420 protein-coding genes, 13 tRNA genes, 1 other RNA gene, 3 pseudogenes, 2 riboswitches and 1 other annotated feature (2 of these 440 running past the window's edge) are annotated in these 461,373 nt (G+C 46.1%); of the genes and pseudogenes, 276 read left to right on the top strand and 161 right to left on the bottom strand.

Features of this window, described 5'->3' with window-relative positions; all coding sequences use genetic code 11:
* The 5 genes from PK654_RS22970 to PK654_RS10460 all read left to right on the top strand — a co-directional run.
* Window positions 1-84, top strand: partial view of a recombinase family protein gene (locus PK654_RS22970; protein WP_333909647.1) — the final stretch only. The gene continues 765 nt to the left of window position 1, outside the view; the window shows 84 of its 849 coding nt (coding positions 766-849); its start codon lies beyond the left edge, outside the window; the stop codon is at window positions 82-84.
* Between the two features lie 937 nt (window positions 85-1,021).
* Complete coding sequence (locus PK654_RS10475; protein WP_271695740.1) at window positions 1,022-1,237, top strand: hypothetical protein; 216 nt, start codon at window positions 1,022-1,024, stop codon at window positions 1,235-1,237.
* Window positions 1,234-1,407: a hypothetical protein gene (locus PK654_RS10470; protein WP_271695739.1), complete on the top strand. Its 174-nt coding sequence runs from the start codon at window positions 1,234-1,236 to the stop codon at window positions 1,405-1,407. Before PK654_RS10475 ends, PK654_RS10470 begins: the two co-directional genes overlap by 4 nt.
* Window positions 1,408-1,529: 122 nt before the next feature.
* Complete coding sequence (locus PK654_RS10465) at window positions 1,530-1,739, top strand: hypothetical protein (RefSeq protein ID WP_271695738.1); 210 nt, start codon at window positions 1,530-1,532, stop codon at window positions 1,737-1,739.
* Entirely contained in the window at window positions 1,729-2,277 is a 549-nt protein-coding gene (locus PK654_RS10460) for a hypothetical protein (protein WP_271695737.1), read from the top strand. Before PK654_RS10465 ends, PK654_RS10460 begins: the two co-directional genes overlap by 11 nt.
* A 186-nt stretch (window positions 2,278-2,463) precedes the next feature.
* On the opposite strand, the gene PK654_RS10455 is transcribed toward PK654_RS10460, so the two are convergent.
* From PK654_RS10455 to PK654_RS10440, 4 genes are all read right to left on the bottom strand, one after another.
* Window positions 2,464-3,912, bottom strand: a complete 1,449-nt coding sequence (locus tag PK654_RS10455; protein WP_333909646.1) for a site-specific integrase — start codon at window positions 3,910-3,912, stop codon at window positions 2,464-2,466.
* A gap of 92 nt (window positions 3,913-4,004) precedes the next feature.
* Window positions 4,005-4,081: transfer RNA gene (locus PK654_RS10450), tRNA-Pro, on the bottom strand.
* Window positions 4,082-4,124: 43 nt separating this feature from the next.
* On the bottom strand, window positions 4,125-5,948 hold the full coding sequence (locus PK654_RS10445) for a DUF3413 domain-containing protein (protein WP_271695735.1): 1,824 nt from the start codon (window positions 5,946-5,948) through the stop codon (window positions 4,125-4,127).
* Window positions 5,949-5,972: 24 nt separating this feature from the next.
* Window positions 5,973-6,200: a YejL family protein gene (locus PK654_RS10440; RefSeq protein ID WP_271695734.1), complete on the bottom strand. Its 228-nt coding sequence runs from the start codon at window positions 6,198-6,200 to the stop codon at window positions 5,973-5,975.
* Window positions 6,201-6,286: 86 nt separating this feature from the next.
* On the opposite strand from PK654_RS10440, the gene yejK reads away from it, so the two are divergent.
* From yejK to PK654_RS10420, 4 genes are all read left to right on the top strand, one after another.
* Window positions 6,287-7,291 (top strand): nucleoid-associated protein YejK, encoded by a 1,005-nt coding sequence (yejK, locus tag PK654_RS10435; RefSeq protein WP_271695733.1) that lies wholly within the window; start codon window positions 6,287-6,289, stop codon window positions 7,289-7,291.
* Between the two features lie 176 nt (window positions 7,292-7,467).
* The gene (gene asd, locus PK654_RS10430) at window positions 7,468-8,580 is read left to right on the top strand and encodes an aspartate-semialdehyde dehydrogenase (RefSeq protein ID WP_271698855.1); all 1,113 of its coding nucleotides are present in this window, start codon (window positions 7,468-7,470) and stop codon (window positions 8,578-8,580) included.
* Between the two features lie 205 nt (window positions 8,581-8,785).
* On the top strand, window positions 8,786-9,868 hold the full coding sequence (locus tag PK654_RS10425) for an OmpA family protein (protein ID WP_271695732.1): 1,083 nt from the start codon (window positions 8,786-8,788) through the stop codon (window positions 9,866-9,868).
* Window positions 9,869-9,883: 15 nt separating this feature from the next.
* Window positions 9,884-10,900 (top strand): hypothetical protein, encoded by a 1,017-nt coding sequence (locus PK654_RS10420; RefSeq protein WP_271695731.1) that lies wholly within the window; start codon window positions 9,884-9,886, stop codon window positions 10,898-10,900.
* 43 nt (window positions 10,901-10,943) lie between these two features.
* Here PK654_RS10420 and PK654_RS10415 read toward each other — a convergent pair whose 3' ends face one another.
* A complete protein-coding gene (locus PK654_RS10415; protein ID WP_271695730.1) occupies window positions 10,944-11,795 on the bottom strand; it encodes an ion transporter in 852 nt (283 codons plus the stop codon).
* 583 nt (window positions 11,796-12,378) lie between these two features.
* Here PK654_RS10415 and adhE point away from each other — a divergent pair.
* Window positions 12,379-15,051 (top strand): bifunctional acetaldehyde-CoA/alcohol dehydrogenase, encoded by a 2,673-nt coding sequence (gene adhE / locus PK654_RS10410; protein WP_271695729.1) that lies wholly within the window; start codon window positions 12,379-12,381, stop codon window positions 15,049-15,051.
* Window positions 15,052-15,157: 106 nt separating this feature from the next.
* Here adhE and PK654_RS10405 read toward each other — a convergent pair whose 3' ends face one another.
* The 4 genes from PK654_RS10405 to znuC all read right to left on the bottom strand — a co-directional run bounded on the left by PK654_RS10405 (window position 15,158) and on the right by znuC (window position 18,202).
* Window positions 15,158-15,838, bottom strand: coding sequence for an SDR family oxidoreductase (locus tag PK654_RS10405; protein WP_271695728.1), 681 nt, complete (start codon window positions 15,836-15,838; stop codon window positions 15,158-15,160).
* A 209-nt stretch (window positions 15,839-16,047) separates the two neighbouring features.
* The gene (locus PK654_RS10400) at window positions 16,048-16,569 is read right to left on the bottom strand and encodes a VC2046/SO_2500 family protein (protein WP_271695727.1); all 522 of its coding nucleotides are present in this window, start codon (window positions 16,567-16,569) and stop codon (window positions 16,048-16,050) included.
* A 72-nt stretch (window positions 16,570-16,641) separates the two neighbouring features.
* Window positions 16,642-17,427: a zinc ABC transporter permease subunit ZnuB gene (gene znuB / locus PK654_RS10395; RefSeq protein WP_271695726.1), complete on the bottom strand. Its 786-nt coding sequence runs from the start codon at window positions 17,425-17,427 to the stop codon at window positions 16,642-16,644.
* Window positions 17,420-18,202, bottom strand: a complete 783-nt coding sequence (gene znuC / locus PK654_RS10390; RefSeq protein ID WP_271695725.1) for a zinc ABC transporter ATP-binding protein ZnuC — start codon at window positions 18,200-18,202, stop codon at window positions 17,420-17,422. The genes znuB and znuC overlap by 8 nt, the downstream gene beginning before the upstream one ends.
* Window positions 18,203-18,327: 125 nt before the next feature.
* Between znuC and znuA the strand changes: the two genes are divergently transcribed.
* From znuA to PK654_RS10370, 4 genes are all read left to right on the top strand, one after another.
* Window positions 18,328-19,218 carry a zinc ABC transporter substrate-binding protein ZnuA gene (gene znuA, locus PK654_RS10385; RefSeq protein ID WP_271695724.1) on the top strand — a complete coding sequence of 297 codons (891 nt, stop codon included), beginning with the start codon at window positions 18,328-18,330 and terminating at the stop codon, window positions 19,216-19,218.
* 308 nt (window positions 19,219-19,526) lie between these two features.
* Window positions 19,527-19,754: a FeoA family protein gene (locus PK654_RS10380; RefSeq protein ID WP_271695723.1), complete on the top strand. Its 228-nt coding sequence runs from the start codon at window positions 19,527-19,529 to the stop codon at window positions 19,752-19,754.
* Window positions 19,754-22,036: a Fe(2+) transporter permease subunit FeoB gene (gene feoB, locus PK654_RS10375; RefSeq protein ID WP_271695722.1), complete on the top strand. Its 2,283-nt coding sequence runs from the start codon at window positions 19,754-19,756 to the stop codon at window positions 22,034-22,036. Before PK654_RS10380 ends, feoB begins: the two co-directional genes overlap by 1 nt.
* Window positions 22,033-22,263 (top strand): FeoC-like transcriptional regulator, encoded by a 231-nt coding sequence (locus PK654_RS10370; RefSeq protein ID WP_271695721.1) that lies wholly within the window; start codon window positions 22,033-22,035, stop codon window positions 22,261-22,263. Before feoB ends, PK654_RS10370 begins: the two co-directional genes overlap by 4 nt.
* Before the next feature lie 52 nt (window positions 22,264-22,315).
* On the opposite strand, the gene PK654_RS10365 is transcribed toward PK654_RS10370, so the two are convergent.
* Window positions 22,316-22,744: an HIT domain-containing protein gene (locus tag PK654_RS10365; protein WP_271695720.1), complete on the bottom strand. Its 429-nt coding sequence runs from the start codon at window positions 22,742-22,744 to the stop codon at window positions 22,316-22,318.
* A gap of 42 nt (window positions 22,745-22,786) precedes the next feature.
* Window positions 22,787-24,520, bottom strand: coding sequence for an arginine--tRNA ligase (gene argS / locus PK654_RS10360; protein WP_271695719.1), 1,734 nt, complete (start codon window positions 24,518-24,520; stop codon window positions 22,787-22,789).
* A gap of 213 nt (window positions 24,521-24,733) precedes the next feature.
* Between argS and PK654_RS10355 the strand changes: the two genes are divergently transcribed.
* The gene (locus tag PK654_RS10355) at window positions 24,734-25,330 is read left to right on the top strand and encodes a VOC family protein (RefSeq protein ID WP_271695718.1); all 597 of its coding nucleotides are present in this window, start codon (window positions 24,734-24,736) and stop codon (window positions 25,328-25,330) included.
* 62 nt (window positions 25,331-25,392) lie between these two features.
* Here PK654_RS10355 and gloA read toward each other — a convergent pair whose 3' ends face one another.
* The 10 genes and pseudogenes from gloA to PK654_RS10305 all read right to left on the bottom strand — a co-directional run bounded on the left by gloA (window position 25,393) and on the right by PK654_RS10305 (window position 34,461).
* Window positions 25,393-25,809: a lactoylglutathione lyase gene (gloA, locus tag PK654_RS10350; protein ID WP_271695717.1), complete on the bottom strand. Its 417-nt coding sequence runs from the start codon at window positions 25,807-25,809 to the stop codon at window positions 25,393-25,395.
* Between the two features lie 5 nt (window positions 25,810-25,814).
* Window positions 25,815-26,455 (bottom strand): annotated as a pseudogene (gene nth, locus PK654_RS10345) (endonuclease III).
* A gap of 42 nt (window positions 26,456-26,497) precedes the next feature.
* Complete coding sequence (locus PK654_RS10340; protein WP_271695716.1) at window positions 26,498-27,187, bottom strand: electron transport complex subunit E; 690 nt, start codon at window positions 27,185-27,187, stop codon at window positions 26,498-26,500.
* Window positions 27,180-27,815 carry an electron transport complex subunit RsxG gene (rsxG, locus tag PK654_RS10335; protein ID WP_271695715.1) on the bottom strand — a complete coding sequence of 212 codons (636 nt, stop codon included), beginning with the start codon at window positions 27,813-27,815 and terminating at the stop codon, window positions 27,180-27,182. The genes PK654_RS10340 and rsxG overlap by 8 nt, the downstream gene beginning before the upstream one ends.
* 9 nt (window positions 27,816-27,824) lie before the next feature.
* Window positions 27,825-28,872 (bottom strand): annotated as a pseudogene (rsxD, locus tag PK654_RS10330) (electron transport complex subunit RsxD).
* Complete coding sequence (gene rsxC / locus PK654_RS10325; protein WP_271695714.1) at window positions 28,872-31,481, bottom strand: electron transport complex subunit RsxC; 2,610 nt, start codon at window positions 31,479-31,481, stop codon at window positions 28,872-28,874. Before rsxC ends, rsxD begins: the two are co-directional and overlap by 1 nt.
* Window positions 31,482-31,483: 2 nt before the next feature.
* Window positions 31,484-32,062, bottom strand: coding sequence for an electron transport complex subunit RsxB (rsxB, locus tag PK654_RS10320; RefSeq protein ID WP_271695713.1), 579 nt, complete (start codon window positions 32,060-32,062; stop codon window positions 31,484-31,486).
* Window positions 32,062-32,643 (bottom strand): electron transport complex subunit RsxA, encoded by a 582-nt coding sequence (gene rsxA / locus PK654_RS10315; protein WP_271695712.1) that lies wholly within the window; start codon window positions 32,641-32,643, stop codon window positions 32,062-32,064. The genes rsxB and rsxA overlap by 1 nt, the downstream gene beginning before the upstream one ends.
* A 197-nt stretch (window positions 32,644-32,840) precedes the next feature.
* Window positions 32,841-33,446, bottom strand: a complete 606-nt coding sequence (locus PK654_RS10310; RefSeq protein ID WP_271695711.1) for a LysE family translocator — start codon at window positions 33,444-33,446, stop codon at window positions 32,841-32,843.
* 67 nt (window positions 33,447-33,513) lie between these two features.
* A complete protein-coding gene (locus PK654_RS10305) occupies window positions 33,514-34,461 on the bottom strand; it encodes a LysR substrate-binding domain-containing protein (RefSeq protein ID WP_271695710.1) in 948 nt (315 codons plus the stop codon).
* 327 nt (window positions 34,462-34,788) lie between these two features.
* Between PK654_RS10305 and PK654_RS10300 the strand changes: the two genes are divergently transcribed.
* Complete coding sequence (locus PK654_RS10300) at window positions 34,789-35,613, top strand: alpha/beta fold hydrolase (RefSeq protein WP_271695709.1); 825 nt, start codon at window positions 34,789-34,791, stop codon at window positions 35,611-35,613.
* 420 nt (window positions 35,614-36,033) lie between these two features.
* On the opposite strand, the gene PK654_RS10295 is transcribed toward PK654_RS10300, so the two are convergent.
* Window positions 36,034-36,109: transfer RNA gene (locus PK654_RS10295), tRNA-Asn, on the bottom strand.
* Between the two features lie 593 nt (window positions 36,110-36,702).
* On the opposite strand from PK654_RS10295, the gene uvrB reads away from it, so the two are divergent.
* The 3 genes from uvrB (at window position 36,703) to PK654_RS10280 (ending at window position 40,858) form a co-directional block, all read left to right on the top strand.
* Window positions 36,703-38,733: an excinuclease ABC subunit UvrB gene (gene uvrB / locus PK654_RS10290; RefSeq protein ID WP_271695708.1), complete on the top strand. Its 2,031-nt coding sequence runs from the start codon at window positions 36,703-36,705 to the stop codon at window positions 38,731-38,733.
* Between the two features lie 328 nt (window positions 38,734-39,061).
* Window positions 39,062-40,474, top strand: a complete 1,413-nt coding sequence (luxO, locus tag PK654_RS10285; RefSeq protein ID WP_271695707.1) for a quorum-sensing sigma-54 dependent transcriptional regulator LuxO — start codon at window positions 39,062-39,064, stop codon at window positions 40,472-40,474.
* A 45-nt stretch (window positions 40,475-40,519) separates the two neighbouring features.
* Window positions 40,520-40,858, top strand: a complete 339-nt coding sequence (locus PK654_RS10280) for an Hpt domain-containing protein (protein WP_271695706.1) — start codon at window positions 40,520-40,522, stop codon at window positions 40,856-40,858.
* A 23-nt stretch (window positions 40,859-40,881) separates the two neighbouring features.
* Here the strand turns inward: PK654_RS10280 and PK654_RS10275 are convergent, their stop codons facing one another.
* Window positions 40,882-41,769 (bottom strand): YvcK family protein, encoded by an 888-nt coding sequence (locus PK654_RS10275; RefSeq protein ID WP_271695705.1) that lies wholly within the window; start codon window positions 41,767-41,769, stop codon window positions 40,882-40,884.
* Between the two features lie 165 nt (window positions 41,770-41,934).
* A riboswitch (molybdenum cofactor riboswitch) is annotated at window positions 41,935-42,071 on the top strand.
* Between PK654_RS10275 and moaA the strand changes: the two genes are divergently transcribed.
* The 10 genes from moaA (at window position 42,060) to oppF (ending at window position 50,896) form a co-directional block, all read left to right on the top strand.
* Window positions 42,060-43,049 (top strand): GTP 3',8-cyclase MoaA, encoded by a 990-nt coding sequence (moaA, locus tag PK654_RS10270; protein ID WP_271695704.1) that lies wholly within the window; start codon window positions 42,060-42,062, stop codon window positions 43,047-43,049. (Overlaps the previous riboswitch by 12 nt.)
* Window positions 43,050-43,071: 22 nt before the next feature.
* Window positions 43,072-43,584, top strand: coding sequence for a molybdenum cofactor biosynthesis protein B (gene moaB, locus PK654_RS10265; RefSeq protein ID WP_271695703.1), 513 nt, complete (start codon window positions 43,072-43,074; stop codon window positions 43,582-43,584).
* Between the two features lie 5 nt (window positions 43,585-43,589).
* Window positions 43,590-44,069, top strand: coding sequence for a cyclic pyranopterin monophosphate synthase MoaC (moaC, locus tag PK654_RS10260; RefSeq protein ID WP_271695702.1), 480 nt, complete (start codon window positions 43,590-43,592; stop codon window positions 44,067-44,069).
* Window positions 44,066-44,311, top strand: coding sequence for a molybdopterin synthase sulfur carrier subunit (moaD, locus tag PK654_RS10255; protein WP_271695701.1), 246 nt, complete (start codon window positions 44,066-44,068; stop codon window positions 44,309-44,311). The genes moaC and moaD overlap by 4 nt, the downstream gene beginning before the upstream one ends.
* A gap of 3 nt (window positions 44,312-44,314) precedes the next feature.
* On the top strand, window positions 44,315-44,770 hold the full coding sequence (gene moaE, locus PK654_RS10250) for a molybdopterin synthase catalytic subunit MoaE (protein WP_271695700.1): 456 nt from the start codon (window positions 44,315-44,317) through the stop codon (window positions 44,768-44,770).
* Window positions 44,771-45,324: 554 nt separating this feature from the next.
* Window positions 45,325-46,953 (top strand): ABC transporter substrate-binding protein, encoded by a 1,629-nt coding sequence (locus tag PK654_RS10245; RefSeq protein ID WP_271695699.1) that lies wholly within the window; start codon window positions 45,325-45,327, stop codon window positions 46,951-46,953.
* Window positions 46,954-47,063: 110 nt separating this feature from the next.
* Entirely contained in the window at window positions 47,064-47,984 is a 921-nt protein-coding gene (gene oppB, locus PK654_RS10240) for an oligopeptide ABC transporter permease OppB (protein WP_271695698.1), read from the top strand.
* 15 nt (window positions 47,985-47,999) lie between these two features.
* Window positions 48,000-48,902: an oligopeptide ABC transporter permease OppC gene (oppC, locus tag PK654_RS10235; RefSeq protein ID WP_271695697.1), complete on the top strand. Its 903-nt coding sequence runs from the start codon at window positions 48,000-48,002 to the stop codon at window positions 48,900-48,902.
* Between the two features lie 33 nt (window positions 48,903-48,935).
* On the top strand, window positions 48,936-49,910 hold the full coding sequence (locus PK654_RS10230; protein WP_271695696.1) for an ABC transporter ATP-binding protein: 975 nt from the start codon (window positions 48,936-48,938) through the stop codon (window positions 49,908-49,910).
* Window positions 49,907-50,896, top strand: a complete 990-nt coding sequence (gene oppF, locus PK654_RS10225) for a murein tripeptide/oligopeptide ABC transporter ATP binding protein OppF (RefSeq protein ID WP_271695695.1) — start codon at window positions 49,907-49,909, stop codon at window positions 50,894-50,896. Before PK654_RS10230 ends, oppF begins: the two co-directional genes overlap by 4 nt.
* A 239-nt stretch (window positions 50,897-51,135) precedes the next feature.
* Here oppF and PK654_RS10220 read toward each other — a convergent pair whose 3' ends face one another.
* The 5 genes from PK654_RS10220 to PK654_RS10200 form a co-directional block, all read right to left on the bottom strand.
* Complete coding sequence (locus PK654_RS10220; RefSeq protein WP_271695694.1) at window positions 51,136-52,617, bottom strand: peptide MFS transporter; 1,482 nt, start codon at window positions 52,615-52,617, stop codon at window positions 51,136-51,138.
* 330 nt (window positions 52,618-52,947) lie between these two features.
* Window positions 52,948-53,032, bottom strand: a tRNA-Tyr gene (locus PK654_RS10215).
* A gap of 87 nt (window positions 53,033-53,119) precedes the next feature.
* Window positions 53,120-53,204 (bottom strand) — tRNA-Tyr (locus tag PK654_RS10210).
* An 87-nt stretch (window positions 53,205-53,291) separates the two neighbouring features.
* Window positions 53,292-53,376, bottom strand: a tRNA-Tyr gene (locus tag PK654_RS10205).
* Window positions 53,377-53,463: 87 nt separating this feature from the next.
* Window positions 53,464-53,548: transfer RNA gene (locus tag PK654_RS10200), tRNA-Tyr, on the bottom strand.
* A gap of 292 nt (window positions 53,549-53,840) precedes the next feature.
* Here PK654_RS10200 and PK654_RS10195 point away from each other — a divergent pair.
* On the top strand, window positions 53,841-54,914 hold the full coding sequence (locus PK654_RS10195) for an efflux RND transporter periplasmic adaptor subunit (protein WP_271695693.1): 1,074 nt from the start codon (window positions 53,841-53,843) through the stop codon (window positions 54,912-54,914).
* Entirely contained in the window at window positions 54,914-58,027 is a 3,114-nt protein-coding gene (locus PK654_RS10190; RefSeq protein WP_271695692.1) for a multidrug efflux RND transporter permease subunit, read from the top strand. Before PK654_RS10195 ends, PK654_RS10190 begins: the two co-directional genes overlap by 1 nt.
* 213 nt (window positions 58,028-58,240) lie before the next feature.
* Here the strand turns inward: PK654_RS10190 and PK654_RS10185 are convergent, their stop codons facing one another.
* Window positions 58,241-58,381 carry a hypothetical protein gene (locus PK654_RS10185; protein ID WP_271695691.1) on the bottom strand — a complete coding sequence of 47 codons (141 nt, stop codon included), beginning with the start codon at window positions 58,379-58,381 and terminating at the stop codon, window positions 58,241-58,243.
* A 384-nt stretch (window positions 58,382-58,765) separates the two neighbouring features.
* On the opposite strand from PK654_RS10185, the gene PK654_RS10180 reads away from it, so the two are divergent.
* Complete coding sequence (locus PK654_RS10180) at window positions 58,766-59,239, top strand: Lrp/AsnC family transcriptional regulator (protein WP_271695690.1); 474 nt, start codon at window positions 58,766-58,768, stop codon at window positions 59,237-59,239.
* A 13-nt stretch (window positions 59,240-59,252) separates the two neighbouring features.
* Here the strand turns inward: PK654_RS10180 and tesB are convergent, their stop codons facing one another.
* Together tesB and PK654_RS10170 are read right to left on the bottom strand one after the other, a co-directional pair.
* Window positions 59,253-60,113 (bottom strand): acyl-CoA thioesterase II, encoded by an 861-nt coding sequence (gene tesB, locus PK654_RS10175; RefSeq protein ID WP_271695689.1) that lies wholly within the window; start codon window positions 60,111-60,113, stop codon window positions 59,253-59,255.
* 42 nt (window positions 60,114-60,155) lie between these two features.
* On the bottom strand, window positions 60,156-60,491 hold the full coding sequence (locus PK654_RS10170; protein WP_271695688.1) for an MGMT family protein: 336 nt from the start codon (window positions 60,489-60,491) through the stop codon (window positions 60,156-60,158).
* A gap of 286 nt (window positions 60,492-60,777) precedes the next feature.
* On the opposite strand from PK654_RS10170, the gene ffs reads away from it, so the two are divergent.
* Both ffs and PK654_RS10160 read left to right on the top strand, forming a co-directional pair.
* Window positions 60,778-60,874: signal recognition particle sRNA small type (ffs, locus tag PK654_RS10165), an RNA gene on the top strand.
* Window positions 60,875-61,204: 330 nt separating this feature from the next.
* Window positions 61,205-62,557 (top strand): DUF4397 domain-containing protein, encoded by a 1,353-nt coding sequence (locus PK654_RS10160; RefSeq protein ID WP_271695687.1) that lies wholly within the window; start codon window positions 61,205-61,207, stop codon window positions 62,555-62,557.
* Between the two features lie 48 nt (window positions 62,558-62,605).
* On the opposite strand, the gene PK654_RS10155 is transcribed toward PK654_RS10160, so the two are convergent.
* From PK654_RS10155 to PK654_RS10140, 4 genes are all read right to left on the bottom strand, one after another.
* Window positions 62,606-63,742 carry a dihydrolipoamide acetyltransferase family protein gene (locus tag PK654_RS10155; RefSeq protein WP_271695686.1) on the bottom strand — a complete coding sequence of 379 codons (1,137 nt, stop codon included), beginning with the start codon at window positions 63,740-63,742 and terminating at the stop codon, window positions 62,606-62,608.
* The gene (locus PK654_RS10150; RefSeq protein ID WP_271695685.1) at window positions 63,739-64,722 is read right to left on the bottom strand and encodes an alpha-ketoacid dehydrogenase subunit beta; all 984 of its coding nucleotides are present in this window, start codon (window positions 64,720-64,722) and stop codon (window positions 63,739-63,741) included. Before PK654_RS10150 ends, PK654_RS10155 begins: the two co-directional genes overlap by 4 nt.
* Entirely contained in the window at window positions 64,715-65,809 is a 1,095-nt protein-coding gene (pdhA, locus tag PK654_RS10145; protein ID WP_271695684.1) for a pyruvate dehydrogenase (acetyl-transferring) E1 component subunit alpha, read from the bottom strand. The genes PK654_RS10150 and pdhA overlap by 8 nt, the downstream gene beginning before the upstream one ends.
* A gap of 372 nt (window positions 65,810-66,181) precedes the next feature.
* Window positions 66,182-66,820, bottom strand: coding sequence for a hypothetical protein (locus tag PK654_RS10140; RefSeq protein ID WP_271695682.1), 639 nt, complete (start codon window positions 66,818-66,820; stop codon window positions 66,182-66,184).
* A gap of 183 nt (window positions 66,821-67,003) precedes the next feature.
* On the opposite strand from PK654_RS10140, the gene PK654_RS10135 reads away from it, so the two are divergent.
* From PK654_RS10135 to PK654_RS10120, 4 genes are all read left to right on the top strand, one after another.
* Window positions 67,004-68,143 (top strand): hypothetical protein, encoded by a 1,140-nt coding sequence (locus PK654_RS10135; RefSeq protein WP_271695680.1) that lies wholly within the window; start codon window positions 67,004-67,006, stop codon window positions 68,141-68,143.
* Between the two features lie 132 nt (window positions 68,144-68,275).
* Entirely contained in the window at window positions 68,276-68,725 is a 450-nt protein-coding gene (locus PK654_RS10130) for a hemerythrin domain-containing protein (protein ID WP_271695678.1), read from the top strand.
* Between the two features lie 6 nt (window positions 68,726-68,731).
* Window positions 68,732-68,998 (top strand): DUF2249 domain-containing protein, encoded by a 267-nt coding sequence (locus PK654_RS10125; RefSeq protein WP_271695677.1) that lies wholly within the window; start codon window positions 68,732-68,734, stop codon window positions 68,996-68,998.
* A gap of 6 nt (window positions 68,999-69,004) precedes the next feature.
* Window positions 69,005-70,294, top strand: coding sequence for a hypothetical protein (locus PK654_RS10120; protein WP_271695676.1), 1,290 nt, complete (start codon window positions 69,005-69,007; stop codon window positions 70,292-70,294).
* On the opposite strand, the gene PK654_RS10115 is transcribed toward PK654_RS10120, so the two are convergent.
* Entirely contained in the window at window positions 70,275-71,162 is an 888-nt protein-coding gene (locus PK654_RS10115) for a LysR substrate-binding domain-containing protein (RefSeq protein ID WP_271695674.1), read from the bottom strand. The genes PK654_RS10120 and PK654_RS10115 overlap by 20 nt on opposite strands.
* A 96-nt stretch (window positions 71,163-71,258) precedes the next feature.
* Here PK654_RS10115 and PK654_RS10110 point away from each other — a divergent pair, with 96 nt between their 5' ends.
* On the top strand, window positions 71,259-71,465 hold the full coding sequence (locus tag PK654_RS10110; RefSeq protein ID WP_271695673.1) for a DUF1127 domain-containing protein: 207 nt from the start codon (window positions 71,259-71,261) through the stop codon (window positions 71,463-71,465).
* Here the strand turns inward: PK654_RS10110 and glpD are convergent.
* The gene (gene glpD / locus PK654_RS10105) at window positions 71,426-72,958 is read right to left on the bottom strand and encodes a glycerol-3-phosphate dehydrogenase (RefSeq protein ID WP_271695671.1); all 1,533 of its coding nucleotides are present in this window, start codon (window positions 72,956-72,958) and stop codon (window positions 71,426-71,428) included. The two genes, PK654_RS10110 and glpD, sit on opposite strands and share 40 nt — an antisense overlap.
* 257 nt (window positions 72,959-73,215) lie before the next feature.
* Here glpD and glpK point away from each other — a divergent pair, with 257 nt between their 5' ends.
* On the top strand, window positions 73,216-74,718 hold the full coding sequence (glpK, locus tag PK654_RS10100) for a glycerol kinase GlpK (RefSeq protein WP_271695669.1): 1,503 nt from the start codon (window positions 73,216-73,218) through the stop codon (window positions 74,716-74,718).
* 88 nt (window positions 74,719-74,806) lie between these two features.
* Here the strand turns inward: glpK and PK654_RS10095 are convergent, their stop codons facing one another.
* Together PK654_RS10095 and PK654_RS10090 are read right to left on the bottom strand one after the other, a co-directional pair.
* Window positions 74,807-75,721: a pseudouridine-5'-phosphate glycosidase gene (locus PK654_RS10095; RefSeq protein WP_271695667.1), complete on the bottom strand. Its 915-nt coding sequence runs from the start codon at window positions 75,719-75,721 to the stop codon at window positions 74,807-74,809.
* Entirely contained in the window at window positions 75,715-76,854 is a 1,140-nt protein-coding gene (locus PK654_RS10090) for a PfkB family carbohydrate kinase (RefSeq protein WP_271695666.1), read from the bottom strand. Before PK654_RS10090 ends, PK654_RS10095 begins: the two co-directional genes overlap by 7 nt.
* 444 nt (window positions 76,855-77,298) lie before the next feature.
* Here PK654_RS10090 and PK654_RS10085 point away from each other — a divergent pair, with 444 nt between their 5' ends.
* The 6 genes from PK654_RS10085 to PK654_RS10060 all read left to right on the top strand — a co-directional run bounded on the left by PK654_RS10085 (window position 77,299) and on the right by PK654_RS10060 (window position 87,520).
* The gene (locus PK654_RS10085) at window positions 77,299-79,314 is read left to right on the top strand and encodes a TonB-dependent receptor plug domain-containing protein (protein WP_271695664.1); all 2,016 of its coding nucleotides are present in this window, start codon (window positions 77,299-77,301) and stop codon (window positions 79,312-79,314) included.
* Window positions 79,315-79,323: 9 nt separating this feature from the next.
* Window positions 79,324-79,881, top strand: coding sequence for a YfiR family protein (locus PK654_RS10080; RefSeq protein WP_271695663.1), 558 nt, complete (start codon window positions 79,324-79,326; stop codon window positions 79,879-79,881).
* Window positions 79,882-82,656 carry a response regulator gene (locus PK654_RS10075; RefSeq protein ID WP_271695662.1) on the top strand — a complete coding sequence of 925 codons (2,775 nt, stop codon included), beginning with the start codon at window positions 79,882-79,884 and terminating at the stop codon, window positions 82,654-82,656.
* 8 nt (window positions 82,657-82,664) lie between these two features.
* Window positions 82,665-84,752, top strand: a complete 2,088-nt coding sequence (locus PK654_RS10070; protein WP_271695661.1) for an EAL domain-containing protein — start codon at window positions 82,665-82,667, stop codon at window positions 84,750-84,752.
* Window positions 84,753-84,955: 203 nt separating this feature from the next.
* Window positions 84,956-86,644 carry an EAL domain-containing protein gene (locus tag PK654_RS10065; protein WP_271695660.1) on the top strand — a complete coding sequence of 563 codons (1,689 nt, stop codon included), beginning with the start codon at window positions 84,956-84,958 and terminating at the stop codon, window positions 86,642-86,644.
* 105 nt (window positions 86,645-86,749) lie between these two features.
* The gene (locus PK654_RS10060; RefSeq protein ID WP_271695658.1) at window positions 86,750-87,520 is read left to right on the top strand and encodes a sulfite exporter TauE/SafE family protein; all 771 of its coding nucleotides are present in this window, start codon (window positions 86,750-86,752) and stop codon (window positions 87,518-87,520) included.
* A gap of 47 nt (window positions 87,521-87,567) precedes the next feature.
* Here PK654_RS10060 and PK654_RS10055 read toward each other — a convergent pair whose 3' ends face one another.
* Entirely contained in the window at window positions 87,568-89,595 is a 2,028-nt protein-coding gene (locus PK654_RS10055) for a hypothetical protein (RefSeq protein ID WP_271695657.1), read from the bottom strand.
* A gap of 151 nt (window positions 89,596-89,746) precedes the next feature.
* Between PK654_RS10055 and PK654_RS10050 the strand changes: the two genes are divergently transcribed.
* From PK654_RS10050 to dsbD, 18 genes are read left to right on the top strand one after another with little or no spacing between them, the layout of a single operon-like run.
* Window positions 89,747-94,645 (top strand): DUF1566 domain-containing protein, encoded by a 4,899-nt coding sequence (locus PK654_RS10050; protein ID WP_271695655.1) that lies wholly within the window; start codon window positions 89,747-89,749, stop codon window positions 94,643-94,645.
* Window positions 94,646-94,697: 52 nt separating this feature from the next.
* The gene (locus tag PK654_RS10045) at window positions 94,698-94,883 is read left to right on the top strand and encodes a Flp family type IVb pilin (protein WP_271695654.1); all 186 of its coding nucleotides are present in this window, start codon (window positions 94,698-94,700) and stop codon (window positions 94,881-94,883) included.
* 16 nt (window positions 94,884-94,899) lie between these two features.
* On the top strand, window positions 94,900-95,757 hold the full coding sequence (gene cpaB / locus PK654_RS10040; RefSeq protein WP_271695653.1) for a Flp pilus assembly protein CpaB: 858 nt from the start codon (window positions 94,900-94,902) through the stop codon (window positions 95,755-95,757).
* An 18-nt stretch (window positions 95,758-95,775) separates the two neighbouring features.
* Window positions 95,776-97,179: a type II and III secretion system protein family protein gene (locus tag PK654_RS10035; protein ID WP_271695652.1), complete on the top strand. Its 1,404-nt coding sequence runs from the start codon at window positions 95,776-95,778 to the stop codon at window positions 97,177-97,179.
* Between the two features lie 8 nt (window positions 97,180-97,187).
* A complete protein-coding gene (locus PK654_RS10030; RefSeq protein ID WP_271695651.1) occupies window positions 97,188-97,823 on the top strand; it encodes a CpaD family pilus assembly lipoprotein in 636 nt (211 codons plus the stop codon).
* A 2-nt stretch (window positions 97,824-97,825) separates the two neighbouring features.
* A complete protein-coding gene (locus PK654_RS10025) occupies window positions 97,826-98,986 on the top strand; it encodes a P-loop NTPase (protein WP_271695650.1) in 1,161 nt (386 codons plus the stop codon).
* Complete coding sequence (locus PK654_RS10020; RefSeq protein ID WP_271695649.1) at window positions 98,987-100,336, top strand: CpaF family protein; 1,350 nt, start codon at window positions 98,987-98,989, stop codon at window positions 100,334-100,336.
* A complete protein-coding gene (locus PK654_RS10015) occupies window positions 100,333-101,238 on the top strand; it encodes a type II secretion system F family protein (protein ID WP_271695648.1) in 906 nt (301 codons plus the stop codon). The genes PK654_RS10020 and PK654_RS10015 overlap by 4 nt, the downstream gene beginning before the upstream one ends.
* On the top strand, window positions 101,235-102,089 hold the full coding sequence (locus PK654_RS10010; protein ID WP_271695647.1) for a type II secretion system F family protein: 855 nt from the start codon (window positions 101,235-101,237) through the stop codon (window positions 102,087-102,089). Before PK654_RS10015 ends, PK654_RS10010 begins: the two co-directional genes overlap by 4 nt.
* Complete coding sequence (locus PK654_RS10005) at window positions 102,089-102,862, top strand: tetratricopeptide repeat protein (RefSeq protein ID WP_271695646.1); 774 nt, start codon at window positions 102,089-102,091, stop codon at window positions 102,860-102,862. Before PK654_RS10010 ends, PK654_RS10005 begins: the two co-directional genes overlap by 1 nt.
* Before the next feature lie 3 nt (window positions 102,863-102,865).
* A complete protein-coding gene (locus PK654_RS10000; RefSeq protein ID WP_271695644.1) occupies window positions 102,866-103,342 on the top strand; it encodes a TadE/TadG family type IV pilus assembly protein in 477 nt (158 codons plus the stop codon).
* 13 nt (window positions 103,343-103,355) lie between these two features.
* Window positions 103,356-103,916, top strand: a complete 561-nt coding sequence (gene tadF / locus PK654_RS09995) for a tight adherence pilus pseudopilin TadF (protein WP_271695643.1) — start codon at window positions 103,356-103,358, stop codon at window positions 103,914-103,916.
* Window positions 103,909-105,138: a VWA domain-containing protein gene (locus PK654_RS09990; RefSeq protein ID WP_271695641.1), complete on the top strand. Its 1,230-nt coding sequence runs from the start codon at window positions 103,909-103,911 to the stop codon at window positions 105,136-105,138. The genes tadF and PK654_RS09990 overlap by 8 nt, the downstream gene beginning before the upstream one ends.
* A gap of 23 nt (window positions 105,139-105,161) precedes the next feature.
* On the top strand, window positions 105,162-105,626 hold the full coding sequence (locus PK654_RS09985; protein ID WP_271695640.1) for a TlpA family protein disulfide reductase: 465 nt from the start codon (window positions 105,162-105,164) through the stop codon (window positions 105,624-105,626).
* Window positions 105,626-106,291, top strand: a complete 666-nt coding sequence (locus PK654_RS09980) for a DUF4266 domain-containing protein (protein ID WP_443088745.1) — start codon at window positions 105,626-105,628, stop codon at window positions 106,289-106,291. The genes PK654_RS09985 and PK654_RS09980 overlap by 1 nt, the downstream gene beginning before the upstream one ends.
* A 15-nt stretch (window positions 106,292-106,306) precedes the next feature.
* Complete coding sequence (locus PK654_RS09975; protein WP_271695638.1) at window positions 106,307-107,533, top strand: DUF3570 domain-containing protein; 1,227 nt, start codon at window positions 106,307-106,309, stop codon at window positions 107,531-107,533.
* Window positions 107,523-108,419, top strand: a complete 897-nt coding sequence (locus tag PK654_RS09970) for an FAD:protein FMN transferase (protein WP_271695636.1) — start codon at window positions 107,523-107,525, stop codon at window positions 108,417-108,419. Before PK654_RS09975 ends, PK654_RS09970 begins: the two co-directional genes overlap by 11 nt.
* Window positions 108,416-110,155, top strand: a complete 1,740-nt coding sequence (gene dsbD / locus PK654_RS09965) for a protein-disulfide reductase DsbD (RefSeq protein WP_271695635.1) — start codon at window positions 108,416-108,418, stop codon at window positions 110,153-110,155. The genes PK654_RS09970 and dsbD overlap by 4 nt, the downstream gene beginning before the upstream one ends.
* Before the next feature lie 58 nt (window positions 110,156-110,213).
* Here dsbD and PK654_RS09960 read toward each other — a convergent pair whose 3' ends face one another.
* A complete protein-coding gene (locus PK654_RS09960; protein WP_271695634.1) occupies window positions 110,214-112,304 on the bottom strand; it encodes a methyl-accepting chemotaxis protein in 2,091 nt (696 codons plus the stop codon).
* Window positions 112,305-112,735: 431 nt separating this feature from the next.
* A complete protein-coding gene (locus PK654_RS09955) occupies window positions 112,736-112,888 on the bottom strand; it encodes a hypothetical protein (protein WP_271695633.1) in 153 nt (50 codons plus the stop codon).
* Window positions 112,889-113,188: 300 nt separating this feature from the next.
* Here PK654_RS09955 and PK654_RS09950 point away from each other — a divergent pair, with 300 nt between their 5' ends.
* Window positions 113,189-114,469: a dicarboxylate/amino acid:cation symporter gene (locus PK654_RS09950; protein ID WP_271695632.1), complete on the top strand. Its 1,281-nt coding sequence runs from the start codon at window positions 113,189-113,191 to the stop codon at window positions 114,467-114,469.
* Between the two features lie 108 nt (window positions 114,470-114,577).
* Here PK654_RS09950 and PK654_RS09945 read toward each other — a convergent pair whose 3' ends face one another.
* Window positions 114,578-115,918 (bottom strand): glycosyltransferase family 4 protein, encoded by a 1,341-nt coding sequence (locus tag PK654_RS09945; protein WP_271695630.1) that lies wholly within the window; start codon window positions 115,916-115,918, stop codon window positions 114,578-114,580.
* Between the two features lie 319 nt (window positions 115,919-116,237).
* Here PK654_RS09945 and PK654_RS09940 point away from each other — a divergent pair, with 319 nt between their 5' ends.
* The 6 genes from PK654_RS09940 (at window position 116,238) to PK654_RS09915 (ending at window position 123,504) form a co-directional block, all read left to right on the top strand.
* Window positions 116,238-117,929 (top strand): sugar phosphorylase, encoded by a 1,692-nt coding sequence (locus PK654_RS09940; protein ID WP_271695628.1) that lies wholly within the window; start codon window positions 116,238-116,240, stop codon window positions 117,927-117,929.
* 26 nt (window positions 117,930-117,955) lie between these two features.
* Window positions 117,956-119,305, top strand: coding sequence for an ABC transporter substrate-binding protein (locus PK654_RS09935; protein WP_271695627.1), 1,350 nt, complete (start codon window positions 117,956-117,958; stop codon window positions 119,303-119,305).
* A gap of 97 nt (window positions 119,306-119,402) precedes the next feature.
* On the top strand, window positions 119,403-120,266 hold the full coding sequence (locus tag PK654_RS09930) for a carbohydrate ABC transporter permease (protein ID WP_271695626.1): 864 nt from the start codon (window positions 119,403-119,405) through the stop codon (window positions 120,264-120,266).
* A gap of 6 nt (window positions 120,267-120,272) precedes the next feature.
* Window positions 120,273-121,235, top strand: coding sequence for a carbohydrate ABC transporter permease (locus PK654_RS09925; protein ID WP_271695625.1), 963 nt, complete (start codon window positions 120,273-120,275; stop codon window positions 121,233-121,235).
* Window positions 121,236-121,240: 5 nt separating this feature from the next.
* Window positions 121,241-122,338 carry an ABC transporter ATP-binding protein gene (locus PK654_RS09920; protein WP_271695624.1) on the top strand — a complete coding sequence of 366 codons (1,098 nt, stop codon included), beginning with the start codon at window positions 121,241-121,243 and terminating at the stop codon, window positions 122,336-122,338.
* Window positions 122,339-122,496: 158 nt separating this feature from the next.
* A complete protein-coding gene (locus PK654_RS09915) occupies window positions 122,497-123,504 on the top strand; it encodes a LacI family DNA-binding transcriptional regulator (protein WP_271695623.1) in 1,008 nt (335 codons plus the stop codon).
* A 21-nt stretch (window positions 123,505-123,525) separates the two neighbouring features.
* Here the strand turns inward: PK654_RS09915 and PK654_RS09910 are convergent, their stop codons facing one another.
* Window positions 123,526-124,491, bottom strand: a complete 966-nt coding sequence (locus PK654_RS09910; RefSeq protein ID WP_271695622.1) for a sensor domain-containing diguanylate cyclase — start codon at window positions 124,489-124,491, stop codon at window positions 123,526-123,528.
* Window positions 124,492-124,721: 230 nt separating this feature from the next.
* Here PK654_RS09910 and PK654_RS09905 point away from each other — a divergent pair, with 230 nt between their 5' ends.
* On the top strand, window positions 124,722-125,726 hold the full coding sequence (locus PK654_RS09905; RefSeq protein WP_271698854.1) for an NAD-dependent epimerase: 1,005 nt from the start codon (window positions 124,722-124,724) through the stop codon (window positions 125,724-125,726).
* A gap of 87 nt (window positions 125,727-125,813) precedes the next feature.
* On the opposite strand, the gene PK654_RS09900 is transcribed toward PK654_RS09905, so the two are convergent.
* From PK654_RS09900 to PK654_RS09890, 3 genes are all read right to left on the bottom strand, one after another.
* On the bottom strand, window positions 125,814-126,500 hold the full coding sequence (locus tag PK654_RS09900) for a phosphatase PAP2 family protein (protein ID WP_271695621.1): 687 nt from the start codon (window positions 126,498-126,500) through the stop codon (window positions 125,814-125,816).
* 84 nt (window positions 126,501-126,584) lie between these two features.
* Window positions 126,585-128,039, bottom strand: a complete 1,455-nt coding sequence (locus tag PK654_RS09895; RefSeq protein WP_271695620.1) for an ArnT family glycosyltransferase — start codon at window positions 128,037-128,039, stop codon at window positions 126,585-126,587.
* Window positions 128,036-128,968 carry a lysylphosphatidylglycerol synthase domain-containing protein gene (locus tag PK654_RS09890; RefSeq protein WP_271695619.1) on the bottom strand — a complete coding sequence of 311 codons (933 nt, stop codon included), beginning with the start codon at window positions 128,966-128,968 and terminating at the stop codon, window positions 128,036-128,038. The genes PK654_RS09895 and PK654_RS09890 overlap by 4 nt, the downstream gene beginning before the upstream one ends.
* Before the next feature lie 79 nt (window positions 128,969-129,047).
* Between PK654_RS09890 and PK654_RS09885 the strand changes: the two genes are divergently transcribed.
* The 4 genes from PK654_RS09885 (at window position 129,048) to PK654_RS09870 (ending at window position 137,029) form a co-directional block, all read left to right on the top strand.
* Entirely contained in the window at window positions 129,048-130,067 is a 1,020-nt protein-coding gene (locus PK654_RS09885) for a glycosyltransferase family 2 protein (protein WP_271695618.1), read from the top strand.
* Window positions 130,068-130,502: 435 nt separating this feature from the next.
* Window positions 130,503-132,134, top strand: coding sequence for an NAD(P)-binding protein (locus PK654_RS09880; RefSeq protein WP_271695617.1), 1,632 nt, complete (start codon window positions 130,503-130,505; stop codon window positions 132,132-132,134).
* A gap of 9 nt (window positions 132,135-132,143) precedes the next feature.
* Complete coding sequence (gene nifJ / locus PK654_RS09875) at window positions 132,144-135,734, top strand: pyruvate:ferredoxin (flavodoxin) oxidoreductase (RefSeq protein ID WP_271695616.1); 3,591 nt, start codon at window positions 132,144-132,146, stop codon at window positions 135,732-135,734.
* Window positions 135,735-135,868: 134 nt separating this feature from the next.
* Entirely contained in the window at window positions 135,869-137,029 is a 1,161-nt protein-coding gene (locus PK654_RS09870) for a GGDEF domain-containing protein (protein ID WP_271695615.1), read from the top strand.
* Window positions 137,030-137,040: 11 nt separating this feature from the next.
* Here the strand turns inward: PK654_RS09870 and PK654_RS09865 are convergent, their stop codons facing one another.
* Entirely contained in the window at window positions 137,041-137,250 is a 210-nt protein-coding gene (locus PK654_RS09865; protein ID WP_271695614.1) for a hypothetical protein, read from the bottom strand.
* A 224-nt stretch (window positions 137,251-137,474) separates the two neighbouring features.
* Between PK654_RS09865 and PK654_RS09860 the strand changes: the two genes are divergently transcribed.
* Together PK654_RS09860 and PK654_RS09855 are read left to right on the top strand one after the other, a co-directional pair.
* The gene (locus PK654_RS09860; RefSeq protein WP_271695613.1) at window positions 137,475-138,656 is read left to right on the top strand and encodes an NnrS family protein; all 1,182 of its coding nucleotides are present in this window, start codon (window positions 137,475-137,477) and stop codon (window positions 138,654-138,656) included.
* 172 nt (window positions 138,657-138,828) lie between these two features.
* Complete coding sequence (locus PK654_RS09855) at window positions 138,829-139,626, top strand: substrate-binding periplasmic protein (protein ID WP_271695612.1); 798 nt, start codon at window positions 138,829-138,831, stop codon at window positions 139,624-139,626.
* 94 nt (window positions 139,627-139,720) lie between these two features.
* On the opposite strand, the gene PK654_RS09850 is transcribed toward PK654_RS09855, so the two are convergent.
* The 3 genes from PK654_RS09850 to PK654_RS09840 all read right to left on the bottom strand — a co-directional run bounded on the left by PK654_RS09850 (window position 139,721) and on the right by PK654_RS09840 (window position 143,895).
* Window positions 139,721-141,337, bottom strand: coding sequence for a BCCT family transporter (locus tag PK654_RS09850; RefSeq protein WP_271695611.1), 1,617 nt, complete (start codon window positions 141,335-141,337; stop codon window positions 139,721-139,723).
* A gap of 68 nt (window positions 141,338-141,405) precedes the next feature.
* On the bottom strand, window positions 141,406-142,530 hold the full coding sequence (locus tag PK654_RS09845; RefSeq protein WP_271695610.1) for a mandelate racemase/muconate lactonizing enzyme family protein: 1,125 nt from the start codon (window positions 142,528-142,530) through the stop codon (window positions 141,406-141,408).
* A gap of 9 nt (window positions 142,531-142,539) precedes the next feature.
* Window positions 142,540-143,895: an FAD-dependent oxidoreductase gene (locus PK654_RS09840; protein WP_271695609.1), complete on the bottom strand. Its 1,356-nt coding sequence runs from the start codon at window positions 143,893-143,895 to the stop codon at window positions 142,540-142,542.
* Window positions 143,896-144,034: 139 nt separating this feature from the next.
* Here PK654_RS09840 and PK654_RS09835 point away from each other — a divergent pair, with 139 nt between their 5' ends.
* Both PK654_RS09835 and yddG read left to right on the top strand, forming a co-directional pair.
* Window positions 144,035-144,691 (top strand): GntR family transcriptional regulator, encoded by a 657-nt coding sequence (locus PK654_RS09835; RefSeq protein ID WP_271695608.1) that lies wholly within the window; start codon window positions 144,035-144,037, stop codon window positions 144,689-144,691.
* 54 nt (window positions 144,692-144,745) lie between these two features.
* Window positions 144,746-145,627 carry an aromatic amino acid DMT transporter YddG gene (yddG, locus tag PK654_RS09830; RefSeq protein ID WP_271695607.1) on the top strand — a complete coding sequence of 294 codons (882 nt, stop codon included), beginning with the start codon at window positions 144,746-144,748 and terminating at the stop codon, window positions 145,625-145,627.
* A 17-nt stretch (window positions 145,628-145,644) separates the two neighbouring features.
* On the opposite strand, the gene PK654_RS09825 is transcribed toward yddG, so the two are convergent.
* Entirely contained in the window at window positions 145,645-146,256 is a 612-nt protein-coding gene (locus PK654_RS09825) for a TetR/AcrR family transcriptional regulator (protein WP_271695606.1), read from the bottom strand.
* A gap of 109 nt (window positions 146,257-146,365) precedes the next feature.
* On the opposite strand from PK654_RS09825, the gene PK654_RS09820 reads away from it, so the two are divergent.
* Window positions 146,366-147,487, top strand: a complete 1,122-nt coding sequence (locus PK654_RS09820; RefSeq protein WP_443088707.1) for an MBL fold metallo-hydrolase — start codon at window positions 146,366-146,368, stop codon at window positions 147,485-147,487.
* 52 nt (window positions 147,488-147,539) lie between these two features.
* Here the strand turns inward: PK654_RS09820 and PK654_RS09815 are convergent, their stop codons facing one another.
* The 3 genes from PK654_RS09815 to PK654_RS09805 all read right to left on the bottom strand — a co-directional run bounded on the left by PK654_RS09815 (window position 147,540) and on the right by PK654_RS09805 (window position 150,199).
* On the bottom strand, window positions 147,540-148,514 hold the full coding sequence (locus PK654_RS09815) for an SLAC1 anion channel family protein (RefSeq protein WP_271695604.1): 975 nt from the start codon (window positions 148,512-148,514) through the stop codon (window positions 147,540-147,542).
* Between the two features lie 157 nt (window positions 148,515-148,671).
* Window positions 148,672-149,457, bottom strand: a complete 786-nt coding sequence (locus tag PK654_RS09810; protein ID WP_271695603.1) for a substrate-binding periplasmic protein — start codon at window positions 149,455-149,457, stop codon at window positions 148,672-148,674.
* Between the two features lie 100 nt (window positions 149,458-149,557).
* Window positions 149,558-150,199, bottom strand: coding sequence for a cytochrome b/b6 domain-containing protein (locus tag PK654_RS09805; RefSeq protein ID WP_271695602.1), 642 nt, complete (start codon window positions 150,197-150,199; stop codon window positions 149,558-149,560).
* A 124-nt stretch (window positions 150,200-150,323) separates the two neighbouring features.
* On the opposite strand from PK654_RS09805, the gene PK654_RS09800 reads away from it, so the two are divergent.
* Window positions 150,324-150,752 (top strand): c-type cytochrome, encoded by a 429-nt coding sequence (locus PK654_RS09800; protein WP_271695601.1) that lies wholly within the window; start codon window positions 150,324-150,326, stop codon window positions 150,750-150,752.
* Window position 150,753: 1 nt separating this feature from the next.
* On the opposite strand, the gene pdxR is transcribed toward PK654_RS09800, so the two are convergent.
* Window positions 150,754-152,202, bottom strand: coding sequence for a MocR-like pyridoxine biosynthesis transcription factor PdxR (pdxR, locus tag PK654_RS09795; protein WP_271695600.1), 1,449 nt, complete (start codon window positions 152,200-152,202; stop codon window positions 150,754-150,756).
* Window positions 152,203-152,295: 93 nt separating this feature from the next.
* Here pdxR and PK654_RS09790 point away from each other — a divergent pair, with 93 nt between their 5' ends.
* Both PK654_RS09790 and PK654_RS09785 read left to right on the top strand, forming a co-directional pair.
* On the top strand, window positions 152,296-152,952 hold the full coding sequence (locus tag PK654_RS09790) for a pyridoxamine 5'-phosphate oxidase family protein (protein WP_271695599.1): 657 nt from the start codon (window positions 152,296-152,298) through the stop codon (window positions 152,950-152,952).
* A gap of 105 nt (window positions 152,953-153,057) precedes the next feature.
* A complete protein-coding gene (locus PK654_RS09785; RefSeq protein WP_271695598.1) occupies window positions 153,058-154,011 on the top strand; it encodes a glycosyl transferase family protein in 954 nt (317 codons plus the stop codon).
* Between the two features lie 376 nt (window positions 154,012-154,387).
* On the opposite strand, the gene PK654_RS09780 is transcribed toward PK654_RS09785, so the two are convergent.
* Window positions 154,388-155,167 (bottom strand): siderophore-interacting protein, encoded by a 780-nt coding sequence (locus tag PK654_RS09780; protein WP_271695597.1) that lies wholly within the window; start codon window positions 155,165-155,167, stop codon window positions 154,388-154,390.
* A 320-nt stretch (window positions 155,168-155,487) separates the two neighbouring features.
* Here PK654_RS09780 and PK654_RS09775 point away from each other — a divergent pair, with 320 nt between their 5' ends.
* Window positions 155,488-156,399: a hypothetical protein gene (locus PK654_RS09775; protein ID WP_271695596.1), complete on the top strand. Its 912-nt coding sequence runs from the start codon at window positions 155,488-155,490 to the stop codon at window positions 156,397-156,399.
* 87 nt (window positions 156,400-156,486) lie between these two features.
* On the opposite strand, the gene maiA is transcribed toward PK654_RS09775, so the two are convergent.
* The 5 genes from maiA to PK654_RS09750 form a co-directional block, all read right to left on the bottom strand.
* Entirely contained in the window at window positions 156,487-157,149 is a 663-nt protein-coding gene (gene maiA / locus PK654_RS09770) for a maleylacetoacetate isomerase (RefSeq protein ID WP_333909645.1), read from the bottom strand.
* Window positions 157,150-157,160: 11 nt separating this feature from the next.
* Entirely contained in the window at window positions 157,161-158,141 is a 981-nt protein-coding gene (locus tag PK654_RS09765; protein WP_271695595.1) for a fumarylacetoacetate hydrolase family protein, read from the bottom strand.
* A gap of 11 nt (window positions 158,142-158,152) precedes the next feature.
* Window positions 158,153-159,277: a homogentisate 1,2-dioxygenase gene (locus PK654_RS09760; RefSeq protein WP_271695593.1), complete on the bottom strand. Its 1,125-nt coding sequence runs from the start codon at window positions 159,275-159,277 to the stop codon at window positions 158,153-158,155.
* A gap of 46 nt (window positions 159,278-159,323) precedes the next feature.
* A complete protein-coding gene (gene hppD / locus PK654_RS09755) occupies window positions 159,324-160,400 on the bottom strand; it encodes a 4-hydroxyphenylpyruvate dioxygenase (protein WP_271695592.1) in 1,077 nt (358 codons plus the stop codon).
* Between the two features lie 208 nt (window positions 160,401-160,608).
* On the bottom strand, window positions 160,609-161,088 hold the full coding sequence (locus PK654_RS09750) for an aminoacyl-tRNA deacylase (protein ID WP_271695590.1): 480 nt from the start codon (window positions 161,086-161,088) through the stop codon (window positions 160,609-160,611).
* 215 nt (window positions 161,089-161,303) lie between these two features.
* Between PK654_RS09750 and PK654_RS09745 the strand changes: the two genes are divergently transcribed.
* A complete protein-coding gene (locus tag PK654_RS09745; RefSeq protein WP_271695589.1) occupies window positions 161,304-161,756 on the top strand; it encodes a dCMP deaminase family protein in 453 nt (150 codons plus the stop codon).
* Window positions 161,757-161,820: 64 nt separating this feature from the next.
* Here the strand turns inward: PK654_RS09745 and PK654_RS09740 are convergent, their stop codons facing one another.
* Together PK654_RS09740 and PK654_RS09735 are read right to left on the bottom strand one after the other, a co-directional pair.
* On the bottom strand, window positions 161,821-164,367 hold the full coding sequence (locus PK654_RS09740; RefSeq protein ID WP_271695587.1) for a glycoside hydrolase family 3 protein: 2,547 nt from the start codon (window positions 164,365-164,367) through the stop codon (window positions 161,821-161,823).
* 153 nt (window positions 164,368-164,520) lie between these two features.
* The gene (locus PK654_RS09735; RefSeq protein WP_271695586.1) at window positions 164,521-165,693 is read right to left on the bottom strand and encodes a D-alanyl-D-alanine carboxypeptidase family protein; all 1,173 of its coding nucleotides are present in this window, start codon (window positions 165,691-165,693) and stop codon (window positions 164,521-164,523) included.
* Between the two features lie 82 nt (window positions 165,694-165,775).
* On the opposite strand from PK654_RS09735, the gene PK654_RS09730 reads away from it, so the two are divergent.
* Window positions 165,776-167,179: an SEC-C metal-binding domain-containing protein gene (locus PK654_RS09730; protein WP_271695585.1), complete on the top strand. Its 1,404-nt coding sequence runs from the start codon at window positions 165,776-165,778 to the stop codon at window positions 167,177-167,179.
* Between the two features lie 156 nt (window positions 167,180-167,335).
* On the top strand, window positions 167,336-167,578 hold the full coding sequence (locus PK654_RS09725; protein WP_271695583.1) for a hypothetical protein: 243 nt from the start codon (window positions 167,336-167,338) through the stop codon (window positions 167,576-167,578).
* Between the two features lie 173 nt (window positions 167,579-167,751).
* Here PK654_RS09725 and PK654_RS09720 read toward each other — a convergent pair whose 3' ends face one another.
* Window positions 167,752-168,174: a GNAT family N-acetyltransferase gene (locus PK654_RS09720; RefSeq protein WP_271695582.1), complete on the bottom strand. Its 423-nt coding sequence runs from the start codon at window positions 168,172-168,174 to the stop codon at window positions 167,752-167,754.
* A 262-nt stretch (window positions 168,175-168,436) separates the two neighbouring features.
* Here PK654_RS09720 and PK654_RS09715 point away from each other — a divergent pair, with 262 nt between their 5' ends.
* From PK654_RS09715 to PK654_RS09680, 8 genes are all read left to right on the top strand, one after another.
* Complete coding sequence (locus PK654_RS09715) at window positions 168,437-168,853, top strand: CBS domain-containing protein (protein ID WP_271695581.1); 417 nt, start codon at window positions 168,437-168,439, stop codon at window positions 168,851-168,853.
* A 112-nt stretch (window positions 168,854-168,965) separates the two neighbouring features.
* Window positions 168,966-170,414 carry an MATE family efflux transporter gene (locus PK654_RS09710; protein WP_271695579.1) on the top strand — a complete coding sequence of 483 codons (1,449 nt, stop codon included), beginning with the start codon at window positions 168,966-168,968 and terminating at the stop codon, window positions 170,412-170,414.
* Window positions 170,415-170,582: 168 nt separating this feature from the next.
* Window positions 170,583-172,001, top strand: a complete 1,419-nt coding sequence (locus tag PK654_RS09705) for an SLC13 family permease (RefSeq protein WP_271695578.1) — start codon at window positions 170,583-170,585, stop codon at window positions 171,999-172,001.
* Between the two features lie 3 nt (window positions 172,002-172,004).
* Window positions 172,005-173,330, top strand: coding sequence for a sensor histidine kinase (locus PK654_RS09700; protein ID WP_271695577.1), 1,326 nt, complete (start codon window positions 172,005-172,007; stop codon window positions 173,328-173,330).
* A 1-nt stretch (window position 173,331) separates the two neighbouring features.
* Window positions 173,332-173,805, top strand: a complete 474-nt coding sequence (locus PK654_RS09695) for a response regulator (RefSeq protein WP_271695575.1) — start codon at window positions 173,332-173,334, stop codon at window positions 173,803-173,805.
* A gap of 88 nt (window positions 173,806-173,893) precedes the next feature.
* Entirely contained in the window at window positions 173,894-176,245 is a 2,352-nt protein-coding gene (locus PK654_RS09690) for a zinc/cadmium/mercury/lead-transporting ATPase (protein ID WP_271695574.1), read from the top strand.
* A 248-nt stretch (window positions 176,246-176,493) separates the two neighbouring features.
* Window positions 176,494-177,252, top strand: coding sequence for a uridine phosphorylase (udp, locus tag PK654_RS09685; RefSeq protein ID WP_271695573.1), 759 nt, complete (start codon window positions 176,494-176,496; stop codon window positions 177,250-177,252).
* A gap of 365 nt (window positions 177,253-177,617) precedes the next feature.
* A complete protein-coding gene (locus PK654_RS09680) occupies window positions 177,618-179,360 on the top strand; it encodes a methyl-accepting chemotaxis protein (protein ID WP_271695572.1) in 1,743 nt (580 codons plus the stop codon).
* A gap of 103 nt (window positions 179,361-179,463) precedes the next feature.
* On the opposite strand, the gene PK654_RS09675 is transcribed toward PK654_RS09680, so the two are convergent.
* Together PK654_RS09675 and PK654_RS09670 are read right to left on the bottom strand one after the other, a co-directional pair.
* Window positions 179,464-180,624 carry a DUF1887 family protein gene (locus PK654_RS09675; protein ID WP_271695571.1) on the bottom strand — a complete coding sequence of 387 codons (1,161 nt, stop codon included), beginning with the start codon at window positions 180,622-180,624 and terminating at the stop codon, window positions 179,464-179,466.
* Window positions 180,625-180,834: 210 nt separating this feature from the next.
* Complete coding sequence (locus PK654_RS09670) at window positions 180,835-182,826, bottom strand: methyl-accepting chemotaxis protein (RefSeq protein WP_271695570.1); 1,992 nt, start codon at window positions 182,824-182,826, stop codon at window positions 180,835-180,837.
* A gap of 275 nt (window positions 182,827-183,101) precedes the next feature.
* Between PK654_RS09670 and hinT the strand changes: the two genes are divergently transcribed.
* The 7 genes from hinT (at window position 183,102) to PK654_RS09635 (ending at window position 188,953) form a co-directional block, all read left to right on the top strand.
* Window positions 183,102-183,452 (top strand): purine nucleoside phosphoramidase, encoded by a 351-nt coding sequence (hinT, locus tag PK654_RS09665; RefSeq protein WP_271695569.1) that lies wholly within the window; start codon window positions 183,102-183,104, stop codon window positions 183,450-183,452.
* A 26-nt stretch (window positions 183,453-183,478) separates the two neighbouring features.
* On the top strand, window positions 183,479-184,867 hold the full coding sequence (locus tag PK654_RS09660; protein ID WP_271695568.1) for a COG3014 family protein: 1,389 nt from the start codon (window positions 183,479-183,481) through the stop codon (window positions 184,865-184,867).
* Entirely contained in the window at window positions 184,867-185,256 is a 390-nt protein-coding gene (locus tag PK654_RS09655) for a YcfL family protein (RefSeq protein ID WP_271695567.1), read from the top strand. Before PK654_RS09660 ends, PK654_RS09655 begins: the two co-directional genes overlap by 1 nt.
* A 9-nt stretch (window positions 185,257-185,265) precedes the next feature.
* A complete protein-coding gene (gene lpoB, locus PK654_RS09650) occupies window positions 185,266-185,856 on the top strand; it encodes a penicillin-binding protein activator LpoB (protein ID WP_271695566.1) in 591 nt (196 codons plus the stop codon).
* Window positions 185,857-185,903: 47 nt separating this feature from the next.
* Window positions 185,904-186,767: a phosphotransferase gene (locus tag PK654_RS09645; RefSeq protein ID WP_271698851.1), complete on the top strand. Its 864-nt coding sequence runs from the start codon at window positions 185,904-185,906 to the stop codon at window positions 186,765-186,767.
* 153 nt (window positions 186,768-186,920) lie between these two features.
* Window positions 186,921-187,460, top strand: coding sequence for an alpha/beta hydrolase YcfP (gene ycfP, locus PK654_RS09640; RefSeq protein ID WP_271695565.1), 540 nt, complete (start codon window positions 186,921-186,923; stop codon window positions 187,458-187,460).
* A 203-nt stretch (window positions 187,461-187,663) separates the two neighbouring features.
* A complete protein-coding gene (locus PK654_RS09635; RefSeq protein WP_271695564.1) occupies window positions 187,664-188,953 on the top strand; it encodes an NAD(P)/FAD-dependent oxidoreductase in 1,290 nt (429 codons plus the stop codon).
* A 60-nt stretch (window positions 188,954-189,013) separates the two neighbouring features.
* On the opposite strand, the gene PK654_RS09630 is transcribed toward PK654_RS09635, so the two are convergent.
* From PK654_RS09630 to PK654_RS09615, 4 genes are all read right to left on the bottom strand, one after another.
* Window positions 189,014-189,550 carry a GNAT family N-acetyltransferase gene (locus tag PK654_RS09630; protein WP_271695563.1) on the bottom strand — a complete coding sequence of 179 codons (537 nt, stop codon included), beginning with the start codon at window positions 189,548-189,550 and terminating at the stop codon, window positions 189,014-189,016.
* 61 nt (window positions 189,551-189,611) lie between these two features.
* On the bottom strand, window positions 189,612-190,400 hold the full coding sequence (locus PK654_RS09625) for a peptidoglycan binding protein CsiV (RefSeq protein WP_271695562.1): 789 nt from the start codon (window positions 190,398-190,400) through the stop codon (window positions 189,612-189,614).
* Window positions 190,401-190,530: 130 nt separating this feature from the next.
* The gene (gene mfd, locus PK654_RS09620) at window positions 190,531-193,995 is read right to left on the bottom strand and encodes a transcription-repair coupling factor (protein ID WP_271695561.1); all 3,465 of its coding nucleotides are present in this window, start codon (window positions 193,993-193,995) and stop codon (window positions 190,531-190,533) included.
* 6 nt (window positions 193,996-194,001) lie between these two features.
* The gene (locus PK654_RS09615; RefSeq protein ID WP_271695560.1) at window positions 194,002-194,571 is read right to left on the bottom strand and encodes a PilZ domain-containing protein; all 570 of its coding nucleotides are present in this window, start codon (window positions 194,569-194,571) and stop codon (window positions 194,002-194,004) included.
* A 201-nt stretch (window positions 194,572-194,772) separates the two neighbouring features.
* Here PK654_RS09615 and lolC point away from each other — a divergent pair, with 201 nt between their 5' ends.
* From lolC to lolE, 3 genes are read left to right on the top strand one after another with little or no spacing between them, the layout of a single operon-like run.
* Window positions 194,773-195,981: a lipoprotein-releasing ABC transporter permease subunit LolC gene (lolC, locus tag PK654_RS09610; protein WP_271695559.1), complete on the top strand. Its 1,209-nt coding sequence runs from the start codon at window positions 194,773-194,775 to the stop codon at window positions 195,979-195,981.
* Window positions 195,974-196,660, top strand: a complete 687-nt coding sequence (gene lolD, locus PK654_RS09605) for a lipoprotein-releasing ABC transporter ATP-binding protein LolD (protein ID WP_271695558.1) — start codon at window positions 195,974-195,976, stop codon at window positions 196,658-196,660. Before lolC ends, lolD begins: the two co-directional genes overlap by 8 nt.
* A gap of 1 nt (window position 196,661) precedes the next feature.
* Window positions 196,662-197,912 (top strand): lipoprotein-releasing ABC transporter permease subunit LolE, encoded by a 1,251-nt coding sequence (gene lolE, locus PK654_RS09600; RefSeq protein ID WP_271695557.1) that lies wholly within the window; start codon window positions 196,662-196,664, stop codon window positions 197,910-197,912.
* Between the two features lie 122 nt (window positions 197,913-198,034).
* On the opposite strand, the gene PK654_RS09595 is transcribed toward lolE, so the two are convergent.
* Window positions 198,035-198,544, bottom strand: a complete 510-nt coding sequence (locus PK654_RS09595) for a DUF2062 domain-containing protein (protein WP_271695556.1) — start codon at window positions 198,542-198,544, stop codon at window positions 198,035-198,037.
* Window positions 198,545-198,552: 8 nt separating this feature from the next.
* Here PK654_RS09595 and PK654_RS09590 point away from each other — a divergent pair, with 8 nt between their 5' ends.
* From PK654_RS09590 to PK654_RS09565, 6 genes are all read left to right on the top strand, one after another.
* Window positions 198,553-200,823 (top strand): DNA internalization-related competence protein ComEC/Rec2, encoded by a 2,271-nt coding sequence (locus PK654_RS09590; RefSeq protein WP_271695555.1) that lies wholly within the window; start codon window positions 198,553-198,555, stop codon window positions 200,821-200,823.
* Between the two features lie 33 nt (window positions 200,824-200,856).
* A complete protein-coding gene (msbA, locus tag PK654_RS09585; protein ID WP_271695554.1) occupies window positions 200,857-202,608 on the top strand; it encodes a lipid A ABC transporter ATP-binding protein/permease MsbA in 1,752 nt (583 codons plus the stop codon).
* 5 nt (window positions 202,609-202,613) lie between these two features.
* Window positions 202,614-203,621 carry a tetraacyldisaccharide 4'-kinase gene (gene lpxK, locus PK654_RS09580; protein ID WP_271695553.1) on the top strand — a complete coding sequence of 336 codons (1,008 nt, stop codon included), beginning with the start codon at window positions 202,614-202,616 and terminating at the stop codon, window positions 203,619-203,621.
* Window positions 203,602-203,781 (top strand): Trm112 family protein, encoded by a 180-nt coding sequence (locus PK654_RS09575; protein WP_271695552.1) that lies wholly within the window; start codon window positions 203,602-203,604, stop codon window positions 203,779-203,781. Before lpxK ends, PK654_RS09575 begins: the two co-directional genes overlap by 20 nt.
* Window positions 203,781-204,533: a 3-deoxy-manno-octulosonate cytidylyltransferase gene (gene kdsB / locus PK654_RS09570; protein ID WP_271695551.1), complete on the top strand. Its 753-nt coding sequence runs from the start codon at window positions 203,781-203,783 to the stop codon at window positions 204,531-204,533. The genes PK654_RS09575 and kdsB overlap by 1 nt, the downstream gene beginning before the upstream one ends.
* A gap of 384 nt (window positions 204,534-204,917) precedes the next feature.
* Window positions 204,918-205,094 (top strand): hypothetical protein, encoded by a 177-nt coding sequence (locus tag PK654_RS09565; RefSeq protein WP_271695550.1) that lies wholly within the window; start codon window positions 204,918-204,920, stop codon window positions 205,092-205,094.
* A gap of 49 nt (window positions 205,095-205,143) precedes the next feature.
* Here the strand turns inward: PK654_RS09565 and PK654_RS09560 are convergent, their stop codons facing one another.
* The 3 genes from PK654_RS09560 to PK654_RS09550 all read right to left on the bottom strand — a co-directional run bounded on the left by PK654_RS09560 (window position 205,144) and on the right by PK654_RS09550 (window position 209,977).
* Window positions 205,144-206,664, bottom strand: a complete 1,521-nt coding sequence (locus tag PK654_RS09560; RefSeq protein WP_271695549.1) for a SpoVR family protein — start codon at window positions 206,662-206,664, stop codon at window positions 205,144-205,146.
* A gap of 11 nt (window positions 206,665-206,675) precedes the next feature.
* Window positions 206,676-207,947 (bottom strand): YeaH/YhbH family protein, encoded by a 1,272-nt coding sequence (locus PK654_RS09555; RefSeq protein ID WP_271695547.1) that lies wholly within the window; start codon window positions 207,945-207,947, stop codon window positions 206,676-206,678.
* Between the two features lie 95 nt (window positions 207,948-208,042).
* Window positions 208,043-209,977 carry a PrkA family serine protein kinase gene (locus PK654_RS09550; RefSeq protein ID WP_271695546.1) on the bottom strand — a complete coding sequence of 645 codons (1,935 nt, stop codon included), beginning with the start codon at window positions 209,975-209,977 and terminating at the stop codon, window positions 208,043-208,045.
* A gap of 328 nt (window positions 209,978-210,305) precedes the next feature.
* Here PK654_RS09550 and PK654_RS09545 point away from each other — a divergent pair, with 328 nt between their 5' ends.
* From PK654_RS09545 to eat, 19 genes are all read left to right on the top strand, one after another.
* Window positions 210,306-211,046 carry a MipA/OmpV family protein gene (locus PK654_RS09545; protein WP_271698850.1) on the top strand — a complete coding sequence of 247 codons (741 nt, stop codon included), beginning with the start codon at window positions 210,306-210,308 and terminating at the stop codon, window positions 211,044-211,046.
* Between the two features lie 386 nt (window positions 211,047-211,432).
* Window positions 211,433-211,786, top strand: a complete 354-nt coding sequence (locus PK654_RS09540) for a BMC domain-containing protein (protein WP_271695545.1) — start codon at window positions 211,433-211,435, stop codon at window positions 211,784-211,786.
* Entirely contained in the window at window positions 211,783-212,256 is a 474-nt protein-coding gene (locus tag PK654_RS09535; protein ID WP_271695544.1) for a EutP/PduV family microcompartment system protein, read from the top strand. Before PK654_RS09540 ends, PK654_RS09535 begins: the two co-directional genes overlap by 4 nt.
* A gap of 43 nt (window positions 212,257-212,299) precedes the next feature.
* Window positions 212,300-213,016, top strand: a complete 717-nt coding sequence (gene eutQ / locus PK654_RS09530) for an ethanolamine utilization acetate kinase EutQ (protein WP_271695543.1) — start codon at window positions 212,300-212,302, stop codon at window positions 213,014-213,016.
* Window positions 213,017-213,024: 8 nt separating this feature from the next.
* Window positions 213,025-213,831: an ethanolamine utilization cob(I)yrinic acid a,c-diamide adenosyltransferase EutT gene (eutT, locus tag PK654_RS09525; RefSeq protein ID WP_271695542.1), complete on the top strand. Its 807-nt coding sequence runs from the start codon at window positions 213,025-213,027 to the stop codon at window positions 213,829-213,831.
* 1 nt (window position 213,832) lies between these two features.
* Complete coding sequence (gene pta, locus PK654_RS09520) at window positions 213,833-214,804, top strand: phosphate acetyltransferase (protein WP_271695541.1); 972 nt, start codon at window positions 213,833-213,835, stop codon at window positions 214,802-214,804.
* Between the two features lie 23 nt (window positions 214,805-214,827).
* Window positions 214,828-215,127, top strand: a complete 300-nt coding sequence (gene eutM / locus PK654_RS09515) for an ethanolamine utilization microcompartment protein EutM (protein ID WP_333909663.1) — start codon at window positions 214,828-214,830, stop codon at window positions 215,125-215,127.
* Window positions 215,128-215,162: 35 nt separating this feature from the next.
* Window positions 215,163-215,441, top strand: coding sequence for an ethanolamine utilization microcompartment protein EutM (gene eutM, locus PK654_RS09510; protein ID WP_271695539.1), 279 nt, complete (start codon window positions 215,163-215,165; stop codon window positions 215,439-215,441).
* Window positions 215,442-215,505: 64 nt separating this feature from the next.
* Window positions 215,506-215,805 (top strand): EutN/CcmL family microcompartment protein, encoded by a 300-nt coding sequence (locus PK654_RS09505; RefSeq protein WP_271695538.1) that lies wholly within the window; start codon window positions 215,506-215,508, stop codon window positions 215,803-215,805.
* Window positions 215,806-215,830: 25 nt separating this feature from the next.
* Window positions 215,831-217,225: an aldehyde dehydrogenase family protein gene (locus PK654_RS09500; protein WP_271695537.1), complete on the top strand. Its 1,395-nt coding sequence runs from the start codon at window positions 215,831-215,833 to the stop codon at window positions 217,223-217,225.
* A gap of 3 nt (window positions 217,226-217,228) precedes the next feature.
* Window positions 217,229-218,056 (top strand): ethanolamine utilization protein EutJ, encoded by an 828-nt coding sequence (eutJ, locus tag PK654_RS09495; protein WP_271695536.1) that lies wholly within the window; start codon window positions 217,229-217,231, stop codon window positions 218,054-218,056.
* A gap of 5 nt (window positions 218,057-218,061) precedes the next feature.
* Complete coding sequence (locus tag PK654_RS09490) at window positions 218,062-219,300, top strand: iron-containing alcohol dehydrogenase (RefSeq protein ID WP_271695535.1); 1,239 nt, start codon at window positions 218,062-218,064, stop codon at window positions 219,298-219,300.
* Entirely contained in the window at window positions 219,300-220,730 is a 1,431-nt protein-coding gene (locus tag PK654_RS09485) for an ethanolamine ammonia-lyase reactivating factor EutA (protein ID WP_271695534.1), read from the top strand. The genes PK654_RS09490 and PK654_RS09485 overlap by 1 nt, the downstream gene beginning before the upstream one ends.
* Window positions 220,731-220,741: 11 nt before the next feature.
* Entirely contained in the window at window positions 220,742-222,109 is a 1,368-nt protein-coding gene (locus PK654_RS09480; RefSeq protein WP_271695532.1) for an ethanolamine ammonia-lyase subunit EutB, read from the top strand.
* A gap of 15 nt (window positions 222,110-222,124) precedes the next feature.
* Window positions 222,125-223,009: an ethanolamine ammonia-lyase subunit EutC gene (gene eutC, locus PK654_RS09475; RefSeq protein WP_271695531.1), complete on the top strand. Its 885-nt coding sequence runs from the start codon at window positions 222,125-222,127 to the stop codon at window positions 223,007-223,009.
* A gap of 9 nt (window positions 223,010-223,018) precedes the next feature.
* Window positions 223,019-223,675 carry an ethanolamine utilization microcompartment protein EutL gene (eutL, locus tag PK654_RS09470; RefSeq protein ID WP_271695530.1) on the top strand — a complete coding sequence of 219 codons (657 nt, stop codon included), beginning with the start codon at window positions 223,019-223,021 and terminating at the stop codon, window positions 223,673-223,675.
* Between the two features lie 10 nt (window positions 223,676-223,685).
* Window positions 223,686-225,029, top strand: coding sequence for a 4Fe-4S dicluster domain-containing protein (locus PK654_RS09465; protein WP_271695529.1), 1,344 nt, complete (start codon window positions 223,686-223,688; stop codon window positions 225,027-225,029).
* A gap of 29 nt (window positions 225,030-225,058) precedes the next feature.
* Window positions 225,059-225,607, top strand: a complete 549-nt coding sequence (locus PK654_RS09460; protein ID WP_271695528.1) for a BMC domain-containing protein — start codon at window positions 225,059-225,061, stop codon at window positions 225,605-225,607.
* Window positions 225,608-225,783: 176 nt separating this feature from the next.
* On the top strand, window positions 225,784-227,208 hold the full coding sequence (gene eat / locus PK654_RS09455) for an ethanolamine permease (RefSeq protein WP_271695527.1): 1,425 nt from the start codon (window positions 225,784-225,786) through the stop codon (window positions 227,206-227,208).
* 130 nt (window positions 227,209-227,338) lie between these two features.
* On the opposite strand, the gene PK654_RS09450 is transcribed toward eat, so the two are convergent.
* The 4 genes from PK654_RS09450 to pflA all read right to left on the bottom strand — a co-directional run bounded on the left by PK654_RS09450 (window position 227,339) and on the right by pflA (window position 229,854).
* Window positions 227,339-227,839, bottom strand: a complete 501-nt coding sequence (locus tag PK654_RS09450; RefSeq protein ID WP_271695526.1) for a YfbU family protein — start codon at window positions 227,837-227,839, stop codon at window positions 227,339-227,341.
* A 104-nt stretch (window positions 227,840-227,943) separates the two neighbouring features.
* Window positions 227,944-228,606, bottom strand: coding sequence for an energy-coupling factor ABC transporter permease (locus PK654_RS09445; RefSeq protein ID WP_271695525.1), 663 nt, complete (start codon window positions 228,604-228,606; stop codon window positions 227,944-227,946).
* A 17-nt stretch (window positions 228,607-228,623) separates the two neighbouring features.
* Entirely contained in the window at window positions 228,624-229,028 is a 405-nt protein-coding gene (locus PK654_RS09440; RefSeq protein ID WP_271695524.1) for a GFA family protein, read from the bottom strand.
* A gap of 85 nt (window positions 229,029-229,113) precedes the next feature.
* Window positions 229,114-229,854 carry a pyruvate formate lyase 1-activating protein gene (gene pflA / locus PK654_RS09435; protein WP_271695523.1) on the bottom strand — a complete coding sequence of 247 codons (741 nt, stop codon included), beginning with the start codon at window positions 229,852-229,854 and terminating at the stop codon, window positions 229,114-229,116.
* A 250-nt stretch (window positions 229,855-230,104) separates the two neighbouring features.
* Here pflA and PK654_RS09430 point away from each other — a divergent pair, with 250 nt between their 5' ends.
* On the top strand, window positions 230,105-231,985 hold the full coding sequence (locus tag PK654_RS09430) for a methyl-accepting chemotaxis protein (RefSeq protein ID WP_271695522.1): 1,881 nt from the start codon (window positions 230,105-230,107) through the stop codon (window positions 231,983-231,985).
* A 63-nt stretch (window positions 231,986-232,048) separates the two neighbouring features.
* On the opposite strand, the gene pflB is transcribed toward PK654_RS09430, so the two are convergent.
* Both pflB and PK654_RS09420 read right to left on the bottom strand, forming a co-directional pair.
* A complete protein-coding gene (gene pflB / locus PK654_RS09425) occupies window positions 232,049-234,325 on the bottom strand; it encodes a formate C-acetyltransferase (RefSeq protein ID WP_271695521.1) in 2,277 nt (758 codons plus the stop codon).
* 238 nt (window positions 234,326-234,563) lie between these two features.
* The gene (locus PK654_RS09420; protein WP_271695520.1) at window positions 234,564-236,111 is read right to left on the bottom strand and encodes a DUF3360 family protein; all 1,548 of its coding nucleotides are present in this window, start codon (window positions 236,109-236,111) and stop codon (window positions 234,564-234,566) included.
* A 795-nt stretch (window positions 236,112-236,906) separates the two neighbouring features.
* Between PK654_RS09420 and PK654_RS09415 the strand changes: the two genes are divergently transcribed.
* The 4 genes from PK654_RS09415 to PK654_RS09400 all read left to right on the top strand — a co-directional run bounded on the left by PK654_RS09415 (window position 236,907) and on the right by PK654_RS09400 (window position 240,130).
* Complete coding sequence (locus PK654_RS09415; RefSeq protein WP_271695519.1) at window positions 236,907-237,677, top strand: ABC transporter ATP-binding protein; 771 nt, start codon at window positions 236,907-236,909, stop codon at window positions 237,675-237,677.
* 143 nt (window positions 237,678-237,820) lie between these two features.
* Window positions 237,821-238,597 carry an ABC transporter substrate-binding protein gene (locus tag PK654_RS09410; RefSeq protein ID WP_271695518.1) on the top strand — a complete coding sequence of 259 codons (777 nt, stop codon included), beginning with the start codon at window positions 237,821-237,823 and terminating at the stop codon, window positions 238,595-238,597.
* Between the two features lie 112 nt (window positions 238,598-238,709).
* The gene (locus PK654_RS09405; protein WP_271695517.1) at window positions 238,710-239,450 is read left to right on the top strand and encodes an ABC transporter permease; all 741 of its coding nucleotides are present in this window, start codon (window positions 238,710-238,712) and stop codon (window positions 239,448-239,450) included.
* Window positions 239,451-239,452: 2 nt separating this feature from the next.
* On the top strand, window positions 239,453-240,130 hold the full coding sequence (locus PK654_RS09400; protein WP_271695516.1) for an ABC transporter permease: 678 nt from the start codon (window positions 239,453-239,455) through the stop codon (window positions 240,128-240,130).
* 82 nt (window positions 240,131-240,212) lie between these two features.
* Here PK654_RS09400 and xthA read toward each other — a convergent pair whose 3' ends face one another.
* The gene (gene xthA / locus PK654_RS09395) at window positions 240,213-241,019 is read right to left on the bottom strand and encodes an exodeoxyribonuclease III (RefSeq protein WP_271695515.1); all 807 of its coding nucleotides are present in this window, start codon (window positions 241,017-241,019) and stop codon (window positions 240,213-240,215) included.
* A 261-nt stretch (window positions 241,020-241,280) separates the two neighbouring features.
* On the opposite strand from xthA, the gene PK654_RS09390 reads away from it, so the two are divergent.
* Window positions 241,281-243,398, top strand: coding sequence for a methyl-accepting chemotaxis protein (locus PK654_RS09390; protein WP_271695514.1), 2,118 nt, complete (start codon window positions 241,281-241,283; stop codon window positions 243,396-243,398).
* A 104-nt stretch (window positions 243,399-243,502) separates the two neighbouring features.
* On the opposite strand, the gene PK654_RS09385 is transcribed toward PK654_RS09390, so the two are convergent.
* From PK654_RS09385 to mnmA, 4 genes are all read right to left on the bottom strand, one after another.
* Window positions 243,503-244,027 carry a GNAT family N-acetyltransferase gene (locus PK654_RS09385; RefSeq protein WP_271695513.1) on the bottom strand — a complete coding sequence of 175 codons (525 nt, stop codon included), beginning with the start codon at window positions 244,025-244,027 and terminating at the stop codon, window positions 243,503-243,505.
* Window positions 244,028-244,173: 146 nt separating this feature from the next.
* On the bottom strand, window positions 244,174-245,547 hold the full coding sequence (gene purB / locus PK654_RS09380; protein WP_271695512.1) for an adenylosuccinate lyase: 1,374 nt from the start codon (window positions 245,545-245,547) through the stop codon (window positions 244,174-244,176).
* A 39-nt stretch (window positions 245,548-245,586) separates the two neighbouring features.
* A complete protein-coding gene (gene hflD, locus PK654_RS09375) occupies window positions 245,587-246,204 on the bottom strand; it encodes a high frequency lysogenization protein HflD (protein WP_271695511.1) in 618 nt (205 codons plus the stop codon).
* Window positions 246,205-246,230: 26 nt separating this feature from the next.
* On the bottom strand, window positions 246,231-247,340 hold the full coding sequence (mnmA, locus tag PK654_RS09370) for a tRNA 2-thiouridine(34) synthase MnmA (protein ID WP_271695510.1): 1,110 nt from the start codon (window positions 247,338-247,340) through the stop codon (window positions 246,231-246,233).
* 171 nt (window positions 247,341-247,511) lie between these two features.
* On the opposite strand from mnmA, the gene PK654_RS09365 reads away from it, so the two are divergent.
* Window positions 247,512-247,781 carry a hypothetical protein gene (locus PK654_RS09365; RefSeq protein ID WP_271695509.1) on the top strand — a complete coding sequence of 90 codons (270 nt, stop codon included), beginning with the start codon at window positions 247,512-247,514 and terminating at the stop codon, window positions 247,779-247,781.
* Between the two features lie 53 nt (window positions 247,782-247,834).
* Here PK654_RS09365 and PK654_RS09360 read toward each other — a convergent pair whose 3' ends face one another.
* Window positions 247,835-248,518 carry an rRNA large subunit pseudouridine synthase E gene (locus tag PK654_RS09360; RefSeq protein WP_271695508.1) on the bottom strand — a complete coding sequence of 228 codons (684 nt, stop codon included), beginning with the start codon at window positions 248,516-248,518 and terminating at the stop codon, window positions 247,835-247,837.
* A gap of 292 nt (window positions 248,519-248,810) precedes the next feature.
* Between PK654_RS09360 and PK654_RS09355 the strand changes: the two genes are divergently transcribed.
* Entirely contained in the window at window positions 248,811-251,039 is a 2,229-nt protein-coding gene (locus PK654_RS09355; protein WP_271695507.1) for an NADP-dependent isocitrate dehydrogenase, read from the top strand.
* A 139-nt stretch (window positions 251,040-251,178) separates the two neighbouring features.
* Here the strand turns inward: PK654_RS09355 and PK654_RS09350 are convergent, their stop codons facing one another.
* Both PK654_RS09350 and cspD read right to left on the bottom strand, forming a co-directional pair.
* Window positions 251,179-251,730 carry a heat-shock protein gene (locus PK654_RS09350; protein WP_271695506.1) on the bottom strand — a complete coding sequence of 184 codons (552 nt, stop codon included), beginning with the start codon at window positions 251,728-251,730 and terminating at the stop codon, window positions 251,179-251,181.
* Window positions 251,731-252,296: 566 nt separating this feature from the next.
* Window positions 252,297-252,518, bottom strand: a complete 222-nt coding sequence (cspD, locus tag PK654_RS09345) for a cold shock domain-containing protein CspD (protein ID WP_271695505.1) — start codon at window positions 252,516-252,518, stop codon at window positions 252,297-252,299.
* Window positions 252,519-252,916: 398 nt separating this feature from the next.
* Between cspD and clpS the strand changes: the two genes are divergently transcribed.
* On the top strand, window positions 252,917-253,237 hold the full coding sequence (gene clpS, locus PK654_RS09340; RefSeq protein WP_271695504.1) for an ATP-dependent Clp protease adapter ClpS: 321 nt from the start codon (window positions 252,917-252,919) through the stop codon (window positions 253,235-253,237).
* 49 nt (window positions 253,238-253,286) lie between these two features.
* Window positions 253,287-255,557 carry an ATP-dependent Clp protease ATP-binding subunit ClpA gene (gene clpA / locus PK654_RS09335; RefSeq protein ID WP_271695503.1) on the top strand — a complete coding sequence of 757 codons (2,271 nt, stop codon included), beginning with the start codon at window positions 253,287-253,289 and terminating at the stop codon, window positions 255,555-255,557.
* A 66-nt stretch (window positions 255,558-255,623) separates the two neighbouring features.
* Here the strand turns inward: clpA and infA are convergent, their stop codons facing one another.
* The 3 genes from infA to aat all read right to left on the bottom strand — a co-directional run bounded on the left by infA (window position 255,624) and on the right by aat (window position 257,353).
* Window positions 255,624-255,842: a translation initiation factor IF-1 gene (gene infA / locus PK654_RS09330; protein WP_001040192.1), complete on the bottom strand. Its 219-nt coding sequence runs from the start codon at window positions 255,840-255,842 to the stop codon at window positions 255,624-255,626.
* Window positions 255,843-255,920: 78 nt separating this feature from the next.
* A complete protein-coding gene (locus tag PK654_RS09325; RefSeq protein WP_271695336.1) occupies window positions 255,921-256,625 on the bottom strand; it encodes an arginyltransferase in 705 nt (234 codons plus the stop codon).
* Window positions 256,625-257,353, bottom strand: a complete 729-nt coding sequence (aat, locus tag PK654_RS09320; protein WP_271695335.1) for a leucyl/phenylalanyl-tRNA--protein transferase — start codon at window positions 257,351-257,353, stop codon at window positions 256,625-256,627. Before aat ends, PK654_RS09325 begins: the two co-directional genes overlap by 1 nt.
* Before the next feature lie 169 nt (window positions 257,354-257,522).
* On the opposite strand from aat, the gene aroA reads away from it, so the two are divergent.
* Window positions 257,523-258,803, top strand: coding sequence for a 3-phosphoshikimate 1-carboxyvinyltransferase (aroA, locus tag PK654_RS09315; RefSeq protein WP_271695334.1), 1,281 nt, complete (start codon window positions 257,523-257,525; stop codon window positions 258,801-258,803).
* Between the two features lie 65 nt (window positions 258,804-258,868).
* Here aroA and PK654_RS09310 read toward each other — a convergent pair whose 3' ends face one another.
* Window positions 258,869-259,117 (bottom strand): YciN family protein, encoded by a 249-nt coding sequence (locus PK654_RS09310; protein ID WP_271695333.1) that lies wholly within the window; start codon window positions 259,115-259,117, stop codon window positions 258,869-258,871.
* Window positions 259,118-259,478: 361 nt separating this feature from the next.
* Between PK654_RS09310 and topA the strand changes: the two genes are divergently transcribed.
* The 5 genes from topA to PK654_RS09285 all read left to right on the top strand — a co-directional run bounded on the left by topA (window position 259,479) and on the right by PK654_RS09285 (window position 268,063).
* Window positions 259,479-262,103: a type I DNA topoisomerase gene (gene topA / locus PK654_RS09305; RefSeq protein WP_271695332.1), complete on the top strand. Its 2,625-nt coding sequence runs from the start codon at window positions 259,479-259,481 to the stop codon at window positions 262,101-262,103.
* Window positions 262,104-262,250: 147 nt separating this feature from the next.
* Window positions 262,251-263,987: a GGDEF domain-containing protein gene (locus PK654_RS09300; protein ID WP_271698847.1), complete on the top strand. Its 1,737-nt coding sequence runs from the start codon at window positions 262,251-262,253 to the stop codon at window positions 263,985-263,987.
* Between the two features lie 152 nt (window positions 263,988-264,139).
* A complete protein-coding gene (gene glgC / locus PK654_RS09295; protein WP_271695331.1) occupies window positions 264,140-265,357 on the top strand; it encodes a glucose-1-phosphate adenylyltransferase in 1,218 nt (405 codons plus the stop codon).
* Between the two features lies 1 nt (window position 265,358).
* On the top strand, window positions 265,359-266,813 hold the full coding sequence (glgA, locus tag PK654_RS09290) for a glycogen synthase GlgA (RefSeq protein WP_271695330.1): 1,455 nt from the start codon (window positions 265,359-265,361) through the stop codon (window positions 266,811-266,813).
* A 443-nt stretch (window positions 266,814-267,256) separates the two neighbouring features.
* Complete coding sequence (locus tag PK654_RS09285; RefSeq protein ID WP_271695329.1) at window positions 267,257-268,063, top strand: alpha/beta fold hydrolase; 807 nt, start codon at window positions 267,257-267,259, stop codon at window positions 268,061-268,063.
* Here the strand turns inward: PK654_RS09285 and PK654_RS09280 are convergent.
* From PK654_RS09280 to torD, 5 genes are all read right to left on the bottom strand, one after another.
* Window positions 268,060-268,371 (bottom strand): putative signal transducing protein, encoded by a 312-nt coding sequence (locus tag PK654_RS09280; RefSeq protein ID WP_271695328.1) that lies wholly within the window; start codon window positions 268,369-268,371, stop codon window positions 268,060-268,062. The two genes, PK654_RS09285 and PK654_RS09280, sit on opposite strands and share 4 nt — an antisense overlap.
* Window positions 268,372-268,416: 45 nt before the next feature.
* Complete coding sequence (locus tag PK654_RS09275; protein ID WP_271695327.1) at window positions 268,417-269,094, bottom strand: TVP38/TMEM64 family protein; 678 nt, start codon at window positions 269,092-269,094, stop codon at window positions 268,417-268,419.
* Window positions 269,095-269,280: 186 nt separating this feature from the next.
* The gene (locus PK654_RS09270) at window positions 269,281-269,871 is read right to left on the bottom strand and encodes a TfoX/Sxy family DNA transformation protein (protein ID WP_271695326.1); all 591 of its coding nucleotides are present in this window, start codon (window positions 269,869-269,871) and stop codon (window positions 269,281-269,283) included.
* A 114-nt stretch (window positions 269,872-269,985) separates the two neighbouring features.
* Window positions 269,986-270,068, bottom strand: a riboswitch (cyclic di-GMP riboswitch).
* Between the two features lie 190 nt (window positions 270,069-270,258).
* Entirely contained in the window at window positions 270,259-271,278 is a 1,020-nt protein-coding gene (purR, locus tag PK654_RS09265; protein ID WP_271695325.1) for an HTH-type transcriptional repressor PurR, read from the bottom strand.
* Window positions 271,279-271,501: 223 nt separating this feature from the next.
* Window positions 271,502-272,149 (bottom strand): molecular chaperone TorD, encoded by a 648-nt coding sequence (torD, locus tag PK654_RS09260; protein WP_271695324.1) that lies wholly within the window; start codon window positions 272,147-272,149, stop codon window positions 271,502-271,504.
* 234 nt (window positions 272,150-272,383) lie between these two features.
* Between torD and torR the strand changes: the two genes are divergently transcribed.
* Window positions 272,384-273,097: a two-component system response regulator TorR gene (torR, locus tag PK654_RS09255; RefSeq protein ID WP_271695323.1), complete on the top strand. Its 714-nt coding sequence runs from the start codon at window positions 272,384-272,386 to the stop codon at window positions 273,095-273,097.
* A gap of 118 nt (window positions 273,098-273,215) precedes the next feature.
* Here torR and elyC read toward each other — a convergent pair whose 3' ends face one another.
* Window positions 273,216-274,025 (bottom strand): envelope biogenesis factor ElyC, encoded by an 810-nt coding sequence (elyC, locus tag PK654_RS09250; RefSeq protein ID WP_271695322.1) that lies wholly within the window; start codon window positions 274,023-274,025, stop codon window positions 273,216-273,218.
* 114 nt (window positions 274,026-274,139) lie between these two features.
* Between elyC and cmoM the strand changes: the two genes are divergently transcribed.
* The 6 genes from cmoM (at window position 274,140) to PK654_RS09220 (ending at window position 283,523) form a co-directional block, all read left to right on the top strand.
* Window positions 274,140-274,925, top strand: coding sequence for a tRNA uridine 5-oxyacetic acid(34) methyltransferase CmoM (cmoM, locus tag PK654_RS09245; protein ID WP_271698846.1), 786 nt, complete (start codon window positions 274,140-274,142; stop codon window positions 274,923-274,925).
* Window positions 274,926-274,933: 8 nt separating this feature from the next.
* A complete protein-coding gene (gene mukF, locus PK654_RS09240) occupies window positions 274,934-276,271 on the top strand; it encodes a chromosome partition protein MukF (RefSeq protein WP_271695321.1) in 1,338 nt (445 codons plus the stop codon).
* Window positions 276,252-276,932 (top strand): chromosome partition protein MukE, encoded by a 681-nt coding sequence (gene mukE, locus PK654_RS09235; protein ID WP_271695320.1) that lies wholly within the window; start codon window positions 276,252-276,254, stop codon window positions 276,930-276,932. The genes mukF and mukE overlap by 20 nt, the downstream gene beginning before the upstream one ends.
* Window positions 276,929-281,389, top strand: coding sequence for a chromosome partition protein MukB (gene mukB, locus PK654_RS09230; RefSeq protein ID WP_271695318.1), 4,461 nt, complete (start codon window positions 276,929-276,931; stop codon window positions 281,387-281,389). Before mukE ends, mukB begins: the two co-directional genes overlap by 4 nt.
* Before the next feature lie 164 nt (window positions 281,390-281,553).
* Window positions 281,554-282,222 carry a response regulator transcription factor gene (locus tag PK654_RS09225; RefSeq protein ID WP_271695317.1) on the top strand — a complete coding sequence of 223 codons (669 nt, stop codon included), beginning with the start codon at window positions 281,554-281,556 and terminating at the stop codon, window positions 282,220-282,222.
* Window positions 282,223-282,224: 2 nt separating this feature from the next.
* On the top strand, window positions 282,225-283,523 hold the full coding sequence (locus PK654_RS09220; protein ID WP_271695316.1) for a sensor histidine kinase: 1,299 nt from the start codon (window positions 282,225-282,227) through the stop codon (window positions 283,521-283,523).
* Here the strand turns inward: PK654_RS09220 and PK654_RS09215 are convergent.
* The 4 genes from PK654_RS09215 to PK654_RS09200 all read right to left on the bottom strand — a co-directional run bounded on the left by PK654_RS09215 (window position 283,483) and on the right by PK654_RS09200 (window position 285,998).
* Window positions 283,483-284,328 carry an NAD(P)H-binding protein gene (locus PK654_RS09215; RefSeq protein ID WP_271695315.1) on the bottom strand — a complete coding sequence of 282 codons (846 nt, stop codon included), beginning with the start codon at window positions 284,326-284,328 and terminating at the stop codon, window positions 283,483-283,485. The two genes, PK654_RS09220 and PK654_RS09215, sit on opposite strands and share 41 nt — an antisense overlap.
* Entirely contained in the window at window positions 284,328-284,561 is a 234-nt protein-coding gene (locus PK654_RS09210) for a TIGR02647 family protein (protein WP_271695314.1), read from the bottom strand. Before PK654_RS09210 ends, PK654_RS09215 begins: the two co-directional genes overlap by 1 nt.
* 190 nt (window positions 284,562-284,751) lie before the next feature.
* Window positions 284,752-284,949, bottom strand: coding sequence for a hypothetical protein (locus tag PK654_RS09205; RefSeq protein ID WP_271695313.1), 198 nt, complete (start codon window positions 284,947-284,949; stop codon window positions 284,752-284,754).
* A 257-nt stretch (window positions 284,950-285,206) separates the two neighbouring features.
* Window positions 285,207-285,998: an ABC transporter permease gene (locus PK654_RS09200; RefSeq protein WP_271695312.1), complete on the bottom strand. Its 792-nt coding sequence runs from the start codon at window positions 285,996-285,998 to the stop codon at window positions 285,207-285,209.
* Window positions 285,999-286,420: 422 nt separating this feature from the next.
* On the opposite strand from PK654_RS09200, the gene torE reads away from it, so the two are divergent.
* From torE to PK654_RS09170, 6 genes are all read left to right on the top strand, one after another.
* The gene (gene torE, locus PK654_RS09195; protein ID WP_271695311.1) at window positions 286,421-286,597 is read left to right on the top strand and encodes a trimethylamine N-oxide reductase system protein TorE; all 177 of its coding nucleotides are present in this window, start codon (window positions 286,421-286,423) and stop codon (window positions 286,595-286,597) included.
* A gap of 43 nt (window positions 286,598-286,640) precedes the next feature.
* Complete coding sequence (gene torC, locus PK654_RS09190; protein ID WP_271695310.1) at window positions 286,641-287,825, top strand: pentaheme c-type cytochrome TorC; 1,185 nt, start codon at window positions 286,641-286,643, stop codon at window positions 287,823-287,825.
* Window positions 287,826-287,844: 19 nt separating this feature from the next.
* Window positions 287,845-290,307 (top strand): trimethylamine-N-oxide reductase TorA, encoded by a 2,463-nt coding sequence (gene torA / locus PK654_RS09185; protein WP_271695309.1) that lies wholly within the window; start codon window positions 287,845-287,847, stop codon window positions 290,305-290,307.
* Window positions 290,308-290,639: 332 nt separating this feature from the next.
* The gene (locus PK654_RS09180; RefSeq protein WP_271695308.1) at window positions 290,640-291,545 is read left to right on the top strand and encodes a manganese-dependent inorganic pyrophosphatase; all 906 of its coding nucleotides are present in this window, start codon (window positions 290,640-290,642) and stop codon (window positions 291,543-291,545) included.
* Window positions 291,546-291,620: 75 nt separating this feature from the next.
* Window positions 291,621-292,004 carry a DUF2750 domain-containing protein gene (locus PK654_RS09175; RefSeq protein WP_271698845.1) on the top strand — a complete coding sequence of 128 codons (384 nt, stop codon included), beginning with the start codon at window positions 291,621-291,623 and terminating at the stop codon, window positions 292,002-292,004.
* A gap of 82 nt (window positions 292,005-292,086) precedes the next feature.
* Entirely contained in the window at window positions 292,087-292,887 is an 801-nt protein-coding gene (locus PK654_RS09170; protein WP_271695307.1) for a substrate-binding periplasmic protein, read from the top strand.
* Window positions 292,888-292,908: 21 nt separating this feature from the next.
* On the opposite strand, the gene PK654_RS09165 is transcribed toward PK654_RS09170, so the two are convergent.
* The 6 genes from PK654_RS09165 to pspF all read right to left on the bottom strand — a co-directional run bounded on the left by PK654_RS09165 (window position 292,909) and on the right by pspF (window position 299,311).
* Window positions 292,909-293,703, bottom strand: a complete 795-nt coding sequence (locus PK654_RS09165) for a peptide ABC transporter ATP-binding protein (RefSeq protein WP_271695306.1) — start codon at window positions 293,701-293,703, stop codon at window positions 292,909-292,911.
* Window positions 293,700-294,698 (bottom strand): peptide ABC transporter ATP-binding protein, encoded by a 999-nt coding sequence (locus tag PK654_RS09160; RefSeq protein WP_271695304.1) that lies wholly within the window; start codon window positions 294,696-294,698, stop codon window positions 293,700-293,702. The genes PK654_RS09165 and PK654_RS09160 overlap by 4 nt, the downstream gene beginning before the upstream one ends.
* On the bottom strand, window positions 294,698-295,585 hold the full coding sequence (locus tag PK654_RS09155) for an ABC transporter permease subunit (protein ID WP_271695302.1): 888 nt from the start codon (window positions 295,583-295,585) through the stop codon (window positions 294,698-294,700). The genes PK654_RS09160 and PK654_RS09155 overlap by 1 nt, the downstream gene beginning before the upstream one ends.
* Window positions 295,572-296,534 (bottom strand): ABC transporter permease, encoded by a 963-nt coding sequence (locus tag PK654_RS09150; protein ID WP_271695300.1) that lies wholly within the window; start codon window positions 296,532-296,534, stop codon window positions 295,572-295,574. Before PK654_RS09150 ends, PK654_RS09155 begins: the two co-directional genes overlap by 14 nt.
* On the bottom strand, window positions 296,534-298,156 hold the full coding sequence (gene sapA, locus PK654_RS09145) for an ABC transporter substrate-binding protein SapA (protein WP_271695298.1): 1,623 nt from the start codon (window positions 298,154-298,156) through the stop codon (window positions 296,534-296,536). Before sapA ends, PK654_RS09150 begins: the two co-directional genes overlap by 1 nt.
* 150 nt (window positions 298,157-298,306) lie before the next feature.
* Complete coding sequence (gene pspF, locus PK654_RS09140; RefSeq protein ID WP_271695297.1) at window positions 298,307-299,311, bottom strand: phage shock protein operon transcriptional activator; 1,005 nt, start codon at window positions 299,309-299,311, stop codon at window positions 298,307-298,309.
* 211 nt (window positions 299,312-299,522) lie between these two features.
* Between pspF and pspA the strand changes: the two genes are divergently transcribed.
* The 5 genes from pspA to PK654_RS09115 all read left to right on the top strand — a co-directional run bounded on the left by pspA (window position 299,523) and on the right by PK654_RS09115 (window position 302,218).
* Window positions 299,523-300,191 carry a phage shock protein PspA gene (gene pspA / locus PK654_RS09135; RefSeq protein WP_271695295.1) on the top strand — a complete coding sequence of 223 codons (669 nt, stop codon included), beginning with the start codon at window positions 299,523-299,525 and terminating at the stop codon, window positions 300,189-300,191.
* Between the two features lie 11 nt (window positions 300,192-300,202).
* Window positions 300,203-300,439, top strand: a complete 237-nt coding sequence (gene pspB, locus PK654_RS09130) for an envelope stress response membrane protein PspB (protein WP_271695293.1) — start codon at window positions 300,203-300,205, stop codon at window positions 300,437-300,439.
* The gene (pspC, locus tag PK654_RS09125) at window positions 300,429-300,818 is read left to right on the top strand and encodes an envelope stress response membrane protein PspC (protein ID WP_271695291.1); all 390 of its coding nucleotides are present in this window, start codon (window positions 300,429-300,431) and stop codon (window positions 300,816-300,818) included. The genes pspB and pspC overlap by 11 nt, the downstream gene beginning before the upstream one ends.
* A 68-nt stretch (window positions 300,819-300,886) precedes the next feature.
* Window positions 300,887-301,453, top strand: a complete 567-nt coding sequence (locus PK654_RS09120; protein WP_271695289.1) for a DNA-3-methyladenine glycosylase I — start codon at window positions 300,887-300,889, stop codon at window positions 301,451-301,453.
* Between the two features lie 102 nt (window positions 301,454-301,555).
* Window positions 301,556-302,218 (top strand): PilZ domain-containing protein, encoded by a 663-nt coding sequence (locus PK654_RS09115; protein WP_271695287.1) that lies wholly within the window; start codon window positions 301,556-301,558, stop codon window positions 302,216-302,218.
* Between the two features lie 43 nt (window positions 302,219-302,261).
* Here PK654_RS09115 and PK654_RS09110 read toward each other — a convergent pair whose 3' ends face one another.
* Both PK654_RS09110 and cls read right to left on the bottom strand, forming a co-directional pair.
* Entirely contained in the window at window positions 302,262-303,446 is a 1,185-nt protein-coding gene (locus tag PK654_RS09110) for a cystathionine beta-lyase (protein WP_271695286.1), read from the bottom strand.
* 158 nt (window positions 303,447-303,604) lie between these two features.
* Window positions 303,605-305,059 carry a cardiolipin synthase gene (cls, locus tag PK654_RS09105; RefSeq protein ID WP_271695284.1) on the bottom strand — a complete coding sequence of 485 codons (1,455 nt, stop codon included), beginning with the start codon at window positions 305,057-305,059 and terminating at the stop codon, window positions 303,605-303,607.
* 523 nt (window positions 305,060-305,582) lie between these two features.
* Between cls and PK654_RS09100 the strand changes: the two genes are divergently transcribed.
* From PK654_RS09100 to pepT, 4 genes are all read left to right on the top strand, one after another.
* A complete protein-coding gene (locus tag PK654_RS09100; protein WP_271695283.1) occupies window positions 305,583-307,037 on the top strand; it encodes a sodium-dependent transporter in 1,455 nt (484 codons plus the stop codon).
* 158 nt (window positions 307,038-307,195) lie between these two features.
* Complete coding sequence (locus tag PK654_RS09095) at window positions 307,196-307,876, top strand: TIGR01621 family pseudouridine synthase (protein WP_271695280.1); 681 nt, start codon at window positions 307,196-307,198, stop codon at window positions 307,874-307,876.
* A gap of 4 nt (window positions 307,877-307,880) precedes the next feature.
* Window positions 307,881-308,819 (top strand): class I SAM-dependent methyltransferase, encoded by a 939-nt coding sequence (locus PK654_RS09090; protein WP_271695279.1) that lies wholly within the window; start codon window positions 307,881-307,883, stop codon window positions 308,817-308,819.
* Between the two features lie 27 nt (window positions 308,820-308,846).
* On the top strand, window positions 308,847-310,085 hold the full coding sequence (gene pepT / locus PK654_RS09085; RefSeq protein ID WP_271695278.1) for a peptidase T: 1,239 nt from the start codon (window positions 308,847-308,849) through the stop codon (window positions 310,083-310,085).
* 54 nt (window positions 310,086-310,139) lie between these two features.
* Here pepT and PK654_RS09080 read toward each other — a convergent pair whose 3' ends face one another.
* The 15 genes from PK654_RS09080 to PK654_RS09010 form a co-directional block, all read right to left on the bottom strand.
* Complete coding sequence (locus PK654_RS09080; RefSeq protein WP_271695277.1) at window positions 310,140-310,778, bottom strand: CDP-alcohol phosphatidyltransferase family protein; 639 nt, start codon at window positions 310,776-310,778, stop codon at window positions 310,140-310,142.
* Window positions 310,772-311,419, bottom strand: coding sequence for an ATP-binding cassette domain-containing protein (locus PK654_RS09075; protein WP_271695276.1), 648 nt, complete (start codon window positions 311,417-311,419; stop codon window positions 310,772-310,774). The genes PK654_RS09080 and PK654_RS09075 overlap by 7 nt, the downstream gene beginning before the upstream one ends.
* Entirely contained in the window at window positions 311,385-313,073 is a 1,689-nt protein-coding gene (locus tag PK654_RS09070; RefSeq protein ID WP_271695274.1) for an ABC transporter permease, read from the bottom strand. The genes PK654_RS09075 and PK654_RS09070 overlap by 35 nt, the downstream gene beginning before the upstream one ends.
* 12 nt (window positions 313,074-313,085) lie before the next feature.
* Window positions 313,086-314,231: an ABC transporter substrate-binding protein gene (locus PK654_RS09065; protein WP_271695272.1), complete on the bottom strand. Its 1,146-nt coding sequence runs from the start codon at window positions 314,229-314,231 to the stop codon at window positions 313,086-313,088.
* Window positions 314,232-314,387: 156 nt separating this feature from the next.
* Window positions 314,388-314,795, bottom strand: a complete 408-nt coding sequence (locus PK654_RS09060) for a GspS/AspS pilotin family protein (RefSeq protein ID WP_271695271.1) — start codon at window positions 314,793-314,795, stop codon at window positions 314,388-314,390.
* Between the two features lie 2 nt (window positions 314,796-314,797).
* On the bottom strand, window positions 314,798-315,094 hold the full coding sequence (locus tag PK654_RS09055) for a YciI family protein (RefSeq protein WP_271695270.1): 297 nt from the start codon (window positions 315,092-315,094) through the stop codon (window positions 314,798-314,800).
* A gap of 112 nt (window positions 315,095-315,206) precedes the next feature.
* Entirely contained in the window at window positions 315,207-315,608 is a 402-nt protein-coding gene (yciA, locus tag PK654_RS09050; RefSeq protein WP_271695269.1) for an acyl-CoA thioester hydrolase YciA, read from the bottom strand.
* Between the two features lie 104 nt (window positions 315,609-315,712).
* On the bottom strand, window positions 315,713-316,249 hold the full coding sequence (locus PK654_RS09045; protein ID WP_271695268.1) for a septation protein A: 537 nt from the start codon (window positions 316,247-316,249) through the stop codon (window positions 315,713-315,715).
* Between the two features lie 131 nt (window positions 316,250-316,380).
* Window positions 316,381-317,676 (bottom strand): dicarboxylate/amino acid:cation symporter, encoded by a 1,296-nt coding sequence (locus PK654_RS09040; RefSeq protein ID WP_271698844.1) that lies wholly within the window; start codon window positions 317,674-317,676, stop codon window positions 316,381-316,383.
* A 283-nt stretch (window positions 317,677-317,959) separates the two neighbouring features.
* Entirely contained in the window at window positions 317,960-318,766 is an 807-nt protein-coding gene (trpA, locus tag PK654_RS09035) for a tryptophan synthase subunit alpha (RefSeq protein WP_271695267.1), read from the bottom strand.
* Window positions 318,766-319,956 carry a tryptophan synthase subunit beta gene (gene trpB / locus PK654_RS09030; protein WP_271695265.1) on the bottom strand — a complete coding sequence of 397 codons (1,191 nt, stop codon included), beginning with the start codon at window positions 319,954-319,956 and terminating at the stop codon, window positions 318,766-318,768. Before trpB ends, trpA begins: the two co-directional genes overlap by 1 nt.
* 9 nt (window positions 319,957-319,965) lie before the next feature.
* Window positions 319,966-321,363: a bifunctional indole-3-glycerol-phosphate synthase TrpC/phosphoribosylanthranilate isomerase TrpF gene (gene trpCF, locus PK654_RS09025; RefSeq protein WP_271695264.1), complete on the bottom strand. Its 1,398-nt coding sequence runs from the start codon at window positions 321,361-321,363 to the stop codon at window positions 319,966-319,968.
* A gap of 2 nt (window positions 321,364-321,365) precedes the next feature.
* Window positions 321,366-322,364: an anthranilate phosphoribosyltransferase gene (trpD, locus tag PK654_RS09020; RefSeq protein WP_271695263.1), complete on the bottom strand. Its 999-nt coding sequence runs from the start codon at window positions 322,362-322,364 to the stop codon at window positions 321,366-321,368.
* Between the two features lie 45 nt (window positions 322,365-322,409).
* A complete protein-coding gene (locus PK654_RS09015) occupies window positions 322,410-322,988 on the bottom strand; it encodes an aminodeoxychorismate/anthranilate synthase component II (RefSeq protein WP_271695261.1) in 579 nt (192 codons plus the stop codon).
* 5 nt (window positions 322,989-322,993) lie between these two features.
* Complete coding sequence (locus PK654_RS09010) at window positions 322,994-324,574, bottom strand: anthranilate synthase component 1 (RefSeq protein ID WP_271695259.1); 1,581 nt, start codon at window positions 324,572-324,574, stop codon at window positions 322,994-322,996.
* A gap of 92 nt (window positions 324,575-324,666) precedes the next feature.
* Window positions 324,667-324,767, bottom strand: a sequence feature (Trp leader region).
* A gap of 141 nt (window positions 324,768-324,908) precedes the next feature.
* Between PK654_RS09010 and rnm the strand changes: the two genes are divergently transcribed.
* The 3 genes from rnm (at window position 324,909) to rluB (ending at window position 327,441) form a co-directional block, all read left to right on the top strand.
* Complete coding sequence (rnm, locus tag PK654_RS09005) at window positions 324,909-325,784, top strand: RNase RNM (RefSeq protein ID WP_271695258.1); 876 nt, start codon at window positions 324,909-324,911, stop codon at window positions 325,782-325,784.
* The gene (locus PK654_RS09000) at window positions 325,784-326,404 is read left to right on the top strand and encodes an L-threonylcarbamoyladenylate synthase (RefSeq protein ID WP_271695257.1); all 621 of its coding nucleotides are present in this window, start codon (window positions 325,784-325,786) and stop codon (window positions 326,402-326,404) included. The genes rnm and PK654_RS09000 overlap by 1 nt, the downstream gene beginning before the upstream one ends.
* A 143-nt stretch (window positions 326,405-326,547) precedes the next feature.
* Entirely contained in the window at window positions 326,548-327,441 is an 894-nt protein-coding gene (gene rluB / locus PK654_RS08995; protein ID WP_271695256.1) for a 23S rRNA pseudouridine(2605) synthase RluB, read from the top strand.
* Between the two features lie 88 nt (window positions 327,442-327,529).
* Here the strand turns inward: rluB and PK654_RS08990 are convergent, their stop codons facing one another.
* Together PK654_RS08990 and efpL are read right to left on the bottom strand one after the other, a co-directional pair.
* Window positions 327,530-327,868 carry an HI1450 family dsDNA-mimic protein gene (locus PK654_RS08990; protein WP_271695255.1) on the bottom strand — a complete coding sequence of 113 codons (339 nt, stop codon included), beginning with the start codon at window positions 327,866-327,868 and terminating at the stop codon, window positions 327,530-327,532.
* Window positions 327,869-327,879: 11 nt separating this feature from the next.
* Window positions 327,880-328,449: an elongation factor P-like protein EfpL gene (gene efpL, locus PK654_RS08985; RefSeq protein ID WP_271695254.1), complete on the bottom strand. Its 570-nt coding sequence runs from the start codon at window positions 328,447-328,449 to the stop codon at window positions 327,880-327,882.
* A 155-nt stretch (window positions 328,450-328,604) separates the two neighbouring features.
* On the opposite strand from efpL, the gene PK654_RS08980 reads away from it, so the two are divergent.
* Window positions 328,605-329,384, top strand: coding sequence for a nucleotidyltransferase domain-containing protein (locus PK654_RS08980; RefSeq protein ID WP_271695253.1), 780 nt, complete (start codon window positions 328,605-328,607; stop codon window positions 329,382-329,384).
* 18 nt (window positions 329,385-329,402) lie between these two features.
* Here the strand turns inward: PK654_RS08980 and PK654_RS08975 are convergent, their stop codons facing one another.
* Window positions 329,403-331,766, bottom strand: coding sequence for a DNA polymerase II (locus PK654_RS08975; RefSeq protein ID WP_271695251.1), 2,364 nt, complete (start codon window positions 331,764-331,766; stop codon window positions 329,403-329,405).
* Window positions 331,767-332,148: 382 nt separating this feature from the next.
* On the opposite strand from PK654_RS08975, the gene uvrY reads away from it, so the two are divergent.
* From uvrY to PK654_RS08950, 5 genes are all read left to right on the top strand, one after another.
* Window positions 332,149-332,793 (top strand): UvrY/SirA/GacA family response regulator transcription factor, encoded by a 645-nt coding sequence (gene uvrY / locus PK654_RS08970; protein WP_271695250.1) that lies wholly within the window; start codon window positions 332,149-332,151, stop codon window positions 332,791-332,793.
* Window positions 332,793-334,625, top strand: a complete 1,833-nt coding sequence (gene uvrC / locus PK654_RS08965) for an excinuclease ABC subunit UvrC (RefSeq protein ID WP_271695249.1) — start codon at window positions 332,793-332,795, stop codon at window positions 334,623-334,625. The genes uvrY and uvrC overlap by 1 nt, the downstream gene beginning before the upstream one ends.
* A gap of 47 nt (window positions 334,626-334,672) precedes the next feature.
* The gene (gene pgsA, locus PK654_RS08960) at window positions 334,673-335,230 is read left to right on the top strand and encodes a CDP-diacylglycerol--glycerol-3-phosphate 3-phosphatidyltransferase (RefSeq protein ID WP_271695247.1); all 558 of its coding nucleotides are present in this window, start codon (window positions 334,673-334,675) and stop codon (window positions 335,228-335,230) included.
* Window positions 335,231-335,456: 226 nt separating this feature from the next.
* A tRNA-Cys gene (locus tag PK654_RS08955) sits at window positions 335,457-335,530 on the top strand.
* A 16-nt stretch (window positions 335,531-335,546) separates the two neighbouring features.
* A tRNA-Gly gene (locus tag PK654_RS08950) sits at window positions 335,547-335,622 on the top strand.
* Between the two features lie 346 nt (window positions 335,623-335,968).
* On the opposite strand, the gene PK654_RS08945 is transcribed toward PK654_RS08950, so the two are convergent.
* The gene (locus PK654_RS08945) at window positions 335,969-336,271 is read right to left on the bottom strand and encodes an isoamylase early set domain-containing protein (RefSeq protein ID WP_271695245.1); all 303 of its coding nucleotides are present in this window, start codon (window positions 336,269-336,271) and stop codon (window positions 335,969-335,971) included.
* Between the two features lie 430 nt (window positions 336,272-336,701).
* Here PK654_RS08945 and PK654_RS08940 point away from each other — a divergent pair, with 430 nt between their 5' ends.
* From PK654_RS08940 to PK654_RS08915, 6 genes are all read left to right on the top strand, one after another.
* Window positions 336,702-337,943, top strand: coding sequence for an HDOD domain-containing protein (locus PK654_RS08940; RefSeq protein WP_271695244.1), 1,242 nt, complete (start codon window positions 336,702-336,704; stop codon window positions 337,941-337,943).
* 156 nt (window positions 337,944-338,099) lie between these two features.
* The gene (locus PK654_RS08935; protein WP_271695243.1) at window positions 338,100-338,639 is read left to right on the top strand and encodes a heme NO-binding domain-containing protein; all 540 of its coding nucleotides are present in this window, start codon (window positions 338,100-338,102) and stop codon (window positions 338,637-338,639) included.
* Window positions 338,640-338,643: 4 nt separating this feature from the next.
* Window positions 338,644-340,392 carry an ATP-binding protein gene (locus PK654_RS08930; RefSeq protein ID WP_271695242.1) on the top strand — a complete coding sequence of 583 codons (1,749 nt, stop codon included), beginning with the start codon at window positions 338,644-338,646 and terminating at the stop codon, window positions 340,390-340,392.
* Between the two features lie 156 nt (window positions 340,393-340,548).
* Window positions 340,549-340,635, top strand: a tRNA-Leu gene (locus PK654_RS08925).
* Window positions 340,636-340,641: 6 nt separating this feature from the next.
* Window positions 340,642-340,717: transfer RNA gene (locus PK654_RS08920), tRNA-Gly, on the top strand.
* A 238-nt stretch (window positions 340,718-340,955) separates the two neighbouring features.
* Window positions 340,956-342,116 carry an IS30 family transposase gene (locus PK654_RS08915; protein WP_271698744.1) on the top strand — a complete coding sequence of 387 codons (1,161 nt, stop codon included), beginning with the start codon at window positions 340,956-340,958 and terminating at the stop codon, window positions 342,114-342,116.
* Window positions 342,117-342,670: 554 nt separating this feature from the next.
* Here the strand turns inward: PK654_RS08915 and PK654_RS08910 are convergent.
* Together PK654_RS08910 and PK654_RS08905 are read right to left on the bottom strand one after the other, a co-directional pair.
* A complete protein-coding gene (locus PK654_RS08910; protein ID WP_271695241.1) occupies window positions 342,671-343,225 on the bottom strand; it encodes a regulatory protein ToxS in 555 nt (184 codons plus the stop codon).
* A gap of 174 nt (window positions 343,226-343,399) precedes the next feature.
* On the bottom strand, window positions 343,400-344,008 hold the full coding sequence (locus PK654_RS08905) for a winged helix-turn-helix domain-containing protein (protein ID WP_271695240.1): 609 nt from the start codon (window positions 344,006-344,008) through the stop codon (window positions 343,400-343,402).
* A 637-nt stretch (window positions 344,009-344,645) separates the two neighbouring features.
* Here PK654_RS08905 and PK654_RS08900 point away from each other — a divergent pair.
* Window positions 344,646-345,608: a porin gene (locus tag PK654_RS08900; protein WP_271695238.1), complete on the top strand. Its 963-nt coding sequence runs from the start codon at window positions 344,646-344,648 to the stop codon at window positions 345,606-345,608.
* A 96-nt stretch (window positions 345,609-345,704) separates the two neighbouring features.
* On the opposite strand, the gene PK654_RS08895 is transcribed toward PK654_RS08900, so the two are convergent.
* Window positions 345,705-346,631 (bottom strand): electron transfer flavoprotein subunit alpha/FixB family protein, encoded by a 927-nt coding sequence (locus PK654_RS08895; RefSeq protein WP_271695236.1) that lies wholly within the window; start codon window positions 346,629-346,631, stop codon window positions 345,705-345,707.
* Entirely contained in the window at window positions 346,628-347,380 is a 753-nt protein-coding gene (locus PK654_RS08890) for an electron transfer flavoprotein subunit beta/FixA family protein (RefSeq protein WP_271695233.1), read from the bottom strand. The genes PK654_RS08895 and PK654_RS08890 overlap by 4 nt, the downstream gene beginning before the upstream one ends.
* A gap of 140 nt (window positions 347,381-347,520) precedes the next feature.
* Between PK654_RS08890 and PK654_RS08885 the strand changes: the two genes are divergently transcribed.
* The 9 genes from PK654_RS08885 to PK654_RS08845 all read left to right on the top strand — a co-directional run bounded on the left by PK654_RS08885 (window position 347,521) and on the right by PK654_RS08845 (window position 358,257).
* On the top strand, window positions 347,521-349,158 hold the full coding sequence (locus PK654_RS08885) for an electron transfer flavoprotein-ubiquinone oxidoreductase (protein WP_271695232.1): 1,638 nt from the start codon (window positions 347,521-347,523) through the stop codon (window positions 349,156-349,158).
* A gap of 252 nt (window positions 349,159-349,410) precedes the next feature.
* Window positions 349,411-350,211, top strand: a complete 801-nt coding sequence (locus PK654_RS08880; RefSeq protein WP_271695230.1) for an ABC transporter ATP-binding protein — start codon at window positions 349,411-349,413, stop codon at window positions 350,209-350,211.
* Entirely contained in the window at window positions 350,211-352,118 is a 1,908-nt protein-coding gene (locus PK654_RS08875) for a long-chain fatty acid--CoA ligase (RefSeq protein WP_271695228.1), read from the top strand. The genes PK654_RS08880 and PK654_RS08875 overlap by 1 nt, the downstream gene beginning before the upstream one ends.
* Window positions 352,119-352,163: 45 nt before the next feature.
* A complete protein-coding gene (locus PK654_RS08870; protein ID WP_271695226.1) occupies window positions 352,164-353,057 on the top strand; it encodes a branched-chain amino acid ABC transporter permease in 894 nt (297 codons plus the stop codon).
* A 12-nt stretch (window positions 353,058-353,069) separates the two neighbouring features.
* Window positions 353,070-354,137, top strand: coding sequence for a branched-chain amino acid ABC transporter permease (locus tag PK654_RS08865; protein WP_271695225.1), 1,068 nt, complete (start codon window positions 353,070-353,072; stop codon window positions 354,135-354,137).
* Between the two features lie 60 nt (window positions 354,138-354,197).
* The gene (locus tag PK654_RS08860) at window positions 354,198-355,442 is read left to right on the top strand and encodes an ABC transporter substrate-binding protein (protein WP_271695224.1); all 1,245 of its coding nucleotides are present in this window, start codon (window positions 354,198-354,200) and stop codon (window positions 355,440-355,442) included.
* Between the two features lie 81 nt (window positions 355,443-355,523).
* Window positions 355,524-356,345, top strand: coding sequence for an ABC transporter ATP-binding protein (locus PK654_RS08855; protein WP_271695222.1), 822 nt, complete (start codon window positions 355,524-355,526; stop codon window positions 356,343-356,345).
* 9 nt (window positions 356,346-356,354) lie between these two features.
* The gene (locus tag PK654_RS08850) at window positions 356,355-357,578 is read left to right on the top strand and encodes a phenylacetate--CoA ligase family protein (RefSeq protein ID WP_271695221.1); all 1,224 of its coding nucleotides are present in this window, start codon (window positions 356,355-356,357) and stop codon (window positions 357,576-357,578) included.
* 76 nt (window positions 357,579-357,654) lie between these two features.
* Window positions 357,655-358,257, top strand: coding sequence for a methyltransferase domain-containing protein (locus PK654_RS08845; RefSeq protein WP_271695219.1), 603 nt, complete (start codon window positions 357,655-357,657; stop codon window positions 358,255-358,257).
* Here the strand turns inward: PK654_RS08845 and PK654_RS08840 are convergent.
* Entirely contained in the window at window positions 358,254-358,763 is a 510-nt protein-coding gene (locus tag PK654_RS08840; RefSeq protein WP_271695217.1) for a hypothetical protein, read from the bottom strand. The genes PK654_RS08845 and PK654_RS08840 overlap by 4 nt on opposite strands.
* A gap of 297 nt (window positions 358,764-359,060) precedes the next feature.
* On the opposite strand from PK654_RS08840, the gene PK654_RS08835 reads away from it, so the two are divergent.
* Window positions 359,061-359,285 (top strand): VF530 family protein, encoded by a 225-nt coding sequence (locus PK654_RS08835; RefSeq protein ID WP_271695216.1) that lies wholly within the window; start codon window positions 359,061-359,063, stop codon window positions 359,283-359,285.
* A gap of 294 nt (window positions 359,286-359,579) precedes the next feature.
* Here the strand turns inward: PK654_RS08835 and PK654_RS08830 are convergent, their stop codons facing one another.
* Window positions 359,580-360,212, bottom strand: a complete 633-nt coding sequence (locus tag PK654_RS08830; protein WP_271695215.1) for a DsbA family protein — start codon at window positions 360,210-360,212, stop codon at window positions 359,580-359,582.
* Window positions 360,199-360,720 (bottom strand): disulfide bond formation protein B, encoded by a 522-nt coding sequence (locus PK654_RS08825; protein WP_271695213.1) that lies wholly within the window; start codon window positions 360,718-360,720, stop codon window positions 360,199-360,201. The genes PK654_RS08830 and PK654_RS08825 overlap by 14 nt, the downstream gene beginning before the upstream one ends.
* A gap of 122 nt (window positions 360,721-360,842) precedes the next feature.
* Here PK654_RS08825 and PK654_RS08820 point away from each other — a divergent pair, with 122 nt between their 5' ends.
* From PK654_RS08820 to PK654_RS08810, 3 genes are all read left to right on the top strand, one after another.
* Window positions 360,843-361,292, top strand: a complete 450-nt coding sequence (locus tag PK654_RS08820) for a Cd(II)/Pb(II)-responsive transcriptional regulator (protein WP_271695211.1) — start codon at window positions 360,843-360,845, stop codon at window positions 361,290-361,292.
* Between the two features lie 440 nt (window positions 361,293-361,732).
* On the top strand, window positions 361,733-362,005 hold the full coding sequence (locus tag PK654_RS08815; protein WP_271695209.1) for a type II toxin-antitoxin system TacA family antitoxin: 273 nt from the start codon (window positions 361,733-361,735) through the stop codon (window positions 362,003-362,005).
* Window positions 362,002-362,499 carry a GNAT family N-acetyltransferase gene (locus tag PK654_RS08810; RefSeq protein WP_271695207.1) on the top strand — a complete coding sequence of 166 codons (498 nt, stop codon included), beginning with the start codon at window positions 362,002-362,004 and terminating at the stop codon, window positions 362,497-362,499. Before PK654_RS08815 ends, PK654_RS08810 begins: the two co-directional genes overlap by 4 nt.
* 139 nt (window positions 362,500-362,638) lie before the next feature.
* Here the strand turns inward: PK654_RS08810 and PK654_RS08805 are convergent, their stop codons facing one another.
* Together PK654_RS08805 and PK654_RS08800 are read right to left on the bottom strand one after the other, a co-directional pair.
* Window positions 362,639-363,568: an alpha/beta hydrolase gene (locus tag PK654_RS08805; RefSeq protein WP_271695205.1), complete on the bottom strand. Its 930-nt coding sequence runs from the start codon at window positions 363,566-363,568 to the stop codon at window positions 362,639-362,641.
* A gap of 43 nt (window positions 363,569-363,611) precedes the next feature.
* Window positions 363,612-364,010 carry a hypothetical protein gene (locus PK654_RS08800; protein ID WP_271695204.1) on the bottom strand — a complete coding sequence of 133 codons (399 nt, stop codon included), beginning with the start codon at window positions 364,008-364,010 and terminating at the stop codon, window positions 363,612-363,614.
* 318 nt (window positions 364,011-364,328) lie between these two features.
* Between PK654_RS08800 and PK654_RS08795 the strand changes: the two genes are divergently transcribed.
* The 3 genes from PK654_RS08795 (at window position 364,329) to PK654_RS08785 (ending at window position 367,024) form a co-directional block, all read left to right on the top strand.
* Window positions 364,329-365,246, top strand: coding sequence for a helix-turn-helix domain-containing protein (locus PK654_RS08795; protein WP_271695202.1), 918 nt, complete (start codon window positions 364,329-364,331; stop codon window positions 365,244-365,246).
* 293 nt (window positions 365,247-365,539) lie between these two features.
* Window positions 365,540-366,058: a GNAT family N-acetyltransferase gene (locus PK654_RS08790; protein WP_271695200.1), complete on the top strand. Its 519-nt coding sequence runs from the start codon at window positions 365,540-365,542 to the stop codon at window positions 366,056-366,058.
* Between the two features lie 135 nt (window positions 366,059-366,193).
* The gene (locus tag PK654_RS08785) at window positions 366,194-367,024 is read left to right on the top strand and encodes a DUF6933 domain-containing protein (RefSeq protein WP_271695199.1); all 831 of its coding nucleotides are present in this window, start codon (window positions 366,194-366,196) and stop codon (window positions 367,022-367,024) included.
* Window positions 367,025-367,070: 46 nt separating this feature from the next.
* Here the strand turns inward: PK654_RS08785 and PK654_RS08780 are convergent, their stop codons facing one another.
* Window positions 367,071-367,310, bottom strand: coding sequence for an RNA recognition motif domain-containing protein (locus PK654_RS08780; RefSeq protein ID WP_271695198.1), 240 nt, complete (start codon window positions 367,308-367,310; stop codon window positions 367,071-367,073).
* A gap of 307 nt (window positions 367,311-367,617) precedes the next feature.
* On the opposite strand from PK654_RS08780, the gene PK654_RS08775 reads away from it, so the two are divergent.
* The 5 genes from PK654_RS08775 to PK654_RS08755 all read left to right on the top strand — a co-directional run bounded on the left by PK654_RS08775 (window position 367,618) and on the right by PK654_RS08755 (window position 370,594).
* On the top strand, window positions 367,618-368,118 hold the full coding sequence (locus tag PK654_RS08775) for a DUF2199 domain-containing protein (RefSeq protein WP_271695196.1): 501 nt from the start codon (window positions 367,618-367,620) through the stop codon (window positions 368,116-368,118).
* 356 nt (window positions 368,119-368,474) lie between these two features.
* Window positions 368,475-368,885: a hypothetical protein gene (locus tag PK654_RS08770; RefSeq protein WP_271695193.1), complete on the top strand. Its 411-nt coding sequence runs from the start codon at window positions 368,475-368,477 to the stop codon at window positions 368,883-368,885.
* 222 nt (window positions 368,886-369,107) lie between these two features.
* A complete protein-coding gene (locus PK654_RS08765; protein ID WP_271695192.1) occupies window positions 369,108-369,617 on the top strand; it encodes a Panacea domain-containing protein in 510 nt (169 codons plus the stop codon).
* 16 nt (window positions 369,618-369,633) lie between these two features.
* Window positions 369,634-370,059, top strand: a complete 426-nt coding sequence (locus PK654_RS08760) for a hypothetical protein (protein ID WP_271695190.1) — start codon at window positions 369,634-369,636, stop codon at window positions 370,057-370,059.
* Between the two features lie 358 nt (window positions 370,060-370,417).
* Window positions 370,418-370,594 carry a hypothetical protein gene (locus PK654_RS08755; RefSeq protein ID WP_271695188.1) on the top strand — a complete coding sequence of 59 codons (177 nt, stop codon included), beginning with the start codon at window positions 370,418-370,420 and terminating at the stop codon, window positions 370,592-370,594.
* A gap of 579 nt (window positions 370,595-371,173) precedes the next feature.
* Here PK654_RS08755 and PK654_RS08750 read toward each other — a convergent pair.
* The 6 genes from PK654_RS08750 to PK654_RS08725 all read right to left on the bottom strand — a co-directional run bounded on the left by PK654_RS08750 (window position 371,174) and on the right by PK654_RS08725 (window position 378,217).
* Window positions 371,174-372,088, bottom strand: coding sequence for a hydroxymethylglutaryl-CoA lyase (locus PK654_RS08750; RefSeq protein ID WP_271695187.1), 915 nt, complete (start codon window positions 372,086-372,088; stop codon window positions 371,174-371,176).
* A 2-nt stretch (window positions 372,089-372,090) separates the two neighbouring features.
* The gene (locus PK654_RS08745; protein ID WP_271695185.1) at window positions 372,091-374,112 is read right to left on the bottom strand and encodes an acetyl-CoA carboxylase biotin carboxylase subunit; all 2,022 of its coding nucleotides are present in this window, start codon (window positions 374,110-374,112) and stop codon (window positions 372,091-372,093) included.
* Entirely contained in the window at window positions 374,105-374,887 is a 783-nt protein-coding gene (locus PK654_RS08740; RefSeq protein ID WP_271695183.1) for an enoyl-CoA hydratase/isomerase family protein, read from the bottom strand. The genes PK654_RS08745 and PK654_RS08740 overlap by 8 nt, the downstream gene beginning before the upstream one ends.
* A gap of 33 nt (window positions 374,888-374,920) precedes the next feature.
* Window positions 374,921-376,465 (bottom strand): carboxyl transferase domain-containing protein, encoded by a 1,545-nt coding sequence (locus tag PK654_RS08735; RefSeq protein ID WP_443088744.1) that lies wholly within the window; start codon window positions 376,463-376,465, stop codon window positions 374,921-374,923.
* Window positions 376,466-376,615: 150 nt separating this feature from the next.
* A complete protein-coding gene (locus tag PK654_RS08730; protein ID WP_271695180.1) occupies window positions 376,616-377,785 on the bottom strand; it encodes an isovaleryl-CoA dehydrogenase in 1,170 nt (389 codons plus the stop codon).
* Window positions 377,786-377,830: 45 nt separating this feature from the next.
* Complete coding sequence (locus PK654_RS08725; RefSeq protein WP_271695179.1) at window positions 377,831-378,217, bottom strand: MerR family transcriptional regulator; 387 nt, start codon at window positions 378,215-378,217, stop codon at window positions 377,831-377,833.
* 210 nt (window positions 378,218-378,427) lie between these two features.
* Between PK654_RS08725 and PK654_RS08720 the strand changes: the two genes are divergently transcribed.
* The 7 genes from PK654_RS08720 (at window position 378,428) to PK654_RS08690 (ending at window position 386,073) form a co-directional block, all read left to right on the top strand.
* The gene (locus PK654_RS08720; RefSeq protein WP_271695177.1) at window positions 378,428-379,606 is read left to right on the top strand and encodes a thiolase family protein; all 1,179 of its coding nucleotides are present in this window, start codon (window positions 378,428-378,430) and stop codon (window positions 379,604-379,606) included.
* Window positions 379,607-379,688: 82 nt separating this feature from the next.
* Entirely contained in the window at window positions 379,689-381,182 is a 1,494-nt protein-coding gene (locus tag PK654_RS08715; RefSeq protein ID WP_271695176.1) for a CoA-acylating methylmalonate-semialdehyde dehydrogenase, read from the top strand.
* A 101-nt stretch (window positions 381,183-381,283) separates the two neighbouring features.
* Window positions 381,284-382,438: an acyl-CoA dehydrogenase family protein gene (locus tag PK654_RS08710; protein WP_271695175.1), complete on the top strand. Its 1,155-nt coding sequence runs from the start codon at window positions 381,284-381,286 to the stop codon at window positions 382,436-382,438.
* A 36-nt stretch (window positions 382,439-382,474) separates the two neighbouring features.
* A complete protein-coding gene (locus tag PK654_RS08705) occupies window positions 382,475-383,248 on the top strand; it encodes an enoyl-CoA hydratase (RefSeq protein ID WP_271695173.1) in 774 nt (257 codons plus the stop codon).
* Between the two features lie 12 nt (window positions 383,249-383,260).
* The gene (locus PK654_RS08700) at window positions 383,261-384,394 is read left to right on the top strand and encodes an enoyl-CoA hydratase/isomerase family protein (protein WP_271695171.1); all 1,134 of its coding nucleotides are present in this window, start codon (window positions 383,261-383,263) and stop codon (window positions 384,392-384,394) included.
* A gap of 14 nt (window positions 384,395-384,408) precedes the next feature.
* Window positions 384,409-385,305, top strand: a complete 897-nt coding sequence (gene mmsB / locus PK654_RS08695) for a 3-hydroxyisobutyrate dehydrogenase (protein ID WP_271695169.1) — start codon at window positions 384,409-384,411, stop codon at window positions 385,303-385,305.
* 9 nt (window positions 385,306-385,314) lie between these two features.
* Entirely contained in the window at window positions 385,315-386,073 is a 759-nt protein-coding gene (locus tag PK654_RS08690) for an SDR family oxidoreductase (protein ID WP_271695167.1), read from the top strand.
* Between the two features lie 50 nt (window positions 386,074-386,123).
* Here PK654_RS08690 and PK654_RS08685 read toward each other — a convergent pair whose 3' ends face one another.
* Window positions 386,124-386,858 (bottom strand): dienelactone hydrolase family protein, encoded by a 735-nt coding sequence (locus PK654_RS08685; RefSeq protein ID WP_271695166.1) that lies wholly within the window; start codon window positions 386,856-386,858, stop codon window positions 386,124-386,126.
* A gap of 182 nt (window positions 386,859-387,040) precedes the next feature.
* On the opposite strand from PK654_RS08685, the gene PK654_RS08680 reads away from it, so the two are divergent.
* From PK654_RS08680 to PK654_RS08670, 3 genes are all read left to right on the top strand, one after another.
* The gene (locus tag PK654_RS08680; RefSeq protein WP_271695164.1) at window positions 387,041-388,987 is read left to right on the top strand and encodes an alkaline phosphatase D family protein; all 1,947 of its coding nucleotides are present in this window, start codon (window positions 387,041-387,043) and stop codon (window positions 388,985-388,987) included.
* 744 nt (window positions 388,988-389,731) lie between these two features.
* Window positions 389,732-391,183: a DUF3360 family protein gene (locus PK654_RS08675; RefSeq protein ID WP_271695163.1), complete on the top strand. Its 1,452-nt coding sequence runs from the start codon at window positions 389,732-389,734 to the stop codon at window positions 391,181-391,183.
* Window positions 391,184-391,497: 314 nt separating this feature from the next.
* Entirely contained in the window at window positions 391,498-393,453 is a 1,956-nt protein-coding gene (locus PK654_RS08670; RefSeq protein WP_271695162.1) for a methyl-accepting chemotaxis protein, read from the top strand.
* Window positions 393,454-393,500: 47 nt separating this feature from the next.
* On the opposite strand, the gene PK654_RS08665 is transcribed toward PK654_RS08670, so the two are convergent.
* From PK654_RS08665 to PK654_RS08655, 3 genes are all read right to left on the bottom strand, one after another.
* The gene (locus PK654_RS08665; protein WP_271695160.1) at window positions 393,501-393,857 is read right to left on the bottom strand and encodes a hypothetical protein; all 357 of its coding nucleotides are present in this window, start codon (window positions 393,855-393,857) and stop codon (window positions 393,501-393,503) included.
* 208 nt (window positions 393,858-394,065) lie between these two features.
* Entirely contained in the window at window positions 394,066-394,665 is a 600-nt protein-coding gene (locus PK654_RS08660; RefSeq protein WP_271695158.1) for a thiol:disulfide interchange protein DsbA/DsbL, read from the bottom strand.
* A 113-nt stretch (window positions 394,666-394,778) separates the two neighbouring features.
* Window positions 394,779-395,132 carry a hypothetical protein gene (locus PK654_RS08655; protein ID WP_271695156.1) on the bottom strand — a complete coding sequence of 118 codons (354 nt, stop codon included), beginning with the start codon at window positions 395,130-395,132 and terminating at the stop codon, window positions 394,779-394,781.
* 268 nt (window positions 395,133-395,400) lie between these two features.
* Here PK654_RS08655 and PK654_RS08650 point away from each other — a divergent pair.
* From PK654_RS08650 to terL, 40 genes and pseudogenes are all read left to right on the top strand, one after another.
* A tRNA-Cys gene (locus tag PK654_RS08650) sits at window positions 395,401-395,474 on the top strand.
* A 387-nt stretch (window positions 395,475-395,861) separates the two neighbouring features.
* Window positions 395,862-398,624 (top strand): DNA-directed RNA polymerase, encoded by a 2,763-nt coding sequence (locus tag PK654_RS08645; protein ID WP_271695154.1) that lies wholly within the window; start codon window positions 395,862-395,864, stop codon window positions 398,622-398,624.
* A gap of 139 nt (window positions 398,625-398,763) precedes the next feature.
* Window positions 398,764-399,408, top strand: a complete 645-nt coding sequence (locus PK654_RS08640; RefSeq protein ID WP_271695152.1) for a hypothetical protein — start codon at window positions 398,764-398,766, stop codon at window positions 399,406-399,408.
* 35 nt (window positions 399,409-399,443) lie between these two features.
* On the top strand, window positions 399,444-399,830 hold the full coding sequence (locus PK654_RS23025) for a RusA family crossover junction endodeoxyribonuclease (protein ID WP_443088706.1): 387 nt from the start codon (window positions 399,444-399,446) through the stop codon (window positions 399,828-399,830).
* Window positions 399,755-400,108: a hypothetical protein gene (locus tag PK654_RS08635; protein ID WP_271695151.1), complete on the top strand. Its 354-nt coding sequence runs from the start codon at window positions 399,755-399,757 to the stop codon at window positions 400,106-400,108. The genes PK654_RS23025 and PK654_RS08635 overlap by 76 nt, the downstream gene beginning before the upstream one ends.
* Window positions 400,109-400,148: 40 nt before the next feature.
* Window positions 400,149-400,499: a hypothetical protein gene (locus PK654_RS08630; RefSeq protein WP_271695149.1), complete on the top strand. Its 351-nt coding sequence runs from the start codon at window positions 400,149-400,151 to the stop codon at window positions 400,497-400,499.
* Window positions 400,496-402,169, top strand: a complete 1,674-nt coding sequence (locus tag PK654_RS08625) for a DnaB-like helicase C-terminal domain-containing protein (protein WP_271695147.1) — start codon at window positions 400,496-400,498, stop codon at window positions 402,167-402,169. The genes PK654_RS08630 and PK654_RS08625 overlap by 4 nt, the downstream gene beginning before the upstream one ends.
* A complete protein-coding gene (locus tag PK654_RS08620; protein ID WP_271695146.1) occupies window positions 402,170-404,230 on the top strand; it encodes a DNA polymerase in 2,061 nt (686 codons plus the stop codon).
* 193 nt (window positions 404,231-404,423) lie between these two features.
* Entirely contained in the window at window positions 404,424-404,738 is a 315-nt protein-coding gene (locus tag PK654_RS08615) for a hypothetical protein (protein WP_271695145.1), read from the top strand.
* Between the two features lie 88 nt (window positions 404,739-404,826).
* A complete protein-coding gene (locus PK654_RS08610) occupies window positions 404,827-405,081 on the top strand; it encodes a hypothetical protein (protein ID WP_271695144.1) in 255 nt (84 codons plus the stop codon).
* The gene (locus PK654_RS08605; protein ID WP_271695142.1) at window positions 405,059-405,775 is read left to right on the top strand and encodes a hypothetical protein; all 717 of its coding nucleotides are present in this window, start codon (window positions 405,059-405,061) and stop codon (window positions 405,773-405,775) included. The genes PK654_RS08610 and PK654_RS08605 overlap by 23 nt, the downstream gene beginning before the upstream one ends.
* 91 nt (window positions 405,776-405,866) lie before the next feature.
* Entirely contained in the window at window positions 405,867-406,796 is a 930-nt protein-coding gene (locus PK654_RS08600) for a hypothetical protein (RefSeq protein WP_271695141.1), read from the top strand.
* Window positions 406,797-406,811: 15 nt separating this feature from the next.
* Window positions 406,812-407,780, top strand: a complete 969-nt coding sequence (locus tag PK654_RS08595; protein WP_271695139.1) for an SPFH domain-containing protein — start codon at window positions 406,812-406,814, stop codon at window positions 407,778-407,780.
* Complete coding sequence (locus PK654_RS08590) at window positions 407,780-407,989, top strand: hypothetical protein (protein WP_271695137.1); 210 nt, start codon at window positions 407,780-407,782, stop codon at window positions 407,987-407,989. Before PK654_RS08595 ends, PK654_RS08590 begins: the two co-directional genes overlap by 1 nt.
* Window positions 407,990-408,024: 35 nt before the next feature.
* Window positions 408,025-408,417 (top strand): nucleoside triphosphate pyrophosphohydrolase family protein, encoded by a 393-nt coding sequence (locus PK654_RS08585; RefSeq protein ID WP_271695135.1) that lies wholly within the window; start codon window positions 408,025-408,027, stop codon window positions 408,415-408,417.
* Window positions 408,417-408,839 carry a DUF3310 domain-containing protein gene (locus PK654_RS08580; protein WP_271695133.1) on the top strand — a complete coding sequence of 141 codons (423 nt, stop codon included), beginning with the start codon at window positions 408,417-408,419 and terminating at the stop codon, window positions 408,837-408,839. Before PK654_RS08585 ends, PK654_RS08580 begins: the two co-directional genes overlap by 1 nt.
* On the top strand, window positions 408,832-409,101 hold the full coding sequence (locus tag PK654_RS08575; RefSeq protein WP_271695132.1) for a hypothetical protein: 270 nt from the start codon (window positions 408,832-408,834) through the stop codon (window positions 409,099-409,101). The genes PK654_RS08580 and PK654_RS08575 overlap by 8 nt, the downstream gene beginning before the upstream one ends.
* A gap of 311 nt (window positions 409,102-409,412) precedes the next feature.
* Entirely contained in the window at window positions 409,413-410,237 is an 825-nt protein-coding gene (locus PK654_RS08570) for a radical SAM protein (protein WP_271695130.1), read from the top strand.
* 10 nt (window positions 410,238-410,247) lie between these two features.
* The gene (locus PK654_RS08565) at window positions 410,248-410,562 is read left to right on the top strand and encodes a hypothetical protein (RefSeq protein WP_271695129.1); all 315 of its coding nucleotides are present in this window, start codon (window positions 410,248-410,250) and stop codon (window positions 410,560-410,562) included.
* Between the two features lie 16 nt (window positions 410,563-410,578).
* Window positions 410,579-412,396: an anaerobic ribonucleoside-triphosphate reductase gene (gene nrdD / locus PK654_RS08560; RefSeq protein ID WP_271698843.1), complete on the top strand. Its 1,818-nt coding sequence runs from the start codon at window positions 410,579-410,581 to the stop codon at window positions 412,394-412,396.
* Window positions 412,389-412,574, top strand: a complete 186-nt coding sequence (locus PK654_RS08555; protein ID WP_271695128.1) for a hypothetical protein — start codon at window positions 412,389-412,391, stop codon at window positions 412,572-412,574. Before nrdD ends, PK654_RS08555 begins: the two co-directional genes overlap by 8 nt.
* A gap of 49 nt (window positions 412,575-412,623) precedes the next feature.
* Entirely contained in the window at window positions 412,624-413,091 is a 468-nt protein-coding gene (gene nrdG / locus PK654_RS08550; protein WP_271695126.1) for an anaerobic ribonucleoside-triphosphate reductase activating protein, read from the top strand.
* A gap of 218 nt (window positions 413,092-413,309) precedes the next feature.
* Window positions 413,310-413,669, top strand: coding sequence for a deoxynucleoside kinase (locus PK654_RS08545; RefSeq protein WP_271698842.1), 360 nt, complete (start codon window positions 413,310-413,312; stop codon window positions 413,667-413,669).
* A 42-nt stretch (window positions 413,670-413,711) separates the two neighbouring features.
* On the top strand, window positions 413,712-413,879 hold the full coding sequence (locus tag PK654_RS08540; RefSeq protein WP_271695125.1) for a hypothetical protein: 168 nt from the start codon (window positions 413,712-413,714) through the stop codon (window positions 413,877-413,879).
* On the top strand, window positions 413,879-414,091 hold the full coding sequence (locus tag PK654_RS08535) for a hypothetical protein (protein ID WP_271695123.1): 213 nt from the start codon (window positions 413,879-413,881) through the stop codon (window positions 414,089-414,091). The genes PK654_RS08540 and PK654_RS08535 overlap by 1 nt, the downstream gene beginning before the upstream one ends.
* A complete protein-coding gene (locus tag PK654_RS08530; protein ID WP_271698841.1) occupies window positions 414,091-415,599 on the top strand; it encodes a portal protein in 1,509 nt (502 codons plus the stop codon). Before PK654_RS08535 ends, PK654_RS08530 begins: the two co-directional genes overlap by 1 nt.
* 12 nt (window positions 415,600-415,611) lie before the next feature.
* A complete protein-coding gene (locus PK654_RS08525) occupies window positions 415,612-416,271 on the top strand; it encodes a hypothetical protein (RefSeq protein WP_271695121.1) in 660 nt (219 codons plus the stop codon).
* Between the two features lie 106 nt (window positions 416,272-416,377).
* Window positions 416,378-417,385, top strand: coding sequence for a hypothetical protein (locus PK654_RS08520; RefSeq protein ID WP_271695119.1), 1,008 nt, complete (start codon window positions 416,378-416,380; stop codon window positions 417,383-417,385).
* A gap of 65 nt (window positions 417,386-417,450) precedes the next feature.
* Complete coding sequence (locus PK654_RS08515; RefSeq protein ID WP_271695118.1) at window positions 417,451-418,035, top strand: hypothetical protein; 585 nt, start codon at window positions 417,451-417,453, stop codon at window positions 418,033-418,035.
* Window positions 418,036-418,038: 3 nt separating this feature from the next.
* Entirely contained in the window at window positions 418,039-420,822 is a 2,784-nt protein-coding gene (locus PK654_RS08510) for a phage nozzle protein (RefSeq protein ID WP_443088705.1), read from the top strand.
* Entirely contained in the window at window positions 420,822-421,256 is a 435-nt protein-coding gene (locus PK654_RS08505; RefSeq protein WP_271695115.1) for a hypothetical protein, read from the top strand. The genes PK654_RS08510 and PK654_RS08505 overlap by 1 nt, the downstream gene beginning before the upstream one ends.
* Before the next feature lie 2 nt (window positions 421,257-421,258).
* Window positions 421,259-421,822 carry a virion core protein, T7 gp14 family gene (locus PK654_RS08500; RefSeq protein WP_443088743.1) on the top strand — a complete coding sequence of 188 codons (564 nt, stop codon included), beginning with the start codon at window positions 421,259-421,261 and terminating at the stop codon, window positions 421,820-421,822.
* Window positions 421,822-423,855, top strand: coding sequence for a hypothetical protein (locus PK654_RS08495; protein WP_271695113.1), 2,034 nt, complete (start codon window positions 421,822-421,824; stop codon window positions 423,853-423,855). The genes PK654_RS08500 and PK654_RS08495 overlap by 1 nt, the downstream gene beginning before the upstream one ends.
* A 1,055-nt stretch (window positions 423,856-424,910) precedes the next feature.
* On the top strand, window positions 424,911-427,475 hold the full coding sequence (locus PK654_RS08490) for a hypothetical protein (RefSeq protein ID WP_271695112.1): 2,565 nt from the start codon (window positions 424,911-424,913) through the stop codon (window positions 427,473-427,475).
* Window positions 427,476-427,513: 38 nt separating this feature from the next.
* Complete coding sequence (locus PK654_RS08485) at window positions 427,514-428,821, top strand: phage tail fiber domain-containing protein (RefSeq protein WP_271698840.1); 1,308 nt, start codon at window positions 427,514-427,516, stop codon at window positions 428,819-428,821.
* A 195-nt stretch (window positions 428,822-429,016) separates the two neighbouring features.
* Window positions 429,017-429,730 (top strand): hypothetical protein, encoded by a 714-nt coding sequence (locus PK654_RS08480; RefSeq protein WP_271695110.1) that lies wholly within the window; start codon window positions 429,017-429,019, stop codon window positions 429,728-429,730.
* 255 nt (window positions 429,731-429,985) lie between these two features.
* Window positions 429,986-430,315 (top strand): annotated as a pseudogene (locus tag PK654_RS23020) (D-Ala-D-Ala carboxypeptidase family metallohydrolase); the annotation flags it as partial.
* Complete coding sequence (locus PK654_RS08475; RefSeq protein WP_271695108.1) at window positions 430,303-430,482, top strand: hypothetical protein; 180 nt, start codon at window positions 430,303-430,305, stop codon at window positions 430,480-430,482. The pseudogene PK654_RS23020 and the gene PK654_RS08475, both read left to right, overlap by 13 nt.
* 295 nt (window positions 430,483-430,777) lie before the next feature.
* Window positions 430,778-430,975, top strand: coding sequence for a hypothetical protein (locus PK654_RS08470; protein ID WP_271695106.1), 198 nt, complete (start codon window positions 430,778-430,780; stop codon window positions 430,973-430,975).
* A gap of 64 nt (window positions 430,976-431,039) precedes the next feature.
* Window positions 431,040-432,767 (top strand): phage terminase large subunit, encoded by a 1,728-nt coding sequence (gene terL, locus PK654_RS08465; protein ID WP_271698839.1) that lies wholly within the window; start codon window positions 431,040-431,042, stop codon window positions 432,765-432,767.
* A 269-nt stretch (window positions 432,768-433,036) separates the two neighbouring features.
* Here terL and PK654_RS08460 read toward each other — a convergent pair whose 3' ends face one another.
* Window positions 433,037-433,261, bottom strand: coding sequence for a hypothetical protein (locus PK654_RS08460; protein WP_271695104.1), 225 nt, complete (start codon window positions 433,259-433,261; stop codon window positions 433,037-433,039).
* A gap of 895 nt (window positions 433,262-434,156) precedes the next feature.
* On the opposite strand from PK654_RS08460, the gene PK654_RS08455 reads away from it, so the two are divergent.
* The 13 genes from PK654_RS08455 to PK654_RS08400 all read left to right on the top strand — a co-directional run bounded on the left by PK654_RS08455 (window position 434,157) and on the right by PK654_RS08400 (window position 443,765).
* Window positions 434,157-435,038, top strand: coding sequence for an antirestriction protein ArdA (locus tag PK654_RS08455; protein WP_271695103.1), 882 nt, complete (start codon window positions 434,157-434,159; stop codon window positions 435,036-435,038).
* A gap of 273 nt (window positions 435,039-435,311) precedes the next feature.
* Window positions 435,312-435,506 carry a hypothetical protein gene (locus tag PK654_RS08450; protein ID WP_271695102.1) on the top strand — a complete coding sequence of 65 codons (195 nt, stop codon included), beginning with the start codon at window positions 435,312-435,314 and terminating at the stop codon, window positions 435,504-435,506.
* Complete coding sequence (locus PK654_RS08445; RefSeq protein ID WP_271695101.1) at window positions 435,506-435,934, top strand: hypothetical protein; 429 nt, start codon at window positions 435,506-435,508, stop codon at window positions 435,932-435,934. Before PK654_RS08450 ends, PK654_RS08445 begins: the two co-directional genes overlap by 1 nt.
* Window positions 435,931-436,218, top strand: coding sequence for a hypothetical protein (locus PK654_RS08440; RefSeq protein WP_271695100.1), 288 nt, complete (start codon window positions 435,931-435,933; stop codon window positions 436,216-436,218). The genes PK654_RS08445 and PK654_RS08440 overlap by 4 nt, the downstream gene beginning before the upstream one ends.
* A 147-nt stretch (window positions 436,219-436,365) precedes the next feature.
* Complete coding sequence (locus tag PK654_RS08435; RefSeq protein WP_271695099.1) at window positions 436,366-436,899, top strand: hypothetical protein; 534 nt, start codon at window positions 436,366-436,368, stop codon at window positions 436,897-436,899.
* An 11-nt stretch (window positions 436,900-436,910) separates the two neighbouring features.
* The gene (locus PK654_RS08430; RefSeq protein WP_271695098.1) at window positions 436,911-438,329 is read left to right on the top strand and encodes a DGQHR domain-containing protein; all 1,419 of its coding nucleotides are present in this window, start codon (window positions 436,911-436,913) and stop codon (window positions 438,327-438,329) included.
* A 292-nt stretch (window positions 438,330-438,621) separates the two neighbouring features.
* Window positions 438,622-438,981 carry a MarR family transcriptional regulator gene (locus PK654_RS08425; protein ID WP_271695097.1) on the top strand — a complete coding sequence of 120 codons (360 nt, stop codon included), beginning with the start codon at window positions 438,622-438,624 and terminating at the stop codon, window positions 438,979-438,981.
* Between the two features lie 111 nt (window positions 438,982-439,092).
* The gene (locus PK654_RS23015) at window positions 439,093-439,230 is read left to right on the top strand and encodes a ParE family toxin-like protein (protein WP_443088704.1); all 138 of its coding nucleotides are present in this window, start codon (window positions 439,093-439,095) and stop codon (window positions 439,228-439,230) included.
* Entirely contained in the window at window positions 439,223-440,368 is a 1,146-nt protein-coding gene (locus tag PK654_RS08420) for a tyrosine-type recombinase/integrase (RefSeq protein ID WP_271695096.1), read from the top strand. The genes PK654_RS23015 and PK654_RS08420 overlap by 8 nt, the downstream gene beginning before the upstream one ends.
* 84 nt (window positions 440,369-440,452) lie before the next feature.
* Window positions 440,453-440,537: transfer RNA gene (locus PK654_RS08415), tRNA-Leu, on the top strand.
* 357 nt (window positions 440,538-440,894) lie between these two features.
* A tRNA-Gly gene (locus tag PK654_RS08410) sits at window positions 440,895-440,970 on the top strand.
* A 680-nt stretch (window positions 440,971-441,650) separates the two neighbouring features.
* Window positions 441,651-442,067, top strand: coding sequence for a CopD family protein (locus PK654_RS08405; protein ID WP_271695094.1), 417 nt, complete (start codon window positions 441,651-441,653; stop codon window positions 442,065-442,067).
* A gap of 288 nt (window positions 442,068-442,355) precedes the next feature.
* Window positions 442,356-443,765, top strand: coding sequence for a PepSY-associated TM helix domain-containing protein (locus PK654_RS08400; protein WP_271698838.1), 1,410 nt, complete (start codon window positions 442,356-442,358; stop codon window positions 443,763-443,765).
* 176 nt (window positions 443,766-443,941) lie between these two features.
* Here PK654_RS08400 and PK654_RS08395 read toward each other — a convergent pair whose 3' ends face one another.
* Window positions 443,942-445,510 carry a BCCT family transporter gene (locus PK654_RS08395; RefSeq protein ID WP_271695092.1) on the bottom strand — a complete coding sequence of 523 codons (1,569 nt, stop codon included), beginning with the start codon at window positions 445,508-445,510 and terminating at the stop codon, window positions 443,942-443,944.
* A gap of 367 nt (window positions 445,511-445,877) precedes the next feature.
* Here PK654_RS08395 and PK654_RS08390 point away from each other — a divergent pair, with 367 nt between their 5' ends.
* The 5 genes from PK654_RS08390 to PK654_RS08370 all read left to right on the top strand — a co-directional run bounded on the left by PK654_RS08390 (window position 445,878) and on the right by PK654_RS08370 (window position 450,707).
* Window positions 445,878-446,354 (top strand): MarR family winged helix-turn-helix transcriptional regulator, encoded by a 477-nt coding sequence (locus PK654_RS08390; RefSeq protein WP_271695090.1) that lies wholly within the window; start codon window positions 445,878-445,880, stop codon window positions 446,352-446,354.
* A gap of 285 nt (window positions 446,355-446,639) precedes the next feature.
* Window positions 446,640-447,155 (top strand): cytochrome c3 family protein, encoded by a 516-nt coding sequence (locus PK654_RS08385; RefSeq protein WP_271695088.1) that lies wholly within the window; start codon window positions 446,640-446,642, stop codon window positions 447,153-447,155.
* 81 nt (window positions 447,156-447,236) lie between these two features.
* Window positions 447,237-447,410, top strand: coding sequence for a hypothetical protein (locus tag PK654_RS08380; RefSeq protein ID WP_271695086.1), 174 nt, complete (start codon window positions 447,237-447,239; stop codon window positions 447,408-447,410).
* A 129-nt stretch (window positions 447,411-447,539) separates the two neighbouring features.
* Window positions 447,540-448,496 (top strand): phosphate/phosphite/phosphonate ABC transporter substrate-binding protein, encoded by a 957-nt coding sequence (locus PK654_RS08375; RefSeq protein WP_271695084.1) that lies wholly within the window; start codon window positions 447,540-447,542, stop codon window positions 448,494-448,496.
* A 33-nt stretch (window positions 448,497-448,529) separates the two neighbouring features.
* Complete coding sequence (locus PK654_RS08370; protein ID WP_271695082.1) at window positions 448,530-450,707, top strand: bifunctional diguanylate cyclase/phosphodiesterase; 2,178 nt, start codon at window positions 448,530-448,532, stop codon at window positions 450,705-450,707.
* Window positions 450,708-450,719: 12 nt separating this feature from the next.
* Here PK654_RS08370 and PK654_RS08365 read toward each other — a convergent pair whose 3' ends face one another.
* A complete protein-coding gene (locus PK654_RS08365; protein ID WP_271695081.1) occupies window positions 450,720-451,412 on the bottom strand; it encodes a hypothetical protein in 693 nt (230 codons plus the stop codon).
* Window positions 451,413-451,587: 175 nt separating this feature from the next.
* A complete protein-coding gene (locus PK654_RS08360; protein WP_271695079.1) occupies window positions 451,588-452,199 on the bottom strand; it encodes a hypothetical protein in 612 nt (203 codons plus the stop codon).
* A gap of 178 nt (window positions 452,200-452,377) precedes the next feature.
* Here PK654_RS08360 and PK654_RS08355 point away from each other — a divergent pair, with 178 nt between their 5' ends.
* On the top strand, window positions 452,378-454,636 hold the full coding sequence (locus PK654_RS08355; protein ID WP_271695077.1) for a bifunctional diguanylate cyclase/phosphodiesterase: 2,259 nt from the start codon (window positions 452,378-452,380) through the stop codon (window positions 454,634-454,636).
* Between the two features lie 125 nt (window positions 454,637-454,761).
* Here PK654_RS08355 and PK654_RS08350 read toward each other — a convergent pair whose 3' ends face one another.
* Complete coding sequence (locus tag PK654_RS08350) at window positions 454,762-456,135, bottom strand: IS4 family transposase (protein WP_271695076.1); 1,374 nt, start codon at window positions 456,133-456,135, stop codon at window positions 454,762-454,764.
* A 130-nt stretch (window positions 456,136-456,265) separates the two neighbouring features.
* On the opposite strand from PK654_RS08350, the gene PK654_RS08345 reads away from it, so the two are divergent.
* Entirely contained in the window at window positions 456,266-456,889 is a 624-nt protein-coding gene (locus PK654_RS08345; RefSeq protein ID WP_443088703.1) for an SDR family NAD(P)-dependent oxidoreductase, read from the top strand.
* 68 nt (window positions 456,890-456,957) lie between these two features.
* Here PK654_RS08345 and PK654_RS08340 read toward each other — a convergent pair whose 3' ends face one another.
* From PK654_RS08340 to PK654_RS08315, 6 genes are all read right to left on the bottom strand, one after another.
* Window positions 456,958-457,761, bottom strand: a complete 804-nt coding sequence (locus PK654_RS08340; protein ID WP_271695074.1) for an ABC transporter substrate-binding protein — start codon at window positions 457,759-457,761, stop codon at window positions 456,958-456,960.
* Window positions 457,709-458,449 carry an ABC transporter ATP-binding protein gene (locus PK654_RS08335; RefSeq protein WP_271695073.1) on the bottom strand — a complete coding sequence of 247 codons (741 nt, stop codon included), beginning with the start codon at window positions 458,447-458,449 and terminating at the stop codon, window positions 457,709-457,711. The genes PK654_RS08340 and PK654_RS08335 overlap by 53 nt, the downstream gene beginning before the upstream one ends.
* The gene (locus tag PK654_RS08330; RefSeq protein ID WP_271695072.1) at window positions 458,442-459,392 is read right to left on the bottom strand and encodes a FecCD family ABC transporter permease; all 951 of its coding nucleotides are present in this window, start codon (window positions 459,390-459,392) and stop codon (window positions 458,442-458,444) included. The genes PK654_RS08335 and PK654_RS08330 overlap by 8 nt, the downstream gene beginning before the upstream one ends.
* Window positions 459,389-460,129 carry an ABC transporter permease gene (locus PK654_RS08325; RefSeq protein WP_271695071.1) on the bottom strand — a complete coding sequence of 247 codons (741 nt, stop codon included), beginning with the start codon at window positions 460,127-460,129 and terminating at the stop codon, window positions 459,389-459,391. The genes PK654_RS08330 and PK654_RS08325 overlap by 4 nt, the downstream gene beginning before the upstream one ends.
* Window positions 460,122-460,997, bottom strand: coding sequence for an ABC transporter ATP-binding protein (locus tag PK654_RS08320; protein ID WP_271695069.1), 876 nt, complete (start codon window positions 460,995-460,997; stop codon window positions 460,122-460,124). Before PK654_RS08320 ends, PK654_RS08325 begins: the two co-directional genes overlap by 8 nt.
* Before the next feature lie 64 nt (window positions 460,998-461,061).
* Window positions 461,062-461,373: the 3' end of a sirohydrochlorin cobaltochelatase gene (locus PK654_RS08315; protein ID WP_271695067.1), read on the bottom strand. Its footprint extends 600 nt past the window's final position; 312 of the gene's 912 nt are visible here — the last part of the coding sequence; the start codon falls outside the window, past its right edge — the gene reads right to left on this strand; it ends in the stop codon at window positions 461,062-461,064.

Raw genomic sequence — 461,373 nt, 5'->3', positions numbered from 1 at the left:
ACATCAATGCGTAAGACTGCTGAGAAGCTAGGTGTATCACTGAGCACTGTTCAGAGAACCAAGAAGAAGGCTGGTGTTCAATAACAGCAAGAAGCATAAGCGGCAGGTAGGGTAAACGTAGGGTATGAGTTGTCTTGTTTACTCTGCCATATCATTGGCGCTCTCACTGATAGCTCGCCAGCTACCCAGTGTTTACCTATTCAAATCAATTGACCCCGTATTAAGAACAACCCTTCCATAGCAATAACGACACTCGTTAACGCTGGTTTAAATATTCGCTATTAAAATCAATTGGTTAGCAATTGGTTGTTAATCAAATGTAATTAAGGCCACCTATAAGAACATTATGCCCAAACATTAAGATAAACATTTAGATTCTTAAAGTTCCTACATTAAGTTCAATGGTTCTGTATCAGCAGATATAAACATCACCTAATGCCATACACAAAGTATCTGCACACCTGTCTACATAATGTCAGACAAATCGAGATACTTCAGGCTTCACGACAGACTGAAAGTTCGACAATAAGCAGTTCCTTTCTTCTGTCTATCAACACAAACATACGCAGTTCGACGGCTGCATTCATCAACCAAGTCATCTTCTGACTAGTCTCTTCAGTTCACCGTTCAGCTTGCTTTTATAGTGGGCTACTTGGGGCTGAATGGATGTCGGGTTCTGAAGAGACTACTCACAAGAGGTAAACACTATACTTCCATTAAATGAAACCCTGTTCTTAGGAGCAGACCAGTACCAATACATTGTCTATCGTAAGAAAGGCGTCGATAAACAAACCGGAGAGATTCGTAAAGAAGGCATTCGGTTCTTCCCCAAGCTGTCTCAAGTCGCGGCATGGTTAACAGAACAGACTCTTAAAGGAGAACTGAGGGCAGGAGATGCCATTGACCTTCAGGCGATAGAAGCAGTCAATCAGATGCTAACACGCTTCACTCACGCGGTATCCACCCTTGAAATGACCCTTGCATCTTCTTTTAAATCACTTGAAGTATCGGAGGGAACTAAATGAACAATGAAACGACAGTATTCTATGAGCTTGCTCGTCGTCGGAGTATGAGCAATGAGGCAAAACTTTTTGAAGGATTACTGCTTGGTCGTAGCATTGGTCTTACTGCCACTATCCACAAGATACCGCGTGAAGAGTTATTAGAGATTCTGCTGAAACATTATGAGAACGCTTTAGAAGCTGATGCGCAGGCAAGAAAGGAGCCTTCCGTATGATGTACTACGAATCTGAGCTAGTCATGTATCGTTTCTGTGAAGGTGACAGCATCGAAGACGTTGCTTCTTTCTTCCGGTTACCGCGTAAAGAGGTAGAGGATATCTTAATCAGGAGTTGCCTGAATGGCAGGCTCAATAAGGTCTATGAACCAACGGAGCTTGTAGCATGATAGTAACCAGTACATCACCCGCAACAGAAGGTCAGAAGCAACAGTGGCGCAGACTGCGAATGCAAGAGCGTCACTTCCCACAATCAACAGACATCACGGTAATCAACTAAATGAATACGTATATGAATACGCAACAAGCGAACCTAGTAGCTCATGTTAAGGCCTGCTATCACGATGCATCCTTCGGTGTGACTATCCAAGCTGACGGAACACACATGAGCTTCAACGAGTATGTGGATGTAATCGTATCTAATGCGTCTTTAATCAAGGAGACGGACATCAAGACAACTGAAAGCAAACAAACCCAAGGAGAACACACTATTGGACAATAAAGTTAAACCAACTCAGACACACAAGCTAGTCATTCGTAACGGAGCAGAACTAGAAGCCGCCATTAACAACCCCTTGTATCAGAGTATCTACGAAGACGGTCTCATCTATCGTCAGGAAGTAGAACAAGCTATGGAGCAAGGTATGACTAATAACCCTACATTCGCTCAAAGTAACAGCCACGGATGGTATAGCTCAGGTGAACAGCAGCAGACCTTACTCAATGGCGCTGATGCGTTCTATGACCCTGCATTCCAACAAGAGCTGCGAGATAATCCGTCTCTTGTGGCAGAGCTGACAGGTGTTGAGCCGGAAGAAGTCACTGAGGATACCATTATGAGCGTTATGTCAGACCCACGATGGACTGAGGATAGCCAGACGGGCGCAGACTTTCGCGCAGTATGTACAGAGCTTGCGAGTCAGATCGATGTCCCTGTTGATGCTAATGGTTGGGTAAGTGCCGGAGTATCTGATAGTGAAGGTGACACGGGATTCAACGTCACGAAGGATGATGTATCAGCTTGGGAAGGTTGGCACTAAGTCCGTTGACAACATAGCAGAGGGTAGGGAAACGGAAGGTATAAGCCTGTCTGTCTCTCTCCCTATGTGAATGCTTCTAGATGGGCTAGCGCTTCTTATGCCTAGTCTATCCCTGAATGTATGTGCGCTTGGCTGCTATCCTTTATGTATTAGTGAAAGCTAATTAAAGATCTACGTTACCCTGCCTTATACCAACTGCCACGGTATAACCTCAAGTTCGAATGACAGCTTCTCGATGACGGGCTTAAGCGTCGTTGTTAAGTAATCCTTGCCATATCGCCCGTATGTTTCATTCTCTTCGCTATGACCGAGTATCGCAGCGGTAAACGATTTAGAGATTCCTTGCTGTTTAAGACAATCTGCTACGGTATGTCTGAATGAATGGAATGTCTTTCCATCTTCCTTTGCATCAGGTAATGCTGTGTTTCTGAGGCGCTGAAACCATCTACTAGCCTCCTTTTGATATCCGTCTCTGTTCAGCTTCAGTTCAGAGAATAGGCGTGGACTTTTGATTGATTGGACATACTCGATGAAACCAAGCTTTATAAGCTTACTATGGATAGGTATAGTCCGGTATGAGCTCTTGTTCTTCAAGCGCTGGTCTTCTCGTTCATCCGTGAAGGTAATCGTCCAGATCCCCTCCGTTTCCCTGATATCATTCTTGTATAGCTGACATAGTTCATTCATGCGCGCGCCAGTGTACAAAGCAAGAAGTGGTAACCAGTAATAGTGCTTATGGTATGGCTTCTGTCCTTTATAGAAAGGCTGGTCGAAGAGCTTTGATAGGTCACGATCTGTGAATACCTTACGTTGTTCACTGGCTTTAACCTTCTGCTTCGCTGCGATCTTCAGGAATACATTCTTCTCTGTCAGTTCGTTTAAGACACACCAATCAAAGAAGCCTGTTATGTCTGACAGAGCATAGTTAGCTGTAGCCACTGAGCGAGGCTTGTCGTTAAAGGCTAGTATCTCGTCAATGCTCTTGCCCCTGTACTTACGTATCTTCTGTAGGTTAGACGGAAGCCTCAACATCTTGTCTCTTAACGTCAGTGCATCCGGTCTCTTGTAGCTGTCTATAGGCTTATCACCAAGTATCAATACTGCTAGTTGTAGACTGGTCTGATAACGAAGGAGTGTCTTCGGGTGTAGCTGGTTCGCTTCCTTGAAATGAAGGAACTCTTTGACACACTCTGATAGCTTGTTGCTGGGCTCCTTACTCTGTTCTGTAGGGGTTATGGGGGGAATAGTAGGGGTAGGAGACGTTATAACAGCCTCGGAAGGCATTTGGTCAGCTGTAGACGCAGGGACTTCCTGTACCTTGGGTTTACCTGTGGTAATGCTGACGGTAATACTGTCGGTTTGAACAAGAGTTAACGAGTTTAGACGCTCTATGTGAGCCAGACGCTCCAACTCTTCAGCCTTGCTTTGAGTCCGTTCCTGATGAAGAGCTTCAAGCTTATGCTTTTCAAAGATGATGTCATGCTCAGATGCAAGGAGACGAGCCAAGCGGGTAGCTTCTCGTTTGTCTTTGGTGCCAAGAGACTTCTTAATGTGGACGCCCCGAAAGTGGGGCTTACTATGCTTTGGTATTCTTCTCTGATACCAGTATATATCACCACGACGTATTAAAAACATATCGTGTATCCTCAGTTGTACCACAGCTATGTACCACAATGAGAATGCTTGAGGTGGCTAACCGATTGATATCTATCGATTTAACCTAGTTTTGGTCGGGATGACACGATTTGAACGTGCGACCACTGCGCCCCCAGCGCAGTGCTCTACCAAGCTGAGCTACATCCCGGATATGCAATATAGTTTAATGTAAATCAAAGGGTTAATCTACTTTAATCTGCATCTCTGCTATAAAATCGCTTCAGTTCTGACAAGCCTTGCATCAGGATAGACAGCTTAGTTTTCGACTTCTTCTGACGCTTATAGCTGTTGTCATACACTTTGTAATTACCAAACTTGTCCACCACTGTGGTGGTGGTGTCGGTAATCATAGCAATCTGGGTGTTGTTGCCCGCCAGTACCCATTTGCGCTTCTGAGTATCGAACAGGCTCTTACCACTGCTGAAATCCACTGGGTTGGATGAAACACCAAGCAGCTCTTGCATAAGAGTGACAGAAAGATCAAAGTGGCTGGACTGATTATCAAACTGTTGAGGTTCTTTGCCCGGCCAGTGCATCACAAACGGAACGTTTAGTTGGTATCGGCTGTAGTTCGTACCTGAGCCCCATGTGTTGCTGTTGGTTTCGTTAAACTCAGTGCCATGGTTTGAAGTGATAATAACAACAGTATTTTCCAGTAACTCTCTCTGAGTCAGCTCATCAAAGATTTGTCCGATTACGGCATCCACTTTAACGGTCGCGTTGTCGTAGGCTTTGCGCAGACGTTGTTCAGCTGTGCCAGCACTCTCTTTGCTCTCTTCATTCTCGAAATTCTCCAGAGTAGAGAGTTCAATATAGCTAAACCAAGGATCACTGCTATTGTTCTCAAGCCAGTTTTTCCAGTTGGTTACAGATTGTTGGTCACTGGGTTCCTGTTCACTATTTTCTTGTTCTTTTCCTGCAAGAGCTAAGTTGATGCCATTAAAAATAAGAGAACCATAGCTGCTGTTTTCAAAGCTGTCAGCACTAAACAAGCTAAAGTTGTATCCCTGAGCTTTTAATGTATCAACCATTAGCGGAGTAATGCCCTGAGCACGGATGCTGCTCTGATAGCTGTTAGGAATACCGTAAAACAGGCCTAGTATACTGCTTTCGTTGTTACCTGAGCTGTAGTGGTTGGTGTAGTTCATATGCTGTGCGGCAAATTGCGCCGTTAAAGGCATATTTTCCTGATTCAGGGCATCGGCACGCAGGTTGTTCACCATGACCATAACAACGTTGAAATCTTTACTACGGCTATCGATTGTGAGCGGCTCGATTGGGTAGTTCATCAGGTTGATCAGGTTTTTGTCGTTCTCTTTTCTACGCTGAATAAACTCTTCTCTGTCTAGCAAGCCGTGTTTTTGCATAAATGACTTAGCGGTCATCGGGTAAGAGAGCGGGAAGTTAGCTTTCTGAATGGTGACCGGATTATAAAAAGCAACGTCAGCCCACATATAGATTAGGTGGCTGGAGATAAAGCTGATAAAAAATACAGAGGTGATGGTACGACCGACGCGCTTATTCGTCAGCTTACGTTGCTTGCGCCATATCCACTCTGACAGGCCAAGCTGCAAAAGGAAGATGACCGGCAGCACAATAAATAACTGCTGAAGCTCGGTGGCGATATTGCTCTGATCTTTCTCCAGTAACAGCTCCCATACTGATGGATTCAGGTGCAGACCTACTTGCTGATAAGCCTGCGTATCAAGTAGTAACAGGGTAAGACCGACAGTGGCAAAGCAGACGGCAACAAACCTAAAGAGCTTTCTGGATGGAATGACAAAGGTCAGTGGGAATAAAATAAGCAGGTAGAGAGCGAAAATCAGAAAACTGAAATGCCCCAGCCACGACAGAACTAAATAGCACTGCCCCAGCATAGTTTCCGGCCATGGAGACTGTGTTATATACCGGGTACCAATAAGCATCGCTGCAACGATGTTAAAGAAGGTGAACCAGTGTCCCCAACTTACCAGGCGTGAAACGCGTTCGCCGTATGTATTTCCGCTATCTACCATTTACTTTTCGTTCTTGTTCTTTAGTTAGTGAGTCTTACTCTCTTCAAGAGAGGAAAGCAGCGCTTCTGCAAATTTTTCGGCAATGGCTTTCCTTTGTGTCGCCGGTACATTGTCGTTGAGTACGTTCGTTGCCATGTTCCCTGCAATCATCAGGGTAAGTTCGGAATTTGCGCCATGTTTATCCAGTACTGCCGAGATTTCTGAAAGGATAAGTTCGATTTGGTCATTACTGTATTTCGATGTAATTGGCATAGTGACTCTATATTAATGATAGTGAAAGCGGCTTATGATAACCTACTCTCCCTCACAACTGAAACCTGAACAACAATTTATTCGCTATGAGTATGAATCTTTCTAACGTTATCTTGCATCAGTTAACAAAAAATGATCAAGACGAACTTATCGTAAACTTTCGTTCTGAAGCCCTTGAAAATGATGATTTTTCACAAGATCTCGTTTCAGAGCTTCATCGTGTTTTTAATGCCAAAGCGGGTAAGGGCTTTGGATCGTTTAAATCTGACAGTGATTTTCAAAACTGGTTGCAAGAAGTTCGCCAAGGCGGGCAAAATTTTTACGATTTTTCTCAAAATTGTGCAGGAAGGCTCAAAGATGAGCTCTCCAAATACCCGTTTGCCGATGAAGGCATTTTGGTTTTAGCGGAATATCAGTCCCTTGCGACGGATTATCTGTTTATTGCACTGCTCCCTTCTAACCAGAGCCTGAAAGTAACCGAGCGCCTGGATATCAGCGCTACGGACTATCTGGACATCAGCAAAATGGATATTGCGGCAAGAATAGATTTGTCTGCTTATGAGACAGATTCAGACTCAAATCGCTACCTGACCTACATTAAGGGAAGAGTAGGGCGTAAGGTTGCCGACTTCTTCTTAGACTTTCTGCAGGCTGAAGTAGGACTGGATTCAAAGCAGCAAAACCTTGTATTGATGCAGGCTGTAGACGATTTTTGTACTGATGCTCAGTTGGATAAGCAGGAAACTAACGAGTACAAAAAGCAGGTATTTGACTACTGTAGCGAGCAGTTGAAAGCTAATGAAGAAGTAGAAGTAAAAGAGCTTTCCGGTGAGCTTCCGCAAAGCAGTGACGGCACCAGCTTTATGGATTACACACAAGAGCGTGGTTACGAACTGGAAGAGAGCTTCCCTGCTGATCGTACAACAGTCAGAAAACTGACGAAATATGTCGGTGCCGGTGGCGGCCTGAGCATTAATTTTGACAGTATGTTACTGGGTGAGCGTATCTTTTACGATCCGGAAACCGATACGCTCACCATCAAAGGGACTCCGCCAAATCTGAAAGATCAGTTGGTGCGAAACCGAGGTTAGTTAGAAACCAATAGTCATCAGACCTTTAACGGGCGGCTCTTCAGCCGCCTTTTTTATATAAATAGTGCTTTAGTGATTTTTTTAGTAATAAGAGTCAAAAAAAGCTTGTTTTCTGTGACGGAAATCATTAAAGATGGAGGGGTTAATTTTTTAAATCACAGGGAGCGTATCAAATGATGAGAGTAGGTTTAGTTGGTTGGCGCGGTATGGTTGGTTCCGTACTGATGCAGAGAATGGTGGAAGAGAGAGATTTCGACCATATTGAACCTGTATTTTACAGCACATCTCAGGTGGGCATTCCTGCTCCCAACTTCGGCAAAGAGGCCGGAATGCTGCAAGACGCATTTGATATCGAAAGCTTAAAACAGCTTGATGCCGTGATCACCTGTCAGGGCGGCAGCTATACCGAGAAGGTATATCCGGCTCTGAAACAGGCTGGTTGGAAAGGCTACTGGATTGATGCAGCATCAACGCTGCGTATGAAAGACAACGCCATTATCACTCTTGACCCGGTTAACCTTGCGCAGATTCAACAGGGTATTGCCTCGGGCACTGATACTTTTGTTGGCGGTAACTGTACTGTAAGCCTTATGTTGATGGGGCTGGGCGGCCTTTATGAGAAAGGGCTGGTGGAGTGGATGAGTGCTATGACCTATCAGGCCGCTTCCGGTGCGGGCGCGAAAAACATGCGCGAGCTTATCTCTCAGATGGGCGTAATCAAAGAGTCGGTGGCCACTGAGCTGGCTGACCCTTCTAGTTCTATTCTGGATATCGATAAGAAAGTCGCAGAAACCATCCGTTCTTCTGAATTCCCGACAGATCAGTTCGGCGTGCCACTGGCTGGCTCTCTAATTCCGTGGATAGATGTGAAGCGCGATAATGGTCAGAGCAAGGAAGAGTGGAAAGCCACCGTAGAAACCAACAAGATTCTTGGCCTTCAGGATAACCCTGTGCCTATCGATGGTACTTGTGTACGTATCGGTGCTATGCGCTGTCATTCTCAGGCACTGACCATCAAACTTAAGCAAGATGTGCCGATGGATGAGATCGAAGATATTATCGCCTCGCACAATGAGTGGGTTAAGGTTATTCCGAATGAGCGCGACATTACTGCTCAGGAACTGAGCCCGGCAGTGGTTACCGGTACTCTGTCTGTACCTGTCGGTCGTCTGCGTAAGATGAGCATGGGTAATGACTTCCTGAATGCATTCACTGTCGGTGATCAGCTGTTATGGGGAGCGGCAGAGCCGTTACGTCGTACATTGCGTATTATCCTTGAAGAGAAATAACACCTCACTAACTCATATTGTAAAGGTCAGTAAGTAATTACTGACCTTTTTTTATTACTGTAAAATCCTCTCTGCCCTACATATGGGTTCACTCCATTCAAATTGCTGACCAATTAGCACCAACTAACAAGATTGTTTGCCTGTGCTAACAAAGCAGCGGACTTACATCTTAAGGTGTGGCCGTTCTATTTATGGAGTTATAGAAATGAAAGTCTCATTAAAACTGTTGGTAGTGACGCTAAGCTGGCCCGTTTCTGCTGTCTGCGCAGTCACTGACGGGGATCCTCAGGCATTTATGACGTTAAAAACCGGTTATCAGTGGGCTAACGACGATGCCTTTCCGCATACAGACCCTAGTGGTGGTGTCTGGGGAATCTCCGGCGGGCTACAGTTTTCCCCCGAGTGGAGCTGGGATGTCGGCTATAGCTATCACTCTAACAGAGCAAGCAGAGAGGGTTGGGGGGCTGTTGATGTGAACACTTGGTTCTTTGATACCGCTGCCCGTTATGACTGGTATTTTAAAGATGACTGGAGCCTGTATGGCCGGTTGGGGGCGTCATACTGGACGCTGGAAAAATCGCAGCCGAACAGAGCAAAGCTAAAGGCAAGGGGAATCTCGCCAGTAGCGGAAGCCGGAGTGGGCTATCGGTTTGATGAAAACATTCACCTGTCGGCCGGGTATCAGTATGTTGACAGTATTGGTCGTTCTGAAACCGGCAAGTACGACAACTATGCTCTGATGTTCAACTTAACTTACCGGTTTGGTCAGCCCTCTTCAATTATCACTAAGACAGAAGAAGTACCTGAAACGATCGAGCTCACCGCTGAAGTACCGGCCGAGAAAACCGAAGCAATTATTGATGTGAGGCCAGTTGAACCGGCAGAACCATTAGTAAATAAAGAGCTTGTGGTACCAAAAATTTATACATTTTCTTCACTGACGTTGGGTGAAGAGTACTGTTTTGATACAGATTCAACCCATGTGAGTGACGCCTTTAAACAAGGTTTGAAGCCTATTGCATCAACCTTGGTGTCCTATCCTCAGGCCCGCGTACTTATCGTTGGTCATGCTGATGCCACAGGTACAGAAGTCTATAACCAAAAACTGTCAGAGCGGCGTGCCAGCGCTGTTGCCGCTGAACTTCTGGAACTGGGAGGAAGAATAGGTCAGATGAACCTTAGTGGCAAAGGCGAGTTGGATCCTGTGGCCAGCAATGCAACAGCAGAGGGTAGAGCGAAAAACCGTCGGGTAGAAGTAACGCTATCTTCATTTAAGTATCAACAGTAGGTGTAGTAGTTCGTTATGTATTTCTCTAATAAATCAGCATTTTTACTTACTTTTTCAGTGATGGTTTTGTTTGGTTGCGAATCGGAGGGGGTATTTACTGCCGGTGAGAATATAAAGCAGCCTGCGAGCTCCGCAGCAAAGCTTTTTTACATAGATGTTACCCCCAGAACTACCCTTACTTCATTTCCGGTTCAGTATACGGCAATAGGTAAATACGATGATGGTACTGAAGCTGATATTAGCGGATTGGTGAACTGGAATATGGTGACACCGAATGTCGCCAGTTTTACTCCTGAGGGACTCGCCAGACCTAAAGGAGTAGGGGTGACAAAGATAACTGCTAACCTAGACGGTATTACCAGTGATGAAGTTAGCCTGACAGTCAGACAGTCAATGGTTTGTGGCCATCAATTGGGGAATTTTCTGGATACAGGACCCAACGGAGGTATTAACGATACAGACCTGAACAATGCGGCGGGAAACTGCCTGAAAATCAGAGAAGTTGTTGACCCTGATGACAATAAGACCAAGTGGTTCACTAGTACTCCGTCCGATGTTGTTATGGCTGAGTTGGGCTACATAGAACAGCATAATGCGACAAACAGCGGCGACAGTTATGCGTTCGACTGGCAAAACACCAACCCAACCGGACGTTTTGCCTTGTTTCGTCAGGATGGAGAAAATGTAACACTTCCCGGAGACGGCAATGATGCTGATGCAGGAGTTGGCGGACAATATGATCGTTGGTGTAAAAAGTTGTCCGCCCTGAACTTTGCCGGTCAGTCAAACTGGAGAAGAGCGACAATAGAAGAGTTGTTTGCGCTCAATGTAACTCGTAATGGTGTCGATTTTGGCTGGCCTAATGACCCGGGCTACTTTTCTGCGACACTATTTGGTGAGGCGCCATTACAAGATCACTACCGGATACTATACATAGAGTTAGATTTACCGGACGATTTTGCTGTATGTAACTCTCCGGCAGCAAACGCCGCAAGTGCCCATTACGCGTCGTGTGTATCAAAGTTAGAATAACTAAGCTTTAATTCTGTCTCAGTTAACCTGCCGGGCTGTGCGATTAATCTTCCTTTCCGGCAACCGGCACCACACGGTTGTCGGGATCTGCCAACGCACTGCCACAATGTTTGCAGTGCATGGCATCCGCCTCGTGGCCGTTCTTCATGCAGTTGGGGCACTTTACCAAATCCTTATGTGATGACATCTCATTTTGCAGTTCGGCAGTAATTATGCCGGTCGGCACCGCCAGTATGGAATAACCCAGCAACATGGTCATAGAAGCTATGCCTTTTCCCAGCATGGTTTGTGGCACCAGATCACCGTATCCCACAGTGGTAATCGTCACGATGGCCCAGTAAATACTGATGGGAATACTGGTAAAACCGTTCTCTGGTCCCTCAATTACATAGATAAGTGAGCCAAAGATGGTAACCAGTATGGCTACGGTGCTAAAAAAGATCAGGATTTTACGTTTGGAACTCAGGATTGAGCGCAGTAGTATGTTTGAGTCTTGTAAGTATCTTACAAGTTTCAGAATGCGAAAAATACGTAAAACCCGCAGTAGTCTGATCACTGCCATGTAGTTTGCAGTAGGGAATAATATGGTTAGGTAGGTAGGCAAAATAGAGAGAAAATCGACCACTCCGTAGAAGCTTTTTATATAGGCCGTCGGCTTAGGTGAGCACCATAATCTCACCAGATATTCTATGGTAAATAGCAGGGTAAATCCGTACTCCATATAGCGGAATGTATCTGACCATTCCACCGGCAGTGAAGGGATAGAATCTAGAATTAGTACTACCAGAGAAGCCAATATTGCCACAATTAAGAATAGGTCGAAGGCCTTGCCCTGTGGTGTGTGCGTGCCAAATATAATGACGTATGTCTTATGTTTTAAAGTCTGATCTTTCATATTTTCCTGACTGGCTGTTGAGGAGGATTATGGCTAAACCGGGTTTCCCTCATAAACGGCTTTTCTTTTCGTTCATTTCAGAACTGATCAAACCCGATTGTAGAGAAAAAGTACAATATATATTTCAACTTGTTACTAAGAGCACACTTTTGCTAAAAAAAAGCGCTTCAGGTGGTGAAGCTGGTAACAAACGATATACTGCGTGTAGCACGTAAAATTATTTCAATTGAGCTTTTTTTGTTCTTTTTGTAATTTTTTTACACGACTGAAATGATTAAGTGAATTATTTAAGAAATTTCAGAACCATTGATAGAAAAATCAATGTTGGATTAAATATAATAAAAACAAAAAGATAGCTTAACTATAAACGATTGCATACCCAGTTGTAGGTAAATAAATTTTCAGAACTGATCTGGGTCAATATTTTTCACAGAATGAAATAATATACTCAGTCCTGAAAGCAATTTACTAAGTATGTAGCCTTCTTACAAAATGTGACGTAGTTGTGAACACTGTGAACAAAGATAAGAAATCCATAGCCTTACTAAAGAGTTTTTAAATTTTAAATTATTGGAGAAACATTATGCCTGTAACTAATCTGGCTGAACTAGATGCTCTTGTAGCTCGCGTTAAAGCGGCTCAGGAAGAGTTTGCTACTTACTCTCAGGAGCAAGTTGACAAGATCTTCCGTGCAGCTTCACTGGCGGCTAACCAAGCTCGTATTCCTCTGGCGCAACAAGCGGTTGAAGAATCTGGCATGGGTATCGTGGAAGATAAGGTTATCAAAAACCACTTCGCATCTGAGTTTATCTATAACAAGTATAAAGACGAAAAGACTTGTGGCATTTTGGATGAAGACGAAAGTCTGGGCACAATGACTATCGCAGAACCTGTAGGTATTATCTGTGGTATCGTTCCGACTACTAACCCGACTTCAACAGCTATCTTTAAGTCTCTTATCTCACTTAAGACACGTAACGGTATCATCTTCTCGCCACACCCACGTGCGAAAAACTCAACTAACGATGCAGCTAAACTGGTTCTTGACGCAGCAGTTGCGGCAGGTGCTCCTAAAGACATCATTGGTTGGATTGACCAGCCTTCAGTTGAGTTGTCTAACGCTCTTATGAAGCACGACGGTATTGCTCTTATCCTTGCGACTGGTGGTCCGGGCATGGTTAAAGCGGCATACTCTTCTGGTAAGCCGGCTATCGGTGTAGGTGCAGGTAACGTTCCTGTCGTTATCGATGACACTGCTGACGTTAAACGTGCGGTAGCTTCTGTTCTTATGTCTAAGACTTTCGATAACGGTGTAGTGTGTGCTTCTGAGCAGGCTGTAATCGTTATGGACGAAGTGTATGACGAAGTGAAAGAGCGTTTTGCTTCTCACAAAGGTTATGTTCTTTCTAAAGCTGAAGCGAACAAGGTTCGTAAAGTTCTGCTTATCGACGGCGCACTAAACGCGAAAATCGTTGGTCAGCCAGCAACAGCTATCGCTGAAATGGCGGGTGTTAAAGTTCCTGCTGATACTAAGATCCTTGTTGGTGAAGGTCTTGGTGAAGTTTCTTACGACGATGAGTTTGCTCACGAGAAACTCTCTCCGACTCTTGGTATGTTCCGTGCGTCTTCTTTCGAAAACGCAGTTGACCAGGCAGTTAAGATGGTTGAAATCGGTGGTATCGGTCACACATCTGGCCTGTACACTAACCAGGACGTAAACGCAGATCGTATCCGTTACTTCGGTGACCGTCTGAAGACTGCACGTATTCTGGTAAACATCCCGACAACTCACGGTGGTATCGGTGACCTTTATAACTTTAACGTAGCGCCATCTCTGACGCTGGGTTGTGGTTCTTGGGGTGGTAACTCTATCTCTGAAAACGTAGGTCCTAAACACCTGATCAACAAGAAAACTGTTGCTAAGCGAGCTGAAAACATGTTGTGGCATAAACTACCTAAGTCAATCTACTTCCGTCGTGGTAGCCTTCCGATTGCTCTTGGCGACCTTGAAGGTAAGAAACGTGCGTTCCTTGTTACTGACCGCTTCCTGTTCAACAACGGCTATGCTGACGAAATCGTAAGCCTACTGAAAGCACAGGGTATGGAAGTTCAGACATTCTTTGATGTTGAAGCGGATCCAACACTGTCTGTTGTTGAGAAAGGTGCAGCTCAAATGCAGAGCTTCCAGCCTGACGTAATCCTTGCGCTTGGTGGTGGTTCTCCGATGGATGCTGCTAAGATCATGTGGGTAATGTACGAGCACCCAGAAACAGCATTCGAAGAGCTGGCAATGCGCTTTATGGACATCCGTAAGCGTATCTACAAGTTCCCTAAAATGGGTCAGAAAGCTGAGCTGGTATGTGTTACTACAACATCTGGTACTGGTTCTGAAGTTACTCCGTTTGCCGTTGTTACTGACGACAAGACAGGTGCTAAATACCCACTTGCTGACTACGAGCTGACTCCTCAGATGGCTATCGTAGACGCAAACCTGGTAATGAACATGCCTAAGTCTCTGACAGCGTTTGGTGGTTACGATGCAGTAACTCACGCTCTTGAAGCTTACGTTTCTGTTCTTGCTAACGAATACTCTGACGGTCAGGCTCTGCAAGCACTTAAGATGCTAAAAGAGTACCTGCCTTCAAGCTACGCGAATGGTGCTAACGACCCAATCGCTCGTGAGAAAGTACACAATGCTGCGACTATCGCCGGTATCGCGTTTGCTAACGCCTTCCTTGGTGTATGTCACTCAATGGCTCACAAACTTGGTGCTGAGTTCCACCTGCCACACGGTCTTGCGAACGCACTGCTTATCTCTGACGTTGTTCGTTATAACGCTAACGACAACCCAACTAAGCAAACTGCATTCTCTCAGTATGACCGTCCACAGGCACGTCGTCGTTACGCTGAAGTAGCAGACCACCTAGGCCTGAGCCAGGCGGGTGACCGTACAGCTCAGAAGATCGAACGTCTGCTTGCATGGCTGGACGAGCTGAAGAAAGATCTGGACATCCCAGCTTCTATTCAGGCTGCTGGTGTTGCTGAGTCTGACTTCCTTGCTAAGCTTGATGAACTAGCGGTTGAAGCATTCGATGACCAGTGTACTGGTGCGAACCCACGTTACCCACTGATCACTGAGCTGAAAGACGTTCTATCTGCGGCATACTACGGTAAGCCATATGTAGAAGGTGAGACGTTTGAAGGTACTACAGTAATCAAGAAAAAAGCTGACCAAGCGCCAGCTAAGAAAAAGTAAGAGAACGTTTTGAGATTGTTTCGCTAGCACGACTATCTCATAAGTAATAAAAGCCTCGCACTTGCGAGGCTTTTCTATTTTGTCTGAAGCAAAAAGTTGCCGAAAACTAAGCTGCCATTACTCTGCCGGTGAAGTACTCGTTAGCAATAATGTATTCAGTACTACGGATTAGTTCGTCCTGTAATTGAGCCCAGTGCTCGATATCTTTTTCACCTTTGCTTTTATCCGTAAGAGTCGGGATAACTCCGCCGACACGGATATTGAAAGGGTGTAACTCTTTCGCCCAGCTTTTGGTAAACCCGGAGATCAGGGTAGAGGTGTTTTCCATTCCTGCGGTATTGGTCTCCTCTTCATAGGTGACCAGATTTATAATCACGCCGTTTTTCTGTTGGTTTCTCATATGATCGGCACCAGCCTGACCAAAGCTGAAAAACGGGCAGGTAAGCTTACTGATGGTGCTGGAAAGTTCTCTCTCATCGGTGCTGCCGACCAGAGAAGGGAAAGGCTGACTCGGCCAGTAGTTGATAACCACATCTATGCTGCGATCAAGACTAGACTCTACGTCATCAAACAACTTTTGAACATTGTCGAATGAGCAGTTTTCTAGTGGGTAGCAAACCGGCGCGAGAGGAAACTCCTGACAACGTTTCACAGTTTGTTCCAGGGCGAACTTGTCTTCGTCGGTGACAATCACTTTTGCACCCAATGTGGCAAAATGGCGGGCAAGGGTGCTTCCTAATACGCTTCCTGCCGACGTAACCAGCACGACTGAGTTCTTGATATCCATTCAACTGCCCCTTGTTTCTGCTTACTCTACGCTCTTCCTTTCAGATTTATACTGGTCGAAAAATATTCTGCCGGGTGTGAAAACCATCATGAAAAGCTAATTTACCCTGGGGAAAAATGTAGACTTGCTGGGCTATCTCACATTTGCGGGAGCTGTTGCATATTTGTTGAGGCGGTAACGAGATACGGATATAACAGCGGAACTGTAAACTAAGCGATACTACGACAGATGGTATCGGTTCTGCCGGAGGTAACCAGTTGTTGATAGAGGTTACTGTTATTGACGACGGTTTTAGGCTTTTCAGACAGAGAGCGCTGGGCATGGAATGACAGGTTTCGGTATACCTCTTCACCCAGCCCGTGAGTGTTCTCTGCATGACAGGCAAGAGCATCAGGGCAAAGATCCATCTGCAACTGGGCACTCTGGAAACCACCTTGATGGAATTGGTTGGCGATTTGGGCTGAGCGTGTATAGCTATCAGCATCAGAATGTAGAGTCCGCGCTGCAGGAACGTTTAGCTGGTCCCGAAGGTTTTGTTCTGAGGCTTGTTCTGCCGTGATCTCTTCAACAGAGGTTGTCTCACGTACATCGTCAGAGAACATTGCCAGCAATAGCGCGAAATCGGCGCGGCGGTTTTGCTCCACTGCAGCATTAATATTACTACCAAACTGCAGCTCGTTAATTGCTGCTGTTTGTAGTGTTGCCGCTTGTGTGATGGTGTCTGACTGCATAAAGGCCTCTTAACTGAGTAACCCTTTATCGGCACTCAGTCAGGGAGCTTTAGTAAATAAACCTAAGTAATCTTAAGATGCGGTTTTCTTAAACTGACTCAACATAAACAGGGCGGCTGCACTGACTACTACGGAAGGGCCGGTTGGTGTGTCATAGTGCCATGACATGGCCAGCCCAAGTACTACCGAAACCGTCCCGATAGCTGAGGAGAGAATGGCCATCTGTTCCGGAGTTGCAGAAAATTTTCGTGCCGTCGCGGCCGGAATAATCAGTAGTGAAGTGATGATCAATGCCCCTACAAATTTCATCCCTACTGCAATAACCAGTCCGATCAGCATCATCAGGATCAGGCGGATAAGAGAGACATTAACCCCTTCTACCAGTGCCAGCTCTTCACTCACTGTTGACGAGAGCATCGGTTGCCAGAAGTAGTAGAGAATGGCTCCGACAATAATGACCCCCAGATAGATAAAGTAGATATCTGAAATGGACACAGAGAGCAGATCACCAAACAGGTAGCTCATCAGGTCGATTCTGACATTGTCGAGAAAACTGACCGCCACTAAGCCAAGAGAGAGGGCACTGTGGGCCAGAATACCGAGCAGGGTATCCGTTCCCACCGTTTGCTGTTTTTGCAGAGCAACCAGTATTAATGCTAACGCCAGACAGCAAACAACCAGTGCTAAATAGAGGTTAACGTCAAGCAAAAAACCGAGGGCTAAACCCAACAGCGATGCATGGGCAAGAGTATCACCAAAGTAGGCCATCTTTCTCCAGACTACAAAGGAGCCCAGAGGTCCGGCAATAATAGCAAGACCGATGCCGGCAAAAAGAGCGGGAAGAAGTATATCAATCATGTTGGTGGTTTTCCTGATGTTCTGTACAGTCGCAGCTCTCTCCTTCTACAGGATAACCGGAGAGATCGTGATGTCCGGAATGGTTGTGATGATAAAATGCCAGTGCGCTGTTGTTTTGATTACTGAACAGTTCCAGGTAAGAAGGATGTTTGGCTATGGTTTCCGGTTCGCCTGAACAGCAGATATGGTGGTTCAGACAAACCACTTTGTCGGTTTTTGCCATCACTAAGTGCAGGTCATGAGAGATCATTAAAACCGCACATTGAAAACGATGACGTATTGAGTCAATCAGGTTATAGAGTTCAATCTGTCCCTGAACATCCACCCCTTGTGCAGGTTCATCCAGTACGAGCAGTTCTGGCCGGAGAAGAAGGGCACGTGCAAGCAGCACCCGCTGACTTTCTCCACCGGATAGTTTATGCATATTGTGCTTATGCAGATGCTCAGCACCTACCATTCGAAGGGCGTCCAGTCTTTCCTGCCGACTGTATTTTCCTGCCAGTTTTAAAAAGCGGTCAACATGAAGGGGCAGAGTATCATTTAGTTTTAGCTTCTGTGGCACGTATCCGATAGTTAGCTTTTGCTTTTTCTCTACCTTGCCGGAATCAGGTTTGACTAAACCTATTAATACCTTAATAAGGGTAGACTTTCCGGCGCCATTGGGGCCGATTATGGTGGTGATCTCTCCCGGTTCTATGTCCAGACTGATTTTATTGAGTACATTCCTGTCAGAAAAAGTCACGGTGATATCTGACATTCTCACCAACGAAGCCATAATAAATCTCATTTACAAAGTGAATTGTTATAGTATAACATTCTGTATCTAATGAATAGCGAATGCGGTGGTTTCGCCTGTCTTATGCGCAAACCGGCCATAAAGTCTGAATTTCCGGAGAAAAAATGAAACGTATAGTGTGCGGGTTACTCTCTTTGCTGCTTTCTTCTCACGCGGCGCACGCCATTGATATTGTGACCAGTATTAAGCCGTTACAGCTTATCACACTGGAGATTACTCAGGGAGTGACTAAGCCGGAGTTGCTGGTTAACTCGACAGCTTCTCCTCATGACTATGCCCTTAAACCTTCTGATGTCCGTAAGGTAGTTGATGCTGATCTGGTTATCTGGCTGGGGCCTGAGCTGGAATCGTTTCTGCCTAAAGTAATGGCTAAACAGAAAAGTCAGCTACAACTCTCAGCGTCAGATAAGATTACCTTCCGTGAGTTTGGTGAAGAGGCAGGTTCTCATGAAGGCCACAATCACGGTGCCGAGAGTATTGATCCGCATATCTGGTTGGGGCCATTGCAGGCAGGACAATCTGCAAAGGTTATTACTGACAAGCTGGCAGAAGTCGATCCGCAGCACGCTGAAATTTATCAGAATAACTATAAGGCGTTTATAAAAGGGCTGGACAAAACGGTGGCGGATCTTACCGCAGAGCTGGCTCCCTTAAAGTCTGAAGGTTATTACGTGTTCCATGACGGCTATGGCTATTTTGAAGACCAGTTCAGAATGAATAAGCAGGGTTACTTTACCTTGTCACCGGAAAGAAAGCCGGGGGCAAAAACCATTATTCAGATCAAATCAGAGTTGCGATCAGGAAAAGCCAGTTGCGTATTTACCGAGCCGCAATTTAAACCTTCGATCGTAAAGTCTGTTACCCGCGGCACTCAGGTCACTATCGGCGAACTGGACCCTCTGGCGACCAAAATAGCCGTTAAACCATCCGCTTATTTCGAGTTTTTAGCCGATATGGGCAATCGCTTCAGCCAGTGCCTGAACGGCAAAAGCTAATCCTTCCGTTACCAGAGCAGGCCTAAAATTACATTTTTGCCGTCTGCTCTATGCTCTTCTACAGCACACTTTTGCTCTTCAGTATTTTGCCTATATTTAATAAATCGTTAAATAACAAAGAGTTGAGGTTACTCCCTCCTTGTGGACATTTTGTTTACAGTGAAATAGTTAATTTGCTAATAAATAATGTAAATGAAAACGATTTTTAATTAGGAAATTGATTCAGGACAAGTTTACAGCCATACGGAATTGATATTATCCCTAACATATTAATGGTTATTATTGGTAAATAGTGGTCAGAGGCAAAAATGAAACTCACAGAATTAAAAGACGGGGAAAGTGCGCAGGTTGTCTCTTTTACCGGTCTCTCTTCCGATTTAAAGAAAAAAATTATGGTTATGGGATTGCTGCCTAAGACTGAAATCCGCGTTATACGCAGAGCACCTATGGGTGATCCACTACAAGTAGAAGTCCGCGGTGTCTCTCTGGCGGTGCGTCGTAATATTGCGGCGGAAATAGAAGTGGAGGCTCAGTAATGGCGACTCAATATAATATACTGACTGTCGGTAACCCGAACAGCGGTAAAACAACGCTTTTTAATGCCCTTACGGGAGCTAAGCAACAAGTTGGTAACTGGCCTGGTGTAACGGTTGAAAAGAAAACCGGTCGATTCTCACATGCCGGTGACCAAATTGTTTTAACTGACTTGCCGGGTATCTATGCCCTTGATAGTGGTAATGATGCCAACAGTCTAGATGAGTCTATCGCTTCCCGCGCCGTTCTTACTCATCCTACTGACCTAATCATCAACGTTGTTGATGCCAGCTGTCTGGAAAGAAGCCTGTATACCACGCTTCAGCTACGTGAACTTGGCAGACCAATGATTGTGGTTCTGAACAAGATGGACGCCCTGAAACGTGAGCGACAAGTTATTGATATAGCCGGTCTTGAAAAGGCTTTAGGTTGTCCCGTATTAAGTTTGTCTGCCACAGACTCAGGTCAGGTAGTCCGTTTTAAAGAGAAGCTGCATAAAACAGTGGTACAGGGTGTGGCATTGTCCGCTCTGGAGCTGAACTATGGTGATGAGCTGGAATCAGCGATAGAGAAACTGGCGCCGTTATGGAGTCAGGAGACGGTTTGTAACCGCGCCTTAGCGATTCGCTCACTGGAAAATGATGCTCTGGTTATTAACGGTATGCCGGAGCAGGATCGTGATTTGATTAAGAGCACCCGTGCATCTCTGGATATCGATATTGACCTTCAGGTTGCCGATACTAAGTTCTCCTTTATCCATGAAGAGCTCAAACATATCCGCAGATCAGAAGGTAAGTTAAGCCACAGTTTCACAGAAAAAGCGGACCAATTTGTTCTTAATAAATGGATTGGCGTGCCTTTCTTCTTTGTGGTTATGTACTTGATGTTTATGTTCTCTATTAACATCGGTAGCTCTTTTATCGACTTCTTTGATATCAGTGTTGGTGCTGTCCTGGTTGATGGTGGTCACTATCTGTTTGATGATCATCTTCCGGTGTGGCTGGTCACTCTGCTTGCTGATGGTGTTGGTGGTGGTATCCAGACAGTGGCAACCTTTATTCCTGTTATTGCCTGCCTGTATCTTTTCCTTGCCGTTCTTGAAAGCTCCGGCTACATGGCTCGTGCAGCGTTTGTTCTTGATAAGGTAATGCAGAAGATTGGTCTGCCGGGCAAAGCCTTTGTTCCCCTTGTACTTGGTTTTGGCTGTAACGTACCTTCTATTATGGCGACCCGTACTCTGGATCAGGAGCGTGAGCGTAAGCTGGCAGCTTCAATGGCTCCGTTTATGTCTTGTGGTGCCCGTCTGCCGGTATACGCCCTGTTTGCTGCAGCTTTCTTCCCGGACAGTGGTCAGAACATCGTATTTGCTCTTTACCTGCTTGGTATTCTTGCTGCCGTTATCACTGGTCTACTGCTTAAGAGAACCCTTTATCCGGGCTCAAGTGATGCTCTGGTCATGGAGATGCCGGATTACGAAATCCCGACTATGCAGAACGTGATGATCAAGACCTGGCAGAAGCTGAAGCGCTTTGTTATGGGGGCGGGCAGAACTATCGTTATTGTTGTAACTATTCTGAGCTTCTTTAACTCTCTGGGCACGGATGGTTCCTTTGGTAATGAGGACAGCGAGAACTCTGTATTGTCCCGTGCTGCTCAGGTAGTGACGCCAGTGTTTGAGCCAATCGGTGTTGAGAAAGATAACTGGCCGGCCACAGTTGGTATTATTACCGGTATTTTCGCTAAGGAAGCGGTAGTAGGAACTCTTAACAGCCTTTACTCAACAGCATCCGAAGAGGAGGGTGACGCTGAGTATGACCTTGCTGCCAGCCTTGAAGAAGCGGTAATGACCATTCCTGAGAATCTGGTTGGCCTGAGCTACAGTGACCCACTAGGTATTGAAGTTGGTGACCTGTCTGACTCCGCTGCCGTTGCAGAAGAGCAGGGTGTCGACAACTCTATTTTCGGTAACCTGAAAGCTCAGTTTATTTCCGGTCATGCGGCATTTGCTTATCTGATCTTTATCCTGCTCTATACGCCTTGCGTAGCAGCAATGGGAGCCTATGTGAAAGAGTTTGGCCGTCCGTTTGCAGCCTTTATCGCCAGCTACACTATGGTGTTGGCCTATACCGCTGCGGCTTTCTATCACAATGCACTGCACTTGGCCGAGCAGCCTGCTACCAGCGGCATCTGGATTGTCGCAATCCTTGCTATCTGGACAGCGACCTATCAGCTTCTGAAGCGCGAAGGTAAGAAGCAGTCAATGGCGGAGGTAGCGCTGGTTTGATTCTTCAGCAGATAAAGCAACATATCTTCGAATGTGATTGCGTATCGCGTAAAGAGTTGGCGAAGAAATTCGCCCTCTCTGAAGATGGTGTTGATGCCATGCTTGAGCTCTGGATTAAGAAAGGACAACTGAGCCGTATCGTTGATCTGGATAAGCAGAAGAATATCAGACAGGTTCGCTATAAAGCAGTACAAGATGATGGTATACCTTTAATGGTATTCTCCTGATAGACAAAAAGCGCTGAATATTCAGCGCTTTTTTTATTCCGGCATGACTAAATTAAACGGACTGAAAAAGCCCCTCTTTTGTTAGCTGTTCTGCTATCTGCTTCGCCAGTTTTGCTTGCTCTGCTTCTTCACGATAGCGTCCCGCAGCACTTCCCCAGATTGGCCCCGGCCACGCGATATCTGAAGTAAAACGCGCTACATGGTGAATATGCAGCTGCGGAACCATATTACCCAGAGCGCCAAGGTTAAGCTTATCCGGACTAAATAAGGTTTCCAGCGCCTTACTGATCTGCTGGCTTTCTACTAGAAACTGCTGCTGTTGCTCCATCGGAAGATGGTGGAGTTCACGCAGGTTATCGACTTTAGGTACCAGTATTAGCCATGGAACGCTGTCATCTCTGCTTAACAGCACTTTGCAGAGAGGGAAGTCACCAATATGGGTGGTATCTTTTTCAAGCTGTGGATGAAGAGTAAATGTCATAATTGCTCCCAACAAAAAAGAGCCCCGCAGGGCTCTTTAGCATTACATACGTTCCAGAGTTTCTATACCCAGAAGTGACAGACCCTGTTTTATGGTCTTCGCTGTCAGTGCAGCCAGTTTCAGGCGGCTCTGCTTAACAGTTTCGTCATCGCTGTTCAGGATTGGACAAGCTTCGTAGAAGCTTGAGAACTGACCGGCAAGTTCAAACAGGTAGCTACACATAATGTGAGGCTGACCTTCACGGGAAACCATCTGAACTGCTTCTTCAAACTGAAGTAGTTTAGCGATAAGGCCTTTCTCTTTCTCGTCAGTGATCTTGATATCACCGGCAACATCATCCATAGAGATGCCCGCTTTGGCGAAGATAGAGGCTACACGAGTGTAAGCATACTGCATGTAAGGAGCTGTGTTGCCCTCAAATGCCAGCATGTTATCCCAGTCGAAGATGTAGTCTGTAGTACGGTGCTTAGAAAGGTCAGCATACTTAACTGCCGCCATAGCAACAGTGGTGGCGATTTTCTCTTTCTCTTCAGCATCCAGCTCAGGGTTTTTGCTATCAATAAGCTTCTGGGCACGAACCTGTGCTTCATCAAGCAGATCAGCAAGACGAACAGTACCACCGGCACGAGTCTTAAACGGACGACCGTCTTTGCCCAGCATCATACCGAATGCGTGGTGCTCAAGAGTGACCTCTTCCGGTACATAACCCGCTTTACGAACGATGGTCCATGCCTGCATCAGATGCTGGTGCTGGCGTGAATCGATAAAGTAAAGCACGCGGTCTGCGCCTAGTGTTTCGTAACGATATTTAGCACAAGCGATATCTGTTGTTGTGTACAGGAAGCCGCCGTCACGCTTCTGGATGATGACACCCATAGGCTCGCCGTCTTTGTTTTTGTATTCATCAAGGAACACTACCTGAGCACCGTCATCTTCTTGAGAGATACCTTTTGCTTTCAGGTCTTCAATGATTGGTGGCAGCATGTCGTTGTACATGCTCTCACCCATAACGTCTTTGTTGGTCAGGGAAACGTTCAGGCGGTCGTAGTTACGCTGGTTGTGCACCATGGTGATATCAACCAGTTTCTTCCACATCTCAGCGCAGTACTCATCACCACCCTGAAGTTTTACAACGTAGCTACGTGCTTTCGCTGCGAAATCTTCATCTTCGTCGTAGAACTTCTTAGACTCACGGTAGAAGGCTTCCAGATCCGCCAGTTCCATAGAAACTTCATCAGATTCATTCTGAACACGCTCTAGGTTGGCGATAAGCATACCGAACTGTGTACCCCAGTCACCGATGTGGTTAGCACGGATTACTTTGTGACCCTGAAACTCAAGAGTACGGACAACAGCATCACCGATAATAGTTGAACGAAGGTGACCTACATGCATCTCTTTAGCTACGTTTGGCGCCGAGTAGTCAACAACGATGGTTTTCTGCTCTTCCTGTGCAACACCTAAACGGCTGTCTGCCAGTGCCTGTTCGGCTTGCTTAGCAAGAAACTCTTCGCTCAGGAAGATATTGATAAAACCCGGGCCGGCAATTTCAGTTTTGCTGGCAATACCGTCAAGATCCAGAACATCCAATACTTTTTGTGCAAATTCTCGCGGGTTTGTACCGAGTTTTTTTGCAACGCCCATCACGCCGTTAGCCTGATAGTCACCGAATTGTGGTTTTGCTGACTGTCGGACCGCAGCAGGGCTTCCTGCTGGTGCGCCAGCGGCTTCGAGAGCCTGAGATACTTTGTCGTTAATCAGTGTTTGGATATTCACACGCGTTTCCTTCAATTCTGAGAATTGTTATTTATGCAATACGCCCAGTTTCCACTCTAATGGAAATGAATGCATATCTAATTTGGATTCATAAAATGGCATTTATAGTATCAGGGAAACAGAGCTTCTAACAGATAATAACAAGTAAAATTTCCTAATTTTTCTCCCTTGCTGATAATATATGTCTGTTTCTTTCCTTTTAGACAGATGATTATGAGCAATCCCTTGTTAACAAACGATTTACAACCATTCGAAATGATAAAAAATGTGCAAGATTTCGCCACGAAAGTGCAAGCTCTTGCTACGGATATTGGTGTGAATATCCAGCCTCTTCAGGCTGACCATATTGCTTTGCGCATTAACGATCAAAAAGTGGCCGAGGCGGCTCATACAGAGTGGCTGAGTTATGGCCGGGTTATCTCTCAGGCGGTGATTAATGGCAGACCGATTATTGTTTTAGAATTTAGTCAGCCATTGGCAGTGGCAGGCTGGAAAATAGAGTGTCTGGAACTGCCTTATCCCGCAGCAGGCAAGCGCTATCCGAGGGAAGGGTGGGAGCATATTGAGTTTGTGGTTGAATCTGACAGCTTGACGGCAGAGGAGTTTCTGAACGACCTCAAAAACTACGCTCCTGCACTCGATACAGAGTGGGATAAACTGGCAGACAAAGGGATAAAAACCAAGCTTTCCAGCCCTAAAGGTGAAGGGGAGCGTCTGGCAAATCCGACAGTCGCTTTTAAGCGTGAAGGCGTCTGTATTAAGTTCCACCCACATAGCCTGAAGAAAGTGGTGGAATCAGAGCAAGCCTGATCTCAGGTATTAAAAAAGCCATGAATTTCTTTCTTCATGGCTCTTATTTTTATCTGATTTAATTAACCTTCAAGGCCTGCGCTGGCTGACTTATTCTGAATCAACTCAACCATATAGCCGTCAGGATCTTTCACAAAAGCGATCTCTGTTGAACCACCTTTTACCGGGCCCGGTTCACGGGTTACGTTGCCGCCAGCCGCTTTGATAGCGTCGCAGGTTTTGTAGATATCATCTACCCCGATCGCGATATGGCCAAAGGCGCTGCCCATATCATACTCTGTCGTTCCCCAGTTATAAGTCAGCTCAATAACCGCACCTTGTGATTCGTCTCCGTAACCAAGGAAAGCAAGAGTGTACTTATACTCACTGTTTTCGTTTTTACGCAGCAGATCCATGCCCATCACATCAGTGTAAAACTGGATAGAACGGTCTAGATCTCCCACGCGTAGCATGGTGTGTAAAATACGGCCATTTGACATTGTCATTACTCCTCTGGATAGACTTTATCTTTATATTCACATAAATCTTCGATGATACAGCTGCCACATCTGGGCTTTCTGGCCACACAGGTATAGCGCCCGTGCAGGATCAACCAGTGATGAACATCCAGCTTAAACTCTTTAGGAACCACTTTAAGCAGCTTGCTCTCTACGTCATCAACGGTTTTACCCATGGCAAATTTGGTTCGGTTTGAAACTCGATAGATGTGGGTATCTACCGCAATGGTAGGCCAGCCAAAAGCGGTATTAAGTACCACATTGGCGGTTTTCCGGCCGACACCGGGCAATGCTTCCAGTGCTGCCCTGTCTTCAGGTACTTCACTGTTATGCTGCTCAATCAGAATCTTGCAGGTTTTTATCACGTTCTCAGCTTTAGAGTTAAATAAGCCGATGTTTTTATATACTCTTTTACTCCGTCGACACCAAGGGCAAGAATAGACTCTGGTGTATTGGCGACTGGATAGAGCTTATCGGTGGCTTTGTTTACGCTGACATCTGTGGCTTGCGCTGAAAGCAGTACTGCTATCAGCAACTCGAATGGCGAGCTCCAGTTTAGCTCTGTTTCAGGGTTTGGGTTGTTCTCCCTTAGCCGCTCAAGTATCTCTACTCTCTTGTTATTATTCATATTTTATTGCTTCAGTGTTGAGTTTTATTTATTGGTAATCCGTTACTGGGTTACTCTGACGCGCTCAATGGCAGCTTTCTGTTGTTTTGGTTTTCGGGCTGCAACTTGCGAGTCAATTATATTTTTGAAAGCGATCAGGAAACCGACGGCAATAAAGGCGCCCGGAGGAAGAAGAGCCAGCAGGAAGCTATTTTCAACCTGAAACACTTCGATTCTCAGTACCGATGCCCATTCACCCAGCAACAGGTCTGCGCCGTCAAACAGAGTACCATTGCCCAATATCTCTCTTATTGCGCCTAGTACGACAAGAACAGAGGTCATCCCTAACCCCATCCAGAGACCGTCAAGGGTCGCCGGAAGCGGGCTGTTTTGTGCTGCATAGGCTTCGGCGCGACCAATAATGATACAGTTAGTTACGATCAGCGGAATAAAAATGCCCAGAGAGAGGAACAATCCGTAGGCGTAAGCGTTCATTAGTAGTTGTACGCAGGTCACCAGCGAGGCGATGATCATAACGAAAACCGGAAGACGGATCTCTTTAGGCACATAATCTCTTACCAGTGAAACGGACAGGTTAGAGCCGAGTAACACCAGCGTTGTCGCGATTCCCAGCCCTAATGCATTGGTCACGGTTGATGAGACGGCAAGCAGCGGACATAAACCGAGCAGCTGCACCAGTGCCGGGTTATTGGTCCACATTCCGTTTTTAAACAGTTCTCTGTTCTCACTCATTGTCGCCTCCACAGTTTATTGCCTGTGAGTATAAGGTGTCCCGGTTCTGATTATAGAAGATAGCGGCATTCTTAACGGCTTTGACTACGGCTCTTGGCGTGATAGTCGCTCCGGTGAACTGGTCAAATTCCCCACCATCTTTTCGTACTTTCCATGTGTCCAGATTGCTTTCGGTTACTTTTTTGCCGGTAAAACTATAGATCCAGTCAGAGACCCTGATATCAACTTTATCACCGAGCCCCGGTGTTTCCTGATGAGCAAGTACCCGCGTGCCGGTAATACTGCCGTCATAGTTGAATCCGACTAGTAATTTGATAGAGCCGTTATAGCCATCTGGTGCGACTGTCTCTATTGCCATTGCCCGGTTCTCTGAACCAAGAGTACCGATATAAGCGTGTTGTTGCTCGCGACTGCCCAATAACTGGGACTGAACCATCGTACAGTGCTTATAGAGCTCGTTGTCATACAGCTGATGGGGGATAACCTGATTCAGGGTTGTTTTTAGCTGATTCACTTCCTGAGCCTTGATGGTGTCTTTGGTCAGGGCATAAGTCACAGCAACCAAGCCGGTACAGGCGCAGGCAAAGATGGCTAATGTGACCCCGTTTTTTCTTATTGCGGTTAACATACTTCCTCTCTAGTGCCCGTAAGTTCTTGGTTTTGTGTAGTGATCCATCAGAGGTACTGCCATATTGGCAATTAGGACAGCAAATGCCACACCGTCAGGGAATCCTCCCCAGATACGAATAATGTAAATCAGCAAACCGATAAGAGCCCCAAATATCAACCTGCCCTTAACGGTTGTTGAAGCCGTTACCGGATCAGTAGCAATAAAGAAGGCACCAATCATGGTTGCACCTGAGAATAGGGTGCAGCAGTGGTGATGCTTGCGTCTCTGGTGAGATTATGTAGCCAAGGCTGCTGACTAACAGCAATGTAGCAATCAGAGATACAGGGATATACCACTGAATAATCTTTTGACGGATAAGCAGCAGCCCACCGAGTAAGTAGGCCAGATTAACCCATTCCCAGCCCTTGCCGGCCAGTAAGGAATATATCGAGCTGTTAAGAAATTCTTCAGCAGATGCGCCGCCTGCAATGGCCGTTTTAAACCCATCCAGCGGGGTTGCCATGGTTATGCCGTCTATACTTGTCCGCACTTGCTGAAGGGAGAGACCGTCATCACTGAATCCGGTAAAGATCAGTTTCCATGCATCATACAGGCTGACACTGTTCGGGCTAAGGTCGCCCGGTGCAATCCAGCTTGTCATCTGAACCGGAAAGGAGACAAGTAAAACTATATAGGCCACCATTGCCGGATTAAACGGATTCTGACCTAAGCCGCCGTATAGGTGTTTGGCGACCACTACGGCAAAAAACAGACCGATAAACAGTATCCACCAGGGGGATAACGGCGGTATAGCCACGGCCAGCAGCCATGCGGTTACAATCACACTGTGATCTCTCAGGGCAGACATTGGGTGACGTTTTCTGAGTAACATCACTCCGGCTTCGAGTGCAACTGCCATTATGAGAGCAATTAGCAGTTGCAGGAGTGTACCCCAGCCGAAAAAGTAGCTCTGGGCTGCGAGTCCCGGCAGGGCGGCTAGCAGAACCCATTTCATTAGCTCAGTGGTTCTCTTCTTACTATGAGCATGAGGTGAGCTGGCAATAAATAGAGCCACTAGTCAGTCTCCTTTGTATCATTTTGCAACTGTTCTTTTTGCGCTTTTCTTGCTTTTGCCCTTGCAATAGCGGCAGCAACAGCGGCTTTCTTCTTATCTTGCTCAGGCTGAGCTTGCTCTGCTTCAGGTTCAGAAGGTTTAGCTGTTTCAGTATCAGCACTTTCTTGCTTCGCTTTTCTTGCTTTCGCTCTGGCAATAGCGGCAGCGACAACAGCTTTCTTTTTATCCTGCTCAGGCTGAGCTTGCTCTATTTCTGGTTCAGAAGGCTCGCTGGTTTCAGCTTTAGCGTTTTCCTGCTGCGCTTTCTTCGCTTTCGCTCTGTCAATAGCAGCAGCGACAGCAGCTTTCTTTTTATCCTGCTCAGGCTGAGCTTGCTCTGTTTCTGGATCAGAGGATTCAGCTGCTTCAGTTTTAGCATTTTCCTGCTGCGCTTTCTTCGCTTTTGCCCTGGCAATAGCAGCAGCGACAGCAGCTTTCTTTTTATCCTGCTCAGGCTGAGCTTGCTCTGTTTCTGGATCAGAAGATTCAGCTGTTTCAGCTTTAGCATTTTCCTGTTGCGCTTTCTTCGCTTTCGCCCTTGCAATAGCGGCAGCAACAGCGGCTTTCTTCTTGTCCTGTTCAGGCTGAATTTGCTCTGTTTCAGGCTCAGAAGATTCGGCTGGTTTAGCATCTGCTTGCTGTGCTTTCTTCGCTTTCGCTCTGGCAATAGCAGCAGCGACAGCAGCTTTCTTTTTATCCTGCTCAGGCTGCACTTGCTCTGTTTCTGGTTCAGAGGATTCAGCTGCTTCAGTTTTAGCATTTTCCTGCTGCGCTTTTTTCGCTTTCGCTCTGGCAATTGCTGCGGCAACAGCATCCTTTTTGGTTTCGGAGCTTGCAGATTCTGAATCTTGTTGTGCTTTAGATTCTTTTTCCGCTCTTCTTTCACGGGCCAGTCGCTTGCGTTCTTCCCGCAGCTTGGCCATTTCACTGTTGTCCGGTGTCTGTTCGCCGGACTTGGCTGCTTCAGCTTGCTTAGCTTTTGCTCTGGCTATTGCGGCAGCTACCGCTGACTTGGCTGATGGTTCAGCGGCGGAAGATTTCGATTTAACGCGGGCAATAGCAGCTGCAATAGCGTCAGATTCACCGCTATTTTTGCTCTCTTTACGGCGATCTTCAGCGGCTTTCTTAAAGCGATTTTCACGCTCAGCTTTGTCTCTTTCCAGTCTGGCTTTTTTCTGCTCAAATCGTTGTTTGGCTCTGTCAGAGGCCAGTTTTTCTTCAGCGTTGATTTTTATCTCAGCTTTTGCCTGACGATAGTAATGAACCAGAGGAATTTCACTCGGGCAGACATAGGCACAAGCACCACACTCTATACAGTCAGCGATATTCAGCTCTTCACACTTGTCGTGGTCTTTATCTTTTGAGTACCAAAACAGTTGTTGAGGCAGCAGTGAGGCAGGGCAGGCTTCAGCGCACTGTCCGCAGCGGATACAGGCTGTCTCGTAATGCTTAGGAGATATCTCTTTTTTGGTTGGTGCCAGAATACAGTTCGCTGTTTTGGTTATTGGTGCCCGGCTGTCTGGCAGGGCAAAGCCCATCATAGGGCCGCCCATAATCAGGCGGGGATATTTTTTATCGGCCTGATAGTTAAACTCTTCAAGCAGGGCTTCAACAGGTGTGCCCAGTTTTACCCAGACGTTCTGAGGCTGCTTAAAGGCATTACCAGTCAGGGTAACCACTCTTTCGATAAGTGGCTCACCATCAATGACGGCGCGCTTTATGGCGTAGACAGAGGCCACGTTTTGTACCAGAACGCCAATATCCGCCGGAATACCACCTTTTGGTACTTCTTTATTGGTCAGTATCTTTATAAGTTGCTTTTCGCCGCCAGACGGATATTTAGTTGGTATTGCGCGGATAACAATATCCAGATTAATGGCAGCCTGTTGCAGAGCCTCTATCGCTTCCGGCTTATTATCTTCAACCGCAACTACAACCAGTTCCGGCTTAAGGATATGCGAGACAATCTCAATCCCCTGAACAAACTCGTCAGCATGCTCGCGCATTAGCATGTCATCAGCAGTGATGTAAGGCTCGCACTCTGCGGCATTGATAATCAGAATATTGGTTTTCGCCATACCGGACTGAATTTTTCTGGCTGTAGGGAAGCCTGCGCCACCCATACCGGCAATACCGGCTTGACGGATAACCTCTATCAGTTCATCAGGAGAGTGAGATCTAAAATCGTCGATGGCCTCTTTTTGTAGCCACTGCTCTTTTCCGTCTGGTGCCAACACAATACTGAGTTCAGTAAGACCTGAAGGATGTGCGGTCAGTCTTGGTTCAATAGCGGTAATTGTGCCTGAAGTCGGTGCGTGTACCGGAAGCATAAAGCTGGCAGTAAATTTAGTGAGTTGCTGGCCTTTTAATACTTGATCGCCGACCTGAACATTTAAGTCACCCGGGCGGCCGATATGTTGTTTCAGAGGAAGAATAAGTTCATGTGGCGTGCTTGCTCTGGCAATCGGCTTTTGGGTCGACTGCTGCTTATTTTCCTGCGGATGAACGCCTCCGGGAAAACTCCAGATATGGCCATGACGAATCTGTTCAACGAGTGATAACTTAGCCATTGTTATTCCACGGCCTCTGTCTTTTTATTGGTGATATCTACAACGGGAATCGCATTTAGCTGCCATTTCCAGGTATCTATTGTTGTTTCAACGGGGATCATTTCAATACAGTCAGTCGGGCAGGGGGCAACACAAAGGTCACATCCGGTGCACTCGCTTTTGATAACGGTATGCAGTGCTTTCGTTCCGCCTACAATGGCATCAACCGGACAAGCCTGAATACATTTAGTGCAGCCGATGCACATATCTTCATGAATAAAGGCGACGGTTTTAACCGGCTCTTCACCCTCACTGGCATAATCGGCAGGGTCGACACCCATTAACTCAGCAATGTTCTCTATGGCAGCCTGTCCGCCGGGAGTACATTTGGTAATATCGTCGCCATTAGCGATGGCCTCTGCATAGGGGCGGCAGCCGGGGTAACCACACTGTCCACACTGAGTCTGAGGTAGTACAGCATCTATCTTTTCTACAATCGGGTCAGCTTCAACCTTAAAGCGCACAGAGGCAAAGCCAAGGAAGGCACCGAATATGGCAGCAAGTACCGCAATCGCGATGATGGCAATTAAAATAGCATCCATTACAACTTCACCAACCCTGTAAAGCCCATAAAGGCTAGTGACATCAAGCCTGCTGTGATCATGGCTATAGAAGCACCTTTAAAGGGGGCCGGAACATCTGCTGCCGCAATTCTTTCTCGGATGGAGGCAAACAAAATCAGAACCAGTGAGAAACCGACTGCTGCACCGAAGCCATAAATAATGGACTCGATAAAATCATGATTTTCGTTAATGTTAAGCAGTGCAACACCGAGAACGGCGCAGTTGGTGGTGATCAACGGCAGGAAAATACCCAGCAGGCGATATAAGGTCGGGCTGGTTTTATGTACCAGCATCTCGGTAAACTGAACCACGAAAGCGATAACCAGAATAAAACTCATGGTTCTCAGGTAACTTATTCCAAGCGGAGTGAGGATATAGGTTTCCACCAGATAGGCGCAAACCGATGCCAGTGTCAGCACAAATGTTGTTGCTAAGCCCATACCTATTGCAGTTTCCAGTTTCTTGGAAACACCCATAAAGGGGCATAAGCCTAAAAATTTTACAAGCACAAAGTTGTTAACCAGCACAGTGCCAACTAACAACAGCAAATATTCAGTCATGGTTAATTGAGTTCAGGAAAACCAGAATGCCGCATTATCCCGCTTTGACATCTTAATAACAACTATAGATCGTTAGGGTTATTCGTTATCTGGTTATTTTTTGACAATTAATCTGCTAAGGGTAAAGATTTGTTATTACTGTTTATATGGTACTGATAATTATTATCATTTTCGCGTTGGTGAGCGGGTATTTGCATTCAGGCTGCATAAATCAGATAGCTGGACAGAAGAAGATACAAAATGGCGTTGATTCTATTTATCCATACCTTGCTATGTTCAGTAAACAGAGTGCGTGCCTTATAGGCTAAAAGTGCATAGCTGGCATGGGCACAGATAAAGGCCAGACAAAAAATGGTTACCAGCATGGAAAACTGCGTTATGTAGCTCTCTTTTGCATCAACAAAGTGCGGAAAAACAGAACAAAAAAACAGAATTGCATTTGGGTTAGAGAATTGCAGTAAAAAGCCTTCGCTGAATACGCTGCGTTTTTGGAAAGCGTCAGTTTGAGTGCCTCCCTGAGGTGTTATTTCAGTAAACCACATTTTGAACGCCAGACGCAGCAGGTAAGCCGCGCCGAAATAGGAGATGAACCGAAAGGCCTGTGGTGATGACATAAGTAAAAGACCAAGCCCCGAAGCAGACAAAACAGCGACAGCGCATACGCCTAATGTAAGGCCTGAAATACCAATTACAGAGCCATAAAATCCAAAGTTAATGGCATTGTTAATGGACTTAATAGTGCCCGGTCCCGGCATGTAAACCACTGCCAGTGCGATGGCAGCAAAGCTGTAATAGATATCCAAAATGTACCTCGCTTTAAAGTGAGGTACATTGTCACTATCTCGTTAGTCAGAGTGAAATACTCTTTAGCTAATGCTCTGATACATAATTAGTATCTGGCCTGCTAAGTGACTCTTTTACAGATGATTCCTTCAGCCATTTGACGGCATAGTCAACCATGGGGTGACTGCGCTCTGGGTTCCACACCATAGCGGCGGTTACCACTGAGATAGATTCAGCCAGTGGTACCAGTTTTACATTATTCGGTATCATGTTTTGCATACTCATTGGCACCAAAGCTATGCCCTGACCACAACTTACATAAGCGATTTGCGCTGCAATAGAGCGTACCTCATATAGAATGCGCGGATTAAAGCCACTGTGTCGGCACGCTTCAGTAAGGAGATCAAAGTAGCTCGGGTTCACCTGCCTTGATGACATAACAAAGGCTTCATTTGCTAAGTAACTAAGCTTGATTTGAGAATGAGTCACCATGTCGTGATTAACAGGAATAGCAATGCCTAGCCGATCCTCGGACAAAGGTAATGATTTCAGTTTTTTGCCCAGCTCACCTTCTACCCGGACAAACGCCAGATCCAGTTTACCTGTTGAGAGTGATTCAATAGCTTCGGCACTGTCTATCTCATTAACAAAGATGGTTATGGCCGGAAACACCTGCTTAAAGTGTTCGATTAAGGCGGGCACCACTTCAAACATGGCAGATGTTATAGAGCCGATATGCAGGACTCCGGACTGACCATTAGCAACCTCTTTTACTGTCTGCTCAAGAGAAAACATATGGTCAGCAAAACTTTGTACCAGTGGCAGGATGGCTTTACCGGCAGGGCTAAGTTTGGTCCCTCTGCGGGAGCGCTCGAACAGTGTCAGTTTTAGTGATTGTTCCAGCACCTTAATCTGTTCTGTTAATGGAGGCTGAGACATACCCAGCCTTTTAGCAGCGCGGCCAAAGTGTTCTTCCTCGGCAACAACCAGAAACAGGTATAACTTCTTTATCAAGCGGTAATCGATTTTACTCATATGTATCTTGCCCTCCCATGGGTGGTGCAGTGATAGCATCACACTTGCCCATATTGTAATACTTTTTAAGTATCACAGAGATAGTTAAATAGAAATTTACATATCAGTGCAGGGGTAAATAATAGGCAGACCAGTGAACAGAGCAGAGGTTTAGCCAGCAATGCACAATTCCCTACTTTATGTTGCTGATGTTAGCGGAAGTGGTTTTGGTCTAGGTTCGTTTTTGAGGATTGCTTATGCACTCGATAAGGAATCACTTAGCGTGTTACAGAATACAGCAGTTTTGTGCTTCACTAACAGATAGAAGCTTTCAGTAAGGTGACAATAATGGAAAGAAAAATCTCCCCTTTTGAATCTGTGATAATTCCCTTACAGATAGACGGTGTGGTGCTGGAAATATCAGCCATATACCGGATGGGCAAAAAGCCGCCTTTGGTGTTTTTGCATGGATTTGGTTCAACCAAAGAAGATTATGCAGACATCATCTTTTGTGAGGAGCTAAATGATCACGGTTTTATTGCTTACGATTTTCCGGGCTGTGGTGAAACAATTTGTGCAGTTCTAGAAGCGATATCTATAGGTTTTTTTGTAAAAACTGCGCTGGCGGTACTAGAGCATTTTGATGTCGAAAAGTTTCACCTTTTAGGCCACTCAATGGGAGGACTTACTTCGCTGATACTGGCTGATCAGAACAAAGAGAGGGTTTTGAGCTTTACCGATATTGAAGGCAACATTGCGCCCGAGGACTGTTTTTTGAGCCGACAGATCATCAATTATCCTGCTGATAGCGCGAAAGAGTTTTTTGATAACTTTATTGCGAGAACACGCCATGCCACTGATTATGCGAGTGCGCTGTATTCTGCCAGTTTGCGTCATAAGGTGAGAGCAGAAGCAGTGAAGCCAATTTTTACTTCTATGGTGGATCTATCTGATAACGGTGAGCTAATGGATAAGTTCCTTGGTTTGCCATGCCCGGTGATGTTTATGTTTGGCGAACAGAATCGCAGCCTTTCTTACCTTCCCCATATAGAAGCGGAAGGAGTAATGCTGGCTGAGGTGCCAAATTGTGGCCATTTCCCTATGTATTCAAACCCAGCCTGTATGTGGAAGTTTATCAGTGAAAATATTCAAAGAACCTTAATAGCAGAATAGCGTTATGTATTAGATGAGTTAACACTTCAACTATTTGAAAATAGCTGTTTTATGCTCTCTTTGGGCGTTGCCTTCCTTTAGTCTGTCACGGTCTCCGGAAGGCTTTTTTGTATCTGCAACATTTGTTTTAAACAAACCAGTCGCTTAGAACGAAAAAAGCCACCTCTTGCGAGATGGCTCTTTTACTAAATATGGCTCCCCCTGCGGGACCCGAACGGGCAGGCCTTCCTGCTGCGACATTGGTTTTGAATAAACCATTCGCTTAGAACGAAAAAAGCCACCTCTTGCGAGATGGCTTCTTTACTAAATATGGCTCCCCCTGCGGGACCCGAACGGGCCGGCCATCCGGCTGCGACATTCTGTTTGTCAAAATAGCAGATACGAAAAAGCCGCAACAAATGCTGCGGCTTTCTCTTAATATGGCTCCCCCTGCGGGACTCGAACCTGCGACATACGGATTAACAGTCCGCCGTTCTACCAACTGAACTAAGGGGGAATCGAATAGGAGCGCATCTTAGCCAGCAGCAAAGTTTCTGTCAATACTCTAAGGGTAAGAAAACACAAATAAATTAATAAAAAAAAGATTGATTTTCCTGTATCCCGCACAAGCAAAAGGCTTGACTTAGTTATCCACCAAATTTGTGGATAAGTGTGTTGATTAAACTTTAACAACAAATAACGGATTTTTATTAGAGCTTATGCTTTAAAGTTGGTGAATTTAACACTATGTAAAATAAGGTTTTTTTAATTCAGTAAAAAAGGCAGAGTTGTGATTAACTTTTGTTCAGAACAAAAAAACGACTGAAATAGCAAAATTCTGGGGAAAACAGGTGGATTAAATTGATAGAAAAATCAGCGTTGAAAGGCTGAAGGGCCTGAGAGTTTAGCAAAATTTAAACACAGATACCAGCTTAAATTTAACGTTTTTTTGCTATAGCCAGATATATTCAAATTGGATCTAAAAAGAATATTTTTCATAGCTATAGAGAGTCTTTCAAAACGATACACTATACTGTATTTTTATACAGATATTGGCTTTTGTAATTGTCTTCGGCTTAAATGGCTGGCGTAGATTAGAGTAGGAACGTAATGAGTAAAGTATTTGAACTGGTTTCAGATTATAAACCTTCGGGTGATCAGCCAACAGCGATAAAACAGCTATTGGATGGTCTTGAATCAGGACTGGCACATCAGACCCTGCTAGGGGTTACCGGTTCAGGTAAAACCTTTACGCTGGCCAACGTGATTGCTGAGTCAAACCGCCCAGCAATATTGCTGGCTCCAAACAAGACACTGGCGGCACAGCTATACGGAGAGATGAAGAGCTTCTTTCCAAACAATTCTGTGGAGTATTTTGTTTCTTACTATGATTACTATCAGCCCGAAGCCTATGTTCCGACGACAGATACCTTTATTGAAAAGGATGCCTCAGTAAACGCCCATATTGAACAGATGCGTCTGTCGGCCACCAAAGCCTTGCTGGAACGTAAGGATGCCATTATCGTTGCTTCTGTATCCGCTATTTACGGTCTGGGTGACCCGGACTCTTACTTAAAAATGATGTTACATGTTTGCCGCGGCGACATTATTGATCAAAGGGATATTTTACGAAGGCTGGCGGAGTTGCAATATAGCCGCAACGAAGTGGCGTTTGAACGGGGGCAGTTTCGTGTCAGGGGAGAGGTGATTGATATCTTCCCGGCAGAATCCGATCAACAGGCAGTACGTCTTGAGCTGTTCGATGATGAAATAGAGTGTATCAGCTTGTTTGACCCTCTGACGGGAGCCATCATTCAGCGCGATCTGCCTCGTTTTACCATTTATCCTAAAACTCACTATGTGACTCCAAGGGAAAGAATTCTCGATGCTGTGGAAAATATCAAAGCCGAGTTAAAACAGCGTCAGACCTATCTTCTGGAAAACAATAAATTACTGGAAGAGCAGCGAATCTCTCAGAGAACCCAGTTTGATATAGAGATGATGAACGAACTGGGCTTCTGCTCCGGTATAGAAAACTACTCCCGATATCTGAGCGGAAGAGCCGAGGGTGAGCCGCCACCGACTCTGTTTGATTATCTTCCTGCTGATGGTTTGCTGATTATTGATGAATCCCACGTAACGGTTTCACAGATTGGTGCCATGTATAAAGGTGACCGATCCCGTAAGGAGACGCTGGTAGAGTTTGGCTTCCGTCTGCCTTCAGCACTGGACAACCGCCCTCTGAAGTTTGAAGAGTTTGAAACCATTTCACCGCAAACTATTTTTGTTTCCGCCACGCCGGGTAATTATGAACTGGAAAAATCCGATGGTGATGTAGCCGATCAGGTTGTGCGGCCTACCGGCTTGCTTGATCCTGAACTGGAAGTGCGACCCGTCGCCACTCAGGTTGATGATCTGCTTTCTGAGATTCGTCAGCGCGCTGAAAAAGATGAGCGGGTATTGGTAACCACTCTGACAAAAAGAATGGCTGAAGACTTAACGGAATATCTTCACGAACACGGAGTAAGAGTACGTTATCTGCACTCAGATATTGATACCGTAGAACGGGTAGAGATTATCCGCGATTTAAGACTGGGTGAGTTTGATGCCTTAGTGGGTATTAACTTACTTCGTGAGGGTCTCGATATGCCGGAGGTCTCGCTGGTGGCGATTCTGGATGCTGATAAAGAGGGTTTCCTGAGATCGGAGCGTTCACTGATTCAGACCATAGGACGTGCGGCTCGTAACCTGAAAGGGAAAGCGATCCTTTATGCTGACTCGGTGACTAAGTCGATGAAGAAAGCAATGGATGAAACCAACCGGCGCAGAGAAAAACAGCAAGCCTATAATCAGGAAAATGGATTGGTACCAAAAGCCCTTAGCCGCAACGTAAAAGATATTATGGAGATTGGCGATATCGCCAAAACCCGCAGTAAGAAGGCGTCGAAACAGGTACCTCTGTCTAAAGTGGCAGAGCCTTCAAAAAGCTATGTGGCTCTCTCGCCCCAACAACTGGAAAAAGAGATTCAGAAGCTGGAATCAGAGATGTATCAGCACGCTCAGAATCTTGAATTTGAGTTAGCAGCAGAGAAGAGAGATAAGATCGATAAATTGCGCCAACAGTTTATTGCTAATAGCTGATTTGATGTGACCGGGGGAGCTTGCTGGTTTTCCCGCCAAGAGCTTCAGGCAAAAAAATAGCCAACAGGAAATTGCTCCGGTTGGCTTCATTCTGTGGATATTAGATCCACTAACAACGTCAGTTGGCTAGGTGACCCGAAGGTCAATATAATCTAAGCAGGATACATGCCACTATTCCCACCTTGATTTTAAGCGTATTTATTTCTATTCGAGTAATTTAATTTGCATTTTGCAATGCGGATTGCAATGATTATGGCAATATGCAATAAAAAAAGTGGTAAGAAGGTATAAAAATACCCGCCCTGTTATAAAAATAAATGGCTAGGATATGAATAATTCGACTTCGGTTCAAAAAAGCAAATATCTGCTTATGGTAGAGGATACTGCGTCTGTTGCTGCCCTTTATCGCTCTTTTCTTTCCCCTCTCGGTATCCAAATCGATATTGTCAGTAGTGGCAGGGAGGCGCTGGAAAGACTAAAAACCCGTACTCCTGACCTAATCCTGCTTGATCTCCGGTTGCCGGATATGACAGGTATGGACGTTCTACATAGCACCAAAAAACTTTATCCGGATGTACCTATTATCTTTATGACGGCTCATGGCTCTATCGACACGGCCGTAGAAGCGATGCGTTATGGTGCACAGGACTTCCTGATTAAGCCCTGCGAGGCAGACAGGCTCAGGGTTACGGTCAACAATGCCATCCGTAAGGCAGAAAAAATTAAGATTGGCGTTGAACATAAACGCGATGGGTCTAATAACTATCAGGGTTTTATAGGCAGTAGCCAGACCATGCAGGCTGTCTACAAAACCATTGACTCAGCGGCACCGAGTAAGGCCAGTATTTTTATTACCGGGGAGAGTGGTACCGGTAAAGAGGTGTGTGCAGAAGCGATTCACGCAGCCAGTAAAAGAAGAGATAAGCCGTTTATTGCCATTAACTGCGCTGCCATCCCGAAAGACTTAATTGAGAGTGAACTGTTTGGTCATGTTAAAGGTGCTTTTACCGGTGCAGCGTCGGAGCGGGAAGGTGCTGCCGAGCTTGCTGATGGCGGAACCCTGTTTCTTGATGAACTGTGTGAAATGGATTTAGACCTGCAGACGAAACTGCTGCGCTTTATTCAGACGGGTACCTTCCAGAAAGTTGGTTCATCAAAGATGAAGAGTGTTGATGTGCGATTTGTTTGTGCCACCAACCGTGACCCGTGGAAGGAAGTACAGGAAGGGCGATTCCGCGAAGACTTGTATTATCGTTTGTATGTTATCCCTCTACACCTTCCTCCTTTGAGAGAGAGGGGAGAGGATGTCGTGGAAATTGCTTATTCCCTGCTTGGATTTATTTCGCTGGAGGAAGAGAAAGATTTCGCCCGATTTTCTGATGAGGTAGTAAAACGTTTTGTAGACTATGAATGGCCGGGTAATGTTCGTCAGTTACAGAATGTACTCAGAAATGCCGTGGTATTAAATCAGGGTAAAGAGATTAATTTGAGCATGTTACCACCGCCAATTAATCAACCTAGCACAGAAATTGCTTTAGCCAAGGATAATGATGTAACTGAACAGCCGATTGTCTATTCTGAACAAGATATTACTCCGCTATGGAAGGTAGAGAGAAGGACAATCGAACAGGCGATAGATGCATGTAATGGAAATGTACCTAAAGCAGCGAATGCGTTGGAGGTGAGTCCATCTACCATCTACAGAAAAATTCAGGCATGGAATGCATTACCGGAAAACTGAGTTCCGGATATAGCCTGATAACGGAAGAGAAGGGAAGGAGCAAACGTGGCTGAGTATTTAAATGCAAACAAAATTGACGACTTAAGCAACGAGATTGGTCAGGATAACCTGCCGGTGCTGCTGGACATCTTTTTAGGTGAACTTAACGGCTATCAAACTGAGCTATCGTCTGACAGAGACGGGCTAGAGACCCGCCTTGGGGATATCAGTCATGCCCTGAAAAGCAGTGCAGCCAGTTTTGGCGCGGAAAATCTTTGTCAGGTAGCGACAAACATTGATGCTCAGGTTAAAGCCGGTGAGAAAATCAACACCTTAGAAAACCGCGAATCTATTCTCTCCAGCATTGAGAAAACGATTCGCGCTTATGATGGTCTGTTTGATTAGAGATCTTTTCGTATAGAGAACCGTTAACTCAGTTGGGCAAGAATTGCCTGACTGAGTTTTTCTCTGTCATGACGCCAGTCACGGTTTGGTGAGGCGAGTTCAGTGGTGACACAGTTCCACTCTTTCTCCAGCTCAGGATGAGGTGTATCGCCCAGCACAACATCCAGCTTTCTTCCCCGGCATGCCCTTTCACACCACTCTAGCTTTTGTCGTAATGTCATTCTTCCGGCCGGACCATATTCGGGTGAAAGATTTTCGACAAAAATCAGTTTGGCCTTGGTATTGTTGAGGATTGCCTGTCCGATTTCCGGCAAAAGAAGCGGTGGCATTATGCTGGTAAGAAAGCTACCGGGGCCTAACACTATGCAATCGGCGTTCTCAATGGCGCTGATGCCTTCCTGAGTAGCCGGTACTTCAGGTTCAAGATCAAGGCGCTGCAGATCTTCTTCCATCTCATCCACACTGGTTTCACCATGTATCCACTTGCCATTAACAGAGAGTGCTTTTAAATCAGAAGGGTGCTCAGACATGGGGACAATCCGCACATCTACTTTTAGCATGCTACGGATCAGCTGGATTGCTTCCAGTGGCCTGACGGAAAGGTTATCCAGCGAGGCAAGCATTAAGTTGCCAAGGTTATGACCATCCAGTTCTCCGGTACCTTTAAAGCGGTACTCGAACATCATTGAACCGATAGAGGGCTCGGTTATCAGCTGATTGATGCAGTTGCGGGTATCTCCCCAAGCGATTCCCCCCTGACAATAACGAATCCGGCCGGTTGAACCGCCGTTGTCAGTGGTGGCCACTATGCCGGTCGCGTTGGATTGGAACTCCTTAAGCGCAGATAGCATGCGTCCGAGACCATGGCCGCCTCCTATGGCGACGATTTTTTTGTTGTTATAAATTGTCATATTTTCAATCATTTTTACATATGGTTTGATAATTTATCTTAAGCAAAATCGTGATCAAATTATCCCTAACTATTTTGAGGTATTCACTCGATTTTTGACTCCGGACGGTAGAATTCTATACTTATATTGAGTATTTTAACACGCAAGCTGTTGTTCATTTTGAGCGACTGCCATAACTCCGAGCCATCCTCGCTAAGTTTCAATTTTGATAGGCGTTTTTGGCCAGTGACATAATGTCACCAGGGTTTATTTAGAAATGAATAAGCCTCCCGTGTTTGGAAAGGTGTTCCGTGGCGATACAATTAGAAGATAAATTCCACCGCAAATTTTACTATTTGCGTCTTTCAGTTACAGATGTTTGTAACTTCAAATGCACATACTGTCTGCCCGATGGTTATAAACCGTCCGGGAAGAAAAACTTATCATTTTTATCTCTGCCTGAGATTAAGCGGGTGGTTGGTGCTTTCTCCGAGTGCGGTACCTCTAAGGTTCGTATTACTGGTGGTGAGCCAAGCCTGAGAAAAGATTTCACCGATATTGTTCACGCCATATCTTCAACGTCCGGTATCAAAAAAGTGGCTATGACCACCAACGGTTACCGTATGGCGAATCAGGTTGCCGACTGGAAAGACGCTGGCCTGACACATATTAATGTCAGTCTGGATAGCCTTGATCCGAGAATGTTCTACGAAATCACCGGAGAGAACAAGTTTGCTTCGGTTATGTCAGGCATAGATAAGGCATTTGAGGTTGGCTATGAACAGGTCAAAGTCAATGTTGTACTGATGAAAGATCTCAATAGTCAGGAGCTGCCTGCTTTCCTTAACTGGATTAAGCACCGTCCGATACAACTCAGATTTATTGAACTGATGCAGACTGGCGAAATGGATGAACTGTTTAATAAATATCATCAGTCCGGTGTCAGTATCCGTAACAAGCTTATTGCAGAAGGCTGGATTCAGAAGGTTAAAGAGGCCAACGACGGCCCTGCTCAAGTGTTTATCCACCCTGACTATCAGGGTGAGATTGGCCTGATTATGCCTTATGAGAAGAGCTTCTGCGAAAGCTGTAACCGCCTTCGCGTTTCAGCCACCGGCAAGCTGCATATGTGTTTGTTCGGCGAGCAGGGCATAGAGCTTCGGGATCTGTTACAACAGGACAATCAGTCTGAAGAGCTGATACACCGAATTCAGGCCGAATTACAAACTAAATCTAAAAGCCATTTCCTTCAGCAAGGAAAAACCGGCATGACTCCACACCTCGCCTCCATTGGCGGATAGACACTAATTACAAGGTGACACAATGGGACACGCAGTAAGTGAATTTAAGCCTGCAAATATTGCAGTTCTGACGGTTTCTGACACCCGTACGGAAGAGAATGATACCTCAGGTCAGTATTTTGTTGAGCAGCTAAAACAAGCGGGACACAATCTGGTTGATAAGAAAATCGTTATTGATGACCTATATAAAATCCGCGCTATTGTTTCTCAGTGGATCGCTGATGAAGAGGTACAAGTGGTCATGATCACCGGAGGTACGGGTTTTACTTCACGTGATAACACGCCTGAAGCACTGGTTCCTTTGTTTGATAAGCAGGTAGAAGGTTTTGGTGAACTGTTCAGACAGGTCTCTTATGAAGAGATTGGAACATCGACTATTCAGTCCCGCGCCATTGCCGGTTTTGCAAACCACACGGTTATTTTTGCCACGCCGGGCTCTACAGGCGCATGTAAAACAGCATGGACTAAGATTATCCAGCAGCAGTTAGATGCCAGCCACCGCCCTTGCAACTTTATGCCTCATTTAACGGTTTAATGATTATGGAACAGTTTACTCATATTAATGCGTCTGGTGAGGCGAATATGGTGGATGTCTCTGCCAAGCAGGAGACTGTGCGTGAAGCGAGAGCAGAAGCGTATGTACATATGTCTTCAGAAACACTGAATCTGATTGTTTCAGGCAGCCACCATAAAGGTGATGTGTTTGCCACTGCGCGTATTGCTGGTATTCAGGCTGCAAAAAGAACCTGGGATCTTATCCCTCTTTGCCATCCTTTATTGCTCTCTAAGGTTGAAGTTCAGTTAGAAGCAATCGAGAGTGAAAACAAAGTAAGAATTGAATCTGTCTGCAAACTGGCAGGTAAAACCGGCGTTGAGATGGAAGCACTTACAGCGGCTTCTGTTGCTGCACTGACTATTTACGATATGTGTAAGGCTGTGCAGAAAGATATGGTTATCGGGCAGGTACGTCTGCTTGAAAAGCAGGGTGGCAAGTCAGGACACTTTAAGGTGGAATCATGATTAAGGTACTGTTTTTTGCTCAGACTCGTGAGCTAATTGGGGTGGATAGTGTTGATGTTGACGCCGTTTATCCGACTGCCGAAGCGTTACGCTCAGAACTCGCAGCTAAAGGCGGCAAATGGGAACTGGCGTTAGAGTCTGGCAAGTTGCTGGTGGCAATCAACCAAACTATCTCTTCCCTTGATACAGAAATCAGCGAAGGGGACGAAGTTGCCTTTTTCCCGCCGGTAACAGGAGGCTAATCCATGAGCTACTCTGTTTCGGTCATCAGTGAAGATTTTTCTGTCGCTGATGAGTATGCACAATTAGCTGAAGGTACCTCTGCCGGTGCTGTTGCTATGTTCTCCGGTAAAGTAAGGGATATGAATCTTGGCGATAATGTCACAGGACTCACTCTGGAGCACTATCCCGGTATGACAGAGAAAGCTTTGTCAGAGATTTGTCAGCAGGCGCTTGAGCGCTGGCCACTTCTTAAGGTGCGGGTTATCCATCGTATTGGTGATCTTGATATCGGTGACCAGATAGTTTTTGTTGGGGTGACCAGTGCACACAGGGGAGCTTCGTTTGAAGCCTGTGAGTTTATTATGGATTACCTTAAAACTAAGGCTCCGTTCTGGAAAAAAGAGCGCACTACTGAAGAGTGCAGATGGGTAGACTCCAGAGATTCAGACCATAAGGCGGCTTCCCGCTGGGAAAAATAACACTCTTTAACCAAAGTGATGAATTATAAGCCAGGTGTAAACCTGACTTTTTTACATTCTTTTTATACATGTAAATCTATCTGTACATTATGCAGCTTATAATTTTGGTTTGGATGGGTTATGCTAGCTTATGATGCTAAAAGGCAAGTTATAGTTCAGCATAATATTCTGTAAAAAAGATAAATATATTAACTAGTTTTGTTCGTATGTAACTATGTGAAAAATAAAGGAAACACTAATATTGATATTTTTTAGTGTGATCATCATCACTTTCGTTCATGCAACTTATGAAAGAATGACTATCCGATAGTGAAGTGAATATATTTTACCTGATTCAGTTAAAATATTGACCTAGTCGAGATAATGGCAGGGTAATTATCAGCTTTTTATGGAAAATTTTGTCGAGGATTGCTAACTTGTCCGGCAATCTTTACCGGAGCTGGCTGTTTTCAGATTTATCAATAAGCTGCAAGCAGACAGAAAAAATGCCACCGTTCAGGCATCTGGTAAAGCGTCATGGATGCAAACTAAAAAAATTATTTGGAGTTAAATGCATGTACAAGAATAAAATTACACAGGCACTTTTGCTGGGCGCCAGCTTAACAGTGGCAGCAACTTCTTTTTCTGCTCTGGCTGCTGACGTTCCTGCAGGTACAAAACTAGCTAAGAAACAAGAATTAGTTCGTGGTAACGGTACTGAAGTTGCTTCTCTTGACCCTCAGAAAACTCAGGGTGTTCCAGAGTCACACGTAATTCGTGAACTACTGGAAGGTTTGGTAAACCAGGATGCTAACGGTAATACAATCCCGGGTGTTGCTGAGTCTTGGGAAACGACAGATAACAAGACCTTTGTTTTCCATCTTCGTAAAGATGCAAAATGGTCTAACGGCGATCCTGTAACAGCGCACGATTTTGAATACAGCTTTAAACGTGCTGTTGATCCTGCTACCGCTTCTCCTTATTCATGGTATCTGGAAATGACAACCATGAAGAATGCTGATGACATCATCGCTGGTAAAGCAGATAAAGAAACTCTGGGTGTGAAAGCTCTTGATGACTACACATTCCAGGTTGAACTTGAAACAGCAGTTCCTTACTTTGTTGTAATGATGGGTCACACTACGGTTAAGCCTGTACATAAAGCAACGGTTGAGAAGTTTGGTGATCAGTGGACTAAGCCTGAAAACTTCGTTGGTAACGGCGCGTTTGTTCTGAAGAACTGGGTAGTTAACGAACGTATCGAAATGGTTCCTAACAAAATGTACTGGGACAACGATAAGACTGTTCTGACTAAAGTTACTTTCCTTCCAATCGAGAATCAGGTTTCTGATATGAACCGTTTCTTGGCTGGTGAAGTTGACTTTACCTATGAGATTCCAAACGAGCACTTTAAGCGTCTGAAGAAAGAGCACCCAGATTCACTGTCTATCAAAGGTGATCTGTGTACTTACTACTACATCTTTAACACAAATAAGAAACCATTTGATGATGTACGTGTTCGTAAAGCGCTATCTTACGCTATCGACCGTGATGTAGTGACTAAAGCACTACTTGGTCAGGGCCAGAAGCCTGCGTACTTCCTGACTCCAGAAATTACAGCAAACTTTAACCCTGTAACTCCAGCTTACGGTAAGTTGTCTCAGAAAGAGCGTGATGCAGAAGCGAAACGTCTGCTGGAAGAAGCTGGATTCACTAAATCTAACCCGCTTAAGTTTACTCTTCTGTACAACACTTCAGAAAACCACAAGAAGATTGCTGCAGCCGTTCAGTCTATGTGGAAGAAAGGTCTGGGTGTAGACGTAGCACTTGAAAACCAAGAGTGGAAAACTTACCTGGATTCTAAAGACCAGGGTAACTTTGAAGTGGCTCGTGCCGGCTGGTGTGGCGACTATAACGAAGCTTCTACCTTCCTGACTCTAATGGAAAGTGGTAACACTACTGGTGGTATTCACTATCTAAGCGATGAGTACGATGCACTGATTAAGAAGGCTCTAGAGTCTACTTCTGATGCAGAGCGTGAGAAAATCTATCTTCAGGCAGAAGCTTTGCTAACGAAAGACATGCCTATTGCTCCTATCTATCAATACGTTAAAACTCGTCTGGTAAGCCCTAAACTGGGTGGTTACCCTGTAGGTAACGTAGAAGATAAAATCTACTCTAAAGATCTTTATATCAAAGAGTAATTCTTTACTATAAAACTATAATTATAGGCACTGTGTGTGGAGACACATACAGAGCCTATTTGTTTGTATAACTATTTAACACACTGTCACAGACTGAATAGAGTGAGTTTATGTTTAAATTCATCGCAAAAAGAATATTTGAAGCAATCCCGACGCTGTTGGTATTGATTACAATATCTTTTTTCCTTATGCGCTTTGCTCCGGGTAACCCGTTTTCTACTGAACGCCCGTTACCGCCGGAAGTGATGGCGAACATCAATGCTAAATATGGCCTGGATAAACCGGTCCACGAACAGTATCTGACTTATCTGACTAATATTGTTCAGGGCGACTTCGGTCCTTCATTTAAGTATAAAGACTTTACAGTTAATGAGTTGATCTCAACAGCTCTGCCTGTATCTGCAAAAATTGGTTTTGCTGCCTTTATCTTCACGGTCATTATGGGGGTTAGTGTAGGTACTATTGCTGCGTTAAGGCAAAATACCTGGATTGACTATATAATAATGTCCACCGCAATGTTGGGGGTAGTAATGCCTTCCTTTGTGTTGGCTCCTGCATTGATTTATCTCTTCTCTATTAACCTTGGCTGGTTCCCTGCCGGGGGATGGCTTGACGGCTCCTTTAAATATATGTTCCTGCCGGTAATTGGTATGTCGTTGCTTTATGTTGCAACCTTTGCCCGTATTACCCGTGGTAGCATGATTGAAACGCTAAATAGTAACTTTATCCGTACCGCCCGTGCGAAAGGATTAAGCTACTCTTACATTGTTATTAAACACGCATTAAAGCCAGCTATGTTACCTGTGGTTTCTTATATGGGACCAGCATTCGTAGGTATTATTACTGGTTCTGTGGTTATCGAAACCATTTTTGGTTTGCCGGGCATCGGTAAGCTGTTCGTTAACGCAGCATTTAACCGTGACTATTCGCTGGTAATGGGAGTGACCATTCTGATTGGCTTCCTGTTTATCTTGTTCAACACCATTGTTGATATTTTACTGGCGACTATTGACCCGAAAATTCGTTATTAATTGGGAACGGATATTATGTTAACGAAAAAAGACAATCTTGAAGCGGTTGAAAAGTTTGCAGAAAACTTGGAAGTAGAAGGCCGCAGCTTATGGCAAGACGCCCGCATCCGTTTTATGCGTAATAAGGCGGCAATGGTCAGCCTGGCGATTCTTACTGTAATGATACTGGCAGTGATTTTCCTGCCAATGATCGCTCAGTACACCTATGATGATACTGACTGGTATTCACTGCATGCAGCACCATCTGCAGAGCACCTGTTTGGCACTGACAGCCTTGGACGTGACCTTTATGTGCGTACTCTGGTTGGCGGCCGTATTTCATTAATGGTTGGTGTTCTTGGCGCCCTTGTTGCCGTACTTATCGGTACTCTTTATGGTGCGACTTCAGGCTTTATCGGCGGCCGTACTGACCGTGTAATGATGCGTATCCTGGAAATCCTGTACGCGGTACCGTTCATGTTCTTGGTGATTGTTCTGGTAACCTTCTTTGGCCGGAATATCGTACTGATCTTCGTCGCTATCGGTGCAATTGCATGGCTTGATATGGCACGTATCGTACGTGGTCAGACCCTAAGCTTGCGCAGTAAAGAGTTTATCGAAGCGGCTCACGTATGTGGTGTAAGCAAGTGGAAGATAATTACCCGCCATATCGTACCTAACGTACTAGGTATTGTTGCCGTTTATTCTACTCTGCTAATCCCTAGCATGATTCTGACGGAATCATTCTTATCTTTCCTTGGTCTTGGGGTACAGGAACCAATGACAAGCTGGGGTGCGTTACTGCAGGAAGGTTCGCAGACGATGGAAGTTGCTATCTGGCAGCTGATTTTCCCTGCCTGCTTTATGGTGGTAACACTGTTCTGCTTTAACTACGTTGGTGATGGTCTGCGCGATGCGTTGGATCCGAAAGACAGATAAGCCGCTGGCTTAGAGAATATACTGGAAAGAACAATGAGTTTATTAGATGTCAAAGATCTGCGCGTAGAGTTCACCACACAAGATGGTATTGTTACCGCAGTAAACGATTTAAACTTCTCACTTAACCAGGGTGAAACCCTTGGTATTGTGGGTGAATCAGGTTCAGGTAAATCGCAGACCGTGTTTGCGATTATGGGCCTGCTGGCGAAAAACGGCATTATCAAAGGTAGTGCTAAGTTTGAAGGTAAAGAGATTCTTAACCTGCCGGAAAAAGAGCTGAACAAGGTTAGGGCCGAACAGATTGCGATGATCTTTCAGGACCCGATGACCTCACTTAACCCTTATATGAAGGTGAGTGACCAGCTAATGGAAGTACTGATGCTGCATAAAGGCATCAGCAAAGCAGAAGCATTCGAAGAGTCAGTTCGCATGCTTGAAGCCGTTAAAATTCCTGAAGCACGTAAGCGTATTACCATGTACCCTCACGAGTTTTCAGGCGGTATGCGTCAGCGAGTAATGATTGCAATGGCACTGCTGTGTCGTCCTAAGCTGCTTATTGCTGATGAACCGACAACCGCATTGGACGTAACGGTTCAGGCGCAGATCATGGATCTGCTGAATGAACTGAAGAAAGAGTTCAATACAGCAATTATTATGATTACCCATGACTTAGGTGTTGTTGCTGGTTCTTGTGAGAAGGTGTTAGTAATGTATGCCGGTCGTACTATGGAATACGGCACAGTAGATGAAATCTTCTACAAGCCAACTCACCCATACTCTGAAGGTCTGTTGAAGGCGATTCCTCGTCTGGATACAGAAGGCGAAATTCTGCCGACTATCCCGGGTAACCCGCCAAACCTGCTTCGTTTGCCGACAGGTTGTCCATATCAGGAACGTTGCCACCGTGTAACGGATCGCTGTATGAAAGAATCACCTATCCTGACGCCATTTGGAAACGGCCGTCAACGTGCATGTTTTTCTGACTGGGAGGCTTGGGAGAAAAAATGAGTGCTGAAAAAAATCTGTTATTAGACGTTAAAGATCTGAAGGTTCACTTTAGCATTGCTGCCAAATCTGCATGGCCTTGGACTAAACCATCTAACCTGAAAGCGGTTGATGGTGTTAACGTACGCCTTTATGAAGGTGAGACTCTGGGTGTGGTAGGTGAGTCTGGTTGTGGTAAATCGACTTTTGCCCGTGCCATTATTGGTCTGGTTGAAGCGACGGATGGTGAAGTGATGTGGCTTGGTCAGGATCTGACCAAGATGCAGGACGTTCAGCGCCGTGAAACGCGCAAAGAGATTCAGATGATATTTCAGGATCCTCTTGCCTCACTGAACCCGAGAATGAACATCGGTGATATCATCGCCGAGCCGTTAGAGACCTTCTATCCGGAACTTTCTAAGCAGGAAGTGAAAGACAGAGTTAAAGAGATGATGGCGAAGGTTGGTCTGTTACCTAACCTGATTAACCGTTATCCGCACGAATTCTCTGGTGGTCAGTGTCAGCGTATCGGTATCGCCCGTGCACTTATCCTTAAGCCTAAGATGATTATCTGTGATGAACCTGTATCTGCACTTGATGTGTCAATTCAGGCTCAGGTAGTAAACCTGCTTAAAGAGCTTCAGGGCGAACTGGGCCTGAGTCTGGTGTTTATTGCTCACGACTTATCTGTGGTTAAGCATATCTCGGATCGTGTACTGGTAATGTACCTTGGTAATGAAGTGGAACTGGGTGAAGCTCATGAGCTGTTTGCTGATCCTAAGCATCCATATACTAAAGCACTGATGTCAGCTGTACCGATTCCTGATCCGGATATCGAACGAAACAAACAGATTCAGATGCTGGAAGGCGATCTGCCTTCGCCAATCAACCCGCCATCTGGTTGTGTTTTCCGTACCCGTTGCCCAATTGCAACAGAAGAGTGTGCGAAAACCAAACCATCTCTGAAAGGCTCTGATGTTCATGCAGTATCTTGTCTGCATGCTGACTAACATGGCAGTTTAATTAAGCCTGTGACAGGCTAAAGCGCGGCTTCTTAACGGAACCGCGCTTTTTTTGTATCTTCAATATATCGGATTAGCTATCAGAAGTGTCTGAAAGAGCCCTTGGTGCAAGTTATCTGATAAATAAGGGGATAGGTAGGGACAAGATACATTTTCCACCTAGTCGTTCTCTGATAGCATAAAAAAGGCCAGGCAATAGTCTGGCCTAATCTTACTAAGAGCTGATATTAAGCTTCTGCTGTTTTCATCTCTTCAGAGTCAGAATCGCTATCGTTGGCTTTTTCAAGCATCTTACGAATAACGAAAGAAGAGCCAAGAGCGATAACAACCATCACTACTGCCCAGATAGTAAGGGTAGAGAAGTAGCCGCCGTAAACCGTCTGTACAATCTCCTGAGTCACTTCCTGACCCTTTTCAAGGGCGATAGAAGTAGAGAATACTGCACCAACGATACCACTCAATGCGATTGCTACTGAGAACAGGCTTACAGAGAAGTTCTCGATATGCTTAGGAGCAACAGAAAGGATAAATGCAACCACCAGGCTACCAACAATTACCTCAGCAAATGCCTGGAAGAAGTGAATCACGAAGAACACTTCCGGACGGATGATAACGTCCTCACCGATAGCAAGAGCAGATGCTGCCAGAATACCAAATGCAATTGCAGTCAGTACAAAGGCAAAGCCCACCTTAGTTGCGGTTGAGAAGTTAATACCACGCTTCTCAAGAGAAGAGAACACGATTGAGATAACCGGGCCTGCGACCATACACCAAAGCGGGTTCATCGCCATAGACGCTTCCGGAGCGATTGGGATAAATCCGAACAGGTCACCACGCATAGTGTTAATAGTAACCATGGTCATTGAAGTCATCATCTGGCCGTAGTAGACGAAGAATGCAGTTGTTAGTACGGTCGCAATCAGGATAGTACCCATCTTAAGTGCGTCAGATTTTTTGGACTTAAACATCAGAGAGATAAAGTACAGAATCGCAGCAGCACCGATGGCGTAAACAATATTTTTACCGATATCCATGTTAGAGAACATAAAGAATACCAGACCGATCATTGCGGCAGATACGCACAGGAAGGAGATCCAGTTTTTACTGCTTACGTTGTTCTGGTCAATTTCTGCTGCCACATTCAGAAGTGGTTTTCTGAATACGATCAGAGTAGTACAAGCCAGTGCAGCCATAACTGCAGAGATCATAAAGCTGCCGTTAAAGCCGATGTAAAGAACGAACATCGGGAAAAGGTACTGACCGAAGAAGGCACCAAGGTTGTTAACAGAGTAGTTTACCGGGAAGCCGTTTTCGAAATCTTCTTCGGTAGCAAAAGTACGCTTGTAAAGGCTAGGGTAAGAAGGTGACATTAATCCACGAGCGTAACTTGCCAGAGCGATACCGACCAGACACATGGCGACATTTTGCGCTGAAGCGCCAAGTACAAGTAGTGTGTATCCGGAAGCGAAACCAAGGTAAGCAATAGTTAGTGAGCGGTAAGCGCCAAGAAATTTATCAGCGATAAATCCGCCTGCAATAGCAAACAGAGGACCGATTGATGAAAATGCACCAACAATCATCATGGTATCGGCTTCGTTATAGCCAAGATCTTCAAGGAAAAAACGTGTCAGAATAATCATGACACCGTAATATGATAAGCCAAACATCATTTGGCAGAACATCATAGATCCATTTAGTCTATTCCACATTATATATATCTCATTGTGTTGAAAAGTTAAGTATAAAAATCGGCTAATTATACCATTTGATAGTTTTATATATTGCATATGCTGCATGAGAATATCTAACTAATGGATTAGTAATTCTAATGGGTGTGGGTGTAAATAATTGAAAAGTAATGTATAAAAAGATGCATAAAATTACTGTTAAAATAGTAAATATAAGATTCTATTACTGAAACTGTGACTCAGGAATATAGATTAATATTTCTAATGTATAAAATTTGAGCGGGTTGAATTGATCTATATCAGAAATAGCAGAAAAGAAAAAAGCCAACTCAAAAGAGCTGGCTTTAAATATGGTGGAGGGGGACGGATTCGAACCATCGAAGGCGGAGCCGGCAGATTTACAGTCTGCTCCCTTTGGCCACTCGGGAACCCCTCCAGGGTATTCAGACATTTTAAATGCCTCGGACAGTCCCAATTCTGACCGGATATATCAGTTTCGATTTACAATCAAAACCAAATTGTATGGTGGAGGGGGACGGATTCGAACCATCGAAGGCGGAGCCGGCAGATTTACAGTCTGCTCCCTTTGGCCACTCGGGAACCCCTCCAGGGTATTCAGACATTTTAAATGCCTCGGACAGTCCCAATTCTGACCGGATATATCAGTTTCGATTTACAATCAAAACCAAATTGTATGGTGGAGGGGGACGGATTCGAACCATCGAAGGCGGAGCCGGCAGATTTACAGTCTGCTCCCTTTGGCCACTCGGGAACCCCTCCAGGGTATTCAGACATTTTAAATGCCTCGGACAGTCCCAATTCTGACCGGATATATCAGTTTCGATTTACAATCAAAACCAAATTGTATGGTGGAGGGGGACGGATTCGAACCATCGAAGGCGGAGCCGGCAGATTTACAGTCTGCTCCCTTTGGCCACTCGGGAACCCCTCCAGGGTATTTAGACATCTTAATTGTCCCGGTTAGTCCCAATTCTAACCGCTCTCAAGTGAGGAGCGCATAATAGCAAAATCGAATGTGCTGTAAAGAGATTTATTGCGAATTTGACTCGGTTGCTGGCTTTTTGGGCAAAGATGGCAGAAAGTAACCATTTACAGCAAAAAATGAGCTTAACTTGCTAACAGTAATGTAGATTTCTCTATCTTTACATTACTTTACACATTGCTTACGTTGACTGAAATGTGCCTTGATAGAATGGCGGAATGTTCAAATTATGAGAAGAATAATGAAAAATTACAATCTGGTTGGCTTTATCTGTCTTGCCGTCACGCTTTTTTCAAATGTAACTTTTGCCGCCGGACAGGGTAAAGCATCAGGTCCGGGTAAGGCACGATCAGTTTTTGTTGTGTCTGAAAAAGTAGCCAGTCATGAAATTTCGCAGTCGCTGACATTAATCGGAAAGCTTAAAGCGCGTCAGTCTGTCTCCGTTTCAGCCGAAGTGAGCGGAAAAGTTGCTGCTATCAGTATGAGTGCGAATCAGCAGGTAGAAAAAGGCGATATTCTGATTCGGTTAAATGATGAGAAGGCGAAGGCCTCTGTCGCAGAAGCAACGGCTTATCTTTCTGATGAGAGGAGGAAGTTAACGGAGTTTGAGCGTCTGGCTAAGAAGGGGGCGATTACTCAGACCGAAATAGATGCGCAGAAGGCGAGTGTTGATATCGCCTTGGCAAGGCTTGATGCTGCCAATGCCAGCCTGAAACAGCTCAATATAGAAGCGCCTTTCTCCGGTACGGTTGGTTTTATCGATTTTAGTCTGGGCAAAATGGTCAGTAGCGGTACTGAACTTGTCACGCTGGATAACCTGTCTGTTATGCAGTTAGATCTGCTGGTTCCTGAACGTTATCTTTCTATGTTGAGTAAGGGTATGCGTGTTGATGCCACCACTAATGCATGGAGCAATACGGTATTTAGCGGAGAACTGGTTGGTATTGACAGTCGTATAAACAGCGAAACACTGAATCTGAAAGTACGTATTGATTTTGATAATGCAGAACAAAAACTTAAACCCGGCATGTTGATGTCCGGAACCTTGCAGTTTCCTGCGATTAATGCACCGGTTATTCCTGTTCAGGCTCTGCAATACTCAGGAACGAAACGTTATGTTTACCTGATTAACGGTGACAATAAGGCCATACGCAGAGAAGTCACCCTAGGTGCCCGGGTTGGCAATGAAGTGGTGATAGAAAAAGGGTTAGAAATTGGAGAGCGTATTGTTGTTCAGGGCATTGTAAATATGCGCGATGGTGTCGAAGTGAAAGAACAAAACAGCCAGACACCAGCAAAGAAGGGTTCTGAATAATGTGGTTATCTGATGTATCAGTAAAAAGACCGGTAGCTGCTGTTGTTCTCAGCATGCTTCTGCTGGTATTCGGGATGGTTTCGTTTAGTAAGCTTGCTGTGCGTGAGATGCCGGATATTGAAAATCCGGTGGTTTCTATCTCTACCCGTTATGAAGGCGCTTCTGCCACTATTATCGAAAGCCAGATTACGTCAGTTATCGAGGATCAACTTTCCGGTATCAGCGGTATTGATGAGATCTCATCTACCACACGTAACAGCTCTTCACGTATCAAAGTCACTTTTGAACTTGGTTATGATCTGAACACCGGTGTAAGCGATGTCCGTGATGCTGTGGCTCGTGCTCAACGGGCATTGCCCGATGAAGCGGATGAGCCTCTGGTGTATAAGAACAATGGTAGTGGTGAAGCCTCTCTCTATATTAACCTCAGCTCATCGGAAATGGACCGGACTCAGCTTACAGATTATACAGAACGAGTTCTGGTTGATCGCTTTAGTCTGATCTCGGGGGTGAGTTCTGTGGATATTTCTGGTGCCCTTTACAAAGTTATGTATGTAAAGCTGAATCCTGAACTGATGGCCGGAAGGGGAGTGACGACGACAGATATCACGTCAGCCCTTAAGTCTGAGAACCTTGAAAGCCCGGGGGGAGAAGTCCGCAATGATGCGATTGTTATGTCTGTGCGTACCGCGCGTACCTATAAGCAGGTTGAGGATTTTCAGTCTCTGGTGATCAAAAGGGCAAGCGATGGTTCTCCCGTCTATCTGCGTGACGTTGCTGAAGTCTATATAGGTTCACGCAATGAAAACTCCACTTTCAAAAGCGATGGTGTTGTTAATGTCAGTATGGGTATTGTGCCCCAGTCAGATGCTAACCCTCTAGACGTTGCGGACAGGGTGCATAAAGAAGTGGATGCCATTCAGAAGTTCCTGCCTGAAGGTACCCGTCTGGCCATAGACTATGACTCGACTATTTTTATCGACCGTTCCATTTCCGAGGTTTACAACACCCTGTTTATTACCGGCGGACTGGTCGTACTGGTTCTGTATATCTTTATTGGTCAGGTGCGGGCAACCCTTATTCCTGCCATTACTGTTCCTGTGTCGCTAATTTCAGCATTTATCTCCGCCTATTTCTTTGGTTTTTCGATTAACCTGATTACCTTGATGGCGTTGATTTTGTCTATTGGCTTGGTGGTCGATGATGCCATTGTAGTGGTAGAGAATATTTTCCATCATGTGGAAAATGGCGAGCCGCCTCTTGTGGCAGCTTATAAAGGAACCAGAGAAGTGGGGTTCGCCGTCGTTGCGACTACTTTGGTTTTGGTGATGGTATTCCTGCCTATCTCCTTTATGGATGGCATGATCGGCCTGATGTTTACCGAGTTTGCTGTTCTGCTTTCAATGGCGGTTATTTTCTCCTCTCTTATTGCATTGACTCTTACACCGGTGCTCGGCAGTAAAATTCTAAAGTTGAATGTAAAACGTAATGCTTTCAACCGGGGGATTGAATTCTTGTTTGCTAAGCTGGAATCCGGTTACCGCTATTTGCTTGCTAAGGTGATGAGAGTTCGTTTGGCGGCTCCCCTGATTATTCTTGCCTGTATTGGGGGCAGTTACGGCCTGATGAAAACCATTCCTTCTCAGTTAGCTCCGGCAGAAGACAGGGGAGTTCTTCTCGCCTTTGTTCGTGGTGCCGATGCCACTAGTTATAACCGCATGTCAGCCAATATGGACCTGGTAGAGTCACGTTTGATGCCACTGCTGGGCAAAGGCGTACTTAAATCCTTCAGCCTTCAGACGCCGGCCTTCGGTGGTAGTGCAGGGGATCAGACTGGTTTTGTTATTATGATCCTTGAAGACTGGGATGTGCGAACGGTGTCTGCGCAGCAGGCGCTCGGCATGGTTCGTAAAGCTTTGACAGGCATTCCTGACGCAAGGGTTATTCCGTTTACTCCGGGGTTCAGGGGCGGTTCCAGTGAACCGGTTCAGTTTGTATTGGGTGGCTCAGACTATAGCGAGCTAAAACAGTGGGCTGAGCTACTTAAACATGAAGCAGAAAATAGCCCTATGATGGAAGGGGCAGAAATTGACTACTCTGAGAAAACACCAGAGCTAGTGGTTACTGTGGACAAACCAAAGGCTGCTGAGTTAGGTATTAAGGTTTCAGACATTTCAGATACGCTGGAAATCATGCTAGGAGGTAAGAGCGAGACTACCTTTGTCGAGCGAGGTGAAGAGTACAGCGTTTATTTAAGGGGTGATGAGAACCACTTCAATAATGCTCAGGATCTTAGTCAGATCTATATGAAGACGGCCAGCGGAGATTTGGTAACACTGGATGCGGTAACAAAAGTTGAAGAGGTCGCCTCGGCTATTCGTCTGTCTCACTACAATAAGAAGAAAGCGGTAACGGTAACGGCTAATCTGATTGAAGGTTATACCCTTGGTGATGCGTTAGATTATCTGGATGCCAAAGCAATAGAATCTTTGCCGGGTGATATTGCGATTAGTTACTCAGGTGAGTCAAAAGATTACAAAGAGAATCAGTCCAGCATATTAGTGGTGTTTGGTCTGGCTCTTCTGGTGGCTTATCTGGTGCTTGCGGCGCAGTTTGAAAGCTTTATTAACCCGCTGGTAGTGATGTTTACCGTACCTATGGGGGTATTTGGTGGTTTCTTAGGGCTGTTCTTTATGAGTCAGGGGCTGAATATCTATAGCCAGATTGGCATGATCATGTTGATAGGAATGGTGACTAAAAACGGAATTCTGATAGTGGAATTTGCTAACCAGCTTAGAGACAGAGGCATTGAGTTTGAGAAGGCGATTATTAATGCCGCAGCCAGACGTTTACGCCCGATTATGATGACGGCCTTTACTACTCTGGCTGGCTCAGTTCCATTGATAACATCAAGTGGGGCAGGCTATGAAAGCCGGGTTGCGGTGGGTACTGTGATTTTCTTTGGTATGGCGTTTGCCACAATAGTGACCTTGTTCGTTATTCCTGCTATGTACCGTTTAATTTCTGCTACTACTCAGGCGCCGGGTCATGTAGAACATGAGCTAAATAAACAATTGCAACATGATACCAAGGCAAGAACCAGTCATGGATAAGCAGATTTAGTTATGAAAAGGCCGGACATTAGCAATAGTGTCTGGTTTTTTTATTTAGAGTCGGTGAAAGATATTTAGAACAACGAAGGTATAGAAAGAGAGTGATTTATATAGTTTGATAAAGCGGAAAGGGTGTTTCTGAAATGATTAAAGGGTGGGCATTTTCACGCCCTCCTTTAATAATCATATTAACTAATAAATTTTAAAATTCAATTAGTTAATCAAAGCAAGTACGGTTGAAGCGGCAACGATGGCTGCACCGATAAGACGTACAAAAATTGGTGCTTCATTGTACTCTGTGATGTCGCTGTTGTGCCAAGTTTTCAGTGCGCTGCGTAGATCTCTGTTTACCATAATACTGTCTCCCATTGTGGGGTTAAATCATAAAGTGAGGTACCTTTAATGTTCGCTATACTGCGTCTATCAAGTGTATTTTGATTGTATATACACTGAAATATAAATGCAATCAAATTGTCATAATTAAATCAAATTAATTTTCATTGACAGAGCTAATGATAAAAATTGATTAATTAATAGACGAAATGGTTAAAAATAAGGAGATCAAATTAAAGATCTTCGCGATCCTGAATATATCCGGTTAAAAATTACTCATATTTAGAAATAGAGTCCTCAGGTGGTAATCGAGTGTGTGATTTAGCCCTATCAATTGCAGAACGTTTCTATATATTTTCTACTTATGGGCTAGAATAGAGAAAATTATTCTAAAGATGATAAGCAATGAAAATCGAGTTAGATAAAACCGACAGAAAACTTCTGTCTATTCTGCAAAATGACAGTACCGTTTCTCTTAATGAGTTGGCAGAAGAGGTAAACCTTACTACCACGCCTTGCTGGAAGCGGCTGAAAAGGCTGGAAGACAACGGTGTTATTAATAAGCGGGTAGCACTGCTTAATCCGGAAAGACTGGGGTTATTCTTTATCGCTTTTGTTCTGGTAAAAACCATAGATCACTCGCATGAGTGGTACCATCGCTTTGTAGAGACTGTAACGCCTTTCCCGGAAGTGATGGAGTTTTATCGTATGGCCGGTGAATATGACTATATGATGAAAGTTCAGGTGGAAGATATGAAGTGTTTCGATGAGTTTTATAAGAAGCTGGTAAACAGCGTGGACGGTATTTCTAATGTCACTTCAACTTTTGCCATGGAGCCGCTGAAATATACAACGGCTCTGCCGATTGATGAAGGTTAATTGTTTATGCGCTTTACTGGGTAAAGCGCATCACCCCTTCCTGAATCGCTGAGGCAACAAGATCACCCTGCTGGTTGTAAATCTCACCCCTTACCAAACCACGCTCATTACTGGCAGTAGGGCTCTCTATTGCATAGAGCAGCCACTCATCCATTTTAAATGGACGATGGAACCACATAGAGTGGTCTATAGTGGCGACCTGAAAGTTTGGTGTCATTAGGGTGACCTTATGCGGGTGCATTGCCGTAACTAAGAAGCCCCAGTCAGAGGCATAGGCCAGCAGATACTGGTGAATAATCTGTTTATCAGGAACTGTGCCGTTAGCTTTAATCCAGAGATACTGTTTCGGGTCGGCTTTTACCGGCTTTAACGGGTTAATAACGGTTACCGGGCGGACTTCGATAGGCTTCTCACCACAAAATACCTGCTGGATTTTCTCCGGCAAAAATTCGGCTATTTGACTGGCCAGCTCTCTTTCCGATTTATAGTTTTCCGGCCCTTCAATCTGCGGCATAGGGTTTTGGTGTTCAAAACCGTCTGTTTCGCCATGGTAAGAAGCGGTCAGATAGAAGATAGGACGCCCTTTTTGTACCGCTTTTACTCTTCTGGTACTGAAGCTGCGTCCGTCTCTTAAGGTTTCCACATCATAGATAATCGGCATTTCAGGGTCGCCGGGGTAGAGAAAATAGCTGTGGAATGAGTGGGCAATGCGGTCATCACTTACGGTATATCTTGCTGCAGATAGCGCCTGTCCCAGCACTTGTCCGCCATATACCTGAGGCAGACCAAGGTGCTCACTCTGACCACGAAAAAGTCCCTGTTCCAGTTGCTCAAGATTCAACAGCTTGAGGAGTGACTCTAATGGTTTACTCATACTTTCTCTCTCTTTCTATTATTCTTTTAAAAACTAACGATACTAAAATACGGCTGGACTAAGAAGCGATTGTTCACCCGGTTTCCATTGATACAGCTTCATTTTAACTCTGCCGCTCTCGTTCACTTCAACGCCTTCCGCTTCAAGTTTCTGTTTTTGTCTCAGCAGGTCGTTTCCCTTGAGAGAGATTTTTCCGGCACTGTTTATTACTCTGAACCAAGGCAGCTTTGAGTCCTTTGGCAGATTTGCAAGGGCTTTACCAACATGACGGGCGTAACCGGGATAACCAGCCATTTTAGCCACTTCGCCATAGCTGGAGACCTTACCTTTGGGGATTTGATGAATAACAATAAATACTTGCTGTAAAAATGGATCCATTCTGAGTTCCGCTTTTTATAATGCACTTTTCAAGTTAACACCTTGATCTGATGCTGATAAATCTCGCTGCAAAAGCATCTTGACGTTATGCGGATATACTACCGGAGTCTAAATGCGAAAAGGAACTGTTTTTGTTGAGCTATCAATCAGAAATTATGCGTAAAGTACATTTAATAGTCATTCAGACAGCAAAGGCAAGAATATGGCTTTCTATTACTTGCAAAGCGATTCCGGATAACAGATAATCCTCCGCACTCACCAAATGGTGAAACAAAATCTATGGAGGCCCTGGTCCTCCCGCAACAATACCTCGTTGACCTGGTCAGGCCCGGAAGGGAGCAGCCACGGCGGGCGACTTGTGTGCCGGGATGTGGCTGGGGCTTCCACCCATCTAGTGTTTGCTAATTCCTTCATTCCAGTTTACTGAATCCAACCAGAGTTAAGGGTGTTACCCCTTCAGTTCAAAATTAACTATCTGTTTTTATTCAATATCACTCGGTGCATGCCGCTCTGGAAACTCGAAGTTGCTTAACCTACTGATGTAAATAGTAAAACAATCAATTACAAATTTTAGTGATCTTTTCATTTGCTCCTTCGTATTACTACCTGAAGTCATTTTGTTGCTGTCAATCAGCCAAAATGGAAAACAGTTTAAGGGCGGGATAGCAGGCAGGAAAAGCTTGTTGCAGAGCCTGATTAGTGAGGAAAGGGAAATGAATAAGTTACTGCTAGCTTCTGTCTTCTCGGCATCAGCATTTATGCTGAGTGGTTGCGGAGAAGATAATGATCGAAGATCGTCTGTACAGGCGGTTCATGCTTCTAAGGATGCCCCTCTGGCTGATGTATCCATCAATGGCAAGAGAAAGTGGACAGGAGGAGATTTTGGAAAAACGTCTGGCTACGTATCTGTACTAGCTGGTAGTAATACGGTAAAAGTTGATGTCCGCCTTCCCGGGGGGCAGAGCGCTACCGTTATTCCTTCAACCACTCTGAATCTTGCAGACAGTCAGAAGTATACTGTTCTGGTTGTCGGTGAAGCTGATGCGGCGACTAGCACTCCTGTTGACGCTCTTATTGTCAGCAGACCTGCGGTCGGTTCTGAGTCTGCAACAACATTAGATGTTCAGGTAGTACATGCTTCAGCTGGTGTACCTGATGTTGATGTCTATGTAACCGCTCCCGGCGCAGATATTAATAGCGCTGCTCCCGTTGATACGCTGGGCTATAAGGCCAGCAGCGGAGTACTGAACATTGCCAGCGGCAACTACCAGATTCGTCTTACTCTTTCCGGTACCAAGACAGTGGTATTTGATTCGGGAAGTGTGCCTCTTGCAGCCAACAGTGAGCTAACTATTGCCGCTATACCGAATACTAACGAGGTTGCTGGTTCATCACCGGTAAAACTGATGGTTATGGATGGTAGCAGCAGTTCTTCGATTATCTATAACAATACAGAGCAGAGCCAGCTACGGGTTGGTCACTTGGTTTACGATGCTCCCCGGGTTGATGCTGCATTAAACGGTACAGAAGCCGTATCCAATCTGGACTTCAAAGATATCTCAACCCCCTATGCTGATATTGCTTCAGGCAGTTATGACATTACCGTATACGCTGGTGATGACCCTGCCGGTTCAACGGTTATAGATGCGCAGGATGTTTCTTTTGCAGCCGGTATGGATTACAGCGTTTATGCCGTTGATCTCCTTGCAACCATCGAGCCTCTGGTTATTCGCGATGAGAGAAGAAAAGTGGCAACCAGTGCCGTACTTAATGTTCTGCATGCAGCTCAAAACCCTGCAGCGGCCTCTGTTGATGTCTACTTAACGGAAACCACTAACTTTGCTGCCAGTAGCCCGGCGATTGAAGATTTTGCTTACAAGCAGAGTGTTCAGCAGGTTTATGTTGCCGATGGCACTTACTATGTAACAGTAACACCGGCTAATGTTGCCACTGCTGTCATTGGTCCTGCTGCCATTACCGTTGAAGACGGAAAGGTGTATCAGGCCATTGCTGTAAGTGATTCTGCATCTACTTTTGATCTGTTAGTCAGTGAAATAACGGAATAGACTATCTGAATAGATAAAGAGGAGGCAGGTATTTCCTGCCTCTTGTTTTTATGCCATCTCTATATGCTCCGCCAGCGCCTTGATAAAACGGGCGGCTTCTCCACCGGTGCAGGCACGGTGGTCAAAGGTAATGGAGAGCGGGATTGCCCTTGTACTGATTACCTCACCGTTAATCATCACCAGTTTGTCGATGATTCTGCCGACACCAACTATGGCGACCTGAGGAGGAGAAACAACAGGAGTGGCATAGATACCGGCAATAGCACCAAAGTTGGACAGGGTAATAGTGGCATGCTGTAGCTGCTCCCTGCCAATTTTCCTCTCTCTTATGCCCTTCACGGTAGTGTCCAGCCACTGGCGAATCTCTGCGCCTTTCTGGTTGTCAGCTTTACGAAGCACAGGCACATATAAACCGTGGGGACTATCGACGGCAATACCGATATTTACTGTGTTATGCACACAACGTGTCATGGTTTGTTCATCGAACCAGGCATTAAGTGCCGGTTCTTTTTCACAGGCAAAGGATACCGCCTTAATAAGCCGGATGGTGATATCTTCATCTTCAGCCCAGTTCGTCAGCAGAGCTTCTTCTGTAATAGTAACTGAGGCGACATTGTGGTGAGAATCGGCCATGGTGTTAACCATGGTTCGACGTGCCCCCTTAAGCACTTCAGTACCCGGTTGCTGTTTATCACACGCCTTGTAGATATCATTATCGACAATCATGCCGTCCGGCCCGCTGCCCTGAACCTGTTTCAGATTCACCCCTAGCTTTTGTGCCAGTAGCCGGGCTGAGGGCATGGCAGTGATATGCTCTTCATGGTCATCATCCGGTGCTGCACCTACCCTGAAATCATCAACGGCGACCTGGTGATTCTGCTGGGATACATTGCCAACCACAGTGGCAGCATCCGGTTGTCTGGTTTCTGCTTGCGCATCGGTGACTGACTCCTTCTCGTCAATCTCCAGTAATACGCTGCCGATGCTGATAACATCACCTTCATCGCCGTAGCGGTTTACAATTGTTCCGCCATAAGGCGCCGGTACTTCAACGGTTGCTTTAGCGGTTTCTACGGTAACAACGATTTGGTCGACTTCTACGCTATCTCCTTTTTTGATATGCCATTGAACAATCTCGGACTCAGCCAGCCCTTCTCCCAGATCCGGTAGGGTAAATGTCTTCATTTCCAGCCCTCCACAAGTTCCCGCGCAGCCTGAACGATATCTTGTTGCTGAATCATAAAGTAATCCTCATTTCGGTAGTAAGGCATAACGGTATCCATACCGGTAACCCGCTTAGGTGGTGCTTTTAACAGGCACATAGCATGCTCTGCCGTGCGGGCGAGTATTTCAGCGCCGACACCACAGGTTTTACTCGCTTCATGGACCACTAACAGGCGTCCGGTTTTCTCAACGGACTTAAGAATTGTCGCCATATCAATGGGTTTGATACTGGCAAGGTCAATAACCTCAGCTTCTATATTCTGGGTGGAAAGCTTGTCAGCCGCCTGAAGGGATTCAACCACACAGGCTCCCCATGTCACTAAGGTAATGTCGCGGCCCTTGCGCAGGGTAAAACAGCTGTCTAGCGGCAGTGCTTCACCATTGTCCTCAACATTCGATCGTACTGTGCGGTAAATTCTCTTCGGCTCAAAGAACATCACGGGGTCATTGCTGCGTATCGAGGCTAACAGCAGGCCATACGCCCGCTGAGGTGAAGAGGGGACGACAACCCGGAAGCCGGGAGTATGAGCGAATAGAGCTTCAACACTTTCGGAGTGATGTTCTGGCGCATGGATGCCTCCTCCGAAGGGAGCGCGGAATACCGCAGGGCAAGTGAGTCTTCCACGGGTGCGGTTTCGCATTCTTGCCGCATGGCACATTAAGTGTTCCAAAGCAGGGAAAACAAAGCCCTGAAACTGAAACTCCGCTACCGGTCTTAGTCCCTGAGTGGCCATACCTACGGAGACTCCGCCAATAAGAGCTTCTGCTAATGGAGTATCAATAACCCGCTTTAGGCCGTACTTCTCCTTCAGCCCTACCGTGGCGCGGAACACGCCACCGTTGTCTCCGACATCTTCGCCGAGAACCACCACTTTTTCGTTATGAGCCATTTCATAATGCAAGGCTAGGTTTACTGCCTCAACCAAGGTAATCTCAGCCATGTTTACCTCCCTGCATTCGCATCGCTTTGTGGATTAATAGATCCCGCTGGTGGTGAAGTTCACTGTCTGCAGACTCATAAAGGTAATCAAATGCCGTTTCGGGCGCCTGAGGCTGGATGCTCAGATAATTTTCTACCGCCTTTTCTACCCTTTCTTTGCATTCCCGTAGCCACTCCTCATCTTGCTCCTCGCTCCAGCCGTTTTGATCGATTAAGTAGGCTTTGAGGCGCTTGATTGGCTCGTAGCGCCACGCCTGCTGGACTTCGTCGTCGCTGCGGTAGCGACTGGCATCGTCGGCGGTAGTATGATCACTTAGCCGATAACTAATTGCTTCAATAAGAGTAGGGCCTTTGCCTCTGCGCGCTCTGTCGAGCGCTGTGGTTATCGCATCGTACATCGCAACAATGTCATTACCGTCGACAGTCAGGCCGGAAATTCCCGCCCCTTGTGCCTTTTCAGACAAAAACTCTGCTGCACACTGTAGTTGTCTCGGAACAGAAATCGCCCACTGGTTATTGTTGACGACAAACACCAGAGGGATATTCCAGCTTCCCGCGCAGTTTATCGACTCAAGGAAGTCTCCTTTGGATGTTGCTCCGTCACCACAGGTAACCAGAGCTGCATGATGCTTTCCTTCGATCTTCAGGGCAGATGCGACTCCGACAGCATGAGTACATTGGGTGGCAATGGGCACGCAGAATGGCAGATCACGGCAGTGGGAGTGGCTTCCTTCTGGTGCAAAATCACTGCCTCTCTCGTCGCCTCCCCAGTACTGCAGGTTTTTTTCCATTGCGATTCCCCGCGCCCACATTGCAGGCATATCCCGGTAATAGGGGATAAAAACATCATCTTCATGCAGGGCACTTCCGACAGCAATGCCAATCGCCTCTGCGCCGAGATGAGAAGGATAAGTACCCAGTTTCCCGGTACGCTGAAGTGCAACGGCTTTATTGTCATAGGTACGGGTTAATATCATTTGCCGGTAAAAGTGAGTTAAACGCTGCATATTTGCCCAATCGGGCAGTTTTTGACAGGGCTCTCCCTGATGATCGATAAATCGATGCATTGGTAATGCCTGAACATTCATCCCAAGCTCCTTCTTATGCATTATCTTATGTTAGATAATCACATCCATGCTTTATTGTTATATTTGGTTCCTGATAGCGCTCAGCGAGGCAATGAATTACCGCTGAGCACACCACTGTTTTCGAGCTTTTAATCTGTTTTTGTCTTTATGAGGGAGGCATATTGCTAATAATGAATCCCTTTTCAGAGCTATATTCCATAAAAGCCAGTTACGTTAAGTGTAAATGAAATGTTAAATTTTGCTGGTAAAGTGAAATGAATACAGAGAAATATTCTGCTGAAAAGAGATAGGATAGGAATGTATGCTGGTTATAAAATGGTCAAATTATTAAAACAATTGAGAATCACTAGATTTTGATGAAAATTCGCACGATTATTTTTTTGGAATCATCCAGAAGTTTCCGTAGTAGAGTTTCTGTAGGCTGATACTGCTGCCTCGCTGGATCAGATAGAACTCCAGAGATTTATCTTTTTTCTCCACCACAATATGGTGAAGCGTCCCGTTTTCTACCGGTTTTGTTCTGTGGGACGTAAGCTCGACGGTTTTGATTTTGTGCTTGGCCAGGTAGGTATACTGTTTTTTCGGACCATCCTTAGCCAGATCCAGTATCACTTGATTCAGTAGCGGGATAAAGGGGTAGGCACTCTGTTCCATTTTTTCTGATTTGTTGGTTCTGCGGTTTTCGATCTGCATGGTCGAAAAGTCGTAGCGGAAAGATTTACGCTTAGAGCCGATTTTCTCCCGGTAGCTGGTTTCCACCGGAGTGATAACGCCTTCTGACTCTCTATAAGTTCCCCGCTCTTCAACATCTGCCCCGATAAACAGAAATGAGCCTCTGGCTCTGCCGTTGTAGGTGCAGTTGTTGTCTTTACAAAACGAGGTAAGAATAACGCCGCCAAGTGTTACCGGGCCGAACCCCACGTCAAACTCGCCGCTGATTCCGGCGTAAGCGGGCTGAGCTATTGCTGTAACACAGAGGGCCATCAGAGTAGAAAACGATCTTATCAGCATAAACCTTACTTGCCTCAGCGGTTTTAACAATACTAACTTTAAACATATATGAGATAGTCAATCTTAGCCAATAACAGTTGGCATATTGTCAATAGCTGTTAAAGATAACCTTCAGCTTCTGTCGGCAGAGCGTATTGTGAAACCTCTTCTATACTAACAAGATAGTCATCAAGGAAATCCGGAGTGACGTTGCGATTAGTTAAATGGGATTTAATATCAGATCGTTATCTGTCCTTACTGAAGGGCAACAGCTGCTCTGTTGCCGCTATTTCCCTGCCTACCGCACTACTTATCAGCTTTTCAACATTTGCAAACGGTCAGACGATTTCCGAATTTCCGTCAAGTGATACTTTTTCTGAACCTCTTCCACCGGTATTGGGTGATGATGATCTTGTCTACCTTCCGCCAGAAGAGTCATGGGTGGATATTACAGAAGAATTTGTTTCCGATTCTGTCCACGATCTCGGAACCTATCTTGACCACAATATCGCGAAAAAGGAGCAGAGTGAAAAAGCCCTGAATAACAGAAGTTTCCTGCAGATACGAAGCCAGTCGGGTTATAGCCACAGGGGCTATTATGACGGCGAATCTAAAGTCAGGCTGAGAATCGATTTTCCTCACGTTCAGGAGAACTGGAAGATCGTGATTGAAACCAGCCCTGAGGAGTATGATTCGCTGGAAAGTAAAAAGCGTGACTTAAACTCTGAGGCTAAATCATCTGGTGCTATTGGTGGAGTGAGGCTGGAGGAGAAACAGATTAGCCACTGGAAGACCAATTTTGATATCGGGATTAAAGTGAAGTTTCCACTGGATCCCTTTGTCAGGGCAGATGTGCGCCGGGTTGAAAATATGACAGATAAGTGGGTGTTTGGTTTTAAGCAGGAATTGTTCTTATTTAACTCGTTAGGTGCAGGAACCCTTACGGACATAAACTTTTACTATCCGCTGAACGAATCTGAATCACAAATTTTTAAGAGCAGTTCAAGTGCCCAGTATTTGTATGATGATCTGGCATGGGAGTTACTGCATCAGTTTCAGATATTTGACCGGCTGGATGAAGATAACCTGATGGAGTACTCCACTGGTATCGATTATGAGCCTGACGAAGATGATGAGATTAGCAACTACTGGGTTTCAACAACATGGCGGCACAACTTACATAAAAGTTGGTTGTTCCTCTCTGTGAAAGCTCAACTAGATGCCCCGAGAGAATTTGGTTACAAAATGAATCCGGGGGTTCTGATTGAGCTGGAGGCGTTTTTTTCAAAAAACAGAAAGGTTGACCGGTTATTGCGCAGTATCCCTGAATCGACCCACCAATAAGGTGTATTTGGGGCCAGTTACTTAGTTTAATCAGAGTGTTATCTGGTAAAATATACATCTTTCAAGGTATATATTTTTTTTAAAATTCCCTCTATATTTGTACGATAAACATTTACTGTAAAAGAGAAAGCTATGTCTACCATTCAGGAATTTATGACGGGTCACCATAAAGAGTGTGATGAACTGCTGGTTGAAGCAGAAAACGCCTTAGCAAAAGGAGACTGGCTACTGTTTGGTCAGAGCTGGAATCATTTTACTGACGAAACCCTGCGCCATTTTGCCATGGAAGAAGAGACCCTGTTTCCGGCATTTGAAGCAAAGACGGGCATGACAGGCGGTCCTACAATGGTAATGCGTCATGAACATAGTCAGGTAAGAGTTCAGTTTGAGCAGATGGCTTTGACAATTGAATCTCAGGATACCGATAAAGCTATGGGTATTATTGAAAGTACTATGCTGTTGATTCAACAACATAATATGAAAGAAGAGCAGATTTTATACCCTATGTCGGACAACCATTTGCCGGAACGTGAAGAGATAGTTGCACAGATGGCAAGCCAAGCTAAAACTGATAAGGCTTAATGTTCTATGGTGATGGTTATTGAGCTGGATGTCAGTGAACTGGAGCCCCCGCAGCCAATGAGGGAGATCTGTCAAAAGCTTGAGGATATGCCACAAAACTCAATTTTACATGTTTTTCATCGTAGAAAACCTGTGCCTCTGTTTGAACTGCTACAGGAGCGCTATCACTACAAACATGTAGAAAAAAGTGAACATTGTCATGAGATCTATATCTGGGATAAACAGAATAGTGATGCGCAAGCCTATGTTTCCCATAAGTTAGCTGAAGAGTAAGTTGCAATGCGATTAACAGGTCTCAGCTTTGATTCCATTCCAGAGCTGAATGTCCCACTCAGATTTTTTCTTGCCGCTCCCGTATTTGCCATTCTCGCAGCCCTGCTCATTATAGAGCAGGGAAGTGTTCTGTGGTTAAGTCGCTGGCTGCCAGCCTCTCTGGCGATCACACATCTGTTTGCTCTGGGAGTAATGCTTAGCATTATGGTTGGTTCATTGTTTCAGGTGATGCCGGTATTGTGCGGAGCACCGATTAAGATTGGCAGAGCGGGGTTAATTTTATTGCAAACCGGTCTGGTTGGCGGAGCTCTGATGTTAGCGGCGGCCTTTATGGGGTGGGCTTCTTTCACGATAAGCATGATTTTGCTCGCCCTTAGTCTGGGTTACTTTGCAATATCCCTGATATTGGTACTGATTAAAAATGCTGCCGGACAGCAGACACGGATACCAATATTACTGTCGGTACTGTTTTTAGTGGTATTACTGCTGGCGGGCATGGGTTTATTGTCCGGTTACCTGACCGGCATGACGGTTACGCCGGGTAAAAGCCTGACTCATATTCATGCGGGGGCTGGGCTGTTTGGCTGGGTATTATTGCTGATGATGGCGGTGAGCTTTCAGGTGATTCCAATGTTTCATGTTACCCCTGTCTTTCCGCCACTCTGGCGACATGGCCTTGTATCAGCTGTAGTCGCTGGCCTGTTAGCTATGGTCGTGGTGCAATTTAATCAAATCGCTTCTTATCCGGTTACCATTTATCTGGCGCTGACGGCGATGCTGTATGCTCTGATTAGTCTGGACAGGTTACGCCAGCGAAAACGCAAACTACCTGATACGGTGATCCGGTACTGGCAGATTAGTTTTGTTTGCCTGATATTAAGTGCCATTCTGATGATGACCCTACCGCTATTTTCTGCTGAGTGGCAGGTAAAACTGGAAATCTTCCTTGCCCTGCTGTTCGGGCTGGGTTTTGTTGTTGGTGTTATGCAGGGGATGTTGCTGAAGATAGTCCCTTTTCTGATTAACCTTCATCTGCAGAATGTCGCAATGCAGAACCCTGCCGGAATGATGTTACTTCCCGATCACTATAGCCTGATAAGCAGAAAACAGTGTAGGGTTCAGTTTCGCTTTTATCTATGTGTGATTGCCGCTATCACTTTGTCGTTTTTCCTGCCGCAGTATACCGCCTTAGTCGGAGTGACCCTGATACTGAACTGGATAGTGATTGCCTTTAATCTGGGGCGTGCTAGTCATCAGTATCGCAGTGTCCGGTCTGCTATGCTGGCAGTGGGTTAAGCTGAGATCGAATCCAGTGGCAGAACAGCGCCACTTTACTCCTTTGGAAGTAGTGGGCCGGTGCACACAAGTAATAACTGTAATCAGATTTTATGGCTGTATTGCCGATTCTGACCAGCTTTCCTTCTTCAATGTAGCGGCGGGTAAGGCTCTGCTTTACCAGAGCCACGCCCTGTCCTGCCAGTGCACCTTCCAGTACGAAGTTTGATCCGTTGTATTTCAGGGCCGGTGCGTTTGGCTCTACTCCCATATGCTGTAACCAGCGTGCCCAGTCCATATCCGGCCAGATATCCTCTATCAGATCAGCATGAGCCAGATCGGCTATGGAATAGATGTTATGTTCTTTCTGATAACGCGGGTGGCAGGCTGGAAGCAACTGCTCTTCAGTTAATAGTTCACTGTGCAGCCCGGGATAGTCTCCTTTTCCGTAGCGGATACAAAGGTCTATCGCATTATCTTCAAAGGTGACCAACTCATTGCGGGGATCCAGCAACAAAGATATGTCGGGATGCTTTTCCCTAAACTGATTTACTCTGGGAAGCAACCAGTGCTGGGCAAAGGAAGGGTGAGTTGAGATAGAAAGCCTGTTTGGTTCCGGATCCTGAGTTAACTTTTGTAGCCCGTGGGTGATCTCTTTAAAACCATTTTTGGCCGAGAGGAACAAGATCTCACCTTCACGGGTCAGGGCAATATTTCTGTGTTGGCGAATGAATAGAGTACAGTTTAGCGACTCTTCCAACTGCCGGATTTGTTGGCTGATGGCGGCAGGAGTGACAAAAACCGCCTCTGCGGCCTCTTTAAAGCTGCCTTTCTCCGCCGCCAGATAGAAGTAGTACAACCCCTGAAGGGGAGGCATCTGCTCTTTCACATTAGTTTTCCTTAACTGTTAGTAAGAAAGTATCGTTTGTGGCAAATGTCAGCATAACCCAGACTAATGGTGTTAATCCAATATAAGGAGATGGTTATGATTCAGGTTAGCTCAGTATCAGGTGAACATAAAGCAGGGCGTAGCGATATTTTAGTTAAGCGTGTCTTTTGTCAAGTTAAGCTCTGGAATCGCAACAGAAAGACAAGAAGGCAGTTGCAGCAACTGCCAACCCGCCTTCTGAATGATATCGGAATAACACGGCATCAGGCCGAGACAGAGGCTGCTAAATCTTTCTGGCTGTGAGCTTTTTTCTCAGCGTTCAGGTAGTGACTCAGTTGTTCGGTCTCTGCCTGACTAAACTCCAGCCCAAGTTTGCTTCGTCTCCACAAAATATCCTCAGCGGTAACTGCCCACTCATGTTCTGTCAGGTAATCCACCTCTGCCTGATACAAACCGTGACCAAAGTGTTTTCCTAACGCTTGCATAGAGGTCTTGCCCTGCAATATCTGGTAGGCCGAAGTGCCATAACTTCTTACCCAGCGACTGGCCAGATTGTCATCCAGCCAGTGATATTGATGAATTAAATCAAGCTGCAGTGATTCGCGGCTACGGAAATCACCACCGGGCAAAACCGCCTCTTTTGTCCAGCCGGAGCGGATAGAGGGGAAGTAGGGTGCCAGATGGCCGACGGCCGCTTCGCCCAGCTTGCGGTAGGTTGTCAGTTTACCGCCAAATACCGACAGAAGTGGTGCGTTATCAAACTCGTCGTCCAGCTCAATGGTGTAATCTCTGGTCACGGCCTGAGCACTGGATGACTCATCTTCGCATAGAGGGCGGACACCGGACCAGCTGGAAATAACATCCTCAGGCGAAATCTGAGCGGTAAAATGCTGATTAACAATATCGCACAGATAACGGGTCTCTTCGTCGTCTATATGTACCTTGGCAGGATCGCCCTGATAATCCACGTCTGTGGTGCCGATAACCGAGTACTTACCCAGATAAGGAATCACAAACACGATTCGGTTGTCGCTGTTTTGCAATATGTAGGCGTGGTCTTGCGGATACATCTGCTTTACGACCAAATGGCTGCCTTTCACCAGACGGATTTTTCTGGGAGAAGTTAGGTGCAACTGGTTATCAAAAAAGCGTTCTACCCACGGACCTGCAGCATTAACCAACGCCTTACACCGGATCTGCTGCATCGTGCTGGTTTGTTGATCTTCTATCTTTAATTGCCATAGGTTTTGATGTCTCTCGGCACCTACGCACTTATGGCGGGTAAAAATGTCTGCCCCTTTTTGTTTAGCCAACTGAGCATTGGCGACTACAAGGCGGGCATCATCAACGGCACAATCGGAATACTCGAAGCCAATTTTCATTTCAGGCTGGAGTGGTCCGTCAGCAGGGAAGTTGACCCCGTGACTGGCTGGGAGGGAGACTCGTTTTCCCAGATGGTCATACAGAAAAAGTCCGGTACGAATCATCCATGCCGGACGAAGATGAGGGCGGTGAGGGAGCCGGAAGCGTAATGGTGAGACCAGATGCGGCGCGTTTTTAAGTAACACTTCCCTTTCAGCTAACGCTTCGCTGACCAGACGGAATTCATAGTGTTCCAGATAGCGTAACCCGCCATGAATCAGCTTGCTACTGGCAGAGGAAGTTGCTGAAGCAAGATCATTCATTTCATACAAAGCGACTTTTAGTCCTCTGCCGGCAGCGTCAGCAGCGATAGCGACACCGTTTATGCCACCTCCTATCACAACGAGATCATATATAGTGTCATTTTGTTGCATTTCGAACGCTCTCCATCTTCGTTTTGCTCGAACGAGCATGTTTACCTACTATATAACCATAGCAGCAACAAAAAATCGAACCTGTTTTTTTGTTTAATTTATGTTATTGATGCCTGCATCAAACATTAACTGGTTTAATTTGCTAGGCTTTCAGTCAGATTGATATGTTAACGAAATGATATTAAACGGGTTATCCTCCGTTTAGTACTAAGTGAGTAGCAATAAGCCAAACCCAGAGCAGGAGACGTGATTGCGTTATGGAAGAGAGTACACAAGTTGAAAGTACACAAGTAATAGTCGCCCTTGATCAGGGAACAACCAGCTCCAGAGCGATTATTTTTAACCGTGACTCAAATATTGTCAGTAAAGCGCAGCGTGAGTTTAGCCAGATATACCCCAAGCCGGGCTGGGTTGAGCATGATCCTATGGAGATATGGGCAACTCAACGCTCATCTCTGACGGAGGTACTGGCACAGTCTGGTGTTGATAACAGTAATGTCGCTGCGATCGGCATTACTAATCAGCGGGAAACCACCATTGTCTGGGATAAACAGACAGGTATTCCAGTCTATAACGCTATCGTCTGGCAGTGCCGCAGAACAGCTGAAAGATGTAATCAGCTAAAGAGTCAGGGGCTGGAAGCTTATGTAAAGCAGGCTACAGGGCTGGTTATTGACTCCTATTTCTCTGCATCAAAAATTGAGTGGATTCTGGACAATGTTGACGGGGCCAGAGAGAGAGCCGAAAAAGGTGAGCTGCTGTTTGGTACTGTGGATAGCTGGCTGATATGGAAACTGACTGGCGGAGAATCGCATGTGACAGATGTCACCAATGCCTCCCGTACTATGCTGTTTAATATTCATACCATGCAGTGGGACAGTAAGCTTCTGCAAACCTTTAATATTCCGGCTGCTATGTTACCTGAAGTGAAATCCTGTAGTGAGGTGTATGGTTATGCCAATATCGGCGGAGGAACCAGAATTCCTATTAGTGGTATTGCCGGAGATCAGCAGGCTGCCCTAATCGGACAGCAATGTTTCCGACGGGGTATGGCAAAGAACACCTACGGCACAGGTTGTTTTTTATTGATGAACACTGGCGACAAGGCGATTGAATCTGAAAAAGGTTTGCTGACGACAGTCGCCTATAAAATTGGTGATCAGGTTGCTTACGCACTGGAAGGCAGTGTGTTTATGGGGGGAGCAGTCATCCAGTGGTTACGTGATGAACTGGGACTGATCAGGGATGCCTCTGATACAGAATATTTTGCCGAAAAAGTACCTGATAGTAATGGCGTCTATATAGTGCCGGCCTTTGTTGGTTTAGGAGCGCCGTACTGGGATTCAGATGCGCGGGGAACCATCAGCGGATTAACCAGAGGTACCAACCGTAACCATATTATCCGGGCGGCGCTGGAGTCTATCGCCTATCAGAGTTGTGATGTGTTAAATGCCATGCAGGATGATGCCGGCCTGATGCTCAACCATATATGTGTCGATGGCGGAGCGGTGGCCAACGATTTTCTGATGCAGTTTCAGTCTGATATTCTGGGTAAAAACGTGGTCAGACCCAGCGTAATAGAGTCTACTGCATTGGGGGCTGCGTTACTGGCCGGTCTTGCGGTGGGCTTCTGGCAAAGTAAAGATGATTTGGTTTCCCGCAAAGAAATTGAGCGGATATTTTCGCCTCAGATGGAAGAGGCTGAAAGGGCTGCCCGCTATTGTGGCTGGCAGGATGCTGTGGAGCGAACTAAATCCTAGTTCTATTAAGGTAAAGTAAAAAAACCGATACCGGCTGAGCGGGTATCGGTTTTTTGTTCTGAGTGGCTTAGATTATTGCGGGCCCAGTTTACTTACAGTACTCGGCTGCAATTTGAGCGCCCAGACGGGCATTGTTTAACACCAGTTGAATGTTAGAGTCTAAGCTGTTTCCGCCTGTCAGTTCACAAACTCTTGCCAGCAGGAACGGGGTCGATTCTTTACCGAAAATACCTTGCTCTTCAGCTTCATTCAGCGCTTGTTCAATTGCACCATTGATGGTTTCTGAAGGCATGGCAAACTGTTCCGGGATTGGATTGGCAATCACCGCACCACCATGAAGGTTTAGCTGCCATTTTGCTTTCAGTGCGGCTGCAATCTCTTCAGCACTGTCTAAACGGTAGTCGATACCATGCTCACTTTCACGGGTATAAAACGCCGGTAATGAATCTGTCTGATAGCCGATAACAGGAACGCCCTGAGTTTCCAGATATTCACGTGTTAATGCCAGATCCAGAATAGATTTTGCGCCGGCACAAACGACAGCAACATCAGTATTGGCTAGCTCCTGCAAGTCTGCTGAAATATCAAAAGTTTGCTGAGCGCCACGGTGAACACCACCGATACCGCCGGTAGCAAACACCTTAATTCCCGCCATTGCAGCAAGGATCATAGTCGCCGCAACGGTAGTTGCACCGTCTTTTTTACCTGCAACAATAAACGGAATATCGCGACGGCTTACTTTGGTAACCTCTGTGCCTGCTTTTCCGAGGTAGGTGATTTGCTCTTTATCCAGACCAACTTTAAGGCGTCCTTCAATAATGGCAATCGTTGCCGGAACGGCGCCGTTTTCACGAATGGTCTCTTCTACCATCAGTGCTGTTTCTACGTTTCTCGGGTAGGGCATACCGTGAGAGATGATAGTGGACTCCAGTGCCACAACCGGTTGATTGTTAGCTAATGCTTGTGCCACTTCAGGCTGGATATCTAGGTAGTTTTCTAACATGGGGAGTTTTCCTCTAATAAACGTAGAACAGCTTGTTCAGAAATTGTTGAATTAATTGTGTTTTCGGCGGTAAGTGCCAAGCGGGCTGCGCCAAGGGCGAAGTCGACAGTCTTGTCCCAGTCCCAGTGTTTTAATTGTCCGTGAGCTAATCCGGCCATCAGTGCATCACCGGCACCGGTGACATTGTTGACCTGAACGGCTGAAGCAGGAATAAAGCGACCCTTTCCATTAACACTTGAGTAGGCGCCTTCGCTTCCAAGGCTGATAAGCAGTTGTTTGATTCCTTTGTTGTGCAGCGCTTCGGCAACCAAAGGGAGATCGGAATCCGTCTCTATGGTCATTCCGGATAACAGTTCTGCTTCCAGCTTGTTTGGCTTAAGGGTGTGAATCTTGTTCAGGAAGGGCACCAGTTTTGAGGCCTTAACCGATGAGACAGGATCGACCAGAATAGTACTGTCACCATGGACATGAAAAAGGTATTCAAGAGCATTAATACTCAGGTTGGCATCCACAATCAGAACCGTCGAACGTGAGATAACACCGTCTCTTTGTGACAACTGAGCGGCGTTAAGAGATTCAAGTAATGCCATATCGTTTAGTGCCAGTTGCATCTCACCGTCTGGTCCGTGAATGGAGAGGTAACTGCTGGAGGTTGCTCCCGCTATGGTCAGGCTGTGATCAACATTAACACCTGCTTCACGGCAAGCTTTTTTCAACTGCTCTCCCCACAAGTCATCTCCCAGAGCACCGATAAACTGAACTGTACTGCCAAGGCGGCTGAGGTTTTCAGCAATATTACGTCCGACACCACCGGCGCTACTTGTCAGGCTTCCGGGGTTTGAATCTCCTGCTATCAGGCCGGATTCAGAACGACCACATAGGTCCATATTTGCGCCGCCGATAACAGTGGCATATTCGTCAGGAGCAATAATATAGCCTTTACCCTGAATAAACCCTTTGCGGGTCAGGTTCATTATATGGCCGGCAACGGCACTGCGGCTGCAGCCCAGCTTATCTGCCAGAAGTTGCTGGGGGATCATGGGATCCTGCTTGATTAATGTAAGAATTTGCTGCTCTTTTTCCGTCATAAACATTTGTCCGATAACCAAACAATCGTTTGCTATAGTAACCATGTTTACAATTTACGCACCTGAAAAGTGTCGGATTTTTGTCCATGATCACAAATAGATAGGTTTAAGGAGCAAGCGTTGCTTTGGAAGCTCAACTGGGTTTATCAGTAATTTTCACAATGCAACTAGGGGAACTGAGGGGGATAGGCCGAGAAAAAGGGGGAAATAGAGGAGAAAGAAGAAAATAAGCGACAAGAGTGAAGGTGTGTTTTATAGCAATAGACACTAGTTTCATAGGTGCAATTCGTTAGATCTTCAAGTTTTGTATTGTCAGAAAGTTAATTAATGCACACAAACTCACATAAACAAGCTGCGTAATGGTTGTGAGTTGAAGATTAAATCACCGTTTACTAATACTTTACTTATAAATACAAACAGGGCTGTTGTGAATCAGGGCTTATGCCTGAGATGCCCGCAGCCCTTATTCATCAACCATGGAATGTTGATATGAAACACTTGGTAGGGTTGGTCTATCTGCTGCCAATGAGTGTGCTCGCCAGTGCTGCTATGCAGGACTTAACGGCGTTAAGTATAGAAGAGCTGATGCAGATTGAAGTGACTTCAGTCAGTAAGAAAAGGGAAAAGCTCTCACAAGCTGCGGCAGCAGTCTATGTTGTAACCCGGAATGATATCAGGCGTTCCGGGGCGACTTCTATTCCTGAAGCTCTGCGGCTGGTGCCGGGGGTGGATGTGGCGCAAATTGACCCGAATAAGTGGGCAATTGGTATACGGGGTTTTAACGGGCGGCTGGAGAACAAACTTCTGGTTATGATTGATGGCCGTAGTGTGTATACACCGACTTTTTCCGGCGTTTACTGGGAGAACTTAGATTATGTGATGGAGGATATTGAGCGAATAGAGGTGATCCGCGGTCCGGGAGCGACCTTGTGGGGAACCAATGCTGTAAACGGGGTGATTAATATTATTACCCGGGAGGTGAGTGAAACTCTCGGAGGGTATGCCAGTGCAGGGGCAGGTAATGAGTTACAAGGCCTTCTGAGTGTCCGCCAGGGGGGCAAGGTTTCTGATTCTAGCCAGTTAAGAGTTTACGCTAAAGGGCGAAGTCTGGATAAAGGTAAGGGGATTGATGGATTAACTCAGAATAATGGCGGAGATTCTGTTACTTCAGGGTTTCGTCTGGACTGGCAGGGTGATGATGGGGTGTCAGGGGTGATTAACGGTGAGTTATTTAAACATCATCTGCAACAGGAGCATTCTGCAACGGTTTTTCAGGCACCTTATGGTATTCGTAAAGTTGATGGTGATGTAAACATTGACGGCGGCAATATTTCAGGACGCTGGAGCAAGTTTTTCAGTCTGGACTCTGAGTTCAGTGTCAATGTTCGTTACGATTATTATGACAGGAAAGAGCTAAAGTATGGTGATAAGCGGGATACCGCTGATTTAGATTTTAAACACCAGTATATGTTTAGCGCGGAGAACGAACTTATATGGGGAGGAGGGTACAGATATAGCAGAAACAAGATAACGGATGGTTTGTTAGGCTCAGTGAAGGAGAAAAACCAGAATACAGATATCTGGAATCTGTTTGCCCAGAACAAGCTGTCATTTCCACAGAAGGATACCACGCTGACATTTGGCGTTAAGTTTGAAGGTAATTCATACAGTGATGTGGAGATTCAACCCGGCCTGAGGGCAAGTTGGTCGCCGGATGATGAGTTAACGGTATGGTCGGCGTTATCGAGAGCGAAAAGAATTCCTTCGAGAGGGGAAACGGATATACGTTTTGATCTGCTTACCCTGCCACCGGGAAATGGTAACCCTTTGCCTATGCTGGTCAGAATAGAAGGTGACCAGGACTTTGCAGCAGAAAAGGTCGATGCATTTGAGTGGGGGTTAAGATGGATGGCAACAGATGATCTCTCTGTTGATCTTGCTTATTACTATAACGATTACAGTAATCTCAGAAGTTATGTGATGCAGGGAACGACCATGGAGACAATCAATGGTACCTTGTTTTCCGTTGCTCCTCTAAAGCTTGATAATAATATCCATGGCTATGGTCAGGGGGTAGAGCTACTTACCACCTGGCAGGCAACAGAAATGAGCCGCTACCGGATAAGTTATACCTATATACAGGTCGACCTAAAGGATAGTCAATATAATGACTTTAGTGACGATATGGTTGGACTGATTACCGGCAGGGCTCCGGAGCATCAGGCATCACTATGGGCTAGCTACGATATACAGCCGGATAAACAACTGGATATTCGTCTTTTTTATGTTGATGAGCGTCCGTGGAATCTTCACCAGCCGGGAGGAGTTAAGCGGAGATACAATGCTGATGTGCGTTATGGCTGGCAGGTTAATCGCAATTTAGAACTCTCTGTCAGCGGACGAAATCTTCTGCATACTTCTCAGCAGGAGTTTATTGCTGAGATCTGGCCTTCCTCATCAAAAATAGAGCGAAGCTTTTTGATTAAAGCGGACATCCATTGGTAGTGCCTGCCTATGAGTAGGATTATCCGCAGGACCCGCTTTAAGATCTATCTATGGTTAGTTCTGCCATTATTACTGCTTTCATTCCCCGGAACGCCGGCTTCCGGTCATCTTGCCGGCCTTAAGGCGGCGTATGTCTACAATATCGCCAAGTTTACCCGCTGGCCGGAAAGTACCCTTGCTAAAAATATGCGTCTTTTCAGGCTCTGTGTTTACGGTAGCGGTGAAACGATTGAAGAGTTAAAGAAGCTCAACGGAAAGCCTCTTTCCACTCACTCTGTCGCCATCGTTGAGCCCAAGTTCGAAGCTGATTTTTACCAATGTCATTTGCTTTATATCAGTTCGTCAGAGAAGCGCCGATATCGCTATGTGTTGTCACTTATTGATCGTAAACAGGTACTTACAATCAGTGATGATGCCCGTTTTCTGCGGCAGGGAGGTATGGTCAATCTGTCTGAGCAGCAGCAAAAGTTAGGTTTTGAGATAAATAACACCTTGCTGTCTCAGGCTGAGCTTACCATGAGCTCCAAGCTGCTTAAGCTAGCGATTCTGGTAGAAGGCGAGGAGTGAATGATGAGTAAGTTTAGTCACACCTCTATACGCTCCAGGCTAACCTCAATTGGTTTGTGGTCCGGTACGCTGGTGGCTCTGCTGGTAACGGCGTTGATCGGTTTTATCCAGTATCAATACAACCTGAACGCGAGCAAAAATCAGATTGCAACGCTGGCAAAACTCCTTGCTTCTCAGAGTACTGCTGCCGTCAGTTTTATGGATGAGGTTGATGCGAGAGAAACGCTCAACAGCCTGCAGGCTAAGCCGGAAATCGTATTAGCCAGAATCTACGATTTGCAGGAGAACCTATTGGCTGAGTACGCCAAACCCGAATTTAAGCAGTTAGCTGGTGTGCAATGGGATAATCTGGATTTGAATGCTTTCCGTGCCGGTAAACAGGGCGCTATATTCTACCATCTTGAGCCGATTATTCTAGACAATCAGTTGGTCGGTCATGTTGCTCTGGCGGATAACCTTAAATTGTTAGACGATCATCTGATTAGCCAGTTTATGTTTGCCCCGTTCTGTATTCTGGCGGGAACAATACTCGCCTATCTGTTTTCTGAGAGAATGCAGCGCTCAATCTCTAATCCGATCATTCAGCTTACTGAAGTGATGCAACGGGTATCTGATGAGAAAGACTATCATATCCGCATTCCTAACCAGCGGGCGGATGAGATAGGTTCGCTTATCGACGGATTTAATATGATGCTTGAGCAGGTAGAGGAGAGAGACAAAGTTCTGGCGGATCACAGAGACACTCTGGAGCAGGAAGTTTCCCGTCGTACAGAGGAGCTGGTACAGGCAAAAGAACACGCGGAAGAGATCAATAAAGCGAAAAGTGAATTTCTGGCAACCATGAGCCATGAAATCCGTACCCCGATGAACGGAATATTAGGTATGGCAGAGCTATTGCTGAAAAGCTCACTCGATTCACGCCAGTTTCATTATGCTGAGACGGTATATCATTCGGGACGAAACCTTCTGTCGATCATTAACGACATTCTGGACTTCTCTAAAATAGAAGCCGGCAAAATGGAACTGGAGTCTGTTGAGTTTGATCTGCGGGAGCTTATTGAAGGTTTAGGCAGTCTTTTTGCTGATCAGGCGCACCGTAAAAAGATAGAGTTAATATTGTCTATCCCGTCTGGTTTGCATACCTCTTACCTGGGTGATCCTGTCAGGCTAAGACAGATTCTCGGAAACCTGATCAATAATGCACTGAAGTTTACCGATCATGGTCAGGTGGTTATTCGTGTAGAAGAGCATTTTCATCAGGGGCACCATTTTGTCTCCTTTGAAGTGGAAGACACCGGTATCGGAATTGCTGAAGAGAAGATAGGTCATATTTTTAGCTCTTTTTCTCAGGCGGATGGCTCTACAACGCGGCGCTTCGGCGGTACCGGCTTGGGGCTCTCTATTGCCAGAAAACTGATAAGGATGATGGGAGGAGAGTTGAAGGTTCGCTCTCAACTTAAAGAAGGTAGCTGTTTTTCATTTACTGTCCATCTGGCCCGCTCTGAGGAAAATCAGATGCCTGAGGCAATGAACTTATCCGATTATTGTAACAAGCAGATATTGCTGGTTGATGATAAACAGACTAACGCCATGGTATTGAGTGAACAGTTGTCTGCGTTCGGTTTGCAATGTGAGATTGCCAGTAGTGGAGCTCAGGCGCTGCTTAAAGTAGAAACGCGGCAAGAAAATCAGGCTCCCTATGATGTTATCTTTGTATCGCAAATGATGCGGGGGCTAAATGGTGTTTTGCTGGCCAATGAAATTCAAAACAGCTCTGTCTCCCACGCACCGGATGTGGTGCTGCTTTTGGCGGCAGGGGACGAGTTGGCCGACTATGTTCACAGCGAGCATATTAAAGTGTTACATAAACCCGTGTTGCAAAAAGAGTTGTATCACTGTCTTGAGGAATTGTTTGGCTTACGGGAAGAGAAAAACCGGCCTGCAGGGACAGAAATGCAGCCAGTGAGTCATTTTAAGCACCCTTATCATATTCTTCTTGCCGAAGATAATCCGGTCAATCAGGAAGTCGCTTTGATTATGCTTGAGTCGTGTGGCCTGAAAGTGACTTTGGCTGAAAACGGGGAACAGGCCTGCGAGCTGGCAGCTAAACAGCATTTTGATCTGATCCTGATGGATATTCAGATGCCGGTGATGGACGGACTGACTGCCACTCAGAAAATAAGAGAGGCGGAGGCTGAGAAGCGGGAAAATCGTCTTCTGCCGGTTATTGCGTTAACGGCTAATGCGATGGAAGGCGATATGGAAAGGTGTATTGAGTCGGGCATGAACGGTTATCTGAGTAAGCCCTTTACCATTGAACAACTGGTGGAAACCGTTGAACCTTGGTTGTCTGGTGCTGTGTCAAAATCCGCAAAGCAGGACGAGCAAGATGCGCCCCCAAGGCCGGTGGACCCTCAGGCGCTGGAAAAAATTGTAGCATTGAAACCTGAGCAGGCAGAAATATTGATAGATAAAGTCGTCGGTATATTTCTGACAACACTAGAGAAAACACGCGGCCGGCTAAACGGTTATCAGGCTGAAGATAATACTGAAGAGCTCCGAAGCCTTGCTCATAGTCTCAAGTCTAGCAGTGCCAATGTAGGAGCTCTGCAATTGTCTTCCCTTTGCCGGCAGTTAGAAGAAGCTGCGAGCGCCGGAGACAGAGAAGCCATAGCTGGTTTAACCATACGAATTGAAGAAGAAGCCGATCGGGTAGCTCAGTATTTTGCTGTCAGATCCCTTGCTCCTTCAGAAATGGGAATAAACATGGAGTAGTCAATATTATGGACAGAAAACTGATATTGATCGTTGATGATGATGAAATGACCCGTCTTCTGTTGAGAGAGGCCCTCTCTTCACAACAGCTTTATACCATTTACGAAGCCGAAGACGGAGCTGAAGCACTGGAGTTATACAGTGAGCACAATTTTTCATTAGTATTACTGGATGTCGATCTGCCTAAACTAAATGGATTTGAAGTGTGTAAGTTTATACGGGAAAGTGCGATAGGGCAGGATGTACCTATAATCATGATTACCGGAATGGACGATAAGGCATCCATTGAGAAGGCTTATGAGCTTGGTGCGACCGACTTTATGGTAAAGCCGATCAACTGGTCTTTAATCAGTCATCATGTCCGTTACGTGATGCGCTCAAGCCGCAACCTTAAGGCGTTGCGGGATAGTGAAAACAAGTTGGAGCATGCACAGCGTATCGCCCACCTTGGCTACTGGGAACTGGATTGTGAAAGTCTGCAGATAAAGTTTTCCCGGCAGGCGATGCGTATGTTATCTCTCTCGTCTGCCCGACACGAAAATGGTGCTGAACTTTTTGTCAGCCTGGTGCATAAGACAGAACAGCTTAATCTAAAATTGTTGCTACAGCGTGCTATTACAGAGGGAGCCAGCTTCACTCTTGACGCCAGAATTGCGTTGTCCGGTAATGATTATATCTATACCCATATTCAGGGGCAGAAATTAAAGGAAAACAGCAGTAGTCTGGTGGGAACCATTCAGGATATCTCAGAACTGAAAGAGTCTCAGGCCAGACTTTCACACGTAGCAAATTACGATTTATTGACTGACCTGCCTAACCGGATTCTGTTTCAGCAACTTCTTGAACGGGCTATCTTAAGGGCTGAGAGGTATCGCAGAAAAGTGGCCCTGCTGTATATCGATTTGGATAGATTTAAGAATGTAAATGATTCACTTGGACACGATGCTGGTGATGCCTTACTGGTTGAAGTTGCCCGCAGGCTGAAAAGTGTTATTCGAAGTTATGACGGCGTAGCGAGGCTGGGAGGGGACGAATTTGCCATTACTCTGGACGCTATTGAAAATGAGCAGGATGCCATTCATTTTACTCACAGGGTTCTGAATCTGTTCCAGCAACCTTTTAGTATTGCCGGAAAAACTATCTACGTTGAAGCCAGCATAGGTATTAGTTTTTATCCGGATAATGGGGTTGGTCAGGAAGAGTTGTTGCGTAATGCGGATACGGCAATGTATCAGGCTAAACGTTCTGACGAACAGAGGCTGGCATTTTATTCAGATGAGCTGACAGAGCAGACCCTGAAAATGTGGACACTGGAAAATGAGTTACGTAAAGCACTGGAGAAACAGCAGTTTTCATTGGTCTATCAGCCCAAAGTTCAGCCGGATGGTGAAACAGTCGTCGGCGTTGAAGCTTTATTAAGGTGGAACCGGCCAGATTTGCCGTCGGTTTCTCCGGCAGAGTTTATTCCCGTGGCAGAAGAGACAGGTTTGATTATTCCTATTGGCAAGTGGGTCATTGTGAATGCGATTAAACAGCTTCAGAGCTGGAAAGGAACCTCATGTGAACACCTGTCTATTGCTGTTAATGTCTCCGGACGACAGCTTCATAGTCAGGAGCTGAGCCAGTTTATCGAGCAACAGCTGAATCAGGCGGGTGTATGTGCCCATCAGTTTGAGCTGGAAATCACAGAAGATTTCCTTATTGAAGGTAACAGCGAAAAAAGCAGCCCGGATGTGCTGGACGAACTTGATAATCTGGGTATCCGTATGGCTATTGACGACTTTGGTACCGGATATTCATCTTTGTCGCAACTGAAAAACTTGCCAATATCGATTCTCAAAATTGATAAAACATTTGTTGATAATATCCCGGCAAACTCAAAAGATGTGGCCATAATAAAATCGATTGTCAGTTTTGCCGATAACCTGGGCTTGCAGGTCGTTGCCGAGGGAGTGGAAACAAGAGAGCAGGCACAATGTCTGAGACAGTATGGCTGTGGGCTGATTCAGGGCTATTACTACTCCAAGCCGGTTAGCGCTGAAGAGATCATGCAGATGATCGAGAACAGAGGGAATATCGTCAGAGTTAATATGTAAGTATTCACTTAGTTTTCACCTTGTTACTGATGGTTAACCTTTTTAGTAGGTTGATCGTTTTCCTTTGTCACATGGTAAATTATTGACTTAAAGCATGTTATCGATACTAAATTTAATTAACCCTTTTCGTTTAGGCTTAGCCACGTGCTATAAAGCTGAGATACTAAAAAAATAATACAGCTCAGTTTGTGCTTGGTGATTCGTTGGAAATATCACAATCAACTATCGACCGCTTAATTAGCCTGTTTGATAATGCTAACGAAGGTTTGTGGATTGCCGATACGGCAGGAAGTATCGTTTTCTATAATCAATCTTTTTATCAGCAGTTCGGTTTAGCTATTAATGATGCTCAGTTATCAGACTGGGTAGAGCGGGTTCATCCCTCAGATAAAGAAGATTTTAAACATCTTCTGGATCATTATGCCAAAGGCGGCGATCTGAACAAACGGATTGTAAATCAATATCGTGTGCTCAGAGAAGATGGCAGTTTTTGTTGGATTGAAGCTACCGGGGTAGTGAAGAAAGATGGTGACCATTATTATATGGTTGGTAACCACATAGATATTACCGAGCAGAAGAAGATGGAGGCCTACGTTCATAATCTGGCTTACTATGATAAGGCCAGCGGACTTCCTAACCACGCAAAGTTAATTGAAGATCTGGACGCCCTGCAGTGTAACTCCACCCTTATTCACATTCATCTGGATAAAATAAAATCTTATATCAATCGTTACGGTGATGCGGTTATTGAAGAAATTGTTGAGCAGATGGTGACCTGCCTGTCTGTTTTTGAACAGTTCAAGTGTGAATGTTACAGAAACAGTACTGATAGTTTTTCAGTGCTTATCACCGGCCGGATAAGCGATGAAGATTTGGCGCAAAGTTTGCAGTCTTTTGTCGCTCTGTTTCACTCTCTCTCAAACCAGTCCCGGCAGCTCTACGCCGGGGAAGTTTACGTCGGTGCTTTTCAGCATCTTGCCGGAAGTAAGTCCGCCACAGATGTTTTCAGTTGGGCGTCGAAAACCTGTGAGTACGCCTATCGCCATGAGCCGGCAAGATGGGCGATATGCAATGCGACAAACAAGGTAAAAGTTGAGCATTTTTTCTATATCGAAAGTGAACTAAGAAGAGCAATAGAAAGCAAAGATATCTCAATCAGGTTACAACCGATTACCTGTGCAAAGACAAATTCATTGTTAAGTTTTGAGGCACTCGCCCGTTGGGAGCGCTCCGATATAGGCAAAATCTATCCCGATGAGTTTATACCTGTAGCGGAAAGGCAGGGATTGATCTCTCACCTCGGTGAGAGCGTATTGCAGCAGGCTTGCCAGTTTATCCAGCAGTACAATAATAAATGGGGTAGTGACGTCAGGATTAATGTCAATGTTTCTGCTCTGCAGCTGTTAGACGGGCTGTTTCCCGGACGGGCGAGGGACATTGTTAAGAGTACAGGTGTTGATCCTAAAATGGTTGTACTTGAGCTGACAGAATCAGTATTAATTGATAATCAGCATCATGCCCGTTCGCAGATGGAACAGCTTAAAGCCATTGGTTTTACATTAGCGATGGATGATTTCGGTGCGGGATATAGCTCGTTAACCAGCTTTTTTAAGCTCCCTTTTGATCAGGTAAAAATAGATAAAGAGCTGGCAAATGAGGTAATGAGAGCAAATGAACCTCTGCACTATATGAAGTTCCTGACAAAAATTTGTTCTGATAAGAGTGTTTCCATTACAGTTGAAGGAATTGAGACAGTCGATATGCTGCAAATCTTCAATCAAATGGATGTCTCAACCTTACAAGGATACCTGATGTCCAGTCCGCTTCTGGCGGAGGATGCCTTTGAGTTAAGCACAGATTTTAATATCTGGTTGTCGGAGAAAAGAGCCTGACCTGAGCTTTTGTCTTATTGCGTTTCCATTTAAAACCCTTCAAGCTAACTCTTCCAGCCGGGATCGAAGCCCGGAAACATCACTAATAAGCCATGGAGAGGCAGGGTGATTATCGATAGTCTTATTCTTTTTTTAGCCGGAATCGCCGGCGGAACTCTGAACTCCCTTGCCGGAGGCGGTAGTTTTATTACTTTTCCTGCTCTGCTGCTGGTGGGGGTTCCGCCCGTAATGGCTAATGCAACCAACACCTTTGCATCCTGTGCCGGATATATGAGCGGAGCATATGCCTTCCGGCGGGAAATAGCCTCTGACAGTAACAGTGTGGTTAAAGTGCTGGTGTTGAGCTTTCTGGGCGGTACAGCGGGCGCTATTCTTTTGCTGAGCACCCCGGAAAATGTGTTTATGCAGGCAATTCCCTGGCTTTTACTGTTCGCAACCCTGTTGTTTCTCACTGGTGGAAAACTTAATCAACTACTTAATTCGGTTTCCGGAAGATATAGCCATGGGTCAGGGGTCATAGGCCTGTTACTTTCGGCGCTTTTGCTGTTGGTTTCTGCTTATGGCGGATTTTTTAACGCGGGTCTCGGTATTGTGAGTCTCAGTTATCTTGCGCTGGCGGGCTACTCTGATATCAATCTGATGAACGGCATCAAGTTGCTGGTTTCCACCTCTGTTTCTGCCACGGCGATTGTGGTGTTTTGTATTCAGGATGTTATTGACTGGTATGCAGGGTTTGTTGTTATGGTGGGTGCGTTAATAGGTGGTTATGCTGCTGCTCATATCTCAAGGCAGGTATCGCAACAGAGAATCCGCCAACTGGTATTGCTGATAAGTGTCACCACGACTATCTATTTTTTCTGGGATGTTTATATTTAGCTCAATAGCTCTGCGGAGAGTTACTCTGCAGAGCTATTGGCTACCGCTTAGAAAGCTTTAAGAACAGTGACCCATTCACCTCTGTCCAGTCCGCTTAACTGAACTCCGGTTACCTTACTCTTCTCCGTGACGCCAACAGGAAGCCAGCTAACAGTTATAGAATCAAACTTGGCGGCAGCGTCTGCATTGGTACCGGTATTTTCCAGAATGTATCCAAGGTTTGTCGTGCCCCAGTGGGTAACAGATGAGTCATCCCATTTCTGCAATAAATCAGGAGTCATGGCTTGTGCCGCGACTTTAAGGGGCGATCCCTGAATTCCGGAAAACTGGAAATAGTGGATGCTGTTGTTATGCACAGTTATGGCTTTATCTTTCAGTACAAACAGCTCAACGACACTTGTTCCGGATATTGTAAACTTATCAATTTGTGTGCGGCTGGTATTATCCAACAGGTACAAAGAGGTGTTTGTTACCACTGCACTGTACTTTCCGTCCGGAGAAGAAGAGACGTGACGTATACTGCTGTCTACATCAAGTGAGCCTAACTCCGTTGAGGCAAGAGAGTCATCTACCCAGACAACTTTATCGGGAGACCGGACACCGAACACAATTTGATTTCCGCTGGCAAATGCTGCCCGGTAAGGATTGCTAACACTAACAGAGTAAGAAGCGTTCATGGTCGCCAAATCAATTATTTTTGCCGGCTGGTTTACACTATCAGCGAGAACCAGCATTTTACTACCGTCCGGAGAGGCGACAAAAATATTGTCATTACTGCTCAGTGTATATTTATCATCGGTTAACTTAAGATCTGCAGTGAGTTTAACCAAGAGATCGTCATTAAACACGCCAGTATCAAGCTCAGCAATGACATAGTCTTGACCATATATTGGTTTTATCCACTCAAAGTTATCATTAAAGCAGCTTTCTGAAGAGAGTGGCGCCGGTGTAGGTGGAGGAGGCGGAAGCACTATACCAGTACTTCCGGACGCGCTGGCAAAAGAATCAATACCCGAGTAGCTCGTGGTGGTTGGTTGGCTGCTTGACGCACTTTTTCCGCTGTCAGTCAAACTGGTAAGAAAAATACCTGTGTTTCCGCTGGTAGCGCAAGTTGTGCTTGCAGTAGAACTCCCTGTTGGCTGGAGGACTTTATAGGATTGAACGCTATTAAGTAGCGGAGAAACCTGAATTACACGGGTAGTACCACCTGTGGTATAGCCCGGGACATTGGTGATATTTCCCCCACTGTAATGGTCATCATCATCGCCATCATCATCATCGTCATCAACATATGATTTTTGGTTATCAGAACTAAATGTACTTGCTGTCAGGGATAAAGAACTGCTGTTACTGTTTGCCGTATCAAGTTGTTTAATTTCGTCTGATGAATCAAGAAAAACTATCTGATTGTTTGCTGGGTTGTAAGTGATAGATTTTGCCCCAACCAGTGAAGCTTCATTCTGAGAACCATGGATAGTGAACTGCTCGTCATAAGAGGTATGACGGTTAGTCTCTTTTTTAAGGTCAACTGAAGATAAATCCAGTGTCTTCTTTGCAATCATGACATCAAGGGCATGAGCAATATTTAATAATGGTGACTGAGTTCCCTGATCCTGCGCCTGTTTCAGTGATTTTAGCAGGGTTTGGGTAGCGTCTTGTGGCCCATGGTTGCGGTTTAGCGTAGAGAAGTCTACGTTGACATGATCGCCCAAAACTTTCTGAAGATATACCTGAGCGTTGCTTAAGCTACCTTTCAGAGTCGGATTAAACAACATTTCACTATGTAGCAAGGTCGTAAAAGGGGTGATAATGCTAGCTTCTGCCGGTGCTGTTAATAAAGCACCATCAACGTCTAACACTCTTGAGTAGGAAGATGTGGCTTTGATCTCTTGCTCTGCTTCATTACATTGCCCATCCAGATTTGTATCAGCACATGCATTTAAGCTCTGGTATGCATAGGTAGCATTATTGGAGGTTCCGGAAGAGCCTGAACCTCCTCCACATGCGGATAAAAGCAGTACTCCGGAAATGCTTAAAGCCAGACGACTAACGTTATTTTCTTTAGACATCATCATAATTTTTCAGTTTTAACAGTTTGTTAGGTAAGTAATAAATATTTAATCACTCGCCGATAAAGTAGTCAAATGATATTGATAATAAATATCATTTAGATTAGTATTTGCGACCTTGACCGAACAGGAGTGCTCATAGGAGGCACATAGAAACATGGAAATACGGCATTACAAAAAGGAAGCGGGTGCAACAGTGCTCTTGCTCACCTTAGCTGGATGTGGTGGTGGAAATGACCCTGACCCTAAGCTTAGTCCCCCTTCAATAAACCCGAGTAGCTCGACTCTATCTGGTGTTGTTCTGGATGGTTACCTCTATAAAGCCAATGTTTGTATTGACAGAAATGACAATGCATTTTGTGATGCTGCTGATGGTGTTATCACACAGACGGATAATAGAGGTCGTTATGAACTCGAAATAGGCGATGGGGCTGACGGGCTGACTATTCTTGTGGAAGCCGTTCCCGGAGTCACCATCGATATGGACTCTCCTGATCAGACCGTAAGCAAAGCTTTTACACTGGAAACCCCTTCTACTAGCCCACAAGTGGTTAGTCCTATGACTTCTATGATTTCCAGTCTCGCAGAAACATCAGGTGTTAGCTTTGATCAGGCGGCAATCAATCTGGCAGATGACCTAAATGTTACCAGCACTGTGATCACGTCTGACTATGTTGCAGGCTCATCGCAGCAGAGCCGCGAAGTGCATATGTTGGCACGCGGAATTACCCGTGTTATGCAGGAAGCTCAGCAGGAATCTGTTGACAGTGGTGTAAGCCAAAGTGACGCACGTAAAGGGTCAATTCAACGTCTTGCCTCTCTGGATGTGGCTGGTATGAAGCAACGGACCGACCAGATTTCAGACGGTGCATCTAACACAGATGAAGTGTTAGACCAACTTGCCAGTGATTATCGTGATGATGTAAAAATCAATCCTGATGAAATTAAAGGTGGCAAAATTCAGAATGTTCCCCGTGCTCCCAAGAACGGAGTAGTTAATGATACTGCGGATACGTTTGACTGGAGCTTTGTTCTTCCTCATAACAACGCAAGTGATTATGAGTACTCCACTGATAACGGACAGAATTGGCAGGTTGTTACTGAGAAACCGATTAATGTAGGTGAAAACGCCTATGCTAAAGGGAGTGTTCAGGTTCGCGTAAAAGCTCAGCCTGAGAACGATATTGCCAGTGGTAAAGCCCTGAAATCTGCTCAGGCTTACACCGAAACCGAGGTTCCCGCTGCTCCTGCCTCTTTAACGGTTAATGATGCAGCTAACAGTTTTGACTGGCAGTACACTCCGGGATTCACCCAAAATTCAGCTTATGAATACACAGTTGATGGTGGCACTCACTGGCTAAATGTTTCGGAAAAACCTCAGCCAGTAGCCGATATCGCCATTGCCGCAGGCCAATTGAAACTAAGGGTTAAAGCAAATGCTGAGAGTGCTCAGCCGGCAGGCCTGACAGTTAAGTCTACTGTACCAATGACAGTGACCCCTGCTACTCCTGTTGCCCCAACACTGAACCGTATTGATGATGACTCTGATATTTTGCTTTGGAACTATGTTTCGGGATTTGATAATCCGCAAGACTATGAAATTAACCTTGGTTCAACATGGCAGGACGTTACCGCGCACCCTTATCAAATTGGTGATGTCAATATTGCCGCTAACACAATCAAAATAAGAGTTAAAGCTGACGCAAATACAGGAAGGCAGGCTGGTGCTGTTCTTACTGTTTCCGGGCAGTTTACTAAAGCTAAAAATAAACCTGTCGCACCTACTAACCCGTCTGTAAACGATGCCGGAAACCTGTTTGGCTGGACCATAGTCACTGGCTATAGCAATGCCAGTGATTACCAGTATTCAACTAACGGTGGCATTAGCTTCCAGGATAGTTCAGCTAATCCTCAGCCAATTCCAGACAGTAACTTTGCAATTGGCGCTATCTGTGTCCGAGTAAAAGCTGCTGCCGAAAATGAAACGGGTAGCTCTCTTTGTTCTGATAAAGCTTTTTCCGAGACGCCGCCGCAACCTGCTTCTCCTTCTAACGGACAAGTGAATGATGCACAAAATACGTTTAACTGGGACTGGGTGAGTGGATTTACTAACCCGTCTGATTATGAGTTACGTATAGAGTCCGGTAGCTGGCAAACTGTTTCAGCTAAACCAGTAATCGTTGAGGATCGTGATTACGCTATTGGTGACCTTGAGGTTCGCGTTAAATCTGATCCGGTAACGGGCCGATTAGCCGGACAGATCCTTTCTAATCAGGTTGCGCTGACTAAACAACCGGATGCGCCTGTCGCACCTTCTGGTTTGGTTGTTGATGATTCGGCTGACACTCTGGATTGGAGCTTCGTAAGCGGTTTTGATGGCTTTGCATTTTACGAGTGGTCTCTCGATTCTGGTTCTAACTGGAGCCCGGTAACAGCTAAGCCAATTAATGTTGGTGATATTGCAAAGTCTGCCGGTGAAATCAAGTTAAGAGTAAAAGCCAATAATAGTAATGGTATGCCAGCTGGTGCAGCAGCCTTAACTGCTGATGCGTTTACAAAAGTTCCTGCCTTGCCGGCGCCAGCTTCCGGAACATTAACTAACGCAGCCAAAATTAAAAACAATGGTTTTGGCTGGGCCAATGTAACGGCGACTATTGCCAGCGAAAGTGTGGAGTTTGATCAAGCTTCTCACTACGAGTTCACTGTAGATAAAGGAGCTACATGGACTACGGCAAAGACTAATCCTCAGTTTGTAGGTCCGCAGGCATACGATAAGGCTAACGTTGGTGTAAGGCTGAAAGAGAATGCTATTGACGGAAAAACTAACCGTACCGGCGATGTTCTATGGGCTACGGGTATTTCCGGTCAATTTGAAGCGATTAAGTATGTGCCTATGAATACATACGATAGGGCTGCGGATTTTAGTACCAGTACTTTTAGCGGTAACGGCTGGAGTACATATAACATGAACTGTATTGCCGAGTACGACGATGAAGGTAAAGGCGAACCCTTGTACTGGGCAAACGACATCGGTTATTACGAAAATAAACGAGATGATATTTTCCCGGATATAGCCAAACTGTCAGCTTGTGGGATAGAAGGCTGGTCGTTAGTAACCGCTACTGAAGTGGTGGCCTTATCAGCCCGGGGAGCCGACACCTTGCCTTCACATATTAGTTCTGATCTGATTAATGACAGTCAGAGGTTATGGGCTGATGATAATGGAAATCTGGTTACCTATCAAAATGGCGTTGTAATTCCTGTTCCTGACTACTATCGAGTCTATGCGTTTCCTAAATGGAAACTAGCAGATAGTGCATCTCTTCTGAGCAAGGTAACTTCTGAACTAAATGCAATTAAGAGTCATGTTAGTTCTCAAGATACTGAAATTAGTGGTTTAGAGAGCTTTTTAACCACTTGGGTCAGTGAAGATAAGAATAAGAGTAAAGCTTATTCGGTACTGGCTACAGAAGCTGAAAGTAAGCGTATTTCATTATCGGCTACTAAGGCGTTATGGGATACAGAAAAAGCTGCTGTAGACAATAAGCTGACAAATTTCCTTTTTGAAGCAAAGATGGCAGCTAACCGCAGTGATTCTGATGCAAACAGCTTTATCACTAAGGTAGCTGAGTATCAGGCTCAGGCAGCTCTGGTAGCAGAAAACGGTGTCGCTCTGCAGGCTGGTATTGAGGCAAGTTCTTTTGCCAATAAACTTGCGCTGATGCAACAGAACTCTGATGAGATGACATCTGCAGATTCGACACTCTCTTCTGCATCGGCAGGGCAGGCGATACATCAGGCAACAATGGCGTTTTATCAGGCGCTTGCCATTATCGAAGCAGATCATGCAACAGTTGAAGGGCTGAAAAATAAGCTGGCAGACAGCAATAGTGCCTTGGTGGATCGTTTTTCAGTACTGTCCGGACTGCTGACTTCCTTAACTACAGAGATGACAACAGTTGTTAATCTGAACGATGTCGATTCACTGCATAATACTGCTGTGGATGGTTTAAACCGGGCAAATACGGCTGGTTATGTTGTCTCTGAAGCGGATTCATTAATAGATGGACGCTTTGCTAAACTGGATATTCTTGGCCGTTATATGCCAAAAGCGGCTAGTTTCGCTCAGGGTTGGCGCTGTGTTCTGGATACTGACCAGGGAAGTAAAAAACGTGTCTGGACTCTGCTTAGGGACGGTTTGCCTAAAGGGAAAGATGATCTAGCTTACGATGCCGCCGGTTCGGGTAACCCAAGCCTTCTTGGTGCAGGTGGTTATCTGGAAAATGCAAACAGCAAAAATTACTGTGGCTACAATGACTGGATTGTTCCGCATACCGCTCATTTAACTACCTTACCTACAGCTACAGTGTCAGGAGTATCCTCACCAACGCTGGACGTCAATGTTTTCCCTAACCATAGAGCTCTGAACCCTGACTACGACAAGAGTACCAGCTCTGGTGGGGTGCATTTCTACTATTGGTCGAGTGTGTCACATAAGTCTTATAGTGATCGCCAGTATGTCATTAAGTACGCAACGACTTATTCAGGTAACACATCAAGAGATTACTACAGCAGCAATCCATCCAGTAGCGATACCAGGGCAATTCTGGCCAGACTGGTAAGAGAAACCCCGACAAGCTGGGTATACCTGGATACTGATGGCAATACTGTGTCTGACAGGTCAAGCGCAGTATGCGCTAAGAATGCTGATAACGGAGAGATATGGCAACTGTTCCAAAATGCCACAGAATCAGAACGTTATAAGAAGCTGGCCGAGGTCAATACCCTTATTGGCACGATGAATACCAACAGTAGTTGCGGAAAATCTAACTGGGCTCTGCCGACTCAGGCGCAGATGCTTAGCCTGATTCCGATTAACACAACGGTGTTTACTCACAATGATGTCAGTAAAACAAGCTACAACAATGAAGAGAAATACGTAACTGATGAATCTGATAGCAACCGAATCTACTTTGTTGATTTCAAAGAAGGTGAGGCAGATGACGAGTATCACTTTTCTTCTAGCGCCTATTTATACCGATTAATTTCAAAATAAAAACAATCAGCCCCGCTGAGGGGCTGAAACCTTTCATTTCAGGAGTCAATTAATGTTTTTTCGTAAAAAGCAGCGTGGAGCTGCAGCAATTGAGTACGCCATTTTAGCCGCAGCTATGTCAGTGGTTCTTTTAACCATGGTCGGAGGCAATGAGGGTAAGTTAACTAAAGCACTTAACGACACTTATAACTCAGTCGTAGAGTCACTGAGCAAAAGTCAGCAGGATTCAGGAAATTAAAGATTAGGGAAATAGAATGACTGCTAAACGCTTAATGTTGTTATCTCTGATTGTGTCAGTAGTGGGAGTTGTCCTTCTTATACTGAACGGCGGAAATGAACAACAGTCCCATTTGGTTCAGAAAAGTGAGCCGGTTATCGAGGCAGTAACTGTACTGGTTGCAGATCAGAGTATCGTGCCCGGAGAAGTGTATTCGCCAACTATGTTCCGTTGGCAATCGGTAGAAAGGCCAGAGTTGGACAAGTATATCGACTATATCACCCGCGAGAGCATCGGATCTGACCAGCTCAAGGCAGGTATTGCTCATGTGGCAATAAAGAAGGGACAAGTTCTGTCTATGGCTGATATTACCCGGCCTGAAGGCTCATTCTCTCTGGCAACGAAAGTCAGACAAGGTTTTAGGGCTATCTCAGTACCTGTTGATCAAGTGACGGCTAACTCTGGTTTTATCCTGCCGGGTGACAAAGTAGATATCCTGCTTTTAGGCTCAAAAATCAGTGAGTTGAAAAAGTACGACAATCTGGTTGAAGGCCTTTATGTAAGCACTATTGCTACTCAGGTCAGGGTACTGGCATTTAACCAACTTGATAACACTGAAGATTTTCAGGATCAGCGCCGTTCATTGAACACACAAGTTCCGGAAAACAGTTCAGTTTCACTAGAAGTAACGCCTGAGCAAGCAACGCAAATTGTACTGGCTAATCAATTAGGCAAGTTGACACTTTCTCTGAGAAGTGTAGCAGAGTCCGGCGCTCCCCAGACTCCGGAACAAGCCTATACAGTTACATCAAAACTGGTGAATCCTGACAGCAAACTGATAGCACCGGATGTGGGTCTGGTACAACTCAGAGCCAACAGTGCAAGTAAGAAGTAGCAGCAGTAGGGAAAAATAATGAAAAGAAAATATTACTGGTGGAGCCTGTTTCTTCCCGGTTTTCTGATCTCTTTTGTCTCTTTAGCATCAACATTTGAGGTCAATATTAACGAAGCAAAAATGGTGACACTGCCGGAAAAGGCAAAGTCTATTTTTATTTCGAATACCCATATAGCAGATTACCAGCCAATGACGAATACCAAGATAATGGTATTCGGTAAGGATTCAGGTACAGCAAGCATCACCATTCTTAATGATAAAGAGAAAGTAATCTATAATAGCAAAATCCGGGTTGTTCATGATACTAAAGAGCTTGACTCCGTGATTAAGGTTCAGTTTCCGGAAGCTTCGGTACACTCTGAATCTTTAGGTGGAAAGCTCTGGCTGAAAGGGACCGTTCCGACGCCAGTTATGGCATACAGTATTGAAAATTTAGCCCGGGGATACCTTTCCCCAAAACTAGCTGTAACAAAAAGCGACGATAACTCTTCTGATTCTGACAGTAGCAACTCCGGGTCAACAAACTCTGCTAGTCAAAACAGCAATAGCCGTAATGAAAAGAAGCTGATAAACCAAATGGTTGTCACCATGCCTACTCAGGTAAACCTTAGAGTCCGGATTGCAGAGGTATCACGTAATGTCTCAAATAAACTGGGCATTAAGTGGGGATCGTTACAAAACGGCATCAATGCAGCGGGGAGTTTTACTTTTTCCAATATTAAGTTTGGCGAAAGCTGGGTAACTCCCAATTTGAACGCCCTGGTTGATGCTCTGGCCAGTGACGGTGCTATGTCTATTCTGGCGGAACCTAATTTGACTTCCATGGCCGGCGAAGAAGCCAACTTTTTGGTTGGCGGCACTATTCCTATTCCTCTGATTCAGGGCAATACCGCGTCGGTAGATTATCGTGACTACGGTGTGAACCTTAGGTTTAAACCGACTGTGCTTGGACCGGACAGAATCAGCCTTGAGGTTGCACCAGAAGTCAGCAGTGTATCGGTAGAAAATCAGGTCAGTGTCAATGGCAATGTATTTCCTTCTTTCACAACCCGGAGGGCATCAACAACCATTGAGCTGGCAAGTGGTCAGAGTTTTGCTCTGGGCGGACTATTGCAAAGTAGTGAAATAGAGCAGTTGCAAAAACTGCCCGGTGCCGGAGATATTCCTATTCTAGGTAGCCTTTTCCGCTCAACAGAATATCAGCGCAGGGAAACCGAACTGGTGATTATTGCTACTGCTTATCTGGTTAAGCCGCTGCGCAATAACAGCCTGCCGCTGCCGACAGATAACATTATTCCTCAAAGTGATCTGGAGCGCTTGCTGGCACTGCCTGCGGAGCAAGCTTCATCATCATCGAAAAAGAAAACCTTTACTGATAACAACAAACCGCGCCTGTTGGGTGATAACGGATTCTACTACTGAGGCTTGCTATGAAACTAATTAAATTATTCCCGTTTACCCTTGCCTTTCTGGTGGGGTGCAGCAGTCCGGATCCTATCCAGCATGAGCCTTCAATAAAAGTTCATGCCGTTACCAATAGTATTGCGCTGAAGTTGCAAGGCAACAAAGTTTCCGCGCAGCAGTTGTCAGGTATCGAGCGCTTTATCGGGCGTCAGGGTTCTCCTTACGGTATGAAGGTTCTGCTGCTAGGAAAGAGTAAAACAGCATTTCGTCAGTTGTCGTTAATTGAGCAACGCCTTGTCAGTAAAGGTTTTACCCACAGTCAGATTCAACTTCGTAATGAGGAGTTTGCCGGAAAAGGCGACATCAAGGTGCTAATTGAAACTTTCAGGGCTGAGGTTCCAAACTGCACTAAGGAAACTCGTAACGCACTGATTTTCAATAGTTATAAATCGCACTCCTCGTTTGGTTGCGCAAATGCTGCAGCGTTAGCACAGATGGTGGCTGATCCCCGCGAGTTAATAGTCGGAGAGAAACTTGGGGCAACACACGGTGAAACAGCCGTTAACTCAATTAAAAACTATGTTTCGCCGGTTAGTGCGAATAGTGCCAATAGCGGCAGTGCAACTACTGGAATCACGGCTACAGGCGCAGGAGGAAACTAATTATGCATAAACAACAATTATCGGTACTTCTGGCTGCTTCCAACCAACTTGATAGTTATTCAGTTAACCTGGCTCTGTCTGAACAAGGCTTTAGCAGAGTAAGCCAGACTGGAACCGATCATGATGAAATTGTCAGGCTGGTGGTTAAAGAAAGTCACCAGATAGTGATCCTTGATGTTACTGGTAAAAGTCTGGCTGAAGCAAAACAGCATGTTGAACAGTTGCGTCGGCGTACAGGTTGTCATCTGATAGCCGTTGGTGACAATGAACAGATCTCATATTACAAAGCTGTCCGGGCTGCTGGTGCACTAGAGTACCTGACCAATCCGGTTAGTTCATCTGCATTGTCATCCATTGAGTTTCCAGCTGAAGCTAAGCGTCAATCTGGCAAGGTGATTGCGGTTGCCGGTGTAAAGGGAGGGGTAGGAGCTTCCACTGTTGCTGTTAATCTGGCTTATGCTCTGAGAGAGCGTGATCAATCCGTCAGCGTTACGGATTTGGATTTTGCATCAGGCTCTCTGGATCTTCAGTTTGATGTAGAAGGAAGTACTGCTCTGGTCGAAATGTTGCAATTTCCTGAAAGGCTGGAACCTGTCGTTTATGAGCGAAGTGGCAGCCAGGTTCAGAGTGGCCTTACTCTGTTTACCGGATACATGCCTCTGGATTCAGAACCATTCTGGCCGGAAAAAAGTGCGTTAGATCATTTCGCTAAATTTTGTCTGAACCATTCCAATCATCTTATTCTGGATATCCCCTCGTTTTCTCTGAGGGATCAGGTTGGGTTCGGTCAACTCTACTCTGCGGATGTCCGAGTTTTAGTTATAGAACCTACCATTGCCACTATCCGGAATGCGGGTCAGGTGATTAAAAAGTTATCAGCAGGGAGCTCTCACGGCTCCGAAAAGCTGAACATACTGGTACTTAACCATACCAAGTCAGATAAAGCATCTCTTATAAACTGCAACGATGTCCACAATGCGTTAGGAGTCCCTGCTGACATTGTTTTGCCGTTTGCTCCTTCGCATTTTATGACCCGGGATTCATTAGGAAAAACCGGCCTTAAAGGAGATAGAAAGGTAAAAAATGCCTTTAATCAACTGGCTGCACTGGTTCTGGATGAGAGACGTACCGCATCCGGTAAGCTCTGGAAACGAGGTGCTTAAATGTTCGGTTCATCTAAGTTAAAAGAAACAATTCCTGAATCTCAGGCGCACTCCGCAGGTTTGCAAAGCCGGTCAGGAGAGAGTGACCCTGCCCGCGAGCATTACCATCATATTCATTCCCATGTGGTTAATGCTATTGAGGCCAGTGTAGTGGTTAAGCTCTCTGCTCAGGAGCTGGAAAGCAGAATCGCCCAACTGGTGAATAACATTGTCTCAAACAGCCAACTGCCGTTGGGTAACCGTGATGTCGCAAATGTGGTCAGGCAGTTAGTGGATGAGTTACTGGGACTAGGTCCTTTGCAACCGCTAATCGACGATCCTGTTGTTACCGATATTATGGTGAATGGTCACAGGGAAGTGTACGTCGAAAAAATGGGCAAACTGAGCAAAACAGAAGTTCAGTTCCGTAGTGAAGAGCAGTTACTCAACTTGGCCAGACGAGTGGTTAGTAAAGTCGGGCGTCGTATTGACGAATCATCACCAATGGTGGATGCCCGTCTGGAGGATGGCAGCCGGCTGAATGTCATGATTCCGCCGCTGGCCCTTGACGGAACCTATATCTCAATACGTAAGTTCAGTCAGGATAAGCTCTCTTTAAATCAGTTAGCTCAGAAAGGCAGTATGTCTGACAGTATGGTCAGGTTGCTGGACATTATCGTTCGCAGTCGTCTGAACGTGCTGGTGGCAGGAGGTACAGGTGCCGGTAAGACAACGCTTTTAAATGCCATGTCTTTCAGTATCTCACCTCAGGAGCGCATTATCACTATCGAAGATGCTGCTGAGCTTAAGTTGCAGCAGCCACATGTTATCAGGGCAGAGACCCGCCCGGCGAATGCTGAAGGTCTGGCGGCAGTCAGCCAGAGGGAGTTATTAAAAAATGCCCTGCGGATGCGTCCCGACCGGATAGTACTTGGTGAGGTGCGGGGAGAAGAAGCGTTTGAGATGATGCAGGCAATGAACACTGGTCATGACGGTTCTCTTTGTACCTTGCATGCTAACTCTTCACTCGATGCCCTGATACGCATTGAGAATATGTTGCTGATGGCTCAGTCTAGCCTGCCGCTTTATGCACTACGCAGACAGGTTGCAGATACCATTGATGTGGTTGTTCAGATAGAACGTATGCGAGATGGTAAACGCCGCGTTGTTGCTATTACTGAAGTTCAGGGACTGGAAGGTGAACAATATATTACCCAGGATCTCTATCGCTATGTTATTCAGGGAGAAGATGTTCAGGGTAACGTTCTGGGACATTACCGAAGTGGTAATAGCATGCCTCAGTTCACTGAGAAAGCGGCCTATTATCAGCTAGAGTCTCAGTTACGTCATGCCATGGAGATGACGTCATGATTGCATTGTTAGCTGCAGTTGTGCTGATTTCTTCCATATTTAGCTGGCACAAACTCAGCAGGCGGAAGAGAGTCGTCGCTAGGCTGAATGAACGTCTGCCGAATGTGAGAGAGACAAGTATTGAGTCTATTGTTAAAAGTGAAGGCAAATCCGGCCATTTGAGCCAGATGGTAATCAGATTTGATGCACTATTCTCGCGCAAAGATAAGATTGCTCTCAGTGGAATTTTGCTGACCATTCCATTTGCTGTCCGCCTTTTTCTGGCTGATATCCCGTTAAGCTGGCAGGCCGCTACAGTGTTGCTTGCTGCTTTACTTGTGGCCGTACCTTATTACTTGCTGTTAAAGAAAAGGCAATCTGAGGCGTTTGAAAAGGGCATAGTACAAGTATTGGGGCTGGTCAGTCGTGCAGTATCAGCTGGTTTATCCGTTCCTCAGGCGATTGAGCAGGTAGCCAATAATCAGAATGATCTGCTCGGTCAGGAGTTTGCCAGAATACACAATCACATCTCGGTTGGAATGAGCCTTAGGAGAACGTTGGAAGATGCCTGCGTTCGTCTTCCTTACCCTACTTTTCGTTATTTTTCAGTGGCTTTGTTACTTAATCAGAGTAACGGTGGTCAACTGAGAGAAATTCTGCACAACCTGAGCAGAACCATGCACGATAACCGCGCAATGCGTAAAAAAGTGAAGAGCCTTACCTCCGAACCGAGAATGACCGCAGCATTTCTTTCATTTTTGCCATTGTTGATTCTGGCTGCGGTTGCATGGATTGCTCCTTCCATGTTCGAGTTGTTGATTCATTCAGAGAGTGGACAGTCAGTACTCATATATTGCGGCGGCAGCATCGTTACTGGTGCTCTGATATTGCACTCAATGACCAGAAACAGGAATTTCTCATGATTCAGTTAGTTGCCATGTTACTGGTTTTGTCCGGAGTAGCCGGTTGTTTAATCTTTTACTCTTCTGCCCGTCGGCAGGAGAGAGTACAGCGACGCTTGCAGGCAGTTAGTTTTAACTACACGTCCGGTGTTGCTTTCAGAAAGCGTTGGAGCTGGAAGAGTAATACATCACGAAAACTCAAGTTGCAGATCATTGGTTACAGCTCTGATAGTTCTGAAACCATCTTTATGCTGGTCAGGCTTATGTTGATGGTGACAGCGGCATTCGCCTGGTTCGTTCATCAGCAACTAGAGTTAAATGGCCTGGGGATTGCTCAGTGTGTTGTTTCTGCTGTAGTTGCAGGAATACTGGTCGATCGCCTGCTTGACTGGCGGGTAGCTAATGCCAGAAAAGAGATAGGCAGAGTACTACCTGACGCACTGGACCTTATGGTGGTATGTGTTGCATCCGGACAGACCCTTGAAGCGGCTTTCCGGACCGTAGGCAATGAAATAAAACCAGTCTCCTCATCACTATCGAGAGAATGGCTGACGACTGCAACAGAAATGTCAGTTATGGACTCTCCGCTGCAGGCGTTAGCCAATCTGGATGCACGCCTGGAGCTGGCAGCTGTAAATAACATGGTTACCACCATGTCTCAGGCATTGCAATATGGTACTCCTCTATCAAAAGCCTTGGGTCTGATTGCTTCTGATAACCGTCAATATCAGCTACTTGAACTGGAAGAGTGGGTAGGCAAGATTCCCGCCAAAATGTCCTTCCCGTTGGTGATATTTATCATGATGCCGGTCGTTGTGATCATTGTTGCACCTGTTGTGCTGCGTCTGCTTGAATCTCTGGAACAATTCTAATGCAAAGCTTTAATAGCCAAAAAATAAAATCAATATCGAAGTTTACCTCTGTTTTCGCGCTTCTGCTGACACTAGTTGGTTGTGCTTCAACTGAGAAACAAAGCCCTGTTGAACAGGATCTGGATCTGGCTCAGACAGCACTGTTAAATGGCCATGCAGACCGGGCTCTGTCCATTTACAAGAAGAAGTTAGAAAAACAACCGCAAGACCCGAAACTACTGTTTCTGGCTGGTTCAGCGGCAAATCAATCGGCTAAGTTCAGTGAAGCGCTTCATTATCTGGAAAAGGGCTTAGAGCTTGCTCCTTCAGCAGGCTTCTACCGGGAAATAGGGCGTGCCTACCTTGCTCTTGGTGATCTGTTAAAAGCCAGTGACATGCTGGAAAAGTCGGTAGAGCTGCAGGGTAAAGACGATGTTGCCCTGAATAGTCTTGGGGTGACATTTTCTTTGCAACAGAAGTATCCGGATGCTCGTGATGTATACAAGCGGGCGCTACAGCTGCGCCCTGACAGCATAGAGTACAGGAACAATCTGGCTCTGGCCTGGATGCTTGACGGAAATCCGTCAAAAGCGATTGATATCTTGTATCCAATATATCAACGGGGTGAAGCGAGTAAAAAAGTGAGCCTGAACTTAGCGGTTTCGTATGCCATTGTTGGAAAAGTGGATGCCGCCAAGCTGATTGCCAGTGATGTTCTCACCAATGCAGAGCTACAAAACAATGCTAACTATTACCGTCTTCTGGCAGATGGCCATGCAGCCGGGTCGGAGTAGTGAATGATGCCGTTGCATAGTAAGCAAAAACGTCGCAATGCCAGCCCTGTCAGGCAGGCTGGCAGCAGTAGTGTCGAGTTTGCCATGGTCGCGTTGCCAATGACTCTGTTGTTTGTCGTCTTCTTTGAGATCGTTGCACTAATGTGGAGCCAAATGGTGTTTTCTGCTGCGGTACAAACTTCGGCGCGACAAATAAGGGCGCTACCTCCCTCTGTAATGGCAGACGATAGATTTTTTAATGGAATTTTGGCTTTTCCTCTGCTGAAAGAAGAGCAACTTTCCGTTTCAGAGCCATTCTACGCGGAAGATATTGCAGGTTTAGCCAGCAATCAAAGTGCTTTAGCAAACAAACAGCAGTTAGTTGAATATCGGGTGTCTTACCAGTATCAGTTTGTGACCATGCCATTTATTTCAGAGCAACTTCCTGAGCTATTTTCGTTTAATAAGATTGTGTTGGTGAGTTATGACTATCAATCTTAGTAGCAGGTACTTTTTGCATAGAAAGGCAGGCAGAAGCCGCCAGAACGGCTCTGTTGCCGTCGAGTTCCCGTTCGTCGTTATCGGGGTGCTAATAATTTTATTTGGCCTGGTAACGGTCTACAAAGTTCAAAATGCCCAGACGCAGTTAAATGAGGTTGCATTTTCTCTGACTAATGCGGTGGCTACTACTTTGCAGGAAGCTGATATAGCTGACGAATCTGCAATTGCACAAAATCTGGTTGTTGTCGCGAAACGTTTACTTCCGGAAAGTATAAATGTTGAACAAATAGGGTTAGTTTTGCAGGTGGTCAGTGATGGCTCTGCGCCTAAGTCGTTCAATGGAGGAAATGAAGAGTGTGAGGTTGAAACACCCGTATCTCAGCTAACCGGCATGGCCCCAAAAACCGAACTGGATTCACGGCCCGGCAAGGATACCGATGCAACTTTAATTCAGCTTGTCCTTTGTATTTATGAACCAGTTACCTCTCAGCATGTCTTGCTACCATGGCATTGGTTGCCACTTCCGGATGTTATAAGCAGTCGCTCTCTGCTTATTGGGAGGAGCTATGAATAATCTGAATAAACAGAAAGGATCAGTAGTCGTCTCCTTTCTGGCGGTTCTTTTTCCGATGGTTCTGGCAACAGCGGCAACCATTGTGCTTGGTTACTATATGATGCTGTCAGGACGTTCAGCTCAGGCTGTTGATGCAGCAGCACTGGCATGTGCGTATGCGGATCAGTCCGCCCAGACACTGAATAACAAGTATTGGAACTATTACAAACCAAATATAGAAAACCTTGATGGTGAGATTAGAGAGACCTCAAAATGTAACATATCAATGAGCTATAACCTGCCCAACCTATTTCCATCTCTCAGTTTCGCTCAGGCTGAACTGTCGGCAAATGTACAGGCTGGTGAGTCAGCACATAAAGAATCCATTCCCAATGTCACTCCGACAGAACTGGTATTAGTTCTGGATATTTCCGGCTCTATGGCAGGCAGCACTCTGGATGACCTTAAAGATATTTTGACAAGAGCCATTGACGATATATCTGAGCAGCAAAGAAAAGCCGGAAACGCAGACTTTGTCCGGGTGGCCATCGTACCATTTTCTGACAAGGTCTCTGTTAAAAATGCGCCATGGTTGCCTCAGTCAGGAGTGTTTTGCGTGGAAGGGGTGCTGCAAGATGGGAGCAACAACGCTCTTATCGACCAAACCGTCGCCAATATTGACGTGACTCATGAGGAGCGTGCTGTGGTCTATAAAGCACCTCAAGATTTTCTGGCGGACTGTAGTAAAGACGCGCCAACCTTTCCCCTTAGCTCAGATATGAACGCGGTAAAAGACGCCGTTGACGCTCTTCAGGCCAGCGGCGGAACAAACTCTTCAGAGGGACTTATTTGGGGAATCAGGCAATTGACCCCTAACTGGCAAGAGGCGTGGAACACCCGTTTACTGTTTCAGAATGAAGTGCCTAACAAAAAATTAATATTGATGACAGATGGTGCTGACTTTAACTCAGTTTTTGATCAACTAGAGCAAGCTGGTTTATGTGAAAAGTCCCGACGCTTTCCTGACGCAGGAGGGCTGGATATCGAGCTGAACTTTATTGGTTTCAGGGTTAGTGATGCGCGTCTGGAGCAGTTCAAACGTTGTGCCGGTGAGTCTCAATCAGATAGTAATCAACATATCGGCAGGGTATTCGATGCCAGTGATAAGGGTCAACTAAATCAATATTTTACCGAAGTTATGAGTATTGAATATAGAACCGTTCTAGGGTTCAGGAATAAATAAAAATGATAAATACAGGAGAAATCATGTTACGCCGTTTAGTCATATTAATAGCACTCTGTTTTTCACAAGTGTCTTTTGCTTACCAGCAGGGGGACACTTTATCCCCTGTGGCTGAAGAGCAGTTAAATTTAAATCAAGACGCACTCACCATAGTCGATTTTTTTGCTGAGTGGTGCGTTTCCTGCCGCCATGAGCTGCCGGAAGTGAATGAACTTTATCAGGAACTGGAAGGAACAGGAATTACGGTTGTTGGTGTTGATGTAGATGAGGATATTGAAGTAGGGCGCGCGTTTCAGAAGTCTCTCGGACTGAGTTTTCCGGTTATCAACGATACAGAGCAAACGTTAATCGGAGATTTTAAACCTATAGGAATGCCTGCGCTTTATTACTTGTATCAGGGGCAGGTTATTAAGGTTCGTTTTGGGGCAATTAACGATATTCGTGAAGTGATCCTGAGGGATCTGAGGGAAATGGGAGTCGAGATATGATGCGCATTATTGTCGTTGCAGCAGTGTTTATTGCCTCTTCTGCATCTGCCGAAATAAAACTGAATCTGAAACATCTGGGTAACAAGGCTGCTTCTGCTGCCAGCCAGCAAAGTAATGCTGAAAAAACGGTTGAGAATGAGTTTGGCCTTATTGAACAAGAAACAGTTTCAGGCACGAGTTATAGCAGTGACGGAAATCAAATCGGCCTTCGCAGCAATGTAGAGTTGGTTAAGCCGGGCAAACAACAACTTAACGGCTTAGGGGAATATCCCGGACTTATCGTTGAAGACAGTGTGCAGGCAGAGCCTAAAGCGAATCCTATTAATAAACTCACTCTTAAGCTGGCGAAACCTACAAGCCTGAAACCAAGTGACAAACCAGTATCCGCAGACAAACCGGCACTTAAGGTTGTTCAAAAACCTGAAGCAAGTAAGCCAGCTACGTCTTCTTCGTCCGGTGAACAAAGTTCTATTCTTGCTTCCATTGATAAGGCTTTGGGAATAAAGCCGGTTAAGTCATGGGAAAAAGGAACGTTAGCTAAAAAAGAGATGAAACCGGGCGGTACGGTTCCTGAATTTGATCTCTTCTCTGAAAAAGTTTTTTCCTATAAACAAGGTTCCGTCGGCGGCAGTGGTGTTGGTGGCGGTGGTTGTGGCTGTAACTAAATAAAAATTAATAAAATGAAAAAGATACCATTAACATTACTCAGTGCGGCAGCAATAGCTAATAGTGCTATGGCTGAAGATCATTTATCTGTTCACTATCTGAACTACAGTGAACATGATGATAAAGTAAAAGCAAAAGATACGGTCGTTTCTCTGGAAAAGAGTTTCGGGCTGGACTGGACTCTAAATCTTGAGACAGGTTACGACACAATTTCTGGTGCTTCTCCTTCTCTGGGAGCAACGACACCACTTTCCGGTTCTGCTGATTTTATTGCAAGAAGGAACAATATTGCGCTGGGGCAGGCTAAAACCGATGAAGTTCTGCGTTCTGATTACGATCCTCAACGAAGTGGCTATAAAGTAAATAAGGTTAAACTTAAAGACAGGCGGAAATCGATAAACGGAAGTCTGACTTATCGTGATGAGAAGCGCAATGAATGGACATTTGGCGCCAACTATTCAACTGAAGAAGATTATAAGAGCGTTGGCTTAAATGGTAAGGTTCTTGTTTATGAAAATGAACTAAAGAATCGCTCATATAGTCTTGGCGTATCGACTCTTTTTGATAAAACACTGGCCTTCAATAAGTTTACAACAAGCAGCGGAAACACTCAGGACTGGCAAAACATTTTTACCGGTAGTGTCGAAGCAGGCTTGTCTCAGACATTTAGTCCACAACTGTATATGGTATTTACCGGATACGCCGGATACCGCTCTGGTTACCTGAGTAATCACTATCTGACTGTACTTAGAGAGATTGATATAAACAATAACGGCTCAATCGGCAATGATGAGGTGTTTGTTGGTCAGGATTCGCGTCCGGATAAGCGCTACTCTGGTGGTGTGAATATTCAGGCATTTTGGGCCATTTCAGATGAAGTGGTTGTTCGTCCCCGTTATAAATGGTTTATGGATGACTGGGGAGTAAGGTCTCATCAAATTGGGTCAAAAATGACCTACAAAGCGACTGAGAAACTGACTATTGCGCCGGGATATTTCTGGTATAAGCAGGAAGGGGCGTCTTTCTATAAATCACCAACCGCTTCAGACAATACTTTTGCGGCAACAGGGTTTGCTACATCGGATCTACGCTTAGGTGACTACACAGCAAATGCCTATGAGATTGGTGTTAGCTATAAGCTGTTCAGTAAGTTCAGGCTTAATGCACTCGGTGCTTATTACGAACAGTCGAACGGATTTAAAGCAAACTGGTGGGCAGTCGGAGCCACGTATGAATTCTGATTTGCCTTATGTTCACTGTTTTAAGGCTATGACGGTTCCCTGTGAAGTACGCTTGTACGGCACAGGGAAACTAAGTCATGAGCTAAACCAACTGGCAAGCCGGGTTGAAGAGAATACCCGCAGACTAGAAAAGAAATATAACTTCTATAACCGTGAGTCGTGGTTAAGTCTTCAGGTAAACCAACGTCGCAATAGCTCCGTTGAACTCGATGAAGAGGCTGCCTTGGTGTTCTCTCTGTTACAAGATCTCGTCAACGCAACGCAAGGTGTATTCGACCCTAGCGTAGGAACATTGAAGAGCATAATGAATAGCCAGCCAGAGCTTAGTTATAAGCAAGGGTTTCAGTTAGCCCAAGGTGCAATGGGGGTAGATTCATGGCAGGTTCAAAATGGTGTACTTTTCGTCAAAGACAAGTTGACTCAGTTTGATTTAGGCGGAGTAATCAAAGAATTTGCCATAGATCAGGCTGTGGAGATGTTAATTGAGTCTGGTATAACTAGTGCCCTTGTTAACTTTGGTGGTGATATCCGGGCATTAGGCAGTAAACCAGACGGTACTCCTTTCCAGATTGCTGTTCTAAATCCGAAAAAACCATCAGAAGCTTATTTTTCTCTGCCGTTACAGGATGCCGCATTCACTACATCTGCACACTATGAGCGCCGTTTTCGATTTGCCGATAAAGAGACCTCACATATTCTCGCTGAAGCGGGCACTCACCCTCAGGTATTGTCGGTTTCTGTTATGGCGCCTACCGCTCTTGAGGCTGGTGCAATGAGCACAGCCCTCACGATTCAGCCAGCTTTACCAGTTCCGGACCAGTTTGGCGTGATTTTTATTGATAACCAATTGGTTATACACCAGAACACGGAGTTTTTAGTTCAATGAAGCAATGGATTTTAACTATTTTCCTGCTGTTTTCTTGTTTTTCTTTTGCGCAGGATGAACAGTTTTTACCAGTAGAAAAAGCCTTTCCTTATCAATGGTCGGTGACAGATAATGGCCTGGTTGTCCATTTTTCAGTTCATTCTGGTTATTACTTGTATAAATCCCGTTTTCAGTTTAAAGCAGGAGAAGGTGTTGCCATTGATGCCGCGCAATACTCTTCTCCGGGCAAAATGAAAACGGATAGTTACTTCGGTGAAATGCAGGTCTATAGCGAACCGGTGACCATTACCCTTCCATATACGGGAGAGGGAGCGTTGAAGCTTCGTTATCAGGGGTGTGCTGACAAAGGGCTCTGCTATTTACCTCAGACTATCAATATAGACCTGCCGATGGCTTCGTCATCAAATAGTTCCGGTGGAATATTGGATAAAGCGGTAAGTCTGGCTGAGAATACGCAAGGCTTGTCAGACTTTCTGATGCAGGCGTCTAAGACTCAGGCGTTAATTATTTTCTTCCTTCTGGGGTTAGGCTTGTCTCTGACACCCTGTGTTCTTCCTATGGTTCCTATTCTATCCGGTATTATTGGTGGTCAAGCCAATATGACAGGGCGGAAGGGCTTTACCTTATCCCTGTCGTATGTGCTGGGTATGGCAATGAGTTACGCCATAACAGGTATTCTGGTAACGTCACTGGCAAAAGGGATTAACTTGCAGGCTATGCTTCAGCAACCCTGGCTGCTGAGTGTGTTTGCCGCCGTCTTTATTTTGTTGTCTCTCTCTATGTTTGGCTTCTATGAACTGCAATTACCATCATCACTGCAGCAAAAGCTCAATTCAGGTTCAGATAGACTTGGTGGCGGAAAAGTAGTCAGTGTGTTTGTTATGGGAGCCCTGTCTGCTTTAGTCGTTTCTCCTTGTGTAACCGCACCCCTTGCCGGAGCTCTGCTTTATGTTTCAGCAACTCAGGATTGGGTCTTTGGCGGTCTTACCTTGTTTGTTATGGCTATAGGTATGGGGGGGCCTCTTATCGTACTTGGTGTTAGTGGTGGTCGCCTGTTACCTAAGAGTGGCGCATGGATGGTTGCAGTTAAGCAGTTTTTTGGTGTGTTGCTTGTTGCAGTAGCGATCGTATTACTCAGTCGTTTTCTTGATAGCTGGCTGGTTTTAATACTCTGGGCTCTACTGTTCTCGGCAAGTGGTATTCACTTCGGTGCATTAGAGGCGGCGGAGCCAGGCTGGGCAAGAAGTCGAAAGCTGTTTGCATTTCTTTCCCTTTTTTACGGTTTGGTTCTTTTTGTCGGGGCTCTTAGTGGCGGGAGTGACCCAATAAACCCATTAGCCGGAATAGGAGCAGACAAACACTCTTCAGATACTTCTGTTAAGTTTTATAAAACAGCCGATATAGATGAGCTGGATAGGTTGCTGGCGAATGCGAAACAAGCCTCTGCTCCGGTGCTGATTGATTTATACGCTGACTGGTGTGTCTCATGTAAAACTATCGAGCGTGAAGTGTTTGGTAATGAAGAAGTCGAAGATAAGTTAGCGAAGTGGCAACTCATTAAACTGGATGTAACGGAAAGTACTCCCGAGCAAATGGCGTGGCTTAACGAACGTAAAGTCTACGGGCCGCCTGCTATCTTTTTCTACTCACCGCAAGGAAATGAACTGGTTTCTAACCGTCTGAACGGCGGTGTTAATTTAGCGGTGTTTAACCAACAGTTCCCTAAAGATATATAAGACAACCGAAAGATGAAAAAGCCACCGTGATTATGGTGGCTTTTTCAGGTTTTTCTATTTACACCTTAAACTGCTTAACCTGTTCTCCCAGCGTGTTGGAGACTTCAGTCAGGCTATGGCTGTTAGATTCAGTCTGTTGGGTATCTGCTGCTACCTCAGTCGCAACCGTATTAACGTCGGTAACGCCTGAACTAATATCCCTTGCTACTGCGCTCTGCTGCTCAGCGGCGGCAGAAACTTGTATGTTCAACTGATGAATCTCATCAATAGTAGTAAGAATATTTGCCAGCGTTTCATTGGCTTTTTCAACCTGAGTTACGCCTGATGTAACGCTAAGCTGACTATTCTCCATTGACTTAACGGCCTGATGAGCGCTCTGCTGCAAGCTTTCGATAATGGTTTCAATCTCAAGAGTTGATTCCTGGGTTCGTTGAGCAAGAGAGCGAACCTCATCTGCAACCACAGCAAAACCACGGCCTTGTTCACCTGCACGGGCAGCTTCGATAGCTGCATTCAATGCCAGCAGGTTGGTCTGTTCTGCAATACCCTGAATGACATCCAGTACGCTGCGAACCTGACTGCTTTTCTCATTCAACTCTTTAATCACTTCGGATGTACCGCTGATGTCAGAATCAAGATTTTTGGTGATTGAGTCCAGATCGGAAATAACAGACTGCCCTTCAAAGGCGACACTCTGACCATGGCTGGTAGCAGAAGACGCCCTGCTGGCAATATCTGCCACTTCGCTCGCGGTAGCAGCCATCTCTTCCGTTGCGGCGGCAAGCTGTTCCAGATTGGATTGCTGATCCTGCATTCGCTGGCGTGTGACTACCGCATTTTTAAGGGACTGTTCTGCATTGCTGGAGAGGTCGTCAGAACAGAGTTTTACATCCTTAATTACCGGATGCGTTTTATTCAGGAAAGTGTTGCAGGCATCTGCCAGAGACTTAGTTTCATCTTTGGTTTTGACCGTCAGTCTCTGGGTTAAATCACCGTTAGCAATCGTATCGAAAATCGCAACGGTATCCTTAATCGGACGGGTTATTTTGCCCGACAGAAGATAAGTAATGGTTACGGCACATAGGGTGATTGCAATGGAGATCAGAATCTGCAGGTTACGTGATGAGTCATTTGCCTCGCCTACGATTGTTCCGAGTTGTTTAATGTCTTTGTAGATAAGCTCGGTAGGCAGAACAATAGCGATTTCCCACTGAGTATTGGCTTTGCTGAACTTAATCGGAGCACTGGCAATGATGTTGATATCACCCATATCCAGATTCGCCTCAGACTTGCCTATCGCTGATTTAATGCTGTTGTCCGAAAGCCGTTCGCCAATATTTTGCCCTTTGCTGTGCCCGGCAACGAAGCCATTTTGACTGATGATATAAACTTCACCGGCACCATCGTATAAACCAGCGCTGACACTATTTGCCAGCTCACTTAAGAAGTCGACAGAAATATCCAGCCCGACAACACCGAGGAAACGATCTCCCTTCATAATCGGGGCAGACAGTGAAGTAAGCAGTGTTTGCTTACCATTTACAACATAGGTGTATGGGTTAAGGATACACTCTTTCTTACTGTCTTTGGCGCAGAGGTAATATTCACCAACACGGTTTCCGTTGGCAGTGACACTATTGTCCTCATAGCCGGCAAGTGGCTCCAGTACGGCTTGACCGTCACTGAGTGCCCAGTAGGGTACAAAGCGACCATTGCTGTCATGACCGGGCTCAGACGAAGCCTGAAAAGCGTCAAAAACACCGGCTTCCCAGGCAGAATAATAACCAAGATACTTTCGGCTGTGATTGACGTTCTCAGCCAATGCCTGATTAATCAGTTGTTGTGCCTGTACGGCATCCAGTTTTCTGTCAGCAAGCTGTTTCTCGATGCTGGTAAAGTTGTAGGCTAGCGTCCTTGCTGATACTAAAGCTGAATTAATTTCGTCATGAACCAGAGAAGATCCTCTATTGGCTTCCGCCAGCAGATCTTTCTTCACGAGATCTATCAGAAGAGCCCCTGATTTCTGTTCGGTTAGATTCTGGATTTTTTCAGAGTTAATTAACGAGCTGCCAACTAGTACCGCGGATATAAGTAGTGAGCAGGCGAGTATGTAGCTACCAATTTGCATTTGTATAGATTTGAATTGCATAGATAAGGTCTCACTTGTTTTTATTGGAATAAGAGAAAGCTAATATTTGTTCTTCTTATGTTTGCAATATAATCATATCACTATGATAAATCTATAAATAACTGACTGGTTTGGTCTCATTTTTGATATGCATCAGTGCTCATATTTTTTCTGTAGAACTCAAGAGTTCCGGCCGTGCCTTATAAGAAAATTAATGAGTGGCTTTAATTGATATTAAAATCAATAGCAATAGCTAATAATTGCTTTATTAAACAATTGGTTATAATAATTTATCTGACGGTTTATCTGCTTGCTTTGTATGCCGAGAGTATAAGGTGAATTAATAGGCTGGGAAGGGGACGTTATCCGCCCGAACATATCGGGCGTCAGAGTTAGATCATCAGCAAACTGCTTTGTGAGTAGTTAGTTTGAATTTTAAAGCTAAGCGGACTTTACGAGCGCCAGCTATTACCAATAAGCAGTGAAACAGCAACGGAAATGCCCAGTGCTATTAGTATATTTGGTAAGTTAACCCCCCAGATAGCGACACAAATTGCTACGGTGACTATTGACCAAAGTAATGTTTCAAAAATCCAGGTTCCCATCTTTATACCTACTGTTATCTGCTGAGTCTTAATAATAATTTTAGTCTGGTTAACTTTTCGTTATCTAAGAGTCCATCATATGCAATGGGTTTGTTTGTTATGTGTGTGTTGCATATATGTAAAATATCTATAGTGATTTTAACTGAATATTATCTAAAGATTTGAAGATAACTCCTGCTTTTATCAACTTTCCTATGTTAAATGGGTATAAATTATTTACACATTTAGCGAATTATGCTGTTATTCGATGTCAACTTTGGTTGACACAACACTTTACAAAACATTTTTAGAGATTTTGCAATGGATAACAAAAACACAACTGCGCAGAACACAGGTGGCGCTTGGTCTCGACTAGAGCTTTGGAAGAAAATCCTTATCGGAATGATTCTTGGCGTGATTGTCGGTACCGCTATGGGACCTGATGCTGAAGTGCTTAAGCCTATCGGGACACTATTTATTAATGCAATCAAGATGTTGATTGTACCGCTCGTTTTCTGTTCTTTGATTGTCGGTATTACCTCAATGAGGGACACAAAGAAGATGGGACGAATCGGTCTGAAAGCGGTTCTCTTCTATCTGGGAACAACCGCGGTAGCGATTACTATCGGTCTTGTTTTAGCAGCAGTGCTGACTCCGGGTGAAGGCCTGAATATGGTCGCTTCTAATCCTGAAGCTGCGGGTAAAGAAGCGCCGCCGTTGGTGCAGACTTTACTTAATATGGTTCCTAAGAACCCTGTCGGAGCACTTGCTGCAGGCAATATTCTACAGATTATTGTTTTTGCAATTGGTCTGGGTATCTCTCTTGTTCTGGTTGGCGAAAAAGCAGAGCCGGCAATTAAGGTATTTGAGAGCCTTGCAGAAGCAATGTATAAGCTGACAGAGCTGGTAATGAAGCTCGCACCGTTTGGTGTATTCGGCCTGATGGCATGGGTTGCCGGTAAATACGGTATGGATGTTCTGCTTCCTCTGATTAAAGTGGTTGCAGTGGTTTATCTTGGTGCCATTATTCACGTATTAGTATTCTATAGCGGTTTGGTTACGACTCTGGGTGGTCTGAACCCTGTACGTTACCTTAAGGGTCTGGCTAACCCGGCAGCGGTTGCTTTCACTACAACAAGTAGTTCAGGTACTTTGCCGGCAACCATTAAGGCTTCCCGTCAGGAGCTGGGTGTATCTAAGAGCGTTTCCAGCTTTGTATTGCCTCTGGGTGCAACTATTAACATGGATGGTACGGCGCTTTATCAGGGTGTATGTGCGCTGTTTATTGCACAAGCGTTTGGTGTTGATCTGGCAACGTCTGATTACATCACAATTATCCTTACGGCGACCTTTGCTTCTGTTGGTACGGCAGGTGTTCCGGGTGCAGGCCTGATTATGCTGTCACTGGTTCTGACAACCGTTGGTCTGCCTATTGAAGGTCTGGCTATTGTTGCGGGTATTGACCGTGTGCTGGATATGGCTCGTACTACTGTGAATGTATGTGGCGACATGATGGTTTCTGTTATGGTTGCTAAGAGTGAAGGTGAACTGGATACCAGCATCTACAATTCAGACACTGAAGGTGAAGTTGAAATCGCCTAATAGCTGACTGATGAGAAACTCAAAGGCCTGACAGTGATGTCAGGCCTTTGTTGTTTAGAACCTTATTCCACCGCCATTGGCGGCGGTGATGGTTTTAGCATCTCTTCTTTAAGCGCTGAAGATGTTGTCCAGAATCTGTTTTAGAACCGGGTAAGAGTATGAGTGCAGACCAATCTGATAGTTTCTTTCCATCTCCTTCTGGCGGGTTTCCCTGTCAGTCAGATACTTAATGGTTTGCTCCGCTGATTTAGCGTTCTGCTCAGAATCAATATAGGCTAGCCCCTGAGCATCAAGCTGATGAGTGTCACCCAAATCGATAATATCAAACTGATTGGCTGCAATATCCGTGGCATAAACCGGATAACGGTAGACAATCATTGGCAGCTTAGCGATCAAACCTTCAAGGAACTGATTTCCCCAGCCTTCAAGCAGAGAAGGGTAGGTGATGATATCGGCGTGAGCGTAAGCATCCCATAAAGAGTAGACCTTCTCTCCTTCAGCATCAGAACGGGAGTGAGCAATAGCGTCATTAATAAACAGCAACTCAACGCCCTGTTGTTTTGCTTTCTCTTTTAGCTTATCCAGATAGCTCTCTTCTTCACTCATTCCGGCAAAAGTAAGAATTAAGCGGCTCTCTTGTGTGAACGTTTGGCCGTTATACAGAGTTTTTCCGATTAACTTCTGCTTTTGTTTTGCTACTTCAGCAATATGGTCAATCGCCAGTTCAATACCTTTTCTGGCAACGATACGGGTTGCCTGAAGGAACATAATATCGTTAGGCTGGATGCCGAACCTTTCCCGCAGATCGCGGTTGTAGTCGTCAACTTTCCAGTCACTGCTGTGGAAATCAAATACGTTTGGTACAACGTCTGAGTCAATATCACGGCGAAACTTCAACTCTTCCTGTGCAATATAGTTAATAATGCAGTGTTGAATATTATCCTGCTTAGGCGGGAAATATTGATCAAGCAACTCAGTCACTTTTTCCGTTGTAGGTTTTGAGTATTTTTCTCTTTCCCAGTGGAAATCGTGATGGTGACAAATCGCCTTGATTCCGGTTCTGTTAACGGCATCTAAAATACCAATGGCAGCGGGCAAGTGGTAACCGAGAGACCAGACATTATTTGGCACAATAATATCGATATCCAGTTTAGTAATAATATCGGCAACTTTATCTGCAATACGTTCTGCTTGTGCTTCAATCGCCTCAATCAGTTCACTGTCACTACTGTAATCACTCATTTTCACGTAAGCGTTATGAATGATCTTGTCATTAAAGTCATCCAGATAATGAAGCTCGGAAATACACTCTGCTTCACAGTCGCCACTGCTGCCCGCAAGGTAGTGTACCTTATGCCCTGACGCTTCCAGCGCCCATTTCCATTTGTCCATTTCAAGTGATACACCATCGGTTTCACCTACGCGAAAATGGGCCAGTAATATGTTCATTTCTTAATCTGCCTGTGGGTTATTAACTATTAATGTGGAATTTAACGATAGTGATTGTGATAAAAAGTGACCACCTTCACATTACTGTTACGAAGATTCAAAACCGGTTTTGATAAGGTCGAAAAAAGTGACTCAGTTCAAAATAATGCCGCGGATTTCTCTCTAGTATAAAAAACGAAAAGTGAGAAGTCGTTATTTTTGTACATGTACTCCATTTTTTTTGTATTTATTCAAAACCGGTTTTGATTTTATTAAAAAAGTAATTTGTCGTATTGGTAAGGCGCGTTTATATACAAGCCTGAATATAGTGGAAAAAGCAATGAAGCTTGAACTTAAACATCTTAAAAATAATTTGCAGCAAATTTTAGCAGGCGTCTATTCGCCGGCTCAACTGAATCAATTTTTGCCCGAGCTGATTGAAAGAATTGCCAAGTTTGATATCCAGAGTAATCGCAGACTCTGGGTTGATCAAAGTGACATTATGCTGATTAGCTATGGTGATTCGATTAAAAAACAGAATGAAGCGCCGATGCGTACACTTCATGAGTTTTTAAACAGAAACACTAAGGATGTTCTTTCAGCTGTTCATATCCTTCCTTGTTTTCCTTACACCTCAGACGACGGTTTTTCTGTTGTTGACTACTGGAAAATAAACCCGGAACTGGGTGACTGGAAAGACGTGCAAGCGTTGTCGCAAGATTTTGACCTGATGTTCGATGGTGTAATTAACCATATGTCGAAATCGAGTGAGTGGTTTACTAAATTCCTGACCGGCGATGAAGAATACAAAGAGTTCTTTATCGACGCAAACCCGGATCGTGATTACAGCTCAGTAACCCGTCCGAGAGCGCTTCCTCTGCTGACGACTTTTGAAACGCCAAGTGGTCCTAAGCATATCTGGACAACCTTTAGTGAAGATCAGGTTGACCTAAACTTCCGCAACCCTGAGGTTCTGGCGAGAATTATCGAACTGCTGTTGTTTTATTCTGAGCAGGGTGCGTCGTTTATCCGTCTGGATGCCATCGGCTTTATGTGGAAAGAGCTGGATACACCATGTATTCACCAGCCACAGTGTCACGCCCTTGTTCAGGCTATGCGTGCTGTAATGGATTCAGTTGCACCACATGTGAAACTGATTACCGAAACCAACGTACCTCACAAGGATAACATCAGTTATTTCGGAAACGGTGAGAACGAAGCACACCTTGTGTATCAGTTCCCGCTTCCTCCTCTGACACTGCATACGCTACAGACAGGTGACAGCGAGAAGATCGTTGACTGGATGGCAAGCTTAGAGCAGTGCACAGATAAAACCACATTCTTTAACTTCCTGGCCTCGCACGATGGCATTGGCGTTCGGCCTGTTGAGGGTATCCTGAGTCGCCAGCAAGTTGAGGATCTTATGAACATCGTTAAGACCAATGGGGGACGCGTTTCGTTTAAGGACAACGGTGACGGAACACAGAGCCCATACGAGCTGAATATCAACTACTACAATGCGGTGAGTGATATTGAACAAAGCGAAGACGTGAATATCGATCGCTTTATGGCGGCTCAGTCCATCTTAGTCTCTATGGCGGGTGTGCCGGGTATCTACGTTCACAGCTTACTGGGTTCAGTAAACGATAGTGAAGGTCTGGAGAAGCTTGGTTATAACCGTGCTATTAACCGTGAAAAACTGGATGTTGAACGCCTTGAAGAAGAGCTGAACACACCAGAACACCGCCGTAATAAGATCCTATCCCGATATAAGAAGATGCTCACTGTACGTACCACTGAAAGTGCATTTGCACCAAGTGCGTCACAAAGAGTTGTGAAAACAGATTCTAAACTCATTACCATGGTTCGTGATGAACAGCTTGCCGTGGTTGTGAATATTAGTAATAGCGCTGTGGAAATTGATACCACCTGCCTGCTGGATAACCTTAATAAAGATATCCTTTCTGGTGAGGCCGTCGACGCAACAGTAACCTTACAGCCGTATCAAACGATGTGGCTGAAGAACGAATAGTAAATCCTAAACATAAGGATATAGTGATGAAATTGAAAACTCTGACTTTTAGTCTGGCTGCAGCCGGTTTGACAATGTCAAGCCTTGCTCAGGCAACAACGGTAGAATATTGGACGACTCTGACTCAGTCTGACCGTCTTCAGACCATCGAGGTAATGGCAGAAGTGTTTGAAGCACTGAACCCGGGCATCGATGTAGAAGTTGTTGGCGTTGATGAGAACGAAATGCCGACTCAAATCGCAGCGGCAGCGGCGTCAGGTACTCTACCTAACATCGTTGAAGTTGGTTCAAACCTTTCATTAGCATTTGCTGAGCAAGGTATCGTTGACACAGATGCGAACACTGAAGTGGTTAAAGCTCTTGGTGAAAAACGTTTCTATCAGGGCGCATTGAAGATGATTCAAAACCCTGAAACCAGCAAGTACGTTCAAGTTCCTTATCGTGGTTGGGTACAGGGTATCTGGTATCGTTCTGACTGGTTCGAAGAAGCAGGTCTTGAGCCACCAACAACGTGGGAAGCGATTGAGAAAGCGGCTAAGCACTTCTACAAGCCAGAAGAAAACCAGTACGGTATTCTGGTAGGTACTAAAGCAGATGCTTATGCAGAGCAGGTTTATACTCAGTTTGCACTTTCAAACGACGCGGGTGAGTTCGATAAAGACGGTAAGCTAATCTTTAACTCAGCTGCACAGCAAGAGACTCTGGACTTCTACAAACGTCTTGCTCAGTACAACCCTCCGGGTCCACAAACGTGGCGCGCAAGGGATTACTACCTGCAAGGTAAACTGGCGATGTTCTTCTACTCAACTTACATCATGGATGATCTGGCGCTTGCAGAAGCAGCAGCAAGTTCACTAGGTACAGAGAACTTTAAAGATCTTAAAGGTGCTAAGTTTGACCCTAACCTGTCTAAGAACACTCGTTTAGCGGCGACTATCACTCAGAAGTCACCTTCTACATTCGGTACTCTGGTTGGTTTCTCTGTAATGAAGACTGGCGACAAAGCTGAAGTTGACGCAACTAAAGCTTTCCTTGAATACATCAATGAGAAAGATCAAGTTGTTGCCTTCTCTCACATGGCTCCGGGTGGTCACCTGCCAATGCTGCGTGATATCGCTGAAACGGAAGAATTCCTCAACGATCCTAAAGGCATCTTTAACCGCTATGGTAAAGAGTCAATCAAAGAGATCGTTGGCGGTTTCGACACCATTAAGAACTTCTCTGTTGTAGACGGAAAAGCTTTCCCTAAATCAGGTGAAATCTTCTCTAAACAAGTTATCCCTCGTATGATTTACAGCGCTGTTATTGAAGACCAGGACTCTAAGAAATCTCTGGAGTGGGCTGAAAAACAGATGCAAGAAATCATTGCGAAGTAACTGTTGAACAACACTCTGCTACCGTCAGGTAAGTGGCAGTAGCAGACATTCACTTGGGGCGATATTGTGTCACCCCAATCTGAAAGGAATTAATCTCATGACTCCATTAGAGAGAGCTGAAGCGAGACTGGGCTGGAAGTTAGTATCTCCGACCATCGTTTTTATCGCGCTTTTGATACTCTATCCGATTGTTTTTAACGTCTACCTTAGTTTTTTCGACGTTAAGCTGAATGGTGATAAGCTTTTTGTCGGGCTGGACAACTATTCGAAACTTTTATCAAACCCTGATTACTATTCATCTATCGGTACGACCGTTGTCTACCTGTTAGGTACAGTAGCAGGTACAACTTTGTTAGGCCTTTTAGTTGCCTTGCTAATGCGTGAACCTTTTAAAGGTCGTGGCATTGTCAGTGCGGCAATTCTGATGCCTTACTTTGCACCCGTTATCTCGGTTGTATTTGGCTGGCAATTCCTTTTTGACCCGGTAAACGGTGTATTTAACTGGTTGGTTGTTGATGTTCTGAACTTAACTGACACCAGAACTAACCTTATCGGTGAACCAGATACGGCGGTATGGGTCGTTATTATCTTCGATATCTGGAAACACTTCCCAATCGCTTACTTGCTAATTCTGTCTAAACTGCAATCTATCCCTAAAGATCAGTACGAGGCAGCAGCAATAGACGGTTACGGACCTGTAGGACGTTTCTTCCACGTAACTTTGCCGGAAATCTATTTTGTACTGGCTACCGTGGTCATCCTACGTCTGATATGGAACCTGAACCGATTTGAAGACGTTTATCTGTTAGCTCCAAACGTAGAGACCCTGCCAGTATTTACATATTACCAGGCCTTTACCGGAATTATTGACCAGGGCTTAGCCGCCGCTACCTCTGTTATACAGTTTGGCTTCTTGTGTGTGCTCATCTGGTTCTATGTTAAGAAAATTTTGAAGTGGTAAGTCATTATGTTGGGTAAACAAACCGTAAAAAGTCGAGTTGGTTTCTGGGTAGCAATTTTATTGCTGGTGAGCTTCTGCTTACTACCATTTGCTCAGATTCTGTCGACATCACTTAAGCATCAGTTTGACTGGGGTAACCCGTCTCTGATCCCTCAGGTGGTTAACCTGGAGGCTTATAAAGAACTGCTTGGATTTACTGAAGAGAAGAAGGTAGAAATTCCTGCTGCTATTCAGAAGATTCTGGCCAACCCTAAGATTCCTCAGGCGAAAAAAGACGCTATTGAGGCGAAATACAGTGGCGGTGCCGATGTGTTCCCATTCGGCCGGTATATGCTGAACAGCTTTGCCATATCTGCTGGTGCGGCAATGATTTCGCTTCTGTTCGCAGTAATGGGCGCATACTCAATCAGTCGTCTGAGATTTACCGGTCAGGTAGTGGTACAGCGTTCTGTACTGTTCGTCTACATGGTTGGTGGCGTACTGCTTATGGTACCTCTGTACCAGATGGCGGTGAATGTAGGTCTGGCAACCAGTATGTGGGGTTCAGTATTTAGTCTGTTCGCCATCTATATTGTTCAGACTCTGCCGGTAGCCTTGTACATGTTGGGTAACTACTTCCGTACTATACCGTTTGCTCTGGAAGAAGCGGCTATGATGGATGGCTACTCACGCAGACAAGCGATTATTAAAGTCGTTATTCCGCTGTCACTGCCTATGTTGGCAACGGTATTTATGTACTGCTTTATTATCGGGTGGAACGAATATCTGTTTGCCTCGGTATTCTTAAAACAATTTAAAGAGTTCTACACTTTGCCTCTTGCTCTTCAGGAACTATTTGTATCTAAAAACGCAATATGGGACCGCATTATGGCAGCGTCAATGCTGACTCTGGCTCCGATTATTATTTGTTTCTTATTTGCAATGCGCCATATGGATGGCGGTAAAACTGATGGCGGTGTAAAAGGTTAATTATTATGGCTTCTATTTCTCTTAAAAACATTATCAAGAACTACGGCGAAACTAAGGTCGTAAAAGACATTAGCCTCGAGATCCAAGATGGCGAGTTTGTTGTACTGGTAGGCCCGTCAGGCTGTGGTAAATCAACCACTCTGCGTATGATTGCCGGCCTTGAGCAGCCTACTTCAGGTGATATCACTATTGGTGACAAGGTAGTCACTCATGTAGAACCACAAGATCGTAATATTGCGATGGTTTTCCAGAACTATGCTCTTTACCCGCATAAGACAGTTGAAGAGAACATTGTATTCGCTCTTCGTCGTCTGAAGATGGATGAAGCTGAAATTCAGCACCGTCTGGAAGAAGTGTCTAAGATGCTTAAACTGGATGAGTACCTGAAGCGTAAGCCTGCGGATCTGTCCGGTGGTCAGAGACAGCGTGTTGCAATGGGTCGTGCCATCATTCGTGATGCAGACTGCTTCCTGTTCGATGAGCCTCTTTCTAACCTGGATGCGAAACTACGTAACCACATGCGTACTGAGATCGGTCAGATTCACAACAAGTTCGGCCGTACCAGTGTTTATGTAACGCACGATCAGGTTGAAGCGATGACACTTGCTGACCGCGTTGTAGTAATGCGTGACGGTATTATCGAGCAGGTTGGTACTCCGATGGAAATCTATCTGGATCCTAACAACATTTTCGTTGCTACCTTTATCGGTTCTCCGTCAATGAACATTATCGATGGCGTTCTTTACAACGACTATCTGGATGTTGGCGGCTACCACATTGAAAGAAGCAAGCTGGAAAATGTTCGTCTGAAAGATGAGATTGGTGCAGAAGGTATGAAGGTTAAAGTGGGCATCCGTCCTGACTTCTTTAACGATAAGGCGTACTTCTCTGAAACTGAACGTACTTTCGACTTTAAAGATGTTGAAATCGACCTTGTTGAGCCAATGGGATTTGACAAAGAGGTTCTGTTCAAACTTAGCGACCAGAACGTTAAAGCCAGACTGGACCTTCGTTCTGAAGTAGTGAAGGGCGACAAGATGGAACTCTTGGTGGATCTATCCAGAGTTCTGTTATTCGATGTAAATAGCGAAGAGCGTATCTAAGCTAAAAAGCCCCTTAACTGAAGTTAAGGGGCTTTTTTAATTAACTAATAAAACAGTAATTTTAATAGTAACAGCCTCTACCTTGGAACGGTTGAAGCAGGTATTATAGAGAACGTCAGTTAGCTGTATAAAAGAATGAATTTTAGGAACTCGTCAGTATGTCGATTAAGAAATTAGCTGAATCTTTGGGTTTATCAAAGTCTACCGTATCCCGTGCCCTGAATGGGTACACTGATGTGAATCCGGATACCCGCAGGAAGGTATTTGATGCGGCTAAAGAGATGGGTTATAAGCCTAACGCAACAGCGAAGAGGCTGGCATCTGGCAAGTCACGTAATGTCGGCATTGTTCTTCCTTCTAACTCCAGAATGTTCGTTTCTCCTGCCTTCTCCAAGGTACTGGCCGGTGCGTCTACCTTTCTGGCTAAGCATGAATATCAACTAATGGTAACCACTATTTCTGACTTTCAGGATGAGAAAAAGGTCTATCAGGATTTTATCAGCAGCGGCATGATTGACGGCCTGTTTGTGGTACGTACCAGAGTTAATGATTCGCGTATTGCTATGCTGAGAGAGCAGAACTTCCCCTTTATCTGTCACGGTTTTGATGAAGGCTATGAAGAGGACAGCTTTGTCGATGTAGATAATGCAGAAGTGTTTTATGAGCTAACTAAACGTCAGATTCAAAATGGTCACAGCAGAATAGCCTTTATTGACGGCCCGAGCGAGCTGACCCTCTCTGTTGCCCGTTTCCGCGGTTATCATCAGGCGATGGATGAAGCGGGGCTGGAAATTGATCCCCGCTGGGTAAGAAACGGTGAACTGAGTGAAGACGGCGCTGCCCGCCTTGCCAAAGAGGTACTCTCTCTGGCGAAAAGGCCAACTTCTATTCTTTGTGCTGACGATAATATGGCCATAGGTACTATTGCAGCCTGTGAAGAGCTCGGTTACCAGCCGGGTAAAAATATTTCTATAGCAGGGTATGGTGATTATGAGCAGGGACGTTACAGCAAGCCTTCAGTGACAACGGTACGTTATGACACCTTCAATGTGGGTGAAGAAATGGCCAAACTTATGCTTAATAAGCTGGAGAAGCGTAACTATGAGACTAAAAACTGGTATCCCGGCAAGATTGTTGTCAGAAAGTCAGATTTGATAACGGGCTAGCTAGATTTGCCGTTAGCATGTTTAATGAGACTGCTTCCGGCTTAGCATCATTTTATCTGCATCGGTCAGCATATCTTCAAAGTCCCGGCCGGGTTCGATCTCGACATGGCCGAGAGTCAGGCTGAAATCGACGCACAACTCTTCAGACAGTCTGCACTGACTGACGGTATTTTCAAATGCTTCGATTTCGCTGTGCTCTTTTATGGTCAGCAGTACACCGAACTCATCACCGCCTAACCGGCCGACCACGTCATAGCTTCGTATATTATCTTTTAGTGTTTCAGCCACACTCACCAATACCTTGTCTCCAATATTATGGCCGTGCTTGTCGTTAATGGCTTTAAAGCGGTCGATATCAATATAAAACAGCACCAGACGATCGTTGTTCTTTTTAGCTAGGTTAATGCGCTGATTGGCAATCGAATAAAAGCCTCGACGGTTGTTTACCTTAGTAAGCGGGTCTGTCACGGCCAGTTGTTGTAGCTCACTAAATGCCTCCACTAACTGCAGATCGGATTCCAGAATATCTTTTAGCTGGTGGATAAGCTCCAGATAGGGGCCCTGATAGTCGGTTACTTCGTAATCCATTACACAGAAAGTACCGAATGGTTCTCCGTCAGGCCAGAGAATAGGTACACCAAAGTAAGAGCGAAAGCCGTCGTTATGTACTTCAGGATTGGTATCCCAGCACGGATCCAGCAGTGCGTTGGAAACATAGAGGGGCATCTTGCTCTCTACTATTTTGCGGCAGAAAATATTGACGTCCGGCTCAATGGCAATGCCAGCAGGATAAGGGTTAGAGACCTGTTCGCTGGAGATAGTGACCTGAAAACCTTTAGGTGTGTACTGAACAAGAAAACTGGCCGGAGCGTGATACATACTGGCGAGAAGATTGACGGTTTTTTGCCACTTATTCAGGGAGATAAGTTCATTCGGATGATTAAGCAGAAATTCATCATGTTTGTATTTTTTAATCTCGCTTTTCATAAACCACAACCTGAATGTTACAAAAATGTCAATTAAAGCTATCCTATGCCTTACAAATCTTTGGATCAAGGTATAGATTTGAATAAAAAGGGTAATTGGCTGTTAATTCATCAAAGTATTAATTTATAGACAGAGTAAAAACCGCTTACTTATCGCATTGAACAATGTACAATTGTCGCGCTTTTTCGCGTAATTAGCGGCGGAACAGAGCGTGTAATTGAGGAACTATGATGAAATATTTGGTAACCGGCGCATCGGGTTTTATTGGTGCAAAAACAGTTGAAGAACTTTGCAAGAAAGGCCATCAGGTCATCGGCATAGACAACAACAACAGCTATTACGATGTAAAGCTTAAGTTTGCACGTCTGGAACGTATAAAGCATGAGAACTTTGCTTTCCTTGACATGGATATTTCTGATACAGAGGCGGTGATGGCTCTGTTTGCTGATGAGCAATTTGATCGGGTAATACATCTTGCTGCTCAGGCCGGGGTAAGGTATTCACTGGAAAATCCTCATGCCTACTCTCAGAGTAACCTGACTGGTCACCTGAATATCCTGGAAGGTTGCCGGGCAACGAAAGTAGAGCACCTTGTTTATGCCTCTTCCAGTTCTGTTTATGGCCTGAACGCCAGCACACCGTTTAAAACCTCTGACTCGGTAGATCATCCGGTTTCACTGTACGCAGCAACTAAGAAATCCAACGAGTTGATGTCTCACTCATACTCTCACTTGTATGGTATTCCTACTACCGGCCTGCGTTTCTTTACCGTATATGGCCCGTGGGGGCGTCCTGATATGGCACCGTTTATCTTTACCAAGCGTATCCTTGACGGGGAGACCATAGACATTAATAACAATGGTGATATGTGGCGGGACTTCACCTATGTTGATGATATTGTTGAAGGTGTGGTTCGTATTGCCGATGTGATTCCGCAGCGAAACGATGACTGGACAGTAGAAGAGGGTACACCCGCCAGCAGTTCAGCACCTTATAAGGTTTATAATATCGGCCATGGCAGTCCGATTAATCTGATGGATTTTATCTCTGAAATAGAATCGGCGCTGGGTATTGAAGCGAAGAAAAACTTCCGTGAAATGCAGGCAGGGGATGTTTATAAAACTTTTGCCGATACGGAAGATTTATTTGAAGCTACCGGTTACAAGCCGAAAGTGGATGTGAAGCAGGGCGTGGCTGAGTTTGTTAACTGGTATAAAGCCTTCTATAACAAATAGAAATAACAAGTAACTGTTTGATGCTTTAACCATAAAAAAAGAGTCATTTAAATGACTCTTTTTTTGTACCTGAAAGGTCAACAGATGCTACTGCTGTTTTCCGCGGCTCTCTATTACCTTGTAGCTAAACCATGCACAGACAAAGGAGAAATACCCGGCCCATGCTACATCAGTAAAGTGGTGCCCGCCCGCTGCCACTCTGGCGTAGCTTACAAACAGATACCAGCCGACTATGCCAACAGCCAGCTGTTTTGCCAGACGGAATTTTTTACGTCTGTAAGCTGCAAAGGCCAGCAGTAAAAACGAAAGCGGAACGGCAGCGTGACCAGATGCAAAAGATTTACCATAGTTGCCCCAGTTAGCTTCAAGTACCGCCTGAGGCTGATGTTTACCGCCAAACTCTACCGTCTGAGACGGGCGTGGACGGCCGAAGTTCTCTTTAAATACTGAGTTTACAATCAGGCCAGGGCCAAGAACGATGGAAATAAACAGGGCAACAACCAGACGGTTGTGTTTTCTCAGCGGCTTTTTAATCACTGCTGCAACGGCAAAGCCGAGAAAGAACAGAATACTCACTACCACAGAGACGTTGATCGAGCGGTAGAAAAAGCGCACCAGAAGGTTGTTTTTTAGCGGAAACCCTTCGCCGGCCTGATAAAACCAGCCGCTGATAAGTATATCCAGATTAAACAGGCGGGTAGCCACAGTAATTATTGCAATAATTATTGTGGCAATAATGACCGGCTGCCACTTGGAATCCATAATTTTTGACATAGTGATATTTAGTTCAGTGTATTAAGGGCAACTCTGGCTGCCCTGCATTGTTGGATAAAACAGCCGGAGTCGCTCCGGCTGAACTTATTTATTGTAGCCTTTAAAGCCAGAAACCCGGTAGATATCGTAGTCACTGGTTTTGTTTTTGGACAAGCGTCGGTTAACCGGTGCCAGAAGTTCAACTTCGGTGAAATAACGTTGCACGTTACCTTCGCCCATATCTGTCAGGAACAGGGCGGGGGCGTCTGAACCAAGATAAGGTCTGGTCAGCTCAAAGTGACTTTTTACAATAGTTCTCGGCCACCAAGCAACCAGTCTCTCATTTGGTTTATCAAACACGTAAAACGCTGCTTCTGTAATTGCTGTGCGTCCGTCAACAATCAACTGATCCTGTGGGTATTTATCAGTGAAAACTTTCACCTCTTCTCCCCACTCTTTCCAGCCACGGACTCGTTTAAACGGGTCTTTACCGGCTTCAAGTTCGATACCGGCCGCCTTAATCACAGGATCACCAAGGTGAACCACCAAGCCCAGTATCAGGTTGGTTGCCAGCATAGCAATCAGCCATTTCTTACGAGGCTGAAGGAAATGCGCAATACCGATAATGGCAGCCACATAAGTTGGTGCAGCCCAGTTAGCGTTATACTTCCCCTGTAAAGCCACCAGAGAGATAATCACCAGCATTGGCATGCTGAAGTTGATCAGCAGATTTCTCGGTTTTTCGCCTTTAATCAGCCACCACCACAAAACAATAAAACCAACCGGCCCTAAAATTCCGGCCTGTTCAAAGATAAAGTTCATCATCTTTTTAGGGTAGAGACCTTGTTTATCTACATAGTCAGCCGTGTGGGCAAAGGTCGGGAAATCGTTCAGGTAGTTCCAGTAGAAATTTGGCGCCAGAATCAGCAGAGATATCGCTGCCATCACCCAAAGTCTTGGGTTTTTAAGCTGTCTGGCATGGCCGAAAAACAGCATATAACCCAGAGCTGACAGGGAGAATATTGCCATATTGTACTTAGTCAGCAAGCCAAGGCCGCAGACAACAGCACACATTATCCAGTCAAACCATGAGTTGGTTTCGATACTGCGCAGGAAAAACAGCATGGCGCTACTCCAGAACAGGAACAGCAGTACGTCAGTAGAGGTAATGGTCGAAGAGAGCGCAACCCCGGGCAGGGTGATAAACAGAACTGCAGCCCAGAAACCTACCTTCTCTGAGATTAATTTCTGACCAAGCAGGTAAATAATATAGGAAGTCAGCGGGTAAATGAGGACCGCACCAAGCTTAATGGTAAATACAGAATGGCCAAACAGAGAGGTGACTAAATAGATAAGCACCGCGACCATAGGGGGCTTGGAATAGTATCCCCAATCCAGTTCCAGTGACCACCACCAGTACTGAATTTCATCGACATAAAGATCGAGAGTACTGATAGAAAGGGTATAGCCCCGGAAAATAGATATTAGAAATAGAATAATTAATAAAGGTTTTAACATTGAACCTTTAATATTGTTCTCAGACATTTGGTTAATTGTCATATATTCGTTTCAATCAAAGATCTTTTTGGCAGCATGAAAACAATCATGGCACCAAGTATAGAATTAAATAGTATAAAAAAGTGCGAATTTAACGCCGCTGCGACTATAAGAGCCGAGTTTTCACCGTTAAGTTCCGCACCTGCGGACATAAGTCCGAAAGAGACTGCCGCTTCATAGCTGCCGAAGCCGCCGGGCAATCCGGGAAGCATACCAGAAACTTCACCAAATAGTGCAGCTAATGCGGTCTGCTCAATAATCAGCGGGGTCATACTGGCTAACAAAGCAGCGAACAGCACGATTTTAACCGCCCAGTTCAGCCATGAAAGGGCGGTGATATTAAAAAGCTTACTCCGGCTGGCGGGGATTTTACTGAGTATCTGCCAGAAAAAACGCGCTTTTTTCTTTCTGCGATATTTGTAACTTAAGCCGATTAAACGGCGGCGCAGAACAATGCCTATCTGAGGGATAAAAAACGCTAAAGCAAGCCATGCCAGCACCCAGCCCTGAAGGGCAGAGTAGGCAAAGATGGCAACGGCAATAGAGCCTAATACGTAGGCATCAAACAGCCTAAGCACTAACAAGGCAGGAACTGAATGAGTATACGGGGTTGCGAACGCCCGTTTCATCAGAATAGGGAAGGATATCTCTCCGGCTTTGGCTGGCAGCAGGTTGGCCCAGAAGGTCTGTTTAACCACTATGGGTAACACGACTTTAGTCGGCAGTTTTACTCTGGCGTTATTAAAGTAAATGGATATTCTGTAGCTGCGGACTAAATAGCTAAACCAGTAGAGCAGGGTAAAAGAAATTAATGCCGTCGCCGGGATGGATTTCCAGAATGACAGCAGGGTATTCCAGCCCCAAACATATTGAACTACAACGATTACTGAAAGAAACGTCAACATAGAAATAAGTGTCGAACGGTGTTTCATAACTATGCTTGACATCCGAATTGAGTTATAGTGAAAAACTTAAATAGAATAGCATAAAATAATGGTGAGAGTAGCTATTATGTCGGACAGCCAAGTATCCGAAATGAATGAAAAATATAAAGTAAGTATCGTTGTTCCAATTTATAACGAAGAAGAGAGTGTCACTCCATTAGTCGAAGCGATTGATGAGTCTCTGAAGAGTGCTCCTTTTGAGTGGGAACTTCTGTTAGTGAACGACGGCAGTAGCGACCGCACCTTACATGTGGCAATGGAAGAACAGAAGCGTTTTGGTGCTCATGTAAGAATTATCGCTCTGCAGCGAAACTTTGGTCAGACAGCCGCTATGCAGGCAGGTATAGAACAATCAAACGGTGACTATATTGTTACTCTGGATGGCGACCTGCAGAATGATCCTGCTGATATTCCACATATGGTACAGCGCCTGATTGACCGTGACCTTGATCTTCTGGTTGGCTGGCGTAAAGACCGCAAAGATAACATGCTGATCCGTAAGGTACCGTCAAAAATTGCTAACTGGCTGATTGGTAAAACCACCGGCGTTAAGCTGAATGACTACGGTTGTAGCCTTAAGGTTTATCGTGGCAGTGTGATTCGTAATGTTAAGTTATACGGTGAGATGCACCGTTTCATTCCTGCATGGGTAGCAATTCACGTACCTGTTGAGCGTATTGAAGAAGTAGAAGTGAACCACCATGCCCGTCAGTTTGGTGAGTCTAAATACACTATCTCCCGTGTATACCGGGTTATTCTGGATTTGATCTCCGTTATCTTCTTTATGCGCTTCCGTACTCGTCCGTCCCACTTCTTTGGTCCGATTGGTCTTGGTTGTGGTGCTCTGGGCGGTTTGATGATGCTGATGTTGGCGTTTGATAAGTTTATTATGGGTGAAGCCATTGGCGGACGACCAATGCTGACGGTAAGTGTACTGCTGATTGTAATGGCAATGCAGTTTATTACTACCGGTATTCTGGCTGAAGTAGTAAGCAGAACTTACTATGAGTCTTCAAATCGTTCCACCTATGAGTTTACTGAAATTGCTTACGAAGCTTCTGAAGAAGATTCAGAAAAACAAGCTTAAGAAACCAATTTAGAGTAACAATTTTGAAAGCCTTCATTTATGAAGGCTTTTTTGTGCCTGAAAAACGATGTTTTTTCCGTCAATAACGAATATTTCGTTACATTTGAGACTATCTGTAGAGTGTTTACTTAGTTTTATCTTGTTGAAAGTTAGACAAGTGCAACAGAAAAACAATAATTTCCTGCCTGCAATGAGAAGTATTATCATTAAAAATCAGAAACTTATCTGAACTTCACATTTTTCTAATACAGTTGAGCCAGTGTTTTACTTTTCGATCTAGGCCTCAACATGTTCTTAACAATGAGACTATATTTTGAACAGCAAAACCCTGCGTTTAGTGATGAGAACCGCAAGATAGAACAGGAATGGTGCTTACGTCCGACAAAATAATAATTAGGCGATGCTCCGTTCTGACCCAGAATAAGGTAGAAATTCATGAGCAATTCGTTAAAGGATATGACCCTGCCACCTGATCTTACAATTAAAAAAGGCTCAGGACCTATCCGGACTAAATTCCCAATATATGCCAATACTCTCCCGCCATGTAATCACGCCTGCCCCACCGGCAGTAATATTCAAAAATGGCTTTCACTGGCGCAAGAAGAAAGATATGAAGAAGCGTTTCAGGAGTTAGTATTAAACAACCCTATGCCGGCCATTCACGGTCGTGTCTGCTATCACCCGTGTGAAAATGCCTGTAACCGAACTAATGTTGACCAGCCGGTCAGTATTCATGCCGTTGAGCGTTTTCTTGGTGATTTAGCATTAGAAAAAAACTGGCCAATTCGCTATGAAGCGAAAAAGACAGGTAAAAGAATTCTTATTGTAGGTGCTGGGCCGAGTGGGCTGGCAACGGCTTATCACCTTAAGCGCTTTGGTCACGATGTTGAGATAAGAGAAGCCGGTCCTATGGCTGGGGGCATGATGCACTTTGGTATTCCTGCTTACCGTCTGCCGAGAGAGATCCTTAATCAGGAAGTTGGTCGTATAGAGCAGATGGGCATCAAGATTGTGTTGAACAATATGGTTCAGGATATATTGGCCGAAAAGGTGAAAGGTCAGTTTGATGCCGTATTTCTGGCCATCGGTGCCCATATCGGCAGAGGGTTAGATATCCCTCATGATGATCCAAGTAACGCCATGGATGCGGTGACTTATCTGCGTAAAATTGAGACCGATGAAGCTCCGGATATTGGTAAGCACGTTGTGGTTTATGGCGGAGGAAACTCGGCCATGGATGCCGCGCGAACTGCCAAGCGTAAAGGCGCCGAAGTTACCGTAGTGTATCGTCGTGATCGTGCCAGTATGCCTGCCCATGACTTTGAGTGTGTCGAAGCCATGGAAGAAGGCGTTAACTTTATGTGGCAGAGAACCATTAATAAGATTGATGGCAAGACTTTCACTCTGGAAAAGACCGTACTGGATGAGAGCGGGCGTCCGCAGCAGTCCGGTGAGTTTGAATCTCTGGAGGCGGACTTCCTGATTCTGGCTCTGGGGCAGAATATCGATACCATTATTACCCAGAATATACCGGGGGTAGAGTACAAGTCTGATGGTACAGTCATCGTAAATGATCAGATGATGACCGGTTATCCGGGGCTGTTTGCCGGTGGTGATATGGTACCGAGTGATCGTACCGTTACCATCGCTGTCGGGCACGGTAAGAAAGCGGCCGCGCATATCAATGGTTTCCTCAAAGACCGTCCGTTTACCAAAGTGAGCAAGTCGCCGCTGATTAAGTACGACAAACTGCATCTCTGGTACAAAACTGAAGCTGACCAGCGTGAACAGCCGGCTATTCCTCCACAAATAAGAACCGCTTCATTTGATGAGGTTGTCGGCGGACTGTCGGAACAGGAAGCCCTGTATGAGTCTCAGCGCTGTTATTCTTGTGGTAACTGCTTTGAATGCAACGGCTGCTTAGGCGCCTGCCCTCATGATGCCATTACCGCGAACGGAAAAGGTAAAGGGTATTCAGTGGATTATAACAAGTGTACCGGCTGTGAAGCCTGCTATGCGCAATGTCCCTGCCATGCTATCGAAATGGTAGCGGCGGAAGTGAAATAGGGGGAGATGATGAGTACAGAACATAAAGCAAAAATGTACACTTGTGACGGAAACGAAGCCGCAGCCCATATCGCATTTAAAGTGAGTGAGGTGTGCGCAATTTACCCTATTACGCCCTCTTCGACTATGGCTGAGTTTGCTGACCAGTGGGCCTCTGAAGATAAGACTAATATCTGGGGAAATACCCCTCTGATAGCCGAAATGCAGAGTGAAGGCGGTGCTGCCGGTACGGTTCATGGTGCATTGCAAAGTGGCGCGTTAACCACCACTTTTACAGCCTCACAAGGCTTAATGTTAATGCTGCCAAATATGTACAAGATAGCCGGTGAGCTGACACCGACCGTGTTCCATGTCGCTGCCCGTTCTCTGGCGGCGCAGGGGCTTTCTATCTTTGGTGACCACCAAGATATTATGGCGGCGCGTGGGACGGGGTTTGCCTTACTGGCGGCATCGTCGGTACAGGAAGCTCATGATATGGCGTTAGTGGCGCATAGTGCCACTCTTTCTGCCCGCATTCCGTTTATCCATTTCTTTGATGGTTTCCGAACCTCCCATGAAGTGAATAAGATCAGTCTGATTCCTGACGAAGTTATCCGTGAAATCATTTCTGATGAATTGGTGCGTCAGCACAGGGACAGAGGCTTAAGTCCGGATACACCGTTTATCCGCGGTACAGCGCAAAACCCAGATGTCTATTTTCAGGCGAGGGAAACGGTAAATCCTTACTATGCCAAAACAGCCGATATTGTGCAGGCCAGTATGGATCAACTGGCAGAGCTGACCGGACGTGCTTATAAGATTATTGAATACCATGGTGCTGAAGATGCCACCCATATTGTTATTGCAATGGGGTCAGGCGTGGAGACCATAAAAGAGACGGTAGATTATCTGACAGAGCAAGGTGAGAAGGTCGGTGTGATTCAGGTTCGCCTATATCGTCCGCTGTCGACTAAATATCTGCTGGATGCGATACCCGAGTCAGCAGAGGTGATCACTGTTCTGGATCGTACCAAGGAACCAAGTGCAACTGCTGATCCTCTCTATCAGGATGTGATTACGGCACTTATGGAGCAGCCGGAGCAGTTTGAGCGGATGCCAAAAGTAATTGGTGGTCGCTACGGCTTGTCGAGTAAAGAGTTTACCCCGGCTATGGTGAAAGCCATCTTCGATAATATGAGCTCCGGTAAGCTTAAGAACCACTTTACTGTCGGTATTATCGATGACGTTATGAACTCCCATCTGGAAGTGGATGAAAGCTTTGATATTGAGCCAAACGAAGTGGTCCGTGCCATGTTTTATGGTCTGGGCGCTGATGGTACCGTTGGTGCTAATAAAAACACCATTAAGATAATTGGTGAAGATCCGGATTACTTTGCTCAGGGCTACTTTGTTTATGATTCCAAGAAGTCCGGCTCTCAAACCGAATCACACTTACGTTTCGGCCATCATGAAATTAACAGTCCGTATCTGATTCAGTCGGCCAACTTTATTGCCTGCCACCAGTCTACTTTTGTTGAAAAAACTGACATGCTGGCCAAAGCTACAGAGCACTCTACCTTCCTGCTCAATTCATCCGTGGATAGAGAGAGTATCTGGCAGAGTCTGCCGGCCCGTATGCAGAAGCAGCTAATTGATAACAAGATGAAACTCTATGTTATCGACGCTTATAAGGTGGCCAGGGAAACGGGTATGGGCAGCCGCATTAACACCATAATGCAAACCTGTTTCTTCGCTTTATCCGGTGTACTTGAAAAAGATCTGGCGATTGAAAAAATCAAAAAGGCCATTGAGAAGACTTATTCCCGTAAAGGGCCTGAACTGGTTGAGAAAAACTTCCTCGCCGTAGATAAAACGCTGGAAAATCTGTTTGAAGTAGAGATACCTGAAACGGTGACTGCGGAAGAGAAACCGGTTCAGTATGTATCGGATAGGGCACCTGAGTTTGTTAAAGAGGTGACGGCGCAAATGATGGCGGGTAAAGGGGATCTTATTCCTGTCTCCATGTTGCCCGATGACGGTACTTATCCTTCAGGTACCACTCAGTGGGAAAAACGCAACATTGCCCAGAAGATACCGGTGTGGGACTCGGATATCTGTATTCAGTGTGGTAACTGTAGCATTGTCTGTCCTCATGCTGCGATTCGCGCTAAGTTCTATGATAAATCTCTGTTGGATGACGCTCCTGAAGGATATAAATCGTCGGGTATTACCGCCAGAGGCTTCCCGGATACCCGTTATACCCTTCAGGTTTATGCGGAAGATTGTACCGGCTGCAGCTTATGTGTGGATGCTTGTCCGGCGTTTAGCAGCGAAAACAGTGAGCAGAAAGCGATCAATATGGAGCTCAAAGAGCCTTATATGGAGCAAGAAGTGCAGAATCTGGCTTTCTTCGAATCCATTCCATATAACGAGCGGGCTAAAGTGGACTTCTCTCATGTACGTGGTGTTCAGTATCTTCAGCCACTATTTGAGTTTTCCGGTGCCTGCTCAGGTTGCGGTGAAACACCTTACCTTAAACTGATGTCTCAGCTGTTTGGTGACCGTCTGATGATTGCTAATGCCACGGGTTGTTCATCCATCTACGGTGGTAACCTGCCGACGACGCCTTGGTCTGTCAATGAAGCGGGTCGTGGTCCAGCTTGGGCAAACTCGCTGTTTGAAGATAACGCCGAGTTTGGTTTGGGCTTCCGTTTAGCGGCCGTTAAGCAGCGTGAACTGGCAGAACAGCTTTTACTGGAAAATCGTGACTTACTGGATCCACTATTGGTGGATCAACTGCTGCACGCTAAGCAGAAGACGGAGTCGGATATTCAGGCGCAGATAGGCAGGGTTGATACGCTTAAGGCACAGCTAAGTTCTGTTGAGTCTGAATCGGCACGAAATCTGGTTTCAGTGGCAGAACAGCTGATTCGACGCTCTATCTGGATAGTCGGCGGTGACGGCTGGGCTTATGATATCGGCTCAGGTGGCCTGGACCATGTGCTGGCCAGTGGTGCCGATGTAAACGTGCTGGTTATGGATACCGAGGTGTACTCTAACACCGGCGGGCAGATGTCTAAGTCAACGCCATTGGGCGCTGTCGCTAAGTTTGCTGCTGCGGGTAAGCAGGCAACCAAGAAAGATATCGCCATGCAGGCCATAGCTTACAATAATGTCTATGTTGCCAGAGTGGCACTTGGCGGGGACCCACAGCAGACCTTGCTGGCAATGCGCGAAGCTGAAGCGTATCGCGGTCCGTCCATTATCATCGCTTACAGCCACTGTATTGCGCACGGTATCAAAATGGAAGATGGCCTGAAGCAGCAGCAACTGGCGGTTAAATCCGGCCACTGGCCGCTGTTCCGCTATAATCCGGCACTGCGGGATGTTGATATCAATCCGTTCTCACTGGATACCTTACGTCCTTCCATTCCTCTGGAAGAGTACCGTATGAATGAGGCTCGTTATCAGGTTCTGCAACGCAGTGATCCCGATACTGCAGCAGAGATTCTGCAACAGGCTCAACATGTGGCAGAACGTAAATGGCAGCTGTATGAAGAGCTGGCGACCCGTAAGCAGGGTTCTGTTGCTCCTCATATGGAGCTGGAATCGCATAAGTAGCGGATCTCATTATTAATACAAAAGGACCTTCGGGTCCTTTTCTGTTTTCTAGAGTTATTAATAGGCTTTGCTAAGCTCTAATGGCAGGGTTAATCCGTTTTTGCCATAAATCAGAAGTGTGCAGAGTGACTGCTATGATTCATATTCCTACCGCCTTCGTATTGTTTAGTCTGACCCAGCTGGCCTGTGCACTGGTGTTTGGTTTAGTCTGGTACAGAAATCGTCAGATAGAAGGTTTGGGCGAATGGGCCTGCGGCCGGTTTATACTGTTTGCTGCCTTTCTGCTACTGGCTTTCCGGGAGTCCACTCCTTTGATGTTTTCTGTGTTGTTGGGCAACGGGTTAGCAATAACGGGTTTATATATTGTTTGGCTGGGTAATGCCCGCTTTATGCAACGAAAGTTTGCCAATACTCACTTGACCTTTATGACTTTGCTTGCGGTAACCATGGTGTTGTTTGCCGTTCTGGCTCAGATAGACAACGGTTATCTGCTCAGAGTAGTGATTACTTCCAGCTTGATCGCGTTGTACGCCGCCCTTTCTGTCGTGGTGTTCTTGCCAGCATACAGGAAAGGTGATAAGCCTTTAGTGAAGTTGATGATATGTGCCTATATTCTTTTGATAATAGTTCATCTGCTGAGAGTGTCTTTTTATCTGGTTGGTTTTGGTGGTACGGCGTTGTCCAGCGCAGGAACAGTGACCGCTTATACCATTGTCGGCGACCTTTTTGTTTCATTCTTAATTGTTATGATCAGTCTGGCATTTGTGGTTGAGTTTTTATTGCGTGAACTGCAGCATGCAGCAGAAAGGGATCTTCTTACTGGAGCTTATAACCGCCGGGCATTTTATACCATTGCAGACAATATGTTTGCCCGGGCAAAGCGCGAAAGGGCATCGGTATCGGTACTCTCTATCGATTTAGATTATTTTAAAAAGATAAACGATACCTACGGACATAATGCGGGCGATAAGGTATTAAAAAGTTTTGTTGTTACCTGCCAGCAGCTTTTGCGTACGCCGGATCTGTTTGCAAGATATGGCGGAGAAGAGTTTATCGTCGTTTTATCAGATACACGTGCGCAAAATGCAATAAAAATAGCAGAGCGAATTCGCAGCCGGTTTGAACAGATATCACCAATACGCTCCATCAAGGCGGGGGAAGTGACCTGTAGTATAGGGGTAGCTTCGGTCGAAGAACTTGCTGATGATGATTCCATCAACCAGCTTATTGAGCAATCCGATCAGGCTCTGTACCACGCTAAAATGTCAGGGCGTAACCGGGTTTGTTCACACTAAGGCATGAGTTTTTATCCAATCAAACCAATCTTAATACCAAACATATAAAGGTACTCAGGAAGTACTAATGCATAGGCTGTCGCATAGTAGAGAGCGAAAATAAAGAATCCAGCTTTAATGATGGCGGATAAGTTTGCATTCATATGCTTAATCTCTGTCAGTTTTCCTATTGTGGTTAATGCACTAATTATGCCAGCCTTAAGGTGTTGATTCATCGACAAATGCAAGTGTTTTTGTCATAAAGACAATTGTTGAAAAGACACAATGATGTAAAAATGACATGATTTATGGTTGGGTAACCTATTGGTTTCCGACCTTATAGTATATATGGCTAAGTTGCTAACTTATTGTTGTATAAGAAAATTAAAATACTCAGTTAGAGTTATTCTCATTGGCACACTAACTGCAATATCATTGTCGTTAATATTTTAGGTAAGGTGTTTGTGTGTTAAATATCACGGATAAAAGCAAGGAAGAGAAAATACCGGCGCTATTGCGTCTTGGGTTCAGACCATTTTTTCTGTTTGGTACACTCTATTCCATCGTTAGTGTCGCTATCTGGGTGTATGCCTTTCAGAATGGTCAGCCTGAACAGCTGAACGTTCCGGCTATTTGGTGGCACGTACATGAGATGCTATTTGGCTTTGCAATGGCAATTGTCGCCGGATTTGTGTTAACCGCAGTTCAGACATGGACGGGTGTCAATGGTACTAAAAGTTATCGGTTGGCCTTTATTGTCTCACTCTGGGCGCTACCAAGGGTGTTGTTCTGGTTTGACGTTTCAATCTGGCTTATTGCCGGCATCGAAGCACTGTTTCTTGCTGCTCTTGCTTACGAAGTGGGCTTTAGGGTAGTGAAAGCGAAAGGCTGGAGGAACCTGTTTTTTGTTCCCCTGTTTATTCTTGCTTTGATGGCTAACTTTGCCAGCTATGCAGCCATCGAAGGGCTGGTACCTTTCTCTGCATTGTCAGTCTGGCAGGCGATGATCTGGTGGTTTGTACTGCTGCTCTCTATTATGGGCGGAAGGGTTATCCCTTTCTTTACTGCGCGTAAATTTAACTTTGAGAAAGCTCAACCATTAATGTGGTTAGACGTGGCTGCAAACCTTCCGTTGGGTCTGCTGTTTGTTTTGAGCTTTTTCCCGCAATTTTTTGCTGAGGTATCTCCGGCCGTTATGTTAACGGGTGCTCTGTTCCAGTTTATCCGCATGGCACGCTGGAAACCGTGGCGTACTCTAAGTGAACCTTTAGTCTGGTCACTTCACCTATCCTATTTTTGTATACCGCTTGGACTGATTGCCAGCGGCCTGACAACAGGTTTTGAAAAACACGCTATGATTCATCTTTTTGCCATCGGCGCTCTGGGTGGCTTAATTCTGGCAATGATTGCCAGAGTCACAATGGGGCACACAGGACGGGCAATTTATAAAGGCCCGAGAATGTGGCCGGCATTTCTGGCGGTATTCTTAGCCGCGTTGCTGCGAAGCCTTGGGGTAGGTTTCTCTCCTGTCTATATGATGCTGATTATTAATCTGTCGGCTATATTATGGGCATTTGCCTTTACCATGTTTATTTACTATTTTGCGGTTATGTTGATTAGCCCGAGGGTTGACGGACACCCCGGCTAATAAACCACAATGTAATTTAACAAACCCCTGCATTTTTGATGCGGGGGTTTCTTTTTGTTGCATGGCTAAGTTGAACTGTCTCACAACTAGTACTGTAAAAGTGCTAAAAATCGACAATACTTAAAAAGTCTATGGACGGACGATAGTGAAGAGTCACTACGAAAGGAATTCGATGAGAAGACTTTTATTAAGTTTAACGGGTCTGCTGCTAAGCTTCTTATGCTCAACCATTTCCTATGCGAAGGATAAAATTTATATCACTAACGGAGAGTGGGCTCCCTATATGGGTAAGGGGCTTAAACATGGTGGCTTAGTTTCCCGTATTATTTCTGAAGCCTTTGCGGCTGTAGAGATAGACGTTGTATACGGCTATTTCCCGTGGAAACGTTCCTACCGGTATGCCTCTCTGGGAAAAGGTGAGAATGGTGATCGATGGCATGCCGCGGCTGCCTGGTATTACGCTGAGCATAGAGAGAAGGAGTTTATGTACAGCGATATGGTGTTTGAGGCCAGCGAGGTTCTCTTCTACCTGAAATCTAATCCGGTAAGTTGGAATAAAGATAGCGATCTGGCCGGAAAAAGGATAGGAGGAACGGATTACTCCCCTTATCCCAACCTTGAACCTCTGCATGAGAGTGGGGTGATTAAGATCATTCGCTCAGGAGAAGATGATGTGCAGATGCAGAGACTATTTTTTCGCAAAATTGATGCTGTGGTGGTGATCAAAGAGGTTGGTTTATATTATCTGGCAAAGAACCTTTCAAACCTGCCAAAAGAAGAGATTGAAGATGTGCATTATCTGCAACAGTCTGCCAGTCGCCGGCATCTCTACCTGCTGTTTTCCCACAAGGTGGAAGAGAACAAAATGTTACTAAAAAAGTTTAACCGTGGATTAAGAATGATTCGTCTGAATGGACGGTATACGGAGTTACTTAAAGAGTTTGAAGACGGTGCGTATTGGATTGATTAAAGGTGAGTAGAACAAAGAAGAACCAAAGCCAAATTGTGTGGAGGACAATTGTTGTGGCTGGCTTTGGTTCTGTGTTGATTAGCGAGTTAAAGAATTACGCATTTACTGGTGCTTCTTTAATGCTTTCTTCCTTTTTTGATTCTGAAGCTACCTCTTCATCATCCAGCTTATGCATCTGCTGGATTTCAGTCGCTGTCATATGACCGTAATCTTCACTCATGTACTTAAATGTCTTGAATAGCATGTAGCTAACCAATACACCCAACGGAGCAGCAAAAATCAGGATGGCAGACTGCATAGAGCCTACAGGCGCTTTAACAATGATAAATACGGCTGGGATAGCAATAATTACCAGACACCAGAAGATTTTCAGTAGAGTTGCAGGGTTCTTGTCTTTGTCCAGTACGCGCTGAGTCTGACAAGCTACAGTAAATACAGAGCCATCCAGTGTGGTTACCAGCAGAAGGAAAGTGGATACGATAAATACAATCAGCAGAACAGATGAGAACGGCAGTGTATTCAGTGCTTCAACGATAGACTGGCTAGCCTGACCATCGGATACCATCTGACCAATGTTCACTTTCTTATCAAGCTGTGTCTTCATCATGAATGAACCAACGATGGAGAAAAGGATAGTTGTACCAACAGTACCGCCACCTACCATGCAGGCAATCACTTCACGAAGAGTACGACCTTTAGATACTTTAGTGATGAAGATACACATCAGCGGAATAAAGATCATCCAGTATGCCCAGAAGTAAGCTGTCCAGTTCTGCGGGAACTTGTCCTGAGTGATGGCATCAGTATACAAACTCATGTGAATGAAGTTAGATGCCCACAGGCTTAGTGATGTACTTGTATTCTCAAGAATAAATAGTGTAGGTCCGAAGATCAGAATGTAGATTACCAGCGCAATCAGGAAGTAAGTACCTGAGCTTGAGATATTCTTCATGCCTTTTTCGATACCGACAAACGAACTTACGATAAGCAGTGTTGCTACAATACCTAGCATGCCTAACTTAAGTGCAAGGGTATCTTGCAGACCGGTAAGCTGAGCGAATGCAGCCGAAACAATTGGCACACCCAGAGCAAGTACGATAATCAAACCAAATACCAGAGCAATTGGGTAGGTGATATCAATAACACGGGCTACCACTTTACCAACAGCTTGGTTTTTAATCATGCTTTGTACGATTTCACTGATCTTCAGAGAAGGGTTCTTACGTACATAGTATGAGTACATGATAGGCACTGCACTGATAGCATAAAGAGCCCATGCAGTAATGCCCCAGTGATGCAGAGAGTAAGTAACAGCCCACTCATGAGCGGCTACAGAGCCTGCTTCAATGGCAAAAGGTGGTGTTTTAATGTAGTAAGACCACTCAAGGAATGCCCAGTAAACGGTACCTGAACCCACACCGGCGAGTGCCATCATAGTGATGTATGCAAAATTGGTGTACTCTGGCTTTCCCTCGCCCATACGGATGTTACCGTACTTGCTGACCATAAGATAAACAGAAACGATTACCATGGCAAAACCAAACCATAGGATTGGTGTTCCCAGGTTGTAAGCGATCATGGTGAAGATATCACCGGCAATGCCAATGGCACGCTCAGTGTCGGTTAAGAAGAATACAGAGAGCGCACTGATAATGATCAGAGAGATCAGTATTGTAGTACGGTCAAAGTTACTTGATTTGCTATTTTCCATAAAGGACTCCTTGATATTCCCGCCTATAGGGCTGGCGGGAATAGCAATTTCACGTCAATAATAATTAGTTATTCAAAAACATAATGAGCAATAGATGCTTCTTTAACTGCTTCCCAGTCCATCTCTACACCCAGACCGTTACCTTCAGGGGCATGTACATAGCCCTCTTTATCTGTACGGATTTGAGTCTTAGAAGCTAATTCAAAGCTTTCATATGGGTAGAACTGTTCAAAGTATTTGCAGTTGTGGTGTGCAAGGGCAACATGCAAGTTGGCAGCCTGAGTAATGGTGTAACCCATACTCTGGATCTCCAGTGTTTTAGAGTGGCCTTCCGCTATCGCAAAGCATTTATTTAGTTGGGTAATACCACCACAAACCGTGGCATCCTGACGAACATCTGACCAGAAACCGTTGCCAAGTGCGTAAGTCACTTCCTGCAGAGTCAGCAGGCAGTTACCATGGCTTGAGATTTCAAGGTCGGTTTTATCAACTAGACGCTGGTAAGTTTTATAGTCATAGTCTGAAACCGGAGCTTCCAGCCATTCCCAGTCGTAACTTTCCATTAGTTTTGCCATCTTCATTGCTTCAGAGGCGTTATAGAAAGTGGCTGTGTCCAGCATAAAGCGGATACCGGTATCACCGTAACGTTCCTGAATGGCGTTAACCAGTTTTACATCTTTCTCGTATACGCAGTAGCAGTGCAGTTTGATAGCCGTAAAGCCTTGTTCAATACAGTCGTCCACATACGGGAAGTACTCTTCTACTGTGTCAAACATAGGGGTAGAGGCATAAGAAAGCATCTTATGGCGTGCACCGCCAAGTAGCATGTAAAGAGGCATATTGGCTTTTTTGGCCTTGATATCCCATGCCGCGATATCGATAGGGGATTTAGCCGGCAGGCCGCCCCATGAGCAACGTGCGCCCAGCCATGCACTCAGCTCTTCGGTCATAAGAGGGTTTTTACCGATTAAGCCGGGAACAATGGTCTTCATCGCTTCGATAATGCACTTATCAAAATCGTTCTCTGTATAGCTGATGGTTGCGCCAACACCTTCAGTACCATCTTCAGTAATGATACGAACGATATTGTTGGTATACAGAAGAGGCTCCTGATTGTCCGCCCATGGAATTGGCGGTGCGTCACGGTCTGCTACTGCATAAAGCTCAACACGTTTAATTGCTGTACCTTTCATTTTATCTCCTTACAACGCACTGCCGTTATCTATCATAATAGTGCGAATTTCTTCGCCCCGTAGATCGCGGATGCGTCTATTTTCATCAATTGCTTTGACAACAGCGATACCCGCTGCCATACCATATTCAAAGCACTGCGCTGTTACACGGGCAGAAGCCAATGCTTCATGTTCTGCACTTAAACAGCGTCCTGCTACAATGATGTTCTCGCCAACCACAGGAACTAGTGTGTTGAAGGGAACATCGTAGTAATCATCAATAAGCCAATGAAGTTTTGGCTTGTCACCTGAGTGAAGTTCAATCGGCCACGGAGTGCGGCAGATGCTGTCTTGGCGTTTATTGCAGTTAACAACATCGTCATTGGTCAGGGTTTCTACGCCGACAATAGAGCGTGTCTGACGAATACCCACTTCAACACCGGTATCCACCACGTAGGCATCTTCACAGCCCGGAACATAGTTGTTCAGAAAGCGGGTGTAATCGCGCACCTGACGGCGGCCCCATACTTCAGCTTCAGTAAAATCTTTTGGATCAATCACGTTCAGCATGCGACCATCCTGACCAGCCAGACGCGTAGCATTCACCATCAGCTCATTTGGACGTGTGGTCGGGAAAATCCAGATCTTATGGCGTGGCAGTGAGTAGTCGCCTGTGGCGTTTGCGGCGTGAATATTTTCGGTTACTTTTGGCGGACAAATGGTGTCATTGCCGTAGTAGTCCAGATACTTACCCACATCAACACCGCCAATGCGGAAGAACATGGTCGGGTTCTGGATTTTGCCGTTGTCACCAAAGTAGTAATCCATACCGGCGCGGGCGATTAGGGCGGCATCCCCGGAGGCATCAACGATCATTTTCGCCATAATGACGCTTTGCCCTGCGTTGGACTCAATAACAACACCTTTGAAGGCATCTTTTTCCATGATCACGCCGGTAACAGCTGTGTGGAAAAGTGTTGTCACACCTGCTTGTTCCAGAAGATCATCTGCCACTTCACGCCAGATAAGAGGATCGTGAGTGACGGTAAAGGTTTTGCCGTAACGCTGTGGTTCAGTAACACCCCCTCTGGCCTTTAGCTCTTTGCGGAATTTTTCTGTGAAACCAAACACAACCTGTTCAGGTTGAGCTTCAGGATCATCGCTGGCCATAAACATTCCACAAATAGTGCCTGACAGGCCTGCTACAGCCGCACCACCACAAAAGCCATATTTCTCAATAAGCCATGTGGATTTACCCATGCGTCCTGCAGTTTCCGCTGCTGCAACACCTGCAGCGCCGCCACCAATGACTAGCACATCGACGGAAGCCAGAATCGGTAGATCCGGCACTTGTTCAAAACGGCGAACAATTTTCCAATCTTTCATGATTACCTCGCTAATAGATTACTGATAGTCATCTGATATATCAGTTGTGTGTTTTTAATATATGCCCATATTTTTTGTGTTACAATTGCGGTTGTGATATTCGTGAGTTTGCTCACTAAAAATTGGCTGGGAAAATAGAATGAATAACAGTATTAATCCGACAAATAAGACAGAAATAGCCTATAACCAACTAGAAAAAATGATAATTTTCAGGGAGTTGGAGCCGGGTAGTATGGTGAGTGAAAAGCAACTGGCAGAGAATCTGGACTTGGGCAGAACACCGGTACGTGAAGCTCTGCAAAGGCTTTCATATGAAAGAATGGTGGAAATTCATGCCCGCCGCGGTATTCAGATCCCATCAATTTCAGTAGAAAGCCAACTTAAAATTCTGGAAGTGCGTAGAGATATTGAAGCCTTGTGCGTTAAGTACGCGGCCGCAAGAGCGTCAGTGGATGAGAAACAGCAGATGCAGGAACTAGCCTCTAAGTTAGAGTTGTGTGCAGAAAATGGCGATGAAATTGAGTACTCGGTTCTGCTAAAACAGATACACAACGTATTGGTTAAGGCTGCCAGAAATGAGTATCTGCAACTGGCGATGGCTCCGCTGCAAGGTTTGTCGCGTCGCTTTTGGTTTGCTTACAAAAACGACACTACAGATTTAGCGGAAGCTTCCCATCTGCATGCGGCAACTCTCCGTGCCGTTTGCCATACCGATGCTGACGAAGCGGTAAGCGCATCCCACAAACTGAATGACTACCTGACAGATGTTGCCTATCGCAGTATTAGTGCAAGATAGTTATTTTAGTTATCTGGTTTAATCACTACTAAGTAACACAGAGTAGGAAAACTATTGCTTTCTTCTCATAAATATACCTTGATGGGCATTGCCGCCATAGTGTTGTGGAGCTGTCTGGTTGCGCTTACCCGTAATGTTGCTGAACAGTTAGGGCCTGTCGGCGGTGCGGCGATGATCTACAGTGTTGCTTCACTGTTTCTATTAGTGGTCATGGGGGTACCGAAACTCAGGCAGTTCTCACTAAGCTATATCGTTATTGCCGGCGGGTTATTCGCGGCGTATGAAGTCTGTTTTTCTCTGGCACTTGGCTATGCAGATAGCCGGCTTCAGACTATAGAGATGGCGGTGATTAATTACCTCTGGCCTGCTTTAACTGTACTCTTTGCTGTATGGGGAAGCAGCAAACGGGTGAACAAGTTAATTTATCCCGCAATATTGCTGGCATTTTCCGGAGTTGTTTGGAGTCTGATGGGCGGGCAGGAAGTTACATTTACGCATATCACAGAGAATGTAACGGGCAATCCGCTTGCCTATTCTCTGGCATTAATTGGCGCTATCATCTGGGCGGTTTACTGCAATGTAACCAAGCGGTTATCTAACGGCAAAAACGGAATTACTCTGTTCTTTGTGTTTACTGCGATTTCGTTATGGTTCCACTATCTGACCACAGAGCAACCGCCTCTGGAGTTTAACTGCCAATCCATTGGCTACCTGCTGCTTACCGGAGTGGTAATGGGCAGCGGTTATGCATTATGGAATCTGGCTATTATCGGCGGAAATATGTTACTTCTGGCCTCGCTCTCTTATTTCACACCTATATTTTCTACGCTGATTTCTATGCTGGTGTTAGGCGTGTCACTCAGTGCCGGATTCTGGCAAGGCGTAATCTTAGTCACTTTCGGGTCACTGTTATGCTGGTGGGTTACAAGGGAGTAGTGACCCGGATATCAAACTTACATCTTGTAGTGACTAATAAACATTGCTGCAGATTCTTTGGTAATCATCTCTACCTGCTGCTGAGTAACCGACGCTTTTGAGTTAATCAGCAGTGGCCAGAAACAGCTTCCTTTAATCAGATTGTGAAGCTGCCCGTTAGCAAACTCTAAGTCAACGGGCTTTAAGCGGCCATCATCGACTGCGGATTCCAACCACTTATAGAGGGTGGTTTCCTGAGCAGAAAACTTTTTAATCTCTTTGTCTAGCGCATCCTGATTGTAGAAGAAGTAACCGAATGCGACCCGTGACAGGTCTATATACTCCTTGCTGGAGAACATTTCTGCCTCAGCCAACAGTATTTTCGCCAACTGAGTTTCAAGGGCTTGTTCAGAGGAGTACTGAATATCAACCTGCATGGTTGCCTTGCGCCACAACTCGGACATGATGTGCATCACCAAGGCCTCTTTGGTGGCAAAGTGGTTGTACACCGTTCTTTTCGAAACCTGCGCAAGCTCTGATAGCTTATCCATACTGGTTCCCTGAACACCATGTTCAATAAATGCTTTTTTTGCTGCATTTACAATGGCTTCTCTTTTAAGTTCGCTTCTGGTTTTTTTTACTTCTGCCACTTTGAATAACCGCGGAAATGATAATTTTAAACAATTTTACACTGATCGGTTTACTTTTCAATTTATAAATGTAAACTGCTTAGTGTAGATTTTCTGCCTAGGTGTTGAAATGAGAAGAGCGTTTAAAGTAAGTTTGGGAGTTGCGTTTATGTCAGCCGTTTTAGTAACAGCGTGTGCATCGGGTACTGGTGCAGACAAAGATAACAAGAAGTTTGTAAACAGTGAGATTAAATACAACCCGACAATGAGCAATATGTGGGAGATCATCAAGCAGCAGGTTTCTGCTACGCGAAATGAACCTAAGCCGGTTAAAGATATTCCACTTAAAGCGATGACCGCTGCCGGACTGGATAGTAGCTCTGAAGATGCTTTGTTCCGTCTGGGGCACTCAAGTATTTTAATGCGTCTCGATGGCGAGTATGTGCTGGCAGATCCGGTATTTAGTGAACGAGCCTCGCCGGTTCAGTGGGCGGGACCGAAGCGATTCCATCCGACCCCTATTTCAATCGAAGAGCTGCCTGAAATTAAGGCCGTGGTAATCAGCCACGACCATTATGACCACTTAGATAAGGCGGCTATCGAAAAACTGGCCGATAAAGTCGAGTTCTTTTTTACACCGCTAAAAGTAGGTGATTACCTGATAGAGTGGGGTGTGGATGCAGAAAAGGTTGTCCAGTTAGACTGGTGGCAGAGTGGAGAGGTAGGTAGCCTGAAATTTATTGCAACGCCTACACAGCACTTTTCCGGCCGCGGACTGTTCGACAGAGATGAAACTTTGTGGGCGAGTTGGGTAATTAAGAGTGAAAAACGTAACCTCTATTTTAGTGGTGACAGCGGTTATTTCTCCGGATTTAAAGAGATAGGAGAAAAACTGGGGCCATTTGATGTCACCATGGTGGAGACAGGCGCTTATAACAAGCTCTGGTCAGAGATACATATGATGCCGGAAGAGAGCCTGCAAGCTCATATAGATCTGAAAGGTAAGGCGATGCTGCCGATTCATAATGGTACTTTCGACCTATCACTGCATGACTGGTATGAGCCTCTGGAGCGGGTAAGTGAACTGGCTCAGCAGCGGGGAGTGACTTTGCTGACTCCGGTGTTTGGTGACAATGTCACAATTGAGCAGCCAGAAAGCGAATATGCATGGTGGCGAGATGTTGCAGATATTAAGCAGGATAATGTGGAGCTGACCAATACTCAGCAGCCAAAGCTGGCTATGGAAAAATAGCCTTCAGGCCGAGATATTAGAGCCGGACAGCAGTCCGGCTTTTTTATGTCTGTCATTCAGGAACACAAATCTCATCGTTCAAAATGGCTTTTATCGTTCTTAGCACCAACCAGCTTAGCAATAAAGTCACTAAAGTCAGTAGCAGGCCGGACAAGGCGTTAAAAAATGTGGTTGGTACAAAGCCGGACATTTTGGCTGTCGCGATAGTAAGGGCCGCCAGCGGGAAAGAGTAAGCCCATGACGAGATAAAGAAAGGAACTTTGGCAAATCTGAGGATATTGGACACCAGTACCAGGCAAAGAAACAAGCCAACATAGTAAATCACTCTGGCAAATACATCTAACTCACCCACTAAATTGGTATAAGAGACAAAGCCTACTGATGGCGGAGCAAGCAGGATAAACAGCATAGGCGTCAGTCTTGCCGGCAGCGGTTCATGGAAAAACAACCGGTACATAACAATAGTCAAAAGAACAACCCAGAAGACGATACCGACACTGAAGAAGAACCAACTGATCTCAAAATAACCTAAATGTGAGCCGGCTATGGGTGCGATGATATTACCCACGACAGGAATAAACCAGCTGGGGTTAGCATGAGACAGAGTGTAATGGGTATGGTGAATCCAGCTGCTGATAACGTAAACCGTCAGGCATATCTGTACGGCTGCCCCAACTATCCATAAAGTATGAGAGAGGCTATGGTAATCCTGCCAGACCACGGCCAGTAACAGCAAACTAATAGAGAAAGCGGGAAAGAAGTTTAACCGGATAGGGTGGCGCGACTCTGCAATTACGGCTTCCGGATATCTAACAATTTTAATGGTATACAAAATGGTAACGGCTAGCATCACCAGAGAGGTAAACAGGCCAAGCCAGAATGAGGCTGTCGGTAGAATGTCACTACCAGCCGCGCGCCAGGCTAGAGTTAAACCACTTAACCCCATCACTACGGCAAAAAACGATATGGGGAAATGAACCAGCTTTTCAACTGCGTTCTGCTGCTCACTGACGGTTTCACTACTCATTATTCTTCCTTAACAGTTTGTACTCTTAATGCAACCATGCAATTCGTTTTATATCATAGAATTATTGGCATACGCTATAAACTGGATCAGATAATATCAAATCTTCTATATTAGATAAAGCTTATATTGTGAATGGCCGGATAATTATGGATAAATCTTAATAACTGCCCCGGCGGAGTTGACTCACCAGACTCCGGTAACGCCCATTACTATGTAACTTTGCTAACCCCTGATTGAACAGCTTCAGCAAGGCTTTATTCTCATCTCTGTTTTTGGACAGAATAAGGTGATAGGTGCGCCGTTCAATAACCGTTGGAGAGTAGGTAAACTGCTTTTGTTCAGCCGTGGAAAAACTGTGATTGAGGTAATACAGGCCAACTTGTTTCGGCATTTGAGCCGCATCGATCTTTTGGTGGAAAATCCGCTTCAGTAGTGAATCGTAGTTTCCTCCCCTTTGCAAAGTGATAAGACCGTCTTTATGGGCTTTTTCGAAGGTTGGATAGGCTGTATGCGCTGTTCCTCCGATGATTTTTCCCTCCAGATCGGCAACGGTTTTCCAGTGCAGGGAAGATTTAGCCAGATAGAAGAGAACATCTTCATCGGTAATAACAGGATCGCTGTAATAGAATGACTTCATCCTCTGCTCGGTTTTTATCCAGACAATGGTTCCATGCCAGATATTTCCGCCAGGGTCTTTTCCTTCCATAGCGTAGTTATAAGAACGTTTCCATGGGTAGTAACTGATTTCAACCTCTATACCCATCTCGTTAAAGGCTTCAGTAACAATCTTTGTTGCAAAGCCGCCTTCCGCTAAGTGATTAGAGAGGTAAGGAGGCCACTCACCACTAGTCAGGCGAACCACTTGTGTTGCATAGCATGCTGAGCTAAGCAGCAGAGTAAGAGAAATCAGAAACGAAGTTAGATACCGGATGAGTATATGCACAACAAAGCCTTTGCTGATTATTATTTGTTTTATTCATTAAGTGTTGTCATAAACCAGTTGAATAGCAAATCAGTTTCACTTCTTACTCAGGTGAAAGAGCTTACTCTGCTGACAGCAGATAGAGAGACACAGTAACAGCCAGACATAACAAGAAAAACAATAAGGCTTTGCTATTGCCGGCAAAGTGAACTTTGTTGCCGCTGATAGCCTGTTCTCCGGAAATAGTTTGCTCTCCGGTAAACATGGCTTTTACCAAAGGCTTTCCACGAAGTTGGTAGATCAAAATGGCGCTAATATGAAGAGCGATCAAAATCGGCAAGTAGACAATACCGGTCTCGTGTACCAAAACAGCCAAATCAAACACCTCGTCATTCAGCCATGCCTCAGAAGCTGGAAGGGGATCCAGATATCCGGCCACGGCTAACCCGGTCAGGCACTGCAGAATCAATGCAGTTATTAATACAATAACCATATAACCGCCTGCGGGATTATGGCCGGGGTTTTCTTCCAGACTACCCTTAAGGTAGCGAATCACAGCAAAGGGGGATTTGATAAAGTGAGAAAAACGGCTGGTATCACTACCTGTTAAGCCCCAAAGAAGACGCCATAACAGAAGAGTAAACAGTGCTAATCCAAATTTAGTATGAGGTCCTTGCTCTGTCAGGCCGCTAAAAAACAGGCCACAAACTAAAGCGAGCTGGCTCCAGTGATAAATCCTTGTCGGTAGATCCCATACTTTCATTATGTTACTTCCGCTTTTATGTAATTGGTTGAATTTTCGTGTTGCCATATATATTTACATAACCACAACGATTATGTAACTATTTGCAATGCAATGGGCAATAATTAAACAAAAGGAAGTAATTGTGAAAAAGTATATTTTAGCTCTTTTGATACCGCTGTCAGCCAGCAGTTTTGCGGCATTTGACACTGATATTGAAACCCGTCAGAACGCATTTTCTGATATCAAAGACAATGTTGAAATGGCTGGTGATATGCTAGACAGCGGAAAACTGGACTGGCAGAAATTGCAGCAATATGGTCAGGCACTGACCTCGAATGCGTCGATACTGGAAAACCACTTTCCTGAAGGAAGCAAGGAAGGAAGTAATGCAAAAGCAGCAGTCTGGAACAATCCTGATAAATTTTCAGAAGGTTTGCAGATGCTGAACAGCGGATTTGATAGCTTCTATTCAGCAGCAAAAGCGAACGACAAATCGGCTCTTGTGGCCGGATTTAAGCAGGCGACAAAAACCTGTAAGGCATGTCATAGAAAGTTCAGGGTGAAAAAGTAGTTTAGCGCATACGGTGAAATATTCCGGCCAGCTTTTCTATGCTGGCCGCCATGTCAGTTAAAGGGCAGTTGCCAAATCCCATAACCACAGAGTTCCACTGTCTGGGCTGTGCGGATTGTTGATAGTAGCTCAGTGGACGAACGGTAACTCCCTCCTTTTCCGCCTGTTTTGAAAATTCATTTTCACCGGGATTTCCCTGCCAGCGGACGGTGATATGCAGTCCGGCTGGTTGGCTGATTACTTCTAAATCTTCAGCGAAGTGTTGGTTTAAAAGGGAAATCATGGTTTCTCGTTTTAACTGGTAGTGTTTACGCATTTTTCTCAGATGAGTTAAATAGTGGCCCTGACTGATAAACTCAGCAGTCGCTGCCTGAGTATGAGCTGGCGTAGTCCCGCTCAGGGCATCTTTAATGTTCAGACATGGTCTGACTAACTCATCCGGCACCACCATATAGCCGATTCTCAGCCCGTTAAACAGGGTTTTACTAAAGGAACCTATGTAGATACATCGATCGGTCAGGCCAGATTGTGCTGCTAATCCCTGCATGGAGGTGTATGGCCTGTGAGCAAACTGAAACTCACTGTCGTAATCATCTTCAATAATCCAGCTGTTGTTTATCGCAGCCCAATTGAGAACCTGCATTCTCTGATCTGTATTCAGGCTAAATCCCATCGGATATTGATTGCTGGGGGTTAAATAGACAGCTTTGGCCGGAGAGCTTAGCAACCGGCTCAAATCCCAGCCGGTTTCAGGTTCAACGCTAAGGTTGATGGTTTTGATGTTAAACAGCGCTAACACCTTGCGCATTTGAGTATACCCCGGCTCTTCCATTGCGATGGGGCAGGATTTACTGTCCGCCGTCAGAGAAGAGACTGCCAGAGCAGCGATAGTCAGCGCCTGCTGTGCCCCGTTGGTGATAATAATGCGTTTGGCTGAGCAGTCGACAGAACGGGAAGAAGCAAGGTAGTGTGCAAGTGCTTCTCTTAACTCAGGTAACCCCTGAAGATCATTGAGTCCGGCAATGGCCACCCTGCTGCTGTGATGTTGCAGAATTCGCTGCCATTTTGTAAATGGAAAAGCGGATAAATCTGGCACTCCGGGGGCAAAAAAACAGTTTAACCCTTGGCTGTCACTAATGTGTTGATTGTTTTTATTTTCAGTCGCTTGAGTCACCTGCAACAGAAAATGCTCGGGAACTTCTACGGATACGTAAAAGCCGGATCCGGCACGACTCTCAATATACCCTTCAGCGACCAGTTGTTCATAAGTGAGCGTTACGGTATTTCTGCTGATACCAAGTTCTTCTGCCGCCTTTCTGGTTGAAGGCAGTCTGGCGCCTTTTCGCCATAGGCGGTTAATAATCTTGTTTCTGATCTCCTGAAACAGTGCCTGTTGTAATGAAGAGCACTCTGGAGAAAGGCAGAGATCGCCAAGGTCGATACTTTGCATAACTGGACTCATATAAAATAAAATACTGGCTCTAATTATAGTGCCAGTTTGCTATTACATTAAACAGGAGATTTATTGTGCAGGAGAGAAACTATGTTATCCGCCACTCAGAGAAGCAGAATTAAAAAAGCGCCACATAAGGCTTGTACTGATACAGAGAGCCTTTATCGGATTATTGATGAAAGCCTGATTGCCCATGTTGCTATTGTTGAACAGAATGCTCCCTTAGTGATCCCCATGCTGGCCTGGCGGGTGGAAGATAAGGTGTATATTCATGGAGCGAAAAACAGCCGCCTTCTGAAAACGCTTAAAAATGGCGCTGAAACCTGTGTTACTTTTACTCTGTTTGATGGTTGGGTGTTGGCGCGTTCAGCCATGCATCATAGTGCTCACTACAGAAGTGCTATGGTATTTGGCTGCTTTAAAGTGGTCGAAGAGAGAGAAGAGAAAAATGCCTTACTTAATCACTTTATAGAGCAAATAGCACCGGGCAGAACGGAACACATTCGTCTTGGCAGCCGCAGGGAGCTGGAAGCGACAGAATTGCTGGTGATTCCCCTTGAAGAGGCCTCTGTCAAAATTGGTAATCATGGTGTTAATGATGATAAAGGAGATTTAGACCGCGAAGTCTGGGCCGGGGTTTTACCCTACAAAACGGTAGTGGGTCCTTTGCAAGCGGTTGCTGAACTGGATGGGCAGATTGAAACGCCCGATTACTCTTCGGCGTATGGTTCCCGCTGGTTTGAGTAAAACTGGCAGAGCAGGTATATAGCATAAATAAATAGACTAAGAGATGTTTTGCTTTCTTTATGCTTTTCAGTAGATTGAAAGCAATGTAAATATTCAGGAAAGTCTATGAGTTCAGTTATTGAGTGTATACGCACAGTAGGAAAGGGAGAGCGTGGACGCAAGCCGCTTACCTTTGAGCAAGCCTTCAGAGTAATGGATGAATATCTGGATGGTAAAGTGGGCGAAGACCAGATGGCGATGCTGCTGATGCTGATACGTGTGCAGAATGAGACCTGCGATGAAGTAGCTGGTTTTGTGCACGCCTTTCAGTCGCGCCTTCCGGCTATAACATCAGATATTGACTGGCCTTGCTATGCTGGTAAACGCAGCAGCACAGGTAAGCCATGGCATGTTATCGCTGCAAAAATACTGGCGGAAAATGGTTTTAAAGTACTGCTGCATGGTTACCTTGAGCAGGAAAGTGAACGGGAGCATGCTGCCTCATATCTTAAACAGATGAATATCCCGTCCGCCGGCAGTGTCAGCGAGGTTCAGTCACTGCTGGATAAACACAGCATCGCTTATCTTCCGTTGTCGGTATTTGCTCCCAAGATTGTTGAAATGCTCGATTTTAAAAAGCGTTACGGCTTGCGGACACCGGTAAATACCATGGTGCGGGCTCTCAATCCGGGTAATTCAGACTATGGTGTTCGTGGCAGTTTTCATCCCGGCTTTCAGCAGCTACATGCCGAAATAGAGCATAGTGTTGGCAGAAGCGGTCATGCCGTGGTCTCTTTTAAAGGGCAGTCCGGTGAGTCTGAGTACAATCCTAAAGTGAGCCAGACTATCTGGTGCAGCGACTCAGACGGAGTTTCTTCCCATTACTGGCCGGAACAGATGCTGTCGGAAGTATCACTCCCGAAAAGCTGCTCTATGGGAACTCAAGAGTCAGAGCTGAATACAATGGCCAATGCGGTGATTGCTACTATGAGCGCGGTTCTTTTTGCCAAGTTCAGGCAGAGGGAAGTCGCCGCAGAGTTGGCGCTGAAATACTGGAATGAGTGGGTTTTAAAACAGTAGCTGGCGGATTTCAGGTATTAAAAAGGGCTATTCTTAGATAGCCCCGTTCTGCTTGGTTATTTCTTACTGGATTCTTTCCAGAAACGATTTCTGCAACGTTTCAGTTGCGCTTTTCTCATACGTTTTATCATAACTTATCTCTTCTCTAATAATTGTAGATATAGCCATTTCGAAGGTGGCAAGTCACGTTATCGAAACATACTACCAACAGATTTACAGTTGTAAAGTGATTTTGTTCACAATTTATCAACAGATCAGCACCAGTAAACGGGGATAATCATGATTTTTGGGCTTGTCTCGAATTTGAGAAAAGGGCAGGTCATAACAGGGGGGAATACCGGAGCAGATACAGCTCCGGCTGGTTATATGAAAAGCGCTAAGCCGTTTCAGCGTCCTGACGCTTAATCACTTTATGCCCTTCTTCGGTAACGCCGTTTTTCCAGTAACTGCTGATATAGATATGTTCCCGTTCAACCTGACGTTCATTGCGGAAGTAATTTCTCAGGGTGCGCATTGTGTCAAATTCGCATGCACACCAGACAAAGGCAGTGCCATCCATCCAATGTAGTTGCTCCACTTTATCCGCCAATACTTTGCTGCCGGATTTTTTCTCTACCCAGATAACCTCGACATTATCCGGGGCAGAAAGAGGCTGAATGTCGCTCAGAGCCAGTACTTCGATGACGGCGTAACCCTTGGCATTGTCCGGTAGCGAGGCCAGTTTTACCGACAAGGCAGGAAGTGCTGTCATATCAGCACTAAGGAAGAACCAGTCTGCCTCTGTATTAATTGGTTGCAGTTTACCGGGCCCAGAGATGTGAATCTGATCGCCAGCCGCGGCTGACATTGCCCAGCGGGCAGCGTGACCGCATCCGCAATCTTCAACAGTATGACGTACAAAGTCTACGGTAATCTGGCATTTTTCGGCATCAAAGTCTCTGATGGTATACGTACGACGCACGGGTTGGGTATCTGGTGCAAGCTGACTGAGATCCGGGCTTCCTTCGGCAGTAAATAGCAGTTTGATATAACCGCCGACACAATCAGCAGGGAACTGAGACAGCCCCTCTCCCTGAAGGATAATTCGCTGCATATTGGTGGTCAGGGCTTTTGAAGACTGGACAGTAAGTAAAATTGGCTTTGGTTTATTCATCATTATTCTCTTTAAGCGTCTATTTTATTAGCATATTTTTCAAATGGGTCTAGGTCAATGATAACTTTTCTCATTTGCAATAATTTACAATATTCAATACGGCAAATAAGTATCAGGCTGGCAGTTTTCTAAGCGAAAAACCGTAGAGCTGTCATTTAAACTAGCTTGGAAACAATGGCTTACCCATATAAATGACACTTTTGTAAATAGCATCTACACTGATAACAAGCCATTTTAACCAACACAAACCCGGACATTAATTGCTGCTGAGTACAGTATTGGCTCTGTTTTATTAATTAGCCAGTCCGGTTCAGGAGGTTGTTATGAGGGATGACGCTAAAATAGCAGCGTATCGTAAGGATAACGGACTAGAAAAACTCACCTTTCACACTGTCGAAGAGATCTACGCAGGTCATTTTGATATCAGCAAAGCACAACGTTTTATCGCCTTTCAGGCACGCATTGATGCAGAACTGCTTAACCATAAGGTTATTACCGACAATCCATATACTCAGTGGTTTAGCTGCGCCAAATTAAGTGATGCGCATATCAAACAGCTGATAGTTCAGTTTTCAGTGTTTTCCAATCAGTTTCTGGTTGCTCAGCTTGAGAAGATGATTAACGCAGAAACCATAGAAGAGATGAGGGCATCAAAGGAGATTCTGGCTAATGAAATTGGTGTGGTTTATAAGAGCCATCGCCGAAATCACGCTTCAGATTTAACTGAAGAGGAGAAAAACTTTGGTGATCTTGAGGGGAGTATAGATGGCGGGGCTTTCCGCTTTAAAGCTGCCCATTTTGAGCTGCTGAACCGCTTGGCAAACTATCTCGGACTTGGTTTTAACCAGATAGGCAGGAGACAGTTTGGTTCGGTTAAAACGCTGTTCTTCTGTGATGAACTGATACGCCTGTACGGTTCTGCCAACTATGCCACCTCTACGGCGGCTTCTTATGCGGTTGAAAATTGGGCGGCGGCAGGCTTCTGGGATGAACTGGTTGCCGGTTTTGAACATTATAAAAAGTCACGCGACCTGAAAGATCTGCCAACGGCATTCTTTACCTGGCACGCGAAACTGGAAGCCAACCACGCCTGTCATACTCAGGAGGAGCTGGAAACTTACTATTTCAACAATGATGTGGATGAAGACCACTTTATCCGTAGCGGTAATGAGATGCTCGATGGTGTATACGCCTTCTGGCAGGGGCTGGATGAAGAGCGAAAGCAGATCCACTAACACAAAGGCTAATGACGATATACCGCCGGAACATAAGATGTTCCGGCGGTAGGCTATTTGGGGTTAAATAAAAGTAGCGGGTTTGATCTACTCAGCGTCAGGTTGATTTTCCGGGGCGGCAATCCGGAACGCTTTCAGGCTGGTGCAGTGCTGATAAACCTGAACAATTTTCTCAAAAGGTTCCATATCAAATTTAAACCTGACTGCGTTATATACCTGAGGTATCAGAAAAACGTCAGCCAGTGTAACCTCATTGCCAAAGCAATAATCTTCGCTGAGATTCTTGTGTAACCGTGCTTCGATGGCTTTGAAGCCCTCATCCAGCCAATGGAAGTACCAATCCATCTTATCTTGTTTGCTGAGTTCCTGCTGCTCTTCCAGATAGCGGAGTACACGGAGGTTGTTGAGCGGATGAAGGTCGCAGGCGATAATTTGCATTAGTGAACGAACCTGAGCGCGGGCAACAGCATCTGACGGCAGAAGAGGTGTCTCAGGGTACATATCTTCCAGATACTCGCAAATGGCCGTTGACTGGCTCAGATGCTGATTCCGCCCCCGGCTGTCAGTCCATTCCAGACAGGGTACTAGCCCCTGAGGGTTAATGCTTCGGTATGCCGTTCCGTGCTGCTCTCCACCGTTATGAACCAGGTGAACCGGCAGAATCTTATAAGGGACACCTTTCAGGTTAAGGGCAATCCTGACACGGTAGGCTGCGGAAGAGCGAAAATAGCTGTATAACCTGATATCCATAATACTCTCCTTTACCGGCTGACCACCTGCTGCTCAATAGCGCCAAATATCGACAAACCATTTTCATCCAGCATCTCAATTTTTATGCTGTCTCCCGGCTTCATAAAGGGGGTCTGAATTTCGCCTGTCTGCAGTTTTTCCAGCATTCTCTTTTCGGCAATACAGGAAGAACCGGCCGAGCGGTCACAATTAGAAACGGTACCAGAGCCGATAATAGTGCCGGCGGTCAGTTTTCTTGTTTTTGCCGCATGAGTGACTAATTGGGCAAAGTTGAATGTCATATCAGTACCGGCATCGGGAGAGCCGAATAGCGCGCCGTTCAGAGAGCTGAGAAGGGGCAGGTGTAGCGTGCTGTTGCGCCAGTGGTCACCCAACTCGTCGGGAGTTACGGCAACGGGAGAAAATGCGCTGGAGGGTTTACTCTGAAAGAAGCCAAAGCCTTTAGCCAGCTCAGAAGGGATAAGGTTTCTCAGGGAGACATCGTTAACCAGTGTAACAAGCCGGATCGAATCTGCTGCCTCTTTAGCCTGAGTGCCCGCTTCAACATCAGAGGTGATAACCGCTATTTCTGCTTCAAAATCTAGTCCCCAGCTTTCATCGCCTAAAGGGATATCATCGACAGGGCCGAGAAAGGAGTCGCCGCCACCCTGATACATAAGAGGATCGCTCCAGAATGATTCCGGCATCTCTGCGCCGCGGGCTTTGCGCACTAACTCCACATGATTAACATAGGCGCTGCCATCCGCCCACTGATAACAGCGGGGAAGGGGAGATTCCAGTTCGCACTCTGAAAACGGCATAGCATCAAAGGCTCTGCCGGCATTAAGTTCATCATAGCGCCCTTGCAGCCATGGTTTTAGGCTCTGCCAGTTTTCCAGCGCCTGTTGAAGTGTGCGGGCAATGGGTGACGCGCTCACCGCCAGCTTCAGATCCCGGCTTACAATACAAAGGTGCCCGTCCCGGCTTCCGTCTCTCAGGGTTGCTAATTTCACTCTGACGCTCCTTACTCTTTCCAGCTGTCCGCATAGCCTTGCCACTCTGTCTTTTCAAGTGTAGTCCCTATTTTCAGACTGTTACGGGTATCTATCATTACCGCTACTTCATCTGTCTGTTTATTTACCGCTTCCAGCCCCTTTTTGTAGGCTTTGGGGTGAGGGCCATGAGGGAAGCCACAAGGGTGCAAAGTCAGCATTCCCGGCTCGATATTGTCGCGGCTGAAAAACTCGCCGTGATGGTAAAAAATCACTTCATCATAATCGTCGTTGCTGTGGTAAAACGGCACTTTAAGGGCGCCTGCATCACTCTCCATCGGGCGGGGTACAAAGGTGCAGACGACAAAATGTCGTGAGACAAAGGTTGAGTGTGCTGAAGGAGGAAGGTGATAGCGGTGGCTCATTAACGGGCGGATATCGCGCCAGTTGAGCTTGAGTGCGGCAACTTCTCCATGCCAGCCGATAGCATCAAGGGGGTTGAAAGGGTAACTGATGATACTTTGCCGGTTTTGTCTCTTTACTCTTACCTGCCACGGCTCTTCATCCTGTTGTTGCAGAAACAGAGGATCAATCTCAGCGCTTTCGAGTACCGCCTGATCGAAAATGGCGTGCTGACCTACGATGCTTTTGTCCGGCAGACCGTAGCTATCGTTGGTTGCTTCTATCATCAGAAAGCTGGCCGGACTGTCCGGTTCAAAGCGCCACATACAAGAACGCGGGATTAACAGGTAATCTCCCTCAGTGACGTTCAGGTGGCCGTAATCGCAAAATAGCTCTCCGCTGCCCTGATGAACAAACAGTAGATCATCGCCATCGGCATTTCTGACCAGATAGGGCATCTTGCTGTTACATCGCCAGAAACGTATCTGACAATCATTGTTATACAGAGCGACAGGCGTATCCCACGGCGACTGCTGCTCGCACGGTAGCTCCAGCAGGTTATAGGCTCTGGGTCTGAGTTGGCCTTCAAAACCAGACCAGCCGGTAGGCGGGTGCCTGTGATGCAGGTGAGAGGCCGGCCCGAAAAAACCTTCGCGGCTTACTTCCCTTTCATACATGCCTTTCTCCGGCAGGTCAGTGTGAGCCTGCCGGGAAAAAACGCCTTTTCTTAACGGAAACGCTATTCTGCGAATCATACAGCCTCCTCCTTGTGTCTGTACGCCGTGGCCAGATCAACAGAGCCTAGGAAAGAACACCCCGCGCCATTTGATCCCGTTCAATTGATTCAAACAACGCCTGAAAGTTACCTTCACCAAACCCTTCGTCACCTTTGCGCTGAATAATTTCGAAGAAAATCGGACCGATAAGGTTCTCGGTAAAGATTTGCAATAACAGTACCAACTTGCCACCTTCCATATGACCATCTATCAAAATTCGCTGTTCCCTCAGTTGCTCTATGGCTTCATTGTGGCCGGGCAGTCGCTCTGAAATCATGTCGTAATAGGTATCGGGCACATCCATAAATTTCACACCGTTTTTGCGTAGGGTGGCGACGGTCTGGTAGATATCGTCACTGCCTAGTGCAATATGCTGTATTCCTTCTCCATGATATTGGTGAAGAAACTCTTCGATCTGAGATTTATCGTCGGTTCCTTCATTGACCGGAATACGGATTTTTCCACATGAGCTGGTCATTGCCCGGCTATGCAGGCCGGTCATTGAACCTTTGATATCGAAATAGCGGATCTCGCGAAAGTTAAACACTCTTTCATAAAACTCTGCCCATGGATCCATATGGCCGCGGTGGACGTTGTGGGTAAGGTGGTCAATATAAGTCAGTCCGACATCAGCTGCTGTCGTTTCTGTAGCAGGGATAAGTTCAAACTGGTCACGGTAGAGCCGGTCTCTGATATTGTCGTCAACGAGATAGAGCAGGCTGTCACCGATGCCGAAAATAGCAGGGACACCAAACTCCAGCATCTTGCTTTTACAGGCCGTGGCGTTCTGTTTCAGGGCGTGCTGAAAGGCGTGCTGGGCATTTTCGACTTTGAAGCCCATGGCACAGGCACTGGGGCCGTGTAACTTTGAAAAATCAGCAGCAAATCCTCTGCTCTCTTCACTGACCAGAAAGTGGATATCGCCCTGAGTAAACCAAGTCAGTGGCCGGGATTTATGTCTGGCAAAAGGTTGAAAGCCTAACTGGGTAAACAGTGCAGCTAACTGACCCGGATCCGGTGAGGAGAACTCTACAAACTCAAAATCCCGGGTTCCTGCCGGATTGTCAAATGACTCTCCTGAGTGATCGTATGCATGGCTCATCCCGACCTCCTTGATCTATAGGTTGATTGTTATGCCATTGGTTTAGCAATAAACACGATTACAGCTAGTATGGATGAGTTATTGATAGTTTGCTTAATTTGAGAATGAGAACCAGTGTCATTTTCTGTTTACATTTCTGTCTGTTTTGTAAAAAGGCCTCTGCCGTATAACAGCAGAAGCCTTTGTATGCACAGGGAGTAAGTGTGAATCAGTGGAAAACCTGACTACCGAAACTCATGCATTTGCTATTGCTCATTAGCTTACGAAACGCCTGCTGATCTAACTTGATAAGGGTTTCATGATCTCCTGCTTCCAGATAGACGTTATCCAGCTCCATCAGTGAATCATCACATACCATCGCCATATGGTAGGCGCCGCCGATAGGTGGTACGGCTCCGTTTTCACAATCTTCAAAGAAGCGATATACCTCACGCTCTTTTACCATATGAAAGTTGGCATGAAGTTCTTCGTTTAATGCAGTAAAACTGATTTTAGCGTTAGCTGGAAGAACCGCCATCAGGTGACGCCCTTCGTGGTCCTCCAGAACGATACCCTTAGCGACATTCATAGCAGGAATTCTTGATACCACCGCGCTATGGATTGAGCTGTTACTGTGGCTGTGCTCAACCGTTTTGTAAGGAATATGGTGCTTGGCCAGATAGTGGTCAAGCCGGGTTGACATGGTCATAGAAACCTCCGTCTTCTATATACCCACATAGAGTATAGAAAAGGAATATGCTCTGCTCCATTGCAGACAGAGAGTAAAAAATGGTGTCTGAAGCGCCATCCGGACAGGGATTAGCAGGAAATCTTTCTAATTCAGTCAGCTGTGCCTTGCCAAGGCTGATTTATTAGGATAAAAGTATTTTTGTTTGATGAACCTTATGCAAATGGAGCAGGCAGATGATCTCAAAATGGGCGGTTAGATTTTTCCAGATGGCGGAGCTGGTGGGTTCCTGGAGTAAAGACCCTTCGACTCAGGTTGGTGCAGTGATCACCAAAAAGAACCGTATTGTCTCTGTCGGCTTTAACGGTTATCCCCACGGCGTATCTGATAGTGCAGATACCGATGAAAGAGAGATGAAGTACCTGAAAACCCTTCATGCAGAAGAGAATGCCATTCTGTTTGCCAAAAGGGATCTGGATGGTAGTGAAATCTGGGTGACGCATTTCCCCTGTCCCAACTGTGCGGCTAAGATTATTCAGACCGGTATAGCGCGGGTGAACTGCCCTGAGCAGACCGAGGATTTCCTCTCCCGCTGGGGTGAGAAGCTTAAAATCAGCGAAGATATGTTCCAGCAGGCAGGCGTAGAGGTGGTCTGGCTGCCGTTGGATGAGCTGGATAATGCTCAATAGTTTATTTGCAAATGAAAGCCGTCATTATGACGGCTTTTTTATGCCTGAAGGTTTGTCTATCAGGTTAACAGAGGCGAATATTACCCACCACTAAATCAAGTTCCCCATAACTGGTAAGTATAAAGGGGGTGTTAATGTCTGTGTTAAGTAAAGCGTCCTGAGAGGGTAATAGCGAAGCCAAATCCATCTCTATTGTCTGCCACTGTTGATTGCCCTTATTTAACTTCTGCTTTATTTCTATGCCGCTGCCTGTCACTGAAGTTATATCGTTACCCATAGAGAGCAGCACTGAGTGTTGCGGCTTTTGATTGACCAACACATCAAACATCAGGGTAGAAAAGCGGCTCAAATCATCTGTTTGTTTATCAGAGGTCTGAATATAGAAGCAGGCTGGCTGACAACCGAACTGAATCTGTACGGCATCCTGCTGTAGTTGATAGTTATATGGGATTGTAGTGACAGTTCCGGTAGCCATAGGATTGTTCAGAGAGATATCCGTCGCTCCATCCTGACCTGTGACCATTATCTTTGTGATGTAGTCACCTATGGTTGAACGGACACCAAATAGCTCAAGGGCAAGGTTTGATTCTTGCGATTCGCTGGTGTCAGCAAGGATCTGTTCTGTCTGCGGTGCAGTTTTTTTGTCTGAATAATTGAGGCCGTACCCATAAGGAAACAGAGGGGCATGGGCTCCCTGCGGATCCTGCTCTGAAACGGGAACATGATAAGCGGGGATATGCTCTGGTATATGGTTAACCGAGGTTGATAACTTTTTGTTTGGCCAACTGAAGGATAGCCTGCCGGTAAAATCGTTGCGGGGCTGCGAATCCTTGTCACCAATAATCACATCAGAAATCCCCAATGCCTCAGTACCCGGAAGGAAACAGGCAACAAACGCATCTGCAGCCGCAATCTCTTCGTTCATATAGAGAGGGCGGCCGGAAAAGAACAGGCAAATTACCTTGATGCCTCTGCTTTTCAGGCGATGAATTTTGTCGATGTCCTGCTTATAGCTTCTTTTCAGGCTGGAAAATTGCAAAGTCTGCCACGGTTTAATATCACCCATCATCTCAGCATAAGGGTCTTCACCAAAGGCCACCACCGCAACGTCGATATTGCTTAAGTCATCATCGAGTAGAGGAGAGTACAACACCTTATCGCTGCCGAGGGTCTGCTCCAGAGCCGTTTTAACCGTTGTAGCGTTGGGGAAGTCATCCAGGGTGTTTTCCGTTCCCTGCCAGGTCAGGTTCCAGCCACCGGTCTGTTTCTGAATATCGTTGGCAGCACTGCCGGTCAGTAAGATTGTCTGGTCGGCAGCTAAAGGGAGTATTTGCTGGTCGTTTTTGAGCAGGACAAGAGATTTTCTTACCGCTTCCCGGGCCAGCGAGCGATGCTGAGGATTGTTAAGGGCAGATGGTTTACCGGCGAGACGGCGTTCACTCGGTTTGGGTTTCTGCCACAGACCGGCGCGCATCTTAACCCTTAAAATACGCCTTACTGCATCATCTATCCGCTCAGGTTTGATAGTGCCTGATTTTATGTCATTAAGCGTTTTTTTATACACTTCAGGCCAGTGCTCCCGTACCGGAACCATCAGAATATCATTACCGGCATTAATGGCGTAAGTGGCGTCTGTATTGCTGCATTTGCTCACTTCAGAGTGACCATTCCAGTCGGTAACCACAATGCCGTCGAAACCCATCTGATTTTTAAGCACATCCGTTAACAGGTAATGGCTGCCGTGAATTTTACTGTTGTACTCTTCTCCCTGTTGCGGAGTATGGTCATAGTTGGCGGCGTTTGACCATGAGTTAAATGATGACATAACTACCTGGGCACCGGCATTTAATCCGCTGAAATATCCCATTGCATGCAGGTTTATCAGGTACTCTTCACTGTATCGGTTGATACCTCTGTCTATGCCGTGTTCAGTACCGCCGTCGCCCAGCCAATGTTTAACATTGGAGATAACCTTGTCTTCTCCAGCCAGCGTCTCTGCGCATCCCTGAAGCCCCCTTACCATAGCGGAGGCGTAGTGATAGGTGATATGAGGATCTTCTGAGTAACCTTCATAAACCCGTCCCCAACAGAGGTTTCTTGGTACGGCAACGGTTGGGGCAAACGTCCAGTCAAGGCCGGTAGCACACACCTCCACTGCCGTGGCTGCGCCTATTCGTTCAATCAGGTCAGTGTCACGTGCCGCCCCAAGCCCTATATTGTGAGGGAAAACGGTTGAGCTAAACACGTTGTTGTGGCCGTGAACCGCATCGGTCGCCCAGATAAAGGGGATTCGGAACGGACGGTCGCGGAACGCCTCTTCTGTTGCCAGCCAGAACTCATCGGCTTTTTCTGCCCACTCCGCAGCAGTGGCGTATTTGTTTTCGTTTGGCCAGCTTCCGCCACCGTTAAGGATTGAGCCAAGTTTGTATTGGCGTACTTCCTCCGGAGTAACGTCGCGCAGGTTCGGCTGAATCATCTGACCGACTTTCTCTTCAATGGTCATCTGATTAACTATTGCGTCAATTTCTGCTTCTATCTGCGGGTCTTTAGCAATGGCTGAGTCTATCTCAGGCCAGCATTTGTAGTAGGGCAGTGGGGAAAGTTGTGTCATCTGAACGCTCCGGTACAGCTTTCTGGTCGGCAAGGTATAAACAAGCTTTTAATAATAGAGGCTATTTTGCTTTGCGGATGTGAGCTTGTTCAGGGTTATTGGGGATATACAAAAAAGCGCGAATTAATCGCGCTTTAACAACCGGTTATGACATTAGTTCGACTGTTTTTTCACCACAGAGTTTATAAACAGTTGTACAGTATCTGAGGTTCTTCCTATCCAAGACGCAGGGTAGACAGATTCTTTGGTGACCAGAGTCTCGCTGTGAATCACCTCGCCATCAACCAGCCATTTCACTTTACCTACTGTCTGACCTGAAGCAAGGGGGGCTTCCAAAGGGTTAACCACTTCAAAAACCCGCTCTGTCTGACCGATTTTGTTCTGCGGCAGTGTCAGAAAGACATCCTTGTTCACGCCAAGGGCAACCGTATCTTTAGCGCCTTTCCACACGGTGCGGTTGGTTAACACCTCACCGGATTTGGCGAAATTTTTGGTATCGTAAAAGCGGAAACCGTAGGTGAGTAACTGCCTGGTCTCTTCTGTTCTCAGTCGCTTGCTTTTGGTGCCCATAACAACTGATATTAACCGCAGACGTCCTTCCTTGGCCGATGCTGTCAGGCTGTAGCCTGCACTGTCGGTGAAGCCGGTTTTACCTCCGTCCACTTTAAGGGACTTATCCCACAGTAGTTTATTACGGTTATACTGAGTTATCCGGTTCCAGGTAAAATCCCTGACTTTATACAGCTCATAGACCTCAGGTGTGTCTTTAATTAGATGCTGCATCAGTACCGCCATATCATAAGCCGTGGTCTGGATACCTGCCCCGTCAAGGCCGTGGGCGTTGATATAGCGGGTGTTCTTCATACCGATGGCTTTTGCTGTTTCATTCATCAGGCTGACAAAGGCTTCTTCGCTGCCTGCGATATGTTCTGCCACGGCAACACAGGCGTCATTACCTGACTGAACAATAATGCCCTTCATCAGATCGCGGATGGCGATTTCATCCTTTGGCTGAATAAACATTTTAGAGGAGTCGGGGAACTTCATTGACCATGCATTAACACTAACTACTGCTTTGTCATCCCATTTAAGCCTTCCGGCATTGATTTCCAGACCAACCAGATAGGCGGTCATCACCTTGGTCAGACTGGCGGGTGCCAGCGGAGTATCTTGCTCAGAGGATGCCAGAATGGTGCCTGATTGGAAGTCCATCAATATATAGCCTTTGGCAGACAAACTGGGCGGATCCGGAACTAATACTGAAAATGCCGGTGATGACAGCAAAAGGGTAACTGTCACCAATATGGATACAAAGGCTGATCTCATGCCTGTTTCCTCTGGGTTTTGCTAGGGTAATTAACCCTATTTGATGATATGCGGAGAATCCCTATCTTAAACATAGCAAAAGATGCAGGATTATCGCGCCAATCTACATATTGATAAGGCTTGTGGCATCATTTACAGTTGGGATCTTATTGGTCGTTTCTCTTTTGGCAGGGGTCAGCAGTTGACAACAATTTCAGATATAGAGTTATGCAAAAAGATTGATAGCAGAATTGAAGGCTACTACTGCGAAGCACTGCGTTATAGCAGTTCCATTCCGGACTATGCGTTAATTCAGTACCGCAAAGCGGCTGAATGCATTTGTGATGCGCTGATTTCTCACTTCCGGCAACCTTTTTCCAGCAAAAATAGCCTTTGGAAGAAGATCAACTTTCTTACACAGAATAACTATATCGATGAAGAGTTAAGGCTCTCTCTGGATCTGGTCAGGGAAAATGCCAATAACGGTGCACATCATAAGCAGACTTCTGATGGTGAGTTTGACAGCAGCCTGATTATCACTGAGCGGTTAGCGGAAACGAGAGACTGTCTGGTTTCCTCCCTTGTACTGGCTAATCAAGTGATTTCAGGTGAGCTACTGGAACAGGTCACTCCCGCTCAGGTGGCTGCAAAGAACAACAGTGACATCATTGTACAGGCGATAACATCAGCAGACTGGCAGGATCACTATCGGGCAGGTTTATGTTATGAAGAGCTTATTGCAAATGGAGTAATTAATGCTGAAAGCACTTCTGCAAAAGAGAGCGAATCGCTACAGCTGATACTTAGCCACTACCGTAGCGCACTAAATTGTTACGAAACTGCCTATCGTTTAAGTGATAAGTCACTCAGAGCCAGTTCTGAGCAGAATAGAGATTTAGGCGAGTTAGACGGTGAAGCTGACGCCCTGTTCAGTTACTGCAAGCTAATCCTGACCAGTGGTGTATTTGAAAAAGAGCTGGAAGGGACCCTATACCTGCTGAAGATGAATGCAGAATACGGCCATACAAAATCTTGTGGCCTTTTGGGAAACTATCTCTATGAAAAGGGGGATTTTCAGAACTCTCTTGTTTACCTTCAGCGGGCGGCTGAACAGTCAGATGACACTGGTTTATGCGGGCTGTTTTTCTATTATACCGATGGTAAAGCGACGGAACCTGATATTGAAAGGGCAAGAAAGTACCTGAATTTGGGGCTTGAGCAGGGTTCAGTGCAATGTCTGGGAGTATTGGGCGCGGCTTATTTCAATGGCGTTGCCGTTGCTCAGGACAGAAGCAAAGGCCTTGAGTTAGCAAAGGAAGCGATAAGCAGGGGCAGTCTGCAAGCGTTTCAGTTTGTTAAGCAGGCAGAGAGCCAGATGCTTGGACAACTTTATGCCTCTGCAGTGAATAAAGCGGCTGTTGGTGCTGATATCTCTGTGGGAAGAAACGATCCTTGTCCCTGCGGCTCTGGTAAAAAATATAAAAAATGTTGCTTAATAAAAATGTAATATTTTATAGCTTTTACTTAATCTATTGATCATATTGATAAATTCCATTTTGTATTTTCTATTGTGTGAGTTGCATATAAAAAGTTGATCTCGATCACTTTAACTTAGGAGTATAAATCGCCTATATTTAATATTAAATGGAACGGAGATCACACTATGGAAAGTGTCATTCACAATAATTCTCCAGTAGAAATCAGTTGTCGTGAACTTGCGACAATCACAGGTTTGTCTATTGAAGAGCTGTCAGAGCTTGATTATATCCAGCATACAAACGCTGATCCGGCAGGAGTTAATAATGAGCAACTTTATTTCTTCTCCCGGGAGAACAATCCAATCATATTAAATAAAATCAAAGGATTGGATAGGTTCTACTGTTTAAGGGTTCGCCGGAAGCATTGAGCCTTATTATTAAAAGAATTTACCTTTGCTTCTGAGGACTGTAGGGGTTTTCAGGGGAGATTAGGGGAAAGGTAACCATCTGCGCTAATTTATAATCCACATTGAGTTGTCTATTTGCTTAAGTTAACCACTTTGACCAATTGCAAAGTGGTTTTTTCTTGTCTGTATTGCGGTTAATCCTCAATGGACTTCTGCAAAAAGATCTTATCAACTCCTTTGGTTGGGAAACCGCTGTACTTGCCTACTTGCCGGAATCCCAGTTTCAGATAAAAGCCGGCCGCCTGAAATGAGTAGGTATCCAGATAGATATCCGTTGCGCCTAACGCAGCCGCTTCCCGTTCTGCTTTGGCAAAGACTTGTGATCCCAAACCTTCACCACGACAGCTTTCATCCAGCCAGAAATACTGAATATAAAAGGTGTTGGAGAAAATCTCACCGGTTAGGCCGCCGGCAAGCTCACCTTTACTGTTTTTCACAAAGCAGGCCACCTTAGTAATCTCTCTGTCAGGAAAGTGTGGCGAATTAAAGTTTAACAGCCCCTGATAGATGGCATCACACTGCTCTTTTGCCGGTTCAACAACAAATTCTATCATCATCTCAGGCTCCTTATATGAGTATTGGCGCAGTAAGATAGCAGTGCTGAAAAAAAATATCAGCTAAAAGTTATCGCAGTAGACAACCTTATTTTAAAGGGCTTGGGGCTGGATTTTAATGCTTGATAGGCCTTGTCTATTGATAAAATTGAAATAACCCATTTAGTAAAATCAAGAAATTAGGCAACAATTACATTATGTCTTTTATAAAAACTCATCTTTACTTTAAGTACTGAGAGTTCATGTGGTAACAAGGAGAAGGTCAATGGATGCATTAAAAGTGAAAGACTTTATGGATCAACGTGCAGTAAAGTTCACACCGGAAATGTCGCTGACTGCAGCACTGGATAAGGTAATTAGCTCTGGTCATATGGGCGGACCTGTTGTTAATGAAGATGATGAGGTGATAGGTTTTATTTCCGAGCAGGATCTGCTGGAGAAACTTGTGAAAGTCAGTTACCACTGTCAGGACACTCATATAGTGAGTGACTGTATGTACAAAGAGGTACTTTCCGTCACACCGGAGACAGGAATTATTGAACTGGCCTCTATGATGAAAGTAGGTAAGCCGAAAGTTTACCCTGTGGTATCAAACAATAAGCTGGTGGGGATTATTTCAAGGGGAGATGTATTAAAGGCTATCGGCCAGTCGCTGGATGATTGCTTTAAACGACCTGTTTAGTGTTGATATTATGGTCATTGATCCCCATAACTTATGTTAATAAGTAATTTAGTAAATAAGGAAAAAGACGCGTCAGGCGTCTTTTTTCATACTGACCAAACCGGACACAGATATGACAGATCAAACGGCAAAATTTGTACAGGGCTCAACCATGAGGCATATACTGGTAATGTCCGGAACCGGCTCCATCGGTTTGATGGCACTGTTTCTGGTTGACCTGCTGGATATGATGTTTATCAGTATGCTTGGTCAGGTTGAACTGGCTGCCGCAGTCGGATTTGCCGGAACCCTTATCTTTTTTGCCACCTCTGTTTGCATTGGCTTAGCTATCTCTATGGGGGCTTTAGTTTCCCGTGCTATCGGTGCTAAACAGCGTGATAAAGCGCGGCAGATTGCTGCAAGTACTCTGACGGTGGCGTTCCTGATTAGCCTGATCATCAGTGCGGTTATGTTCGCCTATATTCCTGAACTATTGGCGGCGATAGGAGCGCAAGGCTACGCGGCTGAAAGAGCCGAAGCTTACCTGTCAATATTACTACCAAGTAGTCCGGTGATAGCTCTGGCCATGGTGGCAGGTTCAGGTCTGAGGGCGGCAGGTGACGCTAAACGCTCTATGTGGGCAACCCTCTCCGGCGGTATTGTCAATGCCATTCTTGATCCCCTGTTTATTTTTGGCTTTGACTGGAATGTAGAAGGGGCGGCACTGGCATCCGTGGTGGCCCGTTTTACGGTACTTTTCTTCTCTCTCTATCCGCTTATCAAAGTACATAACCTTGTCGCAATGCCAAGAATCGGGGATATCAAACTGCATGTTTCTGCCATTCTGGCCATTGCAGTTCCGGCGATAATCACCAATACAGCGACGCCGATAGGAAACGCCATTGTTACTACCAATATTGCTCAGTTTGGTGAAAATTATGTGGCGGGTTTTGCGGTAATCGGCCGTCTGATGCCGGTGGCCTTTGCGGTTATTTTTGCCCTTTCCGGTGCGGTGGGGCCGATAATCGGTCAGAATTTTGGAGCTGAAAGATATGACAGGGTGAAAGAGACGCTAAACAACTCCCTGCTGTTTGTTACCGTTTACTGTCTGGCGGTATCACTTATTCTGTTTTTAATTCAGGATCTGATTATTGCCGGTTTCAGCCTGAGCGGAGATGCGGCGGTTATCGTTGCAGCCTTCTGTAGCTATGTTGCAATAAGTTTTGTGTTTAACGGAGCCTTGTTTGTTGCCAACGCTTCCTTTAATAATCTTGGTAAACCTTTTTACTCGACCAGCCTTAACCTTGGCAAAGCAACATTAGGTACTCTGCCTTTTGTCTACTTTGGTGCTCAGTGGTTTGGTGCACTCGGGGTTATTTATGGTCAGGCTCTTGGTAGTGTTCTGTTTGGTGTGCTGGGTATTATTGTGCTGCGTAAACATATTGCCGATCTGGTTCAGCATATTGATGTAGAGATAGAAGAAGAGGACCCGGCCACTACCAGCGTGACGATGACCCCCTTCTGTTCCTCTGAGTGTGTCTCTGCTGAGGAGATTCCGGTGAAGCCGAAAGAAGTGACCTAGTTCAAATTTTCTGATTTAGGTCATATTTAGTCGCATTATATTCATAACATGTATGAAATTTGATCTGTGACCAAAAATTGATGCAGTTATATACAACATAATGGACATAGTCCCGTCGGCCTTGTGCCGACGTAATTTTTTGATTTTAAGTTGGAAATTAGTTGTATTATGCGTCAGTACATGAAGTATCTCATTCCTCTGATCATCCCCTTGATCATTCTCGCACTTCCCTTATCTGCATTCCCTTTTGAAGGTATCACTGTTGTTCAGCAGCGGGTTATCGCCATATTTTTACTTGCAGCATTGTGTTGGGTTTTCGAGCCGATTCCTATTTACGCTACTTCAGTAGTCATTATTGTTCTGGAACTGCTGATGCTGTCCGATAAGGGCTTTATACTGTTCAAACTTGGCGCCGGAGAGGCTGAGTTTGGCCAGTTACTGAAATACAAAGATATTATGGCTACCTTTGCCAGCCCGATTATTATGCTGTTTCTGGGGGGCTTTTTTCTGGCCATGGCAGCAACGAAATACCGGCTGGATGTCAACCTTGCCAGAGTATTACTGAAGCCGTTTGGTAAAGACCCGAAATTTGTCATGCTGGGCCTGATGCTGATTACCGGCATTTTCTCCATGTTTATGTCTAATACCGCGACAACAGCAATGATGCTCTCTATCCTGACCCCGGTTATCGCAGTTTTTAATGCAAAAGACCCAGGCAGAATCGCTTTTGCTCTCTGTATTCCTGTCGCCGCCAACATTGGTGGTATAGGTACCCCGATTGGCACGCCGCCTAACGCGATTGCGTTAAAGTATCTGGTTGGTGACAACCTGATTACTTTTGGCGAGTGGATGGCGTTTGGCGTTCCTTTTGTGGTGATTATGATGGCACTGGCATGGTTCCTGATTAATTTCCTTTATGGTGCAGAGCAGAAGAGTATAGAACTGAATATCAAAGGCAAGTTCCTGAAAACCCCTAAAGCGATTACGGTATATATCACCTTTGGTCTGACGATACTGCTTTGGCTGATGGGCTCCCGTCATGGTATGAACTCCTATACCGTTGCCCTGATCCCGGTAGCGATTTTCTCTATTACCGGCATTATTAATAAAGAAGATCTGAAGAAGATTTCATGGGATGTCCTCTGGCTGGTTTCCGGTGGTATTGCCCTCGGCCTTGCGCTGGATAAAACCGGGCTGGCCAGGCTGATGGTACATAGCATTCCGTTTGATGCTTTCTCACCATATGTGGTTCTGTTTGGTGCCGCTTTCCTCTGCCTGACCATGGCGAACTTTATGTCCCATACGGCAACAGCAAACTTGTTAATGCCGATTATGGCTGCACTGGGAGCGTCAATGACGTCACTGGCACCTCTTGGCGGTGAAATGACGCTGATTCTGGTGGTCACTTTCGCTGCATCCCTTGGCATGTCTCTGCCTATTAGTACTCCGCCTAACGCCCTTGCTCATGCAACAGGCAATGTAGAGAGCAGCCAGATGGCCAGAGTCGGGGTAGTAATGGGTGTGGTTGGCGTTTTGGGAAGCTTTGTGCTTGTATGGATACTAAATGTAGTCGGATTTATTGGTTAAAGGATGGAACAACAGAAATTAGCCCGCCTGATAGAGTGCTACTTTAGTCAGGCCGAGCGGCGAATAAAGCTGCCGGCCGGCGAACAGGTATTGCAGCAGGACGCTCATAATGAGCGGCTCTATTATGTCTGGCAAGGAGAGCTTGAGGGCTATGTTCAGGACTTGGAGACAGAAAGAGACACCAAGGTTTTCACTGCAGGTGAAGGGGCTTTTATCGGTGTACACAGTTTTTTCTCCGAAACATTGATTGCCTCATCAACCGTAGTAGCGAAAACCGAGGTTGAACTGGCATGGATTGACTTACAAACCCAGCCGGTAGACCCGTTGCAACACGGGCCGCTGGCGGCGCAGTTTACTCCCATTATTGTTGGCGAGTTATCGCGCCGGCAGAAGCGGGCGATGAAAGAAGCCGTTGCCAAAGAGAAGGCGCTGGAAAAGCTGCATAGTGCTGAGCAGATGACCACCTTAGGCCAGCTTGCTGCGGGTATTGCCCACGAGTTGAATAATGCCGTTGGGGTCCTTAACAGCAAAACCGAGCGTATGCAGTTGCTGGTTCTCTCTTTACTTAATGAACTGCACCCTGAAGCGAACGGTTTTCTCAAGCAGGGACTGGAGCAGGGGCAGGTAGCCAGCTCAAGAGAGATACGCCAACGGGCGAAAGAGCTGGAAAAAGAGTTCGGTTTACCAAGGGAGACAGCGAAAGCGCTGGCAAGGGCAGTGCCTGACGGTGAGCTCTCTTCGGAGTGGTTGGACAAACCTGATGACGCTGTCCGCTACTGGCAGATAGGCCGGGATTTACATGATCTCCGGCTGGCAGCAAGGCACTCCGTCGGTATTGTTAAATCCGTTAAACAACTGGGACGAAATGATATCGATACAGATGAGTGGCTGGATATTAATCAGTCGATTAATAAGGCGATCTCATTGTTGCAAAGTGATTTAAGAAGAGTTTCAGTGCACTTAAGTCCGGCTGAGCTGCCACAACTGAAAGCCTCTTCTACAGAACTGGCTCAGGTTTGGGTGAACCTGATTAAAAACGCATGTGACGCAATGGATAAAACTGCGGATCCGGAAATAGAGATAGCGACCCGTTATAGCAACAAGCGGATTCTAATCACTATCAGCAATAACGGACCGGAAATAGACGAGCCGACACGAAGAAAAATTTTCCAGCCCAATTTCACTACCAAAAAAGGTGGCTTGTCATTTGGCTTAGGGCTTGGCTTATCAATAGTTAAAAGAATTATTAGTGGTTATGGCGGTACCGTTGCCGTTAAGAGCAGCAGCGACAAAACCATTTTCAGAATTAAATTACCTGTCGAGGAATAGTATGGAGAAGTTAAATCTGATCTGTGTTGACGATCAGCGAGAAGTATTGAGTGCGGTTTTACAAGACCTTGAGCGCCTGAGTAACTGGCTGAATATTGAAGATTGTGAGTCAGCGGACGAAGCATTGGAGCTGATGGACGACTTTGATGCTGACGGAGAGTTTGTTGCCGTGGTGATTTCTGACCATGTTATGCCGGGAAAAACCGGTGTAGAGTTGCTGACGGAAATATCTAAGGATGACCGTTTTAGTCAGACCAAAAAGATACTTCTGACCGGGCAGGCAACGCATCAGGATACTATTACCGCTATTAATCTGGCGCGGGTGGAGAGCTACTTTGAAAAGCCGTGGAACGCTGATGTCTTGTGCGAAAGAGTGAGAACACTGGTGACAGAGTATATCTTTGATAAAGGCCTGGATTACACTGATTACCAGAATGAACTGGATCAATCGGTAGTTTTACAAAGATTAAGATAACCCGAGCTGAGGCTAAGATAAAAAGCTTGACCTTGGAGTAGACTCCAAGGTTTATCCTTATATTGATCACACAATTTAAGGATACGTTATGTGTACAAAACATGATGCCTGCTTATCGAAAAACAGCACGGCTAAAATATCAGGAACCAGTTGCAGCGCTCCGGGCATTTCCGCTATTAAGAGCATGGGAACCGAAAGCAGTAGTTCTTGCTGTAGTAGTAAGGCTGAAACCAGCTGTTGTTCCTCCGGAGGGGCAACTGATGATGAGAGTGAGTCCTCAGGGTTAGAAGCCCTTTACACTCACAGCTGGCAGGTGGTGGGGATGGACTGCCCCTCATGTGCCAAAAAAGTAGAGACCGCCGTTAGCCGCATTAAAGGCGTGCAACAGGTGAAAGTACTGTTTGCCACTGAAAAGCTGGTGGTTCAGACTCAGCTTGACTCTCTGGCCGGTGATATTGAATCAGCGGTAAATGAAGCGGGTTTCTCACTGTCATCAGGCAAGCCAGCCAAATCAGAGCCACAAGATTTTAGCCTGACAGGGATCCTTAAACAGAACATTCAGGTTGTCGCCTTGTCTGCCGCGATGGCGATCTCATTTATACTCAGAGATTCATTTCCTGAGTTGAGCCGCTGGGCGTTTATTGCTATCTGCCTTATAGGCCTGTTTCCTATCGCCAGCAAAGCCATTCAACTTGCCCGTAGCGGTTCTCCCTTCTCTATCGAAACCTTAATGAGCGTTGCTGCTCTTGGTGCCTTGTACCTAGGGGAAACTATCGAAGCGGCTATGGTGTTGCTGTTGTTTCTGCTGGGTGAAAAACTGGAAGCATTTGCCGCGTCCAGAGCCCGCAGTGGCGTACAGTCTCTGATGGCGCTTGTGCCGGAAGAAGCGGTGAAAATTATCGATGGCCAGCGGGTTACAGTGGCTGCTGAGTCATTGCAGCCGGATGATGTTATTGAAGTTGCACCGGGAGCCCGTCTGCCAGCCGACGGACGGTTGCAATCAGCTGCCAGTTTTGATGAAAGTGCATTGACTGGTGAATCAGTACCCGTTGAACACCTTGAAGGTGAGCAAGTTATGGCGGGTTCGGTCGTCGTCGACAGAGTAGTGAGAATAACCGTGACTTCTCAGCAAGGTGAAAATGCCATTGACCGTATTTTGCACCTGATTGAAGAAGCAGAGTCTCATAAAGCACCTATTGAACGCTTTCTTGACCGCTTCAGCCGCTGGTATACCCCCCTAATGATGGTACTGGCCGTGTTGGTTATTATTACGCCACCGCTACTATTTGCCCAGCCGTGGGAGACATGGGTATATCGCGGACTGGCGCTACTGTTGATTGCCTGCCCTTGTGCTCTGGTGATTTCTACTCCTGCGGCTATTACTTCAGGTCTGGCTGTTGCAGCTAAACGTGGTGCGCTTATTAAAGGCGGAGCTGCACTGGAATCTTTAGGTAATATCGAGGTTGTTGCATTCGATAAAACCGGCACCCTGACACAGGGTAAACCAAGAGTCACAGATGTGTTGCCTCTGGGAGAGATTACTCAGCAGCAGTTAATTCAGCTCGCCGCGGCTATCGAGGTCGGCTCTTCGCATCCTCTTGCCGTTTCGCTTGTTAAGCACGCAAAACAACAGGGTATCAGTCTGCCTGAAGCAGAACAGAAGCAAGCTTTGGCAGGCGTTGGTGTAAGTGGAGTAATTGCCGGAGAGCAGTACCAGATTCTCTCTCCTTCCAAGGCAGATATTCAGGTTGATCAAAGCGCTCTTAACTTAGTTGAGGCTCTTGAGTCTGAGGGAAAAACCCTTGTTTATCTTGTCAGAGAGAGTGATGTGATCGGTGTTATCGGTTGGCAGGATACGTTAAGAGAAGATGCGAAACAGGCTGTTGCTGATTTACATGCTATCGGGGTAAGAACCGTTATGCTGACCGGTGATCACCCACGTAGTGCACAGGGTATTTCTAATCAGATAGGGGTTGAGTTTGAGGCCGGGTTACTACCGGAAGATAAAGTACGCTATGTGAGGGAGTACTCAGAGAATAGCCAGCTGGCCATGGTCGGAGATGGTATCAATGATGCGCCGGCAATGAAAGCGGCCTCTGTTGGTATTGCCATGGGAGGCGGTACCGATGTGGCGCTGGAAACGGCGGAAGCAGCATTAACACATAATCGTCTGACTGAACTGGCGGCAATGATTCAGCTTTCTCAGGCCACACTAAAAAACATTCGCCAGAATATTACTCTGGCACTGGGGTTGAAAGGGGTATTTCTGGTCACCAGTTTGTTTGGTATTACCGGTTTGTGGGTGGCAGTTCTGGCCGATAGCGGAGCAACGGTATTAGTAACACTTAATGCCCTGAGGTTGCTTAAATATGGCAACAAAGCCAGTCGCTCCGGTTCTGATACTCAGTCTGTATCAGAGCAACCAGTTAAACAACAATAACAGATAAGGCAAAATTAGCAGCTTGTGGCGGTGTTTTCGCCACAAGCTGCTATTGTTTTTTGGTCAATCAATGGCTAAAAACAGATAAAAGTGTGATGCAAACCGGTTTTTTATGTAATCGTGAAATGTTGGTCATTCATTCGTGTGATCATAATCACTCTATGTTGGCCTTTTGTCGGCTAAAGTTGACCATTATCCGTAATTAATTAAAGGCTAATTGAAAGGTTAGTCAATTTAAGGAGCCACCTATGTCTCAACCAGTTTTTCACCTAGGTATTACTGAAGCCGATCTTAAAGGCGCAACGGTAGCAATCATTCCTGGCGACCCGGATCGTGTGCCAAAAATTGCAAACGAAATGGAAAACCCTGTTCAACTGGCAAGCCATCGTGAGTACAACGTATATCTTGCAGAGCTAGACGGCAAATCTATCGTTGTTTGTTCAACTGGTATTGGTGGCCCGTCTACATCTATCGCAGTAGAAGAGCTGGCTCAGTGTGGTGTTAAAACCTTCCTGCGTGTTGGTACTACTGGTGCAATTCAGGAGAATGTGAACGTAGGTGACATGATTGTTACTACTGGTTCTGTTCGTCTTGATGGTGCGAGCCTGCACTTTGCTCCTATGGAGTTCCCTGCCGTTGCTGATTTCCAAGTAGCGACTGCTATGAAAGAAGCTGTTGAAGAAGTTGGTGCACCAGTTCATATGGGTGTTACAGCATCTAGTGACACTTTCTACCCGGGTCAGGAGCGTTATGACACTTTCTCTGGCCGCGTTGTTAAGCGTTTCCAGGGCTCTATGCAAGAGTGGCAGGACATGGGTGTTCTTAACTTCGAAATGGAATCTGCAACTCTGCTGACCATGTGTGCAAGTTCTGGTCTGAAAGCGGGTTGTGTTGCTGGTGTTATTATCAACCGTACTCAGAAAGAGATCCCGGACCATGCGACTCTGAAAGAGACAGAAGCTCGTTCAATCAAGGTTGTAATTGAAGCTGCGCGCAAAATGATCTAATTGCTTAGCAATTAAATACTATTTGAAAGGGCTGAACGTGAAAACGTTCGGCCCTTTTTGATGTTTCTATTTAAGCAGTAAGCTTTTTAGTAAAGTTTGTTGTATTTTCAACAATAACTAACAGTACCCATATCATCAGCAATGATATTGTTTTCTATTCTTGCATTAAAGATAACTTATTAATAAAAAATAACTTTTCCAATTTTTCCTCTTCTGAATACTAAAAGTACTGTTTTACACACTTTAAAATCATAAAATTCATTTATGCTTTCTGATTAGTGATAAGCTTCATATAAAATTATTTGTAAAAGATATACCATCGCCGTCTAGATAAAGTGACACAAATGGACATTTGTTGGTAATTTATGAAAAACATAGCTTTTAAAACCAAGGTATTATTGCTGGTTATTGCAATTATCTCTGTATCGGTACTTACCTCCTATCTGAGCGTGAACTATCACATTAGCAATTACATCTCAAAGGCTGATACCAGCAATATCCGCTCGCAGCTTATTCTGGTAAAGAATCAGCTCATCAGCGATCTGGATAATAATATCAGGCTTGCTAAGAGCTCTAACTTCAGCATTATGGAGATCAACAGCACTCTTGAGGCCACAGGGTTCGCCGATATTGTCAAAATTTCATATAACCTGATATTTGACAGAAATGGTGCCGTTGAAGATGAAGCGCGGAGTCAACGCTATCTCTCTATGTTGCAAGGGGCAAACGGAGAGGTGTTGATTAATGATATCTCTTACCGTGACGGTACCCCCTTGATCAGTATTGTGGTGCCAAGAGGTGGTGAGAGTGGTGATATTTTCTATGTAGATCTGAGTGGCATTCAGAAGATGCTTGAATCCTCTTCAGTGGAGGGCAGCTTTATTGAGTTATATGACTCTCAGGGCAATATGCTGTTTAACAATAAGCAGGATGGCGACCTGATTCCGGTTCCGGACAGTTTTGAGATAGGTGATAAAACGTGGAGTCTCAACGGCTATATCGATAAGCAGCATATTCAAAACAACACCGCTAGCCTGAATAACGCCATTACTATCGCTTTGCTGATTGCCGCGGCGGTGATTGTTCCCGTCAGTATCTTTCTGATAAATATGGCCTTTAAGCCCATTGTGTCACTTCGTGAAGTGATTACGGATTTAGCCAACGGCAGTGGAGACTTAACTCACAGACTTAAGGTTGAAAGCAAAGATGATCTGGGAAAAATCGCCGATGGTATCAACCGTTTTATAGAGACATTGCAAGGTATGATGAAAGAGGTGTCTGGATCCAGCAATAATATCAGCAATGAAATTGCACTGCTGGAAGAGCAGGCTGCATCCAACCAGACTTTGCTCAAGTCTCATAGCTGTGAAATGGAACTTGCCGTAACCTCGATTAATGAAATGAGTTCTACCGCAGAATCTGTCGCCCAGAGTGCCGCGACCGCAGCAAAACAGACAGAAGCGACAAACCGTGAAGCTGAGCAGTCGAAACAGATTGTTCAGCAGGCCGTGGACAATGTATCTGCCCTGATAGAGGAAGTAGGCCATACCTCAGAGACCATCAGTGAAATGAATGAAAACACCGAGCAGATTGCGGAAGTTCTGAATGTGATTGGTGAAATTGCCGAACAGACCAACTTGCTGGCCCTTAATGCTGCCATTGAAGCAGCCCGGGCGGGAGAGCAGGGCAGAGGGTTTGCCGTTGTTGCCGATGAAGTGCGGGCACTGGCAGGAAGAACCCGGCAGAGCACCAGTGAAATAGGTGAGATGCTGACGAAACTCAGGTCCGGTTCAGAGGCAGTAGTAAATAGTATGGAATCGACCAAGTTAAGTTGTGAACAGACGGCAGAAACTACTTCTCAGGTAATGACTTCCCTTGATTTAATGACTGAGTCCGTGGTTGAGATAAACGATTTGACGGCGCAAATCGCAACTTCTGCAGAAGAGCAGAGCTCGGTAACTGAAGAGATTAACCGTAACATGAATGCTATTCAGCAGATGATTTATACCCTGAACTCCAACGGTAATGAAACGGCAAACAGTACCCACCAGCTTACGGATACGAATGGCCAGTTGGTGAATATTGTCGGCAGGTTCAGAGTGGAATAACCCCTTAAGGAAATGGGGGCTATCTGGTATAAAAATGATAACAAAAAGCGCAGCCTGAGCTGCGCTTAAATTTATATAGGTTAGCTGAGTTTTGAGTTTAAAATTACAGCTCTTCGTGGCCGCCGGCTTCGGTAAACCAGCTTGTCAGGTGAGCCTTCAGATCTTTCAGTTCATCTGGGCCAATCAGTGCCAGGCCAAGATCTTCCGCACGGGTAATATCGTTGTGCCTTAGTGGACGGAAGCTCACCAGCATAGCCCTTGCCTGTAGTCCTCCAAGCAGATCACGCAGGGATTCAAGCTTATATAGGGTGTCGTCGCCGTCATCACGCATACCCTTGGTCTTACACTCGATAATGTGCAGTTTATTGTTTACTACCGTAGCAACATCAAGTTCGTTACGTACTTCACGCTCGCCAAGCTGACGATATACCTGAACGTTGAGGGAGCGATCCTGAATAGTAGGCAGCTCATCCTGAATCTGTTTAACGGTGCTGTGAACCAGAGTTTCCAGCCATTCACCATTGGAGAAACGACGGGCATCTTCACTGACGAATGTCAGTATTCCCTTACTGTAGCTGGCGAGCTTAGTGTCAACCAGATCGGAAAGCAGCATGTTCAACTCACGGTAACCTTGTTGCTTCTCTGTCAGCGCCACATCCAGCTTTTGCTCTTTACGACAGGTAGTTGCAAGGTAGTTAAGGGTTGCCAGCCCCGGGCCTAATTCAAGGGCATTTCCTGCCCACTTCTGACCCAGTTCATACAATTTCTGATCAAGTTGGTCCGGCAGGTCATGGTCATTAAACTCAGCTCTGGCGCCGAAAACGGTCAGGTAATCGTTGATAGTAATATGATCCTGAAGCTGTGCATCGGCATTGTTCTCAGGATAGAGCCAGCAGATCTTGTCGCTGTTCGGCTCAACAACGAAAATCTCCCAGTTATTGCCCCTGAACATCTCGTATACCGTCAGCAACCTATGTCGCAAACCACAGCTGGCATTGAGTTTAACGGACTTGCCGCTATTACGGAGATCGGCTTCCAGATTGTGGATAGCCTGACGAATCAGTGCCGTATCAACAATGGAAGGGATTTCAAAAAACTCAGTTTCGATATCTCGCTGACTCAGCACTGACGTTAAACGCTGAAACATGCTCTTCTGAGATTTATCGCCAATGAAAATAATATGTTGGCAAGAAGCACGACTATCTAAAAGCGGAGTAATAAGACGAATCGGGTCTTGATCTATTATGCCTACGTGAACGGTCATGGTGCGTCCTCTGTCGTTATAATTACAGGCTGGAATCTTGCTACCGGATAAGTTGGTCTTCTGAAACTGAAAAGTAAACGTTGATCAAAAAGAGTGTCAGAAAAGAAGTAATACCAGACCTATAAACCGATATGGTATTAACTATAAAAAAAACAAGGGCAAATTAATATAAATTCGCCCTTGTTGAATAAAATTTTTCAGATTTGCTGCTTACAGCTTGAACTTATGCACCAGAGTTTCCTGCTGTTGAGCCAGATCGGACATATTGGTGCTTACCCCGGCAATGGTAGCCATGGCTTGATGGCTTTCGCTGGCAATATGGTTAATGCCTTCCAGACTACGGGCAATTTCTGATGTGGTTTTACTCTGCTCCTGAGCGGCCTGAGAGATATGACTGCTCATATGGCTAATCTCCAGAATCAGGGCCTGAATCTCTTCCATTGAACTGTTGGCATTGGAAGCCTGAGCCACAGACTGCTCCATATCTGTAACGCAACTTTCAATGGCATGGCCGGCCGTTTCTGAGCTGGATTGCAGGTTGCTGATCATCCCTTCAATTTCCTGAGTGGATTCAGTGGTTTTCTGAGCCAGAACCCTTACTTCATCGGCTACAACAGCGAAACCGCGACCTTGCTCACCCGCTCGTGCAGCCTCGATGGCAGCATTCAATGCCAGCAGATTGGTCTGCTCAGCGATTCCACGGATAACATCCAGAATCGAACCGATTTCATTACTCATGGTACGTAACTGAGATACAGCCTCAACCGACTCATTTAATCTGCCTTCAAGATGATTAATCGTGGTGATGTTCTGGTTCATAATCTGGCGGCCGGTATCGGACGCTGCTTCAACCTGCTGAACTTTCTGCAGTGAGCTCTGTGCACTCTGGGTAACTTCAGATACGGAGTGTTCCATCTGAGTCATAGCTGTAGCAACGCTCGCAGTCTGTTCACGTTGTTCGCTCAGTTGGTTCTGGGCATCGTTAGACGTACTCTGGTTTTCACTGGCAGCACTGGTCAGGTTGACCGAGGCGTCATTAAGTTGCACCAGAATCTGATGAAGGTTATCAGCCAAACTATTGATGTGCTTACTTACCCGGCCAAATTCATTTTTATGTTTAATTTCGATGCGGCGGGTCATATCACCTTCAGTGAGAGATTCCAGCGCTTCAAAAATATGCTTTAGGGGAGTACGGACACTGTGAGCAATGTGATAGCCGATACCAATTGCCAGAAGAATAACAATCACCGCGATAACCGTCGCTTTAACCATGCCATCGTTATAGATGCCTTCAGCTTCGGCAAGAGATTGTTCCAGATTTTCTGTTGCGACTTTATTGAACCCGTTCAGCAGAGCCATAGCCGTGTCGATTTCAGCCGCTAAGTTTTCAATATTGGTATATAGACGTTTTTTTGCCACCAGATAAGCGTAGTGTTGATCAAGTACGCCGCCCGGCTTTCCGATATCCTGAGTAAACTGCTCCACCGAGGCTTCGAAGTTACCTTTAATTGCTGGCAACTGAGTTGTGAGGCTGTTAAAGGCGTAGTTCAGGTGTGAAACGGCCTTTTTATTTTTAGCAACAGCTTGTTTTACAAACTCGGTATCATTGCTTGCTAAAGCGTCAGAAGTGGTTACTTCTGCGTCTTTCAGCTTAATAAAGTAGCTTTTGGCCACTAGTTTGACTGAAATGCTGTTTTGGCCGGAAACATACACTTTCATCCCGACGTTCAGTTCAGACGTCAGTGACTGAAAACGTCGTACCGATTTCTGCACCTTCTCCTGATTAACAAACATCTCCTGATAGTTGTCCATCGCTTCTCTGGCTTCACTGAAATACTGCTTCTCCAGTTGTTCCAGTCTGTCCACACTGTCACTGAGTTCCGGGTAGGCCTGACTGGCACTGTTGAGCTGAGAAAAAATCTGCTGATACTGTTTTTCTGCATCAGCAAAGTTGCTGCGTATCTGAGTCATACGCTGCTGATTCTGCGTGGTAAGGAAGTCTTTAAAGGCTTTGTCGGCTGAAAGTAACTGAACACTGGACAGATTAGAGAGTGAAACTAAAGGTAGCGAGCGATTGGTTACCGTGCCGAACTTAGAATGTATATCGTTGATTCCTCCCAACATAATTGCGATGGTTACAATAAACATAACGACGATGACTGAAAAGCCTGCGTACATGCGTCTAATGACTGATCCTTTCATTTTCTCCCCTCACGTTGCATCAAGTGTAAAAATGGCAACAAGCATAAAAATGACCCAAAGTCTGTCTCAATAATTAGACTGGGTGCAATAAAAAATAACAATGTATCTTACCGATATTTTTTCACACATACTGAGATAGCCACCTCAAAACCAAGTAACTAAACCTTTGCTTACAGGAAATAATTATTAATGAACACTGTTTTTTTATTGTGATTTATCAGGGCATAACGCATACTTGAGCCTTTATGTAGCAATCTATTAAATGGAGTATGAAAATGGCTGAAGAAACTATCTTTAGTAAAATCATCCGTAAGGAAATTGAAGCAGATATTGTTTATCAGGATGATTTAGTCACCGCTTTCAGAGATATCACCCCACGTGCTCCAACCCACATCCTGATTATTCCTAACAAACTTATTCCTACTGTTAATCATATTGAACAGGAAGATGAGTTAACCATGGGCAGAATGTTTACCGTTGCTAAGAAGCTGGCGAAACAAGATGGCATTGATGAAGATGGTTATCGCCTGATTATGAACTGTAACAGCCACGGTGGTCAGGAGGTGTATCATATTCATATGCATCTGCTGGGTGGCCGTCCGCTTGGCCCGCTTCTGCTAGGTTAATTTTGCACTGAATCGGGAGATTTCGAGTGAAGCAAAAATTACGCTTTGCCTTGGTGACGTCGGTAACGACGGTATTGACGGCTTGCTCTTCTCTGTCCGCCGGAAACCTGTTTAGCCATTACAGCCAGCAAAATCAGGCAGTCTATTTTGCTGTAGAGGCAGGCCAGTATCAAGAGGCAGAAGAGCTACTTCCTGATATGGTTGGCGGAGAGATTCTGGATAATCTGGAGAAAGGTAGAGTCACCTTTCTCAATCAGAACTACCAACAGAGCCAGTCCTATTTTGAGTTCAGTGAGCAGGCAACCCGGGTTCAGCAGGATCAGGCATTAATCTCACTCAGCGAAAGTGCCAGAGATATTGGTTCTCTGGCTGTGAATGACAATCTGAAAAGCTACTATCCTGCCGATTTTGAGCTGGGCTTTCTCCACCTCTATCTCGGGCTTAACTATTTGAAGAAAAGTTCACTGGAAGGTGCTCTGGTTGAAATGCGTAAAGCTAATCAGGTGCAGGAGAGAGCTAAGGCTGCCCGTGAGCAAGATCTTAAGTCTGCTGAACGTGAGATGCGCCAGAGTGGTGTTGACCCCAATCTTGGTTCGGTTCTTTCCAACTACCCTGACGCCGGTGATTCGTTGCAGGCAGTGCAAAACGGTTATCTTCTTTACTTATCGGCTCTGCTTTATGAAACTTCTGGAGAGCTGAACAACGCCTATGTCGACTATCGCCGTGCTCTGGCTGTTATGCCTGAAAACCGCGAGATAATTGACGGGGCGTTTCGCGTAGCCTCAGCGCTGGGTATGAGTCAGGATTTGCAATTACTGGAAAAAGAGTACGGAAAACCTCAGCTACTGCCGAAAGGACAATCACGCATCATTGTACTGGATGAGCAGGGTGTCGTGCTGGCTAAGCAGGGTTGGGAATTCTCTCTGCCAATCTATTCTCAGGGGAGTCTGGCCTACTATTCAATGGCGGTGCCTTATTATCCGCAACAGGCTAGTCAGTCGTTTGCTAACATTAAGCTAGACGGCAAGGCGTTTACCAAATCTAAACTTGTTGATGTTAATCTGATGGCTCAGCAGGATCTCACTGAGCGAATGCCATCGATTCTGATCCGTCAGGCACTACGTGTGGTTTCCAAGGAGCAGATCCGGCGGGAGACCAGCAGAAATAATGAAGTGGGTAACTTGCTAATGAATGTATGGAATGTTCTGACAGAACAACCAGATACAAGGGGCTGGCAGACACTTCCTGCTCAGGTTTACAGCAATAGCAAAGTGGTTTCACCGGGAGAGCACACACTGAGTTTTTCCGGTCAGGCTTATAAAGTAACAACCAAACCCGATCAAACGATTTTGGTTTGGATGTCGCGGCAAGGTGACAGTTCAACAATCTGGCACAAACAGTTGGGGAATATCTGATGAAAAAAATAGCATTTGCGCTTTTAATGGCAGCCGCACTGGTTGGCTGTGCTAAAAATACTTCAGGCTTAAGGGTAGACGGTAAGTCTCAGAACGTTATGTTTGGAGACAATGTTCTGGGCGGCAGACTGCTGATTGAAAATATCGCTACCGCAGAAGTGGATGGCCATGCCAGAGGGGTAATCACCCTGACCAGTCAGTATAAAGCCGATCAAAATATACAGTATCGTTTTTACTGGTATGACAATGAAGGACTTGAAGTGAACTCTAAACAGAGTGCATGGAAACAAAAAATAGTAAGAGGCTTTGAAACATTATCGATTTCAGAGGTCTCAATTAATCCGAATGGTAAACAGTTTCGCGTTCAAATTCGCCAAGCAGATAAATAAGGAACAGTAATGAAAAAAGGTGTTATAGCTCTATTAGGTTTAGCTGTGGTTTTAGGTGGCTGTTCTAACACGGTAAGTTACGGGGATGCGCAGGAAGCGGAGACAACGACCATAGATTTTGGCTCAACGGATCTACAAAAAATCGCCGCTGAGATGACTGACAGCATGTTGATGTCCGGTTCAGTTGCTTATATCACGAGAGACAACAGACCGATTGTTTTTGTTGAGCGTATCAAGAACAAAACCAGTGAGCATATTGATACTGAATCCATCACGGATACCATAAGTACTAAAATGCTTAACTCAGGTAAGTTCCGCTTTGTCGATATGGGCCGGGTTGAGTCTGTACGTAAGCAACTGAACTTCCAGAATAATGACGAGCTGGTTAACCAGAGCAGTGCCATTCAGTTTGGTAAGATGGTCGGTGCTCAATATATGCTGTACGGCAATCTGGCCAGCATAGTGAAGCAGGACGGTAGTAAAAAAGATGTTTACTACAAGATGACCATGAGACTGATGGATCTGGAAACAGGCCTGATAGAGTGGGCCGATGAGTCTGAAATCCGCAAACAGCAAGAGAAAAGCTTGCTGGGATTATAATTCTTCTTACTTATGTATAAAGAAGCTAAGGAGGTTCAGTGGCAAGGATGTCTTGGAATGAAGCGGTCTCTCTTGATGAGTCGCTACTGTCACTGAATGACTTCTTCGATGAGCCGCCGGCCTTTGCAGAAACACTGGCTGGCGGATTAACCAATCGTTGCTGGAAAATTACCTCTCAGCGAGGAACCCATTACGTTTGGCGCCCCGCCTCTCAGATTGCCAGCCGATTCGGCCTTTCCCGCGCCAGAGAAAATAAACTTCTGGAATCGCTAAAGCCTCACCATTTTGCGCCTGATCCTATATTGCTGACGGAGTCTGGTTTGCTGGTTGAATGGCTGGAAGGGGATGTCGGCACGATTCCTATTGGTGATACGGAACTCATAGGCACTATTTGCCGCATTCATTCCGTTGATATTCATAATAAGCCGGTACCTCTGTTCTCTTATACGGCAAGAATTGACGCCTACTGGCATCAGTTAAATTCAGAATACAAAAGCGACAAGCTGCAACGTTGCTATAAGCGTCTGAGAGAGTTGCCGAATATCCCGCCTGTTGAACCTGTGTTGTGCCATATGGATTTAGGCCAATACAATATGGTGATGACACGGCAGGGGATAAAAGTGATCGACTGGGAGTACGCTGGTGTGGCCGACCCCAGATTAGATCTCTCAATGACCATTGATTTGGCTGGTCTGAATATGCCTCATGCCGTTGCAGACTACTGCAAGCTGAGGCAGATTGAAGATATCGACATCTGGCTGATGGGAGTGAACCAGTGGCAGCCCCGCCATCAGTTTATGGCCATGCTATGGTACTATTTGGGTTTCCAGTTTTGGCAGCAGCAGAGCTATCTGGATGAGGCGAGGCAACTGGAAAACAGGCTGATTGACCTTTCTGGTACGGTTTTTTAGTCAGCAAAAGATAAAATTCCGTTTATAGCGTTCACATTAGCGGATTTCATGGTAGATTTAACCAGACTCAGGCTGTTTTTATATGTTAAATAGGGCTGATAGTCCCCAGCCACGCAATTTAGGAACCTGAGACTCAGATCAGGGAGAAGTATAATGATAATTTATCTACACGGATTTGATTCAACAAGTCCCGGTAACCACGAAAAAGTTTTGCAGCTTCAGTTTATTGACCCCGATGTCAGATTTATTAATTACAGTACCTTACATCCAAAGCACGATATGCAGCATCTGCTGAAAGAGGTACATAGGGCCATAGAGCAGTCCGACGATGATAATCCGCTTATCTGTGGGGTTGGCTTAGGTGGTTACTGGTCTGAACGAATCGGCTTTTTGTGCGGCATTAAGCAGGTAATTTTTAACCCTAACCTGCATCCGGAAAACAATATGCAGGGCAAGATCGACCGTCCGGAAGAGTATGAAGATATTGCTACTAAATGCGTTGACCAATATCGCTCCAAAAATCAGGGTAAATGTCTGGTGATTTTGTCTACCCAAGATGAAGACCTGAATAACCAACAAACGGCTGAAGAGTTAGAAAGTTACTACCAGCTGGTCTGGGATGAAACTCAGACTCACAAATTCAAGAAAATCTCTCAGCACCTTCAGGCAATTAAAGCTTTTAAAGAGTCTTAATGACTTTTTAGTTGTCTGCTGCAAAGGCTCTGTATTCCGGCGGAGCCTTTCTTTTATCCGCTCTCACAATAAATTTATGATCTAGATCAACTTATTCTTGCCAAGTGAGTTAAGCCGCTTATAATCAAATTAAACAAAATTTGAATAAATCAAAAATAATTTAATTTGTCAGCTTTAAACATTTGAATAGAGGGAGTGTGCTTATGTCTCATATTGTGATTGTAGGCGGCGGTGCCGGAGGTCTTGAACTGGCGACCAAGTTAGGCAATACGCTGGGAAGAAAAGGCCGCGCAGAGGTGACGCTGGTGGACAAAAACGCCAGCCATTTATGGAAACCACTGTTGCATGAAGTGGCTACCGGTTCTCTTGATGCCGGAGTTGATGCCCTTAGCTACCGCGCACATGCCAAGAATCACCATTTTAATTTTCGCTTAGGAAGACTGGAACAGATTGATCGCGACAGCAAACATATCCGTTTAGCTGAGATCAGAGATTCAGATGGTGAGTTACTTATGCCGGAGCGAAATCTGAACTACGATATTCTGGTCATGGCGATTGGCTCTGTCTCTAACGACTTCAATACACCGGGTGTGCGTGAGCACTGCATATTTCTTGATAGCCCGGATCAGGCGCATAAGTTCCGTACCCATATGAACAACGAGTTCCTTAAGTTGCACGCTAATTCGGGTAAAGGCAGCGTAGATATTGCTATTGTCGGCGCCGGTGCAACCGGGGTAGAGCTCTCCGCTGAACTCCATAACGCGGTAAAAGAGTTACGTACATACGGGTTTGACGATCTTGATTCCGACAAGCTTAATGTGAGTCTGGTGGAAGCCGGTGAACGAATTCTTCCTGCGTTGCCGGGCAGAATCTCCTCAGCTGCTCATATGGAGCTGACTAAGCTCGGGGTTAATGTGCGTACTTCTACTATGGTGACACAAGCCGATCAGCACGGATTGACGACCAAGTCAGGAGAGAAGATCCCAGCCAGCATAATGGTATGGGCTGCCGGTATTAAGGCGCCGGACTTTATGCGCGATATCGCCGGATTAGAGACTAACCGTATTAACCAACTGGTGGTAAAAGAGACCCTTCAGACCACACGCGATGAAGATATTTTTGTTGTCGGTGATTTGGCTCAATGTGTTCAGGCTGACGGAAGCTTTGTCCCGCCACGGGCGCAGGCTGCCCATCAGATGGCCAGTCTTGTATTCACTAACATTGTTGCCAAGTTAAATCACAGACCACTAAAGGCTTATATCTATAAAGATCACGGTTCTCTTGTATCTCTTAGCCGCTTTTCCACCGTTGGGAGCCTGATGGGGAACCTGACCAAAGGTTCTATGATGGTGGAAGGAAGGATTGCCCGCGTGGTGTATATCTCTCTGTACCGAATGCATCAAATGGCTCTGCATGGCATGGTTAAAACCGGACTGATGATGCTGGTGGGACGGATTAACCGGGTATTAAGGCCAAACTTGAAACTGCACTAACAGAACGTAAAGCCGGGGGTGACTACCCGGCTTTTAACTAAGTGGCTAAAAGTAAACGGCTTAAGGAATAAACGAGAACACCACTCCGTCCCGGGGCTTTCCGGCAAACATATAGCGATTGCGCGCGATACCTTCTTTAACGGCTCCGCAACTTAAAACAACATTGTGGCTGGGTTGGTTATCGGGATCACAGATAACTTCGAGGCGGGTAAGTTTTAGCTGATCAAAGCTTAGCTCGATAATGGCTTCCAGCGCCTCTTTTGCATAACCTTTTCTCTGATATTTGTCGGCAATCCAGTAACCTACCGTTGCCATGTTCGAAGTGAGATGAAGCTCTGTTAACGCGACCATTCCGAGGAACTGGTTACTGCTGCGTTCCACTACAGCAAAACCGTAAGAGAGGTTTTTGACCCAGTTTAGCCGGTTTACTACGATAAAATCCTTGGCATCCCTATGGTCAAAATCGGCGTGACACCAGTCCAGCCAGCGGTGCAGGGAGTCAGATTCAGCTACCAGATTAGCAAAACAGGCAGACTCTTCACTGTGCGGAATCCTAAGATGCAGTCTGTTGGTAAATATCTCAAAATCCGGTGTCATGGCTGGGGAGCTCCTGCAAACGGGCTGACATAGAGAAAGCTCCCTGACGGGAGCTTTACTGTTATTGAGCGGTCTGTTTTACTTTTCGTACCTGAATTATGATCCCCATTAACGGGTGATCAATATAATGGGTTTCGCTACTTCGCATACGGCGCTTTTGATCTAAACGATAGCTCTTCAGGAAACGTTCTACCTGAACCGTAGGAGAGATCTGCTCGAAGTTACCAATCTGTACCGTATCGTCCGATTCCGTTTCACTCAGTTCAAGCTGCTTATCTTCAAGCACCACTTCGCGGATACCCGGTGCTTTTAAATCCAGTTGTGCTTCAAGGAACAGGTAGTGCTGAACATAAACCTGAATAACACCGTCCAGCTCATACAGAGGGTTATCAATGGTCTGCTCTGTCAGAGGTTCACCATTGGCATCGGTCATATCTGCGAACTGAATTTTTTCACTGCCGTCACGGTTAAACTCTTTTGAGTAATCTTTACCGGCGCGAATATGAAATTTAGGCGCCGCTTTTTTACCTTCGTCGCCTTGTCGCCATACTCTGTGCAGCAGTACTTCAAAACCGGCGTGATTAATCAGCTTACCTGCCTGATCCGTTAACTGAAAGTTCTCTTTTTCCGTTGAAAGATCGCTGGCTTTCTTTTCTTCCAGATAGGTAGCATCCCAGAACTCGCCTGCGCTGCTGTCATCAATAGCGGGCAGAACTGTCGGCCATGTTTCGCTTACCTGTTCGGGATCAACGGCGCGTTTAAACACGATAAGTTCAATATCAAATTGTCGTTCTGCTGCATAACCCGGTAGTGTACAAATCGCGAGCATTAACAGGATCAGTTTTTTCATTTTGACTCCAAAGAGGCTGGCTGATTTATGTTTCCGCCAACCCTGATTTAGTTCTGTTATGAGTATACTCAAGTAACCTTGATGCCGCGATGAATTCTGCATTTGAGGCTACTTGGGTATATATTACCAATTACGCTGTTTTTGGCATTCTATTTTGCTGAAATTGTTCAATCAAATCAGAGATAAACAGAATTCTCTCTCTTCTGTCTTCCAGAGCAGCGGATAATTTCAGCTTGGTCGGCCCTTCCATTGCAAACTTAGTCGGATGAGTCTGCAACAGTTTTACCAGAAACATTGGGTTGATTCCGGCATCGGGATAAAACTCAATATAACCGCCTTTTCCGTGTGCCTCGATTTTCTTGATATCAATTTTGGCCGCTTCGATTTTCACCTCACTTACTGAGAGCAGGTTTTTTGCTGCATCGGGAAGCGGGCCAAATCTGTCTATCAGTTCTACCTTCATCTCCGCCAGTTCATCACGGTTTTTCACACTGGCAATGCGTTTGTACATGGAAAGGCGGGTATTGATATCCGGTATATAGTCGTCCGGAAGCAGGGCAGGTAATCTAAGCTCCACTTCTGTCTGCTCTTTTAACAGCTCATCCAGTGAAGGCTCTTTACTTTCCTTGAGGGCTTCAACGGCCTGTTCCAGCATCTCCATATACAGGGTAAAGCCGATAGACTGAATCTGGCCACTCTGTTCGTCACCAAGCAGTTCACCTGCGCCTCTGATTTCAAGGTCATGGGTCGCCAGCGTGAATCCGGCACCAAGATCTTCCAGCGAAGCGATAGCATCAAGGCGTTTAATAGCATCTTTGCTCATCGCTTTCGGGTGTGGCGTCAGCAAATAGGCATAAGCCTGATGGTGGGAACGTCCGACCCGGCCACGTAGCTGATGAAGCTGCGCCAGACCAAGGTTGTCGGCACGGTTCATAATAATGGTATTGGCGGTAGGCACATCGATGCCGGTTTCAATAATGGTGGTACAGACCAATAGGTTAAAGCGCTGATGATAGAAATCGTTCATCACCCGCTCCAGTTCCCGTTCCCGCATCTGGCCGTGGGCAGTGGTTACCCTTGCCTCGGGAATCAGCTTAGCCAGATCTTCCGCCACTTTCTCAATGGTTTCTACCTGATTGTGCAGGAAATAGACCTGACCGCCGCGCATAATTTCACGTAAAACAGCTTCCCTTATCACAGCATCATCTTGCTGACGGACAAAGGTTTTAATCGCCAGTCGTCGTGCCGGAGGCGTGGCAATGATGGACAGATCGCGCATACCGCTCATGGCCATATTCAGCGTGCGGGGAATTGGCGTTGCCGTCAGGGTCAGAATATCGACATCGGCACGCATGGCCTTCACTTTCTCTTTCTGACGGACACCAAATCTGTGCTCTTCGTCGACAATAAGCAGTCCGAGGTCTTTAAAGCGGATGTCACTTTGTAACAACTTGTGAGTGCCGATAAGAATGTCTACCTTACCGTCCTGCGTGTCCTGCATAATCTGCTTCTGTTCTTTGGCAGATTTAAAGCGGGAAAGTACCTCAACCCGGATAGGCAGGTTAGCAAAACGGTCGCGGAAGTTTTCAAAATGCTGCTGAGCCAGCAGGGTAGTAGGAACCAGTACCGCTACCTGCTTACCGTTATCGGTAGAGACAAACGCCGCCCGCATGGCGACTTCTGTTTTACCAAAACCAACATCACCACAAACCAGTCTGTCCATCGCTTTGGCCTGACACATATCCGACATAACCGCGTTAATCGCTGTCGCCTGATCATCTGTCTCTTCAAAGGGGAAGCTGGCTTTAAAGGTGGCATACTGTCCGCGGTCCAGCTCAAATTTAAAGCCCGGCTTGAGCTCCCGTTTGGCGTAAACATCCAGCAGTTCAGCGGCAACGTCACGTACTTTTTCCGCCGCTTTTCTTCTCGCTTTGCTCCAGGCTTCACCGCCCAGCTTATGAATTGGTGCTCCGTCCTCAGCACCGCCTGAATAGCGGCTGATCAGGTTCAGGGAAGCAACAGGAACATACAGTTTCGCTTCGTCCTGATATTCAAGAGTCACATATTCTGTCTTTAACCCACCAGCTTCCAAAGTCTGCAGGCCGATATAACGGCCGATACCGTGGTCAAGGTGAACTACCGGCTGTCCCGGTTTTAGCTCGGCAAGATGACGGATAACCGTATCGCTGTTGACTGCTTTACGGTCTTTACGTCTGCGCTGAATGACGCGGTCGCCCAGCAGGTCACTTTCACATATCAGGGCAAAATCTGGTGAACTGTGAACAAAACCGTGCTCAGCCGCCCCCAGAATCATACTGAACTTGTGTTGTGCGGAAATTGCCTCTTTCAGGGAGCCGGTCTCAACAGGTTTTAGTTTAATTTGTGTCAGTAGCTCAAGCAGGGCTTCACGGCGGCCTTCTGATTCAACGGAGAAGATAACCTTACCAGTAAAGCTTTCAATAAACTGGCGCAGGGCAGAGAGTGGCTCTTTACTCTTATGCTGAACATGCAGTTCGCCAAGAGAAGATATCTCAGGGTTAATACGGCCAACTTGCTCCTTAACGGCTTCTGTCTGCAAGCGAACCTGCGGCAGAAGTTTAAATTGAGTGAATAGCTTCTCTTTATCCAGCCAGAGCACATCCGGCTTAAGCAGCGGACGCAACGGGTCAACACTTCGCTGTTCATAGCGATAAGCGACGTCCTGTAAAAAGGTATCAACGGCGCTCTCAATATCACCAACACTCAGTAGCTGAGTACCGTCCGGAAGATAATCGAACAAGGTTTCGGTCTGGTCGAAAAACAGTGGTTGCCAGTACTCAATGCCGGCCGGCCATGTGCCCTTACTCACCTGCATATAGACGGATTCAGGCTCTCTGCGTGCCTCAAACTGCTGACGCCAGCGGTTTCTGAACTCTTCAATGGCTTGTTTGCTGGTAGGAAACTCATGAGCAGGAAGCAGCCTGATCTCCTGAATATCGTCAATGGTTCGCTGGCTTTCCGGATCAAAGGTGCGGATGGTATCTATCTCATCATCAAAGAAGTCGATACGGAACGGGTCACTGCTCCCCATAGGGTAAAGGTCAATAATAGAGCCACGGCTGGCGTACTCACCCGGGCCGAATACCTGATCAACGTGCCGGTAACCTGATTTCTCCAGTTGCATTCTCAGCCTGTCCAGTGAGTAGTTATCACCGGTTTTTACCATCAGGGTATGCTGCATCAGGAAATCACGCGGGGATTGTCTTTGCAGCAGGGTGCTTACCGGAACAATGGTAATGCCGTGATTTTGTGTCGGAAGCTGGTACAAGCGCGCAATACGGTCTGAAATAATATCCTGATGAGGCGAGAAGTTGTCGTAGGGCAGGGTTTCCCAGTCGGGGAACAGGCACACTTCATTGCTGCTGAACTGCTCCACTTCGCCAAGTAGTTTTAGCGCCAGTTGGGGATCGGGTACCACCAGAAGAGTGTGGCCTGCATGTTGGTCAGCCAGTTCTGAAATGGCCACTGAGAGAGCGGCTCCCGTTAGCTGACCGACGTGTTTTTTATCGCCCGCTTTTGCCGGGGCGACTAAAGAGAAAAGTTCTGTTGTAGACATGTTTAATTATTGGTTTTCGCGTTCTTTAGAGCGTTGTCGTAAAAGTTTTTGCTGTTGGTACAGGGCTGCTTTAATCAGTAAATCCTGATCCTGTTCTCTAAGCAGGCTATAGGTAAGGGTAGCCTCAAAACCCTGCTCGCCTTCGGCGCATTCAACCACCTTGGCATAGCAGTAAATCGCGGCCGGCGGATGGTCAAGAAACAGTTTTACCCGGGCAAGTTGCCCCACTTCCAGTTGTTTAGGTGCGATATAGGTAAACTGACTGGCGCCGAAACGGGTGGTAATACTGCGAATGCTCTCATCATCCTGCTGGGCAAGCATAAAAGTCAGTAGCAGGTTAAGCTTGCCGTTCTGGTGATCGATAAGTTGAATCAGGTGTTTAAAGTCACTGTTTTTAAGCTCGCTCATGGCCCTTTCCGCCAGCGTGTCTACCTGACTAAACTCGCTGGCAACAATAAAGGGAGCGGGAATTTCTGAAACGAATATATTTTGTTCCGGCAGCACAAAGTCGGCAGCTAACGGCTCAACGTTAACAGTCAGTTTGTGGTGTACAGTAAAAAATTCTTGCTGGTCCATACCATGATTCCTTGTGTTCACCAGAGTAGGATTTCTGGCAGGCTAATTCTCTGATTATCGCCAACTAAGCCAACATAGCAAGAAAACTCCCGTTACTATTGTAGGAAAATCCTGTTTTTGTTTGTATTTCTGCCAAATAAACCTATAAACGGGCGACGTTAACCGTTACATTATGGGCTGATTTTATTTTGGTTTTTATCTATGTTTCATCCTGTTTCGGTCTATATCGGACTTCGTTACCTCAGAGGGCGCTCAGGTGACAGGTTCAGCCGTTTTGTCTCACTTATGTCTACCCTTGGTATTACCATCGGAGTGCTCTCTCTGGTTACCGTGCTTTCGGTTATGAATGGCTTTGAGTCTCAGTTAAAAGGGCGAATATTGGGCGTGTTGCCGCAGGCGGTGATTTCTCAGACTGATAATAAAACTGCCCTGCAACAGCAGGTACCGGAATTTATTGAACAACTGCCACATGTTGTTCAGACTGCGCCCATTGTGCGTAGCGAAGCGGTTATTCAAAGTCCGGCTCAGCTCTCTGCCGGTATGTTAATAGGCATCCAGCCTCTGGATAGTGACCCTATTTCTGATCATCTTCTGTCGGGAACTCTGGACACTCTGCAACCGGGCAAGTACAGAGTCTTTCTCGGTCATACATTGGCTCGTAATCTCAGGGTGACGGTTGGTGATAAGGTCAGGCTAATGGTTACTAGCGCTAGTCAGTTTACCCCTCTGGGACGAATTCCCAGCCAACGTAACTTTACCGTTGCCGGCCTGTTTAACACAGGATCAGATGTGGATGCACAACTGATGATTGGCCATATGGATGATGTTGCCAAACTGATGAAGTACCGCCCCGGTACGATTTCCGGCTGGCGGCTGTTTCTTGATGATCCATTTGTGGTATCTGAACTGGCAACAACCCCACTTGCTGACGGCTGGCACTGGAGTGACTGGCGTGAGCAGAGAGGCGAGCTGTTTCAGGCGGTACGAATGGAGAAAAACATGATGGGGCTGATGCTGGGCCTGATTGTCGGCGTCGCAGCATTCAATATTATTTCTGCGCTGATTATGGTGGTGATGGAGAAGCAATCCGAAGTAGCCATTCTGAAAACTCAGGGTATGACAAACCGTCAGGTTATGGCTCTGTTTATGGTACAGGGAGCCAGTAGCGGCGTTATCGGTGCACTGGTTGGTGGCGGGCTGGGTGTTTTGCTGGCAAGTAACCTGAATCAGATACTACAGGCAATGGGGGTGGCGCTGTTTGCTATTGGTGGTCATCTGCCCGTTGTTATTGACCCTGTTCAGATAATCTCTGTTGTTGTGCTGGCCATTTTGCTTAGTCTGCTGGCAACCCTTTTCCCTTCCTACCGCGCATCATCGGTAAACCCTGCTGAGGCTTTAAGATATGAGTAATCTTCTACAATGTCATTCTATCCGTAAAACCTATCGTGAAGGTTCGATGGAGACGGAAGTATTGAAGGGGGTGAGCTTCTCTATTGACAAGGGTGAGCTGGTCTCCATTATCGGTACATCTGGCTCCGGAAAGAGTACCCTGTTACATATTCTTGGTGCCCTTGATGATGCCAGCGAAGGAGAAGTTCAGTTTCTCGAGCAAGATCTGGCGAAGCTTTCCGCTAATAAGCAGGCTAAGCTGCGCAACCGCCATATCGGTTTTGTTTACCAGTTCCATCATCTGCTGGCTGACTTTTCTGCACTGGAAAACGTCGCTATGCCACTGCTTATTGGCGGTGAGAGTAGCGAAAAGGCCAAACAGAAAGCGCGTGATTTGCTGGGACGAGTCGGATTAGATCACCGCCTTGAACACAGGCCGTCAGAGCTGTCAGGTGGTGAGCGTCAGCGTGTGGCTATCGCAAGAGCTCTGGTTAACAGCCCGGATCTGGTGTTGGCGGATGAACCGACCGGTAATCTTGACCACAACACAGCACTCTCTATCTATGAGTTAATGCGCGAGCTAAACCGGGAATCAGGCACCGCTTTTCTGGTGGTGACCCATGATGGTGAGCTGGCTGGCAAGATGGAAAGACAACTGCATATGCAAGACGGATTGCTGACCGGAGGCGGGGATAAGTAACGTGTTTTCATCTTTATCTTTTCTTATCGGCCGCCGCTTTAGCCGGGGCAAACAGAGAAACAAACTGGTCTCTTTTATCTCAGTCTCTTCGACCATAGGCATTGCCGTTGGTGTTGCGGTAATTATTATCGGCCTTTCGGCCATGAATGGTTTTGAGCGTGAGCTGCAGAACCGGGTTCTCTCCGTCATTCCTCATGGTGAGTTTGAAGGCGTAAACAGCGGCATTGAAAACTGGCAGAAGGTAGCTGAAAAAGCGGTCGGGCACAGCAAAGTCGAAGCAGCTGCTCCTTATGTGCGTTTTACCGCCCTTGCGGAAAAAGGTCAGAAAATTAAAGCCATTGAAGTGAGGGGGGTTGTGCCTTCACTTGAGTCAGGAGTCTCCAGTCTGGCCAGCTATATTCAGGACGATGCCTGGCAGAACCTGAAAGGCGGCGAAAAGCAGGTCATTCTGGGCAAGGGTATTGCCGATAATCTGGGGCTGACAAAGGGGGACTATGTCACCTTAATGATTCCTACCAGTTCAGGGCGCTCCGTTACTAAGGTTCAGGCACCGAGACGTATTCGCCTTAAGGTGAGTGGTATTCTCTCTCTGGCTGGCCAGATTGACCATTCTCTGGCACTGATCCCTATGTCTGATGCTCAGGAGTACAGCCGTTCAGGCGATAAAGTCACCGGTGTTGCTATTAAGACCACAGACGTACTCAATGCGCCTTCCATCGTCAGGGAAGTGGGCCGGAATCTGGATGTCTATGTTTATCTGAAGAGCTGGAAGCAGAAGTACGGTTTTCTCTACCGAGATATTCAACTGGTGAGAACCATTATGTATCTGGTGATGGTGCTGGTGATTGGTGTTGCCTGCTTTAATATTGTTTCTACTTTGATGATGGCTGTAAAAGACAGAGCGGCTGAAATTGCTATTCTGAGAACCATGGGGGCAACAGACGGGCTGATTAAGCGTATTTTTATCTGGCTAGGGGTGTTGTCCGGAGTGCTCGGCAGTATTGCCGGTAGTATAATTGGTGTGGTGGTGGCCAGTAACTTAACCGGCCTGATTAAAGCGCTGGAACATGCTATCGGACATCAGTTCCTGTCAGGCGATATCTATTTTGTTGATTTCTTACCGTCGCAGGTCAGTCCCGCTGACACCCTGGTTGTCTCAGCAACGGCGATTATTCTTAGCTTGCTGGCTACCTGGTATCCGGCTCAGAAGGCCAGCCAGATGAACCCGGCCAGAGTATTAAGTTCTAAGTAGATGCGGCTTCACTTCTGAGATTTGCATCCAGATTAAATGTCACAAATAACAAGGCCACACAAAGAGAGTTTTAACTCCGTTGTGTGGCCTTAATCTTTTACGCCCATAATGGCTGATTTCTTCTATCTTACTTGTCTCTGCTGCCAGCTACGTACGACTGAGTATCGCCACAACCCCCTGATACCGAAATAGCCGATTAGAGAGCAGGCGATACCACATACCAGACAACCCAGCAGGAAAGGGGGGCCAATGGTGCTCATCTGATTCATGATGAAGTCCCATGACAATTCAAAGTGAAACTGCTGTGAAGGGGTATGAAGAATAAGTGCGCCGACTTTGTAACAGAAGTAGAACATGATCGGCATAGTAACCGGATTACTGACCCAGACCAGAGCAACAGAAAGAGGCAGGTTAACGCCGAGAACAATGGCCATTCCTGCAGACATAATCATCTGGCTTGGCAGGGGAACAAAGGCCATAAACAGCCCGAGAGCAAAAGCGCCGGAAGCGGATCTCCGGTTCAGGCACCACAAATTAGGGTTGTAAAGCACGTTGCCAAAAATGCGGAGTGCTTTCTGACGTTTGATTACGTCATGGTCTGGCATAAAGCGTTGTATAAACTTCTTCGGCATTGGGGAAAATGACTCTCTTTGTAAACTACTGGAATCTGGTTCTTTTCAATCTGTCTGTGCTGTTTCTAGTCCATACCGGAATTGCCCCGGACTGGCGTTGGTTGTTCGCCTTACTGCTCTATTCCCTTGCAAGCCTGCGTTTTTCTTCTCTGAAATGGACTCATCCGCTGTTTCTGGCGTTTTGTGTTGTTCTCTCACACAACTATCTATTTCAGAAAAAAATCGAAAACCTCTTCCAAGCAGGTGAGGATATTAACATAAATGCTCGTGTTAACAGCTTTTTTGATCAAATAAGTCACGGATATGAATATTTAATTATCATTGAGAAAATAAATGACCAAAAACTGGCGGCCGTTTTTCAGCCTCAGGTAAAACTGTTTACCGGCGAATCGTTAAAACTGCTGCTTGGCGAACGCTGGAATCTGGATATTAAGCTAAAAAAGGTAAACGGAAAGTTAAATCAGGCCGGATTCGATCAAGAAAAATATTATCTGAGTCAAAACTGGCAGGGAAAAGCCGTTGTCAGTGATAACAGTAAAAGTGTAAGACTGGAGCAGAGTGACTCAGTCAGGGCATGGTTACAGCAAAGGGTATTTCGTGTTACTGAGAAACTCGACTCTGCGGGGATACTACTGGCGCTCAGTTTTTCTGACAGAAGCCATATCAGTTCCGGACTGTGGCAACAACTTAAGCAGAGCGGCCTGATCCACCTGGTGGCGATTTCAGGTTTACATATTGGTATTGCTTATTTGTCTGGCTGGTATCTGGGGTGGGGGTTGAGGTTAGTTATTCCGGCGCTTTACTGGTTGCCTGTTTTTAGTGGTGTTCTCTCAGCTTGTGGTTACGCATGGCTGGCCGGTTTTAGTCTGCCGACCGTGCGAGCCTTAGTTATGTGCCTGATATTTTCCCTCTGTACCATTGTCCGGATGAACTACAGCTCATGGTTAAAACTGTGGCTGACGGTTGCTGTGATTCTGTTTTCTGCACCTATGTCGGTTCTCTCTGCCAGTTTCTGGATGTCTTTTACTGCGGTCGGTGCAATATTTATGTTACTTGAAGTTCCTTCTATTCAGGCTGGCAGCAAACTTATAGCTTCTATCAAGCTTCAGGCAGGGCTTTTTTTGCTTTTGCTGCCTTCTACTTTACTGTTGTTTGACGGTATCAGTCTGTTTTCCCCCGTTTACAATCTGATATTTATACCCTGGTTTAGCTTTATTGTCGTACCGGTGATTTTTCTCTCCCTGCTACTTAGTGCCATTACTGCTGAGTTATCGCTTTTGCTCTGGAGTTTGGCTGATCTTTTGTTGCAGCCGGTTGTGTGGGCGATTGGTTTTTCTATGGATGGCTGGCAGGCGATGCCTGCTGAACTGGCGCTTACTGCTCTTGTTCTGATAGTGGTTTTATTGGTCAGGGGAGTGATGCCAGCGGGAGTGAATAATGCACTTATAGCTATCGTTTTGCCTTTTCTCTGGCTGAGAGAGCCTGAGCATAACAGTGAACCGGTAAGTACTGAGTGGCAGCTCAATGTTTTGGATGTAGGTCATGGCTTGTCGCTGCTTATTGAGAAGCAGGGAAAATTTATTCTCTATGATACTGGTGATGCATGGCCCCGCGGCAGTATTGCTGAATCAGTGGTGATTCCCGTTATGGAACGTTTGGGCAGCAGAAATCTGGATGGACTAATTCTCAGTCATCTGGATTCGGATCATGCAGGAGGCAGAAAGGTGATTGAGCAGCGGTTAAATCCGGCAACTAGGTTTGCCAGCCAGTACCTCGGCGGCTATCAGCCTTGTGTCAGGGATACCATGTGGCAGTGGCGGGGGTTGGATTTTAAAGTGCTCTGGCCGCCGAAAATGGTATCGCGTGCCTACAACCCTCACTCCTGTGTTATTCACATCAGTGACGGCGTATCCGGCGTCTTGCTGACCGGTGATATTGATGCGGTAAGTGAACTGATACTGGCCCAGCAGCCGGAAAAAATCAGCGCTGATATTTTGATCGTTCCTCACCATGGCAGTAATAGTTCATCAAAGTCGGGCTTTATCCGCGCTGTATCTCCTTCACTGGCCATTGCTTCTGCCGCCAGAGACGGGCGCTGGGAGTTGCCAAACAAGAAGGTAACCGCGCGCTATTCATCACTAGGTGTTGAACTGCTGGATACCGGCCATTCTGGTCAGATAATAGTCCATTTTTCCCGCAGGGGCTTCAGGGTTAGACAATTAAGAGCGACACAATCTCTGGCTTGGTATAGGCAGATGCTGAGGAAGGGAGTAGAATAGGCAGATTATTGTGCCGAAAAACAATGCATTTCTATGTCAGAACAACATGATGAGACAACCCTGCAGACTTTCAAACGTTTGTGGACCTATATCAGAGACTATAAAGCGGGCCTTATTGCCGCAGTCATTGCTCTGATAATCAACGCAGTATCCGATACTTATATGCTTTCGCTGCTGAAACCGCTTCTTGATGAAGGCTTTGGTGATGTGGAAAGCGACTTTCTGAAAGTACTTCCCCTGATAATCTTTGCTGCGATGATAGTGAGGGGGTTGAGTGGATTCGTTTCTACCTATTGTCTTTCATGGGTCTCCGGTCATGTTGTGATGCGAATGAGACGGGCTCTGTTTAATCATTTTATGCAGATGCCGGTGAGCTTTTTTGACCGTGAATCGACGGGGGCTTTACTGTCCCGTATTACTTATGATTCCGAGCAGGTTTCTGCCGCCACCAGTCGTGCGTTAGTTAGTATCGTGCGAGAGGGGGCCAGTATTATCGGCCTTTTGGTGCTGATGTTCTGGAACAGTTGGCAGTTGTCACTGGTACTGCTGGTCATTGCCCCGGTTGTAGCAGTTGCTATTGGTGTGGTGTCAAAACGCTTCCGCAAAATATCTAAAAATATTCAGACCGCTATGGGTGTGGTATCCACCTCTTCCGAGCAGATGCTGAAAGGGCACAAAGTGGTATTAAGCTACGGCGGACAAGATGTAGAGCGTAGCCGTTTCGATAATGTCAGCAATAAGATGCGTCAGCAGTCGATGAAGCTGGTAGCCGCGCAGGCAATGGCCAACCCGGTTATTCAGCTTATTGCTTCTGTTGCGCTAGTTGTGGTGCTGTATCTGGCCAGTATTGATGAAATCCGCGATACCCTTACGCCGGGAACCTTTGGTGTCGTATTCTCGGCCATGTTTGGTCTGATGCGCCCCCTTAAGGCACTAACCAATGTAACTTCTCAGTTCCAGACAGGTATGGCGGCCAGCCAGACTCTGTTTGCACTGATGGATCTGGAAACCGAAAAAGATAGCGGTAGTTATAAAACTGAACGCGCTGAAGGCAAGGTGTCGGTGAAGGATGTTACCTTTACTTATCAAGGCAAAGAAAAACCGGCACTGAACAAGGTCAGTTTTGATATTCCGGTTGGAAAAACACTCGCTCTTGTTGGTCGCTCCGGCTCAGGTAAGAGTACAATCGCCAACCTGTTTACCCGCTTTTATGATGTAGACTCCGGTGAGATATTACTGGATGACAAAAATGTACAGGAGTATCAGCTAGCTAACCTGCGACAACATTTCGCCTTGGTTTCCCAGAATGTCCACCTGTTTAACGACACCATTGCGAATAATATCGCTTACGCCGCGGATAAAGAGTATAGCCGTGAGCAGATTATGAAGGCGGCTGAACTGGCTCACGCCACTGAGTTTATCAACAACATGGATCAAGGCTTTGATACGGTAATTGGTGAAAACGGTGCCAGCCTGTCCGGTGGTCAGCGCCAACGTATCGCCATTGCCCGTGCGCTTCTGCGCGATGCTCCGGTATTGATTCTGGATGAAGCAACCTCGGCGCTGGATACGGAATCAGAAAGAGCGATTCAGGCAGCACTGGAAGAGCTGCAAAAGGACAAAACCGTATTGGTTATTGCCCATCGCTTATCTACCATTGAACAGGCAGATGAGATTCTGGTTGTCGATGAAGGTGAGATAATTGAGCAGGGCAGTCATCAGCAACTGATTAACATTAAAGATGGCGCCTATGCCCAACTGCACAGAATTCAGTTTGGTGAGTAGTCTGCATGGTTGAAAAGATCTGGTATCAAAATCATTTTCTCGGTCTTATTCTGTGGCCTTTGCTAAGGCCGCTGAGTGCCCTTTACAAATTGATTGCCAATGCCAGAAGAGATAAATTTCTGCAGCAAAGGGAGCTAAGCTACAAAGCGCCTGTTCCCGTTGTGGTGGTCGGTAACATTACCGCCGGGGGTAACGGCAAAACTCCGGTCGTTATCTGGCTGGTAGAGCAGCTTCAGGCACTCGGATTGAAACCGGGAGTGGTATCGCGTGGTTACGGGGCAAAAGCGGATTCATACCCGTTGCTGGTGGATAAGGGAACCTCAACAAAAGCCTGTGGTGATGAACCCATGCTGATTTTTCAGCGTACCGGGGCTCCTGTCGCGGTTGATCCTAAAAGGGCAAATGCCGTAAAAGCCCTGCTTAAGCAGGATGTTGATATTATCGTTACTGACGATGGCTTACAGCACTATGCCCTCGACCGGGATATTGAACTGGTGGTAGTGGACGGCGTACGTCGTTTTGGCAATCAACACCATATTCCTTTAGGGCCTTTAAGAGAAGGTTTGGATCGACTGGAGAGTGTCGACTTTGTTATTGCCAATGGTAATGCCGCTGGTTCAGATGAAATTGCCATGTCACTGTCACCGGGTCTGGCTGTAAATCTGCTCACAGGTGAAGAGAGACCTGTTGCTGATCTGGATTCGTTAGTCGCCTTTGCCGGAATCGGCCACCCGCCGCGGTTCTTTAAAACCCTGAAAGCCCTTGGTGCAGATCTGGTAAAAACTCAGGGATTTGCCGATCATCAGGATTTTCAGCCTGCTCAGATTGAACCCCTTGAAGCCGCAGGAAAAAACGTCATTATGACGGAGAAAGATGCGGTTAAGTGTGCATTTTATGCTAAGGAAAACTGGTGGTACTTACCTGTATCTGCTAGTTTCTCTGCAAACGAACAAACAAAAATTATTAAGAAAATATTAGAAGTTAGGGAAAGTTATGGATCACCGTCTGCTTGAAATTGTTGCCTGTCCTCTTTGCAAAGGAAAACTGACCTTTGATGCTAAGAAACAAGAACTTGTCTGTAAATTCGACCGGTTAGCTTATCCGATAAAAGAGGGAATTCCGGTACTTCTTGAGTTTGAGGCGAGATCACTGGATATGGACGAGGGGAGATAATGTCTTTTACCGTTGTTATTCCTGCACGTTATCAGTCAACCCGTTTGCCGGGTAAGCCTTTAGCCGATATTGGCGGCAAACCCATGATTCAATGGGTTTATGAGCAGTCAGTTAAGTCCGGTGCGGATCAGGTTATTATCGCTACTGATGATCAAAGAGTTGAACAGGCCGCTAAAAAGTTTGGTGCTACTGTGTGTATGACCTCGCCGGATCATGAGTCAGGCACAGAGCGTCTTGCTGAAGTTGTGGCGAAAATGGGCCTTGATGAGCAACAGATTATCGTTAATGTTCAGGGCGATGAGCCGCTGATTCCTCCGGGTAATATTCGTCAGGTGGCAGAGAATCTCGCTTCCAGTGTTGCGCCTATGGCGACATTAGCTGTTGAGATTGAACATGAGTCAGAGGTGTTTAACCCCAATGCGGTTAAAGTGGTCGCGGACAAAGACGGCTATGCCCTCTATTTCAGCCGGGCAACCATTCCATGGGACAGAGATAACTTCAGCGATGACAAGAAGCAGATAGAGCAGCCGCTGATGAGACATATCGGCATTTACGCTTATCGTGCCGGTTTTATTAATACCTATATAAACTGGCAGCCGAGCGCTCTTGAGAAGATAGAGTGTCTGGAACAACTCAGAGTGCTTTGGTATGGCGAGAAAATCCACGTTGAAGTAGCACTAGAAGCTCCGCCTGCAGGAGTTGATACACCTGAAGATTTAGAGCTGGTAAGAAAAATAGTCGCCGGTCAATAAACAGAGTAGAGGAGCGGAAACGCTCCTTTATTTTTACTCAAAATATTTAATTGAGTTGATTGTTAATAGTTGGATAGCAACTATAGTTATTAGTGTACACATTCGTTTGTGGGAGTGGTTATACCCAAGTAACCTCAAGATGCGTTTTCAGCGAGAATATATTGGCTTCTGATCAAGGCACTGATTTGAAGCCATAGTCATTCTACGGTAAGAATCAGTAACACAGAGCAGGAGCCAATATAACTCGCCCTTCGGGAGCTCATCAAGGCGCCCATTTCTGTGTCAGATAACTTTGAAAGGGAGCGCCATTCCTACAGTTATCTTCCTTGAACTGAACACCTTGATGAAGCTCTGAATACTGCATTTTGAGGTCACTTGGGTATATTGGAACTGCATAATCAAAAGGGAGAAATAGCCAACTTAGCCGATAATCTTACCCTGAAAGAGGTGGCTGAAATGGGCTTTTCCATTGATATTTGTGATGAGGTGTTTGATCCGAATGAACACTGGAAAATAGAAGGACAACACAGAGAGATAGACCTAGAGCCACGGCAGAAATAGGCTAGCCAGATAAAGAGAAACCGCATTAAATTAATGCGGTTTTTCGTTTTTAGCTCGCCTCGGTACGGGGAGGGCAGGCGCTGAGAATATTTCTCCGGCCGGTTTCCGTTAACTCTTCCAACACGACATCAAAGCCCCATAGCCGGTGCAGGTGTTTCATTACTTCCTCATGGCCATCCGCTAAAGGAATTCTGTCATGGGGAACATACTGCAGAATCATAGAGCGATCACCGCGCACATCTACATTCCACACCTGAATATTAGGTTCAAGGTTACTCAGATTGTATTGAGCTGCCAGCCTCTCGCGGATCATACGGTAGCCGGTACTGTCGTGTATGTTGCTCACTTCGATAAAGTTCTTTCTGTCATCATCCAGTACAGCGAATAACTTAAAATCGCGCATCAGCTTAGGTGACAGGTACTGGCTGATAAAGCTCTCATCCTTAAAGTTATGCATGGCAAAATGAACCGCATCCAGCCAGTCTGAACCAGCGAGATCCGGGAACCACTCTCTGTCTTCATCGGTCGGGTCTTCGCAAATCCGGCGTATATCCTGAAACATAGCGAAGCCTAACGCATAAGGGTTAATGCCACTGTAGTAAGGGCTGTTGTATGGAGGTTGTGCCACCACATTGGTATGGCTATGCAGAAACTCCAGTATAAACTTATCTGTTACTATGCCTTCGTCATAAAGGTGGTTAAGTATGGTGTAGTGCCAGAAGGTTGCCCAGCCCTCGTTCATTACCTGAGTCTGTTTCTGAGGGTAGAAGTACTGGCTCACCTTACGCACAATACGCACAATTTCCCGCTGCCACGGCTCAAGTAACGGCGCATGTTTTTCAATAAAGTACAGCAGGTTTTCCTGAGGCTCGGTAGGGAAGCGGATTTTCTCCTGCTCTGATTTTTCTTGAGATTTAGGCACGGTACGCCACAGGTCGTTTACCTGAGATTGTAAGTAGGCTTCCCGCTCTTCCTGACGTATTTTCTCCTCGGCGATGGAGATTTTCTCGGGACGTTTATATCGGTCTACACCAAAATTCATCAGGGCATGGCAGGAGTCGAGGATATCTTCCACCTGATCAATGCCGTGTTTTTCTTCGCAGTCACTAATGTAATTACGGGCAAACAGGAGATAATCAATAATGGAACTGGCATCAGTCCAGGTCTGGAACAGATAGTTGCCTTTAAAAAAGGAGTTATGTCCATAACAGGCATGGGCCATCACCAGCGCCTGCATAGTGACGCTGTTCTCTTCCATCAGGTAGGCGATACAGGGATCTGAGTTAATCACGATCTCATAGGCCAGACCCATCTGACCGTGCTTATAGTTCTGTTCAGTCTGGATAAACTTTTTACCGAACGACCAGTGGTGATAATTAATTGGCATACCAACGCTGGAATAGGCGTCCATCATCTGTTCTGAGGTGATTACCTCAATCTGATTCGGATAGGTGTCCAGCCGGTAGTGCTCGGCTACCCGCTTGATTTCCTTGTGATAATCCTCCAACAGGCCGAATGTCCAGTCCGGCCCGTCCGGCAGAGCTCTGTTTTTGTTCTTCTTTGCAGCCATAGCGCATCTCCCTATGCTGTTTCTTTTTTGAACAGCTCCCTGAACACAGGGAAAATATCATCTACTGAACGTATATTCTTCATGGCAAAATTATCGACATTCTGTTGAATCTTTTCGTATTCGTGCCACAGTGACTGATGGGTTCTCCTTGTTATCTCGATATATGAGTAGTACTGACAGTTCGGCAGAAGCTTATCTGCCAGCAGATCACGACATTTAGGAGAGTCATCTGCCCAGTTATCACCATCAGAGGCTTGTGCCGCATAGATGTTCCATTCGCCGGTCGGATAGCGATCCTCAACAATCTCTTTCATCAACTTAAGGGCGCTGGAAACAATGGTTCCGCCGGTCTCCTGCGAGTAGAAAAACTCTTGTTCATCTACCTCTTTTGCTTGTGTATGGTGGCGGATAAACACCACTTCAACATTCTCGTAGGTTCTGGTCAGGAACAGATAGAGCAGTACATAAAAGCGTTTGGCAATATCTTTGGTGGCCTGATCCATTGAGCCGGAAACATCCATCAGACAGAACATCACCGCCTGACTGGAAGGGACGGGACGTTTCTCGTAGTTCTTAAAGCGTAAATCAAAACTATCCAGAAACGGAACCCGGGCTATCTTGTCGCGCAGCTCTTTAATCTCTTTTTTCAGTCTCTTCTCTTCAAGAGGCTGTGCCGGTTCGGAGTTTCCGATACGTTCCAGCTCCTCTTCAAGCTCATTGAGCAGGCGTCGCTTTCCTGATGTCATGGCAGTACGTCGTGCCAGTGACTGTTGCAATGAACGAACGATAGCGATATTGGAAGGGTTTCCTGCTGTCTGATAGCCTGCCCGGGTGGTTTTCCACTCGGTAATTTTATTTATCTGGTTCTTTTCCAGATTGGGTAGTTCAAGATCTTCAAACAGAATATCCAGATACTCATCTTTGGAAATCTGAAATACAAATTCGTCTTCTCCCTCTCCGTCCTGACTTGCTTCACCTTCGCCGGAACCACCACCGGAACCTCCGCCTTTCGGCCGCTCCATGCGGTCACCTTTAATAAACTTATCGTTACCGGGATGGACCCGCTCACGCACACCACCCTGTCCCTGATGGAAGGTTGGTTCTTTTATATCGCGGTGTGGAATAGAGATATCTTCGCCCGTTTCTGTATCCGTGATCGAGCGGCGGTTCACAGCATCGGCAACCGATTCTTTGATTTGCTCCTTATGGCGTCGCATAAAGCGCTGTCGGTTGACAGTACTTTTGTTCTTGCCATTGAGCCTTCTGTCTATAAATTGCGCCATGAGTAACTCCTTGTATACGCCTAAGAGTTGTATTCACTGCCTGCCAGCATGAGAGCGGGCAGCGAATACTTTGCTCACACAAAAAGCGTCAAGCATTAAGAGGACTTACGTACCCGTAAATACCACTCTGACAGCAATCTGACTTGTTTCTTGGTGTAGCCTTTTTCCATCATACGTGCGACAAAGTCGTCGTGTTTCTTCTGGTCATCCGTTGAGGTTTTCGCATTAAATGAGATAACCGGCAGCAGCTCTTCAGTATTGGAGAACATCTTCTTCTCAATAACTGTGCGAAGCTTCTCATAACTGGTCCAGACAGGGTTACTGCCCTTATTACTGGCTCGTGCACGAAGCACAAAGTTAACGATCTCATTACGGAAATCTTTCGGATTACTGATACCGGCTGGTTTTTCGATTTTCTCCAGTTCGCTGTTAAGGGCAGCGCGGTCAAACAGCTGGCCGGTTTCAGGGTCGCGATACTCCTGATCCTGAATCCAGAAGTCCGCATAGGTAACGTAACGGTCGAATATGTTCTGTCCGTATTCTGAGTAGGATTCCAGATAGGCGGTCTGAATCTCTTTACCGATAAACTCGATATATTTCGGTACCAGATAGCCTTTCAGGAACTCAAGGTACTTCTCAGCCATTTCCTGAGGGAACTGCTCACGTTCTACCTGCTGTTCGATAACGTAGAACAGGTGAACCGGGTTGGCGGCAACTTCAGCCTGATCGAAGTTAAACACACGGGACAGAATCTTAAAGGCGAATCGGGTTGATAGCCCGGACATACCTTCATCAACTCCGGCGAAATCACGGTATTCCTGATAGCTTTTCGCTTTTGGATCGGTATCTTTCAGAGTCTCACCGTCATAAACCCGCATTTTCGAAAAGATGGATGAATTTTCTGGATCTTTGATTCGTGAAAGAACACTGAACTGAGCCAGCATATCAAGGGTACTTGGCGAACAAGGTGCTTTTGACAGCTCACTGTGCTCAAGCAGTTTCTGGTAGATTTTGACCTCTTCAGAGACGCGCAGGCAGTATGGAACTTTGACAATGTAGACACGGTCAAGGAAAGCTTCATTGTTCTTGTTGTTACGGAATGACTGCCATTCAGATTCGTTTGAGTGCGCCAGAATCATACCGTCAAATGGCAATGCAGACAGGCCTTCGGTACCGTTAAAGTTACCTTCCTGTGTTGCAGTAAGCAGTGGGTGCAGCACTTTAATCGGTGCCTTAAACATTTCTACAAACTCCATCAGACCCTGATTTGCCTTACATAGGGCACCTGAGTAGCTGTAAGCGTCCGGATCATCCTGAGAGTAGTGTTCAAGCTGGCGAATATCGACTTTACCGACCAGAGAAGAGATATCCTGATTGTTCTCATCACCGGGCTCTGTTTTGGCTACCGCTACCTGATCCAGAATGGAAGGACGGACCTTAACCACTTTAAACTTGGTGACGTCACCGCCAAACTCATGCAGTCGCTTAGCTGCCCATGGAGACATGATTGAGCGAAGATAGCGCGCTTCAATACCGTACTCTTTTTTCAGCAGTGCAGCATCTTCCGCAGCGTCAAACAGACAGAACGGATGGTCGTTAACCGGGCTGCGCTCACCATTGGCAGAAAGCACATAAATAGGCATTTTTTCCATTAGGCTTTTCAGTTTTTCAGCCAGAGATGACTTACCGCCACCAACCGGGCCTAACAGATAGAGAATCTGCTTGCGCTCCTCCAGACCCTGAGCAGCGTGCTTAAGGTAAGAGACAATTTGCTCAATGGAGTCTTCCATTCCGTAGAAATCTTCAAACGTTTTATAACGTGAGATAACCCGGTTGGAAAAAATACGACTAAGTCGAGGATCATGTGCAGTATCAACGACTTCCGGCTCACCAATCGCCAGCAAGAGTCGCTCTGCTGCATTGGCATAGGCACTTTTATCCTTTTGACACAGTGTCAAAAAATCCTGTAATGATAGCTCTTCATCCTTGGCTGCTTCGTAGCGTGCCTGATAGTGGTCAAAAATACTCATGCTGAAACCCCTCTAAACCGTCAAACTGACTACAGCGAAATTTACTAATCCTTCACTTTCTAAGACTAGACACTGTTTCAAGATTTTGCTTAACAATTATGTATTTATTTCTGCATTTATCCGGATTTCTGTAGTGGATAATATGCATAAATTATAAATATCAGTGCATATATTTTGTGTGTAAAAAATTCTGCCAATGAGCTATAGCTAGCAATGATGCTAGTTGCACAATTAATTTCTTGATGAATAAAACACTGTTCGATAAAATGCTTGCCTATTGTTCCTGTAGAAAATATTAAAGAGAAAAATTGTGATAAAAATCAGAAAAATGATGTGTTTAGCGGGAGCAGCATTGATCTGCTCACCGGCCATCGCCGCTAACTCACCCTGGTCATTGGGAGCTGGTGCTGCTTATTCGCCTAATGTTTATAAAGGTACTTCAAGTGACAGAGTGGCGATTCCTATCATAGGTTTTGAAGGTGAACACCTTTATTTACGAGGTTTTAGTGCGGGCTATCGTGTTATGCCAAGAGGTTCAGAGCACAATGTGATTGTGAAGCTTATGTATGATTCACGATCGTTCGACCCTAGCGATTCTGATGATGTAAATATGAAGAAACTGGATAAGCGTCGGGCTACTGTGCTTGGCGGTATCAGCTATCAGTGGCTTTCACCTGTAGGGGTAATAGAAACCGGTGTTGCGACAGATCTGGGCAATGAGCACAATGGCTTGTACGCAGAGTTAGCGTGGAAACTGCCTTACAGAACACCATTCTGGGGTCTGACGCCTGAAGTTGGTTATTCCTATAACAACGACAAACTGAACCAGCACCTTTATGGAGTTTCGAAAGAGGAGTCCGCCAGAACCGGAGGTGCGATTGCCGCTTTCGATCCAAGCTGGGATGGTCATTACTTTATCGGTTTGTCCGCTTATCTTAATCTGACTGACCATATCACGATTAATGGCGGGGTGAGATACACTAATATAGAAGGCGAGTTGGAAGAGAGTCCTATATTAGATGGTACCGTTTCCACTAAAGCAAATATTGGTGTTATTTATCGGTTCTGATATTGATAAGTAAAGACAATAGATTATTGATAACCGCCTTTATCAGCCTCTTGTTTCGCTTTTAAAGGCGGTTTTTTATTATTTAAACACACTTTTATCCCGCCTTTAAATAAGATCTCTGTTCCATTGTTTATTTAAAACTACACTTGTCAGTGTATTTGTTTGCTTTTATTTTTCGACGTAAAATAAATAAAGTATGAGCTACTTCACTGATCATTAATGTATTAATCATCGCTGTAAAATATTGATCTAGGTCTAATTGTGATGAGATTCAATATATTGATTCCTTAGTTAATACCATAAATACCTTTTGAGAAAGCCATCACAATTTGGTGGAAATATAGGCGTTATGGTAATAAAAAATAACCATAAAAGTGAGTAGTGGCATGAGCCATGAGTTTGGCGAACCGATCGACAGAGTTGTTCAGGAATATGTTCCGGGTAAACAGATTACCCTTGCTCATATGGTAGCAAATCCGACTGAAGAGCTGTGTGAAAGGATAGGGGTGGTGCATAAGGAAGCCATAGGCATCCTGACCCTGACCCCAGGTGAAACCGCTATCATTGCTGGTGATGTTGCAACTAAGTCTGCTGATGTAGGTATCGGATTTCTCGATAGATTTTCCGGTTCTCTTGTTATTACAGGGTCAGTGGGGTCCGTTAAAGTTGCATTGGATGAAGTGCTTAGAACTCTCGGACAGGATCTGGGATATACCGCGTGTCAGGCGACCCGAACATGAGTGATGATCAACCAGAACAACAACTCTTACCGCAGAGCTTTGCCGTTATCGGTGAAGTTGATGCGGGCAAGTCTGCATTAATTACCCGCTTAGTTGCCCCTGACGGAAATCAGAAAAAAACTCAAACTCCAATTTTTTATTCCGGTAGTGTTATTGATACTCCCGGAGAGTATGTAGATAACAGAGCGTGGAATGGTCCGCTTTTATCTACTATTTCCAGTGTTAAAACTATTGTCTATTTGCAACCGGCGAATGGGAAAAGATTTTCAGCCCCGCCGGGTTTATTACGTGTCTATCCTAATAAACGCCTGATAGGTGTAATCAGCAAGGTTGACCTTGATGATGCAGATATTAATAACGCGGAAAAACTACTGGTAAATAATGGTGTTCAGCCACCATTTTTTCATACATCGATACATGATGATAATTCTATAAATAAGCTGCGCGAATTTTTAAGCGGCTTTAATTAATAACAAGATTGCCTTAGTCACTAAGGAAAGTAGGGTGGAATTAATGAAAAAGTTAATTACTGCAACGGATGTACGAGATTTTAAAGCTCAGGGAAAAACAGAAATTCCGGCCAAGCCGTGCAGCACAATAGTAACGCCTGAAGCGTATGATGTTGCCAAAGTTCTTGGGCTGACATTTGTTCAGAGTGATGATGTAAAACCTGCCTGTCAGGCAATACCTGCCTCAGCAACTTCGCCAGTTAAAGTTGATAAAGAGACTGACTTACCAAATAACCCTGCCCTTAACCAGATTAAGAACGAAATTCAGTCTCGTCTGGGCAAAGATGTCGATAGTTCACTAATAGACTCTTTGATTAAAAAAGCACTGGCAGATTTTGATCACAAAGCGCCGACCTGTCCGAGACAGATTAACGATGACGGAATCGTTCTGGTCAGGGGGAACACCGTTGATTTAGGCGTGTTTGACGGAGCTCCGGGGAAAAATATCGGCCTGACCGATGTGATTGGTCCTGAGCAGAACAGCACCTTAGGTGTGGGTTATATGGGCTGGGAGAACGCTTTTTTTCCATGGACCCTGAATTATGACGAGGTAGACGTCATTCTTGAAGGCGAACTGCATATCAAAACACCTTCAGGTACAACAATCGGTAAACCGGGAGACGTAATCTTTATCCCTAAAGGCAGTGACATTGAGTTCGGTACCCCGACTCATGTGCGTTTCGTTTACGTTGCCTATCCGGCAGATTGGTCGGAACAGTAGGGGCTAAGATGGGTACCTTCATTACCGAAGAGTATTTGCGGGGGAATTTCGGCCTGTCCCATTCCAGTGAAGTTCAGCTTCCTGAAGGATGCCGGCTGACTCCTTCTGCTCAGGCGCTGTTATCGGAAAGAAAGATCACTATCCGCTATATCAATGAGCAGGGTGAAGTGTTCGTGGCTGCCGATGAGAGCAGCGAGCCAGAGAAGGTTCATCCCCTTAAGACCAATAATCAGCGTCCGGAAAATGCCTGTTGGGCTTGTGGTAGTGATATCGACAATAAACCGTCGTTTATGACTCATCTGAATGACCAGCAACTGGTACCGAAAAACCACCCCAGAATAGCATTGAGGGGAAAAATCGATACTGCCATTTGTTTGTGTGTGGAGGCTCAATGCCTTATTCAGGATCAACCTCCATTTATTGTCCATGCAATGTCAGATATTCGCTCATATCTTGGCCAGATTCTACAGTCAGAAGTGACAGAGCAACCATTGCCTCTGCCTTCTTTCGGTGAAATTGATTCAGAAACCATTCACAAATGGTCTCACAACCCTCTTAAGCATCTGGGCTACGATCATATGCTTCCCGATGTCAGGTTTGGTGCAGAAGTGGCAAAACTAAACACACTAAGGGCGCAAGTGAGAGAGCTTGAACTTGAAGCAAGCAGGGTATTTATCGACATCAGCATGCGCTTAGAGCGTGAAGATATTGTCGCCGGCCTGAACCGTCTGTCCAGTGCGATATATGTGGTGATGATTCTGGTATGGCAGTGCAAAAGTGGTAATCAGAATGTGCTTGAAAGGCTGGTGAACTAGTATGCAGATTTTACAACAGTGCAGAGAGAAATGTCGTCAGGCGCCGAAGAAAATTGTCTTTCCGGATACCGATGATGTACGCCTGTTACATGCGGCTAATGAACTGAAACTGAGCGGTCTGGCAGAACCTATTCTGCTTGGTAACCCGTTTATGCTGAGAGACAGAGCCTACAAAGCGGGTATCGCTATGCCTTGCCTGACGACTCTGGCTCCGGAAACGGCCGGCTGCTTTGACGAAATGGTGCAGATCTATATCAGCAAGCAGCGAAAGCCCGTCAGTGAAGAAGAAGCCCGTAAACTGGTGGCTTCACCATTGCAGTTTTCCGCTTTAATGGTGGATCAAGGTTACGCGGATCTATGTATCGCCGGCAATCTGGCGACTACTGGTGATGTGATTCGTAGTGCTATCCGTGGCATTGGCGTCGCACCAGGCAGTAAAACCGTATCCAGCTTCTTCCTGATGCTGGCACCTGACGGCTCCAAGACTCACGCCTTTGCCGATGCAGGGGTTATTCCTCTGCCGACCACTGAGCAACTGGCCGATATCGCCATAGATACTGCCAATAACTATCGCAAGTTAACCGGTGAAGAGCCGAGGGTGGCAATGCTCTCTTTCTCAACCAAAGGCAGTGCATCTCACCCGTCAGTGAGCAAGGTATCTGAGGCGACTGAGTTAGTCAGACAGCGCTGTCCGGATCTCATCATCGACGGTGAGGTTCAGTTTGATGCCGCAATCGAGCCGGAAGTGGCGGCTCAGAAAATGCCCGATAGTCCGTTGGGCGGTAAAGCGAACGTATTTATTTTCCCATCTCTGAGTGCGGGCAACATTGCTTACAAAGTTGCCCAGCGATTAGGTGGATATATTGCTTTGGGACCGATGCTGCAAGGGTTAGCTAAACCCATGCATGACCTGTCCCGGGGTTGTAGCTCTGACGATATCGTAGATATCTCAGTCCTTACTTCTTGTATGTAACTTATTTGGAAAACCTTAGGAGAATTCAAATGGAAGCTCTAGGCATTATCGAAACAAAAGGTCTTACTGCTCTGATCGAAGCATCTGATGCAATGGTAAAAGCAGCGCGTGTTGAACTGGTTGGTTATAAGCAGATCGGTTCTGGTCTTGTAACAGCAATGGTTCGTGGTGATGTAGCTGCATGTAAAGCAGCAACTGATGCCGGTGCCGCTGCAGCTCAGCGCCTCGGTGAAGTGGTAGCCGTTCACGTTATTCCTCGTCCACACGGTGATCTGGAAGCGATTTTCCCGATTTCACAAGCAGCACCTGCGGCTAAGAAATAGCCGCAGCAACACAGAACGACTCTGAGGAGAGGCTAATGGATGCATTAGGCATTATCGAAACAAAAGGGCTGACTTCATTGATTGAAGCGTCTGACGCCATGGTTAAAGCCGCTCGTGTTGAGCTGGTTGGCTATGAGCAAATAGGAACCGGTTATGTAACCGCACTGGTTCGTGGCGATGTTGCGTCCTGTAAAGCGGCAACAGATGCCGGTGCCGTTGTGGCAGAAAAGCTGGGAGAACTTATTGCCGTCCATGTTATTCCGAGGCCACATCAGGATCTGGAAAAAATCTTTCCGATCTCTGTGAAGAAGTAGTTGTCCGGAGTAAATCAGCACGTCGCCTCCTTACCGGGATGGCGTAATTGAATAAGGGGGAGGCATGCGTGTAGCAAAAGTTGTCGGTCAGGTGGTGGCTACCATTCGTAGCCCTGACATGAGAATGGACAAGCTTTGTCTGGTGGAGTTTGTCGATAAAAAGGGTAAATCAACCAGTGAGGTGCATGTTGCTATGGACCAGCTCGGCGCCGGAGAAGGTGAGTGGGTATTGGTTGTATCTGGTAGCTCAGCCCGGATGGCATATGGCGCTGGTGGTGAGCATTCGCCTGTAGACCTTTGTGTGGTCGGCATCATTGATGAGATTACATCAGATCAGAGTATTCAGTACCACAAGGGCCAGTAAGAAATTCGATTAGGGGTAAATAACAATGGATCAGAGCGAAATTGAGGATATTGTTCGCAGGGTTGTGGTTCAGTTAAAGTCTGAAACCCAGCCATCAGGCGGAGAGTATGGGGTATTCGACTCTCTGGATGATGCGGTTGCGGCTGCGAAATGTTCTCAAAAGCAGATACGCAGCCTTGCTGTCAGAGACAAGATTGTTACTGAAATCCGCCGTATGGCTAAGAAGCACGCTAAAGAGCTTTCTGAACTGGCTGTTCAGGAAACAGGCTTTGGCCGTGTGGAAGATAAAATCAAAAAACATTTGCTGGTAGCATCACGGACGCCGGGAACAGAAATCCTGACGCCACAGGCTGTATCAGGTGATAGCGGTCTGAGCCTGATTGAAAACGCCCCTTGGGGAGTGATTGCTTCAGTAACGCCTAGCACCAACCCTTCCTGTACTGTGATTAATAACGCTATCAGTATGATTGCAGCGGGAAATGCTGTGGTATTTGCACCGCACCCTGCGGCTAAAAAGGTATCTCAGCGGGCGATTCAATTGGTTAATCAGGCTGCTGAGCGAGTAGGTGGTCCGTCTAACTTATGTACCACAGTGAAGGTTCCTTCACTGGATAACGCCAGAAATCTGTTCACTTATCCGGGCATTAAGCTATTGGTGGTTACGGGTGGTGACGCCGTGGTTGATGCAGCAAAAGAGATCACCGATAAGCGTCTGATAGCGGCCGGTCCGGGCAACCCGCCGGTAGTGGTAGATGAAACTGCTGATATTGAAAGAGCAGCAATTTCCATTGTGGAAGGTGCTTCTTTTGATAACAACATTGTGTGTGCCTGTGAAAAAGAGATTATTGCTGTTGAATCTGTTGCTGACAGTTTGATGCAGGCAATGACCTGTAACGGAGCCTATGAGCTTAATGCGGATCAGGCAGAAGCCATTGCCCGCGAGGTACTAAAAGGTTATCCGGGTGATAACCCAAGTGCTAACCCTAAGTGGGTGGGACGTGACGCCGCCAAACTGGCTGCAACCATTGGTCTGACGGTTCCTGAGTCAACCCGTCTGCTGGTATTCCATGCGCCAAAAGATCATGTGTTTGCGACTACTGAGCAGATGATGCCGATTCTGCCTCTGATTAAAGCGCGAGATGCCGATCAGGCCATTGATTGGGCTGTTGAGCTTGAATCAGATAACCACCACACGGCAGCAATTCACTCCAAAAACATTGACGTGCTGACCAGAATGGCCTTTGAAATTGACAGCAGTCTGCTGGCGAAAAATGGCCCTTGTATTGCGGCTATCGGTGCCGGTGGTGAAGGCTGGACAACCATGACCATTTCAACGCCGACAGGGGAAGGAGTGACGAACTCACTGACCTTTACCCGCAAACGTCGTTGTACTGCCGTTGACTCTTTCCGGATTGTGTAACTGATGACTAAGTTAGAGCAGGTTAAACAGCGTCTGGCCATTATCGATCAAATCGTTAATGACGATACTGAGGTAAGCCCTCCGCAGCAGTGGATTGTGGGGGTTGATCTGGGCACGGCAGATATCCAGACCGTGGTTCTGGACGGTTCAGGAGAGCCGGTTGCGGCTTTTCTGGACTGGGCCAATGTGGTGAAAGACGGTGTGGTTGTTGACTATATGGGCGCCTGCCAGATAGTCCGCTCCCAGATTCAGCGGGTGGAGCAGAAACTGGGTATTAGCGTAACCAGCGCGATTACCTCTTACCCGCCGGGAACCGATCCGAGAATCTCTATCAATGTTGTTGAATCGGCTGCCATAGAAGTAGAAAAGGTGATTGATGAGCCTTCCAGTGTGGCTGATCTGTTAGGTATTGAAGAGGGAGCCGTAGTGGATATTGGTGGCGGTACTACAGGCACCGCCATGATTAAAGCCGGCAAACAGATCTTCTCTCTGGATGATCCGAGTGGCGGTCGACACGTCTCTCTGGTTATCGCAGGACGCCTGAAGGTGGACGATGAAGAAGCAGAGCGGCTGAAAAGAACCAGTTACGAAAACCCGGATATTGCCGTCATCGTCAAGCCGGTTATCGAAAAGATGGCAGATATTGTTATGTCCCATCTGCAGGGTGATACCCCGCAACATATGTACCTGACCGGTGGCGGAACACTGGTTAATGGTGTGCAAAGTATATTCAGCGCGACTTTCCCGCAGACGGAAATAGTTACCTTTGAGCATGCCCTTTATCTGACCCCCCTTGCTATAGCAAGTTACGGTCTGGGATTAACGGAGTAATCACCATGTCATTTTCTCGTGAAGAATTAGCAGCAGTAGTGGCACAAACGATTCAGCAGTCAAAACTATACAAAGGCTTTTTCTTCCGTTCTCCGGCTATAACATTAACCGGAGGATACAGTGTCAATCAGATTGGTGATGCACTACTTGAACTTGGTGTGAGCAAAGTATTTATTGTGGTCGACAAACTGGTTTATCAGTTAGGCCTGCTGGAAGGTTGCCAGCAGTCTATTCAGTTTGCCGGTATAGAGTTCTCCATTTACAGCGAAGTAAGCGGAGAACCTGATTCAGATATGATTGATGACTGTATCGCTCAGTTTAAAACCTCGGGTGCTGATTTTGTTCTCGGTATTGGCGGTGGCTCGGCGCTGGATGTGGCTAAAGCTGTTGCCGTCATGGTGGATTACAGCGGTAGCCTGAGTGAGTTTAAAGTGGGTGGTCTTGCCTCCCGCCGAGTTGGCCTTGGCGCCATTCCTACAACGGCCGGAACCGGCTCAGAAGTGACCGATATTACTGTAGTCAAAGACGTTGCAACCGGCGTTAAGCTGCCTATTAAAGGCCCGGCACTGGTGCCGGATCTGGCAATAATTGACCCTGCCCTGATGCTTGGCGTGCCGGCGGAAGTTACCGCGGCAACAGGGATTGATACCCTGACTCACGCCATCGAAGCTTATGTTTCAAAAGATTCAAACCCCCTCTCTAAAGCCTACGCATACCATGCAGTAGAAGCGGTTGCCAGTTCACTGCGCCGTGCCGTTGGCTGCGGTGATAATCTGGATGACAGATACGATATGGCGGTAGCGGCTTATAAGGCCGGGCTGGCATTCAGCAATGCCGGGCTTGGTCTGACTCATGCAATTTCCCACCAAATTGGTTCACAGTTCCATATTCCTCACGGCACGGCAAACGCCATTCTTCTTCCTTATGTAATGGCCTTTAATGCCCTTGTCAGTGAAGCTGAGTATGCCGAACTGGCCGCGGCGTTCGGCGTTGCGAGGGAAAATATGACTCAGCGCGAATGCTGCTGGGCGGCCATTCATGCGGTAAGCCAGTTGGTCAGTGACCTTGGCCTTCCTACTTCACTGGAACATACGGATATCGATCTGGATGCCATGTTACAGGTGGCTGACGGTGCCTTGCAGGATATCTGTCTGTCCGGAAACCCGCGCACCGTAACATCCAAGCAGATTATTGCTCTGTTGCAGGATGTCGTTCAGGGCAAGATCGCCGGAGAGGTCGCCTAATGAATACCAAGTTGATTACCAGTGTCGGAATCGATGTCGGAACCACGACCACTCAGGTGATTTTTTCCCGTCTTACTCTGGTAAACAGAGCACCGGCTTCTCAGGTGCCTGTCTATGAGTTTATCGGCAGGGAAATTATTTATCAGAGTCCGGTGGTGTTTACTCCTATCGATTTTGACGGCGTAATTGACAATGAAAAGATACAAGAATTTGTTCAGAGCCAGATTACAGCAGCAGGCTCAAAAGCTGAAGAAGTAGAAACAGGAGCTATCATTATTACCGGAGAGACGGCCAAAGCACAGAATGCCCGTTCCTCTCTTTTAAGCCTTTCTCAGGAGTTGGGTGATTTTGTTGTAGCGACTGCCGGACCACATCTTGAGTCTATTATTGCCGGCAGAGGCAGTGGTGCTCATCTGGTTTCCGAAGCAAACCACAGCCGGGTAATGAATATTGATATCGGCGGCGGCACAGCGAACTTTGTTGTATTTGACTGTGGCAGAGTCGTGGACACAGCCTGTATCAATATCGGCGGACGTCTTATCCAATTGGATGATAATGGCCGGGTGACTTACCTGTCCGAAGCCGGAGCTATTCTGGTTAAAGAGGTATTCGGCGAACAGATTAGCCCGAATATACTCACCATGGATCATGTGCGTCGTATCAGCCAGAAAATGGCAGATATACTGTTTGGCCTGATCCGCGGAGATAACAGTCAGATTACCGCGCGACTGTTGCAGACCGCTGAGCTGAAAGAGGTTAATGATATCGACGCCATCTATATAAGTGGTGGTGTGGGTAACTGCCTGTTTCAGGAGAGGGTAAGTCCTGTGGCCGAGCTGTCATTCGGTGATATGGGGCCTATGCTTGCCCGCTCAATGCTACGCCATATTGAATATCCGGCACTGCCCATCAAACAACCAAAACAGACAGTAAGAGCAACGGTTATCGGAGCCGGAGCTCACTCTCTTTCCCTTTCAGGCTCAACTATCTGGCTGAAAGTAGACAGTTTACCAATGAAAAATATTCCGGTCATCCATCCGGCCATTGACTGGAACAACCCAGATTTTGATGTCAGTAGCGAAATATGTATCTGTGCCGAGCGTATGGATATTGCACTTGCGACTGATCAATATGCCATTGCGTTAGATAGCAGTATGCCGACCAAGTACAAAGCTGTTCTGCAGGCCGTAAAAGGGCTTGAGCAGTTTTACCGGCTACACGGCAATCATAACGATCCGGCAATAGTAATTTCTCACAATGATATAGGTAAAGCACTCGGAATGGAGCTGCAACCGTTACTTTTACCTCAGCCCCTTGCGGTGATTGATGAGGTAATGACCCGCGAGGGTGATTACATCGATATAGGTAAAAGCTACTTCGGAGGGGAGATTGTCCCCCTTACGGTTAAGTCTCTAGCGTTTCCGTCATAAAGGAGTGACTAATGATTTTGAAAACTCGTCTGTTTGGTCAGACATATCAATTCTCAGACGTAAAAGAAGTGATGGCGAAAGCCTCTGATCTTCGTTCGGGAGATGTGCTCGCAGGTGTTGCGGCCTCAAGTTCTCAGGAACGTGTGGCAGCCAAACATGTTTTGTCTGAACTGACACTGAAGGATCTAAGGGAAAACCCTGCCGTTCCTTATGAAGTCGATGCTATTACCAGAATCAATCAGGACAGCCTGAACCGGGCGGTGTACGAAAAGATTCAGAACTGGACTGTCAGTGAGCTTCGCGAATATGTACTTTCCAATGAACCGAGCCTTGAAGAGTTTCAGAGGCTGCGCAAAGGCCTGACAGCAGAAATGATCGCAGCTACTGCTAAGCTTTGCTCCAATGCCGACCTTATGTTTGGTGCCAAGAAACTGCCGGTAGTTACAAAAGCAAACTGTACCGTTGGTATTCCGGGGCACTTCAGCTGTCGTCTGCAACCTAACGATACCCGTGACAATGTCAGCTCGATTCTGGCTCAGACCTATGAAGGCCTGACTTATGGTTGTGGTGATGCGGTTATCGGTATTAACCCGGTGACAGACAGTGTTGAAAACACCACGCAAATGCTGAATGCCATTCAGGACGTGATTGAGAAGTTTGAGATCCCGACTCAGCCTTGTGTACTGGCGCATATTACCACTCAGATGGAAGCGGTACGTAAAGGGGCTCCGGGCGGCCTGTTATTCCAGAGTATCTCTGGTTCTGAGAAAGGCTTGTCAGAGTTCGGTGTTTCTATCGATATGCTGGACGAAGCTTATGAAGTAGGTAAGCAGTACTGTCATCTTGCCGGCGATAACATGATGTATTTTGAAACTGGTCAGGGTTCTGCGCTTTCGGCAGATGCACACTACGGTGCCGATCAGATGACCATGGAAGCACGCTGTTATGCTCTTGCCCGTCGCTATAAGCCGCATCTGGTGAATACGGTTGTTGGTTTTATCGGCCCTGAGTACCTGTATAACCATCAGCAGATTATCCGCGCCGGTCTTGAAGACCACTTTATGGGCAAACTTTCCGGTCTGCCGATGGGTTGTGATGCCTGCTATACCAACCACGCCGATACGGATCAAAACTCCAATGAAAACTTAGTCACACTGCTGGCGGCGTCTGGAATTAACTTTGTTATCGGTATGCCGATGGGCGACGACATTATGCTCAACTACCAGACCAACGCCTTCCATGATACGGCCACGGTTCGTCAGTTGCTTGGTCTCAGACCTGCTCCTGAATTTGAGAAGTGGATGGAGAAAATGGGGCTGCTGGAGAACGGCATTCTGACGGCGAAAGCCGGTGACCCATCGATCTTTTTTAACCGATAAGAAACGGAGATAACAATGAACGATCAGAATATACAAGATATTGTCTCAGCCGTTTTAAAGCAGCTTGGAGAAAATGAAGTTGCTCCGGCGACGGTTAAGAGAGTAGTCAATGAAGAGGTTGCTCCGGCTGTAAGCGGAGGTTCACTGCCTGATCTTGGTGATGATGAGTTTAAGAACTGGAACGGCGTTGTTACGGCAGAGCAGCCAAAGATTGTAGAAGATCTGATTACCCAGACGGGCGCACGTGTAGGCACCGGTTGTGCAGGCCCCCGCCCGAGAACAACCGCATTGATGCGTTTCTGGGCTGACCACTCCCGTTCTAAAGACACGGTAATCAAGAATATCAGTGAAGAGTGGCTGAAAGAGCATGACCTGCTGGAAATAAAGAGTCAGGCCAAAGATAAAGATGAATATCTGACAAGGCCGGATCTGGGCCGCAAACTTTGTCCGGATGGCAGAGAGATCATCGCTAAGAACTTCGATAAGTCACCACAGGTTCAGGTGGTGCTGTCTGATGGCCTGAGTATGGATGCTATTACCAGTAACCTTGATGAAATCCTTCCACCATTGATGAACGGGATTAAGAGTGCCGGCCTGAAAACCAACGCGCCATTCTTCCTGCGTTACGGACGGGTAAAAGCACAAGATGAAATTGGTGAGTTACTCGATGCTGAAGTGAACATTCTGCTTATTGGTGAGAGACCGGGGCTTGGCCAGTCAGAGTCACTTAGCTGCTACGCAGTCTACAGACCAAACAAGGATACTGTGGAGTCAGACCGTACCGTGATTTCAAATATTCACAGCGGCGGCACACCACCGGTGGAAGCGGCAGCTGTAATCGTTGACCTGATAAAAACCATGCTGGAGCAAAAGGCCAGCGGCATCAACCTGAAAAGATAGAGGTGAATCATGGCTATAAGAGAAAAGATACCTGCATCGGTTCTGGCAACCAGAGTGATTGCATCCGTCGATCCGGATTATGCCAAGTCACTTAATCTGAAGCCAAACCAAGTCAGCATAGGTTTGATTACTAGTGATTGTGACGACGTCACTTATTGTGCGCTGGATGAAGCAACCAAGGCGGCCAATGTTGAAGTTGTTTATGCGCGTTCATTCTACGCCGGTGCGGCTCACTCATCGGGACCAACCTCGGGTGAAGTGATCGGTATTATCGCCGGAGAATGCCCGGCTGATGTGATTGCCGGACTGGATCGCTGTCAGGAAGTTATCGAGAACGAAGCGGCGTTCCAGACAGCAAATGAAGAGGGTGATCTCGCCTATTTTGCTCATTTGGTCTCATCTACCGGCAGCTACCTGTCTGCAGAAGCGGGTGTAGAGCAGGGCGAAGCACTGGCCTATCTGATAGCTCCGCCTCTGGAAGCGATGTTTGCTATTGATGCAGCGCTGAAGGCCGCTGACGTTGAACTGAAAAATCTGTTTGAACCACCGTCAGAAACTAACTTTGCCGGTGCTCATCTGGTGGGCTCTCAGGCCGCCTGCAGAGCTGCCTGTGAAGCCTTTGCTGAGGCGGTAATCAGTATTGCCAGCAACCCTATTTCTCATTAAGGCGATTCAGATGAGTTCATTGTTAGATAAGGTGAAAAGTGCAGGGGTTGTGGGAGCCGGAGGCGCTGGTTTCCCTACCTATGTGAAATTAGATTGTAACGTTGATCTGGTTCTGGCCAACGGTGCTGAATGTGAGCCACTGCTGAACAAAGATCAGGTGGTTATGCAGTTGTGGGCTGATGAGATGCTGGGCGGTATGTTACTGGCGATGAAGCAGACCGGTGCAACCAAAGCCATCATAGGTATCAAAGATAAGCATCAGGACACCATAGAAATAGTAGAGAAGGCCATCGAAAAACTGGCCAATCCGCAAGATTTCAGCGTGTTGCAAATGCGAGATGTTTACCCGGCGGGTGATGAAGTCGAGCTTATTTACGAAGCGACCGGAAAACGAGTTCCTTCCGGTGGTCTGCCAAAGGATATCGGTGTTCTGGTGCAGAACTCAGAGTCCTATATCAACATCTTCCGTGCAGCAACAGAGCAGCCGGTGACACATACCATGGTAACGGTTCATGGTGAGGTTAAGAAGCCTTACACCGCATGGCTGCCGGTGGGTATTTCTGTAGCCGATACCCTTGAGTTGGCAGGTGGAGTTACCTGTGATGACTACGTCATTATTGATGGCGGGCCTATGATGGGTGGTGTGGTTGAGTCAGTTGACGAGCCTATTACCCGTTTATCAAGCGGCTTTATCGTTATTCCTGCTTCTTCTTCTCTGGCTATAAAGAAAACCAGACCGGAAAAAGAGTACCGGCGCATAGGTAAAGCGGCCTGTGACCAGTGCAGTCTGTGCACCTCAATGTGTCCGCGTCATATGCTTGGTTATCCAATTAAACCCCATCTGGTTATGCGTGCACTGCAGACTTCAGGTCCGAATAGCGAAACTTACGCTCTCTCTGCTCAGGCATGTAGTGAATGCAACCTCTGTTCAATGTGGTCCTGCCCTGAAGGTCTGGATCCAAGAAATATGTGTGTAACCACTAAGCGGGATTTAAGAGAGTCCGGCAACCTGATGACACCTGAACAGCTACAGGCAAAAACCATTGATGTGCATCCTATGCGTGACTATCGCGGGGTTCCTACCAAGCGATTGATGCAGCGTCTTGGTTTGTTGCAGTACAGCAAAACTGAAGCGAAAAACCTTGAGCGGGAGTTTGAATTCTCTCAGGTAACTATTCCGCTGAGACAACATATCGGCGCACCGGCAGCACCGGCTGTGAAAGAGGGTGACGAGGTGACAGTTGGTCAGGTTATCGGTCAGGCTCCGGCTGATGCTTTGAGTGTCAATATTCATGCAAGTATTGCCGGTAAGGTGGCTTCGGTTACCGACCAGCACATAGTCATCAAAAAATAATAGTGATCAAAAAGTAGATGAGTAGAAATATGATAAACGCAATTGGATGTATCGAGCTTAACTCTATCGCAAGGGGCTACTTTGTCGCAGACGCCATGCTTAAGTCTGCTCAGGTTGAGATTATTTTTAACCGTAGCATCTGTCCCGGAAAATTTATGGTCATGGTGTGTGGTGATGTGGCAGCGGTTAACGCGTCTGTTGATGCCGGCATGATCGCTGGCGGAACAGAGATTGTCGATGACTTGATTATCTCTAATGTGCATGAAGATGTCTTCCCGGCCATTTCAGGAACCCGGGTTGTTGATCATACAGATGCGTTGGGAATTATCGAAACTTTCTCAGTCGCCTCAATTGTGGAAGCGGCCGATGCAGCGGTAAAAGCAGCCAATGTAGAGCTGCTGGAAGTGCATATGGCAATGGCTATCGGCGGTAAGGGTTACGTAACTTTGACTGGCGATGTGGCATCAGTGACGGCAGCAGTTGAAGCCGGAGCGGAAAGAATTAAACACAAAGGTTTGCTGGTAGATAAAGTGGTTATTGCACAACCACGTCAAGAGATACTGGCTGACAAGGTATAGGGGACAAAAGAATCTAAGGAGTCTGGAGTAAATTTAATTAAAGGAAAAAAGAACAAGCAGTACGTTAGATAAAAAAGGGACGTATCGATCTGTATCCTACAAATCCGGTTGATACGCAAGTCACCCAGCAGCCATAAAGGCTGCTGGGCAAATTAAAAGAATCATACGGGTGGCTTATGTCTGAAAATAAAGCAAATGATTTTGGTTCCTCGGAGTTTATGCACGATCGCCAGCTCAAAAAGGGAGTTGCTGGCTGGTTTTTGCTTGCTACGTTAGGAGTTTCTTACGTTATATCTGGTGACTATGCAGGGTGGAACTTCGGTATTTCAACTGCTGGTTGGGGTGGTATGTTAATCGCATCAGTTTTGATGGGCTTAATGTATCTGACATTAGTACTTTCACTGGCAGAGATGTCAGCAGCGATCCCTACTGCGGGTGGTGGTTACAGTTTTGCCCGTAAAGTAATGGGGCCTGTCGGAGGTTATGCTACAGGTTTAGCGGTATTACTTGAATACGCTATTGCTCCGGCAGCCATTGTTATCTTTATCGGTGGATACTTAGAAGCATTAGTGGGCTGGAATGGTCCTATGGTGTATGCAGCGTTTTATGCAATTTTTATCGGCATTCATTTGATTGGTGCTGGTGAAGCATTGCGTATTATGTTGGTCATTACGGCGTTGGCAGTTGTGGCGATTATCGCGACAGCGTTCGGTTTAATACCATATTTTGAAGTGGCAAACCTTTTTGATATTCCAGCTAATCCAGCCGTCGCAGGTTCTACAACTTTCCTACCTGAAGGGTGGGGTGGTGTCTGGGCAGCATTACCATTTGGTATGTGGCTGTTCTTAGCGGTAGAGGGTGTTCCTCTTGCTGCTGAAGAAGCAAAAGACCCTGCTAAAGATATGCCTCGCGGTATCATCGGTGCAATGATCTTCCTGTTGATCTCAGCAGCATTGGTTATGCTACTGGTTCCTGGTGCGGCTGGTGCCAGCGCAACTGGTGAGTATGCTGCTCCGTTGGTAGACGCACTTCGCAAGGTACATGGTCAGGACTCAATGCTGGCTAACTTCGTTAACGTTGTTGGTCTGACTGGCTTGATTGCATCATTCTTCTCTATCATCTACGGTTACAGCCGTCTGGTATTTGCTCTTTCAAGAGCTGGCTACTTACCTGCCTTCTTGTCACTAACTGGTAAGCGTAAAGTTCCGGCTTGGGCACTGATCATTCCGGGTATTGTTGGCTTCCTGGCGTCGCTGACAGGTGAAGGTGACCGTATGATTATGATCGCGGTATTTGGTGCAACCATCTCTTATGCTCTTCAGGCATACAGTCATATTCTTCTGAGAAAGAATGACCCTGATCTGGAGCGTCCATATAAGACTCCTGGTGGTACCATCACTCCGTGGATCACAATTATTCTGTCTCTTCTTGCACTGACTTCTTGCTTTGTTTATGACGCAACAGCGGCATTCTGGGCAGTAGGTCTGTATGCATTTGGTATGGTTTACTACTTTATGTTCAAACATAAAGAGGTATCGCAGCATACGGCGGAAGAAGAGTTTGAAGCTATCTTTAAAGCTGAAGCAGAACTTAACGACTAATTTATCTTATTGATAACTAGTTAAAAAGAGGTCCGGGATGGACCTCTTTTTTATGCCTGCCGGAATCAACAGATCCCGAAAATAACAAAGGGCTGCCGAAGCAACCCTTTTAAAATCATACTTAGCTTAACTAGGCGTTGAAAATCTGAGTAAACTCACTAACAGACAAGTGATACTGACGAGGGCAGTTGCGCCATGTTGTCAGCATTCTGCGGTACTTATCCAGCATCGGCATCTGTGCATTGAAGTGGTGATCACCTTTATCGAACTGAGGATACAGGCCTTCAGAATCTACCAGAAAACGAACGTAATTTACTAGTTGGTGTTCGCTGGCGATATCAAAGCCAAGGAAGTTCAGGCGACGCTGATCTACGTTACTTTGGTCATCTTCTTTCAGCATTTTGAAGGATTCCTGCATGGCGTGATACATCTCCATAATGTTGATAACTTCACGACACTCTTCTTCAGAAATCTTACCAAACTCTTTGTCCAGCTCGCGCATCTGTAGTGCGTAACCACGCTCTACAATGGTCTGTAGACGCTTATATTTTGCGCTGCTTTCCGGGTTTAGCTGAGCCATAAGATAGTACTGGTTCGAAAGGATTAAACGTTGAGCGTTGGTCATTTCCATGGTGGGGCCTCAATAGAGTCTGTCATTTATTATACTGCTAAGAGTACCAGCAATAGTGATAGCTAAGCAAAGGAAGTTGTACGTGTTTTAAGCAACTAATGTGATTATTTTTTACCTCGCTGATAAATATAATCCCGGTCAGAAAAGGTTCGCAGCCATTCAGGTTTAAATACCGACATCATTGCCGCCGCCATACCGTTTATCAAGCCTTCAGGGAAGGCGAGCAAGGGAAGAAAAATAAAGTAATTGTCATTAATGGTCTGCCAGTCATGCTGGCCGTGAACTATCTGAAAACCGGTGTTCATCAGCAGGTGCATACTGCCGGTAAAACCGCCATTAAAGAATCCGGCAATAAAGATATAGATAAAGATGTTGTGTGGCAGATATCTATAGCTGGCGGCAAATACTGAATAGCTTATCAGTATCGGCAGCAGTGACGTTAACAAGGTATAACTGGCAAGGGTTTCAACGGCTATCTGACCGGTTATCGCTAGGCCGGCGATAACCGGTAGGGTGAGCATAAAAGCGCTTCTCCAGCCAAAAATAAGAGTAAAGCTGGTCATGGCGAGAAAGTGAATAGAGAGGCCTTCTTTAACACTGGCCTGTGCTGACCAGAGAAAAAACAGCCCCAACATGAGAAGAAAGGCAAAATGCTGAAAAGGTTTGTCATTAAGCAGTTTGGCCACAAAGATCTGGTAAAAATCCCGCCAGCAAAACAGTATTGCTGCGATAACAATAAAAGCGGATATCAGCTGTATAGAGTCCATCCTTGAATCCCTGCTGGTTATTTTGTGGTGGAAACCTGCGGCAGGTCATCCAGTATCTCATACCATGGCGCTTTCTGATCTACCCACCAGTGGTACTCTGCCCGTACTCCGGGATCATCATCTAATAAGCCCAGCCGGATATAGATTTCTTGAGGGTTTTCCGGCATTGCTGAGTAGATTGGTGAGCAGCAGTTTTTGCAAAAATAGATTGTTTTACGCGGGCTGGTGCTGTAGCTGTGTAAGCCATCAGCGCCACAAATCATTTCAAAATCTTTTTTACTTACAATGGCATTTGAAGCGTAAACCGTACCATGTAGCTTGCGGCAAGTGGTGCAGTGGCAATGTTTAAATCCGTACACAGGGCCGGATATTTTGATGTGAACATTTCCGCAGTGGCAACTTCCTTTGATGATTTTTTGCATACGCCATCCTCTGGCTGCTATTTGGTTTGTAATAAAAGCTGATAAATAAAAAACGGGTACTTAATAAGAGTACCCGTCTGCCGTATTAGTATTTTACGTTGTCAGTATATTGGCTGAGAATTTCGACCATTTTATCCATGGTTTCCTTGCTTGGCGGATTAACGCCCTCCAGCGGATAATCATGACCGAGCGCTTCCCATTTATGAGCCCCCAGTTTGTGGTAAGGAAGAAGCTCAACTTTTTCAATATTGTCCATATCTCGGATAAATTCACCCAGCATATGAGCTGACTCTTCATCGTCGGTATAACCGGGAACAATCACATAGCGTATCCAGGTTTTCTGGCCGATCTTGTGTAGGTAACGGGCAAAGTCGAGGGTTCTGCGGTTGGATACGCCGATAAAGTCCTGATGAATTTCATCTTTCATCTGCTTTATATCCAACATAACAAGATCAGAGGCTTCCAGCACTTCATCAACTACATCAGTATGTTTGCGGATATAGCCGTTAGTATCCAGACAGGTGTGCATGCCTTCTGCCTGTGCGGCGCGGAAAAAATCACGAACGAACTCAGGTTGCAACATAGCTTCGCCACCGGAGCAGGTTACACCACCGCCTGAAGCCTTCATAAAATGCTTATAAGATTTAGCTTCGTTAATGATCTCTTCTACGCTGACTTCTTTACCGCCATGGGTATTCCAGGTATCACGGTTGTGGCAATACATACAACGCATCAGACAGCCTTGCAGAAAGATAATAAAGCGGATGCCGGGCCCATCGACGGTACCACACGACTCATAGGAATGAATACGACCTGTCACTGACATATATTTTTTCTCGAGGTATTTAACTGCCCGTTATTTTATTACAAATGGCGGGTATAACCTAGGTTAACTTAAGTAAAGAAGGTAACTTTTCCCCCTTGCAGAAAGAGGTCAGACACGCCTTATCGCGCAATCAACTAAAATATACTAGAAAGGTCAACAGAATCTGGATTAAAACCTACAATTTATAGGTAAATAATAACAATTAACCGTGCGTCAGGCTGGCATCAACATATGAGTTGAGGGATGCAGCATGGATAATTTTCAACTGTCACAGAAGCAAAAGATCTATCTGGTTCTGGCCATACTGACCATTGGTTTTATCGGTCTTTCCGTATATACAGCAGGTCGTCTGAATGAGATGAGTCAGGAATACAACACCAGTATTGATGTAACCAACGGTTCAACTGAAATAGAAGCTACACAAGTTAAACTACTGCAGTTGGCAAATGGGCTTTCTGCAATGAATGCCGAGAAAGTTTCACAGATTAATTCGGCGCTCTCTTCTATCCTGCAGAGTACTCAATCTAATCAGAACTACCTGAACCGAATCGGACTCAGTCAGAGTGCGAATAAATTAAAGCTTGCCTTTAGCGACTATCAAAACGCCTTGCAGCCGTGGCTTAGCCTTAAGGCCCGCCTTGGCTTTAATGCCGACGATGGTTTGTTGGGGCAGTTAAAAACTCTGGCACTGGATATTGAAGCAAAAATCAAAGAGACAGGAATGGTGACGCTGGACTCTGATTTTCAGGCCATGATCAAGCAGCAACAAAATTATCTTCTGACGCCGAATGAGAACAACCTTAAACTGTTTAATCGCGCCAGAGCCGGCTTTACCAATATGTCGAATACTTACGCCATGTTGGATCTCTATGAGAAGGAGTTGCAGCAGTATGGGGAAACCTTTGAACAGGTTGCGGCTTTATCTCAGCAGTCTGATGTTCTGGAAGCGGATTTAAGTCAGAAGCAGTCAGCTGTACTCTCCATTATTGCTCAAATTTCTTCCCAGTTAGGTGATATCAGCAGAAGCCATCAGGAGTCGGCTACGGCTAAGGCCGACGGAACCCTATGGTCGGTGATGATTGCCTCCTTGCTGCTGGCCGTTGTGACTATTGGTGTTTTTATTACTCTCTCATTTTCAATTTCGCGCTCACTTGCACAAACAGCAAACGCACTCAGTGCTATTGCAAGCGGTAACCTGGCCAACCGGCTTCCTGTCAGCAATAACCATCAGGATGAATTTAATCAACTGGCAATTGCCATAAATGAAACCTGTGAAAATCTGGGGCAACTGGTTAACGATGTTCAATTAAATAGCGAGGCGCTTTCCAATGATGCCGAAGAGCTAAATCAGGGCATTGATAATGTGGTGGAAAGCCAGTCTGATGTGGTCAATCAGACTCAGCTTCTGGCGACGGCGACAGAAGAAGTAAGCTCAACGGCTCAGCAGGTATCGGATAACCTTGAGCGGGTCGCTGCCGTCAGCCGCTCTTCAACGGAGTCAGCCAATACGGGAGAGAAGGTTATTTCTCTGGCTATCGAATCTATTGAAGAGGTCAGTGAGATTCTGGCCAGTACCTCAGTGCATACCACCCAGTTAGAAGAGGCATCCAACCGGATTGATTCGGTGATGGAGATGATTAATGGTATCGCAGAGCAGACCAATCTGCTGGCACTCAATGCAGCTATTGAAGCAGCAAGGGCAGGGGATCAGGGACGAGGCTTTGCGGTGGTTGCCGATGAAGTCAGAAGTCTGGCAGTCAGAACTGTTGAAGCCGTGGCAGAGATATCCGGTACAGTCGATACCCTGAAAAATGAGAGTGCTGAAGTTATTCAATATATCAGCAAATCTGAGTCTTCTATGATTAAAGGTCGCGAAAGAGGAAGTGATGCAGTTGAGGCTCTGACAGAGATAACCCGTAAAACCAGCGAAGCAAGCGAGCAGACAGAGGTGATTTTCAGATCAATCCGTGAGCTTGCCGAGACCAGTCAGTCGATGGCCGATAGTATGTCAAAAATCTCTTCTTCTATGTCACTGATAGAAGAGAGTAACCATAGCCTTAAACAAACCAGCCAGCTTGTGGATCAACGCTCCACCAAACTGAATAACAAATGTCTGACCTTCTCTGTCTAAGGCTTTTATATATTCGGAAACAAAAAAACCTCGCCGGAGCGAGGTTTTTTTATCAGCACTGAATTATAGAGATTCAGTGAAAGTACGTGCGATAACGTCAGCCTGCTGCTCTGCAGTCAGTGAGTTAAAGCGTACTGCGTAACCTGATACACGGATAGTCAGCTGAGGATATTTCTCAGGGTGCTTAACCGCATCTTCAAGAGTGTCACGGTTCAGAACGTTAACGTTCAGGTGCTGACCGCCTTCGATACCAGTTTCGTGGTGGAAGTAACCATCCATCAGACCAGCAAGGTTAGCTTTCTGAGAGTCAGCATCTTTACCTAGTGCGTTTGGTACGATAGAGAAAGTATAAGAGATACCATCTTTCGCATCAGCAAACGGCAGTTTACCAACAGAAGTCAGAGAAGCTACAGCACCTTTCTCATCACGACCGTGCATTGGGTTTGCACCAGGAGCAAACGGAGCACCAGCGCGACGACCGTCAGGCGTGTTACCAGTCTTCTTACCGTATACCACGTTTGAAGTGATAGTCAGGATAGACTGAGTTGGTACTGCGTTACGGTAAGTCTTAAGCTTACGGATCTTATCCATGAATGTAGAAACAAGTTCACAAGCGATGTCATCAACGCGTGGGTCGTTGTTACCAAACTTAGGATAGTCGCCTTCGATTTCGAAGTCGATTGCCATACCATCTTCATCACGTACTGGCTTAACAGTTGCGTACTTAATAGCAGACAGTGAGTCAGCAGCAACAGACAGACCAGCAATACCACAAGCCATTGTGCGGTATACGTCACGGTCATGCAGAGCCATCAGAGAAGCTTCGTAGCTGTACTTGTCGTGCATGTAGTGGATGCTGTTTAGTGCAGTAACGTACTGCTTCGCCAGCCAATCCATAAAGTGGTCCATCTTTTCCCAAAGCTCGTCGAAAGACAGAACGTCAGAAGTGATCTTGTCCATCTTAGGACCAACCTGAGCTTTAGACTTCTCATCAATACCACCGTTGATGGTGTAAAGCATAGTCTTAGCAAGGTTTGCACGGGCACCGAAGAACTGCATTTGCTTACCAACAACCATTGGCGATACGCAACATGCGATAGCGTAGTCATCAGAGCTCATGTCTGGACGCATTAGATCGTCGTTTTCGTACTGGATAGAAGAAGTATCGATAGATACTTTCGCACAGAAACGCTTAAAGCCTTCAGGTAGTTGCTCAGACCAAAGAACAGTGATGTTTGGCTCTGGGCTTGGACCCATAGTGTAAAGGCTGTTCAGGAAGCGGAAGTTAGAACGCGTAACAAGAGTACGTCCGTCCAGACCCATACCACCCATAGATTCTGTTGCCCAGATTGGGTCACCAGAGAATAGCTCATCGTACTCAGGAGTACGCAGGAAGCGAACCATACGTAGCTTCATTACGAAGTGGTCGATCATTTCCTGAGCTTGTTCTTCAGTAATAACGCCAGCAGCGATATCACGCTCGATGAAGATATCAAGGAAAGTAGACGTACGACCCAGAGACATTGCCGCGCCGTTCTGAGATTTAACCGCAGCCAGGTAGCCGAAGTAAGTCCACTGGATAGCTTCTTGTGCAGTTTTAGCAGGCTCAGAAATATCGAAGCCGTATTTAGCTGCCATAGTCTTGATTTGACCAAGAGCACGGTGCTGCTCAGCGATCTCTTCGCGAAGCTGCATAGTGTCGTGAAGATCTTCACCGTTCTCAAATTTCTCTTGCAGAGAAGTGAACTGAGCCAGCTTGTCTTTCATCAGGAAGTCGATACCGTACAGAGCAACACGACGGTAGTCACCGATGATACGGCCACGGCCATAAGCATCAGGAAGACCAGTCAGTACACCTGACTTACGACATGCAAGGATGTCTGGAGTGTAGATATCGAAAACACCAGCGTTGTGTGTTTTACGGTATTCAGTAAAGATTTTCTTAACTTGAGGATCAAGTTCGCGGTCATAGGCTTTACAAGAACCTTCAACCATGCGGATACCACCGTTAGGGATGATAGCACGCTTAAGAGGCGCTTCAGTCTGAAGGCCAACAATAGTCTCAAGGTCTTTGTTGATGTAACCAGCATCGTGTGCAGTGATGGTAGAGATTACAGAAGTATCGAAATCCACAGGAGCGTGAGTGCTGTTTTCCTGTTTGATGCCTTCCATTACCTTAGCCCAAAGCGCGTTAGTTGCTTCAGTACCTTCAGAAACTAGGAAAGATTCATCACCTTCATATGGTGTGTAGTTCTTTTGAATAAAGTCACGTACGTTAACTTCGTTTTGCCACTCACCTGCAGCAAAACCTTCCCAAGCTTTAGCAAATTGCTCTGCCATGATATACCTACCTTTTTAGTAGAAAAATTACGTACTGTTTTGCCTTAGAAACTAGGGCAATAACACACAGTACACTCTTTATTTAATAACAATATGTATGACCAAATACTTAATCATTTAACCATAGATATTGTAACCAAATTCGCCAGTTCAAAACTGTGATTCAAATTATATTGTAAAAATTAAAAAAAATATATAAAAAAATGGGCAGCGCAATTACTGCCCATTTCTTGAACAATTATAGTAGAGCCGGGATACCGAACTTACTTTCAAGCATACCTACCGCCAGCATAGCCGCCAGACAGATAACCAGAACAACACTAGGAATGATGATACGGTCCAGCGTGCTTAGTTTCTTAGGACGCTCTTTGTCACCAATCAGGCCGTTGTTGTCCAGAAGCATGCTCAGTGCCCATGCCAGAACAGGGTTAGTTACCATTGCTGCGAATACACAGATACCAGCAGACTGAGAGTCTTTGGCGTCTTTAATCATCTGCATACCAGCTTCAAGAAGCGGAAGGGCAACACCTACCAGCAGGGCAACACGCATTACCGGAGGCCATACTGCTGCATCCATCGGGTAACCGATGATGGCGATAAGGATAACCAGAGTACCAAGCAGAATTGCGCCACCAGGGATAGGGCGTTTCGCAATAGCAGCAGGGATCATGTATGTACCCCAGCTTGAAGTGATGTTACCACCACCCACAGCAGTACCAACCATCTGACGGATAGAACACATAGTCATAGTGTCATCAACGTCCATCAGTACTTTGTCAGTGCCTTTAGGATAGTTAAGCTCCTGGAAGATACGGTGACCAAGGAAGTCAGGAGACCACATTGCAACCGCCAGAATAGCGAAAGGCAGAGAAGCAATAAAGTGCTGAAGGTTTGGCAGACCTAGTTGCCAGCCTGTCTCAGTAGAGCCCCACCAGTAAACTGGGTTCAGGTTAGGCAGGCCAGGTTCAGTGGTGAATACAAGGTCAAAACCGGCACCAGATGCCATAGCTACAACAAAACCAGTAACCGCACACAGAGGGATAGCCAGCCAGCGCTTACCGAATTTAGCAAGAACGGCGTATGTCACAACAGTAATGCCAAGAACAATCAGAGCTACATAACCCATATCGCCGGCCATAACACCTTCAGCTTCGTTGCTAAGGCCGTTAGCCCAGCCGATTAATGAGTTAATCTGACTCATAGAACCTGTGAAGCCAAGGAACACCAGTAAGCCGCCTGCAACCCCTTCACTGGTTAAGTTAACCAGTCGGGAGCCACCTTTAACGGCACTAAGAATAAGACCGAATACACCGATAAGAATCGCCAGCGCAAGAGGGTGAGCACCTGCCATAGCAATAACGAAAATCATCGGAATCATTGGGCCGTGGTTACCTGCAAGGTTGGCCCGCGGGTTAATAAAGCCAGATGCCAGAACGCAGAACAATAATGCAGGGATAAGCATCTCTACACGAGAAACTTCGATAGCCCATGCTACGTCAAGGTTTACGTGGTCCCACTTTTCTGTCAGGCCGGCAGCCCATGCCATCATTACGGCTGAGTACATGGCGATGATGCCGATAGTACCAGCGATAGCAGGTACGAAGTCTTCAATTTCGAAACGGAAGTCACGACCCGGCAGGTTAAGGCCAAAGCGGCGTGGCTTCATAATTTGAAGCTCGTGGTCTAGATATTCAGAGCGGCTAGAGAACTCAGAAGCTGGACGATGTAGCTCTGAGTAGCTCTTGTCGTCTATTTCTGAGTGATCTTTGTTGACTACGTCTGACATAGAGTCCTCATATATAGTTAGTAGTTTGAATTATTCTAATTTGAGCAGCGAACGGAAAAGATTGTTTTAACAATGGAATCGACCGCTATCTCATCTGAATGCATGCAAAACAGATCATATGCATTTATTAAGACTTAAATTTTGTTGTAATTTTTGTCTAATTATTTGAAAGGCCAGTTTATCAAGCTACTACTATGGGGTGATTGATCTCGATCACTTTATGAAAAATAGTGAAAGAAAACTACGTAAACAGAGCGAAATTAAATTGTTAAGAAACTGTTTTTGTAATTGTATTTCAGTAATCTACAAACAAAAGCCAGCTATTTTTATTTCTATTAGTATGATCCAGATCAGCAAATTTGCTGTTCAAAAACCGCCAGATTCTGACCACTGTTAACGAAATCAGATTTAACAGTGATTCAGCTCCCGAAATCAGACATAGAATCGCCACATATGAGCATGCATCCGCCTATAAATCGCGCTGAAGCCATCCATAATAGTCAGTTAGATAGATTTACAGTTATTTTTACAGAGATAAATACCGTAAAAGTTGGAAATGGCAGTGAATGGTAACAATTGTGTTACATTTGGGTGGTGAATAAAATTCCCGTCAAATGACAAAATATTCCTTAAGTGTTGGACTATTAGTCTGTAGGTGAATATAAATGCAGTGTTATTGCTTGTGTAACGTGATTCTGGTGGTTAATAATATGTTGCTTTTTCAATGTGGTGTGTTAGGTTGTAGTGCAGATTAGAGGTCGGATTACCTCATATAAGAACAGGGAGCAGTAGCGCATGAGTGATGTAGAAGCGCTAGAAATTAACGATTTACATAAAACATTTGGCCAGAATGAAGTGCTTAAAGGGATCTCCCTTAAAGCACATAAAGGAGAAGTAGTCTCCATCATCGGCTCTTCAGGCTCAGGTAAAAGTACCTTCTTACGTTGTATCAACTTACTCGAAATTCCGACGGCAGGAGAGATCTGGGTTAATGGCGAATTAATTCAGATGAAAATGAACCGTCAGGGAGAAACTGTTCCGGCAAACGAGAAGCAGGTGCAACGTATACGCTCACGTCTTGCCATGGTATTTCAGGGGTTTAACCTCTGGTCTCACCTTACCGTATTAGAAAATGTTATAGAGGCACCAGTTCACGTACTTGGTGTGCCAAAAGCTCAGGCTATCGAAAATGCTGAAATGCTACTGCAGAAAGTCGGCCTCTATGAACGCAAAGATTACTATCCGGGTCACCTGTCCGGCGGACAGCAGCAGCGTGCAGCCATTGCCCGTGCGTTAGCCGTTGACCCTGAAGTGATGTTATTTGATGAGCCGACATCCGCCCTTGACCCTGAACTTGTGGGTGAAGTGTTAGGAGTAATGCGTGATCTGGCTGAAGAAGGCAGAACCATGCTGGTGGTTACCCATGAAATGGCATTTGCACGGGATGTCTCTAACCATGTGATGTTTTTACATCAGGGACTGGTAGAAGAGCAGGGGCATCCGGATAAGTTATTTACAGATCCAGAGTCGGAGCGGTTAAAACAATTTATCTCTTCGATCTATTAACTGGCAGTCTAAAAAGCAAGATAGCTTTTAATGCTGCAAACCGCAGATACAGGTTGCCATTAACCGGTACTGCAAAATTAAAATAGCTTCATAACAACAGAAGCAAAAACAGACAGACAAATCTCAATCACAGGAGTAGGGAAATGAAAAAGTGGTTATTAGCAGCAACAATTGCTGCAACAGCAGTGACAGGTGTAGCCCAGGCGAAAGAATGGAAAGTAGTTCGTTTTGGTATTGAGGGTGCTTATCCTCCGTTCAGTAAAACAGAAGCGGATGGTTCCCTGAGTGGTTTCGACGTTGATATGGCTAATGCACTTTGTAAAGAGATGCAGGTGAAATGTAAGATTGTTGCTCAGGACTGGGACGGCATCATTCCTTCACTGCTGGCTCGTAAATACGATGCGATTATTGCCGCAATGTCAATTACAGAAGAGCGTAAGCAGAAAGTAGACTTTACTGGCAAATATGCACTTATTCCTAACAAATTTATTGCCAAAAAAGGTGCTGGTCTTGAGTTCACTAAAGCTGGCCTGAAAGGACAGAAAATTGGTGTTCAGCGCGCTACAACTCACGACAGATATCTGACTGATAACTATGGCGAGTCTGTAGAGATCGTACGTTACGGTTCTTTTGATGAAGCTTACCTTGATCTGGCAAACGGCCGTATCGTAGCAGTACTGGGTGATGCTTCTGCTCTAGAAGAGGGTGTAATCAATCAGGCTGGCGGCGACGCTTACGAGTTTGTAGGTCCTTCACTGACTGATCCTAAATGGTTCGGAGATGGTTTTGGTATTGCAGTACGTAAGCAAGATAAAGACCTGACTAAGAAACTGGATGCGGCAATTCTGGCTGTACGTGCCAGCGGTGAGTACAAAGCTATTCAGGACAAGTACTTCAACTACGATGTATACGGCAACTAATCATTGCCCTGTGAGGTGGTATCCGTCCGCCTCCACTGAACTTTACAGGCACCTTGTTTAACGGTGCCTGTATTCCCTCAGCCAAGCTGTATCGCTGAAAATGGATATTTAGATGTTTGATCTCAAAGGATATGGGGCTTCAATATTTGAAGGAGCCGTTCTCACAATAGAAGTCGCATTATTGTCACTTCTTCTGGCAATGACTCTGGGCATGCTCGGCGCACTGGCCAAGATGGCACCTTATCGCTGGGCGAGAGCAATCGCAACCCTTTATACCACCATTATCCGGGGCATCCCTGATCTGGTCCTGATGATGCTTATCTTCTTTGGTGGGCAGATCTTCCTCAACAACAGCTTGTACGCTGTTAATGAGTGGATTAATGAGTGGATGACTTCATCCAACCCAAGTCACGAATGGACTTCTTATTTACCTGACTACGTTGATATCAGCCCGTTTATTGCCGGTATTCTTACTATTGGCTTTATCTTCGGTGCCTATATGGCGGAAACCTTCCGCGGAGCCATTATGGCTGTAGACGCCGGTGAACTTGAGGCAGCAAAAGCGTACGGTATGAGTGGCCCGATGGCCTTCAGGCGCATTCTTCTTCCTCAGATGATAAGGCATGCATTGCCGGGGTTTGGTAACAACTGGCTGGTACTGCTTAAGACCACAGCACTGGTTTCAATTATTGGTCTGGAAGATATGGTTCGTATGGGATCTCTGGCAGCAGGTTCGACCAAGATGCCGTTTACCTTCTATATGACTATCTCGATTATCTTCCTGTTTTTTACCAGTGTCTCAACCGGTTTGCTAAAACTGCTTGAACACAAATTTAGTATTCATACGAGGTAGTGATGGACTTTTCTATTATTGTTGAGAGCTTCCCTATTTACCTTGACGGGTTATGGACAACCGTATGGCTGGTGGCATTAGCATTGATCATTGGCCTAGTGATTGCCATTCCTCTCGCTATTGCACGTAATGCCGAAAACTACTTTGTTTTTCTGCCTGCATGGGCTTATATCTATTTCTTCCGTGGCACGCCGTTGCTGGTACAGCTTTATCTGATTTATTACGGTATGGATCAGTTTATCGCGGTTAAAGGCACCCTTTGGGAGAACGCATGGTTCTGTGCGTTAGTGGCCTTTATTCTTAACACTTCAGCCTATACGGCGGAGATTATCCGCGGTGCCATAAATGGTTTGCCGAAGGGTGAGGTTGAGGCAGCAAAAGCGTACGGTATGAGTTACTGGAAAACATATCGCCGTATTATTCTGCCAAGTGCATTAAGAAGAGCACTGCCTGCTTACAGTAACGAAGCGATATTTATGTTACATGGTTCAGCGGTTGCCGGTATCGTCACCATTATCGACCTGACAGGCGCTGCAAGGCTGGTTAACTCACGTTATTACGCACCGTTTGAATCTTATATCACCGCTGGTCTGTTCTATATGTGCCTGACCTTTATGATGTTGTGGTGCTTTAAAAAGGCAGAGAAGAAGTTTCTTGCCTATCTGAGACCACTCTCGTAGGCGATTAGCGCAAATTTCAGATACAAAAAAGAGTCACGTAATTTGCGTGACTCTTTTTTTTGGCTCTGTATCTGTCATTAACTTATTTAAAAGTCGACCAGATAGGGGCGTGGTCTGAAGGCTTTTCAATGCCGCGCAGTTCGTAGTCAATACCCGCTTCTGTACACTCTTTTGCCAGCGACGGGGTAGCCAGTACCACATCAATACGCAGGCCACGGTTGTCATCAAAGCCTTTTGAGCGATAGTCAAACCATGAGAACTTATCATCCACTTCAGGGTAAAGGTTTCTGAATGTATCCTCGAAACCCCAGTCCAGCAACGTCTGTAGCCATTCACGCTCTTCCGGCTGGAACGAACACTTACCCGTTTTCAGCCAGCGTTTGCGGTTGGCTTCACCAATACCAATATCGGCATCAATCGGGCTGATATTGATATCACCCATCACAATCAGTTTCTCTTCATTACTGTGATGATCATTCAGGTAGGTCATTAAATCTTTATAGAACTGGCGTTTGTATGGGTACTTAGTTTCGTGCTCAATGTTATCGCCTTGCGGGAAGTAGCCGTTAAGCACGGTGGTCTTTTCTCCCTTTTCATCTTCAAAGGTGGCGATGATCATTCGTTTCTGATGCTCTTCCGTGTCGGTCGGAAAACCATATAAAACCTGAGCAGGTTCTTGCTTACACAGCATAGCGACACCGTAGTGCGCTTTCTGACCATGGAAGTAGACTTTGTAGCCCATCGCCTCAACATCTTCTACAGGGAAGGCGTCATTGTGTACTTTGATTTCCTGAAGACCGATAACATCAGGCTGATGCTTATCAATAATGGCCTGAAGCTGATGAAGGCGGGCACGCAGGCCGTTAATATTAAAGGAGATTACTTTCATTCTGGTTCTCTGTTTTTTTCTTAGAATAGCAACATAGTAGCATTAATCTGCCAGAAATTGGCCTATTCCTTATCTGGACAGATATTTTTTGTCGGCAGAGGGTAGGCCGGTTTAACGACGAAACTTTCCTTATTAGCTCAAAATTACATTATTGTATAAGGCAATTATTTATCAGCTAAATATGTTGATAAGCTAGCCGATAACATTAAAATAACAGGGCAGGGTTAAGGTTGACCAGCATAAAAACAATAAGGATATGGTATGTTTTCTCTTTCCGTTCAATGGAAGATCACACTTCTTTCCGGACTATGTTTAGTTCTTACTTCATTTTCACTGATAGGCTTTTCTGTCTATAACGGTTATCAAAATCGCAGCACCATTGTTGAGCACAGTACTGAATCTGTGGTTTCAAAATCAGAGCAGTTGCTGCAAGCTCAGTCACAGCTCAATGCCACTGAAGCAATTAGTTACCTGCAGCAGGCGTATAACCGGGCTGAGATGTTAGGCCAGACGGCGCTGTTTCTACAACAGAATGCCGAAGATAATTTTACTGCAAGTGAAGATTTAAGAACCTCTCTGGAAGATATGTTAAGGCTGTCGGTAGAGAGCTTCGAAAGTATCCAGAGTGCTTTCCTTGTATTTCTTCCTGATGCTCTTGATGGTGAAGATGCCAATTATCACGGCGCCGATTATGTTGGCTCAAACGAGGCAGGCCGGTATGCCTCTCACTGGGCTATGTCCCTTGACGGCAGCCGTGCCCTTGCTAACACCATTAGTGAGGCCACCCTGAAAGATAGCGTTAATCAGGAAAGGTTTAGTTGCCCGTTGGAGAGCAAATCCAGCTGTATTTCTACCCCTGCATTTAGTGATTATGGTGATAACCAGTTACTCACTACTTCCATCTCTCTGCCTTTATTGAAAGAAGGAGAAGCGATCGGTTTTATCGGTATTGTAATTAAGTTAGATGGACTTAAGCAGATGGCCCTTAATACAGATGAGTCTCTGTTTGATGCAAAAGGTAAAGTCTCTATTCTTACCTCAAATGGTGTACTGGTAGCGAGCGATAACGCCGAGGCGAATATCGGCTCAGCTTTCAGCACAGACTCTCTGACGACGACTCAATTAAATGACTTGTTACAGCAAAGTGATATTCAGACCCGCTGGAGTGATAACAATCAATGGCTGGTGGTATATGCTCCGGCTTCAATTGCTAATCAGAGCTGGGGTGTACTGCTGGAAATACCAAGAAGTGAAGTAGTTGCCGATGCCAGTCTGCTCGATTCTGTTATTACAGAGCGTACTGAGAGTAGTATTTTTTCCGGTATTTTATTTGGTCTCGGATTTGTTTCTCTGGGGCTTATTATTATCGCTTTTGCTTCAAAAGCTTTGGTTAAACCTATCCGGGAGGTGGTTAACAGGCTGGATGATATCGCGTCTGGTGAAGGGGATCTGACCCAAAGACTGGAAGTGAAGAGCCAAGATGAGATTGGTCAGTTAGCGCAAGCTTTTAATCAGTTCTTGCAAAAACTGCAGACGACCATCAGCCAGGTTGTAACCAGTACAAGTCAGATTGCCGATACTACGGTTCAGGCAGAACAGGCGGCTTCTGTAACCAGAACCAGCAGCGAGGCTCAGTTTAAAGAGGTTGATCTGGTGGCTACAGCATCTGAAGAGATGACACAGACTGCGGGTCTGGTTTACCAGAATGCGGATATGGCCGTAGGTGCGGCCGGCAAGGCAAACGACGCCGCATTGCAGGGACAAAATGTTATCGAGTTATCCGCTTCTGAGATGGATAAACTGGTTGAGAAAATGGATCAGGCCGTTCCTGTTGTAAAAGAGCTGGCTGATAATAACGCGGCGATTACCGAGATTCTGACGGTTATCGAAGGGATATCCGAACAGACCAACTTGCTGGCACTTAATGCGGCAATTGAAGCAGCAAGGGCAGGAGAGCAAGGCAGGGGCTTTGCCGTGGTTGCTGATGAAGTAAGAAACCTGGCAAGCAGGACTCAGGGCTCTGTCGGTGAGATTCGTCAGGTTATTGAGAAAGTACAACACGGAACCACACAAGTTGTTGATGCCATTCAGGATGGTAACGAGTTGGCTCAGGGGGCGTCTGCTCAGGTTGCTCAGGCAGTCGAGCAACTGGCGTCGGTGTTTGATGCTATTGCAGAAATTAACGATATGAACAGTGAGATTGTTCGCGCTGCTGAAGAGCAGAAAGCCGTTTCCGGTGAAGTGAATCAGAGTGTGGCTAATATCCGTGAGCTGAGTGCCCAGATACTGGAGCAGGCAGGCTCTTCAGAGAATGTCGGCCGGGATATCGCCCAACTGTCATCACAACAGAAATCTCTGGTGGATCAGTTTAAGGTGTAGCAACAGATTTTAGCCTCTTGCTGAACATAAAAAAACGCTCGTTAATTAACGAGCGTTTTTGTTTCGGACCTTATACTACCATCTATGGCGGTGGTGATTGTTGTTTAAAAGGTGATTCCTTCCAGCTTAACGGGAAAAGTTACCGGCCAGGGGCGGGTAATCTCTCTTATCATGGCGGGTTCGGATTGCCATATTTCCTCTACGGAAGTGGTCTGCTTGACATAAAGGTTTTCAACCTCATGGTAGCCACTGGATTGATAAACAGATTTTTCACCGAAAAGAACCGAGTAGGAAACATCGCGGGATTCAATATCCCGATGAACGTGACAAAGCAGTTTTCTTACATAACCTTTTTTGCGGTAGAGTGGGTGAACGCAAACTTCTGAAACGCCGGCGATGGATACCGGGTTGTTTTCAATAAATACCTGTTTGTCATGTACGGCGACATGTGCAACCAGTTCATCGTAACTGTCTTTTAGCAGGTAACGGTGAGTGGGAACTTCAATAAAGTAGCGCTGATGACGGAAAATTTTCTCATCGCTGTCGGTAAAGCAACTGGAGAGCAATTTACGGATCTGTCGATCCAACTGACGGTCTACCTGATTATCTCTAATATATTCTATTTTCATAACAGCCTCATATGAGTATACCCAAGTAACCTTATGATATCGCTCTGAATCCTGCATCTTGAGGACACTTGGGTATACCGCATACTAGCGAAAAAAAAGGCCGCATACTAAATGCGACCTCACATTACCAATAGTAAATCAGTGCTCTATGAAAGCTTATCCGTCAGATCTATGGCCTGACCAATATAGTTAGCCGGTGTCATCTCTTTCAGACGAACTTTTTCATCTTCTGGCAGTTCCAGTCCATCAATAAAGTTTCTCATGGCTTCGCCATCTACACGCTTACCGCGAGTCAGCTCTTTAAGCTTCTCATAAGGCTTCTCGATACCGTAGCGACGCATAACCGTCTGAACCGGCTCAGCAAGAACTTCCCAGTTTTGGTCAAGTTCTGCCAGCAGGGCATCACGGTTAACTTCTAGCTTGCTGATACCTTTTAGTGTCGATGTATAAGCGATAAGCGCATAACCGCAACCCACACCAAGGTTACGCAGAACCGTAGAGTCCGTCAGGTCACGCTGCCAGCGTGAGATAGGCAGCTTCTGAGCCAGGTGGCCGAATACAGCATTTGCCAGACCAAGGTTACCTTCAGAGTTTTCGAAATCTATCGGGTTCACTTTGTGCGGCATGGTTGAAGAACCAATTTCACCGGCAATGGTCTTCTGCTTAAAGTGGCCAAGAGCGATATAACCCCAGACATCACGATCAAAGTCGATCAAAATGGTGTTGAAGCGGGCAACTGCGTCAAACAGCTCAGCAATATAGTCATGTGGCTCAATTTGTGTGGTGTACGGGTTCCAGTTAACACCCAGAGATTCGGTAACGAAAGATTCGCTAAACTCATGCCAGTCTACTTCAGGGTAGGCAGACAGGTGAGCGTTGTAGTTACCGACTGCACCGTTGATTTTTGCCAGAATTTCACTGTCGGCAATCTGCTTGTACTGGCGCTCCATACGGTATGCCACGTTTGCCATCTCTTTACCCATGGTAGAAGGCGAAGCAGGCTGGCCGTGGGTACGGGAAAGTAGCGGAATATCACGATACTCTACGGCAAGTGCTTTGATAGCATCGATCAACTCACGAATCTGAGGAAGAATAACCGCATCTCTTGCTTCTTTTAGCATTAGCGCATGAGAGGTGTTATTGATATCTTCAGAGGTGCAGGCAAAGTGGATAAACTCATTAACAGCATGAAGTTCCGCAACGTCAGCAACCTTCTCTTTCAGGAAGTACTCAACGGCCTTAACGTCATGGTTGGTAGTGCGTTCAATCTCTTTGATGCGCTGTGCATCGGCTTCACTGAAGTTTTCAGCAATATCATTCAGATATTGATTTGCTTCCTGACTAAATGCAGGTACTTCTTTAATGGCATCCGTTGCCGAAAGTTTTTGTAACCAACGAATTTCAACGATAGTACGATACTTTAATAGTCCGAATTCACTAAAGTATGAGCGCAACGCAATCGTTTTACTGGCGTAGCGACCGTCTACCGGTGAAACAGCAGTCAATGCTGACAGTTCCATGTTGATTCTCCTGATAAAATTAATGAGCTATGGTTGTGGTTAAATTCGTGCCAACAGAATTTGGGCCTGTTCGACCATTTTCTTACGGCCAAAGACCATATGGCGGCGCTTACCACCTACCTGGCGCCAAAGTACTGTGCTTCTGATCCCGGAAAGAAGAAGAGCACGCACTTTTTGCTGGTTGGAGGTTTGCTGTAATACGGAAGGGGTGCCTGACACCTGAATTCTCGGACCAATCGGACTGATAACGTCCAGATAGATGCTGGCAATATTACTGATCATCTGCTCATCGAACAGATCAAAATGCTCTTGCTGGCGTTCAGCCATCTGAATGCGATCGCCAAGTTTGGCCATCGCATCACGTTTTTCGTCCAGCTTACGCTCTAAAGCCATAAGGCTGATGATATAGCGGGTAATTTCGCTGCCGGACGGCGTACTATCAATGCCCTTGACCATGCACTCAAGACCCAGTTTAAGGTTTGATTCATGACCAAATACATCCAGCGTGCTGCTGGGGCTGGTGTTTAAAATGGCTTTTATCGATGTCTCAAATGCATCTCTGTCACAATCACCGTTCTTCGCTACTTGTTGAACCAAAGCAACCGCCTGACAGATACCTGCAAATGCGATAGTACGATCATATAGTGAATTCGCCACGTAAAACTCCTGATAGTAAATGCTGTTTAAATTCGTTTTTCAATAATGCCGCCACCGAGACAGACATCATCCAGATAAAAGACTGCTGATTGACCGGGTGTTACTGCAACCTGAGGGTCATCAAAAATAACTTTTATATTCTCATCATCAACCGGGATAATTGTACATGGAATATCAGTCTGGCGATAACGGGTTTTTACACTACAGCGGGTTGGCTCAGAAATTATTTCTCTGTCTACCCAGTGCAGTTGTGATGCGATTAAGCCTTGTGACTTCAGCAGCGGATGATCAGCGCCCTGAACGGCAATAAGTACATTGCGTTCAAGGTCTTTGTCAGCAACGTACCACGGCTCTTCGTTACCGCCGCCGCCTTTCTGACCACCGATATGCAGGCCTTTGCGCTGGCCGAGAGTATGGTACATCAGCCCCTGATGCTGACCAATCTCTTTCCCTTCCGGTGTCTCAATCACACCCGGCTGTGCCGGCAGGTAGCGTGAAAGGAACTCTGTGAACTTACGCTCACCAATAAAGCAGATACCGGTTGAGTCTTTCTTCTTAGCCGTAATCAGGCCTTGCTCTTCGGCAATCTTTCTTACTTCTGGTTTTTCCAGTTCACCAACCGGGAACAGGCTGCGGGCAACTTGCTCGTGGCTCAGGGTATACAGAAAGTAGCTTTGATCCTTATTAGAGTCCAGCCCTCTCAGCATCTGAGGCTTTTCACCGTTTTGCGGGAAAGTGCGACGCACATAGTGACCCATGGCAATGTAGTCGGCGTCGAGCACTTCGTCAGCAAACTCAAGGAAGGCTTTAAACTTGATCTCTTTGTTACATAGGATATCCGGGTTCGGGGTACGGCCGGCTTTATACTCTTCAAGAAAGTACTCGAAAACGTTGTCCCAGTACTCTGCTGCAAAGTTGATGGTATGCAGATAGATACCAAGTTTGTCACAAACAGCCTGAGCATCAGCTAAATCTTCAGCTGCTGTACAGTACTCTTCTCCGTCGTCCTCTTCCCAGTTTTTCATAAACAGGCCTTCTACCTGATAGCCCTGTTGCTGGAGAAGGTAAGCGGAAACAGATGAATCAACACCGCCGGACATACCGACGATCACTTTCTTTTTGCTGTTGTCAGACATTCACTTAGTACCACATTTCATACACGGGCGCTGATTCTAACAGAAAGAATTTAAAGGTTACAGATCCGAGACACCGTTCACAGTTTTTGTTTCGCTTAACCGGGCAAAAAATGAGTACATTGCCCTCTGAATATGGCATAGTGCGCAAAAATAGTTACGGGTAAAAATGAAATGTCTGAGAACAACGATTTTGTTGATGAGAGCGTGCTGTTAGAAGCAGTAGAGAACCAACTGGCAGATGGTGAGCCAATTGAGGTTAAAGAGACCTTAATGCGTCTGATGATGACAGGCAACTCAAGGGAAGATGCGATTGCCCTGATTGCATGTGCTCTCTCTGTAGAGGTTTTTGATGTGATGAAAAACGATGCACAGTTTGACAACAAACGTTATGCAAAGCACCTAAGTCAGTTGCCGGATCTTGGTTTTATGGAAGGTGAGTAACCGAGTCAGGTTTATAGGTGCCTGAAGGGCGCTTAATGCGCCCTTTCTTTTGTCTATATCTTTCCTTCAATCAATTGGTACTCTCCCGGCTGAAGATCGGCCAGCGAGTAACTGCCCATCGAGTAGCGAATCAGCCTGAGGGTAGGGTAGCCGATATTGGCGGTCATACGACGAACCTGACGATTTCTGCCTTCAATAATTGTAATTGCCAGCCAGGTGGTCGGAATCGCTGCCCTGAAACGAACCGGCGGGTTGCGCTCCCATAAATCCGGCGTCTCTATGATTTCAACTTTAGCCGGAAGGGTTTTACCATCTTTTAGTTCAACTCCCTGCCTTAGTTTGTCCAGAGCAGTTTCATCTGGAGCACCTTCCACCTGAACCCAATAAGTTTTTGGTGATTTGGATTTCGGCTGAGTCAGCTTAGCCTGCAAGATGCCGTCATTAGTAAGAATCATTAAACCTTCACTGTCTCTGTCCAGTCGTCCTGCGGCATAAACTTCTTTAACCGGAATATAGTCCGCCAGCGTTTTGCGGCCTTCACCATCAGTAAACTGACTTAAAGTATCGTATGGCTTGTTAAACAGTATGACCTTTCTCTCCTCAGGGGAGACGACTCTTTTTTCCGGCCGTTTTTTACTGCGTTGTTTTGCTGATGAAAAGCCCGGCTTGCGTTTAAAATGGGGGGATTTGGAGGCGGGAGACTTGCCACTTTTACTGCCTCTCAAACGAGATGTCATGTTAACTACCTTACAATTATGTAAATAAAGTGTTTGTTAAATTTTGAAACTGTGGTGTTTTAAGATATTATCTTCGCGCCAAAATTTGGAATTATCACACAAACTAATTATCTGAATTTGTTTAATTATACGTGAAAAAACGTTGCTCATGGAATGATTGACTATCCTTTAGTTAATCTATTGGCGAGCAATCAAGCATAAGTGGTGCCGAGGATGTTTTAGATTACTGCTTATGTCAATTCAATCAGGCCTTTTCCTCATCAATCCGGCCTGTTAAATATAGGGAAATTTCATGCCTACAGAAAAACCAACGATTATCTATACCATTACTGATGAAGCACCTGCATTGGCGACCTATTCTCTATTACCAATCATTCGTGCGTTTACAACATCTTCTGGTATTGATGTTGATACTCGTGATATCTCGCTTGCGGGCCGTATTATTGCGAACTTCCCGGAGTACCTGAGTGAAGAACAGCAGATCGGTGATGCACTGACAGAACTGGGTCAGCTGGCTAAAACTCCTCAGGCAAATATCATTAAACTTCCTAATATTTCTGCTTCTATTCCACAATTGCAAGCAGCAATCAAAGAGTTACAGGCAAAAGGATACGCTTTACCTGACTATCCTGAAGAAGCCGCTACTGAAGAAGAGAAAAAGATTCAGGCGACTTACGACAAGATTAAAGGTAGTGCTGTAAACCCTGTGTTGCGCGAAGGTAACTCTGATCGCCGAGCCCCTACATCGGTAAAAAATTACGCGAAAAAGAACCCGCACTCTATGGGAGCGTGGGCTGCTGACTCTAAATCTCATGTATCAAGCATGAGTGAACAAGACTTTTTTGGTAGTGAAAAATCAGTCACAGTGGATGGCGCGACCGAGGTCTCTATATCCCTTAAGAAAGCCGACGGTTCTGTTGACGTTCTTAAGCAGAAGTTGGCGCTTCAGGATAAAGAGATTATTGATACCTCAGTCATGAACAAAGCTGCGTTAGTTGCTTTCTTTGAGAAAGAAATTGCCGATGCAAAAGAGCAGGACGTTCTTTTATCTCTGCATATGAAAGCGACCATGATGAAAGTCTCTGACCCGGTAATATTTGGTCATGCTGTTAAAGTTTATTACAAAGAGGTTTTTGAGCAATACGGTGAGCTTTTCGATGAACTGGGCGTTGACGTGAACAATGGTATTGGTGATGTTTATACCAAGATCCAGGCACTTCCTGCTGAGAAGAAAGAAGAGATAGAAGCCGCACTGCTTAAAGTGTATGAAACTCAACCGGCACTGGCTATGGTCGATTCTGACCGTGGTATTACCAACCTGCATGTTCCAAGTGACATCATTGTTGATGCTTCTATGCCTGCGATGATCCGTGCTTCCGGTCAGATGTGGGGACCAGACGGTAAACAGAAAGATACTAAAGCTATGATCCCGGATCGCTGTTATGCGGGCGTGTATCAGGCAGTAATTGAATTCTGTAAAGAAAACGGTGCCTTTGATCCGACGACCATGGGTAGCGTGCCGAACGTAGGCCTGATGGCTCAGAAAGCGGAAGAGTACGGCTCTCACGATAAGACCTTTATTCTGCAAAGTGCTGGTATTATTGAAGTCACTGATACGCAGGGCAATGTACTGCTAAGCCAGAGCGTTGAAGAAGGTGATATCTTCCGTATGTGTCAGGTTAAAGACGCACCGATTCAGGACTGGGTGAAGCTTGCGGTAACCCGTGCTCGTGCAACAGGTGCACCAGCGGTATTCTGGCTGGACGAGAACCGTGCCCACGATGCGGAACTGATTAAAAAGGTTAATGCTTACCTGCCTCAGCATGATACAGAAGGGCTGGAAATTAAGATCCTGTCACCTGTAAATGCCACTCTTTTCTCACTGGACAGAATTAAGCAGGGTCTGGATACCATCTCTGTAACCGGTAACGTACTACGCGACTATCTGACGGATCTATTCCCGATTCTTGAACTGGGTACATCGGCTAAGATGCTCTCAATTGTTCCGCTGATGAATGGCGGCGGCTTGTTTGAAACGGGTGCTGGTGGCTCTGCACCTAAGCACGTTCAACAGGTAGAAAAAGAAAACCATCTGCGCTGGGATTCACTGGGTGAGTTCCTTGCACTGGCGGCTTCTCTTGAACATCTGAGTAATGTCAGCGGCAACGCTAAAGCGAAAGTACTGGCAGACACTCTGGATGCCGCGACGGGTCAGTTCCTTGACACTAACAAGTCTCCTTCACGCCGTGTAGGTGAACTGGATAACCGTGGCAGCCACTACTATCTGGCTAACTATTGGGCTCAGGCTCTGGCGGCTCAGTCAGACGATGCAGAACTGGCTGCACAGTTTGCTCCGGTTGCTGCTGCGCTTCAGGAGAAGGAAGAGCTGATTGTAGAAGAGCTGAACAAAGCACAAGGTGTGAAAGGTGAGCTTGGCGGTTACTACGCCCTGAATGATGAGCTAACTTCAGCACTGATGAGACCAAGTCAGGCTCTGAACGAGATTCTTGCTAAGGTTTAATCTGCTATCGGTAAAAATTAAGAACCCGCATAAGCGGGTTCTTTTGTGTTAGGTACATGAAAATAAAGTAATTTACCCTTGGTTTATTTAAAGGGCAGGTTGTTTAACCATAAAAACAGCGCTGCCTCCTAAGGAATGCCTAACTTGCTGGCTTTGGCAGTTGTTTATTTCTTAGTAAGTTGTGGCAAATCACCCAGAAGTTAACCTTTTTCACTTTCCCCAGTTTGCCTTCAAGGGGGTAAGCACTTTCAACATGAAAACGCATTTTCCCTCTCTCTTTCCATACTCTATAAACGACTTGATAGTAGATATGGCCGCCATTTTCCTGTTCAATTTTACAGCTACAATATCGGCTATAACCGCCGTGATAGCAGAACTGCTCCGGCAAGGTACTTATGATCTCCGGCAAGTGCTTAGATAGTTGATAACGCGTTTCGTCAAAGACTCTTCTGTCAACCGGATAGGGATAAATGTCAGCAGGCTCGGTAGCTTCGTTATCTTTTATGGTTCGGGTAAATACGTGATGGGAAAAGGTAAAATGTAATGTGTATTGCTCGTTACGTTCCGGATGTCTGAAAGTTAACTTACATGCATCCAAATGGTTTAAGTTATGCTCAATACCTTTGAAATGGAAACTTTTCCATTGCTGGACAGCTTTATCAGGAAGATTGAACAGTCGCTTTGTTGCCATGAGTGGATAAGTTTCCTTACGCCAGAAATAACAAAGGCTCCGTCTAGGGAGCCTTCGCCAAGATAAATCTTGGATTCAGAACATCATTACCGGACACAGCCTCGACCTCTGAGAGGTTATGCGATGTCATGTTATAAAAACATGTCTGCTACATCGATACTTAAATTTTACGTCAGGGACGATATGTGTCAAGCGCTTTCTGGCACAGCACGGTTGGGGGCAAAAAGGTACACGATGTTAATTTTGACGATCACCGCCTTGTTGTCAGCCTGACCTGACAAGGCTCTTATAATCGTCCTTTTAATTCAATGGATTACCTTCAATTTGTTTAAGTTAAAGGCAACTTAAACACATGAGTTTATGTATGATTCAGGTGATAAAAAACCCGCGGTGAAGCGGGTTCTTTTTGTATATAGAAAACCCCCAGCTAGGCTGGCTGTCTTTTATACAGAAGTCCCTCGCATAATGTGAGGGACTTCTGTATAAAAGACAGCCGGCTATGCCGGTGGATGTTTTTTTTTATCACTACAGCATTTATATAATTTTACTACTTCTATGGCAGCGTATTATTTTGCCTGTTGTCCTTCAATAGGTACAACGGCACTTGCGTGGTAGCCTTTTGGTCCTTGTTCAACTTCGTATGATACCTGCTGACCTGCTTTCAGAGTACGGTATCCGTCCATCTGAATCGTTGAATAGTGAGCGAAGATGTCACCATCTTCACCTTCAGGGCAGATAAATCCAAATCCTTTGGCGTTGTTGAACCACTTAACTGTACCGGTAGCCATGCTATACATCCCTCATTGCATTTTGTAACTGAAGTTGTTGTTCCGGATACGACGTCCATCTCCGGAGTGAGTGAATATCAATTCAGGCGCTGCCAAATTTTAATCATCACAGCACACAATTTAGCCAATGAAACCGCACAGTCAATAGCTAATTGCGATAAAAAGTAACAAAAAATACAACATATCACTTTTGTGGTTAACATTTTTCTAACTTTGTGATCTGTTGAGCATAGTTACTGTCGGATAATTGCGTTCCCCCGAATCTGCTTAGCTTTTGAGCAAACAGCTTGCAGATGTGAAAAGATGGCAAAGTTTTATTTGCAGGGATACAATTGGTGAATTAGTCTCTAAGTTAAAGAAAAGTTATTTTTGTCGCTTTTCAAGTTATCGAAATAATAATGAGTAAACAATATCAATGGGTGACTCCAGACTCTGATTTACTGGAGAAAGAAGAAACGAAAGTAAAACCGCCATCAATGTACAACGTTATTCTTAATAATGACGACTATACACCGATGGATTTTGTTATCGAGATTCTCGATAGATTCTTTTCCATGGATTTGGAGAAGGCGACTCAAGTAATGCTGAAAGTGCATTATGAAGGGAAAGCCATTTGCGGCACATTTTCTGCCGAAATTGCAGAGACAAAGGTGATGCAAGTCACCACGTACTCAAGGGAAAACGAGCACCCGCTGTTATGTACAATGGAAAGGGCGTAACAAATGCTATACCCATTGCAACATAGGTTGCTCTTTGTGGGAGGTCCTTATGCTGAACAAAGAATTAGAAACAAGTCTGAATGGCGCGTTTGCCCGCGCCCGAGATAAACGTCATGAGTTTATGACAGTCGAACATCTGCTGCTTGCACTTCTGGATAACGAAGCAGCCAGAGAAACCCTTAAGGCCTGCCAGGCAGATATCGAACTACTCAAAAATGAGTTAGATGCCTTTATAGATCAAACTACCCCACTGATTCCCGACAATGATGAAACCCGAGAAACTCAGCCGACATTGAGTTTTCAGCGCGTACTGCAAAGAGCGGTGTTCCATGTGCAGTCGTCGGGCAGAAACGAAGTCTCCGGCGCCAATGTACTGGTGGCCATTTTCAGTGAACAGGAATCCCACGCGGCCTATCTGCTGAAAAAGCACGATGTCAGCCGTCTGGATATTGTTAACTATATCTCTCACGGTATCAGCAAAGCGTCAGGTAAAGATGAAGGTTCTTCATCAGATGTGTTTGGCAGTGAAACACCGGCTGAAGAGAATTCATCAGAAGAGAAGCTGGAATCATTTGCCACTAACCTGAATCAGGTTGCCAGACAAGGGCATATTGATCCGCTAATCGGCCGTGATAAAGAGCTGGAAAGAACCATTCAGGTTCTGTGCCGCCGCCGTAAGAATAACCCGTTACTGGTGGGTGAAGCAGGTGTCGGTAAAACGGCCATTGCGGAAGGGCTTGCATGGCGTATCGTGGAAGGTCAGGTACCTGAGGTTATTGAAAACAGTGTTATCTATTCGCTGGATATCGGTTCGCTATTGGCAGGTACTAAGTACCGAGGTGACTTCGAGAAACGCTTTAAGGCGATCCTGAAACAACTGGAAAAAGAGGATGATGCCATTCTCTTTATCGACGAAATTCATACCATTATTGGTGCCGGTGCGGCTTCAGGCGGACAAGTTGATGCTGCTAACCTGATAAAACCTCTGCTCAGCAGCGGTAAGCTTCGTTGCATTGGTTCAACCACCTATCAGGAATACAGCAATATCTTCGAAAAAGAGCGGGCACTATCCCGTCGTTTCCAGAAGATTGATGTTATCGAGCCTTCGCTGGATGACACCACTAAGATCCTGATCGGTCTTAAACCAAAATATGAAGCGCACCATGAGGTTCGTTACACCAATAAGGCACTGCGCGCTGCTGTCGAGCTGTCAGCCAAGTATATTAACGAGCGTCACCTGCCGGACAAAGCCATCGATGTTATCGATGAAGCCGGTGCCCGTAGCCGTCTTGCTCCTGCAAGCCGCAGGAAGAAAACCGTCGGCGTGGCGGATATAGAAGCTATGGTGGCCAAGATGGCGCGCATCCCTGAGAAATCCGTATCATCTTCTGATAAAGATATCCTTCAGTCCCTGAGCGATAAGATGAAGATGATGGTATTTGGTCAGGATGATGCTATCGAAGCACTAAGCGAAGCGATTAAACTGACCCGTGCCGGTTTAGGTGCAGAGAATCGTCCGGTTGGTTCCTTCCTGTTTGCCGGTCCTACCGGGGTAGGTAAGACGGAGGTGACATTACAACTGGCGAAAATGCTCGGAATAGAACTGCTGCGCTTTGACATGTCTGAGTACGGTGAGCGTCATTCAGTCAGCCGTCTTATCGGTGCGCCTCCGGGGTATGTTGGCTACGATCAAGGTGGCTTGCTGACGGATGCGGTGATTAAACATCCTCATGCCGTTGTGTTGCTGGATGAGATTGAGAAAGCGCACCCGGATATCTTTAACCTGCTTCTTCAGGTGATGGATAACGGCACATTAACGGACAACAACGGCCGTAAGGCAGATTTCCGTAATGTGATTCTGGTAATGACCACCAATGCCGGTGTTGCAGAGACGGTTAAGAAGTCTATCGGGCTTATTCAACAGGACCACAGCCATGATGCCATGGCAGAGATTAAGAAGGTGTTTACCCCTGAGTTCCGTAACAGACTGGACAATATCATCTGGTTTAACAGCCTTGATGAAGTGGTTATTCATCAGGTGGTTGATAAGTTCATTGTTGAACTTCAGGCACAGCTGGATTCACGAGGTGTTTCTCTTGAAGTATCTGAAGATGCCCGTCACTGGCTGGCGAACAAAGGCTATGACAAGTCCATGGGGGCAAGGCCGATGGGTCGTGTGATTCAGGAAAGTCTGAAAAAACCGCTGGCCAATGAACTGCTGTTTGGTTCATTAGTGAATGGTGGCACGGTGAAAGTTGAACTGGAAAAAGATGAGCTTCAGTTCCACTACCTGAATGAGCAGGAAGAGCCGGTTCATTAATCCTGAAAGGCAGAAAACAAAAACGGAGCTTAAAGCTCCGTTTTTTTATGATTCGTACTGTGAGTATTAACGAGCACGGAAGACGATGCGGCCTTTAGACAGGTCGTATGGAGTCATCTCTACAGTTACTTTGTCACCAGTCAGAATACGAATGTAGTTCTTACGCATTTTACCAGAGATATGAGCTGTCACTACGTGACCGTTTTCAAGCTCAACACGGAACATTGTATTAGGCAGAGTATCAAGGACAGTGCCTTGCATTTCAATTACGTCTTCTTTAGCCATTTAATCCTCTTTAGAAATTAGGCAATTATCTCCGGCACTGCTTGCCGAAAAGTATAGAAAAATAAGTTGGGCGGTATTCTACCCTTGCCAACGATGATTTACTAGCCTTTGATGGCGTTGAAAACGTACTTTATAGTTCATGGCCGGACATTCATCGATCTGATAGCCGAGATAAAGCCAGTGTTTCTGTTTGATTTGACAAAACTCACTCTGATAAAGAACGGCGAGTGTACCGAGTGATATGGGAAACTCCGGTTCAAAAAAAGTATAAAAAGCACTGGAACAGTGTTGCATACTGTCAGTAACAGCAACACCAATCAGTTTTGAACCCTGATAAATATGCAGATACTGAACATCCAGCCATTCACATTGAGAGAAACGCAGGAACTCCTCTTCTTTAGGCGGGTACATGCTACCTGTGGAGTGGCGTTCATTAATATAGCGGCTATAGAGTTCAAACCAGTCACTGTCCATTTCAGATTTGGCTTGCCAGTGAACGCCCATATCTCTCGCTTTTGCTAATACGCGCTTCTGGCTTCTGGACAAAGAGAAGTCACCAACGACCACTCTGATTGACTGGCAGGCTGAACACATCTCGCAGTGAGGTGTGTAGATGGTATTGCCGCTGCGACGAAATCCGTTTGCCAGCAACAGCTCATACCCGGCAGAGCTATGCAGTGAGTCATCCAGTGCCACGGCCACTCTTTCCATTCTGCCACTTAGATAGTTGCAGGGGTTATTGCTGGAGAGGCCAATCTTAATCTGATGCTTTTCTGATGACACTAAACAGTCTCCGTAGGAGTCGTTGGCAAATTAATCCATTGAGATTCATAGCAGCCAGCTTCAACACTGCTCTCTTTACAATAGGCCAGCTTTTGCAGGTAATCTAGACGATCAATCTCTTTTGCGCCTAAAGACTCAGTATGCGGGTTGAGTATCTGGCAGTCGATTAGCTCGCCCCCGTGCTTGGAAAAATGGTGACAAAACAGCCATAAGGCCACTTTAGATGCATTGGTTTTACTGCTAAACATAGACTCTCCGCAAAACAGTTTACCAACCTGAATACCATACAGGCCGCCAACCAGTTGCTCTTCACTCCACACTTCAACAGAATGGCATCGCCCCAGCGTTGCCAGTTCAGAGTAGGCTTTCTGCATTCTGGTGTCGATCCAGGTCTCTTCAATACTGCGTACATCCCGGCACTGTTTGATCACTTCTTGCGTCGCTCTATTGATACTGACGCGGTAATCAGATTTACGGAAGTACTTCTTCAGGCTTCGTGACGGCTTGAATTCAGCAGGGTTAAGAATTGCTCTGGGAGAAGGGCTCCACCACAGGATCGGCTCGCCTATTGAGTACCATGGAAAAATCCCGTGTTGATACGACTGAACAAGTCGTTCTGGTTTTAGGTCTCCCCCCATGGCTAAAAGACCATTTGGTTCTTCTAACGCTGTCTCTACAGGAGGAAAAAGAGTGGATTCTGAGTCGAGTTCGGGTAGATAGATAGTCATGCAAAGTTGCGTTGCGATAGCATTATTGGTCAATTTTAATCAATTTGACGAAATAAGCGAACCAATCTTGTTTTTTGCTAGCGATCACAAAAATTTTTAGATAGTCTGGCTGCACGAAGAATTTTGTTTCGCATATCTTAGCGAAATCGTTAAGGATATATAAATCTCAATGGAAAGCCTTACGTTAAACCCCATTCACCGGGTCAATGGTGAAGTAAACCTTTCCGGCTCTAAAAGTGTTTCAAACCGTGCTTTGTTGCTTGCTGCCTTATCAGAAGGCACAACCCGACTGACCAACCTTCTCGACAGTGACGATATCCGTCATATGCTTAACGCCCTGAGTAAACTTGGCGTTAGCTACTCCTTATCTGAGGATAAGACCGTATGTGAAGTAACGGGTCTGGGTGCGCCTTTTACTAGTGAACAGAGCCTAGAGCTGTTTCTGGGCAATGCCGGTACAGCGATGAGACCTTTGGCTGCAGCGCTCTGCCTTGGTTCCGGTGAGTATGTTCTTACTGGTGAACCACGCATGAAAGAGCGTCCGATTGGCCATCTTGTTGATGCGCTGAGAACAGCGGGTGCTGAGGTAGAGTATCTGGAAAACGAAAACTATCCGCCGTTAAAAATCAACGGAACAGGGCTTAAGTCCGGTACGGTTTCTATTGATGGCTCTATTTCCAGCCAGTTTCTTACTGCATTTCTGATGGCGGCACCGTTAGCTGACGGTGAAGTAACCATTAAGATCGAAGGCGAGCTGGTCTCAAAGCCTTATATTGATATTACTCTGCATATTATGCAGCAGTTTGGCGTTGAAGTGATTAACAATGACTACGCAGAGTTTGTTATCCCTGCCGGTCAGAAATATCGTTCTCCGGGGGATTTCCTTGTAGAAGGCGATGCTTCTTCTGCCTCTTACTTCCTTGCCGCAGCGGCCATTAAAGGTGGCGAGATTAAAGTTACCGGCATAGGTAAAAACAGCATTCAGGGCGATATTCAGTTTGCCGATGCGCTGGAAAAAATGGGTGCTGAGATAGAGTGGGGCGATGACTATGTTATTTCCCGCTGTGGTGAGCTTACAGCGGTAGATATGGACTTTAACCATATCCCTGATGCAGCAATGACCATAGCAACGACAGCGCTGTTTGCCAAAGGAACCACAGCTATCCGTAATGTGTATAACTGGCGGGTAAAAGAGACAGACCGCTTAGCCGCTATGGCGACAGAACTGCGCAAAGTCGGTGCCGAAGTGGAAGAGGGTGAGGATTATATTATTGTTACTCCGGTAGCCGAACTTAAGCATGCCGCCATTGATACATATGATGACCACCGTATGGCGATGTGCTTCTCTTTGGTTGCGTTGAGTGATACACCGGTAACCATCAATGATCCGGGTTGTACTTCAAAAACCTTCCCGGACTACTTTGACAAACTTAAACAGCTAAGTTGCTAATCTCCGGTTCATAATGAAAAAGCTCCCAAATGTTAGGGAGCTTTTCTGTTTATCGATTCCGGAAACTAAGATTTAAGGGTGAATTCTCCGGAAAGCTGATGGGCTAAATACTTAAACATATTAAACACGGCGGTGGTTTTTTCAGTCGGCAGGCCGTTACTATCTAGAAAGTAGTTGCCCTTAAATACCAGAACATCGTCTTTCTCTTTTACAGACTCTGCTCTCATGCCCTCTATATAACTATCATTTTGCTGAATAATTTGGTTGGCGATCAGCAGTAAGTCAAACTCACTGATACTCTTTTTTTCACTCATAAAACTTTCCTGCAGTTATTTCGCTTTCAGTGTATTCATCTCAGGCGCATTGGTAAATGGCATTGATAAAAGATTATTACAGTAGGATTTTTTGTGAGCTATGGCATAGATTTATATCTGTAGTTAGGTAAAGCAAAACATGATGATTACTATGTGCGCGGTCAGAGACAGCTGAGATCACACACCAGCTCAGGAACGGTTATTTGTCGAGCGAATAAGTCTGAAATGAAAAAAATTGGTTGATCTTCTTGCAGTCTCGCTCAATAGTAAAAAAAGAAGTACTAATTTAGCGCGACAAATTTAATCTCCAGTCGCATATCGAATAACGCCATCGCAATGATTGAGGACGTCAGATTCAATTATGGGTAAGTCACTTGTTATAGTGGAGTCTCCTGCCAAGGCAAAGACCATCAATAAATACCTTGGTAAAGACTTTATTGTTAAGTCCAGTGTAGGTCATGTCAGGGACCTACCAACGGCAGGCCAGAGCAATGGCCAGAAAGCGGCGGCAATTTCGACCAAAGGTATGAGCCCGGAAGAGAAGGCTCGTATCAAGAAAGAGAAAGAGCGAAACGCACTTATTAAAAAGATGGGGATTAATCCCTATCATAACTGGGAAGCGAATTATCAGATCCTGCCCGGTAAAGAAAAAGTTGTAGCTGAGCTACAAAAACTGGCTAAAGACGCAGATAACGTTTATCTCGCAACCGATTTGGACCGCGAAGGGGAAGCAATCGCATGGCACCTTCGTGAGATCATCGGCGGCGATGAAGAGCGATATAAACGAGTTGTGTTTAACGAAATCACCAAAAATGCTATCCAGCAGGCATTCCAGGCTCCCGGTGAGCTGAATATGGATGGTGTTAATGCCCAGCAGGCGCGTCGCTTTATGGACCGCGTGGTTGGCTTTATGGTGTCACCTCTGCTGTGGAAAAAAGTAGCAAGAGGTTTGTCAGCGGGTCGGGTACAGTCAGTCGCGGTAAAACTGCTGGTTGAGCGTGAGCGCGAAATAAATGCGTTTATTCCGGAAGAGTTCTGGGATATCCACGCTGATACCAAAACACAAGATAAAACAGACTTCCGTCTGCTGGTAGCACAGAAAGATGGTGTTGCCTTTAAACCGGTAAATGAGAGCGAAACAAACGCCGCTGTCTCTGTACTGGAAAAAGCGCAATATGAAGTATGCAAGCGCGAAGACAGGCCGACTCAGAGCAAGCCTTCCGCTCCATACATTACTTCTACCCTTCAGCAGGCTGCCAGTACCCGCTTAGGCTATGGTGTTAAGAAAACCATGATGCTGGCTCAGCGACTGTATGAAGCTGGTTATATCACCTATATGAGAACGGACTCCGTAAACCTGAGTGCGGAAGCCGTAGACTCCGTCAGAAGTTATATTTCCGGCAATTTCGGTGACAACTATCTGCCGGAAAAAGCCAATGTTTACGGCAGTAAAGCCGGTGCACAGGAAGCGCACGAAGCGATCCGGCCTTCTGATGTGGCGGTGAAAGCCGACGATCTTCAGGGTATGGAAGCCGATGCTCATAAGCTGTACGCACTTATCTGGAATCAGTTTGTTGCTTGTCAGATGGTACCGGCTAAGTACGACTCAACCACCATCAGTGTTAAAGCCGACGCTTATACCCTGAAGGCGAAAGGCCGTATTCTTAAGTTTGACGGTTGGACCCGTGTGCAGCGTCCTATGGGTAAGAATGAAGACCAGATCCTGCCGGCCGTGCAGATTGGTGATGTGCTTAACCTGCAAACTCTTGACCCTAAACAGCACTTTACTAAGCCACCGGCACGTTATACAGAAGCCGCGTTAGTAAAAGAGCTGGAGAAGAAGGGTATTGGTCGTCCGTCGACTTACGCTTCTATTATCTCAACTATTCAGGATCGCGGTTACGTTAAGGTAGACCAGCGCCGTTTCTATGCGGAAAAAATGGGTGAGATCGTTACAGACCGTCTTGATGACAGCTTTGATGACCTGATGAACTATGATTTTACCGCCCGTATGGAACAGAAGCTTGACCAGATCGCTGACGGTAAAGCTGGCTGGCTGAATGTGCTGGATAATTTCTTCACAGATTTTTCCGAGCATCTTGGCAAAGCAGAGCTGGATGAAGACGAAGGCGGGATGAAGCCAAACAATATCGTATTAACTGATATTGAATGCCCGACCTGTAGCCGCCCAATGGGTATCCGTACCGCATCAACAGGCGTTTTCCTTGGCTGTTCCGGCTATGCACTTCCGCCAAAAGAGAGATGTAAAACCACCATCAATCTCGGTGATGAAGAAGGTATTGTCAACGTTCTGGAAGAGGATGTTGAAACCGCAGCCCTGAGGGCGAAGAAACGTTGTCCTAAGTGTGAAACCGCCATGGATGCTTACCTGATCGATGATAAGCGTAAAATGCATGTCTGTGGTAACAACCCGAACTGTGACGGTTATGTGGTTGAACATGGTGAGTTTAAACTGAAAGGTTACGACGGCCCGGTTGTTGAGTGTGATAAATGTGGTTCCGATATGGTGTTGAAAAACGGCCGTTTCGGTAAGTACATGGACTGCACCAGCGAAAGCTGTAAAAACACCCGTAAGATTCTGCGCAATGGTGAAGTGGCTCCGCCGAAGGAAGATCCGGTACACTTCCCTGAGCTGCCTTGTAGCAACTCAGATGCCTATTTTGTACTGAGAGACGGTGCTTCCGGTCTGTTTATGGCCGCAAGTAACTTCCCTAAATCGAGAGAGACACGTGCTCCGCTGGTGGAAGAGCTGGTTCGCTTTAAAGAGCGCATTTCCGCTAAGTATCAGTATCTGACAACAGCACCGACTGAAGATCCGGATGGTCGTCCGACAGTGGTTCGCTTTAGCCGTAAGTCAAAAGAGAACTATGTACGTTCGGAGATAGACGGTAAGCCTTCAGGCTGGACTGGTCTGTATATCGACGGTAAATGGGAAATTACGGATAAACGGAAAAAGAAAAAATAACCGTTAAAAAGGTATTAAGAGGTAGCTGATGAGCTACCTCTTTTTTTTGCCTGATTCTTAGTTAAGAAACAGATTTTACATTGATTTTTTGAGAAATTGATATATCGGAACTATGCTGAATAATAGGCTCAACAGAAATGGATTTTGATGAGGATACAGAGCAAGTTTTTATCGCTGCTGATTATCTTAGTGATAAGTTGTGAAGCTATTGTCTTTACGACGGTGAAAGGCGTTGCTGAAGATATTGTAGGGGATTTGATTGCCCGCTACGGTACTGTTGTATCTCATTACGACACAGAAAAGACCCTCGCGCCGATAATTGTTGAACTGGATAAGGCAAAACAGCTGGCAGCCCATCCGGATATTATTAACTGGAGTGCTGACCCGGATAACTTCATTCTATACCAGAAAGCCTTTAATACCCTTGAGCAGTACCGATGGAAATTTGCCAGTAATAGTTATTTTATTGCCTTGGTAAACAATAAGGGCTATTACCACAACAACAGTAAAAATGAGTTTGGCGATAATCCGTTAAGGTTCTTCTTAGAGCCGGAGGCAGAAAATAGCCGTTGGTTCTATCAGTTTGTAAAGCAGAGTAACCCGGTACACATTAATATTAATCCTAATGAACAGTTAGGTATTACGTGGATGTGGATCGATGTTCAGATAAAAGCTAACGGTCAGGTGACGGGAGCGCTAGGCACCGGAATCGAGTTTGAATCTATTATGTCCGATCTGGCTATTAGTGATTTAGGCGGTGTAGATACTATCTTTGTTGATTCGGGCAATATCATTCAACTCTACCGCCAGTCAGGGGTTACTCAGGAAGAGTTTAAACAAAATAGCTTTTACCAGAAACAGCAGATAAGTCATTACCTGCAGTCTGAGGAAGAAAGTTTAGCCCTGAATCGTATGATGGCTCAGGAGAGAAGGGGAGAAAAGCCGCAGGCTATTCAGATAACCTATAAAGGCAAGCGCCATCTAGCCACAGTCAGTTATATCGCACCTCTGCAATGGTACGAAATTACCTTAATCGATATGGAGCAAATCCTTCCGGCTGAAAAATTTGTTCTGCTCTATATTGTATTGGGCGTTACCTTACTGCTGCTGGCAGTAGTGGTAACCCTTGCCATTCAGCGTTGGGTCATTAACCCTATTAATGCCCTCGAGTCGAAAACCAGCCAGATAGCAAAGCAGCCCTCTTCTGAGGCTGAAGTGAGTTTTTCCTACAAACCCAATGATGAGATGGGCATGTTAATGTCGAACTTTGAGTTGATGAGTAAGCGTGTACAGAGTTCGGCTCAGGAGCTGGAGCATAAGGTTGCCGAAAGAACTCAGGCGCTGGAACGGTTAGCCAGTGTCGATCCGCTAACTGAACTGTTTAACCGCCGTGGAATGGAGAAACAGCTCAGGGAGGAGTTTAATCATGCCCAGAGGGATAAACATGGGTTTGGCCTGTTATGGCTGGATATCGATCATTTTAAAAAGATAAACGATTCTCTCGGGCATGAGCAGGGCGACAAAGCGTTAAAGCTGATTGCCCGTTCAATTAGTGAAGTGATCAGAGACTATGACAGTGCCTGTCGCTGGGGCGGAGACGAGTTTCTTGTGTTAACCCATACCAAAGAGCAGGAACAGCTCTATCAGCTGGCAGAGCGTCTGAGAAACTGTGTAAGACGTATTGAGCTGACTTCGGCTGACGGGGCAGTCTCTTTCCTGTTAAGTATTTCACTGGGCGGAACCATAGTTACACCGCAGGAGAAACTTGACGTCGCCCTGCATAGGGCAGACAAAGCCCTGTACCGGGCAAAATCGTCCGGCAGAAATAAAACCATTATGTTAAGTGATACGGAACAGGAGTACCGTTCGCAGGAGAGTCGTTAACGCAACTGTATGAAGCTTAAGGTGAGTCATGCCTGCCAGTTTTATTAGCTGTTTATTTATTATCTATTTATATATAAGGAATGTATAATTTTCGTTGTCTGGTGACATGACCGGATATTGTTAGAGCTAGATATAAGAATGGAGGCTTATTAATGGCTGGTGTATTAAGTATGATTCTCGCAGGTGGTGAAGGTTCCCGTTTACTGCCATTAACCAATAGCCGGACAAAACCGGCGGTTCCTTTTGGCGGAAGTTATCGTCTGATTGACTTTGTGCTGAACAATTTCGTCAATGCTGATTTGATGCGGATTTACGTGTTGACCCAGTTTAAATCCCAGTCACTCTATCTGCATATGAAGAAGGGCTGGAACCTGTCGGGAATTACAGACCGCTTTATTGATACGGTTCCGGCACAGATGAGAGACGGTAAGCGTTGGTATGAGGGAACGGCCGATGCAATCTATCAGAATATCAGCTTTATAGAGATAGCTGACCCTGAACAGGTGTGTATTTTTGGCTCTGATCATATCTACAAAATGGATATACGTCAGATGCTGGATTTCCACCGTAATGTAGATGCCAGATTAACGGTGTCAGCCATTCGTATGCCTTTGTCAGAAGCGTCATCTTTTGGCGTGATACAGGTAGATGAAAACGGCAAAATGATAGGCTTTGAAGAGAAGCCGGAGAAGCCTAAAGCGATTCCGGGTCATCCTGATCTGGCTCTGGTTTCTATGGGTAACTATATTTTTGATCGTGAACCTTTGTGTGAAGAGCTGCGGCGGGATGCGGCAGACAAGTCTTCCAGTCACGACTTTGGTAAAGACATCATTCCTAAGATGTTTAGTGAAGGTGGCGTCTATGTTTACGATTTTTCAACAAACAAAATCTCCGGCGAAAAAGAAGCGACATATTGGCGAGATGTCGGTACGATAGATTCTTACTGGTCTGCTCATATGGATTTGTTAGAATCGGATCCTGAGTTTTCTCTTTATAACCGTAAATGGCCGTTACATACCTATTTTCCACCGTTACCTCCGGCGACGTTTGTGGATATGGACAGTCATGAAACCAAGATTACTGACAGTCTGATTTCCGGCGGCAGTTACATTCAGGGCTCAGCCGTGTATAAATCTGTTCTGGGTTATCGAAGTAATATTGCTGCCGGTTCACGCATCAGTGAATCCATTCTTCTCGGGGATGTAAAAGTCGGGGCGGGTTCCAGTATCCGCAGAGCGATTATCGACAAGCATGTAGAGATTGCACCCGGCACGGTTATTGGTGAAGATGCTGAACTTGATGCCAAAAGGTTTAGTGTGTCACCTGAGGGAATTGTTGTAATAGCAAAAGGAACAAGAGTTGGGTTCTAGAATGGAACAAATGAAAATTTGGTTTGTAGTATCAGAAGCGCAGGGCCTGGTTAAAAGTGGTGGATTGGCTGATGTGGCAAAAGCCCTGCCTAAGGCCTTGCAGAATATAGGGCATGATGTATCGATTGTTATCCCGGGTTACAGTACGTTACCGGGGATAGAGCAGGCAGAAACCCTGCTTTCTACGGAGCTGGATTTCTGGCCGCATATTGGTTACAAGGTCAAAAAGCTTGAGCTTGACGGTGTTCCGGTATATGCCATTGATTGTCCTAAGTATTTTGCCCGCGACCAACTTTATGCTGAGAATAATGTCGCCTATGCTGACAACGGAGAGCGATTCTCCTTTTTCTCCTCCGCTTCACTGGACTGTATTGCCAAACTGGGGATTGACCCCGATATTATTCACGCCAATGACTGGCACACAGGATTGGTTCCGTTTCTGCTTAAAACCCGTTACCGCTATGATAAACGCTTCAATCAGGTGAAAAGCGTTCTGACGGTTCACAATGCCATTTTTCAGGGAATATACTCCTATGATGAACTGGGGATAATTCCTGAGCTAAAATCAGCAGGTATGGAACATCTGAGATACAGTCATTCCCACGTTGGTATGTTACGTGCGGGGCTGGCCTATGCGGATAAAATCAATGCGGTAAGCCCTAACTACGCTCAGGAACTACTGACGCCGCTGGGCTCCCATGGTCTGGTCGATGACTTCGGCCGCCGTGCTGATGACCTGTGCGGTATCCTCAATGGCTGCGATTACAGCGAATGGAATCCAGAGAACGATGAGTTCCTGCCGCTAAACTATAAAGCGGAACAGCAGAGCATGCTGGCAGGTAAGCTGGCAGCAAAGCAAGAGTTGCAAGCAGAAACTGAGTTGCCGGTGAGTAATAAGCCTATGTTTGGTATGGTTTGCCGTCTGACTCATCAGAAAGGGTTTGATTATATTCTTCCTATCCTGGAGAAGTTCCTCAGCAATGATGTTCAGGTGGTGATTGTCGGTACCGGCGATCCTAATATCGCTCAGCAGTTACGGGAAATCAGCCAGCGTAACCGGGATAAGTTCGCTTTTATCGAAGCATACAGTAACAGGCTGGCTCATCTTGTTGAGGCTGGTGCTGATTTCTTCCTGATGCCTTCTGAGTTTGAAGCTTGTGGTCTGAATCAGATATACAGTATGGCTTACGGAACACTGCCTGTTGTGCGTGAGGTAGGTGGACTGAAAGATACGGTTCTTGATTATGATAACCATCCGGAAAGTGCCACGGGGTTTGGTTTCCACTATCCTGACGCAAAAGATCTGCTTATTACTATGCAGCGTGCGTTAATTTTCTATCTTCAGAGCCCTGAGAAAATGCAGCAGGTACAGTTAAGAGCCATGAAGCAGGACTTTAGCTGGGAACGCTCAGCTTTCTCCTATGTAGAGATGTATCAGGCAGCGATAAACCAATAAAGAACAAATAACTGACTTAAATATAGCGCTCTGGTTTTTACTGACCAGAGCGCTTTTCTTAAGCCGTGCTTATATATTCTTTTTTGTTCTGGTTAAAGCACCTTATACCCAAGTAACCTCAAGATGCTTTTTCAGCGAGAATATATTGGCTTCTGATCAAGGCACTGATTTGAAGCCATAGTCATTCTACGGTGAGAATCAGTAACATAGAGCAGGAGCCAATATAACTCGCCCTTCGGGAGCGCATCAAGATGCCCATTTCTGTGTCAGATAACTTTGAAAGGGAGTGCCATTCCTACAGTTATCTTCCTTGAACTGAACATCTTGATGCAGCTCTGAATCCTGTATCTTGAAGTCACTTGGGTATACATAGATAATAGAAATGAAACTAACGGCTATGATAAGCTGTTTTTCCGGAACCAGAGATCGAAAAACAAGAGACTATGTCGCAATCGTTACTTTTCCATAAAACCTTTGAGCATCCAACCAGTAAAGAGTGGGTGGTGTTCGTACATGGTGCCGGTGGAAGCTCCTCCATCTGGTTTAAACAGATTAAAGCGTACAAACAGCACTTTAATCTGTTACTTATCGATCTTCGTGGCCATGGTCGTTCTAATAACCTTTTTAAAGACCTTATGGTCAACCGCTACACCTTCAAAGATGTCACCCTGGACATTCTTAAGGTTCTGGATCACCTGAAAATCCAGTCGGCTCACTTTGTCGGTATGTCACTGGGCACCATTATCGTGCGCAATCTGGCTGAGATTGCAGATAAAAGAGTAGCGACTATGGTGCTAGGCGGCGCCATAACCCGTTTGGATATCCGCTCTCAGATACTGGTCAGGCTCGGCTATTTCTGTAAGCATATCGTTCCCTATATGTGGCTCTATAGGTTGTTCGCTTATATCGTTATGCCGCAGAAGAATCAGAAAGAGTCCCGTCACTTGTTTGTCAGGGAAGCAAAGAAACTGTGTCAAAAAGAGTTTAAGCGCTGGTTTATTCTTGCCTCGGACGTAAACCCCATGATGCGTTATTTCCGCGAAAAGGAGATGCCGATACCTACGCTGTATTTGATGGGTGATAAAGACTATATGTTTATCCGTCCGGTAAAGGAGATGGTTGCTCTGCACCGGCAAAGTACACTGCATGAGATCGCCGATTGCGGTCATGTATGTAACGTAGAAAAGTCGGATGAGTTTAATGAGAAATCGATAGACTTTATCCGCCGGCAAATCAAAATCAGCGCCTAATCCGGCGCTGATTCTCCACACTGCCAGCAGATAGCAAACTGGCCTTCATTTGTCTCATTACAATGACTGCACCGCCATTCAGGGGCGTTGTGCTGATGATGTTTAAACTCTTCTACTATCCGCTTCGCTTCACTCTGCTGACGGGGATTAAGCAACCAGACATAAGGATCGCTCTCCTCTGTCATTGGTAGCTCCCCCCTGAGGCTGAAAATACCTTCACCACGCACTTCTGCCTTAATTTTATGCTGTTTAAGAAGCTCACAGAGTATGTGAGCTTCGGTAGGGTTGGCTGCACTATAGATATTCATTTACGTCAGAATTCTCCTTTGTGAGGCCTGCTACGCCGTTAGCTATCAGGCGTGGTTAACAGGACGAACCTTTTTCATAATCCATTTTGCGATAACAGGGAACAGGCCTAGCAGAACAAATGATGCCAGTACACCCGGAGAGACAATACCAGACAAGCTGTCGATATTGGCTAACTGAGTACCCGCATTCAGGAACACAATGGTGCCCGGCAGCATGCCTAACTGGCTAACCAGATAGTAACGGGCAGTGGAGATTGGCGTCAGCCCCATTAGTAGGTTAATCAGGAAAAACGGGAATACAGGGATAAGTCTTAATGAAAACAGATAAAACGGACCGTCTTTTTCCACGCCTTCATTAATGGTCTGCAGTTTGCTGCCAAACTTAGACTGTACCCAGTCACGAAGCAGGTAGCGGCTGCTGAGAAAGGCAAGTGTCGCCCCTATGCTGCTGGCAAATGAGACCAGAATCAAGCTAGTGACAAAACCAAACAGAGCTGCGCCGAGCAAAGTTACAACGGCCGCACCCGGAATGGAAAACGCGGTAATCAAAATATAAGCGAAGAAGTAGATAAGAGAAGCAATAACAAAGTTATTCTCAATATAGTCCGCTAACAACGCTTGTTGAGCTTTGGCGTTTTCCAGAGTCAGATACTGACCAAACTGAGTAGCCAGCAACACAATAAGAGCAACTAAAAAAAGTCCGATAATTAGTTTCTTGTTCATTATTCGTTTCCATAAAATTTGCGTTAACTACTATGACAGGGATAGCCCGAGAAAACTTTCATAATATTTTAATTATGGCCTATGAAAGCAGAGATTATTTCTATTTCGTTTAAACCTTAATCTGAACAGAACAAAAAAGCCGCTAAACAGAGTTAGCGGCTTTGCATTAGCTGGCTTGCAGGTCAATTAATTGAGAGCCTGCATAAGTTCTGCTCGTCTCTCTTGGGTGATTACAGACCAGTGTGTCCCTTTAAGGGCGCCTTCAAGAGCCCACAAAAGTTCTAAATTAACGGTGTCGGGGTGACTTTTCTGTATCGCTTTATAAGCACCAACGGCACCTACTTGTTTCAGGTCGGAGACGGATGCAATACCGGCTTTCTTCAGCATGCGTTCAGTGCCAAGGCGCAGATTAGGTAGATCTTTTAGCCTGCTTGGCTTTTCTTCCGCGTGAGTGGCTTTTTCACTCTTCGCATACTCCAGAGCTTCAGTGGCAATAGAGAGTATCTGATCTGTGTTGTTCCATATTTCATCTGGCAGAGCAAAATACTTAGTGACAACGGGAAAACCACGCTTTTTATAAACGTAAGGTGTGTATCCTGCTGCCTTATACTTTTCAGCGGAAGCTTTATGAGCTCTTATGTGGAGAGAGTTATTTACAACAAGAGCGAACATGGTTTCATCGACAAAAATCCCGAATCCGCCAAACATTGAACGCGACTTTACTTTGCCGAATCGTTCAAATAATAGTAGTGAATCTTTGAGTACTGGTTTATCCATTTTCATAGTCTCGGGTTAGGAAATTGCATCAACCAATTCAGTACCGAGAAATTAACAGAACAGCGAGTTGAGTTGTCAGAACAACGTAAAAACTCAATAGCCTGTCAATCAGTCTTCGGCAACCCCGCTACCTTTCATTTCTGTTAAGGCCGGAAGCTTTGCGTCCCACCCTTTCGGATGGTTTGCCCTGATCGTGACTCTATAAATATAGATAATTTCTGGACAGAGATCACTTTATAGAATGTTTAATGTGATGTTGCTCACTAAATCTCTGGCCGTATTTAAGCAAATTACTAGAGTATTAATTCAAGAGGTGAATGTAATTAGAAGGTTAAATTGCCGTGCTGAAACAGTACTGCACGGCAAACTAAAACATAGCAAATCAGCTTAATTACTAATATTTTTAACGCTATCGCGTACAACCAATTCTGGCTGCATTTCGAACACACGTTTTTCGTGTTCTTTGTTCTTGATTCTTTCCAGCAGAATCTCAAATGCTGTTTTACCTACACGTCGCTTAGGCTGGTGAATGGTGGTTAGCGGCGGAGAGAAATAAGCTGCAAGGTCAATATTGTCATAACCGATCACAGAGATATCTTCCGGGATACGGATACCACGGTGCTGAAGACGGCTCATCAGGCCTAAAGCCATGGTGTCGTTAAAGCAGAATACTGCCGTCGGTTTTTTGTCCATAGCCAGAATCTTGTCAGCGGCCTCAACGGCTGTATCGCATTCAAAGTTACCTTCAAGGATCTTACTTTCGTCAAACTTGATGCCATTCTCTTCCAGCGCGCGGCGATAGCCCTGAGTTCTTTCTATACAGAGTTTCTTATCCAGATGACCGCTAAGGCAGGCGATATCAGTATGGCCATTCTCAATAAGGTATTTGGTCGCTAGGTAACCACCCTCTTCGGAGTTATCAATAATCTTATCTGAATCATCTTCAGAGGACGAGGTACCCTGACCCCAGTCCATAATTACTTTAGGAATATCGGCGTGACCGTCCAGCATCTCCTGAAGTTCAGCTGTCAGGTCAGAACACATAACAAAAATGCCATCAACACGTTTTTCTGCCAGCATGCGGATATAATCGCGCTGTTTCTCGTAGATACCACCTGTGTTACACAGAATAAGAGTGTAACCCTGACGGTAACAGTAGCTCTCAACGCCATCTACAACTTCAGCCAGAAACGGGTTAGTAGACTGAGTTACCAACATACCGATAGTGCGGGTTGTATTACATTTTAAACTTCTGGCCACAGCACTAGGGGCGTAGTTGAGCTCTTTTACTGCGTCCATCACTTTTTGCTGAGTCGCCTCAGCAACAAAACGAGTTTTATTAATTACGTGAGATACAGTAGTCGTTGATACGCCAGCGATGCGCGCAACATCTTTTATGGTGGCCATAAGCTTATCCTATTATTCTGATGTTCTTATAAAGTGTAGACAACTTTTAAATCCATCAATATCTGTGCCGGAAACACAAAAAACCGCTATCTGGTATAGCGGTTTATGATTTTCATGCGTTTATCATCGTTTTCGCAGGCATGATAGCCGCTTTTGCGCAACATACAAAGCTAAAGCTCTAATTAATTTGTATTTGGTCACATTTGCCTGCTATTGCCTGAGATTATTCTCCGGCAAGATAAGTGCAGTCCAGCTTTAAGAAATCGACCAGCAGTGTAGAGACACTGGAATAAAAACCAAAATCATCGAACTTACTGCATTTTTTACTGAACTCAGGGATCCAGCTTAACAGATAAGTTTCAATAAATGCTTTCTGTTCCAGCAGAGCTTGATCAATATGTTCCAGCTTTTCCAGCTCGTTGGATCGAATGATCATATTGCCGAGAAAATCCAGTTCGATGGCAATATGGTCAGCAGGTTCGTTCAGGTCACTGTGTACATCGACACCCTGACTCTGCATCAGTTTTTGCATCTCCTGAGCAGGCTTGTCATTTAACAGGCCGTTCTCACCTATGTACATGGAGGCGTAGGGAAGGGCGCCCGATTTATCTGTCTGCAAAAACAGGCCACAGAAATCTGCTGCCAGTTCCAGTTGAGCATCTTCACGATCCTGAAGACGGTTTAATGCATCAACCATTTTGTCAACAGAAGGCTTAAGGGTAGGGTTCTCACCCAGCCCGGTTAAAAATGAACGGATTTCTGGAGAGTGGTATGCCTGAACATCTTTTTCTGTCAGCTCTTTGGCAAAAAGACTAGAAAGCCACCAGTAGATTTCAGCTCGTTTTTCATTAAACGCTTTTGTCTCTTCCATTATTTAATTCCTAAATAAACAATACTTAAATAATTGTATGCAAAAAATATGAATAGAATTAACTTAAATTATGACAATATATTAAGAAAAATAGGAGAAAATTAACACGGCGTCAAATAGTTGTTCTCCATCAATAAAAATCAAAAAACTCAATAAAAAACTTATTCTGGGCTAGAATTGTTAAATAATATAAATAGAATGCAACGTAACTGAAAAACGGAAAAAGTCATGGTCATGAGCAGTCACGTATTAGTTGTAGAAGATGATGTAGTCACCCGCAGTAAATTGGTCGGGTATTTTCAGAATGAAGGCTATCAGGTCAGTGAAGCCGAAAATGGCGACACCATGCGGGAGGTGCTTCAGGAAAACAATATCGATCTGGTGATGCTGGATATTAACTTGCCGGGTGAAGATGGACTAATGCTGACGCGGGAGCTCAGGACTCAATCGGATATTGGCATCATACTGGTTACCGGACGTACGGACAGTATTGATAAAATTGTCGGCCTTGAAATGGGGGCAGACGACTATGTGACTAAGCCTTTTGAGCTTAGAGAGCTGTTGGTAAGGGTTAAAAACCTGCTATGGAGAATCTCTCTGGTACGTAACCCGCCGGGGGAACCTGACAAGGAGCAGGATTCAGAGTTTGTTGTCCACTTTGGTGAGTGGGTATTTGATATCCAGAGAAGGGCATTAAGCAAAGATGGTCTGCCGGTAAAACTGACCAAAGCAGAGTATGAGTTGCTGGTTGCTCTCTCTTCTAATTCAAATAAAGTTCTTAGCCGCGAACGTATTCTTAATATGATCAGCCACAGAGTTGATGCTCCTAATGACAGAACCATAGATGTATTGATTCGCCGGTTAAGAGCGAAAATGGAATATGATCCAAAAAATCCACAGATATTTGTTACTGTGCATGGTGAAGGATATATGTTTGCCGGCGATTAAGGCCATTATTTTTAATAAATTAATATAACTGTTAATAAAAGCCGGGGTATTTCCCCGGCTTTTTTAATGGATAATGAGAACTAGCTCAGATTAATAATCACTTTTGTTAAACTTATCACTATTCCGGCTGAGTAACGGGCGCTTTTTCAGGTAATGTTGAAGAAGTATCTATGAGCGAATCGCGGATATAACTCCACCATACTCCCAGCTTTTCGTGCCAGTATCTTTCTGTCTGCTCCAGATATCTTGCCTGTGGAGTAAATTTAACCCACGCCTGCTTGATTTCAGACTGAGCCAGATAGTTTGTCGGCGCAGGAACAGGATTCAGGCCGGCGGAATGAAACTCGGTCAGAGCCCGCTTCATATGGCTTGCTGAAGTGACTAAAACCAGCTTTTTCTGCTTTACAAATGCCGCTGCCTGCCTCGCTTCTTCCCATGTATCTTTTGCTGTTTCCAGCAGAATAATGTCTGGCTTGGCAACGCCCAGAGCAAGGGCAACACGAGCCATCATCTTAGCGTGGCTAAACTCAGCGCCGCCGGCGTAACCCGATAAGATTAACTTGGAGCCGGGATACATACGCACAATACGAATACCTTCGGCTAATCTCATTAGCGCCGTTCTGCTTAATTCAGAAGTGGGCGGGATTTGATCGTCTACTACGTGACCGGATCCGAGAACCATAACATAATCGATGCTTTCATCTACCGGAAGAAAAGCGGTGTATTCACGTTCCATTGGTTTTAAAAGTTGTGTAGAAAGGGGTTGGAACGAAACCGCAAAAATGCCGCTTAGGGAGAGGAAAACCAGTAATACACCAAAGCGGTGCCGCTGAGTAAACATAATTAATGCAAGGCCTAAAAAACCAACAATCAGCAGGGCTGGCAGAGGCATTGAGAGGGACGACAGTATTTTTTTTAGCTCAAACATACTTTAATAGTCCGAAAAATCATCACTTAGTTGTAAAAACTCAGCATAACCCTTTATTCCTGTATTTCCTATGACAGAATAGGCAGCAAATTGAAAAATGATAACTCAAACAGCGTGATAGAAGACCGTAACTTTGATGATATAGCGGAAAAATTCGCCAAAAATATCTATGGCTCCGGAAAAGGTGACATCCGGCAAACCATTGTCTGGGAGGATCTATGTGCCGCTATGGAGGTACTAGAGCCCGCTGGTGAGCCTTTGCATATTCTGGATGCCGGTGGCGGACTGGCGCAGATGTCTCAGAAGCTGGCTGCTCAGGGCGGCAGGGTTTCTTTGTGTGATATCTCTTCAGAAATGCTGCAGCTAGCGCGCAAAGAGATTGAAAAAAACGGCCTGAGCGATCAGTTTCGTTATATTCACTCTCCTGTGCAGGAGTTAGGGTGTCACTTGTCAGAGAAAGCGGATCTGGTTTTGTTTCATGCCGTTATGGAGTGGTTAGCAAAACCGGAACAGGCGTTAAAGTTGCTGCTTGAGCAAGTCAGACCCGGTGGTGTCGCTTCGGTGATGTTTTATAACCATCATGGGTTAGTTTATAAGAATGTTATTTGTGGCAACATACCTCATGTTTTGCAGGGGATGCCACACAGAAAACGATTTAAGTTACAACCACAGAAAGGACTCTATCCGGAACATGTCTATCAATGGATTGAAGAGGCCGGATTTGAAATATGTGGAAAATCAGGAATTCGTTCATTTCACGACTATATTGGCAATATGGAATATATGGGCGATTTTCAGTATGAGGATGTATTGGAACTTGAAAAAAGGCTTTGTAGACAAGAACCATACCTCTCCCTTGGCCGCTATATTCACGTATGGGCTAAGAAAAAAGAAAAATAGGAACACCAATGAGCGATATGACTCATGCTATAACCGAGCAACCGATAGATGAGCTGGTTGACTGGGTGCAGCAGCACAATTTCTCATTGAATCTTTCTAACGAGCGGCTGGCATTTTTAATTGCCATCTCTGTGTTAGGAAACGCAAAATTTGATGAAGAACTGGGTGAAGGAGAACTGCATGATGCGTTCTCCATTGTTACCCGGAAATTTGAACAGACTGGTGAGGCGAGTGCATTCAGGGCAAATAATGCCATTAATGAGCTGGTCAGCCAGCGATTGATAAGCCGGTTTACCAGTGAAATTCATTCAGGGGCAAGCATTTATCGCTTGTCTCCTCTCGCAGTAGGCATCACGGATTACTACGTCCGTCACCGGGAATTTTCCAAGCTTAAACTCTCTATTCAGTTATCCATGCTGGCAGATGAAATGCTTAAGGCAACTGAAGCTGCAAGGCAGGACGGTTCGGTGGAGTATTGGCAAAAGAATGTTTACGGGGTACTTAAGTATTCCGTCGCAGAGATATTTGACCAGATAGATCTGAACCAAAGGGTGATGGATGAACAGCAGCAGCAGGTAAAAGATGAAATTGCGCAGTTGCTGAATAAAGACTGGCGCGACGCTATTAGTCATTGCGAAAAGCTACTTTCTGCTACATCAGAAAACCTGAGGGAGTTGCAAGATACTATTCAGGCAGCCGGTGATGAACTGCAAACCCAGTTAATGGATATCCAGCAGACTATCTATAACCGGGATGATCTTGAATTTATAGATGCAGCCTTGTTTTCACTGCAGATGAAGCTAGACCGCATTATCAACTGGGGTCAGCAGGCGATTGATCTCTGGATTGGTTATGACCGCCATGTGCATAAATTTATCCGTACCGCGATTGATATGGATAAGAACAGGGCTTTCAGTCAGCGGCTGCGTCAGTCAGTGAAAGAGTATTTTGATGCACCATGGCAGTTAACCTATGCCAGTGCTGACAAACTGACAGATTTAAGGGATGAATCTCTTATTCTCAGTAGCGAGGAAGCCACAGGATTGGTTCCTGATGAGATGGAATTTGAAGATTTTCAACAAGTAAGTGATGAGTTGGGTGACAAGGTTGCCGAGATGCTTTCCGCTCACAGGCAGAACGCGCAGACCATCGATCTTGCCCGTCTGCTAAAAGAGTGTTTAGCCCTGCATCCGCAGGCTCATCATTTTGATTTAGCCCGAATTGTTATCGATCAGGCGGTACGTCTGGGTTATTCCCAGTCAGATTATCTGGCTATTCAGCCTGACTGGACAGAGATAAACGATTTTGGTGCAAAGGTACAAGCAAATGTCATCGACAAATTTTGATGAATATATGTCAGAGAGTCTGGCAAAAGTGATTGCAAATCCACTGTTTCCGGCACTGGATAGCATGTTAAGAACCGGCCGGCACGTGTCCGCAGAAGACCTGGATAACCACGCCTTGCTGGTGGATTTTGAAAATGAGCTGGTTCAGTTTTACCAGAGATACAATGTTGAGCTGGTTCATGCGCCGGAAGGTTTCTTTTATCTGAGACCGCGTTCAACATCCTTAATCGGGCGCAGTGTACTGTCTGAACTGGACATGCTGGTGGGTAAGGTGTTGTGTTACCTCTATCTTAGCCCTGAGCGTCTGGCTCATGAAGGCATTTTTACTAACCAAAACCTGTATGAAGAGCTGTTGTCTCTGGCAGATGAAAAAAAGCTGATCAAACTGGTGACGAACAGGGCTACTGGCTCTGATCTTGATAAAGAGAAGCTGTTTGAAAAGGTGCGTACTTCTCTGAGACGATTAAAACGGTTGGGAATGGTGATACCTGTCGGAGAAGAAGGAAAGTTCTGTATTAGTGAAGCGGTGTTCCGCTTTGGTGCCGATGTGCGTCTTGGTGATGATATGCAGCAAGCGCAATTAAGGCTGATAAGAGATGGAGAAGCGGTAACCGAGCAGCAAGAAACAAGTGAAAAAGAACAGCAAGAGGCCGACTCATGATTGAAAGAGGTAAATATCAATCACTGACCATGATCAACTGGAACGGTTTTTTTGCCAGAACCTTTGATATCGACCAGTTAGTGACCACACTTTCCGGCGGTAACGGAGCAGGTAAGTCGACCACTATGGCGGCTTTTATTACTGCATTAATTCCCGATCAGAGCCTGCTGCACTTCAGAAATACCACAGAAGCCGGCAGCTCTCAGGCGTCACGTGATAAAGGTTTGTTCGGCAAACTGAAACCGGGAGTCTGTTTTGCGGCGCTGGAGGTGATCAACTCCCGTAAGCAACGGGTGATATTTGCTGTCAAACTTCAGCAAATTGCCGGACGGGATAAGAAGGTGGATATTAAGCCTTTCCTTGTTCAGGGGCTGCCGTCAGCCATGAAGCCGACGGATCTGCTGATTGAAAACGTTTCAGGTGAGACGGCCCGTGTCCGGCAGATCAACGAGGTGAAGCAACTGGTAGCCGGTCTGGAAGGGGTACAGTTTAAGGCATTTAACTCAGTGGTTGAGTACCACTCACTGATGTTTGACCTTGGCGTTCTGCCTAAGAAGCTGAGAAACAGCAGTGATCGCTCCAAGTTTTATCGCTTGATAGAGGCATCACTGTATGGCGGTATTTCCAGTGCCATTACCCGCTCTCTGCGCGACTATCTTCTGCCGCAGAATGGTGGTGTGAAGAAGGCATTTCAGGATATGGAGTCTGCTCTCAGGGAGAACAGGCTGACGCTGGATGCCATTAAAACCACTCAGGCGGACAGAGATCTGTTTAAGCATCTGCTTACTGAATCTACAAACTATGTTGCTTCTGACTATATGCGTCATGCCAATGATCGCGAGAAGAAAATCCAACAGGTTATGTCATTGCGTAGCGAGTTGTTTGCTTCAAGAAAGCGGACCATAGAGCAGACTGAAGCCTTAACCCGGACGCAGAAACAGCTTAATGAGATTATTGAACAAGAATCGTTGCAGGAGTTAGATCTACAGGCTGCTTCCGATCATCTGCAGTTAGTGCAGTCGGCATTACGTCAGCAAGAAAAGATAGAGCGCTATCAGTACGATCTGGAAGAGCTGAGTGAACAGCTTGAAGAGCAGATGATGGTGGTGGAAGAAGCGCAAGAGCAGTTGCTGATTCTGGAAGAGGAAACCACTTATAGTGAAGAAGAGGTAGACAGCCTTAAGTCACAGTTGGCGGACTATCAACAGGCGCTGGATATTCAGCAGACCAGAGCTTTGCAATATCAGCAGGCAGTGCAGGCACTGGAGAAAGCAGCAGATATTACCGGAAACCCGCAACTGAGCGTTGAAATGGTGCAGCCGAAACTGGCTGAACTCAAAAGCGAAGAACAGCAAAAAACCGATCAGCTTCTGGCGACTAAGCATCAACTGGATCTGCTTAGCACTCAGGTGTCCCGCTTCGAAAAAGGGTTGAAACTGGTTACGGATATTGCCGGTTCTGTTGACAGAGAACAGGTAGCAGAAAAAGCGCAACAGTTGACGGAACGTCTGGATCAGTCGGAAAGGTTTATACAAAATGAAGCGCAATGGCGCTCTCAACTGGATAACCTGATCAGAGACAGAGAGACCCAGATAAAGGCTAAGGCGCTTTACCAGCAGTATCTGGATACGCAAGCAGTATCTTTGCAGGATGCTGAGCAGATCGAGGAAGAGAAGTTACGTCATCAGCTGACTGTTGAGTCCGCAGAACATGAGCAGGATGATGCCCGTGATGAGCGAAACCTTAAAAAAGCTCAGTTGAATAGCTTAGAGCAGCAAGCCAGACAGCTGCGGCAGTCTGCTCCGGAATGGATTCGGGCCAATGATGCGTTGAACAAACTGCAGCAGCAGAGTGGCAGAGAGTTCGCTTCAGCTCAGTCGGTAATGCAATATATTCAGACGCTGCTTTCTCAGGAAAAACAGCAACAGAGTGAAAAAGAGAAACTGGCTGAACGCAGGGAGACTCTAGAGCAGACAATTTCCAAACTGGCGTCACCGGGTGGATCCAGCGAACCTTTGCTAAAGGATATTGCTGATTTTCTTGGCGGCGTTCTGCTGTCAGAAATTTATGATGATATCTCTGTAGAGGATGCCCCTTACTTTAGTGCTATGTACGGGCCGGCCAGACATGCCATTGTGGTTTCTGACCTCTCCGGAATTAAACAGAAACTGGCCGAGCTGCACGATTGCCCGGAAGATCTCTATTTTATTGAAGGGGATGTAGAGGCATTTGATGACAGTGTATTTGATGCCGAAGAGCTGGAAAATGCAGTTTGCGTCAGGTTTAGTGATAAGCAGCTTAGATACTCACGTATTCCGGAGACGTCGCTGTTTGGCAGGGCGGCACGGGAACAGAAGCTGGAAGCATTGCGGCTGGAGCGGGACGAAGTTGTCGAAAACTACGCCAAAGCGTCCTTTGAAGTGCAGAAACTTGCCCGTCTGTATGAGGGTTTTAACCAGTTTATTGAAAAGCATATCGGCGTTGCGTTTCAGCCTGACCCAGAGTTGGCACTCAATGAGTGCAGTAAAAACATCAATACCGTTACTCAGGCTCTATCCCTGCTGGATGAGAAAGATACCCAACTGAAGTCTGCTGCCTTACAAAGCAAACAGGCGATCAGTTTGCTGGATGCTATTTTGCCTGTGCTGCGTTTTGTTCAAGACGACTCAATTACCCTTAGTATTGAAGAGCTGGAACAGAAGCTGGCGGAACTGGATAAGAGCAAGCTGTTTGTCAGCCGGCATAAAAAAGCCATTAATGAGCTGAAAAACTACACGGCGGTATTGAGCATAGATCCACTGGCGTTGGATGAAATTGAAGCGAATCATACACAGCTGAATGATGAGCTTATGCAGATTAAGGCTGCTCTGTTTGCGCTGGAAGATCTGTTTGAGAGAAGACAGTATTTCGCTTACGCCGATTCAGTCTCTATTCTGGATAAGAGCAGTGAACTGAATGACCAGTTAAAGGCCAAGTTACAACTGACGGAAAACCAGAGAGACGAAAAACGCAATAAACTGAGGGCGGTTAAGGAGCAATCGGCTCAGTACAATCAGGTACTGGTTTCACTAAAAAGTGCTCATCAGGCCAAGTCAGAAACGGTCAGCGAGTTTATTGCTGAACTAAAAGAGTTGGGTGTACAGGCAGATGAAGGTGCCCTGCATAGAGCAGAAAGCCGAAAACAGACTTTGCAACAACAACTGACGGACAGCCGCACTCACAAGAGTGAGTGTGAGAAACAGATCACCGCGATAGAGTTTGACCTGAAAGCTCAGGCTAAAGGTGCCCGAAAACAGCAGAAAAACTATGTTGAGCTGAGAGCCTTGGTGGTGGCAGCCAAGGCTGGTTGGTGTAATGTACTGCATATGGCGCGGGAGCATGATGTTGAAAGGCGTCTGTATAAGCGAGAGTTCGCCTACAAAACCGCCGATGAGCTTCGTTCACTGTCCGATAAATCTCTTGGTGCCCTCCGGTTAGCGGTTGCGGATAATGAGACCTTACGTGATGCATTAAGAGCGTCTGAAGATACTGCCCGTCCGGAGAGGAAAGTTGCCTTTTATATCTCTGTCTATCAGCATCTGAGAGAGAGAATCCGGCAGGATATCATTCATACGGATGATCCTGTTGAAGCGATAGAAGAGATGGAAGTAGAACTGGCCAGACTGACTGAAGAGCTGACCCAGAGGGAGAACCGTCTGGCCATTAGCTCAGATTCCGTGGCGAGTATTATTAACAAGACTATCCTGCGTGAGCAGAATCGCATTCGTATGCTGAATCAGGGGCTGTCCAATATTAACTTTGGTCAGGTAAAAGGTGTGCGCCTGAACGTCAATGTGCGTGAGAGCCATCAGATACTGCTTAACGGACTGAGTGAGCAACAGCAGCAACATAAGGATCTGTTTGAAAGTAACAGACTGACCTTCTCGGAAGCCATGGCTAAGCTATTCCAGCGGGTAAATCCGCATATTGATATGGGACAGCGGTCAGCTCAGGTACTGGGTGAAGAGTTACTGGATTACCGCAACTACCTTGAGCTTAGTGTTGAGGTCAACCGCGGAACGGACGGCTGGTTACAGGCTGAGTCGGGTGCGCTTTCAACGGGGGAGGCCATCGGTACTGGTCAGTCTATTCTTCTGATGGTGGTTCAGAGCTGGGAAGAGGAGTCACGCCGCCTGAGAAGTAAAGATATTGTGCCGTGCCGGTTACTGTTTTTGGATGAGGCCGCCAGACTGGATAGCAAATCCATCTCCACCTTGTTTGAGCTGTGTGACCGTCTGGATATGCAGTTGCTGATTGCTGCACCGGAGAATATCAGTCCGGAGAAGGGAACCACCTATAAGCTTGTGCGTAAGGTGTTTAAAGATCATGAACACGTTCATGTTGTCGGGCTACGGGGGTTCGGCCAGCTTAATAGCAGTGGCTACCAGCAGCAGGACGCTCAGTTGGAGTTCTCATAACTGATGTAAACCGCTAACGAGATGTTGGCGGTTTTTTTTATCTGGGTATAGGATTTTTGGTTAACGTTAGGGTAACGCTCTGGCAGATAAAGTACTGTCGCTTAGACGTTTTATAGAACAGTTAAAGCTATCTGGTAAAAGAAATAACAAGCAAAGGTCGTAAAATGCAGGTTTTAATAATTGATGACGATATAGAGTTTTCCGGTGCACTAGCTGATTACTATGAGTTAAAAGGGGCTGAGTGCGATTTTGCCTACAATGGTAAAAGCGGATTAGAGCTGGCAAAACAGGGTGATGCCGATGTGATTATCCTTGATGTCAATATGCCTAAAATGGACGGCTATGAAGTTTGCTCTCTGTTAAGAGACGCTTACGTCTCAACTCCTGTACTGATGATGACGGCCTACGACACTATGGAAGATGAGCTTGCCGGCTTCCGCAGTGGGGTAGACGATTTTGTAGTAAAACCTTGCCCTATGCCTGTGGTATGGGCGCGTATTGAAGCGCTGTTGAAGAGAAGTCGCGCTAAAGAGACAGGCAAGATCACCATAGGTGAACTGACTCTGAATATTCCTGCGCAGGAGGTTATCAGGGCAGGAAATGTAATAAAAGTTTCCCCGGTTGGCTGGCAACTGTTATTGCATCTCGCCAAAGAAAGTCCCCGTGTTGTACCGAGAAAAGAGCTGGAACAGTTGATCTGGCCGGATTCAGAAGTTGACCCCAGTAATTTAAAGGTACAAATCAGTAAGCTGAGAAAGGTGATTGATCGTCCTTTTACTACGCCTTTATTGCATACCCGGATTAACTCCGGCATTCAGCTTAAGGAAGAGTAAAGTTGAAAAAGAGCATCTCCCTGCAAAAAAGTTTTGCCAGAAAGCTTGTTGCTTTTGGCTCCATTCTGGTGGTCTCCATGGTGGCGATAGTGGCCATCGGCTACACCTATGGCTTTGATTATGTTGCCGTTGTACTCACCCGTATGGATGCACGTACGTTGGCAGTTCGTCTCGAAGCAGAGAACAGTGGTCAGGAGGTACTGAATGTCTCCACCTCTACTGTGTTCAGAACATGGGATGAGTTACCTGCAGATGTTAAACAGGCTTATATCAGTCCGCAGCAACTGGAATTGGATGTTCCCGTTGATGATTTAGTAGAGCGTCAGGGGCAACATATTTATTTATCCCTGATGAAGTTTCCCTTGGATAACGGCAAGACCGCTTTCTGGCTGGCCGAGTTCCGTGGTGAAGAAGCTGACAGAGTATACAGAGAGTACCTTAAAGTCATTACTATTGCTGCACTGATAGGAGTTGCTCTGTTTATGTTGCTGTTGTTTATTCTGGCGGCAAGATGGATGAGAAGTCTGGAACAGCCCTTTGTTCACCTCACCCGTTGGGCAGAAAAAATGGGAACAGACTACCAGCAGGAAAAAGCCCAATATGAGTATCAGGAACTGAATGAGATTGCCGAGCAACTGGAGTCGGCCATAGAACGAATAACCGCCTATAACCAGCGGGAGAGTCAGTTTCTGAGAAATGCCAGCCATGAACTAAGAACACCTCTGGCAGTTATGCAGGCCAGCCTAGACACCCTTTCAGAGCAGCATGGTGCTTCCCGGCCATTAGGCAGGGCACAACATGCAGTCGAAAATATGAGTACCTTATGCCGTACACTGCTGTGGCTGGCGCGTGAATCGGCTGATGATCTTGAAAGTGAGCAACTGGATCTGGCGGATATTTGCTTAAATCTTTCACAACGTCTCAGCTACTTAAAGCGCTACAAGCAACTTGGTTTTAAGTTGTCGGGAGAGGGGAGCTGTATTGCCAATCCGGCGTTGGCAGAGATCGTAATAAGTAATTTGATCCGCAATGCTTACCAATATGCCGAAGAGGGAACAATTAATGTACGTATATACGGCAGCTATATAGTACTAGATAATGTCAGCCATTATCAGGGAAAACATGCCAGTGGCTTCGGGCTGGGGTTAGAGCTGGTTAAACGTATCTGCGACAGACATAAATGGTATTTTTGCTATCGGGCGGAAGGCGGCAAAGTTATTGTTGAAGTTAACTTTGCCGAAGATAGTAAAACTGGAAAATCTAGCAGTGTTTCAGCCCCTGCAACGGATTTTCAAAAGTAAACCGGTAACCGGTATTGAGTAACTTTTGTGAAGAGATATTTTTATCTGCTTTGTCAGTAACCGGCGGGAAGGGTAAGGAGGAGTCATAGTCGTTAAGAGCCTGACGATAAAACTGCTCTTTACTCACCTTATCCGGACTACAGGCATTGATAACTTCATTACAAAGTTGTTGGTCGGCAAAACGGACAATGTTTACTGCGTCTTCGAGATGCAGCATATTAGCCGGTGCTGTGCTGCTTATGGCGGGGATTTTTGCTACAAACCGCCCCGGATGCCGCTCAGGGCCGTATAGCCCTGCACAACGTATAATGACAAAAGGGACACCAGAATCAATTAACGCCTGTTCGGCCTGCAGCATAATACGGGCGTTATCTGAGAAACGCTCATCATTCATGGCCTTAGCATAACTTGCGACATCCTCATTCATCACCTCAGAGCCAGCCGGATAGACTGTAGTAGAGCTGATCATAATAATCTTTTTGACATCACTGCCTGATACCGCCTCAATCAATGAGCGCCATTGATAGAGATATTCCTGACCACTACCCTTACGAAAACCGGGTGGAAAGCTCCCGACCAGTGTTGAAATATTATTATCCTGAAGAAAACGGATAAATGATGATTGCTCACCAGCGGAGAAAGGAAGCTTAACCAATATGGATTGCAGCCCCTCTTGTGTTAGCAATTCAACGCCCTTATCGCTGGTACGGGAAACAAAAACGGAGTGGCTATCCTGTTTTAGCTGACATGCCAATGCTTTTCCCAGCCAGCCGCCCCCGATAATCGCCGTAGCCTGATTACTCATTATGCAGAGAGTACCCGGAGAAGTTTGTCTGCGTGTTCCGCCATCTCTATGCCTTCATCTGTTAAATAGCCGCCATCGGGCATTGTACATAGCCCTTTGCTATACAGGCTAGCCACGGCATTTTTTACGTCTTCAGACGCTTCCTGATGAACTTTAATTCCTGTTGCTGCGCTGCTGATATCAAACTGAAGCAGCAGGTTTAGTTCTGCTAGGTTGTTTTGGCTAAATTTCATAGTTGTTTCTCTGTTTTTGTTTATCTGTTGAAAACCATAAAGGCCTCACTGCCGTGAGACAAGTTGTTAGGTGCAGAAGTGTTAGCTTGGATTAAATTGGCCAAATTTACCGCAAGATAGCAGCCAGATTTTTATCAAATCGAAACCACCGTCAGGGACGACGGTGGTGGTAATTCATGTGCTGACCGTTTCAGGCCAAATATTGGTCAGAGTGGGTATGTTCTGAATGGCAAAGCAGAATCTGGGTAAAGATGCATGTTGACTCTTCTATATCCAGTTCGTCTGCCTGAAGAGGCTGTTCCTTGAACCAGTTACGTTCATCTTCTGTCAGTGCCAGTTGAAAGGGAGCGCTGTCCTGATATTCACAGGGTTCGATAATATCCATCATCTCAATATTCTCCTTCTATGGAGTGGTATGTTCAGAACTATCAATTCACAGTATCGGTTGATAGTGTTTATGTAGATACCCGATGAAACTTAGCACAAGAGTTCCGCAAAGTCTGTGACCTTTAATGGTCGCAGTCTTTGATCTTTGAATGGGGTCAACAAATTTTCAATCGTTTGCTTATAAGGGGAGGTTATCCACATTATCTGTGGATAACCGTGTGAGAGCCACAAGGGATAAAGGCAGGCATAAAGTGCAAGCTATTTTTCAATAAATTTAGCCTTTACTCTGCCGCTTTCATTGATTGTGTATTTTATGCTCAACTGAAGAGAAATAGTCAGAGAGACGCTCATCATAACGAAGATAGCCACCAGTATTATTAACTGGTATTTAATGGCAAGCATAGGAGAGGCACCACCGAGAATCTGGCCAGTCATCATGCCCGGCAGAGTCACCAAGCCTGTTGTCGTCATAGAAGCCAGTATAGGAGCAAGGGCTTTCTGCATTGCTGCCCTTACAAACGGGTTACAGGCGTATGAAGGCTTTGCCCCGAGGGAAATAGCTGCTTCGTATTCACCCTTACGCAACTCAAACGCGCCATAAAAATTTTGTAGCGCAACGATATTTCCGCTCAGGCTATTACCCAGCAACATACCTGAAACCGGGATCAGATACTGCGCCTGATACCATGGCTCAGGACTAATTACATAGAAGCAGAGTATAAGCAGAACCGGCGACAGGCCGATAAACAGGCCGCTGGCGACCGGGAACAGCAGGTAACGGTTTTCCAGCCTTGCTTTGCTGGTAATAGCACTACTGCCCACCAGCAACATGACCAACAGCCAGAGAAGGTTAAGAGTAAGGCTGTTTAACTGAAACAAGTACTCAAGATAGAGCCCGACTAAGGTGAGCTGGACAACCATTCTGACGATAGCAGTGCACATCTCTTTTGCCAGTTCCAGCTTATAAAAAACGTTAATAGCCAGGGGAACAACAAGCAGCAGCGAAAAAAGAGTAAGTTGCAGCCAGGAGATGTCGTTCGCGGTTTGCATAGTAACTGTCACTTGTAATTATCACTGAACATAAACTGCATACATGATAGCGAATGTTGCAAAAATGAGTAGAGATTTCCGTTTTTTCAAGTCGGTTTTTAATCACTATTTTGTGCAAAAATAGCCTTGATATTAATGTAAATAGAAATAAGAATTTATTTTAATTGCAAACTTTAAATTACAAATAATACATATTGATAACAATATTAATTTTACACATCTGTTCATGTTTTTTCACATTAAATCTTAATAAAACACATCTCCGTTCCATATCAAAAAACCAGTATTTAAAAGGGTTTGGGCGCTATTCCACTATTGAACCACATAAATTGTGTGGTCTAGAATTTCTGTAAAGATAAGTAAGGTAATTTAGTATTTTTCATGCTTAAGCGGAATAAGCTAATTACATAACAGGTAAATGTATGAGTAATGTTAATAAAAGTAATGAGGCGGTAGAGCGCTCTTTAGAGTGGAAATCCTTCCTGCTTATTACTGTCGTTCTTTTCCCAATATTGAGTGTTGCCTTTGTTGGCGGATATGGATTTCTGATTTGGATTATGCAGATGTTATTTATGGGCCCTCCTGGTGCTCATGGTTAATTAACTGCTGTTTATTTGAATTTTAATTTTTAGAGAAAGAATCATGACATCCATTATTAAAAACATCTGGCGAACCTTAACTCGTCCCGCAGTACATATCAGCTTAGGCGTACTGACACTAGGCGGTTTTATTGCCGGGGTTATCTTCTGGGGTGGTTTTAACACTGCGCTGGAAGCGACCAATACCGAAGAGTTTTGTATCAGTTGCCACACCATGGAAGCGAATGTTTATCAGGAGCTTCAGGAAACCGTTCACTGGAAAAACAACTCAGGTGTACGCGCTACTTGCCCTGACTGTCACGTGCCACACAACTGGACAGATAAAATTGCCCGTAAGATGCAGGCTTCCAAAGAAGTTTATGCACAGATTTTTGGCAACTACGACGAAGCAGGCAAATTTGAAGAGCGTCGTCTTGAGTTAGCTCAACACGAGTGGGACCGCTTCTCAGCCAATGGTTCACTTGAATGTAAGAACTGTCATAACTACGCATCAATGGACTTCGACGGCATGTCTAAAGCCGCTCAGAACGCTATGAAGCCGGCTGCTGAGAAAGATCAGAGCTGTGTTGACTGCCACAAAGGTATCGCTCACAAGCTGCCTGAAGGTATGAATAGCGCTGGTGCTATGACTGAGAAACTGGCAGAAGCTTCTAAAGCGACTGACTATGCAACAGGCAAATCCATTATCAGTACTAAATATCTGTCTCTGTTTGAAGACGCAAAAATGGAAAAACCTGCAGGTACTCTTGCTCCGGCATCTGAAGTGAAAGTTGTGGATCAGGATGGCGATATGGTGCAGATCGAAATCTCTGGCTGGCGTAAAGCGCGTGGATTTGCACGTGTTATTCAGGAAGATTTCGGTATGAATATTCCTACTGCAACCCTTGAGAAGAAAACCGCAAAGAACAAGCAAGTAATTCAGAAGTTTGAGAAGAAAGTAGACGAACTGACCGGTCTGCCTTGGCAGCGCGTAACGGCCAAATTGTGGCTGAAGAAAGAGAGCATGCTGAACAATTTCGACCTTATCTGGGATCAATCGAAAGAAGCGTACCAGTCTAACTGTTCAACTTGTCACACTCAGCCGGACGAAGCGCACTTCGATGCCAACACCTGGCCAAGTATGTTCAACGGAATGCTTTCCTTCGTGAACTTCGATAAAGACAGTGAAACATTAATTCTAAAGTATTTACAAAAACATTCTTCAGATTTTTCTGAAGGCCATCATTAAGTTAAAGGAGTAGTACCCTATGACTATTACAAGAAGAAGCTTTCTTAAAGGTGCAGCCGCGACAAGCGCAGCATCAGTAATCGGTCCAAGTCTGCTTATGTCTGCTACTGCCAATGCGGCAGAAGCAGGTGAGTGGAAAACAACTGGTTCTCACTGGGGCGCGTTCCGTGCCCGCGTTGTGAACAACAAAGTTGAAGAGATCAAGCCTCTTGAAGTCGATAAGTATCCTACAGATATGATCAACGGCGTGAAAGGTATTATCTACAGCCCTTCACGTGTACGTTACCCAATGGTTCGTCTGGACTGGCTGAAGAAGCATAAGTACGCTGCTGATACCCGTGGTAACAACCGTTTCGTTCGCGTGAGCTGGGACGAAGCAATGGATCACTTCTATAACGAACTTGAAAGAGTTCAGAAAGAGTACGGTCCTTGGGCTCTGCACGCAGGTCAGACTGGCTGGCGTCAGACTGGTCAGTTCCACTCTGCCGGTAACCACATGCGTCGCGCAGTAGCAATGCACGGTAACTACATTAAGAAAATCGGTGACTACTCAACAGGTGCTGGTCAGACTATTCTTCCATACGTTTTAGGTTCTACTGAAGTATACGCGCAAGGCACTTCATGGTCTGAAATTCTGGATAACAGTGACACCATCGTAATGTGGGCGAACGACCCGGTTAAAAACCTTCAGGTTGGTTGGGCGTGTGAAACTCACGAATCATTCGAGTATCTTGACAAGCTGAAAGAGAAAGTAGCCAAAGGCGAAATTAACGTTATCTCTATCGACCCTGTTAAGAACAAGACTCAGCGTTTCCTTAACAACAAGCACATGTATGTTAACCCGCAAACAGACGTTGCTCTGATGCTGGCAATTGCTCATACACTGTATAAAGAAGAGCTGTATGATGCAGACTTCGTTGACACATACTGCCTTGGCTTTGAAGAGTTCATCGCTTATGTGAACGGCGAAACTAAAGACAAGATCGAGAAGACACCTGAGTGGGCTGCAGAAATCGTAGGCATGAGTGCTGATGATATCCGTACACTGGCTCGCACTCTTGTTAAAGGCCGTACGCAGCTTCTGTTCGGCTGGTGTATCCAGCGTCAGGAACACGGTGAGCAACCATACTGGATGGGTGCTGTACTAGCTGCAATGATTGGTCAGATTGGTCTGCCAGGCGGTGGTGTTTCTTATGGTCACCACTACAGCTCAATCGGTGTTCCTTCAACTGGCTTCGCTAAGCCGGGCGCATTCCCGAGTAACCCTGACAAAGGCACCACGCCTAAGTGGAACAACACTGACTTTAACGGCCATAGCTCTACTATCCCTGTTGCACGTTGGGTTGACTGTCTGCTTGAGCCGGGCAAAGAGATCAACTATAACGGTAAGAAAGTAAATCTTCCTGGTTATAAGATGATGGTTATCTCGGGTTGTAACCCTTGGCACCACCATCAGGATCGCAACCGCATGAAGAAAGCGTTCCAGAAACTGCAAACGGTAGTAACTATTGAGTTTGCATGGACAGCGAGCTGTCGTTTCTCTGATATCGTTCTTCCTGCATGTACTCAGTTTGAGCGTAACGACATCGATGGTTACGGTTCATACTCAAGCCGCGGCATGATTGCAATGCACAAACTGGTTGAGCCTCTGTTCGAATCACGCAGTGACTTCGACATCATGACTGACCTGACTAAGCGTTTTGGTCGTGATAAAGAGTACACCCGTGGCATGACTGAGATGGAATGGCTACAAAGCCTGTACGACGGTTGTGTGAAAGCGAACAAAGGTAAGTTTGATCTGCCTAAGTTTGAACAGTTCTGGGCTGAAGGTTTCTACGATGCAGGTAAAGGTAAGCCTTGGGTTCGCCATGCTGCTTTCCGTGAAGACCCTGAAACTAATGCTCTGGGTACTCCTTCAGGCTTTATCGAAATCAGCAGCCGTAAGATCAAAGGCTTTGGTTACGACTTCTGTCAGGAACACCCAATGTGGTTCGAGAAATCAGAACGTTCACACGGTGGTCCGGGTTCTAAGAAACACCCATTCTGGCTACAGTCTTGCCACCCTGACAAGCGTCTTCACTCACAAATGTGTGAATCTGAAGATTACCGCGCAACGTATGCAGTACAAGGCCGTGAGCCAATCTATATCAACCCTGTAGATGCCAAGTCTAAGGGCATTAAAGATGGTGATCTGGTACGCGTATTCAACGACCGTGGTCAGCTTCTGGCTGGTGCAGTAGTCACTGACAGCTATGCGCAAGGTGTGGTTCGTATCGAAGAGGGTGCATGGTATGGTCCTCTGAATGAGAAAGTAGGCGCTATCTGTACTTACGGTGATCCAAACACGCTTACTCAGGATATCCCGTCTTCTGAGCTGGCTCAGGCAACATCAGCTAACACCTGTCTTGTTGACTTCGAGAAGTTCAAAGGTGAAGTTCCACCAGTAACCGCGTTTGGCGGACCAATTATGGTTACCAAATAATCTGATCCCTGATTAGATAAGAAAAATGCCAGTCTGCGGACTGGCATTTTTTATGCGCGTTTAGTGGATACCCGCTAAAGAAAAGGGGGGCTTACGCTGTAACACCAATTGCGGGCAGGAAGTTGAAACATAATGTGGAGTTATACAGTCTAAAGTCGTAGAGAGAAAAATGATTCTACGCGATGACAAAACTGTAAAATCAGGTAAAGTATCATCCACTGGTAAAGGGCTTGTAAGCTGCTGGTCTAAACACTATTATTTGCCCTGTTTATAAAAGTAAGGTTGAACAAAGATAAGTTCAGCCGCTAAATCAGACATACATAGGAAGAAACATGATTCAAGTTGTCGGTCACAAGAACCCTGATAGTGATAGTATTTGTAGTGCGCTTGTAGCGACTGAGCTACTGAAAGCTCGCGGACTGGAAGCAAAAGCGGTACGTCAGGGCGACCTTAACCGCGAGACACAATATATTATTGAGCAAGCAGGCGTTGAAGCACCGGAAATGTGCACTGGTGTGGCTGGCGAGAAAATCTGGCTGGTGGACTATTCTGATCTGGCTCAGGCACCGGATGATGTAAACGAAGCAGAAATTCTGGGTATTGTTGATCACCACCGTCTGGGTGATGTAATGACAGTGAACCCGCTGGAAGCGTGGATCTGGCCTGTTGGCTGTACCTGTACCATTCTGTTTAACCTGTTCAAGATGGAAGAGGTTGAAATTACCCGTCCGCTGGCAACGCTAATGATGTCAGCCATCCTGTCAGACACCGTTGGATTCGCATCTCCGACTTGTACTCAGAAAGATAAAGATGCCGTAGCTGAGCTGGCTAAGTTCGCTGAAGTGGCTGATCTGGATGCCTTTATTAAGAGCCTATTGATTGCTAAAACAGATATCGAAGGGCTTTCTGCAGCTGAGCTGGTAGAGAAGGATCTTAAAGCGTATCCGTTTAATGAGCGTCAGGTTGTTGTTGGTCAGGTTGAACTGGCAACACTAGAGCAGGTTGACGGCATGATTGATGCACTTGAGCAGGATCTGCAGCGTCGTTGTGATGAAGAAGGTCTGGCGTTTGCCGCGGTAATGCTGACGGATATCACGACAGCAACAACTCGTCTGCTTTATAAAGGTGAGTGGGCTGAGAAGCTGGTGAAACATGAAACTGACGGCATGCTGATGATGGCTGATACCCTTAGCCGTAAGAAGCAAGGCTGGCCATGGCTTCAGGCTGAACTAGTTTAATCAGCTATAGCAAAGTTGTACGGGCGAAGGTGACTAATTGCCTTCGCCCTTTTGTTTTTTAAAAGGTAACTAATGATGACAAACGCGCTTACTGACGACAGGATTAAAGAGATAAACGCACTGGATAGTGAAGCACGCCTGCGTTACAGCATTAAAGAGATGGCTAACAACCGTCAGGTATGGATTCTGAAAGATGAACACGGCTGCGTAATGCTAAACACGGATGACGAAGATTGTGTGCCGGTATGGCCTAATCAGGAGTTTGCACAGCAGTGGGCAACAGGAGAGTGGCAGGATTGCGTAGCAGAGTCTATTTCTGTTAATAAGTGGCACAGCCGCTGGACATATGGCCTAGAAGATGACGAGCTGGCGATAGTCGTTTTTCCAAACCTGTCAGAAGAGGGTGTGGTTCTTTACCCGGAAGAGTTTGACATTGAACTTAAAAAGGCGTCACGTTAAGCTGCCGGTCGCGCGATATTTGTTTGCAACAGGTTGATTAAGCGGGCTGTTCACTCTACCTTTAAAGCAGATAGTTATTCAGGTGGCTGGTTACAGTAGTAAACACGAAGGTACTGTTATTAAACTGACTTTTATAAAAGCGCTTATTTTTCTCTCCGTTTTTGCCTCCGGTACGGTATTTTCACAGCAACCGTACAGGTTGGTGACACTGGATTTTAAACCCTTTATCTGGTGCGAAGAGAGAGTTGCCAAAGGGCTCTATTCTGAAATTATTGCCGAACTTTTCCTCAGGGTGGGCAAGGAGTATAGCGTAGAGTGTTTCCCGTGGAAGAGGGCCATGTTTGAGCTGCAGCAGGGGCATGCTGACGGCTTGTTTGCGGCTTTCCGTACTCATGAAAGAGAAACCTTTTCTATTTATACCCGCTTTCCTTTGCGGCAGAGTCAATACTCGGTATTTACCCGTTCAGATGAGCAGGGAGAGGCGGAAAGTGTCCGCGATCTGTTCGGCAAAACCGTGGCTATCGACAGAGGCCATAGCGTCTCTGAAGACTTTGATGCTGCGGTTAAGTTCAGAATGATTAAGGTACAGGAAGTAAAAGGGGCTGAAATGGGGCTCAAACTACTTCTGGCCGGCAGGGTAGACGCCTATATCAATGACAGAATTGTCGGTCTCTATCAGGCTAAACAGCTCGCCATGACATCAGCGATAAAAGTCAGTAACAAACCCCTGTCACAGGTTAATCCGGCCTATCTGATTTTTTCAAAGCTGTCGCAGAACCTTGATGAGAATGCGATAACTCATATTAATGACACCCTTGAAGCCATGTGGAATGACGGCACTATTGAGGCCATTTATGCGAGTTACCCGCAACGTTTCGAGTAGTAACCGCTCTAAAGTACCGACTCAATAACATTTTTTGTAGTTTGGCGTTTTGTAGAAGTGGCTCTCTACTAACCTCTGGGTAATAGTATGCCGGGGACAGTTAAGAACCTTCTCTGTCTCCCCGTACTCCACAACTTCGCCGTTATCCATCACCATCACTTTATCAGTAATATGCTTAACGATACCTATCTGCTGTGAAGCATAGATAAAGGAAACCCCCATCTCTTCCTGAAGCTCAAGAAACAGATTAATGATCTGCGAGCGCATCGCCATATCAAGTCCGTTGAGTGCCTCGTCAGCGATAATAATTGACGGCTGAAGAATAAGGGCTCTGGCCAGACAGACACGCTGTTTCTGACCGGCAGCCAGCATTTGCGGGTAAAAATAGGCGTGTTCCGGCAAAAGTCCCACCCGGGCAAGCGTATCTTTTACCCTTTGCATTCTCGCTTCCGGCGGCATCTCCGTATTTCGCTTAAGGGGGCCTTCCAGTATTCTGCCAATCTGAATTCTTGGGTTGAGAGAACTGTTAGGATCCTGAAATATCATACGGATAAGCTTACAGCGGGTAGAGTAATCCCGGTGTTCGAGTCTCTCGCCATTGACCCGGATCTCACCCTGAGAGGGCTCTACAACACCTGCCAGCATTTTCGCCAGCGTTGATTTTCCGGAACCATTCTGGCCGATAAGGCCGATTGTTTCGCCTGCTTCAAGAGAGAAGCTAAGCGGTTTTACCGCCTCATGAGTGGTTTTGCCAAACAGGCCTGAGCGGGTGGTAAATCGCTTGGAAAGGTTATCAACTTCAAGCAGCGCACTCATTTCTTCTTCTCCATATTGAGTGGAAAGTGGCAGGAAAACTTATGATTCTTGATCTTCTTAGAGTAGGGGATCTCAACACACTGACGTTGGGCATAAGGGCACCTTGGTCCAAGCCGGCAACCAATTGGCAGGTGCTGAAGGGGCGGAATCGATCCCGGAAGAGATTGCAGCCTCTGCTTATGAGGAATGGCGTCACTGCTGAAATCCGGCATAGCATTGAGCAGGGCAACGGTATAAGGGTGTTTCGGAGCGTTTAGTATCTGCTCTGTTGCAGCGGATTCAACGGTTTGCCCGCAGTACATTACCGTAATGCGGTTGGCCCACTGGGTAATGGTGGTCAGGTCATGGCCAATCAACAAAATAGTGGTGTTATTAACCTGATTCATCCGGCTTAGCAGCCTCAGTATCTGAGACTGAGTGATGGGATCGAGGTCATTGGTAGGCTCATCAGCGATCAAAATACGTGGCTTAGCGGCGATGGCCATGGCAATCATTACCTTTTGACACTCTCCGTCGGTAAGCTCATAAGAGTAGCTGTTCATTACTCTTTCATGATCTTTTATACCCACCTTATGCAGCAGACCAATGGCCTGCTTTTTACGCCATTTAAGGCGTTGCCACCAACGCCCTTCAAATGAACCAGAAGGTATAGACTCTGCCAACTGCTTGCCTACTTCTTCGGATGGATCCAGACAGGTTGAGGGCTCCTGAAAAATCATCGCTACATCTCGGGCAATTACTCTGCGGCGTTCTTTGGGAGTCAGTTGCAGAAGGTCAACATTACCCAGCCGCATTCTGTCGGCGGTTACCCGCCAGTTTTCTTTACAGATACCGACAATTGCTTTAGCGACCAGACTTTTGCCTGAACCTGATTCACCTACCAGACCGCGGATATCGCCTTCCTGTATGGTCAGGCTCATGCGGTCGACGGCTTTTACCATCCCGTGTGGGGTTTCAATCTCAATAGTCAGATGTCGAAAATCCAGTAATGGCATTACTCTACCCCTGCATTTAAAGCTTGTCGTACACCTTCACCTACCAGATTTACGACAACAACCGTAAACATAATAGCTAAGCCGGGCAGGGTAACTGTCCAGGGTGCCAGATAAATCAGTTCCACTGAATCGCCAAGTACCGCGCCCCACTCAGTACTTGGTGCCTGAGCACCTAAACCGAGAAAACCCAGTGCGGTAATATCCAGAATAGCAATGGTCATGGCCATGGTCACTTCGGCGGCAATAACCGGCAGAATATTAGGGAAAATAGAGTTAGTCAGCAGGTAAATGTTGTTTGCCCCGTCTAGTCTGGCGGCCATGATATAGTCACGCTCCAACTCACTGTGAACCGCTGTGTAAAGAGAGCGGATAAATCTCGGGATCAGAGCCAGACAGATGGCCAGCAGAATATTGAATTCACCAAAGCCGAGGAAGGCGACGAAGATAATCGCCAGCAGCAGAGACGGAATCGACATTACCGTATCCAACAGGTGGTTCAGGGTACTTGAGATAAGCCCACGGGTCATGCCGGCCAGAATACCAATGGCACAGCCAATCAGGGTGGCAAGGGCAGTAATCAGTACAGCAGCACCAAAGGTGAGCTGAGAACCGGCAATAATTCTGGACAGAATATCCCGGCCTAAGTCATCGGTACCGAGGAAATACTCAACACTGCCATTATGGTTCCATGAAGGCGGAACCAGCAGATTGCCGGTTTGTAATTGCGGATCATGTGGTGTCAGCCACGGCGATGCGAGGGTGACGATAATGATCATAATCAGACACCAGAGCCCGGACATCGCAAGATTATTGTGCCTGAAGCTTTTTGCAAAACGTTCAAACTGAGTAGGTATATGTTCTTCCTGATAGATATTACTTGTTAACATACCACTCTTTCCTTACCAGAGGGTTTACCATGGTGCCAATCAGATCCGACAGAATATTGGCAGACAATACAAAGGTTGCCACCACGATCACCCCTGCCTGAATCGAGGTATAGTCATGATTGGCCAGAGCGTTCAGTAGCCAGCGGCCGATTCCCGGCCAGTTAAAAATAGATTCGGTGATAATGGCAAAGGTAAACATACTGGATAATTGAAAACCAAACTTAGGGATAATCGGTGGTAGAGCGTTTCGCAGTACATGCTGCATAACGATCTCATACTTTGATAAACCTTTAATTCTTGATGCGCGGATATAGTTTTGTCCCATCACCTCTGCAACAGAAGCCCGCATCAGACGGACAATCTGAGTCGTCGGTGCCAGAGCCAGAACCAGACAAGGCAGTATCAGGTGTGACAGCACACTTTGTAGCGCTTCAGCCCGGTACATGCGGTCAGACATAAAGGCGTCAATTACGGCAAAGCCGGTAATATGGTCAATTTCATACAACAAATTGTAGCGGCCGGAAACGGGTAGGATTTGCAGGTGCAGTGAGAAGAACATAATCATCAGCAGAGCAACCCAGAACAGCGGGGCAGAGTAACCGGACATAGAGATAAAGGATATCACCGAGTCTATCATCTTACCCTGACGCATCCCCGCCAGCGTTCCCAGCGGAATACCTACCAGCAAGGCAAAAATAAAGGCAAACAGGCAGAGCTCTAAGGTGGCAGGAAACACAACCAAAAGCTCATCAATAATGGGATAGCCCTGCTTATTAACGCCAAAATCCAGAAGCATTAGCTGGCCGATATAGCTGCGCCAACCCTGCCAGAAATCGATCTGATGCCACTGAGAACTGCTATCGAGCAACAAAATGTTGTAGCCAATCAGGGTGAGGATCAGCAGGGTGATAACAAAGAGGTTAAAGCGACGCACAGAGTAGTTAAACATTACTTCTTCCTCTCAACTTTGTGAAAGCTCTGAGAGCTGAACGGGCTGATATCAAAACCCTGAAGGGAGTTATGATAGGCCTGAAATTGTGCACCATGAGCCAGCGGAATCACCGGTACTTCTTCGTTCATTATGTGTTGCGCCTGTTTATAGAGATTTTTCCGGTAACGTAATTGATTGGTCTCTTTGGCTAAGTCCAGCAGAAAATCAAAATCCTGATTACACCACATGGAGACATTCAGGCCGGACTGTTCTGCATTACAGGAAAGCAGAGGCCGTAAAAAGTTGTCCGGATCGCCGGTACTGGCACTCCAGCCGGTAAGGACTAAGTCAATTTTACTGTTGTCAGCCAGTTCGCTACGGTCAAACTGATCACTGCTAAACAGCTCCAGTTTTACACCGATATCGGCAAACGCCGCCTGAATCAGCTCTGCGGTCTTTCTGGGGCTTGGGTTATAGGCTGTAGGGTCAAGGGAGACCCACATTGACAGGGATAGGCCGTCCAGATAGCCTGCTTCGCGCAACAGAGCAAGGGCGTAATTGCGATCATAGCGAAATTGCACAGTGTCTTTCTGATAGGCCCATGAATTTGGCGGAAGCAGAGAGTATGCCTGTTCGCCGGTACCATAATAGACAGAGTCAAGAATGTTCTTACGGTTGATAGCCAGATTCAGCGCCTTGCGGACTCTTACATCTTTCAGGGCATTATGTTCGGTGTTGATTGCGATATAAGCTACGTTCATGGATGAACGGGCGTCAAGGGTCAGAAACGACTGTTCTTTAATGATTGGAATATGGCTGGAGATAGGCGAATTAAGCACGTCACACTCATTTCTCAGCAACTTGGCAAGCGGTCCTGTCCCCCGTGATGAGATATCAAAAACAATCTGTTCTAAGTTTGGCTGACCACGCCAGTACTGGTTATGACGTCTTAAACGCACCAGGTCACCTGCCTGATAGTCATCGAGATAGAATGGCCCGGTTCCGACCGGTTTCTGATCAAGCAAATGTTTCTGGTTCTGTTCAGCCAGCTTATCGGCATACTCCTTGGAGTGGATAACGGAATAGGTAGTGGCGATATTAGAAAGGAAAGTGTTATCCGGCTGATTCAGGACAAATTTAACCTGATGATCACTAACCGCTTCGACACGTTTTACCTGAGTAACAAAGTCGATAGCAGAGAACCAAGGGTAACCATGGTCTGAAACCAAATGATAGGGGTTATTACTATCCAGAATACGGTTAAAGCTAAATACCACATCAGAAGCGTTAAGTTTCCGGCTGGGGGTAAACCAGTCGGTAGTCTGGAACTCAACATCCTGCCTTAGATCAAACAGATATTCGGTTCCTTCTTTATTTACAAACCAGCTGCTTGCAAGACTGGCCGTCGGCTCATGAGTATCAGAGTCTAGGGTAAGCAGTGAATCAAACAGTTGCGGGCTTAATGATTCAGAGGTTATACCGCTCTCAACTAATTGCGGATTAAAAGAAGCGGGTGTGCCTTCCTGACCGCAAAATACGAATCCCTGCCGCCTGATTTTGTCTTGATCTGGTGCTTCACCACATCCCGACAAAAGTCCAAGACCACAGATGCCAAGAGTAAACTGTATTAATGCTTTCATAGAAAGAGCTGTCGTTTGTTCTGAGAGTATCAGGCTGCTAACCTGCTGATCCGGCTAATTTACCATTTTTTGATAGTAGACCCAAGTCACCACAAGGTGCTTTTTCAGCGAGAATATACAGTTAAGTCACTCAGATACAATGTTATCCCTTTATTCATTGCTGCTGTTTTGACCAACAAGGTCATATTTTCTCAGCATTCCCCTTAACTGATGATAGCTGAGCCCCAGCATTTCTGCCGCTACCCGTTTATTGTGCCGTGATTGCTCCAGCACCTCAGTTAACAGCTCGATATCGTTATTTTCCTGCCACTGTTTATAATCCATAGGGAAGTTGAGTGGCGCTTTTACTTCTGGCTGTTTTTCGCTTTTGGCTGGTTCTGAACTCCACTCTGTACGAAACGGATCAATAATAAGATGCTCTATTGGTGATTCAGCAGAACCGTGCTGATAAATGGCTCTTTCTACCACGTTTTTAAGCTCCCTGACATTACCCGGCCAGTGATAACTCAATAGCTGGTTTTCTGCACTGCGGCTAAAGCCGACAAACAGCGGCAGCGCCAATTCACGGCACATTTTTATGGCGTAGTGCTGCGCAAGCAAAAGAATGTCTTGCTGCCTTTCCCTAAGGGGAGGCAGATGGATCACATCAAAGGCCAGCCTGTCGAGAAGATCGGCCCTGAACGTGTTCTGCTCTGCCAGTTGTGGCAGATCGGCGTTGGTAGCGCAGACTAAGCGCACGTCCGCTGTCAGGGTTTTGCTACCGCCAACGCGTTCATACTGACCGTATTCAATCACTCTGAGTAGTTTTTCCTGCACAGAGAGAGGAGCGGTTGCCAGTTCATCAAGGAAAAGAGTTCCTTTTTCTGCCCGCTCAAAACGGCCGGAGTGGCGTCCTTTTGCTCCGGTAAATGAGCCGGCTTCGTGTCCGAACAACTCAGAGTCAATAAGGGTTTCGCTCAGGCTGGAGCAGTTGAGTGTGACTAATGGTTTATCCCACCGTCTTGACAGGTAGTGTAGCCGCTGCGCGATTAACTCCTTACCGGTTCCGCGTTCACCTATTATAAGAACTGAACGTTCCACCGGGGCGAGGCGGGAGACTTTATCCAGTACGGATAAGAAGCTTGCGGACTCTCCAATCAGGGTTTGCTGTTCCATTTTACCTTCCTTGAATACGAACGACTTTAAAAGCTGGCGAAATTTACCAATAGTTGGTTATATCCATCATAGCATGTGATTCTGGTTTGTTCTAAAATATCTATTGCATTGAAAAATAAAGTTATTTCACTTAGGCACGCTATTTGATTATAGACAGGTATGAATTCGTTTAGAGTTGTAATTTGATAGCACACAACTGAGGAGTTGTATCATGGGTATTTTTTCTCGTTTCGCCGACATCGTAAATTCAAACATCAGTGCCTTACTGGATAAAGCAGAAGATCCTGAAAAAATGATTCGCCTTATTCTGCAGGAGATGGAAGATACGCTTGTTGAAGTGCGCACAAACTCTGCAAAAGCTCTTGCAGATAAAAAAGAGCTGGCCCGTCGCGTAGAGAGCATCGAAGCTCAGATTGATGACTGGCAGCAGAAGGCATCACTTGCCTTGATTAAGCAGCGTGAAGATCTGGCGCGTGCCGCCCTGATTGAAAAGCAGAAATTGCAGGATATTATTAAGAGCCTGCATACGGAACAGACACTGGTTGAAGAGACTATCGAAAAACTGACTGGTGAAATCAGCAAGCTGGAAACTAAGATCAACGAAACAAGAGCTAAACAGCAGGCACTTGTCATTCGCCGCGAAACAGCGGGTAGCCGCCGTGATGTGCAAAAACACTTGCATACCAGCAGAACGGCAGAAGCTTTCTCAAAATTTGAGCAGTATGAGCGTAAGATTGATGAACTGGAAGCAGAAGCCGACAGTTATGAAATGTCCGGCCGTGGTCGCTCACTGAATCAGGAGTTTGCTGACCTTCAGGCACAAGACGAGATTGAAAAAGAGCTGGAAAAACTAAAACAACAGATGAATAAAGATAAGTAAAAGGAGACGCTATGACGGCAGCATTAATTACGGGACCAGTCATTGTATTTTTGATTTTCGTTGCGCCGCTGTGGTTGTTTCTCCATTATCGCAGCAAGAAAAAGTCGGAGCACGGCCTCTCAACGGAAGACTACGAAAAATTACAAAGCTTGTCTGCTAAAGCTGAGCAACTTCAGCAACGTATAACGACTCTGGAGAAAATTCTTGACTCGGAGTCGCCAAACTGGAGGCGGGACTATGGCAAATAAGCAGCTGTATCGCGATACAGTAAACGGAAAAATCACTGGTGTGTGTGCAGGTATTGCCAACTACTTTGGTGCTGAAATCTGGCTGGTGAGAATACTCGTTGTCTCTGCGGCACTTCTGGGGGGAAGCTTTCTGGTGATTCTTGCCTATGTCGCTTTTACCCTGATGCTGGAAAAACAGCCTCAGGATTATCAGCAGACGGTGAGGGCACAGCAGGATCATACGCTGAAAAGCAAACCCTGGCAGTCGGGGCAGACACCTGCGGCACTGCTGGACAATATAGAGCTGGATCTGGATTCCGTAGACGCTAAAGTCAGAAGAGTTGAAGCTTATGTCACTTCTGATACCTTTAAGGTAAATAGGGCATTTAACGATCTCTAAAGTCTGATTAACAGGGTTAAAATAAATAAAATAACGGCCGTTACAGGCCGTTATTTTTTGGAGGATATATGCAGGACAAAAGCTGCGCATGGGCACTTAAACATGAACTGGAAAAAGAGTACCACGATAAGGAGTGGGGCGTACCTGTTTATGATGATCAGCGCCTGTTTGAATTTATTACGCTGGAAGGTGCACAGGCCGGGCTAAGCTGGATAACCATTTTAAAAAAACGGCAAGGTTACAGGGCAGCATTTAACAACTTTGATATCGAGCTCTTGTCCGCTAAAGGAGAAGAGCATGTTGAAGCGATTATTCAGAACTTTGATGTGGTAAAGCACAGGGGCAAAATCGCATCGGTATTTTCCAATGCAAGGGCAGCACAAAAACTACAGCAAGAGTACGGCTCCCTATCAAAAGCTCTTTGGCAATTTGTTGACCACCAACCCATTATCAATCACTGGCAGACTATGGAGCAGGTTCCGGTTTCCACTGAGCAGTCTAAACTAATGAGCAAGTTTTTGAAAAAGAATGGTTTTAAGTTTGTCGGCGAGACAATTTGCTACGCCTTTATGCAGGCAGTGGGTATGGTGGATGACCATCTTGTGAGCTGCCCCAAAAAAGCGGAGAAAAACTAGCTGATTTATAATTTATATAGGATTTATACGTCTTGCTTATATAAAAGCTACCTAATATAAATAGTAATAGTCCGCAGTCACCCTGTAGTTTAGGCGTAGCCGATGAGTTTAGAGCGAAGTGTTTCAACAGATTTAAAAAAGTACCTCCAGTTCGGTATGCGGCTTTCTGCTGTTATTCATTTTGGCCCTAAAGATCAGTACACCATTAGTTGTCAGTTTGTCGGCTTGAAAGAAAACAGCTTTCTTATATTTGAACTTAGTAACCGCTCCATGGAGGAGCTGGTGGTGCGTAAGGTCAACAATGTTGCTGTCGTTATCCGCGGAGTATCCGACACGGTTGAAGGGCATATTATTGCTTTTAAAAGTAAAATTGCCGGAATAAAGATGTTTGGTACCTGGCTGATGTTTGTCAGTTATCCGCTACAAATCGAAAGTAAACCGATACGCCAGAACCGTCGTTATAAAGTTCATATCGGAGCCGAAGTAAAAATCGGCAGACGAAAATATCAGGCTGAGTTGCTGGATATATCTATTTCCGGATGTGCCATTTATATCACCGATGACCTTGCTGTCGGGATTGGGACAGAGGTTGAAATAAACCCTGAAATAGAGAATATTCCCACGGTTCATCCTAAATGCCGGGTTGTGAACTTCCGCAAACAGTTAGATGGCATTGTGCTGGGCATTGAGTTCGATCAGTGTCTGGATGTTTCTGATGAACTCCGGCTTGAAGTTCTGGAGCACGTAGTGCTGGATAATTTATAAAGGCTATGTCTGTTAACAACATAGCCTTGTTTACATACTCTTTTTACGGCAGGTTATTATAGCGTTCTAATCCTTTTTCCAGATCGGCGATAAGGTCGTCAACATTCTCCAGACCGATATGCAGGCGAACGAGTGTGCCATCGAAATTTGGATGAGCTACGGTTCTGAGAGCATTAAAAGAAGCTGGCTCGTTAGCGAGAATCAAACTCTCAAATCCACCCCAGGAGTAGCCCATACTGAAATGCTCCATTCCGTCAAGCAATGCGGTGGTGGCTTTACTGTTACTGGTTTTCAGTACAAAGGAAAACAGGCCGTTACAACCGCTGAAGTCACGTTGGTAAAACTCATGGCCGGGACAGCTTTCAAGGGCAGGGTGGCGTACATGGTCAACTTCCGGCCTTTGCGCCAGCCACTGAGCGACTTTAATACTGGATTCCTGATGCTGACGCAGACGGCTATCCAGCGTTCTTAACCCTCTTAAGCCAAGATAAGCGTCGTCCGGAGAGACACATTGCCCCATCAGGTAACTCTGCTCACGCAACTGATCCCAGCATTTCTCATTGGCTACCGCTGTACCTAACATAACATCTGAGTGACCAACGATATATTTGGTGGCTGCCTGAACAGAGATGTCAACACCAAAATCGAAAGGAGAGAAGTTAACCCCGGCAGCCCAAGTGTTGTCCAGAATAACAATGATATCCTGCTCATGAGCGATACGGGCTAAGGTTGCCACATCCTGAACTTCCATTGTGATGGAGCCGGGAGATTCAAGAAACAGTATACGGGTATTGGGCTGAATGAGCTCTCGTATTCCTTCCCCTATAAGTGGAGGGTAGTAGCTGGTTTCAACCCCCATTTTCTTCATAATTTTATCGCAGAAATCCCGGGTCGGTTCATAACAGGTGTCAACCATCAGAATATGATCACCGGTTTCAACAAAAGAGAGGATTGCGTTAGAAATGGCCGCCGTTCCGCAAGGGTATAGAGCACAACCTGCGCCACCTTCTATTTCTGTCATCGCTTCCTGGAAAGCAAAATGGGTATTGGTGCCCCTGCGTCCGTAAAACAGAGTTTTATTTGCTCTGTTGATGGTGGCTTTGCGTTTTTCTTCTACGCTGTCAAAAACCACAGTAGAGGCCCGCTGAACGGGAGGGTTAACCACACCATTGGTCCATTTTTTACTGCGCCCTGCGTTAACCAGCTTGGTCTGTTTATGTCCGGACATTTAACTTCCTTTATGCTTTTGTTGGTCTGATTTGTTGTTTTATTTAAACCATGTTGAAAGGCGTAAGGCAAGATTTCTGTTAGCTCTTATGGCTATAAAACAAAGGCTGCGGGTATAACTGCAGCCTTGTGACATGGATAGAAGGTAAATTGGGGATGTTACAACAGCGGACTAAACAGGAAGAAAATACGCTCAAAGAAGCGGTAGTGAACTTTACGTTTTGACCATTGCTCCAGACTGACTGCATCAGATGATTCAATATACTCCTGTTGAAGGGCGTGCATCTGCTTGGTAAAGGCGACACTATCGATAGCCAGAGTAAGTTCGAAGTTAAGCCACAAACTTCTCATATCCAGGTTTACTGTTCCGGCAAGGCAGTACATCTCATCAACCACAACCGATTTGGTATGCAGTAATCCGCCTTCAAATTCGTATATTCTGACACCCGCTTCCAGCAGCTCCTGATAGAAAGCCCTTGACGCCCACTGAACCATAAGGGAGTCGTTGTGTTTTGGTATAATCACCTCAACGCAGACTCCTCGCTGCGCCGTCATCTTCAGCTCTTCCAGCAGCTCCTCACTGGGAACAAAGTAAGGAGTAGTTATTCTTACATTTTTCTGAGCCTGATTAATGGTTAGGGTCAGAACCTGTTGAATAAGATTGTCCGGCATGCCGGGGCCTGAAGGTACAACCTGAATAGGCATTGCCGCTGAGCTATTGTCTAACAGGCACTCCGGCAGTACAGGGAACTCTCTTTTACCCGTTTCAACTTCCCAGTCCCATGAATGTATCGCCGATAATACGTTCACCGTAGGGCCGGTGACGCGGAGCATAACATCGATCCATTTGCCAACACCGGCATTCTGTTTAAAGAAAGCGGGGTCAACCATATTCATTGAGCCCGTATAGGCTATCTCATCATCAATAACCACGATTTTTCTGTGTTGTCTGAGATCCAGCCGGCGTAGAAATACACGCCACGGGCTTACCGCCAGAGCTTGTTCTACCCTTATCCCGGCTTGCTGCATCATGGCCGGCCAATGGCTTTTAAAGAAGCGGTGGCTACCAGCAGAATCGAGCAGAAGGTTAACTTCAACGCCTCTTTTAGCTGCTTTTATCAGTGCCGATCCGACGGAGTCCGCCAGCCCGCCCGGATGCCAGATATAGAACACCATTCTTATCTGGCGCCGGGCAGATTCAATATCTTTAATAATGGAGAGCAGAATGTCATCGGGAGAAGATTTAAGTGACAGATCGTTTCCGCATAAAGCAGGAATGCTCATTCGGTTGGTGCAGAGTTGATCAATCTTGCTAATTTGAGGGCTCATCAGGTCAGGCAGATGAGCCTGGCAGTCGTGAAGTTGATTAAACCAGTCGCCAAAGGGAGAAAACATCTGTTTGGCTCGCTCCGCTCTTTTTCTTCCCAGATTTAGCTCACCAAACAGGAAGTAGCAGAATACGCCGAACACCGGAACAATATAGATAATCATCAACCAGGCGAGAGATACACTTACAGCCCGGCGACGCAGCACAACTCGGATAGTTACACCGGCAACCAACACCCAGTAAAGGGCAACACTGATAAGCGTGATTAATTGATAAATCTGTTCCATCTGTTTTCTGAATTTTTCCGTATAAGTAACTACTTAGACCAATTTATCAGTATACGATTTTAATCTGTGTATGTTTAACAAAAGCAACAATTTACTAATAAAAATTGTTAATAGAGTCATTTTATAGCGGGTAGGCGAAATATTGTGCGCAAGGGCTTATTTTTGTTAACAAAAAGGCTTGTTTTTAAGCAAAGTTATACAAGACTTAGATATGCGATTAGTGACGCATTGAAAGCAGTTGGATAGGCAAACAGTTAAACATCACTGTAATTGACGATTTTTCAGGCAAGAAAGATGACATTGTTCAAATTTAGAGCATTTAAAGTTAATAATTAACATAATTAACGAAAAATATACTCATTGGGGTTCCAATTCTAATCGCAAACTGTTTTACTTGCTATACAAGGAGCGTCACTAATAACCTTTAAGAATGTACAATAATTTTTACAATTATGTTTACACTCATCACTCTAAGACGCCCTGATGCAAACACAACATTAAAACATCAAATTTTGGAGTAACCGTGGCACTAAGTAATTCATCCACACCCGCTCAGGACTCGAACGGCAAGACTCGTGATACCTGGGGATCAAAGCTTGGCTTTGTTATGGCAGCAGCGGGTTCTGCTGTTGGTCTTGGTAATATCTGGAAGTTCCCATATACCGCTGGTGAGAGCGGTGGTGGTGCTTTCGTAGCTATCTACCTTCTTTTCGTAATCTTTATCGGTTTCAGCGTAATGCTGACAGAGTTTGCTATTGGTCGTAAGACCGGTCTTTCTGCTGTTGGTGCTTTTAAATCAACGGATCGCCGCTGGACGTTTGTCGGCGTAATCGGTGTAGTGAGTGGCCTGCTTATTATGGGCTTCTATCCGGTTGTTGGTGGCTGGGCTCTTGCCTATGTTCAGAAAGTAGCAACAGGTCTGTTAAGCACGCCTGAAGCCATCGGCGACAGTTTTGGCGGCTTTATCTCTGATCCGGTTCAGCCTCTGATCTGGATGGGTATTTACCTGCTGCTAAACGTAGTGGTGGTTGTTAAAGGTATTTCCGGCGGTATTGAGAAAGCCGGTAAGATCCTGATGCCGCTGCTGTTCCTGATCCTGATTCTGGTTGCTGTGAAAGGTCTTACTCTTCCGGGCGCTTATGCAGGTGTTGAGTTCCTGTTCAGCCCTGACTTCTCCAAAGTTGACAGTAGTGTTGTACTGGCTGCTCTTGGTCAGGCGTTCTTCTCACTAAGTCTGGGTATGGGCTGTATGCTGACTTATGGTAGCTACCTGAAGAAGAAAGAGAACCTGGTTCAGACTACTGCTATGGTAACAGCAATGGATACTGGTGTTGCACTACTGGCTGGTCTGGCAATGTTCCCTGCTATGTTTGCTTTCAGCATGGAACCGTCTGCAGGTCCGGGTCTGGTATTTGTGGTTGTTCCTCAGCTATTTGCTGAAATGGGCGGCATTATCGGTGTGCTTCTGGCTCTGTTGTTCTTTGTTGCCCTGAGTGTTGCAGCACTGACTTCATCAGTATCTCTGCTTGAAGTGGTTGTATCTTACCTTATCGATGAGAAGGGTATGAAACGTCCTTCGGCAGTATTGCTGGCGAGTGCTGTGATGGCAATTATGTGTGTCTTTGCTTCCCTGTCTCTGGGTGGTGTTGGTCCGCAACTGTTTGAAACCGGTGTATTTGATATCTTTGATCTGCTGACAGATAAGATCTTCCTTGCGGTAGGCGGTATGTTGGTATGTATCTTTGCCGGCTGGCGTATGAGCCGTGAAGATCTGCAGAAAGAGATCACTAACGACGGTAAAGTGTCATTCCCTCTGTTTGGCTTGTGGTACAACCTTGTTAAGTTCGTTATCCCTGTAGCGGTTGCTATCGTAGCATTCTCAGGTATTAAAGGCGGCTTCGACAGTGGCAAAGGTGAAATTATGCTACTGGGTATAGGTATCATTGCGCTGGCGGGGATCTTCTCGAAGAAACTATAAAATCTGTGTGACCACACTCGTGGTCAACGGGATTGAAAAGGGAGTTCCTACGGGAGCTCCTTTTTTTGTCTGCTAAAACGGCATCTGGGTTACAAGAATAAAATGTCGCATCTGAATTATAAAAGCGTATACTCTGCTGCTGTTAAGGAGCTGAAGATATGTTTGATATACACCACCAGTGTGATGATTTTGTCGTTATAGATAAGCATGCCAATGTTAGCGTTCACAAAGACGACGGCGAGACTATGTTGTTGCATGAGGTGGCGAAGAAGCTGGATGTAGAGAAACTCTATCTGGTGCATCGGCTGGATAAAATGACGTCAGGTCTGCTGCTGCTGGCAAAAAGTTCAGAGTCTGCCAGTCAACTGGCTAAGCTGTTTGCTGACAGAAAGATTGAGAAATACTATCTGGCTATCGGAGAGGGCAAGCCGAAAAAGAAACAGGGCCTGATCTCAGGTGATATGCAGCGCTCACGCCGCTCATCATGGAAGCTAATGAAGAGCAGACAGAACCCGGCGGTCACTCAGTTCTTTTCTAAACCGGGAAGTCCTGGCCAACGCTTTTTCCTTTGCCGCCCATACAGTGGTAAAACACACCAAATCAGAGTTGCCCTCAAGTCCGTGGGATCAGCAATAGTCGGAGATCCGATTTACAATACTGCTTCCGCTGCTGACCGCGGTTATCTCCATGCCTATGCCTTAAAATTTACCCTAAACGATATAGATTACTGCTTCGTTTGCCGTCCTGAACAAGGGCAGCTATGGCAGTCAGATATTGCCGATTCAGTATTAGAGCAGTGGTCATCACCGTGGCAACTTAACTGGCCGAAAATTAAATAGAATTATGAAGTTATCCCAATTAGAGACATTCCGTTCACATCTTATTCAACAACTTGAAAGCGCTCCGGATGAGATCCGCCGTCTGTTCCATGGCCGCGGACGCTGCTGGGAAGGGCTTGAGCAGCTTACCTGCGACTGGCTGCAAGGGCAGTTGGTGGTTGCGGTATTTAAGCCGCAGGAAGACGATTTCCTTCAGGCTCTGCGCCAATCCTTGTTAAGCCTTACTGAGAGCAGCATTTGGCAGGAGAAGTCAGGCAAAACAATCTTATTGCAACACAGATACGAAGCAGGGGCGCCAACGGAAATTATCTGGGGAGAAGCTGATAACGCTCCTCAGGTGGCGGAAAATGGTCTCAAGTACCAATTGCACTTAGGCCGCAATCAGAATTTCGGCTTGTTTCTGGATATGCGTTTCGGCCGGCAGTGGGTGGAACAGAGAAGTGCTGGCAAAAAGGTGCTTAACCTGTTTGCTTACACCTGTGGCTTCTCCCTTGCTGCAATTAAAGGCGGGGCAGAAAAGGTAGTCAATGTCGACATGGCTAAAGCTTCCCTGAGTAAAGGCAGAGACAACCACCGACTGAATGACCATCCGTTAGAAAAAGTCTCATTTTTAGCTCACGATATTTTTAAATCATGGGGAAAAATCCGTAAAAGCGGCCCTTATGACCTGATTGTTATCGATCCTCCTTCGTTTCAGAAAGGTAGTTTTGCCCTGACTAAAGATTATAAAAAAATCCTGCGCAGGCTACCTGAGCTGCTAACGGCAGATGGCGAAGTGCTGGCCTGTGTGAATTCACCTTCAGTGACAGCGGACTTTCTTATTGACTCAATGAAGCAGGAAGCCCCGCAACTCAGCTTTGAGCAGAGGCTGGACAACCCGCCTGAGTTCAGGGATATCGATGATGACTCCAGTTTGAAAGCGTTAGTATTTAAGGTGCAGTAGCGCCTGTTTTATAAGAAGAGAAGAAAAATGGAAAACTTAGTTGATCGTTTTTTACATTATGTAGCATTTGATACTCAGTCCGACGGCGAAAACCCTCAGTGCCCAAGTAGCACGGGGCAAATGGTTCTGGCAGAAAAGCTAAAACAAGAGATGACGGCTCTTGGCCTGTCTGACGTTACCCTTGATAGCAATGGCTATCTGATGGCAAAACTGCCGTCCAACTGCGGACAAGATGTACCTGCTATTGGTTTTATTGCTCATATGGATACCGCTCCCGATGAGTCCGGTAAGAATGTCTCTCCGCAAATCGTAAAAGATTATCAGGGCGGCGATATTCTGTTGGGTGACAGCGGTGAAAAACTGAGCCCGCAACAGTACCCGCAGCTGAATAAGTTACTGGGTCACGATTTGATAACTACCGACGGCACAACTCTGCTTGGTGCAGATAACAAAGCAGGTATTGCTGAAATTCTTACTGCCGTTGAGTATCTGATCAACAACCCTGAAATTAAACACGGTGATATCTGCATCGGCTTTACTCCTGATGAAGAAATTGGTCGTGGTGCTGATCTGTTTGATGTAGATAAATTCTCAGCTAAGTGGGCATACACCATTGATGGCGGATCTGTTGGCGAACTGGAGTACGAAAACTTCAATGCAAGTAGCGCTAAGGTAATCTGTCATGGCGTTAGTGTGCATCCGGGAACCGCAAAAGATACGCTGGTTAACTCGATGAATATCGGCGCTCAGTTCCAGCTTATGATGCCTGCGGATGAAACTCCGGAATGTACTGATGGTTATCAGGGTTTCTATCACCTTACTTCTATTAAATCAGGTATTGCCAGAACAGAGCTTAATTACATTATTCGTGACTTTGAACGAGAAGGGCTGGAGAAGCGCAAGGGCTTTATGCAGCAGAAGGTTGAAGAGCTGAATAGCCAGCTTGAGAAAGGTAGCGTTGAAGTCGAGCTAAGTGATAGCTACTTTAATATGAAAGAGATGGTTGAACCGCATCCATACATTATCGAGCTTGCCAAGCAGTCTATGCTGGAAGTGGGTGTGGAACCTGATATTACCCCAATCCGTGGTGGTACTGATGGTGCAAGACTCTCCTTTATGGGACTGCCTTGTCCGAATATCTTTACCGGTGGCTATAACTTCCACGGTATTCATGAGTTTATTACTATCAATGGTATGAAGCAGGCGGTAGAAGTGATTGTTAAGCTGGCAGAGAATGTAGCTAAGAAACAGTACTCTGTAGAGTAACAATCATCATTGAATTAAAAGCCCTTTTAGTCCGGTTACTAAAAGGGCTTTTTGTTATTCTGCTTTCGCTATATCGCTTTTTTCTATATCACGCAGGGTAGTAAAGCCAGCCCAGATACGATTTGCTGTTGTTATCCAGCAAAGGGTGGCAAACGTGTAGGCAATGACTGAGAAGTAATCAGGGAACAGGCAGAGCAGAACAAAACAGGCGATGGTTTCCGTCCCTTCCGTAAGCCCGGCCATATAGTAAAGAGACTTATTTTTATAAACTGGGTTCTCTATATCCCGCTTCCCTGCCATTACGGCAAAGGCAAGGAAGCTGGAGCCGGTACCGATAAATGAAAAAATCAGGAAGGCACCAGCAACGGCATTCTGATCCGAGTTGGCAAGGATAAAGCCAAACGGCACCAGAGAATAGAAAAGAAAATCCAGACTGATATCCAGAAAACCACCGGAATCAGTAATTCCCTGCCTGCGGGCGAGGGCACCATCTATACCGTCAAAAATTCGGTTTATGACAATCAGGGCTAATGCCAGCAGATAGTATTGAAAATAGAGTGCCGGCAGGGCAAAACAGCCGACGATAAAACCACTCAGGGTTACCTGATTGGCAGTAACACCAAGCTTATCCAGCCCTTTAGCCGTCAATGTCAGGGGAGCGCGTATAATCTTAATGGCAAATCTGTCTAGCATACTTGTTCCATCCATGGCCAGGTCAGGCAGCGACCGGAAGAGGGGACGTCAGCACTGTCGTGAGTCACCAGCAGCGCAGGAACGTTAGCATCGGCTATCTGACCGAATACCCACTCCCTGAACTCCTCGCGCAGGTTTTTATCCAGCTTACTAAAGGGTTCATCCAGCAAAACTAGCTTTGGCCTCGCCAGTAACATTCTGACCAGGCTTACCCGTGCCCGTTGACCTCCGGAAATCTGATCCGGCATAGAGTTCGCCAGTGAAGCCAGCTTAATCTTGCTGAGAGCCTGAAGCGCCTGTTTATCTCTCTCTTCTCCCTTTATGGCGTCGGGCAGGGCAAAGGCCAGATTTTCAACAACGCTAAGGTGGGGGAACAGCAGATCATCCTGAAAAAGAATACCAACTTGTCTTTTATGAGCCGGCAGTGAATCCAGCGACACACTGTCCAGCGTAATTTCACCATGGTAGTGAAAATCCTCACTCAAATGTCCGGCAATGGCGCTGAGCAGAGTCGACTTACCACATCCGCTTGGTCCCATCAAAGATAAGATGTGTCCCGGCTGAACATCAATGCTGACCGGATCAAACAACTTCTCTTTGTCTGAGTTATAAATGACGAGGTTTTTTAGCGAAAGAGTCATTATTAATTACTTTCCTTCGGCGATAATAAATGGCTTTGCCTTGTATACGGCTGACAAGGAAAGCAAAAGCAAAAAAGATAAATGGAAGCAGTGCCTGCCAGATGGCGTAAATTGAAGTTACCCTGCGATCAAAGCCGCTGGAGAGTGCAACTGCTTCTGTTGTTATTGTTGATATTCGTCCTGCGCCCAGCATAAGTGTCGGCAGATACTGAGCCAGACTGACACTGGCTCCCGTTGCCCATGCAAACATAATGGCGGAAAACAGAATCGGCATTTTAATTTTAAACCAGACATAAAGTGGGCTTTTGCCCAGACTGAGCGCCGTTTTAGTATAGCCGTCATCATAGCTTCTCCACGGGCCATCCAGAGCCAGAAAGACATAAGGAAAAGCAAAAAAGATATGCGACCAGACCACCCAGAAGTAATAGCTGCCGGAGTTCAGATAAAGGGTGGTGACCTGAATACCGAACAGCAGTGACAGCTGAGGCACCAAAATAGGTAAAGCTATCACCAGATTAGGAATATGCAGCTTATGTTTTTTCTGGTATTCATGAGCAACCAGAGCCAGTAGCAGAGCAACAGAAGATGAGAGTAGCGCTAGTGTCAGGCTATCCTGAATGGTTGGTAGCACGCTACTCCATTCTGTCTGCCAGAAACGCAGTGAAAAGCGGCTGGGTAGAAGATCCGGGAAACGCCATCTGGCGGCAAATGACCAGAGTACGGTCACCGGAATAATAAACAGATTGACTGCCAGCAGCAGGGTAAGAATACTTTTACCGGGCAGACTGAGGCCTTTCCTACCTGAGGTTAGCCAGCGACGGAACTTAGCCGTTATCAGCCACTCAGTCAGACGCAGTAAGCCGATAAGCAGACAGCAGATAACAAACAGTACGACAGCACCGGCTGCCGCTCTCGGGAACAGGCTGAGATCTGGCTCCGAGAACCACTGCCACACAAGGACTGCGAACGTGGGTGGGTTTGTTGGTCCTAGAATCAAACCAATATCAACTACAGAGGCGCCATAGGCAATAACCGCTATCAGGGGAAAGCGCATACGGCTGAACCACTGAGGGAAAACGGCTTTCCACCAGAACTGAGCCGGTGAGTAGCCAAGGCTGGAGGTCACGGCACTCAGTTGGCGGATCTTTAGCTGTTTAAGTATCGGAATACTCATTAGCAGCAAAAAAGGCACCTCTTTTAGTGCAAGGGCGACGGATAAGCCAAGGCCGTAGGGGTCTTTGACCAGAAAAGAGACAGAGCCGGCATCCAGCACGGCGGTCAACCCTCTGGAGAGCAAACCTGTCGGAGAAAACAGAAAGGCAAAACCGATAGCGAAGGCCACATGAGGCATTGCTAATAACGGAGAGAGTAGTCTCTCAACCCAGCCCCAGCGTTTATGTTGCCAACTGGCCTGCAAAATCGAGAAGCAGAGCAATGCGCTAAGGCAACAGCTAAGGATGGTAGTGATCACCGTCAGGGTGATGGATTGCCAGACTGCACTCCACTGAAATACATCAGCAAAGCCACCAAGGGAAAAATGATTCAGCCCGATAGGCGGAACATAGCTGAGAGAGGAGAGCACCACACCGACTGCCCCGGGGACAATCGGTGTAATGCAGACAAAGATCAGTATCAGGTATACCAGACGTAACATACGGATTAAATCTTATTTCCCGTATCTTTCCAGCCACGCTCTTTCTAAAGCAACCTGCCAGCTCGGGTGTGGCTCAGGAAGAGACTTAAACAGTCGGGTATTTTTAGCGCTGCCCTGCAGATACTGGTTTTCCAGCACAGAAGGGTCACCCCAGATTGAAAGATCTCCTTTACGTGATTGCGCTTCAGGGCTTAGCAGGAAGTTAATTGAAACTAACGCAGCTTCTTTAGCCGATGCATTAAACGGAATAGCAAGGAAATGGATATTAGACAGAGCTCCCGCTTCCATAGCATAGGCCTGAGTCGATTCAGCCAGTTTACCGCTGTTCTGCGCTGAGAAAACCGCATTCGGGTTGAAAGTTATGCTCAGGTCAAGCTGACGGTCATCCAGTAACTGAATCATCTCAGATGAACCAGACGGAAACTGCTTGCCTTGCTGCCATGCGTTTTTGTGCAACTCATCCAGGTAGCGCCATAGTGGCTGCGTGACAATATCGAAGTCTTTCTGGTTAACTTGTTTGTAAAGAGATGGATCGCTGTTGGTCAGTTCAATCAGCAAAGCTTTAAGAAAGCTGGTGCCGTGAAACTGTGGCGGTTTAGGATAGCTGATTTTACCCGGATAGGCTTTGGTGTAGCTTAGTAGCTCTGAAAATGAAGCCGGTGGATTGTTCAGGGTTTGTGTGTCGTGAATAAACACTAACTGACCAACACCCCAAGGGGCTTCAAGGCCATCGGTCGGTTCTGAGAAATCGCTGTCAACGGGCAGTGATTTATCTACAAATTTCCAGCTTGGAAGCTTATTTACAAATGGTCCGTACAGCAGGTCGTTGTTCTTCATGGACTTAAAGTTTTCACCATTAATCCATACCATATCGACACTACCACTACTTTCCTTACCTGCGGCTTTTTCCGCTACAAGCTGAGCCGTTGTCTTGGCAATATCACTCACTTTTACATGCTTGAAATCAATATCATATTTCGATTCCAACTGCTCTGCCGTCCATTTCAGGTAGGCGTTGATCTCCTGACTACCGCCCCAGGCGTGAAAATAGACGGTTTGTCCTTTAGCTTTCTGTTCTATTTCCTGCCATTCTGCTTCCGTGGCGGCACCGGATGAAAAGCTGATAAGAGCAGCCGTTAATAATGCGATTTTTTTCATAGGATTCCTTTCAGAATAGAGTTTCTATTGCGCCTATACAGGCCATCAATCATTTGACCGGAGAATATGAGTATTTCATTCATTATGAATGAAAAATAGTAGATGAAAACAGAGCAGGGATAAAAAAGAGCACTCAATGTGCTCTTTTTTCAGGGGTTATTGTTTGGCTTCACTATCTGAGAGTGCAGCACAACTCTCCTGAGATATAACTTTTTCTAACAGTAGCTGGCCGCGGGGGCTTCTTAGTTTGATATTGTAGATGATACCGTGTGCCAGATTGGCTTTAACTTCATTATCATTACAGTAACCAGAGATGCTGTTATTGACCAGACTCTGAGCTGACATGCTGCCTTCACTGTTGTAAAGCATCATAAGTTCAACGGCGTTACCTTTAGCTTTGGCTTGCATAATGGTCAGCGGACCATGTTCTATAGGAAGGCTACTGGAGAGAACACTTGCCCTATGTTTGGCAATGGCTTCAACCTGCTTCTGCTTGTCTGCTGTGGCGCTACAACCTGCCAGTAGAGCGACAGTGGTCAGAGCCAGTAGAAATCTATATTTCATTATTAAAATACTTTCTTAAATGGTTTCACAATCACTTTTTCGTACACACCCGCTTCAATATATGGGTCTGCATCTGCCCACTGTTGTGCTTCTTCCAGCGAAGGGAAGTCTGCAATTACAGTCGAGCCTGTGAACCCTGCTTCGCCCGGGTTTTCCGAATCGATAGCAGGCATAGGACCAGCAGTAAGAAGGCGACCTTCGTCCTGAAGCTGTTGTAATCTGGCAAGGTGTTTTTCTCTTACTCCCATGCGTTTCTGTAATGAGTTTTCAACGTCCTGAGAAAAAATGACATACCACATATTCGTTTCCTTATAACTTGAGTGTATCGGCCTTCTTTTAATAACGGCTTATTATACCCAAGTCGCTTCCCGACGCGTGTATTGAGTTAAGCCGGAGGGTATAAACGTGACCTTAAGCCGGTTTTACCGGGCGGGGACGGCCTTCGCTGTCAATGGCAACATAGTTAAAGGTTGCTTCACAAACTTTAAAGCGGTCACCGACACCATTTTCGTTCACGGATTTAACCCATACTTCTAAGTCAATGGACATTGAAGTTCTGCCGATTTTACTGCATTCACCATAGCAGCAAACCACGTCTCCGACACGAACCGGTTTTTTAAACGTGATATCTGATACAGAGACGGTGACAATTCGGCCACGGGAGATCTCTTTTGCCAGAATGCCTCCGGCCAGATCGAGCTGAGACATAATCCAGCCGCCAAAGATATCACCGTTGGCATTGGTGTCACTTGGCATAGCGAGTGTACGGGTGATCTGTTCACCGCGGGGATTAATTGGTTTTACTGCTTCCATTTAATTTCTTCTTATTTTACTGACGTGTTGCGAAAAGAGGCTGAAGTTCTTTTCGCAACTAAATAAATAAAGATGGGGTAGACCCTGCTTTTGCTAGCAGGCCGTTACTTAGATTCTTCTTTAGGCATCTGCTTATAGATATATAAGCCGGTAAGAAGAGTGAACACCAGCGTGGCCGCCAGCAATCCGAATACTTTAAAGTTAACCCACACATCAAGAGGTAGGCTGAATGCGACGTAAACATTCAATACGGCGCAGAAAGCAAAGAAAACGACCCATGCCCAGTTTATCTTGGCCCAGACAGCGTCGGGAAGTGTCAATTCTTTGCCAAGCATACCTTTGATAACAGGCTTGCCAATCAGGTGAGTTACGATTAACCCCACAGAGAATAAGCTGTAAACAATGGTGACTTTCCACTTAATAAAGTTGTCATCACGGAAGAAGATGGTCATACCACCGAAAATGGCCACAATCACAAAAGTGACAATCTGCATTTTCTCAATTTTTTTGTAAAGAAAGTAAGTCAGTGCGATCTGAATGGCGGTTGCCACGATAAGTGCGCCAGTGGCGGCATAGATACCCTGAGTTTTATACAGAATAAAAAAGATAATCAGGGGAATAAAATCAATAAGTTGTTTCATGTTATTACAACGGCTACGTATAAGACTGGCTACAGTTTAACGAATTTGAGGCAATTACAAAACTGTTTGACGGTTCAGGGGCATAAAAAATGGCCGCATAGCGGCCATTTTTAAATCGGGAAACAGGGTAATTAAGCTTCTTGTTTCTGAAGCTCTGCTGCTTCTTCTTCGATGATTGAGTCTACGATTACGGCGCAAGCAGCATCACCCGTGATGTTCAGTGCCGTACGGATCATATCGAAGATACGGTCCAGAGCGAACAGCAGTGGCAGACCTTCAATTGGAATACCTGCAGCCAGCAGTACCGCTACAACAAGGAAAGATGGTCCCGGCACACCCGCCTGACCAACAGCTCCCAGAGTTGCAGTCACGATGATGGCAATGTAAGCACCCATGCTCAGGTCGATGTTGAACAACTGAGCAAAGAAGATAGCAACCAGGCCGTAGTAGATAGCGTTACCACTCATGTTGATGGTCGCACCCAGCGGCAGAACGAAAGAAGCCGTTGAGTTACGAACACCAAGCTCGTTCTCTACCGCGTCCAATGTAACAGGAAGAGTCGCCATTGAAGAGGCAGTTGAAAGTGCAACCGCTTGTGGCTTCTTCATAATTGTCAGGAACTTACGGGCAGATGTCTTAGTAAACACCTGAATAAGCGCCGGATAAACAATAAAGCCGAAGATAAGAATAGCAGCAACGTAAACCACGAACAGCTTGAACACAACCATCAGTGCACCAAAGCCGAAGGTACCAACCGCTTCAGCCATCAGGCCAAATACACCGATAGGAGCGATCACCATTACTTTATTGATCATCCACACCATAGCGTCAACAATAGCGTTAACACCATTCATCAGCGGAGTGCGACGCTCTTTCTCAAGTTTAGAAACAGCGATACCAAAGAATAAGCAGAAAACGAGAATTTGCAGAATGTTAGCTTCATTCAATGACTGGAATACGTTAGTAGGAATCATGCCTACAATCGTTGCCCAGAACGTTGGTAGTTCGCCTTTAGATGCGTATTCTGCTGAGAACATACCTTCTACAGAAGCTACATCAATGCCGATACCCGGCTGGAATACTTCACCCATAATCAGAGCCAGCGCAACGGCCAGAGCTGAAGTCAGTGCGAAAAAGCCCAGAGTAGTTACACCAACTTTACCAGCCGAGTGGCTGTCACCAAGACCTGCAGCACCTGAGATAAGGGCAACGGCAACCAATGGGATAACAAGCATCTTGATTAAGTTGATAAAAATAGCACCCAGCGGTGCAAACATGGCAGCAGAACCACCCATGACGGCACCAACAAGGGTACCCAGAATCATGGCGATAACAACCTGCACACCAATATTAGTTAATAAGTTTTTCTTTTCAGCCACTACGACAACCTCCGTGCGTGGAAAATGAACTAATTTGGCGATTAGTATCGAATGGTTAACAAAACCCAGATAATAATCCCGCAAACCTTTTACACAGTTCAATATCAATTATCAAATTATTCTGAAGGCCAAATGAGCATAAAATGATTTAGGTTAAGGTTTACAAAACCAGCAGAGAAGCGAAATGAGATCACTGCAACACTTTAGTTAACGGAATGTTTTTAGGTGAATAATATTCACCAAGGCTATTGTTCGGCTAGAGAAAAGTAACCCTCAGACACTTGAATTTAGTATCTGAGGGTTGAAGAGAAGAGTTTTGAATTAACTCTGCTTACAGTTTAGTTGCTGCTTTCATTGAACGTACAAAATCGGCCAGTGTGTCCAGAAGTAACTGCGGCTCATCACGGTTTGTTTCAATAATCTTAACCACAGCAGAACCTGAGATAGCACCTGCAGCGCCGGACTCAATAGCTTCTTTAACTTGTGCTGGTTGCGATATACCAAATCCCAGCAGGGCAGGAGGCGCATTGAACTGATTGAGGCGATCCATCAGCTGTGAAACGGGCATATTGGCCTTGGTTTCTGCACCGGTCACACCGGCACGGGAGAGAAGATAGGTATAACCTTTACTCTTCTCAGCCACCGCTTTCAGGGTTTCATCACTGGCCGTCGGTGGTGCGATAAATATCGGCTGTACGCCATGCTTTTCAGCCGCCTGAGTAAACTCAGCACTTTCATTAGTTGGTACATCGGCGATCAGCACCGAATCAATACCTACTTCGGCACATCGCTGATAAAAATGCTCTACGCTATTTGAGTATACAAGGTTGGCATACATAAGAAGGCCGATGGGTAGCTCCGGATATTGGTTACGGATTTCAGCAATCAGCTCAAAGCAGATTTGTGGGGTTACACCAGAATCCAGCGCCCGGATATTTGCGCCCTGAATGGTCGGGCCGTCAGCTAGCGGATCTGAGAAGGGAATGCCAAGTTCAAGAGCATCGGCACCTGATTCAACCAGAGTCCGGATGATCTTCAGAGAGAGCTCCCTGTCCGGGTCGCCAACAGTGACAAAAGGAACAAATGCACCTTGCTTGTTTTGCTCTAAGCGCTGAAAAAGTGATTGATAGCGGTCCATTAAAGCGCTCCTTTTTGATCCAGAATATCGTGAACGGTAAAGATATCTTTGTCACCGCGGCCGGAAAGGTTGACCACTAGCAGCTGTTCTTTATCCGGTGAGTCCTTTGCCATTTTCACTGCATGAGCCAGTGCATGAGCAGACTCAAGGGCAGGTATAATGCCTTCATTCTTTGCCAGAGCCTGAAATGCTTCGAGGGCTTCGTCATCGGTCACAGAGTCGTAGCTGGCGCGGCCTGTCGCATTCAGGTGTGCGTGCTGCGGACCGACAGACGGGAAATCAAGGCCGGCAGAGACAGAGTAGGACTCTTCGACCTGACCGTGCTGATCCTGCATCAGTGGTGCTTTCATACCAAAGAAAATGCCGGTTTTACCGTGTTTCAGCGGTGCGCCGTGCTGGTCTGTGTCGATACCTTTACCGGCAGGTTCCACACCAATAAGGGCAACCTGTTCTTCTTCAATAAAGTCGGCAAACATACCGATGGCGTTCGAACCACCACCGACACAAGCGATAACGGCGTCTGGCAGGCGTCCTTCCCTTGCCAGAATCTGATTCTTGGTCTCTTCACCAATCATTCGCTGAAACTCGCGCACAATGGTCGGGAACGGGTGAGGGCCGGCGGCCGTACCCAGCAGGTAGTGAGCCTGCTCATAGCTGGCAGACCAGTCACGCAGTGCTTCGTTGCAGGCATCTTTAAGGGTGGCAGAGCCTGAGTGAACCGGAATGACTTCGGCACCCATCAGTTTCATACGGAATACGTTCGGGCTCTGACGTTCAACATCTTTGGCGCCCATATAAACGCGGCATTTTAAGTCCAGCAGGGCACAGGCCAGTGCAGTGGCGACACCGTGCTGTCCGGCACCGGTTTCTGCAATAATCTCTTTTTTACCCATACGTTTTGCCAGTAGTGCCTGTCCCAATACCTGATTGGTTTTATGGGCACCACCGTGCAAAAGATCTTCCCTTTTCAGGTAGAGCTTGGTTTTGGTTCTCTTGGTCAGGTTTCTGCACAAAGTCAGGGCTGTCGGGCGTCCGGCATACTCCTGTAGTAAGCCCATAAACTCACTATGAAACTCCGGGTCTTGCTGTGCAGCAATAAACTCCTGTTCCAGCTGCTCTAATGCCGGAACTAAAATCTGTGGTACAAACTGACCACCGTACTCGCCAAAATAGGCATCTAGCTTCGCCATGCTGTTTCCTTAATAGTCTTTAATCTGATGAAATGCGCTGTCGATAAGGGCTTTATCTTTTTTACCCGGAGCGGACTCAACACCTGAGTTGAGGTCTAGTCCCAGACAGCCTAACTGACTTGCCTGCTTAACGTTGTCAGGGTTAAGTCCGCCCGCCAGCATAATATTTTGTGTTGTGCCGATAAGTGACCAGTCGAACTGCTGACCGGTTCCCCCCGACTGAGATCCAACCTTGCTGTCCAGCAGGTGACGGTCAACGCCGTTCTCTATCAGCGCCGGTATTTGCTCACTTACTCCGTACGCTTTCCAGATTTGACAGCTATGCGGCAATATTTCTCTTAGCTGGTTAATAAAACCCTGGTCTTCATCGCCGTGTAGCTGAACCGCAGCTAACCCCAGAGTTGTCGCGGTATCATTCACCGTTTTCAGTGTCTGGTTCTGAAATACGCCGACATAGTTTAACGGGGCGCCGCTCATGGTCAGCCGTGCTTGTTCTTTATCGACTTTTCGTTTCGATTTCTCTGCGAAAATCAGCCCGCCATACACGGCACCAGCCTGATAGACCGCAGCAGCATCGTCCGGATGAGTCAGGCCACAAACCTTGTTTTCACCGATAAGCACGCGTCTTACTGCCAGTTCAAGATTGTCTTCCTGCATCAGCGAGCTGCCGATCAGGAAGCCGTTGGCATACTGACTGAGATCCCGCACCTGCTGATTGGTATAAATACCAGATTCAGAAATCACAACGGTATCTGCAGGCAATTTAGGAGCAAGCTGGCGTGTACGGGTGAGATCAATAGAGAGATCTCTCAGGTTGCGATTATTAATTCCCACCACTTTGGCATTCAGCTCAATGGCCCGCTCAAGTTCCTGCTCGTTGCTCACTTCTGTCAGAACGCCTAAATCCAGTGAATGGGCCAGTGAAGCGAGTTCACGATACTCCTCATCGTTTAGGATGGAGAGCATCAGCAATATAGCATCCGCCTTGTAGTGTCGGGCAAGGTAGACCTGATACGGGTCAATAATAAAATCTTTGCACAATACAGGCTGAGTAACTTGAGCCCTCACCTGAGGGAGAAAATCAAAGTTACCCTGAAAAAATTTCTCGTCTGTCAGTACCGAAATGGCGCTGGCATAATCTTTGTAAACCGAGGCGATATAGTCGAGGTTAAAATCATCACGAATCAAACCTTTTGAAGGTGAGGCCTTTTTGCACTCGAGAATAAAGGCGGTTCTTTCCGGTGAAAAAGCCTGATAAAAGCTGCGATCCGATGGTGTTAAGCTATCGATAAAGCTCTCAAGTGGCTGCGCCTTTTTTCTCGCTTCAATCCACAGCTTCTTCTCTTCAACAATCTTAATCAGTACCTGAGCCATATCCCGGCTTTTCTGGCTGAACTGCTGTGACATAATTAACCTCGTTGCGCTAACTGTTGTACTAACTCAAAGGCTTTGCTTGAGTTCATTACCTGAATGGCTTTTTGTGTGTTGGCTTTCAGATCTTGCTCTCCGAACAGGCGAAGTAGCAGGGCAACATTGACTGCGACGGCGCCAAGCTGGGCCTGAGTGCCTTTTCCTGTCAGGATATTGGTGACAATAGCCCTGTTTTCATCTGGTGTGCCACCTTTAATTGCCTCAAGAGGCTGTGTTTCAACACCAAAATCTTCTGGTGTGAGAGTGTACTCGGTTATCTCACCATCAATGATCTCTGCTACTTGTGTTGAGCCGTGGATCGCCACTTCATCAAGGCCGCTTCCATGCACCACAGCGGCACGTTTCATGCCCATTTTGGCCATGGTTTCTGCAATCGGGCGGATAAGAGACGGGTCGTACACTCCCATCAGTTCAATATTTGGTCGCGCCGGATTAATCAGCGGGCCGAGAATATTAAAGATGGTGCGGGTTTTCATCGCCTGCCTGACCGGCATGGCATGGCGTACACCCTGATGGTATTCAGGGGCAAACAGAAATGCTACGCCAATATCGTCTACCGCTTTACGGGTATCTTCTGCGCTCATGGCAAGATTGATACCGAAGGCATCGAGAAGATCTGATGACCCTGATTTGCTGGAAACACCACGGTTTCCGTGCTTGGCAACTTTTATCCCACAACCGGCAGCAACGAAGGCAGCCGTTGTGGAGATATTAAAGGTATCTGAACCGTCTCCTCCTGTACCTACAATATCAGCAAAATCGTAGTCAGGGCGGGGGAAAGGTGAGGCGTTTGCCAGCAGCGCTTTTGCTGCGCCTGCAATCTCATCTGAGGTTTCACCTTTTATCTTCAGCGCTGTGAGTGCAGATGCCAGCAATACCGGATCCATTTCGCCTTTAATGATGCTGTCAAAAAGCTGCTGACTCTCTTGCTCAGTCAGTGACGCTTGTTGGTAAAGTTTATTGAAAATGTTCTGCATCTTACTTCCCTTAAAATGATATTAATTCTGACACGTTTGCATAAGTTAACTGAGAGCCCACTCAATGGTATTTTCCAGCAGTCTGGCACCATGAGTTGTCATAATGGATTCCGGATGAAATTGAAAACCGCACACTTTGTCCCGGTCATGAACCACTGACATCACCAAACCATTAACATCGGCGGTAACCGTCAACTCATCTGGCACTGAAGTCGCAACCAGAGAGTGATAACGGGCGATAGCCAGAGTCTTTGGCAGGTCGCGATATATTGCGTGTGGCTGGTAACGCATTTCAGACACTTTGCCGTGCATAATCTCACCGGCTCCTGCCACAGTTCCGCCATAGGCTTCAACGATGGCCTGATGACCAAGACAGATGCCTATCACCGGCACTTTTCCTTTCAATCTCTGAATCAGCTCAGGCATACACCCTGCATCAGAAGGCGCACCGGGTCCCGGAGAGAGAACAACCACAGGTTTTTCCTTTTCTTGCACGGCTTGTACAATGCTGAGGGCGTTAACGCTGTTTCGGTACACTGTGACACTGTGACCTAATGAACGAAACTGGTCAACAAGGTTGTACGTAAAGGAGTCAAAGTTATCTACAAAAATTAAATCAGCCATCTCTGTTACTCCTTGTGTGCTGCCTGAATGGCGGAGATGACCGCCTGTGCCTTACCGCGGGTTTCATCGGCTTCTGCCTGAGGGTCTGAGTCATAAACCACTCCTGCACCTGCCTGAACCTGCGCCACACCATTTTCAACATAAGCTGAACGAATAACGATGCAGGAATCCAGATCGCCCCGCCCGGTAAGATAACCTACGGCGCCGCCGTAACTGCCTCTGCGCTGCTTTTCCACATCACGGATTAACTGCATGGCACGGATTTTTGGTGCGCCGGTCAGGGTTCCCATATTCATACAGGCCTGATAGGCGTGCAGTGCATCCAAATCAGGTCTTAGCTGGCCGACAACACGGGAGACAAGGTGCATTACATGGCTGTAGCGGTCGACTTTCAGCAGGTCAGCGATATGACGAGTACCGGGTGCAGAAATACGGGCAACATCGTTTCGCGCCAAATCAACCAGCATCATATGCTCTGCGTTCTCTTTTTTGTCGCTACGCAGTTCCAGTTCAATGCGGCCATCCAAATCCGGGTTAATAGAACCATCTGCGTTTTTGCCACGGTGACGGGTTCCGGCGATAGGGTAGATTTCTACCTGATTTGAGCGGGTATCATATTTAAGGGCGCTTTCCGGAGAGGCGCCAAACAGGGTGAACAGCTCATCGTTCATATAGAACATATAAGGACTTGGGTTGTTCTGCTTCAGTTTCTGGTAAGACGCCAAAGGAGAAGGGCAAGGCAGGGTAAAGCGACGCGAAGGCACTACCTGAAAAACATCCCCTTTAACCACAAACTCTTTTAAGTCAGTTACTGTCTGGCAGAAGGCTTCATCTGAGACACTAGCAATGGGTTCACACTGAGCTAGTTTTACCGTCTCTTCCAGTGGTGCCGGTTTGGTGCTTAGTTCAGATATTTTCTTTAACCGATATGAGATCTGCTGCTTAGTCTGCTCTGTTCCGTCAAAAACGGTACCCTGCACAAAACAGGACTCCTGCTGGTGGTCAATGGTCATCAGGGTTTCAGCCAGATAGAAAACATAATCCGGACACTGGTTGCTGGCTACGGCTTCGCCAAGTGGTTCAAAGTTTGCCACTAAATCAAATGCAAACAGTCCCGCCAGAAACAGCGAGAAGTCATGTTCTGCGTCAGCATCTTGCTGAGTTGACTTGAAGCTGTGTTGTACTAATCTCAGGGCGTCAAAAGAGGAGGCTTCGCGCAGCTTGCTATCTTCATCAAGATCCGGGTTCGCTGGGGTGAAGGTAAGCAGAAGCTGAGAATCGGTCTGCTCTATTCCTACATCGCCCTGAGCGTGCGCAGCAATGCGTGTCAGGGCGTGCCGGCCGTTGTCTGACAGGGCAGAGAAGGTGACCTGATTACCGTTACATTCAATTCTTAGCGCTGCATCGATAAGCAGCATGCTTTTAAGATCTTGTTTGGAATCTATATCTGCTGACTCCAGCAGCAGGCTGTTCTGCTTACCGCTGCAAAGTGCCTGAAACAGCCTTGTCGGGTCGGCGGTATAAGGGACAGAGAGAGAAACAATATCTAACTGTCCAACTTGCTTTATTTCTATGGCCTTATTCATAAGACCTCCTCATTCTATTTAATCGCTGACCGTAAACTACTTAATTTGTTTGCTTTCAATTAAGAATATGTCGAATCTGGTGTTTGTTCTAAACTGAAAAGCCCGCTTTTAAAGCGGGCTTATTAATATCCTGATAATGAAATCTGTGAAACTAATGCCCGCTACTTGTCATCCACATACGCCACCAAGCAACAACAGAAAGAACCATCACTGAGATGATCTCTGTAACAATAGTGCTAGGTTTTTGCAAAGTTTCTTGTAACATAATCGCATTATTTCCTGTTCCGAATTGCGTACTAGTAAACTAGTACTTTCGACTAAAGTCAAGAGTTTAATGAAAATAGATTTACACAGCCATACAAATGCATCGGACGGCGGTTTTTCTCCGCAGCAACTTATCGACAGAGCGGTGTCATTTGGTATTCAGGTTTTAGCAATAACGGATCATGATACGCTGGCAGGTCTGGCGCCGGCAGAGCAGCATATTGCAGACAATAATCTTGCGATTAAGTTAATTCGTGGCATCGAAATTTCAACGGTCTGGCAGAATAAAGATATTCATATTGTCGGTTTGAATCTGGACACTGAAAATCAACAGCTTAAAGGTCTGATTGAGCAACAGCAGCAGAGAAGAGTAGAGCGTTCAAAACTGATCGCCGAGCGCCTGTCAAAAGCTCTGGGTGTTCCGGTATACGATGAAGTATTAGATATTGCGGCCGGTGCGCCGGTTACCCGTGCTCATTTTGCTAAATGGCTGGTGGCTAAGGGGCATGTGAAAAACATGCAACAGGTGTTTAAGAAGTACCTGACCCGTAATAACCCCGGTTATGTGCCTCCTAACTGGTGCTCAATGGCGGAAGCTGTAGAAGCGATCCATCAGGCTGGCGGGCAGGCGGTGCTGGCTCATCCGGGACGTTATAACCTGACAGCAAAATGGATAAAACGTCTAATTAGTGCGTTTACCGAAGCGGGCGGTGACGCCATGGAAGTGGCTTTACCGCAACAAGCGCAACAAGATAGGCGCAATCTGGCGGATTATGCTATACAATACAATATATTAGCCTCTCAGGGGTCTGATTTTCATTATCCCTCTCCGTGGACGGAGTTGGGAAGGAACCTCTGGTTACCCTCTGGTGTAACACCTATATGGCAGGATTGGGGTATTACCCCGCAAGAAAATGCTGAGTCCTTCAGCAGTGAGGAGCAATAATGAGCCAGTTTTTTTACTTACATCCGGAAAACCCGCAGGCAAGGCTGATTAATCAGGCTGTTGCAATAATCCGTAATGGGGGTGTGGTGGTTTATCCGACCGATTCCGGTTATGCATTGGGTTGTCAGCTTGAAAACAAGCAGGCACTGGATCGAATCTGCCGAATCCGTAAGCTGGATGATAAACACAATTTTACTCTGCTTTGCCGTGATTTATCTGAACTCTCTATCTATGCAAGGGTAGATAACACAGCATTTCGCTTGTTGAAAAATAATACGCCGGGCCCGTACACCTTTATTTTTAAAGGCACAAAAGAAGTACCGCGACGTCTGATGAACTCGAAGAAGAAGACCATAGGTATCCGTGTACCAGACAACCAGATTGCGCTGGATCTGCTGGAAGCTCTGGGTGAGCCGCTGATGTCGACTTCTCTGATCCTTCCGGGTAACAGCGATACTGAGTCCGATCCTGAAGATATCAGGGATAAGCTTGAGCACTCAGTGGATTTGATTATGAATGGTGGCTACTTAGGTGAACAGCCAACCACGGTTATCGATTTTAGTGAAGATGAACCGGTTGTTGCCAGAGTCGGGTCAGGAGATACCACACCATTTGAATAAAGCTGAGAAAAGAAGAGCGAAATGCTCTTCTTTTTTTATTGCGGGCTGTAAAAACCGGCTGAGTTTCATGTATAATGCCCAGCTGCTAAAAAATTAGTTATTAATAGATTGACGTCTGTGAAGACGACAAAAAAGGGTTATCAATGAGCGAAAAATTACAGAAAGTACTGGCAAGAGCTGGACACGGTTCAAGACGTGAGCTTGAAGCTTTGATTAAAGCTGGTCGTGTCAGCGTAAACGGTATGGTGGCCAAACTGGGCGAACGTCTGGAAGATGAGAATGCTATTGTGCGTATCGATGGTCATACTGTAAACCTGAAAACTACTGACGCTACGGTTTGCCGGGTACTGGCTTACTACAAGCCTGAAGGTGAACTTTGTACCCGCCATGATCCGGAAGGGCGCAGAACCGTATTTGACCGGCTGCCGAAAATCAGGGGATCGCGCTGGATTTCTGTAGGCCGCCTTGATGCTAACACTTCTGGTCTGTTGCTGTTTACTACTGATGGTGAACTGGCTAACCGTCTGATGCACCCGAGCCGTCAGGTAGAGCGTGAATATCTGGTAAGGGTATTTGGTGAGGTTAACGAACAGAAAGTGCGTAACCTGGTAAAAGGTGTTGAGCTGGAAGACGGTATGGCCCGCTTTGAGGATATTGTTTATGCCGGTGGTGAAGGTATGAACCATACCTTTTACGTGGTGATCAACGAAGGTCGTAACCGTGAAGTCCGCCGTTTATGGGAAACGCAGGATACCACTGTAAGCCGCCTGAAGCGTGTTCGTTACGGTGATATATTCCTTGAGAAAACCCTGCCACGTGGTGGCTGGATGGAACTTGAACTAAAAGAAGTGAATTACCTGAGAGAGTTGGTTGAACTGCCACCGGAGAAGACCAGCCTGATTGAGGTTAACAACACATCACGCAAGCGTGAACGTTCAAGAAGCCAGAAAATCCGCAGAGCGGTTAAGCGCCATGAGGAGAGAGTTAACACTCCAAAAGGGCGTTCAAACCAGCAACGCAGAAGAACAAGAAAATAACTGGCCGAATAGGTAAGTGAATAATAAGAAGGGCGCTGTTATAGCGCCCTTCTTCTGTTCGGATATATTGTGTCTGGCAATACTGCGATTAATCGCGTTTCCATAAAATATGGCAGAACTTATGTTCCGGGTCCCGGCTGATAAGTAGCCGTGCAAATACTTCGTCCAGTACATCTGAATCCGGGTTCACCAGACCAATACGAACTTCAGCGTAGACCTCTTTATCTACTTCAAAGCCGACATGCCCGGTCCAGTCGTCAGCAGTTTCAACCAGCTCTGCTGCGCCTCGGTCTTCAAACTGGGCAGTAAAGATAATCACATCGGCTGCTTCCAGATTGTCCGGTGCCATTTCTAAAAATATATCGTAAGCCGTTTCAATAACATCATCGTACGACATTAGCTCAAATGAATTTTCTTGATCCGACATTGCTACTCCTATTAATCAGCGCGACTGATGTACTTGCGTTCTGCGGTGTTAATCTTAACTTTATCACCAGTAGCGATATATTCCGGCACCTGAATAGTGAGGCCGGTCGCGAAACGGGCAGGTTTTGTCCGTGCAGACGCGGAAGCCCCCTTGATAGAAGGGTCAGTTTCTTCAATCACCAATTCGACAGATGCCGGTAGCTCAAGAGAGGCCGCTTTACCGTCAACTAAGATAACAAACAGGCCCTGAGTATCTTCATTGAAGAACAGTAACTCATCCTGAATATCTTCTTTATTAAAGCTGTATTGATCGAAGTTTTCAGTGTCCATAAAGACATACTCATCGCCATCGGTATAAGAGAAGGCTGAGGCTCTTTTGGTCATTTCAACAGTGTCGACAACGTCGTCAGACTTAAAACGCTCATCAACTCTTGAACCCGTTGCCAGATCAGTACAGCGCAGCTTATAAATCTTCGCGCCGCCACGTCCGCCCGGAGTGGTGATCTCAATATCTTTAATCAGCAACATCTTACCATTTGATTCAATGACAAAACCTTTCTTAATTTCACTTGCCTTAGGCATTACAAAGTATCCTTTATCAAAATTTATCTGCGAAATAATGAGGGTAAATCAGCGAGAAAACAAGGGCAAAGTTGAAATCTGATAGGGATAGCGCATATACTCAAAGCCGTTTTTAAAACGGTGTTAACTTTCCGTAGAACAAGGGCTCAACATAAGTGACAAAAACAGTACCATTGCCAGTTATCGACCCCGGTAAACCCTTCCAGTATGAATACCAAACTGTGATCAAAGAGTTGATTCAGGCGCTTCAGGGCGGAATGGGCAGTAACCTACACAGCCTCTACCTGTTCGGTAGTGTTGCCCGAAAAACAGCCGTTCCCGGTAAATCTAATATCGATATTATAGTGGTTACTCAGGGGCCGCTGAGCGACAGAACTAATACACTGATCAACACCATTAAATGGCGTTTCAAAAAAGCTTACCCTTTTGTTACAGAGCTATCATTCCAGTTCACCAAAGCCCATGAAATTCTTCAGCTTGAAAGTATCTTTACCTGGGGCTTTATGCTGAAACACTGTTGCGTTTGTGTGTATGGAGATGATCTTTCCAGCCGTTATGGTGAGTTTGAACCGAGCTGGGAGATTGCCAAATACTGGAATATGGATGTGGAAGAGTGGATCACCCTGTACCGGCAGAAAATCGCCAAAGCTTCCAGCCCGGAAGAGCAGTCTAAATATCAGGTTATTCTGGCCAAAAAACTGCTGCGGGCCAGTTACTCGCTGATTATGTACAAAGATAAGCATTGGTATGACAGCCCGGTTGAGTGCGGAGAAGGCTTTCTGCGCTACCATCCAGATAAAGAGCAGGAGATTGAACGATTGAAGATTCTGCTAAGCGGAAGGGTGATCCCTAAACGCTCGGTGATCGGCCTGATAGACAGTTTTGGTGACTGGTTGGTAAAAGCTTATAAGAAAACTGAATTCAGGATAGGTTAACTCGCCAGATAGTGATGCTTAGAAAAGCCCCAGTTGTGGTGCATTCAGGCTATCAAAATCGAGACCAATAAAGGGCAAAATTGCATCCGCAACCGGCTTTAACTGCTTATCAATATAGTGCTGATAATCAATGGCACTTTTTCTGTACTCAAGGGGCTCAGGCCCGTTTAGCGTAATCACGTACTCAATCCTTCCCCGGTTCTGATATTGCAGAGGCCTTCCAAGCTGTTCATTTATCTGGTCGGCAAGGCGGGCAGCCCTTACCTGAGGCGGAATGTTTTTCTGATAGTCACTCAGTTTGCGTCTTAAGCGTTTTTGATAAACCAGTTGTTCGTCGCGTTCGCCGTTCAGGGTTGAGTCCACATACTGGCGGATAAACTCTGACGGGTCCTGATCATGGAAAACAAGTTGATAAAGGGACTGCTGAAACTGCTGGGAAAGGGGTGTCCAGTCGGTTCTGGCACTTTCCAGCCCTTTAAAGATGATCTCTTCTTTGCCTCTGTTTTCAACCAGTCCGGCATAACGCTTTTTCGACCCTGTCTCTGAGCCACGGATTGTCGGCATCAGGAACTTTTTATAGTGGGTTTCATACTCAAGCTCCAGACATGAATCAAGGGCATACTCATTTTTCAGATGCTCAGCCCACCACTGGTTAATATAACTAACCAACTCCCGGCCAACATTATCGGCATCCTGCTGACTATGGGCATTATTAAGGTGGACAAAGGTGGAATCTGTATCGCCATAGATAACCTGATAGCCTTTTTCTTCTATTAACACCTTAGTCTGTTTCATAATTTCATGACCGCGCATGGTGATAGAGGAGGCCAGCCGGGCATCAAAAAAGCGGCAGCCAGACGAGCCAAGCACACCGTAAAAGGAGTTCATAATAATCTTAATTGCCTGAGAAAATGCCTTCTCGTTGGCCTTCTTTGCTTCATCACGGGCAGACCAGAGTTGTTCAATCATTTGTGGAAGAAAGTGTTTTTCACGATGAAACTGGCCGCCAATAAAACCGATAACGGCTTGATCCTTCTCTTTACCTGTTGTCAGCTTTAATCCTTCAATCAGCCCCATAGGGTCAATCAGAAAGGTTCTGATAATGGATGGATAAAGGCTCTTAAAGTCGAGCACAATAACCGAGTCGTACAGGTCGGGCAGGGAGTCCATTACAAATCCGCCGGGGCTTGCCAGCCAGTTATCCGGCTGCAGTCCGGGAGCAACATAACCAGCCCTGTGCAGCCGTGGAAGATAGAGATTAGAAAATGCAGCTACAGAACCGCCCATGCGATCCAGTTCAAGCCCCGTTAGTCTTGAACGCTGAATGGCGAACTCAATCATATGAGTTTGCTCAAAAATACGGTTAACCAGAACGCAATCCTGCAGGTTATAACGGGCCAGCGATGGCTTGTCATTCCTGAACATATGGTTGATTTCATCCATACGGTCATGAACATTGTGAATCGCTTTTCCTTCGCCCAGCAGCTCCTGTGAGACAGATTCCAGCGACCATGAACGAAACTGATAAGTCGCGGTTTTAAGGGTATCAATACCATCCAGAACCACCCGACCCGGAATGGAGATAAACCCTTGTTGAGTCTGAGCTGACTGGCGAAAGTAAGCCGGTTTACCGGCCCGGCCGATATTGAGCTTGATACCATACCACTCTGCACGTTTTACCAGCAGACGAAAATCGAAGTCGATAACGTTCCAGCCCAGTATTAAATCCGGGTCAAAGCGGCTAAACCAGTTGGTCAGGGCAATAAGCAGTTGCTTTTCATCTTCCACCCACTCAATCGTTGTATCCGCCGGTTCACTGTCGCCGATCATAATAACCCGGCTGTCCAGCGGTGAATCCAGACCGACAGAGTAAAGGATGCCTTTTTCAGAGCATTCAATATCAAGGGAAACATAAGAGAGGGAGGGAAGATATTCACCTTTGCGGCACTTTGCCTGTTTAAACAGCCGATAGTCAGGTTTTTCCTGAGACTGGCCGTAAAACTCAATGCTGCCCTGAATAAAGCGCTCCATCAGAAAGCGATCGGCCAGACGGATATCCTGCTCAAAACAAGCTATCTCATGCTGTTGAAACAGCTGGTTAGCTTCAGTGGCGCTTTGGCTGGTGGTGCAGTAGCAACCTAGTAAAGGGGTCTGCTCAAAGGTCACAAGTGACAGTGGCTTTAGCATGACGGAAAGAGAGTGCTTCTCAATCAGTGAGCGAGCTTCAGTTTCATCGGTTGCCGGAATAAAGAAGACCACAGCTTCATTATCAATCAAAAGGTTTACCGGGCCGTTATCTGTACTCAGCCAGAGGTCTATCTGGGTTCTGCCTCGTATGTCTCTTGCCTGCCGGGTAAGAATAAACCCTTGTTGAATATCCAATGTGGCCTCGCTTTACTGCCTTGTACTGCTGTGATCTTATAGCGTAAGAAGCTGGAGGGGGAAATATTTTTCTGCTTTAAGTGTGAAAATATAAGGCGTTAGCAATTACGGCAAAACAATTTAATGGCGATCGTAGCAATTAATGATGGTAAATGGATAGCCGAACAGGTACTGTTACTGGGGCCTCAATTTAGGCTTTTGATAAAAAACCTAAATAAATTAGCAGCTTGGTGTTATTGATAATTAAGTTTTTGCTAAACTTTGTGGGTTTGCGCAAATAGTTTTTACGCAAATTTGGCCAAAATGAGTTAAGATAGAAAGGTTGATGCATACCTGTGAAGGTAAGTATCAGAACCAAAGTTAGTTGTGTGGAGATACAAGTTTGATAAATGTTTTCCTTGTAGATGATCACGAGCTGGTTCGCACAGGGATACGACGTATAATTGAAGACGTCCGTGGAATGAACGTAGCAGGGGAAGCTGACAGCGGTGAAGAATCTGTAAAATGGTGTCGCAGCAACCATGCTGACGTCATCCTTATGGATATGAATATGCCAGGAATAGGCGGCTTAGAAGCGACTAAAAAGATTTTACGCTTTAATCCTGATGTGAAAATTATTGTGCTCACGGTTCACACAGAAAATCCGTTCCCGACCAAAGTTATGCAGGCAGGTGCGTCTGGGTATCTTACTAAGGGTGCAGGACCGGATGAGATGGTGAATGCCATCCGTGTAGTTCATAGCGGGCAGCGTTATATTTCTCCGGAAATTGCGCAGCAGATGGCGCTAAGCCAATTCTCTTCCGCGTCAGAAAACCCGTTCAAAGATCTGTCCGAGCGTGAGCTGCAAATCATGATGATGATTACTAAAGGCCAACGTGTTACCGACATTTCAGAACAGCTGAACCTAAGCCCGAAAACGGTAAATAGTTACCGCTATCGTCTGTTCAGCAAATTGGATATTAATGGTGATGTTGAGCTTACTCACCTCGCTATTCGACATGGAATGCTAGATACCGAGACCCTTTAGTGCCCTCTCATTTCGATTCAGAAACATTTCTAAAATCAGTTACCAGTCAGCCCGGCGTTTACAGAATGTATAACGCCGAGGCTGATATTATTTATGTTGGTAAAGCCAAAGACCTAAAGAAACGACTCTCTAGTTACTTCCGAAAGAAAGTCGATAGCGAAAAGACCCGCGCTTTGGTCAGTCATATCCGTAAAATAGATGTGACAGTCACTCATACCGAAACCGAAGCTTTGATCCTTGAGCACAATTATATTAAGCAGTATCTGCCTAAATATAATGTGCTGCTGCGGGATGATAAGTCATACCCTTATATTTTCCTTAGCGGACATAAGCACCCAAGGCTCTCTATGCACCGTGGCGCTAAAAAGCGCAAAGGTGAATATTTTGGTCCGTATCCTGATTCAGGCGCAGTGAGGGAAACCCTTCACCTGATCCAGAAAATATTGCCGGTACGCCAGTGCGAAGACACGGTTTACAGTAACCGTACCCGTCCTTGCCTGATGTATCAGATTGGTCGTTGTGCTGCACCTTGTGTTTCGGCTGTTATCTCGGATGAAGAGTACGCCGATTTGACTGAGATGGTCCGTCTGTTTTTGCGTGGTAAAGACAAAAAAGTGGTATCCCAGCTGATCAGCAAAATGGAACAGGCCAGTCAGGAGCTCAGATTTGAAGATGCGGCTAAGATCCGCGATCAGATTCAGGCAATCCGCCGTGTTCAGGAGCAGCAGTTTGTCTCTGAAGACAGTATGGAAGATATGGATGTTCTGGGTTTCGCACAAGAGAAAGGCATCGCCTGTATCCATATTCTTATGATTCGTCAGGGAAAAATATTGGGTAGCAGAAGCCACTTTCCTAAGATCCCGAATAACACCAGCAGGGAAGAGGTATTCTATAGCTTCCTGAGCCAATACTATATTGGCCATAACGAAGCCCGAACCATTCCTAACCGTATTATTCTCAACAAAGATCTGTTGCAGGAGATGGAGCCACTCTCTGAAGTACTTACTGAGCTATCAGGCAGAAAGGTCTCTTTGCACCTGAGCCCGTCCGGAACACGTGGCAGATATCTTAAGCTGTCAAATACCAATGCCCTGACGGCACTGACCAGCAAGATAAACCATAAGATGACCATTCATCAGCGTGTGAGTGAGCTGCAGGAAGCGCTTGGTGTTGCCTCAATCCGTCGTATGGAGTGTTTTGATATCAGTCATACCATGGGAGAGAGCACCATAGCCTCTTGTGTGGTGTTTAATCAGGAAGGACCGGTAAAGCAGGAGTACAGACGCTACAATATCACCGGTATTACCGGAGGCGATGACTATGCTGCTATGGGACAGGTTTTGGAGCGCCGTTACAGTAAACAGCTGAATGTAGAGAAGATACCGGACATCATCTTTATTGATGGTGGTAAAGGGCAGCTCAACAGAGCCTATGAGATTATATCAGCCCACTGGGGCGACTGGCCTAAACTGCCGAAATTAATTGGTATTGCAAAAGGGGTAACACGTAAGCCGGGGCTGGAGACCTTGATAACCACATCCGGAGATGAGTTCCATCTGCCTAGTGACGCTCCTGCATTGCATTTGATTCAACATATCCGTGATGAAAGCCATAATCACGCTATTGCCGGTCACAGAGCCAAGCGGGCAAAAACACGTCGCACCAGCCCGTTAGAGGGTATAGAAGGTATCGGCCCTAAACGTCGTCAGTCGCTGCTTAAATATATGGGCGGATTACAGGAGCTGAAACGCGCAAGTGTCGAAGATATCAGCAAAATACCCGGAATAAGCCAATCTTTAGCAGAAAAAATACATCAGGCATTGAAAGAATAACTTTTTTCCCGCACCATTAGCGGGCGATGTATAAGAGCCTATAAAAAATGCGTTTAACCATACCAAATATTCTTACTCTTCTCAGACTGGTATTAATCCCGGTTTTTGTGGTTACCTTCTATCTGCCGTACTCATGGGCGCCTTTTGTCGCTGCAATGGTGTTTTTTGTTGCTGGTGTGACAGATTATTTTGACGGTATGCTGGCCCGCAAGCTAGGTCAGACTTCAAGGTTTGGTGCTTTTCTTGACCCTGTTGCTGACAAAGTAATGGTGGCGACTGCACTGATTCTTATCACTGAGCACTTTGCCAGTATCTGGGTGACGATTCCTGCGATTACTATGATTGCCAGAGAAATCATCATATCAGCTCTTCGCGAATGGATGGCTGAAATAGGCAAACGCTCCAGTGTTGCCGTTTCATGGATAGGTAAGGTAAAAACCGTATCGCAGATGTTCGCTTTATGGGTGTTAGTCTGGCGCTATGATGACTGGATGATTTGGTTAGGCTATGCTGCGCTGTATATAGCAACCTTCCTGACTTATTGGTCCATGTTCCAGTATTTGGCAGCAGCAAAAGATGACCTTTTGAACGAAGAGCACCAATAGATAAAAATGTATTCTGAAAAGCGGGAACCTGAGAGTCCCGCTTTTTTTGTTTGTGCTAATGATGAACAGTAGAAATACCGCCCGTTTTGTCTAGAAATAGATCTAATTTTGATGATTCTGACGGGAATTTAATCAAACAGTTCAAAAATGAAAAAATTGAGTTGACTCAGTAGGGTGAATGCGTAAAATGCCTCCCCGTAGTCAGGAAGAAGTTCTTGAAAAAGATGGCGCGTTGGCAGAGTGGCTATGCAGCGGATTGCAAATCCGTGGACCTCGGTTCGACTCCGGGACGCGCCTCCATTTCCTGATATATTATGCGACACTAGCTCAGTTGGTAGAGCGCAACCTTGCCAAGGTTGAGGTCACGAGTTCGAACCTCGTGTGTCGCTCCAAACATTAAAACCCGATCAGAAATGGTCGGGTTTTTTGGTATCTATTAGTAAGAAAATACTATTCAGTTGGTAGAGCGCAACCTTGCCAAGGTTGAAGTCACGCTTATGTTCAAAAGAAAGCGAACCTCGTGTGTCGCTCCAAATATTAAAAACCCGCTTAGAAATGAGCGGGTTTTTTCGTTTTAACATCACGAGTTCTCACCTCGTGCCCGCAGCCGGTCGCGTCGCTCCAAATTATAGAAACCCGATCAGAAATGGTCGGGTTTTTTCGTTATAGGTTCAATAAAATACCATCAGAAAAAAGCCCCGATAAATATATCAGGGCTTCTCAATATCTGTTGTTAGCTTAGCCTTGTTCTACAGTAGAGATTAGGCTGTTATCGGTACCGAAGCTATTTCTGACATAGTCATCAGCCGCAGGGTCATTTTCCCATGTAGAGTCATCTATCAGATAGCGAAACTGAAAACTGTCTCCCTTCGGTAATCTTACTTTTAGCCGGTAAGATTTGTTCTTTTTATTAAGCTTTAACGGCATAGCTTCCCAGCCATTAAAATCTCCGGCAACCGCAACCGTGGATTCAGCCCCCTGAGGCCATTCGAATGTTACTTCTACTTCATCCTTGGTTTTAAAAAAACGCTTAGTCAACATCTCAATTTCCTATAAGTCCATAACATAACAATTAATATATCCAAATCACCTCATAAAATTGCTCTGAATCTTGAGGTTACTTGGGTATAAATAGTTTATTTTGTGGCTTACATCAAGTCAGATTATAAAAAGTTTTATTGATAACATTATGAAATATATGTGATTTATTTGTATGAGTTACTTGTTAAACGCCTGATATCATTATGAAACTACTGTATATGAAAAATGTATAGAAGAATATTCTAATGTAATGGTATTGTGCAAAATTTTGCACGGATGGCAAACAATGAGAGCGGATACCAGCTGATACAAAAATAGCTTGAAGTGACACAGGTAAAACCACTTATAGAGCTGATCTACAGTGACATTCACAAGATCTGTGCTGTACTTAATCTTAATAATAAAAAGATTATTAAAAGCGGAGGTTGTATTGAGCTCAGCAGATTTGACCCAGAAGCTATTTAGCGACAAGAGATACGAAAGTAAAGCTGAAGATGCAGCCCGTAAAGTGGCTGAACAAACGGTACAACGGCATGCTCAATGGGTAGTGAGTATGAAGTATATTGTCGATCAGTCGGATGTAGATAGTCTGTTGAGCTTGCAGGGTAAATACTGTGACTCAGTGATATTTGAAGAGAAAGAGCGTATCACTGAAAACCAACGGATACTGTTACAGTGTGAAAAGCAGAGAGTGGTTGAGCGCCGGGAAAAACTAGAAGAGAGGCAACTGGTTTTAGATAAAGTGGTTAAGAGGGTGTCGGTTACTACGGAAAAAATGATGTTGGATCGTTTGTCGCAGATGAGTGTTCAGAAGCTTTTATGGGGATTTCCGGATTTTGGTCATTTTGTCTCTTTTGCGTATTCTGCTTCACTCAGCTTCTCCCGTCTGGGTACTCTTGCTACCTTAAGCTCACCCCTAAGCAATAGTGTGTTGGATTTAGTCGGCAACGACACCTTTTGTAAATTACTGGGTAAATATCCGAAACAGACTAAAGATGCCAAAGTCGCCATCGGCTATATGGGAATTGAAAACTGCAGAAAACTATTCCCGGTTTTGATGGCTCGGCCTTTGCTGAAATGGTCGGATAAAAACACCCGTCTTATCGCCCCTAAAATCTGGCAACATGCCATAGTGATGGCTAATGTAACCAGAATGCGTCTTAATGATGCAGGCTATAAGGAACCCGACGAGGGAGTATTAATTGGTATGATTAGAGCTTTCTCTTACTTTGCGGTGTGTAACTACTTTAGTCAGATATTTGAAGATGCCTTAATTTCAGTAATGCAGGATTTTCGTGATAATGAACAGATGAGCGAATATTTTGCTTGTTCTGAAGTAACGCCAACCCTGTCTGTGTTACCGTCGGTTTTATGTAAGCTTGATAAACAGCTAACGCAGAATATTATTGATTATATTGACTGGGGGCCTCGTGGGGTGCACCTGAAGAATGCCTTAATCGAAGATATTGAGCAAACCCCAGTGCTGGCTCGCTCACTTCATGGTGTTGCCCTTGCACAGGCAAGAGCGTTTTCCATTTACGACACCATGAAAGCAAGCAATGTCTTTATTGATAAACTTGCTCCTTTCTGGTTTGCCAATGTTCAGATGGACGGGGCTTCCCTGAAAAAACTGCAACAATCAAGCCCGGGTAAACTCACCCTCTCTATGTAGTTCTAGTAGCTGAAAATAAACGCTATCTTACTGAAAAAAATTGAAAATCTAGACTTTATCACTCATTCTTAACCTGTGAAGCAAATAATGGCTAATTAACAATAGCTTTGATCAAAGGCATCCGGGCTGGTCACGGAAGACGGCGAGGGATTAACAGTGAAGGGAATTATCTTTACCGAATTTATGCAGTTAGTTGAAGAAAAGTTTGGTCTGGAAGTATTAGATGCCATGCTGGACAGGGCCGGAGATGAAGGCATTTATACTTCTGTCGGCTCATATGGTCATGGCGATCTGGTCAAACTTATAGTGGCTCTTAGTGACATTACTGGTGTATCTGCAACGGATTTGCAGCAGGTGTTTGGCGAAAGCGTATTTGTTCATCTTTATAACACCATTCCGAATAAGGCAGAGCTGAAAGGATGTAATAGCGCGTTTCAGTTTGTCCGTCATGTAGAAGAGTATATTCATGTCGAAGTAAAGAAGCTCTATCCTGATGCTAAACCGCCTGCCTTTGAATTTATCAGTGAAAATGAAACAGAGATGGTATTTGACTACCGTAGCGTGCGTTGCATGAGCCATGTCTGCTTCGGGTTGATAAAAGGTTGTGCCAGACATTTTAATGAACAGATTGAAATAGAGATGATAAACACCCAGGCAGACGGACAGTTGGTCCGCTTCGCACTGACTAAGAGCTGAAGTTATGGAAAATATCTCTCATCTTGAACGTAAGCTGAAACGAGAGACGCTGGCGCGCAAAGCCGCAGAGAAACTACTGGAAGATAAGAGTCTGGAGTTATACCAGATAAACAGTCAGTTGCAGTCAGCGATGAAACAGCTGGAAAAGCGCTCAGAACAACATTTGCGTAAGTTTGAGTTTGAAGACCATATTGACCGGGTGTTAATTAGTTTCGGTCACTCATTTCTGGCAAAAAAACTGGATGAGATACAACTGCACTCATTTGTCCGTCAGATCACTGAAAACCCGCTCGTTACTGATTCACTACTTTATCTGAATGAGGAAACCTTTCCTGAACTGCCTGTGTATCTATACGGAAACACAAAACTTCAGGGTTGTGAAAACAGTTATTGTCGCTTTAACTGCTGGGAAGAAAACCGCCTTTTTATGCCGATAATGGTTGAGCGAAAACAGGTTGCCGGTTTCGTTTTTATACTCGATACAAGTGAAGTAGACAGAGAGACAATCAGCACTAAGTTAGCGCTTATCGGGGAACTGATAAAGGTAGCGCTCAGTCGCAGTCTGCTGTGGCAGAGAGAGGTGGAACTTAGGTTACGGGCGGAAGAGTCAGAAAAAGCCACAAAAGAATTTGTTGCTATGATAAACCACGAGTTGCGAACCCCTTTAAATGGGGTGTTAGGCAGTGTGGATTTGCTGCAACGAACGGTAATGAATGATGAGCAGCAAGAGTATTTACAAAACCTTTCTCAGGGCGGTGAGTTGCTTAGGGTACTAATCAACGATTTGCTGGATTTCAGCAAAATGAACGCCGGAATGATGGAGATAGTGCCTAAACACTTTATGTGGCAGCAATTGGAGCAATCAATAAATGGCATTTTTGCTGCTAAGTCAGAAGAGTCTGGTGTTGAGTTTTTAGTGGAAACAGACGGAATTCCACAGGTGCTCTTAGGGGATCAGGAACGTATCAAGCAGATACTTGTGAATTTAATCGGTAATGCATTTAAATTCACCCGAGAGGGCAGTGTAACCCTCGATGCAGCCTGGCGCTGTGGAACATTAACTTTTGAAGTGACAGATACAGGTATAGGAATCGCCAGACAGGCGATGGAGTCCCTATATGACCCCTTTATTCAGGCAGATAGGTCAAGTAGCCGGACGTTTGAAGGTACAGGCCTTGGGTTAGCCATCTGTAAGAACCTTGCAGATTTAATGAACGGCACTATTGAGTGTGAAAGTGAACCCGGCAAAGGAACCTGTTTCCGGCTCAGTCTGGCCGTAGCTGAAGGAGACTCTGCCGAATGTGCTCAGGGTGTGCTGGTCAGCGAACAACCGCATATAAACTGGCAGAGTGTCCGTGTGCTGGTGGTTGATGATACCAGCCTGAATCAGCTTATCGTAAAACAGATGCTCGGAAAGATAGGTGTAGAGCCGGACATTTGCAGCAATGGTCTGGAGGCTATAACGGCGGTTAATAGCAAAAATTACCATATGGTGTTTATGGACTGCAGAATGCCGGAAATGGATGGCTATCAGGCAACAGAACGCTTAAGAGAGCAGGGCATAAACACACCTATTATTGCCTTAACGGCCGCCTCCACCCTTGAAGAACGCCAAATGTGTATAGAGTCAGGAATGGACGACATACTAAGCAAACCCTATACGGCCGACGAGATTAAGCAGGTAATGGTTGAATGGCTTGATAAAGGCAGGCAGCGACAGAAAAACAGAGATGTGCAAAGGGTTAATAGGTGACAATCTGTTCAAAACAGTGTGGTTAGGCCGATTTTTAGCCATACAGTTCAAAACAATACATTTTCTTGTTGACGAAAAATTTCAATCCAGTAAAGTACATCCCGTTCCGACGCAATAGCGTTGGGAGCAGATGGTGTTACCATCGCTGAAAAGCGTGCCCTGGTGGTGGAATTGGTAGACACAAGGGATTTAAAATCCCTCGGCGTTCGCGCTGTGCCGGTTCAAGTCCGGCCCGGGGCACCATCTTATGCGACACTAGCTCAGTTGGTAGAGCGCAACCTTGCCAAGGTTGAGGTCACGAGTTCGAACCTCGTGTGTCGCTCCAAATTCAAAGAGACCCTAGTAGAAATACTAGGGTCTTTTGCTATCTCAGGGCTTTGAATTGCACGAGGAACCTCGTGTCCGAAGCCGGCCGCGACGCTTCAAATTAGAGAAGCCCGCTCAGAAATGAGCGGGCTTTTTCATTGTCAATTTGAAACTACCTTCTATGAAGGTGGTGATTGTAGATTCAATTGGTCATCGCAACAGTTTTACTAAAATACTGATTTGCATGGACACCAATGATGAAACGAGCAAAACGTACGTTTACTCAAGAAGAGAAAGATCTCGTATTTAATTTATGGAAACAAGGTACTGGATATAGCGATATTGGCCGAATATTAAACGCAGCACCAGGTACTGTATTTACAGCATTACGTGAAACTGGGGGCATCAAACCCAATACACGAAAAAGGAACAAGCAACACTTAACTCTGGAAGAACGAGAGGAAATCAGAGTTGCTCTATCTGCCAAAATGTCGCTACGAGCTATTGCTCGCATGCTAAACCGCTCTCCTTCAACAATTTCGAGAGAGGTTGCACGCAACCGAGGTCGTCGTTATTACAAAGCTGTTAATGCAGACAACCGAGCAAAACGTATGGCTAAACGTCCAAAGCTTGGAGCTTTAGAACGCAACACTGAACTCAGAGGGATTGTCGTATCAAAACTTGAACTGAAGTGGTCTCCCGAACAAATATCAGGTTGGTTGAGAGTTCAATATCCACGTAGAAAAAGCATGCAGATATCACATGAAACCATTTATAAATCAATGTATATCCGAGCCAAAAGTATTATTCATCACTCCTTCACTCAGCATCTACGCAGAGGTAGGCCGATGCGTCACAGCCGACATCATCGACGAAGCGGTGATAGAAGTTTCACGAGCATTGTGAACGGTGTGTCCATACATGAACGTTCCAAGAACATTGAGAATCGTAAGTCAGTAGGTCACTGGGAAGGTGATCTTGTATCAGGTTCAAAGAATACACATATCGCCACTCTTGTAGATAGAAAATCTCGCTTCACAATCATCCTCAAACTTGCAGGAAAAGACGCCGAGTCAGTCCATACAGCGTTATTAACTGTATTTAAAAAAATGCCTGCTGAATATCGAAAGTCATTAACTTGGGATAGAGGGATGGAACTAGCTAAACACGCTGATCTGACAAAGGAAATAGGTATCCCCGTTTATTTTTGTGACCCTCAATGCCCATGGCAAAGAGGAACGAATGAGAATACTAATAGCCTGATTAGACAGTACTTCCCTAAAAAAACTAATTTATCGCTGCACTCGCAGGAAACCCTTAATAAGGTGGCATGTCAATTAAATGAACGCCCGCGGAAAACATTGAAATTTAAAACACCATCGCACATGATTGAAAAAGGTGTTGCTATGATCCCTTGAATCTACAATCGTTCTTTTTAGCATCACGAGCTCTCACCCCGTGCCCGCAGCCGGCCGCGACGCTCCAAATTCTAAGAGACCCTAGTAGAAATACTAGGGGCTTTTGCTATTTCAAGGCTTTGAATTGCACGAGGAACCTCGTGTCCGAAGCCGGCCGCACCTAGCCGGCCGCGTCGTTGTCGCCTATATTATGCCATCTTTATTTCCGCAATAAGGTTAACGAGTTTTAACCCTGCCTTAACCCACTACAGCATACCTTTGCCCGATAACGGTGAGATTTACTTATAAATTTGGAGAGGAGCCTGAGTGCAATAGTACCAGAGGGTATTATGGTTGTTGTACATAAGAGAGGCAATAAATTGGTCAACAAGAATTAGTATGTAACCAGTAGATAAAATAGAGAAAATTGCGTCTCTCGCTATGTTTAAATTTAAATAAGATAATGGCCGTGACTATCTTTCTTGTTAACGTTCATTTCTGGTTGATGAGGTTGGTACTGTTTAATTTATATTTATATATTTTTAAGCTTCCTGAGCTTAGTGCCCAGGAATCGATTAATTACTACTTGAACGCTCAATTCCGTACCAGACGACTGATAATAAGTCTATATTTGTAGTGATAATAGTATTTGTATCGATAATATCTAATGAAAGAAAATTATTGAAGCTAGTAACGCTCATCATTTTAAAAAACTCGACCAGTTCTTTATTTTCCCTGTCACCAGTATTGATATCGATAACCTCAATCCGCTTTATATCCGACTTAAGAAACAAATGTCCCTGATTCTCCGACCACGCCCCGGGTATAAACATCTTTATATAATAAATCTCAAGATCTTCTGCATCATAGACTCTGATATTTACGCCTTGTACGTAAGATGAGTTATCGAAGAACTTCATATTGCCGTCAATATTGATTCGTGCACCTGCTACATTGTTAATTTTCAGGCGGTTATCATCGGGATTAACAAAGATAACTCTTTCAGAGTGCCAGGTCTTAGACGACAGAAACTCTGTGTAGTTATGTTGAGTAAGCTTGTAAATCACAATGATTGGCAATACTAAAAGTGGAACAATAATCAGTGTGTAGGAGCTGAGGTACTTCTTCATAATTTATCTTTATTGCTGTTACTTAATAAGATGTTTGTTGATTATAAATGTTTTATTTTTCAGTTGGTTATTGTATATGGTATTGACTATTAAATCGCCTTTATAGCTGGAGGCGATAATAAATCGCTCTATCTCCGGGGAATCCGTCATCAAGTCTGTCAGGCTAGATGTTATCTAAATAGCCTCGACACCTTTCTCCGGATTCTGACCGAAACTAAAGACCGGAATACCTTTATAGTCACCAACACTGATAAGATCAGTAGGCTTAGTCTGTTGCTTTGACGAGTAGAGTAAATAGCCACATATACAAAACGACAGCATTGCTAACACTATAAGCGGCAACTTATTATTTGAAGCCGTTGTAAACTTAGTTGGGGCTTGTATATTTACTGTGCTAGTTGTTTCTTCCGCGTTAATAACAGGTTCAACAATTGGTTTTTCTTCAATGATATCGCTAATAATACCAACAAACTGATACCCTTTTCTCGGTACAGTTCTTATAAATAGCGGTGATTTTGTTGAATCATTCAGGGTTTTTCTCAGAGTTGATATAGATTGAACAACACTCGAGCCGTAAACTGCTGAACCTTTATCTTCCCATACCAGTTCCACCAGATCTTCTTTACTTAATACTTCTGGTCTTCGTTCAATAAGGGTAAGGAAAATATCACTCTCATTATTACCAAGAATAATATCCCTTTTATCTTCATATTGAACAGAAATGGTTTTTCTTTCAGGGTCGAATAAATGATTCTCGTTGATTAAATACTTTTTGTTAAACATTATCTTTTACTTCTAATAAATGCTCACTGTTTTCGGATGTTAGCATGCAGTTTAAAAGGTGTCATCCGTTATCAATAATATTTACCTTTCTTTAATAATCATTTTTTACCAGCTTTTCTGTTTTAGTCAGATTTTATGTTCTCCTTTTGTTATTTTCATACTATGTGATTGATATCACCTATAAAATTCAATATTTTCTATTTGTGGCAAAATAAGCAGCAAGTCGGCTTTTAATTCTGATTATGCCCCTTTGGGTGGTGAAATATATTGTATATATAGGTTAATGTTGCTAATTAAGCTAAAAAAATTGGTTGTTTGAGTGTCTGTACTTTTATATTGTTTGGTGATTCTTTATATGTACTTATAGTGATTTTTACGGTCTTATTGTTATTTATAACTCCTTTATAAATCTTTTATAATTCAAAATTATAAATGTAAGTTAATGATATATGAGGTTTTATTGTTTTATCTTTTCGCATTTGACGAAAATTTTAATTAGTGAGAATTTTGTTTCGAACTCAGATGGTCAAACGGTTTTTAACTTATTGAAGTTGGGCGGTTTCGTTTCTGAAAATAACAAAAGAGCGTTAGATAAATGCTCTGACTATTAAATTTTTTGAAAAAAAGTGGAATTAATATGAAAAAGACTCTATTGGCAATTGCTGTAGCAGGTTTATCAACTTCGGCGTTTGCAGAAATCAGCACAGAAAACAGTGAGTTTACAACTAAAGGTACTGTTGGTATCGGCGGTTACTACGATACTGCATCAGAAGCATTCTATGATGACTGGGCAACGGCAATTACAGTAAAGGTTAACTACAAAAACGATGCACTTGTTGGTTACCTTGAGGTCGACCTTGAGCAAAACTACTCTACGGATGAAGAAGCGACCAAAATCGAGAACGAATCGGTTACTGATGTAGACAAAGCATGGATCGGTTGGGATACCGGCTTCGGTGTTGCTTCTATTGGTTGGGAAAACGATACAGCACTAGATAAAGTTGATGGTGCCGGTGACCTGACTTACGAGTTCGGTTCTTCTGCTGGTGACGCGAGTGACGGCTTTAACGTAGTTAAGTTCCAGGGCTCTACCAGTGGTTTTGCTTACGGTATCTCTTACTTTGAAACAGCAGATGATCACGACGTTGCTGATTCAGGTGTGAATGGTTATCTTGGTCTTGAGCAAGAGAGCTTCAACGTTTATGCCGGTTACGAGTCCCGCGATGATGCAGACTATAAGGTTCTTTCGCTGTCTGGTAACGCTACTTTCGGTCAGTTTAAGGCTGGTCTGAACTACTGGGTTAACGACGGTGATGCCTCTGATCTGACCGGAACCAATGCGACAGAAAAAGAGCAGACAGGTTTCTACGCTTCAGTAAGCTACGCTGTAACTGAGAAATTTACTCTGGCTGCAGGTTACTTTGACCAGACTACAGAAGAGAAGGCTCAGGCTGACGTAGACGAAAATGCTTATAACATTGCTGCTACGTATACAATCTCAGAACGCGCTGATATGGGTATTGATATCAAACGTACAGACGATACTAAGACTGGCGACGAAGAGACTCACGTATTCGCTGCTGCATACTACCACTTCTAATTAGTGTGCTAAGTTAGCAAAGATAAAGGCCTCTGATGGAGGCCTTTTTAATGGTGAAATATCGCTACCTGACGGTAAAATCTTTTGTTGGATGCTTTACAGGCTGTCTACCAGTTGAGGAAGTACTTCAAACAGATCTCCGACCAGACCATAATCGGCCACTTCAAAAATTGGCGCTTCCGGATCTTTATTTATCGCAACAATAACCTTTGACTCCTTCATACCGGCTAAGTGTTGAATAGCACCTGAGATCCCAACAGCGATATAGAGCTTGGGAGCAACAATCTTACCTGTCTGACCCACTTGCAGGTCGTTAGGCACATAGCCTGCGTCTACAGCAGCCCTCGATGCACCAACGGCTGCCCCAAGCTTGTCGGCCAGTTGTTCTACCAGAGCAAAGTTCTCTTTACTACCGACACCACGCCCTCCGGAAATAACCACTTCTGCTGCGGTGAGTTCAGGCCGCTCAGACTCTGTCTGCTCAACAGAAACAAACTGCACATCCGGCGCGTTAACTTCTAATGAGTGCTGAGAGAGATCTGCCTGATTGCTGTTTTCAACAGCATCAAACGCAGAAGCGCGGACAGTAATTACTTTTAAATTGTCGCTACAGGAGACAGTGGCAAGGGCATTGCCTGCATAAATTGGCCTGACGAATGTCGAGTCATCTATCACTTTTACAATCTCAGACAGCTGCCCAACATCGCATTTAGCCGCTACCCGCGGTGCAATATCTTTGCCTTTAGCCGATGTGTTAAACCAAATGCCCTCAAAGCCTTCCGCCATTTGAACGACCGCAGGGGCGACATACTCGGCAAAGTGATGTTGATACTGCTGATTATCGATGCAGATAACATGTGAGATATGGTCAACGGAACAAGCCTGCTGTGCTACAGAGTCACACTGATAACCAACAACCAACAAGGTATTATCTGTTCCAGTCTGACTTGCAGCGTTAACGACTTTAAGAGTGTCGGCATGAAGAGTTTGATTATCATGCTCAGCAATAATTAAATTTTTCATGCGATTACCTTTGCTTCGTTTTTCAATTTATCAACCAGTTCTGCAACAGAGTCAACTTTGATGCCGGCTTGTCTCTGCTCAGGAGGAGAGACACTTTCTATCTTATGCCGGTAACTGATGCTAACGCCAAGATCATCAGGTGAAACGGAGGACATAGGTTTACGTTTGGCTTTCATAATATTAGGCAGGGAGGCGAAACGGGGTTCATTCAGGCGCAAGTCGGTACTGACTACAGCAGGCAATGGCATTTTAACTGTCAACAATCCGCCGTCTACTTCCCGTATTACCTGAATTGACTCTTCATCCAGCTCTACGTCTGAGGCAAATGTTGCCTGTGGCCAGTCGAGTAGGGAAGCGAGCATCTGGGCAACCTGATTATTGTCCGAATCAATGGACTGCTTACCGGTGATCACCAATTTTGGCTGCTCCTGCTTTACAACAGCATTAAGCAATTTGGCGACGGTGAGTGGTTCCAGCTTATTGTCTGTATCGATATGAATAGCTCTGTCGGCACCCAGGGCAAGGGCTGTACGCAACTGTTCCTGACACTCTGCACCACCTGCACTGACGACAATTATTTCGTCGGCTTTGCCTGCTTCTTTAATTCTGACCGCTTCTTCTACAGCAATTTCACAAAACGGATTAATGGTCATTTTCACATTGTTTGTTTCTACATCACTGTTGTCTGCTTTAACGCGAACTTTAATGTAGGGGTCAATGACCCGTTTAATTGGTACGAGTATTTTCACGGTAAGTTCCTTCTTCACAAACATGCGCAAATAGCGACAAGATAATTTGATGTTAATTTACCTTTACGTTTACGTCAACTGCATTATAATGAATATTTAACATATGCATAACATGCTGGACTAGGAAAGGAATTTGAGCCATGGAAAGGGAATGCATGGAATTTGACGTACTGGTTGTTGGTGGCGGCCCGGCGGGCTTGTCTGCGGCTTGCCGGATCAAACAACTGGCGATAGAGAATAATAAAGAGCTGTCAGTTTGTGTAGTTGAAAAGGGATCGGAAATTGGTGCTCATATTTTGTCTGGTGCTGTATTTGAACCCCGTGCTCTGGATGAGCTGTTTCCCGACTGGCAGCAGCAAGGTGCGCCGGTTATTACGCCGGTAAACAGAGATGAAACTCTGCTGCTGACCACAGAGCAAAACGCCATCACACTACCTCAGTGGGCAGTGCCGGAAACTCTGCATAACAATGGTAACTATATAATCAGTCTGGGAAATTTATGCCGCTGGCTGGCTGAACAGGCTGAATCTATGGGCGTTGAGGTTTATCCCGGCTTTAGTGCCTCAGAAGCGATTATTGATGATAACAACAGAGTACGCGGCGTTGTTACCGGCGATATGGGCCTGGACAAAAACGGTCAACGAAAAGGCAATTTTGAACAGGGTATCGAACTACGGGCGAGGTATACTCTGTTCTCCGAAGGAGCAAGAGGTCATATAGGCAAAAAACTGATAGAACACTATGCGCTGGCAGAAGGAGTAACCGCTCAGCATTACGCTATCGGTTTTAAGGAGTTATGGGAAATACCGCCGGAGCAACATCAGCCCGGCATAGTGGTGCATGGCTTAGGCTGGCCGCTGACAGACGGTGCGACAGGCGGCAGCTACCTTTATCATCTGGAGAATAATCAGGTGGCCGTCGGCTTGATTGTAGACCTTAACTACAGCAACCCTTATCTAAGCCCGTTTGAGGAGTTTCAACGCCTGAAACACCACCCTATGTTGGCGAAGTATCTGCAGTCGGGTAACAGGATTAGCTATGGAGCACGCGCTATTACTAAAGGCGGGCTTCACTCGTTACCTTCACAGCAGTTTAGTGGCGGCCTACTGATAGGCTGTGATGCGGGAACCCTGAATCCGGCCAAAATTAAAGGGACGCACTGTGCCATGAAGTCCGGAATGATAGCAGCAGAAGCCGTGTTTGATGCGCTGGAGACAGAAGCTGAAACACCAGACTACGCAAACCGGTTTAATACATCATGGCTCTATGATGAACTCTACAGGGCAAGAAACTTTTCTACTGCGGTACACCGTTTTGGTTCCCTAATGGGAGGAGGTATCGCACTGCTGGAGCAAAACCTGTTAAAAGGAAAGACAATGTGGAACCTGCGCTGTGATAAGAGCGATTATTCCACCCTTAAACTGGCTTCGGATAGCAAGCCTATCAACTATAGTAAGCCGGACGGTAAGCTGAGTTTTGATAAGCTTTCATCCGTCTATCTTTCCAACACTTTTCATGAAGAGGATCAACCCTGTCATCTGGTGCTTAAAGATTTAACCATTCCTATCGCGCAGAACCTGCCTGACTATGCAGAACCAGCTCAGCGTTACTGTCCCGCAGGGGTCTATGAGATTATCGCAGAAGGTGAAGAGAAGCAGTTACAAATCAATGCAGCCAACTGTATTCACTGTAAAACCTGCGATATTAAAGACCCGAGCCAGAACATTACCTGGCTGCCACCAGAAGGTGGCGGGGGACCTAACTACCCAAATATGTAGTATCAAGTATTCACGCAAAAAATTCGTTAACATTTTATTTACTTAAACTTTGCGTGACTTCAAATTTTTTCATATGCAATACGATTGAAACTTAACCAACGAGAGACTATTCTGAATCAAGCTTTACGTTTACGTAAACTGAATTTAAAATTTGATGCAGAGGTGTTAAAGCTGTGGCCGGTATCAAGCGTAAATGAGATTTCAGTAAGTGCTCAATGGATTGCACGGACAATAATCAAAGGGAGATCAACCATGGTATCGGAAACGCCTCTGTTGCAGATAAACGATATTTCATTGGCTTTTGGCGGGGTGAAAGCGCTAACCGATGTAAGTTTCCATGTGAATGAGAAAGAGATTTTCTCAATCATTGGTCCAAACGGCGCCGGAAAAACATCCATGCTTAATTGTATTTCCGGCCGTTACACACCGAACAAAGGTTCTGTGGTATTTGACGGTCAGAATGTCACTAAGAAAACACCAAGCCAGCGGGCAGAGCTTGGCTTCGGGCGAACCTTTCAGAATCTGGCGCTGTTTGCCCATATGTCCGTTCTGGACAACATCATGGTCGGCCGCCACCACATGTTGAAGAACAACTTTGTTACCGGCCCCCTCTACTGGTTCTCAAATGCCCAGAAGGAAGAGATGGCTCACCGCAAATATGTGGAAGAGGTAATCGACTTTCTGGAGATCCAGCATATCCGCAAAGCGACGGCGGGAACCTTATCTTACGGTCTGCGTAAGCGTGTTGAGCTGGCGCGGGCGATTGCGTTAAAACCTAAGCTGCTGCTACTTGATGAGCCTATGGCGGGAATGAACCTTGAAGAGAAAGAGGATATGGCCCGCTACATCATGGATCTTAACGAAGAGCTGGGCATCACAGTGATCATGATAGAACACGATATGGGCGTGGTTATGGATATCTCTAACCGGGTATTGGTACTGGATTTCGGTAAACACATTGCAACCGGCGATCCGGAGCAGGTTATGGATAACCCGCATGTTAAACGAGCCTATCTGGGCGAGGAACTACCAACGCTGGAGGAGAGCGCCTAATGGGACAGCAGCACAAACAATGGGCAGACGTAACCACCCTTGACACCTTTCCAAAGGTACTGAAATACAATGCAGAAAAATGGCCGGATCAAATTGCAATGCGTGAGAAAGAGTTTGGTATCTGGCGCGAGTTTAGCTGGCTTGACTATAACGACAGAGTGAAATGGTTATCGCTGGCAATGATTGATCTGGGTATCACAGAAGGTGATGTTGTCGGTCTTCTGGGTGATAACCGCCCGGAATGGGTGTGGGGCGAGTTGGCCGCACATGCCATTAAAGGTTACTCACTTGGGGTTTATCAGGACTCAATGCACGAAGAGGTGGCTTACCTGATCAACTACGCCAAGGCGAAAATCATTATTGCCGAAGATGAAGAACAGTGTGACAAGTTACTGGAGCTGGGCGATGAAATTCCAAGTGTAGAATTTATTGTCTATTGCGACCCAAGGGGAATGCGTAAATATGACGATCCGAGACTGATCGATGTAGAGAAACTCTATGAAACCGGCCGTCGGTTGGATAAGCAGAACCCGCAGCAGTATGACGCATTAGTTGCGGCAACTAAGGGTGAAGATCTCTCTATTCTCTGTACTACTTCCGGCACTACTTCTAAGCCTAAGCTGGCGCAGTTGCGCAGTGGCCCGTTCCTTGAACATTGTGGCGCCTATCTGCGGGCAGACCCGCGTGATCCGGGAGGAAACTATGTTTCCGTACTGCCTTTGCCTTGGATTATGGAGCAGGTTTATGTTGTCGGTCAGGCACTGGTTGCACGCCAGATCGTCAATTTCGTGGAAGAGCAGGAGACCATGATGTCGGATCTGCGTGAAATTGGCCCAAGCTTTGTTCTGCTGGCACCGCGAGTGTGGGAAAACATTGTGGCCGATGTATCTGCGCGAATGATGGACTCTACTCCCTTTAAACAGAAGATGTACAAGCTGGGCATGCAGCTGGCGAACAAGGCTCTGGATCAGGGCAAGCGATCCAAACTGGCAGAATGGATACTACTGAGGGCACTACGTGACCGCCTTGGGTTCTCTAATCTGACATCGGCCGCAACGGGTGGTGCGGCCATGGGGCCGGATACTTTCCGCTACTTGCAGGCGATCGGGGTTCCGCTAAAACAGCTTTATGGTCAGACAGAAATGTGTGGTGCTTATACCGTGCATCATGCTGACGATGTGGATTACGACTCAGTGGGTGTCGCTTTCGATAACTCTGAAGTGAAAGTCATCAACCCGGATAGTAATGGTGTTGGCGAAATCATCGCGAAAAGCAGCGGTATGTTTACCGGCTACCTGAACAATATGCAAGCTTATGAAGAAGATGTACGAGATGGCTGGATGCACACCGGTGATGCGGGTTACTTCAAAGAGTCTGGCCATCTGGTAGTAATAGACCGACTGAAAGATATGTCGGAAACCAGCCTGGGCGCCCGCTACTCACCACAGTTTATTGAAAACAAACTTAAGTTCTCTCCGTTTATTGCAGAAGCCGTAGTAGTAGGCAAAGACAGACCGTGGCTCTCCGCCATTATCTGTATCCGCTACGCCATTGTGGCCAAGTGGGCTGAGCAGAAAGGCATCGCTTTCACCAACTATACAAACTTGTCAGCACAGCCTGAGGTGTATCAGGCGGTGAGAGAAGAAGTGCTTAAGGTGAATGAATCGCTGCCGGAAGCGCAGAAAATCAGCAAATTTATCCTGCTCTATAAGGAGCTGGATGCTGATGACGGCGAACTGACCCGTACCCGTAAAGTACGCCGCGGCGTGGTAGCTGAGAAGTACGGCGACATTATTGAAACCCTGTACAGCGATGATAAACAGGTGGATGTCGATACGGTGATTACCTATCAGGATGGAACCAAAACACGTATCAAGACCTCGTTGGTGGTGGGAGACGCTTATTGAACATGAGCAGCCAGAGGCGCAAAGCGAACAACGGAGGATCGCATAGTGAATACGGAACTATTATTACAGCTCGTCATAAACGGCGTGATTGTCGGCATGTTATACGGTGTAGTGGCTATGTGTTTCGTGCTGATATACAAATCAACTCAGGTGGTTAACTTCTCACAGGGCGAGTTTCTGTTGATTGGGGCATGGGTTTGCTGGGCAGCTCTTGTTCATCTGCAACTGCCTTTCTTTCTCGGCTTTTTACTGACACTGGCTTTTATGACGGTGTTCGGTATTGCGGTGCAGACTATTGTTCTGCGCCCGCTCATCGGTGAACCCATTATTTCAGTAATTATGGTGACCATAGGCTTGTCTATGTTCTTCCAGGCATTGATGAAGTGGATGTTTGGTGTTTCAGCGGTAAGTTACCCGCAAGTATTTGAAACCAATGTAGTCAATATAGGCGGCCTGAATGTTGAGTTTGCCTATATTCTCAGCCTGATCTTCTCGGTCATTATCATGGGCGCTTTCTACTGGTTCTTTAAGTTCAGCAAAATGGGTCTGGCCATGCGTGCCACGGCGTTTAACCAGCAGGTTGCCCAGAGTCTGGGTATTTCCATCAAAAAGGTGTTCGCACTTAGCTGGGCTATCTCGGCGCTGGTATCAGCAACGGCGGGTATTGTTATCGGTATCGTTAACGGTGTATCGGATGCGCTCTCCATTATCGGTATCAAGGTGTTTCCGGCGGTTATTCTTGGCGGGCTGGATTCCGTGGTCGGTGCCATTGTCGGTGGAATCACCATCGGGGTACTGGAGAACCTGGCAGAATTTGTCGACAGTCAGTACCTGCAGGTGGGCAACCTGTACAACATCGCCCCATTCTATGTACTGCTGATCATTCTGGCCTTTAAGCCATACGGCCTGTTTGGCACCAAAGATATTGAACGAATTTAAGGAGAATGACCGATGGCTCAGATTAGCATGCGGCCTTGTGGTGATTTTCGCACCACATACAAAGACGATACACCGATTTTCGAAACCAGCACCATACGTAACATTGCCATAGGCGGCGTAGTGCTGATGTTGGCAGCACCACTGTTTATGGATATCTATCTGCTAAACCTGTTTATTCAGATCTCCTATTTGGGTATAGCGGCGCTAGGGCTAAATATTCTGGTCGGCTTTACCGGACAGATCTCGCTGGGACATGGTGCCTTTTTCGGCTTCGGTGCCTTTGCCTCAGCCTGGCTGAATAATCAGTTTGGTATTCCGGTGGTGTTTGCTATTCCAATTGCAGGCTGGATGACCATGATTGTGGGCATGCTGTTTGGTTTACCGGCAGCACGGATTAAAGGTCTATACCTAGCCATAGCGACGCTGGCAGCGCAGTTTATTCTGGAAGACTTTTTCGCCCGGGCAAACTGGTTTAGTGGCGGCTCTTATGGTGCAAGTGCCAACCCGATTAATCTCTTTGGCTACGAATTTATCACCGATGAGAGCTTCTTCTACATTGCTCTGTTTGCACTGATATTTATGTATATGTGGGCGTCGAACCTGATCCGTTCCCGTGACGGAAGGGCGTTTGTCTCGGTTCGTGACCACTACCTTTCGGCAGAAATTATGGGGATTAACCTCTCCAAGTACCGTCTGCTCTCCTTTGGTATCTGCGCCTTCTACGCAGGTATAGGTGGGGCGCTGTACGGTCACTATCTCGGCTTTGTTTCTGCGGAAGGCTTTACCATTATGATGTCGATTCAGTTCCTCGCCATGATCATCATCGGCGGACTGAGTTCGGTGAAAGGAACTCTGATGGGGACAGTGTTTATTGTACTGCTTCCTGAAGTTTTAGAGCTGGGTGTCGCGGGTTTGTCTGTGTTTGGTGATACAGCGAGCTTCGCCGATGGACTGGCGTACCTCAAAGAGATGGCTGTCGGATTAGTGATAATGCTGTTCCTTATTTTCGAACCTCAAGGGCTGGCACACCGCTGGCAACAGATTCGGGCTTACTGGAAGCACTATCCGTTCTCATATTAACCGGTAGGGCAGGCGCAGTTGCGCCTGCATAAAAACCATATCAACAAGGACATAATAGTTATGAATAAAGGAATTTTGGCGGCACCGCTGTTGCTGTCGGCGGCACTAGTGACTGCACCAACTCTGGCGAAAGACTCTGTATTTGTCGGCCATCTGGTGGATTTCTCCGGACCGACTGCTTATGTGAGTAAGCCATATGGTTCTGGTGTGCGCGATGCCCTGCAATGGATTAACAATCATGGCGGGATTGACGGAACAGAATTGGAGTTCGAGACCGTCGATATGGCCTATAAAGTGCCGGTGGCGATATCTAACTATAAACGCTGGGTTGCCCGTAAAAACATGGTGGCAATGCAGGGTTGGGGTACCGCGGATACTGAAGCACTTATCTCCTTCGTAACAAGGGATAAAGTACCGGTATATTCAGCGTCTTATTCCGGTCACCTGACGGATCCGACTGGAAAGAACCCGAAAACCGCTAAGCCTGCACCTTATAACTTCTTCTATGGCGCTTCATACTCCGATGCCTGTCGCGCACTGGTGAAATGGGCGAAAAATGACTGGGAGCAGAAGGGCAACAGCGGTAAGCCTAAGTTTACCCATATCGGTGATAATCACCCGTTCCCTAACGCACCAAAAGAGGCGTGTGCTGAATACGCAGAGGAACTTGGATTTGAAGTGATGTCACCAGTAGTGGTTTCACTGAAGCCGGGTGACTTTAAGGCACAATGTCTGTCACTTAAGCAGTCGGGCACCAACTACGGCTATATTGCTAACCTTGGTGGCTCGGTTATCTCGCTGGTGAAATCTTGTAACACAGTAGGTACCCAGTTCCAGTATATGGCCAACATCTGGGGTGGTGATAAGCCGGTGATTGAAGCTGCTGGTGATGGCCTGAAAGACTATGTATTCCCAGGTATGACCGCTTTCTGGGGAGACAGCAACAAGGGCATGGAGCTTGTAGAAGAGATTTCAAAACTGTCTGAGTCTAAACCTGACCAATTCCGTACACACCACTATATCCGCGGTGTTTGTTCCGCTTTCTACATGAAAGAAGCGATGGAGTGGGCTAAGGCCAACGGCGGCATTACCGGCGAAAATATTAAGAAAGGCATGTACGCACGTGAAAACTGGGTGCCGAAAGGGCTGGAAGGTGTCTGTATCCCTGCGAACTGGCAGCCGGATGATCACCGTGGTACCACAACTGTTAACGTCTTCATGGGTAACAACAACGGCGGCAACGTAGAGGTGAATAAAGTATCTGAGGTGACATTGTCACGTCGTGATGACTGGTTAGGTTACTAATAGCGACAACAGAACAGCAATTAGATAACAGCAAAAAGCGAATGGCGGAGGGAAACCTCCGCCCATACAAGGAGTCACTTGATGAGTGAAATCGCAAGGAATATAGAGCCTGAAGAAATAATGCTCTCTGTGAATAATATCGAGGTGGTCTACGACGACGTAATACTGGTATTGCGTGGTGTCAGCCTTGAGATTCCTAAAGGGCAGATAGTTACTCTGCTAGGTGCTAACGGTGCTGGTAAATCAACCACATTGAAAGCCATTTCCGGCCTGCTGAAAACCGAAGACGGTGAAGTGACCCGTGGCGAAATCACCTTTATGGGCCAACGTATTGACAATAAAAGTCCGGAAGAGATCGTCCGTGCCGGTATCTTTCAGGTAATGGAAGGGCGCCGTATCGTAGAAGATATGACGGTTATTGAGAACCTACGCCTTGGTGCTTATACCCGTAACGACAACGAAGTCGATCAGGATATCGAAATGGTGCTGGACTACTTCCCCCGCCTGCGTGAAAGAACAGGTCTGGCGGGATACCTTTCCGGTGGTGAACAGCAGATGCTGGCAATCGGCAGGGCGTTAATGGCAAGGCCTAAGATGATACTGCTAGATGAGCCTTCAATGGGGTTATCACCGCTTCTGGTTAAAGAAGTATTTTCCATTATTGAGAAGATCAATAAAGAGCACGGTATCACCATGTTGCTGGTGGAGCAGAACGCCAACTTTGCCCTGCAGGCCGCCGATTACGGCTACATTATGGAGTCAGGCAAAATCGTTCTCGATGGCAGCAAACATGCGCTGCTGAATAACGAAGACGTAAAAGAGTTCTATCTTGGTGGTGGTGAGGGAGAGCGTAAAAGCTTTAAAAACCTCAAGTCGTATAAACGACGTAAGCGTTGGATTTAAGGAGCAGAAATGAGTGAGAAAGTGGATAGCCGCTGTTTTATCGCCGCTGAAGAGAGGGAAACCCTGTTGTTTTCACTTCTTCCTGAAAGAATCAGCAACGCCAAACAGAACAGCGCCTACTACCGGGCACTGTTTGCAGGAATCGATGAGAGTCTGGCTGGTAGCAGGGCAAATCTGAGCCGGTTTCCAGTGACCCGCAAGTTTAGCCAGCCGGAGAAGCAGAAAGCCAATCCACCTTTTGGCGGGCTAAATTGCGTTGATAAGGGTGAGATGGTACGGATTTTCCAGTCTCCCGGGCCTCTTTATGAACCGCAGGCAGATGAGTCAGATTACTGGTGTATGGGACAGGCGTTTACCGCCGCCGGTTTCCGAGCGGGAGATTTGGTACATAACACCCTCTCTTACCACTTCTCGCCCGGCGGATTTATTATGGATAGCGGAGCCCGCGCCTGTGGTTGTGCCGTCTTTCCTGCCGGTGTCGGCAATACCGAAGCCCAGCTTGAAGCGATTACACAACTTCAGCCTACAGGCTTTACCGGAACGCCATCCTATCTGCTTGAGCTTTTGAGCCGCTATGCTGCGGCCAACGGTAATCAGCAGTGCAGCATTAAAAAAGCGCTGGTCTCCGGTGAGGCGGTGACTGCTGATATGCAGCAGGCCTTCGATGAGTTTGGTGTTCAGGTGTGTCAGGCTTATGCCACCGCTGAACTTGGCTTAATCGCTTATCAGGCTCCGGGTGAAGAGGGGCTGATAGTTGCGGAAGACATTATTGTCGAAGTGGTTGACCCTGAGGGTTATCCGGTAGCAGAGGGCGAGGTGGGAGAAGTGGTGGTTACCACACTAAACAGCAAGTTCCCGCTGATCCGTTACGCCACGGGAGATCTGTCCGCCAGAATGGCCGTACCAAAAGGGTCAGAACGTACCAATATCCGCCTAAAAGGCTGGCTTGGGCGTGCAGATTCAGCAGTAAAAATAAAAGGGCTGTTTGTCTATCCCCATCAGGTTCAGGAAATATGCCGCCGTCATAACCTGAAAGGCTCTTTGATGATAGAGAGAGAAGGGCATAAAGACAGCATCACTTTCTGTTGTCAGGAGAGTGATACTCCTGCATCGGAGATCCTTACTACACTGCAATCAGTCACTAAGCTCAACGGCAATATTCAGTTTATGCCGTCGGGCGGTATACCCGCGGAGCTGCCATTAATCGATGACCGACGTGACCATAGTGCCTGATACAAGTGAAAACTTGAACTAGGCAAAAAGGGGATATTGCTGTTGGCACTATCCCCATTGTTTTATAGGGGGAAGCATGAACGCTAAGCAACCTGAAATAGACAGAGCCTTCTGGGACGATCTGTTTCAGAAGCAACGTATGCCGTGGGATCATAAAGGCACTCCAGAAAAGGTGGAACAGTATCTAAACCAGTCCGGAAAACAGCAACAGCAGGTGTTTATCCCCGGCTGCGGTGCGGCCTATGAAGTAGCCTGTTTTGTTGAACATGGTCATCAGGTAACTGCGATGGATTACAGCGAGCAGGCAGTAAATACCGCAAAACAGATACTTGGCGGGTATGGCCGTTATGTGACACTTGGCGATGTGTTTAGTTATCCGGAAACAGAGTGCTTTGACTTGATCTATGAACGTGCCTTTCTCGCCGCACTGCCTGTTGAACTGCGTAGCAACTACTTCTCTATGCTTAATAAACTACTAAAACCGTCAGGACTGGTAACCGGTTTTTTCGTAATAGATGATTTTTATCGTTCCCGCTTCCCGCCGTTCTGCCTGAGAACCGGAGAACTGGAACAAAATATGGAAGAGAACTTCGAGTTACTAGAGTGTGAAGAGGTTGAAAACAGCGTCGAAGTTTTTTCCGGCAGGGAGTATTGGATGGTGTGGAGGAAACAGACTTAATCCTCTTGTTGCCATGCTTCATACCATGCTTCATACCATGCTTTCATCACCTTAGCGTGTTCAGAAGCACTTTTTACGTTGCAATCTGTGTATGACATGCCCATTTCCACTACATCATGTTTTATTTTTATTGGACTAAGAAACCAGTGATTTAACGTAGTTTTTGGCTCTTTTATATAAACTTTCAATGATTTATCTAGAGCATTTCTTGAATTAATGTAGTGTTCAACACGTTCAATGCTTCCCCATGAAATAAACCCTTGTTTATGGTGATAGATACCACCGTAGCCGACAACTAACATTGTAGGTTTGAATACCAGCCTTCTAATTTCAATCAACAGAATCGAAGTTAAAACCGAAACTAAAACTAGCTGCATATATCCACTATGAGCCTTGCCTGTAGCAATAAACAGAAAAAACAGAACAATAGCGATGAGAACATAGCGAGTGGTATAGATTTTATTGCCGACCTTAACATTTAGGCCTTGGATCCTGTATGTTTCCATAGCTCACCTGAAAAATAGCCTTAAAATGAACAATGTTATATTGCCCGTCACTCTTGATTTTGTCTATAAATCAAGAAATATCAAGTAGTGGAATACTCTTAAGTAACTGATTATTTTGATCTATACCTAGTTTTACTCCCACTGAAGAGAAAAGTAGCTCATTTCCTGAAAGGAACAGAAACCTAATACCTGAATAAGGTCTTTCAAAAAGATTTATACTAGACGGGAAATTGATACCTCAATAATAGAGATATCTGCTAAACTCCGCCTCTAATTAACTAGCCGGAAACAAAACTGATGAGTCAGGAACAACCCAATAACCCTTTACATGGTCTTACCCTGGAGAAGATTTTAGTTCGTTTGCAGGAACATTATGGCTGGGAAGGGTTGGACGAAAGAATCAAAATCAACTGTTTCTACAGCAATCCTTCCGTTAAATCATCTCTGAAATTTCTGCGTCGTACTCAGTGGGCAAGAGACAAAGTAGAAGCTTTGTATATTGACACATTTTGTAATAAGTGAATTTTCACTAATAGACGTGAAACCTTTCCGGAACAGATAGTTCCGGCACCATAAAAGCTCCCTCTTACACGTTATTTGCTGCACAACTATGACTTTCAGGTTTATCTAAACTCGGAGGCGTATATGCAAGGCATTAAGGTTGATGATGTAAATCAGGCATTCAGGGAGTTGATTGCTGATGGAGTAATGCAGACGGAAGGCACGGTAATACCTGAAGGGTAACTTAGCTATTCGCTTACCTATGAATTTCCCTCCCGAAGGGGAGGGAAGCTTAAAGTATCTGATGTCTCGCTCTTACTTTAACTCACTTTGAACCAAATCGTAGAGTTGTTGTGAACCAAAGGACTCTAAAGGGTTGCCATTGACGAAAAATGTCGGTGTCTTTTGCACCCCTAATGATTTAACGTCCGCCATATCTTGTTCAAGTATTTTTATAATCTGCGGATCTTTTATATCTTCTCGCGCTTTAGCAATATCCAACCCTGCATTTTCAGCAATTGTCCAGACATAAGGTAAATTTGGTTCACTGTGTGATGCCCATGAGCTCTGTCCGGCAAGTATGGATACAAGCACTTCTTTATAAAGACCCTGACGTCGGGCCGCTTCTAACATCAGTACAACCTCATCCGATCCTGAGTGAAATGCCGCATAGCGCATTACAAGCCGGATATCGTCCGGATGTTCATTCATGATTTTCTTAACGAAAGGGTAAAATGCTCTGCAGGTTTCGCAGGCGGGATCAAAGAACTCTACTATGGTGACTTTGGCATTTTCCGGGCCAAAACTGGCCGAATATTCTCTCTCCAGCTGGTTTTTATTTGCTGAAATAGCGCTGGTGTCTTGCTGCTGATACCAACTAAAAATAAAAAATGCGAGTAGTAACCCCATCAGCAAGGTCGTTGAAAGTACTATCTTATTTTGTTTCATTATGCGCTTTATCCTTAAGTTTGAAGAGGTTTGTAACAAGTACTAGTGTTAATAGTGCCAGCAGGATGGATAATCCAAAGATAGAAAGATCGGTAAAGGTAGTATTTCCGAACAGTGTTGCGGGCGTACCGCAAGGGCCTTTAGCCTCAAACATTCCCGGTAGCCAGAAATCCAGAGGCAGGAAGTCCGGGAAAGGAGAACCGGAACTGCAGCCTGAGAGCTTCTGACCCGTTTCAATTAAGTGGTTGTCCCAGGAGAACTGCAATGAAAACCAAGTGCTAATGGTTGCTAATAATAAAGTAGAGATTTTAGTTATGTAACTATCGGCAGAAAAGAGATGTAACAGGCCGGCAATACCGATAAACAGGATAAATAGCCGGATTTGTACGCAGTTCGCACATGGCTCAAACCCAAGGTAGTGCTGTGTGAAAAGCCCGAACAGCTCCATTCCCACACTTGATAAAATCAGAAATGCTCCAACCAAGGTTGAATTTGTTAATGTCTTCAAATTACCTCCGTATTGATAGAAATGAAACGGCGTAGCCACTCGTTTTAATATTCTCTATCGTTTACCATTGCCATCATTAAAAAGCCTGATCTAACTACAGGGTCAAGAACAAAGGGGTGGAAATGAAGATTGGTGAACTCGCTAAAAAAGCCGGTTGTCCGGTAGAGACAATCCGATACTATGAAAAGCAAGGGTTACTGCCTCAAGCTAAAAGAGAGCTGGAAAATAACTATCGCCGCTACGACTCTGTCCACTTAGAAAGGCTCTTGTTTATTCGCCGCTGCAGGGCTCTGGATATGGCTCATGATGAAATAAGGGCTCTGTTACAGGCGATGAGTACCGATGGTGCTCCATGTTCACCCATTGATATAGTGATCAGCGAACACTTGCAGCACGTGCAAGATAGAATTCAGGAATTACAGCTGCTTGCCGCTGAGCTGGAGAAACTAAAAAGTGAGTGTGATTCCAAAGGTTCCGTAAAAGAATGTGGCATTGTAGAAAAGTTGAATTCCGTTGAAAGTTCCACTCCCTCTGTGGCTAAAAAGTCCAATCACCTTGGAGGGCTGCACTGAAAGCAGGCTTCTGCATCACCGTTTTGTAACCCGCTTTTCTAGCCAGAGACTCAAGACATGACAAAACTGGTTGAGTAGGAAACTATCGCTCCCATGTTTTACGTGGGAGTGTATACCAGAGCCTGTTGAAACCTGTCACTTTAGCCAAGTACAACTCCTCCAGACTAAATTATCAACGATAAATCGCCCTTAAAGAGTCACTGAGTATGTCTTAGAAACAATGAATTCCCATTCCTCCACTAATGGTTTTAAATTCTTCCCTTGTCAGTCTCGCTAAATAGCTTGCTAGCAGATGAGTAATTTATACCTGAGTTTAGAATAACTATTAAGACTATGAAGACTTTTTGTTACGTGTGCCAAAGTGACACAATAATTGCTTATTGCACCCTTTAAGACACATAATGTCCATGTGACATTTTGACACAACAGGAAATTACATTATGGCTACTACTTTGCCTCGCATCACTGCCAGAGTTGATGTTGATACACAGGATTTGCTTACAAAGGCAGCAGCAATTGCAGGTACGTCGAGTATTAACTCATTTGTTTTGAGTGCCGCAATCGAGAAAGCGAAACAAGTAATAGAGCGTGAGCAAGCTTTAAAACTTAGTGAAGCTGACGCTATGTTGCTAATGGAAGCGTTAGATAGTCCGGCGGAAGCAAATTCAAACCTGAAAGCCGCATCTGACCGATACGAGAATAAAACTCAATGATGAATACGGTATTGTTGGATAAAGCTAAACACGATAGAAACAGGTTTAACTGTGGTATCGATGCCCTCAATAATCACTTAAAAGTAATGGCTAGCCAGCAAGCAAAGAAAGACAATAGCAGAACATTTGTTTTGGAAGATGACAACAATAACTCGTATATAGTTGGTTTTTACACATTAACGATGGCACCAATTGACTTAAAAGCATTGCCCGATAAGTTACAAAAGATGCATCAGTCATCGACTTCAGGTGGTTTAATTGCTCGCCTTGTTGTTGATGAAAGATATAAAGGGAAAGGTCTCGGTGAATGGTTACTGATTGATGCGCTTCGAAAGCTATTAGCTGCAAGTGATAGCGTTGCATTTCCCATTGTTATCGTTGACGCTAAAGATGGTGCAAAACAGTTCTATGAACGTTATGGCTTTAAGGCATTTCAATATGCTGAAAACAAACTCTTTATTACCATTTCTGATGTCCGGGCGAGTCTAGCCTGAGAAGGTATTTTCAACACATTTGTTAGTTGGTGTAAAGAGTCACTCAACACTCCCACGCTTCTGCGTGGGAGTACATACCTAAGTTTGCTTTAATCGGTATTCGCTAGTGTCCGGCTGCAATCTCTTTGATACGATCAGATTATTTATTGAAGAAGTCCGCTACAGCATCTGCGGAAATATTTACCGCTTCTGGTTTGTAGTAAAAATCAACATGACCAAAATCTTCTAGTGCTAATACCTCATGCTCATTGGTCAGCTTTTCAATAAACGCCGTAGAACAAATGGAAGTAAAGGCTGTTTTGCTATAGATGATCAGTGAAGGCTGCACAATTTTATCTGCGTAATGTTCACATAAAGAGAACAGAGATTGCATCGCTTGATCCGCAGTGTGCATGTTAGTGAAGTTATCGACCGCCTCAGGGCCCCGATAACCGTCCCGGCCATAATAATCATAAGATTCGCCGGCCATTGGGTTATGCCCCCCCATTAGTTCAACAAACTCTTCTCTTGACTGCTCATCAGTAAGACCAAAAGGTGCGACATAGTCAGGCTCGCCTGTTTGGTATATCTTCTGCTTTGATGCGTTGGCGGCAGCGATCATTTGATGAGCCATTGCTTTATCTGTCCACTGGAATGCATCAGCCGCCATCATGCCAGATACTAAGGCAATCTTTTTGATTCGGTGATCGGTAACAGCAGCAGACGCGATGATTGAGCCGCCCTGACAGATACCAAGCCCCTCAACTTCGTCTACGTAAGGCAGAGTACCTAAGAAAGATACCGCATCCCAGGTGTTTTCAATTAAGCGGAACATATAACGAGACTGCATATGTTCACCCGGTAGTGCAGGTGAATCACCCATGCCTAAGTAATCAAATGCCAGAAAAACAAAGCCACGTTTGGCCATTTCCGGACCATAAGTCGCTAACACTTGTTCTTTTACTTGTGGGAACGGGCTTGCCCCTAGGATCGCTTTATACTTTTTGTTCTCATCAAACCCTTCTGGCAGATATAAGTTGCCTACCAAATCTACGCCAAATGATTTAAAAGTTACCTGTTTAACATTCATAGTCTTACCTTTATCTTTCAGTCTGTTATCGTGTTTTATCAATCTAGTTGTTGAGCATTGGAATCAGTTCAAGTGTTGTCGCCTCATGTTTTTGTCTGTCGAACGTTAACCGCATCAATGGGTAAATAAGCCCAAGTAATTTTCGGTAAGCCTGATTCACTTTCGGAATAACCGCTTGCAAATCGTCTGGCACTTTTCCATTAACGAGCACTTCCAAATCACCGACTCTTATTGCGCCGTTTGGCTGTTCGTTTCCGCTGGGGTTATTGATAAATGCGTCATACCAACTGCGTTTACCGAACTTGTACTGCCTGACGAAAAATCTGCCTTCTGTCTGAACGATGGTGATATCAATAAAGCGGTGGTCACCACACCTGATCTGGTGAACTTTGCTGGCATCAACTGCCTGTATTAATTGGTTTAGCTTGGATTGATTTGTCATAAAAGCTCCCCGCCTGTCTGGTGTTTTTCGTCGTTGATGGGGTTATGTTAGAGCTTGTGGATGGAATCGTCAGTGCACAAAACTGTCTAATCTGTACACAAAATGACGGCGAAAAAAAGCAGGCTGATCAGATCAGGCTGCCTTTGTAGAAGAACAAGTAGTTTGCTGAGAAGTTGGTAAATTCGTATACAGATTATGCGGATTTGTGCACTGTGGTAACCGTGTTACTTAGTCATAATAGTTTTAGTCTGATAGCCAAACTGGCTTAGGCTATAGTTACTTACAGCTTGGCACTAAGCATCATAATAAGGTCGAACAATGAAAACAGTCCACTTTAAAACCATTGCTGAGAAAAATGCCGTTTTTGGTATTCGCCCGCCGGAGCACCCTTTAATTGATGTGATAAAAATGACCTCTGACAGCGAAAATAACCAGTTGAGCTGCGAAGACAGCATTGCACTATCGGCAGGTTTTTACTCCATTTCGCTTAAACATATAACCTCTGGCGAACTAATGTATGGGCGTACAAAGTATGACTGTTCAAATGGAACCTTGTTGTTTATTGCTCCTAATCAGGAATTACTGGCGAGTGGAATAAAAGTAGATTCCGTTGCCCGTACTATCTGTTTTCATCCTGACTATATTCGTGGCCATAAGCTTCAAGAGGAGATAAAGCGCTATCAGTTCTTTAACTATTCTGTTAACGAGGCACTGCACCTTTCAGCGAAGGAAGAGCAGCATATGGCAAGCATGTTTGATGCATTAGAAGCGGAAAACAACAAGAGTTTAGATGCATTTAGCAAAGAGCTTATTTTGTCGCAAATCAGTACCTTATTGATGTACGCTAACCGCTACTATCACCGTCAGTTTTTAATGCGCAAAGAAGCGGATACTTCAGTGTATGATAAGTTTTATGCTCTGCTGGATACCCGTTTACAGGCGGTCATGGAACAGTCAGCAGCCATTCCTGAAGTGGAAGAAATGGCTCAATCCATGAACATGACCAGCCGCTATCTGAGTGATGCTTTGAAAGCAGAAACAGGAAAGACAACCAAAGACTGGATTCACTATGCCTTAATAGATAAGTCAAAAGACCGTTTGCTGTCCAGCAAGGATTCAGTCGCCACCATTGCTTACAGCCTTGGATTTGAGTACCCACAACATTTTTCGAGACTATTTAAAAACAAAGTCGGAATGACCCCATCTGAATATCGCACTGAGAATATCCGTCATTAGTCATTAAGGTTACAGGGTCTGATGACAAGTGTTTATCGCTGAATCTTGATTAAATCTCTCCTTCTGTCTTGTCTTTCTGCCGAAAAACTCAAACACGACAAAACTGTTTGAGCTAGGAAGCTCTCGCTCCCATGTTTTACGTGGGAGTGTATACCGGAGTTTAAAGTTAATGGCGGATACTGATTTTTATGGAATGAACTTTTTGTATCAACCTATTGATTATTAATTGAAAATCTTAAATAAAGTCTGCATTATTACACATAAATCAAAGCTATAACGTCAGGAGAAACAGCATGGAATTAATTTCACCCTCGATAGAGTTTGAATCAGAGTTTTCGGCTTTCTATCAGGATTTTGCTGATAATGATCCAGAAAACGCAGAATTCTACCGTTCCGGAGCTACTGACTTCGCCAGCTATGTTCAGCAGCTTCAGGACGAAGCACAGGGTATAAATCTACGTGATGGCTATGTGCCATGTAACCACTTCTGGCTGGTGGACGATAACCGCAATATTTTGGGCGCAATTCGGGTTCGTCATAATATTGATAACGAGTTTTTATCTTTAGAAGCAGGCCACATCGGCTATGATATCGCACCTTCTTATCGTGGTATGGGGAAGGGTAAAATCATGCTGAAACTAGCCCTACCCAAAGCAAAAATGCTGGGCATTACTCAGGCGCTAATTACTGCCGATGAAAACAATATCGCTTCACGCAAGGTCATTGAATCCAATGGCGGGCAGTTCGAAAAAGTGGTTACGGGAAAAGTCTTCCCGGATCCCATTGCCAGATACTGGGTGCCTTGTAAGTAGCAGTTTAGAAAGACATTAACGCAAGTTTGTTGCTTTGGCTCAAGGTTGAGTTTACCAGAGAAGAAGCGTTACGCTTGCGGCTTGAGAAGGAACGCTAACACTTACTTGAGAAAGCGAATAAGGAACCACCATAGAATGCTCGTTTTTAACTGCACCAAAGCAGCTGCAGATTTTTTTACTGTTAAACGCAGCGGTAAAAAAATCTCGCCACTAGAATCGCCACCAACCGACTCAGTTATCGATTCCCGCCCTGTGAATGTGTTAAGTCAGCCGGAGTCACCGATTAGCGCATGGTTGGTTCATGCGATAAACGTTCAGCGTAAAAAAGTGTTGATCGCCATGCATGTAGAAACCCGCTACGCCATGGTATTTGTTGGCATTAGAAAAGGTGACTGGGCGGGGTTTACCAACCAATTACTTGAGCGACTGTTTAATAACATGCAGTTCTTTGGTGAAGAGTTCGAGCTGTGCGATGAGCAAAGCTATGAAGAGATGTTTGATCAGTTTATCAAACTTCATCCTAAGCCTATCTTTTGCCAACGTGGTGACCGTAGCGTGCAAAGCCATATTAATGACGTTGCGTGGCATTTTGAAGAGCGGGTATATCAAATTGGCTCCTTACCCGAAGAGCAGGAAGAGGCTGCTGGCTTTGATGAATGGGTCAACAGCATGATTCGCTCGACCAAACAGAAGAAAGATTATTTTCATCCTGATGAAGAGATGTTCATTGATTGGATGCAGAGCTACCGTAAGTTAGGGGAGAATGAGGACAAGCGGATTCGCCAGTTTTTTAATGCTTTGCGTCGAGAGATGATGCCTACTTCAGATGACTACTATGTTGAGGAGATGGATGAGGAGTTCAGTCAGGCAATCAGTGAACTTTTCAAAGGGGGAGAGACCATTCCAGATAATGTTATCGACTTTAGTCACGCCAGAACGTTAAAAGATAATAAAAACAAAAATTAATCGATAAAAAAAGGAGCCATGCTAAGTTGGCTCCTTTTTTCGGTGTTTAGCTTTGAGCGAATTTAACCCGGATTTTGCTCTTAGCGACACTTGTCATGTTTAAGCTGTTTAAAGCCGTTTTAGCTTCATTTTCATCAGGCATTTCAAGGAAAGCGAACCCCTTAGATTTTCCTGTCTCTTGATCCATAACCAGATCACATTGAGTAACAGTACCGTGAGCAGAAAATAGAACCCGAATTTCGTGTTCTGTTGTGGTTCGCGCTAGATTGCGGACTAAAAGTTTCATAATATTTTGCCTAGTATAAGTTGCGGCGTGATTGTCTCAGGTATGAGCCTGCAAACCAAGAAGAGTTTGGTGTCGGGAGCGATATAGGGGTAATAGTGTCTAATAAGGCGTGGAAATTTGATTTCTAACACTTGGCATTTTTCATACTATGGTTGGCTTTTGAAGGTCTATAAGTTTTAAAGACTGCAATGACAAAATACGTTAAGAACTATACTTAACAAGCAACTCAAGCCGATTCGCAATGTTTGGCCTTTTCTGTTTGAATGGCTGGAGTGCTTATATACATAACCAAGGGTTCAAGGAAGCTATGACTCAAGAATTAATCAAATGTCCCTGTTGCGACAAAATGGTTCCGGCGGATGGCTTAGAACTGTCTTACAAGCTACCCGATGCCATAGCCAGCATGAGTCAGGAAGATATTGATGAGCATTGTAAATACACAAACGACTACGTTATCTGCAATGATGAGTATTTCTATATCAGGTGCACTATTCCCCTGCCTGTGCATGATTTAGGTAAGGATTACGCTATTGGTGCATGGGCTCAGGTATCAGAAAATAGCTTTGGCCGAATTTGGCAGCTTTGGGATGATCCGGCTCAATCAAATGAAGCGCCAGTTCGGGGGCTTTTGGCAAACAACATTCACCTTAACTCCAATTCTGAGAACTCAGAAATTGAAATCCAGCTAACCGGGCCAACAACCAGACCCATGATTACAATTAAAGATCCAGAGTGTTCATTATATAAAGAGCAACAGTCTGGCATAACAATCCACCGCGCTGCTGAGTACTCTGATTTATGCCGGTGATGCGTTGAACAAAGATAGCTAAAGAAATCTAAATCCACTAGTAATCAGTTAAACAAAAACCGTTTATCAAATCTGAATAATTCCTCTCGCTGCAATGCTCCGGCGTTGCAGTGTATACGGGCATTTCCTGCTTACTCACCATAATAAATGGCTTGTAATTATCTAATACATACCTTGTGTAGGTAGTATTATTTTTTCGCGTAATTTATCTCCTGAAAGCCATTGTGGTTCTGAATGATTCTTTATATTATTCAGTTGGTTAGTGTTATTTTCTTATGTATAGTGAACGAGCTCGTGTTTGCACGATACTAAAGTGTTAGTAGTAATTATTAACTTTCTCGCTTGAGGGTGTATTTATGGATAACGAAAAGGCGTATTCAATTATTGATGCTTTAGCAAATGGTATCGATCCGAGCACGGGAGAGTACTTCCCGGAGGATTCTCCCTATAATAACCCTGACGTTATTCGGGCACTTTTTTACGTACTCCGTACTAAGCCCGCTCAGAAAAAACAGAAAAAGTCCCTCGAAGAAAAACAACAAGAGAACATCTCTAAAGGTTTACCAAAAAACTACGGTTTACCTTGGACTGATGAAACAGTTGAATACGTCATAAATCAATATCATGCGAATGTAGCTATAGAGCTTATCGCTCAAGAGGTTGCTAGAAAGCCTAGCTCGATCATAGGGCTGCTGAAGAAAAAAGAAGTTATTACTGAGGAGCAGGCGTTCTCTATGGGGCTACGTTACCAAGCTGGTCGTGTATGAAATTGCGGCTAACTTACTGTTTTGTATCACGTGGTATTTTGCTATGAGTCGGTTTAAGTGTGTGCGTTGCCTAGGGGTAGTTAGGTAAGGACTTAGCGCTGATAAAACCTTAACTTGTCGTTACGCGTAACTTTGTTTGATACTGTATATGTATACATGAGTGAATATTGATTTGTGTATAGATTTAAACCATAATCCGCTTGTGTTATCGGGAGACATACCATGGTGTCGTTAAATCAAAGATTTAGCTTTAATGAAGACAAAGCAATTGAAACAATTGTGTATTTTGCAAAAAAAGCACCAATTCCAGATGTTTATCATCTGGTAAAAGTTTGTTACTTTGCAGATCTTCTTCATATGGAGAGGTTCGGGCGTCCAATCTTTGGTGATGTGTATATCAAAATGGAAAATGGACCTGTCCCGAGTAAGATATATAGCCTTTTCAAGGCGGTAAGAGATTTTAGCCATCACGAACTTGTTTCTGAATTTGCCGTAGAAGGTAACACCATTAAGGCATTGCGTGATTATGATGAAGATGAGTTTTCACCATCAGATGTTATGTGTTTAGACGAAAGCATTGCGACTCACGGGAGCAAAACTTTCCAACAGCTTAAAGATGAGAGTCACGATAGCGCTTGGGAGTCAGCTCAAGATAATAGAGAAATTGAGTACCGAGAAATGATTAAGACTTTGCCTAACGGTGAAGATCTTATTAAGCACCTTTCATCTTGATGAGAGCCTGAAGATAATGTCAACTCTGGTTCTTCCTGGTGATGTTTTTAAGTTGGTATGTAACTTTCCTCAAGTAACTAAACCCAAGTTTGTAATATTACTTAAAACTAAGCCTTATGAGTTTTTCATAATAAACTCTGAAATAAGTAATTATATTGCTAACAATTCTAATCTTTATGCATGTCAAGTTGACGTTCCATATGAAGACCATAAAGATTTTCTGACTCATGATTCTATCGCAGACTGCTCAGATCGTGTTGATACATCAACAGTGATATATGAAAAGCAGGTTACTTTTAATGATCTTGCCAGCCACAAAGTTGGAAGGCTTAAGTCGTATGTCATTGCAGAAATCATCCATGTTATTGAACATAACAACATGACGTTAACTGGCAAGGAAAAGAAAGCTATTACTTCAGCCCTGAGAACCTCGATAGAATAAGTTTGCGTTTAGCAAGTGAGCTTCTGATCTTTGTTTAAATATTCTAAGCGGCTTCTATTCTATAATTCGCACTCACCTTATCCCAAGATACGCATTGCGACGCAGAGCGTCGCAACGATTAGTCGGCGTTCATGGAGTGGTTTGCTTCCCAAAAGGGACTAAACCGTTCGACTTTACTTCAGTGTGATTGGAACGCCACAGCTCAGAGCACAGTTTTGTCGTATATAGCAACACAAAATATGCGAGTGACTATAAAGTATCAGTCGTATTTTATGGTTAGGGAGTCAGGGGTAAGGTAGAACTCAGTTACTGTGAATTGTATAATTAACAAGCGACACAACATGACAGGAGTTAGCTTATGGCGACAACTTCATTTGATAAAGACTTTACCGTAACCGACAAAGAGGTTATTCAAAAGTTGAAGCGGGCAACTGTCCACCCGAGAAAAATCTCAATTAAGAAGAGAGATTATAAGTCTGATGAGTCGGAAGGGATCAACCTATTAAGACGCAAATTGTCAAACTTAGAAAACTGATAAAAGCTTTTGATGAAGATGAATGTCGAAAGCTTTTATCCTCTTTTTCCTGCCCTAAAAACTCCGATGTAGAACAGTTCCTTAAAACCAAAGCCATACGATTCGAACAAAGCGATAATTCCAGAACTTACCTGATCATTGACACTGAAGTAGGTGATATACTTGCTTATTTTTCTTTGTCCTTTAAGGACGTTTCATTAATTTGTTCGACTATTTCCAAGACAAAAATTAAGAAATTGGATGGTATAAGTAAATCATCTGAAAGTATTCGGACATACCTTATTGGGCAGATAGGGAAGAACTATTCAATAGAAAGCAACCCTATTCGGTTGCAAGATATACTTGATGAAATTTACGCCATAATTGATCAGGCAAAAGATCTGGTTGGCGGGCGTACCGTTATACTGGAATGTGAGCGTTCTGAAGAGTTAATTAGGCATTATAGCCAACATGGATTTGATGTTCTTATTGATAACGCAAATGAGTCATTGGTTACTTTGTATACGTGTATCGTTTAAGCATCAAGGCATTCATGTTTGTAAAACAGCAATACCTTGATACTTACAGCTAAACCTTCCCTTACTCCGGCCTCCCCAGCGCCAAGGCAACCTTAGAAACTGGTTCTCTGCCTAAGGCGTTACAGATCTCCCAGCCAGCTTGGTTTACTGTTGCCAGATCGACACCGGTTTCTATGCCCATTTGCTGGCAGAGGTAGAGCACTTCTTCTGTAGCAACGTTACCGCTGGCTCCGTTGGCATAAGGGCAGCCGCCTAAGCCAGCTACAGCACTGTCTATGGTGTTGATGCCCATGGTGAGTGCCTGATAGATGTTCGCCAGTGCTTGTCCCCAGGTATCGTGAAAATGAACAGCGAGCGTCTCTTTTGCAAGCTGCTGAAGCAAACTGTCCAGCATGGCGGCAACAAGGTTGGGTGTTGCCTTACCAACGGTGTCACCTAGTGAGACTTCGTAGCAGCCCATCTCATACAGCTCTTTGGCGATAGCGGTAGTTTGACTGACAGATATAGCGCCCTCGTAAGGGCAAACCATGGTGCAGGAGAGGTAGCCCCTTACCGGAATACTACGCTGCTTTGCCAGATCCATAATAGGTTCAAAGCGTTTAATGCTCTCGCTGATTGAGCAGTTAATGTTCTTCCGGCTAAAGCTTTCAGACGCGGAGACAAATACTGCTATCTGGTTTACTTCGCAGGCCAGTGCCCGTTCAAGCCCTGCCATATTGGGGGTCAGGGCGCTGTACACCACATCGCTTTTGCGCTTTATTCCGGTAAAAACCTGCTCCGAATCGGCCATCTGTGGCACCCATTTGGGTGACACAAACGAGCCGGATTCAATATGCTTTAACCCGCTTTGGCTAAGCTGGTCGATAAGCCGGATTTTTGCTTCCAGTGATACGGCGGCTTCGTTTTGCAGGCCGTCGCGTGGGCCTACTTCTACTATGTTTACCTGAGTGGGCAAATTTGCCTGAGTGGGTAACATAATCACGCCTCCACTTCACTGGTTGAAAGCTGGTCACAAGGGGATAGATTAACCAGTACCGAGCCGTGTTGAACCTGATCGCCCAACTGGAAAAGAACCTCATCCACCAAAGCATGCTGGGAAGAGCTGATGGTGTACTCCATCTTCATCGCTTCCATCACCAGCAGAGGATCTCCGGCTTTCACCTTGTCGCCTTTGTTTACCAGAATGGCAGAGACAATACCGTTTAGCGGTGCCGTCGGGTGCAGCTCATCACTGCCGGAATCGTCTGATTCATAGTTAGCATGGTGTTGGTAACTACGTTGCTGACCCTGATAGAAAACCGCAGTGCTCTGTTCATCGCTGTCGGCCATAAACTTATAACGCTTACCATCCGCTTCAATCAGCATCTCCTCACCGCTGTTGAGCACAGAAAGAGTATGTGTGGATTGCTCTTCGCTGAGATCAGAAATAGTGACACTAAACCCGTCGTTACCTTGGTTGTTTTCAGAGCGCAGTATTAACTGATGGTTATGCTGATCACTGAAGTTAAAACGGAACAGGTTAGCGGGCGATAACCTAAAGCCCTGCCGGTTAGGTGAGGCGAGTTCGCTATCAGTTTGTTCGTTCAATTTTTGCCATCGTGCCGCTGCCGCCATCATCAGCCAAGCGGCATCATCTACATGGTGTTGCTGTTCAATCGCCTGTTCATGAGTGATAAGAAAATCCGTATCCAGCTTGGTTTCAGTAAAGGCGGATAGAGAGATAATGGAGTGCATATAGCCGATATTGGTGGTCACTCCCTGAATATGGTACTCGCTCAGGGCTTTTTTTAGTCTGCTGGTGGCGATATTGCGGTCTTGTCCCCACACAATCAGTTTGCTGATCATCGGGTCGTAATATTCGCTAATCACATCTCCCTCGGTTACGCCGCTGTCCAGCCTAACGTAACGGTCAGCTTTTGGTTCCTGCATACGGGTGATTTTGCCCGTCGAAGGCATAAAACCGTTATCGGCATCTTCGGCGTAAATTCTCAGCTCAATGGCGTGGCCGTTATGGCTGATCTGCTGCTGTGTTATGGGCAGAGGTTCACCTGAGGCAACACGGAACTGCCAGTCGACTAAGTCGATTCCGGTAATCATTTCAGTAACGGGATGTTCTACCTGCAGGCGGGTATTCATCTCCATAAAATAGAAGTGACCGGAGCTATCCAGTAAGAATTCGACCGTACCTGCGCCAACATAGTTGATGGCTTTGGCGGCCAGAACTGCGGCTTCACCCATCTGTTGACGAAGCTGATCTGACAAACCGGGCGCGGGTGCTTCTTCAACCACCTTCTGGTGGCGGCGCTGAATAGAGCAGTCGCGGTCAGAAAGGTATAAGCAGTTACCGTGGGTATCAGCAAAAACCTGCACCTCGACATGGCGCGGTTTGATAATGCATTTCTCAATCAACATTTCGCTGTTGCCAAAGCTGGACAGGGCTTCCCGCTGTGCGCCGTCAATGGCTGCCGGCATTTCACTATGGCTGTTGACCACCCGCATGCCTTTACCGCCGCCGCCAAGGGTGGCTTTTAGCATCACCGGATAACCGATTTTGTCGGCTTCAGCTATTAAGGTCTCTTTACTGTTGTCTTTGCCGTGGTAGCCGGGCACCAGCGGAACGTTGGCGCCGGCCATAATGGCTTTGGCCTGAGATTTTGAGCCCATTTTATCAATGGCAGCTGCAGGCGGGCCGATAAAGCGGATATTGTTGGCTTCACACGCTTTGGCCATTTCAGCATTTTCAGAAAGGAACCCGTAGCCCGGGTGAATGGCATCTGCCTGCCATTTTTTAGCTGCCTGAATGATCTTATCGATAACCAGATAGGACTCAGAGGCAGGCGAGGGGCCGATATATTCGGCATAATCGGCCTGAATAACATGCTGACTTGTTCTGTCTGCATCTGAATAGACTGCCACTGTCTCAATGGCCATTTTCTTTGCACTGGCTATGACCCGACAGGCAATTTCACCCCGGTTGGCAATTAATACTCGTTTAATCATGTTTCCTCCAACTGGCAGGGCGCTTGTCGAAAAAGGCGTTCAACCCTTCCTGACCTTCCGCTGAAACCCGGATCTCAGCAATGGCTTGGCTGGTGTATTCAATAATGGATTCATCAATAGGCTGGTTGTGGCAGGTGAGGCAGAGCTGTTTAGCCGCTTTTACTGCCTGCGGGCTGTTGTTCTGTATCTGTTGCAGCAGGGCTTGTACCGACTGTTCTGCATTATCAGAAAGGGCGTGCAGTATGCCCAGTTGCTGCGCCGTTCTGGCGTCAATCAGCTCTGCGGTGACAAAGTAGCGTCGGCTCTGCCTCTGTCCCATTGTCCTGATCACGTACGGGCTGATGGTGGCCGGGATCAGACCTAGTTTTACTTCACTGAGGCAGAAGTGACTGTCCGGTGTACCTATGGCAATATCGCAGCAGCAGACTAGCCCGAGTGCGCCACCAAATGCCGCACCCTGAACCATGGCAATGGTTGGGCGGCTGAAGTTATCAAGGGTGCTTAACAGCAGGGCGAGTTGTCTTGCATCCTGCAGGTTTTCTGCCTCGGTTTTCTCTGCCATTGAGCGCATCCATTTAAGGTCTGCTCCGGCGGAGAAGTGCTTTCCTTCTGCCTTTAGTACAAGTGCGATAATGCTATCGTCCTGCTCAAGGCCGTTCAGCACTTCTATCAGAGAGGCGATGATTTGATCATTAAAAGCGTTGTATTTCTCCGGCCTGTTCAGGGTGACCCGGGCAACGCCGTTTGAATCTTTTTCTACCAGTAGTTCCGTCATACTCAGTTCCTGTTTTCCATGGTTTTCCGGTGGTTACATCCTGAAGATGCCGAATTTGCTCTCTTCAATAGGCGCATTCAGTGAGGCCGAGATAGCGATACCCAGTACATCACGGGTTTTTTCCGGATCGATAATGCCGTCATCCCATAATCTTGCGCTGGCGTAGTAAGCGTGGCTCTGAGTCTGGTACTGCTCGATAATAGGCTGTTTAAAGCTCTCTTCCTGCTCCTGACTCCATGGTTCTCCCTTACGCTTCTTAATATCCCGTGTTACCTGCGCCATGACTCCGGCAGCCTGATCGCCGCCCATTACTGAGATTCTGGCGTTTGGCCACATCCACATCATGGTCGGGTCATAGGCGCGGCCACACATGCCGTAGTTACCGGCACCGTAGGAACCACCGATAATAATGGTAAATTTCGGCACATCGGCACAGGCCACGGCGGTTACCATTTTCGCCCCGTGCTTGGCGATACCTTCTGCCTCATATTTCTGGCCGACCATAAAACCGGTAATGTTTTGCAGAAATACCAGCGGGATCTTCCGTTGGGCGCATAGCTCGATAAAGTGAGCGCCTTTCTGGGCGGACTCTGAAAACAGAATGCCGTTATTGGCCACTATCCCCACCGGATAGCCGTGGATATGGGCAAAGCCACACACAAGGGTTTCACCAAACAGGGCTTTAAATTCGTCGAACTGGGAGTCGTCGACGATGCGGGCGATTACCTCTTTTACATCAAACGGTTTTTTAAGATCCGTTCCGACCACACCGTACAGCTCCCGTGCATCAAACCTTGGTGGCTGAACCGCTTTGGTTTTAAGTTGTGCCGGTTTAACGTGGTTTATCTGGGACAGAGCCTGACGGGCAAGGTCGAGGGCGTGGTTATCATTTTCCGCATAGTAGTCGGCTACGCCTGAGACGCGGCAGTGAACATCGGCGCCGCCAAGATCTTCTGCACTTACCTCTTCTCCGGTAGCGGCCTTAACCAGCGGCGGACCGGCAAGGAAGATAGTGCCTTGTTGCTTAACAATAATGGAGACATCACACATGGCCGGAACATAGGCACCACCAGCGGTACATAAGCCCATTACTACGGCTATCTGAGGGATGCCTTTGGCCGACATACGTGCCTGATTGTAGAAGATGCGGCCAAAGTGATCTTTATCGGGGAACACTTCATCCTGACGGGGCAGGTTAGCGCCGCCGGAATCCACCAGATAGATACAGGGCAGGCGGCATTTGTCGGCGATTTCCTGTGCACGCAGGTGTTTCTTAACGGTTAGCGGGTAGTAGCTGCCGCCTTTAACGGTAACGTCGTTGGCGACTATCATACATTCGGTACCTTTAACCACACCGATACCAGCGACTACACCAGCGCAGGGTACATAATCGGGGTAGACATCCCAGCCGGCAAACTGGCCGACTTCAAGGAATGATGAGCCGGGGTCGAGCAGGGCAAGAATACGTTCCCTTACCGGTAGCTTGCCTTTTTTCTGCTGGTGCTGGCGGGCAGCTTCACCGCCGCCGTCTTCAATCTGGTTGGTCACCGTGTAGAGCTGATCGACCAGTGACGCCATTGAGCGATAGTTGTTTTGATACTGCTCTGACTGAGTATTAATTTTACTGGATAGCAAAGTCATGGTTGCTGTTTCTCCTTCCGGCGCAGGTTAGTGCGCCTTCTTTAGTAAACTGTTTGTGTTAATAAAAAGTTTTTTGCTTAAGCTGGGTTAAGCACTTTCATCAAACAGTTCACGGCCAATCAGCATTCGGCGGATTTCTGATGTTCCCGCGCCGATTTCATATAACTTGGCATCCCTGAGCAGGCGTCCGGTATCAAACTCGTTGATATAGCCGTTTCCGCCCAGAAGCTGGATAGCATCAAGTGCCATTTGTGTTGCTAATTCGGCACTGTACAGAATGGCTCCGGCAGCATCTTTACGGGTGGTTTCACCGCGGTCACAGGCGGCGGCAACAGCATAAACATAAGCTTTGGCTGCATTCATGCGGGTATACATATCGGCCACTTTGCCCTGCACGAGCTGGAACTGACCGATAGATTTACCAAACTGTTTACGGTCGTGAATATAAGGCACCACGATATCCATACAGGCTTGCATAATGCCCAGTGGGCCGCCAGCCAGAACGGCGCGTTCATAATCCAGCCCGCTCATCAGTACTTTTACCCCGCCGTTTTCAATGCCGAGGATGTTTTCTACCGGTACTTCGCAGTCCTGAAACACCAGTTCACAAGTGTTGGAGCCGCGCATACCCAGCTTGTCCAGTTTCTGCGCCTGAGTGAAACCGGCAAAGCCGCGCTCGATAATAAAGGCGGTGATGCCTTTGGAGTTCAGTTCAGGGTTGGTTTTGGCGTAAACCACATAAGTAGAAGCATCAGGCCCGTTGGTGATCCACATCTTATTGCCGTTCAGTACATAGACATCGCCACGGCGTTCGGCCTTAAGTTGCATGGAGACCACATCGGAACCGGCACCCGGCTCACTCATGGCAAGGGCACCGACATGTTCACCGGAGATAAGTTTAGGAAGGTATTTTTCTTTCTGAGCCTGAGTACCGTTGCGGTAAATCTGGTTAACACAGAGGTTGGAGTGAGCGCCGTAACTCAGGCCGACAGAAGCGGACGCACGGCTTATCTCTTCCATGGCGACAACGTGGGCAAGATAGCCCATATCGGCACCGCCAAACTCTTCACTGATGGTAACACCAAGCAGACCCATCTCACCCAGTTTGCTCCATAACTGGTTAGGAAATTCATTGGATTGGTCGATAGACTGTGCGAGAGGAGCGATTTCTGTTGCTGCGAAGTGGTTGATTTGCTCACGCAGCATTTCAATAGTGGCATCGTAACCGAAGTTTAACGAAGAGTAGGTCGATTTCATTTTGTATCCTTTTTCCTGAAACCAACCACCTTGTCAATTTATCGGTCAGGTGATGGTTTCATCGTCCATGGTTTTAAGTGCATTTTCACATCGCGACTTCGCGGCATTGAGTTCCATCATAACGGCTTTAATATCGTCACTCTGCTGCTGCAATGTGGCTTTCTTCTCTTCGATAAGCTGGATCATGTAGCGCAGTTGCCCTGTGCTCTGATCCGTATCGTAGAGTTCAAATAGCTCTTTTATATCTGCCAGAGAAAAGCCTAAACGCTTGCCTCGCAGAATCAGTTTCAGCCTGATGCGATCACGCCCGTCATAGATGCGCGTGTTTCCCTTACGGGTGGGAGCAATCAGACCCAGGTCCTCATAAAAGCGGATACTACGGGTTGTAATGTCAAATTCTTTAGCCAGCTCGCTTATTTTGTATGTATTCATTACTTAACCTTTCGACTTTCGTATAACTCGGTACGAATATATAACTCGTTAACGTTAAAGTAAATGAAATGTAGCGTCTGTTTATCCTTGAATTAGCTAATGTTTATCATTTGATGTTAACTCTTAACACCACAACCCAAACCCTTTAACTTGACGTTTACGTAAATGTTAGTATATTTATTACGCATACGTCAACGAAAGGTTAATAAAATGAAAAAGGAAATTTGGCTGGTTGCCGCTAAGCGTACGCCTATCGGGGCATTTCAGGGGGTTTTAGCCTCTACCGATGCAGGAACTCTTGGCGCTAAGGCAATAGAGGCTGCAATGAAGCAGAGCCGGCTCGAAAACGAGAAAATAGACGAAGTGCTAATGGGATGCGTCTTGACAGCAGGAGTGGGGCAGGCTCCTGCCAGACAAGCTGCATTAGGCGCCGGATTACCGGAATCTATCGGTGCAACCACATTAAATAAGGTGTGCGGATCGGGAATGAAAACCGTGATGTTGGCGTGTGACCTTATTAATGCAGGCAGTGCCAAAGCGGTCGTCGCGGGCGGTATGGAGAATATGTCGGCGTCCCCTTATCTGATGAAAAAGGCGCGTGAAGGCTTTCGTCTTGGTCACGAGCAGGTGCTGGACCATATGTTTTACGACGGATTACAGGACGCTTATCAGGGTAACCTGATGGGCGTTTATGCTGAGCAGACGGCGCAGGAGTTTAACTTTAGCCGTGAAAGTATGGATAGCTGGGCACAACAGTCACTGAGCAGGGCAAAGCAATCTATTAATGATGGCTTGTTCCGGGACGAGATTGTGCCGGTAGAAGTGAAATCCAGACGAAGTACTTTGTTGGTTGAAGGCGATGAACAGCCGGCGAAGCTGGATATCGATAAGATCCCGACACTAAAACCAGCTTTTGCCAAAGATGGTTCCGTTACTGCGGCGAACTCCAGTTCAATTTCAGACGGTGCTTCTGCGGTTGTATTGGTAGATGCCGAGTTTGGCCGTCAACAGAACCTTCAGCCACTGGCTAAAATTGTTGCTCATGCCACCCATGCCAGAAAACCTCAGCAATTTACTATCGCACCGGTCAACGCAATAGAAGCCTTGCTGGATAAGACCGGCTGGCAGAAATCAGACGTTGACCTGTGGGAGATAAACGAAGCCTTTGCCGTGGTAACACAACATGCGGTTAAGGCACTGGAACTGGATGCGGAAAAGGTTAACCCGAGAGGCGGGGCGTGCGCATTAGGGCACCCCATTGGTGCCAGTGGCAACCGGATACTGGTTACTCTTGTTCATGCATTAAAGCAGAGCGGGGGAAAACGGGGTATTGCGTCTCTCTGTATTGGTGGCGGTGAAGCAACGGCTGTGGCAGTCGAAATAATCTGACCCCGAAATTGAATTTATCACAACCGGATGTGATCACGGATCAGCAGTCGTCCGACTATCAACGGAATACAAGGATGTCATCATGACAACAAAAGTAAAACAGTATATTGGTGGCGAGTTTGCCGAATCAGACTCTGCAAAATGGCTTGATGTAACAAACCCGGCGACTAATGAAGTTATCGCTTCAGTGCCGTGTGCCACAGAAGCTGAAATGAGTGCCGCTATCGGGCACGCTGCTGAAACCTTTAAACAATGGAAGGAGGTTGCTGCGCCGGAGAGGGCACGACTGATGCTGCGTTATCAGCACCTGCTGAAAGAGCAACACGATGAAATCGCCACTCTGCTTTCCAGCGAAACGGGTAAAACACTGGCGGATGCCAAAGGCGATGTATGGCGCGGTATTGAAGTGGTTGAACAGGCTGCCAATATCTGTAGCGCCATGATGGGCGAGACGGTAGAGAACGTCGCGACCAATATCGATGGTTACTCCTATACCCAGCCTCTTGGCGTTTGTGCCGGTATTACGCCATTTAACTTTCCTGCCATGATCCCTCTTTGGATGTTCCCTATGGCGATTGCGTGTGGCAATACCTTTGTTCTTAAACCTTCTGAGCAGGTTCCCCTGACCGCAATGAAACTGGCTGAACTGTTTGAACAGGCGGGCGCACCGAAAGGTGTCCTGCAGATTGTTCACGGTCAGAAAGAGCAGGTGGACAGGCTATTAAGTGACCCTGTCATTCGTACTATCTCCTTTGTCGGCTCTGCTGGTGTTGGTCAGTACATCTATAAAACCGGTACTGATCACCTGAAACGGGTTCAGTCCTTTACCGGCGCGAAAAACCATATGGTGGTGATGCCGGACGCTAATAAGCAACAAGTGGTGAATAATCTGGTGGGTGCTTCTGTAGGCGCGGCTGGTCAGCGCTGTATGGCGATTTCCGTGGCTGTATTTGTCGGTGAAAGTAAAGAGTGGATAGCTGACCTTAAAGAAGAATTAGCGAAAGTTCATCCTGGTGCATGGAATGACGAAAAAGCAGGTTATGGCCCGCTTATTAGCCCGTTGGCCAAACAACGTGTCGTTAAGTTGATAAATGAAGGTAAAGAATCGGGCGCAAACTGTCTGCTGGATGGTTCTGATTGCCAGGTTGACGGCTATCCTGATGGTAACTGGGTAGGCCCGACGCTGTTTAGCGATGTCACTACAGATATGTCTATTTACCAGCAGGAGATCTTTGGCCCGGTACTGCTGACCATGGAAGTGGACTCGCTGGACGAAGCCCTTGCTCTGGTTAATTCAAGTCCGTTTGGTAACGGTACTTCTATCTTTACCGCCAGCGGTGCTGCGGCAAGAAAATATCAACACAATGTTGAGGTAGGTAACGTTGGCATTAACGTGCCGATCCCTGTGCCTCTGCCGTTCTTCTCCTTTACTGGCTGGAAAGGCAGTTTCCACGGTGATCTGCACGCCTATGGTAAACAGGCGGTGCGTTTCTTTACTGAGACTAAGACAGTTACTTCCCGCTGGTTTGAGGATGATATCCCAAGCGGCCCGAATATGACTATTCAGTTGAAATAAGCAGCTTAAGTAACTCGCGTAAGTAACGGGTTAGAGATAAGGGCAGCCGGACGCATTAGTCCGGCCTGCAACAGATAACTTGTCATATGGCAGGAGAGAAAATGGATTTTGAACTAAACGAAGACCAGCAGGCGTTTGCAGATGCAGCTAAGCAGTTTTCCGATCAGGCTTTATTACCTAATGCTGCAGAGTGGGATGAAAACTCACACTTTCCTAAAGACGTGCTGAAACAGGCGGGAGAGATGGGTTTTCTCAGTATCTATACTCCGGAAGAGTACGGTGGTATGGGGATGTCCCGTCTGGATGCGGCGATTATTTTTGAACAGTTAGCAATGGGCTGTACTGCGACAACGGCGTTTATGACTATTCACAATATGGCGACCTGGATGATCGCCAGTTTTGCTAAACCACAAGTGGCGGAGCAGCTATGCCCAGAGCTGGTAACTGGTGACAAACTGGCTTCTTACTGCCTGACAGAGCCTAACGCCGGCTCGGATGCGGCATCCCTGACTACCAGTGCTGTTCTTGAAGGCGACAGTTATGTGCTTAACGGCTCCAAAGTGTTTATCTCCGGTGCCGGTGATACGGATGTTTTGGTGGTAATGGCCCGCTCGTGCGGCGAAGGGGCTGCCGGCGTTTCTGCTTTTGTAGTTCCGGCTGATTGTGAAGGCATCAGTTACGGTAAGAAAGAGCCAAAAATGGGCTGGAATGCTCAGCCCACCCGGATGATTACCTTTGAAAATGTACGTATTCCAACTGACAACCTGTTAGGGCAAGAAGGTGAAGGCTTTAAGTTTGCCATGCTCGGCTTAGATGGCGGTCGCATTAACATAGCCACTTGTTCCATTGGCACTGCTCAGCAGGCGTTGAACGAAGCGCGTCAGTATATGACGGAACGTAAGCAGTTCGGCCGTACTCTTGCCCAGTTTCAGGCTTTGCAATTTAAGCTGGCGGATATGGCAACTGAACTGGTGGCGGCACGGCAGTTGGTTCGTCTGGCAGCCAGCAAGCTGGATAACAAACACCCGGAAAAAAGTGCCTATTGCGCCATGGCGAAACGATTTGCCACTGACGTGGGCTTTAAGGTTTGTGATGAAGCGCTGCAGATACACGGCGGTTACGGATATATACGTGAGTATCCGGTTGAACGTCATTTCAGGGATGTCCGCGTTCACCAGATTCTGGAGGGAACCAACGAAATTATGCGTTTAATTATCTCCAGACGATTACTCACCGAAGGCGTCGAACTGCTTTAAGCGGTGAAGCGGGATTAGTATAAGGATAACAGCACTATGACAGCACAAATTAAATTAGAAAAGCGAGGCCATATCGCTTTGCTGACAATGGATAACCCACCGGCGAACACATGGACGCTGGAGTCATTAGGTCAGCTTAAAGAGCTGATTACTGAACTGAATCAGGACTCATCGGTTTACGCCCTTGTTCTGACGGGAGAAGGAGAAAAATTCTTCTCAGCGGGAGCCGATTTAAATAACTTTTCCGGCGGCGACAAAGGGCATTCGCTGGATATGGCAGTGGCTTTTGGTGAGGCGTTCGAAACCTTATCTGATTTCAGGGGCGTTTCCATTGCTGCGATTAATGGTTATGCGGTTGGTGGCGGCCTTGAAGTAGCCCTTGCCTGTGATATCCGTATTGCAGAGCAGCAGGCTCAGATGGGGCTGCCGGAAGCGGCAGTCGGGTTACTTCCCTGTGCAGGAGGGACTCAGAACCTCACTTCTCTTGTAGGAGAAGGCTGGGCTAAGCGGATGATTTTGTGTGGTGAAAGAATCAAAGCGGCTCAGGCGTTAAGCATTGGTCTTGTGGAAGAAATCGTCGACACCGGTGAGGCTGAACAAGCGGCACTGGCTTTGGCTGATAAGGTCGCCAGCCAGTCTCCGGATTCTGTTCAGGCGTGTAAAACCCTGATTCAGAACCAACGCACTCAGAGCCATGCTGCCGGTCTGGTATTGGAGCGAGAACTGTTTATGAAGCTGATTAACGGTAAGAACCAGATTGAAGGTGTTAACGCATTTCTTGAAAAGCGTAAGCCTGAGTGGAACAGCTAAGCGGGGGGAGATATGTCCGGAAAGGTAAATTTATCTAACCTGAAATGTGTTGATGGTTCGGTAATTGGCGTAGCTGAGCTGGATAACCCGAAATCCCTCAACGCGCTCGGTTACGACATGATAAAGCAGCTGTATGAACAGCTGCTGCGCTGGCAGTCTGATGACAATGTTGTAGCGGTGTTTCTGCACGGTAAAGGTGAAAAAGCCTTCTGTGCCGGCGGGGATATTCAGGCTATCTATCAGGTTCTGCTCAATAAAGAGGAAGACGCTGCGACTGCCCGTAATGCAATGGAGGAGTTCTTCAGCCTTGAATATCGCTGCGACTATCTGATTCACACTTACTCAAAGCCGGTAATTGCATGGGGCCACGGTTATCTGATGGGCGGCGGTGTCGGTCTGTTTATGGGGGCGTCTAAACGGGTAGTGGCTTCTAACACCCGCTTTGCTATGCCGGAAGTAAAAATCGGCCTCTATCCTGATGTAGGAGCAACTTATTTCCTCAATAAGTTACCGAAACATAATGCCCTGTTTCTGGCGTTAACTTCTGCCCAGATCAATGCAGCAGATATGAAAGCGCTGCAGATGTGCCATTGGATTGCAGAGCCGTCAGATAAGGAGGCGGTTTTAAGTCAGCTAACTGAAATCTGCTGGCACAGTGAAGGCGATAAAAACGCAGTTATCGATCAGGTACTAGACAGGTTTGACTGTGCAGAGAGCGAAAGTGGCCTGATGCAGGCTCATAATGAACAGATTAAACAGCTGTGTCAGATCGGCGACCTGGCGGCCACTGTGGATAATATCTTAAATGCGCAAGCAGGTGATAAGTGGTTTAAACAGGCTCAGGGTTCACTGGCTTACGGTAGCCCGCTTTCCATGCAGATTAGCTACCAGCAACTGACACAGTATAGCGAGCTTTCTCTTGAAGAGTGTTTCAGGCTTGAATATGCCCTGACCATTCATTGCGGTATGGAAGGGGATTTCCGCGAAGGGGTCAGAAGCCTGCTGGTGGATAAGAGTTTGGATCCGGTCTGGATACATCAGAACGTTTCAGAGGTGTCACCTGAGCTGCTGCAACGTTTCTTTTCACCAATTTGTTCAGCTCAACAGTTACTTAGCCACAAATCAATGGAAGAGAAAGTATCATAACGGAGATGATTAGGATGAAACAGATAGCATTTATCGGATTGGGTAACATGGGTGGCCCGATGGCGGAAAATTTACTGGCAGCACAGTTTGATGTGACTGTGTATGACCTCAACCCTAAAGCCCTTGAAAAAGCGATTGAGAAAGGGGCAAAAAGTACCGACTCAATTGCACAGGCAGTTAAAGAGGCTGACGTGGTGATCACCATGCTGCCCGCCAGCCAGCATGTTAAGAGTGTTTATTATTCGCAAGACGGCGTACTTGCCAATGTGCGTCCGGGAACCCTGCTTATTGATTCGTCAACCATTGACCCTGCTACGGCAAAAACTGTTGGTGGTGATGCGGTAGCGAAAGGATTGCACTTTGTTGATGCGCCAGTTTCCGGCGGTGTAGCAGGTGCGACAGCTGGTACATTGACCTTTATTGTCGGCGGCGCGCAGGAGTGTTTTGTTCAGGCAAAAGTGATTTTAGATCATATGGGCAAGAATGTGTTTCATGCCGGTGAAGCAGGTGCAGGGCAGGTAGCGAAAATCTGTAACAATATGATGCTGGGTATTCTGATGAGCGGTACCTGTGAAGCCTTAAGTCTCGGCATTAAAAATGGCCTGGATCCTGAAGTGTTGTCGAACATTATGTTGCAAAGCTCGGGCAGAAACTGGGCGTTGGAACTGTATAACCCATGTCCGGGTGTGATGGAGAATGTGCCATCCAGTAACGGCTATCAGGGCGGCTTTATGAGTCAGCTTATGGTGAAAGATCTCGGTCTGGCGATGGAAGCGGCGACGCAATGTCAGGCATCGACGCCGATGGGAAGTCTGGCGCGAAACCTGTTTGCTCTGCATAACAGTCAAGGTAATGCCCAGAAAGACTTCTCCAGCCTGTTTGAACTGTATCAGCAACAAGCTAAGTCGTAAGGAGCCGGTATGGAACTGACAAATAAGGTGATTGCCATCACCGGTGCCGGTCAGGGGCTGGGTAAAACCATGGCCCTGACTCTGGCGGAGAACGGGGTCAATCTGGCTCTGCTTGACTTAAATCCTGAAGCGCTGGCGGATACACAGGTTGAGTGTGAAAAGTTTGGCGTAAAAGCGGCCAGCTATGTTACCAACGTTTCTGATGAGCCACAGGTATGTGAAACCTTCAGCCAGATTGGCAAAGAGTTTGGCCGCCTGAATGGAGTGGTGAATAATGCTGGTTTGATGCGTGACGGTATGTTTATAAAAGCGAAAGGTGATCAGGTTCTGTCAATGTCGCTGGAGCAGTTTCAGACAGTAATGGATGTGAATGTTGCCGGCAGTTTCTTATGTGGCAGAGAGGCCGCTAAAGTGATGCTGGAAACAGACAGTGAAGGGGTGATCATCAATATTTCCAGCGTAGCGAGGGCCGGGAACATAGGGCAGACCAACTACTCAGCTTCTAAAGCCGCTGTGGCGACTATGTCACGGGTGTGGGCAAAGGAGCTTGGCCGCTACAATATTCGTTCTGTTGCCATCGCACCCGGGGTAATAAAAACCGCAATGACGGATCAGATTAAACCTGAAGCGATGGAACGTCTGGTTGGTATGATTCCCGTTGGCCGTCTTGGTACAGCAGAAGAGATAGCCGCTACAGTGAAGTTTGCTCTTGAGAATGACTTTGTTACCGGAAGAGTGTTAGAAGTTGACGGCGGCATGGGGATGTAGAACCGCCGTCAGCTTTAGTTAATATATCCGGAGGCCTTATGGCCTCCTTTTTAATCGGTATTTTTGTACAGGAAACTAACGAATGACTGCCATGACTTCTGATCGGCATCTTCACGATAGCGTGGCGAACCAAATACGGTAAAAGCGTGTGGAGCTCCGCTGTATGTGATCATTTCATGGGGGACATTTTGCTGTTCAAGCTCATCAGCCAGTTTGGCAAAGTCACTCATCGAGATAGCGGTATCTGCGGTTCCGTGCAGGACAAGCAGGGGAGACTTGGTTTTGTTGTAATCTTGCCCGTCTGGTGTGGTTAGCCCACCGTGGAAAGTAACAAACCCTTTTGCATCCATACCGGCTCGGGCAGATTCCAACGTCGCTGCGCCGCCAAAACAGTAGCCCATTACCACGGTATTACTTAGGTCTCCGCCTTGTTTTCCGGCTTGTTGCATACCCGCCTGCATTAAACTGCGAAGCTTGGTGCGGTTTTTGTACAGCTCGCCGGTGTGCTGCCGCTTATCTTCCATCTTAGTCGGCCGCACTCCCTGACCAAACAGATCAACGGCAAATACGTTATAACCCAGCTCTGTCAGCATGTCTGAACGCTTCTTCTCGTAATCCGTCAAACCGTCCCAGTCATGTACCAGCAAAACCAATGGGGCACTATCTGACGCTTTGGCCCAGTAGCCCTGATAATTTTCGCCATTGACCTGATAGACCACCTCTTGTCCTGCGTAGCTGTATGCTGCAAAAATGACAGTTATTACGCCTGTAAGTAATCTTTTCATTGCCAGTTCTCCCTGTTTTCACCTTTATTCATGTGTCGTTAAGCTTAGTACAACTAAAATCGCAAATTATTGTCAGATTTGAGATTAAACATCGACATGATGCAGTAATCTAACTAGCATGTTGTAACATAGTGTTTACATAAAGATTTTTACCCATAGCAGTAACTGGAAGTGACTCGATAGTGCATAAAGATAAGCAATGTAATCCTTTACCTTTGGTCATTGCCGGCCCAATCCTGCGTAAATGTACAGCGGAGGAGATAACCGTCTGGCTGACCACTTCTGACCCCCTGAGCGGAACACTGTCCCTCTATTATCCTCAACAGCAGCAAGCTTTTCAGGTTCATCAGATATCCGCAGAAGAACAGATTCAGATCGGCCGAAATGCCTGGGTAGTTTTGCTGAGAGTGTCGGGAGACTTTCCTCTGGACAGAGAGCTTCAGTATCAGATCTCTACACAGCTGGGCGATTTAACAGAACTGGATCCGTCACTGCTCTATGGTGATGAAGAGCGTATCTCTTTTGCTATCCATTCTAGAGCGGACTATATGCTGCATGGTTCCTGCCGGAACCCGCACCATGGAAGTAAGGATAGTCTGGTTGCTGCAGATAACAAAGTTTCCGGCCTCAGTATAAGTGAAAGGCCTGCACTGCTTATGATGAGCGGGGATCAGGTATATGCCGACCATGTTGCCGGCCCTATGCTGGATGCGATCCAGCAGGTAATCACCTTGCTGGGGTTGCCCGATGAAAAACTATCTCATGCTTTAGTCCCGGATAGTCAGGCCTTGTTTCAGCACGACTTTAACTTCTACGCCCGTGAGCGGATTCTTCCTCACTATACAGAGCAGGGAAGCTGGCTTTCTGATGAGAGTCTGTTGAGTTGGTTGCCCAGACGAAGCAAACCTGTATTCAGTTCCCGCGAAAGTGAAAACCATCTAATCACTTTTTCAGAGTTTTTCGCCATGTATCTGTTGGTCTGGTCGCCTCTGCTCTGGCAACGGGTGAATAGTGAAAGATTAAAGCAGAACGGCTTTGTTAGTGGTCAACGTGCTATCGAAGCCAAATGGCAGCGGTTGTGGCATCAGGAAAAGCGGAATATCGATCAGTTTGTCTCCGGGTTAAATCACTGCCGGCGGTTAATGGCTCATATACCGACCTATATGATTTTTGATGATCATGACGTTACTGACGACTGGAACCTGACGGTCGGGTGGGAAAAAGCGGCCTATTCGAATGCTTTTGCTAACCGGGTAATAGGCAACGGCCTGATCAGCTACTGGCTTTGTCAGGGCTGGGGCAATGAACCACAGAACTTTGATGGTGAGTTTCTCATCCTTGCCCGTCACTTTTTTGCTGAGCAAACGGAACAGAGTCACGATACCTTTATCCGTTATTTATATGCCTTTGAGAAGTGGCATTTTGATATTGATATAAAGCCAAAGGTAGTGGTATTAGATACCAGAACCCGACGCTGGCGGTCGGAATCCAAAATGAACAAGCCTTCAGGGTTAATGGACTGGGAAGCCTTGAGTGAGTTACAGCAATCTCTGCTGCATGAGGATTCGGTGATTATTGTTTCTGCAGCTCCAATGTTTGGTGTTAAGTTTATTGAAGCTTTGCAGAGAGTGATGACCTGGCTAGGCCAACCACTGCTTATTGATGCCGAAAACTGGATGGCTCATCCGGGGGCAGCCAATACCCTTCTGAGTATCTTTACCCATACCAAAACGCCCGATAACTTTATTATTCTGTCCGGTGATGTTCATTACTCTTTTGCTTATGACATTAAGCTGCGTTTTCGTCGTAACAGCCCGAATATCTACCAAATCACATCAAGTGGTATTAAAAACGAGTTTCCCGCCGGACTGCTTAGCTTTTGCGAGCTTATGGACCGGGTGCTGTATAGCTCTTATTCGCCATTAAACTGGTTTACCAAGCGTAAACGCCTGCGCATTAAAAAGCGTTCTCCTGATACTCCGGGTCAGCAAAAGGTGGTCAACACCAGTGCAATAGGGGAGTTGTATATAGGGGAGACTGGTGCTCCTGAAACCGTGCAGATTTTGACAGGTGAAGGTAAAAGCATACAGTTTATTCCCACTAAGCAGAATGTAGATATATCCAGGTAACCTTGAGACTCAAGAGGCCTCTTCAACACAAATACATTGGCTTCATATCCGGAGATGATTTGAAGCTACTTCCCCTCTTCAGTAAGAAATAAACTGCAATAATACTCTTAAATAAGACTAGAGTGAAATAAGTTAATATCAACTGGTTTTATATGAAGCCAGATATATTGTTATTTAACTCAATGAAACTACACTTATATAGCACTTGTAATGCAATTACATCATTTAAGAATATCTAATTACACGGAAATTAGACGGTGATTATAAGGGCGTTATAATGGTGTTATAATGTGGTAATAATATGATTAATGCGTTAATCATTATATTTGCCCTTAGAAATAAATAGGGTGATTTGATATTTTTTCAAAATGATTAGATTTTATTTAAAGGTTAAATAAATGTTATCTTGCGGTTATTTTCTGTTATTTTGTTCATGTAAGCGGTTGATATATATGAATATAAAAAAGTTGAATTGTTCAAATATATTTGATTTTTATATTATGCACTCGGTTTCTTTAGTGGTAAAAATAATGAGATATATGTCATAAATATGATCTGGAATATATTTATGCAGAGATTAGTAATGATATAAATTCACTGTTGAATCATACTTTATAATACTAATTGAATAGTTAACTTGTTAAGTAAGCTAAACATTCAGATTATTAGTTAACATATTAAAAATTAATATATTAAATAAGTTGACTGACTTTGCGATTAGTAATTTAACCCGTCGGAGAAGACATGAGTAACCAAACTACTTACCAACAGCGCCGCAAAAAAGCGAGCGAGTTTGAGTCAAGGACAGAATATTTAGAACACGAGCTATCGATAATGGATCTGAAAAGATGGCGTGTTCACTTACCATTCCGTGATTTTGGTATTGAGATAGAGGACTGGGTTCCTGCACTTGCCGCAACTATTGGTAAAGTGGTTATGGTTACCGCGATGGTTGCAGCTTTCGCAGCACAGTTTGGTTTGTCTCCTGAGTTTGTAGCTGAAAACGTTCGTTTTGAACTTCTTATTGCTGGCGCTATTTTTGTGGTCTTTTTCTCAGCAATTATTAACCCGCTTACAAACCTGGCCGGTACCCATGGACCTATGATCCCTTTGATACCATTGATTGCCGCCGCCGGGGGACATCCGTTAGCCCTCGGTATTATGGTTGGTGTGTTTGGCTTGATCTTGAGTGCAACCAAGGGGGGATCACGACTACTTAACCTGACAGGTGAAGGTGTACGTGGTGGTCTTCTGATCTATCTTGGTGCCGTTGGCCTTATCGGTCAGCTAGGTAAATTTGAGAACTGGTCTATCGCTGAAGGTCAGGGCGCAGTCTCGTTTGTGGTTATTCTGACAACCATCATTATTTACGCTTACCTTGCTAAAATCGAGAAGCGCTGGCTGGCGATTCCTCTTTGTTCACTGATTGCCGGTGTTGTTGCATTCGCAATGGGCGTACCTTTCGAGTTCGTTACAGAGCCAGGTCTTCCGAACATGAGCCCGTTCTACTGGTGGGGCGAAAACACGGGTTGGCAGATTGGCTGGCCTCAGCTTGAGCACTTCATCGCGGTAATTCCGTTTGCGATTCTTGCGGTTGCAATGTGGTCTCCGGACTTCCTTGGTCACCGCGTATTCCAGGAACTTAACTATCCTAAGAGCGCAAACAAAGCTCTGATGAACGTTGATGACACAATGGCGGTATGTTCTGTACGTCAGATCATTGGTGCCGGTCTTGGTGGTGGTAACCTTGCATCATCTTGGGGTACTTACATGATTCCGGCTGCGATCGCTAAGCGTCCTATTCCGGGTGGTGCTATCCTGACTGGTCTTCTTTGTGTTGTCGCAGCGGTACTTGGTTATCCGATGGATCTTGCTATGTGGGAACCTGTACTGCGTGTTGCTCTGCTTGTAGGTGTATTCCTGCCACTACTTGAAGCGGGTATGCAGATGGTTAAATCTTCTCGTAGCTCTCAAAGTGCTGGTATCTGTATGTTTGCTTGTGCACTGGTTAACCCTGTATTCGGTTGGGCTCTGACTATGCTGCTGGACAACACTGGTATCATTGGTAACAAAGAGCGTGCGGACAGCCTTTCAACAGCAGACAAATACGTTGTACCTGCTATCGCAGTAATTATCTGTGTGGTTGCTCTTGGTGTTGTAGGTCAGCTACCGGGCATTCCAGCTCTTATTGGTTAATCTAAGCTCACTAGCTAATTAATCACGAAAACGGCTCCTTCGCTAAGGAGCCGTTTTTTTGTCTGTTAAATCTGCGGAATATTATGCGTAGCTGCGCTGAGTGGCAGACACACAGATAAGGCTTCACTCTTTGCTTGCCACCTTATTTCTTACCTTGAATGTACACTCGTAACCATCTGGTTACTTTATTACATTGATTACCTCAAAAGAGAACCACGTCATAACTGTTCAATTTAGTAGGAACTGTCACTTTTATTAATTACCCATGCTGATATATTACAGATATATTTATTGTGTGTCTGGGTGTTGTGACGATGAAAATTAGAACTCAATTTATTCTGGCCATTCTGACCAGTATTCTGGTTCCTGTGTTAGCACTATCTTCACTGGTGTTTTATCAGATAAGAGAGCAGGCGGTTGAACAGTTTGAACAGAACAGCCTTAGTGAAATTAAACAGATAGATAACACTTTTTCTCTCTATATTTCCGGTCTTGCTGAAGACGCTTCTTATCTGGCCACTACTGGTCAGGTTAAGATTATCAGCAGTAATGTCACCAGCTACATGGATAGTCCCGCTGTAGAGATGACCCCTTTGAGTAATGGTGATGTCGAAGCCAACGTTTATCGTCTATTTGAAGAGTTTGGTGAAGCGCGTCCTGATTTAGCATATGTGTTCCTCGGAACCAGTGAGGGAGGCTATATTCAGTGGCCGGGTGGTAAAAGTATTGCCAACCTGGACCCCCGAGTTCGGCCATGGTATCTGGCAGGGCAGAAAGCGCTTAATGGCGGAGTAATAAAAGCGCCGGCTTATATGGACTTAAACTCAGGAGCTCCGGTTCTTGATCTGCTTACTCAGTTTAAAGGTGAGAATGGAGTGAGCGGTGTTGTCGGAGTGGATGTTAGCCTGAACAAGCTTACTGAGATGCTAAACGAAATCACCTTCGGTCAGTCAGGTTATATTATGTTGGTTGAAGATACTGGTGTGGTTCTGGCTGATCCGTCTGATAGCGAACGTAACTTTAAACAACTTAGTGAGCTGGAAGGCGATCTGGCAACCCTTTCAGCGGCCTCAGGCCTGAAAGAAATCTATGTCGATGGACAGAAGTGGTATGCGAATGTCTATACCTCCGCAGAATTGGGCTGGAAGTTTATCGGTTTTGTTCCCCAGCAAGAAGTGTTTGCATCGGCTGATTCACTTATATACATCACTACCGTTATTGGTGTAGTGCTCTGTATTCTTTTCATCTTATTTGGCTACTGGCTGGCGGGTCGAATTACTAACCCAATTAACCGGATTACCTCTGAACTAAAAAACATCGCTACTGGTGAAGGTGATCTGTCCAGGCGAATTGATATAGAGAAAAACAACGAAATTGGGGAAATGGCGTCTGCATTTAACCATTTTGTCAGCTCCATTAATGATCTGGTGAAAGAGATTAAACAGAATGCCGATAGTGTTAACAAAACCTCTGTTCAAACTAATGAAACCTCACAGAAAGTAAAACAGATCTCCGTATTGCAATCGGGATCGCTGGAGCAGGTGGCCACGGCATTTAATCAGATGGTGGCTACATCCAATGATGTTGCCGAGAGTTGTAACCGCACAGCGACAGCGGCTTCTGAGGGACTGGATCACGTTGAGAGTGGTCGCGAGTTTATCCAGAGCACATCTGAACTGGTGAATGTACTGGAGAGCACGGTTTCGGAATCTAATCACTCTATGCAGAAGCTGGCACAGGAGTCAGGCAGAATCACATCAATTCTGGATACGATTCGTGAAATTGCAGACCAAACCAATCTTCTGGCACTCAATGCCGCCATTGAAGCGGCACGCGCCGGAGATCACGGCAGAGGTTTTGCAGTGGTTGCCGATGAAGTGCGAAGTCTGGCAAAGCGCACTGCGGAGTCGACAGAAGAGATTGATGTGATGATTCGTAACCTGACGGAGCAGACGGAACTGGTGTCCGGCAGGCTATCTGAAAGTATGCAGTTTTCAGGTAAAACAGTAGAGATGACGGAACAGACAAAGTCGGTGTTTGAAGCGATTAATCAGTCTGTAATATCCATTGGAGACATGACATCACAGATCGCTACCGCTGCGGAAGAACAACATATCGTCGCTGAAGAGATAAACAGAAATGTGGAGAGTATTCACACAGAAGCAAATAAAGCGCGTGAGGCATCGGTTGAGTCGGAAAATCAATCCTTCAGACTGGAGCAACTTTCAACAGAATTAGCTGGTGTTGTCGGAAGATTTAAAACCCAATAACTAAGGCGGCATTCAGGACTGTCTCGCCCGTGCAGTCCTGTATGCCCCTATATTGCTTTATTCAGAATTGAGCCGCCATCAGAGAGGGACTGAATCTGAGAAAGTGACAGCGTTTTAACCAATCTCTCTGACTTAACATCGTATATCGCAATATATGACTGCCCTGACTGAGTTGCCATTTTAGCCTCTAACCCTGTGTTCAGATAGCTGAGCAGAGACTGGATAGCCCGCATAGACTCTTTTAACTGAATATCATCCTGAACCTGAAAGCGCTCATTCACCTGCTTCCTTTGCTTGGCGTTTAAGGCTTCATTCTCAGGGACATGGGGTTTAGCAAACCCGGTATTCTTAGAGTGTGCCATTTCAGAGACACCCCCGCGTTCTTGTTGAATGATCATAAACATGGCTTTTTCTCCTTCCAATATTATGACTGTAATTTGATATCGGCATAGCCCTACATTTCTTTAACAATTTTGCTGATTATATGTACAGACAGGTAAATTGCAGGTAAACATAAGTCTTCCGCATATATTCAGAAGAGAGGAAAGAGGATGAAATATAAGAACTAATCGGAGGGGAAAGCTTCCGGCAAAGAACCGGAAGCGTAGGAAGTTATTTTTTAAGCAGGTAATTAACCAACTCAAAGTACTCCTGATAGGTTTTTACTTTGTCCGATTTAACCAGATATTTATTGTTAACCAGAATGCCCGGAACGCCTCGTAATGTGCTGTTGTTGAACTGTTTATCAAAACGCTTTTGCATTGAATCGACGGCAAAGCCGTTATAGGCAGCGTCAAAATCAGCGGCATTGACACCGTTATCGAGAAATATCTGTCTTAGTGCGGCTTTCGTTGGTGGTCTGAAGCCAAGCTCATGAATCTGACGGAACATCTCCGGAACCATTGTCTCTTCAACGCCAAGGACGACCATAGTGGCATAAGCTTTTGCCATTGGGGTGGCCATACTGTTTCCCATAAAGGAGACGTGTACTTTTTGCAGTTTGGCATTATCAGGAATGGCATTTTTAAGTTCACTCATTACATATTCAAACCTGTAACAGTGAGGGCAATAAAAAGAGAAGAACTCTGTAACAACAGGAGTAGTGGATTTTTCCTGATCCAGAACAGTATAGTAGTCACCTTCAGTAAACTGTTTTGCCTGAAGTGAGAAAGAAATTAGTAGTGTGGTTATAAAAGTAAATAGGGTTTTCATTAATCGCGCTCCATTTAGGGCTAAGTGTTCTCTATATAGTTGCCATGATAGGAACGAAAAGCCGTACGATATTATATAGATACTTGAAATTAAAGCTAAAAAGTAAACGGAACTTAGCTAATAGGAGGTTTAAACAGAGCATTATTAAATGCGTCAGATTTTGCTGACGTTTCAGTTGCTATTAGTGCCAGCCGGGAAGGCTGTGTTATTACTCTATGTATAGCAGAGCTGACGGGAAAACTGACTGGGCAGGCACTGGTACAACAGCTTTGCTCTGATGAATCCACTTCATCGAGCTCAACTTGGTCGGTGCAGTGAGCATCAGAAATATGCGCTTGAGTAGTAATAGCAGGATCGAAAGCTGAACGTTTTGATACTGCAGAAGGGGTATAGTCAGCAACACTGATGACCGACAAAGCGACCAGTGTTAAAAGGGCTATCCAGATTTTTCTGCTGCTGGTGAACATTCAAATACCTGATTACTAACTAGGTGGTCAATAATAACTGAATTACCGGCACAAGTGTCAAGTAGCAAAGGCTACTGATAAGATCTTGCTGTTAAAACAACGACTATACAGTTTGTCTGAACGGCTTAATTATCACCATTGTGATATCTTTTTGTGCATATCGATGGCCTAATAACCGGTTGATTAAAATAAATTATTTTTTTGTTGACTCAAAATCATAATCCGTTAAAGTACCACTCGTTCTCAGGGGCAAGCCCCTAAAAACAAAGGCGCGTTGGCAGAGTGGCTATGCAGCGGATTGCAAATCCGTGGACCTCGGTTCGACTCCGGGACGCGCCTCCATATTAATAAATAGTGGCTTAAAGCCGGTATTTAAGATGGTGTACTAACGTTTCGTTTAGCAGCATCGCAATAAATTATTGCATGCCCTGGTGGTGGAATTGGTAGACACAAGGGATTTAAAATCCCCTGTTTTGTGCTCGCTACCGAGTAAAATCCCCACGCAAAATATGCGCAAACAATAAACAGAAGGCTGACCTCATAAGGGTTGGCCTTTTTTTGTTGCTTCATGCTCACATGTGAGTACAATACGCCTCCGAGTTGATGGAGGCCTCGCCACTATCTCTCCTTCGAAACAGCAAGAAAGCATTAAGAATCTTTATGCAGTTTTTTTGCATGTTTAATTAGGCCACCTATAGGCGGAGGCCGGAAGACAACAGGAGATACCCAATGACATTTCGCAATACCTTTACAGTAAACGGAGACACTATCGCTTATGAACGGCCATCGCCGGAGCTATTAGGCTTAGAGATCGCTGATGGCTTCTCACGTGATGATTACGTTAAGCAGATAGACCTAGAGTACACCATGAGGGAAGAACGTTACCTGAAGGCTATGGAGGCGTTCAATGAAGCAGCACGTAATGGACGTGAGACAGAGGCCGGTTATGGGGCGGTTCTACTTCAAACAAACCTAGACGCTTTCGCTACGTTCCTTAAAGGGTTTACAGAAGAAGCTACACGAGGCCGTCAGCACGTCTTGAAGGAGTTCTTTAGGCACGTGTTCCCTCATTACGATGTAGTTGCGACGCTTACACTGCACCATGCTATCGAGGGTGTGTCGGATGTACGCCCGTTAGGTAATGTCGCTCATGCTATCGCTCATGCTATCGAAGATGAGGTCAACTACCATCTACTAATGCAGACAGACCGTGGCCTCGGTACTGTTGCTGCTCGTAACATGGAGAAGAAGAAGGACACGTCCCATAAGAGGGAGTCGCTTAAGTGGGCTATCATCCGTACGGCGGGTATGGATTGGTTTAAGTTAACACCAGAGGAGCGCGTGCAGATTGGCAATGCGCTTCTTGAGGCTCTCGTTCAGATGACAGGCTGGTTCAAGATTGAGCTACGGGCTGAACGTAAGGCTAACAACAGCATTGCTACTCGTCCTCATCTAATAGCGCAGGCAGAGATGATGCACTGGATTGAAGAGAGTCGTGAGGAGATGGCTCGCATCATGCGTCCTGCTTATGCTCCTATGGTTGTGCCGCCTGCTCGTTGGAGTCCTGAGACGCTTACACGCGGTGCTTACCTGTCGCCAGCGAACCGCCCGTTGTCAATGATTAAGACACGTAATAAGGACTACTTGAGGACGCTACGTACAGCAGGTATGGAAGGTGTGTATGATGCGCTGAACCGTATTCAAGAGACGCCTGTTGCTATCAATAAGACCATCCTTAAGTGGCTAGATATCTTCGTTGAGCAGCAGATACCGTGGGCTATGGACATCAAGCTACCTGCGATGCATAAGCTACGTATAGAGGAGCACACTCCACCTAAACCTGTGGGGCTGGCTGATGATGACTACCGCGTGAAGGAGTACCAGAAGGCGTGCCGTGAATTCTACATAATGCAGGCGCGTGAGAACAGTAAGCTCACGTCATTCGTGAACCTCGTCGAGATGGCACGTAAGTATGAGGACGATGAGCGGTTCTTTGTGCCGTGGCAAGGCGATAAGCGTATGCGCGTCTATCCGGTATCTAAGTTGAACTTCCAAGGCGCTGACTTTGTTAAGGCTCTACTTCGCTTTGCTGATGGTAAGAAGCTAGGTAAGCACGGCATGAAGTGGCTAATGATACACATGGCTAACCTCATGGGAGTCGATAAGGTCACCTTTGAGGAGCGCGTCGCTTGGGTGGAGCAGCATAAGGAGCAGATAATCGCCTTAGCGAATGACCCACGGGATTGCGTGGACTTCCTTAAGACAGCAGATAAACCAATGCAGGCTATAGCTTGCGCTACAGAGCTGTCCGAAGCTTGGTCAATGGTGCTCGCTAGTGAGTATGTGTCGCATCTGCCGATTGCATTAGACGGCTCTTGCTCAGGTCTTCAGATTCTAGGCGCAGCGTTACGTTGTGAGGACACTGGTCAACACGTGAACCTGATACCGTCGGATACAGTTGCGGATATCTATCGCGTAGTGGCCGAGCAGGTAGAAGAGGAGTTCAAGCGTATCGTAGGAGGATGCACCACTTCTAGTCAGGCGGCAGTTAAGGCGTACAGTACAGCTAAGCGCGTCTTCTATGCTGAGTGCCCTGATGGTGACTTCAAAGCTTGTTATGAGCTGGCTTTAGACCGTCGTCAGAAGGGTGAGGCCGCTGTGGTCTCGAAGGTGAGGGCTGCGTACTATAACATCACTGAGGCCTATGCATGGCTTGCCTTTGGTATCGACCGTGGGACAGTGAAGCGTAACGTAATGACTTATTGCTATGGCTCGGCGCAGTTCGGCTTTCAAGAGCAGTGCATGGAAGACATCATTAAGCCAGCGTTCGAGAAGTACACCGCTAAGCGTAACCGTGGTGAGGATGCTGTATGGCACTTCGCTGGTAACGGTAACCAAGCGGCTCGTCTAATGGCGGCTCATGCGTATCCTGCGGTTAAGCGTACTGTTAAGCGTGCGGCTATGGCTATGGACTGGATGCAGAAGGCAGCCAAGCTTATCGCTTCAGCCAATGCGCCTGTTACATGGACGACGCCTTTAGGCTTCCCAGTACTGCAAGAGTATCGCATTGAGCGTGACCGTCAGGTGAAGTGCGTGATGCTAGGTAAACGCCGCCGTCTTAATATAAAGGACGAATCGCTAGATTATGACGCGAACAAAGCGGCTAACAGCATCGCACCTAACGTCGTACATAGCTTGGATAGCTGCCACTTGCAGATGTTGGTTAACCTAGCGTTCGAGAAGCACGGCATTAAGCACTTCGCTTTGATTCATGACAGCTTCGGGACGCACGCAGGTAATACAGAGGTGTTCTTTGCGGTAATACGTGAGGCGATGGTCTTAATGTTCAGTGAGACGGACGTCTTTAAGGAACTAGAGGCCGAGTTCAAGATGCAATGTCATCCTGATAAACACGGTGACTTCCTTGAGCTACCAGAGTACGGTAACCTTAACCTTGAGCTTATCAAGGAGAGTGCGTTCGCCTTTGCGTAGCTTATGCTCACATGTGAGTATGAAACAGAAGTGATATTGAGGTGGTCTATTTAAGGCCACCTATAAGAACAACTTGATTCAAACATTTTGTTCATTCATTTATCAAACAATCAAACCTATGGAGGGACATTCCCACTTAATGACAAAACAAAAGAAAACTCTAATCACACTTCCTATCGGCACAGCTAAATACCCTTGGCTAAACAAACCAGACACAGCCTATAACAAGAACGGCGTCTATAAGGTTGACCTTGTTGTTGACCCGAACGACCCGCAAGTTCAAGCGGTGTTAGGCCAACTTCAGGACGAACTTGAAGCCTTCTACCAGAACGAGAAGGGTGGCAAGGGTGAACTAGCTGACATCCTGATAGAGAAAGACGGTGAGTTCTTCTTCCGAGTTAAACAATCAGCCTTTGAATATAAAGGTGAAGTTATCTTACCTGAACCTACGTTCTACGACGCGAGTGGTAAGCGCATTCTGAAGAAACCTCAAGTATTCGGCGGTTCTCGTATCGCTGTAAGTGCTGAAGTATGGCCTTACAGTAAACAAGAGAAGTACCGCGAAGGTGGCAAGATGATGACAGTAACGGTATCAGGTCTAACCCTGAAGCTTAAAGCTGTTCAAATCATTGAGCTATCGCAAGGTAGCGGCGGCGGTGACAACCGTTCGGCAGAGTCTTACGGCTTTGGAGCGCATGAAGGTGGTTACTCGTACGACGAGGACGCCGACGGCTTCAATGACCAAGAAGGCAACGAACCGCTTGAGGAAGAAGGCGACTTCTAATCACTCAGCATGACATCAACATTGATGTTAAACCAATGAGCGCGAACGACATGTATCAAGGCCGCAAGGTCAAATCATCGGCATACCGTCGGTGGGAGATGCAGGTCGCTCGCGGTCTTCCTGACATAACCATCCCTAAAGAGACTAAGCTATCCGTCCGAGCGATAGTGCGTTACTCCAATAAAGCCTCAGACCTAGACAATGCAGCTAAATCAATGCTTGACGTCCTTCAAAAGCGTTACAAGTTCGATGACAAGTTCGTCTATGTCCTGAAGTTATACAAAGTATTAGTTCCAAGAGGGCAGGAGGGTTTAACCATCAAGATAACAGAACTAGAGGAAAGTAAATGGCGAAACTTCTTAAAAGAAAAGCTACTTCCTACATTGCGGTCATTTATACCGACACTGGACGTGAAGATCTGAGTGATTTCGACATCATGGCAATGGACAGGCAGCGATGCGTCCGTGGCTACGGTGCTCATATCCTCGTTCGGCGCGACGGTTCGGTGCTCGACTTAAACGACCTTGAGGTCTACGGCAACGTAGATGTAGAGGACACCACAGTACTAGATGAGTCCATCTTTGTGCAGGTTGTATCGAGTCCTGACACCATGACCGAGGAACAGGTAACCACCCTAGAGCGTACATTGGATTCGCTCGAAGCCTTATATCCCGACGCTTCCATCGTCTATCTGGATTAAAGGCCACCTATAGGATTCAACAACACGAGGATTCTATAGAATGAAAACATCCACTACACAACAAGAGGCGGTCATCAATTACGTTAACCGTCATGGGTACGTCGATGCCCATATCGCAGCCTATGAACTAGGCATCACCCGCATGAGTGCTATCGCTTATGCCCTTAAAGACACCCACCACGCGCTGAAGCAAGGTAACAACGGTAAACGAGTTGACGGCTATGTCCGCTACGTACCTGACTTTGAATCGCGCATCGCTGTACTCAAGGCCGCACAGGTCGCCGAGCTACACGGTGTGTACAACTGGCGTAAACGTCTTGAAATCAATACCAAGTACGAGCAGATGGTTAAGAACGTTGTATTACAGCGTGAGGTGGCCGTCTACAAGTGAGTGAACATGATGAATCAGTATTAATCGCACGAGGGCTTCCTTGTGACGACTGTGGTTCTTCTGACGCTCTAGCTGAATACTCTGACGGTCACACCTTTTGCTACTCCTGCGAGAAAGTAAGGGGTGGCACTCCTTCAGGTGACCAAGCAGCCGCTAAACCCATCGACTTCACTCCTATCAGTGGTGAACTTCAGGCTCTCAAAGCACGAGGCATTACCGAGGAGACATGCCGTAAGTTCGGTTACGTGTTAGGCGAGGCATGGCACTCCGGCAGTGAGCGCATGGAGAAGGCGCACATCTGTAACGTAAGAGACGAAGAGAACAAGCTTGTCGCACAGAAGATACGCTTCCGTGATAAGCACTTCTCGGTTAACGGGAAGATCCCTAAAGCTTGTCTCATAGGGATGCACCTATGGTCAGGCGGTAGGCGTCTTGTCGTTACTGAAGGTGAGATTGACATGCTGACCGTCTCCCAAGTTCAGGGCAATAAGTATCCGGTAGTTTCACTACCCAATGGCGTACAGAGTGCCAAGCGTAACCTTCTAGGCTGTATCGACTTCCTTAAGTTATTCGATGAGGTTGTGCTGTGTTTCGACATGGACGACCAAGGCCGAGAAGCAGGGCGTAAGGCCGCTGAAGCTCTAATGGGCGTGGTTAACATCAAGATAGCCCGTCTATCGATGAAAGACCCGAACGACATGCTTTTAGGCGGCTGTACGGATGAGCTGGTTAAGTCCATCTGGAATGCAGAAGCTTATAAACCTGAAGGCATGGTCTCCCTGCGAGACCTACGTTCACGTGTTATGGAGCGCAAGACTCCCGAACCCGGCTACGCATGGTTTCTTCCATCTCTAACCGCTAAGACCTACGGACGCCGCGAAGGTGACGTCATTGTGGTAGGTGCGGGGACGGGTGTCGGTAAGACTGACTTTTTGACGCAGCAGATGGAATACGACGTCGCCGAGTTAGACCTAAAGGTATCAGGCTTCTTCATGGAGCAGGATGTCGTAGAGACAGCTCAACGTCTCATGGGTAAACACAGGCTTAAACGTTTTCACGTTCCTATGGAAGAAGGCGATGAGGGCTACTGGACAGAGCAAGAGTACGAAGAAGCTTTCGACGCTCTTGAGGCCACAGACAAGATTGACCTCTTTGATTCCTTCGGGATGTCGGATTGGGATGCTGTTAAGGCTCGTATGGCTTATCAGGCCGCTATGGGTACGAAGGTGTTCTACATCGACCATCTAACCGCACTGGCTACAGGTGTGGACGAGAAGGACGAGAAGGCCGAACTTGAACGTATCACCGCTGAGATGGCTGAGTTCGCTAAGCAACGTAAAGTCATACTCATCGTTATATCACACCTGACAACTCCACAGATGGGCAAGTCCCATGAAGAAGGTGGACGAGTCACCATCCGTCAATTCAAAGGTTCACGAGCAATCGGCTTCTGGGCTTACTTCATGATAGGTCTTGAGCGAGACCAGCAAGCTGATGATGAGACAGAGCGAACCACTACCTACGTACGTGTCCTTAAAGACCGCTTCACAGGTAACTCACTCGGCCTCGTTGTGCCTATGGCTTACTGCACCGCTAAAGGTATCTATTCAGAACGAAGTGAGGCAGGCGATGAGTGTCCTTTCCAAGACCAGTCAGGAGATTCATTTTAATTGTTCAAACTCCGCAACTATAAAGCTTTAGACATACTCGCGGATTACTTACGGACAGGTTACACAGACAAGACCATTATCGCATTCGATATAGAGACTAACGGCTTACTGCCCACGGTCTCTAAGTTCCATTGCGCGGTCTGCATAAACCTCGTCACAGGCGAAGTAACTCGCTACCGTCCTTTCCAATATGACCTGTTACTCAGGGATCTGCACGCAGCCGACGTCGTCATAGCACACAACGGCATTAACTACGATGTGCCAGCTTTACGTAAGCTTTACCCTCATTGGACTCTTGATGAAACGAAGATGATAGACACGCTAGTCATGGCACGTCTTATCTTCTCGAACATTAAAGATAGGGACATCCCCGCTGTTAAACGCTACCGAGCAATGGAGCAAGGCCGAGAGGTGACCGGATGGGTTCTCCCGCCGAAGCTTCTAGGTTCTCAAGGCCTAAAGGCTTGGGGTTACCGCTTAGGTGAGTTTAAGGGCGACTACGGAGAACAGGAAGATGCGTGGGAAGTATTCAATGAACCCATGCTCGAATATTGCGAACAGGACGTAGTAGTAACAATCAAGTTAATCCGTCGACTTATGAAGTCATGGAATGACACCACCTATGAAGCGATGAGGCTTGAGCATGAGATTCAGTGGCTTATGTCGCAGCAGGAGCGTAACGGCTTCAAGCTCGATGTAGACAAGGCTGAACAGCTCTACTTCAAGTTACTAGGTGACCGAGAAAGAATCCGACAGCAGCTCGTAGAACGCTTTGGTTCATGGTGGGCAGCTAACGGCATCACCTACCCGAAACGCTCTATGAATCGCATGGGCTTCTCGTACACCAAGGACGCACCTTATACCAAGCTCAAAGAGGTCACATTCAATCCAGCTTCAAGGGCGCACTGTGCGAAGGTGCTCCAAGAGGCAGGCGTGGTCTTCACCATCTTCACGGATAGTGGGCAACCTAAGATTGATGACGACACCTTAGAACACGTGAACATTCCTGAAGCTCAGGCGCTTAAAGAGTTCTTTATGCTGAATAAGCGTATCGGACAGATAGCCGAAGGCAAGCAGGCATGGTTACGAGTGGTGACGCAGGAAGGGTTCATTCATGGCTCAATCAACCCGAACGGTGCGGTTACGGGACGTGCTACGCATAGCTTCCCTAACATCGCCCAAGTACCTGCTAAAGGTAAGCCGTACGGTACTGACTGTCGGCAATGCTTCACCGTCCCTAAAGGGTGGGTGCTCATGGGCTCGGATGCCTCCGGTCTCGAACTTCGATGCTTAGGCGCGAAGATGTCTCCGTGGGATAAAGGCGCTTACATCAAGGTAATACTTGAAGGTGACATTCACTGGGAGAACGCTCAGGCCGCTGGCTTCATAGCTAAAGGCACTATTCGTGACGAGCATAACGACGAGCATGATGATGCCCGTAATAAGGCGAAGACCTTCATATACGCTTTCCTCTACGGCGGTGGTGATGAACTTATCGGACAGCTTATAGGCTACTCCGAAGAAGACTATCAACGCTGGAAGGCTGAAGGTGCTCACGTACCGGTTATCAACCAGCTCAAGCGACGGGGTATCCGCTGGACTCGCGAGATGGTGTGCCACATCTTGAAGGGCAAAGAGGTTAAGAAGACCTTCCTGAACGGCCTACCTGCACTAGGTAAGCTAATCAAAGCCTGTAAGAAGCGTGCGAAGGATGACGGCTTCGTGGACGGCCTAGACGGTCGTAAGATATACACAAGGTCTCAGCACAGCTCCCTAAACTCTCAGCTTCAGTCTGACGGTGGGGCAGTGTGTAAGCTTTGGTGCGTCGTAGTTGACCACATGATGAAGGCTAAGGGCTATAAGCATGGATTCGATGGTGACTACGCTTACTCAGCGTGGGTGCATGATGAAATCCAAGTAGCCTGTCGTACACCTGAAATCGCTCATACGCTAGGACAAACCTGTAAAGACGCTATGAAGTTTGTGGAGTCCTTCTACAAGTTCGAGTGTCCTCTCGATGCTGAATATAACGTCGGCAGCTCATGGCTAGAAACTCACTAAGGTTTTAAGGCCACCTATAAGAACAACCTTCGGATGACTTTAAGTTGTCCGAGGGCTTCTTTCGATTCGTTCTGAGTCATATCTAATTGCTCACTCTCCTTTTGGCTCTCTGTCCGTGTTTAGGCAGAGAGTCCCTTTTTCCAGAGCCAATCGAAAGAAGACTTAAATAACCAACCAACTAAAGGTAATCAATATGAAGTTCGTATTTAAATCACTAGAAGCAACCATCCGTGAGAAAGCACTTGAAATGATGAAGAAGAATCCTAAGCGGGAGCTTCTAGCTATTGAACTTAACGACGCTGAATGGGTAGAGCTGGCGCAAGAGCTAAAAGCTCCGACAGACATCCATCACCTAATGCTAGCCGTCTTCGATACGGTTACGTACCTACATGCTGAACGTGACCTGATTCCTGATGATGTCATGAAGACCATCACGGTACGCCCTCAGCACTACTGCACGGCACGCGATGCACTACGTCAGGCACGTGGTGAGTACCCATGCCACTAAGCATCGCTCTACCCATCCTAGTGGTAGGCACGCTAACCCTCACATACATCACCCTGAACAACCAACGCCCCAAACACTAAGGTATCTAATGAAAGTTATCTATAAGAAGTCGATGACCGAGAAGGTCTACGAGGCTGTTCGTGAAGCTAAACAGCTCGTGAAAGACATTGATTATATCGAACTGACGAACGATGAGTTTGACCAGCTACTAAGCGAGCATCATGCCGCATGCATGTTAGCTATCCCGACACATCACCACTATCAGCTACGTAACCCATTCTGTTTATCTGAGATTGCACTCCACGGTGTAACGGTGAAGCGTGAGGTATCTCATGTCTTTTAATCCTCAGAAAGCACGCGATTGGAACGGTAAGTCGCTTAAGGGCGAGTACCTGTTCACTATCAAAATGGATGGCATACGTCTCACAAGGAATGAAGATGGAATCATCGTATCTCGTCGCAATAAACCTTTACGTAACCTACCTGTTATCCCTGAGCATATTCAGGATGCAGAGTTCTTCCGTAAGGACTTGGGGACATCGCAAGGCATTACTAGCACACACGATACGGTTGCTACCTCTATGGATGATATCTATGAGCTGTCACCTAATGTAGACCCTCGTATGAAGCTGTTCACCGCGAACAACCCTTCAGCTAACTTCATTCAGACAACCTTGGAACGTGTCATGGCTGATGGTCATGAAGGTCTAGTCTTGCGCCGCCTTAAGGATGGCGTCTGGATTAAGGTTAAAGGTGAGCAGACCTATGACGTAAAGGTCACAGGCATGAAGGAAGGTAACGGTAAGCACGCTGGCAAGCTAGGCTCATTGCTGACGGCCTATGGCTCTGTAGGCACGGGCTTCTCAGATGAAGAACGTGAGGAGTTCATGAAGCTCCACGCTGAAGGCAAGCTAGTAGGTACTCTTATTGAAGTGGAATGCATGGACATTACCGCTAAAGGTAAGTTCCGCCATGCTCGCTTTAAGTGCGTCCGTACAGACAAGGACGAAGAGTCACCACCAGAACCGAAGGCATAATCAATGCGCTTCCTTCCTGAACTTCTGTTTATCAGCGCGATGTTAATCATATTCGTCGCTATCCCTTTCCTCCCTCTTTAGGACTACACCAATGAAGACTATAGGTCTATTCGACGCTGACTGGATTGCGTTCCAGATGGCAGCAGCCGTGCAGCAGCGCGTAAGGTGGGACGACGGTCTTTGGACACTTGAGTTACCAGAGGACGTCCAGCAAATCATCGACCGCTTCTACTTCACTCACCAGATTAACGGCATCTGGAACATAGAGGTAAACGAGAACGAACTGTACCGAGCTATTGATGCTCGCGTAGAGCAGCTTCGTAAGGATATCTCATGCCGCAAAGAGAACGTGTTCATGTGCATCTCAGGTCAGTATAACTGGCGTAAGGATGTCATGCACACCTACAAGAGTAACCGCGAGGCCTTGGTCAATAAGTACATCTCGCGGCCAATCATTCTCGATATTGCCCTTGAGTATATCCGTCAGAACTATCAGGTCTTGGAGAACCCAAGGCTTGAGGCCGACGACATTATGGGCATCTACGCCACCGACCCAGAATTCTATGGCGACCCTGACTACCGCAAGGTAATCGTGACGGTTGATAAAGACCTGAAGTCTGTCCCTGCATGGCATTACACGCCTGATAAGGACTTCTCGCCGTGGCTTCAGTCAGTCGAAGAGGCTGACAAGATTTATTACATCCAGTGGCTCATGGGCGATAAGACCGACGGCTACGATGGGTGTAAGGGTATCGGTGGAGGCACAGCAGCCTCAATGGTAGACATCCCGTTTATCTACGTGGAGACGCTTCACGAGTTTAAGTCAGGCGCTCGTAAAGGGCAGACAGAGACTCGCTGGAAGAAAGAGCCCACAGACGACCTAGCAGAGATGGTCAAATCGGCCTACCTCAAGACAGGTCATTCAGGCGAATACTGTTATCAGAACGGTATGGTCGCTCGCATTCTACGTCATGGCGAATACTGCTTTGACACCAACAAGCTTCAATTCAAACCTCAATAACTCAGAGAACTTAATATGAACATGAAATCAATCGTAACTGGTGGCCTAGTGGCTATCGGTCTTGTAACCGTACTTGCTCTTAAACCATTCACAACTGTAGGAGCAGGTGAAGTAAAAGTACCTGTCGTATTCGGTAAGGTACAGCAACAGGAGCTTTATGAAGGCTTCCACTTGGTGAACCCGCTGGCCTCCTTTGACACCTATGACATCAAAGAGAACGCCTACGAGCTGAACAACGTGACCATCCCCTCAAAGGATAAGTTCAAGTCGAACGCTAACGTAACAATCATGTGGTCAGTCGATGGTAACGCAACGCCAAAACTACGTGGCACAGTCGGTACGATGGCTGAAGTAGAACATAAGTTACTACGTCAACCGCTCCTATCGCTACTACGTGAAGCAGGTCGCTCGGTAGAGAAGGCTCAAGACCTGTTCGATGATAAGACTCAGGTACAGCTTCAGACTGACATTATGGATGGCCTGACTAAAGCGACTGAGAACTATGGCGTTAAGATTCACGCTGTATACATTCAGGACATTGAGCTACCGAGGGTTATTCGTGATGCTATCGTACGTACCAAGCAGCTTGAGGAGCAAGAAGCTCAGGAGCAAGCTCGCCTAGCTCAAGAGAAGCTTATCTACGCACGTGACACAGCTAAGGCAGAAGCCAAGGCCAAGTCAGCAGAGCATAACGCAACAGCCCGTAAAGCTAATGCAGATGCCGCTCTCTACGAGAAGCAGCAAGCCGCTGATGCCTCTGAGTATCGTCAGAAGAAAGACGCTGATGCCAAGCTGTACGCAGCTAACAAGGAAGCACAAGGTAACAAGGCAATCGCTAAGTCACTGACGAGTAACCTGTTAGAAGCACGTCGTATCGATGTAGACATGCAACGTATGAAGTCATGGAAGGGTGCAGTACCAAGCACTCTGATGGCTGGCGAAGGTACACAAGCAGTTCCTCTATACCACATGGGGAATAAGTAATGTTTGCTATCCGCTGTATCACCAAGACTATCAACTTCCTAATCAAACTCACCGCCCAGACCGCCAAGAAAGAAGGTATGAAGGCCGCTAAGCGTGAGGTTGCCTTGGAGAAACATATCGAAGCTACGAACGCCAAGATTGCTGAGAACCAGCAGAACTGCATTGTCGCTGAGAACCTTAACCGCAAGCTATCACAGCTCGCAGACTAAGGGTTAAGCCTATAGGTCATCGTCCGGTGGCCTATGTGAATAATCCTAACCAATCAAGAGATATTCCAATGAAACTAAATGACTACCAACAGCAGGCGACTGTCTTCGCTCGTTACGCTTTCCCTGATTACCCGTTCGTCGGACTTCAAGAAGAGGTCGGTGAAGTGGCAGGTAAGCTCGCCAAGTACCAGCGTAAGTTCGGTGTGACGATGGAAGAGGCCGTAGGCTTCGCAGCCGAACCTCAAGACTCTGATGACCAAGACCTACGTGACGCCCTTAAGAAAGAACTGGGTGATGTGTTATGGCAGGTTGCAGCAGCAGCTAACGAACTAGGTCTTACCCTCGAAGATGTTGCTACAGGTAACTTAGACAAACTGAATGGCCGCGCTGAGCGTGACACTTTGGTAGGCGAAGGAGATGACCGCTAATGGACAGGACAGAACTAATAGCAGCAGGCGTTAAGGTAGGCGACAAGCTCGAATGCGTCGATGGGATTGCTTTCCGTAAGGGTGAAGTTGTTCAAGTAACAAGAGTATCTCCCGTATCAATTACAGTTGCACGCGAAGACGGGCAGACGAGCGTCATAGTGGATTCACGTTTCAAGTTAATCGCCTCAGCTCTACCAGAGGTCGAAGACATGGTGAATAACCCTAAGCACTACGAAGTGATTGAAGACGTGGAAGCTAAAGACGTCATCAAGGCCTCGCTTACGGCCATCTATGGTGAGGCAGGCTGGAAAGCTTATTGTCTCGGTAACATCCTGAAGTATCGGCTACGAGCTGGCGGTAAGGATGCGCTTGAGCAAGAGATCGCTAAGGCAGTGAAGTACAAGGAGATGAGCAATGAGTAATGTGATTACACGTAGCTCCGACCCAGAGCTTTTCAAGACCCTTGCAGATGCCTGTGATTTTGACAACGACCATGTCCCTAAGCACGGCTCAGGTACAGTCATCTGCCGAGCAGAGCACGAAGGCAAACTCTATGAATGCGAGGAAGTATGGGACTACTCATGGGGCATTGATTGGACGTACAGCCACGCAGAGTGGCAAGAGATCCCGAAAGACGCTCCTAAGTGTTGTCCTTCCTGTGGGCAGGAGATGCCTAATGCCTAAAGACTTCCTTGGTAATGAGCTATCCGTAGGAGATGAGGTCATAGTGGCCGGACGCATCCGTCGCGGTGGAAGGCCTTGTCTTGACCGTACAACTATCACCGAGGTACGGGAGACACCTAAACGGATACGTATAGCACTAGCGAACGGCGACAGTCTTGAGAAGACCGAAAGCCTCTTCAAGGTCACCGCCTCCCTAAAAAAGAACCAACCTTCGCACAGCTCTGTGTAGAAGGTAATCGCAGGTATGGCCTTGGTGAAGGTCATATCGAATGCCGCCGCACTATCAAAGAACTAACCCAGAGAAAGTACTCATGAAAGAACTAAACCGTAAGGACTTTACTAATGGCTTCGTAGCAGCTTTAGAGCTGGACGATGGTAAACGTATTGAGACAACAGCCACATGCCTACCTCTTGCTACCGAGATGCGAGGCACAGGCCGTACAGACAACCGTGTGGATTACAATCAGCACGACAGTGTGCATTGGTCTGAGAAGTTCATGGTGGGCATCAGTACGCAATCAGGCTGTCCCGTTAAGTGTAAGTTCTGCGCCGTCAACAAGCTGACCGAGCGTCAGGGCTGGCGTAACCTAACAGCTAACGAGATGATTGAGCAGGTTCTATGGGCTATCGACCAGACAGGTCATGACCCTATGGATGCCAAGCTGTTCCGCATTCTGTTCACTCGTATGGGTGAGCCAGCGATGAATAGCGAGGCCGTCTGTGAGGCCATTGAGACGCTTCAAACGATGTTCCCTAATGTACGTATTCAAGTAAGTACCATTGGGTTTGGTTCGCACAGCGTCAAGCTAGTTAATCAGTTATCACGGTTCGATAACATTGAGCTACAGTTCAGCATTCATTCGACCGACCATGAGTACCGCCAGTGGTTACAGCACCGAGGTGTACTCTCTAATGAGGCCATCTCAGAGCTTATCCGGCAGTGGCATTCAGTCCCTCGTGAGTGGAAGGTTACGCTTAACTTTGCGCTTACCACCGAGACACCGTTCGATGTAGTTAAGCTACGCGAGCAGTTCAACCCAGACGAGGTCTTCATTAAGGTCTCGCCAATCAATGAGAACTCAGAGTCCGAAGATAACGGCCTGAAGTCTCTACTCCCTAATAACAACACCATTTAAGGTAATAAACATGACAGTAACTAACGAAGAAATCATGAAAGACGTGCAAGGCCAAGGCTTTGAGACAGGCCTAGCGATTGCGACAGATGCCGAGATTGAAGCAGGAGCAGCGTGCGGTCAGATGGCCATCCTTGAAGAAGCGCCTACTTTGCAGTTGTCTAGTAAAGAGCGTGTAGCTATGGGCGAGTCAGTGTGTCTAGTCGCGGGACTAGCCGTCGCTATGGCGAACGCAGGTATTGCACGTGCGATGGCGAACATTGATAAGGCTGGTTACCTACTAGGCGCTCCGTTGGACAAACTAATGGAGGCAACTAACGAAACATAACCAACTATTCGACACCATCTACGGCATTGTAGGAGGCACGGCGAACAAGGAGCTAATGCATAGTAATGCGAATAAGGCTTCCGAGCGTATCCCTACTCAGCGTGACATGGTGGCAGGCGAGGTGTCCAAGCACCTAGCACTCACTCAGATTCTCCCCAAGAACATATCAGAAGCTCACCGCTCCGGTGACATCCACTACCACGACCTTGATTATGCTCCGCTCTTTGCGATGTTCAACTGCATGTTGATAGACGTTAAAGGGATGCTTGAGCGTGGGTTCAGTATGGGCGGCGCAGAGATTGAAACCCCTAAGTCCATCTCAACAGCTACCGCTATCACGGCTCAAATAATCGCTCAGGTTGCCTCGCATATCTATGGCGGTAACACAGTGAACCGTATCGATGAGGTACTAGCTCCCTACGTCCGTAAGTCTTACGACAAGCACTTGCAGACAGGTATGGTATGGCTGAAGGATGAGCGGAAGGCTTCTGTATATGCGACCAAGATGACCGAGAAGGAAACTTATGACGCATTCCAAGCTCTTGAATATGAAATCAACACCCTTCATACGGCGAACGGGCAAACTCCATTCACTACCTTGGGCTTTGGTCTCGGCACTTCATGGGAAGCACGTCTTATACAAGAGTCGATCCTACGAGTTAGACTTGCAGGCCTCGGCAAGAGGAAACGTACTGCGGTGTTCCCTAAGCTCGTCTTCGTTGTCAAGGAAGGAGTTAACCGCCGTGCGGGAGACTGTAACTATGACATTAAGAAGCTGGCTCTCACTTGCGCCTCTCAACGAATGTACCCTGACATACTCAACTACGAGAAAGTGGTCGAGGTCACGGGAGGCTTTAAGACTCCAATGGGATGTCGGTCTTTCCTTAGCGAAGTAGCTTCAGGTGAGATTGACGGACGCAATAACATGGGCGTCGTGTCCCTGAACCTACCACGTATCGCGCTGGAAGCTGAGGGTAATGCCTATAAGTTCTGGCAACTCTTGGATGACCGAGCAGCATTAGCTAAAGAGGCCTTGATGACCCGCATTAAGCGGCTTGAAGGTATTAAGGCTAAAGTAGCTCCAATCCTATACGTCGAAGGCGCTTGCGGTGTCCGCTTGAACCCTGAAGACGAAGTGTTGGATATCATGCGTAACGGCAGGGCTACAATCTCTCTCGGCTATATCGGCATTGAGGAGACCGTCAAGGCTCTATTCCCAGACTCCGACATCGCAAGCTCAGAGCTGCTTCAGGTCTTCGCTAAGAAGATTGTGCAGGTACTCCGAGAGCATTGTGATAACTGGAAGAAGGAGACAGGCTTCGGCTTCGGCCTCTATAGCACTCCAAGCGAGTCACTATGTGACAGGTTCTGTCGTCTTGACCGAGAACGCTTCGGTATCGTTAAAGGTGTGACCGACCATGGTTACTACACCAATAGCTTTCACCTCGATGTACGCATGAAGGTTAGTCCTAAAGAGAAGGTTCACTTCGAGATGGATTACCCGACATGGGCGAATGGCGGCTTTATCTCATACGTCGAGTTCCCCAACATGAAGAACAACCTTAAGGGTTTAGAGCATGTCTGGGACTACACGTACAGCCGACTGCCTTACTTTGGTACTAACACCCCTGTGGACTACTGCGGTGAGTGTGACCATTCAGGTGAAGCACTAGCCACGCCCAAAGGCTTCCAGTGTCCTAAATGCGGGAACACTAACCCTAAGACCCTCAGTGTCACACGTCGAGTGTGTGGTTATCTGGGATCTCCTAATAACCGTCCTTACATCGAAGGTAAGCAGACGGAAGTAATCAACCGAGTTAAACATCATGATTAAAAAAGAGAACTATATAGGCTTTGCAATCATTGCCTACGTACTTATTGCCCTGCTAGCTATCGGCGGGTATGTAATGAATATCTACAAGGCGCTCGCTGATACTGGTGGCGTCGATGAGTTAATACGTGTCGTAGGGATGGTCTTCCCTCCTATCGGTGCGTTCATGGGGTACTTCTAATGAGCCTATTCCTACTCATCATCCTCCTTGTACTCATACTGAGCTAGCTATGCATTACTTCAAGTACTTTCCTGAAGACTATGTTAACGGAGAGGGACAGCGCGTCTCTCTCTTTCTTTCTGGATGCGACCTGCAATGCAAGGGCTGCTTCAATAAGAAGGCATGGAGTCCTACTTCAGGGACTAAGGTCTCGCTAGGCTTCTATAACAAGTTACTAGCTGACCTAAAGGACTCCGACGGCTTGAGCCTCTTAGGAGGTGAGCCACTCGACGAGGCTAAGGCTTATCAGGTCACTGCTCTCCTAGCCATCGTTAAACAATCTTATCCAGACAAAGACATCTGGGTATGGACAGGTCACACCTTTGATGAGGTGAAAGACCATCCGGCACTTAAACACATCGACGTCCTTATTGACGGGCGCTTCGACATCGACCAGCCAACTGTTAAAGCATGGCGTGGTTCTGACAATCAACGTTTACTCCGTCTAGAAGGCGGCAAGGTTACCTCTATAGAATGATATTGACAGTTCATGGTTTACACGGCATTGGACTTGCCTCATTAGTCCCACAACTGGCGAACGAGCTTCACTTTAAGACTCAGGACGCCGAACCCATCGACTTCACCGAACTAACCGAACGCCGCATCGTAGCCGACTCAAAGGCATACGCAGACCGTAACCGCGAGCTACTTAAAGAGGGCGGTGATTGGATTGTAGAGGGTGGTACAGTGTCCTCTATGCTTGAAGGTCTCGCGATGGACGCCTCTGATGAGACGCTTAATGTAATCTTCAAGGACACTATCAACGCTCCCGCGTCACACCTACATGTCTTTATCCGAGACACACCTAAGCATTGCATGAAGCGCCTGAAGGCTGAAGGCCTGAAGAAGGGTGAGTTCAACCTACGCTATCTTAAAGATCTCGACAAGGCCTACCGTGAATGGTCAGCCATTGGTGAAGAGATTCATAAGGTTCTAATCATCGACCGTGACGAAATGTCCATTCAAGACATGGCGAAAGTCATTAAGTCGCACCTGAAGATATACGGTGTACTGGGCGATGACTATGAAGCACAGGAAAGCTTAAAGAATGGCTAATGTTGCAGAGATGTAATTAAGGCCACCTATAAGAGAAGCCTAATGGAACTTAAAGCTCTACAAGACCTCAAGCGACGCCTTGAAGAAGGTAACGACTTAGAGGTCAGCCTACATGATTCAGATCGAACGGTAGGCTACAAGCTAGGCAAGAAAAGCCTACTCAATCAAATTGACAACATTATCACAGAGATAACAGAAGGAGACGCCTAATGTGTGGAGGTTCATCACCCAAAGCACCCGCGCCACCGCCACCGCCAGCACCGCCACCAGTTAAACCCGCCGAGGTAGACACGGATGGTATCGATAAGAAGAACAGCCGACAACGTAAGAAAGCACAGCGTCGCGGTGGTGATTCGACTCGTCGAGACCTGAAGATTAATACCTCAAGTTCAGGTAGTGGGCTAGCCGTAGGAGGCAAGTAATAAGCCAGAGCCCTACTCAGCAGCTATACACCCGATTAAAGACCGAGCGTGACCCGTACCTCACAAGAGGCCGTTTATGCGCAGGTCTAACTATCCCTTCACTTTTACCTGAAGAAGGGCAGGATGAGAACACTCAGTTCGCCGTCCCTTACTCAGGCTTCGGAGCAAGAGCAGTTAAACAATTAGCTTCGAAGATAGTGACAGGCCTCTTCCCTCCGTCACATCCGTTTGTTCGCCTTATGATTCCTGAAGACATGGTCAGTGGGGATATCACAGACGACCAAGCGAGCGACTTGGAGAAGGCACTATCTCAGACAGAAGGCGCTATTGTGCAGAACATGGAGCGACGAGCCCTACGTTCTCATCTCTTTGAGGTGGTCAAGCACCTACTAGTGACCGGAAACGGTGTCCTGAAGATAGGCACTAAGTCAGTCCGTTTCTACCGTCTGGACAAGTATGTCGTGATGCGTGATAACGAAGGCGAGGTAATCAAGCTCATTATCTGTGAGAAGGTTAACTTTAAGCGCCTTGATGACAAGACACAGGCTCAGGTGGTCGAACGTAAGAACCTTAAGACAGCTCCCCGTAAGGACGTGACAGTCTACACGGTAGTAGAGCTTCGAGGGAACACATGGTACGAACACCAAGAGTGCGAAGGTATTGTCCTTCCAAAGTCAAAAGGACGCTACCGTAAAGACCGTTGTCCTTACATTGTGTCAGCTCTAAGCCGTCTCGACGGTGAAGACTACGGACGCTCATTCTGTGAGGAGCACTTAGGCGACCTCAATACCTTGGAGTCACTCGTAAAGGCAATTACTCAGGCCTCAGTAGCCGCCTCTAAGGTTCTATTCTTGGTTAAGCCTAATAGCTCGACCAGAGCGACCAAACTAGCTAAAGCTAAGAATGGTGACTTCCTTCAAGGTAATCCAGATGATATCGGATGCCTTCAGTTGGACAAAGCGCATGACTTAGCGATGGCGCAACAGCTACGCAATGAGATTAATCAGGCTCTATCTGAAGCCTTCCTAATGACCAGCGCCGTGAGGCGAGATGCAGAACGTGTGACAGCCGAAGAGATTCGAGCTATCTCGCAGATGCTAGAAGAAGGTCTGGGAGGTATGTACAGCCAGTTAGCTCAGAGCTTACAGCTACCACTTGTTCACGTTCTTCTCGGCCACATGGAGAGAGACGGAACGCTACCTCACTTTAAAGAAGAGACCTTTACTCCAATCGTCATTACTGGTGTAGAGGGTATTGGACGCTCAGCCGACCTTCAGCGACTTAATACCTTTGTTGGGCTAATCCAGCAGGTAGGCGCAGACAAGGCCGAAAGTGAGATGAACTTAGGCGAACTATTCAAACGCTACGCCGCTTCACTGCAAATCGAGACAGATGGTCTGATGCGTACTGAAGAGGAGAAGGCGGCGTTCGCTCAACAACAACAGGCCACCCAGTTCGCACAGCAGAACGGCGGTCAATTACTTCAAATGGCTCAAGGCCAACAATAGGAATAAAACATCATGCAAGACGAACTTAAACCTCAAGAACAAGAAGCACTAGCAGCAGCCGCAGGCGCAGACATCGTGGATGACCAAGGTAATGCAGTGGAGACCGTTCCTGAAGCTGAGGCCGCCTCTGAGCACATCGAACAACCTGAAGCTGAAGAACAACCTGAAGCTGAATCTGAAGAGGTTGAAGCAGAGACAGAAGCCGAGGCTGAAGAGGAAGAAGAGGCTGAAGAAGACCCTGAAACTAAACGCCTCCGTGAAGAGAACGAAGCGTTGCGCATGGAGCAAGAGAACCGTGTGTTATTCGACGCTGTAGGCGGTCAGGAAGTCTATGATGCGATGACTAAATGGGCTGAAACAGGCCTACCAGAGCCTCAGATTGAAGCCTTTAACAATGTCATCGACAACGGCACGTTAGGTGAGAAGCAGTTCGCTGTAGCCGCCTTGCAAGCCATCTATCAATCAAACGTCGGCGTAGAAGGTCAGCTTATCGTGGGTTCAGGTGAATCCGAGACGAAAGGCTTCGAGTCAGACGAAGAGTTCTATGCAGCTCTAAACGACCCTCTCTATAAAGAGCAGAGTCCAGCAGGCGAAGCTTTCCGTGAAAAGGTAGCTAAGCGCATGGCAGCAATGCCTACTCAAACATCAATGGACGGGTGGGTTTCAGCCTAACCGTCACCCTTAATCAAACTAGAAGGAAACTTATACAATTACATTCCCAACTCAACAAGTAGTATCTCGCGTCGGTCAAGTAAACAAGGCTGGCAATTCACGTCAAATGTTCCTGAAGCTGTTCGCAGGCGAAGTCCTAACGACCTTCAAGGCAGATAACCTAGCACTAGGTCTAACTCGCGTTCGTACCATTAAGAACGGCAAGTCAGCCTCATTCCCTATGATTGGCCGTAACGGTGCGAAGTATCACACTCCGGGTACGCTAATCGAAGGTAACAAGATTGCACACGCAGAGCGCGTAGTGACTATCGATGACGTTGCTGTATCTCCGGTATTCATTGCGGATATCGATGAGGCGATGAACCATTACGACTTCCGCTCTCAGTACTCAACTGAAGGTGGTGTTGCACTGGCTGAGCTAGTTGACCGTAACATCTTCCGTATGGTCGCTAAAGCGGCTTACCTGACGAATGCTACCAAGGCAGGCGCAGCAGGTCTAACCGTACTGGAAGGCGAAGAGTTCACTAAGAACATCTCTATTGCTAAGGCTGATGGTGCTCACATCGTGGCATCTATCTTCAAGGCTCGTACCCTGTTCAAGAAAGCAAACATCAAGCAGATGCCTATCTGTGTGTTGCCGCCAGAACATTACGAGACGCTAATCAACGTTCAGGACACCACTAAGGTGACTTGGATGAACAAAGACGTGGGTGGTTCAGGTTCAACTTCTGAAGGCTCTATTGCTCGTGTGGCTGGTATCTCCCTAGTGGAATCAAACCATCTACCAATGCAAGACGAGACCCTGAAGCTGAAGGGCGACCCAGAGCCTCTAGCTGATGTAGCTGTGGGTTCAGGTAATCAAGCTAAGTATCGTGTGCAAGGTGAAGGCCTAGTGGCTCTAATCTTCACGCCTGACTGTGTGGCAACTACTAAGCTAATGGACGTTCAGACTCGCTCTGTAGACGAACCATTACGCTTGGGAACAACTATTCTATCTAAGCTTTGTGTCGGTCACGACATCCTACGCCCGTCTTGTGCGGTGGCGGTTGTCCTAACTGGCTCTAAAGCAGCAACAGCAGCTAACGACGTTGAGGTCATTGACCTAGCGGCTTAATAGCTTTCAGTAAACCTTAAAGGGGATGTCTTCGGGCGTCCCCTTTTTTTTCATAGGAGACTCTATTGAGTAAGAATAACCTAGAAGCTTTATACCCTTCGAGCTATCTCGATGCTGTTAACGAGTTACTAGCAAGCATTGGTGAAGCTCCCGTGAACACTATCGGTGAAGGCCTCTCGGAATCCCGCTTAGCTCAGCTCACCCTAGACCGTGCTTCACGTAATCTTCAGGAAAAGGGATGGTGGTTCAACACTGAGTTACTAACTATCTCACCAAACCTCCGTAAAGAACTGGCACTCCCTCGCAACACCTTATCTATTGAGTCAATGAATGGTCGCTATGTCTATCGTGACTATAAGGTCTATGACCGTGAGCAGAGTACCTTCAGGTTCGAATCTGATGTTCAGCTTAAGGTGGTACTGGCCTTGGAGTGGGACTTTATTCCACAGACGGCGCGTACCTATATCGTGCGGAAAGCCTGTCAGATGTTCCAACAGCAGACAGTAGGTAGCTCACAGATGAACGCCGAGCTACGGGAAGAAGTGCATCTAGCATACGTCGCCTTGCAAGAGGAGGAGCTAGAAGCCGTTCCAGTGAACCTGTATGACAACGCTGAGCTTATGGCTGGCGCTAACATGTACCGGAGGTAAGCTATGAGTTTAATCTCTCAACCAGTAGCAGACCTAATCGGTGGTGTCTCTGAGCAGTCGCCTATCATGCGCTATCCCAACCAAGCACAGACGCAAATCAACTGCATCAACAGCCCAGTGACAGGCATGTCGAAGAGACCTCAGACCACCTTCATTGCTGAGCTAGTAGGTCAACACATGGACTTCATCAACATGAAGACTCATATCATCCGTAGAGACTCTCGCGAGAACTACTTGATAGGGGTGGGTAATGGTAAAGTAAGAGCATGGAGTCTGGATAGTGGCGTCGAGTATCCCATAGAGGGAGGCGCGACCGAATACCTCAACGGTGACTCTCGGCCAGCTAGCGCGGCCTATCAGCTCATGACATTAGGCGACGATACATACATCCTGAATACGACAGCTTCAGTTAGGATGGATTACACCAAGCGAGAAGCATCGGGTACACGTGAAATGACTACACAGGTGTACAGGTTCTCTATTCTGGCTCGTGATGAATTGAAGCCTGATACGGATAAACCTTACTCGTCATCTCAGGTACTAAGCGCCAATATTCAAGGGATACTCCGAGTAGGCGATAAGGTCATTAGCTACAATACTGCACCTGATGGCGCTCAGCTCTACCTCAAGAACCTCTTAGCCGCTCACGGAGTATCTTCGTGGACAGCCGACCGTTACGTTTACATGGAAGTTCCGGCTAGCTGGCTGGTGAGTGTGGACGACAGCACAACCTACAGGATGTCATATACCCACACATATACCCACACATGGCGGTCAAACGGTGACGATGAGTCTGAGACCCGTTCTGAGTCATGGGAGGAGGACGAGAGGGCGCTAGGTGTTGCCATGAGTCGACACGGAGGCGAGGCTGAGCCTTTGACACCTGAATCACCTCAAGCTTATGTCTGGATTAAGCAGGCGGATTACTCGGTAAACTATGACGTAATACTGAACGGTGTAAAGGTGAGTATTAAGACACCTGAAGCCACTTCAGACCGAGCACGCGCAGGCCTAAACTCGTCATCACTAACCGACCAGCTTATCTCAGGACTGAACGCTCAGACCTCCAAGCATGGCTGCACGGTGTCACGTGTGGGACGCTGTATTCATATCCGTAACCCTTCAAACAATAAGTTCACCGTTGAGGTGGACGACGGTTTATACGGTGAAGGCCTGAAGCTAGCGCGTAACACAGTGCAGACGCAGAAGGACTTACCTCCTGATGGTATGGAAGGGTGCATCATCCATGTGACAGGTGCGGCTAATGAAGATGAGAATGACGGCTACTACGTTATCTGGGACATAGAGAACAACATGTGGCAGGAGAGTACCAAGTATGGCCTAGCCAATCACTTTGACGCTACCTCACTGCCTCACATCCTACGTCGTTACCAGAAAGAAAGTTACCAGAACAGCAAGAACCCTTACGGTATCTACTTCAAGCTTGAACACCCAGACTGGGCAGCTCGAACAGTAGGTGACGAAGAGTCATCGCCTATACCTTCCTTCTGTTCCTCACAGGATTCGAACGGCAAGATAACTGAGCCAAGGTCTATCAGGGCTATGGCATTCTACAGAGGCCGCTTGTGGTTCTTAGGTGGTGAGTACGCTTCGGCTTCGGTGACAGGTGATAACCATAACTTTTTCAGGTCTACAGCCTTGAAGGTACTGGATGATGACCCTATCGACGGCTACACGGATTTAACAGGACAGGCAGAGACCATTCACGCCGCAATCCCGTCTTCAGATAGTCTCGTAGTGTTCACCGAGAGAGGGCAGTACGCAATCAGCTCAGAGGGCTTGATGTCCCCTCTTACTTTCCAGTTCAAGCGTTCAGCTAGCTACGCTTCGGATGCCTTATGTACACCAGTGAGTTTAGGTGACCGGATTAGCTTTACGACCAGATCTTCTGAATACGTCGCTGTGTCCGAGCTTTACATAGACACTCAGTCAGGCGTACGGCAGGCCAATGAAGTAACCTCCCATTGCCCGACCTATATCAAAGGCCGTGTGCATAAGCTTTTAGCACATACAGCAGCTAACACAGAACTACTCGTCATGCGGAACAACGATGGAGGCGCTACAGGTCAACTCTTTGTCTACAACTACTTAATCAACGGTAGCGAGCGGTTGCAGTCAGCATGGTCAGAATGGCGCTTCAACAACGCATTGGTAATAGATGGTGTCTTGGAAGGTAAAGACCTTTATCTCATCCTCCAACGCCAACGTTTTAAAGAGGGCGACTCTAAGGGCACGCCGTACTTTACCATTGAGAAGATGTCATTAGGTAATGATGTTAACGAAGCCACTTACGGTCATCCCATCTACCTTGACTGTCTGCGAACTACTGAAGCTGAGCCTACGGACTTACTCGCAGGTGAGGTCAAGAAGAAGCTTGGCGGAAAGTGGCATCGAGGCTTCCCTTACTTGATGCGTTACACATTCAGCCCGTTCTTCTACAGACCTGACCCTAAAGGTGCAGGGCACTCAGGCGGTCGCTTACAGCTCCGACGTATCCATCTCAACTTCCACAAGACAACCAGCTTCGTCGTGGAGGTGGTCACTCGTGGCAGGGAGACCCGTTCGGTACTCTTCCAAGGCCGTGTATTAGGTGACCTGAAGAACATCATAGGCAAGATACCGGTTATATCAGGTGAACGCAGCTTCCCCTTGCTGGGTAGCTCAGAGTCCATCTCGGTATCAATACTGAACGACAGTGTCTTTGACTCGTGTTTCCAGTCAGCCTACTGGGAAGGTAAGTTCCACAACAGAGCAAGGATGGCCTAATGCATGTAAGACATGTTAAACCATCTGACGTGCTCTACTTAGCTCAGCACATGAAGGCTCAGGATAGGGTGGAGCTTAAAGCCGCTCTAGGCCTTGAGCCTTTAGAAGGTCTTAGGGCGTCACTGAAAGACTCTCACTTAACCCGCACCTTGGAGGTCGAGGGACAGGTGGTTGCTATAGGTGGCGTCACTAAGACGTTTCATGGCGGTCTCATATGGCTACTTACTGTAGATTCTCCAAGTGCCTTTGGGAAGACGCTTACCAAGGTGGCTTCAAAGAGGCTGGATGTTTACACGCAAGCATGTGGGATTGTTTATAACTACGTGGCTCAATCGAATAAGACGACATTACGCTGGCTTCGACGCTTAGGCTTCAAGACAGGTGACAAGTGCGTCTTTCGGGGAGAGCCTTTCATTCTAATGTATAGGAGGTAACTATAGCTATAGGAATAGCCTTCGCAGCAGCGACGTTCGTGGTCGGCATGTATCAGAGTATGCAAGCCTCGGAAGCAGCCGAAGAGTATAACGAGCAGATGCGCGATAACAATGTCATTGGTCTTATGTACAAGAACCGAGGACTAAACCAGCAACTAGCGTCAATGGAGGACGCTTACGCAGACAAGAAGCTGAACACACGGATTCAATCAGCTCAGGCGCAAAGCGCAGCCAAAGCAGCCGCAGCAGATGCAGGCGGTGGAGGTAACAGCGTAGACGCAATCATAGGTGACTTCTCGACCGAGATGTCCCGTAACCTTGCCACCATTCAGGATAACCTTGAGGCCACTCGCGCTCAGACCGCTAGTCAGGTTAATGCAAACCAATGGGGTACAGGTTCAAGTATCAAACAACAGACCCAAGACACGTCAGTAGACATCATCTCGCCCGTCATGAGCGCAGCGTCTATCTATGCGTCCAGTGAGTCTACGCTCAAGGCTGGTACTACAACACCTAAGCCGACAAGCACTAACGTAAACACAGCAGCTCGTATAGGAGGTAACTAATGAGTAGACGAGAACGTGTACAGCTAAAGCCTAACTTTGAGAACGTGCTTACACCTTCAATGCCTGTCAACCAGTTCACACCTCAGATGCGAGGGAACACGGCGACACTTCAGAAAGCACGTCAAGGGGAGCGTCAAGCTAGTGCAATAACTAAGACGCTGAGTACTGTTAATGAGGGTGTTAACCGGATGCAACTCGCTCAGTATGATGCTGATAAACGTGCAGACGCTAACGCTCAGACGCAGTACGTGAAGCAGATGGAGGAACGCTCAAAGTTCACAGAGACAAGACTGAAGGCTCACTTAGGTAAGAATGCAGCAGCTCTCTTCGACCTTAGCGCCGAGGAGCGGTTAGCTTGGTTACAGAGCGACGAGACGTCACAGAGCATCATTAAGGGGTACTCGCAAGACCCTGATGAGCTTGGGGAGTTTAGCCGTACTGTTATCGCTGGTATGTATCAGGGGTGGGCAGAGGAAGACGGTCAGAAGTTCATGGAGAAGCAGAAGAGTACCCACTTAGGTGAGACCTCGGACGCGCTCAATGGTGTTCTTGAAGGTGCGCTTGAGCCAGATACTCTAGACCAGTTCCTCAATAACTCTACGCTAATGTCAGCTACTCGTGATGATGTAGCGGGTACGCTTGTCGATGGCTTTGAGGATGCCTTTGATAACATGACTAATGCGGACTTCAAACAGGTAGAGAATCTATACGCTTACCTGAAGAAGACTGACTTAGGCTCACTAAACGAGAGCTTCAATAACACGTCAGCTAAGTATGAGGAAGGCTTCCGCAAGGCAAACATCAACGCGCTTCAATCCCTCAGTATTGACTCCACGGCTTATCTTGAAGAGAACTTCATCAAGAGCGGTAAGGTAGAGGCTCTAGGCGAATACCTTAAGCAGTTACCTGAAGGCTTCTATACCGTTGACCAGCAGCGTGGTTTCATGACTAAAGCACACGAGCAGTATGCTAAGAAGACCAAGGAGAGTCACGTCTACACGGCTCTAACGTCAGGTAACCTATTGAAGGATGCTAGTGATTTCACCGCCGCTCAGCTTAAGGCCGCCGACGAGAAGCTAGTTAGTCTGATTCAATACAATGACCAGAACGTTCCTGTTATGGAAAAGGGTGCAATGGTACGAGTCATGGATTACGTCTATGGAACGAACGGTGACCATAAAGTACCTCGCTTCACAGCGACCCTCTTCCAAGGACTGAATGAGTCACCTCTCACAGATGCCGGAGAGTTAAATCCTCGGTACGCTTCAGCCGCAGCCACGGCAGCTACACTCGCGATGAACGTCGGTCAACCTAAAGCTAAGGCCATCTTAGGCGAGGAGCGTTATAACGAGTGGCGTCTTTATGATGCCTTCACTAACTCACGCTACGGTGACCCTGAAGCCTCAGCCAGCTTTGTGCAGGTGAAGAAGCGTTATGAGGAAGCTAAGAGCAAGCGAGCTGGTACAGACATCACACGTCAAGAGCGTTCAGAGCTTATATCAGCCATGAAGAAAGAGACCGACCTAAGCACCGATGAGGTGAATACTTTCCTGCGACAGAACAAAGGGCTAGTCGAAATGACAATCCTGGGCGCACCAACGGTCGGACGTGCAGGGCAGTTATTAGCGCAGACGCGTGGTCTTGACTTCACAGAGTTCGACTCAGGGCGGGTGTTCAATGCAGGTCACGCCTTGCAATACGCAGGTCAGTTCTCAGGTAACCCTACTGAAGCCATTGATGAAGTCTTAGAGACCTACGCCGAGGCGAGTGGGTTTGAGATGGACGATGCTGTCATTGAGGTTGACCCAAGCGACTTCTTCCGGTGGGTTATCTATGACGAAGGTTCGATGGTAGGTAAAGAGATCGACATGAAAGAGCTTATCGACACTCATAACAAGGCCAAGTGGAAGACCCAGAAGCAGCTTGATGATGACCACATGAATGCCCTTCTACGTGGCCGTGACACTGACCGAGCGAACTTCCAGCAAGACCCTTATGTACAGCGAGCTAAACATGCAATGGAGACTAAATGAAGCAGTTTCAGCAGAATACACCACGTAATACCCTAGCCGAGTCAGGAGGCTCGCTAGGTCTCATGGACGGCCTAAAGCTAGGTCTACAGGCGGAAGGTCAATTCAAGCCGAGCGATGTGGAGCATCTCAAGCCTCACGCTACGATGTTCGACCCAGATTACAGAGCAGAGAACCACCCACGCTTTAAGGAACTGAAAGAGCTACCAAGTGAGACATGGGACAAGGCAGTTAATGCTACGAGCGACGAGGAGTTTGAGTACTGGCTGGAACGGGCGCAGAAGTCAACTGAAGCGCGTAATGAGCTAAGTGAACACGGCTTCCAAGGGATGCTTTACTCAGGCATCGGTAGTATGGCATCTATAGACATGTTTGCAGGTGGAGCAGGTGGGCTGGGCAAGATTAAACATGCCTCAGAGATTGTTAAGGTAGCTAACCGCTCCCGCAAGGCTCGTGCAGCGATGGTACTTAAAGATGCTATGGACAACAGCGCCGTTATGGGCGCTCTGTCAGCAGCGCGTGCCACCTCGGATAACACCTACTCAGCGTCGGACGCAATGTTTGACACGCTTTTTGTAGGTGCGGGTACAGGCCTCTTAGAAGGCGTAAGGGTAAGCAAACTGACCCGCCAAGGTAAGACCATTCAGAAGCAGATGGACAAGATACAGGCTCTTGAGAAGCAGTTAACATCCATCGAGAAGGTCACCGAGAAGACCAAGAAGCGACAGCTTGAGATAGGTGAGCAGATAACCGAGCTTGAGATGGAGCTACCAGCTACCAAGGCCGACTATGTGCCAGCCTCTAAGCGCAACCTCACGAATGATGAGCTAAGAGCTTTAAGGGACAAGAAGCTTAAGCGTAGTGAGTTGCGGGCATTAGAACGAGAAGTGCCTACGGTAACCACTCAAGGCCGTGCTACTGAGATACTCGAAAGCTTAAGAGGGCATAAGGAAGCAATGGAGGCGACGGACGTCCTCCGCAATAGACAGGCAGGTCTACCAGATGGGACAGCCGCAGACCAGCGAGCTATGACCCGACGTAACCTCATTGCGAAGGACATGGACGCCGCCTTAGAGATCTTGGCTAAGCAAGCAACCGTCGATGCACTGAGCCAGCCTAACGCCATCAAGAAGGTCATGGATGAGAACTTCGGCTCATTAGGTCTTGAGAAGGAGCTGACTCACATTGACATTGAGGACGCCCGTAAGATGCTTCAAGACTCTGTCCATCGTAAGCTCAAGGCTAAGCAGGAAGGCTACCGCAAGCTGTGGAAGGAAGCGGAGGACGATTTGAAGAAGCTTGATAAGACCCGCACTGAGTTACTTGAGAAGGCCTCACAGCCTAACAAGTCGACCAAGAAGCGAGGGGCAGGGTTCTCAGGTATAGTCTCGTATCCTATCCGTATGGCCTCAGAGCTAGGCAGGGCGATGGCCTCAGATAACGATGCGTACAGGGAGTTCGCCTCGAAGATATTGCAGGACTCAATTCATGGAGGACGCTCAGCCGCTTCAGTTACCCAGTTCAACGCTGAGGACATGATGAAGGCACTGGACGCCAAGCAGAACCGCAAGCTCATGAAGGCCTTTACTGAGGAGTTCAAAGCAGAGGTGAATCCACATGCTGACTATGACTCGATGATGGAGCACGTGTCAGACCTGATAGAGGGGTACGCACACGTACCAGAAGGTTCAGCCAGAGCCCAAGTACGTGACATCTACCGTGAGTTCTACGCTGATGCTGTGGAGCGGTATCTAGCCTATAACCCTACCTCTAAGCTGATAGCTAACAGTAAGTACCAGCGACGCCTCATTAACCGTGAAGCCATCCATAAGGCGCTAAAAGATGGTGGTGAAAGTACAGTGCTTAAGGCGATAGCCAAGGGTATTCGAAAAGCTCAGTGGGATGAACTACTGACCACACACGGTGAGGCTGATGCTAAGGCACTTATCGAGGCTTCAGCTAAGGGGTACGTTACTAAGCTTCAATCGCTACTTAACATCCGTAACGTAGACAACGCTTCCTCTATTGACTCATTGTCAGGCATGGGTGAGTTCTTAGGTGAACTTGAGCCAGAGGACGTCGTTAAGCATCTCGATAGTGAAACGCTCGGACGCCTAGCAGGGGAGAAGGGCGCTAAGACAGGCCGCCCAGACTTCCTTAAGACACGTATCCGCATGGACTTGGATGTCTCTGAGGGTGACTTGGACTTACGTTCGCTGTTCCACCGCAATGCCTTTGAGGTAGCTAACAGGTACGCTCGTGAGACATCCTCATGGATGGGCTTAGCCTCTCAGGGCATCTACACTCCGCAGGACATGGAGAAGCTACTGACGAACATCCACGTCAAGGCCAAGGGTGACCGAAAGGCCGCTAAGCAGGCTCGCAAGGCTCGCTCATGGGTAGCTCAGCTCAAGGGTGTTCCGATACACGAAGATAACTTCATGAACAATGCCATCTCAGGCCTTATGTCCTATCAGTTCATTACTAAGATGGGGGCAGCTCCGGTAATGGCAGCAGCAGAGTACGGTAGGGCGATGTCTATGTATGGCCTTGAGGCTACCCGTAACATCCCGTTCGTGTCTCAGTCCATCCGACGTATCCAGAAGATGTCGCCTAAAGAGGCCGCTCAGTATGGTGACGACCTTGCCGCTATCACTCAGTACCATCACCAGCCGTCACTCGACATGCACCGCTATGTAGACAAGGCCGAGCAGGAAGCTATCGGTAAGTTCTCAGGCATGATGAAGCAGTTAGCGAACAGATGGTCTCGCTTTACTGGGATGGAGCAGGTAGACCGTATAGGACGTTCGAGCGCGGCTTATGCTATCCATAACCGCTTAATAGGCCACCTTCTAGACGGTAAACCTTTAGGACGTTTAATCGACGCTGATTACATAGGGCTTGACCTAAAGGCACAGATGGATATCCAGAAGCTACTCAAGAAGAGTGTACGTAAAGAGCAAGGACTTGCAGGTCAATACTATCACGTTGACTTCACGCAATGGGACATGGAAACCATGCTCCGTTACAAGGAGGCTATTGATGTGGCAGCACGCCGCACCGTACAGAAAGCCTATCTAGGTGAGAACATGTTCGAGGGTGCTCACCCACTCTTACAGTTAATCACTCAGTTCCGTGGCTTCGGTATGACAGCCATAGGTAAGCAGTTTGGTGCTGACGTAGCGATGGCTCAGAAGCAGGGACTCTCAGGCTATGCCGACCTTGCTTACTCATGGTTATTCACTTCAGTAACTACCGTGCTAGGCATCGAGGCACGTAAGAGATTGCTTCTTCAAGATACCGATAAGGACACCTTTGAGAAGGACGTAGCTACTTACTGGCGTTATCACCCTGCAATGGGTTGGACACGTGACGCTTTTGATGGTGCAGGCCTCGCTATGGATTGGACAGGCGTCATGGAGCAGGACGAGTGGAATGAACGCTTCGGCGAAGTGTCCCGCTCCACCGGACTATCAAACGTAGGCCTAACGTCTACACCCGTGGGCGGCATGTTAGGAAAGGACATTCCAAACCTACTTGACGACCCTAACGTTAAGAACGCTTCTAAGCTGCTACCCGATGCAATCTACTTGCGACCGATGTACAGCCTGATGAGCGACTAATCGGAGGCTGAAGCCTCCACTCAATATAGGAGTATTATATAACCGAAACACAAACAAACGCTGAACTAGCGTATCTATCACGTGTCCATTACAAAGGCACGACAGGCTCGCAAGAGTTCCCCATCCCCTTCCGTTATGAAGACAAAGAGTCGGTAAAGGTCTTAATAAACGAACGTCCTTTAACGTACATCACAGAATACACTTTCAGCCACCAAGGGTTAATCAGGCTCGTAACCCCTCTCAATGAGCCTGCTCAGGTGACCATTAGGAGAGATACTAATCTCAAAGCACGCGCTGTGGACTTCGTCAATGCAGCGGAGCTTACGGAGCTGGATCTAGACAGGTCGGCTAATCAGGTGTTCTATGCTATGCAAGAGGCCTACGATAACGCGCTGGATACCGTGAAGAACGGGGCTGACGGCTCGCTAGACGCCCTCGGTAAGCGCCTGTCTAACCTCGGTGAACCCTTAAATCCAAAGGACGCTGTTACAAAAGGGTACTCTGACAAGCAACTAGACAGGTCAAAGACTGAAGCTGACAGGTCAAAGACTGAAGCTGACAGGTCAAAGACTGAAGCTGACAGGTCAAAGACTGAAGCTGCTAAATCAAAGACTGAAGCTGACAGGTCAAAGACTGAAGCTGCTAAATCAAAGACCGAAGCTGACCGCGCAGCCGCAGCCGTTACAGAGGCCTCTGCTACTACATTAGCCGCAGCCGTTAAAGCATCTGACAGGTCAAAAACTGAAGCTGACAGGTCAAAAACTGAAGCCGAGCGTGCCTTCTCGGAAGCCGAGCGTGCTAAGACAATAGCCGACATTGACAACGTAGCGAAGGCTATATGTCCCTACGGCGTGCCTCTCCCGTATCCCTCAGATATACCACCTGAAGGGTGGCTTATAATGAAGGGACAGGCGTTCGATCCTGTACTCTGTCCTATCCTAGCTAAGCTATACCCTAGCCATTTCCTCCCAGATATGCGAGGTAAGGCGGTTGTAGGTAAGAAGGACGGTGAAGCCGTTCTGTTCTATGAAGAAGACCACGTCAAGAGTCATAGTCATTCGGGCGCTGTGGGTGGCACGGACTTAGGGCGTAAGAATACTAATGAAACGGGGCAGCATTCACATTACACGACGCACTGGCGAGGACACTACGCGAACAATACTGAGGGCTCGGCGGGTTCACCCGGTTTCGGAGGTACTAAAAACTGGCACACGAATGCTACAGGGGCGCACTCCCATTACGTAGACATAGGTGCTCATACCCATCCTCTAGTGATTAACGCCTTTGGGGATGAGGAGAATACGATTAAGAATATCAAATATAACTGGATAGTAAGGAAGGCTTAAATGAACTACCAAAAAGAAGATTCAATCATCCATGTATCGCGCCTTGACGCTGAAGGATGGTGGCAAGGCAACTGTGATGAGTATGTATCAGCAGGTACAGCTCTAGGGAAAGAGTTCACAGAGAAAGTATACACCCCTTCAAAGGAGGGACGTACTGCCCGTTTCAGTGACGGTAAGTGGGTGGAGATAGAGGACATGACCTTAACGCCCTTTTGGGATGAATCAGGTAAGGAGCATCGGGTAACTAGGCCTGATGAGGAGATCCCTTCGTGGGGAATACTAACGCCACCTCCATCGATAGACCCTAAGACTTCCACTTTAGTGTTTAAGGGCGGATGGCACATCCATCGGCGTATGCTAGGTGAGAAGTACTGGGACAAGGACGGCAATGAGTTAACCGTGAGTGAAGAAGTCTTTAAGCTTCCTCCCGACCATACCTTCATTGCTCCTCCTAAATGTGAGGATAAGCAGCAGCCGTTACTTAAGGACGGAGTGTGGGCAGTAGTGGAAGACCACCGAGGTGCTATGGCTTATTCCAAGGAGAATCGTACTGAGTTGGACTTTGTGGTAGATGCTGTAGGTTCACTGCCAAGTACCCATACTCTAGATAAACCTTCACGTTATGACTCATGGAGTGCGTCGGGGTGGTCTTATGACAAGGAGCGGCATCGTCCTCATAAAGCGTCAAAGGAGCGTGCATGGAGGGATGAGTTACTTACAAAGACTCTTGACCGGATAGATCAGTATGAAAAGGATAAGACGTATCCCTCAGAGTTACGTACATCACCTCTATCGGAAGCTGATTACCTGAACCTACTACGTGACCGCAAGAACCTCAGTGATTACCCTTCACGTCAGGATTTCCCGTTCGGGGAACGCCCTACACTCATGGTTACTAAGGAGGCCTAATCCATCTACGTGACGGCATTATTGCCATCATTATTACAGTCCTACTCGCACTGGGAGGTGCTTCATGGCGTCTCTCAGGGCGTATCACTTCGCTTGAGGTGAACCAGAAGTATCTATTAGAACAGCGAGCCGAGACAAAGCAACTTGTAGAACTTAATCACAAGATGGACAAGCGTCTATCTATCATCGAAAACTACTTTATGAAAAAGAAGGAGTAACTAAACGACAAAACCACTTGAAGGTAAATACTTCAAGGCTCACGAACTGGCTTGCTCTTGTTGTGGCGCTCACGGTGTCACACAGGAGCTTATCGACAAGCTAGACCTACTGCGCGAGCTTTGGGGTAGACCTATTAACCTCACCTCAGCATACCGCTGTAAGAACCACAAGAACGAACGCTCAAAGACCACTATCGGCAGACACACTCAAGGTATTGCCGTGGACATTCAGTGTTCAGGGCTTCCAACTCAACTAAAACTAATCCTCTTGGCAGCGTCACTAGGCTTTAAAGGCTTCGGCGTCTCCAAGAACTTCGTACACATCGACTTAAGACGACAAGAGAGGTATTCAACATGGGATTACTAACCATTCTTAAAACTGTAGGCCTAAACGTACTAATGGCCTTCTTCGGCGAGAAACTTATCGGCAAACTTGTGTTCGGCCTGTTAGCCAAGCTAGCGGCCAGTACTAAGAACGGCCTAGATGATGAGATCGTCGCTGACGCTAAGAAACGCTTCATGGAGAAGTACTAATAGCAGAAGACCCGCAGAAACGAGCAGCTCGACAGAAGCGGTACAACGCTAGACCAGAGAACATCAAGAAACGCTCCGAGTGTAATAAGGCTCGGCGCATGATGATTAAAAAGCACGGTAAGAAGGCGGTGGAAGGGAAGGATGTTGACCACAAGGTAGCGAACAACCCGAACCGTAAAGGGAACAACTCCACTACCAACCTGCGAATCATGTCTCGGAACAAGAACCGAGGCCGTAACAATAACTAGGAGGTACTATCGCAGACGACAAGTCTAAGAAAGACATAGTTGAAGAGATGGACAAAATGCTTGCTGTAGAGCTGTTGGAGAGGGTGCGTTCAGGCGTAGCTACCTCGGCAGAACTAGCGCAGGCTCGCGCCTACCTTAACGACAACCGACATCTAATCGGCTACGCGCCAGAGCATCCCGCTCACGGCTTTGAGGAGACTCTACCTGACGTTTCCTCACTACCTGACTCATCATTCCGACACTAAGCCTAAAGCTCTCAGAGACGATCTGAGGGCTTCTTAGCGCCTATCTAAGAGGAGACTCAATCACATACAGAAACTAACCCAAGACAAGTACGTAGAACAACTTAAAGCAGACTTCCGGCTTTTCCTTTATGCAACATGGAAGCACCTTAACCTACCAGAACCCACAGAGTGTCAGTATGACATCGCAGACTACCTTCAGCATGGTGGTAAGCGTATCATCGTGCAGGCTTATCGTGGTGCTGGTAAATCATGGATTACCTCAGCCTTCGTAGCGTGGCAATGGCTCAGAGATCCTCAGTGCCGTATCATGGTGGTATCGGCTTCTAAAGAACGTGCGGATAGCTTCTCCCAGTTTACGAAGCGTCTACTACATGACATGCCTGTGCTTCAGCACTTAGCACCCAATGGTACTGGACGTGACCGGAACGACGTGTTTGATGTCGCTATTGCGGTGAACGACCATTCTCCCTCTCTTAAGTCTGTAGGTATTAATGGTCAGCTAACAGGCTCACGTGCGGACATCATCATTGCCGACGACGTGGAGGTACTGAACAACTCCGCTACTCAGGATGCGAGGGATAAGCTAGGCGAACTGGTTAAAGAGTTCGATGCTATCTTGAAGCCTCTAGATACATCACGCATCGTCTATCTGGGAACACCTCAGACTGAGATGACCGTGTACAACAACCTCGCAGAACGTGGTTACCTCATTCGTATCTGGCCTGCAATCTTCCCGACAGAGCAACAACAAGCAGCTTACGTCTTCAATGGACGTTCTAGACTAGCTCCGCTGATTCTGAGCCGAGTCGAGCTGGATGAGAAACTGATAGGCCACACTACCGACCCTAAACGCTTCTCTGATGCTGACCTAACAGAGCGGCGGATATCCTATGGTAAAGCTGGCTTCGCATTGCAGTTCATGCTTGATACTGCGTTAAGCGATGCTGAGAAGTATCCCCTTAAGCTACACGACCTGATTATCCATAACGTAGGCCGTACGAACGCTCCCGCTCACTTTGAATGGTGTAATGACCCAGACAAGCGCGTGAGGGATCTTGAGGCGCTAGGTTTGGCTGGCGACTACTATTACCGCCCACTGTGGTACTCGGACTCAATGAGAGGCTTCACAGGCCGTCTCATGGCTATTGACCCTAGTGGTCGAGGTAAGGATGAGATGTCGTATAACGTGACTTACTTCCTTAATGGCTACATTCACCTAGTGGAGTCTGAAGGCCTACTTGATGGCTACGCTGATAAGAACCTACGTCATCTGGCAGAGGTCGCTAAGAAGCATAAGGTGAACAAGGTGGTCTATGAGTCGAACTTCGGTGATGGTATGTTCGGTCAGCTCCTAAAGCCGTGGTTAACTCGAATCTATCCGGTAGAACTGGAAGAGGTGAGACATAGCCAGCAGAAAGAGGTACGCATCATCGACACATTAGAACCGGTTATGATGCAGCATCGTCTTGTAGTTGACCCGAAGGTTATCGAGAGAGACTTGGAGACTACTCAAGGCCGTGTCTATTACAGCCTGTTCTACCAGCTAGGCCGACTCACAGCAGAGCGTGGAGCACTGAAGCACGATGACCGTCTCGATGCCTTGGCTATTGCAGTGGCCTACTGGAACGAACAGATGGACGCTGATGCCGCTCAGATTGAAGCAGATATGAGGGCAGAGGCTCTTGATAAGGAACTGGAAGACTTCATTGCGTATGCTGAAGGTGATACCCATGAGCTTGAAATGGGTGACTTTGGGCTTGATTTTGGAGATACAGGAGGTTGGTTTGATTAACAAGCTAGCTACATAAAAAACCTTTAGGGAACATGGAGTTAGCTCTGTGTTCCCTTTTTTATGTTAATGGGCTGTAATTAAGGCCACCTATAAGACTAAAGGCCTCTGTAAGTAGTAACATAAAGTAGGCTCTTAGCCTTCCATAGGGCTTATACCTTGGTGCAATCGAGAGACTTGGTCTAATCGGCTAACCTCGATGCGCACCCAAGGTGTACGTTAAGACGCCTATTCTAATGATATAGACATAGTACTTGGTGGAATCGAGAGAGTTACAGGCTCACCACTAGATGCCTAACACAGAGCAGTAGCACAACGACGCCTACAAGCATCTTACCTTTATCTGTGTCAGTTAATTCAACCTTGTCTGGGAGACCTTCAGAGGCTACCTGCACCTTCATATCGTAATAATCCTTGAGAGGGCTTACCAAGAAGTAGAGCCCGAAGCCAGCGTAGAAGATGGCCTGTAGTAGAACCTTCCAAGTGTATGTATCCACGAGTAATCCTTAAGTAGTTGATAGGTCTCTAACTTACCATAACCGTCTGATTTCCTGAAGCTTACACAGAGCTGACCGATCAGTATTTAACCAGTATGAAAATCTCTGAGAAAATCTGAGAGGGCATATATATAGATATAGATTCCTAGTTTCCCCCATAGGGGTACGCGCATACGCACGCGCATGGGTAAATAATCACGTGCAGGCGAGCATTATAAGGCAAATCAAGGGCTTAAGGTGTCACAGACAGGGGATTAAGCATCCCTTGGTGTCACAACAGGCCATGACATAGAGTTTTCGTACTAGCTGGCTGATACACAGAGCTGACCACATGCTATCCTTTTCGTACTAGTCAACTGATACATGCTTACATCTGCGATACCCTGCCTATTGCACTACCCAACGAGTACACAGAGCCACACCACTGTACTACCTAATGAGTACACAGAGTTAGCACTGAGATGTCACAGAGCTATAGGTTATTTACTAGGTTAAACGATAGATATTGGTTACTTAATGTACAAACTACAGGTTTTATCGTGACGTGGCTCACAGAATACAACCTCATGCTCACAAGTGAGTTGTAATCACAAGGGATTTAATTCATGATTCATCTCGTTGGAGGCACTGAGCCTGACCAGCAGCTCTTTAACAATATGGATTGAATCAAGTATCTAACTCTCTAACCGAGTGATACGTCAGACCGCACAGCGACCACCTGACGTTATCAGCGCACAGCGACAGCAGGTTAGCTTGACCGCACAGCGACCACCAAGTTTAACAGAGAGTATGCCAGTACATGAAGGTCTTTAACACAGTGTTATCTAAGGGTAGCACTGGATTAAACATCTTTTAATGCTCACTAACGAGCACAATACACAATGGAGTATGAGCCATGAGACAAGTAGTAACAGCCCGTAATAGCCTAATGACCTTTGAACATGAAGCCTTGTTCTTAGAGCTAGCATTAGCCACGACAGAAGCAGGTGACAAGGTAGTCCAGTACAGACGCACACGACAGGATGAGCGTCGAGGTATAACCGTCACAGGCAAGGCGTATGAGCAAGACGCATGGCAGAACGTTGGCTGTAAGTCAGTGCGTAGCATTGTACCGGACGATGTTGATGGTCTCCCACGTGATTTACGTAAGGAGTGGGTACAGAAAGTCACTGAGGTGATTGATACGCCTGAAGCCTTTATCACTGAGGAGCAGGAAGAGGAAGGCATCACGGACATGTGCACAGCTATCGAAGCTATTAAGGCGCTGAGATGCGACGAAGATAGCATGGTGTGTTTCAGGTTGTACGGCCTGAACGGGCATGACTTCTGGATGGACGTTCAAGTTATCGTTGAGTCCTACGAGGGTGATATGTGGGAGTACCTGAGAGAAGAGGCCGGACTTGCTGAGTCATTCATTGAGCAGGCTAAGAACCAAGACTGGCAACCAGTAGACCACAACGGCGGCCTAGTCAGACACTTCTATAGTGAATGGTCTTTTGACTTCACGGAGTACGGTAAGGCACTGGAACTAGGCGGAGACGAAGAGGTGCTGGACGCTATCATTGCGCTAGGTTATGACTCCGGTGAGTGGGAGAACGCACAGGAAAAGTATGTTGGCCACTTCGAGAATGAGACAGACCTAGCAGACCACCACATCGAGAACGGCCTGATGGGAGATATACCGGAGAACATCCGACCTTACATTGACATGGAGCACTTAGGCCGCTCGTTATCCTTTGATTACTCAGAGCATGACGGTCATTACTTCAGTCACTAGCCATACATGCTCACAACCGAGCACAATACACAAGGGAGCACATGAAGCAAGCCTTTGAATACAGTCTCTTGGCTCTCTGTCTGTTCGCCTGTTGCGTAACCGTAGCGGGTGAACCCAAGGCAGGCACAAAGCAGGCCATAGAGACAACACACGAGCGACTATGCAGAACCTCGGAGCACTACCGCAAGCGTAACGAGGAGCTATGCAGCATCAAGCTCACCAGAGACAACATTCACACCATCTCAAGATACATCGAATATAAGGGGTAACACCATGAGACAAGCAACAGCAAGCGAGCTGTACGAGCTACGCGACAGACTGAGAGTAACGCAAGGCGTACGTACCAGACAGACCGTCGTGGTTATCAGTAAGGGCAGAGGTAAGGCTCAGCTCAGACACAAGGACGGCTCAGTTATGACCGTATCGAAGCGCGACGCTTTCACGCTGGCCTACGGGAGACGCGCTTAATGAGTCTTGAGCTGTTCCTACAGCGGCTCGATGTGGAAGAGGGCTATATGCCTTCTTTCATCACCGCACATTCAGGTATCCCGCTAGGAGCTACCGCTTTTAATTACGAGAAGAGAGCTACACACATGGCGAAGTTCAATAAAGCCTCCGTTGAGTACGCGGAGCAATGCATTAAAGACAAGGCTGTCGAGCTGATGGATATCGGCGTTTACTCCCTGCTATGGCTGGATAAGGCCTTCGCAGAGTGGGCAGATGATGCAGCCCTGCAAATGTTCCACATGATGAGCCAAGAGCAGCGCGAGGAGTGTTGCAAGTTATCCGGCCTTAAGTATGGCGGATGGGGAACGGACGGTATTAAGCCGAACTGGTTAACAACAATGATGAAGAAAGTATATCGCAACCTTAGAGAGTGGGAGACAAACCAATGAGAACCATCGATATTAACGCAAGACTGAGACTAGCGCAGGCAATGGGCGCGAGCCTTGAGCGTAGCCTACAGCTTAAATCCATAGTAGGTGAGGACGTCTTCGGGAAGGGTGGCGGCTGCGAACTGAAGATAGTACGAGTGGGCGGTGAGTTTAAGCGTGCATACCTTGAGCATACCGACGGTAGCCAGACGGAAGTCACGAGCGTGCAGCTTATCGAACTAGGCTATGAGCCTCATCTACCACAGGCAGCGCGGGGATTGCGTAATGAGAAGGCGGTTAACTAGGTATAAGACAGGGATGAACATTGCGAGGCGCTCTGCTCGTCTCGCTCTTACAGCATCACAGCGCGGCGACCGTAAGGCGGCGCTATCACTATGGGCATTCGCACAGAGCACAGCCCGAAGCACCCTTAAGAATCAAGAGTAATAACCATGCAACAAATAAAGAACATTGAAGCGGTACGAGACGCTTTAGTAAAGCTGGCAGCTACAACAGTGAATCAACTACGCATCGAAGCCACCGCACGCTTACACGGTATCCAGACGCCTGAGCTTGAGTTAGGTCTAGCGATGTTTAGAACAGGTGAGTTAACGATATGCCGTAAGATACCGCACTACAGCATGCGTAAGCTGTTCGGTGTGAAGGGAACGGAAGGGTATCCCATAGGTTACCGGAAGGCCGCTATCCAAGCATTAGCGCAAGACGACGCCACAGTCGCGCAGGTCTCTAAGATGTACAACGTGTCAGCCCATACCCTTAACATCTGGGCGACCCAATTAACCCGCCTAAAGGATACGGCAGCACCCGCACAAGAGGTGACGCCCGACCCAGTACCAGAGTCACGTAGTGATGACATGGAGCTTATCCAAATGCGCAACCTGACCGAGTTCTACAAGACAACCATAGCCTTACTTAAGCAAGACCCACTATTCGCTAACCACCCTGTTCTTAACGCATTAATCTAAGGAGTAACACCATGCAAGACTTTAACTTCGAACTACCAGCAACACGAGGCATTCAAGCAGGCCGTCCGTACATTCAACTTAGTATCCCGATGAAGATACTTAAGAGAGTCACAGCGTTCGACGATGGTGATGTCTTGAGCCGTAGCCAGCGTGAGGTTGAGCTACCAAGAGCCAAGAAGATAGCACAGTACATTGAGGCGGCTCATAACGCTGATTCGTTCTATGTCATCCCGACGCTTACGGGTACGGTCAACAAGATTGACTTTGAAGAGGCCGGAGGGCTACCGAACGTAGGTAAGGCAATCATACCTATGGACGCTACTATTCATCTGTTTGATGGTCAGCACCGTGCGTCAGGCATCATTCAGGTAGTCGAAGCGTGCGAGAACTTAAGTGATACGGTCAGCATCCTACTGTACCCAGAGCTGACACTGGCAGAGCGACAGCAGGCCTTCGCTGATATCAACAGTAACACCAAGAAGCCAACAGGCGCTATCACGACGGTGTATGACCACCGCGACCCTCTGTCGCAACTAGCTGTAACCTTAGCACGTGAGGTGGACTTCTTCAGTGACCTAACCGATTACGAGAAGAACAACGTAACGGGAGGGAGTGGCTACTGCTTCTCCATTAAAGCTATCAAAGATGCTACTAAGATGATGATAGATAAGAAATTACTAATGGATGGCGTAAGCGATTGCTCTCACAAATCCAACAAATTAACTGAGCAAATTGTCATTAATGGAGTAAAAGCTCTTTGGGAGGCTTGGAACGAACCTCTCGGTTTTGGTATGCTCTCCGACCTTGGCGCTCAGGAGCACCGTGAGAGGTATATAACCACACAAACCGTGATGTTAAATGTCGTAGGCATGACAACGGCGGTTGTTCTGAAACATGTCGAAGGTAACGTTGAGAAGGCTTGCGAGCTGATACGTAACATGGGTGAGAATGAGGAACGTCTGGTTAAATCATATTGGTACGATAGGATTATCAATCGTGCTGATGGTCACACGAAGGCGAATAAACGCGACAAGAACCTAGCTGTTAACCTGTGGCTCACAGCGATGGGTATCCCGCTACCAAAGGACAACCAAGTTGCAGAGGACAAGCTTGCTGGAATAGAGTCTCAAGAGGAGGCACAACCTCAAGAGACCGCAAGTGCTCCTTTCACCATGGCAGAGCAGGGTACTGACACCAATGAGCAAGCCGAAACGTCCCCAAGCGCAGGGGAGGCTTTTCCGTTCGGCTTTACCAAGAACGAGTATGACGCATACTTGCTTAAGGTAGGACGCATCGTTGACGAGTTAGGTATTACGGACGCAGCTTCTTTGTCTGATTACTTGGAGAAGAACTTAACGGATGTACAAGCAACTAAGCTATCGTCTATCCGCAAGCTCTCCAAAGAGTATAAAGCAGAGCAGGCCGCGTAATTCAATGAGGGAGGCGCTTAGCCGTCTCCCCAGTGTCATTGGCACTACCGCGAACCTAAAAGAATATAAGTAAGTAAGATGAAAGCAGTAGATTTAAACACCTATACCATTAATGTGCTCGTTAGTGAGCTAGTTTTGCCTTGTGCAACAGACAACGAAGTGTATAATGCGCAGAACCTTAATGGTTCAACAACATGGTTCGTAGTAGACCCTGAAGAGATTGTTTTATATAAGAAAAGTGGACACCCTGTGATAGACAACGGATACGGGTGTTTCGTTGGAGTCAATAGTTATGAGCGAATTACCGAGGTTAAACTCGACAGCAGTATTGAAATTAACTAAGCAGTTAAACGCATTCCGAGAGATAGTTCACTCGGAGGTGCATCCAGTAACCATGATGGTGCTTTGTGATGTCATTAACCAGCCAGCACTAAGCGTCTCGGCCAACTACGTACATGAGAAGTACAACGTAAGTAAGGCGGCAGGCTCACGTCATTGCCGTCTGTTGACCGACCGGAAGTCTCCCAAGGAAGAGGGCTTCGGATTGTGTCACTGGGAACTAGACCCAGAGAACCACCGCTTTAAGTACCTAGCCTTGACAGAGAAGGGTATTGAGGTGGCTCGTAAACTACAAGAGGTATTCAACAAGTAAACGGGAGGAGCAGCTAAGGGTAGCTGTTTCTTTCGGTGGAGAGGCTCACAAGTGAGTACAATACGAATTCCCAAGGGTTGCAAATCTGCAATCATTCAAAAAGCACATCACATGCTAAACACCCAGAACCCAAGGAAGCTGAGGGAGTCTGGATTCTTATCAATCAAAGTCAACTACAACTACCGACTGTTAAACCGTGGCTCTTGTTGGGAGCTACTGACGCACGAGAGGTATAACCGATATGTCTGAACTAGAAGAGAAACTAAAGCGTCTCGGAATTGCACTGAGACAGCGTGGTTCGTCTTGGCAGGTCTCTTTTTATAAAGACGAGAAGCGCATCCAGAGGCAGCGACCTACGAGGGACGGCGCTATCGAGTGCGCTCTCATAGAACTGGGTGACATCGTTAAGGATAAAGAGGAAGAGGCGCAACTTAAAGCTCAGATACGTATTAGAGCGAAGGGAGCACTACACCACGCTTACACGAACCTCTGCACAGATAAATGGTACGAGGGCTGCTCTAACAGAGATTGGAAGAAGTCTAAGAAGCACGCAGAAGAAGCTCTTGCTTACTTCGGTAACGATAAAGACCCTAACGAAATCACATCACTAGCCTTGAAGCTATACATGAGTCACCTCAAGGAGACCAGAGGTAATAAGCCAGCCACTATCCGCAACAAGATGAGCGCACTCAATCAACTACTCGTTGAATGCCAAGAGCTAGGTGTACTAGAAGTACTGCCGAAGGTGAGTAAACCACAGCTTGATAACATGCGTGACTTTGTCATTAGTTATGAACTGGAAGCTAAGATGGTCGAGTACTTTAGAGGCACAGGTGATAACGATATGGCTGACTTCATCACGCTTGCCCTGTACACAGGCTGTCGGGTTAGTGAGTTAACCGACTCAACGTGGGAGATGTGTAACTTCGTTGAAGGTGAGTTTCATATACCAGCCTACATGAACAAGACCAAGGTGAACCGAACGATACCGCTTGAAGAACACATAGTAGTCATTCTGTACCAGAGATATGTCAGAGGTGACGATAGTCCTTTCGCTTATCTGACGAGAGACAAGGTGTCGGCCAGATGGCGCAGAATGCGTAGAGAGCTAGGCCTTGAGCATGAAAAGGACTTTGTACCTCACAGTATGCGACATACTAAGAGCACACGTTTAGCTCAGGGCGGAGCATCCGTCGACGAACGTAAGCTGTGGATGGGACATAAGACTATTCAGATGGCAGACCGTTATACACACCTTGAGCCTACAGCCTTACGCGACACAATGCAGCGCGTAGCTGATACCAGAGCAGAGCAGGAAGCGCGTACGGCAGAACGTGAAGCCTACCTTCAAAGACTGACTGAGCGTTTAGCAACCGTCCAAGCTTAGAAAGCAACCACTTGATTCAATTCCATTAAATAATGCTTGATGTTTGTTTCGGAGCGACTTAATATCCGCACCCAGAGACAAGACGCGACTATGGTGGAATAGGTAGACACAAGAGATTTAAAATCTCTCGGCTTAGGCCGTCCCAGTTCGATTCTGGGTAGTCGCACCATCTTACAGAAGGCTGCTTCGGTGGCCTTTTATTTTGCCTTCACAAAGAAAATCCCTTGTGTGTGACATGAGAGGATGAGGGCATAAATAGTCACTCACTTACGATGTCACAGAGGATGTCACAAGCGAGCACGTCCTGTCACAAAGGGATGTCACACGGCTTGTAACCCATTGATTTATCTAGGTACTGTGACATGCAAGGGATTTAAAATCCCTCGGCGTTCGCGCTGTGCCGGTTCAAGTCCGGCCCGGGGCACCATCTACAATTATCTCTTTGAGATATAAAACTCGCCATCGGGCAGGCCGGCCGAAATGTCGGACCATCAATTCCGGCCCGGGGCACCATCTACAAAAATTTGCGACACTAGCTCAGTTGGTAGAGCGCAACCTTGCCAAGGTTGAGGTCACGAGTTCGAACCTCGTGTGTCGCTCCAAATTCAAGAAAACCCGATCAGCAATGGTCGGGTTTTTTACTATGTACTCATTTCAAGGCTCTTGCTCAGTTGGTAGAGTGCAACCTTGCCAAGGTTGAGGTCACGCCTTATGTTCAAGAGAAGGGAACCTCGTGTGTCGCTCCAATTTGAAAAGACCCCGACAGAAATCTTGGGGTCTTTTTGCTTCAAGCAAATTATTGAATGCACGAGGAACCTCGTGTCCGCAGCCGGCCGCGACTCTCCAAATTAGAAAAGCCCGCTCAGAAATGGTCGGGCTTTTTGCTATGTACCCATTTCAAGGCTCTTGCTCAGTTGGTAGAGTCCAACCTTGCCAAGGTTGAGGTCACGCCTTATGTTCAAGAGAAGGGAACCTCGTGTGTCGCTCCAAATTCAAGAAAGACCTCAACAGAAATGTTGGGGTCTTTTGCTTTAGGCGAATTTTTGAATCCACGAGGAACCTTGTGTCCGCAGCCGGCCGCACCTAACCAGCCGTGACGCTCCAAACATAGAAAACCCGATCAGCAATGGTCGGGTTTTTTCGCATTCCATCTCTTATACATCTACAGCAGATTAATTTACTTATGATTGAATTGTCCAAATGTTGGATTGTTCCGTCCTAACATTCTGGGTAATAAATCCGTATATTGATACTTCTTTTTATCGTAAATAATTGAAATATAATGAGTTATATAATCGTTGAGTCATTGCATATGATAGGTGTAATTATGTGGATAACAAGTATGTTGTCTGCACCATATTTGCTCAAAATCTTTGCTGATACTCAAAAAGGGCAGAGTACACCCGATATGGCCTCCTTTAAACAGTGGAACAAAGGCTGTGGAACTATCGGAATAATTCTGACATGGGTTACTGGTATTTTTTTAACAAGTTGGGTTGGCTGGATGCATTCAAATTGGTGGATGGTTAAGGTGATGTTTGTTATTGCTTTATCTGCATTGCATGGTTTTTATAGCGCTCAGTATCGCAGAGTTCAAACCGAATCAAACTATAACCCTCGGGGGATTCGGTTAGCTACTATTATTCAGCTTTCTATTATATTAATAGTTGTATTTCTAGTAATGTTAAAACCATTTTAGCAGTAATAAATAATATCGTTATAAAAGATTGTATAAAGGAAAAACAATTAATAAGCATGCCTCTACCGGTAAATAATAAATACAATAGTGGCATTACTTTATGTTACTGATTTTTCTGTATATAAGTTCTCATTCCAAAATATAAATACAAAGTAAAGTTAAAAACATTACTCAGCTCTTAAATAAAGAGCTGTTGTTGTGTGACAAAAGGATATTGATATGTATAAAACTCAACCAAATAATAAAAATAATGCGCAATTACCAGTTGAAAATAGTATAGAAACCAGTATGAGCAGGGCAAAAAGCCGATATTTTTTGGTATGGCGCTGGCATTTTTATGCCGGATTTTTTGCCGCGCCGTTTATGTTGATATTAAGTCTGACTGGCTTGGTAATGTTGTTCGATGATGAAATAGAAATGGCACGTTATAGTGATGTTCTGAGTGTGACGATCCAGCAAACTGAGTTACCAATTTCGTATCAGTTAGATGCTGTAAAACAGCAATATCCGGATTCCATAATTACCCAGTTTATTCCTGCCATTTCCAGTGATCAGGCAAATCGTTTTAACGTTAGATCTCCCGGAGGAAAATCGGTATTGGTAACTATAGATCCCTTCACTGGAGATGTTTTGGGGGAAATAGATCGCAGTAATAGTTGGTATGAATTAGCGAATAAAATACACGGAACCTTGCTTATAGGTAACACTGGCGACTTTCTTATAGAAACGGCAGCGAGTATTAGCATGTTATTGCTTATTAGTGGTTTATACCTATGGTTTCCGACAGATCGTGCGTCACGTGCAGGGTTTCTTGTGCTTAGAATGAGCAGTGGTTTACGTATATTTATGCGTGACTTACATGCTAATTTAGGCGGTATACTTTCGCTTATCTTATTTCTTTTTTTGTTATCAGGTCTGGCCTGGACAGGTGTCTGGGGCGCTAAACTTGTACAGGGCTGGAACACTTTCCCACCCTTTTATACATGGGGAGAAAAACCTGAGTCGCAGTTGACTCATTCAAGCCTTAATCATGGTAGTGAAGAAGAGATGCCATGGAATCTGGAGTTAGCAATACTGCCGGAGTCTCAGCATGAGCAGCACAATGCAGAATCACATTTAAGCGCAACTGAACAGGAGAAGAATGATAGAGCTGATAAGGCGGTAAGCATTGATGTAATTACTCAGATGGCAACTGAATTGGGATTTAGCCGGTACAAACTGTTTTTACCTCTGTCTGAAACCGGGGTATATACACTGGCAGCAAATACAATGGCTGGTGATATTGTTGATCCAAGAGATGATAGAACCACTCATATTGACCAGTATAGTGGCAAGGTGCTTATTGATGTTACCTGGCACGACTACAGTATTTTTGCCAAGCTTATGGCTGCCGGGGTTTCCTGGCATCAAGGGGACATGGGGCTGTTAAACAAAGTAGCAAATGCATTTTTCTGTTTTTCGTTTATTGCTATCTCTGTAACTGGTATCTATATGTGGTGGATACGACGTCCGAAAAATCAAAGTAAACTGGGTGTCCCTGCCCGGTTTGAACATGATGGTGTCTGGAAAACGGCTATTGGAAGTACTATTTTGGTTTGTTTATGTTTCCCGCTTGCAGGAGTGCTGATTATTGCTGCGCTAGCAGCGGATATGCTTATCGTCAAACACAGTGCGAAACTACAAAATTACTTGTCGTAGGCTTGTTTAATATGATGTTGTTCAAATACTCCCAGTGCTCTTTTAAGAGCCCGGGCGACTGACAATGTTAGTTGTAGGGCAACTCTGATAGCGCGGTAGTTCTACAACAGCTGATACAAAAAAGGCTCATAGTGCAGACAGCATTATGAGCCTTTATTATGGCTAAGCCATAGCCGCTATCTCTCTGTACGTAACCCTTTAACCAGGCTGACACACATCAGGATAAGGATAATGGTGAATGGCAATGCCGTTGCGATAACACCAGCCTGAAGAGCCTGTAGGGCTTCAGAGCCGCCGATATAGAGCAACACACCGGCAATAGCACCCTCAATCACTGCCCAGAATACACGTTGTGGTACCGGAGCATCGATTTTGCCGCCGGAGGTAATGCTGTCTATCACCAGAGAACCGGAGTCTGAAGAGGTGACAAAGAAAACCATAATAAGCGCAATAGATAACAGTGAAATAAAGGTGCTCATTGGTAATAGGTCAAACACCTGAAACAGGGCAAGGCTAACATCCTGAAGCCCGTTAGCTCCAAGTTCACCCGCCTGATTAATGATCTGATCAATAGCCAGACCACCAAAGGTAGACATCCAGATCAGGGTAACCAGAGTAGGGACAAAAATAACCGCAGTAAGGAACTGACGAATTGAACGACCTTTAGAAACACGAGCGATAAACATACCTACAAATGGCGACCACGAGATCCACCATGCCCAGTAGAATACTGTCCAGCCATGCATCCATGTTTCATCTTCACGTCCGTAAGGGTTACTAAAGGCGATAAAGTTTTCGATATAACCCATGGTGGTATCGAACATGTAGCCCGGAGTGGTGTCCAGAGTTACAGCAATAACAAATAGCAGAAGCGCCGTTGCCACAATAATATTGATATTACTGATCACCTTAACGCCGGCTTCGATACCCCGCACAACTGAAATGGTCGCCAGAGCGGTAACAATTCCGATAATAACCAGATGCATTCCGATATCACCCTCAGTGCCAAACACGAAGTTGATGCCGCTGGTTACCTGCTGAGCACCTAGACCAAGTGACGGAGCCAGACCAAAAATAGTAGCTATAACGGCCAATATATCAATCACATGGCCAAACCAGCCCCAGGTTCTGTCACCCAGTATCGGGTAAAAAATAGAACGGATAGAGAGAGGCAAACCTTTATTATAGGCAAAGAAGGCCAGCGACAAGCCTACTACGGCATACATAGCCCATGCATTTAGTCCCCAGTGGTACATAGTGGCACCTAAGGCAACTTTTACCGCTTCGGGAGATTTGGCTTCAACGGCCAATGGCGTTTCGTACCAGCCGGTAAAATAGGCTGTTGGCTCAGCGACCCCCCAGAAAAGTAGCCCGATACCCATTCCGGCTGCAAACAGCATGGATAACCAGGAAAAATTGGAGTGTTCAGGAGTGGCGTGTTCACCGCCTATAATTACTTTGCCGTAAGGCGAAAATGCAATTGCGATGCAGAAGAAAAGGAAAAAGTTACCAGACCAGATAAATAGCTGATCAAAATTACCAATTATGCTCCATTTTATATCGTCCAGTGCTTGCTTTGCAGTAGCAGCGTCCAGCGCTACCAGAATCACGAGAAATAGGATCATTAGGCCTGCACTTAATCCAAATACAGGGTTATGAACGTCGAAGCCCCATTTCTGTACATTGTCTTGTCCTACTGTGTAGTCAGTATTATCAATACTGTACTTATCAATTGTTTGAGTCATTTGTCCTCTCTGGATCCTTCCAGTTTGATTATTGTTATGTGTACGTATCAATGCAAAGGTGTTTTTAGCAAATAAATTACGTAAACATAGAGTGCTCATTATAAGAAAAGTCGATCATGTTACGTGAAATCTGTTTGCAAAGCCAATTAATGGTAACTATGACGCATTTTTGCTGGTTTGAGCAGGAGTGAAGTGAAAAACCGTTAATATATTACATTTGTCAACAAACGTTTTGTGTACTAAGTAATGTTCTGGTTGTAGAAGATTTAGGCCTTCTTAAGATGTGATGTAAGTGCTTTCTTCAGAAGGGAAATTGATGTAATTTCCCATTTCAGTAATCACTCCTATAACGCTGTCGGGTAAGTAATTGGAAAAGCATGAAGAAGTACTGGTGTCTCTGCGCCAGATAATAAGAGCGATAGATATTCACTCGAAGAAACTGAGTAAGGAATCGGGGCTGACAGGTCCTCAGCTAATTCTGATGCGCTCCATCGAAGAGCTTGGTGAAGTAACCATTAAACAGTTGTCCGGCCATACCAATATGAGTCAGGCGACAGCGACTGCAATACTGGATCGGTTAGAACGAAACGGCTATGTACAACGTATCCGCAGTACACAGGATAAGCGCAAGGTACACGCTTATCTGACAGAAGCAGGAAAAGAACGCCTCGAAGCTGCACCAACACCTTTGCAGGACAGTTTTATCAGGAAGTTTCAGAAATTGGATGAGTGGGAGCAGAGTTTACTGCTCTCTTCTGTACAGAGAATTTCAAGCATGATGAATGCAGAAGATATTGATGTAGCACCTATGCTTGAATTGGGTTCGATAACAAAAACTGACTGATGCAACTGGCTATTAGCACAAAATAACTATGGCTTCAGATTGCTACCTTGATCAGAAGCCAATATATCCTCGCTGACAATGCATCTGGTGTTACTTCTCTATAGGGAATTTGGTGCTTCTTTAATATTCTAAGATTGACTTATTGTTTAATAATATTTAATAATATTTAATAAGTTTTAATATTTATTATTATAACTTTCAATTGTTGTGTGTTACTAATTATTATCTTGAGGTTTAACTGTATAGGAATATAATTTCGATATATAACTAATATTAGTAATTTCGATGCCTTATATTAATTCAAAATTAATTTTTCTATTAACTGCCCTTCTGTTTTCTTGTTTAATTAATGCTCAGCCACAAGAAGAGTTAAGTCAATGTGGTGACAAATGCCACATTATCAAACCCTATGAAGAGGGGGCTTACCACAACGAAAAGCTGCTTGCCTATAAACATACTATGGATTGGGAGTTGTCATGCTCAGATTGTCACCAGCGCAGTGATAATGAGCTAGCCCGGGAGGAGAAACTCTATCACTCAGGTGAGTTTGAACAGCCTCTCTTCAGAAGAGAGTTCAGTAATGCTCTTTGTCTGCAATGTCATGAAGATTATCCCGGTCTGATTGAACGAACTGACTATTTCGAGCATGAAGGCTATATTAATCCCCACAGAAACCATGGCCGGCTGACGGACTGTTCGAATTGTCACCGGGTTCACCGGAGATCTCGTTTCAGTTGCTCTGAATGCCATAAATCTGACTGGCAAAATATTCTCCCGCCGGGTTGGCAGATTGCTGACTAAGCCGTTATTCCGCAATCTTTATATCTCAAATAGTTAGATCTTGGCTAAGCTTATATTAGGTTTAGGTAATAAGGATGTGTAATGGTTCGCTTATTGATTGGATTGTCAGTTGTTTTTCTGCTGTCAGGTTGTCAGCTTACCCGGGTTGAAGGGGAGGTTGATGATGTGGAAGTGAAGATTAGTACTAAGGATGATAAGCCTTCTTCTAATGGTACTTTCTGCCCACCGGGGCAGGCAATGAAAGGGCGTTGCTAGCCCCGGTAATGAGTATGTGTTTTAACTGAACTCTGACCTTAAATGGATAACCCCTGAATCCTTGCTAAACTAGTTTTATACCAAGCTGATTTATATATCAGCAATAATAACTAAAAACAGGGCTAGGTTATGTCAGCAAACAAACGTAACGGCTTGCCGTTTATAATAAAGTATCTGGTGGGTTGCGCAGTGGTGTTTATGACATTTGCTGTGGGCTCCAGCTACGCTACCGACACATCACCATCTGCTGAAAGCGATACTATTGTGATAGGCAGGGTCAGTACTAATCCCAAAAAACATTATAATCACCTAAAGCCGGTTGCCGATTATTTAACTGAAAATCTGCGAGATCTGGGCATTAATAAAACTGAGATTATTTTTGCCAAAGATAATAAGCAGATGATTCGATATATTAAACAGGGTAAAGTTGATCTAATTACTGAAACGGCCTTTTCTGCTGTTGTTTTTCATCAGCAAGCGGGGGCAGATATTGTATTAAGGCGCTGGAAAAAGGGGGTGCCTGAGTACTCTTCAATAATATTCTCCCGTAACGATAGCGGAATTCAATCCTTTGATGATCTGCTGGGTAAAACTATTGCCTTTCAGGATCGCGGTTCTACCTCCTCTTTTTTTATCCCGGCTTCTATTCTGATTCGTGAAGGGTATGAGCTTTACGAGCTTGACAGTCCGAGGGAAAAGCCGCCTGCCGATGCTATTGGTTTTGTTTTTGCAGAAAAGGAGATAAATATTTCTGCATGGGTACACAGGAACATCGTTGCTGCTGGTGCAATGAGTGACCTGAACTGGAACAACGAAAGGGATATGCCAAAAGAGTTTCGTCAGCATACGGCGATTCTTTACCAGAGTATTGCCTTTCCAAGAGGAGTTGAGTTGATCCGTAAAGAGCTGGATCCTTCCATTAAAAACCGCATTGTTGACGTGCTGGCCAGTGCTCATGAGTCAGAAGAGGGGCGAAAGATGCTAAAAGCCTATCAGAAAACTAAGCAGTACGATGCTTTATCCATACAAGATGACAGCCTGATTATGGCCAGGGAGTTGCAACGTATTGTTGAAGACCATCTGTAAAACATCGAACCACATTTTCAGAGGTCAGGGCTTATGAAAAGAGTAAAACTAGGGCTGCAAGGGCGTCATATTCTGATTAATATCAGCATGATTTTGTCTATTGTGCTGATTATCTCAGCAATCCAGCTCTACTATTTTAAAACGAATTCCGACAGGGTACTGGTTGAGAGCAGAGAGAATACCTCAAATAGTCTGCTGGTACAGATGGAAAAAAGGGGGCTATCGATACTTGAATATCTGTCAGAGTCTGTAGTTAATCCGCTCTATCAGTTTGATTTGGAGAAAACCTACCGATTGTTGAAACCGGCTTTGTCGAATAATGAAGTTACAGCCATTACCGTGTTAGATGCTGATGCTGTTGTTTTTCATGATGGTCAGAAACTGATACCAACTTTTGGTGCGAAGTACAAAAATAGCGAGGTTCTGCATAGCTTGTTTAAGGAGAAAACACGTTATACCAAGCTAGACAATCAAACCTTGCTTATTGCTGAACCGGTTTTTATCGGTGATGAAGTTTTAGGCGGTATTGTTATTGAGCTTTCACTACTGAACGTTAAAAAAGATATAGAAAATATGTCAGATTCTATCTCTCTGATTAATGATCAAAGCTTAATGCAGATAACGGATAGTAGTGTGCTTTCAGCCATTCTGCTCGCCCTTGCCGGAATTATCTTTTCCATACTCAACACCCGGTCACTAATAAAGCCTATACAGGATCTGGTGCTACACGCCAAACGTATTGGTGTGGGAGAGTATGGTGCTGAAAACAACATAAACCGGCAGGACGAAATGGGCGAACTGGCAGCCGCCTTCAATGATATGGGACAGAACCTGAAAAACCATACAGAAGAGATCTCCTTTCTTGCCTACCACGATGCCCTTACTCAGCTACCGAACCGGGTGATGTTTATAAAGCAACTAGACTCAATAATTACTAGTCCTCTGCACAGAAATCAGCCTCTGGCAGTACTGTTTATCGATTTGGATGACTTTAAATTTGTTAATGATAATTACGGCCATAAAGCCGGGGATTACCTGCTATGCGAAGTTGCAAAAAGAATTAAACGCAATCTGAGAAGCGCTGATATCGTCATTAATGCCCACGAAAGCATCAATAGTAATGAGATGGTTGCCCGTATTGGTGGCGACGAGTTTTTGATTTGTCTGCCAAGGATTCATAGTAAGAAGGTGATTAATATCGTTGTAGAGAGATTAATTTCCGCCGTCCGGGCTCCGATTCTTATCGATGATGAAGAGGTTGTTATTGCCGGTAGCGTGGGTATTGCCAACTACCCTGAGGATGGAAAAACGGCGGAAGAGTTGATTAAAAATGCCGATATCGCTATGTATCAGGCTAAAGGCAGTGGCAAAAACACCTATAGCAATTTTACTTCCGAAATGAATCAACAAGTCCAGTATCGTTCTGCTATTGAGCGTGAACTAAGAAAGGCGGTAGCAGATATGCAGCAGTTTGAGCTTTGGTATCAACCGCAGATTAGAATGAACGACGGTATAATGATTGGTGTTGAGGCTCTTATACGCTGGCGTCATCCGGAACAGGGGTTAATTCCTCCTGATGATTTTATTGCGATAGCTGAAGAGACAGGCCTTATTATTCCGATCGGGGAATGGGTAATACGTCAGGCCTGCCTACAGGCGAAAACGTGGCAAAACCGGCTTGATGATGAGTTTCATATTGCGATTAACCTCTCGGCCAAACAGATATACCGGCAGAATATACCTCAGGTATTCAGCCGTTTACTGAGTGAGTTTGATATTGGACCACAAAGAATCCATGCCGAGGTAACGGAGAGCATGCTTATGCAGGATGAGAGAGTGGCTAAGGAAACGCTGGATCAGTTGCGTGCTCTCGGTGTTCAGGTATGGCTGGATGATTTTGGAACCGGATATTCGTCATTGGCCTATTTGCGACGTTTCCATGTCGACGGTGTAAAAATTGACCGCACTTTTATCGCTGATATTGAAGATGACGCTTACGACCGGGCGTTGAGTTCTGCTGTTATTGCTATGACAAAAAATCTCAACATTTCTGTAATCGCGGAAGGGGTTGAAACGGAGTATCACCGCCAGTTTCTATTTGATAAGCAGTGCGATATTGCACAAGGTTTTTACTACTCTGTTCCGTTGCCGGCTGAGCAATTTGAGCAGAGGTATCTGTCGGTAGAATTACTCAGTGTTGGCGGCTCTTAATATTAGCCGGTTTTATGGCTGCCACTCCTGCAGATATTGCTGATTTTCTGCCATCATTTGATCACAAGGCTCAGCTGGAATAATAATATCGTCAAGCTCTTCAGGCGGGATGGAGTTACGAACCTCCATGGCTTTGGCATAGCCTTCCTGACGGTGTTTGTTATTCAGAACCAGAGACTTAAGTTTGTTTAAGTCCTCTTCACCAAAACCGTGCTTGTACCAGCATGCTTCGGCCATACTTTCCTGCAGGTAAATGGCCATCTGGCGCGACATTTTTGTTTTGCCGCCATCTTTGGCCATTCTATCCCATGCCGTGACCACCTGAGTCAGAATTGCCCGGTTTTTTGGATTATAAGGGTATTTGTAGCCAATATAGACTTCAAGGTCGTCTCTGACGCGATTGCCGTTCCTGTCTATCTCTGTGGGATCTTTGGGTAGCGACTGGATAAAAGGCGGCAGTGAATGGATATCTGTGCTATCAATCTGCTTCTGGATAATGTCGTGTACCGACGATTTCCCCCAACTCATGCCACCCTCTTGTTCCGGCTCAGAGGCAGGAGCTGGGCTTGTTTCGCTGACTATGACTTCTTGCTCGGATGATTCCGGCCGCAATACCTGAGATTGCTCCGGTTGAATAATCAATATAACCAAGCTGATAAGAATAATGGTGGTCAGTCCATAAATCGCATACCTGAAAAATTTCATCGGTGTCAGTCTCACAGTGTCAGGTTTGTTATCGAGCCAATAGAGTCGCTATTTATAGTTTAATTTATATAAGTATCAATACTCTTATATAGATATAGTATATTTTTGTATAAAAAACAAACTATTAAAAACAGTTGTTTACCGAACAGTGTAAAGTTTACTGTACTTTTATTAGTCAGTTATCCAATGCAATTTTATGATTGAGGCCAGTTGCAGCCTGTTCGCGGTTTAAAATTTCAATATGAGTTTTGTTGACCTGTTCCAGAGAGTGAGCCGTCATCTGAATAGTATTTGCCATCGCAGCCACATTGTTGGTAGCAGTAGTAATACCTTGTTGTACAGGGCGAATGATAAACCAGTATAGTGCCAAGAGTATGAGCAGCAGGGCAACAACAAGCAAGCAGACAATAATGATAAGCCTGAACTTAAGCTCATCATAAAACTGTTCGCTGCTGGTTGTCAGTGTATTTTGTGCCTCGTTGATAGCCTTAGGAAGAGCACTAACGACATCTGTTGAAGTGACGGTGAGTTGGTTAATGTTGTTTACCGTCTTGTTTACCAACTCGGTTTGTTCGGCTGTCAGATTTTTGTTTTCAGCAATTTGCTTCAGCGTAACAATTAGCTCTTTCATAGAGTTATTAACTTGATCAATTGAACTGGCAACCCCTTCAGTATCCACATTCATTTCAATTTTAAGCAGTGGCGAATTTGGCGGGGTCGCTTCTTCTGCGGCTATTACATTAAACGATAAAAGAATTAGAGAGATAAGAGCAGCAAGAAGTTTCATTTATAGTAATCCAAGCAAAATATCATTTGTCACATTTATGTAACCTGTTAGTCTAATAATAAATAGGTATAGATCAAAATAGAACAATAATAATCAGGCATCGCAGTCATTTTTGACATCGGTTACTTTCTGGTCAGTAGGAATAGGCTACTCTTTTAAGACTATATGGAGGTAGTTAATGGCCCTTGTGAAAAAGAATATCTGGACATTATTCTGGACAATTATTTTGTTAAGTGTCTTGTTGTTCTCCTATTACGGCTATTATCTCTGGAAGCGTAACCAGGCTGACTTCCATCAGTTCCAATACACACAGGTAAACCTCTTTTCTGATTCTGTTGAAGCTTTCCTGAAAAGTCAGGAATCTCTGCTACAGGTACTGGGCAGCCAGCTTGCCGTAGATAACCAGATCCCCCAGCAGGCCACTCATTCAGCAACCCTTGACCGGGTAAGAAAAAACCATCCGTTTTTTGCCGGCTTCGGTCTGGCAAATCTGAACGGCGATCTTAGAGTTGTTTCTTCGAATCTGAATCTAGAGAAGCTGCCAAACCTGCTGGAGCAGGAAGTAAGCCGGAATGGATTTATGCAGACGCTGAGAACGACAAAACTGGTGGCAGGCAGAACTTATCAGCTTAAGGCATTAGATGATGATTCCATTGCTATCGCTATACGAAAGGCAATTTTGTCAGATAAAGGTGACGCTGTAGCGGTAATGACGGCCGGGGTAAAAGTAAACGAAACCGTGTTGTTTAATAATAAACGTCACTCGGCAGCGAAGTTTAATGAGTTGGACATCATTCGTGATGATGGATACCTGCAGTTTTATTCAGGAGACAAGTTAGGAACAAAAAGTTATACCAAACCCGTACCTTTGAACACACTACAGGCATTGATAGATTCTGTTCTGCTTGATAATGATGTCGATCTGGAAACACTGAAAAGCTCCAGAAAACCATGGGCGACAGAGTTTGTATTAAATCAATCCACTAAGCGTGTGATGATGGAGTATGATCCTTACTTCCAGTTCTGGATAGTTTCTACTGTTGAGTCCAGTTATGTAAACTCGCAGTTCTTAAATCGTTTTCTGTTCTCGCTGGTCATCTCAATTGCTTCGGCATTGGTTTTCTATATGCTGGTTCGTTCAATTGCTGTTGCGGAGCAGGATAAGTACGAGCAACTCTTGTATCAGACCCGCCATGATCTATTAACGGATCTGCCGAATCAGGTCTATCTGAGTAACCTGATTGATAAGAGTCAGGTTCCGCCTTTTGCCACCATTTTTATTAATATTGATCGCTTTAAAAGTGTTAATGATAGTTACGGCCACGAGTTTGGAGACAAGGTGATAAAAGAGGTGGCCAGCCGGTTGATGCCTTATTCAGAAAGTAAAGACTGCTTAATCCGTGGAACCGGTGATGAATTCATGATTCTGACCTCCAATCTGGATGATGAATGGCTAATTACAATCAGCGAGAAGATTCTGGAAAAACTCTCTCTTCCGTTTGTGGTCGGAGAGGTGAGTTTTCTGCTTACAGCCAGTATTGGTATTGCTAAGTATCCGCCTCACGGCAGTAACTATGATGAGCTGATTCGTTCTCTGGACTTTGCCATGTTACAGGCTAAGAAAACCAAGAATGCCATCTATTTCTACTCGCCAAGACTGCAGTCTGAACATGTTGAATCTCTTTATCTGGAGCAGAAATTAAGACAGGCAATAAAAGAAGATCAGATCACCTTGCTTTATCAGCCTCAGGTTAATGCGCAAGGTGAGCTATATGGTGCAGAAGCACTGGCACGCTGGACAGATGACGAGCTGGGCTTTGTTCCGCCGGATCGCTTTATTGCTATTGCTGAACAGTCCGGCTTAATGCCTGCGCTGGGCCAGCAGATTATCACCATAGCCCTGAGTGAAATCACCCCGCTGAGAAGCAAGCTAAGTAGCGACTTCCGCTTGTCCATTAATATTTCTGTTAAACAGTTTATGATGAAGGATTTTTATAGCCAGCTATTAACCAGCCTTGATGATTTCGGCTTCCCACCATCTTCTGTCACTCTGGAAATAACAGAAAACCTGTTTATTGAAGATTTAGATAAGGTTAAACCTATATGTGACAAGCTGATTCAGAAGGGGATTATTATTTCTCTGGATGATTTTGGTACCGGATACTCATCCTTAAGTATTTTGCGCGACTTGCCAATTAAAGAGCTGAAAATCGATAAATCCTTTGTCGACAATATCGATAGCAACGGTAAGTCAAAAACCATGATCCGAAATATTATAGAGATTGGTAAGAACTATCGCATGAATGTGCTGGCGGAAGGAGTGGAGACGGAAAGTCAGAAACAGGTTTTGTCGCAACTCGGCTGTGATCATTTTCAGGGTTATCTCTACTCTAAACCTATTTCATCTTCGGAGCTGTCGGCCTATTCCGCTAAGTAAGGTAAAGGTAGCTGAATTAGTGTTGGTCTAGCATCAAAATTATCAGTAATATCTGAGGCCTGCTATTCAATTTAATACAGGCAAATATATGATTCTGATTACCGGCGCAGGAAGCTGTCTCTTGATCACAAGTCCTGCTCAAGAGACAGAGCGAGTTCGTAGCCTTCAAGGATGGCTTGTAGTTTGAGCCATCCTTCCCAGAGCGTCTTAACTGACGCTCTTCCATTTCTTTTGCTGTCTTTCCAACCGCCAAGTCTTGCGAGGTGTTCATAAGCCCATTTTGCTGTTGGAACCTCCTTTGGAAGTGGTGTCTTTACTCTTTTCAGCCAAAGCAACTTCCATGCTCTTGAGGACAAGATTTTCTCACAACTAACGTCTTCGATTTGCTCATTGGCAAATTTCAATTGGAAAATTCTTACTGCTAAAAACGCATAAATTGTTGCTAACCTATCTAAGTTATCTTTACTTTGTAACCGAAGCTCTTCAACTCCTGTCCCTTCAGTTTTCCAGACCTTGTGATACTCCTCAATCAACCAGCGTTTTTCGTAGTAACCAATAATTTTTAATGCATCTTCTGCACTATTAACTGGCTCATTAGTTAAAATATGCCAATTGAGCCTCTTTTCTCCATCACCGATTTCGGAGCAGCCAACATAGTTGAGAGAAATAGGAGCTCCTTTTTTGTTTGAGGGTGTTTTTAAAGTCACTGCTGCATATTTTACATCCAGAGTGACTTCACGAGCTTTCCGGCCACCCCTTTGAGCTATTTGGATTTGACGTTGCTTCACACTTTGAAGTTCTGATGCAAAGTGATAAAGCTTGTCTGAGCCTTCTTCTATATGACGGCTCATCATCGACCGCACAACAAAACGTTGCTGATTCGCCATTTTATAAATGAGGTAATCGTAGATATCGGCCTCGCGATCGCAAACTGATATTACGTTAACCATCGAGGTACCTAAACGGGCTGCCATATTGCGTGATGCTCTTTCCCATTTATAACCTTCTTTTTCTTCATAAGGTCGTTTCAACCCCTTACGACGGATACCTCGAGTCTTGATATCTCTCGTCCATCGTTGTTGTTCAACTAACCCAATAACGTCGAGAGTTTCAGGAGCAAACAGCAAAATACTATGGGCAAACAACCCCCTATAACGATTACCTTGGTTTACATGTCCTAAGTCCGCTCTAATAGAGCGATGTTTGTAGCTTAAGGTAGTTGTATCTTCTAACGCGAGAAGGAGAGGGTAACGATGAACTTGATCTGCAGTTGCTTTAAAGCCTGCTTCGGCAATATCGTCTGATGAGACATTGTCGTTCCGAATAAATCGGTAAGCGCCCTCCATACTTGCTGGAGAATGAGATGATTTCACTACCGATTTACCTGGATGCTGAGCTAAGTCTGATGCCATTTTTACAAGTCTAGCCGTTCTTCTTGGGTCTCCAAGTTTAGCATGACCAAATTGCTCTTCAGCCCAATCACTATTGCTTTTAATCATCTCAAAACCCTCAACTAAGTCCGTTAAAGATCTGATCGTAAACCAAGAATTAAGTTCAAAAAAAATCCCTCACATTATGCGAGGGACTTCTGTATAAAAGACAGGCGCAGGAAGTGGTTTAGGCGCAGCATTGGCGAAACAGTATGACTCAGAAGGACAAGCGCTGCTATTGTCCGGTCGTAGTCAAAGCAAACTCAATACCCTTTCAGACAGCCTTAATAACACTCCTATAATTAAAACCGCTGATCTGGCAGCGCCACAAGAGGTTGAATCACTGCTGGATTGTTGTCAGCAGCCGCCAGAAATGGTGGTTCATTGTGCCGGTAGCGGCTACTTTGGTGCATTGGAATCCCAGAACCCTGAGCAGATAGAGCAGTTAATCTCGAACAATCTTACCTCTTCAATCTTCTTGTTGCGTGAACTGGTAAAGCGCTACAAAAATGAAAAAGTTAATGTGGTAGTGGTCATGTCTACTGCGGCTCAGGTCGCCAAGGCCGGCGAAAGTACCTACTGCGCAGTGAAGTGGGGAGTAAAGGCTCTGCTCGAATCTGTCCGTGCTGAACTCAAAGGATGCCCAATGAAGCTTATTGCTGTCTATCCGGGTGGTATGGCAACAGACTTCTGGCCAAGTAGCGGCAAAGAGATGGATACGTCCGCCTTTATGACTGCTGATGATGCCGCCTATATGCTGAAACAGGCGCTAAACAGCGCTGAGCATGGCTATGTATCGGATATCACCATTAACCGCTGTTAGCCAGCCGACTCACTTTTTAAGCAGAGGCTCCTTTTTCAGGAGCCTTATATTTTTCTGCCTGAGCAAGGTTATTTTCTGTCTGCATGCCTTCTTTGCGCAAACAAACGGTTAAGTTCAAGGGCGTGGTAGAAAGACTCTGTTGTTGCCCTAGAGAAGCTAAGCTGATCGACTTTAATAAACTGACTATTGACCAGAGAGTATTGAGGTCTTTGTGGCGGCGGAGTGGGGGATTTGTTCATCGGGCCAACCTGGTAGATGTAGTAATCAGGATTATTTACCAGAACCGATTCAATGTTAAATTTGGCAATTTTGCGGTTTGACGGGGCAAACAATGCGCCGCCCGCCTGTTCGACTATGCTGCGGACAATGCTTTTTTTCCCCGCAATCATAAACGGCGCTTCAGTCACTTCATAAACCACGGTTGGCGGTGATGCTATATCGACAAACTGCTCTTTTACCGCCTCCAGTTCACTTGTCAGCTGTTTAGCCTGAGATTGCCTGTTAAGTATTGCTCCCAGCTTATCTATCTCAAGCAGAATTTCGTCCAGTGTCGCCGGGTTATAGATTAGGGTATCGGCGTTAACCAATGAGCTCATCTGATCGGTAAAGAAACGGTTGGAGCTGATAATGATTAAATCTGGGTTCAGCGATTTTATCAGCTCAACGTTAGGCTTAATATGAGAGCCGATCTTAACCGCATCAGGAAAGTCGAAATTATTTCTGGTAACGCCGACCACCTTATCTTGCGCACCTAATTTGCTGAATATGTCTCCGGCGGAGGGGGCAAGAAGCACTACTCTGTCATAGGCAAATGCGTAGTTAACGGGGTTGAAAGCTAAAGCTGTCAGAATCAGTAGTAACCGAAACATCATAGACCTCTGAGAGTAATTGACTGGTAATTTGACTGCGGGATACATCATAGAGCAGAGTCCCTTGTTTAAAGAACAGAAAACGATCGAAATAGCGGTAGGCCAGATTAATATCGTGTACTGAGGTGATCACCGTTTGCGGCAAGCGGCTCAGATGCTGAAAAATCTCAAGGGTATGGCGGATATCCAGACTGGAGTTTGGCTCATCCAGATAGATAACCGGAGCCTGCTGGTTTAGTACCCGCGCCAGCATGACACGTTTTTTTTCCCCTCCGGAGAGCTCAGCATAGCTCTTATCCCGGTATTTGATTAAATCCAGTAGCTCAAGCAGCTTTTCACTTTGCTGGTCATCAGTGTCACTGAACTGGTTACCGTTAATATGAACAAAACGTCCCATACGGACTACTTCAAATACAGTGAAGGGGAAAGAGATATCAGAAAACTGAGGTAAAACAGCAAACTGCTTTGCCCGCTCAGTATGATTTATGGCAGAGAGTTTATTTTCCTGATAGCAGACCTCTCCCTTTCCTTTGTCCAGCAATCCAGTCATAAGACCGATTAAGGTACTTTTACCGCAGCCGTTTTCCCCCATAAGGGCGACTTTTTCACCCTGACGGATATGTAACTGTTCAATAGTTAACTGAAAGTCAGAGCGGGTGAACCTGAGATTTTTGAGCGTAATATCAGCCATTCCAGAAGGTCTCCCTGCGGGTTCTGAGCAGATAGAAGAAAAACAGACCGCCAAACAGCGCAGTTACTATACCGACGGGTAGCTCAGCACCTCCGGGAATAATGACCCGCGACAAGGTGTCTGACGCCATAAGCAGAAAACTACCAAACAGGCTGGAGTAAAGGATATTAAGCTTCATATCGCTGCCAAACAGGCTGCGGGCCACATGGGGAACAATTAAGCCGACAAAGCCGATAATTCCGGAAAAACTAACTGCAACAGAAACCAATAAAGTAGAGAGAATAAATACTGCAGATCGAAGATAATGAACATTCACTCCCAGGCTCTGTGCTGACTGTTCATCCAGTGCCAGTATGTTCAGTTTTAACGAATTTCGCTGAAGGAAGAAGTAGACGGCAGCAAAAAGCGCAAAACATAACGCCAGCTTATCCCAGCTCACCATAAAGATGCCTCCCATCAGCCAGTAGACGATGGAGTTCAGGGAGTCTTCAAAATAGTACTTTGAAAAACTGATCACCGCAGAGGCGACAACGTTCATGACAACGCCGGCAAGGATCATCGTAATAGGGTTTATTCTGCCGTGTGTCAGAGACATGCGATAAACAAGAAATAGCCCGCTGATGCCTGTAGCAAAGGCAAAAACAGAGACAAAATGAACAGGCACGCCAATTGAAATGGCCAGCACCGCACCAAGTGCAGAGGATGAGGCGGCTCCGGTGGTAAAACTGTCAGCCAGCGGGTTCTTTAAGGTGAGCTGATAGATGCTGCCACTTAAACCTAACATCGCTCCTATAACTGCAGAAAACAGCACCCTCGGTGCACGAAGTTCTAGCAAAATGCTGCTCTCCAGCTCCGTCATGTTTAACGGGTTTATCCAGTTAGGGCCAATTAGCATGGCGATGCAGCAACTGATAGCAAGCAGAGCAATTAACAGGGACTTCATACTTCTACCTTCTGTACTATGCGGCTGGCAACAAACAACAAGATAAGATCCAGAGCAACGAGTATAGCGACGGAGTTGAAAGAGAAGCCGCCAGTGTCCAGCAGTGCCGTGCGAATAAGATCTGCGCTATAGGTCAGGGGTGAAATGCCCGCCAGTAGCTGGATAATAAACGGCATCTGATCAACAGGAAAGAAGGTGCCGGAGAGAAACATCATAGGGGTAATTATAAATGCATTCATGGTGGCTTGATCCCTGTGGTTCTTCATCTTCAGGGCAACAATAAAGCCAATCAGTGAAAAAGCGACCAGATGCAGTGCAAGGGCAATTAAAAACAGCAGCGAGAAGCTAAGAGAAACTCCGCAGGCAACACTGTATATAGCGATAATAACCACGGGAATCATCCCTTTAGTCATACCGTATAACAATTCGCCAATGACAATTTGCCAGCGTTGATTCGGTGCCAGTAAAAACTCTTCAAAAATCTTCAGGTAAAAGCGGCTGATATTAATCTCTGTGGCTATATTGTAACTCTGGTTCATACTTGCCATGGCTAAAAGGCCGGGAAGCAAGAAGGTGAGATAGTCGATTCCTTCAACCGTTGTCCCTTTACCCACGCCAAAACCGAACGCCATCAGATAGAGAAAAGGAGGAACAGCACCGGCGAGAACGGTACGCACCAGCTTCTTTCTGAGAATGCTGCATTCGCGGTAATAAATACCTTTAACTCCGTTAAGCATTTTTCAAAAGCCTCTTTCCTGTCATGGTAATAAATGCGTCTTCCAGCGTGGTTTCCCGGATGCTCACTGCGGTTTCTGTAATTTGCTCCAGACGAGTTAATGCCTGCGTTCTGCAGTCAAAAAATTCCTGTTTAAGCTCCTCGCCCTGAATATCGACAACATACTGACCAACCGCTTTTTTAAGTGTCTCAGGGGAACCCTCAGTGATTATCTTTCCCTGCTCGATAAAGATGACTCTGGCGGCCAGCTTTTCAGCTTCTTCAATATAGTGAGTGGTGAGAAATATAGTGCACGCCTGCTGGCGATTAATTTTACTCAGAAAAGCCCACATCTTGCGGCGGCTATGGGGATCCAACCCTACGGTCGGCTCGTCGAGAAACAGAATTTTCGGTTTGTGCATAAGGGCACGGGCAATAACTAACCTGCGCTTCAATCCACCGGAAAGTTTTCCTGCAGGTTTCTTGGCATGATCAGTGAGTTCGGCAAACTCAAGACACTCTCGGATACGCTGGCTTAGCTCTGCACCCTTCATATGATAAAGGTATCCGTGTACCCGCAGGTTCTCTTCAAGGGTAAGTTCCCGGTCAATATTGTTATGCTGAGGAACCACACCAATCAGTTTTTTAAGGTTTACCCTTCGCGGGTGATACTTCTCTCCCTGATAAAGAACTTCACCGCTACTGGGCTCCAGCAGGCCAGTTAACATTTTTATTGTGGTGGTTTTACCGGCACCATTGGGACCAAGGAAGGCACAGATTTCACCCTTATAAAGGGTAAAATCTACTTTATCGACCGCTGTTGATTTATCAAACTGGCGGCTTAAGGCGATTGTCTCAATGATCGGAACAGCTGCGGTTTGTAATGACATAGTCAGGCTCTCTAAAACTGGTAAAAGGGGCCGGCGTCAATCCGGCCCTGCGGACAGTTGTTTATTACTTAAGAGTGATACCTGTGTCTTTAGCAGCATCGGCCAGGTGCTGAAGATAAATTTTCTGAATGTCACTGTTACTGCCAAGACCGGCAAGAACGGGTGTTGTCTTGATTCCGGCATTCGTCAGGGCAATTTTCCACGAATCATCTTCGTCGCCTGCCATATCGTTAGTAGCGTGATCGCCGGCAACCACCATTAGCGGCTTAAGCAGCACTTTTTTAATGCCGTCTCGTTGCAGCTTAGCCAGAAGAGTGTCAAAACTCGGATTTCCTTCCACCAGCCCGACATAAGATGAAACTTGTGGGTAATCTTT

It is taken from the genome of Vibrio sp. SCSIO 43137 (assembly GCF_028201475.1).
In the GTDB taxonomy this organism is placed as follows: domain Bacteria; phylum Pseudomonadota; class Gammaproteobacteria; order Enterobacterales; family Vibrionaceae; genus Vibrio.
The sequence above is the reverse complement of the archived record's forward strand: the minus strand, read 5'-3'. Positions and strand labels throughout refer to the sequence as shown.

Bases quoted from the DNA above. Each gene is read 5' to 3' on its own strand.
- PK654_RS10475 (WP_271695740.1), top strand. From the start codon at position 1,022: ATGAACAATGAAACGACAGTATTCTATGAGCTTGCTCGTCGTCGGAGT.
- PK654_RS10470 (WP_271695739.1), top strand. From the start codon at position 1,234: ATGATGTACTACGAATCTGAGCTAGTCATGTATCGTTTCTGTGAAGGT.
- PK654_RS10465 (WP_271695738.1), top strand. From the start codon at position 1,530: ATGAATACGCAACAAGCGAACCTAGTAGCTCATGTTAAGGCCTGCTAT.
- PK654_RS10455 (WP_333909646.1), bottom strand. From the start codon at position 3,912: ATGTTTTTAATACGTCGTGGTGATATATACTGGTATCAGAGAAGAATA.
- PK654_RS10445 (WP_271695735.1), bottom strand. From the start codon at position 5,948: ATGGTAGATAGCGGAAATACATACGGCGAACGCGTTTCACGCCTGGTA.
- PK654_RS10440 (WP_271695734.1), bottom strand. From the start codon at position 6,200: ATGCCAATTACATCGAAATACAGTAATGACCAAATCGAACTTATCCTT.
- yejK (WP_271695733.1), top strand. From the start codon at position 6,287: ATGAGTATGAATCTTTCTAACGTTATCTTGCATCAGTTAACAAAAAAT.
- asd (WP_271698855.1), top strand. From the start codon at position 7,468: ATGAGAGTAGGTTTAGTTGGTTGGCGCGGTATGGTTGGTTCCGTACTG.
- PK654_RS10425 (WP_271695732.1), top strand. From the start codon at position 8,786: ATGAAAGTCTCATTAAAACTGTTGGTAGTGACGCTAAGCTGGCCCGTT.
- PK654_RS10420 (WP_271695731.1), top strand. From the start codon at position 9,884: ATGTATTTCTCTAATAAATCAGCATTTTTACTTACTTTTTCAGTGATG.
- PK654_RS10415 (WP_271695730.1), bottom strand. From the start codon at position 11,795: ATGAAAGATCAGACTTTAAAACATAAGACATACGTCATTATATTTGGC.
- adhE (WP_271695729.1), top strand. From the start codon at position 12,379: ATGCCTGTAACTAATCTGGCTGAACTAGATGCTCTTGTAGCTCGCGTT.
- PK654_RS10405 (WP_271695728.1), bottom strand. From the start codon at position 15,838: ATGGATATCAAGAACTCAGTCGTGCTGGTTACGTCGGCAGGAAGCGTA.
- PK654_RS10400 (WP_271695727.1), bottom strand. From the start codon at position 16,569: ATGCAGTCAGACACCATCACACAAGCGGCAACACTACAAACAGCAGCA.
- znuB (WP_271695726.1), bottom strand. From the start codon at position 17,427: ATGATTGATATACTTCTTCCCGCTCTTTTTGCCGGCATCGGTCTTGCT.
- znuC (WP_271695725.1), bottom strand. From the start codon at position 18,202: ATGGCTTCGTTGGTGAGAATGTCAGATATCACCGTGACTTTTTCTGAC.
- znuA (WP_271695724.1), top strand. From the start codon at position 18,328: ATGAAACGTATAGTGTGCGGGTTACTCTCTTTGCTGCTTTCTTCTCAC.
- PK654_RS10380 (WP_271695723.1), top strand. From the start codon at position 19,527: ATGAAACTCACAGAATTAAAAGACGGGGAAAGTGCGCAGGTTGTCTCT.
- feoB (WP_271695722.1), top strand. From the start codon at position 19,754: ATGGCGACTCAATATAATATACTGACTGTCGGTAACCCGAACAGCGGT.
- PK654_RS10365 (WP_271695720.1), bottom strand. From the start codon at position 22,744: ATGACATTTACTCTTCATCCACAGCTTGAAAAAGATACCACCCATATT.
- PK654_RS10355 (WP_271695718.1), top strand. From the start codon at position 24,734: ATGAGCAATCCCTTGTTAACAAACGATTTACAACCATTCGAAATGATA.
- gloA (WP_271695717.1), bottom strand. From the start codon at position 25,809: ATGTCAAATGGCCGTATTTTACACACCATGCTACGCGTGGGAGATCTA.
- PK654_RS10340 (WP_271695716.1), bottom strand. From the start codon at position 27,187: ATGAGTGAGAACAGAGAACTGTTTAAAAACGGAATGTGGACCAATAAC.
- rsxG (WP_271695715.1), bottom strand. From the start codon at position 27,815: ATGTTAACCGCAATAAGAAAAAACGGGGTCACATTAGCCATCTTTGCC.
- rsxC (WP_271695714.1), bottom strand. From the start codon at position 31,481: ATGGCTAAGTTATCACTCGTTGAACAGATTCGTCATGGCCATATCTGG.
- rsxB (WP_271695713.1), bottom strand. From the start codon at position 32,062: ATGGATGCTATTTTAATTGCCATCATCGCGATTGCGGTACTTGCTGCC.
- rsxA (WP_271695712.1), bottom strand. From the start codon at position 32,643: ATGACTGAATATTTGCTGTTGTTAGTTGGCACTGTGCTGGTTAACAAC.
- PK654_RS10305 (WP_271695710.1), bottom strand. From the start codon at position 34,461: ATGAGTAAAATCGATTACCGCTTGATAAAGAAGTTATACCTGTTTCTG.
- PK654_RS10300 (WP_271695709.1), top strand. From the start codon at position 34,789: ATGGAAAGAAAAATCTCCCCTTTTGAATCTGTGATAATTCCCTTACAG.
- uvrB (WP_271695708.1), top strand. From the start codon at position 36,703: ATGAGTAAAGTATTTGAACTGGTTTCAGATTATAAACCTTCGGGTGAT.
- luxO (WP_271695707.1), top strand. From the start codon at position 39,062: ATGAATAATTCGACTTCGGTTCAAAAAAGCAAATATCTGCTTATGGTA.
- PK654_RS10275 (WP_271695705.1), bottom strand. From the start codon at position 41,769: ATGACAATTTATAACAACAAAAAAATCGTCGCCATAGGAGGCGGCCAT.
- moaB (WP_271695703.1), top strand. From the start codon at position 43,072: ATGGGACACGCAGTAAGTGAATTTAAGCCTGCAAATATTGCAGTTCTG.
- moaC (WP_271695702.1), top strand. From the start codon at position 43,590: ATGGAACAGTTTACTCATATTAATGCGTCTGGTGAGGCGAATATGGTG.
- moaD (WP_271695701.1), top strand. From the start codon at position 44,066: ATGATTAAGGTACTGTTTTTTGCTCAGACTCGTGAGCTAATTGGGGTG.
- moaE (WP_271695700.1), top strand. From the start codon at position 44,315: ATGAGCTACTCTGTTTCGGTCATCAGTGAAGATTTTTCTGTCGCTGAT.
- PK654_RS10245 (WP_271695699.1), top strand. From the start codon at position 45,325: ATGTACAAGAATAAAATTACACAGGCACTTTTGCTGGGCGCCAGCTTA.
- oppB (WP_271695698.1), top strand. From the start codon at position 47,064: ATGTTTAAATTCATCGCAAAAAGAATATTTGAAGCAATCCCGACGCTG.
- oppC (WP_271695697.1), top strand. From the start codon at position 48,000: ATGTTAACGAAAAAAGACAATCTTGAAGCGGTTGAAAAGTTTGCAGAA.
- PK654_RS10230 (WP_271695696.1), top strand. From the start codon at position 48,936: ATGAGTTTATTAGATGTCAAAGATCTGCGCGTAGAGTTCACCACACAA.
- oppF (WP_271695695.1), top strand. From the start codon at position 49,907: ATGAGTGCTGAAAAAAATCTGTTATTAGACGTTAAAGATCTGAAGGTT.
- PK654_RS10220 (WP_271695694.1), bottom strand. From the start codon at position 52,617: ATGTGGAATAGACTAAATGGATCTATGATGTTCTGCCAAATGATGTTT.
- PK654_RS10195 (WP_271695693.1), top strand. From the start codon at position 53,841: ATGAAAAATTACAATCTGGTTGGCTTTATCTGTCTTGCCGTCACGCTT.
- PK654_RS10190 (WP_271695692.1), top strand. From the start codon at position 54,914: ATGTGGTTATCTGATGTATCAGTAAAAAGACCGGTAGCTGCTGTTGTT.
- PK654_RS10185 (WP_271695691.1), bottom strand. From the start codon at position 58,381: ATGGTAAACAGAGATCTACGCAGCGCACTGAAAACTTGGCACAACAGC.
- PK654_RS10180 (WP_271695690.1), top strand. From the start codon at position 58,766: ATGAAAATCGAGTTAGATAAAACCGACAGAAAACTTCTGTCTATTCTG.
- tesB (WP_271695689.1), bottom strand. From the start codon at position 60,113: ATGAGTAAACCATTAGAGTCACTCCTCAAGCTGTTGAATCTTGAGCAA.
- PK654_RS10170 (WP_271695688.1), bottom strand. From the start codon at position 60,491: ATGGATCCATTTTTACAGCAAGTATTTATTGTTATTCATCAAATCCCC.
- PK654_RS10160 (WP_271695687.1), top strand. From the start codon at position 61,205: ATGAATAAGTTACTGCTAGCTTCTGTCTTCTCGGCATCAGCATTTATG.
- PK654_RS10155 (WP_271695686.1), bottom strand. From the start codon at position 63,742: ATGAAGACATTTACCCTACCGGATCTGGGAGAAGGGCTGGCTGAGTCC.
- PK654_RS10150 (WP_271695685.1), bottom strand. From the start codon at position 64,722: ATGGCTGAGATTACCTTGGTTGAGGCAGTAAACCTAGCCTTGCATTAT.
- pdhA (WP_271695684.1), bottom strand. From the start codon at position 65,809: ATGAATGTTCAGGCATTACCAATGCATCGATTTATCGATCATCAGGGA.
- PK654_RS10140 (WP_271695682.1), bottom strand. From the start codon at position 66,820: ATGCTGATAAGATCGTTTTCTACTCTGATGGCCCTCTGTGTTACAGCA.
- PK654_RS10130 (WP_271695678.1), top strand. From the start codon at position 68,276: ATGTCTACCATTCAGGAATTTATGACGGGTCACCATAAAGAGTGTGAT.
- PK654_RS10125 (WP_271695677.1), top strand. From the start codon at position 68,732: ATGGTGATGGTTATTGAGCTGGATGTCAGTGAACTGGAGCCCCCGCAG.
- PK654_RS10120 (WP_271695676.1), top strand. From the start codon at position 69,005: ATGCGATTAACAGGTCTCAGCTTTGATTCCATTCCAGAGCTGAATGTC.
- PK654_RS10110 (WP_271695673.1), top strand. From the start codon at position 71,259: ATGATTCAGGTTAGCTCAGTATCAGGTGAACATAAAGCAGGGCGTAGC.
- glpD (WP_271695671.1), bottom strand. From the start codon at position 72,958: ATGCAACAAAATGACACTATATATGATCTCGTTGTGATAGGAGGTGGC.
- glpK (WP_271695669.1), top strand. From the start codon at position 73,216: ATGGAAGAGAGTACACAAGTTGAAAGTACACAAGTAATAGTCGCCCTT.
- PK654_RS10095 (WP_271695667.1), bottom strand. From the start codon at position 75,721: ATGTTAGAAAACTACCTAGATATCCAGCCTGAAGTGGCACAAGCATTA.
- PK654_RS10090 (WP_271695666.1), bottom strand. From the start codon at position 76,854: ATGGTTACTATAGCAAACGATTGTTTGGTTATCGGACAAATGTTTATG.
- PK654_RS10085 (WP_271695664.1), top strand. From the start codon at position 77,299: ATGAAACACTTGGTAGGGTTGGTCTATCTGCTGCCAATGAGTGTGCTC.
- PK654_RS10080 (WP_271695663.1), top strand. From the start codon at position 79,324: ATGAGTAGGATTATCCGCAGGACCCGCTTTAAGATCTATCTATGGTTA.
- PK654_RS10075 (WP_271695662.1), top strand. From the start codon at position 79,882: ATGATGAGTAAGTTTAGTCACACCTCTATACGCTCCAGGCTAACCTCA.
- PK654_RS10070 (WP_271695661.1), top strand. From the start codon at position 82,665: ATGGACAGAAAACTGATATTGATCGTTGATGATGATGAAATGACCCGT.
- PK654_RS10055 (WP_271695657.1), bottom strand. From the start codon at position 89,595: ATGATGATGTCTAAAGAAAATAACGTTAGTCGTCTGGCTTTAAGCATT.
- PK654_RS10050 (WP_271695655.1), top strand. From the start codon at position 89,747: ATGGAAATACGGCATTACAAAAAGGAAGCGGGTGCAACAGTGCTCTTG.
- PK654_RS10045 (WP_271695654.1), top strand. From the start codon at position 94,698: ATGTTTTTTCGTAAAAAGCAGCGTGGAGCTGCAGCAATTGAGTACGCC.
- cpaB (WP_271695653.1), top strand. From the start codon at position 94,900: ATGACTGCTAAACGCTTAATGTTGTTATCTCTGATTGTGTCAGTAGTG.
- PK654_RS10035 (WP_271695652.1), top strand. From the start codon at position 95,776: ATGAAAAGAAAATATTACTGGTGGAGCCTGTTTCTTCCCGGTTTTCTG.
- PK654_RS10030 (WP_271695651.1), top strand. From the start codon at position 97,188: ATGAAACTAATTAAATTATTCCCGTTTACCCTTGCCTTTCTGGTGGGG.
- PK654_RS10025 (WP_271695650.1), top strand. From the start codon at position 97,826: ATGCATAAACAACAATTATCGGTACTTCTGGCTGCTTCCAACCAACTT.
- PK654_RS10020 (WP_271695649.1), top strand. From the start codon at position 98,987: ATGTTCGGTTCATCTAAGTTAAAAGAAACAATTCCTGAATCTCAGGCG.
- PK654_RS10015 (WP_271695648.1), top strand. From the start codon at position 100,333: ATGATTGCATTGTTAGCTGCAGTTGTGCTGATTTCTTCCATATTTAGC.
- PK654_RS10010 (WP_271695647.1), top strand. From the start codon at position 101,235: ATGATTCAGTTAGTTGCCATGTTACTGGTTTTGTCCGGAGTAGCCGGT.
- PK654_RS10005 (WP_271695646.1), top strand. From the start codon at position 102,089: ATGCAAAGCTTTAATAGCCAAAAAATAAAATCAATATCGAAGTTTACC.
- PK654_RS10000 (WP_271695644.1), top strand. From the start codon at position 102,866: ATGATGCCGTTGCATAGTAAGCAAAAACGTCGCAATGCCAGCCCTGTC.
- PK654_RS09990 (WP_271695641.1), top strand. From the start codon at position 103,909: ATGAATAATCTGAATAAACAGAAAGGATCAGTAGTCGTCTCCTTTCTG.
- PK654_RS09985 (WP_271695640.1), top strand. From the start codon at position 105,162: ATGTTACGCCGTTTAGTCATATTAATAGCACTCTGTTTTTCACAAGTG.
- PK654_RS09980 (WP_443088745.1), top strand. From the start codon at position 105,626: ATGCGCATTATTGTCGTTGCAGCAGTGTTTATTGCCTCTTCTGCATCT.
- PK654_RS09975 (WP_271695638.1), top strand. From the start codon at position 106,307: ATGAAAAAGATACCATTAACATTACTCAGTGCGGCAGCAATAGCTAAT.
- PK654_RS09970 (WP_271695636.1), top strand. From the start codon at position 107,523: ATGAATTCTGATTTGCCTTATGTTCACTGTTTTAAGGCTATGACGGTT.
- dsbD (WP_271695635.1), top strand. From the start codon at position 108,416: ATGAAGCAATGGATTTTAACTATTTTCCTGCTGTTTTCTTGTTTTTCT.
- PK654_RS09960 (WP_271695634.1), bottom strand. From the start codon at position 112,304: ATGCAATTCAAATCTATACAAATGCAAATTGGTAGCTACATACTCGCC.
- PK654_RS09955 (WP_271695633.1), bottom strand. From the start codon at position 112,888: ATGGGAACCTGGATTTTTGAAACATTACTTTGGTCAATAGTCACCGTA.
- PK654_RS09950 (WP_271695632.1), top strand. From the start codon at position 113,189: ATGGATAACAAAAACACAACTGCGCAGAACACAGGTGGCGCTTGGTCT.
- PK654_RS09945 (WP_271695630.1), bottom strand. From the start codon at position 115,918: ATGAACATATTACTGGCCCATTTTCGCGTAGGTGAAACCGATGGTGTA.
- PK654_RS09940 (WP_271695628.1), top strand. From the start codon at position 116,238: ATGAAGCTTGAACTTAAACATCTTAAAAATAATTTGCAGCAAATTTTA.
- PK654_RS09935 (WP_271695627.1), top strand. From the start codon at position 117,956: ATGAAATTGAAAACTCTGACTTTTAGTCTGGCTGCAGCCGGTTTGACA.
- PK654_RS09930 (WP_271695626.1), top strand. From the start codon at position 119,403: ATGACTCCATTAGAGAGAGCTGAAGCGAGACTGGGCTGGAAGTTAGTA.
- PK654_RS09925 (WP_271695625.1), top strand. From the start codon at position 120,273: ATGTTGGGTAAACAAACCGTAAAAAGTCGAGTTGGTTTCTGGGTAGCA.
- PK654_RS09920 (WP_271695624.1), top strand. From the start codon at position 121,241: ATGGCTTCTATTTCTCTTAAAAACATTATCAAGAACTACGGCGAAACT.
- PK654_RS09915 (WP_271695623.1), top strand. From the start codon at position 122,497: ATGTCGATTAAGAAATTAGCTGAATCTTTGGGTTTATCAAAGTCTACC.
- PK654_RS09910 (WP_271695622.1), bottom strand. From the start codon at position 124,491: ATGAAAAGCGAGATTAAAAAATACAAACATGATGAATTTCTGCTTAAT.
- PK654_RS09905 (WP_271698854.1), top strand. From the start codon at position 124,722: ATGAAATATTTGGTAACCGGCGCATCGGGTTTTATTGGTGCAAAAACA.
- PK654_RS09900 (WP_271695621.1), bottom strand. From the start codon at position 126,500: ATGTCAAAAATTATGGATTCCAAGTGGCAGCCGGTCATTATTGCCACA.
- PK654_RS09895 (WP_271695620.1), bottom strand. From the start codon at position 128,039: ATGACAATTAACCAAATGTCTGAGAACAATATTAAAGGTTCAATGTTA.
- PK654_RS09890 (WP_271695619.1), bottom strand. From the start codon at position 128,968: ATGAAACACCGTTCGACACTTATTTCTATGTTGACGTTTCTTTCAGTA.
- PK654_RS09885 (WP_271695618.1), top strand. From the start codon at position 129,048: ATGTCGGACAGCCAAGTATCCGAAATGAATGAAAAATATAAAGTAAGT.
- PK654_RS09880 (WP_271695617.1), top strand. From the start codon at position 130,503: ATGAGCAATTCGTTAAAGGATATGACCCTGCCACCTGATCTTACAATT.
- nifJ (WP_271695616.1), top strand. From the start codon at position 132,144: ATGAGTACAGAACATAAAGCAAAAATGTACACTTGTGACGGAAACGAA.
- PK654_RS09870 (WP_271695615.1), top strand. From the start codon at position 135,869: ATGATTCATATTCCTACCGCCTTCGTATTGTTTAGTCTGACCCAGCTG.
- PK654_RS09855 (WP_271695612.1), top strand. From the start codon at position 138,829: ATGAGAAGACTTTTATTAAGTTTAACGGGTCTGCTGCTAAGCTTCTTA.
- PK654_RS09850 (WP_271695611.1), bottom strand. From the start codon at position 141,337: ATGGAAAATAGCAAATCAAGTAACTTTGACCGTACTACAATACTGATC.
- PK654_RS09845 (WP_271695610.1), bottom strand. From the start codon at position 142,530: ATGAAAGGTACAGCAATTAAACGTGTTGAGCTTTATGCAGTAGCAGAC.
- PK654_RS09840 (WP_271695609.1), bottom strand. From the start codon at position 143,895: ATGAAAGATTGGAAAATTGTTCGCCGTTTTGAACAAGTGCCGGATCTA.
- PK654_RS09835 (WP_271695608.1), top strand. From the start codon at position 144,035: ATGAATAACAGTATTAATCCGACAAATAAGACAGAAATAGCCTATAAC.
- PK654_RS09820 (WP_443088707.1), top strand. From the start codon at position 146,366: ATGAGAAGAGCGTTTAAAGTAAGTTTGGGAGTTGCGTTTATGTCAGCC.
- PK654_RS09815 (WP_271695604.1), bottom strand. From the start codon at position 148,514: ATGAGTAGTGAAACCGTCAGTGAGCAGCAGAACGCAGTTGAAAAGCTG.
- PK654_RS09805 (WP_271695602.1), bottom strand. From the start codon at position 150,199: ATGAAAGTATGGGATCTACCGACAAGGATTTATCACTGGAGCCAGCTC.
- pdxR (WP_271695600.1), bottom strand. From the start codon at position 152,202: ATGCAAAGTATCGACCTTGGCGATCTCTGCCTTTCTCCAGAGTGCTCT.
- PK654_RS09790 (WP_271695599.1), top strand. From the start codon at position 152,296: ATGTTATCCGCCACTCAGAGAAGCAGAATTAAAAAAGCGCCACATAAG.
- PK654_RS09785 (WP_271695598.1), top strand. From the start codon at position 153,058: ATGAGTTCAGTTATTGAGTGTATACGCACAGTAGGAAAGGGAGAGCGT.
- PK654_RS09780 (WP_271695597.1), bottom strand. From the start codon at position 155,167: ATGATGAATAAACCAAAGCCAATTTTACTTACTGTCCAGTCTTCAAAA.
- PK654_RS09775 (WP_271695596.1), top strand. From the start codon at position 155,488: ATGAGGGATGACGCTAAAATAGCAGCGTATCGTAAGGATAACGGACTA.
- maiA (WP_333909645.1), bottom strand. From the start codon at position 157,149: ATGGATATCAGGTTATACAGCTATTTTCGCTCTTCCGCAGCCTACCGT.
- PK654_RS09760 (WP_271695593.1), bottom strand. From the start codon at position 159,277: ATGATTCGCAGAATAGCGTTTCCGTTAAGAAAAGGCGTTTTTTCCCGG.
- hppD (WP_271695592.1), bottom strand. From the start codon at position 160,400: ATGAGCCATGCATACGATCACTCAGGAGAGTCATTTGACAATCCGGCA.
- PK654_RS09750 (WP_271695590.1), bottom strand. From the start codon at position 161,088: ATGACCATGTCAACCCGGCTTGACCACTATCTGGCCAAGCACCATATT.
- PK654_RS09745 (WP_271695589.1), top strand. From the start codon at position 161,304: ATGATCTCAAAATGGGCGGTTAGATTTTTCCAGATGGCGGAGCTGGTG.
- PK654_RS09740 (WP_271695587.1), bottom strand. From the start codon at position 164,367: ATGACACAACTTTCCCCACTGCCCTACTACAAATGCTGGCCTGAGATA.
- PK654_RS09735 (WP_271695586.1), bottom strand. From the start codon at position 165,693: ATGAGATCAGCCTTTGTATCCATATTGGTGACAGTTACCCTTTTGCTG.
- PK654_RS09730 (WP_271695585.1), top strand. From the start codon at position 165,776: ATGCAGGATTATCGCGCCAATCTACATATTGATAAGGCTTGTGGCATC.
- PK654_RS09725 (WP_271695583.1), top strand. From the start codon at position 167,336: ATGGAAAGTGTCATTCACAATAATTCTCCAGTAGAAATCAGTTGTCGT.
- PK654_RS09720 (WP_271695582.1), bottom strand. From the start codon at position 168,174: ATGATGATAGAATTTGTTGTTGAACCGGCAAAAGAGCAGTGTGATGCC.
- PK654_RS09715 (WP_271695581.1), top strand. From the start codon at position 168,437: ATGGATGCATTAAAAGTGAAAGACTTTATGGATCAACGTGCAGTAAAG.
- PK654_RS09710 (WP_271695579.1), top strand. From the start codon at position 168,966: ATGACAGATCAAACGGCAAAATTTGTACAGGGCTCAACCATGAGGCAT.
- PK654_RS09705 (WP_271695578.1), top strand. From the start codon at position 170,583: ATGCGTCAGTACATGAAGTATCTCATTCCTCTGATCATCCCCTTGATC.
- PK654_RS09700 (WP_271695577.1), top strand. From the start codon at position 172,005: ATGGAACAACAGAAATTAGCCCGCCTGATAGAGTGCTACTTTAGTCAG.
- PK654_RS09695 (WP_271695575.1), top strand. From the start codon at position 173,332: ATGGAGAAGTTAAATCTGATCTGTGTTGACGATCAGCGAGAAGTATTG.
- PK654_RS09690 (WP_271695574.1), top strand. From the start codon at position 173,894: ATGTGTACAAAACATGATGCCTGCTTATCGAAAAACAGCACGGCTAAA.
- udp (WP_271695573.1), top strand. From the start codon at position 176,494: ATGTCTCAACCAGTTTTTCACCTAGGTATTACTGAAGCCGATCTTAAA.
- PK654_RS09680 (WP_271695572.1), top strand. From the start codon at position 177,618: ATGAAAAACATAGCTTTTAAAACCAAGGTATTATTGCTGGTTATTGCA.
- PK654_RS09675 (WP_271695571.1), bottom strand. From the start codon at position 180,624: ATGACCGTTCACGTAGGCATAATAGATCAAGACCCGATTCGTCTTATT.
- PK654_RS09670 (WP_271695570.1), bottom strand. From the start codon at position 182,826: ATGAAAGGATCAGTCATTAGACGCATGTACGCAGGCTTTTCAGTCATC.
- hinT (WP_271695569.1), top strand. From the start codon at position 183,102: ATGGCTGAAGAAACTATCTTTAGTAAAATCATCCGTAAGGAAATTGAA.
- PK654_RS09655 (WP_271695567.1), top strand. From the start codon at position 184,867: ATGAAAAAAATAGCATTTGCGCTTTTAATGGCAGCCGCACTGGTTGGC.
- lpoB (WP_271695566.1), top strand. From the start codon at position 185,266: ATGAAAAAAGGTGTTATAGCTCTATTAGGTTTAGCTGTGGTTTTAGGT.
- PK654_RS09645 (WP_271698851.1), top strand. From the start codon at position 185,904: ATGTCTTGGAATGAAGCGGTCTCTCTTGATGAGTCGCTACTGTCACTG.
- ycfP (WP_271695565.1), top strand. From the start codon at position 186,921: ATGATAATTTATCTACACGGATTTGATTCAACAAGTCCCGGTAACCAC.
- PK654_RS09635 (WP_271695564.1), top strand. From the start codon at position 187,664: ATGTCTCATATTGTGATTGTAGGCGGCGGTGCCGGAGGTCTTGAACTG.
- PK654_RS09630 (WP_271695563.1), bottom strand. From the start codon at position 189,550: ATGACACCGGATTTTGAGATATTTACCAACAGACTGCATCTTAGGATT.
- PK654_RS09625 (WP_271695562.1), bottom strand. From the start codon at position 190,400: ATGAAAAAACTGATCCTGTTAATGCTCGCGATTTGTACACTACCGGGT.
- mfd (WP_271695561.1), bottom strand. From the start codon at position 193,995: ATGTCTACAACAGAACTTTTCTCTTTAGTCGCCCCGGCAAAAGCGGGC.
- PK654_RS09615 (WP_271695560.1), bottom strand. From the start codon at position 194,571: ATGGACCAGCAAGAATTTTTTACTGTACACCACAAACTGACTGTTAAC.
- lolC (WP_271695559.1), top strand. From the start codon at position 194,773: ATGTTTCATCCTGTTTCGGTCTATATCGGACTTCGTTACCTCAGAGGG.
- lolD (WP_271695558.1), top strand. From the start codon at position 195,974: ATGAGTAATCTTCTACAATGTCATTCTATCCGTAAAACCTATCGTGAA.
- PK654_RS09595 (WP_271695556.1), bottom strand. From the start codon at position 198,544: ATGCCGAAGAAGTTTATACAACGCTTTATGCCAGACCATGACGTAATC.
- PK654_RS09590 (WP_271695555.1), top strand. From the start codon at position 198,553: ATGACTCTCTTTGTAAACTACTGGAATCTGGTTCTTTTCAATCTGTCT.
- msbA (WP_271695554.1), top strand. From the start codon at position 200,857: ATGTCAGAACAACATGATGAGACAACCCTGCAGACTTTCAAACGTTTG.
- lpxK (WP_271695553.1), top strand. From the start codon at position 202,614: ATGGTTGAAAAGATCTGGTATCAAAATCATTTTCTCGGTCTTATTCTG.
- PK654_RS09575 (WP_271695552.1), top strand. From the start codon at position 203,602: ATGGATCACCGTCTGCTTGAAATTGTTGCCTGTCCTCTTTGCAAAGGA.
- kdsB (WP_271695551.1), top strand. From the start codon at position 203,781: ATGTCTTTTACCGTTGTTATTCCTGCACGTTATCAGTCAACCCGTTTG.
- PK654_RS09560 (WP_271695549.1), bottom strand. From the start codon at position 206,664: ATGGCTGCAAAGAAGAACAAAAACAGAGCTCTGCCGGACGGGCCGGAC.
- PK654_RS09555 (WP_271695547.1), bottom strand. From the start codon at position 207,947: ATGGCGCAATTTATAGACAGAAGGCTCAATGGCAAGAACAAAAGTACT.
- PK654_RS09550 (WP_271695546.1), bottom strand. From the start codon at position 209,977: ATGAGTATTTTTGACCACTATCAGGCACGCTACGAAGCAGCCAAGGAT.
- PK654_RS09545 (WP_271698850.1), top strand. From the start codon at position 210,306: ATGATGTGTTTAGCGGGAGCAGCATTGATCTGCTCACCGGCCATCGCC.
- PK654_RS09540 (WP_271695545.1), top strand. From the start codon at position 211,433: ATGAGCCATGAGTTTGGCGAACCGATCGACAGAGTTGTTCAGGAATAT.
- PK654_RS09535 (WP_271695544.1), top strand. From the start codon at position 211,783: ATGAGTGATGATCAACCAGAACAACAACTCTTACCGCAGAGCTTTGCC.
- eutQ (WP_271695543.1), top strand. From the start codon at position 212,300: ATGAAAAAGTTAATTACTGCAACGGATGTACGAGATTTTAAAGCTCAG.
- eutT (WP_271695542.1), top strand. From the start codon at position 213,025: ATGGGTACCTTCATTACCGAAGAGTATTTGCGGGGGAATTTCGGCCTG.
- pta (WP_271695541.1), top strand. From the start codon at position 213,833: ATGCAGATTTTACAACAGTGCAGAGAGAAATGTCGTCAGGCGCCGAAG.
- eutM (WP_271695539.1), top strand. From the start codon at position 215,163: ATGGATGCATTAGGCATTATCGAAACAAAAGGGCTGACTTCATTGATT.
- PK654_RS09505 (WP_271695538.1), top strand. From the start codon at position 215,506: ATGCGTGTAGCAAAAGTTGTCGGTCAGGTGGTGGCTACCATTCGTAGC.
- PK654_RS09500 (WP_271695537.1), top strand. From the start codon at position 215,831: ATGGATCAGAGCGAAATTGAGGATATTGTTCGCAGGGTTGTGGTTCAG.
- eutJ (WP_271695536.1), top strand. From the start codon at position 217,229: ATGACTAAGTTAGAGCAGGTTAAACAGCGTCTGGCCATTATCGATCAA.
- PK654_RS09490 (WP_271695535.1), top strand. From the start codon at position 218,062: ATGTCATTTTCTCGTGAAGAATTAGCAGCAGTAGTGGCACAAACGATT.
- PK654_RS09485 (WP_271695534.1), top strand. From the start codon at position 219,300: ATGAATACCAAGTTGATTACCAGTGTCGGAATCGATGTCGGAACCACG.
- PK654_RS09480 (WP_271695532.1), top strand. From the start codon at position 220,742: ATGATTTTGAAAACTCGTCTGTTTGGTCAGACATATCAATTCTCAGAC.
- eutC (WP_271695531.1), top strand. From the start codon at position 222,125: ATGAACGATCAGAATATACAAGATATTGTCTCAGCCGTTTTAAAGCAG.
- eutL (WP_271695530.1), top strand. From the start codon at position 223,019: ATGGCTATAAGAGAAAAGATACCTGCATCGGTTCTGGCAACCAGAGTG.
- PK654_RS09465 (WP_271695529.1), top strand. From the start codon at position 223,686: ATGAGTTCATTGTTAGATAAGGTGAAAAGTGCAGGGGTTGTGGGAGCC.
- PK654_RS09460 (WP_271695528.1), top strand. From the start codon at position 225,059: ATGATAAACGCAATTGGATGTATCGAGCTTAACTCTATCGCAAGGGGC.
- eat (WP_271695527.1), top strand. From the start codon at position 225,784: ATGTCTGAAAATAAAGCAAATGATTTTGGTTCCTCGGAGTTTATGCAC.
- PK654_RS09450 (WP_271695526.1), bottom strand. From the start codon at position 227,839: ATGGAAATGACCAACGCTCAACGTTTAATCCTTTCGAACCAGTACTAT.
- PK654_RS09445 (WP_271695525.1), bottom strand. From the start codon at position 228,606: ATGGACTCTATACAGCTGATATCCGCTTTTATTGTTATCGCAGCAATA.
- PK654_RS09440 (WP_271695524.1), bottom strand. From the start codon at position 229,028: ATGCAAAAAATCATCAAAGGAAGTTGCCACTGCGGAAATGTTCACATC.
- pflA (WP_271695523.1), bottom strand. From the start codon at position 229,854: ATGTCAGTGACAGGTCGTATTCATTCCTATGAGTCGTGTGGTACCGTC.
- PK654_RS09430 (WP_271695522.1), top strand. From the start codon at position 230,105: ATGGATAATTTTCAACTGTCACAGAAGCAAAAGATCTATCTGGTTCTG.
- pflB (WP_271695521.1), bottom strand. From the start codon at position 234,325: ATGGCAGAGCAATTTGCTAAAGCTTGGGAAGGTTTTGCTGCAGGTGAG.
- PK654_RS09420 (WP_271695520.1), bottom strand. From the start codon at position 236,111: ATGTCAGACGTAGTCAACAAAGATCACTCAGAAATAGACGACAAGAGC.
- PK654_RS09415 (WP_271695519.1), top strand. From the start codon at position 236,907: ATGAGTGATGTAGAAGCGCTAGAAATTAACGATTTACATAAAACATTT.
- PK654_RS09410 (WP_271695518.1), top strand. From the start codon at position 237,821: ATGAAAAAGTGGTTATTAGCAGCAACAATTGCTGCAACAGCAGTGACA.
- PK654_RS09405 (WP_271695517.1), top strand. From the start codon at position 238,710: ATGTTTGATCTCAAAGGATATGGGGCTTCAATATTTGAAGGAGCCGTT.
- PK654_RS09400 (WP_271695516.1), top strand. From the start codon at position 239,453: ATGGACTTTTCTATTATTGTTGAGAGCTTCCCTATTTACCTTGACGGG.
- xthA (WP_271695515.1), bottom strand. From the start codon at position 241,019: ATGAAAGTAATCTCCTTTAATATTAACGGCCTGCGTGCCCGCCTTCAT.
- PK654_RS09390 (WP_271695514.1), top strand. From the start codon at position 241,281: ATGTTTTCTCTTTCCGTTCAATGGAAGATCACACTTCTTTCCGGACTA.
- PK654_RS09385 (WP_271695513.1), bottom strand. From the start codon at position 244,027: ATGAAAATAGAATATATTAGAGATAATCAGGTAGACCGTCAGTTGGAT.
- purB (WP_271695512.1), bottom strand. From the start codon at position 245,547: ATGGAACTGTCAGCATTGACTGCTGTTTCACCGGTAGACGGTCGCTAC.
- mnmA (WP_271695510.1), bottom strand. From the start codon at position 247,340: ATGTCTGACAACAGCAAAAAGAAAGTGATCGTCGGTATGTCCGGCGGT.
- PK654_RS09365 (WP_271695509.1), top strand. From the start codon at position 247,512: ATGTCTGAGAACAACGATTTTGTTGATGAGAGCGTGCTGTTAGAAGCA.
- PK654_RS09360 (WP_271695508.1), bottom strand. From the start codon at position 248,518: ATGACATCTCGTTTGAGAGGCAGTAAAAGTGGCAAGTCTCCCGCCTCC.
- PK654_RS09355 (WP_271695507.1), top strand. From the start codon at position 248,811: ATGCCTACAGAAAAACCAACGATTATCTATACCATTACTGATGAAGCA.
- PK654_RS09350 (WP_271695506.1), bottom strand. From the start codon at position 251,730: ATGGCAACAAAGCGACTGTTCAATCTTCCTGATAAAGCTGTCCAGCAA.
- cspD (WP_271695505.1), bottom strand. From the start codon at position 252,518: ATGGCTACCGGTACAGTTAAGTGGTTCAACAACGCCAAAGGATTTGGA.
- clpS (WP_271695504.1), top strand. From the start codon at position 252,917: ATGAGTAAACAATATCAATGGGTGACTCCAGACTCTGATTTACTGGAG.
- clpA (WP_271695503.1), top strand. From the start codon at position 253,287: ATGCTGAACAAAGAATTAGAAACAAGTCTGAATGGCGCGTTTGCCCGC.
- infA (WP_001040192.1), bottom strand. From the start codon at position 255,842: ATGGCTAAAGAAGACGTAATTGAAATGCAAGGCACTGTCCTTGATACT.
- aat (WP_271695335.1), bottom strand. From the start codon at position 257,353: ATGACTATCTATCTACCCGAACTCGACTCAGAATCCACTCTTTTTCCT.
- aroA (WP_271695334.1), top strand. From the start codon at position 257,523: ATGGAAAGCCTTACGTTAAACCCCATTCACCGGGTCAATGGTGAAGTA.
- PK654_RS09310 (WP_271695333.1), bottom strand. From the start codon at position 259,117: ATGAGTGAAAAAAAGAGTATCAGTGAGTTTGACTTACTGCTGATCGCC.
- topA (WP_271695332.1), top strand. From the start codon at position 259,479: ATGGGTAAGTCACTTGTTATAGTGGAGTCTCCTGCCAAGGCAAAGACC.
- PK654_RS09300 (WP_271698847.1), top strand. From the start codon at position 262,251: ATGAGGATACAGAGCAAGTTTTTATCGCTGCTGATTATCTTAGTGATA.
- glgC (WP_271695331.1), top strand. From the start codon at position 264,140: ATGGCTGGTGTATTAAGTATGATTCTCGCAGGTGGTGAAGGTTCCCGT.
- glgA (WP_271695330.1), top strand. From the start codon at position 265,359: ATGGAACAAATGAAAATTTGGTTTGTAGTATCAGAAGCGCAGGGCCTG.
- PK654_RS09285 (WP_271695329.1), top strand. From the start codon at position 267,257: ATGTCGCAATCGTTACTTTTCCATAAAACCTTTGAGCATCCAACCAGT.
- PK654_RS09280 (WP_271695328.1), bottom strand. From the start codon at position 268,371: ATGAATATCTATAGTGCAGCCAACCCTACCGAAGCTCACATACTCTGT.
- PK654_RS09275 (WP_271695327.1), bottom strand. From the start codon at position 269,094: ATGAACAAGAAACTAATTATCGGACTTTTTTTAGTTGCTCTTATTGTG.
- PK654_RS09270 (WP_271695326.1), bottom strand. From the start codon at position 269,871: ATGGATAAACCAGTACTCAAAGATTCACTACTATTATTTGAACGATTC.
- purR (WP_271695325.1), bottom strand. From the start codon at position 271,278: ATGGCCACCATAAAAGATGTTGCGCGCATCGCTGGCGTATCAACGACT.
- torD (WP_271695324.1), bottom strand. From the start codon at position 272,149: ATGGAAGAGACAAAAGCGTTTAATGAAAAACGAGCTGAAATCTACTGG.
- torR (WP_271695323.1), top strand. From the start codon at position 272,384: ATGAGCAGTCACGTATTAGTTGTAGAAGATGATGTAGTCACCCGCAGT.
- elyC (WP_271695322.1), bottom strand. From the start codon at position 274,025: ATGTTTGAGCTAAAAAAAATACTGTCGTCCCTCTCAATGCCTCTGCCA.
- mukF (WP_271695321.1), top strand. From the start codon at position 274,934: ATGAGCGATATGACTCATGCTATAACCGAGCAACCGATAGATGAGCTG.
- mukE (WP_271695320.1), top strand. From the start codon at position 276,252: ATGTCATCGACAAATTTTGATGAATATATGTCAGAGAGTCTGGCAAAA.
- mukB (WP_271695318.1), top strand. From the start codon at position 276,929: ATGATTGAAAGAGGTAAATATCAATCACTGACCATGATCAACTGGAAC.
- PK654_RS09225 (WP_271695317.1), top strand. From the start codon at position 281,554: ATGCAGGTTTTAATAATTGATGACGATATAGAGTTTTCCGGTGCACTA.
- PK654_RS09215 (WP_271695315.1), bottom strand. From the start codon at position 284,328: ATGAGTAATCAGGCTACGGCGATTATCGGGGGCGGCTGGCTGGGAAAA.
- PK654_RS09210 (WP_271695314.1), bottom strand. From the start codon at position 284,561: ATGAAATTTAGCCAAAACAACCTAGCAGAACTAAACCTGCTGCTTCAG.
- PK654_RS09205 (WP_271695313.1), bottom strand. From the start codon at position 284,949: ATGATGGATATTATCGAACCCTGTGAATATCAGGACAGCGCTCCCTTT.
- PK654_RS09200 (WP_271695312.1), bottom strand. From the start codon at position 285,998: ATGCAAACCGCGAACGACATCTCCTGGCTGCAACTTACTCTTTTTTCG.
- torE (WP_271695311.1), top strand. From the start codon at position 286,421: ATGAGTAATGTTAATAAAAGTAATGAGGCGGTAGAGCGCTCTTTAGAG.
- torC (WP_271695310.1), top strand. From the start codon at position 286,641: ATGACATCCATTATTAAAAACATCTGGCGAACCTTAACTCGTCCCGCA.
- torA (WP_271695309.1), top strand. From the start codon at position 287,845: ATGACTATTACAAGAAGAAGCTTTCTTAAAGGTGCAGCCGCGACAAGC.
- PK654_RS09180 (WP_271695308.1), top strand. From the start codon at position 290,640: ATGATTCAAGTTGTCGGTCACAAGAACCCTGATAGTGATAGTATTTGT.
- PK654_RS09175 (WP_271698845.1), top strand. From the start codon at position 291,621: ATGACAAACGCGCTTACTGACGACAGGATTAAAGAGATAAACGCACTG.
- PK654_RS09165 (WP_271695306.1), bottom strand. From the start codon at position 293,703: ATGAGTGCGCTGCTTGAAGTTGATAACCTTTCCAAGCGATTTACCACC.
- PK654_RS09160 (WP_271695304.1), bottom strand. From the start codon at position 294,698: ATGCCATTACTGGATTTTCGACATCTGACTATTGAGATTGAAACCCCA.
- PK654_RS09155 (WP_271695302.1), bottom strand. From the start codon at position 295,585: ATGTTAACAAGTAATATCTATCAGGAAGAACATATACCTACTCAGTTT.
- PK654_RS09150 (WP_271695300.1), bottom strand. From the start codon at position 296,534: ATGTTTAACTACTCTGTGCGTCGCTTTAACCTCTTTGTTATCACCCTG.
- sapA (WP_271695298.1), bottom strand. From the start codon at position 298,156: ATGAAAGCATTAATACAGTTTACTCTTGGCATCTGTGGTCTTGGACTT.
- pspF (WP_271695297.1), bottom strand. From the start codon at position 299,311: ATGGAACAGCAAACCCTGATTGGAGAGTCCGCAAGCTTCTTATCCGTA.
- pspA (WP_271695295.1), top strand. From the start codon at position 299,523: ATGGGTATTTTTTCTCGTTTCGCCGACATCGTAAATTCAAACATCAGT.
- pspB (WP_271695293.1), top strand. From the start codon at position 300,203: ATGACGGCAGCATTAATTACGGGACCAGTCATTGTATTTTTGATTTTC.
- pspC (WP_271695291.1), top strand. From the start codon at position 300,429: ATGGCAAATAAGCAGCTGTATCGCGATACAGTAAACGGAAAAATCACT.
- PK654_RS09120 (WP_271695289.1), top strand. From the start codon at position 300,887: ATGCAGGACAAAAGCTGCGCATGGGCACTTAAACATGAACTGGAAAAA.
- PK654_RS09115 (WP_271695287.1), top strand. From the start codon at position 301,556: ATGAGTTTAGAGCGAAGTGTTTCAACAGATTTAAAAAAGTACCTCCAG.
- PK654_RS09110 (WP_271695286.1), bottom strand. From the start codon at position 303,446: ATGTCCGGACATAAACAGACCAAGCTGGTTAACGCAGGGCGCAGTAAA.
- cls (WP_271695284.1), bottom strand. From the start codon at position 305,059: ATGGAACAGATTTATCAATTAATCACGCTTATCAGTGTTGCCCTTTAC.
- PK654_RS09095 (WP_271695280.1), top strand. From the start codon at position 307,196: ATGTTTGATATACACCACCAGTGTGATGATTTTGTCGTTATAGATAAG.
- PK654_RS09090 (WP_271695279.1), top strand. From the start codon at position 307,881: ATGAAGTTATCCCAATTAGAGACATTCCGTTCACATCTTATTCAACAA.
- pepT (WP_271695278.1), top strand. From the start codon at position 308,847: ATGGAAAACTTAGTTGATCGTTTTTTACATTATGTAGCATTTGATACT.
- PK654_RS09080 (WP_271695277.1), bottom strand. From the start codon at position 310,778: ATGCTAGACAGATTTGCCATTAAGATTATACGCGCTCCCCTGACATTG.
- PK654_RS09075 (WP_271695276.1), bottom strand. From the start codon at position 311,419: ATGACTCTTTCGCTAAAAAACCTCGTCATTTATAACTCAGACAAAGAG.
- PK654_RS09070 (WP_271695274.1), bottom strand. From the start codon at position 313,073: ATGTTACGTCTGGTATACCTGATACTGATCTTTGTCTGCATTACACCG.
- PK654_RS09065 (WP_271695272.1), bottom strand. From the start codon at position 314,231: ATGAAAAAAATCGCATTATTAACGGCTGCTCTTATCAGCTTTTCATCC.
- PK654_RS09060 (WP_271695271.1), bottom strand. From the start codon at position 314,795: ATGAAATATAGATTTCTACTGGCTCTGACCACTGTCGCTCTACTGGCA.
- PK654_RS09055 (WP_271695270.1), bottom strand. From the start codon at position 315,094: ATGTGGTATGTCATTTTTTCTCAGGACGTTGAAAACTCATTACAGAAA.
- yciA (WP_271695269.1), bottom strand. From the start codon at position 315,608: ATGGAAGCAGTAAAACCAATTAATCCCCGCGGTGAACAGATCACCCGT.
- PK654_RS09045 (WP_271695268.1), bottom strand. From the start codon at position 316,249: ATGAAACAACTTATTGATTTTATTCCCCTGATTATCTTTTTTATTCTG.
- trpA (WP_271695267.1), bottom strand. From the start codon at position 318,766: ATGGACCGCTATCAATCACTTTTTCAGCGCTTAGAGCAAAACAAGCAA.
- trpB (WP_271695265.1), bottom strand. From the start codon at position 319,956: ATGGCGAAGCTAGATGCCTATTTTGGCGAGTACGGTGGTCAGTTTGTA.
- trpCF (WP_271695264.1), bottom strand. From the start codon at position 321,363: ATGTCACAGCAGTTCAGCCAGAAAAGCCGGGATATGGCTCAGGTACTG.
- trpD (WP_271695263.1), bottom strand. From the start codon at position 322,364: ATGCAGAACATTTTCAATAAACTTTACCAACAAGCGTCACTGACTGAG.
- PK654_RS09015 (WP_271695261.1), bottom strand. From the start codon at position 322,988: ATGGCTGATTTAATTTTTGTAGATAACTTTGACTCCTTTACGTACAAC.
- PK654_RS09010 (WP_271695259.1), bottom strand. From the start codon at position 324,574: ATGAATAAGGCCATAGAAATAAAGCAAGTTGGACAGTTAGATATTGTT.
- rnm (WP_271695258.1), top strand. From the start codon at position 324,909: ATGAAAATAGATTTACACAGCCATACAAATGCATCGGACGGCGGTTTT.
- PK654_RS09000 (WP_271695257.1), top strand. From the start codon at position 325,784: ATGAGCCAGTTTTTTTACTTACATCCGGAAAACCCGCAGGCAAGGCTG.
- rluB (WP_271695256.1), top strand. From the start codon at position 326,548: ATGAGCGAAAAATTACAGAAAGTACTGGCAAGAGCTGGACACGGTTCA.
- PK654_RS08990 (WP_271695255.1), bottom strand. From the start codon at position 327,868: ATGTCGGATCAAGAAAATTCATTTGAGCTAATGTCGTACGATGATGTT.
- efpL (WP_271695254.1), bottom strand. From the start codon at position 328,449: ATGCCTAAGGCAAGTGAAATTAAGAAAGGTTTTGTCATTGAATCAAAT.
- pgsA (WP_271695247.1), top strand. From the start codon at position 334,673: ATGCGTTTAACCATACCAAATATTCTTACTCTTCTCAGACTGGTATTA.
- PK654_RS08945 (WP_271695245.1), bottom strand. From the start codon at position 336,271: ATGTTGACTAAGCGTTTTTTTAAAACCAAGGATGAAGTAGAAGTAACA.
- PK654_RS08930 (WP_271695242.1), top strand. From the start codon at position 338,644: ATGGAAAATATCTCTCATCTTGAACGTAAGCTGAAACGAGAGACGCTG.
- PK654_RS08915 (WP_271698744.1), top strand. From the start codon at position 340,956: ATGAAACGAGCAAAACGTACGTTTACTCAAGAAGAGAAAGATCTCGTA.
- PK654_RS08910 (WP_271695241.1), bottom strand. From the start codon at position 343,225: ATGAAGAAGTACCTCAGCTCCTACACACTGATTATTGTTCCACTTTTA.
- PK654_RS08905 (WP_271695240.1), bottom strand. From the start codon at position 344,008: ATGTTTAACAAAAAGTATTTAATCAACGAGAATCATTTATTCGACCCT.
- PK654_RS08900 (WP_271695238.1), top strand. From the start codon at position 344,646: ATGAAAAAGACTCTATTGGCAATTGCTGTAGCAGGTTTATCAACTTCG.
- PK654_RS08895 (WP_271695236.1), bottom strand. From the start codon at position 346,631: ATGAAAAATTTAATTATTGCTGAGCATGATAATCAAACTCTTCATGCC.
- PK654_RS08885 (WP_271695232.1), top strand. From the start codon at position 347,521: ATGGAAAGGGAATGCATGGAATTTGACGTACTGGTTGTTGGTGGCGGC.
- PK654_RS08880 (WP_271695230.1), top strand. From the start codon at position 349,411: ATGGTATCGGAAACGCCTCTGTTGCAGATAAACGATATTTCATTGGCT.
- PK654_RS08875 (WP_271695228.1), top strand. From the start codon at position 350,211: ATGGGACAGCAGCACAAACAATGGGCAGACGTAACCACCCTTGACACC.
- PK654_RS08865 (WP_271695225.1), top strand. From the start codon at position 353,070: ATGGCTCAGATTAGCATGCGGCCTTGTGGTGATTTTCGCACCACATAC.
- PK654_RS08860 (WP_271695224.1), top strand. From the start codon at position 354,198: ATGAATAAAGGAATTTTGGCGGCACCGCTGTTGCTGTCGGCGGCACTA.
- PK654_RS08855 (WP_271695222.1), top strand. From the start codon at position 355,524: ATGAGTGAAATCGCAAGGAATATAGAGCCTGAAGAAATAATGCTCTCT.
- PK654_RS08850 (WP_271695221.1), top strand. From the start codon at position 356,355: ATGAGTGAGAAAGTGGATAGCCGCTGTTTTATCGCCGCTGAAGAGAGG.
- PK654_RS08845 (WP_271695219.1), top strand. From the start codon at position 357,655: ATGAACGCTAAGCAACCTGAAATAGACAGAGCCTTCTGGGACGATCTG.
- PK654_RS08840 (WP_271695217.1), bottom strand. From the start codon at position 358,763: ATGGAAACATACAGGATCCAAGGCCTAAATGTTAAGGTCGGCAATAAA.
- PK654_RS08835 (WP_271695216.1), top strand. From the start codon at position 359,061: ATGAGTCAGGAACAACCCAATAACCCTTTACATGGTCTTACCCTGGAG.
- PK654_RS08830 (WP_271695215.1), bottom strand. From the start codon at position 360,212: ATGAAACAAAATAAGATAGTACTTTCAACGACCTTGCTGATGGGGTTA.
- PK654_RS08820 (WP_271695211.1), top strand. From the start codon at position 360,843: ATGAAGATTGGTGAACTCGCTAAAAAAGCCGGTTGTCCGGTAGAGACA.
- PK654_RS08815 (WP_271695209.1), top strand. From the start codon at position 361,733: ATGGCTACTACTTTGCCTCGCATCACTGCCAGAGTTGATGTTGATACA.
- PK654_RS08810 (WP_271695207.1), top strand. From the start codon at position 362,002: ATGATGAATACGGTATTGTTGGATAAAGCTAAACACGATAGAAACAGG.
- PK654_RS08805 (WP_271695205.1), bottom strand. From the start codon at position 363,568: ATGAATGTTAAACAGGTAACTTTTAAATCATTTGGCGTAGATTTGGTA.
- PK654_RS08800 (WP_271695204.1), bottom strand. From the start codon at position 364,010: ATGACAAATCAATCCAAGCTAAACCAATTAATACAGGCAGTTGATGCC.
- PK654_RS08795 (WP_271695202.1), top strand. From the start codon at position 364,329: ATGAAAACAGTCCACTTTAAAACCATTGCTGAGAAAAATGCCGTTTTT.
- PK654_RS08790 (WP_271695200.1), top strand. From the start codon at position 365,540: ATGGAATTAATTTCACCCTCGATAGAGTTTGAATCAGAGTTTTCGGCT.
- PK654_RS08785 (WP_271695199.1), top strand. From the start codon at position 366,194: ATGCTCGTTTTTAACTGCACCAAAGCAGCTGCAGATTTTTTTACTGTT.
- PK654_RS08780 (WP_271695198.1), bottom strand. From the start codon at position 367,310: ATGAAACTTTTAGTCCGCAATCTAGCGCGAACCACAACAGAACACGAA.
- PK654_RS08775 (WP_271695196.1), top strand. From the start codon at position 367,618: ATGACTCAAGAATTAATCAAATGTCCCTGTTGCGACAAAATGGTTCCG.
- PK654_RS08770 (WP_271695193.1), top strand. From the start codon at position 368,475: ATGGATAACGAAAAGGCGTATTCAATTATTGATGCTTTAGCAAATGGT.
- PK654_RS08765 (WP_271695192.1), top strand. From the start codon at position 369,108: ATGGTGTCGTTAAATCAAAGATTTAGCTTTAATGAAGACAAAGCAATT.
- PK654_RS08760 (WP_271695190.1), top strand. From the start codon at position 369,634: ATGTCAACTCTGGTTCTTCCTGGTGATGTTTTTAAGTTGGTATGTAAC.
- PK654_RS08755 (WP_271695188.1), top strand. From the start codon at position 370,418: ATGGCGACAACTTCATTTGATAAAGACTTTACCGTAACCGACAAAGAG.
- PK654_RS08750 (WP_271695187.1), bottom strand. From the start codon at position 372,088: ATGTTACCCACTCAGGCAAATTTGCCCACTCAGGTAAACATAGTAGAA.
- PK654_RS08745 (WP_271695185.1), bottom strand. From the start codon at position 374,112: ATGATTAAACGAGTATTAATTGCCAACCGGGGTGAAATTGCCTGTCGG.
- PK654_RS08740 (WP_271695183.1), bottom strand. From the start codon at position 374,887: ATGACGGAACTACTGGTAGAAAAAGATTCAAACGGCGTTGCCCGGGTC.
- PK654_RS08735 (WP_443088744.1), bottom strand. From the start codon at position 376,465: ATGGCGTCACTGGTCGATCAGCTCTACACGGTGACCAACCAGATTGAA.
- PK654_RS08730 (WP_271695180.1), bottom strand. From the start codon at position 377,785: ATGAAATCGACCTACTCTTCGTTAAACTTCGGTTACGATGCCACTATT.
- PK654_RS08725 (WP_271695179.1), bottom strand. From the start codon at position 378,217: ATGAATACATACAAAATAAGCGAGCTGGCTAAAGAATTTGACATTACA.
- PK654_RS08720 (WP_271695177.1), top strand. From the start codon at position 378,428: ATGAAAAAGGAAATTTGGCTGGTTGCCGCTAAGCGTACGCCTATCGGG.
- PK654_RS08715 (WP_271695176.1), top strand. From the start codon at position 379,689: ATGACAACAAAAGTAAAACAGTATATTGGTGGCGAGTTTGCCGAATCA.
- PK654_RS08710 (WP_271695175.1), top strand. From the start codon at position 381,284: ATGGATTTTGAACTAAACGAAGACCAGCAGGCGTTTGCAGATGCAGCT.
- PK654_RS08705 (WP_271695173.1), top strand. From the start codon at position 382,475: ATGACAGCACAAATTAAATTAGAAAAGCGAGGCCATATCGCTTTGCTG.
- PK654_RS08700 (WP_271695171.1), top strand. From the start codon at position 383,261: ATGTCCGGAAAGGTAAATTTATCTAACCTGAAATGTGTTGATGGTTCG.
- mmsB (WP_271695169.1), top strand. From the start codon at position 384,409: ATGAAACAGATAGCATTTATCGGATTGGGTAACATGGGTGGCCCGATG.
- PK654_RS08690 (WP_271695167.1), top strand. From the start codon at position 385,315: ATGGAACTGACAAATAAGGTGATTGCCATCACCGGTGCCGGTCAGGGG.
- PK654_RS08685 (WP_271695166.1), bottom strand. From the start codon at position 386,858: ATGAAAAGATTACTTACAGGCGTAATAACTGTCATTTTTGCAGCATAC.
- PK654_RS08675 (WP_271695163.1), top strand. From the start codon at position 389,732: ATGAGTAACCAAACTACTTACCAACAGCGCCGCAAAAAAGCGAGCGAG.
- PK654_RS08670 (WP_271695162.1), top strand. From the start codon at position 391,498: ATGAAAATTAGAACTCAATTTATTCTGGCCATTCTGACCAGTATTCTG.
- PK654_RS08665 (WP_271695160.1), bottom strand. From the start codon at position 393,857: ATGTTTATGATCATTCAACAAGAACGCGGGGGTGTCTCTGAAATGGCA.
- PK654_RS08660 (WP_271695158.1), bottom strand. From the start codon at position 394,665: ATGAAAACCCTATTTACTTTTATAACCACACTACTAATTTCTTTCTCA.
- PK654_RS08655 (WP_271695156.1), bottom strand. From the start codon at position 395,132: ATGTTCACCAGCAGCAGAAAAATCTGGATAGCCCTTTTAACACTGGTC.
- PK654_RS08645 (WP_271695154.1), top strand. From the start codon at position 395,862: ATGACATTTCGCAATACCTTTACAGTAAACGGAGACACTATCGCTTAT.
- PK654_RS08640 (WP_271695152.1), top strand. From the start codon at position 398,764: ATGACAAAACAAAAGAAAACTCTAATCACACTTCCTATCGGCACAGCT.
- PK654_RS23025 (WP_443088706.1), top strand. From the start codon at position 399,444: ATGAGCGCGAACGACATGTATCAAGGCCGCAAGGTCAAATCATCGGCA.
- PK654_RS08635 (WP_271695151.1), top strand. From the start codon at position 399,755: ATGGCGAAACTTCTTAAAAGAAAAGCTACTTCCTACATTGCGGTCATT.
- PK654_RS08630 (WP_271695149.1), top strand. From the start codon at position 400,149: ATGAAAACATCCACTACACAACAAGAGGCGGTCATCAATTACGTTAAC.
- PK654_RS08615 (WP_271695145.1), top strand. From the start codon at position 404,424: ATGAAGTTCGTATTTAAATCACTAGAAGCAACCATCCGTGAGAAAGCA.
- PK654_RS08610 (WP_271695144.1), top strand. From the start codon at position 404,827: ATGAAAGTTATCTATAAGAAGTCGATGACCGAGAAGGTCTACGAGGCT.
- PK654_RS08600 (WP_271695141.1), top strand. From the start codon at position 405,867: ATGAAGACTATAGGTCTATTCGACGCTGACTGGATTGCGTTCCAGATG.
- PK654_RS08595 (WP_271695139.1), top strand. From the start codon at position 406,812: ATGAACATGAAATCAATCGTAACTGGTGGCCTAGTGGCTATCGGTCTT.
- PK654_RS08590 (WP_271695137.1), top strand. From the start codon at position 407,780: ATGTTTGCTATCCGCTGTATCACCAAGACTATCAACTTCCTAATCAAA.
- PK654_RS08580 (WP_271695133.1), top strand. From the start codon at position 408,417: ATGGACAGGACAGAACTAATAGCAGCAGGCGTTAAGGTAGGCGACAAG.
- PK654_RS08575 (WP_271695132.1), top strand. From the start codon at position 408,832: ATGAGTAATGTGATTACACGTAGCTCCGACCCAGAGCTTTTCAAGACC.
- PK654_RS08570 (WP_271695130.1), top strand. From the start codon at position 409,413: ATGAAAGAACTAAACCGTAAGGACTTTACTAATGGCTTCGTAGCAGCT.
- PK654_RS08565 (WP_271695129.1), top strand. From the start codon at position 410,248: ATGACAGTAACTAACGAAGAAATCATGAAAGACGTGCAAGGCCAAGGC.
- PK654_RS08555 (WP_271695128.1), top strand. From the start codon at position 412,389: ATGATTAAAAAAGAGAACTATATAGGCTTTGCAATCATTGCCTACGTA.
- nrdG (WP_271695126.1), top strand. From the start codon at position 412,624: ATGCATTACTTCAAGTACTTTCCTGAAGACTATGTTAACGGAGAGGGA.
- PK654_RS08545 (WP_271698842.1), top strand. From the start codon at position 413,310: ATGCTTGAAGGTCTCGCGATGGACGCCTCTGATGAGACGCTTAATGTA.
- PK654_RS08540 (WP_271695125.1), top strand. From the start codon at position 413,712: ATGGAACTTAAAGCTCTACAAGACCTCAAGCGACGCCTTGAAGAAGGT.
- PK654_RS08535 (WP_271695123.1), top strand. From the start codon at position 413,879: ATGTGTGGAGGTTCATCACCCAAAGCACCCGCGCCACCGCCACCGCCA.
- PK654_RS08525 (WP_271695121.1), top strand. From the start codon at position 415,612: ATGCAAGACGAACTTAAACCTCAAGAACAAGAAGCACTAGCAGCAGCC.
- PK654_RS08520 (WP_271695119.1), top strand. From the start codon at position 416,378: ATGTTCCTGAAGCTGTTCGCAGGCGAAGTCCTAACGACCTTCAAGGCA.
- PK654_RS08510 (WP_443088705.1), top strand. From the start codon at position 418,039: ATGAGTTTAATCTCTCAACCAGTAGCAGACCTAATCGGTGGTGTCTCT.
- PK654_RS08505 (WP_271695115.1), top strand. From the start codon at position 420,822: ATGCATGTAAGACATGTTAAACCATCTGACGTGCTCTACTTAGCTCAG.
- PK654_RS08495 (WP_271695113.1), top strand. From the start codon at position 421,822: ATGAGTAGACGAGAACGTGTACAGCTAAAGCCTAACTTTGAGAACGTG.
- PK654_RS08490 (WP_271695112.1), top strand. From the start codon at position 424,911: ATGGACGCCGCCTTAGAGATCTTGGCTAAGCAAGCAACCGTCGATGCA.
- PK654_RS08480 (WP_271695110.1), top strand. From the start codon at position 429,017: ATGACCTTAACGCCCTTTTGGGATGAATCAGGTAAGGAGCATCGGGTA.
- PK654_RS08475 (WP_271695108.1), top strand. From the start codon at position 430,303: ATGGGATTACTAACCATTCTTAAAACTGTAGGCCTAAACGTACTAATG.
- PK654_RS08470 (WP_271695106.1), top strand. From the start codon at position 430,778: ATGGACAAAATGCTTGCTGTAGAGCTGTTGGAGAGGGTGCGTTCAGGC.
- PK654_RS08455 (WP_271695103.1), top strand. From the start codon at position 434,157: ATGAGACAAGTAGTAACAGCCCGTAATAGCCTAATGACCTTTGAACAT.
- PK654_RS08450 (WP_271695102.1), top strand. From the start codon at position 435,312: ATGAGACAAGCAACAGCAAGCGAGCTGTACGAGCTACGCGACAGACTG.
- PK654_RS08445 (WP_271695101.1), top strand. From the start codon at position 435,506: ATGAGTCTTGAGCTGTTCCTACAGCGGCTCGATGTGGAAGAGGGCTAT.
- PK654_RS08440 (WP_271695100.1), top strand. From the start codon at position 435,931: ATGAGAACCATCGATATTAACGCAAGACTGAGACTAGCGCAGGCAATG.
- PK654_RS08435 (WP_271695099.1), top strand. From the start codon at position 436,366: ATGCAACAAATAAAGAACATTGAAGCGGTACGAGACGCTTTAGTAAAG.
- PK654_RS08430 (WP_271695098.1), top strand. From the start codon at position 436,911: ATGCAAGACTTTAACTTCGAACTACCAGCAACACGAGGCATTCAAGCA.
- PK654_RS08425 (WP_271695097.1), top strand. From the start codon at position 438,622: ATGAGCGAATTACCGAGGTTAAACTCGACAGCAGTATTGAAATTAACT.
- PK654_RS23015 (WP_443088704.1), top strand. From the start codon at position 439,093: ATGCTAAACACCCAGAACCCAAGGAAGCTGAGGGAGTCTGGATTCTTA.
- PK654_RS08420 (WP_271695096.1), top strand. From the start codon at position 439,223: ATGTCTGAACTAGAAGAGAAACTAAAGCGTCTCGGAATTGCACTGAGA.
- PK654_RS08405 (WP_271695094.1), top strand. From the start codon at position 441,651: ATGAGTTATATAATCGTTGAGTCATTGCATATGATAGGTGTAATTATG.
- PK654_RS08400 (WP_271698838.1), top strand. From the start codon at position 442,356: ATGAGCAGGGCAAAAAGCCGATATTTTTTGGTATGGCGCTGGCATTTT.
- PK654_RS08395 (WP_271695092.1), bottom strand. From the start codon at position 445,510: ATGACTCAAACAATTGATAAGTACAGTATTGATAATACTGACTACACA.
- PK654_RS08385 (WP_271695088.1), top strand. From the start codon at position 446,640: ATGCCTTATATTAATTCAAAATTAATTTTTCTATTAACTGCCCTTCTG.
- PK654_RS08380 (WP_271695086.1), top strand. From the start codon at position 447,237: ATGGTTCGCTTATTGATTGGATTGTCAGTTGTTTTTCTGCTGTCAGGT.
- PK654_RS08375 (WP_271695084.1), top strand. From the start codon at position 447,540: ATGTCAGCAAACAAACGTAACGGCTTGCCGTTTATAATAAAGTATCTG.
- PK654_RS08370 (WP_271695082.1), top strand. From the start codon at position 448,530: ATGAAAAGAGTAAAACTAGGGCTGCAAGGGCGTCATATTCTGATTAAT.
- PK654_RS08365 (WP_271695081.1), bottom strand. From the start codon at position 451,412: ATGAAATTTTTCAGGTATGCGATTTATGGACTGACCACCATTATTCTT.
- PK654_RS08360 (WP_271695079.1), bottom strand. From the start codon at position 452,199: ATGAAACTTCTTGCTGCTCTTATCTCTCTAATTCTTTTATCGTTTAAT.
- PK654_RS08355 (WP_271695077.1), top strand. From the start codon at position 452,378: ATGGCCCTTGTGAAAAAGAATATCTGGACATTATTCTGGACAATTATT.
- PK654_RS08350 (WP_271695076.1), bottom strand. From the start codon at position 456,135: ATGATTAAAAGCAATAGTGATTGGGCTGAAGAGCAATTTGGTCATGCT.
- PK654_RS08340 (WP_271695074.1), bottom strand. From the start codon at position 457,761: ATGATGTTTCGGTTACTACTGATTCTGACAGCTTTAGCTTTCAACCCC.
- PK654_RS08335 (WP_271695073.1), bottom strand. From the start codon at position 458,449: ATGGCTGATATTACGCTCAAAAATCTCAGGTTCACCCGCTCTGACTTT.
- PK654_RS08330 (WP_271695072.1), bottom strand. From the start codon at position 459,392: ATGAAGTCCCTGTTAATTGCTCTGCTTGCTATCAGTTGCTGCATCGCC.
- PK654_RS08325 (WP_271695071.1), bottom strand. From the start codon at position 460,129: ATGCTTAACGGAGTTAAAGGTATTTATTACCGCGAATGCAGCATTCTC.
- PK654_RS08320 (WP_271695069.1), bottom strand. From the start codon at position 460,997: ATGTCATTACAAACCGCAGCTGTTCCGATCATTGAGACAATCGCCTTA.